455 protein-coding genes, 17 tRNA genes, 1 rRNA gene, 1 pseudogene and 1 CRISPR repeat array (2 of these 475 cut by a window edge) are annotated in these 461,373 nt (G+C 48.4%); of the genes and pseudogenes, 277 read left to right on the top strand and 197 right to left on the bottom strand.

Annotation, left to right across the window (positions count from 1 at the left end):
* On the bottom strand, window positions 1-85 hold the 5' portion of the coding sequence (locus tag Mpt1_RS05310) for a tripartite tricarboxylate transporter permease (protein ID WP_048112874.1). The gene continues 1,196 nt to the left of window position 1, outside the view; the window shows 85 of its 1,281 coding nt (coding positions 1-85); it begins with the start codon at window positions 83-85; its stop codon lies off the left edge, out of view.
* Between the two features lie 151 nt (window positions 86-236).
* Here Mpt1_RS05310 and Mpt1_RS05305 point away from each other — a divergent pair, with 151 nt between their 5' ends.
* A complete protein-coding gene (locus Mpt1_RS05305; protein ID WP_048112872.1) occupies window positions 237-1,304 on the top strand; it encodes a tyrosine--tRNA ligase in 1,068 nt (355 codons plus the stop codon).
* Here the strand turns inward: Mpt1_RS05305 and Mpt1_RS05300 are convergent.
* From Mpt1_RS05300 to Mpt1_RS05235, 14 genes are all read right to left on the bottom strand, one after another.
* Window positions 1,297-2,271, bottom strand: coding sequence for a DHH family phosphoesterase (locus tag Mpt1_RS05300; protein ID WP_238603098.1), 975 nt, complete (start codon window positions 2,269-2,271; stop codon window positions 1,297-1,299). The two genes, Mpt1_RS05305 and Mpt1_RS05300, sit on opposite strands and share 8 nt — an antisense overlap.
* Window positions 2,272-2,301: 30 nt before the next feature.
* A complete protein-coding gene (locus Mpt1_RS05295) occupies window positions 2,302-3,693 on the bottom strand; it encodes an ABC transporter permease (RefSeq protein WP_048112870.1) in 1,392 nt (463 codons plus the stop codon).
* Window positions 3,690-4,409: an ABC transporter ATP-binding protein gene (locus Mpt1_RS05290; protein ID WP_048112868.1), complete on the bottom strand. Its 720-nt coding sequence runs from the start codon at window positions 4,407-4,409 to the stop codon at window positions 3,690-3,692. Before Mpt1_RS05290 ends, Mpt1_RS05295 begins: the two co-directional genes overlap by 4 nt.
* A 109-nt stretch (window positions 4,410-4,518) precedes the next feature.
* Window positions 4,519-4,860, bottom strand: coding sequence for a prefoldin subunit beta (locus tag Mpt1_RS05285; protein ID WP_048112866.1), 342 nt, complete (start codon window positions 4,858-4,860; stop codon window positions 4,519-4,521).
* Between the two features lie 4 nt (window positions 4,861-4,864).
* Window positions 4,865-5,095, bottom strand: coding sequence for a KEOPS complex subunit Pcc1 (locus tag Mpt1_RS05280; RefSeq protein ID WP_048112864.1), 231 nt, complete (start codon window positions 5,093-5,095; stop codon window positions 4,865-4,867).
* A gap of 1 nt (window position 5,096) precedes the next feature.
* Window positions 5,097-5,228 carry a DNA-directed RNA polymerase subunit P gene (locus Mpt1_RS05275; protein ID WP_048112863.1) on the bottom strand — a complete coding sequence of 44 codons (132 nt, stop codon included), beginning with the start codon at window positions 5,226-5,228 and terminating at the stop codon, window positions 5,097-5,099.
* Window positions 5,229-5,234: 6 nt separating this feature from the next.
* Window positions 5,235-5,486: a 50S ribosomal protein L37ae gene (locus Mpt1_RS05270; RefSeq protein WP_048112861.1), complete on the bottom strand. Its 252-nt coding sequence runs from the start codon at window positions 5,484-5,486 to the stop codon at window positions 5,235-5,237.
* Window positions 5,487-5,491: 5 nt separating this feature from the next.
* Window positions 5,492-6,274, bottom strand: a complete 783-nt coding sequence (gene rrp42 / locus Mpt1_RS05265) for an exosome complex protein Rrp42 (RefSeq protein ID WP_048112859.1) — start codon at window positions 6,272-6,274, stop codon at window positions 5,492-5,494.
* Window positions 6,258-7,001: an exosome complex exonuclease Rrp41 gene (rrp41, locus tag Mpt1_RS05260; protein WP_048112857.1), complete on the bottom strand. Its 744-nt coding sequence runs from the start codon at window positions 6,999-7,001 to the stop codon at window positions 6,258-6,260. The genes rrp42 and rrp41 overlap by 17 nt, the downstream gene beginning before the upstream one ends.
* Window positions 7,001-7,711, bottom strand: coding sequence for an exosome complex RNA-binding protein Rrp4 (gene rrp4, locus Mpt1_RS05255; RefSeq protein WP_048112855.1), 711 nt, complete (start codon window positions 7,709-7,711; stop codon window positions 7,001-7,003). Before rrp4 ends, rrp41 begins: the two co-directional genes overlap by 1 nt.
* A 27-nt stretch (window positions 7,712-7,738) precedes the next feature.
* Window positions 7,739-8,431, bottom strand: a complete 693-nt coding sequence (locus Mpt1_RS05250) for a ribosome assembly factor SBDS (protein WP_048112853.1) — start codon at window positions 8,429-8,431, stop codon at window positions 7,739-7,741.
* 12 nt (window positions 8,432-8,443) lie between these two features.
* Window positions 8,444-9,154, bottom strand: coding sequence for an archaeal proteasome endopeptidase complex subunit alpha (psmA, locus tag Mpt1_RS05245; RefSeq protein ID WP_048113889.1), 711 nt, complete (start codon window positions 9,152-9,154; stop codon window positions 8,444-8,446).
* A gap of 54 nt (window positions 9,155-9,208) precedes the next feature.
* Window positions 9,209-9,526: a hypothetical protein gene (locus tag Mpt1_RS05240; protein WP_048112851.1), complete on the bottom strand. Its 318-nt coding sequence runs from the start codon at window positions 9,524-9,526 to the stop codon at window positions 9,209-9,211.
* 14 nt (window positions 9,527-9,540) lie between these two features.
* Window positions 9,541-9,915 carry a hypothetical protein gene (locus Mpt1_RS05235; protein ID WP_148305844.1) on the bottom strand — a complete coding sequence of 125 codons (375 nt, stop codon included), beginning with the start codon at window positions 9,913-9,915 and terminating at the stop codon, window positions 9,541-9,543.
* A 492-nt stretch (window positions 9,916-10,407) separates the two neighbouring features.
* Between Mpt1_RS05235 and Mpt1_RS05230 the strand changes: the two genes are divergently transcribed.
* Genes Mpt1_RS05230 through Mpt1_RS05215 form a run of 4 tightly spaced genes read left to right on the top strand, consistent with a single transcriptional unit; the run spans window position 10,408 to window position 16,593 of the window.
* Window positions 10,408-13,416, top strand: coding sequence for a CoB--CoM heterodisulfide reductase iron-sulfur subunit A family protein (locus Mpt1_RS05230; RefSeq protein ID WP_052399296.1), 3,009 nt, complete (start codon window positions 10,408-10,410; stop codon window positions 13,414-13,416).
* 5 nt (window positions 13,417-13,421) lie between these two features.
* Entirely contained in the window at window positions 13,422-13,841 is a 420-nt protein-coding gene (locus Mpt1_RS05225; protein WP_048113887.1) for a hydrogenase iron-sulfur subunit, read from the top strand.
* Window positions 13,842-15,074 carry an NADH-quinone oxidoreductase subunit B family protein gene (locus Mpt1_RS05220; protein ID WP_082007262.1) on the top strand — a complete coding sequence of 411 codons (1,233 nt, stop codon included), beginning with the start codon at window positions 13,842-13,844 and terminating at the stop codon, window positions 15,072-15,074. It begins immediately after the preceding gene.
* Between the two features lies 1 nt (window position 15,075).
* Window positions 15,076-16,593, top strand: coding sequence for a Ni/Fe hydrogenase subunit alpha (locus tag Mpt1_RS05215; protein WP_048112846.1), 1,518 nt, complete (start codon window positions 15,076-15,078; stop codon window positions 16,591-16,593).
* Window positions 16,594-16,661: 68 nt separating this feature from the next.
* Here the strand turns inward: Mpt1_RS05215 and Mpt1_RS05210 are convergent, their stop codons facing one another.
* The 4 genes from Mpt1_RS05210 to Mpt1_RS05195 all read right to left on the bottom strand — a co-directional run bounded on the left by Mpt1_RS05210 (window position 16,662) and on the right by Mpt1_RS05195 (window position 19,596).
* A complete protein-coding gene (locus tag Mpt1_RS05210) occupies window positions 16,662-17,450 on the bottom strand; it encodes a metallophosphoesterase (RefSeq protein ID WP_048112842.1) in 789 nt (262 codons plus the stop codon).
* Window position 17,451: 1 nt separating this feature from the next.
* The gene (locus Mpt1_RS05205) at window positions 17,452-18,855 is read right to left on the bottom strand and encodes a bifunctional ADP-dependent NAD(P)H-hydrate dehydratase/NAD(P)H-hydrate epimerase (protein ID WP_048112840.1); all 1,404 of its coding nucleotides are present in this window, start codon (window positions 18,853-18,855) and stop codon (window positions 17,452-17,454) included.
* Window positions 18,852-19,148, bottom strand: a complete 297-nt coding sequence (locus Mpt1_RS05200) for a signal recognition particle subunit SRP19/SEC65 family protein (protein WP_048112838.1) — start codon at window positions 19,146-19,148, stop codon at window positions 18,852-18,854. The genes Mpt1_RS05205 and Mpt1_RS05200 overlap by 4 nt, the downstream gene beginning before the upstream one ends.
* Before the next feature lie 64 nt (window positions 19,149-19,212).
* Window positions 19,213-19,596, bottom strand: coding sequence for a 30S ribosomal protein S8e (locus Mpt1_RS05195; RefSeq protein WP_048112836.1), 384 nt, complete (start codon window positions 19,594-19,596; stop codon window positions 19,213-19,215).
* Window positions 19,597-19,707: 111 nt separating this feature from the next.
* Between Mpt1_RS05195 and Mpt1_RS05190 the strand changes: the two genes are divergently transcribed.
* Window positions 19,708-20,340 (top strand): hypothetical protein, encoded by a 633-nt coding sequence (locus Mpt1_RS05190; protein WP_048112834.1) that lies wholly within the window; start codon window positions 19,708-19,710, stop codon window positions 20,338-20,340.
* Here the strand turns inward: Mpt1_RS05190 and Mpt1_RS05185 are convergent, their stop codons facing one another.
* The 3 genes from Mpt1_RS05185 to Mpt1_RS05175 all read right to left on the bottom strand — a co-directional run bounded on the left by Mpt1_RS05185 (window position 20,341) and on the right by Mpt1_RS05175 (window position 21,976).
* Entirely contained in the window at window positions 20,341-20,982 is a 642-nt protein-coding gene (locus tag Mpt1_RS05185) for a metallophosphoesterase family protein (RefSeq protein WP_048112832.1), read from the bottom strand. It abuts the gene before it with no gap.
* Window positions 20,983-21,023: 41 nt separating this feature from the next.
* Window positions 21,024-21,836: a DUF1638 domain-containing protein gene (locus Mpt1_RS05180; protein ID WP_048112831.1), complete on the bottom strand. Its 813-nt coding sequence runs from the start codon at window positions 21,834-21,836 to the stop codon at window positions 21,024-21,026.
* A gap of 56 nt (window positions 21,837-21,892) precedes the next feature.
* A tRNA-Ser gene (locus Mpt1_RS05175) sits at window positions 21,893-21,976 on the bottom strand.
* Between the two features lie 464 nt (window positions 21,977-22,440).
* On the opposite strand from Mpt1_RS05175, the gene Mpt1_RS05170 reads away from it, so the two are divergent.
* Window positions 22,441-23,910: ribosomal RNA gene (locus Mpt1_RS05170) — 16S ribosomal RNA — on the top strand.
* A 187-nt stretch (window positions 23,911-24,097) separates the two neighbouring features.
* Here Mpt1_RS05170 and Mpt1_RS05165 read toward each other — a convergent pair.
* From Mpt1_RS05165 to hcp, 4 genes are all read right to left on the bottom strand, one after another.
* Complete coding sequence (locus Mpt1_RS05165; protein ID WP_048112829.1) at window positions 24,098-25,150, bottom strand: prephenate dehydrogenase/arogenate dehydrogenase family protein; 1,053 nt, start codon at window positions 25,148-25,150, stop codon at window positions 24,098-24,100.
* A gap of 21 nt (window positions 25,151-25,171) precedes the next feature.
* Complete coding sequence (locus Mpt1_RS05160) at window positions 25,172-26,185, bottom strand: 3-dehydroquinate synthase II (RefSeq protein WP_048113883.1); 1,014 nt, start codon at window positions 26,183-26,185, stop codon at window positions 25,172-25,174.
* A gap of 5 nt (window positions 26,186-26,190) precedes the next feature.
* Entirely contained in the window at window positions 26,191-26,982 is a 792-nt protein-coding gene (locus Mpt1_RS05155) for a 2-amino-3,7-dideoxy-D-threo-hept-6-ulosonate synthase (RefSeq protein ID WP_048112827.1), read from the bottom strand.
* Between the two features lie 130 nt (window positions 26,983-27,112).
* Window positions 27,113-28,726 carry a hydroxylamine reductase gene (gene hcp / locus Mpt1_RS05150; RefSeq protein ID WP_048112825.1) on the bottom strand — a complete coding sequence of 538 codons (1,614 nt, stop codon included), beginning with the start codon at window positions 28,724-28,726 and terminating at the stop codon, window positions 27,113-27,115.
* Between the two features lie 82 nt (window positions 28,727-28,808).
* Here hcp and Mpt1_RS05145 point away from each other — a divergent pair, with 82 nt between their 5' ends.
* A complete protein-coding gene (locus Mpt1_RS05145; protein ID WP_048112824.1) occupies window positions 28,809-29,171 on the top strand; it encodes a winged helix-turn-helix transcriptional regulator in 363 nt (120 codons plus the stop codon).
* Between the two features lie 6 nt (window positions 29,172-29,177).
* On the opposite strand, the gene Mpt1_RS07305 is transcribed toward Mpt1_RS05145, so the two are convergent.
* On the bottom strand, window positions 29,178-30,920 hold the full coding sequence (locus Mpt1_RS07305; RefSeq protein ID WP_158386777.1) for an ABC transporter ATP-binding protein: 1,743 nt from the start codon (window positions 30,918-30,920) through the stop codon (window positions 29,178-29,180).
* Between the two features lie 138 nt (window positions 30,921-31,058).
* Here Mpt1_RS07305 and Mpt1_RS05135 point away from each other — a divergent pair, with 138 nt between their 5' ends.
* Window positions 31,059-31,409: a cupin domain-containing protein gene (locus tag Mpt1_RS05135; RefSeq protein ID WP_048112822.1), complete on the top strand. Its 351-nt coding sequence runs from the start codon at window positions 31,059-31,061 to the stop codon at window positions 31,407-31,409.
* A gap of 14 nt (window positions 31,410-31,423) precedes the next feature.
* Entirely contained in the window at window positions 31,424-32,791 is a 1,368-nt protein-coding gene (locus Mpt1_RS05130; RefSeq protein WP_048112820.1) for a DUF2130 domain-containing protein, read from the top strand.
* Window positions 32,792-32,797: 6 nt separating this feature from the next.
* Here Mpt1_RS05130 and Mpt1_RS05125 read toward each other — a convergent pair.
* A tRNA-Gln gene (locus tag Mpt1_RS05125) sits at window positions 32,798-32,870 on the bottom strand.
* Window positions 32,871-32,995: 125 nt separating this feature from the next.
* Between Mpt1_RS05125 and Mpt1_RS05120 the strand changes: the two genes are divergently transcribed.
* Entirely contained in the window at window positions 32,996-33,400 is a 405-nt protein-coding gene (locus Mpt1_RS05120; protein WP_158386773.1) for a pyridoxamine 5'-phosphate oxidase family protein, read from the top strand.
* 87 nt (window positions 33,401-33,487) lie between these two features.
* Here the strand turns inward: Mpt1_RS05120 and Mpt1_RS05115 are convergent, their stop codons facing one another.
* From Mpt1_RS05115 to Mpt1_RS05105, 3 genes are read right to left on the bottom strand one after another with little or no spacing between them, the layout of a single operon-like run.
* Window positions 33,488-34,717 carry a tRNA (N(6)-L-threonylcarbamoyladenosine(37)-C(2))-methylthiotransferase gene (locus Mpt1_RS05115; RefSeq protein ID WP_048112815.1) on the bottom strand — a complete coding sequence of 410 codons (1,230 nt, stop codon included), beginning with the start codon at window positions 34,715-34,717 and terminating at the stop codon, window positions 33,488-33,490.
* 12 nt (window positions 34,718-34,729) lie between these two features.
* Complete coding sequence (locus tag Mpt1_RS05110; RefSeq protein ID WP_048112813.1) at window positions 34,730-35,362, bottom strand: translation initiation factor IF-2 subunit beta; 633 nt, start codon at window positions 35,360-35,362, stop codon at window positions 34,730-34,732.
* 47 nt (window positions 35,363-35,409) lie between these two features.
* Window positions 35,410-35,985 (bottom strand): DNA-3-methyladenine glycosylase I, encoded by a 576-nt coding sequence (locus Mpt1_RS05105; protein ID WP_048113879.1) that lies wholly within the window; start codon window positions 35,983-35,985, stop codon window positions 35,410-35,412.
* 180 nt (window positions 35,986-36,165) lie between these two features.
* On the opposite strand from Mpt1_RS05105, the gene thsB reads away from it, so the two are divergent.
* The 5 genes from thsB to Mpt1_RS05080 all read left to right on the top strand — a co-directional run bounded on the left by thsB (window position 36,166) and on the right by Mpt1_RS05080 (window position 42,448).
* On the top strand, window positions 36,166-37,797 hold the full coding sequence (thsB, locus tag Mpt1_RS05100; RefSeq protein WP_048112811.1) for a thermosome subunit beta: 1,632 nt from the start codon (window positions 36,166-36,168) through the stop codon (window positions 37,795-37,797).
* A gap of 61 nt (window positions 37,798-37,858) precedes the next feature.
* The gene (locus Mpt1_RS05095; protein ID WP_048112809.1) at window positions 37,859-38,380 is read left to right on the top strand and encodes a nucleotide exchange factor GrpE; all 522 of its coding nucleotides are present in this window, start codon (window positions 37,859-37,861) and stop codon (window positions 38,378-38,380) included.
* Entirely contained in the window at window positions 38,368-40,230 is a 1,863-nt protein-coding gene (dnaK, locus tag Mpt1_RS05090; RefSeq protein WP_048112807.1) for a molecular chaperone DnaK, read from the top strand. The genes Mpt1_RS05095 and dnaK overlap by 13 nt, the downstream gene beginning before the upstream one ends.
* Window positions 40,231-40,240: 10 nt before the next feature.
* Window positions 40,241-41,401 carry a molecular chaperone DnaJ gene (dnaJ, locus tag Mpt1_RS05085; RefSeq protein WP_048112805.1) on the top strand — a complete coding sequence of 387 codons (1,161 nt, stop codon included), beginning with the start codon at window positions 40,241-40,243 and terminating at the stop codon, window positions 41,399-41,401.
* A 54-nt stretch (window positions 41,402-41,455) separates the two neighbouring features.
* The gene (locus Mpt1_RS05080; protein WP_048112803.1) at window positions 41,456-42,448 is read left to right on the top strand and encodes a TerC/Alx family metal homeostasis membrane protein; all 993 of its coding nucleotides are present in this window, start codon (window positions 41,456-41,458) and stop codon (window positions 42,446-42,448) included.
* Here Mpt1_RS05080 and Mpt1_RS07465 read toward each other — a convergent pair whose 3' ends face one another.
* From Mpt1_RS07465 to Mpt1_RS05060, 4 genes are all read right to left on the bottom strand, one after another.
* A complete protein-coding gene (locus Mpt1_RS07465) occupies window positions 42,449-43,054 on the bottom strand; it encodes a GNAT family N-acetyltransferase (protein ID WP_082007261.1) in 606 nt (201 codons plus the stop codon).
* 36 nt (window positions 43,055-43,090) lie between these two features.
* Window positions 43,091-43,176, bottom strand: a tRNA-Ser gene (locus tag Mpt1_RS05070).
* A gap of 88 nt (window positions 43,177-43,264) precedes the next feature.
* Entirely contained in the window at window positions 43,265-43,948 is a 684-nt protein-coding gene (locus Mpt1_RS05065) for a DUF6036 family nucleotidyltransferase (protein WP_048112799.1), read from the bottom strand.
* Window positions 43,938-44,810, bottom strand: coding sequence for an ArsR/SmtB family transcription factor (locus tag Mpt1_RS05060; protein ID WP_048112797.1), 873 nt, complete (start codon window positions 44,808-44,810; stop codon window positions 43,938-43,940). Before Mpt1_RS05060 ends, Mpt1_RS05065 begins: the two co-directional genes overlap by 11 nt.
* A gap of 304 nt (window positions 44,811-45,114) precedes the next feature.
* On the opposite strand from Mpt1_RS05060, the gene Mpt1_RS05055 reads away from it, so the two are divergent.
* The 12 genes from Mpt1_RS05055 to Mpt1_RS05000 all read left to right on the top strand — a co-directional run bounded on the left by Mpt1_RS05055 (window position 45,115) and on the right by Mpt1_RS05000 (window position 56,306).
* Entirely contained in the window at window positions 45,115-45,627 is a 513-nt protein-coding gene (locus tag Mpt1_RS05055) for a KilA-N domain-containing protein (protein ID WP_052399293.1), read from the top strand.
* Complete coding sequence (locus Mpt1_RS05050) at window positions 45,624-46,097, top strand: hypothetical protein (RefSeq protein WP_048112796.1); 474 nt, start codon at window positions 45,624-45,626, stop codon at window positions 46,095-46,097. Before Mpt1_RS05055 ends, Mpt1_RS05050 begins: the two co-directional genes overlap by 4 nt.
* Window positions 46,072-46,665, top strand: coding sequence for a hypothetical protein (locus Mpt1_RS05045; protein WP_048112794.1), 594 nt, complete (start codon window positions 46,072-46,074; stop codon window positions 46,663-46,665). Before Mpt1_RS05050 ends, Mpt1_RS05045 begins: the two co-directional genes overlap by 26 nt.
* 274 nt (window positions 46,666-46,939) lie before the next feature.
* Window positions 46,940-47,230 carry a hypothetical protein gene (locus tag Mpt1_RS07610; RefSeq protein WP_148305843.1) on the top strand — a complete coding sequence of 97 codons (291 nt, stop codon included), beginning with the start codon at window positions 46,940-46,942 and terminating at the stop codon, window positions 47,228-47,230.
* 44 nt (window positions 47,231-47,274) lie between these two features.
* Window positions 47,275-47,871: a hypothetical protein gene (locus Mpt1_RS05035; RefSeq protein ID WP_148305842.1), complete on the top strand. Its 597-nt coding sequence runs from the start codon at window positions 47,275-47,277 to the stop codon at window positions 47,869-47,871.
* Window positions 47,872-49,044: a hypothetical protein gene (locus Mpt1_RS05030; RefSeq protein WP_048112788.1), complete on the top strand. Its 1,173-nt coding sequence runs from the start codon at window positions 47,872-47,874 to the stop codon at window positions 49,042-49,044.
* 42 nt (window positions 49,045-49,086) lie between these two features.
* Window positions 49,087-50,412 carry a glutamate-5-semialdehyde dehydrogenase gene (locus Mpt1_RS05025; RefSeq protein WP_048112786.1) on the top strand — a complete coding sequence of 442 codons (1,326 nt, stop codon included), beginning with the start codon at window positions 49,087-49,089 and terminating at the stop codon, window positions 50,410-50,412.
* Between the two features lie 4 nt (window positions 50,413-50,416).
* On the top strand, window positions 50,417-51,535 hold the full coding sequence (proB, locus tag Mpt1_RS05020) for a glutamate 5-kinase (protein ID WP_048112784.1): 1,119 nt from the start codon (window positions 50,417-50,419) through the stop codon (window positions 51,533-51,535).
* A gap of 82 nt (window positions 51,536-51,617) precedes the next feature.
* The gene (locus Mpt1_RS05015) at window positions 51,618-53,774 is read left to right on the top strand and encodes a DEAD/DEAH box helicase family protein (protein WP_048112782.1); all 2,157 of its coding nucleotides are present in this window, start codon (window positions 51,618-51,620) and stop codon (window positions 53,772-53,774) included.
* A gap of 13 nt (window positions 53,775-53,787) precedes the next feature.
* Entirely contained in the window at window positions 53,788-53,952 is a 165-nt protein-coding gene (locus tag Mpt1_RS05010; RefSeq protein WP_158386771.1) for a hypothetical protein, read from the top strand.
* Window positions 53,939-55,897, top strand: coding sequence for an AAA family ATPase (locus tag Mpt1_RS05005; RefSeq protein ID WP_048112777.1), 1,959 nt, complete (start codon window positions 53,939-53,941; stop codon window positions 55,895-55,897). Before Mpt1_RS05010 ends, Mpt1_RS05005 begins: the two co-directional genes overlap by 14 nt.
* The gene (locus tag Mpt1_RS05000; RefSeq protein WP_048112774.1) at window positions 55,890-56,306 is read left to right on the top strand and encodes a hypothetical protein; all 417 of its coding nucleotides are present in this window, start codon (window positions 55,890-55,892) and stop codon (window positions 56,304-56,306) included. The genes Mpt1_RS05005 and Mpt1_RS05000 overlap by 8 nt, the downstream gene beginning before the upstream one ends.
* Window positions 56,307-56,343: 37 nt before the next feature.
* Here Mpt1_RS05000 and Mpt1_RS04995 read toward each other — a convergent pair whose 3' ends face one another.
* Window positions 56,344-57,204: a type II restriction endonuclease gene (locus Mpt1_RS04995; protein WP_048112772.1), complete on the bottom strand. Its 861-nt coding sequence runs from the start codon at window positions 57,202-57,204 to the stop codon at window positions 56,344-56,346.
* Window positions 57,205-57,255: 51 nt separating this feature from the next.
* On the opposite strand from Mpt1_RS04995, the gene Mpt1_RS04990 reads away from it, so the two are divergent.
* The gene (locus tag Mpt1_RS04990; RefSeq protein ID WP_148305841.1) at window positions 57,256-58,338 is read left to right on the top strand and encodes a DNA methyltransferase; all 1,083 of its coding nucleotides are present in this window, start codon (window positions 57,256-57,258) and stop codon (window positions 58,336-58,338) included.
* 9 nt (window positions 58,339-58,347) lie between these two features.
* On the opposite strand, the gene Mpt1_RS04985 is transcribed toward Mpt1_RS04990, so the two are convergent.
* The 5 genes from Mpt1_RS04985 to Mpt1_RS04965 all read right to left on the bottom strand — a co-directional run bounded on the left by Mpt1_RS04985 (window position 58,348) and on the right by Mpt1_RS04965 (window position 61,313).
* Window positions 58,348-59,271: a DNA adenine methylase gene (locus tag Mpt1_RS04985; RefSeq protein WP_048113873.1), complete on the bottom strand. Its 924-nt coding sequence runs from the start codon at window positions 59,269-59,271 to the stop codon at window positions 58,348-58,350.
* 86 nt (window positions 59,272-59,357) lie between these two features.
* Window positions 59,358-59,433, bottom strand: a tRNA-Val gene (locus tag Mpt1_RS04980).
* A gap of 63 nt (window positions 59,434-59,496) precedes the next feature.
* A complete protein-coding gene (locus tag Mpt1_RS04975; RefSeq protein ID WP_048112770.1) occupies window positions 59,497-59,880 on the bottom strand; it encodes a TIR domain-containing protein in 384 nt (127 codons plus the stop codon).
* 1 nt (window position 59,881) lies between these two features.
* On the bottom strand, window positions 59,882-60,850 hold the full coding sequence (locus Mpt1_RS04970; RefSeq protein WP_048112767.1) for a caspase family protein: 969 nt from the start codon (window positions 60,848-60,850) through the stop codon (window positions 59,882-59,884).
* A 19-nt stretch (window positions 60,851-60,869) separates the two neighbouring features.
* A complete protein-coding gene (locus Mpt1_RS04965; RefSeq protein WP_048112765.1) occupies window positions 60,870-61,313 on the bottom strand; it encodes a TIR domain-containing protein in 444 nt (147 codons plus the stop codon).
* Window positions 61,314-61,856: 543 nt separating this feature from the next.
* Here Mpt1_RS04965 and Mpt1_RS04960 point away from each other — a divergent pair.
* The 3 genes from Mpt1_RS04960 to Mpt1_RS04950 all read left to right on the top strand — a co-directional run bounded on the left by Mpt1_RS04960 (window position 61,857) and on the right by Mpt1_RS04950 (window position 64,616).
* Window positions 61,857-63,059, top strand: coding sequence for a restriction endonuclease (locus tag Mpt1_RS04960; protein ID WP_048112764.1), 1,203 nt, complete (start codon window positions 61,857-61,859; stop codon window positions 63,057-63,059).
* 316 nt (window positions 63,060-63,375) lie between these two features.
* Window positions 63,376-64,104 carry an NUDIX hydrolase gene (locus Mpt1_RS04955; protein ID WP_048112762.1) on the top strand — a complete coding sequence of 243 codons (729 nt, stop codon included), beginning with the start codon at window positions 63,376-63,378 and terminating at the stop codon, window positions 64,102-64,104.
* Window positions 64,101-64,616: a cysteine hydrolase family protein gene (locus Mpt1_RS04950; RefSeq protein ID WP_048112760.1), complete on the top strand. Its 516-nt coding sequence runs from the start codon at window positions 64,101-64,103 to the stop codon at window positions 64,614-64,616. Before Mpt1_RS04955 ends, Mpt1_RS04950 begins: the two co-directional genes overlap by 4 nt.
* Window positions 64,617-64,759: 143 nt before the next feature.
* Here the strand turns inward: Mpt1_RS04950 and Mpt1_RS04945 are convergent, their stop codons facing one another.
* Window positions 64,760-65,011, bottom strand: a complete 252-nt coding sequence (locus Mpt1_RS04945; protein ID WP_048112757.1) for a hypothetical protein — start codon at window positions 65,009-65,011, stop codon at window positions 64,760-64,762.
* A 1,277-nt stretch (window positions 65,012-66,288) separates the two neighbouring features.
* On the opposite strand from Mpt1_RS04945, the gene Mpt1_RS04940 reads away from it, so the two are divergent.
* Window positions 66,289-67,323 carry a PDDEXK nuclease domain-containing protein gene (locus Mpt1_RS04940; protein ID WP_148305873.1) on the top strand — a complete coding sequence of 345 codons (1,035 nt, stop codon included), beginning with the start codon at window positions 66,289-66,291 and terminating at the stop codon, window positions 67,321-67,323.
* Window positions 67,320-68,441, top strand: a complete 1,122-nt coding sequence (locus tag Mpt1_RS04935; protein ID WP_082007258.1) for a PDDEXK nuclease domain-containing protein — start codon at window positions 67,320-67,322, stop codon at window positions 68,439-68,441. Before Mpt1_RS04940 ends, Mpt1_RS04935 begins: the two co-directional genes overlap by 4 nt.
* Before the next feature lie 446 nt (window positions 68,442-68,887).
* On the opposite strand, the gene Mpt1_RS07605 is transcribed toward Mpt1_RS04935, so the two are convergent.
* The 5 genes from Mpt1_RS07605 to cas12a form a co-directional block, all read right to left on the bottom strand.
* Entirely contained in the window at window positions 68,888-70,159 is a 1,272-nt protein-coding gene (locus Mpt1_RS07605; protein ID WP_048112751.1) for an InlB B-repeat-containing protein, read from the bottom strand.
* A 97-nt stretch (window positions 70,160-70,256) separates the two neighbouring features.
* Window positions 70,257-73,541: direct repeats of the CRISPR family, unit length 35 nt; unit sequence ATCTACAAAGAGTAGAGATTCGAATGAGTTTTGAG.
* A gap of 133 nt (window positions 73,542-73,674) precedes the next feature.
* On the bottom strand, window positions 73,675-73,947 hold the full coding sequence (cas2, locus tag Mpt1_RS04920; RefSeq protein ID WP_048112749.1) for a CRISPR-associated endonuclease Cas2: 273 nt from the start codon (window positions 73,945-73,947) through the stop codon (window positions 73,675-73,677).
* The gene (gene cas1, locus Mpt1_RS04915) at window positions 73,944-74,915 is read right to left on the bottom strand and encodes a type V CRISPR-associated endonuclease Cas1 (protein ID WP_052399292.1); all 972 of its coding nucleotides are present in this window, start codon (window positions 74,913-74,915) and stop codon (window positions 73,944-73,946) included. Before cas1 ends, cas2 begins: the two co-directional genes overlap by 4 nt.
* The gene (cas4, locus tag Mpt1_RS04910) at window positions 74,902-75,483 is read right to left on the bottom strand and encodes a type V CRISPR-associated protein Cas4 (protein WP_082007257.1); all 582 of its coding nucleotides are present in this window, start codon (window positions 75,481-75,483) and stop codon (window positions 74,902-74,904) included. The genes cas1 and cas4 overlap by 14 nt, the downstream gene beginning before the upstream one ends.
* The gene (cas12a, locus tag Mpt1_RS04905) at window positions 75,483-79,199 is read right to left on the bottom strand and encodes a type V CRISPR-associated protein Cas12a/Cpf1 (RefSeq protein ID WP_048112740.1); all 3,717 of its coding nucleotides are present in this window, start codon (window positions 79,197-79,199) and stop codon (window positions 75,483-75,485) included. Before cas12a ends, cas4 begins: the two co-directional genes overlap by 1 nt.
* A 117-nt stretch (window positions 79,200-79,316) precedes the next feature.
* On the opposite strand from cas12a, the gene Mpt1_RS04900 reads away from it, so the two are divergent.
* Window positions 79,317-80,153, top strand: coding sequence for an HFX_2341 family transcriptional regulator domain-containing protein (locus Mpt1_RS04900; RefSeq protein WP_048112739.1), 837 nt, complete (start codon window positions 79,317-79,319; stop codon window positions 80,151-80,153).
* 187 nt (window positions 80,154-80,340) lie between these two features.
* Here Mpt1_RS04900 and Mpt1_RS04895 read toward each other — a convergent pair.
* Window positions 80,341-80,416 (bottom strand) — tRNA-Ala (locus tag Mpt1_RS04895).
* Between the two features lie 92 nt (window positions 80,417-80,508).
* A complete protein-coding gene (locus Mpt1_RS04890; protein ID WP_048112737.1) occupies window positions 80,509-80,784 on the bottom strand; it encodes a hypothetical protein in 276 nt (91 codons plus the stop codon).
* A gap of 471 nt (window positions 80,785-81,255) precedes the next feature.
* Between Mpt1_RS04890 and Mpt1_RS04880 the strand changes: the two genes are divergently transcribed.
* Entirely contained in the window at window positions 81,256-81,501 is a 246-nt protein-coding gene (locus Mpt1_RS04880) for a hypothetical protein (RefSeq protein ID WP_048112732.1), read from the top strand.
* A gap of 99 nt (window positions 81,502-81,600) precedes the next feature.
* The gene (locus Mpt1_RS07725) at window positions 81,601-81,744 is read left to right on the top strand and encodes a hypothetical protein (protein ID WP_158386769.1); all 144 of its coding nucleotides are present in this window, start codon (window positions 81,601-81,603) and stop codon (window positions 81,742-81,744) included.
* A 111-nt stretch (window positions 81,745-81,855) separates the two neighbouring features.
* Here Mpt1_RS07725 and Mpt1_RS07720 read toward each other — a convergent pair whose 3' ends face one another.
* Both Mpt1_RS07720 and Mpt1_RS04875 read right to left on the bottom strand, forming a co-directional pair.
* Entirely contained in the window at window positions 81,856-81,993 is a 138-nt protein-coding gene (locus Mpt1_RS07720) for a hypothetical protein (protein WP_158386767.1), read from the bottom strand.
* Window positions 81,990-82,238, bottom strand: coding sequence for a GNAT family N-acetyltransferase (locus Mpt1_RS04875; RefSeq protein ID WP_048112730.1), 249 nt, complete (start codon window positions 82,236-82,238; stop codon window positions 81,990-81,992). The genes Mpt1_RS07720 and Mpt1_RS04875 overlap by 4 nt, the downstream gene beginning before the upstream one ends.
* Before the next feature lie 348 nt (window positions 82,239-82,586).
* Between Mpt1_RS04875 and Mpt1_RS04870 the strand changes: the two genes are divergently transcribed.
* The 7 genes from Mpt1_RS04870 to Mpt1_RS04840 all read left to right on the top strand — a co-directional run bounded on the left by Mpt1_RS04870 (window position 82,587) and on the right by Mpt1_RS04840 (window position 89,984).
* Window positions 82,587-83,990, top strand: coding sequence for a PDDEXK nuclease domain-containing protein (locus Mpt1_RS04870; protein ID WP_082007255.1), 1,404 nt, complete (start codon window positions 82,587-82,589; stop codon window positions 83,988-83,990).
* Between the two features lie 106 nt (window positions 83,991-84,096).
* Complete coding sequence (locus Mpt1_RS04865; protein WP_048112728.1) at window positions 84,097-84,891, top strand: 2-amino-3,7-dideoxy-D-threo-hept-6-ulosonate synthase; 795 nt, start codon at window positions 84,097-84,099, stop codon at window positions 84,889-84,891.
* A 47-nt stretch (window positions 84,892-84,938) separates the two neighbouring features.
* Window positions 84,939-86,249: a shikimate dehydrogenase gene (gene aroE, locus Mpt1_RS04860; RefSeq protein WP_048112726.1), complete on the top strand. Its 1,311-nt coding sequence runs from the start codon at window positions 84,939-84,941 to the stop codon at window positions 86,247-86,249.
* Complete coding sequence (locus Mpt1_RS04855) at window positions 86,246-87,082, top strand: shikimate kinase (protein WP_048112723.1); 837 nt, start codon at window positions 86,246-86,248, stop codon at window positions 87,080-87,082. The genes aroE and Mpt1_RS04855 overlap by 4 nt, the downstream gene beginning before the upstream one ends.
* Window positions 87,079-88,338, top strand: a complete 1,260-nt coding sequence (aroA, locus tag Mpt1_RS04850; protein WP_048112721.1) for a 3-phosphoshikimate 1-carboxyvinyltransferase — start codon at window positions 87,079-87,081, stop codon at window positions 88,336-88,338. Before Mpt1_RS04855 ends, aroA begins: the two co-directional genes overlap by 4 nt.
* Window positions 88,338-89,405, top strand: coding sequence for a chorismate synthase (gene aroC / locus Mpt1_RS04845; protein ID WP_048112719.1), 1,068 nt, complete (start codon window positions 88,338-88,340; stop codon window positions 89,403-89,405). Before aroA ends, aroC begins: the two co-directional genes overlap by 1 nt.
* 69 nt (window positions 89,406-89,474) lie before the next feature.
* Window positions 89,475-89,984 (top strand): tetratricopeptide repeat protein, encoded by a 510-nt coding sequence (locus Mpt1_RS04840; protein ID WP_048112717.1) that lies wholly within the window; start codon window positions 89,475-89,477, stop codon window positions 89,982-89,984.
* 30 nt (window positions 89,985-90,014) lie between these two features.
* On the opposite strand, the gene Mpt1_RS04835 is transcribed toward Mpt1_RS04840, so the two are convergent.
* The 4 genes from Mpt1_RS04835 to rnhB form a co-directional block, all read right to left on the bottom strand.
* Window positions 90,015-90,092 (bottom strand) — tRNA-Met (locus tag Mpt1_RS04835).
* A 133-nt stretch (window positions 90,093-90,225) separates the two neighbouring features.
* On the bottom strand, window positions 90,226-91,206 hold the full coding sequence (locus Mpt1_RS04830; RefSeq protein ID WP_048112715.1) for a 3'-5' exonuclease: 981 nt from the start codon (window positions 91,204-91,206) through the stop codon (window positions 90,226-90,228).
* An 18-nt stretch (window positions 91,207-91,224) separates the two neighbouring features.
* Window positions 91,225-91,557, bottom strand: a complete 333-nt coding sequence (locus tag Mpt1_RS04825; RefSeq protein WP_048112713.1) for an SCP2 sterol-binding domain-containing protein — start codon at window positions 91,555-91,557, stop codon at window positions 91,225-91,227.
* A gap of 4 nt (window positions 91,558-91,561) precedes the next feature.
* Entirely contained in the window at window positions 91,562-92,200 is a 639-nt protein-coding gene (gene rnhB, locus Mpt1_RS04820; RefSeq protein ID WP_048112711.1) for a ribonuclease HII, read from the bottom strand.
* A gap of 92 nt (window positions 92,201-92,292) precedes the next feature.
* On the opposite strand from rnhB, the gene mptA reads away from it, so the two are divergent.
* Window positions 92,293-93,198, top strand: a complete 906-nt coding sequence (gene mptA, locus Mpt1_RS04815; RefSeq protein ID WP_048112709.1) for a GTP cyclohydrolase MptA — start codon at window positions 92,293-92,295, stop codon at window positions 93,196-93,198.
* Here mptA and Mpt1_RS04810 read toward each other — a convergent pair.
* Window positions 93,158-93,952 carry a C15orf41 family protein gene (locus Mpt1_RS04810; protein ID WP_048112707.1) on the bottom strand — a complete coding sequence of 265 codons (795 nt, stop codon included), beginning with the start codon at window positions 93,950-93,952 and terminating at the stop codon, window positions 93,158-93,160. The genes mptA and Mpt1_RS04810 overlap by 41 nt on opposite strands.
* Window positions 93,953-93,956: 4 nt before the next feature.
* Window positions 93,957-95,309, bottom strand: coding sequence for an NAD(P)/FAD-dependent oxidoreductase (locus tag Mpt1_RS04805; RefSeq protein WP_048112706.1), 1,353 nt, complete (start codon window positions 95,307-95,309; stop codon window positions 93,957-93,959).
* A 520-nt stretch (window positions 95,310-95,829) separates the two neighbouring features.
* Between Mpt1_RS04805 and Mpt1_RS04800 the strand changes: the two genes are divergently transcribed.
* The 7 genes from Mpt1_RS04800 (at window position 95,830) to Mpt1_RS04770 (ending at window position 113,519) form a co-directional block, all read left to right on the top strand.
* Window positions 95,830-104,157, top strand: coding sequence for a beta strand repeat-containing protein (locus tag Mpt1_RS04800; protein ID WP_158386765.1), 8,328 nt, complete (start codon window positions 95,830-95,832; stop codon window positions 104,155-104,157).
* Window positions 104,158-104,325: 168 nt separating this feature from the next.
* Window positions 104,326-105,330, top strand: a complete 1,005-nt coding sequence (locus Mpt1_RS04795) for an archaeosine biosynthesis radical SAM protein RaSEA (protein ID WP_048112702.1) — start codon at window positions 104,326-104,328, stop codon at window positions 105,328-105,330.
* Window positions 105,323-105,649, top strand: a complete 327-nt coding sequence (locus tag Mpt1_RS04790; RefSeq protein WP_048112699.1) for a DUF5611 family protein — start codon at window positions 105,323-105,325, stop codon at window positions 105,647-105,649. Before Mpt1_RS04795 ends, Mpt1_RS04790 begins: the two co-directional genes overlap by 8 nt.
* Window positions 105,650-105,848: 199 nt before the next feature.
* Window positions 105,849-111,545, top strand: coding sequence for a beta strand repeat-containing protein (locus tag Mpt1_RS04785; RefSeq protein WP_048112693.1), 5,697 nt, complete (start codon window positions 105,849-105,851; stop codon window positions 111,543-111,545).
* 348 nt (window positions 111,546-111,893) lie between these two features.
* Entirely contained in the window at window positions 111,894-112,805 is a 912-nt protein-coding gene (locus tag Mpt1_RS04780) for a hypothetical protein (RefSeq protein ID WP_048112691.1), read from the top strand.
* A gap of 1 nt (window position 112,806) precedes the next feature.
* Complete coding sequence (locus Mpt1_RS04775; RefSeq protein WP_048112689.1) at window positions 112,807-113,220, top strand: type II toxin-antitoxin system VapC family toxin; 414 nt, start codon at window positions 112,807-112,809, stop codon at window positions 113,218-113,220.
* A gap of 98 nt (window positions 113,221-113,318) precedes the next feature.
* The gene (locus tag Mpt1_RS04770) at window positions 113,319-113,519 is read left to right on the top strand and encodes a hypothetical protein (protein WP_048112686.1); all 201 of its coding nucleotides are present in this window, start codon (window positions 113,319-113,321) and stop codon (window positions 113,517-113,519) included.
* 340 nt (window positions 113,520-113,859) lie between these two features.
* Here the strand turns inward: Mpt1_RS04770 and Mpt1_RS04765 are convergent, their stop codons facing one another.
* Window positions 113,860-115,149 carry an ATP-binding protein gene (locus tag Mpt1_RS04765; RefSeq protein ID WP_048112684.1) on the bottom strand — a complete coding sequence of 430 codons (1,290 nt, stop codon included), beginning with the start codon at window positions 115,147-115,149 and terminating at the stop codon, window positions 113,860-113,862.
* 377 nt (window positions 115,150-115,526) lie between these two features.
* Here Mpt1_RS04765 and Mpt1_RS07715 point away from each other — a divergent pair, with 377 nt between their 5' ends.
* The 32 genes from Mpt1_RS07715 (at window position 115,527) to Mpt1_RS04610 (ending at window position 135,045) form a co-directional block, all read left to right on the top strand.
* On the top strand, window positions 115,527-115,682 hold the full coding sequence (locus tag Mpt1_RS07715) for a hypothetical protein (protein ID WP_158386763.1): 156 nt from the start codon (window positions 115,527-115,529) through the stop codon (window positions 115,680-115,682).
* A gap of 452 nt (window positions 115,683-116,134) precedes the next feature.
* The gene (locus Mpt1_RS04760) at window positions 116,135-117,463 is read left to right on the top strand and encodes an ATP-binding protein (RefSeq protein WP_048112682.1); all 1,329 of its coding nucleotides are present in this window, start codon (window positions 116,135-116,137) and stop codon (window positions 117,461-117,463) included.
* A 248-nt stretch (window positions 117,464-117,711) separates the two neighbouring features.
* Window positions 117,712-118,710, top strand: coding sequence for a 50S ribosomal protein L3 (locus Mpt1_RS04755; RefSeq protein WP_048112680.1), 999 nt, complete (start codon window positions 117,712-117,714; stop codon window positions 118,708-118,710).
* Window positions 118,711-118,712: 2 nt separating this feature from the next.
* Window positions 118,713-119,483 (top strand): 50S ribosomal protein L4, encoded by a 771-nt coding sequence (gene rpl4p, locus Mpt1_RS04750; protein WP_048112679.1) that lies wholly within the window; start codon window positions 118,713-118,715, stop codon window positions 119,481-119,483.
* Window positions 119,480-119,761, top strand: a complete 282-nt coding sequence (gene rplW, locus Mpt1_RS04745; RefSeq protein ID WP_048113865.1) for a 50S ribosomal protein L23 — start codon at window positions 119,480-119,482, stop codon at window positions 119,759-119,761. Before rpl4p ends, rplW begins: the two co-directional genes overlap by 4 nt.
* A gap of 9 nt (window positions 119,762-119,770) precedes the next feature.
* Entirely contained in the window at window positions 119,771-120,463 is a 693-nt protein-coding gene (locus tag Mpt1_RS04740) for a 50S ribosomal protein L2 (RefSeq protein WP_048112676.1), read from the top strand.
* Window positions 120,464-120,469: 6 nt separating this feature from the next.
* Window positions 120,470-120,928: a 30S ribosomal protein S19 gene (locus Mpt1_RS04735; protein WP_048112674.1), complete on the top strand. Its 459-nt coding sequence runs from the start codon at window positions 120,470-120,472 to the stop codon at window positions 120,926-120,928.
* A 10-nt stretch (window positions 120,929-120,938) separates the two neighbouring features.
* Window positions 120,939-121,394: a 50S ribosomal protein L22 gene (locus Mpt1_RS04730; RefSeq protein WP_048112672.1), complete on the top strand. Its 456-nt coding sequence runs from the start codon at window positions 120,939-120,941 to the stop codon at window positions 121,392-121,394.
* A 1-nt stretch (window position 121,395) separates the two neighbouring features.
* Window positions 121,396-122,217: a 30S ribosomal protein S3 gene (locus tag Mpt1_RS04725; protein WP_082007254.1), complete on the top strand. Its 822-nt coding sequence runs from the start codon at window positions 121,396-121,398 to the stop codon at window positions 122,215-122,217.
* Window positions 122,217-122,420 (top strand): 50S ribosomal protein L29, encoded by a 204-nt coding sequence (rpmC, locus tag Mpt1_RS04720; protein WP_048112669.1) that lies wholly within the window; start codon window positions 122,217-122,219, stop codon window positions 122,418-122,420. Before Mpt1_RS04725 ends, rpmC begins: the two co-directional genes overlap by 1 nt.
* Window positions 122,420-122,719: a stress response translation initiation inhibitor YciH gene (gene yciH / locus Mpt1_RS04715; RefSeq protein WP_048112667.1), complete on the top strand. Its 300-nt coding sequence runs from the start codon at window positions 122,420-122,422 to the stop codon at window positions 122,717-122,719. The genes rpmC and yciH overlap by 1 nt, the downstream gene beginning before the upstream one ends.
* A complete protein-coding gene (locus tag Mpt1_RS04710; RefSeq protein WP_048112665.1) occupies window positions 122,720-122,974 on the top strand; it encodes a ribonuclease P protein component 1 in 255 nt (84 codons plus the stop codon).
* 6 nt (window positions 122,975-122,980) lie between these two features.
* Window positions 122,981-123,313 (top strand): 30S ribosomal protein S17, encoded by a 333-nt coding sequence (locus Mpt1_RS04705; protein WP_048112663.1) that lies wholly within the window; start codon window positions 122,981-122,983, stop codon window positions 123,311-123,313.
* A 7-nt stretch (window positions 123,314-123,320) separates the two neighbouring features.
* Entirely contained in the window at window positions 123,321-123,719 is a 399-nt protein-coding gene (locus Mpt1_RS04700) for a 50S ribosomal protein L14 (protein WP_048112661.1), read from the top strand.
* 9 nt (window positions 123,720-123,728) lie between these two features.
* Window positions 123,729-124,103, top strand: a complete 375-nt coding sequence (rplX, locus tag Mpt1_RS04695) for a 50S ribosomal protein L24 (RefSeq protein WP_048112659.1) — start codon at window positions 123,729-123,731, stop codon at window positions 124,101-124,103.
* Window positions 124,100-124,807: a 30S ribosomal protein S4e gene (locus Mpt1_RS04690; RefSeq protein ID WP_048112657.1), complete on the top strand. Its 708-nt coding sequence runs from the start codon at window positions 124,100-124,102 to the stop codon at window positions 124,805-124,807. The genes rplX and Mpt1_RS04690 overlap by 4 nt, the downstream gene beginning before the upstream one ends.
* On the top strand, window positions 124,804-125,313 hold the full coding sequence (locus Mpt1_RS04685; protein WP_048112655.1) for a 50S ribosomal protein L5: 510 nt from the start codon (window positions 124,804-124,806) through the stop codon (window positions 125,311-125,313). The genes Mpt1_RS04690 and Mpt1_RS04685 overlap by 4 nt, the downstream gene beginning before the upstream one ends.
* The gene (locus tag Mpt1_RS04680; RefSeq protein WP_048112653.1) at window positions 125,310-125,456 is read left to right on the top strand and encodes a 30S ribosomal protein S14; all 147 of its coding nucleotides are present in this window, start codon (window positions 125,310-125,312) and stop codon (window positions 125,454-125,456) included. Before Mpt1_RS04685 ends, Mpt1_RS04680 begins: the two co-directional genes overlap by 4 nt.
* Window positions 125,457-125,465: 9 nt before the next feature.
* Window positions 125,466-125,855 carry a 30S ribosomal protein S8 gene (locus Mpt1_RS04675; RefSeq protein WP_048112651.1) on the top strand — a complete coding sequence of 130 codons (390 nt, stop codon included), beginning with the start codon at window positions 125,466-125,468 and terminating at the stop codon, window positions 125,853-125,855.
* A 9-nt stretch (window positions 125,856-125,864) separates the two neighbouring features.
* Window positions 125,865-126,416: a 50S ribosomal protein L6 gene (locus tag Mpt1_RS04670; RefSeq protein WP_048112649.1), complete on the top strand. Its 552-nt coding sequence runs from the start codon at window positions 125,865-125,867 to the stop codon at window positions 126,414-126,416.
* A complete protein-coding gene (locus Mpt1_RS07460; protein ID WP_082007253.1) occupies window positions 126,413-127,111 on the top strand; it encodes a 50S ribosomal protein L32e in 699 nt (232 codons plus the stop codon). The genes Mpt1_RS04670 and Mpt1_RS07460 overlap by 4 nt, the downstream gene beginning before the upstream one ends.
* 2 nt (window positions 127,112-127,113) lie before the next feature.
* On the top strand, window positions 127,114-127,572 hold the full coding sequence (locus tag Mpt1_RS04660; protein WP_048112647.1) for a 50S ribosomal protein L19e: 459 nt from the start codon (window positions 127,114-127,116) through the stop codon (window positions 127,570-127,572).
* Window positions 127,572-128,072: a 50S ribosomal protein L18 gene (locus tag Mpt1_RS04655; protein ID WP_048112640.1), complete on the top strand. Its 501-nt coding sequence runs from the start codon at window positions 127,572-127,574 to the stop codon at window positions 128,070-128,072. The genes Mpt1_RS04660 and Mpt1_RS04655 overlap by 1 nt, the downstream gene beginning before the upstream one ends.
* A gap of 1 nt (window position 128,073) precedes the next feature.
* Window positions 128,074-128,751: a 30S ribosomal protein S5 gene (locus Mpt1_RS04650; RefSeq protein ID WP_048112638.1), complete on the top strand. Its 678-nt coding sequence runs from the start codon at window positions 128,074-128,076 to the stop codon at window positions 128,749-128,751.
* Between the two features lie 2 nt (window positions 128,752-128,753).
* Window positions 128,754-129,218 carry a 50S ribosomal protein L30 gene (locus tag Mpt1_RS04645; protein ID WP_048112636.1) on the top strand — a complete coding sequence of 155 codons (465 nt, stop codon included), beginning with the start codon at window positions 128,754-128,756 and terminating at the stop codon, window positions 129,216-129,218.
* A gap of 9 nt (window positions 129,219-129,227) precedes the next feature.
* Entirely contained in the window at window positions 129,228-129,650 is a 423-nt protein-coding gene (locus Mpt1_RS04640) for an uL15m family ribosomal protein (RefSeq protein WP_048112634.1), read from the top strand.
* Window positions 129,651-129,671: 21 nt separating this feature from the next.
* Window positions 129,672-131,210 carry a preprotein translocase subunit SecY gene (secY, locus tag Mpt1_RS04635; protein WP_048112633.1) on the top strand — a complete coding sequence of 513 codons (1,539 nt, stop codon included), beginning with the start codon at window positions 129,672-129,674 and terminating at the stop codon, window positions 131,208-131,210.
* A gap of 3 nt (window positions 131,211-131,213) precedes the next feature.
* Window positions 131,214-132,011 (top strand): DUF106 domain-containing protein, encoded by a 798-nt coding sequence (locus tag Mpt1_RS04630; RefSeq protein WP_238603096.1) that lies wholly within the window; start codon window positions 131,214-131,216, stop codon window positions 132,009-132,011.
* Window positions 132,012-132,016: 5 nt separating this feature from the next.
* Window positions 132,017-132,553: a (d)CMP kinase gene (gene cmk, locus Mpt1_RS07785; RefSeq protein WP_048112631.1), complete on the top strand. Its 537-nt coding sequence runs from the start codon at window positions 132,017-132,019 to the stop codon at window positions 132,551-132,553.
* On the top strand, window positions 132,547-133,539 hold the full coding sequence (locus Mpt1_RS04620; RefSeq protein ID WP_048112629.1) for an RNA-guided pseudouridylation complex pseudouridine synthase subunit Cbf5: 993 nt from the start codon (window positions 132,547-132,549) through the stop codon (window positions 133,537-133,539). The genes cmk and Mpt1_RS04620 overlap by 7 nt, the downstream gene beginning before the upstream one ends.
* A gap of 52 nt (window positions 133,540-133,591) precedes the next feature.
* Window positions 133,592-133,933 carry a hypothetical protein gene (locus Mpt1_RS04615; RefSeq protein ID WP_048112627.1) on the top strand — a complete coding sequence of 114 codons (342 nt, stop codon included), beginning with the start codon at window positions 133,592-133,594 and terminating at the stop codon, window positions 133,931-133,933.
* On the top strand, window positions 133,930-135,045 hold the full coding sequence (locus tag Mpt1_RS04610; RefSeq protein ID WP_048112625.1) for a hypothetical protein: 1,116 nt from the start codon (window positions 133,930-133,932) through the stop codon (window positions 135,043-135,045). The genes Mpt1_RS04615 and Mpt1_RS04610 overlap by 4 nt, the downstream gene beginning before the upstream one ends.
* 2 nt (window positions 135,046-135,047) lie before the next feature.
* Here Mpt1_RS04610 and Mpt1_RS04605 read toward each other — a convergent pair whose 3' ends face one another.
* Window positions 135,048-135,491 (bottom strand): hypothetical protein, encoded by a 444-nt coding sequence (locus Mpt1_RS04605; RefSeq protein ID WP_048112623.1) that lies wholly within the window; start codon window positions 135,489-135,491, stop codon window positions 135,048-135,050.
* Window positions 135,492-135,689: 198 nt separating this feature from the next.
* On the opposite strand from Mpt1_RS04605, the gene Mpt1_RS04600 reads away from it, so the two are divergent.
* Window positions 135,690-136,907: a multidrug efflux MFS transporter gene (locus Mpt1_RS04600; protein WP_048113856.1), complete on the top strand. Its 1,218-nt coding sequence runs from the start codon at window positions 135,690-135,692 to the stop codon at window positions 136,905-136,907.
* Between the two features lie 220 nt (window positions 136,908-137,127).
* Here Mpt1_RS04600 and Mpt1_RS04595 read toward each other — a convergent pair whose 3' ends face one another.
* The gene (locus Mpt1_RS04595; RefSeq protein ID WP_048112621.1) at window positions 137,128-137,817 is read right to left on the bottom strand and encodes a hypothetical protein; all 690 of its coding nucleotides are present in this window, start codon (window positions 137,815-137,817) and stop codon (window positions 137,128-137,130) included.
* A 50-nt stretch (window positions 137,818-137,867) separates the two neighbouring features.
* On the opposite strand from Mpt1_RS04595, the gene Mpt1_RS07920 reads away from it, so the two are divergent.
* Window positions 137,868-138,005 carry a cysteine peptidase family C39 domain-containing protein gene (locus Mpt1_RS07920; protein WP_158386761.1) on the top strand — a complete coding sequence of 46 codons (138 nt, stop codon included), beginning with the start codon at window positions 137,868-137,870 and terminating at the stop codon, window positions 138,003-138,005.
* 72 nt (window positions 138,006-138,077) lie between these two features.
* On the opposite strand, the gene Mpt1_RS04590 is transcribed toward Mpt1_RS07920, so the two are convergent.
* Window positions 138,078-138,722: a hypothetical protein gene (locus tag Mpt1_RS04590; protein ID WP_148305840.1), complete on the bottom strand. Its 645-nt coding sequence runs from the start codon at window positions 138,720-138,722 to the stop codon at window positions 138,078-138,080.
* 383 nt (window positions 138,723-139,105) lie between these two features.
* Here Mpt1_RS04590 and Mpt1_RS04580 point away from each other — a divergent pair, with 383 nt between their 5' ends.
* The 3 genes from Mpt1_RS04580 (at window position 139,106) to pheS (ending at window position 142,228) form a co-directional block, all read left to right on the top strand.
* Window positions 139,106-139,486 carry an HlyD family efflux transporter periplasmic adaptor subunit gene (locus tag Mpt1_RS04580; protein WP_048112614.1) on the top strand — a complete coding sequence of 127 codons (381 nt, stop codon included), beginning with the start codon at window positions 139,106-139,108 and terminating at the stop codon, window positions 139,484-139,486.
* A gap of 95 nt (window positions 139,487-139,581) precedes the next feature.
* Window positions 139,582-140,703, top strand: coding sequence for a tryptophan--tRNA ligase (locus Mpt1_RS04575; protein WP_048112612.1), 1,122 nt, complete (start codon window positions 139,582-139,584; stop codon window positions 140,701-140,703).
* Between the two features lie 4 nt (window positions 140,704-140,707).
* The gene (gene pheS, locus Mpt1_RS04570) at window positions 140,708-142,228 is read left to right on the top strand and encodes a phenylalanine--tRNA ligase subunit alpha (protein ID WP_048112610.1); all 1,521 of its coding nucleotides are present in this window, start codon (window positions 140,708-140,710) and stop codon (window positions 142,226-142,228) included.
* Here pheS and Mpt1_RS04565 read toward each other — a convergent pair whose 3' ends face one another.
* On the bottom strand, window positions 142,229-143,458 hold the full coding sequence (locus tag Mpt1_RS04565; protein ID WP_148305838.1) for a CDC27 family protein: 1,230 nt from the start codon (window positions 143,456-143,458) through the stop codon (window positions 142,229-142,231).
* Window positions 143,459-143,618: 160 nt separating this feature from the next.
* On the opposite strand from Mpt1_RS04565, the gene Mpt1_RS04560 reads away from it, so the two are divergent.
* Window positions 143,619-144,467, top strand: a complete 849-nt coding sequence (locus tag Mpt1_RS04560) for a D-aminoacyl-tRNA deacylase (protein ID WP_238603095.1) — start codon at window positions 143,619-143,621, stop codon at window positions 144,465-144,467.
* On the opposite strand, the gene pyrH is transcribed toward Mpt1_RS04560, so the two are convergent.
* Window positions 144,454-145,143 carry a UMP kinase gene (pyrH, locus tag Mpt1_RS04555; RefSeq protein WP_048112607.1) on the bottom strand — a complete coding sequence of 230 codons (690 nt, stop codon included), beginning with the start codon at window positions 145,141-145,143 and terminating at the stop codon, window positions 144,454-144,456. The genes Mpt1_RS04560 and pyrH overlap by 14 nt on opposite strands.
* Window positions 145,144-145,198: 55 nt before the next feature.
* Between pyrH and prf1 the strand changes: the two genes are divergently transcribed.
* Genes prf1 through Mpt1_RS04540 form a run of 3 tightly spaced genes read left to right on the top strand, consistent with a single transcriptional unit; the run spans window position 145,199 to window position 148,646 of the window.
* Window positions 145,199-146,431, top strand: a complete 1,233-nt coding sequence (gene prf1, locus Mpt1_RS04550; protein WP_048112604.1) for a peptide chain release factor aRF-1 — start codon at window positions 145,199-145,201, stop codon at window positions 146,429-146,431.
* Between the two features lie 2 nt (window positions 146,432-146,433).
* The gene (argS, locus tag Mpt1_RS04545; RefSeq protein WP_048112602.1) at window positions 146,434-148,149 is read left to right on the top strand and encodes an arginine--tRNA ligase; all 1,716 of its coding nucleotides are present in this window, start codon (window positions 146,434-146,436) and stop codon (window positions 148,147-148,149) included.
* Window positions 148,149-148,646 carry a GNAT family N-acetyltransferase gene (locus Mpt1_RS04540; protein WP_048112600.1) on the top strand — a complete coding sequence of 166 codons (498 nt, stop codon included), beginning with the start codon at window positions 148,149-148,151 and terminating at the stop codon, window positions 148,644-148,646. The genes argS and Mpt1_RS04540 overlap by 1 nt, the downstream gene beginning before the upstream one ends.
* 49 nt (window positions 148,647-148,695) lie before the next feature.
* Here the strand turns inward: Mpt1_RS04540 and Mpt1_RS04535 are convergent, their stop codons facing one another.
* The 3 genes from Mpt1_RS04535 to Mpt1_RS04525 form a co-directional block, all read right to left on the bottom strand.
* Window positions 148,696-149,592 carry a hypothetical protein gene (locus Mpt1_RS04535; protein WP_048112598.1) on the bottom strand — a complete coding sequence of 299 codons (897 nt, stop codon included), beginning with the start codon at window positions 149,590-149,592 and terminating at the stop codon, window positions 148,696-148,698.
* A gap of 9 nt (window positions 149,593-149,601) precedes the next feature.
* Window positions 149,602-150,759, bottom strand: a complete 1,158-nt coding sequence (locus tag Mpt1_RS04530) for a formate--phosphoribosylaminoimidazolecarboxamide ligase family protein (RefSeq protein ID WP_048112596.1) — start codon at window positions 150,757-150,759, stop codon at window positions 149,602-149,604.
* A gap of 76 nt (window positions 150,760-150,835) precedes the next feature.
* Window positions 150,836-151,177 carry a DUF6951 family protein gene (locus Mpt1_RS04525; protein WP_048112594.1) on the bottom strand — a complete coding sequence of 114 codons (342 nt, stop codon included), beginning with the start codon at window positions 151,175-151,177 and terminating at the stop codon, window positions 150,836-150,838.
* Between the two features lie 105 nt (window positions 151,178-151,282).
* On the opposite strand from Mpt1_RS04525, the gene Mpt1_RS04520 reads away from it, so the two are divergent.
* From Mpt1_RS04520 to Mpt1_RS07600, 6 genes are all read left to right on the top strand, one after another.
* A complete protein-coding gene (locus tag Mpt1_RS04520) occupies window positions 151,283-151,855 on the top strand; it encodes a nitroreductase family protein (protein WP_048112592.1) in 573 nt (190 codons plus the stop codon).
* A gap of 182 nt (window positions 151,856-152,037) precedes the next feature.
* Entirely contained in the window at window positions 152,038-152,733 is a 696-nt protein-coding gene (locus Mpt1_RS04515) for a potassium channel family protein (RefSeq protein WP_052399291.1), read from the top strand.
* On the top strand, window positions 152,730-153,299 hold the full coding sequence (locus Mpt1_RS04510) for a potassium channel family protein (RefSeq protein WP_238603094.1): 570 nt from the start codon (window positions 152,730-152,732) through the stop codon (window positions 153,297-153,299). The genes Mpt1_RS04515 and Mpt1_RS04510 overlap by 4 nt, the downstream gene beginning before the upstream one ends.
* A gap of 82 nt (window positions 153,300-153,381) precedes the next feature.
* Entirely contained in the window at window positions 153,382-153,528 is a 147-nt protein-coding gene (locus Mpt1_RS07710) for a hypothetical protein (RefSeq protein ID WP_158386759.1), read from the top strand.
* Between the two features lie 11 nt (window positions 153,529-153,539).
* Entirely contained in the window at window positions 153,540-154,127 is a 588-nt protein-coding gene (locus Mpt1_RS04505) for a Panacea domain-containing protein (RefSeq protein ID WP_048112590.1), read from the top strand.
* Window positions 154,128-154,373: 246 nt separating this feature from the next.
* Window positions 154,374-154,562: a hypothetical protein gene (locus Mpt1_RS07600; protein ID WP_148305837.1), complete on the top strand. Its 189-nt coding sequence runs from the start codon at window positions 154,374-154,376 to the stop codon at window positions 154,560-154,562.
* Between the two features lie 93 nt (window positions 154,563-154,655).
* On the opposite strand, the gene Mpt1_RS04495 is transcribed toward Mpt1_RS07600, so the two are convergent.
* On the bottom strand, window positions 154,656-155,897 hold the full coding sequence (locus Mpt1_RS04495) for a magnesium transporter (RefSeq protein WP_048112571.1): 1,242 nt from the start codon (window positions 155,895-155,897) through the stop codon (window positions 154,656-154,658).
* A 304-nt stretch (window positions 155,898-156,201) separates the two neighbouring features.
* Here Mpt1_RS04495 and Mpt1_RS04490 point away from each other — a divergent pair, with 304 nt between their 5' ends.
* A complete protein-coding gene (locus Mpt1_RS04490) occupies window positions 156,202-158,898 on the top strand; it encodes a hypothetical protein (RefSeq protein ID WP_148305836.1) in 2,697 nt (898 codons plus the stop codon).
* A 125-nt stretch (window positions 158,899-159,023) separates the two neighbouring features.
* Here the strand turns inward: Mpt1_RS04490 and Mpt1_RS04485 are convergent.
* Window positions 159,024-159,099: transfer RNA gene (locus Mpt1_RS04485), tRNA-Gln, on the bottom strand.
* A gap of 48 nt (window positions 159,100-159,147) precedes the next feature.
* On the bottom strand, window positions 159,148-159,780 hold the full coding sequence (locus Mpt1_RS04480; protein WP_048112567.1) for an adenylate kinase: 633 nt from the start codon (window positions 159,778-159,780) through the stop codon (window positions 159,148-159,150).
* Window positions 159,781-159,891: 111 nt separating this feature from the next.
* On the opposite strand from Mpt1_RS04480, the gene Mpt1_RS04475 reads away from it, so the two are divergent.
* Window positions 159,892-161,325, top strand: coding sequence for an FAD-binding oxidoreductase (locus Mpt1_RS04475; protein WP_048112559.1), 1,434 nt, complete (start codon window positions 159,892-159,894; stop codon window positions 161,323-161,325).
* A 281-nt stretch (window positions 161,326-161,606) separates the two neighbouring features.
* On the opposite strand, the gene Mpt1_RS04470 is transcribed toward Mpt1_RS04475, so the two are convergent.
* Complete coding sequence (locus Mpt1_RS04470) at window positions 161,607-162,293, bottom strand: site-2 protease family protein (RefSeq protein ID WP_052399290.1); 687 nt, start codon at window positions 162,291-162,293, stop codon at window positions 161,607-161,609.
* 60 nt (window positions 162,294-162,353) lie between these two features.
* Here Mpt1_RS04470 and Mpt1_RS04465 point away from each other — a divergent pair, with 60 nt between their 5' ends.
* Entirely contained in the window at window positions 162,354-164,240 is a 1,887-nt protein-coding gene (locus tag Mpt1_RS04465; RefSeq protein ID WP_048112557.1) for a phosphoadenosine phosphosulfate reductase domain-containing protein, read from the top strand.
* On the opposite strand, the gene Mpt1_RS04460 is transcribed toward Mpt1_RS04465, so the two are convergent.
* The 10 genes from Mpt1_RS04460 to Mpt1_RS04415 form a co-directional block, all read right to left on the bottom strand.
* Window positions 164,232-165,341: an energy-coupling factor ABC transporter ATP-binding protein gene (locus Mpt1_RS04460; protein WP_148305834.1), complete on the bottom strand. Its 1,110-nt coding sequence runs from the start codon at window positions 165,339-165,341 to the stop codon at window positions 164,232-164,234. The genes Mpt1_RS04465 and Mpt1_RS04460 overlap by 9 nt on opposite strands.
* A 1-nt stretch (window position 165,342) precedes the next feature.
* On the bottom strand, window positions 165,343-167,181 hold the full coding sequence (locus Mpt1_RS07705; RefSeq protein ID WP_158386757.1) for an energy-coupling factor ABC transporter permease: 1,839 nt from the start codon (window positions 167,179-167,181) through the stop codon (window positions 165,343-165,345).
* Window positions 167,172-167,546, bottom strand: a complete 375-nt coding sequence (locus tag Mpt1_RS07300) for a Fur family transcriptional regulator (RefSeq protein ID WP_052399289.1) — start codon at window positions 167,544-167,546, stop codon at window positions 167,172-167,174. The genes Mpt1_RS07705 and Mpt1_RS07300 overlap by 10 nt, the downstream gene beginning before the upstream one ends.
* 183 nt (window positions 167,547-167,729) lie before the next feature.
* Window positions 167,730-168,353: a DUF1638 domain-containing protein gene (locus tag Mpt1_RS04445; RefSeq protein ID WP_048112552.1), complete on the bottom strand. Its 624-nt coding sequence runs from the start codon at window positions 168,351-168,353 to the stop codon at window positions 167,730-167,732.
* A gap of 106 nt (window positions 168,354-168,459) precedes the next feature.
* Complete coding sequence (locus Mpt1_RS04440; RefSeq protein WP_048113839.1) at window positions 168,460-170,466, bottom strand: hydantoinase/oxoprolinase family protein; 2,007 nt, start codon at window positions 170,464-170,466, stop codon at window positions 168,460-168,462.
* Window positions 170,467-170,471: 5 nt separating this feature from the next.
* Window positions 170,472-170,786: a hypothetical protein gene (locus Mpt1_RS04435; RefSeq protein WP_048112550.1), complete on the bottom strand. Its 315-nt coding sequence runs from the start codon at window positions 170,784-170,786 to the stop codon at window positions 170,472-170,474.
* A gap of 5 nt (window positions 170,787-170,791) precedes the next feature.
* A complete protein-coding gene (locus Mpt1_RS04430; RefSeq protein WP_048112548.1) occupies window positions 170,792-171,319 on the bottom strand; it encodes a hypothetical protein in 528 nt (175 codons plus the stop codon).
* Window positions 171,312-171,989, bottom strand: a complete 678-nt coding sequence (locus Mpt1_RS04425; protein WP_052399288.1) for a CobW family GTP-binding protein — start codon at window positions 171,987-171,989, stop codon at window positions 171,312-171,314. Before Mpt1_RS04425 ends, Mpt1_RS04430 begins: the two co-directional genes overlap by 8 nt.
* Window positions 171,990-172,057: 68 nt before the next feature.
* The gene (locus tag Mpt1_RS04420) at window positions 172,058-173,149 is read right to left on the bottom strand and encodes a uroporphyrinogen decarboxylase family protein (protein WP_082007250.1); all 1,092 of its coding nucleotides are present in this window, start codon (window positions 173,147-173,149) and stop codon (window positions 172,058-172,060) included.
* Window position 173,150: 1 nt separating this feature from the next.
* Complete coding sequence (locus tag Mpt1_RS04415) at window positions 173,151-173,789, bottom strand: cobalamin B12-binding domain-containing protein (RefSeq protein ID WP_048112546.1); 639 nt, start codon at window positions 173,787-173,789, stop codon at window positions 173,151-173,153.
* 266 nt (window positions 173,790-174,055) lie between these two features.
* On the opposite strand from Mpt1_RS04415, the gene Mpt1_RS04410 reads away from it, so the two are divergent.
* Both Mpt1_RS04410 and Mpt1_RS04405 read left to right on the top strand, forming a co-directional pair.
* The gene (locus Mpt1_RS04410; RefSeq protein ID WP_048112544.1) at window positions 174,056-174,346 is read left to right on the top strand and encodes a hypothetical protein; all 291 of its coding nucleotides are present in this window, start codon (window positions 174,056-174,058) and stop codon (window positions 174,344-174,346) included.
* A 659-nt stretch (window positions 174,347-175,005) separates the two neighbouring features.
* The gene (locus Mpt1_RS04405) at window positions 175,006-175,740 is read left to right on the top strand and encodes a hypothetical protein (RefSeq protein WP_048112542.1); all 735 of its coding nucleotides are present in this window, start codon (window positions 175,006-175,008) and stop codon (window positions 175,738-175,740) included.
* Here Mpt1_RS04405 and Mpt1_RS04400 read toward each other — a convergent pair whose 3' ends face one another.
* From Mpt1_RS04400 to Mpt1_RS04390, 3 genes are read right to left on the bottom strand one after another with little or no spacing between them, the layout of a single operon-like run.
* A complete protein-coding gene (locus Mpt1_RS04400) occupies window positions 175,741-176,169 on the bottom strand; it encodes a hypothetical protein (RefSeq protein ID WP_048112540.1) in 429 nt (142 codons plus the stop codon).
* On the bottom strand, window positions 176,166-176,639 hold the full coding sequence (locus Mpt1_RS04395; protein ID WP_048112538.1) for a pyruvoyl-dependent arginine decarboxylase: 474 nt from the start codon (window positions 176,637-176,639) through the stop codon (window positions 176,166-176,168). Before Mpt1_RS04395 ends, Mpt1_RS04400 begins: the two co-directional genes overlap by 4 nt.
* Before the next feature lie 4 nt (window positions 176,640-176,643).
* Window positions 176,644-177,378: a proteasome assembly chaperone family protein gene (locus Mpt1_RS04390; RefSeq protein WP_158386755.1), complete on the bottom strand. Its 735-nt coding sequence runs from the start codon at window positions 177,376-177,378 to the stop codon at window positions 176,644-176,646.
* A gap of 65 nt (window positions 177,379-177,443) precedes the next feature.
* On the opposite strand from Mpt1_RS04390, the gene Mpt1_RS04385 reads away from it, so the two are divergent.
* Window positions 177,444-178,718, top strand: a complete 1,275-nt coding sequence (locus tag Mpt1_RS04385; RefSeq protein WP_238603093.1) for a M16 family metallopeptidase — start codon at window positions 177,444-177,446, stop codon at window positions 178,716-178,718.
* Here the strand turns inward: Mpt1_RS04385 and Mpt1_RS04380 are convergent.
* The gene (locus Mpt1_RS04380) at window positions 178,693-179,187 is read right to left on the bottom strand and encodes a hydrogenase maturation protease (protein ID WP_048112532.1); all 495 of its coding nucleotides are present in this window, start codon (window positions 179,185-179,187) and stop codon (window positions 178,693-178,695) included. The two genes, Mpt1_RS04385 and Mpt1_RS04380, sit on opposite strands and share 26 nt — an antisense overlap.
* Before the next feature lie 622 nt (window positions 179,188-179,809).
* Window positions 179,810-180,916, bottom strand: coding sequence for an IS110 family RNA-guided transposase (locus Mpt1_RS04375; protein ID WP_082007249.1), 1,107 nt, complete (start codon window positions 180,914-180,916; stop codon window positions 179,810-179,812).
* A 315-nt stretch (window positions 180,917-181,231) separates the two neighbouring features.
* Here Mpt1_RS04375 and Mpt1_RS04370 point away from each other — a divergent pair, with 315 nt between their 5' ends.
* The 3 genes from Mpt1_RS04370 (at window position 181,232) to hdrB (ending at window position 183,476) form a co-directional block, all read left to right on the top strand.
* On the top strand, window positions 181,232-182,041 hold the full coding sequence (locus Mpt1_RS04370; protein ID WP_238603092.1) for a LysR family transcriptional regulator: 810 nt from the start codon (window positions 181,232-181,234) through the stop codon (window positions 182,039-182,041).
* A gap of 77 nt (window positions 182,042-182,118) precedes the next feature.
* Window positions 182,119-182,625, top strand: a complete 507-nt coding sequence (hdrC, locus tag Mpt1_RS04365; protein ID WP_048112528.1) for a CoB--CoM heterodisulfide reductase subunit C — start codon at window positions 182,119-182,121, stop codon at window positions 182,623-182,625.
* A gap of 5 nt (window positions 182,626-182,630) precedes the next feature.
* On the top strand, window positions 182,631-183,476 hold the full coding sequence (gene hdrB, locus Mpt1_RS04360) for a CoB--CoM heterodisulfide reductase subunit B (RefSeq protein ID WP_048112526.1): 846 nt from the start codon (window positions 182,631-182,633) through the stop codon (window positions 183,474-183,476).
* 38 nt (window positions 183,477-183,514) lie between these two features.
* Here hdrB and Mpt1_RS04355 read toward each other — a convergent pair whose 3' ends face one another.
* On the bottom strand, window positions 183,515-184,384 hold the full coding sequence (locus tag Mpt1_RS04355; RefSeq protein WP_048112524.1) for an EamA family transporter: 870 nt from the start codon (window positions 184,382-184,384) through the stop codon (window positions 183,515-183,517).
* A gap of 241 nt (window positions 184,385-184,625) precedes the next feature.
* Here Mpt1_RS04355 and Mpt1_RS04350 point away from each other — a divergent pair, with 241 nt between their 5' ends.
* Genes Mpt1_RS04350 through Mpt1_RS04325 form a run of 6 tightly spaced genes read left to right on the top strand, consistent with a single transcriptional unit; the run spans window position 184,626 to window position 191,858 of the window.
* On the top strand, window positions 184,626-186,548 hold the full coding sequence (locus tag Mpt1_RS04350) for a proton-conducting transporter transmembrane domain-containing protein (RefSeq protein WP_048112522.1): 1,923 nt from the start codon (window positions 184,626-184,628) through the stop codon (window positions 186,546-186,548).
* On the top strand, window positions 186,545-187,486 hold the full coding sequence (locus tag Mpt1_RS04345; RefSeq protein ID WP_202965135.1) for a respiratory chain complex I subunit 1 family protein: 942 nt from the start codon (window positions 186,545-186,547) through the stop codon (window positions 187,484-187,486). The genes Mpt1_RS04350 and Mpt1_RS04345 overlap by 4 nt, the downstream gene beginning before the upstream one ends.
* A 9-nt stretch (window positions 187,487-187,495) precedes the next feature.
* Window positions 187,496-188,155 carry a hydrogenase gene (locus tag Mpt1_RS04340; protein WP_148305833.1) on the top strand — a complete coding sequence of 220 codons (660 nt, stop codon included), beginning with the start codon at window positions 187,496-187,498 and terminating at the stop codon, window positions 188,153-188,155.
* Complete coding sequence (locus Mpt1_RS04335; RefSeq protein WP_048112517.1) at window positions 188,152-189,618, top strand: hydrogenase 4 subunit F; 1,467 nt, start codon at window positions 188,152-188,154, stop codon at window positions 189,616-189,618. The genes Mpt1_RS04340 and Mpt1_RS04335 overlap by 4 nt, the downstream gene beginning before the upstream one ends.
* Window positions 189,615-191,084, top strand: a complete 1,470-nt coding sequence (locus Mpt1_RS04330; RefSeq protein WP_052399286.1) for a hydrogenase large subunit — start codon at window positions 189,615-189,617, stop codon at window positions 191,082-191,084. The genes Mpt1_RS04335 and Mpt1_RS04330 overlap by 4 nt, the downstream gene beginning before the upstream one ends.
* Before the next feature lie 9 nt (window positions 191,085-191,093).
* Entirely contained in the window at window positions 191,094-191,858 is a 765-nt protein-coding gene (locus Mpt1_RS04325; protein WP_052399285.1) for an NADH-quinone oxidoreductase subunit B family protein, read from the top strand.
* Here Mpt1_RS04325 and Mpt1_RS04320 read toward each other — a convergent pair.
* Window positions 191,842-192,228, bottom strand: coding sequence for a universal stress protein (locus Mpt1_RS04320; protein ID WP_048112515.1), 387 nt, complete (start codon window positions 192,226-192,228; stop codon window positions 191,842-191,844). The two genes, Mpt1_RS04325 and Mpt1_RS04320, sit on opposite strands and share 17 nt — an antisense overlap.
* 131 nt (window positions 192,229-192,359) lie before the next feature.
* Between Mpt1_RS04320 and Mpt1_RS04315 the strand changes: the two genes are divergently transcribed.
* The 4 genes from Mpt1_RS04315 (at window position 192,360) to Mpt1_RS04300 (ending at window position 196,337) form a co-directional block, all read left to right on the top strand.
* Window positions 192,360-193,508, top strand: coding sequence for a coenzyme F420-0:L-glutamate ligase (locus Mpt1_RS04315; protein WP_048112504.1), 1,149 nt, complete (start codon window positions 192,360-192,362; stop codon window positions 193,506-193,508).
* A gap of 156 nt (window positions 193,509-193,664) precedes the next feature.
* Window positions 193,665-194,930: an ATP-binding protein gene (locus tag Mpt1_RS04310; RefSeq protein ID WP_048113823.1), complete on the top strand. Its 1,266-nt coding sequence runs from the start codon at window positions 193,665-193,667 to the stop codon at window positions 194,928-194,930.
* A 260-nt stretch (window positions 194,931-195,190) separates the two neighbouring features.
* Window positions 195,191-195,853 carry a hypothetical protein gene (locus Mpt1_RS04305; RefSeq protein WP_148305832.1) on the top strand — a complete coding sequence of 221 codons (663 nt, stop codon included), beginning with the start codon at window positions 195,191-195,193 and terminating at the stop codon, window positions 195,851-195,853.
* Between the two features lie 127 nt (window positions 195,854-195,980).
* Complete coding sequence (locus tag Mpt1_RS04300) at window positions 195,981-196,337, top strand: hypothetical protein (protein WP_048112499.1); 357 nt, start codon at window positions 195,981-195,983, stop codon at window positions 196,335-196,337.
* Window positions 196,338-196,389: 52 nt separating this feature from the next.
* Here Mpt1_RS04300 and Mpt1_RS04295 read toward each other — a convergent pair whose 3' ends face one another.
* From Mpt1_RS04295 to Mpt1_RS07700, 4 genes are all read right to left on the bottom strand, one after another.
* Entirely contained in the window at window positions 196,390-196,959 is a 570-nt protein-coding gene (locus Mpt1_RS04295; RefSeq protein ID WP_048112497.1) for a YdeI/OmpD-associated family protein, read from the bottom strand.
* Window positions 196,960-196,992: 33 nt separating this feature from the next.
* Entirely contained in the window at window positions 196,993-198,192 is a 1,200-nt protein-coding gene (locus Mpt1_RS04290) for an ATP-binding protein (RefSeq protein WP_048112495.1), read from the bottom strand.
* A 490-nt stretch (window positions 198,193-198,682) separates the two neighbouring features.
* Window positions 198,683-199,432: an HFX_2341 family transcriptional regulator domain-containing protein gene (locus tag Mpt1_RS04285; RefSeq protein WP_048112494.1), complete on the bottom strand. Its 750-nt coding sequence runs from the start codon at window positions 199,430-199,432 to the stop codon at window positions 198,683-198,685.
* A complete protein-coding gene (locus Mpt1_RS07700; RefSeq protein ID WP_158386753.1) occupies window positions 199,404-199,571 on the bottom strand; it encodes a hypothetical protein in 168 nt (55 codons plus the stop codon). The genes Mpt1_RS04285 and Mpt1_RS07700 overlap by 29 nt, the downstream gene beginning before the upstream one ends.
* Before the next feature lie 132 nt (window positions 199,572-199,703).
* Here Mpt1_RS07700 and Mpt1_RS07295 point away from each other — a divergent pair, with 132 nt between their 5' ends.
* The 9 genes from Mpt1_RS07295 (at window position 199,704) to Mpt1_RS04245 (ending at window position 206,381) form a co-directional block, all read left to right on the top strand.
* Complete coding sequence (locus Mpt1_RS07295) at window positions 199,704-201,419, top strand: tetratricopeptide repeat protein (RefSeq protein WP_158386751.1); 1,716 nt, start codon at window positions 199,704-199,706, stop codon at window positions 201,417-201,419.
* Window positions 201,420-202,508, top strand: a complete 1,089-nt coding sequence (locus Mpt1_RS04275) for a DUF932 domain-containing protein (protein WP_048112492.1) — start codon at window positions 201,420-201,422, stop codon at window positions 202,506-202,508. It begins immediately after the preceding gene.
* A gap of 49 nt (window positions 202,509-202,557) precedes the next feature.
* Window positions 202,558-202,962, top strand: coding sequence for a hypothetical protein (locus Mpt1_RS04270; protein WP_148305831.1), 405 nt, complete (start codon window positions 202,558-202,560; stop codon window positions 202,960-202,962).
* Window positions 202,959-203,552, top strand: coding sequence for a DUF7128 family protein (locus tag Mpt1_RS04265; protein WP_048112488.1), 594 nt, complete (start codon window positions 202,959-202,961; stop codon window positions 203,550-203,552). The genes Mpt1_RS04270 and Mpt1_RS04265 overlap by 4 nt, the downstream gene beginning before the upstream one ends.
* On the top strand, window positions 203,549-204,109 hold the full coding sequence (locus Mpt1_RS04260; protein WP_052399282.1) for a recombinase family protein: 561 nt from the start codon (window positions 203,549-203,551) through the stop codon (window positions 204,107-204,109). Before Mpt1_RS04265 ends, Mpt1_RS04260 begins: the two co-directional genes overlap by 4 nt.
* A 313-nt stretch (window positions 204,110-204,422) precedes the next feature.
* Window positions 204,423-204,896 carry a hypothetical protein gene (locus Mpt1_RS04255; RefSeq protein ID WP_048112486.1) on the top strand — a complete coding sequence of 158 codons (474 nt, stop codon included), beginning with the start codon at window positions 204,423-204,425 and terminating at the stop codon, window positions 204,894-204,896.
* Between the two features lie 116 nt (window positions 204,897-205,012).
* Window positions 205,013-205,225 (top strand): hypothetical protein, encoded by a 213-nt coding sequence (locus Mpt1_RS04250; RefSeq protein WP_048112484.1) that lies wholly within the window; start codon window positions 205,013-205,015, stop codon window positions 205,223-205,225.
* A 288-nt stretch (window positions 205,226-205,513) separates the two neighbouring features.
* A complete protein-coding gene (locus Mpt1_RS07595; RefSeq protein WP_148305830.1) occupies window positions 205,514-205,738 on the top strand; it encodes a hypothetical protein in 225 nt (74 codons plus the stop codon).
* Between the two features lie 28 nt (window positions 205,739-205,766).
* Window positions 205,767-206,381 (top strand): GIY-YIG nuclease family protein, encoded by a 615-nt coding sequence (locus Mpt1_RS04245; RefSeq protein WP_148305829.1) that lies wholly within the window; start codon window positions 205,767-205,769, stop codon window positions 206,379-206,381.
* 313 nt (window positions 206,382-206,694) lie between these two features.
* Here Mpt1_RS04245 and Mpt1_RS04240 read toward each other — a convergent pair whose 3' ends face one another.
* Complete coding sequence (locus tag Mpt1_RS04240) at window positions 206,695-207,600, bottom strand: IS5-like element ISMte1 family transposase (RefSeq protein ID WP_048112468.1); 906 nt, start codon at window positions 207,598-207,600, stop codon at window positions 206,695-206,697.
* Window positions 207,601-207,763: 163 nt separating this feature from the next.
* Window positions 207,764-208,216 (bottom strand): very short patch repair endonuclease, encoded by a 453-nt coding sequence (locus tag Mpt1_RS07915; RefSeq protein ID WP_394295797.1) that lies wholly within the window; start codon window positions 208,214-208,216, stop codon window positions 207,764-207,766.
* Window positions 208,217-208,303: 87 nt separating this feature from the next.
* On the opposite strand from Mpt1_RS07915, the gene Mpt1_RS04230 reads away from it, so the two are divergent.
* Genes Mpt1_RS04230 through Mpt1_RS04220 form a run of 3 tightly spaced genes read left to right on the top strand, consistent with a single transcriptional unit; the run spans window position 208,304 to window position 208,962 of the window.
* The gene (locus tag Mpt1_RS04230; RefSeq protein ID WP_082007244.1) at window positions 208,304-208,564 is read left to right on the top strand and encodes a hypothetical protein; all 261 of its coding nucleotides are present in this window, start codon (window positions 208,304-208,306) and stop codon (window positions 208,562-208,564) included.
* A 5-nt stretch (window positions 208,565-208,569) separates the two neighbouring features.
* On the top strand, window positions 208,570-208,821 hold the full coding sequence (locus tag Mpt1_RS04225) for a 50S ribosomal protein L37ae (RefSeq protein ID WP_048112480.1): 252 nt from the start codon (window positions 208,570-208,572) through the stop codon (window positions 208,819-208,821).
* A 9-nt stretch (window positions 208,822-208,830) separates the two neighbouring features.
* Entirely contained in the window at window positions 208,831-208,962 is a 132-nt protein-coding gene (locus Mpt1_RS04220) for a DNA-directed RNA polymerase subunit P (protein WP_048112478.1), read from the top strand.
* A gap of 57 nt (window positions 208,963-209,019) precedes the next feature.
* On the opposite strand, the gene Mpt1_RS04215 is transcribed toward Mpt1_RS04220, so the two are convergent.
* The 5 genes from Mpt1_RS04215 to Mpt1_RS04195 form a co-directional block, all read right to left on the bottom strand.
* Window positions 209,020-209,598 carry a hypothetical protein gene (locus Mpt1_RS04215; protein ID WP_048112476.1) on the bottom strand — a complete coding sequence of 193 codons (579 nt, stop codon included), beginning with the start codon at window positions 209,596-209,598 and terminating at the stop codon, window positions 209,020-209,022.
* Window positions 209,595-210,983 (bottom strand): hypothetical protein, encoded by a 1,389-nt coding sequence (locus tag Mpt1_RS04210; RefSeq protein WP_048112474.1) that lies wholly within the window; start codon window positions 210,981-210,983, stop codon window positions 209,595-209,597. The genes Mpt1_RS04215 and Mpt1_RS04210 overlap by 4 nt, the downstream gene beginning before the upstream one ends.
* Window positions 210,970-212,115, bottom strand: coding sequence for a DNA cytosine methyltransferase (locus tag Mpt1_RS04205; RefSeq protein ID WP_202965133.1), 1,146 nt, complete (start codon window positions 212,113-212,115; stop codon window positions 210,970-210,972). Before Mpt1_RS04205 ends, Mpt1_RS04210 begins: the two co-directional genes overlap by 14 nt.
* Before the next feature lie 399 nt (window positions 212,116-212,514).
* The gene (locus tag Mpt1_RS04200) at window positions 212,515-213,093 is read right to left on the bottom strand and encodes a hypothetical protein (RefSeq protein ID WP_048112472.1); all 579 of its coding nucleotides are present in this window, start codon (window positions 213,091-213,093) and stop codon (window positions 212,515-212,517) included.
* Window positions 213,094-213,302: 209 nt separating this feature from the next.
* Window positions 213,303-213,713: a tetratricopeptide repeat protein gene (locus Mpt1_RS04195; RefSeq protein ID WP_048112470.1), complete on the bottom strand. Its 411-nt coding sequence runs from the start codon at window positions 213,711-213,713 to the stop codon at window positions 213,303-213,305.
* A 113-nt stretch (window positions 213,714-213,826) separates the two neighbouring features.
* Between Mpt1_RS04195 and Mpt1_RS04190 the strand changes: the two genes are divergently transcribed.
* The 20 genes from Mpt1_RS04190 to Mpt1_RS04095 all read left to right on the top strand — a co-directional run bounded on the left by Mpt1_RS04190 (window position 213,827) and on the right by Mpt1_RS04095 (window position 235,587).
* Window positions 213,827-214,732, top strand: a complete 906-nt coding sequence (locus tag Mpt1_RS04190; RefSeq protein ID WP_048112468.1) for an IS5-like element ISMte1 family transposase — start codon at window positions 213,827-213,829, stop codon at window positions 214,730-214,732.
* Between the two features lie 190 nt (window positions 214,733-214,922).
* On the top strand, window positions 214,923-215,675 hold the full coding sequence (locus Mpt1_RS04185; protein WP_048112466.1) for a 30S ribosomal protein S3ae: 753 nt from the start codon (window positions 214,923-214,925) through the stop codon (window positions 215,673-215,675).
* A 64-nt stretch (window positions 215,676-215,739) separates the two neighbouring features.
* Window positions 215,740-215,844, top strand: a tRNA-Met gene (locus tag Mpt1_RS04180).
* A gap of 100 nt (window positions 215,845-215,944) precedes the next feature.
* Window positions 215,945-217,072, top strand: a complete 1,128-nt coding sequence (locus tag Mpt1_RS04175; protein WP_202965132.1) for a PDDEXK nuclease domain-containing protein — start codon at window positions 215,945-215,947, stop codon at window positions 217,070-217,072.
* An 80-nt stretch (window positions 217,073-217,152) separates the two neighbouring features.
* A complete protein-coding gene (locus Mpt1_RS04170) occupies window positions 217,153-217,800 on the top strand; it encodes an ATP-binding protein (RefSeq protein WP_048112464.1) in 648 nt (215 codons plus the stop codon).
* A 19-nt stretch (window positions 217,801-217,819) separates the two neighbouring features.
* Window positions 217,820-218,992, top strand: a complete 1,173-nt coding sequence (locus tag Mpt1_RS04165) for an ArsA family ATPase (RefSeq protein WP_048112462.1) — start codon at window positions 217,820-217,822, stop codon at window positions 218,990-218,992.
* A 227-nt stretch (window positions 218,993-219,219) separates the two neighbouring features.
* Window positions 219,220-220,302 (top strand): PDDEXK nuclease domain-containing protein, encoded by a 1,083-nt coding sequence (locus Mpt1_RS04160; protein ID WP_048112455.1) that lies wholly within the window; start codon window positions 219,220-219,222, stop codon window positions 220,300-220,302.
* Between the two features lie 70 nt (window positions 220,303-220,372).
* The gene (locus tag Mpt1_RS04155) at window positions 220,373-220,861 is read left to right on the top strand and encodes a hypothetical protein (RefSeq protein ID WP_048112453.1); all 489 of its coding nucleotides are present in this window, start codon (window positions 220,373-220,375) and stop codon (window positions 220,859-220,861) included.
* On the top strand, window positions 220,833-221,465 hold the full coding sequence (locus tag Mpt1_RS04150) for a TIGR00296 family protein (protein WP_238603091.1): 633 nt from the start codon (window positions 220,833-220,835) through the stop codon (window positions 221,463-221,465). Before Mpt1_RS04155 ends, Mpt1_RS04150 begins: the two co-directional genes overlap by 29 nt.
* Window positions 221,462-222,727 (top strand): dihydroorotase, encoded by a 1,266-nt coding sequence (locus Mpt1_RS04145; RefSeq protein ID WP_048112451.1) that lies wholly within the window; start codon window positions 221,462-221,464, stop codon window positions 222,725-222,727. Before Mpt1_RS04150 ends, Mpt1_RS04145 begins: the two co-directional genes overlap by 4 nt.
* A complete protein-coding gene (locus Mpt1_RS04140) occupies window positions 222,714-223,832 on the top strand; it encodes a YkgJ family cysteine cluster protein (protein ID WP_048112449.1) in 1,119 nt (372 codons plus the stop codon). The genes Mpt1_RS04145 and Mpt1_RS04140 overlap by 14 nt, the downstream gene beginning before the upstream one ends.
* Window positions 223,833-224,016: 184 nt before the next feature.
* Window positions 224,017-224,232: an LSM domain-containing protein gene (locus Mpt1_RS04135; RefSeq protein WP_082007242.1), complete on the top strand. Its 216-nt coding sequence runs from the start codon at window positions 224,017-224,019 to the stop codon at window positions 224,230-224,232.
* Window positions 224,233-224,245: 13 nt separating this feature from the next.
* Window positions 224,246-224,416, top strand: a complete 171-nt coding sequence (locus Mpt1_RS04130; protein WP_048112444.1) for a 50S ribosomal protein L37e — start codon at window positions 224,246-224,248, stop codon at window positions 224,414-224,416.
* A 6-nt stretch (window positions 224,417-224,422) separates the two neighbouring features.
* The gene (gene purF, locus Mpt1_RS04125) at window positions 224,423-225,832 is read left to right on the top strand and encodes an amidophosphoribosyltransferase (RefSeq protein ID WP_048112442.1); all 1,410 of its coding nucleotides are present in this window, start codon (window positions 224,423-224,425) and stop codon (window positions 225,830-225,832) included.
* A gap of 225 nt (window positions 225,833-226,057) precedes the next feature.
* A complete protein-coding gene (locus tag Mpt1_RS04120) occupies window positions 226,058-231,445 on the top strand; it encodes an InlB B-repeat-containing protein (RefSeq protein WP_148305828.1) in 5,388 nt (1,795 codons plus the stop codon).
* A gap of 116 nt (window positions 231,446-231,561) precedes the next feature.
* A tRNA-Ala gene (locus Mpt1_RS04115) sits at window positions 231,562-231,634 on the top strand.
* A gap of 149 nt (window positions 231,635-231,783) precedes the next feature.
* Window positions 231,784-232,326 (top strand): hypothetical protein, encoded by a 543-nt coding sequence (locus Mpt1_RS04110; RefSeq protein WP_148305827.1) that lies wholly within the window; start codon window positions 231,784-231,786, stop codon window positions 232,324-232,326.
* 11 nt (window positions 232,327-232,337) lie between these two features.
* Window positions 232,338-233,957 (top strand): ankyrin repeat domain-containing protein, encoded by a 1,620-nt coding sequence (locus tag Mpt1_RS04105; protein WP_048112437.1) that lies wholly within the window; start codon window positions 232,338-232,340, stop codon window positions 233,955-233,957.
* A gap of 12 nt (window positions 233,958-233,969) precedes the next feature.
* On the top strand, window positions 233,970-234,935 hold the full coding sequence (locus Mpt1_RS04100; RefSeq protein ID WP_048112430.1) for an ankyrin repeat domain-containing protein: 966 nt from the start codon (window positions 233,970-233,972) through the stop codon (window positions 234,933-234,935).
* A gap of 10 nt (window positions 234,936-234,945) precedes the next feature.
* Window positions 234,946-235,587 (top strand): suppressor of fused domain protein, encoded by a 642-nt coding sequence (locus Mpt1_RS04095; RefSeq protein WP_048112428.1) that lies wholly within the window; start codon window positions 234,946-234,948, stop codon window positions 235,585-235,587.
* A gap of 50 nt (window positions 235,588-235,637) precedes the next feature.
* Here Mpt1_RS04095 and Mpt1_RS04090 read toward each other — a convergent pair whose 3' ends face one another.
* Window positions 235,638-236,057, bottom strand: a complete 420-nt coding sequence (locus tag Mpt1_RS04090) for a hypothetical protein (RefSeq protein ID WP_048112426.1) — start codon at window positions 236,055-236,057, stop codon at window positions 235,638-235,640.
* A gap of 204 nt (window positions 236,058-236,261) precedes the next feature.
* Here Mpt1_RS04090 and Mpt1_RS04085 point away from each other — a divergent pair, with 204 nt between their 5' ends.
* From Mpt1_RS04085 to Mpt1_RS04065, 5 genes are all read left to right on the top strand, one after another.
* Window positions 236,262-237,296, top strand: a complete 1,035-nt coding sequence (locus Mpt1_RS04085) for an ATP-binding protein (protein ID WP_048112423.1) — start codon at window positions 236,262-236,264, stop codon at window positions 237,294-237,296.
* Window positions 237,278-239,146, top strand: coding sequence for an ATP-binding protein (locus Mpt1_RS04080; protein WP_048112421.1), 1,869 nt, complete (start codon window positions 237,278-237,280; stop codon window positions 239,144-239,146). The genes Mpt1_RS04085 and Mpt1_RS04080 overlap by 19 nt, the downstream gene beginning before the upstream one ends.
* Before the next feature lie 54 nt (window positions 239,147-239,200).
* Window positions 239,201-239,770: a hypothetical protein gene (locus tag Mpt1_RS04075; protein ID WP_148305826.1), complete on the top strand. Its 570-nt coding sequence runs from the start codon at window positions 239,201-239,203 to the stop codon at window positions 239,768-239,770.
* Between the two features lie 51 nt (window positions 239,771-239,821).
* Window positions 239,822-239,920 (top strand) — tRNA-Arg (locus Mpt1_RS04070).
* A 171-nt stretch (window positions 239,921-240,091) separates the two neighbouring features.
* A tRNA-Trp gene (locus tag Mpt1_RS04065) sits at window positions 240,092-240,260 on the top strand.
* Between the two features lie 332 nt (window positions 240,261-240,592).
* Here Mpt1_RS04065 and Mpt1_RS04060 read toward each other — a convergent pair.
* The 11 genes from Mpt1_RS04060 to Mpt1_RS04010 all read right to left on the bottom strand — a co-directional run bounded on the left by Mpt1_RS04060 (window position 240,593) and on the right by Mpt1_RS04010 (window position 248,958).
* Window positions 240,593-241,957: a PFL family protein gene (locus tag Mpt1_RS04060; protein ID WP_048112418.1), complete on the bottom strand. Its 1,365-nt coding sequence runs from the start codon at window positions 241,955-241,957 to the stop codon at window positions 240,593-240,595.
* A gap of 4 nt (window positions 241,958-241,961) precedes the next feature.
* Entirely contained in the window at window positions 241,962-242,234 is a 273-nt protein-coding gene (locus Mpt1_RS04055) for an ACT domain-containing protein (RefSeq protein WP_048112416.1), read from the bottom strand.
* Window positions 242,231-243,790, bottom strand: a complete 1,560-nt coding sequence (gene cimA, locus Mpt1_RS04050) for a citramalate synthase (protein ID WP_394295796.1) — start codon at window positions 243,788-243,790, stop codon at window positions 242,231-242,233. The genes Mpt1_RS04055 and cimA overlap by 4 nt, the downstream gene beginning before the upstream one ends.
* On the bottom strand, window positions 243,790-244,812 hold the full coding sequence (locus Mpt1_RS04045) for a homoserine dehydrogenase (RefSeq protein ID WP_048112412.1): 1,023 nt from the start codon (window positions 244,810-244,812) through the stop codon (window positions 243,790-243,792). The genes cimA and Mpt1_RS04045 overlap by 1 nt, the downstream gene beginning before the upstream one ends.
* A gap of 1 nt (window position 244,813) precedes the next feature.
* Window positions 244,814-245,308: a homoserine dehydrogenase gene (locus Mpt1_RS04040; RefSeq protein ID WP_048112410.1), complete on the bottom strand. Its 495-nt coding sequence runs from the start codon at window positions 245,306-245,308 to the stop codon at window positions 244,814-244,816.
* 92 nt (window positions 245,309-245,400) lie between these two features.
* Window positions 245,401-245,829, bottom strand: a complete 429-nt coding sequence (locus Mpt1_RS04035; RefSeq protein ID WP_048113811.1) for a flavodoxin domain-containing protein — start codon at window positions 245,827-245,829, stop codon at window positions 245,401-245,403.
* Window positions 245,830-246,089: 260 nt separating this feature from the next.
* On the bottom strand, window positions 246,090-246,302 hold the full coding sequence (locus Mpt1_RS04030) for a helix-turn-helix domain-containing protein (RefSeq protein ID WP_048112409.1): 213 nt from the start codon (window positions 246,300-246,302) through the stop codon (window positions 246,090-246,092).
* A 4-nt stretch (window positions 246,303-246,306) separates the two neighbouring features.
* A complete protein-coding gene (locus Mpt1_RS04025) occupies window positions 246,307-246,825 on the bottom strand; it encodes a DUF2975 domain-containing protein (protein ID WP_048112407.1) in 519 nt (172 codons plus the stop codon).
* Window positions 246,826-246,907: 82 nt separating this feature from the next.
* Complete coding sequence (locus tag Mpt1_RS04020) at window positions 246,908-247,741, bottom strand: ABC transporter permease (RefSeq protein ID WP_048112405.1); 834 nt, start codon at window positions 247,739-247,741, stop codon at window positions 246,908-246,910.
* A gap of 4 nt (window positions 247,742-247,745) precedes the next feature.
* On the bottom strand, window positions 247,746-248,684 hold the full coding sequence (locus Mpt1_RS04015) for an ABC transporter ATP-binding protein (protein ID WP_048112402.1): 939 nt from the start codon (window positions 248,682-248,684) through the stop codon (window positions 247,746-247,748).
* A 191-nt stretch (window positions 248,685-248,875) separates the two neighbouring features.
* Window positions 248,876-248,958 (bottom strand) — tRNA-Ser (locus Mpt1_RS04010).
* A 249-nt stretch (window positions 248,959-249,207) separates the two neighbouring features.
* Between Mpt1_RS04010 and Mpt1_RS07585 the strand changes: the two are divergent.
* The 6 genes and pseudogenes from Mpt1_RS07585 (at window position 249,208) to Mpt1_RS03980 (ending at window position 254,383) form a co-directional block, all read left to right on the top strand.
* A pseudogene (locus tag Mpt1_RS07585) lies at window positions 249,208-250,017 on the top strand (nucleotide-binding protein).
* Window positions 249,986-250,342: a CbiX/SirB N-terminal domain-containing protein gene (locus Mpt1_RS04000; protein ID WP_082007240.1), complete on the top strand. Its 357-nt coding sequence runs from the start codon at window positions 249,986-249,988 to the stop codon at window positions 250,340-250,342. The pseudogene Mpt1_RS07585 and the gene Mpt1_RS04000 overlap by 32 nt, the downstream one beginning before the upstream one ends.
* A gap of 21 nt (window positions 250,343-250,363) precedes the next feature.
* Entirely contained in the window at window positions 250,364-250,804 is a 441-nt protein-coding gene (cfbA, locus tag Mpt1_RS03995) for a sirohydrochlorin nickelochelatase (RefSeq protein WP_052399280.1), read from the top strand.
* Entirely contained in the window at window positions 250,801-251,994 is a 1,194-nt protein-coding gene (gene cfbE / locus Mpt1_RS03990; RefSeq protein WP_048112398.1) for a coenzyme F430 synthase, read from the top strand. Before cfbA (Mpt1_RS03995) ends, cfbE begins: the two co-directional genes overlap by 4 nt.
* Entirely contained in the window at window positions 251,991-253,064 is a 1,074-nt protein-coding gene (gene cfbD / locus Mpt1_RS03985) for a Ni-sirohydrochlorin a,c-diamide reductive cyclase catalytic subunit (RefSeq protein ID WP_048112396.1), read from the top strand. The genes cfbE and cfbD overlap by 4 nt, the downstream gene beginning before the upstream one ends.
* Window positions 253,061-254,383 (top strand): cobyrinate a,c-diamide synthase, encoded by a 1,323-nt coding sequence (locus Mpt1_RS03980; RefSeq protein WP_048112394.1) that lies wholly within the window; start codon window positions 253,061-253,063, stop codon window positions 254,381-254,383. Before cfbD ends, Mpt1_RS03980 begins: the two co-directional genes overlap by 4 nt.
* A gap of 31 nt (window positions 254,384-254,414) precedes the next feature.
* On the opposite strand, the gene Mpt1_RS03975 is transcribed toward Mpt1_RS03980, so the two are convergent.
* Window positions 254,415-255,227 carry a carbon-nitrogen hydrolase family protein gene (locus Mpt1_RS03975; protein WP_048112392.1) on the bottom strand — a complete coding sequence of 271 codons (813 nt, stop codon included), beginning with the start codon at window positions 255,225-255,227 and terminating at the stop codon, window positions 254,415-254,417.
* A 78-nt stretch (window positions 255,228-255,305) separates the two neighbouring features.
* Between Mpt1_RS03975 and Mpt1_RS03970 the strand changes: the two genes are divergently transcribed.
* From Mpt1_RS03970 to Mpt1_RS03960, 3 genes are all read left to right on the top strand, one after another.
* Window positions 255,306-256,103 (top strand): NAD+ synthase, encoded by a 798-nt coding sequence (locus tag Mpt1_RS03970; RefSeq protein WP_048112390.1) that lies wholly within the window; start codon window positions 255,306-255,308, stop codon window positions 256,101-256,103.
* 43 nt (window positions 256,104-256,146) lie between these two features.
* Window positions 256,147-256,219 (top strand) — tRNA-Glu (locus tag Mpt1_RS03965).
* 26 nt (window positions 256,220-256,245) lie between these two features.
* Entirely contained in the window at window positions 256,246-256,770 is a 525-nt protein-coding gene (locus tag Mpt1_RS03960) for an FmdE family protein (RefSeq protein WP_048112388.1), read from the top strand.
* Between the two features lies 1 nt (window position 256,771).
* On the opposite strand, the gene Mpt1_RS03955 is transcribed toward Mpt1_RS03960, so the two are convergent.
* The 3 genes from Mpt1_RS03955 to Mpt1_RS03945 are packed head-to-tail and all read right to left on the bottom strand — an operon-like array spanning window position 256,772 to window position 259,922.
* Complete coding sequence (locus Mpt1_RS03955; RefSeq protein ID WP_048112385.1) at window positions 256,772-257,587, bottom strand: ABC transporter ATP-binding protein; 816 nt, start codon at window positions 257,585-257,587, stop codon at window positions 256,772-256,774.
* Entirely contained in the window at window positions 257,584-258,675 is a 1,092-nt protein-coding gene (locus Mpt1_RS03950) for a FecCD family ABC transporter permease (RefSeq protein ID WP_238603090.1), read from the bottom strand. Before Mpt1_RS03950 ends, Mpt1_RS03955 begins: the two co-directional genes overlap by 4 nt.
* Window positions 258,676-258,698: 23 nt before the next feature.
* The gene (locus Mpt1_RS03945; RefSeq protein WP_148305823.1) at window positions 258,699-259,922 is read right to left on the bottom strand and encodes a TroA family protein; all 1,224 of its coding nucleotides are present in this window, start codon (window positions 259,920-259,922) and stop codon (window positions 258,699-258,701) included.
* Between the two features lie 189 nt (window positions 259,923-260,111).
* On the opposite strand from Mpt1_RS03945, the gene larB reads away from it, so the two are divergent.
* From larB to larE, 3 genes are read left to right on the top strand one after another with little or no spacing between them, the layout of a single operon-like run.
* A complete protein-coding gene (gene larB / locus Mpt1_RS03940; RefSeq protein WP_048113801.1) occupies window positions 260,112-260,882 on the top strand; it encodes a nickel pincer cofactor biosynthesis protein LarB in 771 nt (256 codons plus the stop codon).
* Window positions 260,882-262,096, top strand: a complete 1,215-nt coding sequence (gene larC / locus Mpt1_RS03935) for a nickel pincer cofactor biosynthesis protein LarC (protein WP_048112381.1) — start codon at window positions 260,882-260,884, stop codon at window positions 262,094-262,096. Before larB ends, larC begins: the two co-directional genes overlap by 1 nt.
* Entirely contained in the window at window positions 262,093-262,899 is an 807-nt protein-coding gene (gene larE, locus Mpt1_RS03930; protein ID WP_048112379.1) for an ATP-dependent sacrificial sulfur transferase LarE, read from the top strand. Before larC ends, larE begins: the two co-directional genes overlap by 4 nt.
* A gap of 46 nt (window positions 262,900-262,945) precedes the next feature.
* Here the strand turns inward: larE and Mpt1_RS03925 are convergent, their stop codons facing one another.
* Window positions 262,946-263,518 carry an acetate uptake transporter gene (locus tag Mpt1_RS03925; protein ID WP_048112377.1) on the bottom strand — a complete coding sequence of 191 codons (573 nt, stop codon included), beginning with the start codon at window positions 263,516-263,518 and terminating at the stop codon, window positions 262,946-262,948.
* 71 nt (window positions 263,519-263,589) lie between these two features.
* Window positions 263,590-264,369, bottom strand: coding sequence for a ZIP family metal transporter (locus tag Mpt1_RS03920; RefSeq protein WP_048112375.1), 780 nt, complete (start codon window positions 264,367-264,369; stop codon window positions 263,590-263,592).
* Window positions 264,370-264,461: 92 nt separating this feature from the next.
* Between Mpt1_RS03920 and Mpt1_RS03915 the strand changes: the two genes are divergently transcribed.
* The 3 genes from Mpt1_RS03915 (at window position 264,462) to Mpt1_RS03905 (ending at window position 267,573) form a co-directional block, all read left to right on the top strand.
* Complete coding sequence (locus Mpt1_RS03915) at window positions 264,462-264,845, top strand: CopG family ribbon-helix-helix protein (protein WP_048112373.1); 384 nt, start codon at window positions 264,462-264,464, stop codon at window positions 264,843-264,845.
* 61 nt (window positions 264,846-264,906) lie between these two features.
* Entirely contained in the window at window positions 264,907-266,235 is a 1,329-nt protein-coding gene (locus Mpt1_RS03910) for a hypothetical protein (RefSeq protein WP_148305822.1), read from the top strand.
* A 69-nt stretch (window positions 266,236-266,304) separates the two neighbouring features.
* The gene (locus Mpt1_RS03905; RefSeq protein ID WP_048112369.1) at window positions 266,305-267,573 is read left to right on the top strand and encodes a cation:proton antiporter; all 1,269 of its coding nucleotides are present in this window, start codon (window positions 266,305-266,307) and stop codon (window positions 267,571-267,573) included.
* Between the two features lie 36 nt (window positions 267,574-267,609).
* Here Mpt1_RS03905 and Mpt1_RS03900 read toward each other — a convergent pair whose 3' ends face one another.
* The gene (locus tag Mpt1_RS03900; RefSeq protein WP_048112367.1) at window positions 267,610-267,774 is read right to left on the bottom strand and encodes a preprotein translocase subunit Sec61beta; all 165 of its coding nucleotides are present in this window, start codon (window positions 267,772-267,774) and stop codon (window positions 267,610-267,612) included.
* Window positions 267,775-267,885: 111 nt separating this feature from the next.
* Here Mpt1_RS03900 and lysS point away from each other — a divergent pair, with 111 nt between their 5' ends.
* The gene (lysS, locus tag Mpt1_RS03895) at window positions 267,886-269,442 is read left to right on the top strand and encodes a lysine--tRNA ligase (RefSeq protein WP_048112365.1); all 1,557 of its coding nucleotides are present in this window, start codon (window positions 267,886-267,888) and stop codon (window positions 269,440-269,442) included.
* Window positions 269,443-269,489: 47 nt separating this feature from the next.
* Here lysS and Mpt1_RS03890 read toward each other — a convergent pair whose 3' ends face one another.
* The 3 genes from Mpt1_RS03890 to Mpt1_RS03880 form a co-directional block, all read right to left on the bottom strand.
* On the bottom strand, window positions 269,490-270,617 hold the full coding sequence (locus Mpt1_RS03890; protein WP_048112363.1) for a DNA topoisomerase IV subunit A: 1,128 nt from the start codon (window positions 270,615-270,617) through the stop codon (window positions 269,490-269,492).
* Complete coding sequence (locus Mpt1_RS03885) at window positions 270,571-272,592, bottom strand: DNA topoisomerase VI subunit B (RefSeq protein WP_048112361.1); 2,022 nt, start codon at window positions 272,590-272,592, stop codon at window positions 270,571-270,573. Before Mpt1_RS03885 ends, Mpt1_RS03890 begins: the two co-directional genes overlap by 47 nt.
* Before the next feature lie 73 nt (window positions 272,593-272,665).
* Complete coding sequence (locus tag Mpt1_RS03880; RefSeq protein WP_048112359.1) at window positions 272,666-273,874, bottom strand: zinc ribbon domain-containing protein; 1,209 nt, start codon at window positions 273,872-273,874, stop codon at window positions 272,666-272,668.
* Between the two features lie 128 nt (window positions 273,875-274,002).
* Between Mpt1_RS03880 and Mpt1_RS03875 the strand changes: the two genes are divergently transcribed.
* The 4 genes from Mpt1_RS03875 (at window position 274,003) to hisS (ending at window position 277,131) form a co-directional block, all read left to right on the top strand.
* Window positions 274,003-275,103: an OBG GTPase family GTP-binding protein gene (locus Mpt1_RS03875; protein ID WP_048112357.1), complete on the top strand. Its 1,101-nt coding sequence runs from the start codon at window positions 274,003-274,005 to the stop codon at window positions 275,101-275,103.
* A 54-nt stretch (window positions 275,104-275,157) separates the two neighbouring features.
* Window positions 275,158-275,469, top strand: a complete 312-nt coding sequence (locus Mpt1_RS03870; RefSeq protein ID WP_048112354.1) for a nucleotidyltransferase family protein — start codon at window positions 275,158-275,160, stop codon at window positions 275,467-275,469.
* The gene (locus Mpt1_RS03865) at window positions 275,459-275,809 is read left to right on the top strand and encodes a HepT-like ribonuclease domain-containing protein (protein ID WP_048112350.1); all 351 of its coding nucleotides are present in this window, start codon (window positions 275,459-275,461) and stop codon (window positions 275,807-275,809) included. The genes Mpt1_RS03870 and Mpt1_RS03865 overlap by 11 nt, the downstream gene beginning before the upstream one ends.
* A gap of 74 nt (window positions 275,810-275,883) precedes the next feature.
* A complete protein-coding gene (gene hisS, locus Mpt1_RS03860; protein ID WP_048112348.1) occupies window positions 275,884-277,131 on the top strand; it encodes a histidine--tRNA ligase in 1,248 nt (415 codons plus the stop codon).
* On the opposite strand, the gene Mpt1_RS03855 is transcribed toward hisS, so the two are convergent.
* From Mpt1_RS03855 to Mpt1_RS03830, 6 genes are all read right to left on the bottom strand, one after another.
* Entirely contained in the window at window positions 277,125-277,526 is a 402-nt protein-coding gene (locus Mpt1_RS03855; RefSeq protein WP_048112346.1) for a ribonuclease HI family protein, read from the bottom strand. The genes hisS and Mpt1_RS03855 overlap by 7 nt on opposite strands.
* Window positions 277,526-277,867 carry an aspartate 1-decarboxylase gene (gene panD / locus Mpt1_RS03850; protein ID WP_048112344.1) on the bottom strand — a complete coding sequence of 114 codons (342 nt, stop codon included), beginning with the start codon at window positions 277,865-277,867 and terminating at the stop codon, window positions 277,526-277,528. The genes Mpt1_RS03855 and panD overlap by 1 nt, the downstream gene beginning before the upstream one ends.
* A 78-nt stretch (window positions 277,868-277,945) precedes the next feature.
* Window positions 277,946-278,021 (bottom strand) — tRNA-Asp (locus Mpt1_RS03845).
* Between the two features lie 67 nt (window positions 278,022-278,088).
* Window positions 278,089-278,877: an ABC transporter ATP-binding protein gene (locus tag Mpt1_RS03840; protein ID WP_052399360.1), complete on the bottom strand. Its 789-nt coding sequence runs from the start codon at window positions 278,875-278,877 to the stop codon at window positions 278,089-278,091.
* Window positions 278,874-279,899, bottom strand: coding sequence for a FecCD family ABC transporter permease (locus Mpt1_RS03835; RefSeq protein ID WP_048112341.1), 1,026 nt, complete (start codon window positions 279,897-279,899; stop codon window positions 278,874-278,876). Before Mpt1_RS03835 ends, Mpt1_RS03840 begins: the two co-directional genes overlap by 4 nt.
* Window positions 279,900-279,962: 63 nt before the next feature.
* On the bottom strand, window positions 279,963-281,129 hold the full coding sequence (locus tag Mpt1_RS03830; protein WP_048112339.1) for a substrate-binding domain-containing protein: 1,167 nt from the start codon (window positions 281,127-281,129) through the stop codon (window positions 279,963-279,965).
* 117 nt (window positions 281,130-281,246) lie between these two features.
* On the opposite strand from Mpt1_RS03830, the gene Mpt1_RS03825 reads away from it, so the two are divergent.
* Window positions 281,247-282,104 carry a CBS pair associated ParBc domain-containing protein gene (locus Mpt1_RS03825; RefSeq protein ID WP_048112337.1) on the top strand — a complete coding sequence of 286 codons (858 nt, stop codon included), beginning with the start codon at window positions 281,247-281,249 and terminating at the stop codon, window positions 282,102-282,104.
* On the opposite strand, the gene ppsA is transcribed toward Mpt1_RS03825, so the two are convergent.
* From ppsA to Mpt1_RS03810, 3 genes are all read right to left on the bottom strand, one after another.
* The gene (ppsA, locus tag Mpt1_RS03820; protein WP_048112335.1) at window positions 282,105-284,414 is read right to left on the bottom strand and encodes a phosphoenolpyruvate synthase; all 2,310 of its coding nucleotides are present in this window, start codon (window positions 284,412-284,414) and stop codon (window positions 282,105-282,107) included.
* 168 nt (window positions 284,415-284,582) lie between these two features.
* Window positions 284,583-285,113, bottom strand: coding sequence for an IS630 family transposase (locus Mpt1_RS03815; RefSeq protein ID WP_048111305.1), 531 nt, complete (start codon window positions 285,111-285,113; stop codon window positions 284,583-284,585).
* Window positions 285,110-285,622: a helix-turn-helix domain-containing protein gene (locus Mpt1_RS03810; protein WP_048111303.1), complete on the bottom strand. Its 513-nt coding sequence runs from the start codon at window positions 285,620-285,622 to the stop codon at window positions 285,110-285,112. The genes Mpt1_RS03815 and Mpt1_RS03810 overlap by 4 nt, the downstream gene beginning before the upstream one ends.
* A 228-nt stretch (window positions 285,623-285,850) precedes the next feature.
* On the opposite strand from Mpt1_RS03810, the gene Mpt1_RS03805 reads away from it, so the two are divergent.
* From Mpt1_RS03805 to Mpt1_RS03790, 4 genes are read left to right on the top strand one after another with little or no spacing between them, the layout of a single operon-like run.
* A complete protein-coding gene (locus tag Mpt1_RS03805; RefSeq protein ID WP_238603089.1) occupies window positions 285,851-286,366 on the top strand; it encodes a 2-oxoacid:acceptor oxidoreductase family protein in 516 nt (171 codons plus the stop codon).
* A complete protein-coding gene (locus Mpt1_RS03800) occupies window positions 286,363-286,644 on the top strand; it encodes a 4Fe-4S binding protein (RefSeq protein ID WP_238603088.1) in 282 nt (93 codons plus the stop codon). The genes Mpt1_RS03805 and Mpt1_RS03800 overlap by 4 nt, the downstream gene beginning before the upstream one ends.
* Window positions 286,645-286,646: 2 nt before the next feature.
* Entirely contained in the window at window positions 286,647-287,813 is a 1,167-nt protein-coding gene (locus tag Mpt1_RS03795) for a transketolase C-terminal domain-containing protein (protein WP_048112327.1), read from the top strand.
* Complete coding sequence (locus tag Mpt1_RS03790) at window positions 287,810-288,760, top strand: thiamine pyrophosphate-dependent enzyme (RefSeq protein ID WP_048112321.1); 951 nt, start codon at window positions 287,810-287,812, stop codon at window positions 288,758-288,760. The genes Mpt1_RS03795 and Mpt1_RS03790 overlap by 4 nt, the downstream gene beginning before the upstream one ends.
* A gap of 141 nt (window positions 288,761-288,901) precedes the next feature.
* On the opposite strand, the gene Mpt1_RS03785 is transcribed toward Mpt1_RS03790, so the two are convergent.
* From Mpt1_RS03785 to pyrB, 5 genes are read right to left on the bottom strand one after another with little or no spacing between them, the layout of a single operon-like run.
* Complete coding sequence (locus tag Mpt1_RS03785; protein WP_052399279.1) at window positions 288,902-289,657, bottom strand: DUF92 domain-containing protein; 756 nt, start codon at window positions 289,655-289,657, stop codon at window positions 288,902-288,904.
* 42 nt (window positions 289,658-289,699) lie between these two features.
* Window positions 289,700-289,966: a hypothetical protein gene (locus Mpt1_RS03780; RefSeq protein ID WP_048112319.1), complete on the bottom strand. Its 267-nt coding sequence runs from the start codon at window positions 289,964-289,966 to the stop codon at window positions 289,700-289,702.
* Entirely contained in the window at window positions 289,963-290,487 is a 525-nt protein-coding gene (locus Mpt1_RS03775) for an AAA family ATPase (RefSeq protein WP_048112317.1), read from the bottom strand. Before Mpt1_RS03775 ends, Mpt1_RS03780 begins: the two co-directional genes overlap by 4 nt.
* Before the next feature lies 1 nt (window position 290,488).
* Window positions 290,489-290,959 (bottom strand): aspartate carbamoyltransferase regulatory subunit, encoded by a 471-nt coding sequence (pyrI, locus tag Mpt1_RS03770; RefSeq protein WP_048112316.1) that lies wholly within the window; start codon window positions 290,957-290,959, stop codon window positions 290,489-290,491.
* The gene (gene pyrB, locus Mpt1_RS03765) at window positions 290,952-291,887 is read right to left on the bottom strand and encodes an aspartate carbamoyltransferase (protein ID WP_048112314.1); all 936 of its coding nucleotides are present in this window, start codon (window positions 291,885-291,887) and stop codon (window positions 290,952-290,954) included. Before pyrB ends, pyrI begins: the two co-directional genes overlap by 8 nt.
* Window positions 291,888-292,045: 158 nt before the next feature.
* On the opposite strand from pyrB, the gene Mpt1_RS03760 reads away from it, so the two are divergent.
* The 3 genes from Mpt1_RS03760 to Mpt1_RS03750 all read left to right on the top strand — a co-directional run bounded on the left by Mpt1_RS03760 (window position 292,046) and on the right by Mpt1_RS03750 (window position 293,797).
* Complete coding sequence (locus Mpt1_RS03760) at window positions 292,046-292,507, top strand: PH domain-containing protein (protein ID WP_048112312.1); 462 nt, start codon at window positions 292,046-292,048, stop codon at window positions 292,505-292,507.
* A 116-nt stretch (window positions 292,508-292,623) separates the two neighbouring features.
* Complete coding sequence (locus tag Mpt1_RS03755) at window positions 292,624-293,250, top strand: PH domain-containing protein (protein WP_048112310.1); 627 nt, start codon at window positions 292,624-292,626, stop codon at window positions 293,248-293,250.
* A gap of 163 nt (window positions 293,251-293,413) precedes the next feature.
* Window positions 293,414-293,797 (top strand): PH domain-containing protein, encoded by a 384-nt coding sequence (locus tag Mpt1_RS03750; RefSeq protein WP_048112308.1) that lies wholly within the window; start codon window positions 293,414-293,416, stop codon window positions 293,795-293,797.
* A 94-nt stretch (window positions 293,798-293,891) separates the two neighbouring features.
* Here the strand turns inward: Mpt1_RS03750 and Mpt1_RS03745 are convergent, their stop codons facing one another.
* A complete protein-coding gene (locus Mpt1_RS03745) occupies window positions 293,892-295,127 on the bottom strand; it encodes an ATP-binding protein (protein WP_048112306.1) in 1,236 nt (411 codons plus the stop codon).
* Window positions 295,128-295,600: 473 nt separating this feature from the next.
* On the opposite strand from Mpt1_RS03745, the gene Mpt1_RS03740 reads away from it, so the two are divergent.
* Together Mpt1_RS03740 and Mpt1_RS03735 are read left to right on the top strand one after the other, a co-directional pair.
* Window positions 295,601-295,999 (top strand): hypothetical protein, encoded by a 399-nt coding sequence (locus Mpt1_RS03740; protein WP_158386749.1) that lies wholly within the window; start codon window positions 295,601-295,603, stop codon window positions 295,997-295,999.
* Between the two features lie 79 nt (window positions 296,000-296,078).
* Window positions 296,079-297,770 (top strand): DUF5591 domain-containing protein, encoded by a 1,692-nt coding sequence (locus Mpt1_RS03735; protein WP_048112302.1) that lies wholly within the window; start codon window positions 296,079-296,081, stop codon window positions 297,768-297,770.
* Between the two features lie 176 nt (window positions 297,771-297,946).
* Here the strand turns inward: Mpt1_RS03735 and Mpt1_RS03730 are convergent, their stop codons facing one another.
* The gene (locus Mpt1_RS03730; RefSeq protein WP_048112300.1) at window positions 297,947-298,825 is read right to left on the bottom strand and encodes a DUF368 domain-containing protein; all 879 of its coding nucleotides are present in this window, start codon (window positions 298,823-298,825) and stop codon (window positions 297,947-297,949) included.
* Between the two features lie 534 nt (window positions 298,826-299,359).
* Between Mpt1_RS03730 and Mpt1_RS03725 the strand changes: the two genes are divergently transcribed.
* On the top strand, window positions 299,360-300,232 hold the full coding sequence (locus Mpt1_RS03725; protein ID WP_048113793.1) for an SPL family radical SAM protein: 873 nt from the start codon (window positions 299,360-299,362) through the stop codon (window positions 300,230-300,232).
* Between the two features lie 7 nt (window positions 300,233-300,239).
* Here Mpt1_RS03725 and pheA read toward each other — a convergent pair whose 3' ends face one another.
* Entirely contained in the window at window positions 300,240-301,091 is an 852-nt protein-coding gene (pheA, locus tag Mpt1_RS03720; protein ID WP_048112298.1) for a prephenate dehydratase, read from the bottom strand.
* A gap of 159 nt (window positions 301,092-301,250) precedes the next feature.
* Here pheA and Mpt1_RS03715 point away from each other — a divergent pair, with 159 nt between their 5' ends.
* From Mpt1_RS03715 to Mpt1_RS03675, 8 genes are all read left to right on the top strand, one after another.
* Window positions 301,251-301,829, top strand: coding sequence for a helix-turn-helix domain-containing protein (locus Mpt1_RS03715; RefSeq protein WP_048112296.1), 579 nt, complete (start codon window positions 301,251-301,253; stop codon window positions 301,827-301,829).
* A complete protein-coding gene (locus tag Mpt1_RS03710) occupies window positions 301,826-303,487 on the top strand; it encodes an AMP-binding protein (RefSeq protein WP_048112294.1) in 1,662 nt (553 codons plus the stop codon). The genes Mpt1_RS03715 and Mpt1_RS03710 overlap by 4 nt, the downstream gene beginning before the upstream one ends.
* 419 nt (window positions 303,488-303,906) lie before the next feature.
* Entirely contained in the window at window positions 303,907-304,359 is a 453-nt protein-coding gene (locus Mpt1_RS03705) for a hypothetical protein (protein ID WP_048112292.1), read from the top strand.
* 21 nt (window positions 304,360-304,380) lie between these two features.
* A complete protein-coding gene (locus Mpt1_RS03700; protein WP_148305820.1) occupies window positions 304,381-305,154 on the top strand; it encodes a hypothetical protein in 774 nt (257 codons plus the stop codon).
* Window positions 305,155-305,177: 23 nt separating this feature from the next.
* A complete protein-coding gene (locus tag Mpt1_RS03695; RefSeq protein ID WP_048112290.1) occupies window positions 305,178-306,656 on the top strand; it encodes a class I SAM-dependent DNA methyltransferase in 1,479 nt (492 codons plus the stop codon).
* Window positions 306,649-307,749 carry a restriction endonuclease subunit S gene (locus tag Mpt1_RS07290; RefSeq protein ID WP_052399278.1) on the top strand — a complete coding sequence of 367 codons (1,101 nt, stop codon included), beginning with the start codon at window positions 306,649-306,651 and terminating at the stop codon, window positions 307,747-307,749. Before Mpt1_RS03695 ends, Mpt1_RS07290 begins: the two co-directional genes overlap by 8 nt.
* 73 nt (window positions 307,750-307,822) lie before the next feature.
* Window positions 307,823-311,134 (top strand): DEAD/DEAH box helicase family protein, encoded by a 3,312-nt coding sequence (locus Mpt1_RS03680; protein ID WP_048112289.1) that lies wholly within the window; start codon window positions 307,823-307,825, stop codon window positions 311,132-311,134.
* 185 nt (window positions 311,135-311,319) lie between these two features.
* Window positions 311,320-312,225, top strand: coding sequence for a hypothetical protein (locus Mpt1_RS03675; protein ID WP_148305819.1), 906 nt, complete (start codon window positions 311,320-311,322; stop codon window positions 312,223-312,225).
* A 321-nt stretch (window positions 312,226-312,546) separates the two neighbouring features.
* Here Mpt1_RS03675 and Mpt1_RS03670 read toward each other — a convergent pair whose 3' ends face one another.
* A complete protein-coding gene (locus Mpt1_RS03670) occupies window positions 312,547-313,056 on the bottom strand; it encodes a hypothetical protein (RefSeq protein WP_048112284.1) in 510 nt (169 codons plus the stop codon).
* Between the two features lie 570 nt (window positions 313,057-313,626).
* On the opposite strand from Mpt1_RS03670, the gene Mpt1_RS03665 reads away from it, so the two are divergent.
* Complete coding sequence (locus tag Mpt1_RS03665; protein ID WP_048112282.1) at window positions 313,627-314,811, top strand: ATP-binding protein; 1,185 nt, start codon at window positions 313,627-313,629, stop codon at window positions 314,809-314,811.
* Between the two features lie 72 nt (window positions 314,812-314,883).
* Here Mpt1_RS03665 and Mpt1_RS03660 read toward each other — a convergent pair.
* A tRNA-Gly gene (locus tag Mpt1_RS03660) sits at window positions 314,884-314,956 on the bottom strand.
* Between the two features lie 115 nt (window positions 314,957-315,071).
* Here Mpt1_RS03660 and Mpt1_RS03655 point away from each other — a divergent pair.
* A complete protein-coding gene (locus tag Mpt1_RS03655) occupies window positions 315,072-318,002 on the top strand; it encodes a tetratricopeptide repeat protein (protein ID WP_048112280.1) in 2,931 nt (976 codons plus the stop codon).
* Here the strand turns inward: Mpt1_RS03655 and truD are convergent, their stop codons facing one another.
* The 5 genes from truD to aspS form a co-directional block, all read right to left on the bottom strand.
* Entirely contained in the window at window positions 318,003-319,313 is a 1,311-nt protein-coding gene (gene truD / locus Mpt1_RS03650; RefSeq protein WP_048112278.1) for a tRNA pseudouridine(13) synthase TruD, read from the bottom strand.
* Entirely contained in the window at window positions 319,310-319,564 is a 255-nt protein-coding gene (locus Mpt1_RS03645; RefSeq protein WP_048112272.1) for an RpoL/Rpb11 RNA polymerase subunit family protein, read from the bottom strand. The genes truD and Mpt1_RS03645 overlap by 4 nt, the downstream gene beginning before the upstream one ends.
* Before the next feature lie 41 nt (window positions 319,565-319,605).
* Window positions 319,606-321,357 carry an ATP-dependent DNA ligase gene (locus tag Mpt1_RS03640; RefSeq protein WP_048112270.1) on the bottom strand — a complete coding sequence of 584 codons (1,752 nt, stop codon included), beginning with the start codon at window positions 321,355-321,357 and terminating at the stop codon, window positions 319,606-319,608.
* A gap of 25 nt (window positions 321,358-321,382) precedes the next feature.
* Window positions 321,383-322,924, bottom strand: coding sequence for a helicase-related protein (locus tag Mpt1_RS03635; protein WP_048112268.1), 1,542 nt, complete (start codon window positions 322,922-322,924; stop codon window positions 321,383-321,385).
* Between the two features lie 78 nt (window positions 322,925-323,002).
* The gene (gene aspS / locus Mpt1_RS03630; RefSeq protein ID WP_048112266.1) at window positions 323,003-324,307 is read right to left on the bottom strand and encodes an aspartate--tRNA(Asn) ligase; all 1,305 of its coding nucleotides are present in this window, start codon (window positions 324,305-324,307) and stop codon (window positions 323,003-323,005) included.
* Window positions 324,308-324,517: 210 nt separating this feature from the next.
* On the opposite strand from aspS, the gene Mpt1_RS03625 reads away from it, so the two are divergent.
* The 4 genes from Mpt1_RS03625 (at window position 324,518) to Mpt1_RS03610 (ending at window position 328,916) form a co-directional block, all read left to right on the top strand.
* Window positions 324,518-325,708, top strand: coding sequence for a fructose-1,6-bisphosphatase (locus tag Mpt1_RS03625; RefSeq protein WP_048112264.1), 1,191 nt, complete (start codon window positions 324,518-324,520; stop codon window positions 325,706-325,708).
* Between the two features lie 27 nt (window positions 325,709-325,735).
* Window positions 325,736-326,413: a triose-phosphate isomerase gene (tpiA, locus tag Mpt1_RS03620; protein ID WP_048112262.1), complete on the top strand. Its 678-nt coding sequence runs from the start codon at window positions 325,736-325,738 to the stop codon at window positions 326,411-326,413.
* A gap of 117 nt (window positions 326,414-326,530) precedes the next feature.
* Window positions 326,531-328,453 (top strand): phospholipase D-like domain-containing protein, encoded by a 1,923-nt coding sequence (locus tag Mpt1_RS03615; protein ID WP_158386746.1) that lies wholly within the window; start codon window positions 326,531-326,533, stop codon window positions 328,451-328,453.
* 16 nt (window positions 328,454-328,469) lie between these two features.
* Complete coding sequence (locus Mpt1_RS03610; RefSeq protein WP_052399277.1) at window positions 328,470-328,916, top strand: GNAT family N-acetyltransferase; 447 nt, start codon at window positions 328,470-328,472, stop codon at window positions 328,914-328,916.
* On the opposite strand, the gene Mpt1_RS03605 is transcribed toward Mpt1_RS03610, so the two are convergent.
* The 3 genes from Mpt1_RS03605 to dnaG form a co-directional block, all read right to left on the bottom strand.
* Window positions 328,911-329,240, bottom strand: coding sequence for a nucleoside triphosphate pyrophosphohydrolase (locus Mpt1_RS03605; protein WP_048112257.1), 330 nt, complete (start codon window positions 329,238-329,240; stop codon window positions 328,911-328,913). The genes Mpt1_RS03610 and Mpt1_RS03605 overlap by 6 nt on opposite strands.
* Before the next feature lie 126 nt (window positions 329,241-329,366).
* Window positions 329,367-330,887: an ATP-binding protein gene (locus Mpt1_RS03600; protein WP_048112256.1), complete on the bottom strand. Its 1,521-nt coding sequence runs from the start codon at window positions 330,885-330,887 to the stop codon at window positions 329,367-329,369.
* Between the two features lie 8 nt (window positions 330,888-330,895).
* Window positions 330,896-332,443: a DNA primase DnaG gene (dnaG, locus tag Mpt1_RS03595; RefSeq protein ID WP_048112254.1), complete on the bottom strand. Its 1,548-nt coding sequence runs from the start codon at window positions 332,441-332,443 to the stop codon at window positions 330,896-330,898.
* 720 nt (window positions 332,444-333,163) lie between these two features.
* Between dnaG and Mpt1_RS07285 the strand changes: the two genes are divergently transcribed.
* Window positions 333,164-334,597: an Ig-like domain-containing protein gene (locus Mpt1_RS07285; RefSeq protein ID WP_052399276.1), complete on the top strand. Its 1,434-nt coding sequence runs from the start codon at window positions 333,164-333,166 to the stop codon at window positions 334,595-334,597.
* Between the two features lie 110 nt (window positions 334,598-334,707).
* Here the strand turns inward: Mpt1_RS07285 and ribH are convergent, their stop codons facing one another.
* From ribH to ribB, 4 genes are read right to left on the bottom strand one after another with little or no spacing between them, the layout of a single operon-like run.
* Window positions 334,708-335,124 (bottom strand): 6,7-dimethyl-8-ribityllumazine synthase, encoded by a 417-nt coding sequence (gene ribH / locus Mpt1_RS03585; protein WP_048112252.1) that lies wholly within the window; start codon window positions 335,122-335,124, stop codon window positions 334,708-334,710.
* Window positions 335,125-335,128: 4 nt separating this feature from the next.
* Complete coding sequence (gene ribC, locus Mpt1_RS03580) at window positions 335,129-335,599, bottom strand: riboflavin synthase (protein WP_048112250.1); 471 nt, start codon at window positions 335,597-335,599, stop codon at window positions 335,129-335,131.
* The gene (locus Mpt1_RS03575; protein ID WP_048113780.1) at window positions 335,596-336,024 is read right to left on the bottom strand and encodes an adenylyltransferase/cytidyltransferase family protein; all 429 of its coding nucleotides are present in this window, start codon (window positions 336,022-336,024) and stop codon (window positions 335,596-335,598) included. Before Mpt1_RS03575 ends, ribC begins: the two co-directional genes overlap by 4 nt.
* Window positions 336,025-336,028: 4 nt before the next feature.
* Complete coding sequence (ribB, locus tag Mpt1_RS03570) at window positions 336,029-336,784, bottom strand: 3,4-dihydroxy-2-butanone-4-phosphate synthase (RefSeq protein ID WP_048112248.1); 756 nt, start codon at window positions 336,782-336,784, stop codon at window positions 336,029-336,031.
* 147 nt (window positions 336,785-336,931) lie between these two features.
* On the opposite strand from ribB, the gene Mpt1_RS03565 reads away from it, so the two are divergent.
* Window positions 336,932-340,279: a hypothetical protein gene (locus tag Mpt1_RS03565; RefSeq protein ID WP_048112231.1), complete on the top strand. Its 3,348-nt coding sequence runs from the start codon at window positions 336,932-336,934 to the stop codon at window positions 340,277-340,279.
* 158 nt (window positions 340,280-340,437) lie between these two features.
* On the top strand, window positions 340,438-341,721 hold the full coding sequence (locus tag Mpt1_RS03560) for a serine hydroxymethyltransferase (RefSeq protein ID WP_048112229.1): 1,284 nt from the start codon (window positions 340,438-340,440) through the stop codon (window positions 341,719-341,721).
* 55 nt (window positions 341,722-341,776) lie between these two features.
* On the opposite strand, the gene cobK is transcribed toward Mpt1_RS03560, so the two are convergent.
* The 3 genes from cobK to cbiD are packed head-to-tail and all read right to left on the bottom strand — an operon-like array spanning window position 341,777 to window position 346,006.
* Window positions 341,777-343,789, bottom strand: coding sequence for a precorrin-6A reductase (gene cobK, locus Mpt1_RS03555; protein WP_048112227.1), 2,013 nt, complete (start codon window positions 343,787-343,789; stop codon window positions 341,777-341,779).
* A 1-nt stretch (window position 343,790) separates the two neighbouring features.
* Window positions 343,791-344,831: a cobalt-precorrin 5A hydrolase gene (locus tag Mpt1_RS03550; protein ID WP_048112224.1), complete on the bottom strand. Its 1,041-nt coding sequence runs from the start codon at window positions 344,829-344,831 to the stop codon at window positions 343,791-343,793.
* Window positions 344,828-346,006, bottom strand: coding sequence for a cobalt-precorrin-5B (C(1))-methyltransferase CbiD (cbiD, locus tag Mpt1_RS03545; RefSeq protein ID WP_048112223.1), 1,179 nt, complete (start codon window positions 346,004-346,006; stop codon window positions 344,828-344,830). Before cbiD ends, Mpt1_RS03550 begins: the two co-directional genes overlap by 4 nt.
* 259 nt (window positions 346,007-346,265) lie before the next feature.
* On the opposite strand from cbiD, the gene cobI reads away from it, so the two are divergent.
* The 15 genes from cobI (at window position 346,266) to cfbA (Mpt1_RS03465) (ending at window position 357,735) form a co-directional block, all read left to right on the top strand.
* Entirely contained in the window at window positions 346,266-346,973 is a 708-nt protein-coding gene (cobI, locus tag Mpt1_RS03540; RefSeq protein WP_048112221.1) for a precorrin-2 C(20)-methyltransferase, read from the top strand.
* A complete protein-coding gene (gene cobM, locus Mpt1_RS03535) occupies window positions 346,970-347,734 on the top strand; it encodes a precorrin-4 C(11)-methyltransferase (protein ID WP_048112219.1) in 765 nt (254 codons plus the stop codon). The genes cobI and cobM overlap by 4 nt, the downstream gene beginning before the upstream one ends.
* On the top strand, window positions 347,731-348,465 hold the full coding sequence (gene cobJ / locus Mpt1_RS03530; RefSeq protein ID WP_048112217.1) for a precorrin-3B C(17)-methyltransferase: 735 nt from the start codon (window positions 347,731-347,733) through the stop codon (window positions 348,463-348,465). The genes cobM and cobJ overlap by 4 nt, the downstream gene beginning before the upstream one ends.
* Before the next feature lie 12 nt (window positions 348,466-348,477).
* Complete coding sequence (locus Mpt1_RS03525; protein ID WP_048112216.1) at window positions 348,478-349,101, top strand: precorrin-8X methylmutase; 624 nt, start codon at window positions 348,478-348,480, stop codon at window positions 349,099-349,101.
* Window positions 349,102-349,122: 21 nt separating this feature from the next.
* Complete coding sequence (locus tag Mpt1_RS03520; RefSeq protein WP_048112206.1) at window positions 349,123-349,980, top strand: ABC transporter ATP-binding protein; 858 nt, start codon at window positions 349,123-349,125, stop codon at window positions 349,978-349,980.
* Entirely contained in the window at window positions 349,980-350,738 is a 759-nt protein-coding gene (locus tag Mpt1_RS07445) for an ABC transporter permease (protein ID WP_082007238.1), read from the top strand. The genes Mpt1_RS03520 and Mpt1_RS07445 overlap by 1 nt, the downstream gene beginning before the upstream one ends.
* 202 nt (window positions 350,739-350,940) lie before the next feature.
* Window positions 350,941-351,555, top strand: a complete 615-nt coding sequence (locus Mpt1_RS03500) for a precorrin-2 dehydrogenase/sirohydrochlorin ferrochelatase family protein (RefSeq protein ID WP_048112193.1) — start codon at window positions 350,941-350,943, stop codon at window positions 351,553-351,555.
* On the top strand, window positions 351,552-352,790 hold the full coding sequence (gene hemA / locus Mpt1_RS03495) for a glutamyl-tRNA reductase (RefSeq protein ID WP_048112192.1): 1,239 nt from the start codon (window positions 351,552-351,554) through the stop codon (window positions 352,788-352,790). Before Mpt1_RS03500 ends, hemA begins: the two co-directional genes overlap by 4 nt.
* The gene (gene hemB, locus Mpt1_RS03490) at window positions 352,790-353,758 is read left to right on the top strand and encodes a porphobilinogen synthase (protein ID WP_048112191.1); all 969 of its coding nucleotides are present in this window, start codon (window positions 352,790-352,792) and stop codon (window positions 353,756-353,758) included. The genes hemA and hemB overlap by 1 nt, the downstream gene beginning before the upstream one ends.
* Window positions 353,755-355,005 (top strand): aspartate aminotransferase family protein, encoded by a 1,251-nt coding sequence (locus Mpt1_RS03485; RefSeq protein WP_048112189.1) that lies wholly within the window; start codon window positions 353,755-353,757, stop codon window positions 355,003-355,005. The genes hemB and Mpt1_RS03485 overlap by 4 nt, the downstream gene beginning before the upstream one ends.
* Window positions 355,002-355,598, top strand: coding sequence for a hydroxymethylbilane synthase (gene hemC / locus Mpt1_RS03480; protein ID WP_158386744.1), 597 nt, complete (start codon window positions 355,002-355,004; stop codon window positions 355,596-355,598). Before Mpt1_RS03485 ends, hemC begins: the two co-directional genes overlap by 4 nt.
* On the top strand, window positions 355,546-355,863 hold the full coding sequence (locus Mpt1_RS07280) for a hypothetical protein (protein WP_052399273.1): 318 nt from the start codon (window positions 355,546-355,548) through the stop codon (window positions 355,861-355,863). Before hemC ends, Mpt1_RS07280 begins: the two co-directional genes overlap by 53 nt.
* Window positions 355,860-356,597 carry a uroporphyrinogen-III C-methyltransferase gene (gene cobA, locus Mpt1_RS03475; RefSeq protein WP_048112187.1) on the top strand — a complete coding sequence of 246 codons (738 nt, stop codon included), beginning with the start codon at window positions 355,860-355,862 and terminating at the stop codon, window positions 356,595-356,597. Before Mpt1_RS07280 ends, cobA begins: the two co-directional genes overlap by 4 nt.
* Window positions 356,594-357,346, top strand: coding sequence for a uroporphyrinogen-III synthase (locus Mpt1_RS03470; protein ID WP_048112185.1), 753 nt, complete (start codon window positions 356,594-356,596; stop codon window positions 357,344-357,346). Before cobA ends, Mpt1_RS03470 begins: the two co-directional genes overlap by 4 nt.
* 2 nt (window positions 357,347-357,348) lie before the next feature.
* Window positions 357,349-357,735 carry a sirohydrochlorin nickelochelatase gene (gene cfbA / locus Mpt1_RS03465; RefSeq protein ID WP_052399272.1) on the top strand — a complete coding sequence of 129 codons (387 nt, stop codon included), beginning with the start codon at window positions 357,349-357,351 and terminating at the stop codon, window positions 357,733-357,735.
* Window positions 357,736-357,748: 13 nt separating this feature from the next.
* On the opposite strand, the gene Mpt1_RS03460 is transcribed toward cfbA (Mpt1_RS03465), so the two are convergent.
* Window positions 357,749-358,153, bottom strand: coding sequence for a winged helix-turn-helix transcriptional regulator (locus tag Mpt1_RS03460; RefSeq protein WP_048112184.1), 405 nt, complete (start codon window positions 358,151-358,153; stop codon window positions 357,749-357,751).
* An 83-nt stretch (window positions 358,154-358,236) separates the two neighbouring features.
* Between Mpt1_RS03460 and Mpt1_RS03455 the strand changes: the two genes are divergently transcribed.
* Window positions 358,237-358,785, top strand: a complete 549-nt coding sequence (locus Mpt1_RS03455; protein WP_052399271.1) for a flavodoxin family protein — start codon at window positions 358,237-358,239, stop codon at window positions 358,783-358,785.
* 101 nt (window positions 358,786-358,886) lie between these two features.
* Window positions 358,887-359,549 (top strand): metal-dependent transcriptional regulator, encoded by a 663-nt coding sequence (locus tag Mpt1_RS03450; RefSeq protein ID WP_048112182.1) that lies wholly within the window; start codon window positions 358,887-358,889, stop codon window positions 359,547-359,549.
* Here the strand turns inward: Mpt1_RS03450 and Mpt1_RS03445 are convergent, their stop codons facing one another.
* The gene (locus Mpt1_RS03445) at window positions 359,550-361,235 is read right to left on the bottom strand and encodes a glutamate--tRNA ligase (RefSeq protein ID WP_048112180.1); all 1,686 of its coding nucleotides are present in this window, start codon (window positions 361,233-361,235) and stop codon (window positions 359,550-359,552) included.
* A gap of 90 nt (window positions 361,236-361,325) precedes the next feature.
* Between Mpt1_RS03445 and Mpt1_RS03440 the strand changes: the two genes are divergently transcribed.
* Window positions 361,326-362,597, top strand: a complete 1,272-nt coding sequence (locus Mpt1_RS03440) for a UbiD family decarboxylase (protein ID WP_048112178.1) — start codon at window positions 361,326-361,328, stop codon at window positions 362,595-362,597.
* Here Mpt1_RS03440 and Mpt1_RS03435 read toward each other — a convergent pair whose 3' ends face one another.
* From Mpt1_RS03435 to Mpt1_RS03420, 4 genes are all read right to left on the bottom strand, one after another.
* Entirely contained in the window at window positions 362,598-363,908 is a 1,311-nt protein-coding gene (locus Mpt1_RS03435) for an adenylosuccinate synthase (protein ID WP_238603152.1), read from the bottom strand. It lies immediately after the preceding gene.
* Between the two features lie 46 nt (window positions 363,909-363,954).
* Window positions 363,955-365,067 (bottom strand): tRNA (guanine(26)-N(2))-dimethyltransferase, encoded by a 1,113-nt coding sequence (locus Mpt1_RS03430; protein WP_048112177.1) that lies wholly within the window; start codon window positions 365,065-365,067, stop codon window positions 363,955-363,957.
* Window positions 365,067-365,612: an NTPase gene (locus Mpt1_RS03425; protein ID WP_048112175.1), complete on the bottom strand. Its 546-nt coding sequence runs from the start codon at window positions 365,610-365,612 to the stop codon at window positions 365,067-365,069. The genes Mpt1_RS03430 and Mpt1_RS03425 overlap by 1 nt, the downstream gene beginning before the upstream one ends.
* Before the next feature lie 63 nt (window positions 365,613-365,675).
* Window positions 365,676-366,053: a dihydroneopterin aldolase family protein gene (locus tag Mpt1_RS03420; RefSeq protein WP_048112174.1), complete on the bottom strand. Its 378-nt coding sequence runs from the start codon at window positions 366,051-366,053 to the stop codon at window positions 365,676-365,678.
* Window positions 366,054-366,105: 52 nt separating this feature from the next.
* On the opposite strand from Mpt1_RS03420, the gene nadA reads away from it, so the two are divergent.
* The 5 genes from nadA to Mpt1_RS03395 all read left to right on the top strand — a co-directional run bounded on the left by nadA (window position 366,106) and on the right by Mpt1_RS03395 (window position 371,386).
* On the top strand, window positions 366,106-367,005 hold the full coding sequence (gene nadA / locus Mpt1_RS03415; protein ID WP_048112171.1) for a quinolinate synthase NadA: 900 nt from the start codon (window positions 366,106-366,108) through the stop codon (window positions 367,003-367,005).
* 14 nt (window positions 367,006-367,019) lie between these two features.
* Window positions 367,020-367,610 carry an MBL fold metallo-hydrolase gene (locus Mpt1_RS03410; RefSeq protein WP_048112169.1) on the top strand — a complete coding sequence of 197 codons (591 nt, stop codon included), beginning with the start codon at window positions 367,020-367,022 and terminating at the stop codon, window positions 367,608-367,610.
* Between the two features lie 140 nt (window positions 367,611-367,750).
* Window positions 367,751-368,410 carry a peroxiredoxin gene (locus Mpt1_RS03405; protein ID WP_394295793.1) on the top strand — a complete coding sequence of 220 codons (660 nt, stop codon included), beginning with the start codon at window positions 367,751-367,753 and terminating at the stop codon, window positions 368,408-368,410.
* A gap of 109 nt (window positions 368,411-368,519) precedes the next feature.
* Window positions 368,520-369,872: an NAD-binding protein gene (locus tag Mpt1_RS03400; RefSeq protein WP_048112164.1), complete on the top strand. Its 1,353-nt coding sequence runs from the start codon at window positions 368,520-368,522 to the stop codon at window positions 369,870-369,872.
* 2 nt (window positions 369,873-369,874) lie between these two features.
* The gene (locus tag Mpt1_RS03395) at window positions 369,875-371,386 is read left to right on the top strand and encodes a TrkH family potassium uptake protein (protein WP_148305818.1); all 1,512 of its coding nucleotides are present in this window, start codon (window positions 369,875-369,877) and stop codon (window positions 371,384-371,386) included.
* Here Mpt1_RS03395 and Mpt1_RS03390 read toward each other — a convergent pair whose 3' ends face one another.
* Entirely contained in the window at window positions 371,387-372,226 is an 840-nt protein-coding gene (locus Mpt1_RS03390; protein WP_048112161.1) for a tetratricopeptide repeat protein, read from the bottom strand.
* Window positions 372,227-372,319: 93 nt separating this feature from the next.
* Here Mpt1_RS03390 and Mpt1_RS03385 point away from each other — a divergent pair, with 93 nt between their 5' ends.
* Together Mpt1_RS03385 and Mpt1_RS03380 are read left to right on the top strand one after the other, a co-directional pair.
* Window positions 372,320-373,363: an AAA family ATPase gene (locus tag Mpt1_RS03385; protein WP_048112159.1), complete on the top strand. Its 1,044-nt coding sequence runs from the start codon at window positions 372,320-372,322 to the stop codon at window positions 373,361-373,363.
* Window positions 373,353-374,210, top strand: coding sequence for a DUF4435 domain-containing protein (locus Mpt1_RS03380; protein ID WP_048112157.1), 858 nt, complete (start codon window positions 373,353-373,355; stop codon window positions 374,208-374,210). The genes Mpt1_RS03385 and Mpt1_RS03380 overlap by 11 nt, the downstream gene beginning before the upstream one ends.
* Here the strand turns inward: Mpt1_RS03380 and xseB are convergent.
* Together xseB and xseA are read right to left on the bottom strand one after the other, a co-directional pair.
* Window positions 374,200-374,430, bottom strand: coding sequence for an exodeoxyribonuclease VII small subunit (xseB, locus tag Mpt1_RS03375; protein WP_048112155.1), 231 nt, complete (start codon window positions 374,428-374,430; stop codon window positions 374,200-374,202). The two genes, Mpt1_RS03380 and xseB, sit on opposite strands and share 11 nt — an antisense overlap.
* A complete protein-coding gene (xseA, locus tag Mpt1_RS03370) occupies window positions 374,427-375,689 on the bottom strand; it encodes an exodeoxyribonuclease VII large subunit (protein ID WP_048112152.1) in 1,263 nt (420 codons plus the stop codon). Before xseA ends, xseB begins: the two co-directional genes overlap by 4 nt.
* Before the next feature lie 146 nt (window positions 375,690-375,835).
* On the opposite strand from xseA, the gene Mpt1_RS03365 reads away from it, so the two are divergent.
* Window positions 375,836-377,407, top strand: a complete 1,572-nt coding sequence (locus tag Mpt1_RS03365) for a DUF4139 domain-containing protein (protein WP_048112150.1) — start codon at window positions 375,836-375,838, stop codon at window positions 377,405-377,407.
* A gap of 107 nt (window positions 377,408-377,514) precedes the next feature.
* Here the strand turns inward: Mpt1_RS03365 and Mpt1_RS03360 are convergent, their stop codons facing one another.
* Window positions 377,515-377,913: a hypothetical protein gene (locus Mpt1_RS03360; protein WP_048112148.1), complete on the bottom strand. Its 399-nt coding sequence runs from the start codon at window positions 377,911-377,913 to the stop codon at window positions 377,515-377,517.
* A 12-nt stretch (window positions 377,914-377,925) separates the two neighbouring features.
* On the bottom strand, window positions 377,926-378,147 hold the full coding sequence (locus Mpt1_RS03355) for a DUF2188 domain-containing protein (protein WP_048112146.1): 222 nt from the start codon (window positions 378,145-378,147) through the stop codon (window positions 377,926-377,928).
* Between the two features lie 86 nt (window positions 378,148-378,233).
* Here Mpt1_RS03355 and Mpt1_RS03350 point away from each other — a divergent pair, with 86 nt between their 5' ends.
* The gene (locus tag Mpt1_RS03350) at window positions 378,234-378,671 is read left to right on the top strand and encodes a PaaI family thioesterase (RefSeq protein ID WP_048112144.1); all 438 of its coding nucleotides are present in this window, start codon (window positions 378,234-378,236) and stop codon (window positions 378,669-378,671) included.
* Window positions 378,668-379,108, top strand: coding sequence for an Rcat domain-containing protein (locus Mpt1_RS03345; RefSeq protein ID WP_048112142.1), 441 nt, complete (start codon window positions 378,668-378,670; stop codon window positions 379,106-379,108). Before Mpt1_RS03350 ends, Mpt1_RS03345 begins: the two co-directional genes overlap by 4 nt.
* Here Mpt1_RS03345 and Mpt1_RS03340 read toward each other — a convergent pair.
* Complete coding sequence (locus Mpt1_RS03340) at window positions 379,105-379,662, bottom strand: 3'-5' exonuclease family protein (RefSeq protein WP_048112140.1); 558 nt, start codon at window positions 379,660-379,662, stop codon at window positions 379,105-379,107. The genes Mpt1_RS03345 and Mpt1_RS03340 overlap by 4 nt on opposite strands.
* Window positions 379,663-379,751: 89 nt before the next feature.
* Between Mpt1_RS03340 and Mpt1_RS03335 the strand changes: the two genes are divergently transcribed.
* Genes Mpt1_RS03335 through Mpt1_RS03325 form a run of 3 tightly spaced genes read left to right on the top strand, consistent with a single transcriptional unit; the run spans window position 379,752 to window position 387,901 of the window.
* Complete coding sequence (locus tag Mpt1_RS03335; protein WP_048112138.1) at window positions 379,752-382,421, top strand: PD-(D/E)XK nuclease family protein; 2,670 nt, start codon at window positions 379,752-379,754, stop codon at window positions 382,419-382,421.
* Window positions 382,414-385,317, top strand: a complete 2,904-nt coding sequence (locus tag Mpt1_RS03330) for a UvrD-helicase domain-containing protein (protein ID WP_048112136.1) — start codon at window positions 382,414-382,416, stop codon at window positions 385,315-385,317. The genes Mpt1_RS03335 and Mpt1_RS03330 overlap by 8 nt, the downstream gene beginning before the upstream one ends.
* Window position 385,318: 1 nt before the next feature.
* Window positions 385,319-387,901 (top strand): HAD-IC family P-type ATPase, encoded by a 2,583-nt coding sequence (locus Mpt1_RS03325; RefSeq protein ID WP_048112134.1) that lies wholly within the window; start codon window positions 385,319-385,321, stop codon window positions 387,899-387,901.
* Here Mpt1_RS03325 and Mpt1_RS03320 read toward each other — a convergent pair whose 3' ends face one another.
* Both Mpt1_RS03320 and Mpt1_RS03315 read right to left on the bottom strand, forming a co-directional pair.
* Window positions 387,902-388,510: a 3'-5' exonuclease gene (locus Mpt1_RS03320; RefSeq protein ID WP_238603151.1), complete on the bottom strand. Its 609-nt coding sequence runs from the start codon at window positions 388,508-388,510 to the stop codon at window positions 387,902-387,904.
* Complete coding sequence (locus Mpt1_RS03315; RefSeq protein ID WP_048112130.1) at window positions 388,507-389,061, bottom strand: hypothetical protein; 555 nt, start codon at window positions 389,059-389,061, stop codon at window positions 388,507-388,509. The genes Mpt1_RS03320 and Mpt1_RS03315 overlap by 4 nt, the downstream gene beginning before the upstream one ends.
* 351 nt (window positions 389,062-389,412) lie before the next feature.
* On the opposite strand from Mpt1_RS03315, the gene Mpt1_RS03310 reads away from it, so the two are divergent.
* Together Mpt1_RS03310 and Mpt1_RS03305 are read left to right on the top strand one after the other, a co-directional pair.
* The gene (locus tag Mpt1_RS03310) at window positions 389,413-391,863 is read left to right on the top strand and encodes a hypothetical protein (RefSeq protein ID WP_048112128.1); all 2,451 of its coding nucleotides are present in this window, start codon (window positions 389,413-389,415) and stop codon (window positions 391,861-391,863) included.
* A gap of 88 nt (window positions 391,864-391,951) precedes the next feature.
* Entirely contained in the window at window positions 391,952-392,146 is a 195-nt protein-coding gene (locus Mpt1_RS03305; RefSeq protein ID WP_238603150.1) for a MoaD/ThiS family protein, read from the top strand.
* On the opposite strand, the gene Mpt1_RS03300 is transcribed toward Mpt1_RS03305, so the two are convergent.
* A complete protein-coding gene (locus Mpt1_RS03300) occupies window positions 392,135-392,971 on the bottom strand; it encodes a cobyric acid synthase (protein WP_048112124.1) in 837 nt (278 codons plus the stop codon). The two genes, Mpt1_RS03305 and Mpt1_RS03300, sit on opposite strands and share 12 nt — an antisense overlap.
* Window positions 392,968-394,785 (bottom strand): cobyric acid synthase, encoded by a 1,818-nt coding sequence (locus Mpt1_RS03295; RefSeq protein ID WP_052399268.1) that lies wholly within the window; start codon window positions 394,783-394,785, stop codon window positions 392,968-392,970. Before Mpt1_RS03295 ends, Mpt1_RS03300 begins: the two co-directional genes overlap by 4 nt.
* A gap of 164 nt (window positions 394,786-394,949) precedes the next feature.
* Between Mpt1_RS03295 and Mpt1_RS07910 the strand changes: the two genes are divergently transcribed.
* The 3 genes from Mpt1_RS07910 to rmuC all read left to right on the top strand — a co-directional run bounded on the left by Mpt1_RS07910 (window position 394,950) and on the right by rmuC (window position 397,033).
* On the top strand, window positions 394,950-395,354 hold the full coding sequence (locus Mpt1_RS07910) for a Fic family protein (RefSeq protein WP_394295795.1): 405 nt from the start codon (window positions 394,950-394,952) through the stop codon (window positions 395,352-395,354).
* Between the two features lie 108 nt (window positions 395,355-395,462).
* On the top strand, window positions 395,463-395,642 hold the full coding sequence (locus Mpt1_RS03285; protein WP_048112120.1) for a hypothetical protein: 180 nt from the start codon (window positions 395,463-395,465) through the stop codon (window positions 395,640-395,642).
* Window positions 395,643-395,818: 176 nt separating this feature from the next.
* On the top strand, window positions 395,819-397,033 hold the full coding sequence (rmuC, locus tag Mpt1_RS03280; RefSeq protein ID WP_048112113.1) for a DNA recombination protein RmuC: 1,215 nt from the start codon (window positions 395,819-395,821) through the stop codon (window positions 397,031-397,033).
* Window positions 397,034-397,072: 39 nt separating this feature from the next.
* Here rmuC and Mpt1_RS03275 read toward each other — a convergent pair whose 3' ends face one another.
* A complete protein-coding gene (locus Mpt1_RS03275; RefSeq protein WP_082007235.1) occupies window positions 397,073-398,275 on the bottom strand; it encodes an aminotransferase class I/II-fold pyridoxal phosphate-dependent enzyme in 1,203 nt (400 codons plus the stop codon).
* A gap of 286 nt (window positions 398,276-398,561) precedes the next feature.
* Window positions 398,562-399,110 (bottom strand): hypothetical protein, encoded by a 549-nt coding sequence (locus tag Mpt1_RS03270; protein WP_148305817.1) that lies wholly within the window; start codon window positions 399,108-399,110, stop codon window positions 398,562-398,564.
* A 167-nt stretch (window positions 399,111-399,277) separates the two neighbouring features.
* Between Mpt1_RS03270 and Mpt1_RS03265 the strand changes: the two genes are divergently transcribed.
* The 3 genes from Mpt1_RS03265 to Mpt1_RS03255 all read left to right on the top strand — a co-directional run bounded on the left by Mpt1_RS03265 (window position 399,278) and on the right by Mpt1_RS03255 (window position 403,706).
* Complete coding sequence (locus Mpt1_RS03265; RefSeq protein ID WP_048112109.1) at window positions 399,278-401,215, top strand: phosphoadenosine phosphosulfate reductase domain-containing protein; 1,938 nt, start codon at window positions 399,278-399,280, stop codon at window positions 401,213-401,215.
* A 68-nt stretch (window positions 401,216-401,283) separates the two neighbouring features.
* Entirely contained in the window at window positions 401,284-402,690 is a 1,407-nt protein-coding gene (gene cysS / locus Mpt1_RS03260; RefSeq protein ID WP_048113766.1) for a cysteine--tRNA ligase, read from the top strand.
* Entirely contained in the window at window positions 402,675-403,706 is a 1,032-nt protein-coding gene (locus tag Mpt1_RS03255) for a radical SAM protein (RefSeq protein WP_048112107.1), read from the top strand. Before cysS ends, Mpt1_RS03255 begins: the two co-directional genes overlap by 16 nt.
* Here Mpt1_RS03255 and Mpt1_RS03250 read toward each other — a convergent pair.
* The 3 genes from Mpt1_RS03250 to Mpt1_RS03240 are packed head-to-tail and all read right to left on the bottom strand — an operon-like array spanning window position 403,693 to window position 406,764.
* Window positions 403,693-404,613, bottom strand: a complete 921-nt coding sequence (locus tag Mpt1_RS03250; RefSeq protein ID WP_048112105.1) for a TIGR00269 family protein — start codon at window positions 404,611-404,613, stop codon at window positions 403,693-403,695. The two genes, Mpt1_RS03255 and Mpt1_RS03250, sit on opposite strands and share 14 nt — an antisense overlap.
* A gap of 4 nt (window positions 404,614-404,617) precedes the next feature.
* Window positions 404,618-405,799: a Cdc6/Cdc18 family protein gene (locus Mpt1_RS03245; protein ID WP_048112091.1), complete on the bottom strand. Its 1,182-nt coding sequence runs from the start codon at window positions 405,797-405,799 to the stop codon at window positions 404,618-404,620.
* A gap of 2 nt (window positions 405,800-405,801) precedes the next feature.
* Window positions 405,802-406,764: a hypothetical protein gene (locus Mpt1_RS03240; RefSeq protein WP_048113764.1), complete on the bottom strand. Its 963-nt coding sequence runs from the start codon at window positions 406,762-406,764 to the stop codon at window positions 405,802-405,804.
* A 100-nt stretch (window positions 406,765-406,864) separates the two neighbouring features.
* Between Mpt1_RS03240 and Mpt1_RS03235 the strand changes: the two genes are divergently transcribed.
* Both Mpt1_RS03235 and Mpt1_RS03230 read left to right on the top strand, forming a co-directional pair.
* Window positions 406,865-407,824 (top strand): replication factor C small subunit, encoded by a 960-nt coding sequence (locus tag Mpt1_RS03235; protein ID WP_048112089.1) that lies wholly within the window; start codon window positions 406,865-406,867, stop codon window positions 407,822-407,824.
* An 11-nt stretch (window positions 407,825-407,835) separates the two neighbouring features.
* Window positions 407,836-408,552, top strand: a complete 717-nt coding sequence (locus Mpt1_RS03230; RefSeq protein WP_048112087.1) for a nitroreductase family protein — start codon at window positions 407,836-407,838, stop codon at window positions 408,550-408,552.
* 6 nt (window positions 408,553-408,558) lie between these two features.
* Here Mpt1_RS03230 and Mpt1_RS07865 read toward each other — a convergent pair whose 3' ends face one another.
* The 5 genes from Mpt1_RS07865 to Mpt1_RS03210 are packed head-to-tail and all read right to left on the bottom strand — an operon-like array spanning window position 408,559 to window position 412,680.
* Window positions 408,559-409,017: an SDR family NAD(P)-dependent oxidoreductase gene (locus Mpt1_RS07865; RefSeq protein ID WP_052399267.1), complete on the bottom strand. Its 459-nt coding sequence runs from the start codon at window positions 409,015-409,017 to the stop codon at window positions 408,559-408,561.
* Window positions 409,014-409,334, bottom strand: a complete 321-nt coding sequence (locus tag Mpt1_RS07860; RefSeq protein WP_052399266.1) for an SDR family NAD(P)-dependent oxidoreductase — start codon at window positions 409,332-409,334, stop codon at window positions 409,014-409,016. Before Mpt1_RS07860 ends, Mpt1_RS07865 begins: the two co-directional genes overlap by 4 nt.
* 32 nt (window positions 409,335-409,366) lie before the next feature.
* Complete coding sequence (locus Mpt1_RS03220; RefSeq protein WP_048112084.1) at window positions 409,367-410,095, bottom strand: SEL1-like repeat protein; 729 nt, start codon at window positions 410,093-410,095, stop codon at window positions 409,367-409,369.
* A gap of 4 nt (window positions 410,096-410,099) precedes the next feature.
* Entirely contained in the window at window positions 410,100-411,212 is a 1,113-nt protein-coding gene (locus Mpt1_RS03215; protein WP_048112083.1) for a tetratricopeptide repeat protein, read from the bottom strand.
* A gap of 1 nt (window position 411,213) precedes the next feature.
* A complete protein-coding gene (locus tag Mpt1_RS03210) occupies window positions 411,214-412,680 on the bottom strand; it encodes a tetratricopeptide repeat protein (protein ID WP_048112081.1) in 1,467 nt (488 codons plus the stop codon).
* 145 nt (window positions 412,681-412,825) lie between these two features.
* On the opposite strand from Mpt1_RS03210, the gene Mpt1_RS03205 reads away from it, so the two are divergent.
* The gene (locus tag Mpt1_RS03205; RefSeq protein WP_238603148.1) at window positions 412,826-413,515 is read left to right on the top strand and encodes a tetratricopeptide repeat protein; all 690 of its coding nucleotides are present in this window, start codon (window positions 412,826-412,828) and stop codon (window positions 413,513-413,515) included.
* On the opposite strand, the gene Mpt1_RS03200 is transcribed toward Mpt1_RS03205, so the two are convergent.
* On the bottom strand, window positions 413,499-415,175 hold the full coding sequence (locus Mpt1_RS03200; protein WP_148305870.1) for a formate--tetrahydrofolate ligase: 1,677 nt from the start codon (window positions 415,173-415,175) through the stop codon (window positions 413,499-413,501). The genes Mpt1_RS03205 and Mpt1_RS03200 overlap by 17 nt on opposite strands.
* Before the next feature lie 68 nt (window positions 415,176-415,243).
* On the opposite strand from Mpt1_RS03200, the gene Mpt1_RS03195 reads away from it, so the two are divergent.
* From Mpt1_RS03195 to Mpt1_RS03170, 6 genes are all read left to right on the top strand, one after another.
* Complete coding sequence (locus tag Mpt1_RS03195) at window positions 415,244-415,864, top strand: HAD family hydrolase (protein ID WP_048112077.1); 621 nt, start codon at window positions 415,244-415,246, stop codon at window positions 415,862-415,864.
* A 178-nt stretch (window positions 415,865-416,042) separates the two neighbouring features.
* The gene (locus Mpt1_RS03190; protein WP_048112075.1) at window positions 416,043-418,121 is read left to right on the top strand and encodes an Hsp70 family protein; all 2,079 of its coding nucleotides are present in this window, start codon (window positions 416,043-416,045) and stop codon (window positions 418,119-418,121) included.
* An 11-nt stretch (window positions 418,122-418,132) separates the two neighbouring features.
* Complete coding sequence (locus Mpt1_RS03185) at window positions 418,133-421,153, top strand: zinc ribbon domain-containing protein (protein ID WP_048112073.1); 3,021 nt, start codon at window positions 418,133-418,135, stop codon at window positions 421,151-421,153.
* A gap of 4 nt (window positions 421,154-421,157) precedes the next feature.
* On the top strand, window positions 421,158-422,426 hold the full coding sequence (locus tag Mpt1_RS03180) for a TRAFAC clade GTPase domain-containing protein (protein WP_048112071.1): 1,269 nt from the start codon (window positions 421,158-421,160) through the stop codon (window positions 422,424-422,426).
* On the top strand, window positions 422,423-423,280 hold the full coding sequence (gene grpE / locus Mpt1_RS03175; RefSeq protein ID WP_048112069.1) for a nucleotide exchange factor GrpE: 858 nt from the start codon (window positions 422,423-422,425) through the stop codon (window positions 423,278-423,280). The genes Mpt1_RS03180 and grpE overlap by 4 nt, the downstream gene beginning before the upstream one ends.
* Window positions 423,277-424,860, top strand: coding sequence for an Hsp70 family protein (locus Mpt1_RS03170; RefSeq protein WP_048112067.1), 1,584 nt, complete (start codon window positions 423,277-423,279; stop codon window positions 424,858-424,860). Before grpE ends, Mpt1_RS03170 begins: the two co-directional genes overlap by 4 nt.
* Window positions 424,861-424,929: 69 nt before the next feature.
* Here the strand turns inward: Mpt1_RS03170 and Mpt1_RS03165 are convergent, their stop codons facing one another.
* Complete coding sequence (locus Mpt1_RS03165; protein ID WP_048112065.1) at window positions 424,930-425,658, bottom strand: pseudouridine synthase; 729 nt, start codon at window positions 425,656-425,658, stop codon at window positions 424,930-424,932.
* 62 nt (window positions 425,659-425,720) lie between these two features.
* On the opposite strand from Mpt1_RS03165, the gene Mpt1_RS03160 reads away from it, so the two are divergent.
* Window positions 425,721-426,758, top strand: a complete 1,038-nt coding sequence (locus Mpt1_RS03160; RefSeq protein WP_048112063.1) for a pirin family protein — start codon at window positions 425,721-425,723, stop codon at window positions 426,756-426,758.
* A 3-nt stretch (window positions 426,759-426,761) separates the two neighbouring features.
* Here Mpt1_RS03160 and Mpt1_RS03155 read toward each other — a convergent pair whose 3' ends face one another.
* Window positions 426,762-428,126 (bottom strand): GTPase domain-containing protein, encoded by a 1,365-nt coding sequence (locus tag Mpt1_RS03155; protein WP_148305816.1) that lies wholly within the window; start codon window positions 428,124-428,126, stop codon window positions 426,762-426,764.
* Window positions 428,127-428,346: 220 nt separating this feature from the next.
* On the opposite strand from Mpt1_RS03155, the gene Mpt1_RS03150 reads away from it, so the two are divergent.
* Together Mpt1_RS03150 and Mpt1_RS07265 are read left to right on the top strand one after the other, a co-directional pair.
* Window positions 428,347-428,628, top strand: a complete 282-nt coding sequence (locus Mpt1_RS03150) for a peptidylprolyl isomerase (RefSeq protein ID WP_048112060.1) — start codon at window positions 428,347-428,349, stop codon at window positions 428,626-428,628.
* Window positions 428,629-428,644: 16 nt separating this feature from the next.
* Entirely contained in the window at window positions 428,645-429,112 is a 468-nt protein-coding gene (locus Mpt1_RS07265) for a DUF2188 domain-containing protein (protein ID WP_052399265.1), read from the top strand.
* Window positions 429,113-429,714: 602 nt separating this feature from the next.
* On the opposite strand, the gene Mpt1_RS03140 is transcribed toward Mpt1_RS07265, so the two are convergent.
* Window positions 429,715-430,413 carry an MIP/aquaporin family protein gene (locus Mpt1_RS03140; protein WP_048112058.1) on the bottom strand — a complete coding sequence of 233 codons (699 nt, stop codon included), beginning with the start codon at window positions 430,411-430,413 and terminating at the stop codon, window positions 429,715-429,717.
* A gap of 85 nt (window positions 430,414-430,498) precedes the next feature.
* Window positions 430,499-430,573, bottom strand: a tRNA-Ile gene (locus tag Mpt1_RS03135).
* Window positions 430,574-430,667: 94 nt separating this feature from the next.
* Here Mpt1_RS03135 and Mpt1_RS03130 point away from each other — a divergent pair.
* Window positions 430,668-431,138: a hypothetical protein gene (locus tag Mpt1_RS03130; protein ID WP_048112056.1), complete on the top strand. Its 471-nt coding sequence runs from the start codon at window positions 430,668-430,670 to the stop codon at window positions 431,136-431,138.
* A gap of 37 nt (window positions 431,139-431,175) precedes the next feature.
* On the top strand, window positions 431,176-431,631 hold the full coding sequence (locus tag Mpt1_RS03125) for an RNA-binding domain-containing protein (protein ID WP_048112054.1): 456 nt from the start codon (window positions 431,176-431,178) through the stop codon (window positions 431,629-431,631).
* Here Mpt1_RS03125 and Mpt1_RS03120 read toward each other — a convergent pair.
* Together Mpt1_RS03120 and Mpt1_RS03115 are read right to left on the bottom strand one after the other, a co-directional pair.
* The gene (locus Mpt1_RS03120) at window positions 431,588-432,925 is read right to left on the bottom strand and encodes a hemolysin family protein (RefSeq protein WP_202965159.1); all 1,338 of its coding nucleotides are present in this window, start codon (window positions 432,923-432,925) and stop codon (window positions 431,588-431,590) included. The genes Mpt1_RS03125 and Mpt1_RS03120 overlap by 44 nt on opposite strands.
* Before the next feature lie 106 nt (window positions 432,926-433,031).
* Complete coding sequence (locus Mpt1_RS03115) at window positions 433,032-433,616, bottom strand: hypothetical protein (RefSeq protein WP_148305815.1); 585 nt, start codon at window positions 433,614-433,616, stop codon at window positions 433,032-433,034.
* Window positions 433,617-433,854: 238 nt separating this feature from the next.
* On the opposite strand from Mpt1_RS03115, the gene Mpt1_RS03110 reads away from it, so the two are divergent.
* The gene (locus Mpt1_RS03110; protein ID WP_048112050.1) at window positions 433,855-434,079 is read left to right on the top strand and encodes a YdbC family protein; all 225 of its coding nucleotides are present in this window, start codon (window positions 433,855-433,857) and stop codon (window positions 434,077-434,079) included.
* A gap of 173 nt (window positions 434,080-434,252) precedes the next feature.
* The gene (locus Mpt1_RS03105) at window positions 434,253-434,462 is read left to right on the top strand and encodes a CxxC-x17-CxxC domain-containing protein (RefSeq protein ID WP_048113749.1); all 210 of its coding nucleotides are present in this window, start codon (window positions 434,253-434,255) and stop codon (window positions 434,460-434,462) included.
* Window positions 434,463-434,491: 29 nt separating this feature from the next.
* Here Mpt1_RS03105 and Mpt1_RS03100 read toward each other — a convergent pair whose 3' ends face one another.
* From Mpt1_RS03100 to Mpt1_RS03090, 3 genes are all read right to left on the bottom strand, one after another.
* Window positions 434,492-434,713 (bottom strand): hypothetical protein, encoded by a 222-nt coding sequence (locus Mpt1_RS03100; RefSeq protein WP_048112048.1) that lies wholly within the window; start codon window positions 434,711-434,713, stop codon window positions 434,492-434,494.
* A gap of 59 nt (window positions 434,714-434,772) precedes the next feature.
* The gene (locus Mpt1_RS03095) at window positions 434,773-435,171 is read right to left on the bottom strand and encodes a pyridoxamine 5'-phosphate oxidase family protein (RefSeq protein ID WP_158386742.1); all 399 of its coding nucleotides are present in this window, start codon (window positions 435,169-435,171) and stop codon (window positions 434,773-434,775) included.
* A 215-nt stretch (window positions 435,172-435,386) separates the two neighbouring features.
* Window positions 435,387-435,776, bottom strand: a complete 390-nt coding sequence (locus tag Mpt1_RS03090) for a PAS domain-containing protein (protein ID WP_048112045.1) — start codon at window positions 435,774-435,776, stop codon at window positions 435,387-435,389.
* Window positions 435,777-435,962: 186 nt separating this feature from the next.
* Between Mpt1_RS03090 and Mpt1_RS03085 the strand changes: the two genes are divergently transcribed.
* Window positions 435,963-436,898 carry an NAD(P)/FAD-dependent oxidoreductase gene (locus Mpt1_RS03085; protein WP_048112043.1) on the top strand — a complete coding sequence of 312 codons (936 nt, stop codon included), beginning with the start codon at window positions 435,963-435,965 and terminating at the stop codon, window positions 436,896-436,898.
* Window positions 436,899-436,984: 86 nt separating this feature from the next.
* On the opposite strand, the gene Mpt1_RS03080 is transcribed toward Mpt1_RS03085, so the two are convergent.
* Window positions 436,985-437,152, bottom strand: coding sequence for a DUF362 domain-containing protein (locus Mpt1_RS03080; protein WP_048112041.1), 168 nt, complete (start codon window positions 437,150-437,152; stop codon window positions 436,985-436,987).
* Between the two features lie 94 nt (window positions 437,153-437,246).
* On the opposite strand from Mpt1_RS03080, the gene Mpt1_RS03075 reads away from it, so the two are divergent.
* The 6 genes from Mpt1_RS03075 to Mpt1_RS03050 all read left to right on the top strand — a co-directional run bounded on the left by Mpt1_RS03075 (window position 437,247) and on the right by Mpt1_RS03050 (window position 445,412).
* The gene (locus Mpt1_RS03075) at window positions 437,247-438,284 is read left to right on the top strand and encodes an amidohydrolase family protein (RefSeq protein ID WP_052399264.1); all 1,038 of its coding nucleotides are present in this window, start codon (window positions 437,247-437,249) and stop codon (window positions 438,282-438,284) included.
* Between the two features lies 1 nt (window position 438,285).
* Window positions 438,286-438,735: a universal stress protein gene (locus Mpt1_RS03070; protein ID WP_048112039.1), complete on the top strand. Its 450-nt coding sequence runs from the start codon at window positions 438,286-438,288 to the stop codon at window positions 438,733-438,735.
* 112 nt (window positions 438,736-438,847) lie between these two features.
* Window positions 438,848-439,693: a CBS domain-containing protein gene (locus Mpt1_RS03065; protein ID WP_048112036.1), complete on the top strand. Its 846-nt coding sequence runs from the start codon at window positions 438,848-438,850 to the stop codon at window positions 439,691-439,693.
* On the top strand, window positions 439,686-441,398 hold the full coding sequence (glyS, locus tag Mpt1_RS03060; RefSeq protein ID WP_048112034.1) for a glycine--tRNA ligase: 1,713 nt from the start codon (window positions 439,686-439,688) through the stop codon (window positions 441,396-441,398). Before Mpt1_RS03065 ends, glyS begins: the two co-directional genes overlap by 8 nt.
* Window positions 441,399-441,601: 203 nt before the next feature.
* Window positions 441,602-442,735, top strand: coding sequence for a CBS domain-containing protein (locus Mpt1_RS03055; RefSeq protein WP_238603147.1), 1,134 nt, complete (start codon window positions 441,602-441,604; stop codon window positions 442,733-442,735).
* A 58-nt stretch (window positions 442,736-442,793) separates the two neighbouring features.
* Window positions 442,794-445,412, top strand: coding sequence for a valine--tRNA ligase (locus Mpt1_RS03050; protein WP_048112030.1), 2,619 nt, complete (start codon window positions 442,794-442,796; stop codon window positions 445,410-445,412).
* Window positions 445,413-445,418: 6 nt separating this feature from the next.
* Here Mpt1_RS03050 and Mpt1_RS03045 read toward each other — a convergent pair whose 3' ends face one another.
* Window positions 445,419-446,831, bottom strand: a complete 1,413-nt coding sequence (locus Mpt1_RS03045; RefSeq protein WP_082007233.1) for a DEAD/DEAH box helicase — start codon at window positions 446,829-446,831, stop codon at window positions 445,419-445,421.
* Between the two features lie 167 nt (window positions 446,832-446,998).
* Between Mpt1_RS03045 and Mpt1_RS03040 the strand changes: the two genes are divergently transcribed.
* Window positions 446,999-448,516: a DUF1846 domain-containing protein gene (locus Mpt1_RS03040; protein WP_048112028.1), complete on the top strand. Its 1,518-nt coding sequence runs from the start codon at window positions 446,999-447,001 to the stop codon at window positions 448,514-448,516.
* Window positions 448,517-448,564: 48 nt separating this feature from the next.
* Window positions 448,565-448,637, top strand: a tRNA-Gly gene (locus Mpt1_RS03035).
* Window positions 448,638-448,657: 20 nt separating this feature from the next.
* On the opposite strand, the gene Mpt1_RS03030 is transcribed toward Mpt1_RS03035, so the two are convergent.
* The 5 genes from Mpt1_RS03030 to Mpt1_RS07260 form a co-directional block, all read right to left on the bottom strand.
* Window positions 448,658-449,350, bottom strand: coding sequence for a zinc ribbon domain-containing protein (locus tag Mpt1_RS03030; protein ID WP_048112026.1), 693 nt, complete (start codon window positions 449,348-449,350; stop codon window positions 448,658-448,660).
* Window positions 449,351-449,392: 42 nt separating this feature from the next.
* On the bottom strand, window positions 449,393-450,601 hold the full coding sequence (locus tag Mpt1_RS03025) for a YcaO-related McrA-glycine thioamidation protein (RefSeq protein WP_048112024.1): 1,209 nt from the start codon (window positions 450,599-450,601) through the stop codon (window positions 449,393-449,395).
* A gap of 46 nt (window positions 450,602-450,647) precedes the next feature.
* On the bottom strand, window positions 450,648-451,196 hold the full coding sequence (locus Mpt1_RS03020) for a hypothetical protein (protein WP_048112022.1): 549 nt from the start codon (window positions 451,194-451,196) through the stop codon (window positions 450,648-450,650).
* 82 nt (window positions 451,197-451,278) lie between these two features.
* Entirely contained in the window at window positions 451,279-451,602 is a 324-nt protein-coding gene (locus Mpt1_RS03015) for a DUF6951 family protein (RefSeq protein WP_048112020.1), read from the bottom strand.
* Window positions 451,599-452,558, bottom strand: coding sequence for a DUF2111 domain-containing protein (locus tag Mpt1_RS07260; protein WP_052399262.1), 960 nt, complete (start codon window positions 452,556-452,558; stop codon window positions 451,599-451,601). Before Mpt1_RS07260 ends, Mpt1_RS03015 begins: the two co-directional genes overlap by 4 nt.
* A gap of 293 nt (window positions 452,559-452,851) precedes the next feature.
* On the opposite strand from Mpt1_RS07260, the gene atwA reads away from it, so the two are divergent.
* The 10 genes from atwA to Mpt1_RS02960 all read left to right on the top strand — a co-directional run.
* Window positions 452,852-454,435 (top strand): methyl coenzyme M reductase system, component A2, encoded by a 1,584-nt coding sequence (gene atwA, locus Mpt1_RS03005; protein WP_048112016.1) that lies wholly within the window; start codon window positions 452,852-452,854, stop codon window positions 454,433-454,435.
* Window positions 454,436-454,444: 9 nt separating this feature from the next.
* Entirely contained in the window at window positions 454,445-455,065 is a 621-nt protein-coding gene (gene mcrC, locus Mpt1_RS03000) for a methyl-coenzyme M reductase I operon protein C (protein WP_048112014.1), read from the top strand.
* A 1-nt stretch (window position 455,066) separates the two neighbouring features.
* Complete coding sequence (gene mmp3 / locus Mpt1_RS02995; protein ID WP_048112012.1) at window positions 455,067-456,581, top strand: methyl-coenzyme M reductase-associated protein Mmp3; 1,515 nt, start codon at window positions 455,067-455,069, stop codon at window positions 456,579-456,581.
* Complete coding sequence (locus Mpt1_RS02990; RefSeq protein WP_048112009.1) at window positions 456,578-457,000, top strand: methanogenesis marker protein 6; 423 nt, start codon at window positions 456,578-456,580, stop codon at window positions 456,998-457,000. The genes mmp3 and Mpt1_RS02990 overlap by 4 nt, the downstream gene beginning before the upstream one ends.
* Complete coding sequence (locus Mpt1_RS02985) at window positions 456,997-457,431, top strand: methanogenesis marker 5 protein (RefSeq protein WP_048112006.1); 435 nt, start codon at window positions 456,997-456,999, stop codon at window positions 457,429-457,431. The genes Mpt1_RS02990 and Mpt1_RS02985 overlap by 4 nt, the downstream gene beginning before the upstream one ends.
* Entirely contained in the window at window positions 457,428-458,651 is a 1,224-nt protein-coding gene (locus tag Mpt1_RS02980; protein ID WP_048112004.1) for a methanogenesis marker 15 protein, read from the top strand. The genes Mpt1_RS02985 and Mpt1_RS02980 overlap by 4 nt, the downstream gene beginning before the upstream one ends.
* Window positions 458,652-458,660: 9 nt before the next feature.
* Window positions 458,661-459,230, top strand: coding sequence for a methanogenesis marker 17 protein (locus tag Mpt1_RS02975; protein ID WP_048112001.1), 570 nt, complete (start codon window positions 458,661-458,663; stop codon window positions 459,228-459,230).
* Window positions 459,223-460,167 (top strand): methyl-coenzyme M reductase family protein, encoded by a 945-nt coding sequence (locus Mpt1_RS02970; RefSeq protein WP_048111999.1) that lies wholly within the window; start codon window positions 459,223-459,225, stop codon window positions 460,165-460,167. Before Mpt1_RS02975 ends, Mpt1_RS02970 begins: the two co-directional genes overlap by 8 nt.
* On the top strand, window positions 460,157-460,564 hold the full coding sequence (locus tag Mpt1_RS02965; protein WP_048111997.1) for a GIY-YIG nuclease family protein: 408 nt from the start codon (window positions 460,157-460,159) through the stop codon (window positions 460,562-460,564). Before Mpt1_RS02970 ends, Mpt1_RS02965 begins: the two co-directional genes overlap by 11 nt.
* 99 nt (window positions 460,565-460,663) lie before the next feature.
* Window positions 460,664-461,373, top strand: the 5' end (the start) of a protein-coding gene (locus Mpt1_RS02960; RefSeq protein WP_048111995.1) for an FAD-binding protein. 2,005 nt of this gene lie beyond the right edge of the window; the window shows 710 of its 2,715 coding nt (coding positions 1-710); the start codon lies at window positions 460,664-460,666; the stop codon falls past the right edge of the window.

The raw sequence follows: 461,373 nt of genomic DNA, 5'->3' as shown, positions 1-461,373 counted from the left end.
TCCCCGGAGTGACCCCTGTGAATGTCCCGATCAAGGAGCCGACCAAACATGCGGCTATAACTAGGATGATCAATTCGGGACCCATAAAAGCATAAAATCCGCTTTATGACTTAAACCCCCGAAGCTACAGTTATACTACGTTCCCATTTTGGAATAGGGGCGGCACGGTACTTTTTTGGGCTGGTGCCTTTATGTTACACTTTTTATATAACACCAATAATAACAGCACGATTCAAATGAACATCGAACAAAAAATGGCTCTCATTACCAGAAATGCCGAGGAGATAGTTACGGAGGAGGAGTTGAAAGAGCTTCTTCGGAAAAAGAACACTCCTAAGGCATATATCGGGTTCGAGCCGTCCGGCCTTGTTCATTTGGGATGGGCCCTAGTGACATCAAAGATAAAGGACCTGGCGGATGCGGGGTTCGAAGTGATCGTGTTCTGGGCGGATTGGCATGCGTACATCAACGATAAGATGGGCGGTGATCTCGACAACATCAAGGCATGTGCCAGATATATGGAAGATTGTTTCATTGCGCTCGGAGTTCCCAAGGACGGGGTCAAATTCGTTTACGCAAGCGAGATACTGAGCGACATCGAGTATTGGGAAAAAGTGATCAAGGTCGCAAAGGCAACATCCCTGTCAAGGGTCAAAAGGGCGATGACCATAATGGGCCGCACCGAAGATGAGGCGGAAGTGGATTTCTCCAAACTCATATATCCCATACTCCAAGCCACAGATATATTCTGTATGGACATCGACCTCGCCTATGCGGGAATGGACCAGAGAAGAGCACACATGCTCGCCAGGGATGCGGCGGACAAACTCGGTTGGAAGAAACCCGTCGCTTTGCACACGCCGCTCCTTCCGGGCCTTAAAGGAGGGAACAGGATGGACCCGGCATCGTTCAAGATGTCCAAGAGCGATCCCAGCGGCAGCATAAACATTCACGATGATGATGAGGCGATAAAGAGCAAGATGAAGAAAGCGTTCTGCCCGCCCGAAAAAGATAAGGAAGGGGAGAATCCGATACTCATGATGTGCAGGTATATCATATTCCCCCGCCTAGGTAAAATGGATATAGCCAGACCTGAAAAGTTCGGCGGAGATCTCTCATTCTCCAACTATGAGGAATTGATTGATTCTTACTTCTCGGGAGCTCTCTTCCCGCTCGATCTGAAGAACGGAGTTGCAGATTCCCTGATAAAGATCCTGGGGCCCGTAAGGGGATATTTCTCTCAACACCAAGATAATTACGTTGCAATGAGGCAGATATTCGATAATATGGCCAAGCTCAGATGATGTCCTGATCGGACTGGGCCTTCTTTATTGCTCTGAACTCGTCCATGGTCCTTTTCATGCATATGTGGAGCATCGCTTCGATGTCTCCCTCTCCTGAGATCCCGGCGGCGCCTCCGTGGCCGCCGCCGTCAGTATCCGTTTCTCCGCTTATGCCGCCCACGATATTGCCAAGATGGATCCCCCTTCTGACGATCTCCTGGGTCGCTCTGGAACTGATCCGGAATTCCTCATCTCTCTGGGAACCGACAAAAACAACATCTGCGCCCGCCGCTATGAGCGCCCTGCAGGATGAGGCCTCAAAACTGCCACCATATGAGGTGGCGACTATCATATCCCCCACACTGTCGAATTTAGCCCTTCCTACGGCTTTCATGACCGCTATCCTCTCGGACATCACCATCTGAGATCTGGTAAGGCCGAATATCTCATCAATATGTATGTCGTTCTTTTGCAACAGATCAGCAAATGCCCTCATCAACGCGGGATTGGCATGCTGGAAGTGGCCGCTGTCTGTGATCATGCCGCCGAGCAATGCCATGGCGGCATTCCTGGGTATATCGATCCCTGCGGACTCGATAATGTCCTTTACGATCTCGCAGCACGACACTCTTTTATCGTCGCAGAAGAAATGCACCCCTTCCCATTTGCCGGTCGGTTTATGATGATCTATCACAATGCTTCCTTCCGGTATCGATTCGACGGCCGGTCTCAGCTGTTCCGGCGAGGATGTATCCACGACCACGACCGTTCCGTAACTGCTGATGTCGCACTCCTCAAGCACACTGATGCCGAGTTTTTCTGCGACCAGACTTGCGACCCGGTCTACGCCCCCCGGAGCGAAGACATCTCCATTTGGGAAACAGACAGAGATCGCGAACGCAGACCCGATCGCATCCATGTCCGCATTACTGTGAACAAGGATGACTTTATTCTCTGTTCTCAACAACTCCGCTGTTTCTTTCATCATCTTCTTCACTTTTTTGCATTGATCTCTTGATCACTTCTGCTTCCTTATGTAAGCAAACCCTGACATAAGCAAGGCCCTCCTTCTTTCCAGAAGGCTCTTTCCGCTTCCCTTTCCTATCCCTGTCAGCAGGATATCGGATTTATAGATCCTCACTGTGATAAGTATCGTTACCAAAGCGAATATCAGCATATACACAATGCCTGCGAAGATAAGCGTCATATTTCCGAACATGAGGTTGTTCATTGCCATCATGGGATGGGAGAACGGTATTGCGAACATTACGCCCTTCAGGAATGTCGGAAGTGCGCTCCAGCTTGAGAACAGCGTTACGAACATCGGCACTATGGCAAGGACTGTGATAGGCATCAACATCGTCTGCGCAGCCCTGTAGTTCTTTGCGAACGCCCCCATTATCATGCACAGTCCCAGACCGCAGAATATCGCCAGGAATATCATTATGCCCATTATCGCATAGTCCTCTATTCCCATGCCGAGCCCATAATCTGACAGGTTGGCCCCGGCTATTGAGCCGGAGATGTTGCTGATGTAGACCGACATCCCGATCATGTAGATTATGCCGTAGATCAGCCCCACAATGGCGGAACCGAGCAGTTTGCTGAATACGATCGTGGTCCTGCTGACAGGTATTGTCAGAAGGGTCTCAAGGGTCTTGTTCTCCTTCTCGTTCCCCATCGAGGATATGACCATGCTTCCTATCATCATTATCACGATCATGATAATGATCGGCACCAGGGTGTTCTGGCTCTGTAACGATGAGGATATCAGTGACGGTGTCACGCCGTCGTTGTATATGGTCCCGTTGATGTTTGTGTACGGGTTGCCCGACATGACTACCGGAGTAAGTATGAATTGTGCGTCTGTGTCGTTTCCGGCCAAATTCACAGATATTTCATGGGATATGAATGTAAAGGTCGTAAGTGTTGAGATATCGCCGGTCGCAGAACTTACAAGCCCTTTGTTCTGGAACACATAGTATGTACTGATGGTTCCCGGGACGTTAGGATCCCTGGTATTTATCTTGTCCGAGAATCCCGGATCGATCCCGATCGCAGCACCTATCCCTTTGTCTATCATTTCCTGCGTTATCTGTTCTGCCGTTCCGGCATCCAGCGTTATGATGTAGTCTCCCGCATTCTTGTCATCCAAAGACAGGCCGTATGTTGTGTTGTAGAAATTGATGATCCCTTCATAGACAGTCAACGAGAAATCGGTCTCACCCGGTGTCGGGACATCATTGTTCACGAACCCGATCTTCTGTGCGCCCGTCGCATTGCTGACCTCGCCGCCCACAGCAGATCCGATCAGGACGAAAATGAGCGCAATAACAACGATCGGGATCAACGCCGCAGGCGTAAGGAGCTCCTTAAGCTCTTTCTTTGTCAGGTTAACAAGGTGGTTCATCCCTTCACCGCCTTTACGAACACTTCTTCCAAATTGGGCGCACGGTATCTCTCCTTAAGATCGGCCGGCGTTCCCGTAAGGATGAGGCGGCCGTCATCGATCATTGCGACCCGGTCGCAGAGCATGTCCACTTCGAACATATTATGTGAGGACATAAGGATGGTCACTCCTCCCTTTGCGATGTTCCTGATGACCTCTCTGATCTCGTAAGCGTTGATGACGTCCAGTCCCGATGTCACCTCATCCATTATCGCTACTCTGGGGGAAGGCATTATCGCCCTTGCGATCAGAAGTCTCCTTGCCATCCCTTTGCTGTAAGTGTCCACCTTTGAATCGATCCTGCTCCCGAGGTCGGCAAGCTCCATCCCGCGCTCGACCATCTTTTCGAAGTCATCGCCTTCAGCGAAGAATCCGGCCATGAACTTCAGATAGCCTCTCCCGGTAAGGTTCTTGTAGGCTCCAGCATCCTCCGGAAGGTAGCTGATCTCCTTTCTGACATTATCTGATTCGGTCATTACGTCATGGCCGCACACCGTGATGCTTCCTGACGTAACTCTCAGAAGTGTGGAGATCATACGGAGCGTGGTGGTCTTGCCGGAACCGTTGGGGCCGATAAGTCCGAAGACCTCTCCCTCTTCCACAGAGAAACTGATACCTTTGACGGCCTCATGTTCTCCATATGATTTTTTCACATCTTTTAGGATAAGTGATTCCATATGTATCCCTCAATTGTTTGATAATTCCTTCAACGACCTTTCTGCGGATATGATATGTCCTCGGAAGGGTTGATAAGGGGATTGTGTTCCCCGTATATTTTGAATTTGTTTATGCCTGACCCATTGCTTTGTTTATGGTCTCTTGTAGAGACTCATACTTTTCGCGGAGCGACTTCTCCTGGCGTTCGAGACCTTTGATCCTTACTTCCATGGTCTCAAGCGATTCGTCGAGGTCTGCTTTTACTTTATCTTTGTCATCAACTTTGATGAGAAGCGAGCCGGAGCTTTTGTAGACATCTCCTGTTGCTTTCGCAAGTTCTTCGGAGGTCCTCTCCATCTCCCTTTTCTGAGCTTCCATCTGTAGTTTCTGGGTCGATACCGCTTGCAGCTGCTGCTGCGTCTGCTGGAACTGAGCTATCTGGTTCTGTAGCTGTGGGCTGATGTTGTTCATCTTTTCACCTTGTTATTTTGGTTATGTCTTCGGTAATCCTTATGCATTCCAGATACGAGTTCAATGCTGCTCTCATCGCCGAAGCGTCTGAGGCGGTAAGCTCTATTATGCCTGTGCCGCCCTCGGTCCTGACCGAGGCCTTTGTGCGGGGAAGTTCCCTTCCCGCTTCCGGGCTCAGTGCGATGATGATGCTTGGCGCATCATCCGAGGTTATCCGTATCTCGGCGGCGAACATATCAGTCGGATTTCAGGACCTTCTTCACATTCGGTCTTTCCTTGAAGAAGATCTTCGATCCGCATTTCTCGCACTGGAGCCCCAGTGCGTTCACGTTCCTGATAGGCTCGTTGCATTTAGCGCATCTGTACATGTTATCTTACTGCTCCGATACCTGAGATACTTCCCTTTTTGTTTTGGGGCTGTATGCCTCGGCTGCGAATTTCGTGTCGCAGTGCCTGCATTCCCAGATCCCGGAACTTATCCTCTTTACGGACATGTGGTGGCAGACGGGGCACTCATGTTTTGCTTTCTGATGTGCTTCGATGTTCTTGACCCTGTTGCGGACAACCACACCGTATCTGGCGCCGAACTTTCCGGACGTACCTGCTTTCTTTGTTCCTTTTGCCATATGTATCACCCAATGATCTTTCTTAAGACCTTTCCCTTCTCGACGGCCCTGTCAAGACAGAGGCTGAGTTCTTTTCGTGTGATAGAACCCTTCCCTCCTTTCTGCATGGCCCTGAAGTTGCCGTCGTCGTCTGTGGTGACGGTCAGGCGGGCAGATGAGATCATCTCTTCGTCGAAATTTGGGTCAAGTATTAAATCATTTCCTATTTTGACCGAGGTGATCGATACGGGGGTGCAGGTCACGGGCAGAGGTCTGTTCTCCCCTTTACCGTACTGCTCTCCCGGAATGACCGCCGTCCTCAGTGCGCTTACAGTTGCAAGGTTAGCGGCATCGAACAGGTTCCCGTCGTAATCCAATGCGTAAATATCGACGAAGCACATCCAAACCTCTTCTCCTGCGGTTATGCAGAGGGCTTTGACATCCACCATGCCGGATTCGCGAATACCGCGGTCCACAACTCTTGCGAGTTCGATCGCATCCTCTCCTGGAGGACCGGATTCGAACATCGGGTGAGCCATAGGTATCAGCTCGGCACCCATCGTAAGGACTCCGCTGTCCGGCGTGTCCCCGAAGGGTGTTCCAGGTATGATCTTCACTCCCGCGATGACCTCTGTCTTTCCGACCTTGACCCTCGCCGAGCCGTCCGCACTCTCAATGCATCCGACAGAGATCTGAACTTCCCTTATATCGTCTACGCCTCTGCCGTCCTCTCTTTTACCTTCCTTCAGAAGGTTCATGATATGATCCCTTTTTATCTCGGAGATGATGTATTCACTCATCTTCTTCACCTCCCTTCGTCGCGGCGTATTTGGTTTTAAGCGCGGCCTTCTGTATCTCATACAGATCGTGACACGCACCGAAGGCCATGTCAAGAGCTTTGTCGAATTCTTCTCTTGTCATGTTGCCGTCCATCTGCAGAAGGACGATCTCATCTGTTGACGGAACTATCGCAAGCGGAACGTCCGCCTGTCCGTAGTTGTCCTCCTCTTTATTAAGATCCAGCAGAACATGGCCGTCCGCTTTACCGGCCGCTATGGCGGGGACAATGTCGCGCATCGGTATCCCCGCATCGGCAAGCGCTACGGATGCCGCTGTCAGTCCTGCGCATCTCGTTCCGGCGTTCGCCTGAAGGATCTCGATGTACACATCGATGGACGCACGCGGGTAAAGCTCGGTCAGGACCACTTTCTCCAAAGCCTCGGCGATTATCTTCGAGATCTCGATGGATCTTCTGTCCGGGCCCGGTCTTTTTCTGTCGCTGACGGAGAACGCCTGCATGTTGTATTTGCACTGGATGATCGCTTTGGTCGGATCCTGAAGATGCCTTGGGTGGCATTCCCTCGGTCCGTATACCGCGGCAAGCACTTTGTTCTTTCCTATCTCTAAATATGCGGAGCCGTCAGCGTTGCTGAGCACCCCCGCTTCAATGTGAACTGGCCTGTGTTCGTCGGTCTTCCTGCCGTCGATCCTCACGCCTTTCTTATTAACCAATACCATGTCAGTTTGTCCGCTCATCAATATCCCTCCCCGCTCTCATCTACCGCTTGCGGGAGTTTTTCTTTAATAAATTTTTCAACCTTTTCCGTAAGGTTGCTGCTCTGTGCCTCTCTCTCGATCATTTTTATGGCTGCGACCGCGACATCCGCATTCTCTTTGTCTCCGTCGACCCAGATCCTTCCGTTCTGTCCAACGAATATGCGGCAGTCCGTCAGGTTCTTTATCTTTTGTATCATGGAACCGCTCTTGCCGATGACCCTTGATACTTTGGAATGGGGCATCTCTACCATCTGCCCCCCCTCGATCCTCCGGAGTCCGGAGTCTTTCATGGTGACCTGTATTTTCTTGCTCTCATCCACCATGAGGACCTTCAGCATCACGACGTTCCCGACGTTAAGATATTTTGAAGTGTCTCCAAACTCTATCTTCCATGGGACCTCGCTCACATGCAGCGGCGCCGGATACGGGGCGTTTATGTCAACAAGCCAATTCGAAGGGCCTATGTCCTCGATTATTCCTATCACAGTGTCCCCTGTGGTGGGCATGTAGCGTCCCCCCAACGGGATGACGCCTATCGTATCATGGAATACGTTCTTGACGCCTAATACTCCGGCGTACACTTTGCCATTGAGCACGTATGCGTTGTTCCCGGCTCCCATGCCGCTGTCATCCAGCAGCTCTCCCGGAACCACGACCTCCCGTGTGTTTCTGGCGTTTCTTTTTTCCATTTTTATCACTTCTCTCGAATTGTATATTTAAATCGTTTTTATTGACGCTGTTCCTTTGGTCTTATGTTTCAGCTTCTCGGTCAGTTCCGGCACCATTCCCGCCGGCAGTTCCATCAATCCTATCCACGAACCGTCCGCGGTCCACTCTTCTCTTTCGATGAGCCCGTAGTGGATCATATCGTCGAAACACTTTCCGTAGTCCGGGCCGCTTAGTTTTATGGCTACCTTACTTTTCTCAAATCGTATCGGCAGTACCGGACGGAGAAGCTTCATCGCCTCTTCGATTTCTTTATCCAGAGGCCTGAACGGATCCACATGGAACTTCACTTCATCCAAAGCAAGTTCTATCCTTGTGTATGGATGAGGGAGCTTGGTCTGCGGGTTTATTGCGTTGGCCGATATGTAGGTTATCACCCGATGTCTTTTTGCCTCAAGCATTTCTTTCCGCTGTTCGGCGGTGATCTGGACCTCTCCTTTTTCGACGATCCTTTTGGCTATTTCCGATATATTCCCCGTGCCGAAGACCTCTTTTATCTTGTCCTCGGCCGGCCTCGTCCCCTTTCTGGAGTTCTTGAATACATCCTCAACGGCGAGGTATTCCGTAAGATCGATCTCTTTGCCTTGCTTAAGATGATTCATCACTGCAGGGTCGAGGAGAACCTCGAATGTCTCGCCGTGACTCTCCAGTCTTGCTACGATCGCCTCATCAAGATTGACCATGTGATCAGCTGCTCAGACCTTTCCGATGAGCTTCGTTATTTCGGAGTCGGAAAGCCTTCTGAATTTCTTTCCTTTCTCGACCACTCCGATCTCAACGGATGCAGCGGACAGAGTATCGTCGATCGCTGTGCCTAAAGCTTTCAATCCCAGCTTTGCGGCGGCCTCGAACGACATGCCGTCCTCGAATTCTCTCTCAAATATGTCCATCACGACCGGTCTTCCCGAACCGATGCATGTTGCTCTGTATGCGACAAGCGCTCCCGACGGGTCCGTCTCGAACAGGTGCATGCCGAGGTCATCGACCCCCGCGACCAACAGCGCAACACCGAACGGACGTCCTCCGCCGTACTGGGTGTAGTTCTGCTTGTAGTCGCACACGTTCTTAACGAGCATTTCCGTGGCTATGTTCTCATCGTAGTGGAGCTTGTGCCTCTGCGCATTCTTCCTGGCCTCATCAATAAGTACTCTGGCATCGGCCACGAGACCGGATGTCGCACATCCGATGTAATCGTCAATGTCATAGATCTTCTCGATCGAACCGGGTTCGACGAGCTTGCTGGACAACCTCTTGTCCACCATAAGGATGACCCCGTTCTTGAATTTCAGCCCGATAGTGGTCGTTCCTTTTTTTACAGCCTCTCGGGCATACTCCACCTGGAACAATCTTCCGTCGGGGGAGAACACTGTTATCCCCCTGTCATATGCCATTTGTCCTGGTTGCATATCTTTTTTCTCCTGTTGTTCAATGACCACAAATGCGCCGGACTATTTATTGGTTTACAGATGCGCGGGCGCGGTAGAATTTTTTTTCTCTTTTTCTTTTAGGTCGGGATATATTTCTCGGATGGTGCGGAGAGTACCGGATGTGATGAGCGATTCAGATGACGGATCGACCCGAGAGACCGCAATGATCGTCCCCTCCCGTTCGTCGGGAGAACATCGGATTATCGCCTTACCGCCAGACAGCTGGATGATGTGCGGCGGTTTATCCGGGTCGACCTGCCTCAGGCCTCTGATCAGAGCTTCTTTTCTGAGTTCGGGAGAAACGGAAAAAGCGATGTATCTCCTCCTTCCCCTTTTGGATTTCACTACCATTCTGAGCCTCACGTTTAGTGTTTTTTGTTTTTTTCTATCACACGCATGGCGGTCTCATAGACCGCACCGCAATTTTTGCATACCGGTTTGTCGCAATCGACCGTGTTGCCGCATTTGCAGACGAATGTGCCGTCTTTTATGGGAATGACGGCGTCGCAGTTGGGACACATGTTCCCTTTGATGAACCTTCCACAGATCGGGCACCTTGTTCTTTCGGGTTCTCTTATTTCCATACCCTCATATTTGGTGTTGCAGTAAGGACACGCACCCGTCGGTTTTGCGCATGCATCGTGGAACGTCTTGCCGCATTTTTTGCATATTGCTATCGGGTCATTTTCTATTGTTCCGTAGCATATCTCGCACTTCTTTTTGTCCTCTTTCTCATCCAAAATAATAGTAGGTATTTCTTTGGATTTCCCATTTTTTTTGAATTTCTTATCGGCAACCGCGCGGAAGTACTGATGTAAAACGAAAACAGCAATCAACAATATAACCAACACAATTATAATAGCCAGACTTAAAATCGTATTTCCAAAGCCCATAAAGCGGTTAATAAAATTTGCCTTCTTAATACTTCTGGTTGTAGGTCCGGACCAAGGCTGTTCAATGCATACGAATTTTATTTTCTTATGCAAATAATCTACTAATGAATGGGTTGAATTACCTTTTTAGAAAATACATGTTTGTTAATGAATATTTATTGCTGGGTCTTTTTAAAATAAGCTAAAATCATTCTTGTAACAGAGAAATATGGTTTTTTAGAAAAAGACCAGACTAATTTGAGTTCTAGTATTTTAATCATTTTGTAGTAAGGGCTTTATTAATGGAGAGATATTACCTTTTATTCCAATTATTTAATTGGTACAATCGGAGGCAAGTATTTGACGAAATCGGCATTAGTTATCGGCGGAGGCATCGCAGGTATACAGGCGTCGTTGGATCTTGCGGACAGGGACATACACGTTTATCTGGTGGAGAAACTCCCCACGATAGGCGGTAAAATGTCCCGTCTCGACAAGACATTCCCGACGAACGACTGTTCTGCATGTATCCTTTCACCAAAAATGGCAGATTGTATCGGGCATCCGAACATTGATACTCTAACCTTCCACGAAGTAATGAAAGTGGAAGGCAAAGCTGGAGACTTCAAGGTCACGCTGAAAAGCAAAGCAAGGTATGTAGATCCAGAATCTTGTACAGCTTGCGGCGACTGTTTGGCGAAGTGTCCCACGAAAGGGCTATCAGATGAGTTCGAGTTCGGTCTGACAACAAGAAGGGCGATCTACATACCACATGCACAGGCAGTGCCAAGGGTTGCAATAATCGATGCACTCAACTGTAAGATGATACAGAACGGCAAGTGCGGTGTTTGCGCAAAGGTATGTCAGAAGAAAGCAATAAACTACGAAGACAAAGACAAAGAGAAAGTGATCGAAGTAGGTTCCATCATCGCCGCACCCGGTTTCGAGGTATGGAATGCGAAGATCGGAACAGAGTATGGTTACGGAAGATTCAAGAACGTCGTCACGGCGCTTGAGTTCGAGAGAATGATGTGTGCATCCGGCCCATCGACCGGTCACATAACCACACCGTCCTCCGGAGACGAGCCGAAGAAGATCGCTTTCATCCAGTGCTGCGGCTCAAGATCCGAAAAATCAGGCTGGAAGAAATACTGTTCATCGGTGTGCTGCATGTATGCCACAAAGCAGGCAATGATCACGAAAGAGCACGCAGAAGTGGATGAGGACATATTCTTCATGGACATAAGATCCTACGGAAAAGAATTCGAAGCCTACATTGAGAGGGCACAGAATGAGTACGGGATCAACATGCACAGGTCGGCCCGCGTATCCAATGTGGAAGAGGATCCGAAGACGAAGAAACTCACGATCAACTATACCGACTCGAACGGCGACGGAGTATCCGCAGAGTACGACATCGTTGTACTCTCGATAGGACTCGTTCCGCCAGAGGGAGCAACGGAATTCTCCAAGCTGCTTGGAATCGAGCTCAATGAATACGGATTCTGTAAGACATCTGTCTTCAGGCCGCTCGAGACAACAAGGGCAGGAGTATTCGTAACGGGAGCGTTCGCTGCACCCAAGGACATTCCGACATCGGTCGCAGAGGCAAGCGGATCCGCCGCAAAAGCGGGCGCTTACATAGTAGACGCCAACTTCAAGCCCATGGCGCCGAAGACATATCCCGCAGAGAAGGACGTAGAGGGCAAAGAGCCCCGCATAGGTGTATGGGTATGCCACTGCGGCGTCAACATCGGATCTGTGGTGGATGTTCCGGCAGTTGCTGAGTACGCAAAAGGACTTCCGTATGTAGTATTCTCCGGTGAATCCAAATACGCATGCGCACAGGACTGTCTCGTAGAGATATCCAATGCTATCAAAGAGCAGGATCTGAACAGGGTCGTTGTCGCATCATGCACACCGAGGACCCACGAGCCGTTGTTCAGGGAAGCATGCAGGGACGGCGGGTTGAACAAATATCTGTTCAACATGGCCAACATCCGTGACCAGTGTTCATGGATCCACATGCACGCCCACGAGGCGGCGACAGTAAAAGCAAAAGACCTGTTGAGGATGGCCATCGCAAAGGCGGCACTCCTTGAGCCGTTGGTCGGTTCGGAGATACCCGTTACAAAGGTCGCAGCGGTCATCGGTGGCGGAATAACCGGAATGACGGCAGCCCTCGACATAGCTGCACAGGGAATACCCGTGCACATATTCGAAAAGGAGAAAGAGCTCGGCGGGTTCGCAGTGAAGAACCTCTACCACAAAGAGGATGGAAAGGATGTTGCGGAATTTGTAAGAGAGACGATCTCAAAAGTCGAAGGCAACAAGAAGATCACCGTGCACAAGGGAGCCCATGTAAAGGACATCCCCGGCTTTGTAGGAAACTTCAAGGTCGTAACGGAAAAAGAAGAGATCGCAGTAGGTGCGGTCCTCTTTGCGACGGGAGCGGCACAATACAAACCCACCGAATACAGCTACGGAAGCGACAAGAAGGTCATGACGGTACTCGATCTCGAGAAAGCTCTGGCTGGTGGCAAGTTCAGCGGAAAGAACGTGGCATTCCTGCAGTGCGTCGGTTCGAGGAACAGTACCGTGAAGTATTGTTCAAGGGTATGCTGCGCAGCATCGCTCCGCAATGCGATCCAGATAAAGATGAAGGATCCGACCGTGAACGTGTCCATTATACACAAAGATATCAGAACATACGGATTCCGCGAGGAACTCTTCAACAAGGCATCCAGCCTAGGCGTGAAGTTCCTCAGGTACTGTGTGGACAACGAGATGCCCGGCTACGACGGAAAGGTCGTGAAAGCTCACGACTCCATACTCGGGGAGGATGTTGAGATCCCGGTAGACACAGTCGTGCTCGCAGCAGGACTGACACCTCTCCGCGAGGAGAAAGAAGAGCTTGCGAAGATGGTCAAGGTCCCGATAAGCAAGGACGGATTCTTCTTCGAGGCACACCAGAAGCTGAGACCGGTAGACTTCGCAACAGAAGGGGTCTACGTAGCCGGAACAGCACACTGGCCGAAATTCCTCGACGAGTGCATAGCACAGGGATCCGGCGCGGCGGCAAGGATGCTGACCACCATATCCAAGGACAAGCTGATCTCTGAAGGCATAGTCGCGGTATCCAACCACAACCTCTGCGACGGATGCGGAGTATGCGCAGGCTGCTGCGACTACAACGCCATTACCATATGCGCAGACGAGAGCGGATCCGTTGTGAGCAACGTGAACCCCGGTCTCTGCAAGGGATGCGGATCATGCGTTGCGTCTTGCCCGGCAGGAGCAATGGAGCAGAGAGGATTCAGGAACAAGCAGATCATCGCAGAGATCGATGCGTTGTTTGAGGGAGCGTGAAGGAAATGTCAGACTTCGAACCAAAGATAGTAGTGTTCTGCTGCAACTGGTGCTCGTACGCGGGAGCGGACGGAGCAGGTGTGGCAAGACTTCAGATGCCCCCCAACTTCCGCATCATAAGGACAATGTGCTCCGCAAGGGTCGACCCCGAGTTCATACTCAGGTCGCTGGCCAAAGGAGCGGACGGAGTAGTGGTCCTGGGATGCCACCCGGCAGACTGCCACTACATCGGAGGTAACTACAGGGCAAGGAGAAGGATAGCTCTTATCAGATTGGTGATAGAGCAGTACGGATTCGATCCGAAGAGGCTGAAACTCGAGTGGGTATCTGCATCTGAAGGAGAGAAATTCCAGAACACGCTGAATGAATTCGTCAATACGATCAAACAGCTTGGACCGACACCCCTGAAACAGGAGGAAAAGTAAATGTCATTCTGGGACAAATTTAAGAAAAAGAGCAGCGAAACCGTGTCTGCGATAAAGACAGAAACAAAGAAGGTGGCCAAACCTGCCGATAAAAAGGCTGCTGCACCGGGACCGGCATGCGGACAGAAGACCGCTGAGTCGGTCGCCGCAGCGCAGCTGAAAATGGCGGACCTCGGAGAGCTTCTCCCCGGAGCGCCCCCCAACGGCAAGATCAACCTTGCAATATACTGGGCTGCCGCCTGCGGAGGATGCGATGTATCGCTTCTCGACATAAACGAGAGGATACTGACGGTCGGAGACATGGCGAACATCGTCATGTGGCCGATCGCCGCTGACGGGAAAGAGCACGACATCGCCGAAATGGAGGACGGCTCGATAACAGTCTCCATAATCAACGGTGCGGTCAGGAACTCAGAGAACGAGCACATGGTAAAGCTCCTGAGGAAGAAATCGGTCATCGTGGTCTCATACGGCGCATGCGCCTGCCACGGCGGATCCCCGGCACTTGCCAACTTGATCCCCGGCGGAAAGAATGAACTGTTGGACTACGTATATGTGAAGACGCCCACGACGGCCAACTTCCAGGCGGACTACCACAAGAAGTCGCCGGTCATACCGCAGACAAAATACAAGGCACCGGAAGGGGACCTTACTCTCCCGGTCCTGTATGACACGGTCAAGACCCTTGATCAAGTGATCGATGTGGACTACTACGTACCCGGATGCCCGCCTATGCAGGAGACGATCTCTCACATGCTGGCAGCCGTTGCCGGATTTGTGTACAAAGGAGCGGCGCTGCCTCCCAAGGGAACTATAATAGGCGTTGCGACAAAGACACTCTGTGAGCAGTGCCCGAGGAGGAAGGAGAACAGAAGGATAACAAAGATCGTGGAGCCTCACGAGATAGACGTGGACCCCGAACTGTGTCTTATGGACCAGGGTATACTCTGTCTCGGACCGGCAACGGTCGGAGGATGCAATGCGAGATGCACAAGAGTCGGACAACCGTGCCGCGGATGCTATGGCCCGACCACAGCAGTTCAGGAGCAGGGAGCCAGTGCTCTTACGGCCATCGCATCTCTGTTCCCCGTGCTGGATAACGATGCGACAATGGGCGAGGATTCGATCGTTGACATAATGTCGACCATCAAGGACCCGCTCGGTTACTTCTATGCATTCACCATGGGTAAGTCTTTGATCAAGAAAGTTGTCAAAGAAGAAGGAGGTAAGTAAAATGACAGGACCAATAATATGGGACGAAAAGAAAAAGACGACCGCTCAAAGGGTGACCGTTGACCCCATAACGCGTCTCGAAGGTCACGGAAAGATCGAGATCTTCCTTGATAAGAAAGGTAACGTCGAGAACGCATACTGGCAGATCCCCGAGGTAAGGGGCTTCGAGAGGTTCTGCGTCGGAAGGAAAGTAGTCGAGCTCAACCAGATCACCGCAAGGCTTTGCGGCGTCTGTCCCGGAGCCCACCACATGGCCTCCACAAAAGCCATCGACAACTGCTACAACACAAAACCGACGGAAGCGGCATTCCGCATAAGGGACCTCTTCTACCACGCACACTTCGTGCACAGCCACATAGCGCACTTCTACGCATTGGCCGCACCGGACTTCGTCTGCGGGCCGGGAGCACCGGCCGCAGAGAGGAACGTTCTGGGTGTAGTGGCACGCGTCGGACTGGAGCTTGGTTCCGCAGTGCTCAAAGCACGCGCACAGGCACAGAAGATCCAGGCGATAATCGGCGGAAAAGCGACCCACCCCGTAATGGGAGTTCCCGGCGGAGTGACCAAGGCAATAAGCAAAGACGAGATCAAAGAGATCCAGGGCTATGCCGACAACCTTGTCGCATTCGCAGAGACATCGTTGGGAGTGTTCAAGAGCGTTGTTCTAGACAACAAAGATTACTTGGCCATCGTGACGAACCCAGACCTGTACTACAATGAGTACTACAACATGGGTCTCGTCAACTCCAAGGACCAGCTTGAGTTCCACGACGGAAAGGTCAAAGTGACCGACCAGAAAGGCAAAGAGGTCGACAGATACGATCCGGTTGACTACCTCAACCACATCGCAGAGGGAGTCGAGCCGTGGTCGTACGAGAAGTTCCCGTACCTGAGGAAACCTGGATACAAGGGAATGACCGCCGGCCCCGACAGCGGATTCTACAGAGCGACACCGCTCTCAAGGCTTAATATATCGTCAAGCATCTCCACACCGAAAGCGAACGCCGCATTCGACGAGTTCAAGGCGATCTTCAAGAGCCTGGGCGTGACCGGACCTGTCCACTTCAACCTGGCGACCCATTGGGCAAGGATCATCGAGATGCTCTATGCCGCAGAGAAGGTCCACAAGAACGCGTACGACCCCAACATAACGGATGCGAACATAAAGCAGAAAGATGTCAAGGCGGGAGGACGCGGCGTAGGGTGCGTAGAGGCTCCGAGAGGAACCCTCACACACGACTACACCTGCGATGAGAACGGCATCGTAACGGCATGCAACCTTGTTGTAGGGACCACCAACAACAACGGTCCGATGAACGTCGATGTTGCGAAGATCGCAAAAGCGGTGATAAAGAACCACGAGGTCTCCCCCGGTCTGCTGAACATGGTCGAGATGGCATTCAGAGTATATGATCCGTGCAACTCCTGTGCGACGCACAGCCTGCCCGGCCAGATGCCCCTGAAGGCAACGATCAGGTACGCCGACGGCACCGTTGAGAATATCTCTAAGAACCTTTAAACAAACATATGAGGGGAGAAATCCCCTCTGTTTCAATATTTTTAACTTCTCTATACGAAAACAAGTGGTCAGGATAATTCTTGTTTGATCTTTCTTCCCCATTTTCGGTTGTTGGCCCCGGTGACCATAAGTCCAGAAAGCTTTCCGAGATCGACCCCGTCTAAAAGATGTACAGTGGAATTCTCAAGGTCAAGCAGTTCTCCGCCCATGATCGGGCCGAGCAACGGCTCACCGACAATGTTCACGGGGGATCCTCCAAGCATTTTGTTGAACGCCGGCACGATGATAAAATTCTTCGGAACAGTGTCGTATCTCTCCGATGGAATGTCTTTGAACATCCCCCTTACCCAGCAAGGCTCATTTACCTGTCTTCCGACACCGTCCCTGAACATGACCGCAGGATGGTCGTGAGCCATCACAAGCGTCTCTGCTGTCATTACCTCAGCAGAAGGCCAAGTGTGACCATGTACGAATCCTACACCCTCTATTTTCATTCCAGAAGCGGGTCTGATCTTTACCTGCTCCGGAAGGAATTCCTCAATGTTCGTGTCATGGTTCCCTCTTACCACGTCAACAGTATCGAAACGTTCCAGCAGTCTTTCGAAGAATGTCGGTATCTCTTTGTACTCCTGCTTCGTAGACCCAGGCACAGAATCTTTCACGTCTCCCAAGACAATCAGTCTGTTGGCCGAACTGCCTGCCGCTTCGATGATCTGGTCGAGCATGTAGTCCGTCCTTGAAGCAAGATGGAACCCCTTTGCCCGCAAGTGAGATTCTATCCCTATGTGCAGGTCGCCGATCACAAGGTATTCATCCGCTCTCAACGCAGGGATACCGTGTACCGGCTGGAGATCCATTTCATCCCCTTAGGTATGTTTTGAGCACTTTCGGTATGTTGTCGATGACATCCGTTGCTATCATTCCGTAGGACTTCTCATCAAATGCGTATTCTCCCGCTTTTCCCGAGATGAACGCACCGACCGCGGCGGCATCGAAACAATTCATGCCTTTGGACAGGAGTCCCCCGACTATTCCAGCTAAGACGTCGCCGGTGCCTGCCGTGGTCATTCCCGGACTGCCGGTCGTATTGTATCTGAGCTTTTTTCCGTCCGAGACCCAGTCGGTCCTGCCTTTGAATAAGATGACGGAGTTGGTAGCCTTTGCAAGATGTTTTGTCGGTTCGATGGCGCTGAGCGCATTCCCGCCGAGCCCCTCGAACTCTCTGCTGTGCGGCGTGAGCACCGTCTTCCCGCTGGACTTGAAATCCTTTCCGATAGCGGTGAGCCCGTCCGCATCTATTACCATTGGTAAAGTGCATTTTTTTGTGAACTGTCTCACCGTTTCGGCCGTCTCTGCTGATGTCCCAAGGCCGGGCCCGATGAGTACCGCATTATGCAGTTTTGTCAATTCCAACAGCCGATCCAAATGTTCCAGTTTCAATATGTTTCCGGAAAGCCCGCTGATCATAAGCACCGGAGAGAAAGAAGCGATCAGCGGAGTGCAGTTCTCGGGAACAGCCAGTCTCACTATATCCACACCCACTCTCATTGCGGCAAGCGCAGACATTGCAGGGGCGCCATAATACGGGCCTCCGCCGATGATCAGAAGCTTACCGTTAGATCCTTTGTGGCTGTTCTTCGAAGGTATGGGATATCTCAGCATGTCTCCAGGGCCGATGCCCTCCTGCGCTTCCATGGGGATGCCGATATCCTTTATGATTATCTCTCCGGAGTTCTCCTTTGTCATACCTTCTTTGATGTCGTGCAATGCAATCGTAATGTCCGGTCTGACGGACAACTTTGTTCCGAGACCGGACGGAACATCAACGGAAACAACGGTCCCTTTGAACTTGTTAATGATCTCTATGGCTTTGCCGGATGGCGGCTTTACTTCTCCGGAGGCTCCTGTACCCAATACGCAATCCACCAATATGTCGTGGAGGTCCGGCTCGAAATCCGAAAGATCCCTGATCTCACATGTAAGGTTTGATAGAATGGATCGGATATTATTAGATTTTATTGCTTCTCTCGGCTTCACAAGATAGACGGTCACATTCTTTTGTTCGTTCATGACATCCGCGGCGGAGATCCCGTCGCCGCCGTTGTTTCCCGCCCCGCATATGAACGCTATCCGTTTACCGGGGAATCTTGTCAATAGCACAGAGGCCACCGCCGCGCCGGCATTGGCCATCAGATGAGACACGCTGACCCCCATGGCCTCGCAATTGGCATCAATGACGGCTGAATCTAAAGCTGTGATCATTTTTTCTGGTTCTTAATAAGGATCTCTGCGATCTTCGGTAAAAGAACCGTCTTAGAGATCTTTCCCTTTTCGACTTTCACACATCCGCGCTTGGCAGCCCAGTTAGCGGGGTACGCTTTGTTCTCGAATATCTCATATTCAAGATCCATTATCAGTGCGCCCTTCGCAATGATATCGATGTCTGGGTATTGGACACAAAGTTTCTTTGGAAGCCTTCTGCCCTCGGCCCTGGTCCTGTTGATATCAAAATATTCGGGCCATATCGTGATAGCAGTGTCCGCGTCATATGCCATTATATCACATTCGTTAATGCAGAAAAGAGTTAAAGAAGTTGCTAATGAAATTTAAAGAGAGCGATCAGTTCTCAATGAGAACTGCATTAACTGCGCCGTCCTGTCCGGGCCTGGAGGTGACGATCGCCTCGCCGAGCTCGGTTGAGATCCTGGCTCCTTTGTTGAGTATGTTACGCTGAACATAGTTGGGGTCTGCAGGGTTGACCTTAACGGTGAGGATCTTTGATTTCTGGACGGTGTTGGTCTTTTTGTTGACAACGTTGGCGTACTCTGCGAGAAGGACCTCTGTTTTTGAGTTCGCTCCTCTGACGCGGTACTGTTTCAGGGATTCTTTGCCTATTTTTGTGTGCTGAGTCTCCCTGCTCATCTCGAACCTTCTCTTGCCCCTGCTGGTGACAAGTCTGCCACCGGTGGGCTTCTTTTTAGATTTTCCCTGCCAAATCGCCATGATTATCGGTCTGCCAATTACGGTAGTGTATATAAACCTTTTTTCAAAAACCCGATTAATCACATAAGCACCCCATCTATCTTTTTAAATGTAGAATCACTGAGGGACACTGTGCCGAAAAAGAGCAGAGAGCCGGCCGACATTCTGAGAAAAGTGTTGAGAGTGAGAAATCCGGATGAAGGGGGCAGACTATCCAAAATAGCGGGCAAGGCTGTTTATGTGGTGACATCTCTGGCGTTCGCGTTTATTCTGTCGATCGTGTTCCATAACGGTCTTTGGAGGTTGCACAATGCGGGATCGGATGTTTCGGGTGTTATGGAAGGTACCTTCACGATCCTGGTGTCGATCACGTTCGCTATTGTCAGCGTTTATCTTGTGGTAAATGTGCTGCACCCACATTTCAAGAAAAAACCGGTACCCAAATCACTTGAAAGCATCATTAAGGAATGCAATATTTCAGATGATATGACCAGAGAAGATCTGATATGTATCATCAAAAAAGCGGAGGAGGATGAAGAGATCAAGGCCTACATCGGCACGATCGGTGTGAAATCGGACATTGCGATAACGTTGTTGACCGCCCTTATCGCATTCTTCCTGGGGATGTACGGCTATATTGCCTCCTTCACCGTAGAACTCGATGCGGCACCGGATATTCTGGTGATATCCTTCTGTTTTATGTTTGTTGTTTTCTCCGGAGTATACATGATACTGAAGACAATGAAGATCGTCTGGGATGTTTGATCATCCGGATACTGTGAACAGCTCAGCCTTCACTGCACCGCCGTCGATCTCGACTATTGCATACATCCCGTCCTTTGCAGGCCCCGGGTTGACGAACGTTGTTCCGTTGACATACTTGGCGCCGTAGTCCTCATGGATGTGGCCGCTGAGAACCAGGATCGGCCTGAATTCATCCACTATCTTCAATATCGATCTGCTGCCGACGTTGAACCCCGCAGGTATCATGTCGTTGATCCCGTACGGGGGGGCATGCACCATGAGGATCATCCCTTCTTTTGATATGGGTTTCAATATTTTGTAGATGGAATCCTCGTCCAATTCGAACGGGGTGTTGAACGGGCTCGGATTAGAGCCTCCGAGACCCGCGATATAGAATCCGTCGATGTTCGTCGTCTTGCCGTGCATGTCGACCGTCCATCCGGAGATCGTGTCGTGTACGGAGGGCGGGTCGCAGTTGCCGGGGATCGAATAGACGTCTCTCTCGAGAGGGGCGAGGATCTTCTCGGCGACCTTCTCCGGGCCGAAGTCGGTTATATCTCCCAGAACGATGATAAAATCGACGTCTTCCTCATCTGCTATGGAATTGGCCCAATCAGTCACGGCCGTGTTGCCGTGGATATCCGAAACGACAAGGAACTTCATGTTTTGTTATAATAATATAAAGGATACATTAATGTTTCATTCTAATGCAACAGTGAACCCTTCGCATCTTTGTATATCCTTTCGGTCGGGAACAGATCGGCCGATCCCGGCGCGGCTGTGATGAATTCGAGGCCGGTGATCTCCGAGAATCGTTCACATCCTTTGTCTAACTCTTCACCCTTGATCCCGATGCCGGTATCGATCCTCACAGCTTTTGTGTAGCCGAATATCTCAAAGACCTCTTTTACGGTGTGGATGTCCATTATCTCGAAACCTTTGGTGAAGTTCAATTCCTCGGAGTATTCGCCCCAGTTCCCGGCGATCGCAGGTGTGACGAAGAACATTCCAGTATGCTTTTTGACGAAGTTGCAGTATTTGAAGTGGCCGCCTACGGCGACTCCGATACAATCATCGCATACCTCGTCATTATCATCACGGAACACAAAAACAGGTATGTCAAGGTTGTCGGAAGCCCAGTTGGATATATCCCACCCGGCGTTCCCACACATTCCATAGTAAAGGGCGATGACATCGAACTTGCTTTGGTGCTGTATAAGTTGGCCTTCTAACGTTTCGCGTAAGAATTTAGGGTCCTTGTGAAGCCCGAGTTTGTTCATGTAAACAACAATGTTGAAACCGTTTTCTCTGTTGATATTCAAAAAACCGTTGTTGAATTCCCACTCATCAACAGTGGAGAAATCAATGCCTTTGAGATGCAGTTTCTTTTTCAGAGTGTTGGATGGCGGAGTATCAACAATGTATATCTTCTTCTCGTCCTCATCACTGCTCAAAGAATATATGATCTCGTCCTCTAGAATAGGACAGCCGATTATACCCATGGTTCCGTTGAGCATTAGACAAGAAATAAAATGGTGGTTAATAAACTGTCTTTTCTTTTGTGTAATATGAGCGTGGAGGGCGAGATTCGAACTCGCGAGTCACTAGGGACAATAGCTTAGCAGGCTATCGCCTTACCAGGCTGGGCTACCTCCACATTGCAACTCATGCAAATAGGATAACGCTTTTAAATCTTTCCTAATTTTTGCCTATTGGTGCGGATAATGGCGGAAAACCGGCGAAAGAAAAAACCAGCTTCAAGCAATGTTTATATACCAGGCGTGTATGAGAGAGTCTGCGAGATTCAACCATTGCACTCGGAACATGAGTGATTTTTGACACTGAATCTTGTTGTCTGGGGAAAAGCCTTCCCCGGGTAAAAAAGCTTAAATACCCCCCTGAAGTACAGGGGATACGCGCCCCCCTCGGAGGGGGTGCAATCATGGAGAATCAAGATCTCCGCCTTAGGCGTGCTCTCTTGAATTCTGACGTTCGAAGCTACGAATGTTCCGTTAGACGGACATTCGATTGAGTGAGCCGTCCGACGGAGCAAGCGGTGAAATATGGTAAATGCCAGTTTCTTTCATCCATCCAAAGACGTGATAATGTCACAAGGATTTGACTCCGGTTGATCCTGCCGGCGGCCACCGCTATAGGAATTCGATTAAGACATGCGAGTCGAGAGTCGTTATGGACTCGGCGGACTGCTCAGTAACACGTGGATAACGTGCCCTTTGGTGGAGGATAATCTCGGGAAATTGAGAATAATACTCCATAGATCATGAGATACTGAATGACCCATGGTCCAAAGTTCCGGCGCCAAAGGATCGGTCTGCGGCCTATCAGGTAGTAGTGGGTGTAACGTACCTACTAGCCTATGACGGGTATGGGCCTTGAGAGAGGGAGCCCAGAGTTGGATTCTGAGACACGAATCCAGGCCCTACGGGGCGCAGCAGTCGCGAAAACTTCACACTGGGGGCAACCCCGATGAGGGAATTCCTAGTGCTAGCACATTAGTGTTAGCTTTTCTTCAGCATAGATAACTGGAGGAATAAGGGCTGGGTAAGACGGGTGCCAGCCGCCGCGGTAATACCTGCAGCCCAAGTGGTGGTCGATATTATTGAGTCTAAAACGTTCGTAGCCGGTTTAATAAATCCTTGGGTAAATCGGGGGGCTTAACCTTCCGAATTCCGAGGAGACTGTTAAACTTGGGACCGGGAGAGGCAAGAGGTACTTCTGGGGTAGGGGTAAAATCCTGTAATCCTAGAAGGACCACCGGTGGCGAAGGCGTCTTGCTAGAACGGATCCGACGGTGAGGGACGAAGCCCTGGGGCGCAAACGGGATTAGATACCCCGGTAGTCCAGGGTGTAAACGCTGCAGACTTGGTGTTGGAGGCCCTTCGGGGGCATTCAGTGCCGGAGAGAAGTTGTTAAGTCTGCTACTTGGGGAGTACGTCCGCAAGGATGAAACTTAAAGGAATTGGCGGGGGAGCACCGCAACGGGAGGAGCGTGCGGTTTAATTGGATTCAACACCGGAAAACTCACCAGGGGAGACTGTTACATGAAAGCCAGGCTAATGACTTTGCTAGATTTTCAGAGAGGTGGTGCATGGCCGTCGTCAGTTCGTACCGTAAGGCGTTCTCTTAAGTGAGATAACGAACGAGACCCTCACCAATAGTTGCTACTTTACCCTCCGGGGTGGAGGCACACTATTGGGACCGCTGGCGCTAAGTCAGAGGAAGGAGAGGTCAACGGTAGGTCAGTATGCCCCGAATCTCCTGGGCTACACGCGCGCTACAAAGGGCGGGACAATGGGCTCCGACACCGAAAGGTGAAGGCAATCTCGAAACCCGTCCGTAGTTCGGATTGAGGGTTGTAACTCACCCTCATGAAGCTGGATTCCGTAGTAATCGCGAATCAACAACTCGCGGTGAATATGCCCCTGCTCCTTGCACACACCGCCCGTCAAACCATCCGAGTTGGGTTTCAGTGAGGCTGCCTTTAATTGGGGTTGTCGAACTGAGATTTAGCAAGGAAGGTTAAGTCGTAACAAGGTATCTGTAGGGGAACCTGCAGATGGATCACCTCCTACGCAGGGTGGGGCTCAGCCCCACCCTCAAACACAAGCGTAAAAATATATTGCAAGGAAAGTCAGTTAAAGTGACCTTTCCGCAATTCCGAAAGGCATTCACCATACACTAAAGGTAGCTTCGAACGTCATCCGAATTTTTATTTATCATTCAAAGTAGAGCATGCTCTGCACATCAGAGAAATCCATCACTGATGATCGCTGAAGTATTCTTTTCCGCTTTCCATGATCTCAATGAATCTGTCCGGGTCTTTTGAAAGTGATGCTTTTTTCACTTCTTTGAAAGCCTTCTCAAAAACATCCCACATGTCATCGATATTATCGTTAAGGCGCTGTATCTCATGGTACAGCGGAGCGTTCTCCTCAGATACAGGGACGCTTGCGTTCAGACATCTTTTGAACGTGGTCGAAGCGATCTTATTCAACTCATCGAACGATATTCCGCTCTCCCTGAGCGTGGTGAAAAATACTATATTGGATGCGTGAGCGAAGGCCAGAACGTATGCCATCAGTTCATCATGCCTTTCGATACTGGTGAATATGAGGTTGGATCCCTCGCTGTCGAAAAGGTCTGCAACCTCCGAAACCGCTTCCTTGCACCCGCAGTCGCAAATGACAACATTACGGTCAAGCATGGTCTTGGCGGAAGGGCCGAACATATGATGGACGGAACAAACCTTTCTGTGTTTGGCCATTTCTTTTATGTCATCTGCAAAGGGGGATTTTATGGAAGATATGTCAAATATCAAAGCATCTTCTTTACAGAACGGCACCATCTTTTTCAATGTGGCACTTATTGCCGACGGGGGTACGGAGATTATCACGACATCTGAATCCTCAGCGTCCGTAGGACTCCCCGAAGAACGGCCGATGATGTTCACTTCCGCGCCCATTCTTTCAAAGTATCTTTTCATCCATTGTCCCATTCCTCCCGAGCCGCCGACGATCGAGATCTTCTTTTCACATTTTTTATTCAAAAGACCGGATTGGAGCTCCACCGAGCTGTCAATGAGCAGTTTGCATATCGCTTCCGCGACATCAGGAGGCAGCAGAGTGTTCTCAGACATCCTGCGGTATCTCTCCATTACTTTCTTCTCTACGTCAATATTCCGGAGACCGATCCCCTTCTTATTCTTCAAAAGACCGACCTCTTTCGCAATCTCATTGCGCTTGATCATCAGTCTGATAAGTTCCGAGTCTATCTTCTCTATCTCTTTCCTCAGTTGCTCCAGATCCTTCATTCACTTCACCGCTTGGTAAGATCAGTTCTCTTTGATCTTCTCCTTCACAGCCATTCCGAAGTGCCTTCCGCCCTCTATAAGGTACGCCAACACCTCATCCCCCTTCTTGAGCGCATTGACCGACACCGAACCTTTAGGCGTGACAAGTTTCACGGTCTCGGCGTTTTGGAGTATGGTGGTGTATTCCTCACCGTCATGCGTTGCCGTGACGAGAAGCATAGGCCTGAATTCGGCTTTGCATCTTCCGATCGATGCCACCTGTGTGGTCCCCCCTCTGTTCACAAGCAGGACATCGTCACCCGCACGCAACTCGGAAAGGTATTTCGTTTTGCCGTCGGGCAGCATTATGTACGCATGGACAGCACCCGCGTTCACTCTGAACGGGCGCGCGGCAACATATCCGTTCTCTTCGCTTTCTGATTGTACCAGGAAGAAACATGAGGACTGGGACCCGATGAGCATGCCCTCTCCCGGTACCATATTGGAGCAAGTGTCTATGCAGATACGGTCGCCTGTCTGTATGTTCCTCACGCTGACCACTTTGATCGGCACCAAGCTGACATCCGGCGTCCTCTTAACTCCTTTCACAATATCTTTTACCGCACTCCCCGTCTTTACATCCACTACGATGCCGTCAGTCCCTTTCTCAAGGATGTTCTGACTGAGCTCGGCATCTTCGGACGACGAGACGCAGGCCATGATCTTTGTTTTTCCGGCTGATGCGGCGATGAGGTTCTCATAAGGAATGATGGACCACTCTCCGGTCGAGACAACTAAGACCTCTTCTTTTTTACATAGTGCCAGCGCAGCTTCCTGCTCTTTCGGGGTGGTTATGCTGACCACACGGCCTTTGGCGCCGCCCGAAAGCACCCCGTCCTTGTTCACAACGAGCCTGATCTTACCGAGGGTGGAGAATTGTTCGTCGCCCGGGCGGACGATGAATGTGTCTATACCGTTCTCTAATCCCGATAACAGCAACTTCTTTCTTTTCTCGATGTCGTCCGGGGCATCGACCCTCATCCAGATCTCTTTCATTTTCATCACTTCAGCAGCTTCGCGGCCTCTTTTACATCCATTCCTTTCAGGACGATGCCTGATATCGCATCGGTCATCGCCTGAGGTCTCTTATGCTGGAATATGTTCCTTCCGATAGAAACTCCTCTGCCGCCTGCCTGCATAGAGTCGTATACCATATTAAGAATATCCATATCCGAGCTCATCTTCGGACCGCCTGCGATGAGGATCGGTGCGAGTGCGCCTTTAACGACAGTCTTGAATGAGTCTATGTCTCCCGTGTAGCTCACTTTGATAAGGTCCGCGCCCAATTCGGCACCGACTCTTGCGCAGTGCGCCACTTTTTCGGGATCGTACTGGTTCTTGATCGTGGGTCCGCGGGGGTATACCATCGCCAAAAGAGGTATTCCCCATTCTGCGCAATCTCTAGACACCTTTCCGAAATCGGTCAGCATCTGCGGTTCCGTCTCCGCACCGAGGTTCACATGGATCGACACGGCATCTGCGCCGAGTTTGATCGCTTCTTCGACAGTTGCGACCAACACCTTGCTGTCAGATGTCAATCCGAGGTTCGTCGAAGCAGAGAGGTGGAGGATCAACCCCACATCGTGTCCGGATGTCCTGTGCCCGTACGGTACGAGTCCTTTCTGCATGAGGACCGCCGTGGCACCGCCCCCGCTCACTGCATTCACAGTCGTTTTCATATCGATTATCCCGTCTATCGGTCCGATGGAAGTTCCGTGGTCCATCGGTACGATGACCGCGTTCCCCGTTTCTCTGTCCATTATTCTTTCCATTCTGATGTTCTTTCCAAACATTTTATTTCACCGTGCTACGTGTTAACACGCAACACACTATATGAACTTTACGTCAAAAATGATCATATTGTGGGAAAAAAATCAAAAAAAGAGATTTTGGAAGTGGTTTATGGAGAGTGGATCGTAAGTCTTACCCTTCGATCTTCAGTATCTTCATGTCTGCCTTTACCGTTGAGTTGGCCTTGAGACCGAACGTATCTACGAGCACCTTCAGTATGTTCGGGGAGATGAATCCCGGGAGGCTCGGTCCGAGCATAATGTCCTTGACGCCGAGGTGCAGCAGTGAAAGCAGCACGAGGCACGCTTTCTGCTCGTACCATGCGATATTGAAGGACAACGGGAGCTCGTTCACGGACAGTCCGGTGACCTCTGCGAGTTTCAGAGCGACTACCACTAACGAATAGCAGTCGTTGCACTGACCCGCGTCCAATACTCTGGGTATTCCGCCGATGTCCCCGAGCGCAAGTTTGTTGTACTTGTACTTGGCGCATCCCGCGGTGAGTATGATGGTGTCCTTGGGGAGGGCCTCTGCGAACTGGGTGTAGTATTTTCTGTCCGGGCTTCTGCCGTCGCAGCCTGCCATGACGACCAGTCTTTTCAATGCACCGGACGATATCGCCGCGAGGACTTTGTCCGCTACGCTCAGAACCGTTCCGTGTGCGAATCCGATGGGGATGGTCATGTCGTCGATGGGTTTAGGCGGCTGGCAGGTCTTTGCGAGCGCGACGATCTTCGAGAAGTCCTTTTTGCCGTTCTTCTCCGGGATGTGCTCTATGCCGGAGAATCCGGCAAGGCCTGTCGTGAACAGCCTCTTTGAATATGTGTCCGCAGGCGGGACGAGGCAGTTCGTCGTTACCAGTATAGGTCCGTTGAAGGAAGCGAATTCCTCTTTCTGTTTCTGCCAGGCGTTGCCGTAGTTCCCGACGAGGTTGTCATATTTCTTGAATTTGGGGTACGCATTCGCGGGAAGCATCTCGCCGTGTGTGTACACATCGATGCCGGTACCTTTTGTCTGCTCGAGAAGCATCTCGAGGTCTTTCAGGTCGTGGCCGGTTATGAGTATACCGGGCTTGTTGCGCACTTTGAGGCTGACATTGGTTATCTCTGGGGTTCCGTAGGTCTCGGTGTTAGCTTTGTCGAGAAGGGCCATGCATGTGACGCCGGCCTCTCCGCAACCCAGGACCAGAGGCAGAAGCTCGTCCGCCGAAAGATCCTTGGTCAGGGCGATGAGTCCCTTGACCATGAAATCCTCTACGCTCTTGTCAGTGTAGCCGAGGACCCGGGCATGGTGATAGTATGCGCCGAGTCCCTTAAGCCCGTAGAGGAGCAGCTGCTTCAGAGTGCTCAGGTCTTCGTTGGATGAAAGGGTCTCGATACCGACCGTCTTTGCCTTCTCTTTTTTCTCGACATAGTCATAGTCGGCGCAGTCGATGTCATATTTGGGGTTCTTGAAAAGTCCTCCGAGATCGTTTATTAGTTTCTTGGACTTGTCTATCATTGCAATGAAGTACTCCTCGTTGAAGTTAACGTTGGTAAGTGTTGAGAACAGGCCGTCCGCGATGTGCTCCATCTGTTTGTCGACATTCTTACCTTTATCCTTTGCCTGTTTTGTTGCGATTGCAAGACCTTTAAGAGAATAGATCAAGAGGTCCTGGAGTTCGGCGGTCTCTGCGGTCTTGCCGCAGACACCTTTCTTTATGCATCCGGTGCCCTTTATTCTTTCTTCACATTGTATGCATTTCATTTTTTCACCACACTTTATTTTTTGTAGTAACTTCATAAACAATACTAAATTATATATAAGGGATACTTTCTAAACGGAAAGCATGAACCCGGAATGTACATTGTGCAAAACTATGGACTATTTGTCAAAGAAATGGACCATAATCATACTCTTTGAGTTGTGGAAAGGTGAAGAACAAAAATGGAAACGGTTCTCCGAGATCGAGGCACTGATGGGACACATCTCGCCGAAGATATTGGCGGAGAGGCTGAAGGAACTTGAAGGCGAAGGTCTTGTAATAAACAGGGTAGATGCCTCGTCGTTCCCGGTGAAGAGCGAGTACAGGCTCACGGAGTCCGGCGAAGAGCTGGTGGAAGCTATCAGGCAGATCAAATACTGGGCGCTGAAATGGAAGGTGCATAACGACGTCTGTATGATCCAGAACTGCCGTAAATGCACGTTCTGATAACGGTCACAGATTCTGCCCCCGGGTGCCGGTATTTTGATTGAACAATTCCCGATAATACTGGCAAGTGGCAATGAGTTCGCTGTGCGTCCCGGTGGCGATTATCTCGCCTTCGTTCAATACCACCACTCTGTCGCAGCGTCTCATTATGGCCAAACGGTGTGCGATGACAAGTATGATCTTGTTTTTGCTCAACTCTATCACAAGGTCGTTGATCCTTTCCAGATTGTTCCTGTCCAAGGCGCTTGTCGCTTCATCGAACAACATGACTTTAGAATCCTTGAGCAGGACGCGCGCGATCTCCAGGCGCTGCTTCTGGCCGCCGGATATTGTTGCGCCGTTCTCTCCTATGATAGTATCGTACCCGCCCGGCATATCTGTAATTTCATCATGGATCTGCGCTTTGCGGCATGCTTCAAAGACCTCTTCTTCGGTCGCTTCAGGGGCGGCAAAGAGCAGATTATTCATTATCGTATCATTGAAGATATACGGGTCCTGAAGGACGGGGGTGATGTTCCCGCGGACATCTTCTTCTGCCAATTCTGATATATCTGTGCCGTTCAGAAGGATGTTACCGCCGGTAGGTTCGTAGAATCTGGCTAATAGGCTGAATATTGTCGATTTCCCAGAACCGCTCTTTCCCACGAACCCGATCACCTGCGGGCCGTCTATATTAAAACTGACATTCTTCAGGACAGGATCGTCCTCGTGGTAGTGGAAGCGGACGTTCCTGAACTCTATAGTTTCGATCTCTCTCGAAAGGTGCCGGTCGCCGAATTTGTCAACTTCGCCCAACGGCATTTTTATCACGTCGTTAACGCGTTTCGCTGCCAGCTCTCCGTTGGCGTATGTGTCCTTTATCATTGCCAGGTTGGAAATGAACCCATAGATGTTCCCCCTCAGGTTAAAAATGACAAGCACCATCGCCTCTTCGATCAGGCCGTGTGGCAGAAGGTAAAGACCGGCGAACAGGAATATCATAAGTTCGATCGCTCCCTTGGTACCGTCGATCAGACTCTGCATCTTCTGCTGGTACATTTCTCTGCTGTACTTAACCTCGGTGTAGTATGAACTTACCGCATCGTGTTTATCAATGGCCTTTTTCATTGCATTGAGGCCTTTGATCTCCTTCATTCCATTCAGCAGCTCGATCTCTGTCGCTTTCACCTTTTCGATAGCACGTTTGGAAATCTTCTTGTTCTCCAGCATCTTCGAGACCCTTCTGTATTCCAAATACATCAGCACTATGATGCCGCCTGTAAAAAGCAGCCCGAGGTAGATATCCACCATTGCGATGTATCCCACGAAAGAGATATTGATCGTCAGATTGATGATTACCCTCCAACCGTTCAGCGTGACTCCGCTGGCTTCCCTGCTGTCTTCGTTCAGGCGTTCAGTGAAGAACCCCGATCCCTTATCGTAAATGGATGCAAGATTCATTGACATCGCTTTTATGGCTATTTTTTTTCGTATCTCGAAGAAAATTTGGTTTGTTATTTTGAGGTAAAAGTATTGTGCGGTGCGGGCGGCAGCGATCGATATTACGACCAGTATGAAAAGAAGGGCCGCCTGTCGTATCATGTAGTTATAATCATGCTGATCCATCATCGCTGTGATCACCTGTGCCGAGGTGAACGGGATCGCCAGCAGGACTATTCCGGACAATATCGTGAAAAAGATGAAAAGCACCACCTTTAAACGGTGCTCTTTGTACAACACCCTAAGTTCTTTCAGGTTTGGGTGTTTCATCCCTTCAAATATCTGTCTCATGGAGTATGGGATAATGTCCTCCCTAGCTTATTATCTATCTCGTTTGCGCCGAGCAGGCCGCCGCTGCCCTGCGAAAGGGTATTAATCGACGGAACTGATATAATAAAAGGGAGAAAAATGAACATCGCGGAAGCGTTCGAATTAGAAAACATTGTGGAATTCACTCCACACAAAACGTTCAAAGGAGTTTATTTGAAACACTTGGTGACGGGTGAAAGAACAGAGGGCAGGATCAGCAGCCATCTTGTAAAAATAGAACCCCTCTGTGTTCTGGATACCCACACCCACCCCGAGCAGATCGAGATACATGAGGTCATACAGGGTTCGGGGGAGTGTCTCATCGCCGGAAGGAAGTTGCGGTATGTACCCGGAACCGTGACGGTCATACCACAGGGTACGCCTCATAAAGTTACGGCGGGAGAGAACGGTCTGTATCTGCTTGCGAAGTTCACACCGGCACTGCTTTAAAGAAGGGAAAAGAAATGAACGAGATAAAATGTCCGAAATGCGGGGAGGTCTTCAGGGTTGACGAATCAGGCCTGGCAGACATTGTCAAACAGGTGCGAGACAACGAATTCAAAAAAGAGCTGGCAGACCGTGAGAAGATATGGAAAACGGAAAAGGAGATGTCGATCGCTCTTGCGGTGAAAGAGAAAGAGAGCAGCCTTCAGAAAGAGATCGCAAACAAAGAAGCGCAGAACACGGAGCTGAAGGCAAAACTAGAATCGTCCGAAACGAAAGAGAGGCTGGCGGTCACCGAGGCGATGTCCAAGATGGAAAAGGACATTGCCGCGCTGAAGAGCCAGCTGAGGGAAAAGGATGCTGTGCTGGAGACAGAGCTAGCAAGAAAGCAGACAGTGATCGCCGAACTGGAAGGGAAGCTCAACCAACAGGAAACAGCTAACCAGCTTGAGATAAAGACACAGATCACCGAGATCGAGATAGAGCGCGACCGCCTCAAGACCGTTCTTCAAACAAAGGACAGTGAAAAACAGCTTGCGGAAAAAACATTGAAAGAGGATTATGAGAGGAGGCTCAGAGATAAGGACGAGATGATATCCTATTACAAAGACCTCAAGGCAAAGCAATCCACCAAGATGGTCGGCGAGTCGCTTGAACAACACTGTCAGAACGAGTTCAACAGGATGAGGGCAACTGCATTCAAGAACGCATATTTCGAAAAGGACAGCGATGTCAAGGAAGGGACCAAAGGCGATTACATATACCGTGAGAAAGATGCCAACGGGACCGAGATAATCTCCATAATGTTCGAGATGAAGAACGAGGCCGACGAGACGGCAACGAAGCACAGGAACGAGGACTTCCTTGATAAGCTGGACAAGGATAGAAGGACAAAGAAATGCGAATATGCTGTGCTCGTTTCTTTGCTTGAGATGGACAATGATTTCTATAATTCGGGGATAGCCGACGTTTCATACCGTTATGAGAAGATGTATGTGGTCCGTCCGCAGAGTTTCATCTCTATAATAACGATACTAAGAGATAATGCGCTGAAGGCCATAGGCTATAAATCAGAGCTTGCGGTGATAAAGAATCAGAACATTGACATCACCAACTTCGAGAAGGACCTGGAGGAGTTCAAAGAGAAATTCGGAAGGAACTACAGGCTCGCAAGCGAAAGGTTCAGGGATGCGATCGATGGCATAGACAAGACGATGAACCAGCTTCAAAAGACGAAGGAAGCGTTGTTAAAGTCGGAGGACAACCTGCGTCTGGCTAATGACAAAGCGGAAGATCTTACCATAAAAAAACTGACCCGCGGAAATCCGACGATGACGGCGAAGTTCGATGAAGCGAGGAAGATAAACTCAGAAAAGAAGAACGAATGAAGAAGGTAGTCCCGGGCGGATTCGAACCACCGTCACCGGCTCCAAAGGCCAGCATGATTGACCACTACACTACGGGACTATATCACTCTCTAATTTGATTCAATTATATAATCGTTCTAATAACGCAGGTTTTAGGTCGGGTCTCATGAAAGGGACGATAAGCGTATATCTCCCCTTATGAATATGTATGAACAGGTGAAAAAAATGGAGAGATTCATGGAGATACTTAATGCGAACCGCGTTATGAACCTGGCAACTTCCAGTAACGATAAACCGCGTTCGTCGATAATGGAATATGTGATGATCGGAGACAGTATGTTCTTCGGCACGGACCCTGGATCGATAAAAGGGAACAACCTTGCCAAGAATCCGAAACTGAGCCTTACAGTAGGCGGAATGCCCGCCTATCTTGCGTTGGACGGCAAGGCAACGGAAGCGGGAAAAAAGGACGCAGAAGCATATAACAAGGTCCTGCTCGAGAGACACCCCGAGTTCAAACAATTCATCGAATCGGGAATGATGAAGCTTAAGGTATTCAAAGTGGTGATCGACACAGTCTACCTTACAGAGGGACACGGACCCGCCAAAGTAATAAAGGTCGGGAAGTGAACCGGAGTAATGCGGGGGCTTTTTTTTATTTTCCGGCCGTGTTTTTCGGTTCCTTAAATATCTACGCAATTTTGCGACATAGATGCATTATGCGAGTTTTCCGATCAAATATGTGGATTCGCAACCGGTTATCTCAACGTCGATGAAAGAACCTATAGGGAGATCGGCCGGGATCGCCACAGGCCTGTAATTCTTCGTCCTGGCGATCATTGTTCCGTCCTTACCGTTCTCGGTGATGAGCACTCTCTCGACCCTTCCCACGATCTTGGAATTGTTCTCGTACTCGACCTTGTTCTTCATCTCTGTTAGTTCTGCGGACCTGTCCTTGGAGATCCTCCCGTGTACTATTTCCATCATCGCCGCTTCGGTCCCCGGCCGCGGAGAGAACCTGGTGATGTTCACTGTGTCAGCTTTCAATTTTCTGATGAGTTCCAAACTCTTTTGATGATCCTCATCCGTCTCTCCCGGGAACCCGGATATCATGTCCGTTGAGATGCTTACATCAGGGCAGACGGAACGAAGCTTATCCACTACGGAAAAGAACTCCTCCGTTGAATAAGACCTGTTCATTCTCTTCAGGATCGTGTCGCTTCCGCTTTGTACAGGTATGTGGAGGAATCTGTAGATCCGAGGATCATCCATCACTTCAAGAAGTCCGTCGGCGATCTCGATAAGACTGTTGGGATTCATCATTCCGATCCTTATCATGAAATCCCCTTTGCTCTCAAGCATTCTTCTCAGCAGAGAAGGGAGGTCTGTCCCGATATCGAACCCGTAGCAACCGGTGTCCTGCGCGGTGACAAGTATCTCTTTCACGCCGCTTCCTATGAGGGTTTTGAATCTTGTTAAAATCTCGTCTGGGTCATAGCTTGAGAGCCTTCCCCTGGCGAATTTCGTTATGCAGTATGAGCAGTCTCCGAGACACCCCTGAGCGATGGGAAGGATGTTCGAATAACCGGCAATCTCGGTGTCCGAAGTTCCGGCGCCGTATCTTTCCCGGATCTCGGATGAGAACCCCGGGTACCGGTCCGGAGGGATTATCAAAGAGCCCGGAAGCCTGATCATTATGCGGTTCGCCTGGACCTTTGCCATGCAGCCAGTGACAACGACCTCTTTCCCTGCTTTTCTTAGTTCCGACATGCGCCGGATCATTTTCTTTTCGGTCGTGTCCACGACCGTGCACGTGTTCAGTACGACAATATCGGCGGATTCCGCATCCAGGGACCTTTCATGCCCCATTTCGGTCATGATCTCTGAGAGTCTGCCCCCCTCCCCATAATTCATTGTGCAACCGTAAGATTCCACAAAGTATCTCATATCAACAGCCGATCATTTTGCAGCGGGAGTCTGTACGACAGTCCCGAAAGCGGTCTTGCCCGAGATATTTGTTATCTTGGCGTTCACAGTGTTGCCCTTGGCAGTGCCGGGCACGACAACGATATAATCCAGATGTTTCCCGACACCGTCCCCCTTCTTTCCCACATCCGAGATCAGGATCTCGATCGTATCTCCCACTCTGAGGACCTTCTGGGCGTCTGTCTTTGCAGCCTTCCTTACGTTGATGGACCTTCTGGCGCCGCAAGCCTCGCACTCAAGTATGAGTGTGCGGTCCTCTTTGACGATCTTTGTATCGGGGAGCCCGCATTCCGAGCAAATAACGTACGTCTCAGTGTATATTCCGATCTTTTCATTGATCGACGACGGAGATATCTTCGCTTTGAAAATGGCTCTGCGCCCTTCGACGTTGCCGGGAGTACCGAGATCTCTGAGCAGGAACTGCAAAAGGTGCTGCGGGTCTCTCCTCAGTTTGTCCGTTACATCAATGAAGTTCCTGAAGACGGTGATCTTTCCTTCTTGCAATATGTCCAGTTCCGGGAGTTCGAACCTCTCGTGGTTCTCTATCGTCTCGGGAAGGACCTCTTTTGCCCTATCGAGCAAGGCCATATAATCATCATCCGCCATCTGGTTTCACCTTATTTGAGCTAATCGCACCTTACTTATAAAGATTGTCAATGCGATATTGTGTGCCGGTAGCTGCACGAAACCAGGTGGTCGTTGACCATTCCGACGGATTGCATGAAAGCATATATTGTCGTGGACCCTACGAACTTAAAACCCAGCTTCTTCAGGTCCTTGCTTATGACATCGGAAAGCGCAGTGCTTGGGGGCACTTGTGTAATATGTTCCCACCTGTTGATGACGGGCGCAAAGTCCACATACTTCCATAAAAAAGAATCAAGCGAACCGTGTTCTTCGCATAACGCATGATACATTCTTGCGTTGTGAACAGCGGCGTTGATCTTTGCCCTGTTCTTGATGATCCCATCGTCTTTCATCAAAATCTCAATTTTTGCGTCATCATAGCGAGATACCAAGGAGGGATCGAAATCATCAAAAGCGGCGCATAACGTGTCCATTTTAGCCAGGATCGTCGACCAGCTCAATCCGGCCTGCATACTCTCTAACATCAGCATTTTGAACAGTTCTTTATCGTCGTGGACCGGGATACCCCATTTTGTATCGTGATATATCCGCTCAAGCGGGCTTCGGTCCGCCCAGTCGCATCTGACCGATTCGTTCGTCATGAGCTCATCCTTCACGGCTTTCAATGGGAAAGATCTACTGTTTGAAGAAATAAATTCTTTCGTAGACTGAATGGGGCGCCCAATGTGTAAATACGAGTCATATTTATATAGAAGAACAAACCATAACCCTTTTAGAAATTCCTATCTATAATGGAATAATAATTTGGAGGCTTGAAAAAAATGGGCATGGGCAATGCACCGATCCTTATCCTCAGGGAAGGGACAAAAAGAGACAAAGGCAAAGACGCACAGTACAACAACATAACAGCTGCAAAAGCTATCGCAGACGCTGTCAGGAGCAGTCTCGGTCCGAGAGGTATGGACAAGATGCTCGTAGACTCCATGGGAGATGTTGTGATCACCAACGACGGCGTGACCATCCTTAAAGAGATGGATGTGCAGCACCCCGCGGCAAAGATGCTGGTCGAGGTCGCAAAGACACAGGACGCAGAGGTAGGCGACGGGACAACGACATCCGTCATCATCACCGGAGAGCTCCTTAAGAAAGCCACGGACATGATCGATGCGAACGTACACCCCACGATCATCACGACCGGATACAGGCTCGCCAACCATAAAGCGCAGGAGGTCCTCAGGAAGATATCCACCAAGGTAACGATCAATGACGACAAACTCCTGAAACAGATCGCGGCCAACGCAATGATCAGCAAACAGGTAGGCGGATCGAAGGAATTCTTCGCAGAGATGGTCGTCGATGCTGTAAAGACGATCATCGACAAGGACGCAAAAGGCAACTACACTGCGGACCTGAAGAACATCCAGACAGTCAAAAAGGCAGGTGCGAGCATGGAAGAGACCCAGCTTGTGAAAGGCCTCATAATCGACAAAGAACCGGTCTCCCCATCGATGCCGAAAAAGGTCGAGAAGGCGAAGATCGCCGTAATCGATGCGGCATTCGAGGTCAAGAAGACCGAGATCGACGCAAAGATCCAGATAACAGATCCGTCGCAGCTCTCCGCTTTCGTTCAGGAAGAAGAGAACATGCTGAAGAAGATGGTCGCACAGGTCAAGAAAGCAGGTGCGAACGTCGTGTTCTGCCAAAAAGGAATAGACGACCTTGCCCAGCACTTCCTGGCTAAGGAGAACATCTATGCATGCAGGCGCGTCAAGAAATCCGATATGGAAAGGCTCGCCAGATCCACCGGCGCAAGCATATGCAACAAGATCATGGAACTGAGCGCAGACGACCTCGGATATGCCGATTCCGTAGAGCTCAAGGTCATTGAGACAGAAGAGATGACGTTCATCACCGGATGCAAAGAGCCGAAGACGGTCTCAGTGCTGATAAGAGGCGGGACCAACCACGTCGCGGACGAGGTCGAAAGGTCGCTCGTCGACGCATGGTCGGTCGTAAGAGTATCAATAGAGGACGGCTCGATCGTCACCGGCGGAGGATCAGCCGCAATGGAGATCGCAATGCAGCTCAGGGACTATGCCGTGTCTGTAGGCGGAAGGGAACAGATCGCCATAGAGGCATTCGCCTCGGCGATGGAGGTAATTCCCACCACGCTCGCAGAGAATGCGGGACTGGACCCGATAGACATCAACATCCAGATGAGGAAGGCGCACAAAGAAGGAAAGGTAAACGCAGGCCTCAACCCATTCACCGGAAAGATCGAGGACATGAAGAAACTCAACGTCATCGAGCCGCTCAGGATCGGTAAACAGGCGATCAACTCGGCCACCGACGCTGCGGTAATGATCCTCAGGATCGATGATGTCATCGCTTCGAAGTCCTCCGGTCAGATGGAATACGGCTCCGGCGACATGCCCAAGGGTGATGACGACTAAACCTATAAACGGGGCCTCCGGCCCCATTAATCATTATTAATAACTTAAACTGAGGCGACCCATGACTGAGAGGTCTAGATGGAAAAAGGAAGAGGATGTTGAAGGAACATCGGAGGACATGACGGACGCCATAGCCGAAGCGAACGCAAAGGCGGAGGAGTATCTGAACATGGCCGTGAGGCTTCAGGCGGACTTTGACAACTTCCGCAAAAGAACGGAAAAGGAGAACGAAGAGTACAGAAAATTTGCGACAGCGGGTATGGCAAAGAGCCTGCTTACCATACTGGACGACATGGATCGTGCGTTGGGAACAGCAGGAGAGGAATCCAAACTCGTTATCGGAATAAGAGGTATCAGGCAGAACTTAATGAAACTCCTGGAGGAGAACGGAATTGTGGAGATCCCGACCGATTGCAAATTCGACCCGAATCTCCACGAAGCGCTTTGCATAGTGGAAACGGACACCGACGGCAACATAGCAGAGGTGTTCCAGAAAGGATACATGATGAACGGAAAAATAATAAGGTGTCCGAAAGTCAAAGTTACAAAAAAGAAGGAAAGTGAAGAAACATGTCAAGAATAATAGGAATAGATCTGGGAACGAGCAATTCAGCAGCATCGGTGATGGAAGGCGGAAGGCCGACCATGATCCCGAGCGCGGAAGGCACAAGCGTAGGAGGGAAATCCTTCCCCTCATATGTAGCGTTCACAAAGGACGGTCAGCTGCTTGTAGGAGAACCGGCCAGAAGGCAGGCGGTGACGAACCCCGACGGAACGATAAAGAATGTCAAGAGGAAAATGGGGTCGAACGAGAAGGTCAAGGCCCTGGGAAAAGAGTACACTCCGCAGCAGATATCCGCATTCATACTTCAGAAGATAAAGAAAGACTCCGAGGCATATCTCGGAGAAAAGATCGACAAGGCCGTCATCACGGTGCCGGCATACTTTAACGATAATCAGAGGCAGGCGACGAAAGATGCCGGAGCGATCGCCGGGCTGGAGGTCGTCCGTATCATAAACGAACCGACAGCGGCGGCGCTGGCATACGGTTTGGATAAAAGCGGGACCGCCCAGAAGATCATGGTGTTCGATCTCGGCGGAGGAACCCTCGATGTCACGATAATGGACTTCAGCGACGGCGTCTTCGAAGTGATATCAACATCCGGGGACACACAGCTCGGAGGATCCGATATGGACGAGATCCTCACGAAATATGTGATCGGACAATTCAAAAAAGAGACGGGAATAGATCTCTCCAAGGACAACATGGCATTCTGGAGGGTAAGGGAAGCATGCGAGAAAGCGAAGATAGAGCTTTCAACCACGATGCAGACGGAGATCAATCTTCCGTTCATATCTTCGGACGCATCCGGACCGAAACACCTGATACAGACGATCAACAGATCGAAGCTGGAAGAGCTTGTCGAACCGATAGTTCAAAGATGCAAGAAATCCATCGACCAGGCCATCTCCGACTCGAAGATGCCCGCAGACTCGATAGACAAGATAATAATGGTCGGAGGCCCGACAAGGATGCCGATAGTGCAGAACTTTGTCGAGAGTATCGTCGGACCGAAGATCCAGAGGGGGATAGACCCGATGGAGTGCGTTTCGATGGGAGCGGCCGTTCAGGGCGCAGTGCTCTCCGGAGAGATCAAGGACGTGTTGCTGCTGGATGTCACTCCCCTGTCCCTGGGGATAGAGACGCTGGGCGGCATATCCACCGTACTGATAGACAGGAACACGACGATCCCGACCAAGAGGTCGCAGATATTCTCCACGGCCGCGGACAATCAGCCGCAGGTGGAGATAAACGTTGTCCAGGGAGAGAGGAAAATGGCCGCGGACAACACATCGCTGGGAAGATTCGTCCTTGAAGGGATACTCCCCGCACCGCGCGGAATGCCTCAGATCGAGGTCACGTTCGATATCGATGCTAACGGTATCATTAACGTCACCGCAAAGGACAAGGGGACCAACAAACAACAGAAGATCACCATCGCTTCAGGCAACAAGCTGTCGAAGGAAGAGATAGACAACCTTGTCAAACAGGCCGAACAATTCGCCGACGCCGACAAAAAGAAATTCGAAGTGATCGAAGCGAAGAACCAGGCCGAGTCTGCGATACACTCTGTCCGCAAATCCATGGAAGAGCTGGGCGAGAAGGTCTCTCAGGAAGAGAGAGCATCCGTCGAGGCGGCGATCAGCGACCTCGAATCTGCGATGAAAGGCAACGATGCGAAGGCCATCAGGTCCAAACTCGATGCTTTGATGAAGGCTATGGGTCCCATCAGCCAGAGGGTCTACCAAGAGGCTGCGCAGCAACAGCAGGCCAAGGGTGCGAACCCCGGTGCGGACCAGGCCGGCGGCGATGCGGACGGCGAGGAATTCGTCGACGCGGACTACAAGATCGTGGATGACGACGAAAAATAAGGTAAGCTGAATGCCGAGAGACTACTATGAGGTGCTGGGCGTCGCAAAGGACGCATCACAGGACGATATCAAGAAAGCGTACCGTACGCTTGCGAAGAAATATCATCCGGACGTGACCGATCTGACCAAGGAGGAGGCGGAGGCCAAGTTCAAGGAACTGTCGGAAGCATACGAAGTGCTCTCGGACGAAGGCAAACGCAAAACGTATGACCAATACGGACATGCGGGAGTGAACCAGCAGTTCAGTCAGGGAGGGTTCTCCTGGGAGGACTTCACCCACGCCGATGATATCAGCGATATATTCGGGGATCTCTTCGGCAGCATGTTCGGCGGGGGCTACGGAAGAAGGCAGCAATCAAGGTCCCGGAACTCCCCCAGACAGGGGGATTCCCTAAGATATGATCTGGAGGTCACACTTCAGGATGTTCTGAAAGGGAAGACCGCCGAGCTCTCCGTCCCCCATTCCATCCAATGCAGCGACTGCAGAGGGACAGGGGGCAAGGACGGTCAGATAGAGACCTGTCAGGTCTGTAAAGGCGCAGGACAGGTCCAGAAGGTGAGCAGAACGCCCTTCGGCAACATGGTCTCCGTCGGGGACTGCGGCAACTGCAACGGAAGCGGAAAGACATTCAAAGAACGCTGCCCCAAATGCAGAGGGTCCGGCAGGACGAACATAACCTCGAAAGTATCCGTGAACATCCCGAAAGGGGTGGAAGAGGATATGAGGCTCAAAGTGGCCGGTGCGGGGGATGCGGGAGCCAACGGCGGTCCTTCCGGGGATCTTTTTGTTGTGGTACACGTCAAAGGGGATAAGAACTTCGAACGGGACGGCATGAACCTTTGGACCGCGGTCACCACAACCTATCCGAAATTGGTGCTGGGCGGAGAAGAGACCGTCAAGACCATCGACGGCGAGACGATATCAGTGACCATCCCCGCGGGAACACAGGTCGGAGGCGTTCTGAGGATAGCCGGCAAAGGCCTTCCGAAACTCAATCAGAATACGAGAGGCAACATGTTCGTCAGAGTGATGATGAACGTTCCCAACAAAGTGTCAGCGTATGAAAAGGAGTTATTGACAAAACTGGACGACAACGCCGGAAAGAAGCCCCCCGGTAAGAGCAAGTCCAAACTGAGACAGAAGATCGACGAGAAACTGGACGAGCTTTAAACACAATTATAAACATCCTATCCGTTCTTTGCCTGAAGGGAAGGGCAATAAGCGATGTTCGAATGGTGGATGTGGGTAATGTTCTTTGCGATCATCGGGACGATGTTCGCCTTTGATCTCGGGCTGTTCAACAAAGGGTCCAAGCACATCACCACCAAGCGCGCATTGCAGATGACGGCGTTCTGGGTGGCCCTGGCACTTGCCTTCGGCATAATTATTTTCCTGTTGTCGGAGCCGGGACAGGGCACCGGCAATCTCACCGCATATATCACCGCATATGTGATCGAAGAGATGATGAGCATCGACAATCTGTTCGTATTCATCATAATCTTCGCATACTTCATGGTGCCGGACGAGTACCAGCACAAAGCACTCTTCTATGGGATAATAGGGGCTTTGGTGTTCAGAGGGATATTCATATTCGTAGGGACGGAGCTCATAGCCGCATTCGATTTCATCATTTACATATTCGGTGCGATATTGATCTACACCGCGATCAAGACCGTCTTCAAGAAAGAGGAGGAAGGCGGAGAGAACAAGATGGCAAAGAGGCTGAGCAGATGGTTCAAGGTCTCCCCGCATTATGACGGGGATAAGCTGTTCACAATGCATAACGGCGTGAAGCTGATGACCCCGCTGCTTCTCTGTATCATCGTGATCGAACTGACCGATATCATGTTCGCTTTCGATTCCATACCCGCGGTGTTCTCTGTGACAATAAGACTGGATATAGAGACCGCCAGGTTCATCATTTACACATCCAACATCTTCGCCGTGATGGGACTCAGGTCACTGTTCTTTGCGATAAAGGGATCCATGGAACACCTGGAGTATCTGAAGTACGGTCTGGGCGTGATCCTGGCATTCATAGGGATAAAGATGATACTGCCGGCGATCCAGCAATATCTGCTGGGCGTGCCCAAGGACGAAACGTTCCACATCGATGTCATTTACTCGCTGATCATCATACTCGCTGTGCTCGGGATCACTGTTGCTACGTCCCTCTACAAAAGGAAACAGGTCCGAAAGGAACACGGAATGGACTGATCACTTCATGTCTTTGTAGTAAAGGACGGCCGAGCATTTACACGGTCTTCCGCACACCGGACAATCATGGCCGCCCGGAGAGTCCACCATCTGGTTCCAGTAGTTCGGGACCTCGATGTGAGGGGTGAGGCCCATCCTTTCCAGAACTTTTTTGGCATTGATCGTGCCGTCCACGCTCTTCCAGGCCATGGCGCATATGATATCGACATCCCTGGATGTGAATTCCCTGAGACAGGAGCTCTCGAGCTCGGTGCCGATTCCGAGACCCTGAAGGTCCCTTCTGACAGCGACCGAATCGAAAAGACCGATCTTCTTTTTGGAAAGGAAGTGATCCTTGTCAGGCGAATCCGGAAGGTGCAGCATTCCATCCGCTTGTTCGGGACCGAATATCCGGCACATCTCAAAACCCGCTAACCGCCCTTTGTATATTGCTGCTTTACAGAAAGCGGAATCCGAGTTTATGATCCCTAAGAAATCATTTTCGGTGAGATAATCGGAACCCAGTTCTTCCCTGGAGACCTCAAGCGCATCAGGTATGTCCTCTTTGATAAGATCCCTGCTGCGTATAGAACTACGGATATCCATGTTATTTTCCATATCGAACATCGAATATTGAATCTTCTCTTTGAAATTTTTGAAAAGTGGCGCCGAGGAGGAGATTTGAACTCCCGAGGCGGAACGCCAGTGGTTTTCGAGACCACCACCTTACCGGACTAGATTACCTCGGCCCGTTTCATGCAATCAGGTTTTGATATTTAAAATATCATTCGGAACCGATTCAAGCTTATTAACAGTAATAATGGCTCAGCGGAAAGATCAATCCAGTTTTGCGTCGGGGTTTCTAGACAAAAGATCCATTTCCCATTTTTCTCTACATTCTTCAGAGAGACTGCGCATTTCATTGATAATGGGCACCTTGATATTATTCTCCTCAAGAATTTCTAGTCTTTCCGTGATCCATGTTATCCACACGTCTTTCCCCGTCCTTGATTGTTCCTGAGCTTCCCTCAGTACGATGTCCCAGTCCAACAGGTGCTCATAGGTGATGCGCATGCAATCGTCAAGGTCTCCCGGTCTATCTGTAATGCACTTGAACAGAAGGATATCTTCTTCTGAGCAAACATGTAAAAGGATGTTTCCAAACGCTCTAATTGTTGTAGCTCTTTTGATCATACCTTCGGAAAGAGAGAACTTTCTGCAGACGGTCTTACAGAAAAGATCGATCCTGAATTCATCTTTGACGAACATCTGAGATATGTTCAATCTGGAATACGAGTGGTGATCTGGCAGCTCCAATCTGAAACTCATGTTCTTTAGAGCCAGCACAATCAGATCGAACTCTCTTTCCGTGTTCACGACAAGGTCTATGTCCTTTGTTAGGTTCTTGCTTTTGTGGTACATCAGTGCCCCGCCGCCGATGAGATAGATATCTACCCTTTCGCCAATATGCTTTGATACTTCGTCGAAGAATTTGTGTATCTCTTTGAAATCACTGATCATAAAGGTCAACTCCGTACATCTTTGCGCGTTCGTTCATTTCTCCCAATGTGCCCCATTTTTCAACAGATACGCCGTTCAACACCATATGCATGTCATCGACTATCGGGTGCTTTATGTCAATCAGTTCATCTTTATGCATTGCATAGAAGATCAAAGCAAGCATTTTACTCCTCCAGTTGTTGTCTTTTTCAACAACATAAAGAGAATGGAGAAAGATATCCCTGATGTCGAGTTCGCGATCGATGCAGCAGTAGTAATTCGTTCCCGGATAGATGTTCATCCCAAAATCAGCATACCTTGAGAACGCTGTTCTTTTTTTCTTCAACTCTTTTTTGTTTGAGAACACAACAAGTTCTTTTGATGAGTAATAGATCTCGGAACCGAAAGGCACTCTCGGGTCTACGTGCTTTGTGTACTCGTCGTAAGAATGCGCAAACTCCGCAAGCTTTGGCCACATTTCTTCGTTTATTGAATACACTATATCATCTTTTTTGACCATGCCCATTCTTCTCATCAGGTCGATCTTTCTTGTGATGGTGGTCTGATGCAATCCTGTTTTGGAAGATATTTCCGAGACAGTGCACGGTTCGACGAGAGTTCTGATTATTTCCGTTCCGCTGTCGGAAAGCACTATGTACGAATCGGGAGAGTCATTCAGAATATCCAGCAGGATTGCGATGTGTGCCTTTTTTTCTATGAGAAGCGTACCAAGTCTGAGGAAGATGAACTCTTTATCAAAAAGGGACCTCACGATCTTATAGGTCTGAGGTTTGCTGATATCTAAAAATGCGGAGAGAGTCTTGACATCGTTGGAGCCGCTGTTGATCCCTCTCAGCGCAAGGAGTTCATTTTTAGAGAGCATATATGCACAAAATGATAATAATATATAAAGAATTATCTGTTTATGCATATAGAATATTTTGAGTTTAAAGATTCGTAATCAATGAGCACGACATCTCTCACGGTCGGAGAAGGCGGTGCTTTTACTGAAACCATTATTTATCATCAATGCGTATCGGCAGACAAAGGATAATTCCTTCAGCTTTCGGAGCTGAATGCCAGAGTTAGAATCCCCTCAACCGGGCCCACTCTGAGAAACACTGTCAGATCGCAGTTTGACAGTGTTTTTCGATCAGGGCCGGCGGCGAACAAATGAGGTGAGGAAAATGAGGCATTTAGCATCAATACAAAAGACATCGGAGACCAAATCGACCTCCGAAGCGGATCTTATGAACAACCGATCTAAGAAAGGCGAGTACTTATCTTTGATTGAAATAGCCAGATATAAAAATCCAACTGAACCGAAGGCTGTTGTCGAAAGTTGGATGCGGCAACAAGACACCATTGAATTTCTCGGTATGTGGGAATACCTGAATAATCCGAATTTCAAACTTGATCAGTTCGAGGAGTTCAAGAAAGAGGCGGAGGCCAATGCATTCTTGTTCTCGCCGAAAAAATGGATCGATGCTACAGGTGCGACGGGGCTTATGATCAGGGCCGGAAGGGGAGGGGGCATACATGCGCACAGCGACATCGCGCTACAGTTCGCATGCTGGATATCTGTAGAGTTCAAGATGTACATGATCAAGGAGTTTCTGCACCTGAAAGAGGATGAGCATGGAGCATCCGGATGGACGGCAAAAAGCGAGTTTGCGAATATCGGGATAGTGATGAAATGAGCGAAAAGTTCGACCCGATACTCTACACCCCCAGGTGTATCATGCATTCACGGCGCGATGGCCGTATTGACGAAACCGATCGGGATGGGTATCTGTATTCCAACGGGATCCATAAAACGAAGATCCTTCCGAAAGACCTTCCGGAGTGGTTCATTCTCAGTCGCGTGTTCGGAGAGTACGGATACGTTTCCGCAAAGGGCGTTAAACATCTCTTCTTTGAACCAAACTATCATGCAGATTGTAATTTGGATGGCGATGTGCTCTATATCTCATATTTTGATGAGATCAAACAGACAGGAGACGACGGCCGGTATCGGTTGGAAGGATACGATCTGGTCATTCGCGGGCCGCTGCTGGTTGATTTTGTTTCGGCCGCCGAAGAGTATTCCGGTTATGATATAACGAGCATCGTTAAAGAACTCAAACAGAAGGAGGAATGGTTCAATGAGCACATCCCGAAGTGGTATTGAAAGGGCGGACAAAGATGCTACCGAAGGACAGACCGGCAAAAAGAAGAGCAATAGGTTCAAAGCGAAACTCTATCTGGATAGCGAGTACATATTTACTGAAGATGACAGATATGCGCCGTCAGACCCGATGGGCCGTTTGTACTCCGAGGGAAGATATTGGACGAAGATGCGCCCCGAAGATCTGCCCGAGTGGTATGTCAAGGGACGCATATACAGAAGATACGGATCCCTTTCGGCATTGGGCGTTAAGCATCTGCTTTACGTTCCTAATTATTTCTTTGATCATCATATGTACAAATACGATTTCCTCTACGTTTCATTCAATGAAGAGATCAAACGTATCGAAAGGGAGGACGGATTTGATTATTGCGAGGGGTACGATTATCAGCTAACCGCGAGTATGATCACTGCCTTTGTGGATGCGGCTGAAAAATATTCTGGATATGACGTTACCGAGATCAGAAAGGAACTCAAACGGAAGGAGGAATGGTTCTATGAACGCAACCGCCTAAAGCGTGAAACGGCGAAGGCACAGTACAAATGCCTCGGTGAAGCAAAAGAAAAGTGAGATACCAATCATTTATGATTCATACTAATTTAATGTAAATCATAAATGATTTCATTCAAACGATGAACAGAAACAGGGAGTGAAACCGAATTGAAATACAGAATGCCGAACGATAGGCCGGAAATACAGATCCTATACAATTTTTTGAAAGCGATTATTGCTATTCTGGGTAATGCGGATTTCCAAATCGGCCAATGTGATTTATATGCGGAAGGACATATGGTAACTGCTCGTGGGGATGCATTCTTTGTGAAGAAGGGAGGAAGAAAAGAGCTTGTCGCAAATAATGAAAAAGGACGACTGTCAATTCGAGGATCGCGGTGTAAGGATTTCCGATTCGGCGTTCGTTCATATGAGAATATTCCACATAGATGCATACACACTATGTGATATGTTGTCCTCGACGATAGATTGTCCTAAAAATAAGAGAACAGGGAAGCCGTTCCGCAGAGGATCGAAAAGGGTATGTTCAAGTAGGGACAAAAAAATATACAACATAATATTGGATGAATTCAGCTTTGAAGGGGAGAGCCTTTGGAGCGTTTCACACCTGGAGCCGATATGACTGCCGTTTCAGTGAAAAAGAAAGCAGATTCTTGCGTATGTGAAATGTCGCGTAAAGACATCAAGCTACCGGATGGTTTCAGTTATTTCTATTATCAGTGCCCAAGATGCAGTAAGGTGGAGTACACGCCGCAGGAGGCACAGCGCCTGATGGATTATGCAAGGGACCATCAGTTCTTGTTCGTTTCGGACTGGATCCTCGCCTGGCTATATGTGGGTGACGGGGCGCCAGTCTCCGGAATAATAAAGCTGCAGAAACAGATCTTTGTTATCCTCTATGAATTTGCACAGGAAAATGACATTCCGTCTGAGAATCCCGGATTCAGAGCTTATAAGTTCGGTCCATACACCGAGGCGATAGACAGGAATATCGCTTCGCTTATGGACATAGGGCTTGTGGAATCAAGAGGCAGGACCAACTCGGAACAGGAAAGGTTCTTCTTGACCGAAAAGGGAAAAGCCTCGGGAAAGGAAGCCCTCGACAAGTTGACTCCGGAGCAGATGAATAAGCTAAAGCTGCTGAGAGCGGATCTTCAGCAATTCGATTCGAACGGGATAATGACCTATATCTACACTCGTTATCCAGAATTCACAGACGAATCGATCGTATTCGAGAGGACATTGCACCGCAGGAGAAAGTGAATGATCGAATCTGTCAAGGTCGGATATGTGGATTCATCGATGGCCAGTAAAGGTGCGCGCACACTGAGTGTAAAGGTGAGCAGCTCCAGATCGTTCGAGACTCCCACGCGACCTATCTCGACGACGGAATTGACGGCAAAGTCCTTTCTCGGATACAGAGGAGAGATATCATCACCCATTGCGGCACTGCCGGTGGATCTGAAGACAGGAGGAAAATATCAAAAGTTCTTGAAGAACAACGGGGTAGTGAATGACACTCGGCGTAAGCTGCAGTCAATGTCCGATTCGACTTTCATGTGCCCATCATTTCCGATATTGCAGTTGCCGGCTTTGAAACTCGATGATAAAAGACCGTTCAAGATCGCATTTGACATGCAGTGTTCGGTAGAAGACATGGATTACATAAACATCCCTCCGATCGATTCCGGTCACAGGGCATTTGAGCGGATGATAGTTGATTGGTGTCAGTCTGCGGAGGATAACTATGACAAAGGAGCCGTACCGCAGCTCAGAATGGATGAGGCCCCGGTAATTTTCTCAAAGAAACTGGATGTGTTGTGCGACCTATCGAGGTCCGGAATGATAACGATCGTGAATATGATATATGCGAATCCATACACTAACTCGTTACAGTATGCGGAGTTATGGGGACGCAGGAACGATATGTGTGCTATAGTAAATTGTTCCGAGGTGCCGGCAAAGGGAGATCATGAATATATGACCGGAGTGAATTCGGATCTGGAGGATTATCTCATACAACATGGGATGGATTCGATAACGAGGAAAAAACACTCTGTTTCGCCTAAATTTATGTATATGCGCAACATGGAGGAGCCGCCCGCCGACCTGGATGGAATAGATGAATTCGATGTTGCTGTACACCATGCTTCGATCAGAGTATCAAAAGATCTGTGGAAAGCAACGAGCCATCCGCTCATGTGCGATTGTTCGGTCTGCAGAGGAAATACGCGCGACGAGATTGTCGACAGGTTCGCCTACAAGGATGACGGTCAGATAGAGCGTTCCTGGCTTAGGTATTATTCCAATATGCACGATCACCAATCGGACCAATCGGAATTGGAGCGCATGAGGAGCTATATCAGAACCGATGAAATGTCAGAATATGAGAAACAGGTCGAAACCGACCGCAACGATCTGCTGAGAAAACTGTAATCAAATCTCTTAATATCTGAATATCATAAGGTGTTTCAGAATATGAGCAATGTCACATCGGAGATAAAGAAAGCCAAGTCCGCGGCGCTGGTACTTGCGACCCTTGACACGGAGACGAAGAACAAAGCACTCAAAGCTATGGCGGATGCTTTAGATGACAATAGGAAGAAGATCCTGGAAGCCAACGCCAAGGATGTTTCCAACGCCGAACAGATGGCAAAGAAAGGCGACCTGTCCGATTCTTTGGTGAAGAGGCTGAAGGTCAACGATGAGAAGATAACCGGGATGATCGACGGGATCAAAGATGTGATAAAGCTCGACGATCCGGTGGGAGAGACGATGTCCTCCGTTAAGTTGGACGATGACCTGATACTTTATCAGATCAAATGTCCGATAGGGATGCTGGGAGTGATATTCGAGTCGCGTCCGGACGTCGTTCCGCAGATATTGTCGCTTTGTTTGAAAAGCGGTAACGCCGTAGCGTTCAAAGGCGGTTCCGAGGCAAAGCATTCGAACAAGGTCTTATTCGATGTTCTTACGGAAGCGGCCGCTGAAGCGGCCGTTCCTAAAGAAGCATTCGTGCTGATGGAGTCCAGGGAGGACATCAGCGAGATACTCAAGATGGACGGGGACATCGATCTTTTGATACCGAGGGGGTCGTACGAGTTCGTCAAGTACATTCAGAATAACACGAAGATCCCGGTGTTAGGTCATTCGGCGGGGATATGTCACATCTACGTAGACGATGAAGCGGATGTGGATCTGGCACTTGCTGTAACGTTGGATTCGAAGATACAGTATCCCGCTGTTTGCAATGCGGTCGAGACACTGTTGGTGAATTGGGACATTGCCGAGGAATTCCTTCCGAGGATGGTCAAACTGTTCATCGAGAACGGCGTGGAAGTAAGATCGGACAAAAGAGCCAAGAGGTTGATCCCGAAAGATCCCAAGGTCATTGATGCGACGGATGAGGATTGGGACGCCGAATACAACGACCTGATAATATCGATAGCAATAGTGGAAGATATCGAGGAAGCGATCGACTTCATCAATAAGCACGGATCTCACCACACGGACGCGATCATCACCGGTAACAAAGAGAAACAGGCAGAGTTCGTAAGGTCGGTGGATTCGGCGGATGTGTTCATCAACGCATCAACAAGATTCGCGGACGGGTTCAGATACGGAAAGGGCGCAGAGGTCGGGATAAGCACCAACAAGATCCACTCGAGAGGCCCGGTGGGGATGGAGGGACTGATGATCTACAAGTATGTGCTTGTGGGGAACGGTCAGGTGGTAAAGGATTACGTCGGAAAGAACGCAAAGAAGTACATCCACAAGAAATTGGATAAGGAATTCAGTTTGTGATACTATGGGAAGAAAAGAACTCCTCGGAGATGTCGAAAGGATCGTCATTAAGGTAGGAACAACAACCATCACCAAAGGAAGTTCGACCGCTTCCAAGGATATGATGGATTCCATCGCGGAGCAGGTGAAGGCGCTCAAGGATCAAGGGAAGGAAGTTCTCATCGTTACGTCGGGAGCGATCGGGATCGGGCTCAAGGTGATGGGAGTTAAACCGAATCCGAACGACATTCCGATAAGGCAGGCCGCTTCGTCGGTGGGTCAGAGCATACTGATGCAGAAGTGGATAGAGAGTTTCCAGAAACAGGGGATAATCGTTGCTCAGATACTTCTGACGATGGATATCTATTCTGATAGAGATAGTGTTCTTAATTTGAATAATACCATTGATTCGCTTCTAAAGCATAATGTAGTTCCGATCTTCAATGAGAATGACGCTGTTTCCATCAAGGAGATAGGAGCGGTGTTCGGGGACAACGATACATTGTCCGCTGTGTTGGCGAGCAGAGTGGATGCGGACCTTCTGATAATAATGTCGGATGTGGACGGATTGTACGACAAGAACCCGAACATCCACAAGGATGCTAAGTTCATTTCCGTTGTTGAAGAGATCACGCCGGAGATCAGAGAGATGGCGGGGGACTCGGTGAGCGGGATGGGCGTCGGCGGGATGAGGACGAAGATCAGAGCGGCGGAGATATGCAAGGATGCGGGCTGCAGGATGATGATCATTCTGAGTTCGATCGACGAGGCTGTGCTGAAGTCTGTCAGGGGAGAGGATATCGGAACCATCTTTATTTCAGATACCCAGATATCGAAAAAGAGAAGGTGGCTGAAATCAGCGAGATCGCAGGGAACGATCTTTGTTGACGAAGGGGCGGAAAGGGCGATAAGAGATCACAAGTCCCTGCTGCCGGCGGGAGTAGTGGGAGTGTCGGGGCATTTCTCAAGCGGAGAGATCGTGGATATCGTTTGCGGTGATGTGATCATTGCCAAAGGGACTCCCAACTATAACTCTGATGAGGTTGAGAAGATCAAAGGGCTTCACAGTTCCAAGATACAGGAAATACTTGGGAAGAAGAAACAGAGAGATGTTGTTTTGAGTGAAAATATAGTTATACTCTAAACAAGAACGATCAGATTTGTTTCAGTCTGGATCACTATATTTTTATCAGGGTAAGAGATCTTTTTTCTGATAGGTAGAACTAATGGGGCTAAAAGAAATAGATTTTAAAGAATCCTACGATTCAAACTTTAATGATATAGTTATTGAGTTTTTTGAGCCCGCACTGAGTGCAGCTTTAGAATATGACAGGCAATCTGGGTTTTTCACTTCTTCATCTCTTTCAGCATCTGCACAGGGCATTGCTAATTTTATAGCCAATAAAGGGAAAATGAGACTGTTAACATCTCCGATCCTAAGTAAGGAAGATGCTGAAATACTCGATAAAGCAATGAATAATCCTGATGCGCTGAGCGAACAATTAGGGGTCGTGCTGGCAAAAACCCTGACTTCGAAAGAGATCGAAAACGACGGCACTCAAGCGCTGGGTTGGATGGTCGCAAATGGATTTTTGGAGATCAGAATTGTGTTGTTAGTTGACGATGAAGGGCGAGTTCGTTCATCAGTGGATAAGGAAGGTATTTTTCATAATAAATACGGAATACTGAAAGATGGAAAAAACACTGTTGCGTTTTCTGGATCAATTAATGCAACAGGGGCAGCTTTATCTGTTAATATTGAAGATTTTGATGTTTATTGTGATTGGCGAGGGGATGACAATCGTATTAAAAATCGCATAGAGCGGTTTGAGAGATATTGGAATTACGGAACCGACGTACGAAAAAAGACTGTACCTTTTCCTTTGGCATTAAAAAATCAATGGATTGAGCTCGTACCGAAAAGTGTGTTGGATCTTCATATATTTAAGAAAAAAGCAACAGGAAAAAATAGACTGAGGGATTATCAGCAAAAAGCCATCGATAGCTGGATCAAAAACAACGGAATTGGAATATTCAGCATGGCCACCGGGACGGGTAAAACTTATGCAGCAACAAACGCCGTTAAGCAAATATTAGCAAAGAACAATATTTCCAAATTTATTTTGATAGTCGCGGTGCCATTTCAACATCTGATTCCACAGTGGGATGTTACGATTAGAGATACATTTGACAGTTTCAAGGATGATTTGAATATAGTACAGGCTTTTGACAGTTCTAAAGTATGGAAACCAATCCTAAGAGAATCGGTAAATCTTCTGAAGTTTGGAGTTATTGATAATTTAATTGTGTTAACAACATATGATACGCTTGCTACCAGAGCAATTGCAGAGATGATTGGAAGCCTCAAAATAAGGAAGATAATCATAGGTGATGAGGTTCATAATGCAGGAGCTACCAAATATCGTGAAGGGTTATCAGAGGATTATAGTTATAGGCTCGGTTTAAGTGCGACACCGACTAGGTATTTTGATGATGAAGGAAGCGAGGCAATAGTTGATTATTTTGGTGGGAGTGTCTTTGACTTTTCTTTGGAGAAAGCAATCAAAACAATTAATCCAGATACTGGAAAGTCTTATCTAACGCCATATAACTACTACCCAATTTTTGTTTCATGCAACCCAGAAGAACTGGGAGAGTATGCGGAACTTACTAAAAAAATCGCAAAATATGCAGGCGCTGATCCAAAAGAAGAGATGAGTGAATCCGCAAAAAAAGCGTTGGAGCAACTGCGCATAAATAGATCCAGAATAGTAAAACGAGCTGCAGCAAAAGTGACTGCATTCGGTGAAAACCTCGAAGAATGGAATAAGAAAGGGTTCTTAAATCATTGCATAGTTTATTGTTCTGATGGAAGTGATGACGATAACATCACGTACACAGAAAGAATAATAACTATACTGAATCAAGACAATATTGTGTGCAGGCGTTTCACATCAAGTGAACAGCACGCCGAAAGAAAAGAGATTCTCAAACTATTCAGTAATGGAGATCTTAGGGCCCTTGTTGCAATAAAATGTTTAGACGAAGGAGTGGATGTTCCTTCTACGGAAAATGCAATAATTATGGCAAGCACTGGAAATCCCAGAGAATATATCCAAAGAAGAGGCCGGGTGTTGAGAAGATATTTCAATGAGAAAACAAAGTCAGAAAAAACACATGCAAACATCTTTGACTTCATCGTCATCCCCGGTGAAGAATCTGGAAAGTATCGTGATGCTGAATCTGATATTTTTAACAAAGAATTTAGAAGGTTTTGTGAATTTTCAATATATTCAATGAACCATAGTGAAAGCATGACGGCCATCAAAAAAGAAGCTGAAAAAAGAGGAATTGTATTGGGTGATTGTAATGAGTCGCGTTAAAAATTCACTGGTAATGACTGGAATAGATGGATTAGATGCAAGCAATGCTACAAAAGAGGCATTGAAAAGTATTTTCAAGGCAGAGGTCGAACTAGGAAACGGTACGGAAGTGAAAACCTTGAAGATCAATAGGTGTAAGGACACTATTAAAAAGGGGTATAAAAATGAAACTCCTTGATATTACGATAGAGAATTTCAAACAATTTGGGGGAACGACAGTAATTCCGATTTCGACCGATCCTAAGAAAAATTTCACCATGATCCAGGGAGCAAACGGTGCCGGGAAATCCAATCTCATGAGTGCGATTTTGTGGTGTATGTATGGTGACAAAGTAATCAATGTCTCAACAGGAATTCTAAACGATCATGCTGAAAAAACGCTATCCGAGGGGGAAACAATAGTTGTCAGAGTCACAACAAAGTGGGGCGAAAAAGAAGCAGAATGTAGCATTGAAAGAAAATGCGAATATGTTAAAGAAAATGGTAAGGTGTTCAGAAACGGCCCCACTGCGGGCATTGTAAACGAAATCGATGGTCAAAAGGGATGGAGAAAGGTTCCAACTCCCGAATGGTATATCGAAAAGCATCTTATTCCCGAGGAGCTTGTCGGGTTCTTTTTCTTCGATGGTGAAAAAATGGATGAATATTTCATGGACACATCGAAGGTTAAGACAAACGTTGAGAAAATTGCTCAAATTGATGTCCTCAATAGTGCAATCCAAACAATAAAGGCAACAGTAAATACGTTTTGGAAAGAATATAAGGGGTTCTCGTCACCAGAAGAAGGCGTGTTACAAGAACAAGATGAAAAGATTTCTGAAGATATGCTTAATTTCCAAAAAGAACGTGATGAACTTGTAGATAGAAATAAAAAAATCGCAAGTAGACTAGAAGAGATACGTGAAGTTCTTCTGAATAAGTCTCCCGCAATGATAAACAAGCTTGAACAAGATAGACGCCGGTTAGAGGATGAAAGAATTGGGATCGCAAGGCAAATACAAAATGTCGGTACAACAAAAAAGGAATTAATATCGTCAAGCTTGCCCGTGGTTTTTGCTGTTCATGCGTTAAGTTATTCAAAAGATTTAATTGAGGGTGAAACCGAAAAAGGAGTTTTGCCACCCAACATTAAGAATACATTCCTCGAAGAACTGCTTGAAAACGGAGTATGTATTTGTGGAAGAAGCATAGAAGAAGGCTCTGAACATAGAGTGGCTATCGAAACACTGTTAAACAAAGTGTTTCCAGACGATACGGTAAGGGATGCCGTGGATGGAAAATATGTTATTGAGGATTTGTTAAAAAGAACAAATTTTACTGCCGAGTATTCGAATTTACTCAAAAAGGAGAGACAGTTAGTTTCTGATCTGAGTAAACGAAACACTGACATTGATGCAATATCTCACACACTCCAAAAAAGCGACGTTGAAGAAGTAAGGACATTAGATGCAGAGAGGCAAAAGTTGGAATCTGAAAGAGATAAAAATAACATAAGAATAGGAACTGTCGGTAATAAATATGCAAGCTTGCACAGAGACAAAGAACAACTAAAGGCAGTGATTGCAAAATCTTCAAAGAATAGCGTTGAGCAAAAAAAGGCGCATGCAGTTTGGGAATATGCAAAAACCATTGAAACTTACATGAATGAAGTAAAGAAAAGCATCGTTGATGATGTCAGAAAGAGATTGGAGAATGAAACGCGTAGCTATTTCTTTAACATGATATGGAAAAAGGAAGCCTTCTCCAGTGTCGATATTGAAGATCTTGGAGCCCAGTATAAAATCTCCTTGAAGAATGAGTATGGGAAAGAAAGTCTTGGGCGTATTTCTGCAGGTGAAAGGCAGGTGCTGGCACTTGCGTTTACTGCCGCACTTTACCATGTAAGCGGGTATGATGTTCCAGTGATAATCGACACTCCTCTTGGTAGAATTTCTGATGTGCCGAGTGAAAACATTGCACAATCTCTGCCGCATTATTTGGAAGACACACAAGTAGTGATGCTTGTTACAGATAAGGAATATTCTCCTGCTGTCAGAAAGAAATTATTGCCGCACATCGGAAAAGAATATCTGATTAGATATGATGAGAAAACAATGTGTTCAAAGGTGGTAAATTATGAGTGAAGATGTCAGAGGAACCATAGAGAAAGAAAAAAGCCACCTTTATGATGCAATAGTAGATGACGTTAACAGTCCATTCTATAAGCATTCAAAGACGGATGTGTTTGTTGCAGCAGCTGCAATCGGTTACTATTACAAAAAGAGTGTAACATTGGCAACGCCCAAACAAGATCTGTTTGTATTAAGTACGCTCAGCAGAGATGAAAAAGGAAGACTTTGGATAATGAAAGCCATTGCACTTTCCATGGGCGGGCTAGAAGTGCTCAAAGATATGAAAGAAATAGTTAAGATCTGCGAAGGTTATGCAAACTATGGAATAGATTGGCTTTACAAATTGCACGATGATGAGGTTGATATCAGCGCAGCACTATCAGAGATAATGGGCGATATTCTGTCGGAGGCTAATCTGTAAGATTATTTTCAATAGATCCAAGGAAACAAGTCTTTGTTCACGGTTTGAACAAAGCGTTCAATACACCATTCTCCAGATCTGCAATTGAATAAATGTGTTCCATCGTCTCAAAAGTCTCCTTAAGGTTATTTCTGGCACTGTGCCAGCCACCACCATCTGTGACCCATATGAAGTTGAACCTGTCAATCTGTTTAGATTCGGCAGCCACCATTTTGTAACTGCGGGCGGTCTCATTCAATTTAGAACCTCCGCTGGCATAGAAGTTAACCTCGATACCGAACACTTCATTCCTGTGTTTCACAACAAAATCAAATTTTTTCTCTGCTTTGCTATCTGTGGAAAGCCCGGATATATTAATCCCCCATTTTTTGTTAATGGTTGAAGCAGACATCTGCACGTAATATTCACACCCAGACGCCTTCAGATATTTTTCTACCAGATTCTCCATCGCAGAGCCGCCACGGTTTTTTCTGGCGTTAGAATCTAATCCGGTTTCAACACCTGTCACATAATCATTGAGATTTGAAATTATGTGCTTGGAAATCAAATCGAACAATCCAGTTTTCTCAAGAAAAACCGAATAATCTTCCGCTGAGAGGTTTCTTTTGTTGAAATCATAAGTAATGTTTTTCGCTTGCTCATCCATTATCTCAATTTCTTTCTCTCTTACTGCAATAAGAACTGGTATTGTCTTTAATATCTCAGGATATTTTTTTGCCAATGCAATAAAATCCGCTTTTATATTTTTGGAGCCTACCAGAGAATTCATCAGATTGAGTTCTATTTTTATGGCATTAACATTTCCAATAACTTTGTTGAAATCCACATAATAGCTATAGCCATAGATGGTACGGCGGAAGTGAGAGAACCATTCATCAAAGTCTCTTTTTGAAGTCACAAGACATTATCTGACTTATACTATTTTATTAGTGAGATCTATTCTTGTTTATTGAGTAAAAAGCACGTTGGTTTAGGGATACCGGGCATTGGTCCTGTGAAGGAGAAAATGCTAAAGGAAGCAGGCTACAATACCATAGAAGATCTGAGGAATTCAGACTTTTTTGATATAATGAAGTTGCCGGGATTCGGCTACGTTACTACATGTAGTCTATACCTTTATATTTCAAAGGATATAGTATACCAGCCTATGATAGAGATACTCGATTCAAAGGCAGAAGACGTGGTGGTTGAAAACAAAAAGATCGTTCCTTGGGAAATTTACAAAAAAGGAAAAATCTCGGGGATTCAACCATCAGATTTCAAATTAGAACGAACAACAGTTTGGAGTTTCCCCGACCGCGGCGATTGGGCATCACATACGCCACAATATCGCGGTAATTGGTCTCCGCGCGTTGTGAGAAATATTATTGAACTTTATTCTAAACCAGGAGATCTTGTACTTGATCCTATGGTGGGTGGCGGAACAACGCCGGTTGAATGTATGCTCACTGGAAGAAACTCGATATCAATCGATATCAACCAAGGAGCAATTTCTATTACAAGAAACAGACTCGAACTCCCAGAATCAATGAAAAAACAAATTCCAAAAACTGTTCATAGAACATTTATCGGGGATGTTAGAAACTTGGACAAGATCGCTGACGAGTCAATAGATCTAATCGCAACTCATCCTCCTTATGCGAACATAATAAAGTATGCGCCATCAGTTGATGGGGATCTTTCTCAGATTAATGACTACGATGTATTTTTCTCAGAATTCAAAAAGGCGATCAAAGAATTCCACAGGGTCTTGAAGCCTGGGGCATACTGCTCAATATTAATGGGTGACACTCACAACAGAAGCCACTTCGTCCCGATAACAGCGAGACTTATGTTCGATTTCCTGAAAGAAGGATTTGTCCTTAAAGAGGATATAATAAAAAAAGAGTGGAATTGTGAAAGCGATAGAAACCTTGGAAAATATTCCAATTCAAGTTTCTTGCTCACAATGCATGAGCATTTGTTCGTGTTTAGGAAGTTGAACAAGGGGGAGGGTGCACTTAAAAACAGCAGCAGATCCTTTTTTGAATGATGCTTAATCTCAAACCTTGTAGTTTGTGATCAACAACTCATTTATTTTTCCTCTTTTTTCTGCGTTGGAATTAATCATTCTAGTAGCAGGAATACGTTCGATATTAAAGTCTGAATAAAGCTCATCAAAGAAACCATCATCAGAATAGTTCTTAGGATCAGAGTTGCTTACCATGACTTTAGCTCCCTTTTCTGAGAGAACCTTTGCATAATCAGCCAGCCCTTTTTGGTCATCATCGTTGAAAGAGCAGTCTGTGTATGAGGTAAAAGACGATGTTTGATTTATCGGCCTGTAAGGCGGGTCAAAATAAACGAAAGTGTGCTCATCGATGAAATCTTTGGAAAGGTCATATTCTCCGCAAACAATCTCAATATTTTTCAAACTAGAAGAAATATTTTTTAGATTGTCTTTGTCACATATTTTTGGATTTTTATAGGAACCATGAGGCACGTTAAAATCTCCTTTGCTGTTTACGCGATATAGTCCATTGAAACAAACTCTGTTTAAGAAAATAAACAGTGCTGGTAACTCTGTCTCATCTGCATTTTCATCCTTCTTTACTTCGTTATACCGTTGGCGTTTCTTGTAAAAAAATTCCTCTCTATCCGACTCTTCCATTGAAAGGTACTGTTTCTCAAGCTCGGAGAGTATCTCGATTATTTTTTCAGGATTATCTCTTATTGCTTTGTAAGTGGCAATAAGCTCTTTATTAACGTCACTGATGTAAATCTTATCCAAATCATAGCTGGTGACAATATCAAATAGTATTGCACCCCCGCCGACAAAAGGCTCGGCATACTTATTGATGTCCTTCCCGAGCTCTTTAGGGTATCTTTTTTGAATTTCGGGAAGCAGTTGGTTTTTACCACCGGCCCATTTTATAAAAGGTCGTAACACAATTTTTTTTTGTTGGCACAATCGAAGATCGCCTATGTACTGATTCTTCTCATTCTGAGTCATATCATTAACCAATGTTTTTCTTTTTCCGATCTGGATCGGACAACAGTTAAAAAACAGTATGGTGGGCCCGGCCGGATTTGAACCGGCGACCTCTTCCATGTCAAGGAAACGTCATAACCCCTAGACCACGAGCCCGTTGAACCCTTGTATTTGATTATTGTTCTTATAGGTTTCTGATACTATCGTTTAAGATGAAACTCATCTTCTGCCTGCGAATAGTGCTTTTAAATTGTCCCATGTCCAGTCATACATCTTGTCTGAATTCCTTGCGCCAACTGGTCGGACACTTTCATTTTTATGGCCCTTTAGAAGAAAGTAAGGAACGTTTTCTTCTTGGGCAATTGATATCTCTGCGGTCACACCTTTGGCTCCATTTGTGTGCTTTCCACATAGCACAACAACGACATCGCACGACTTGATTTTTTTCCGAGCATATTCTTTCCAGTTAGTGTCAATCGCCTCTTTGATGGAGACATCAACAATGCTAAAAGGGGAATCGGGGAGCTTTGCTTGCCCAACTAGTGCTTCTTTTATTTCCAAATCATGATCGTAGTCAAAACTTATGAATGCTCTCTTTGCCACGTTATATTCTCCCTATTTTGCTGAGGTAGTAATAATGCTTACCTAATGAAGTAAGTTTGCACGACTTTGAATTCATGGCCGCATAGTACATGTGTCTCTCTCCAATTGGTACAACTATGCCAACACTCTCTAGTTGTTGAAGAATTTTGAATGTTTTTACATTCTTTTCATCTGAAAAAGGCTCTAATAGCAATGGTTTAGTTGTAGGATTATTTGTGCATTCAAAAGATGGATCTAATTGTAATTCAGTGTCAGGCGAATTAAAAATCTCTGTTATTTTCATCATTGTTTCGCGAGCTATGGGGGGAGCAGTTTTTCTTATTGTGGAGAACCTTGCTACATTTGTTTTGAAAATCGGTCTTTGATCCCATGGCCCCAAACTCCTATCGATATAAGCATACAGGCCGCCTGGGGAAACATTTCCTGATAAGTCTGATGCGCCGCCCTTTAAACCTTCAACTAATAAGTTTGTGAATACTCCATGCCCGCATGACTCTATGGCACTTTCTTCTCTGTTGCAAGCAGCCATAATCGTCATTCCCTCGCGCAAAACAGTAGTATCTTCGGTAATGTCCATTGAACCCAACATACCTGAGTGACAACAATCAGCAATCACTATTCTATCCCTCGACCTCGATTTGGAAGCAAGAGTAATGATGTCTCGCATATTCACGCCCATATCATTTTCTTTATAATCGGGAGTGACAAGATACCCGCCGATTTCATCAAAGCATCCATGCCCAGAGAAGTATAGGAGAGATACATCATTGGCACCATCAAATAGGCTTTTGATGTGTTTCATCAATTCCGACTTTGATTTTACATCATTAATTAACAATACATCAAAGTTCTTTGTTCCATCATGGTTGGTCTTTAGTAGTTCAGCAACAGCAGTTGCGTCATTAATGCAACCAGATAGTGGCGAACGTGGATAGTTGTTTATGCCTATTATAAGGGCTTTTCTAAACATGTTATCACTAATTCTACACTCAGGTTCTTTTATTTTTTGATTTATCTATTTCCCTCTGAATGGTGTTACACTCCCAGTTTATTATTTTACCGTTCTTTCTGATGGTATCTGGCACCTTTACGCCCTTACTTAATTTGACACCAATGATTGGTTTGTTGAATTTTTTAGCGGTTTTTACTTCCCAATTGACACTTTTACTCTTATATGTGGTTTTTCCGATTCCAACAACAACTGCGTCTGAGTTTCGTATTCTATATTTTGCAGAATTTTTCCATCCCAATAAATAGGGGTTCTTAATCCCATAATCTATGAAGTCGAGACTTTTTGTTGTTCTCCTTTGTGATTTTAAAAATCCAACCTGTCCAGCATCGCAATTTCTGCTTGAAAAGAAGACACGCGCCCTCGAAGGATTTGGGTTAAGATGTCTTCCACACTTGTTTCTTCCTAATGTGTTTTTTCCCATACTTGTGAGAAGGTCTATCTGAATAAAAAGATTGCATAAATTGGAGGTATATGCCTAAACAATCTATCAAAAAGGGGGCTTCAAACAATAAACTCCATGAAAAAGTAATATGGGAGGGTTGCTTTTTTTATGGAATTATTTTTCTTCACGCACACCCTTGAACTTTTTTCCATCTTGTTTTACATCCATGAAACGTCCATCATTTGTATTACGTTTCACATGTTGCTCCGTTTTTGGATTGTAAGTCTGAGAGCGTTCTCGTACTGCACCATGTCTATGGCTTTCGCCAGTGTTTTTAGCCATTTTACACCCATCTAAATATTATTTTTGAAATATAAATATACATTGGCACCGATATGAGCAAAGGAAAGCACAGCAAAAAATACGAACCTCCAAGAAATCTCATCTGTTTGATATTAAGGCCTTATCTATACCGACATCCAAAAAGTAGATAAATATGAGGAGTTTATTTAATTAGTGAGACGTCTGCCCAGAATGGTTAGTCTCCTCTAAACACATTTCAATGAAATTATGGTGAACTCAATGGATGACTTGAAGAACATATACCTCTGCGACTATGATGGTGAGGGGTTTGAGAAATTATGTCAAAAACTATTGCAAGGACACTATAAAGCAGAAGTGGAAGATGTACCGCTTGTCGGCGATGGCGGAAAGGATCTGATCGTCCGTTTCTCTCCAACCGATGTGATGTACGTTGAATGCAAACATCACCACAAACCAATAGGCAGGCCCGTTGTACAAAAATTACACTCGGCAATGATGACAGATGGCGTGAAAAAGGGTCTTCTTATATGCACCGGCGGATTCAGCGATGATGCGATAAATCACATCAATGAGAATAGACTCCACATTGAAACAATGGATTTCTATGATCTGAAGTCAATTGGTTCCAAATATGGGTACAGAATCCTGCTGAATCCCACCTCGGATAACATAACGATTTGCACGCTGGCACCATATGACCCCAATGAGATTAAGAGCATTATTACATCCAATTTCATAAACGTCCGAAATTCAGGAAGGACAAAGGTCGAACCGAATCTAAAAATAATAAAAAATGATAGGGTCGTGAAATATGGCGTATTCTTACACATCTCAGCGCACGAAGATTTTAAGATGTCGAATGGCACAGTGATAAAAAGATTAGATCAAGAGTTCAACGTTCTTCTGGATAGCAACACGTTAGAGAATATACCAGAGGCATCCGGCATTACCATTAAGCTATCAGATGGAGATAAGATTGAGGGGCCTATGCCGGCTCAGCTGAATATAAAGCAGATCGAATTGGACATCAGAGAAAGGATGATTCAGAGACTCACAGAAGATGTCTCTTATTTTGGGAACAACGGCAGTCATTACACAAAGACCTGCTCACCGAAGCCGAAGAACGTGAAAGTATCCTTTGAGTATCTACTAAAATATTACGTTGCTAACATTGAGTTCGAGACCTTTGGAACGAAATCAGATGTGACATTCATAGAGAACAAAAATGATAAGTTCACCTTATTAGCAAAGAATATCAGAACAGAAGGACTTACTTATTGTGATTATTGTCAGGCTCTGGCGAGGACAACACACACATGCTCAGACTGCGGGAAGTTCATTTGCATGGATTGCACTCGTCAGTACAAGAAAGGGTTCCTTTCACCATGGAAGGATGTTTGTAAGGAATGTGAAAAAAAACATTCTGACCCAAAGATCAAACACAGGAGAGCAGAAGAATGAAGTGAGATAGATTTCTGATTACCAATAAATTAACAGAAACTAAGTGAACATAATGCTGCTCTTTTCAATAAAGGAAAATAAAAATGTCATTCCCATTTCACTTCAATGAGTGCCCTCTACCCGAAGGCCTCGACAGCGACGGTTTTGTCAACACCTGCGAGGAGATCCTCTCTCCATTCTACAGATTAAAAACAAAACACACGTCCCATTTTTCACATCTTTTCTGTAATCATACTCCGTATGACTATCATTTGACCCCAATCTTTATACATCTAATATGATATTATCATTTTATTAATAACATAAAGATGATATCATGAAACCCATATTCGGCCATGAGCACCCCTTCGTCACCACCGATGCGGTCGTTTTCACGGTCAGCACAAAGGAGCCCGGCAACTACCGTAAGCTCCCCATGACCGAACTGCGTTTATTACTCTATAAACGCAAGGAAGAACCCTTTGCAGGGAAATGGTGCCTGCCCGGAAGTTTCCTCAACATCGATGAATTACCGGAAGATAACATCAAGCTTAAACTGAGCGACAAAACGAAGGTGGCACAGTGCTATCTTGAGCAGCTTTACACCTTCTGCGATATTGGAAGGGATCCAAGTGCAAGGGTCCTCTCGATAGCATATCTCTGCCTTCTGAACGAAGAACAATCAGATAACATCAGCGGCGAGGAATGGTTCACCATCCGTCCCCAAGGATCATCCTTTGCAATCGAAAGGAACGGAACACCTCTATCAAAAGACGATCTCGGGTTCGACCACTTCACGATCATCCGCACGGCGTTGGAAAGACTGCATATGAAGATCCACTACACCGATCTCATCTTCCGCCTGATGCCAAAGGAGTTCACCCTGACGGAACTGCAGAATGTGTACGAGACCATAACTGGCAGGAAAGAGCTCGCCGCCAATTTCCGAAGGAAGATCAACGACATGGTGGAAGAGACCGATCGATATACGGCTGACAAGGGCCACCGGCCCGCAAAGATATACATCCAAAGACCAAAGGATAACAAAGGAAAGGAAGCACAATGAGAAGACTGTTGATAGTGGTCGACATGCAGAACGATTTCATCACCGGTTCGTTAGGCTCGCCGCAGGCGCAGGCGATCGTTCCCGCTGTTCAAGAGAAGATAAAAAGCTACAGAAAGGCGGGGGACAAGATAATCTTCACCCGCGACACCCACTATGCCGATTATTTGGAGACGCAGGAGGGAAGAAGGCTCCCTGTCGTTCACTGTATCGAAGGCACAGACGGCCACAGGATCGCCGACGAACTTAACACAACCGGATGTAAGATATTCGACAAGACCACCTTCGGTTCGCTGGAATTGGCGGAAGGTCTTGGCGAGTATGATGAGATCGAGCTGTGCGGACTGTGCTCTGATATATGCGTAGTATCGAACGCATTGATACTGAAGGCGAAGTTCCCGGAGACCGTCGTTACCGTGGACGCAGGCTGCTGCGCCGGCGTGACCGAGGAGAGCCACAAGGCCGCCCTTATAACAATGAAGATGTGCCAGGTAAACCTGATCGGAGAGGAATAAAGTGTTCGATATCAACGGACAAAGGATCGATGTAGGGCGCTTCCCGGACGGCACGCCAAGGCTGAACATATCTGGAATGGAGAGATATACGCAGACCCTCGCATACATCCCATGAAAACGCAAGGTCTCCGGTATCCCTGTCTTCAGAAAAAAGGCGGTGAACGTTTTGATTCGTTATCGACCTCTTTCATTTCCTTTTTGATCTTTTTGAATGTTCTCATCACCATGTCTATTTCAAAGAATTCCATCATGTCACAGATCATGTGATAAACTACCATTTCATCTGAAAGCGAAGTGCATTTGTTCTTCATTGCTTTTTCCCGGTCTTCGTACAATGCGATCACGAACTTCTCATAATCCTCTCTTTCTCCAGGGAATAAGTAGTATCTTTCCATGTTCCCTAATCGGTCTCATGATCTACTTATAAGGTAAACAATACAGTTATACTACTTTTTATGGAAACATGTGTTTCTCTCATCCCGAGGAAGAATTCGCCGCCGGATCAACCGTTGCGGATTTTGCAACGGTTCAGATCGGAAATCGAGGAACATAATGTGTAATATAGCCAATTCACGTGCGCAAATAAGAGGGTTCCATGACCGATTCCTTTTCATAGACGACAGGGTCCGGCACCGATCCTCCAAATCGTCCATCGGTGATGGACGAAATAGAAAATGTGAAGGTGAGTGATATAGGGACCACATCTCTCCACTGAGTTGCCACGGGGCAACCTGTCTTTCAATACTCTAATGGTAATATATTAAAGTTCTTTGAAAAAGGCGCACAGAAGCATTTTGGAGTAAATGATTCTGGAAAATGGACACCAACCCGAGAAAAAAATGGACGTAATGTGATAAAGACCAACCATAAAGGATTTCTTTATAGTTCGTTTTGAGGGAGAGCCAGATTAGGCAATCTCAATGAAGAAAATCGGAAATTCCGATTTTTCTACCAAGCAAAAAAATTACTATGATCTTGACATTATCATTTCTGTTGGGTACTGTGTCAATCAAAATGAGGAACTCAATTTCCCCAATTGGCAAATTGTGTTCTTAAGGACTACATCTTGAAGAGATATGCTGTCAGCGAACGTTTCGAATGCATCGAAGGTCGTGTCGCAGAGACGGAGAAGAAAACAATTTCTTCGTCAGAACTTCTCTGCCACCCGTCCAAGGAATACTAAATGAGGGGCAGATATTCTATGCTTAGGTATTTGCTTTGGGCATGATTAAGACTGAAAAGGGATTTTACGCGCATAGGCGATAATGCGTCCATATCAATTGGTCACGCAGTGCGTAGCCTTTTTCAAATGTCAAAAATATGCCGGCGTTTTGGTCAAGATATTCATGATATATCAACTCAAGCATAAGCATATAGCCAGATATAAAAAAAATCATCATCTTGTCTGTACTTTCGGGTACTTTCGGACACCCCTCCCTAAGACTTATATACCATCCTTTCCATGTAAAAATGCAGCGAGTAAACGGGTCTCTGTACCAGCTGTTTCAATGAGCCGTAAGGACATTTAGAACTCAGCCATAGGCGGGGATGCTGCGGCAAACGCAGCGATCTCCGATATGTAAGCACTTGCAAAAAAGGAGTGCGAACTATGGCAAAAATAATCAGAGATAAGGACGAGCCGCAAATAGCGGCGAACGTACCAGAAGAGATCATCGAAGAGAATCTCTTCAAAGAAGTGAGAGAAATTCTGAACAGTTCCAGAGGCAGAGCATATGCGGCTTTGAACTCTTTCATGGTCGAAGCATATTGGAAAATCGGTCGGCTCATTGTTGAAAAACAAGGCGGAGCAGAGCGTGCCGCATACGGTGACGGACTTATCAAAAGTCTGTCAAAGCAGTTAACGGCAGAATACGGGAGAGGGTTTGACGATCGCAACTTACGTTATATGCGGCAGTTCTATTCGACGTTGCCAAACTGGAACGCAGTGCGTTCCGAATTGTCGTGGACCCACTATCGGTTGATCCTTCGTGTAGAAAACCCCCGGGCCCGCAACTACTACTTAGAAGAATGCGCAAACGGCAACTGGAGCACCAGACAGCTTGAGAGACAGATCAACAGCTTCTGCTACGAACGTGTTCTGGCAAGCCGGAACAAGGAAGAGATAAGAGACGAGATAATAAAGAAGGAACCAGGGAGAACGGCAGAGGACATAATCAAAGATCCGAGTGTTCTGGAGTTCGCCGGGTTGGATCACAATTCCGGCTTTCGCGAATCGACCCTCGAAAAAGCTTTGATAACACACATGCAGAAGTTTTTGTTGGAACTCGGTAACGGCTTTACTTTTGAGGCACGCCAGAAAAGGATAAGTTTGGACGGTCGCCATTTCTACATTGACTTGGTGTTCTACAACTATCGGTTGAAGTGCTTTGTTCTTATCGATCTCAAGACGGGCGAACTAACGCACCAGGATATCGGCCAGATGCAGATGTATGTCAACTACTACACCAGAGAGCTGATGGAGGAAGGCGACAACAAGCCCATAGGGATAATATTATGTGCCAGCAAGAGCGATACGATCGTAAGGTACACCCTTCCCGAGGACAACACACAGGTTTTCGCTTCGAAGTACAAAATGTACATACCGTCCGAAGAAGAGCTTTGCATGGAGATAGAGTCGGAAAGGAGGCTTTTCGAGCGGGAGAGGTTCTTGAATGAAGAGTCCGGCGAAGGAGGTGATGAACCATGAGCGGAAGACGCTCGAAAGCTCCTCAGGAGTCCGGCACGCAGTTGCCGGACAACGCCGGTCAGCAAATAGACGAGAACGACCTTTTCGAAAACATCGCAGCAATAATCGAGCATCGGAAACGCAGAGCATATGATCATGTAAATCAAGAAGTGACAATGATGTTCTGGGAGGTCGGACAATATATCAATTCAACCATACTCGAAAACAAGCGTGCTGATTACGGTAAAAAGATTTTGACGACGCTGTCGGCAAAATTGGTAACAACCTATGGACAGAGTTTTACCGAACGCAACCTTTATAGAATGATGCTTTTTGCGGAGCGTTTTGCTAACCCAGAGATTTTGCCGGCGCTGTCGGCAAAATTGAGCTGGTCTCACTTTATAGAGTTGTTGCCGTTGAAATCAGATGAGGCGCGGCTGTATTACGCAAACGACGCCATCGCACGGAACTATGGGGTACAAGAACTCCGTCGCCAGATATCCCGCAAAGCATATGAAAGACAGGAGATAGCAAACACCGAGATATCGGAGCAATCCGTCATTCCGTTCAATGTATTCAAGGATCCGTATCTGTTGGATATTTTCGATTTGAAAGAGAATTTTCACGAAGCGGATCTCGAAAAAGCCATCCTGGCCGGGCTGGAATCATTCATACTCGAATTCGGCAACGGTTTTACTTTCGTAGAACGCCAAAAACGGATGATAATAGATGGTGAGGATATAGTTCTGGATCTGCTTTTCTTCCATCGGAAACATAAGAGGTTGGTCGCAGTCGAGGTGAAGATAGGAAGATTCAAGGCGGAATATATGGGTCAGATGCTGTTATATCTGAAATGGCTCAACCGGTATGAGCGGAAGGAAGGCGAGGAACAGCCGATAGGACTTATCCTCTGCACATCGGCGAACCGCAAAAAGGTGGAATTGCTTGAAATGGATAAAGCCGGCATCGGGGTGGCGGAATACTGGACAGACCTTCCGCCAAAGGAGGAGTTCGAGCGCAAGATAAAGGAGATAGCGGCCGAAGCAAAAGAGCGGCTCGAACGGCGTAAGGGGATGCCACGCAGTGATGTTCCCAAACAGATCGATCACTATTATGAGGCAAAGGACGATGATGAATGATCCGGATGGAAAATATCATACTCTTTGTTCCACATAGTTATTTTTACATTTCGCCCATTGGCAATGGGCGAAATATCATTTTTTAGAAAGAGTTCTAAAATCCCGTACACCGAAGCAAATCAAAAAGAAGATTGTTCGAAGAACAGAGGAGATAAATTGGAAAAAATGTCCACTCTAAACACGAATGGACATGTAAATGAACATGTAAATGAGCATGTAAATGAACATGTAATTGGAATAAGGAAGCCCCACCGCCGAGACCACACATTTGACATTGCTGGGACAAAGAAAATTACTATCAGTTATCGCAAAATTTGCGACAACTGAGCATCAATTGTAAACCCAAAAATCGGGGCACCGCCCCAATAATTGAACCGGTCACATTATAGTTTGACTATATGTGCATGGCCGATAAGTGGCCGATAAGCGGCAGGCACATCGGATGCTCAAACGGCGAAAGTCTTCACAACCACATAGCCGGTCGGGAGATACCCTACGTTAGCATCGTTGTACCAAGTAACACTCGTCTCGAACGTAGCTTCACAATAGTAATAGTTAACTCCGTCGATCGTTGTGAAGTATCCGGTCCCTCCCGGAACAGCCACTCCCGCCGCCATATGCTCACTTATGAGAACATTGTTCTGATCGTAGAATTCCACACCGTACAGCACGACATCGTACCCCATGGCTTTGATCAGCGATGCGAACAGGAACGCATGATCCTCGCAATCCCCTTTGCCCTCCCATAATGTTTCGGCAGGCAGTTTATAGTAATCGATAACACCTTTTCCGTCAATATCGTACTGGTACGGGAAACACTGCTGGACGAATTTCAGAACACAGTTCACTCTGTCGATATCATTCATCTTCGATGTGAACATCGAGAGTTCATAAGCCATCTGTTTGATCACTGGGTCATCGGATGTGACGAAGTTTCCCATCTTATCATCCGCGATCGTCCCGTCCCTAGGCAGCGGTGAGTTCAATGCGTTATTGTACCATGTTTGAGACAACTGAACATCCCACTTGATGGACCCGTTGTTTATGCTGAAGATATCGGTTATCGGCGAATACAGACTGTCCTCTCTGAATCTCCACTCGAAGTGTTTCATTATCAGATCGTCCACCACCTTCAGTGATGTGTATGTGGAAGTTTCACCGTCAGTGTATGTTATGCTCTGCGTGATCGAGAGAAGGCTCGCCGTGTCGATACTCAAAGAGAAAGAACTGTCGCCGCCACCGTCCGTGGCGGTGTTCAGTAATTCCATGCCGGTGAACTCGTCCGTCACGACCCACGACCTCTGAGAGATCTCGACGTTGCGGTAGGATGTGACGGTGACTGTCGACGGATAGTTGGCGACATCGGGCGTAGCGGTGAATGATGCGTCGTGATCGAGGGAGAACCATGCCGTCAAGGTGGTGTCGCTCTTGGGAAGGAAGACATAGGTCTTAAGAGTGGACCGCTTGGTATTCCCTTCGAACCATCCGACGAAAGTGTATCCGTTGTTGTTCGGTTCCACAGTCACCGAGAAAAGATCCCCATGTTCCACATGGCCGAACGTGGTGGAGAGGATCCCCGCATCGGGGTAGTTGATCTTAACGGTAATATCATGAGGGCCGGCGTCTCCGTAGTAGTCGGAGTGGATGTAGAGATATCCTGCTGCGCCTATTGCTACGATGATAATGAATGCGATCGCCGCTTTACGTTTGCCGCTCATGTTTTCCCATCCGATATGTTTGAGAATGAATAAGAGAAGAGGATATTAAGAGATTTGTTTTGAGTTTTTTCTCCAAATTGTGCCCTGCCACTAGTGAATCTACAAAGAGTAGAGATTCGAATGAGTTTTGAGCTTGGGCTCATCCGCGGATTGCTGCCATCTACAAAGAGTAGAGATTCGAATGAGTTTTGAGGCCAGTTGCTCGCGCGTATATATATTATCTACAAAGAGTAGAGATTCGAATGAGTTTTGAGAAGAGTTTGAGCGCGAAATGATAACTATCTACAAAGAGTAGAGATTCGAATGAGTTTTGAGCGCCGTGCCCTGTCCATCACCGAATTTATCTACAAAGAGTAGAGATTCGAATGAGTTTTGAGGCACAATCAAGCCTCGTATCCATGACATCTACAAAGAGTAGAGATTCGAATGAGTTTTGAGGACAAAGAAAGGTTATGGGCGGACTTATCTACAAAGAGTAGAGATTCGAATGAGTTTTGAGTATCTGGTTAAGATTATGGACGTGTTATCTACAAAGAGTAGAGATTCGAATGAGTTTTGAGCCCATGCATCAAGGCCGATCTGTTGTGATCTACAAAGAGTAGAGATTCGAATGAGTTTTGAGTCTGTGAGGTTCGTTAGCTGAGTGAGATCTACAAAGAGTAGAGATTCGAATGAGTTTTGAGCAGCACCGAACCACCCCCTTTTCTTACAATCTACAAAGAGTAGAGATTCGAATGAGTTTTGAGCTCCTTACACACCGGGTGTGTATCTTGATCTACAAAGAGTAGAGATTCGAATGAGTTTTGAGAGTCGATACGCACCGAGAATGGCGTCATCTACAAAGAGTAGAGATTCGAATGAGTTTTGAGACTGTCTGAGAAGGAACATTACCTGAATCTACAAAGAGTAGAGATTCGAATGAGTTTTGAGTATACTGTGATGGCCTTGGTTGCTGTTAATCTACAAAGAGTAGAGATTCGAATGAGTTTTGAGTTCCAACTTAGGCGTTCCTTCTTATTAATCTACAAAGAGTAGAGATTCGAATGAGTTTTGAGGTTAAAACTCTGTTGGTGTGTATTTATCTACAAAGAGTAGAGATTCGAATGAGTTTTGAGGTTGAATTGGGACTACTCGGCGATACTATCTACAAAGAGTAGAGATTCGAATGAGTTTTGAGCTGCGATCAGAACCAGTATCTTGAGAATCTACAAAGAGTAGAGATTCGAATGAGTTTTGAGGCCGTTACAAAAGTCCTTGACTACTTATCTACAAAGAGTAGAGATTCGAATGAGTTTTGAGCTATTTTCCGTACTTGAGGGCGCACTATCTACAAAGAGTAGAGATTCGAATGAGTTTTGAGATCCTGCGTTATCCGATACCGTATAATCTACAAAGAGTAGAGATTCGAATGAGTTTTGAGCGCGCACATTCCGCCCTGGAGCTCCGAATCTACAAAGAGTAGAGATTCGAATGAGTTTTGAGATACCCCAATCACAAGGTTCTCATACATCTACAAAGAGTAGAGATTCGAATGAGTTTTGAGGATGTGGCAGTTATTTCGTTCACAAAATCTACAAAGAGTAGAGATTCGAATGAGTTTTGAGCTTACAGCCAGTGAGATTAGTGAACGTATCTACAAAGAGTAGAGATTCGAATGAGTTTTGAGTCGATACAGGAAGCGAAGGTTATGTTAATCTACAAAGAGTAGAGATTCGAATGAGTTTTGAGGGAGGACAGGATCTTTCGTTCTCCGTTATCTACAAAGAGTAGAGATTCGAATGAGTTTTGAGATCCTCGGATGATCGAAGTTGATCTATCTACAAAGAGTAGAGATTCGAATGAGTTTTGAGCATGTTCGAGACTTCGAGTATATCTAATCTACAAAGAGTAGAGATTCGAATGAGTTTTGAGACGCATAGTATGTGCTTGACACATTACATCTACAAAGAGTAGAGATTCGAATGAGTTTTGAGTTACGTCTGGGCAAGTAGTCCATCCCTCATCTACAAAGAGTAGAGATTCGAATGAGTTTTGAGAGTTAAGCTAATAGCTTAACTGCATTATCTACAAAGAGTAGAGATTCGAATGAGTTTTGAGGTACCACGCTGTCGGGTGTGCAGTACATCTACAAAGAGTAGAGATTCGAATGAGTTTTGAGCGGAAGGTTATTATCCATAACTGTGCCATCTACAAAGAGTAGAGATTCGAATGAGTTTTGAGGGACGCGGACGCAATCAACGCCGTGTTATCTACAAAGAGTAGAGATTCGAATGAGTTTTGAGTCCAGCGGGGACGCATGGCGCATTTAATCTACAAAGAGTAGAGATTCGAATGAGTTTTGAGCTGCTCTTTCATGTTGTTTAATTTGTCATCTACAAAGAGTAGAGATTCGAATGAGTTTTGAGATATCGGACTTGTAAAACTGTGGGCATCTACAAAGAGTAGAGATTCGAATGAGTTTTGAGATCCACGGCGCAGGCGCAATCTCAGTATCTACAAAGAGTAGAGATTCGAATGAGTTTTGAGGACCTTCAGGTCGGGATTCAACTCTTATCTACAAAGAGTAGAGATTCGAATGAGTTTTGAGTCTCTCATCGCATTCAGGGTTATCAGCCATCTACAAAGAGTAGAGATTCGAATGAGTTTTGAGTCGTTGTTCATTTTATCACCTAAGACATCTACAAAGAGTAGAGATTCGAATGAGTTTTGAGCCAATAGATACAACTTTTATCAATCCATCTACAAAGAGTAGAGATTCGAATGAGTTTTGAGACGGCCGTTACTAATCAGGTTTCAGCTATCTACAAAGAGTAGAGATTCGAATGAGTTTTGAGAGTAGAGCCAGACACCCTGAGTGTACATCTACAAAGAGTAGAGATTCGAATGAGTTTTGAGCGCCTGAGTATCGGCTGGTTAGGTTTATCTACAAAGAGTAGAGATTCGAATGAGTTTTGAGTTTCAGAATTTATAGTTTCAACCTTATATCTACAAAGAGTAGAGATTCGAATGAGTTTTGAGCCTACAGGTGATAGATATTGCTAACACATCTACAAAGAGTAGAGATTCGAATGAGTTTTGAGCCATGAGTCCTGGTGCACAGGTCACATCTACAAAGAGTAGAGATTCGAATGAGTTTTGAGAGTTTTTTCTTATTATCTCTAAATTATCTACAAAGAGTAGAGATTCGAATGAGTTTTGAGAGTATCTATTATACCGCAATGATGGAATCTACAAAGAGTAGAGATTCGAATGAGTTTTGAGCTTCATAAGATCCTTTTGAACAATTTATCTACAAAGAGTAGAGATTCGAATGAGTTTTGAGGGATTACAGCCCAGGTCCTGCGCCTATCTACAAAGAGTAGAGATTCGAATGAGTTTTGAGACTCATTGTGGGTTTTTGGTCTATTCAGACCCGCTTTTTACATATATGACAACATCAAATAACAATATAACGCTTTTGATTGTACAAATTATTTGAAAACTGACGAAATGAAAAATTAAGACCGGGGTTTGCATCAGACGATTACAATGTCTGATTCCTCATGTATCGCATAACCCATCCTTATCACATCACATGTTTTTGAAAGTTTAATGATTAGTACCGAATCTGCTTCAGAAAATTTGTCCATGAAATTGTTGTTGATATCTGTGATAATATTATCGAGTATTCTTTCAGAATTGTCGATCTCATATACAGAATACTGCAGCCTGTGCCCGAATCTCTTTATGTATTTTGAGAATTTTGTGCGCAGTTTGTCATCCTGGATATCATAACTGATAAGGATCATTCTTCCTCCAAAATCTTGAAGATTGGAAAATCAGAAATTGGTTTATGTTTCATTATTGCACGATAGAAGTCTTGGAAATAAACAAAGATCTGCTCTTTTGACTCTAACAGTGGCTTCATCAAAAACCCCACATAATCCTTGTTCTTTGAAATATCTAACAAAAATCGTCCGTTTGAAACGTTAAAGTCCTCTGGTTTGCATTGCCCTAAGTTCACAGCCTTCCTAACCTGCCAATCTATAAGCGGGCGGAATGGTTCCACCATATCGCAAACAAGCGACTTTCGCATGTAGAATTCTCTATGATATACGCCTTTGTAAGTATCGAATCCGTATAGCTCCAGCATTGCATCAACGAAGTTGAAAAGGATCGTATATCCTATGTCCAAGGTGCTGTTGATAAAATCAGCCTTAATCTGTGGCCTCCTGCCTGTCCATGCCTCCATGCTGAAATTGTTCCTGAAATATATCCTTGAAGCTGATCCTTCGATGCCCATGAGTCCTCTGAAGTCGTCATCGAAGTTCCTCACGGATTCTGCATATCGCTCAAGCGACGATATGTCAGCTCTCATCCCGTTATCCTTCCATCTTTGTAATTTTAATGTATCAATCTGATTGCGGATCTTATTCTCCACGATGTGTTTCGCTATGTCGAGACCATCGTGGTCATATTGTATCTTCCTCAGAACATAATTGCCCTCGGTCTTGTGGCCGATGATGTCATAGGTACGGAATGAACCAGACATCAAAAATATTGGGAAACCGAACTTTCTTGATCTTTGGATTATACCTGACGTTATCGTCACGTCTCCCACAATGAAAAGAGCAAAGATTCGATAACATGTGGACTGAAGACGCACTTCATCCCCATTCTTTACCACAAGATTGTCATTGCTAAATGAGATTTTGTCGCCGTCTCTTGTAAAAACGAAGATCGCCTGTTTTTTCTGGAATGTGTCAACTGACATCATGTTTTACCTCCAGACTAGAACTCCCGCACATTGGTTCATATATGCAATTAGAACATTTGCAGGGATTCGTCTGGACGTAATCATCGGGATTGAAAGTGTGCATATCTAGGATCGTTTCTTCAAACTTGTGCGTCATGACTGGGTCTTCCTCCGGAACGGTGATGTCATAGCTTTTATTGTCGTCCATACTGTATACACGGATCTTTTCAATCTCGTATCCCATCTCTTTCAGGGCAAAATATTGACCATATACTTGGAATATCTGCCCATCGTACAGACGAGATATCTTTTTCTTCCGCTCTGTCAACATTTTTTTCTTTATGTCCAAGAGATCTATTTTCCCAATCAAACCATACTTTTCGCAATAGACTTCCATTCCCTGCAATACATCTTTTCTTGATGTGTACCGCCCATCCTCTATTGTTTCATGCGCATGTGTTCCGTTGATCTGACATCTTGATTGGGATATCATTCTGTCCGAGTCTCCCATTAGGTTATGGAAATAAATCGAGACTGGACAGAATAAAAAGTCGTTTATGTTCGATAGCAAAATCGCATTCTCGGTCATCAATCCCCCCTTGTCTGCATGAATTCGAACCAGTCCTTATGTTTCAGTTCTAGCTTCGCCATCTTTTCCGAGTCCGGATCGAACTTCTCCGCTATCGCACGCATCGTCAATTCGCCCCTGAGAGCAATGTTATACGCGCCGTTCGCATCCGCGTCTATCGGAAGTTCCCTTCTTTTCGGATCGGTCCTGAAGAACTCTCCCTTGCTGTTCTTTATCGGCGAGATGATATAGTCTTCTTTCCCGTCATAGACCCTCATTTGAATGGCCGCTATGAAAGAGGAATACATTGTGTAGATCAGACCGTTATTGTTGCTCCTCAGGATATCTGGCAATATGTTCTGTCCGCCGTCATATTTGATTCCTGATGAAGTGAGAGCCTCTTTGATCTCCTTCGAGGGGTCGAACAGTTCGTTGCGTTTTTTCTCTTTTATGTACCTCATCCTTTCCCCGTTCGTGTATGCGGTCCATACATTTTTGTGGTCTGTTTTTGACGTTCCGAACTTCCGATAATCGAACGCGAATGCGAATATTCCTCCGTCTTTAGCGGAATAGGAGATCGACTCGAATTTTTGCAAGAATTCTTTTCTTTCCTGTGCGTTCGTTTTACTTGAAGTATTGAAAAGATTGACAAACCCGGTCGTCGGATCTATCTTCGAAGTATAGGCTGCCGGAACATAGAAAAGAATTCCTGTCTGTTTCCCAAGTTTAGCGAAACTTTCAAGCGGATTAGTAAGCTGATATGCATTGAGGACTCCTCCCGGACTTTCATCCGGAGCATCCTTGAATACCAGATAATTCATCTTGTCAATCAGCATATTCTCGAATTTCTGATATATCTGCTTCTCAACTTTGAAACGTCCGCGTTTGAACCCATAATTGAGTTCCTCCATGACAACAATGGCATTGTATTGTATCGCCATCTTGGTAATTTCGTGGACCGCTTTTGAAAGATACCCTTCCTTGAGGTCCTTTATCTTCCCGATAGCATTCCAGCTTTGTCTGGCATCCTTCATCTCGATCTCCCTCTGATTCAGTTTCTCTCGGTAATCGAATCCATCGATGACGTTGAGGCTCTGTTGATCGATTATTTTACCTGACCTGTCAATGATAGAATAGTAAAGAAGATTCCTTTCCCCGCGATCAATCCCAATAATATGCGCTTTTTCGTCCGAGAGGAACTTTTCAATTACCATCTTATTGAGATTCTTCTTCCCGTTTGCTTTGAAATTCAATGTCAGAGGCACATGGAAGTATATTTTATCATTCAGGTATCTGCGATCCTTTGTGATGTCGTAGTGCGCTTTGAAATATCTGACCTTATCGAGGTATTCTTTTGCTTCTCCGAGATCTTTGGTACGGCCATTATGATAATCTGTTAATTTTTTGTGGATCTTGTCAGGCACAGGTGTCCTGCCGTTGTAGGTACGATTGACCAGTATCTCTCCCTCCCTGTGAACTATCTCCTTGATGTCGCTCTTGTCTCTGTAGAAAAGTTCTGCTTCACCGTTCAGTTTCACTACCACATCCTGAAGGTTCTCGGGCGAGAATGCCGCGTTCCAATAAATGGTGTGCATATCTTTTTTTCCGGTTGCCGCTTTCACAAAGTCTTTGTTGTATATCTGGAAGAGGAATAAGTCCCCCTTTTCGACATACTCATCAATCGTCTCGGCAGAAATATTCTCAAAATGCATCCGGTATCCCTGTTTTTCTACATCCAGATAGAATTCGCTGATGTCTCCATATGATTCAGTTGGAGAGAAATAGAAGTTGAACTTACTCCAGTCCTTGTGCTTCTCGATGGATTCCTTGAAGAAGTCTATCAGCTTATGACAGAAATCCAGATCGAATTTATCTCCTCTTATGTGTTTGTCCGCTTCATATCCTTCTATTATCTCCTTTGACGGCTTGTACTCTTTTTTGCCTTTCGTAGATGTGAGGAAGACTCTTGGTAAGTTCTTGTTCGGCCCTGGAATTTGTTTGTACACCATCTTCCGGTAGAATGGGCCATTTCCAGACCCTTGTTCGAATTTAATATTCTTTTTCCTTTTTGGATTTATTATTCCGAGATAATAATTACCATCGCGGAGAAAGATTAAGGAGGCGTAGTCATATACCTTGTTTTGATCCCATCCGTTTGCCAGAGTTGGATTCTTGAAGTTTAGCTTTATCTTTTTCGTGTTAAGGTTATTTTTCGTAAGATAGTTCCTAACCTTATTATACAACGGAACAATAGCAAACAGTTTGCTATGGACTTCATCGAACTCCGCATAGAATGCTCCATCAAGAGGAATGTCCTGACGCGCTTTGAATAAATTGAAAAAATGTAAAAACTGTTGCACCGAGTCCAATAAGGTTTTGATAATATGGATCGATTCTTCGTCTCCAGATATTTTTTCCGAAATGAATTTCATTTCCTTTCTTGCAGCGTCAATCTTTTCCCTGGCAGTGCGCATCTTTGAGATATATTCATTAAAAGCATCATTATTGCCGGTTCTTTTTATTGCCTCTAATACATCTGATAACGCAAACTCCTTTGAGTCGAGCCACTTGTCTACCTTCTTGCATGTTCTCTCCAAATTGATGTCGTTGATAGAGTCTGCTTTGTATTCCCTCATTAACCCCCCCAGTGTTCCCCACTCCCCGAAAATAACATTAGAAACTCTGTTTATGTCCGCTTGCCTGATATATATCCTTTCTGTATCGTATTCTGCATAAGAAGATATCAATTCTAATGCTCTGTCAAAAATATTCCCGTCCTTATCATTTTCTATTTGTGCAAAGAACCCACCAATGGATGGTAAAAGTTGAGAGTCTTCTGTAAAAACATCTGGTATATAAGAAAAGGACTCTTTTTCACTCAGAATCTGTTTGAAGAGTGGAGTCATGTGTATCCTTCCCTTGCTGCTTTTTTCACTTTGATGGGCAAGATTAAGTGCATCATTAAGCCCCATCATTTTCTCACCACTTTTGGTCACATAGCCACCTAGGGCGAGATTGTATCTCTGTATTCCTTCTTGATTCAGGACTTTGTTGAAATACTCTAAGGAAAAGACTTCATCCATCTTGATATTATGTGCAACTAAAGCAGATTCTGCCTTAATGATCCACTCTGGATATTTTTTACGAGCTTCCTGATATTTCTGAAGGTTGTCGAGGAACTTCGGGAAATTCTCATTTACAATACGGTTAGAGATAGCCGTGATCTCGTCTCCGTCAGAATACATATTTTTTCGGTTCTCATGCAACCCAATAAAATAGCCTGAGAATTTATCAAAACTTTTCAATGCGTCAATTTCCTGATGGTTTCCTTTTTTGTAAATCTCTTCCTTGAGAAGTTCAGAAAACAATTTTTTTGAAAAAAGATCTTTAAACCGATCGTCTTTTTTGAACTCAGAAACTATCTCTTGCCTCATGCGTTTCTGTTCTGACAGAAAAACTTTCTTGTCTTTTTCCTCTCTACTCTTATAGTATTTCTCTGAAATCTGTTTTAAAGAATTCCAGTCAAGAGACATATTTGTTAGATGTTCGTCTATAAACTTCTTATGATACTCGTCGATTGCTTCCTTTAAAATCTTATATTTCTCCGCTCTATCCCTGTCCTCTTCGAAAAAGTTGAATGTTTCGAGGTGTTCCATCGTTCTTCCCTGCGGCTTCAATTCGAACCTTATCGTTTTCTGTATTGGGTACAGTTTGGTAAACTCATCATAGTTGTTCATGGAAAGAGAAACTAAGTGTATATATTTATTACTTGGGGAAATACGATTTTTTCAATTATTTCAACATATGTCTGTAGTAACAGAATATTTGTATATAACTATGTCAATCCACCACACATGGTGTCGGGACGGAGAGAAAGAATAGTGATCTCGTGCGTTACATTCGAGACTGTGAAGATCACAGATCCAGTAAAATTCTACGACGCAACAAAAGTTCATCTAATACATTACATAAAGGACCCTCAAAGCGAAAACGGCAAGATATACATGGAATTCTGTGAACGCGTATGTGAACTGATATCGGAAAACGCAACAGTTCCCATTGATATAATCAGACACATGGAGAATGTTAACGACTTCACCATCATGCTGAGAACGGTGCTCAGCATCATCGAAGAAGAGAATAAGAAGGATGAACCATCGGACATTTTTGTAAACATTTCTGCGGGCACGTCAGAGTATGCGGCCGCTGCTGCGATCGCATCCATGATGATGCCGGGAACAATACCCTTCTCGGTCAGTACTGTGGAGTATAAAGTAAAAGATGTCCGCGGAACATTCTATGATCTGAATGACAAGCCTGTGGGCCTTACCGAATCCGTCCGCGACCCTAAGTGTCTTCCGAAATATTCCATGCCAATACCAGATCGTAATGTGATCCTTGGGCTCAGGGCATTGGATGAAATGAATAAGAAGAAACTCTCTACCAAAGGCCCAGAAGTAATAAGGGTTCTGAAGGACCTTGATATTTGGCGAAGAGAAGGAGGGGAGGTCGTCTTTGACAACAAAGGAAAGGTCAAGATTACAAGATCCGACTCGGTGTATTATTTCCGCGATTTTGTAGAGAAATGGATATCAAACGGATGGGTGTATAGAGACGAATTCAAGAAAAGATATTTCCTCACGGACGAGGGAAAGATTGTGTTGGATACTTTCTATTATTCACCGAAATGAATCTCTACTGTTTGTAGATCAAGCATGAAGCCGTGTGTTCAAACGCCGAAAAAGTGAATCTCTACTATTTGTAGATCAAGCAGGAGATCGCGAGTTATGATTTAATAAGAATTTCTACTGTGTGTAGATCAAGCAGGAGATCGGGGGTTGAAAAACTTTTTCTGAAAAACGCAGTGTTGTAGAATAATGGTGGACTGGGCGCGAGTCGAACGCGCGATATCTTGCTTGCAAAGCAAGCGATGTAACCACTGATCTACCAGCCCGTAAACACTTGAATGAAAAACCATTATTAAATGGTTACCACTGCCCCAGCAGATCATATATTGACTGCTGGGTAAGTGGTTTTGATAATTGTTCACTCTGTGTAGGCCCTCTGTTTACATCCGGTGAACCGAGAGTTGGGACATCCCCAGAATGTGTGATTGTCTCCAAAACGCAATTCCATCTCTATGCCGCAATCGGGGCAATTCGGTGGAAATTGATTCCGGTAGAAAGAGAATCGATTCTCTTCCAAGATGGTGTCCATTATTTCGAACATTGCCTCAATGAACATTTCCCTCTCATATTCTTCTGCGATCTTTAGTATCCTGTGATACAGCTCCGTTTCTTCTGATAATGTTCTCGTTATCATGTTCGACGGTTTTTCTTTGTTAGGATATCAATACATAGGACTACAGTTATACTACACGTAGCAATTTAGCAATAATAATCTGCAAGTTTAATAAAAACAGATGAGATATATTCTCAAAGAGATGATGCCTTTATGCGTGAGTCCGCAGATCTCGAAAACCGGGATGTGAGCCCCTGACCGATACGTTGAGAATATCTCCAAAATGGAGAATAGAACATAACGGCAATGTGATCGAGGTCAAAAACAAATTGAATTCATGCTCCTTACTTATTAACGGACAAGTGGTCGATACAATGAAAGGAATGTATGCGGTAGGCGCCACGCTTGTGGGGAAGACCCCGTCTGGAGAAACGGTGAAGGCAATTCTGAATTCAGGTGTATTGAAAATACATTGTAATATCTATGTTGACGATGTTAAGATATTCCAAAACTCATAAAAACATCTCATAAATATTTGTTAAGAAAAAAAGGATGGTAAGAATGCAGAAATGGACTGTCAATCACAATTGGGATAAAATCTCTGTCGAAAAAAGACGGAACAAATGCACACTATACATCAACGGAAAGGAGGTCGACAGCCAGGGAGGACCTCTCGGAGGCAGCCTTATTGGGAAGACGCCTTCCGGAGAGACAGTGACCGCCACCATAAATAGCGGTTTTTTTGGAAGAACCTATTGCAACATTTACATCAACGACGTGAAGATCTTCATGAACTGAATTCTTGTGATTTTCATACCCGCTAAATGAGTCGATCTCGAAGTGTATACTACACGTAGTACTCACATTATAAATGGAAAACGAAGAAATCCATTCATTATGATAAAACAAAATCTATCAGAAGAAAAAGAACTGTATGAAAAACTCTGCACGATGGCCAACGACCACAAAGCATACGCCAAAGCAATATTGACGATTGCAGAGGAGCTCAAGGAGTCAGAGGAAGAAATCGCAACTGAATAGATCTACGATTTGCTAGAGGATTACCACACGATGACATTTTTCAAGGTCATATCAAGAGTCGCAAAAGAGATAAGGGAAACAGAAGTAGGTGATTAAGAGAGGTGTGGCCTCTCACTTCTCCCTTCTCTTCTTCCTTCTATCAGACAAAGCGGAGATCACCAATGCACCCCCTATCAACACTACTACGACGACAACGTTCTCCCAGCCCGTGGCCCCGCCGAACATCACGTCGCATGAGAACAGGATCATGATAACTTCTTCGCCGCAAAACTGCACGAGGGTACGATCTTCAACCCTTTTTTATTTGCATACTTCACGGCCGCATCCAGGAGAATTTCCCCAAGCCCCTTCCCTCTGAACTCCGGTTCTACGACCGTATGTTGGATATCCAAAGACCCGCCGTATATTTCGTAGGTAAGGTATCCTCCCTTCTTCCCGTCCGCATAAAGGTCGAACCTGCCGCGTCCCTCATCGTGCTTTACCGATGTCTCCATGCTGCGGAATCGCATTATGATATATTTCTGTGTTCAAGCCGAGCCTGTTCTCTTCTCGGTAACTGCCTCCGAGAATCCATTTTTTTGAACAGATCCTGTACTTTCGGTACTTTCGGACACCTCCCCCTGGAGAGATTAAATACTATCTCCGCCGTGTATCATCAATCGGCACGGAAACAGTTCAAAAAAAACGGATCTGCGATAATCTCTTCGGAGTATTTTGATCGCGACCGGAGCTGTGGGAAGCGACACTGCCGATGAACCTGATGAGTTTCCCGGTACAGACCCCAAAACGAAGGGGTATGAGGTGTAACAATGAGTGTTAACAATATACCGGGGGCGGCGTGAATGGAAGAAAGAAAAGTACAATTGTTCGAGGGCAAGCGCATTCGTACAGTTTGGAAAGAGGATGAACAGGAGTGGTACCTTTCGGTTGTCGATGTGGTAGAAGCGTTAACGGGGACAGACGATCCCCGGCGTTATTGGAGCGATTTGAAGCGCAGACTAAAGGCCGAAGGAGGTCAACCGTACGAAAAAATCGTACAGTTGAAACTGCTTGCCGATGATGGAAAGATGCGTTTAACCGACGTCGTAGATGCTGAGCACACTCTGCTTATAATTCAACAAATACGGTCTCAAAAAACAGAGCAGTTCAAACAGTGGCTGGCACAGTTCAGTAAGCGTGATATTTCCGACAATCAGATTGTAAAAAAAGAGGCGTTCACGCATGAAAACGGAAGAAATATCAGGATCCGTCTGAATTCCGACTTTGATGAGATGATTTCCATCATAGATCGTGCAAGGGAGAACACCTTCAGAATGGTGAACCGTGAGCTCATAAATCTATACTGGAACATCGGCATGTACGTCAGCAATAAAGTCAAGAACGGAGAATGGGGAAAGTCTGTCGTAAAGGAATTTTCCGAGCATATTCAAGTCAAAAGGCCGGAGATCAAAGGCTTTTCTCCGCAGAACATTTGGCGCATGAAACAACTTTATGAGACCTACAAAGACAACGAAAAACTCTCATCACTGCTGAGAGAATTAAGCTGGACCCTTAACACGAAGATCCTCGGATGCAAGACAGATGAAGAACGCGAGTTCTATATGCAGTTGGCGATCAGCAACAATTATTCCTCCAGAGAGTTGGAACGGCAGGTCGAAAGCCACATGTTCGAACGCACTTTGATATCAGGCGAGATCAACAAACCGCTCGTCTCGAAGAATACCGGTCTGACGATCTTCCGCGACGGTTATGTTCTCGATTTTCTCGATCTTCCCGAACGCCATAGCGAGAAAGACATAAGGAAGGCGATCGTTGCGAACATGCGCGATTTCATTTTGGAGCTCGGGACGGATTTTACATTTGTCGGGGAGGAATACCGCATACGCGTTGGGAACACAGACTTCTACATCGATCTTCTGTTCTATAACCGCAGGCTCTCGTGCCTTGTCGCGGTCGAACTGAAGATCACCGACTTCAAACCCGAGCACATGGGGCAGCTCGAGTTCTATCTGGAGGCTCTCGACCGCAAGGTAAAAAAGCCCGATGAGAACCCGAGTGTCGGGCTGATAATCTGCGCGGGGAAAGACGAAGCCGTCGTTGAGTATTCATTAAGCCGCAGCATGTCCCCGGCGCTTGTCGCCGCATATCAATTATGTCTGCCGGATAAGTCTTTGCTTGAGAACAGGCTTAGGGAATTGAGGGACCTGAGGGGTCTCGAAGAACAGGACGGTGATGATATCGGCTGAGTCTAAAGGGCAGAGCTGAACACCGGTCTTCCTATGCGACAAATCTATATCTATTCCGAATCTGATGACCGACACAAAGGCCTTAACGGCCTAAAAAGGGAATAATATGTACGGAAAAAGTATCAGAATGGAGAGGATGATCGACAGGAAGACCGGGAACAGCGTAATCGTTCCGATGGATCACGGCGTGTCGATCGGACCCGTGGACGGCCTCATAGATATGAGAAAGACCGTTGATGATGTGGCTAAAGGCGGAGCGACCGCCGTTCTCATGCACAAAGGACTGATCCGCTTCAGCCACCGTACTTTCGGGAACGACATCGGCCTGATACTGCACCTTTCCGCTTCCACCGACGTCGGTGTGACATCAAGGAGCAAGATACTCGTTGCGAGCGTCGAAGAGGCGCTGAAGATCGGTGCGGACGGAGTGTCCGTTCACATAAACGTCGGTGCGGAATCCGAATCTGATATGTTGTATGATGTAGGCGTCATCTCGGAACAGTGCGCAGAATGGGGAATGCCCTTCTTTGTTATGGCATATCCCCGCGGACCGAGCATAAAGGACTCGTACGACCCCAAGATGGTGGCGCATGCGGCAAGGGTGGCGACCGAATTGGGCGCCGATATCGTGAAATGCAGCTATACCGGGGACATGAAGTCATTCGAAAAAGTAGTGGAAGGGGCTTTGGCGCCGGTTGTTATAGCAGGCGGCCCTAAGATGAATTCGGACCTCGATGTTCTGAACATGGTCTACGATTCCCTGCAGGCGGGAGGAAAAGGAGTGTCCATCGGAAGGAATGTGTTCCAGCATAAGAACGTGGAAATGATGACCCGTGCGATATCCGACATAGTCCTAAAGGGGGCTACAGTCAAAGAGGCATACAAGCTGATAAAAGGATAAATGAAGACAGTTCATTATATTGGTAGTCTATACCAACGGATGATAGCATGAAGATCTGTGCCTCCCTCAGTTCCGTCTCGGACATCGAACTTATCAAAAAAGCAGATATGGCAGAGGTAAGAATGGATCTTCTCGGTCATGTTCCCGACATCAAGGGTAAGGAACTCATCGTCACATTCAGAGGAACTCCGGATCTGACCGTTCTGCCCAAAGGGTTCAAGGGGATGATCGACGTTGGGGAATACGACGTGCCGGATGTGGATGTCGATGTGATATCGTCATTCCACGATCATGAGTCCACCCCTTCGGCTGAAAAGATAATATCCCTTCTGAAAAAGCAAAAAGGGGATGTCAAAAAAGGCGCTTTCAAGGTCAATTCGTTCACGGACCTGAAAAGTATCTACGATGCGTCAAAGCAGATAAAGGAAAGGCACGTCCTTCTCGGAATGGGAGGGCTCGGAACGGTTACCAGGATAAGACAGGACATTCTCGGCAATCTTTTCACTTTCGCATATGTCGGAGAGCCCACCGCTCCCGGACAGCTGAGCCTCGATGAGATGCACGGCCTCGGCGACGATCCTATGATAGTGGGCATATTGGGCAATCCGTTGGAGAAGAGTCTGTCTCCGAAGATGCACAATGCCGTCATGAAAAAGAAAGGCGTCAAGGGAATTTACCTGAAGTTCGAGGCCGATGACCTTAAGCACGTCAAAGATGCGGTCAGGGATTACAACATCAGAGGAATGAATGTGACGATCCCTTACAAATCGGCAATACTGGAACATCTGGATCATTATGATGAGGATGTCGGATCGATAGGTGCGGCCAACACCGTTGTGAACGAGAAAGGGGTACTGAAAGGGTACAACACCGATATGATCGGAATAGAGAAGGCCATGAAGGTCGCCGGCTTTGAACCGAAGGGGAAGAGAGCCCTCATCATGGGGTCGGGAGGCGCCGCACGCGCCTGTTCCTATACCCTGAAGAAAAGAGGGTGCGAGGTCACGATCGCAGGAAGGAACGAAGGTACTTCCCGTTCGATATGCAGGGATATAGGCTGCGAATACAAAGCGAACACCTCGGTCGCACTGATGTTGTACGATCTGATCGTCAACTGCACGCCCGTCGGAATGTACGGCGACGGCGATTATCCGGTGAACACATGTCAAATAACAAGGCATCACACGGTTTTCGATATGGTCTACGGCGTTGAGACCCCCCTGATAAAAAGGGCAAGAGTAAGGGAGGCCGTCATCGTATCGGGAGAGGATATGCTTGCGGCGCAGGGTGCGGCATCGCTTGAATTGTGGACAGGGAAAAAGAATCTGTTCAAACCAATGAGGGAGGCTCTAAGATGATAGGAAAGGGGACATCCTACGGCGCTGTCAGCGTGATCAACGCAATGCCTTGCGGAATAGGCTCAACGATCGGAATAACACTGAGAACGACCGCTGTCTTCAACCCATGCGGCCAGACAAGGGATGTCGGTATATCGAACGACCCGTCAGAGAACAAAGAGATGGCGAGGATATGCGTCGCAGAGGCATACAAGGCCATGGGAATGGAAGAACCTGAAGGCTGGCTGTTGAACATTTCCTCCGAGATACCGATATCGCGCGGATTGAAGAGCTCGAGTTCCGCCTGCAATGCGATATTATCGTCAGTTCTGCTGGCGGAAAGGTTCGATATGGAGAAGGTCGATAAGATAAGACTCGGAGTGAACTGTGCCAGGAAAGCAAAGGTCACCGTCACAGGCGCATTCGACGACGCCTGCGGGTGCGATCTCGGAGGCCTTGTGATAACGGATAACCGCAAGGACACGATACTTTTCCATGAGGATATCGGAGAATATGATGTATTGATATACTCGCCAAAAAATAAAATAAAGAAAACGGGACTTCCTCTGGAAGAACTGAGAAAATTATCTTCCAGATCTGAAAAACTGGTGGAATTGGCGAAGACTGATCCGTTCAAAGCAATGACCGAGAACGGAAGGATGATCGCCGCTGTTTCCGGAATAGACAACACGATCGCGGAGATCGCACTGGAGAACGGTGCGCTGGGGGCGGGAGTGTCGGGCTCCGGACCGGCTGTCGCCATGATCCTGGAGAAAGGAGATGCGGAGAACTTTGTGGAAAGGAGCGGCCTGATCGGACTAATCAGTTCCGGAACAAGGGGGGTGCAGGAATGATGATGTCATTCGGCAAAGCGGTACTGAAAGGAACGCTCAGTCCTCCCCCATCGAAAAGCCATACGCATAGGGCGTTCTTTCTCTCGGCAATGGCGGACGGGGAGAGCAGGATCACCAACTGTCTGATCTCCGATGATACGAAAGCGACCCTCGGGGCAGCGGAGTCCATGGGCGCCTCGGTCAGCGTGAAAGGGAAAGAAGTTATCATCTCCGGGGGAAAACTTCACGCACCGAAAAGAACGGTCGATGCGGATAATTCCGGGACCACTATACGCCTGTTCACAGGCATTGTCTCGATGTTCGACGAATGGGTGACCCTCACGGGGGACGCATCGCTCAGGAAAAGGCCTATGGGTCCTCTCCTCGACGCATTGAGCCAGATGGGTGTGGAATGCCGTTCCGACAACGGAAGACCTCCAGTGGAAATAAGGGGGGCTAACAAAGGCGGAAAAGTAACGATAAACGGAGGCATAAGTTCTCAATTCATCACGTCCCTTCTGATCACTTCCCCTATGCTTTCCCATGACACAGAGATAATAATAGAAGGCAAAATGGTGTCCGAACCATACATCGATGTTACGACTCATATCATGAGTCTCTTCGGAGTGAAAGTGGAAAGGAACAAGAACATCATGAAGGTCAAAGGCGGGACGGGCTACCGCCCCTATGACTACACTGTTCCGGCGGATTTCTCGTCTGCGGCGTTCCCGCTCGTCGCGGGAGCGTTGGGCGGTCAGGTGACAGTGAAGGGGTTATGTATGGACGATCCTCAGGGGGACAGGGTCATCATCGACATCCTGAAGAGAGTTGGCGCAGATGTTTCAGTGGGCAAGGATTCGGTGACGGTTAAGAAAAAGGAGCTCAAAGCTATCGACGTAGACATAGGCGGATGCCCCGACCTGTTCCCGATATTGGCCGTGCTTCTCAGCACTGCGTCGGGGACCAGCAGATTGTACGGTGCGCCCCAGCTCAAGTTCAAAGAGAGCGACCGCATTCAATCCACCGTGAACATGCTGAGAGCGATCGGTGCGGAGGCCGAAGGCACTGACAACGGATGCATCATCAAAGGAAAGAAAAAATTGGCAGGGGGAAGCGTTGTGACCTTAGGGGACCACCGTATCATGATGGCGGGGGCGGTAGCGTCCTTATTATGCGACGGCGCAGTGACCGTCGACAACGCGGAATGCTGTTCCGTCTCATATCCGGAATTCCCGGAGCACATGAGGTCGCTGGGAATGAAAGTCGAGGTGCCGTGATGTACAAACTCGGAGACTCGATCGTGTACACACTATATGGCGAGAGCCATGCCGAGTACATCGGAGGTTATCTGGAAGGGATCCCGAAGGGAATGAAGATCGACATCGAACAAATAAACAAGGATCTGGCACTGCGGAAACCGTCTGCCGGGATAGGCACCCCGAGGAAGGAACCGGACGAGGTCGAATTCCTGTCCGGCTTGGACAACGGAAAGGCCACCGGCGAAAAGATACACTACAGGATAAAGAACACAAACACCGACAGTTCCAAGTACGATATATTCAACAGGACGCCCCGTCCGGGGCATGCAGACCTGCCTGCGCTGATAAAGTTCCCGGGACACAAGATCAAAGGCGGGAATCAGTTCTCCGGGAGGCTCACGGTGTCGGTCGTCGTCGCAGGGAGCATTGCGAGGCAGTTCATCGCTCAATACGGGATCAACGTAGGCGCGTTCACAAGATCCATAGGGAATGTGAGGGACGAGGAAGAAAGGACATTTGAAGATACGGTCCGATCAAAAGACAATCCCACAAGAGCGGCAACAAAAGAACTCGATTCTCTAATGAACCGGGAGGTGTTGGAGGCCTCCGCGGAAGAGGACAGCGTCGGAGGTGTGGTCGAATGTATAACGACAGGCCTTCCGATCGGATTCGGCGGAACATGGTTCGGATCCCTTGACGCTGAGATCGCAAGAGCGGTGTTCGCGATCCCCGCTTGCAAGGGGGTCGAGTTCGGGAGGGGATTCGAGCTGACGAAGATGAAAGGATCCGAAAGCAACGACCCCTTTTACTATGAGAACGGAGTGAGGCTCCGCACGAACAATATGGGAGGGATACTCGGAGGAATGAGCGACGGCGCCCCGATGGTGTTCCGCGCAGCGTTCAAGCCCACCCCGTCGATAGGGAAAGAACAGGACACGATCGATCTCAAAACGAAGAGCGACGCCAAGGTCGTCGTCAAGGGAAGGCACGACCCGTGCATAGTGCCGAGAGCCGTGGTTGTCGTTGAAAGCGTCACCTGCCTTGTTATTGCGGACGAGATCAAAAAAGAGAAACTCGCAAAATAAGATGCCGTTTTCAAAAAACAGCAGATTTTAAAGGAAAGAGATTTAAAAGAGTCTATCTTTCTGCATGTCATGGCAGACGACTCGGACAAAAAGATCATGGCCGGAATGAAGGCAATGGACGAGGGAGACTTCAAAAAAGCATATTCACACTTCAAGAAACTTGCTGAGGAATACCCGAAGAACGCTGAGATATGGTATTACAAAGCGGAATGTGCGAATTACGCCTCGGGCATGTTCGGTGCCAAGGTCTCGACCGAAGAGATCATGGACGCTTACAAGAAAGCGATCGAATTGGATGGGGACAAGGTTGATTATTATCAGTCCTACGGTTCATTCTGCATCTCCGTCAACAAGTACGATGAAGCCGAGAAAGCATACAACGAGGCCGCACAGATAGACGAATCCCTGGAATCATCGCTCTATTCGGAGTTCGCCATCGAGTATTTCAACAATGTCATGGCAACCTACGGGGAGATAATGGAGGACCCGAAAGCAAGGGCGCCGTACGCAAAGAAAGCTCTCGAGTACATGCTCAAAGCGCTGGAAATAACTCCCGAAGAAGCAAAGAGCCTGCTCTGAAGGCTCGATCTTTTCCAATTTTATATAATGTGGTAGCGAGGGGTCGATTTGAACGACCGGTCTCCGGGTTATGAGCCCGACGGGATATCCTGGCTACCCCACCTCGCTGTTAAACACGATTACTGTTATTTAGTATAAAAACTTTCACTGCAGATAAAGAAGGAATGTCGGGGGTCGAAACGATGTTCGGATCAGACCTTCGGATCATGAAAAAAAGTGTTGCTGGAACATGGGAACGATATCACGATCCGGATCCGGGACGGCCCCCGTCCCTATCGTGCTTAACGGCATTCTTCCAGAGTTCTCTCATCCTTTCCATTTCCGACCGGATGTTCCCGTTGCTCATGGATCCGAGTATCTCTTTGTCGGTCATCCTGATGATCTCCTTCCCGCTCTTGGAGAACTGGACCCTTCTGTTGTCGAATATCGCTCCTATGGATACATGTATATCCGCTGAATCCATGTCCTCGGTCATCCTTCCCGAATTGAAAAGGACCCTGGTACCGATCTCGCTTACTGTGTCCAGCCGCTTTGACCACATTTCCTTTGATACGGAGACGGTCAGGCCCTCCATGCCATTTGCGAACGAACCCACAGACCTCTTTGAGAACAGCATTCTTAATTCCTCGACCCGGTCCTCGTGATCGAGCGCCGCTTCCGCATCCGCGGTACTTACCAAGGTATCATTGAACGTTTCCATCAGCATCATGAATTTTTCTTCCCCTTCGATCTCGAATATCTTTTTCGGGATATGCAGGCAGCCGACCGCATCATCGACCGCCATGTGGTTCTTGAACTCGGCGCCGCTCCATTCTTTGGTATCGGAGAGGGCAAAACGATCGTTCCCCGTATATCTCTTGAAGATCGGCTGCGTATCGAACACATTTATCTCCGGGGTCGCCAAATTGTTCTTTCTGCACTCTCTTCCCAAGAACTTCAGATCGCTTATCGCCGAATGGGCGAATATCATTTGGTCGGGACGCTCCAAGAGCTCTTTTATTTTCGGATATACTTCGATGAACTTCGGAGAATACTTGAAATCGTCCATCGTCCAGCCGAATTTCCTCTCTATGAATCTCCCGATCTTCTTCGGTTTGATCGTAATGTCTTCTTTCGAGATGATATTGAAGTTCTCGTCGGCTATCGCATAGCCGAAAGCGCATATGTCCGAAGTGTTATGGAAGGTATCCGCGCACTCGATGTCGAAAGCTAAGTATCTCATAGTGCCCCCGTTATTATTTCAGAAGAACTTCTTCAGGAACATCAGGTCCTGTATCTTCCCTTTTATGGAGATCTTCTTTGTGATGTATGCTTTCATCGGCCTCAGAGTGCCGTCTATAAGCCCCTGGAGGCTCTCCGGCGTTGTTATCATAGTGACATCCGCCTCATCAAGCATCTGCGGTTTGAAGTCGCTGATCCGAGCATTCTCCAATTTCATTGAATAGTATTCCGTTCCGAGGTCGATGTTGATCGTTTTTTTGAGAGGCCTTACCTCTTCCCTTGCCTGCTCATCCTTATCCATCCTGCTGTGGAATTTGTCAATGAGTGTCTGTATCGAAGGTTCCATGCTCATGTTCTCACCAATCGCTGATCCTCGTGTTCTTCGACAGGGTCATCAGGTTCCTCACCGGCTCCCACGAGCAGCGCGTATATGGTGGGGGACAACCGTTATCTTTTATCCATTTTTCTATGAACTCCATCGTGAAGTGGTCGCTCGGGTACCCGCTTCCGATGTTCTTCCCCAGCTCTTTTTTGATGTCGACGATCATCCGATCTCTGGTGACCTTTGCTATTATCGATGCCGCAGAAACTATCGGGAAGATATCATCGGCTTTGTGTCTGGCTATTATTTCCGGACCCTTCATCTTCCTGCCCATTTCTGTTGAAAAGCCGGCTTCGTTAGTATCCGGGCAGTCTGCGTACACCTCGGAGACAGGGAACTTTGAGCAGGCTTCGACGAACATTTCCAATTCGATATCGTTCAGCGACATCTCTTTCCGCTTTTCGTCTATTCCCGCAGCGGAAATCATGACGATGTTCACTTCGTATTTTTTCGTTATGAGTTCGAACAGATGCTCCCTTGTCTTCGGGGGCAGCTTCTTTGAATCCTTTACTCCCATCTTTACGAGTTCGTCATCCGAGTCTGAATATACCGCTCCGACCACCAACGGGCCCAGTACGGAACCCCTCCCCGCCTCGTCGACACCGCATCTCATATTATCCCGAACACATCGCAATATGATATTCGTTGCTCCTACGCATTTAGTTGTAACTCTATACTTTTTAAGTAAGAACGTTATTAAGCCCCATGGCTTTGAAATGTGATGTACAATACCGTAAGGGGGACACATGGTCCAAACTGACGAAGGTCGGGGTGACCGGCGTCAGGAAACCGGTGGCGGTGAAAAGGTACGGTGCGAACAGCGCTCTCAACGGAGCGCTGAATTGTTCCATCGATATTTTTGTGGATCTTCCCGCGGAGCAGAAAGGTTCGCACCTGTCCAGGAATGTGGAGGTGCTCAACGAGGTCGTCGAGGAGAGCCTGAAGGTCCCGGTGACAGGCCTCGAGAACATGGCCAGCGACATTTGCAAGAAGCTGCTGGCACATCACGAATATGCTAAGACGGCCCATGTGGACATCAGTGCGGAATATTTCAGAGAAAGCAGGACCCCGTTCGGAAGAGGGACGCTGGAGATATACAAACTCCTTGCGAGCGGTTCCGCCGTGAGGGGGAAAGGCATAAGGAAGACCATCGGCGTCGAGGTCATAGGCATGACGGCATGCCCCTGCGCACAGCAGACCGTGACCGAGATGATATCCTGCGGCAACGAGAACCCTGTGATGTCACATAACCAGAGGAATGTCTGCACGGCGCTGTTCACAATGAACGACGATATCGACATCGAAGCGGACGAGATAATAGATCTTGTTCAAGGCGCATTCTCGTCGCCCACATACGAGCTTTTGAAAAGAGATGATGAAGGACAAGTGGTGATCAACGCCCACAAGAACCCGAGGTTCGTGGAGGATGTGGTCAGGAATGTCCTGGAATTCGTTGTGGAGCGATTCAAAGAACTTCCGGACGACGTCCTGATAACGGTGAAAAGCGAGTCTGAGGAATCCATCCATAAACATAATGCGTTTGCCGAAAGGACGACCACGTTGGAAGAGCTCAGGGCCGAGTACAATAAAGGCACGTCTCGTCGCCGCTGAAGGGCTCAAGTTTCTTCTCAAGGACGGTTATATCCGAAACATAAACATTCGGGGGCCATTCGAGATCGTAAAGGCATCCCGTCCAATATATGACAAGGCCGGGACCGAACAGATTTGTGTACGGAATTAGCTGCTTTCTCGAATTGTATCTGAACTCTACATTGTCCCCGAAGGACGCTTTGCTTTCTATCCAGCAGATCTTCTTCCCGTCGTACACCATCGGTCTGTCCAGAAGACAGTCCGGTGTTTTCACGCCCTCTCCTCCGCGGAGGTCGCATTCTGTCTTGTAAGTTATCCCTTGGCCGTCAAGCCACTCGTGGAGAAGCCCTTCCCCCCACAGACCCCTCTCCGCATGCCTGTCGTTGGCTTCCGGAGAATAGACCAGATCGTTCTTGACAACCTCCCGGACCTCTTCGGCGGTCTGCGGGCTCTCAAGCATTTCGGGATGCTTTATGAAATCCCAGAACTGCTTCCTGTTGGCGCCGTCCTCTTGGAATATCATCATTGCGGTCAAGATGGGAGGGAACTTGTATTTGTCGGATATCTCCATCAGCGTCTTCCCTTTCTTCCATTCCCTCAGCATGTATGGGGCCTTATCTTTAATGAAATGGAATCTTTTCTTCACGTCCCTGCTTATCTTTTGAGTGTAAAGCGTCTCCAGCAGCCTTCGGTCGTAGCCTTTTTCGAGGAGTATCTCTATGTCCCCGGGTTTGTTCAGAGAATCGTAGAGCTTCTTGTACACATCATATTCCATTCTATCACTGAGCCTCGAAATTCTTACAAAGGTCCTCGACCGCCGAGACGATGACGTCCTTGACCATCGATGTGGGAGGACAATATGCGTTCTCCGAACGGATGAGGAAATCCTCTGCCGTCATCTTTGAGATTATGGCGGAAGTAAGCCAGTTGATCCTGCCCGTGGTGCCCTCTCCGGCGATTATCTGTGCTCCTATCAGCCGGTGCGTCGCCGCATCGGCGATGATCTTCACCTTCATCTTCTTCGCCCCGGGGTAATATCTGGCGCGCGTAAGGCCCTCCGCCTTTCCGTAAACGGTGGGCACTTTGTACCAGGCGGCCAACCCCGTCGACAGTCCCGTGCCTGCGATCTCGACATCCCCCATGACGCTCACCCACGGGCTTGCCACGGGCCCGTAAAGAGCCTTGCCGCCGGCGGCGTTTATGCCGGCGACCCTTCCCTGCCTGACCGCGGACGATCCGAGCTGGCTCATCGCAGGGCCCGGAACGACCGCCGATTCGCATTGTATGACGTCGCCCGCAAGATAAATGTCCTCTATAAGTTCCCCCTTTCTGTAAGGATTAAGCGAAGGCGACACGACGACCCCTCCGAGCTGCCCGATATCGAATCCCAATTGTTTGGGGATGTCGACATTCGATCTTATGCCGGTAGCGAAAATGACCAGCTCGCACGGATATACGGTATTCCCGGCGGTCACGCCGCTCACTTTCTCCGAGCCGTTGACCGATTGCACCGGCGTACTGAGCACGAACTTGATCCCTTTGCCCTCAAGGTATTCCCGCATTACATCGGCCATGTCCTTGTCCGCCATACGGGGCATTATCTGATCGAACATCTCGATGACGGTGACATCCTTCCCGAGATGCGACAGGGCCAAAGCGGTCTCCAGACCTATGACCCCCGCGCCGCATACCACGGCCTTTTTGATTTTTTTTGTGTACGATTGAATATCCTTTCCGTCCCGGATGGTCCTTACGATGAACACTCCCTTCAGGTCCGTTCCTTTTATCGGCGGTATGAAGACCTTTCCGCCGGTGGCTATGACCAAAGAATCGTATCTGTACGTTCTCCCGCCTGCGGTGACCGTTCTTGCGGAATCGTCCACGGACTCTACTTTGGTCTGGGTGAGAACATCTATTTTCTTCTTGGCCGAATAGTGATCTGGAGTATGCATCACCGCACTGTCCCAAGATACCTTTCCCTCGATCGCCCAAGGTATCACGCATGATGAGTACGCTATGTCCGTATCCTCGGTAATGACTGTTATTTTTGAATTCGGGTCGGTCCTTCTGGCGGTGGAAGCCGCGGTCATTCCGGCGCCGCCCGAACCTATGACGATTATCTCTCTACCCATCGGCCTACCTATCCATTGGATTGAGAGGTCTCTTAATAATCTTTCCTTGAGACTTAAAATGAAAAAATCGACAGGCCGTTGTCTCGGAGGAATTCGTCCTACGCATAACCTGTGTTCCGATGCAGTGCGTCTTTACACGGGTCGGAAAAGGTTGTGTAAAACGGACACTGCAACTGAATTACGGGCGGATGTCAGAGGAGATCCGAAACCATCTTTTGCGGTGAGCAATGCGGTCAGTCCCTCATATTTCTATATGTTCTATATATTATGGTGCACATGCTGGCAGCGATTGTATATTATATATGTTACTTAGTATGATATTGATACTACGAAACTTCATATATCAGTTTAGAAATGTGCATGATAGAACAAAAAGTTGCATATGGATAACTTTATGCAGGCACCATAGGGGAGGATGGTGAGGCCGATAGGGGGCCTCATCGTGTGCGTTACAAGCATCCTTTCTTCATGGGATGCACCATCTTTGTGTGCAATTTTTCATGTAATAGGGGAGAAGGAAATGAGACTTAATCTGGGAAGGAGCGGACGCGGTTCAGCTCTGGTGATTTTGGCTGCAATGCTCGTATTGTCAGGAGTGTTTGTGGCGATAACGATAGAAGATAAAGATTTGGAAGAAACGTTGGCTACGCCGCCAACGACAGACTACACGATAAACCTCAATTCAATGACCATTTCACCTGCGAATGCAAATGTGACGTTCGCAAATAATATTGTGACATTTGCCGCAGGGGCGAATGGCAGTACATATACAATCACGCAAAACCAACCTGCAACAACAGCTTTGACTAGAGATATAGTATTCCAAACGGGCGTTACTCTCAGTACTGTTGTACTTAGTAATATCAATTTAAGTCAGATCACATCCCCCTCAGTCAGAGACAGCACTATCACTTTACAGGGCACCGCCAACGTCACCCTTTTGTTGGACGGCACGAACACTGTCAAAGCGATACAGGTGTCCCCTACCGCAACAGTTACAATCGATAGTGCAGCAGGCACCGGCATGAAAAGCGGTTCGCTCATTACGTCTGCTACCTCAAACAACGCAGCTATTGGAGGCAACAGTACCGCTGCCACACTGACATATACCATTAACATAAAGGGCGGAACGATAACAGCCACAGCTTCCGGAAACAGCGCAGCCATCGGAGGCGCCGGAGGTCATGCCGGAGGTATAATCAATATTTCCGGCGGCAATGTGACCGCAACCTCTACGGGCACAGGGGCAGGTATCGGAGGCGGCGGAGGAAGTCCGGGCGCCGGAGGCGGCACGATCACGATCAATGGCAATGCCGTGGTGACAGTTAAAATGACCACTTCTAATGGCGGCGCAGCAATCGGAGGTGGAGGATCCAACGTTCTCAACAGTGCCGGAGGCCCAGCCGGTACGATCACGATCGGCGGCAATGCTGTGGTGACAGCAGACAACAGGACCTCAAAATACGGCGCAGGTATCGGAGGCGGCGGTCCAACTAATCAGACAGGCGAAAGCGGTAGCGGAGGTAGCGGCGGCACGATCAAACTCCTTGACAATGCAGTAGTAACAGCGTCTTCTCAGGGTGGGTCAGCCATTGGAGGCGGAGCCGGTGCCTCATCAAACAACGGCGCCGGCACAGCCCTTACTCTTGAACCAGGAGTGACCTTAAAGGCATGGTGTTGGGGCATATATACTACATCACCAAAAGCCATCGGTGCAACCTCTATCACGGGAGGCGGTTATTTTGTAAGTGTTTATGCTAATGATCCCAGCGGACCAGGCGGGTATCAGATCCCCCAGCTTTTTTACACTTACCCCTACTCTCTGAGGATATATTCGGACGCAGGTACCGGCGCATCGATGATGACTTTCCCCGAACTGGGAGCAAACAACAGGCCCTTTGCCTTCCAATTCCCCAATGCCACATCAAGTACGACATATACAATTTATGCAGAAGGAGTGAGAGTGGGAACTCCAATATACACAGCAAAAATAGTCAGCAGCAACAGCGCCTATAACAACAGCCCACAGATCCATACAACAAACTCAAAAACAGGATATGACACATATGCATATACAGGCGACCCCACCGGCGTACCGTTCTTACGCATCAAGTTTGTACAGGATCTCCCCATCAAACTATCATCTGTCAATGAGTTCTATTTGGACATAGACAAGATAGCCGCCTCTCCCCCCGAGTATATACAGACCGATTCCCTGCATATAATGGATACGAGTGTCGACGGAACATATATCGGAACGATCCCGCCCATTCCTGATTACGCGATCCTTGGATACAAATGGGACAGCCCTCCAACGAACGCTACGGATTATACTCCTGTCACCCCCGGTCAGCCATCCAGGACTTATTTGACCGGCGGTGTGAATGACGTAATATACTTTGTGTACAAAGTGCAACCATATGTTCCCACATATGATTACATACTTACAAGCAATAACTCTACTCCCGGTATTAGTTTATACTCCGCATATGAAAGGCTGTTGGACGGCACATGGAGAACGGTCGCACTCGATCAGACGAATGTTCAGCTCGCTGTCGAAGCCATCAAAGGCGATGCCGCAGGCCACGACTGTTCGATAACGTTCTGGGGCGACCCGGCTACGAATCCAACAGATCCCGGCACACTGGATATAGGTAGCAACGTTGCCATTACATTCGACGGCGGGGCCTCCGGCAACGATTGGGGCGAGATCACGTTGCATGGAGCAGTTACCGCCACTTCTTACCCAAGCACTGTTGAGCTGAAGAACGGCGTGACGATCAAGAACAATGCAAACATCAAGAACACCTCCGCCGCAGCCAATGCAGCCGTACAGATATCGGTGGGTTCAGGTTCCGTGAACCTTGATAACAGAGGCGGTGTGATCAACGGAGCATCAAAAGGAGTTCTAATACAGTCCGACGCAGTCGTTCATAACGGGAACGGATGGATCAACGGCAGCAATGGCCCAGGTATAGAGGTTAGCGACGGAAGCGTAATGATATACAACGAGAGCGGTGATAATACTATTTTAGGATCCTCTCCAGGCAACATCGAAGGAACATACGGTATCTATGTAGGCGGCGGCAATGGCTGCATCATAGAGAATTCGGGAGATATCAGCGGAACCATTGCAGGTGTGTCCGTTACTGGCGGTATGCCTTCAAAGATAAAGAACCTCAATGGCGGTTCTATCATTGGAAGTACCATCGGTATCAACCTGAGCTGCACAGGAGGTGCGGTGGTGGAAAACAGCGGAACCATAACAGGTCCGACAGGTATCTACAGCTCGCCTTCAACTCAGGCATTGATAACGAACAACGCAGGCGCGACGATCAACGGTACAACTAACGGAATAACAGCAGACAACACTGCGATCTGGCCGGTCACCCTTACGAACAACGGTACTGTCAACGGCAACGTTGTTCTGGGATCCGGTGTGAACACGGTCACGTTCGGAGCACCTACCAGCAAGATCGTCGGCAACTTCGATATGTCAAAATCCGCATCCGGTTCAACGCTGTATTTCAAGGGCAACCCTGACGCATCCTATGTATATTCGACGGTCACCGATATAACGACTATTCCCGCGACCACCGCGGTGTCCTTTGATGTGCCGACAGGCGTAGATACTACAAAAGTACTTGTTCTGATAGATGGAACTCCAGCCGGGCAGGTCAAGCCATATTCGGGTTTGCAATCTCCATACACGATTACTACAAGGTCGGTAACTCCAACCGTTAACGGCGACAACCAGCTAATAGCGGCCGCCGGCAACATTGTAACATTGATAATAACGGGTAACGGTTCGGTCAATGTCACAGGAACAGGCGTCAGCGGGTCGCCGTACGTTGGGCCGGGAACATATCAGATACTTGTTCCGTTCACCACCACGAGTCTGACATTCAGTGCAACCGCCGGAACTGACAATTTCGTCAGTTTCACGAAGACCCCGTCGGGAGGATCCGCCGGAACGCCTGTCAACTACAGCCCGATGACATATGATGTAGGGAATGGTGACACTATCACTGCGGCGTTTGCTAACACGCACTACGATATGACCCTGACCATCGTCGGGAACGGCAATGTCAGTGTGACGGGATTCGCGACGCCGTTCGTCGGACCGAACACGTACACCCTGGCTATACCCGTGGCCTCTGCGAACAGCATTAAGTTCACGGAATCCCACACATCGCCCAACGTCTTCGTCAGTTTCAAGAAGACACCGGCACCGGGAACGACGGACAGCTACAGCCCAGTCACATACTCGATCCTCAACGGCGACACGGTGACGGCGACGTTCGATCCGAATGCCAACACAACGATCAACATGACCCTGACCATCGTCGGGAACGGCAATGTCAGTGTGACGGGATTCGCGACGCCGTTCGTCGGACCGAACACGTACACCCTGGCTATACCCGTGGCCTCTGCGAACAGCATTAAGTTCACGGAATCCCACACATCGCCCAACGTCTTCGTCAGTTTCAAGAAGACACCGGCACCGGGAACGACGGACAGCTACAGCCCAGTCACATACTCGATCCTCAACGGCGACACGGTGACGGCGACGTTCGATCCGAATGCCAACACAACGATCAACATGACCCTGACCATCGTCGGGAACGGCAATGTCAGTGTGACGGGATTCGCGACGCCGTTCGTCGGACCGAACACGTACACCCTGGCTATACCCGTGGCAAATGCCAACGGCGTGACATTCACCGCAGTCGTAGTATCGGACGCCTTCGTCAGTTTCAAGAAGACACCGGCACCGGGAACGACGGATGCCGTCACACCGAAGATCTATGACATATCAAACGGCGACACGGTGACGGCGATGTTCAGTTCAGATGTGTATGATATAACAGTGAATATCACGGGAACCGGCAGCGTCACAGTCACCGGAACGGGATATTCTCAGACAGTCTCAACAACATCGACCATCGCGGTGCCGATCACTGCAGGATACTATCTGAAGTTCGATGCCTCGACAACCGCACCGAACGTCTTCGTCAGCTTCCAGCAGAACAGCGTCACACCGATATCATACAGCAGCCCCACATACTATACGGTGGCTCCCAATGATACGGTCTACGCGGTGTTCAACGCCGATTCCTCGGTCTATTACAACATAACAGTGGATGTCAGCGGACCCGGATCGGTAGCCGTTTCAGACGGAACAACGACGATCGCGACAGTATCGGTCACATCGACGGTGGCCATACCCGTAGCGTCGGGATACAGCCTGACCTTCAAGGCGACGGCGGTATCCCCGGCGGTGTTCGTCAGTTTCAAGCAGAACTCCGGACCCGTATCCTCTGTGAGCCCGACCACTTACACCGTGGCCAACGGCGACACGATATACGCGGTGTTCAACGCCGATTCCTCGGTCTATTACAACATGACCCTGACCATCGTCGGGAACGGCAATGTCAGTGTGACGGGATTCGCGACACCGTTCGTCGGACCGAACACGTACACCCTGGCTATACCCGTGGCAAATGCCAACGGCGTGACATTCACCGCAGTCGTAGTATCGGACGCCTTCGTCAGTTTCAAGAAGACACCGGCACCGGGAACGACGGATGCCGTCACACCGAAGATCTATGACATATCAAACGGCGACACGGTGACGGCGATGTTCAGTTCAGATGTGTATGATATAACAGTGAATATCACGGGAACCGGCAGCGTCACAGTCACCGGAACGGGATATTCTCAGACAGTCTCAACAACATCGACCATCGCGGTGCCGATCACTGCAGGATACTATCTGAAGTTCGATGCCTCGACAACCGCACCGAACGTCTTCGTCAGCTTCCAGCAGAACAGCGTCACACCGATATCATACAGCAGCCCCACATACTATACGGTGGCTCCCAATGATACGGTCTACGCGGTGTTCAACGCCGATTCCTCGGTCTATTACAACATAACAGTGGATGTCAGCGGACCCGGATCGGTAGCCGTTTCAGACGGAACAACGACGATCGCGACAGTATCGGTCACATCGACGGTGGCCATACCCGTAGCGTCGGGATACAGCCTGACCTTCAAGGCGACGGCGGTATCCCCGGCGGTGTTCGTCAGTTTCAAGCAGAACTCCGGACCCGTATCCTCTGTGAGCCCGACCACTTACACCGTGGCCAACGGCGACACGATATACGCGGTGTTCAACGCCGATTCCTCGGTCTATTACAACATAACAGTGGATGTCAGCGGACCCGGATCGGTAGCCGTTTCAGACGGAACAACGACGATCGCGACAGTATCGGTCACATCGACGGTGGCCATACCCGTAGCGTCGGGATACAGCCTGACCTTCAAGGCGACGGCGGTATCCCCGGCGGTGTTCGTCAGTTTCAAGCAGAACTCCGGACCCGTATCCTCTGTGAGCCCGACCACTTACACCGTGGCCAACGGCGACACGATATATGCGGTGTTTGGTGACGCCAACGACTATTATCTGGTCAATGTAATTTTTGATCCAACTATCTCAGATGGAACAGTAATAGTAAATGGAGATGGAACGATATACGGAACTCTCTACAATAGTGGAATAGTCAGTATCCCCAAGATGCATGCTGATGGAACAACACCAATGGCCAATATTGCTCTGACCGGAGCCGATGGAGCCACATACTCCTTCGTATGCTTCGATATCACACCTGTTGGCGGAACAGCATACGACACAAGCTATGCCAGTCCGACAATGGTAGTGGCGGACAACCTGGACGTCACTGCGACATTCATGCTCACCACAGACTTTGTGACTGAGTACAATAGAATCAACGTGGACATCCAGCCCGATGAGGCAGGGTCCGTGACGATCACCGGCGACGACGGCACAGTCTATGGAACTCTGTACCAGGACGGATACGTCAACGTGCCGATATCGGTCGTGAAGATCAGTGTCAGCGCGGCGGACGGCACCATCGGCACAGATGCGTACACCTTCGAATACTTCGAAGAGTCCGGAGCGAAGAGCTACGCCAACCCCACGGGATACACCGCGGCGGACATGACGGTCCTCGCTCAGTTCATCAAGACCACCGACTACGCGACAAAGTACCACAAGATCAACGTGGACATCCAGCCCGATGAGGCAGGGTCCGTGACGATCACCGGCGACGACGGCACAGTCTATGGAACTCTGTACCAGGACGGATACGTCAACGTGCCGATATCGGTCGTGAAGATCAGTGTCAGCGCGGCGGACGGCACCATCGGCACAGATGCGTACACCTTCGAATACTTCGAAGAGTCCGGAGCGAAGAGCTACGCCAACCCCACGGGATACACCGCGGCGGACATGACGGTCCTCGCTCAGTTCATCAAGACCACCGACTACGCGACAAAGTACAACAGGGTCAACATAACCCTTACAGGTCCGGGCGGCATAGACGACGGAAGCGGTTCAACAATGGTAACGGACAGCAACACAGACAATGTGTTCGGAATCCTCTACAAGAGCGGATATGTCAACGTGCCAAAGATAACTGCTACAGTAGACCTCACCGCTTTGGATCCGGAAGGCAACACCTTCACCATCGACACACTGACTCAGTTCGAGAAGTTCGAAGTGACGAGCGACCCTGCCTTGCCTGTAAGCTACGCTAACCCGTTCACGACACCGCTGAAGAACGATATCGATGTAACAGTGTATTTCATCGACAAGTCTGCATACGACTCTCTGTATTACAGGGTGGATGTAGGCATCGAGCCTGACAGAGCCGGAACCTTAAAGATCACCGGCGATGACGGCGTAGTGTATGGCATACTGTACAGGAACGGATATGTCAACGTGGCCCAGACGGTTACAAATGTGACACTCTTCGCGGAAGCCAAGGCCGTCGGTATGCACTTTGACAAATACTGCATAGGTGACCCATATTATACCAACACCAACCCGCTGACCATACCCATAACCGATCTGTTGGTCCAGGGTAACAGCGGTACGGTAACGGCATACTTCGCAGTAACGTCGAAGGTGTACACCATCACCGCTACCGCCGACTCAGGTTCCACCATAAACCCAAGCGGAAGGGTCACAGTTCAGGCAGGCGACAGCAAGTCGTTCACATTCAGGGCGAATGATGGCTACATAATAACTGAAGTAATCATCGATGGCGTGTACTCCCTTTCACAGGCGGAGATCGACAGCGGATCGTACACCTTCCCCAATGTGATGTCCAACCACACCATTGATGTGAAGAGCGCATTCGACACGAATACCAACGACATAACTCTGACGATCAACATCAAGGAAGGAGACGGATACGAGGAATACAGCATAAACGGCGGAAGCTTCACCAGATACACGGGCCCGGTGACCTTACATGTCGGCGACAATGTCGTGGTAAGAGCGTTCGCAGCCGACGGTTACCAATTCGCCAAGTGGGAGACTCCGAGCGTAGTGACAACATCACAGACGACCTTCAGCGACGTCAGAGCTTCCCTGAACCTCGACCTGTACTTCACGACAGGCGATACCGGTGTCATCAGCGGCAACGTTATCTCGTGGCTGATCATCGGCTTACTGATCCTCGTGATCCTGCTGGTGCTGTTCCTGCTGTGGATAAGAGCAGGTCTGTTCCTGACGGTGATGATAGGGGAAGAGTCGGTAAAGGAAGCGGCCATAACCTACGGGGTCGTCAACGATGATGGTAAGACCAAGAACGGCGTAAAGTCATCGAACTCCAGAGGAAAGCTCAGGATACCCGCGAAGAAGAACGCCACTGTCACCATCTCAATGGCTGCCAAGGACGGACACATTGCCGCCGGCCTCCCGATGATCGTAGTGATGGAGAGCAGGAGAGAGCAGAGGGAGATGACCCTAAAGTAAGGTATCCCGGGACGGCCTTCAGAACGCTTATAAACATCTTCAAAAACCACTTACTATCTTTCTTTTCTCGAAGATATAGGTGTTTTATTTTCATTCTCCCCGTGCACAGCGGCATTTTGCTGATAATGATTAATAAAGGATAACCAATCCCAGAAGCAGGCCTGCAACATGAAGGAAAAAAGATCGCCCGCCAATCTTGAGGCATCATGGAAAGAGAAAGATCTCGTTTCCGGCAAAGTATCCGATGCGATGGTAATGATAATGCGCACAAGCGGCTGCTGCTGGGCAAAGACCGGCGGATGCACAATGTGCGGATACAGGCAAGCTTCTCTCAACGTCGTGACAGAGGACGATCTCAACAAACAGATCGATGAAGCATTATTGAAATACAAAGGGGAGCCGTTCGTCAAGATATACACTTCCGGAAGCTTCCTCGATGAGAAAGAGATCCCGATCCCCATAAGGGAGAGGATATTGAAGGAGTTCTCAGGCTGCGAAAGGATACTGTTCGAGAGCCGTCCGGAGTTCGTAAAGAAGGATGTCCTGGCGACGCTGCCGAAGACCGCAACCATCGCTCTGGGTCTTGAGAGTTCAGACCCCGACATCCTCAAGATCTCGATAAACAAAGGATTCACTCCCGAGGACAGCAGAAGAGCCGGTCTGCTCATCAAAGAAGCGGGGTTGAAGGTCAGAACGTATCTCTTGCTCAAACCGCCGTTCCTGACGGAGTCCGCGGCGATAGAGGATGCCGTCCGTTCCGTAAAGTTCGCAGATGAATTCTCGGATGAGATTTCCATAAACCCGCTCAACGTTCAGCGCGGGACGTATGCGGAGAGGCTCTGGAGGGCCGGAGAGCTCAGGGCGCCGTGGATATGGTCCCTCGCAGAGGTCCTCAGGAGATCGTCCGGCAATGTCAATGCGAGGCTCATGTCGTCACCTTCGGGAGGAGGGACGTCAAGGGGGGTGCACAACTGCGGGAACTGCGACAAAGAGATGCTCGATTCGATCGAGAGATTCTCATTCTCGCAGAACATAAAGGATCTCAACACAAAATGCGCCTGCGTAAAAGATTGGCAAACGTATTTGGATTCGGAAAGGATATTAGGTACAGCGGCGGACCTGGAAAGAGGGTTCGACAACGACCTTGCGTTAGGAAGGGAAAGAGATGGTTGAGTACGACGTTAAGAAAGGCTGGCTGAAGAACATAGAAGGGGATCTCCTCGAGAAGATGATGAAGGAGATATTCGGTAATGTATCGAAGAAGGGAGGAGCACTCGTATCTTCGTACGGTGTGCTGGAGACCATTACCGTAAAGCTCGTCGGCAAGGACAAGCTTGATGTCGTCACTGCAAACAAGGACGGAGCGATGTCCGATGCCGACATACTCGACAGCAAGAGAACGCTGAACAAATTCGTCGAGAGAGCGACGGGATTCGACACCAAGGCGCGCATGAAGAGGGCTCAGGCAAAGGCCAAAGAAGGCAAACTCTGAAGCTGCCAAAGGCACGTCCATTTTTGTTCGCGTCCTTGATATGTGTTCCAGCGTGAACACGGGCACACAGCCGCCCGGATCGAATTACTTGACCGAATTAGTTTCTTTATATAATCAAGTATATAATGTACGAATTTGATATGAGTAAATATAGCGAGGGGGCAAAACATAGTGGGGAATCTTTACGATAACAAAACAGATGAAAATTTTATCTCTGACGGTTGCAGCGGCTCTTTTTGTCATCCTTCTTATTGGGATGTCGTCCGCGCAGTCACAAGGGGGGACGGGCTATACCATAGACGGAAGCCCCGGGCACACATGGACTGATTTCGGAACAACAATAACACTGAACGATGGCGATACGCTGACCATCGCGGGCGCAGCGGGGTCGCCCGCATCTGCGACAACTATACAGATCGCCGTCAACGCTAATGTTACGATCATCGGCGACGGCACAATGATCAATAATCTGTCTATCGCGGACGGTGCGGACACAGCGAACCATAACGTTAACATCAGCAATTTGAAATTCACTGCTCCAGGGACCGGTTACGCTCCGAAAAAAGGCATACTGAACCTGACAGGAAGCAACGAGATCGACAGTAGCACAGCCGGCTGCATATTCTCCAATGCGGCAGGATCTGTTGTGTCCATCACATCGTCAAGCGGCGGTACGCTGACACTGAAAAACAACACGGTCTCATACGGCGCGATAGATGGGCTTTCTCTGAATATATCTGGGAATGCGAATGTCACTGCCACAAACTCAAATGTAAACTCACTTCACAATGCCACTGCAGTCTACGTAGGCGGTTCGGCACCCACCATCAATATGGGCGCCGGGGCATCGCTGACAGCCAGCTGCCCAGACGGCAGAGGGATCTATTATAATTCGGCTGGTAATATGAATATAACCTGCAACGGAGTCATCAATCTCACGGGTAACGATATGGGATTCTATTGCTCACACGATGCGAACATTTCGGGCGGAGGGGCGTTCACCGCTACGGCACCCGGTGTCGGCATCGAAGTAGACGGTTTGCTTTCCGTGAGCGGAACGACGATCAACGCCAGCAGCAGCGGTGTCAGCCATGGTATGAGGTCGCCATCCAATACCCTCACCAACGGTGCCGTGCTTAATATTACGGCCGGCAGCGGATATCCCGCAGTCCCCAACAGCAACAGCTTCAGCATGGGAATAGGCACGACCGTCAAACTGACGAACAACTCGTTAGCGCCTGAGAACCATTCGTTCACTATGGTGACCGGAACTCCGACGGGAGCCACATGGGCGCTCACCGGCGGCGCCTTAACGGGCGGCGCACTGACGGATTCTACGTTAATTGTCGTAGTGACGACAAACACGACAGGCACGATAAAGCTGGTCCCGCCGGCGGGCTTTGATTATTCGATCAACAGCACGAACCACACCTGGGCCGACACCGCAACGATCAACCTTGCGAACAACGATGTCATGACCATCTTCTCGTCCGTAAGCCCGACGGCATCGACGGGAATCTATATCGCCGCTGATGCAAACGTTACCGTCATCGGCACACCGGGCACGACATACTCCAACTTATGGATCGGGGAAAGTTCGGCTGACACAACAACTCATACAGTGACTCTGAATAACCTGAAGATCAGTGTGACGAATACTAATGCTTATAGTCAGTGGAAAGGCAAAATCGCTCTGATCGGCGCCAATGAACTGATCGCGGTGACCGCAGGTGATTCCGGGATCTATTCGAACGGCGACCTTACGATCGACGGCGCAGGCACACTTACGGTTCAGGGCGGCGGCGCAGGCATCTTACTTCACACCGGGAACCTGACAGTCAACTCCTCGGTGACAGTCAGCTGCACCGATAACAGCGGCCCCGCTAACGGCGCCTTAACGCTGACCACAGCAGCAGCATTCAACATCACCGGGACCGGCAGCCTCACCACGCAGACCGCCGCAGTTTCGAAAGGCAGCGGTATCGTTGTTAATCCGTCCGGGGCGACCCTTACCATCTCGGGGTCGCTTATCACGAATATACAAGGCTCAAACGGCAGCAATCGCGGTTTCGGCATATATTTCTACGGCTCCGGCAACAACACGTTGATCCTTAACCTTACTAACCCGACAACGATAAAGAGCAGGGCATACAACAGCCCGGCAATTTATCTAAATGGATACGGAAACGGAAAGATCACTAACAACGGAGCGACAGTAACATTCGAGGGCTGGACCGGAGAGTCCAGCGCGCCCGGTATCAGCGTACCAGGCAATCTTACGTTTGACGGTACAGGCAACATCGTTGTGATGGGAGGACAAGGGATCTCTGTCGGAGGCAACACCGTACTCACGATCAACACCAACGTCACCTCCACTGCCACTGCCCCCAACTATTATGGCATTGACTCATCGAACAGTCCTGGCTTCACGATCACCAGCACGAACGGCAGCACGCTTACCGCCACCGGTAACGGCACAAGTTATGGGATACATCTCATTCCCAACAACATCCTCACTCTGAGCGGTAATGTGACGGTCAACGCGATCGGCGGCGCAACCGGCACCGGTCTCTATCTCAGCGGCGCCGGCACCGTCAAATTCACAGATACCAACCAGACGCTGAACGTAAAGAACAACAGCGGCGCGGCGGAAACGCACAGCTTCACCATGATCCCCGCAAGCGGTTATCAGTGGTCGCTGACGAATGCGACCGCCGTTGCTCCGGACACGTTACTGTCCAGCCCGGCGAACATCAGTGTCGCAAGCGGTGTGACAGGCACAGTTAAAATTGCGGTCGCCACCATTTTCACGGTGTCATTCGACACCGGCGGTGCAGGCACGATCTCGTCGCAGACGATCGCTTCCGGCGGCGCGGTGACGATGCCGACAAACCCCACCCTAAGCGGCAAGATATTCGGCGGATGGTACAAGGAATCGACATTCACCAACCTGTGGGACTTCTCCACGGACACAGTTACATCGAACATCACGCTTTACGCGAAGTGGTTGGACCCGGTATGCTCTATCGGTTCAACCCTGTACGCTACGCTCGACGATGCGTTGGCCGCGATAACGACCAACACTCCCACGACCATCAAGCTGCTGGCTGACATAACCAATTTCGACACAAGCATATATGACAGGAGCATCACCTTCGACCTTAACGGGAAGAATCTGGTGTTCACAGACAACTCCAGCACCGCAGCGCTCTCTCTTTACAGTACCGTCATCAAATACACGGGCACGGGATCGATCAAGGTCGTTGCCGTCAACGAAATAGGATTGTATGCGTTGAACGGCAGTTCATGCGAACTCACCGGAATAGATGCTGGTATGAATGCGGCGAGCCCGATATACTGTGACGATTCGACGATTGTAGTGAACGGCGATATAAACGCCGGCGACACCGATGCATATGTTATCTATGAGATCAACGGCTCCGACATCACCGTGAACGGCAACATAACCGCACTTGACGCGATAGATGTGGAGGACAGCACCATCGTCATCAACGGCGACATATACACAAGCACATACTGGGCGATCCAATGCTATAGCTCGACAGCCACCGTGAACGGTAACATCACAGGGGATGGGCTGAGTTCCGCTAGTGGATACACGGCGAGTGTCAGCGCGGTCTATGCCGACAACTCCGTCGTCACCGTAACGGGCGATGTAAGCATGGCAGGCGATAGCAACTTCGGCATCCATGCCGAGAACGCATCCACCGTCACTGTCACGGGTAACGTGTCCGTCACCGGCAATGTATCCGCTGCCATCGGCTCGCTAAGCATTGGCATCAATGCCGGTGGCACAGGCACCACCGTCACTGTCACGGGTAACGTATCCGCCACCGGCAATGACGGCTTAGGCCTCTATGCATACGACGGCGCGGCCGTAAACGTCACCGGCAATGTGGATTCCTACCGTGATGGAATCTATGCCGAGAACACAGGCACATCTGTAACGGTAACCGGCGACATAACCTCAAGTAACGGCAACGGTGTCTATGCAATCGACGGCCCAGCAGTAACGGTCAACGGTAACGTGAACGCCTACTCTAGTGGAATTGATGCCGAGAACACAGGCACATCCGTAACGGTAACCGGCGACATAACCTCAAGTAACGGCTACGGTGTCTATGCAAACTACGGCGCGGCCGTAACGGTCATCGGCGATCTGAACGCATATGACCAAGGGATATATGCCGTGAACACAGGCACTACCGTAACGGTCACGGGCAGCGTGACATCGACGGACGACGGCATCGATGCTCTTGACGGCGCAGCCGTAACGGTCACCGGCAACGTGGATGCAGCTGGCCATGGAATCAATGCCGGAGACGCGGGCACTACGGTCACTGTCACAGGCAGCGTGACAGCGACGTCCTACGGCATCAACGCATACGACGGCGCAGCAGTAACGGTCACTGGCGATGTGAACGCAGATTCCGCAGGGACAGAGGCCACTGGCGCAGGCACCACCGTAACGGTCACAGGCAAAATAACATCGCAGGACGAAGGGATCTACGCAGGTGATGGTGCACAGGTCACTCTGAACGGGGATTTAATGGCTTCTGCAGTGGGCATACTCGCAATGCACGCAGGCGCGAAAGTGACAGTGACCGGGAACGTTGATGTTGATTACGCTTCTAATTCATCTTGGCCGACCGGAGGCGTGTATGCGAGCGACGGAGCGGAGATACTTGTGAACGGCAACATAACCGTGAACGACACAACCGGCACATATGCGGGTATCGCAGCTTACACCGGAGGAACGGTCACCGTTAACAGCAAGCTCACCGCAAGCGGCGACTTCATCGACGTTGATGGAACGATCAAGGCGGCGACCGATAAGGAAGCGACCACCACCAAGACGGGCTACGACACGTACACCAACGGAACATCAACGGTATGGATCGCATCCGCTCCCATAGCTCCGACCATAACCGGTCCGACATCGATGACGTTGACGGCCGGATACGCCGCAACATCGACGGCACCCTACACCATAACGGGAACAGTGCCCTTGACGGTCACCAAGACCAGCGGTGACGCTAAGATAACCTGGAACGGCACCACAAAGTCGCTTGACATCGCCGCGGGACTCAATGCGGGAACATATCCTGTTGTCCTGAAGGTAAGCAACGCCTCTCCGACGACCGCAACGATAACCTTCAAGCTGACGGTCAAAGCCGGGGGCGGAGGCGGGACAGGCGGAGGAACGATCACGATATTATCCGTAACGGTGGATCCGCCGACCGCAGATGTTCAGAAGGGCGCTTCGAAACAATTCAGCGCAACCGTTTCCGGAATCGGCGGCTACCCGTCGCAGATCGTTAGATGGTCCGTATCAGGGAACAACAGCACAGAGACGACGATATCTTCTTCCGGAGTATTGAACGTGGCTGCGAATGAGACCGCAGCGACCCTGACGATAACGGCCGCGTCTGTGGATAAAAGCACAATATACGGAACAGCGACGGTTAGTGTCAAGGCAGCCTCTGGCGGCACAACCTACACTGGCCAGACGAATACGTACGACGGCAGCGGGGACAGCGCGTTCACGATAAATGCCGACAGCAGTAAGTTCCTGCGTCTGATGTACAACGGAAGCGTAGTCCCATCCGAAAAATACACAGTCGCAGGCGGCAGCGGCAGCACGGTCGTCACACTGAAGGAAAGCTACGTGAAGACCTTCGATCCCGGAACATATCACTTCACAGCGATATTCTCGGACGGAGGAACATCCGATCTTAAGCTGACGGTCAACGGTGATGAGGGCAGCCCCGGCGGAGGAAGCAACACCCTTCTCTGGGTGGCGATCATCATCGTCATCATCGTGATAATCGCGCTGATAGCGTTCCTGTTGTACCGGAGGTCTCACGCGTCGTAACCGGACGACACAAACAGATTCCCAAACCTTAACAAAGAACACCTGCCGGCATAATTGCCGGCAGGTGTCTAAACTCTATTTTTCACACTCCCGACAATTCTCAACAGCATCTGCAGCGGCCTGCCGCATCTCAGGATTCTTCCGATCGGGCTTTGCATTCCCGGATGGGACCTCGTTATCCAACATGATCATAGGCTTTGCGAACCGGTGCAAATCGGAATGGTAAAAAAGGCAGCGGGGCTGAGCGGCTCCGATTTTCTGACGATAATCAACACTGTCAAATCACCACATCAAAATTAATATAAAAGACATACATATCAAACAACAGTATCGGCAGGAGGCAGTAATGTGGCAAAGAACAGTGTAAAAAGAAACGATTATGTCGAGATAGCTTCTTATCTGTTCTTTGAGGAATACAAAAAAGAAAGGAGAGGGGAGGTTCCGGGCGTCATTTACAATAAGTTCATTACTCTGCTGAACAGAGAACTGAAGCCCGAAAAGGACATAGGCTTACCCCACTATTGGTACAGATGGGGCGACATCGTTGTCGCACATTGCGTCCCTTACACATCCTGGGAGCATGTGACTCCCAGATATACAGTTGTAAGATGGGCAGGCGACATCCCCAATTATGATCCCAATGACAAGATTGTTTCGCTCATAAGAAAAAACATCGCCGAATTCATGGTCAGACACTCCGGTTCCGAGGCTCATGAGACAGCAAAGGACGAGGTCTACGAGGGTGCCCCCTTCAAATTTCAAAACGAATACAGGAAACTGCGGGAGTCCTTAGAGTCACTGAGTAAAAGGTCGATAATGGACAATAAATGGACATACATCGACAGCCTGTTCAACAACGCAATGGATGAATTCCCAAAAAAGGAATTTAAACACATCGTTAACGAGAAAGACAAGTTCGAGGCCGTTTTCAGAATGGGATTGAAAAACAAAGCCTCCGAAGAAGATCTGTTCGATCTTGCGGAGCTTTTCTGGTTCTTCTTCTGTTATCACCTAAGGATGAACAAAAAAGGTCACGAGAATGTTCCGAAAGAGACCCTGAACATATGGGTGGAAGAGATCCCATGGGAAACGATGAAGATCGAGCACATCCTGCAGAACTATGCGTACAGGTTCTGCATCCAGATGCCCGGCGATAAAGTAATAACATTGCTGTTAGAGGATAGAAAGAAAAGAATGGACAAGATAGATGCCCTCATGCCAGTTATCTGTGAAGACCGTCCCGGCGGTATAAGGGGCTGAAATGCCCAGACCTTCAATCGTTCTTGATACATGCGCTTTACGCGATACAAAATTCACAAACTGGCTGAAAGGATATATCGGAGACATACTGATTCCTCCCACCGTTTATATGGAGATATGCCGCCAGCATAAAGAAAAAAATCACTCGATAGAGGAATTGGACGAATGGCTGAACGCATTGAGCATAAAGGTACTGCGTTTTGATAAGAACAATGCGCGTATTGCGGCCGAACTCATGGCTGAAAGAAAGGATGCACAGTGCGAAATCTGTAAGAAAATAGATTGGGTCGATACTATCGTGGCGTCATACTATAATGCCGGGGATTTTATAATAACCAATGATAAAACAGGCTTTCCCACATCCGGTGATTTCGGATGGAAGTTCCTGACAACAGACGAATTTATGAGCCGTTGAGGATGAGGGATGACGGCCATAAATCCAATAATCGTAAAAGTAGAAAGTTTTAGGAAGCCGTCACGGACAACACGGCGATAACGCTGAAGTGAAGTTACGTGAATGGTTTCGGACCCGGAACGTATCACTCCACAGCGGTGTACACTGACGGAACATCCGACCTGACGCTCACGGTCAACGATGACGCGGGCAACCCCGGCGGAGGAAGCAACACCCTTCTCTGGGTGGCGATCGTCATCGTGATAATAGTGATCATCGCGGCGATAGCGTTCCTGTTGTACAGGAGGTCTAAAGCGTAACCGGACGACACAAACAGATTCCCAAACCTTAACAAAGAACACCTGCCGGTAGTCACGCCGGCAGGTGTTCAAAACCCCAAATATTCCTTTTTTACGCAATATGAGCAAGCTTCAGGCCGTACCGCTCAGGATATCTGTATGGATTGATGTTGTGAACTCTATCGTTCAGGTTGAGAAAACTCACGCCGGAAGGGCCGTTTGAATCAGGCATGAGTGTTCATTGTCTCTATTTGGGTCTAAAAATGTGTGATAATTCCAATTATTTGGGTCGAAAAATGTGTGATAATTCCAATTATTTGGGTCGAAAAATGTGATCCGGCAATTTCAAAGTCCGAAGCGATCACGGGCGCAGACAGTCTATCGGCGCTTCAATAACTCCGTCCGGCCTTGTATGCGCCACATTCCCCGTAGCGCTCACGATCATCAGAAAAGATGGTTTTTCGGCACCGGCTTCCACCATCTTGTTCTTCATTCGGATCAGATTGGCCGCGGCTTTTTCGAATTCAAAGGTTCCGAGCTTGACCTCGACCGCTCCCCATCTGCCGTCTTCCAATTGTATGATCTCATCCACTTCGAGATCGGAGTCGTCTCTGTAATGAAAAACGCGCCCGCCGATACCTGAAGCATAGACCGACAGATCCCTGTAACAAAGAGTTTCGAACAGAGATCCCATTGTTTTTGTATCTTTTTGTAAGACGATCGGTCTTGCTCCCAGGATAGCTGCTGCCAGAGACGGATCGCAGAAATGTCTCACACCGGATGTGCGTATGCGTGTTCTTGAACGTATGTGGGGGTGCCATGCATTCTGCTCTTCAATGACGAACAATCTTTTGAGAACATCTATGTAACTTCGTACCGTACCTTCTGATATTTTTCCGCCGGCACCCTGAATGTCGGCAACAATTGTCGGGATGCTTGCCGTGGTGGCATTGTTCCGGGCCAGTGATCTGAGTATAAGTTCCATTGTTGTGGAACTCCGTTTCTTGCCGTCTACCCTGGATGTGTCCATAGAGGTCAGCGAACTGAAATAATCATAAGAGATACCAATGGCTGCCGTTTCATTGACACCTAATGCCCCCGGCCAGCCGCCTCTGCATACCAGACCGACCGCTTTCTGATAATCGAGGTTCGAATGTGCAACATTTATACGCCCATTTTCAAATACCTCAGAGAGACTTACCGAACCGTTGCTGTCCCCGGATTCGAAGAGGGACATCGTCCGCATCTGAATACTGCTGAACCTTCCGATCCCTGTGTGGAATGTCTTTTCAAGCGGAGGCGTCGTGGATCCGGTGAAAATATACATGCCCTTCTTGCTGTTGAAATCAATGTTCCTCCGCGCAATGTCCAATAATTTAGGCACATCCTGCCATTCATCCACAAGGTGAGGGTGCTCCCCCTCAAGTGCAACCTGGGGATTCAATGAAGCAAACCTGTTCACTTCTTCTTCTCCCAGGAATATAGCCGACTTTGAATGAGTGAACCCTGTCCACGATTTACCGCATGATTTTGGACCGGTTATCATCACGCCCCCCAAAGCAGAGAGCTTTTCCGATATAATAGGGTCGATTATCCTCGGACGGTAGAGGCTGCGTATCCTATCTGCCAGCATCGACTGTTCCTCATTCATGTTGTAGGATATGCAAAACAAATATTATAACGTTTGCAAATAGAATTTTGTGGGATTTACAAATAAAATAATGTAACGTTTGCAAATAGAATTTTGTATGATTTGCAATTCAAACTTCCAAAACTTATGTTAAGCTAAGTAATCGAAAAAGCAGGGATGAGTACACCCCGGCCAGACGAAGACGTACAACGGCAGCGGGGACAGTGCGTTCACGATCAACGTTGACAAAAGCAAGTTCCTGCGTCTGATGTACAACGGAAGTGAAGTCCCCGCCGGCAACTATACAGTTGCAGGCAGCAGCAGCACAGTCATCACACTGAAGGAAAGCTACGTGAACGGCTTCGCGCCCGGAACGTATCACTTCACTGCGGTGTACAGTGACGGAAACATCCGACCTGACGCTCACGGTCGAATCGAGCGACAGCGGAGTGGTCGGAGGAAGCAACGCCCTCCTCTGGGCAGCGATAATCATCGTGATAATAGTGATCATCGCGGTGATAGCGTTCCTGCTGTACAGGAGGTCCAAAGCGTAATCGGACAACACAAACAGATTCCCAAACCTTAATAAAGAACGCCTGCCGGTAGTCACGCCGGCAGGTGTTCAAAACTGTCACGCGACATTCTTTTTTTTTGCATCAAGAACGGAGGCGTGTCTATCAATCTGCTCTGTCATCGAACGAGCCCTGAAATACGCCTTTTTTCTACAAATACAGATTGATAGATTCGAGTATCGGACAGTGATGGAAACAGGTCAAAGTACACACAGTGACCTCATAGATAAATCGACCCAAAGAGGTAAAAAAAGGTTCATTCTATTTTTTCAGGATGAATCTTTTTCTGTTCCATTTCTGTCCATTTTCTTTGGTCAAAAAATGTGTTAAAACCCCATTTTTTTGGGTCAAAAAATGTGTTAAAACCCTATTTTCTTGGGTCAAAAAATGTGGTCCAGCAAAAACATATTAAAGTACCACCGCAATGACAGCTTGTGTACAGGCTTGCCTACGAAGAGTTGCTTAGTTGGAAAAACAACGAAAGCAGAAAACCGCTGATTGTAGAGGGACCTAGACAATGCGGTAAAACTTTCCTTCTTGAAGAATTCGGCAAAAAGAACTACAAAAATGTGGTCTACTTAAATTTTGAAGGGAACGATGAGTTGGTAAAGATATTTGAACCCAATCTTAACACAAGCCGAATTATAACTCAGCTAGCAATACTCTCGGAAAAAAAGATAGATCCCGGCGACACGCTGATCATTTTCGATGAGATCCAATTCTGCAGCAAGGCGCTGACCAGCCTGAAGTACTTTTGCGAAGAGGCACCTGAGTATCATGTCGCATGCGCCGGTTCATTACTGGGAGTACTGATGTCCAAACCCTATTCATTCCCCGTCGGCAAGGTTGATAGGATCACGATGGGTCCGATGAACTTCAAAGAATACCTGTTGGCAAGCGGTGAGGCCGAACTGGTAAAAGCGATCGATGAAAGGTGCCCCATGGATGAATTCCTTCATCCCTTTGCTTCCAAGTTGGAGTTCCATCTGAGAATTTATCTAACGATAGGCGGGATGCCGGCAGCGGTAAGTTCATGGACTAAAAAGAAAGACATAAACGAAGTTAACAGAATCATTGACAATATAATGGTGGATTATGAGAACGACTTTGCCAAACATGCAACGGAATCTGTGCAAAAACTCACCCTGATATGGGATTCAGTTCCCGAACAGCTGGCTAAGGAAAATAACAAATTTATGTTCGGGCATGTCAGAGGAGGAGCGAGAGCAAGGGATCTCGAAGACGCACTTGAGTGGCTGATCAACGCAGGTCTGGTTTTCAAAGTCAAGCGAGCAAACCCCTCCAGGCAGCCGCTGCAATTGTTTGCTGACAACACGAGTTTCAAGCTTTATCTGGCCGATGTGGGTATTTTGCGGAGGATGTCAGGATTGCGTTCTTTCTTTGAATTTGAGACCAATGAGGAGTTTGGGCAGTTCAAAGGAGCCATCATGGAGAATTATGTTCTGACAGAACTGATCTCAATGAACAAAGAGTCACCGTTCTATTGGAGATCAAAGGCAAACGCAGAGGTCGATTTCATCATACAGTGCGGCATGGAAGTTGTACCCATAGAAGTTAAATCAGGGCATAAAACCCTTGCTCGGAGCATGGCGGAATACATTAAAGAATTCAAACCACGCATCGCTGTGATAGCATCGCTTGAGATGAAGGATGAAGGCGTCGTTAAAAAAGTTCCTCTTTATGGGCTATGGAGGCTGCCATCAGTGATAGAAGGAGCAGAGCGAAAGCAGACAAATGAATGAAGAGGGATAAGCATTTCCTTGAGAAAAAGCCAGATTTTTCAGTAGCCTTTATATACAACTGAATTATCCCACTTTTAGATTGGACATGTGTATGTCCGACCAGACGCATCGGGCAATGCCTTGAGCAACCCACGTTCAACTCACAACAGAGTTCTCGAGACGAATATGGCGTCACGGTCGGATGTCAAGACGCGTTCGTCGGTAAAGCGCGAGGTTAGCGAAGACACCCTCGCAGGAAATGTGAATAAATGTCACAGAGAAGACGTCCAAAGAAAGGATCTAGGGCATTCGGCCCTAGGAAAAGAGCGAAGTCGCAGACACCAAGGCTGGACTCGTGGCCGGAGATCAGCGGATCGCCGAAGATACAGGGATTCGCGGGATACAAGGTCGGCATGACGCATGCGTTCGTCGTCGACAAGAGGGTCAAGAGCACAACCTCCGGAATGGAGGTCCAGGTACCGGTCACAGTAGTTGAGGTACCGCCTATGAAGATAGCGGCAGTGAGATTTTATGAAAGCAGCATCGTGGGACTCAAGACGGCGGGAGAGGTCTGGTCAAAGGAGATCGACCCCCTGCTCTCAAGGAGACTGAACGTACCCACCAACCACGACGAATCATCCTTCGGAAGATACGAGGGACTCGATATCGAAGATGTACGAGTACTCGCTTACACCCAGCCGAAGTTGGTCTCGGGAGTTCCGAAGAAGACTCCCGAGCTTATGGAGCTCAGGATCGGCGGCGGAAAGATGGACGAGAGGGTCGCTTACGCAAAGAAGATCCTGGGGAAAGAGGTGGCACTCGCGGATTTCACAAAAGAGGGTGCGCTGATCGATGTTATAGCCGTTACAAAAGGAAAAGGATTCCAGGGTGTAACGAAGAGGTGGGGTGTAAAGCTTCTTTCACACAAGAACAGCAAGCACCGCCGCGGCATCGGCAACCTCGGACCCAAGAGACCCGGCTACGTAAGAAGCACGGTCCCCGCATCGGGTCAGATGGGATACCACCAGAGGACCGAGTACAACAAGAAGATACTGAAGGTCGGACTCGACGGAAAGGAGATCACCCCGAAGGGCGGATTCGTTAACTACGGAGAGGTCAGGAACACATACGTCCTGATCAAAGGATCCGTACCCGGGCCGACAAAGAGATTGATAAGATTCAGGGATGCGGCGAGAGCACCCAAGAAGGCCGACCAAGCGGTCGCAGACGTCACATACGTTTCGACCGAGTCAAAGCAGGGGGCATAAGTATGACACAAACAAACGTTTATTCTGTAAATGGAGAAGTTTCCGGGACCGTAGAGGTACCGGCGGTATTCTCGTCCGAGTACAGGCCCGATGTTATCAAAAAGGCGATCCTGGCGGCTGCGGCGAACAAGAGGCAGCCCTACGGACCCAACGAACACGCGGGAATGAGGCACTCGACAAGCACATGGGGGAAAGGAAGAGGAGTATCCCGTGTCCAGAGGATCAAAGCCGGAAAGAGGGCCACGGAATCGCCCAACAACATATCCGGAAGGAGAGCCCACCCCCCGAGAACCGAGAGGATCTGGCACCAGAAGGTCAACGACAAAGAGCTGAAACTGGCCCGCTTCTCCGCAATAGCGGCGACCGGCTGCGCAGACTGCGTCAGGGAGCGCGGACATGAGTTCGATGATTCGATATCATTCCCGATCGTGGTCGACGACGAATTCCAGAACATTGCCTCGACATCAGAGATAAACAGCCTTTTCGACTCGATCGGGATCGGTTACGATCTAGACAGGGCAAAGGACGGCACCAAGATAAGGGCCGGCCGCGGAAAGATGAGGAACAGGAAATACAGGACCCCGGTATCTATTCTGGTAGTGGTATCAGAGGCGGGTGCGCCCGTGTTCAAGGGAGCCAAGAACCTTCCCGGAGTGGAGGTCCAGACGGTCGCATCACTGAGTGCAAGCGTGCTTGCACCCGGCGGGGACGCGGGCAGGCTCACTGTCTATACGGAATCCGCAATAGCGAAAATGGGAGAGTGGACGCTGTGAAACAGAGCGACATACTCATAAGACCGTACGTCACAGAAAAGACGCTGAACCTTCTGTCCGGAACACCGACGCAGAAATTCAACGACGGCAACAAGATAGAGTTCATAGTGCACAGGCAGGCTCGTAAAGAGGACATCAAAGCGGCATTCGAAGAGCGTTTTGAAGTAAAGGTCGAGCGCGTTTGGACCAAGATACAGAAGGACGGCAAGCATGCGATCATCAAACTCGCGGAAGGATACTCTGCGGAGGATGTTGGGATGAGGGTCGGAGTGTTCTGAGGTGATCTAATGGGAAAGAGATTAAGAGCACAGAGAAGGGGAACAGGCGGATCGCAATACCGCTCCCCGAGCCACAGACATGTGGACGATGTAAGGCTCCCGGCATTCGCAGAGGGAGCGGGCACCATTAAAGATCTGATACAGGCACCCGGGAGGACAAGCCCTCTCGCCGTCATCGACTTCAATGGGGTAACGGACTACCAGCTTGCGGTCGCAGGCACCAAAGTAGGTCAGGAAGTGTCCGTCGGCGGCAGCAAGATCGCCGCCGGGAACATAACAAGCTTGAACAACATACCGGAAGGGACCTCGATACACAACATCGAGGCGAAACCCGGTGACGGCGGCAAATTCGTCAAGACCGCAGGGTCTTCGGCGACCATCGTCAGCAGAGGGGAGAAAGTTGTCATAATGATGCCCTCGGGCGTGAACAAAGAATTCAACCCCAACTGCCGTGCGGTCGTCGGTGTAGTTGCAGGCGGCGGAAGAGGCGATAAGCCACTTGCCAAAGCAGGAAAGAACTACCTGACGCTCAGGTCAAGATCGACCGCCAACAAATGGGTCAAAGGAGTAGCGATGAACGCAGTCGACCACCCGCACGGAGGAGGAAGCCACCCCCACGTAGGAGGACCGAACTGCCAGAGGAGGACCGCGTCGCCGGGACAGAAAGCGGGTTTCATAGCTCCGAAGAAAAAGAGGAAGTGAGTCTGAATGGCAAAGAAGATTATGGGATCGGCAAAAGCTACGAGGAGGAGGTCCAGAAAGAAGGCGTCGGCGATACAGGCGAAGAGGAAGAAAGAGTTCCTCTACCGCGGTTTCACGATGGACGAGATGCTGGCAATGTCCTTCGACGAGGTGCTCGGCATCCTCCCTTCAAGGTCGAGGAGGACTTACCTCCGCGGCTTGAACTACGAACAGCAGCTGCTGTTCGACAAGCTGAAGAGTTCGGAGGAGAAGATCAGGACGCACCGCAGGGACCTGCCGATAATACCCCAATTCGTTGGGAAGAAAGTGAGCGTATACAACGGAAAGGAATTCAAAGAGTTCGAGATAAAGCCGGAAATGATCGGCCATTTCCTCGGAGAGTTCATCATGACGAGGAAGCCGCCCGTGCACTCCGGACCCGGAGTGGGTGCGACCAGATCCTCGAAGTTCATGCCGCTGAAGTGAGGTGTCAAGTATGGCTACAAACAAAGGTTACACAACGGTATCCGACCCGGACATCTCCGCGAAGGCCTTGGCAAAGGATCAGCCGATCTCGCCCAAGTTCGCTCGCGAGGTCGCAGGCATGATACGCGGAATGAAGGTCGAGAAAGCGGTCACGATGCTCGAGGAGGTCATCGAGATGGACAGAGCGGTGCCACTGAAGAGATACAAGAAACGCGTCTCCCACAAGAAAGGCATCGGCCCCGGAAGATATCCGGTAAAAGCATCGAAGGCCATCCTGGCAACGGTAAGGAGCGCAATGTCGAACGCAGAGTACAAAGGACTCGACGTTTCGAACATGGCGATCTCCACCATTTCCATAGCAAGGGGCCAGACCATACCCGGGCACATGCCCAGGGCGCAGGGAAGGGCCACTCAATGGAACCAGGAGACGGCGAACATCGAGGTAATAATAGAGGAGGTCGAGTAATATGGCGGCAGAAAGAAAATTCGTTGCCGAGAATGTACGCAGGGTTCTCCTCAAAGAGTACCTCATGAAGGAGGTCAGCCGCGCCGGATTCGGAGGGCTTGACATCCAGAGGACACCGATGGGAACACGCGTCATACTCACAACAGAGAGGCCCGGACTGGTCATCGGAAGGCGCGGTCAGACGATAAAGAACCTGACCCAGGTCATCGAAGAGAGATACGGCTTCCCGAACCCTCAGATAGAGGTTCAGGAGGTCCAGAACGCAAGCCTCAACGCACAGATAATGGCAGAGAAACTGGCCTTCTCTCTTGAGAGGGGCTGGCACTTCCGCAGAGCGGGGCACTCCACTGTCCGCAGGGTCATGGATGCGGGCGCACGCGGTTGCCATATAATAATCGCCGGGAAACTTACCGGACAAAGGAAGAGGACCGAGAAGTTCAAAGAAGGATACATCAAGTTCTGCGGCGAACCGAAAACACTCTTCATCGAGCGCGGATATGCCGTCGCTCAGCTGAAGATGGGTATCATCGGTGTGACCGTCGAGATCATGAGGCCTGACGCAAAACTTCCGGCGGACACAAACATACTGAACAAGACAGAGGCGGCGGCCAAACTGCCTGACCTGTTCGGCGGCATGGCACCCGAGCCGGTGCCCGAACCCGTCGCAGAGAGCGCACCGGAGTCTGCGGAACAGAGGCCCCAGAGGGTACTCAGAGAGCAGAAGCCCAGATCGCAGAAGCCCAGACAGAGGTCGCCCAACTCGCAGAAACCGAGAGAACAGAGGCCGCCTAAAGCGCCCAAGGCAAAGAAGGAGGGCGAGTAATGGCACTGTTAAGGACAGCTGAGATAAGGGAAATGAGTACAGAGGAACGCAACGAGAAGCTCAAAGAGCTGCGCAACGACCTCATGCACGAGAGGGGAGTATCCGCAATGGGCGGTGCACCCTCCAACCCCGGCCTTATCCGCGCGATAAGGACGAACATCGCACGTATCCTGACTATTCAGAACGAGGAGGAAAAGATCTGATGGCCGAGATATGTCAGGTATGTGGATTGCCTAAGGAGCTCTGCATGTGCGAGGAGATCGCACGTGAGCAACAGATGGTAAGGATATCCGTTGACAGCAGAAGATACGGCAAAATGGTCACGGTCATCGACGGAATAGATGAGAATGACATCAACATCGAGGATCTGGCCAAACAACTGAAGGTAAAATGCGCCGCCGGAGGAGCATACAAAGACGGACGCATCGAACTTCAGGGAGATCACAAAAAGAAAGTGAAAGCCGTGCTGGAAGAAATGGGTTTCCGCACAGAAGTGAGATAAATGAACAGGAGTGATTTCATGAGATCGGAATTCATAGGATTGGATGTGGCAGTGTTGTCGGCACCGTACTCGGGCATTTCCGGGAAAGTGGTGGACGAAACAAAGAACACATTCATCATATCGTCGTCCGGGACCGAAAGAACGGTACCGAAAGCAGGCAACGAATTCAGGTTCATCAATGAAGGCAAACACACCGACATAAAAGGTATAGAGATACAGCACCGACCAGAAGACCGAATAAAAAAGGTTAGGTGAATCAAAATGACAGCAAAAGTTAAAAACATCGGAATCGACGTGGTCCCTCCCAAAGCTGAATGCAGCGACCCGAACTGCCCATTCCACGGCAGTCTCTCGGTCAGAGGCCAGATCTTAGACGGAGTGGTTGCGACCGTCAGGATGAGCAAAACAGTCGTAGTTGAACGCAATTATTTGAGATATCAGAAAAAATACGAGAGATATGAGAAAAGATCCGCCAGGTACCACGCTCACGCATCTCCCTGCCTTGGGCTCAAGGTCGGGGACCGCGTTAGGATCATGGAGTGCCGCCCGATCTCTAAGACCGTGTCTTTCGTGGTCATAGAGAAGAAGGAGTGAATCTGAAATGAAAGGAATATCCGGAACACAGACAAGAGGACTCCTGAACGGATCGCGCCTTAACGTGATCGACAACAGCGGCGCAAAAGAGATCGAGATAATAACCGTCCCCAGATACCACGGCGTGGCCAGAAGGGTCCCCTCTGCGGCGCTGGGCGATATGGTGATAGCATCGGTCAAGAAAGGTACGCCGGCAATGAGAAAGCAGGTCGTATTCGCGGTGATAGTCAGACAGAAGCGCCCCACAAGGCGTGCGGATGGCACAATGGTGTTCTTCGAGGACAATGCGGCCGTTATCGTAACAGACACAGGCGAGACGAAAGGTACAGACATAAAAGGACCGGTTGCGAGGGAGGCCGCCGACAGGTGGCCGCGTATCGCAGCCACCGCGAACACGATAGTGTGAGGTGAAAAAATGGCAAGCAGCAAAGCAAGAGTACAGAGAAAAACACAGGCCAATGCCCCCTTGCACGTTAAGAGGAAGATGCTCTCGGCGCACCTCAGCAACGAACTCCGCTCGCAGTACGGAGTACGCACCGCGAGGGTATGCAAGGGCGACACAGTCGCCATAATACGCGGCGACGAGGATGTGCGCGGAACAGAGGCGAAGGTACTGGAAGTGTTCGTTAACACCGGCCGCGTCTCTGTCGAAGGAGTGACAATAAACCAAGCGGACGGGACAGCCATCGTGCGCCCGATACACGCATCCAACCTGATCATAACCAAACTCAACACGGAGGATCAGTGGAGGATCGACTCGCTTTCAAAAAAGAAGGAGGCTGAACAATGAGCGACCACATGAAGAGATTAGCCGCACCGGCGACATGGCCTCTTAAGAGGAAGGCGCACGTCTGGGCGACCAAACCGTCCCCCGGAGCACACTCGATCGAAAGCAGCATGCCTGCGGCGATGGTGCTCAGGGACATGATAAAAGCTTGCGACACCGGAAGGGAGGCAAAAAGGATCATCGGCAACCGCGAGATGCTCGTGGACGGCACCCCTGTAAAGAACCCGAAAGCGCCGGTAGGCGTCATGGATACAATATCCGTACCAAAGATGGACCTCAACTACCGCATGTTGCTGACCGACAAAGGAAAACTGACGTTGGTGCCGATATCCGCGGACGAGGCCACATGGAAACTCTGCAGGATCGAGAACAAGACCAAGATCAGCGGAGGAAAGATCCAGCTCAACCTCAGCGGAGGAAGGAACATAGTCCTTGACAAGAACAAGTACAAGACTGGCGACACGCTTAAGATAGATGTCGTCGACCAAAAGATACTCGGAAGTTTCCCCCTGGCGCCAGGCGCGGCGGCGCTGATCATAAACGGTGCTCTGGCTGGTAAGGTCGAGACCATCGAGAAGCGGGTGGAGGTCAAAGGATCCGCCGACGATGTCGTAAGATTCAGCAGCGGCATCGAGACTGTCAGGAAGAACGCATTCATAATCGGCTCGTCGAGGCCGGAGATAAAACTCCCGGAGGCATCCGAATGAACGCGATGAGAGATATACACATTGAAAAAGTGACGGTCAACATCGGCGTCGGAGAGGCCGGAGAGAGGCTCGCAAAGGCCCAGAAGGTCCTGGAAATGGTCACCGGCCAGAAGTCGGTACAGACGATATCCAAAGCTGTCAACAGGGATCTGGGTATACGCGTCGGAATGCCTCTCGGATGCAAGGTCACCCTCAGAGGAGATGCGGCGAATAACTTCTTGGAGAGGGCGCTGCCCATCAGAGAGAGAAAGATATACGAGTACTCCTTCGACAAAGAAGGGAACATGTCCTTCGGGATATCCGATTACACCGATTTTGAGGGGATGAAATACGACCCCGAGATAGGGATATTCGGAATGGATGTCAACGTCGTCCTGAGAAGGACAGGCAACAGGATCACCCAAAGGGCGCTTCTCAGAAGAAAGATACCCAAGCACCACCGCGTCCAGCGCGATGAGGCAATACAATACATGAAAGAGAACTATGAGATAGAGGTGGTTGAGTGAAACCAAAGAAGAAATTCGGTAGATTGGTGGGATGCACCCGCTGCGGACGCAGAAGAGGCATCATAAGAAGATACGGAATGCACCTCTGCCGCCAATGTTTCAGGGAAATGGCCCCGGAACTGGGATTCAAGAAATATTCGTGAGGTGAAAAAATGCAGAGCGATCCACTTAACGACGCGATGTGCGTCATGAAAAATGCAGCAAGCGATGGAAAGAGCGAATGCATGATCCAACCCTCCTCAAAACTCATCGGCCGCGTGCTGAAGGTTATGCAGGACCACGGATACATCAACCAATTCGAGTACATCGAGGACGGCAAGGCAGGCAAGTTCCGTGTGATGATGGAAGGAGCCATAAACAACTGCGGTGTGATAAAACCCAGGTATTCGGTCAAAGTACATGATATCGAGAGGTTCGAGGCAAGGTATCTCCCTGCCCAGGATTTCGGAGTGCTCATTCTGACGACCACGGCCGGAGTTATCACCCACGACCATGCCAAAGAGCTTGGCATAGGCGGAAAATTATTAGCGTACATATACTGAGGAATAAAGATGACAATAGCAGGGAAAATCGAAAGAACCATCGCCATCCCCGGTGGTGTGTCGATCTCTAAACAGGGAGACACCGTAAAGGTCAAAGGACCGAAGGGAGAATTGAGCAGAAACTTTGCGTACCCCCACGTTATTATTGCCATCGGAGAAGGAGAGGTCAGCGTAAGCTGCGAATATCCGAGGACAAAGGACAAAGCGATGGTGGGGACCTTCGCGGCCCACTTGAGGAACATGTTCAAAGGGGTCACGGACGGCTACACATACACGCTCAAGATAGTGTTCTCACACTTCCCGATGAAAGTGGCAGTCAAAGATAACCGCGTGGAGATAAACAACTATCTTGGAGGTCATGACCCGAGATACGCCGACATCGTAGGCGGATGCAAGGTCAAGATCAGCGGCGCAGATGTCACTGTCGAGGGAATTGATATAGAGGCTTGCGGACAGACCGCCGCGAACCTTGAGAAAGCAACATCCAGGTTAGGATTCGATAAGAGGATCTTCCAGGACGGGATATACATTACCCACAAATCGCACAAGGTGAAAGAATGAGCATAAAGACACTTAATGACCTTCCCGGATTTAAAGAAGAGAACATATCTGAACTGGAACAGATCGGAATCAGGTCCGTGTCAGAGCTCAAGGAAGCCGTTTTCGACGAGGCCGGGGCAAAAAAGATAATAAAGACCCTGTCGGGGGTCGGACCGAAAACGGTAGAGCACTGGAAAGAGTTGTTCAAGGATGAAGCGAAAGCGGAACCCAAGGCAGATGCCAAGAAGAAGGACGTCGAGATAGTCGATGAGCCGGAAGCAGAGTCGGAGGTCGTGGAGAGCGGGGCGTACGTCGTCAAGGCGAAGCCCGAGCTCAGCGACGAGACGGCCGAGGGATTGGCAAAGAGAGCGATCATATCCGGCCGCAGACCCGCTTTCAAGAGGCAGGAGTGGCACAGATACGCCATGCTCGGAGAGAAATGGAGGAAACCGAAAGGCATACACTCCAAGATGAAGAGAAGGCTCAAGAGACGCGGACCGATAGTCGACATAGGATTCAGAGGTCCGGCGTCCGTAAGGGGACTTCACCCGTCGGGCTTCGAAGAAGTGCTCGTCCACAATGTGGACAACCTTGAGGATATCGACCCGAAGGTACAGGCGGTACGCATAGGCGGCACCGTCGGAACGAAGAAGAGAATGGCCATTGAGGACCGCGCCGCCGAACTCGGAATAAGGGTCCTTAACAGGATGGTGTGAGCATGGATCTCAGGAACCAGAGGAGAATGGCCGCCGATGTCCTAAAGTGCGGTGAGAACAGGGTCTGGATGAATCCGGACAAACTCGATGAGATCGAGGACTGCATCACACGCTCGGACATACGCACAGCAGTCGATTCAGGATTGATAAAGGCGAAACCCAAACAGGGAACGTCCAGAGGAAGAATAAGGCATGCAGCCGAACAGAAGGCAAGCGGAAAGAGGAAGGGTCCGGGCAGCAGGAAAGGAACAGCAAACGCACGCGTTCCCGACAAGCGCAGGTGGATAGCCACCATAAGGCCCATCCGCGACGAGCTGAAGACCCTTAGGGCAGACGGTAAGATAACTCCGTCCATCTACAGGTTCTATTACAGAAGGGCCAAGGGAGGAGTTTACAAATCCCGCAGGAACCTTAAACAGCACATGATCTCCGCAGGCCACCTGAAAGAGGAGGAAAAGTAATGGCGACAGGACCAAGATATAAAGTTGCGTTCAGAAGGAGAAGGGAATACCGTACCGACTATTACGCCAGGAAGAGGCTCCTAAGGAGCGGAGAGTCCAGGGCAGTGGTAAGAAGGTCCAACAGGAACGTTACCGTTCAATTCGTCGATTTCGACATGGGCGGAGATATTGTCAGAGCCGCGGCAACGACCAAAGAGCTGCGCAAGATGGGATGGGAGTATTCGTGCTCCTCGATCCCCGCTGCGTACCTTGTGGGATACCTTGCGGGCAAGAGAGCGTTGAAGAACGGCATCGAGTATGCCGTTCTGGATATAGGTATGCAGAACCCGAAGCACGGCGGCGTATTGTTCGCTACGGTGAAGGGAATGACCGATGCGGGATTGGAAGTGCCTCACAGCAAGGATATCGTCCCGACAAAGGACCGCATCAATGGAAAGCACATCGACGGCGGCATAGAGGCCGCGATCAAGAGTGTCAAGAAGAAGATGGAGGCTGATTAAAATGGAATGGATCCCGAAGACAAGATTGGGACAGATGGTCCTGAACGGCGAGATCACTACCATGAGCGCCGCATTGGAATCAAGGCTGCCTCTCCGTGAGGCCGAGATAGTGGACATACTCCTGCCGGACCTGCAGGACGAGGTCATAGACCTCAACATGGTCCAGAGGATGACCGACTCCGGAAGAAGAGTGAGATTCGCGGTCACCTGCATCGTGGGGAACGGCGACGGATACATCGGCATCGGAAGGGCAAAAGGAAAAGAGGTCGGACCGTCTATCAAAAAAGCCATCGACAACGCAAAGCTCAACATCATCGAAGTGAAAAGGGGATGCGGATCATGGGAATGCGGATGCGGACAGCCGCACACGCTTCCCTTCGAGGTCATCGGACGCACAGGCTCAGTCACCGTTTACCTTAAACCCGCACCGCGCGGCATCTCGCTCGCGGTCGGAGACGTCGCAAAGAAGCTTCTGACGCTTGCCGGAGTGCAGGACGCATGGGGTTTCGCGACAGGCAACACAAAGACCAAGGTCAATTATGCGATGGCCACGTTCGAAGCCCTTAAGATGACGGCCAAGATGAGGGTCACCGAAGAACAGGCCTCAAGGCTCAAGATCGTGCCCGGACCGGTCGGGATAAGGATATCCGAGACCGATGTCGAACCCAAGGAGGAGTGAACATGGCATATGCTGTGGTGCGCGTACGCGGACAGCCCGATGTCAACAAGGACATAAAGTACACAATGGGACTCATGGGCCTTAACAGGGTCAACCACTGTGTCATAGTTCCTGAGAACCCATCCACAAAAGGGATGCTGCAGGTCGTAAAAGATTACTGCACATGGGGCGAGATCGAAGAGGAGACGCTTGTCGCAATGATAAAGACGCGCGGCAAGCTGACCGGCGACAAGGACATAACCGACGATTATCTGAAAGAGAACACATCCTTCGGAAGCGTCGAGGAACTTGCAAAGGCCATGATTGAGAACGACTATAAGATGAGGGATGTGGAGGACGCAAAACCTGTCTTCCGCCTGCACCCCCCGATAAAAGGCTACGAGGGCAACAAACGTCCATTCCGGAACGGCGGAGCGCTCGGCTACAGGGGCAAAGAGATCAACGACCTCATCAACAGGATGCTGTGAGGTGAACACATGCCAAGCAGAACAAAGAAGATGAGAGGATCAAGGACCCACGGACGTGGGAAGAAAGCCGGCCGCGGAGGAGGACTCATCGGCGGACGCGGACAGGCGGGTCTGTCTAAGACAGGCAAGATATACATGCTCAAATACGACAGAGACCACTTCGGAAGGCACGGGTTCAAAAGGCCGCAGTGCGTCGTCAAGGCCAACTGTACGATCAATGTAAGCGAGCTTGAGGAACAGATCGAGAGGTTCGTTTCCATGGGGTTTGCGGTCAAAGAGGGAGATACCTATAATATCAACCTCACAGATGCAGGTATCGACAAGTTGCTCGGGAACGGCAGCATAGCGGTCCCCGTCAAGGTGACTGTCGCACAAGTTTCGGCAAAGGCCCGCGAGAAGATCGAGGCAGCAGGCGGAAACATAGCGGAATGATAATATCGAGGAGAAATCGGGATGGAAGAAACGCCAAGCTTGTTGTATAAGGTCAAACCGATAAGCGACAGGCTCCCCTCTGTGAAGCGCCCTGAAGGCCACGTGCACTTCAGGACCAAAATGATGTGGGTCATAGTGATATTGGTCCTATACTTCGTAATGACCAATGTATTCGTATACGGACTTGATCAGACCAAATCTCTGGACCTGTTCTCACAGTACAGGACCATAATGGCCGGAGCGTCGGGAACGATCTTACAATTGGGAATAGGCCCCATAGTCACAGCCTCGATCATAATGCAGCTGTTCGTAGGAGCCAAGATAATAAAGCTCGATCTGACCAGCAATAAGGATAAAGCGTGTTATCAGTCGGTGCTGAAACTGCTTGTGATAGTAATGATCCTGGTCGAGTCGGTACCGCAGGTCTTTGGATTCCTGGTACCTTCGGCCAACTTCGAATCGTCATTCGGGCCGATGGGCGCGAAGCTGCTGATAATATTACAGCTTTGTGTAGGTTCGTATATAGTGTTCCTGTTCGACGAAGTGGTATCCAAATGGGGAATAGGCAGCGGTATATCGCTGTTCATAGCGGCGGGTGTTGCGCAATCCGTCTTCACGGGAGCTCTGAACTGGTACCCTGTGAAATCGGGTGTCGAGATGAGCATGTCGAATCTGCCCGCGGGTACCATACCGAAAGCAATATATGTGTTAATGAACACGAACTCCGCCGATATGGCGAACGGCGGCTACGAGGTGATCTTCCTGGGGGAACCCAACCCCATGATCGCGCTGGTAGGCACGGTGCTGATATTCCTGATAGTGGTATATTTAGAGTCAACCAGGATAGAACTGCCGCTGTCTCACGGTAATGTGAGAGGCGCGAGAGGCAGATATCCGATCAAACTGATGTATTCAAGCAATATCCCCGTGATATTGATGTCTGCATTACTTGCGAACGTGAGCATGGTCGCTTTGCTTTTGTACAGCAACGATTTCCTCAGCAGCATCCCCCTCTTAGGGGGTAACGGTGTGATAGGTTACTTCCCCGAAGGAAGCACCACTGCGGCCGGAGGTATAGCTTGGTATCTGTCCAATCCATCCGGTATAACGGGGTGGCTGATGCCTATATTGGATCCTGCCGGCTACGGCAACGGACACTCTGTCGTACAGAACCTCGGACACGTGGTGATCTTCGGAACTGTAATGATAATGGGTTCGATAATGTTCGCAAAGTTCTGGGTGCAGACCACGAACTTGGGACCGGATGCCGTTGCACGCCAAATACAGAAGAGCGGTATGCAGATACCCGGATTCCGCAGGGACCCGAGAGTTTTGAAGAGGGTGTTGGAAAGATACATACCGACGATCACGATACTGTCGGGAGCTCTGATAGGTGCATTGGCCGCGGGAGCGGATATGATAGGTACGACGGGTCATGCGACCGGTACCGGTCTGCTGCTTTCGGTGGGTATCCTGATACACCTCTACGAAGCGATAGGACGCGAGCAGATGATGGAGATGAACCCCATAATGAGAGGGTTCTTCGGCGGAGAGGATTAAGGAATGCCGAACCCCGGATCCCCTCAGGCGGCGAAACAAGCTCAACAGAACATGCAGAGCGCCATGGGTCCCCTGATGTCGAAAGGCATGATGATCGGCATGGCCGGCATGCTTGTGGTCATGCTCGTCTCCATGATGTGGAGGGCGCAGATCGGTCAGGCCCTGAACTTTGCGTTCGAACCCGCCTTTGGACTCAACGGTAATCACCCCGTGGTGACCCTCATCATCGCCGGACTGATCATGATAACTCTGAGTACGATCATAAGAACGTATATGACGGATTTCGTTTCACAGGCAAGGAATCAGAAGATCCAGAGCGAGTTCAACAAAGAGATGAGGCAGGCAAGGCTGGAGAACAACCTGTACAAACTGAAGAAGCTTCAGGAAGAGCAGCCGAAGATCATGGCGAAATCGATGGAGACGCAGTCTCAAATGATGAAGTTCATGCCGATAACGATGATCATCATCATGCCGATATATGCGTGGGTGGGATTCTTCCTATGCGACCCGTATTATATTCCCTCGCAATACCACGGGGATCTCGGGTGGTTCTTTAACTTTAACATGGGCGGTCTGTTCGTTACGCAGGTCGGCGATGCATTCGTTCACACGGGAACAGTGATCAACATGCCGTGGAATATCACAACGGACCTCATCGACAGGTTGTGGATCCTTCCGATGTGGATGATCATCTATACAATGCTCAGCCTGCCGATCGGACAGCTGGAGAACAGATTGGTAAGATACTTCATGCTCAAAAAGCGTTTGAAGGAACTTGATGCAATAGAGAAACAGAGCTGAATGGTATGAGGATTACCATAAGCGGCCCTCCCGGATCAGGAAAGACGACCGCTTGCAAAAAACTCTCCGAGGCGCTCGGCCTCAAGGCAGTGGTCTTCGGGGAATTCTTCCGCCAACTTGCAAAAGAAAGGGGAATGACCCTTGCGGAGTTCGGCGAACTTGCCGAGAAGGATCCATCCATCGATAGGACGATCGACGGGATGATCCTCGACATCGCAAGGGAGAACTCCGATATCATTTTAGAATCCAGATTGGCGGCGCACATGCTCACTCAGAACCACATACCCGCATTCAGAGTATACCTGGAAGCGAGTCTCATGGTCAGGATAAACAGAGTGGGGATACGGGACGGGGAGTCGTATGACGAGGTATACAGCCACACCCTCGAAAGACAATCATCCGAGGCAAAACGTTACAAGATGTACTACGATATCGATATAGAGGACATAAGCGTTTATGATCTGATAGTGAACACGGACGATCTGGATCCGGATCAGGTCGTGGAAACGATCCTCAAAGGAATAGAGGAAGGCACTTGCTGATAAAAGATGCGAACACATTGCCCGATAAATGGGGCAAAAGACCATCGGACCGCTCGGTAGGCGAATTATTGAGGGGAGGAGTGATAGCTCTGGACAAACCCGCGGGTCCGACATCGCATCAGGTAACGGCATGGGCAAGGGATGCTCTTCACGTAGAGGCGATAAGCCACGGCGGCACACTCGATCCATATGTAAGCGGCGTTCTTCCGTTGTGTCTCGGAAAAGCCGTTCGTTTGACTGATATCGTTCTTTCATCGGACAAAGAATATGTCTGCAGGATGATCCTTCATAAAGATGTCAAGAAAGAGAAGATAATCAAAGTGATGGGAAAATTCGTAGGCAAGATATACCAAATGCCTCCGGTGAGGTCCGCGGTCAAAAGGCAGCTCAGGATAAGGACGGTCAGCGAATTGGAGATATTGGAGATCGAGGGGCGCGAGGTGCTGTTCAGAGTGGCGTGCGATGCCGGAACGTATATACGCACTATTTGCACAGACGTGGGAGAAGCGCTGGGATGCGGTGCGAACATGACGGAGCTGAGACGTACCCGCTCGGGGATAATGAGGGAGGATTCCGCCGCCACGCTTCAGGATATGACCGACGCATACATATTCTGGCAGCAGATGGGCAGAGAGAAATGGCTCAGGAGCCTTTTGCTGCCGATGGAAGTGCTCGTCGAACCTCTCCCTAAGATAATCGTCAAACCGACCGCCGTCGATGCTATATGCCACGGAGCGGACCTCACGATCAAAGGTATACACATGTTGGACGAGGACATCAGAAAGAATGCCCTCGTTGCGTTGATGACGGCGAGAGGAGAACTGATCGCCATCGGAAAGATGAATATGTCCTCGGCGAAGATAATGGAATCAGACCAGGGGAAAGCCGTGGACGTAAAGAGGGTGTTCATGGAGCGCGGACATTATCCGAAGATGTGGAGATTCTCTACGGACATCGAAGAGCTTCAGGAACCGTTCGTTCAGTGACCGTCATTCCGGAATGAAAATACCTATTAACTGCCATCACATTCCATGATCGATGGCAATGTTCAAGGATGGGGAACAGGTCCTCAATATCGAAGGATTCAAGCTGGGAGAGTTCGACATCTCAGCCGAAGGGTTCTATAAAAACGTCCAATCATTTCCTTTCAAGGTCAAAAAAAGAAAAGTCATCAATATCAAGGTAGTGGCCGACGGTGTTCCTGTCGATGTGGCCGTCGCAAATGAAAAAGGCTCGTCGGTCTTCCATAAACAAGCGGTCAGGGAAGGGACCCTGGGACCGATCCCGACGGATGAGAACAAAGAGATGGGGATAGTGATCGGGATATATCCCGGAGACAGAGCGACAGTCAGCTTAGACATTCGGATGGAAAAGCCATGAACCTCCGCATCGAAAAAGGAAGGAACGGTGATTTCTGGAAGGATCAGCTTCCGGAGGGGATATCCCTGCTGAGGGTCTTTGACAAAGTGATAATAACCGCCGCATTGATCTCCTTTGCAATTTCTTTGATCTTTGTAATTTATGAGGAGAACAACAGCAGCTACCAGATGTATGAGCTGATGCCGTTCATCGCTCTTCCGTTCCTGGTATGCGGTCTTATCTTCTGTATAAAGTCTAAGTATTGGGTGCTGCTGATACTCGTCGCTGCGGCGGTCGTCCTGTGGTTCCTCGATATACCCAGAACGCTGATATTCCTGATGCTTTTCCTTGTCATCGGCGCATCCGGCGTAGTTGCGGTGGTCGATGCAATTCAGAGGGCGATATTCTACCATGTGCTCCGTACGATAGAATACGTGAACGTGAAAGACAAACTCACGTTCGGTGACAAAGCGGTCGCTTTCCTGTTCAACGTCCCGGAGGACCTGGACACAAGGAATATCACAATGGACTATGAGTTGAACAGGACAAAGATCCCTTGGAAGGAGGTCAGGAGTTCGATAACTCTGGGAATGATGGTCGGATTGTTCATCTGGATATACATATCGATGAACCCGACGTTCATGGATCTGAGCGTAGAGGCATCTGTCCCGCTACTGATGTTCACGCTGATCCTTTACATCCCGGTATTAGTGATGCCGTGGTCGATATTCAGATCGCTTAACGTAAGGATAGAGACCAATTACAGGGATTTCAAGATCTATAACGGGATACGCGCAACGCTTCAAAGGATGGCGGCACCCGTCATCGCGGCGTTGGCATTCGTGCTGGTGGCGATCAACACATCCAGTATCTGGACGGTGGGATTCTATATCCTTCTGTCTGCGGTGATGATAGTGGCGATAGTGGCAGCTGTCTCGATCCTGTATTACTGGGTATTCGAAGCGGCTACGATAAACGATATCATTTCAAAGTGGAAGATGTTCCGGCCTGTACCGGTCTTCGTCGGACTCGAGTCCGGAGAGAAGGAATTATCATGGGATGATGTGCCGGGCACTCCGAGAAGGGATAAGACGGACTTCGGGAAGCTCACGCTGCCCGCAGGCAAGCTGTGATCTCACTTGTAATGGCCTCTCGGTTCCGCGTTCGCTCTGCCTCTGCCGTCCAGAGCTCTGATGATGGGTTTGAACACTTCGACAGAGGACATTCCCGGGGTCTTGTTAAGACCTATCAGTTCCGGCTCTTTGTTGTTGTTGATGATCACCTTATACCTCTGCTCCCGGTCTGATGCGGATATGAATGGGAATTCGATGGTCTTAGCTATCTCCAAGATCACATCGGCCATAAGCTGTATGTCATCGGGGGTCAGTTCGTCCGGGACGGTGATGAAAAATGAACTCTCCTCTGTTTCGCCGTTGATAAGGAACATTATCTCGGACTGTTCCATGAACTCTTTGAATTTCTTCTCTTTGTCACCGTCACCGGCCAGCTCCATAAGCCTGTTCTTGGTGGCATAAGGTATGTCGATGTAGATCGCATCCATGCCGAGTATCTTCCACATGATGACCACATTGAACTCAAAGATTAAAGCGGTTCCGTATGCATCGGTTATTTATTTTCTCTCGATATTAGCATGCTGGCAACGCCGGCTTAGCATACTCTGCCGGCAGCACTCGACCGAGGACAGCGAAGTTTATAGATGCTCAGCACAAAAAGAAAAGAAGATGCAAGATCGGATATACCCTCTGCAAAGGGTCAGATGCCGTTATGGAAAAGGAATCTGATAGTTTGCTGGGTGGGTATGTTCGCAACCGGTATCGGGATGAGCCAGATCGCTCCGATCCTGCCGCTTTACATAACAGAGCTGGGTGTCACAGGCGACGGAATGATAAATCAGCTCTCCGGTATCGCATTCGGTGTGACCTTCGTTGTCGCGGCGATATTCTCTCCGATATGGGGGAGTGCGGCAGACAAATACGGAAGAAAGCCGATGCTTCTCCGCGCAAGTCTCGGAATGGCTGTCGTGGTGGCCCTGATGGGATTCGCGCCTAATGTGACCGTGCTGATACTCCTGAGGGTGCTTTTGGGGACCATCTCTGGGTACATCACAGCATGCAATACGCTGATCGCAACTCAGGTCGACAAAGGGAATGCGGGATTCGCCCTGGGCACGCTGGCCACCTCGAATGTGGCAGGCTCGCTGCTCGGTCCGATAATCGGCGGTTTCATCGGCGATACATTCGGGCTGCCGCCGGTGTTCTTTATCACGGGGTCGTTCATGTTCATCGCATTCCTGCTGACATTGTTCTTTGTAAAGGAGAATTTCGTTCCGCCGGAAAAGAAGAACGAAAAGATGAAGGAAGTGTGGAAGGTCATTCCCGAGAAGAGGCTTACAGCGGTATTGTGCGTGACATTCTTTGTGATAATGCTGGGACTGTACTCGATCGAGCCGATAATCACGATATATATCAAGGACATGACCGTTGATCTTACACATCTGGCACTTATATCCGGGTTGGCCTTCTCCGCTTCCGGCGTGGGGAATGTGATCTCCGCATCGTGGCTTGGAAGGATCTCCGACAGAAGAGGTGCGCACAAGGTCCTGTTGGTCTCTTTGATAACTGCCGGGCTGTTCTTCATCCCGCAGGCATTTGTTCATACGCCATGGGAATTGATGGGATGGAGATTCCTGCTTGGCATAACCTTAGGGGGGCTCACTCCCGCAGTGATAACTTTGGTCAGGAAGATCACGCCGGAGGCACATGTGGGCAGGATATTCGGATTCACTATGTCGGCGCAGTATCTGGGAATATTCGGAGGCGCGGTCTTCGGCGGACAGGTGTCAGCCGCATTCGGGATACCGACAGTGCTCCTGATCACAGGTGCATTGATGTTCATCGCCGCGGTATGGGTATATCTTTTTGTTTTCAGAAGGTTCCACAATAAAAAGGAAGGACTCATTGCGGATGCGGTCTGAGATAGATATTTTCAGAAAGATTGATAATGCCCCGACACCACTCACTTTCAGCAAGAGCCCTTTTTATTTACTTCCTGTCGGGGCCAGCAAGTATTGAAACGACCTTTGCTGTATTTGAACCTCCACAACAGTGGATTCGACGGCAAGATCTTGTCTGCGACAGTGATCGACGCTGTATTTGTGGATGTTTTTAATTTACTCATTGAGCAAGGGATATCGATTAGAGATGATATCCATATTCAAAAACATGTATCTTGAAAGCCCTCTTGATGTTTTTTAACAGTATGGTTGATAGTAATATTGACACGACCATAACTGCGACCCCAACTATCACATATGAGAATGTGTTCAAAGACGGCACTTCCGGTATGAAGCTGTCAGACATCAGGCCAGAGTTAAGTAGTGGCACCACAACCAATACCCATAATAAAACGACCAAGAATATGGTCAATATCCCCATATTCTTTGCGTCATAAGTGTATGACGCACTCATCAAAGAAAGTGTTGCGGGAATGAACGGCATAAAGGTTGCAGAGAATAGCACAAAAGCACTAACCGCATCGATACGAGGTATTGCCGATTCAGTGTCAATATAAGCAATGCTTGAAAATACTATAAAAAGCAAGACTGTGAGAACGGTTCCAATGACCAATAATTTGACTGTTGCTTTTAGCTTTAGATTTATGAACTCTTCGGACTCCGATTCCGAATATAGAAGCATTTCTTTTTCCGATATAATAGGAAAATTCATCAGGAAATGAACAAACATCATCCACGCAAACCCAATCATCGCGAAAGCGACGGTCGGTATAGCCATTGTAAATGGCGGGATTACTACAATAAAAAGGACAAGCATACCCAATGTTGCTATGTGCGCGCTCTTCATGAGTCCTATAATGCTTATCTCCATTATGCCGGATATTCACATATTGTTTTATTTCGTTTACTCTATTGTTTTGTGTGAAGTTCCCTCACATACAGCAACACGATTCTTCCGACTGCGGAGCCGCTTGCATTGCAAGCATATGCTCATTCTACGGCCGTGAGATAACAAAATCTGTTTCCAGAACTACGAATAAAAAGTCAGAAAAGGATTAGATGCGCTTGGCACGAAGTTTCGAATTGCAGGGGTCGTGAAATCATAACCTTTGAATCAGTATTCTTTTTAACTTATTCGGTCGTAACATTTCTTCTCTTTATGATCCATGTAATGCTAATTGCTAATGCAATTGCCCACAGAACAAAAATCACCAACCAAACATCCGTATTAATGTTTATTTTTAGTAATGTGGTCCCAAGAAATACTGCTATCACAATTGCAAATGGGAATAATACTGATGAAGCGTAGGCGCGAGAATATTTTTCGATTTTAACCTCATATGGGTTTCCACTGTATGGCATACCGAGGCTATTGCACGCATATTCCGTATCTATTATTGAAAGAGCGAACATACTCAATAATAGTGCAAAAAATGAGGAAAATACGGCTATTGCATTACTGTCTGAGGGAAATACTGCGAGTAAAGAGAAATTACCAATCAGCAGGACATAAGCAGTAAGAAACAGTGAACCGCTCCGATATTGGCGGAGGTAGAAGTGTCCCGCCCCGGGAACATAGACTGAATAAAATGCAGCTGTTGCTCTATTTTTGTTCAGATCGTCATTGACATTATTGGTTAAAATATATGAAGACAGCATGAAGAACAGAACAGAGGCAGAGATCAAAACATATCTGTTCCTCTCAAATATGCCAAACAGAGAGATTGAAAGGCACACAGCGATTGTTGCTATCCATACTTTTTTTGTTCTTTTCATGTTATCAAAAATAAAAAAGATGTTTATGTAATTTAAGTGAGTGGATATGTTACGATGTTCACTCCAGGACTAACTGCAACGTTGTATGTAGCCTTTGCCAATACTTTGGTGGCCGTTGTTGCCGTGGATGTCCAAAGCGTACCAACGCCACTTGCAATACCCGTTGCGACACCGACAACGGTTGTAACCGCCTGTATGGAGTTAGCAGTTTTATCTGAAATTAACCCTGCCGCATTAGCGACTGTAGCTACTACGCCCACAACTGTGCATGCTGCAGATATCGCAGCGCAAATCGGTATCCAAAAGAATCCACCTTTATATTCCATCTAGTCTTCCGACAGCTCGACATACCTTGCCGGCATTTTAATTTCATAAAGACAGGTATGACGTTGCAGGCCGGGAGTATGATCGGGAGCGTAAGCAACCCCATTGCCGATCGATATGTTGACCTGTACATAACAGCGGCGCAGAGAGCGTTGATAGACGTGGGTCAGGAGTGTAACTTCACAATTGATGGACTGGCACAGACAGAATATGGATCTATTAACGGTACGGTGGAGAGCATCTCAAGTGATGCCATCACCCAAGAGGGTGGTGCATACTTCAGGGTCAAAGTGAGTTTCGATGCCGATTATATACAGGATTCCAAGGGCGGTAAGGTAAACCTTTCCAACGGTATGACGGTCCGTGCGTGGGTAACGTATGAGAAGGTAACATACCTCAAATACTGGATGGAACAACTGGGTCTCGGCAAATACCTCTGATATACCATTATCTTATTCCCACAAGTGACCGTAAAAAGATCATCCTTCCTAAGAAAGATTAAAGATAATGCTCTACTTCCACCATACGGTCAGATATGGCAGACGATTTCAAGGTCACACCGTGGGAGGTAACCGGGGACATAGATTATGAGGTCCTTATGCAGAGGTTCGGCACCACGCCCATCGATGATGCACTGATGAAAAGGATCGCTAAATACGGTGAGATCCACCCGATGCTGAAAAGGGGGATATTCTATACCCACAGGGACTTCGGAAAGCTTCTGGACGACTATGACAAAGGGAATAAGTTCTTCTTGTACACGGGAAGGGGTCCGTCCGGGCACACCCACTTGGGACATATTATGCCGTGGATATTCAATAAATGGGTCCAAGATGTATTCGAAGCGGACATGCTGTTCCAGATGACGGACGACGAGAAGTTCCTTTTCAAAGACCTTACGTTAAAAGACACAAGGGCGCTGGCATACGAGAACGCGTTGGACTTTGTCGCACTGGGATTCGACCCGGAAAAGACAAAGATCATACTCGATACAGAGAACATAAAGGAACTGTATCCTATCGCATTGAAAGTGGCAAAAAAGGTAACGTTCTCCACCGCCAAAGCAGTGTTCGGGTTCGATAACTCCACCAACATCGGGTCGATATTCTTCACAACGATCCAGGCTGCACCGGCGTTCCTTCCCTCGGAAAGAGCAGGGAAACAGATACCCTGCCTGATACCATGCGGAATAGATCAGGACCCGCACTTCAGGGTGGCAAGGGATGCCGCTCCCGGTCTGAACTATCCTAAACCAACAATGCTTTACTGTAAGATGTTCCCCGGTCTGGGAGGCGGTGACAAGATGTCCTCTTCCGACGAGATGGCAACGATCTACACAACAGACTCCCCCAAGAACGTGAAGAAGAAGGTCGGCAGAGCATTCACCGGAGGTTGTGTTTCTGTCGAAGAGCAAAGGGTGAAAGGCGGCAACCCGGAGGTCTGCGCCGTGTTCAAGTATAATTTCTATCTCTTCGAGAAGGATGACAAGAAGGTGAACGATCTCGTCGATAAATGTAAAAAAGGCGAGATACTCTGCGGCGAATGCAAGCAGATGCTCACCGAGAAGATCAATGTGTTCTTGGAAGAGCATCAGGCTAAGAGGGAAGAGGCGAAAGAAGTGGTCGACAGCATGACGTTCGACGGATTCAAGTGGTGATATCATGGTCTCAGACATTGTCGAAGGTTTAAGTTACAATGAGACAAAATTGTTGATCGCCCTGGGCGAAATCAATGGCGCCGCCTCTCCCGCAGAATTGATAAAAATAGGAAAATTCAACCTTGAGGTCGATGTGATGGGTGCCGCGAAGCGGCTTGAATTCAAGGGACTCGTTAAAATAGAGGAAAGAACCGAAAAATATTTCGAGCTGACCGACAAAGGAATATTGGAGAGAGGGTTGCCGGAGAGGCGCGCACTATCGATAATCAATGAAAGCGGCGGAGAGATCGGAATGGGCGGTCTCGCCGACAAAATGCCGAACGGCGAAGATAAGATCGCGATCGGGTGGCTTAAGAGGAAAGGCCTCGTCAATATTTCGTACGACGGTATATTCAACATCGTTTCTCTTACGGCCAACGGGCTTACCGCCCTATTGGGGTCAAAAATGAGCGATGAGGTCCTCCTTGAGCAGATGGCATCATCACCCATAAGCGAAAAGGATGCGGACCCGAAGATCATAAAGGACCTTAAAGGAAGACAAGGCCTGATCAAAGATAAGATCGTCACACAAAGGACGATGGAGCTTACCGAGGACGGAAAAAGGGTCATTTCACAAGGACTGGTGTTGAAAGAGGAGGTCACCGATATTACGGACCGTCTCGTTCAGAGCGGGGAATGGAAGAACGTTAACTTCAGGAAGTATGATGTGGGAGCATTCGCACCCACCGTCACCCCCGCAAAGAAACACCCGCTCACGAGACTGGGCGACGAGATAAGGCAGCTGTTCGCCAGCAGAGGGTTCGTAGAGATGTCTTCCGATTATGTGCAGCCGGCATTCTGGAACCTCGACGTTCTGTTCACGCCGCAGGACCACCCCGCGAGGGATCTTCAAGATACATTCTATCTCGATATACCCGATAAAATAGATCTTGAGGATGAAGCACTTGTTCAGAAAGTGAGGGATATACATGAGAACGGCGGGGACACGGGGTCGACCGGATGGGGCGGAGAATGGAGCCGCGAAAAAGCAGAAGCGGCACTGCTCAGGACCCACAGCACGGTAAGCAGCATCAGATATGTCGCCGAGCACCCGGACGCGCCGCAGAAGGCGTTCTCGATATCCAGGATCTTCAGGAACGAATCGATAGATTCCACACATCTTCCGGAGTTCACGCAGATCGAGGGCATAGTGATCGACGAGAACGGCAACTTCGATATGCTTGTCTCGATGATAAGAGAGTTCTACGCGAACATGGGGTTCGATCAGATCAGGATAAGGCCCGCATACTTCCCGTATACCGAACCCTCCCTTGAATTGGAAGTGTTCTTCAACGGCAAATGGATGGAACTCGGCGGGGCGGGAGTTTTCAGACCGGAGGTCGTGGAACCATTCGGGGTGAAGTATCCGGTGCTTGCCTGGGGATTCGGCTTTGAGAGACTGGCTATGCTGAAATGGAACATCACGGACATACGTGATCTTTACATCTCCGATATGGACGATCTCAAAAAGAACACTGTATTCTGATCAGTAGAAGTTGACCTTCATACCTTCCTTTATGCTTCCCGCAAGGAAAGCTATCCTGTCCTGGGTCGACTCTTTCCTGGAGACCTTTTCCGCTTTGTTCAGATAACTCAGCGTTTCATCGATCCTGCCGAGGTCGTATGCGATGCCCGCCCTCAGTATCAGTATCTCGTCGATACTGCTCGCGTCTTTTTGCTCCGAAAGGGCATTGCAGGACGATGTGATGAAACTGGCCGCCTCATCGTGTTTCTTCATTTTGAACAGGCACCGCGCGGCGATCAACGCGGACTTTGCCGAGGGGTCCTTGTCGTACATGGTCTTTGCCATTTTGAATCCCTTCTCAACCTCTCCGGAAAGCATGTACACTTCGGCCATGATAAGATCCGCGTCATTGGTCTTGAAATCGGCAAGCACATCTGCGCATATCTTTGCGTCATCGGTATCTTCACAGGCCAAGGCGATCTTCGCTCTTATGTTGTAAATTTTTTCGGTGTGCTTCGGCAGAATGACAAGTTTCTTCACCGTTTCCAACAGATCCTCGTTCGGATTGAAAAGGAACTTCTCTGTTTCATTGATGAGGAACCTGCACGCCTCCGTGCTCCTTCCGGCGTTCACCAGATGATACAGTCTTTCCTGTATCTCTTCCTCTCTGTGATCCATGTACCACTCTGCCGCACGGCCGTGCCACGATCTTACATCATTGGGGTCTGCCAGCGAGATGTATTTATTGCGGACATCATCAATTATGCTGATGTTCATTTCAAGGTCGACGGGTATGACCCCAGAGGTGGTCTCCGGAACGGCATTCCTTGGGATCGGTATTCTGAAAACACATGCAACTCCGAAGCTTTCCTTATCCTTCCGGTTAAGGTTCTCCCACATTGTCCCCGGGTCGCATCTCTTCATATCCAGCAGAGCTTCGACGGCGATGCCCGATTTTTCGAACCTGTTCCGTAAAAGATCGGCCTCCCTTACGCCGTCAGGCAGAAGGTAGTAAACGATCCTCTTGTTCCCGGAGCCCTTTACTCTGCCCCGCCAATCATCGATCATTCCTATTTCTTTCAGCTTTTTGAGCTCCAGAGAGGCATGTGCGCGGGAGATCCCAAGTACTCTCGCTATGCCGTCCTGAGTAAGTTCGAACGGGATGTTGAACGTCTCGCTTGGATTCATGTGGGGGAACCTGCTGAGGTGGAGCAGTGTTCGTTCCCTTATCGTTGCGGTTTCGATGGACACGGCCACCAATATGAAGGTGGTTTATATCATGCTTGCGATTCGGTACTGTAAAAAAGGCGACAGCATATGTTCTGATCCAGTGCGGGGTTCTGCAACACACGTTGCAATAAGGCCCGATATCGGAAAACTTATCAAACATTGCCGATGATACACGTTCGAAATGACCGAGAGAATGAGGCTGCTTGTCTGTTGCGAGACCGATATACCCTCCGTTAATATGAAGAGCCAGCTGATCAGGAAGAGGGATTGGGAAGACATCGGAATGCATGGAAATGATAGTTTTCTCATCAACGGAAGAACAGTAATGATGACCACTCCGGACCTTCATATACGGCTGGAGGACCTCGATAATAGAATAGACAACGCCAACCTTACCATTGACGAGGTGGTGTTCATGTCCAGACATTCCGCAACGAGCGGAGAGGCCGCACTGACCGTACATCCGATAGGCAATTTTCACAAGAACGAATTCGGCGGGAGAGAAAAGACACTTGTCAGAGCGAATCCGGCTCTCATGACCGACGCACTCAGAAGGATCGCCGGATATAATGATCTGGAAAGCTTCAAAGTGTGTTTTGAGGTCACTCACCACGGACCCTGGTTGAAGAGGCCCACTTTTTTCATTGAAATAGGAAGTGATGGGAGGAATTGGGGGAACGAAAGAGCGGCAGATATCCTCACGGATGTTCTTCTGGATATGGAGCCTCGCGACTACTGCACAGCGGTCGGCGTGGGAGGGGGCCACTATGCTCCGAGGTTCACAGAGGTCGCTTTGGAGTACAAAATAAACTTCGGCCATATGCTTCCGAACTATCAAATAGAAGGAAGCGACGACGAGGACACAGTCAGAATGGTGAAAGATGCTTGTTCCGCATCAGATACCAAACTCGTTTACATTCACAGAAAGTCCATGAAAGGGCCCGAAGAGAGAAGGATATCAGAGCTGATAAGATCCGCGGGATTCGAGCTGATAACCTCTTCGAACCTTGAACACATCAATGGGAATTGATGTATGTTCCGTTTATCTTCTTACCAAGGATAGCGTTCCTGAGTTCGCTCAGATCTCTTCCGTCAACGATCAGGATATCTATTTTCTCTTCCTTCGCGATCTTTATACCCAGAGGATCGAATACGCTTGATTTTCCGGCACCGTGTTCTTTGTAAACAAGATCGCCGAGTTCACCTATCGTAAGTTTTGAGAACCTTTTTGCGGAAGGGACCTTTTTGGGATCGTCGGAATAAACGGCATTGACGGAAGTGGCGTTGACCACTCTTTTCGCATGCAGCTCTCTGGCGACCATGGTAGCCACCGCATCGGTCGTATGTCCCGGTTCGGTCCCCCCCATCACAACGATGTTGTCGGGAGCAGATAGTTCCGCGGCAGCCTCGGCGGTCATCGGAATGTCGATCGATGATACATCTCCGAGGGAAGTGGCCAAAAGCTGGGCGTTAAGCCTCGTTGCACCTATTCCAAGCAGATCGCATTGGCACGTAGTGCCGCCGAGCTCCCCGCAGGTCTCGGTATAATATCTGGCTATCTTCCCGCCGCCGCAGACAACGACGATCTGCATGGTCTCGGATGCCTCTTTTAACATCCTGGCAAGTTTTGCTATATATTTTGAATCGTCATTGCCGGGTATCAGGATCGACCCGCCAATGGACACAACCACTTTTTCTTTCTTCATCGCCAATACTTTTATAGGAATGCGCAATTGAGATAAATATTATTGGTGGAAAGAAATGGGCGACGCAAATGCTCTGGATAGGGCAAGATATGATTTCAAGAAGGCCATGCAGGAGATAACATCATACCGAGGTAGAGGTACGGAATTGATATCGGTCTACATCCCCAGTACAAGACTGATATCGGATGTGATGGGGTATCTCAGGGAGGAGCAGTCGCAGGCGACCAACATCAAATCGAAATCGACCATGAAGAATGTTACGAGCGCGATTGACTCCATAATGTCCAGACTCAGAACGTATAAGTCGGCGCCGCCGAACGGATTGGCGATATTCTGCGGAGAGGTCCCCCGCGCAGGTGACCAGACGAGGATGGTCCAATATACTATCGAGCCGCCCGAAGAGATAACCACCTTCGTATACAGATGTGACTCGGAGTTCTACACAGAGCCTCTGGAAGCAATGCTTCTGGACAAAAAATCATTCGGGCTCATTACGATCGACAGGAAGGAAGCGACGCTGGGACTATTATCCGGAAGTAAGATAACAGTCCTGAAGCACTTTGATTCGCTGGTTCCGAGCAAGCATCACCAGGGAGGACAATCCTCGGTCCGTTTTGAACGGCTTATAGAGATAGCCGCACACGAGTTCTACAAAAAAGTGGCAGACAGTGCGACGGATGTATTCCTGAACAGGCCGGAACTGCAGGGCATACTGGTCGGGGGCCCGGGCTCGACCAAGGATTTTTTTGTGAAGGAGGATTATCTTCACCACGAGCTCAGAAAGAAGGTTGTCAATACACTTTTCGACACGGGATACACAGACGAATCCGGATTGAAGGAGTTGGTGGAAAATGCGAAAGAGGCCCTCACAGATATTCAATTAACTATCGAAAAAGAATACATGCAGAGACTCTTCAGAGAGATAAGGAAACCGGACGGGGGACTTTCCGCATACGGCGAGGAAAGCGTAAGGACGGCTGCGGAATCGGGCGCGATCGACGTCCTGTTGCTTTCGGAAATGCTCAATAAATACAGAGTGAGGTTGGAGTGCGGTTCGGGCCACAGTTCTGTCGTCACGGTGGATAATCCGGAGGACAAGATCCTATGCCCTGAATGCAGCCAGCCCGCAAAAGTCATTGAACAGACCGATCTGATCGACAGTTTCTTTGAGATCGCCGAAGGTTACAACACAAAAGTGCAGCTGATATCGGGGGATTCCGAAGAAGGGGATATGCTGTTAAAGGCGTTCGGGGGCATCGCCGCCATTCTCAGATACAGGACGGGGTGATCATGGACAGCAGGCAGAGATTCGAGCAGGAAGTGGATTCCGCAATAAAGAATGCTCTGAAGAAGATTGGTTCATCCCAGCTGAAGATAATAAAAGAAGTCTCGGAAATGGCGGACCTGGCGGTACCTTGTTTCAGTTTTTCCAAAGAATTGAAGGCAGACCCGAAGAGCATCGCAGAGAAACTTGTTGCCCACATCAAACCTTCAGGGCTGATATCTTCGGTCAAAGCGGTAAACGGATACATCAACTTCATGATGGACGAGAATGCACTTTTCAAAGAGACGCTTGAAGGAATAATCTCAGAGGGAGAAGCATATGGTTCAATGCCGTCGAACGGCATAAAGGTGAACGTCGAGCACACATCTACGAACCCCACCGGACCGATACATGTCGGAAGAGCCAGGAATCCCATCATCGGCGATACGCTTGCCAGATCTTTGAAGAGATGCGGATATGATGTTCAGACCGAGTACTATGTCAACGATGTAGGAAAGCAGGTCGTGATCCTGTCCTGGGGGGTCAGCAATGTTCCCAAAGGGTCGGTCACCGAAGAGGAAAGAGATAAGACCGACCATAAGCTCGTTGCATATTACCGCGAAGCCAACAAGTTGATGGAAGAGAACGATGATGTGAAAGAACAGATTGCAGAGATGCTCAGAAAGTTCGAAGCAGGCGACAGCAAGATCATAAGCGGCGTCAGAAGGACAGCCGAGGCGATGCTCAACGGTCTCAAGGAGACCCTTTCCGATATAAACGTCGAAATGGACAGATACACATGGGAGTCCGATTTCATACTGGACGGTTCTGCGAAGGACGTTGTCAATAAGCTCAAGGGATCAAAATACTCCGGGCAGACGGAGGACGGTGCCTGGTACATAGACCTCAAAGACTTCGGGATACAGGGGAAGAACACAAAATTCACTTTCACAAGGTCGGACGGGACTACCCTTTACACAACACGCGATCTGGCATATCATTTGGATAAATTCAAGAGGGCCGACAAGGCGATAGACGTTCTGGGCGAGGATCAGAAGCTCGGCTCTAAGCAGCTCTGTTCCGCTTTGGAGATAATGGGCAGCAAAAAGATCCCGGAGGCGATGTTCTACTCATTCGTATCTCTCCCTGAAGGGAAGATGTCCACGAGGAAAGGGGTCGTTGTCTATCTGGACGATCTGATCGATGAGGCCGTCAGCCGCGCGATGAATGAAATAAGATCAAGACGCAGCGACCTGTCCAAAGAAGAGATGGCCGCCATAGCAAGAAAGGTCGGTATAGGAGCAATAAGATATAACATCGTCAGGGTCCATCCGGAGAAACAATTGGTCTTCAAATGGGACGAGGCGCTTAACTTCGACGGCAACAGCGGGCCGTATATCCAGTATGTTCATGCGAGAGCCTGCAGCATGCTGAAGAAGGCAGGAGAGTATGCGCACTGCACAGACCCTGCGATGTTCACCGACGAATATGAGAAAGCGCTTATCAAGGTACTATCTAAGTTCGGCAGAGTGATAAGGGAAGCGGGAGAGGAGAAGCGCGTTCATATTCTGCCGGCATACGGTCATGAGGTCGCGTCGGCGTTCAACCAGTTCTATGCGATGGTGCCGGTACTCGCTTCCGACGAGAACAGAGATCCGAGGCTTACTCTGGTCGAATGTACCAGGACCGTCCTGAGGAATGTTCTGGAGACCCTCGGTATAGATTGTCCGGAGGAGATGTAATGGAGATCCGCCAGTTAAAACTGAAAGATATAGAGAAGGTAAGAGCGCTTGAGATATCATGCATAAAAGAGTATTTTGCGGATACTATCGAGAATAAGTGGGAGGATCTCCCCAAAGAATGGAAGGACAACCTCGGTGCAAGCAGCAGGAATCATTTTGCTTCATATTTAGAGAGCGGATTAAGCTTTGTCGCCGAAGAGGACGGAGAGATATACGGCTTCATATTCGCAAAAATGCTGGAGCACATCTTTGATGTGAACAAACTTGTTTGGATCGAGAACATGGGCGTACACCCATATGTAAGAAGGAATGCGATCGGATACAAACTGTTAAGGGAAGTTCTGAAAAATGGTCGGGAGATGGGCGCCGAGGCGGCTCACAGCATGCTGCAGACGGGGAACGCCCCATCGATAATGCTTCACAAAAAGATAGGGTTCTTTATGGACAGGAGAGAGGTGGCTCTCATCGACCTTAAGGATCCGAAATTGAAACTTTGAAAAAAGTGAATATGCCGGAGCGCACATCCCCGTGCGCTCAAGGCAGTGTTTATTTCCTTCTGGAGCTCACGTACTTGAGCTTCTTCGGCTCTTCGGAAGAGGAGGACTCCTTGTTGGTTACTGCGTCCTTCTTGCTGGATTTTTCCTTCTCAAGCTCGGTGAAAGTGGTCGCTTTCTTCTCTTCCTGAGCAGGTTTTGTGCTCTCTTTGGGCTGAGTCTTCTCCTTTGGAGACTTCTTCTCTTCCGCAGCAGGCTTTGCTTTTTCTTTGGGCGTGGCCTTGGGCGGTTCTGTTGTAGAAGCTTTATCGTATCTTTTCTTTTCCGTCGCAGATGTCTTCGGAGCGCTGTCCGCTCCACCTTTTGAAGCCCTCTTCTGTTCTTCAAGTTCAGTGAATGTTGTGTCCGGTTTCTTCGCAGGCGTGTTGCGCATATGCATGAAGACGGCGATGGCTATCAAGATGGCAACCACTGCGATCGCTATGTACGTTGTCGGCTTGCTGAGAATAGATTCCTTTACAGTCACCGATACCGTAGAGATGAAGTTGGCATGGTTACCCTGACCGTCGACAGGGAATTGATTTGCAGGTTCACCGGTCACTGCCAGACTGTGTTCTCCGGCAGAGCCGATATTGAAACTGATCTGTACTTCATAGGTGCCGCCGGCAGGCACTATTACCGGTGAACTGGTCGCAAGTACGGGGCCGTCTATTGTTTTATCATGGACGGATAGCGTTATCTGTTCAGAATTGTTGAATTCGTCATTATTCTTCAATATTACGTGGAGCGTTCCGTTGCCGTTGGTGGTGAACCCCTCCCCCCATACTCTGGCCGAGTCATCGCTCATGCTCACGTATGCATTCGACTGCTCACCGATGAGAATTATACTCATCGGCGCAACTGCCAGAATGACGAAGGCAAGAGCCAATAGTGTCTTATTTTTGTTCATTTACTCACCTTATGTAATGATCTCATCAATGCGTTCCTGTTCGATCGCTCTTCTTATCTCCATGGAAAGTCTCCTTCCCGTGCTCATCTCCTTTCTCCACAGGGCGTTGCCGTAAGGATGTCCGACGGACATATGAACGTTGGTGCCTCCGCCTATGCGGGGGGCAACATCGTAAATGTAGAAGTTAAGGTCTTTGTCCACGCACGTTTGCAAACAGAATGGGCCGATAACGCCCGGATTGTAGTATTTCTTCGTCGCCGCAATGTACTTTTCAGCCATCTCGAACGCATTATCCAGCAAAGATTCTCTGAGAGTGGCCGAGTTGTGGCCGCACACTGTGTATTCCGGGATTATTCCATCGTTCTCCAGCTCTACCTGCTGTTTCCCAGGGAGCCTGCAGTACCCGTCAAGGGAAGTTTCGAACCTCCAATCCACTCCCAGGAGTTCGAGTTGTTCTCCTTTCTTCTCAAGGGGGGAACGGAAGAAATCCAGATTGAAAACGGGGCCGATGATGTACTGCTCCATTCTTGCTTCTTTGAGGAAATCCTCTTCGATAACGCCTTGTTTGATAAGTTCTGTCGATTTTTCGACGAACTGATCATAATCCTTCGCAGTGAAGAATCCTCTTTCGAGCTTCTTCACTTTATGGTGCACTTTAATTATGGTGAGGCTGTCTATGTCCTCGGGCCTATTGACCTTCTTCGGGAACGGAAGGCCCGCCTTCTCAAGTATCCAATAATAGTCTCTCTCGCCGCCACGGTCCTCGGATCTGAGGAGGTTCCTGCTTCCGACGATCGGGACCTTGAAGTCATCTTCGACCGCGTCAATGCCGCAATACGACACGAACGATCTGTTCGGTACGAAAAGCACGTTGTTCTTCATCAGAGAATTCTGAACCTTCGGAAGTACGGTGTCTTTGAACTTGTCCACAAGGACGATCTCGTCGATGACTCCCCTTTGAACATTGCCGGAAGCATCGCGCTGGGTCCTGAAATAGTTGGCGAAGGTCTTCTCCCTTCCTTTCTGGCAGACAGCAACGGTGTTGAAACCTTCGGATATCGCCCCGTCGCAGGTATCCAGTGCGGAATGCGATGCAACAACTCCTATCTTGGTTTTTTTAATGTCATATTTGTCAAGGTTTGCCAGAACCTCATCTCTGCTTATCATCGTCTGCCTCAGCCCAAATAGCCTTTGCTATAATATAATGTTTCGAAAGACAGCTGAATGTGTGCCGGCAGAGCGGTCAAACGGTGTCGAACTGGTCGAGGATGACCTCGTTCTGACGCACCCTTTTACAAAGCGACTTCGACAGCATTTCCGTTTCGATCCACGCCGCATCCAGAACGCCGCTCGGCACAAGACAAGGAAACGACAGCGAGGTACATATGTCAGGGTCAAGTATTTTGCTTCCGTGCCTGTCGGTTATGTCAGACATACCGACCTTTGTAAGGAGTTCCGCATATTCTTGAACGTGTTTGCAGTCGGATACGATCTTTACGTCAAGATCTCCGTCGTCTCTCAGGCTGACCGTGATCTTATGGGTCTTGCCGCAGGTATTCATTTTCACTATCACTGTTGAGGGCATGGTCTGTTAATCGTACTTTTTTGTATTATACGGTTGCGACCGACAGGCAGGCACTGAGGAGATGATACAAACTGTAATATAATCAAAAAGCGGGTCTTACAGGGCATGACAGATTATCCGAACGATACTATCAGATCCATAATGGAGCGCAGAAGCGTCCGAAAGTACAAACCGCGGCAGGTAACAGATAAGGAACTGAAAGTAATCATTGACTGCGGGCTTAACGCACCCAGCGCAATGAACGCGCAGGATTGGCATTTCACAGTGATACAGAATGCGGAACTGATCGACTGGATGAACACAAAGATCAAAGAGAACCTGCCAAAGGAATCTGTATCGAGATATAAGGACAGGAACGGCGGTAGGGAGGATTTCAGCATGTTCTACGACGCGCCCACCGTTGTTCTGATAAGCGGCGACGCAAAAGACATCTGGACAGAATCCAACTGCGGGTATGCCGTGCAGAATATGTGCCTTGCCGCACAATCGCTCGGCGTGTCGTCGATAATAATCGGCATGGCACGATTGATATTCACAACGTCAAAGGCAGATGAATATGCAAAAGAACTCGGAGTCCCGGACGGATACAGGCCGCTGTATGCGGTCTGTTTCGGGTACGGGGACATGAGGCCGGAGGCTCCCGCACGCATAGGGGGCAGGGTCAGCTACATCAGATGACCGGCTGCCGTAATACAGATGTCCCAAAACATGTCCGAAAGAATCCAAATCTTAAATATACGTACTGCGTATGTAAGAGTTGGATTAGTTCCAGTACAAAAAAGGTGGCCGAAATTGTCAACCGATTCAGATGACCCCGACGGTAATAGTAGACGCAATACAACGGTTTTGGAGGTGTTGTGATGCCGGACCCGGAATATACGAGCATGGAACATGTTGAGAAGACAGTTCGTGAACTTTTGACCGAAATGAAGGACACTTCAGAGGTGATAGTGGATCTGGCATACGCCGCTCTGCTGTATAACAGCGAGGATATGGCCGAGAAGGTCAATGAGCTGGAAAAAGAGATGACAAATCTGAAGTATGCTATCCGTTTCAAGGTGCTCATGGCATCAAGGAACAAGCGGGACGCACAGCAGCTGTCCGGGTTGCTCCAAGTAGCATCCGCAGCAGACATTATATCAGATGCGGCGGTGGACATAGTCAATCTCCTGAGCCTCCCGCTCGAAAGGCGTCCGTTCGTATCGGCCATGCTGTCTGAGTCGGATGAGAAGATCCGCGCCACAAAGGTCAAGCCCGAATCCTCCATGGTCGGGTACACAATAGGAAAACTCGGCGTGGAAGCATGCACCGGCTGCAGGATAATAGCAATGAAGAATCGTCAGGGCTGGACGTACGACCCCGATGACGACATCAAGATAAGAGCCGGAGATGACGTAATAATAAGAGGCAGTGATGATGGATACAAGCATCTTGTCGAGTACACAACCGGAAGCAAACCCTGGGAGTTCCCCGAAGTATCCGAGGATGAAGAAGAGACAACCCCGCAGGAAGAGGCAGCCAGCATAAACGAGCCCGAAGAGGAGGAAGAGAATTGAACAAGATCGAGGAGATGCTCCTGGAGCTTAAGGACACTTCTGAGTTCATGGTCGACCTGGCATACTCGTCACTCATCTATGACAATGAAGAGATAGCCGAGGAGGTGATCTTCCTGGCAGAGAGGATGAACAACCTTTCCCTGGAAGTGCAGGAGAAAGCCATAGAGATAGGGATGAACAAGCCGGAGGAGGTTGCCAGGATAGTGGTCATGATCAGGCTCCAGGCATCAATAATGTCCATCGCAGATGCCGCCAGATCGATAGCGGATGTTGTTCTGAGAGGATTGGGTAAACACCCGGTCATTGCAATGTCGATAAAGGAATCGGAAACGATCATCAGCCTTGCCAAGGTCACAGAGAACTCACCTCTGGACGGAAAGTCATTCGGTGAGGTCCGTCTGTGCACACACTGCGGAATGTTCGTCATTGCAATAAAAAGGGACAGAGAATACATCTTCGGACCGGGCAAGAACACAAAGATAGAGGCCGGCGACATACTGATTGCCAAGGGCCCGGAAGATGGGGTCACAGCGTTCAAATACATGGCAGAAGGCACAGACAAGTAAGTGCCAGCTAATGTCCGATCACTAGCAATACCCCTTTTTCCATTGAAGGTTAAAATATCTTCCGAACATAAGGTATCTTGGGATGAATATGCACGAGATAATAGTGTCTGAAATGCAAATGGATGTATGCGGAAAGATAGTGATAACAACGAAGTCCGCGTCGGAAGAGGGGCGCAATGTAAAAAGAGGGACGGTCCGCATCGACAGCCCGCCCTTAAATTATTATTAAGAGGATTATCGATGTTATCTTCACATAGTCTTAAATCAGATGCTTACGATGAATATTGTGATAGAGAGGGAGGTAGTAAGACGAATTCTGATTGTGGACAGAAGTTCGAACACATGCTACACTATATAATAAAAAGATGTGGCGAAAAAGAAAATGTTGGGCAGAAAGTCCTCTGCAAGCTATGTTACTTCAGTGATTTTGACCATTATGAGAGAACCTTCAAATCTATAACGGGCAAGAGCTACTGTAAGGCCCCTCATGGCCCTATACCATTCAGCTATGAAGAATCATTCGATTCGCTCGAAAAAGAAGGGATGATAACAGCTGAAAAAAAACAGTTCGATGGCTATAAACAATATCGCTATAGGTCATTAACGGATCCGGATATGAGCGATTTTCTTCCGGAAGAGATAATGTCCATAGAAAGTGCGATAGAAAGATATGGCGACATGACTGGCGGAGAAATCGAAGAGATCTCACATATGGATGTTCCATGGATGATTGCCAGAGACGGCGAACCAATAGATTATGGTGCGGCCATGTACAGAGATCCGTGCACTTCGGTTGATGCTGGACAAGATGATGAAGATGGTGAGTGAATCAAAATATACTGCACCAAAAGCTTCAAAAGAAGCCTGAAGAAGTGCCAGAAAGATCATAAATCGCTTTTTGATGATCTGGATTCGTTCAATAGGGTCATTGTTGGGTTATGCCGCGCAACAAGTAGCAGCGTGAGGATGCAGGATGTAGGCCGATCTCATGGCATCTTTTTACCCGTCTTCAAGGAACAGAGATTTGCATGCAGGTCTGCCGGTGCAAAGGGAATATACCGCATTTTATATTCAATGGATAAGGATTCTCTCCTACTAATAGAGATCTATAATAAAGGGTCTCAGGAAAACCCCGACATAGATCTGATAAAAAAGAGCATGAAAGGACTGAAAGAGTCACATGATCTTTCAGACAGCTGGGTAGAGATCAAAGGCGGTTCATGCAGAAACCTCTACATCAATGATAACCCTAATGATGAATGAAAGGTTGTAAAACGGCCTGAGAGAACAAGTTTAGGAGATGAGAGGAACCATGAGAGTGCGTCTTGTTTAATTCCCTGAGCCATTATTCTTCCGTCATAGTATTAGTAACACAATGATATTGATCAGCACAGCCGCACCGACGAGGTCCATCGTTGAGGATGTCATAGGTATGCTGTGATCATCCGGATCAAGATTGAATCTTACGGCGGTCACCGCCACATAGTATGAAAGGAAGTTCAGGATCGTTGCCGTAAGCATTCCGGAGAGCAGTATCACTCCCATCAATTTTATAAAGCTGATGTCGCCGGTGCCGCCCATGGCCATCGCAGCGATGAAAGATATCACTCCGATATATCCATACGTCACAGCTGCCAGCACGTATGTGATGAGGAAATTCTCATACGCACGTTTTCCCGGGAACCTGCTGACCTCCAGCGTACCAAGATGCAGCATGGATGACAGTCTGGAAGTAAGCATCCCCGATAGAGCATTTCCTTCATTCAGGAAGGCCGGCATCAATATCACCAGCACAGGAAGGACAAGAAGTTCCGGGGTCCTGTGCTCGATTATTATTCCCGCAGCAATGTCTAACATCAAACACATTACCAATATCGGTGCGGATTGGGAGATTATTCTCTTTGCCTCGTCCATCCTTCCGAGCACGATCTTTCTTGTAAAGATGATGACAAGGAAGACCACGGTCGCGAGTATCAGCAGAAGGGTAAGGATGTTTATTATATTCTGATCTGGACAGTGTACGACGAACCAGGCGCATATGAACAGCATAGGCATCGTGACTATGTCCCCGGCGGCCGCGATCAGCGGTGCAGTTATGTTATCTACGTCCCAATCTCTTTTGAAACCGGTCCTTGCGATCGTCAGGTTAACGCCCAGCAGGATTATTCCGGCCATGAGTCCGCCCAGCATGGAAATGAACACAAAGCTGGCAATATGGATCTCCCCGAAATTGAAAAGGACAACGATCGCCCATCCTATCAATCCCATTGCAAGGGAGATCAGGAAGCTGAGCCCAATAGAAGATTCGATGTTGGCCCTGAGTATCGACCCTTTCTTAAAGGACATCTTGAAAGTACCCATGTGCATCGATGTCCCGAGCCTTGAGCCCATAGCACCGAAGATGTTCCCCCTCATCCCGATCGCAGAGTAGACAAGGACCATCATTCCAGGGATCAGAAGTATGTACGTTTCCATCGAACCGAGAAGCATTCCGGCGAAGAGATCCGCAGTCGCAGCTATGGCGAGCGCAGTGAGCCCCATTACGAAAACGGCCCTGTTACGACCGAAGAATCCGCTTACGATTTTACTGGAACTCATATATCCATCACCTCAATTCATGTGTATCTTATCAGGGAACGTCAAGGCGGTATTTATGGAAATAGGCTTGTGTGGCTATTCGGCCCGAGGTCTACAACAGAGACATGAATTATTTGTGCTGCGAGGATGCTATGAATGTAAATTGACAAAAATTAGAGTATTATAGTTATTTATAAATATTATAAATGATACTTTAAGCAATCTAATAGAAATGATTATATCTATGAATCCTGAATAAAAACAGGGGGGCAATTATTTGTCTAATAAAAACATGAAAAAGATAAAACATTGCAATCTGTCAGTGATGGCGATACTGGTATCGGTATTGGTGATCTCTGCCGCTGCAGTGTTATTACTGCAACAAGAAAATGAAGCGAACGGAGCTACAGTAGATAGCATAATGTACATTGACACAGACGGAACTTCAGGGTACAAAAATGATGTGACCGAAGTGACTTCGGAATATCTGACCGGCGTATCTTATGAATTGGACGCCGGTTGGTATATCGCCGCTGGCCAATCTGTTTTTCAGACCATAAAGATCACCGGCGACGTCCACCTGATCCTGGATGGATCTGTGAATGTGGTAAATAACGGATTCAGCATCCAATCCGGAGCAAGACTGACATTATATGGTCAAGGGAAAACGGGGGACAGGCTGAGTTCCTCAGGAACGGCTGTCCAGCTTAAAGGCGGCAGTCTGGTGAACGCTGCAAGCATTTCATGCAACAGCAGCAACAAGACGATCATAGACGTCAAGGAAGGAGATAATAATTCCATCACCAACTACGGCACGATCAGTCCCGCCGGATCGAACAGCAAGGCCATCGCATCTGCGGTGGACCTGACAATCATCAACAACTACGTCAACGACAAACTCAGCGGCAAAATAATGTCTTCCGGTGGCACAAGTTATGCCATATATTCCACCGCAGACGTCATAATAGTCAATGAACCTAACAGTTCCATCGAAAGCTCGGGTGCTGAAACATCGGTCATCTTTGCAAACGGTATCACGCTGACCAACAGCGGCACGATCCGCGGCGTCGGCAATCTTACCGATGCCATCGATGTCAAAGCCCCTTCTACCGTCACCAACAACTCCGACGGTACGATCATCGGCTCAGGTAATACTATCCTTATGAAAGGAGGCGGACAGGTTGTCAACAGCGGTACGATCGGAGCGGCAGGCTGCGGATATGGGATATATCTCAACGGCGGGAAGATCACCAACAACTCCGACAGCATTATCCTGGGCGGAAGCAACGGCGTGACCTTTGCCGCAGACGGCGAACTTTACAACGCAGGTCATGTCGGCGGCACCGTTGCTGTCGAAGCGATCAACGCGGCGTCAATAAAACTTACAAACACAAAATATCTCTTCGGTGCGGTCACCCTCGCCGATGTTGCAAACGATGTCACCTTTGCTGCCGGCAGCGGTATATACCATTACACCGGGACCGGCAACACAGGCAACTTCACCATTGGCTCGGACCCGACGTCAAAGTTGAACTTCACGGGGAGTCCGAACGCTTTGCTGTATGTGAAGATACAGGGTAAGGCGGATATAGGGTCCGCCACCGCAACCGTTGACATTGAGGTCAGCGGGATACCGTCGACACTGCAGGTCGGCGACAAGCTCTTGCTGATAAGCGGCGGTACAGCGACAGGCAGTCCGAAGAACCCCATATTCAGCGGAGCGGGGCATGATTTTTCGGTCAGAGTTGAGAATAATAGACTGATCGCTGACTTCCAGGGCCCCACCCCATATACGTACGGGATAGTGCTGAGTGAGAACGATCACACATTCGAGGATGCAACGCAGGGTTACTCTGCGCAGACTCCGTTCTCTGTCACAGTGACGAACATCGGTACAGGTGCAACAGGTGAGCTGACGGTCACTATTTCAGGTGCGGATGCTTCTTCCTTCACTGTCTCCCCAGGTGCAATAAGCGATATTGCTGCCGGAGGGAATGCGATATTCACAATCGTACCGAACACCGGTCTCGATCCCGGGTCATATGCGGCAACGGTAACGGTCGCTCCGTCATCCGATAACTCCAACCCGGTGAACACCGAGACCGTGGAGGTCAGGTTCACGGTGGATGCCGTCCCGGGCCCGATAAGCTATTGTATCACTGCCACCTCGGACACCGGGTCTGTCATAAACCCGTCCGGAGAAGTGTCTATCCTTGAAGGAAGTGATGGAACATTCAAATTCCGCGCCTTGAAAGGATATGAGATAAAGGCTGTCATAGTGGATGGTAGATCAATTTCGAAGAGCATGATCGGTACTGGCAGCTACACCTTCGAGAATGTGGCGGAGAACCACACGATCGAGATAGTAAGTGCCAAGACCGCTCCGACTTCTAATAATGTGACCGATACGCCTGTTGATGTGAAAATAACCCTCATCGTTGACATCATGAAAGGCAAAGGACACACGGAATACAGCGTGAACGGTTCGCAGTTCGTTAAGTATGACTCCGTTGTCACACTGCAAAAGTATGATAACGTGGCTGTCAGAGCGTATGCGGCCGATGGATACCAGTTCATTGAATGGGTGTTCAACGGCATGAAATACAAAGAGGCCGCAATGACCTTTGAAAACGTGACCGTATCCATATACTCGGAGGTGTACTTCGATGAGAAAGAATCGGTCGCGGCAGGTATCGACAGCACCCAGCCGGAAGGCACTTCGTCGGCCTACATAGGAACGTTAATCCTCGCGTTCGCCGCGGGGCTCCTGATACTGTTCTTCATCTTCTGGAGAAGATACTATGAGGTGATCAAGCCAGAGGCAGCCATCGGAGCGGAGAGGGCGCATAGGAAGAGCGAGTACCGCTTCATGGTCGAAGGACACACCGGCGACATGGAATACCGCATCGGAGAGGATAAGGATGCAGAGTGGACGACAATATCTCCAAACGAGGAAGGGGAGTACATCATACCTCGGGGAAAGATCGTCGACAAGGTGTTCATAGAGTTCCGTTCCCGATGAACACAGACAGTTCCGGAGACGGAAAAAAACCACTTCTTCCAAATTAAAGGGAGCCGGTCTCCCCCCTTCAATCTTTTTTTAACAAGACCCCCAAGAGGTTCAGGAACGGCTAAGCCAGAAAAAAGTGGTAGCCTCGCGCAGATTCGAACTGCGGTCGCAGGATCCAGAGTCCCGCATGATTGACCACTACACTACGAGGCTGTTGTAGTAACCTTCCTCAATACAGATTACTTTTAATAATTTTCTGTATCAGAGGACGGCCTTCTTCACCTTTGCAAAGATCTCGTCAATGCTGCCGACACCCTCGATCGTTACAAGATTTCCTTTTTTCTCGTAATATTTGATAAGGGGCAGGGTACTCTCGCGGTACACTTTAAGCCTGTTCCTCACGGTCTCTTCCCTGTCATCGCTCCTTAATTCGAGGACGGAGCGGCATTTGTCGCAGAATCCGGCCCTCTTTGGAGGGTTGTATTCCAGGTGGTAGACAGCATTGCACTTCGGGCATGTGCGCCTCTTTGTGAGCCTGTCGATAAGCTCCTGATCGTTGACATCAAGGTTCAGCGCAAGGTCGATATGCACCTGTTCCCCCAACGCGTTCGCCTGCTCGACCGTCCTCGGGAATCCGTCGAAGATGATCCCTGTACCCTCATCAAGAGAAGTGATCTTCTCTTTCATCAGAGCAATAATAAGGTCGTTCGGCACGAGTGCTCCGCTCTTCATGTATCCGTCCGCTTTTACCCCGAGCGCCGTACCCTTTCTGACAGCTTCCCTGAGCATGTCCCCCGTGGACAACTTGACGAATCCGTATTGCTCGCAGAGTTTCTCCCCCTGAGTTCCTTTCCCCGATCCCGGCGGACCGAGGAGAACGATCTTTGTCTTCATGTATCCGACCTATCCCTTTCATATTTATAAAGACTGTTTTTAATTTTAATTATCGTTGTTGAGGTGAATACTTTATAATCAATAGAATAGATAGGGTGGGCTGGTGTTCAAATGGAGCAGAGAATTATAGACGAAATTGAGAAGGTAGTAGGCAAGGACGGATATTCCGTAAGTCCGGCTGTATTATACACCTACGGCTTCGATGCGTCGATTTTCCACAACAATCCCGATATCGTGATTCAGCCGAGGACCACTGAGCAGGTATCGGAGATAATGAAGATCGCGAACCGCGAGAAAATACCTGTTGTCCCCAGAGGGGCCGGAACAGGGCTCTGCGGATCGGCGGTGCCGATCAAGGGCGGTATAGTGCTTGCCATGCAGAGGATGAACAAGATAGTAAACATCAGTGTGGCCGATCTGTGGGTGGATGTTGAGTGCGGAATGAACTACAATGACCTCAACGACGAGCTGGATAAGTACGGGTTCGTATTCCCGTGCTCGCCGGGATCAGCCGAGGCATGTCTCATCGGAGGAATGGTCGCCAACAACGCTTCCGGAATGAAAGCCGTGAAGTACGGTGCAACAAGGGATTACGTCCTCGGCCTTACTTTTGTAAAAGCGGACGGAGAGATCGTACGCGCCGGAACAAGGACCGTGAAAGACTCATCAGGATATCAGCTGGCACGCCTAATGTGCGGTTCGGAAGGAACACTGGGTGTAATAACGGAGATAACGCTCAAACTGACCACCAAGCCGAAGAAGTCGGCATATTGCCTCTGTACATTCAACAGTATCCACGATGCAGGAAGGTGCATCGCGGCGATAATCGCAAAACCCCTCATACCTGCTTCATGCGAGCTTATGGACAGCGTAAGTATAAGAGCGGTCAACAAAGCAAGGGGCAACCCCGTACCGGACTGCGAAGCGCTGTGCATATTCGAGGCCGACGGAGAGAACGACGACATCGTCGACAGGGATATCAAACTCCTGGGCGAGATCGCCAGAGAGAACGGTGCCACATCGGTTGCCGTTTCCAAGGACAAGAAACAGATAGACGCATGGACCGACGCAAGGAAATCGATAATGACCTCCCTTGCCGCTTTGAAGCCCGGTTACTCATCCGTTTCGCTTGCAGATGACATGGGTGTACCAATATCGAAGGTACCGGATGCAGTAAAAGCGTTCCAAGAGATCGCCGACAAATATCAGATAACCATTGCCACCTACGGACATGCCGGTGATGGGAACCTGCACACGAAGATGCTTGTCGAGCCGTCGAACGCAGACGAGTGGGAGAGAGCCGTGAAGGCAACAGACGAGATATTTGACGTCTGTATCGACCTTGGCGGAACTGTCACGGGAGAGCACGGCGTGGGGATAGCAAAAGCGCCAAAGTTCGTAAGGGAAAGGGCATCCGAGCTTTCGTCGATAATCGCAATAAAGAAGGCGATGGATCCCAACAATATCCTCAACCCCGGGAAGCTGGAACAGTGGGAAGGTTCGATCCTCACCAACCTCAGGTACCCTGTTAAAGAGTATATGTAAACCTTTTTACAACCCATTTCTCTTTTATTGTTTCGCATCGGTCATCTCTTTTTGCTATAAGCAAGTGCATTCTGCCGATAGTCTGCGGTGATCAAGACCGCAAAAAAAGAGTTCCGATGCAGGCACAAAAAAGGTCAAACAGCTATTAATGAACATCCGCCAAAGGTGTTTCGGCCCAGATATTCTAAGTATCGAACATCACGAACCCGTACGGTATGTAGCCCAGGGCTCTGCAAGTTCTTATCTTGTCGGGATGTGAACTTATTTGCTTCGTTCGGGTGTCAACTCATGATGTAGATCCAAACGTACGCAACTTCCGCAATGCCAATCAACAGGGCGGCGGCGTATATGGGTTTGTTCCATGCGAGTATCTTTGACCCGTCAAACGGAAGAACCGGGATCATGTTGAACAATCCCAAGAATGCATTCAGCCAGGCGAGCATTTGGAACAAGCGATAGATTAGCAAGTTCAATGTGCCGATATAGCCTGGTACGATGAAAATAAGGACGACGATCGCGATTGCAGAGATGGTGAAGTTCACCGCCGGCCCCGCAAGGCTGATCTTTCCGTGTGTGTTCTTGTCAATGTTCCCCTTTATGTAAACCGCACCCGGGGCTGCGAACAAGAAACCGATCAATACCGCAAAGATCAGTGCCATTACCAAACCGTATGGGAATGCTCTGAATTCCGACCATGCGTTATATCTTTGGGCGACGAATTTGTGCCCGAACTCGTGAAGAAGAAAACTGAAGATCACAAGAATGAAGGACATTATCACGATCAGGATGATGTTCTTCGTCGTGTCGTAGTCAAATTTATTCCCTCTCATGATGAAAGAGAACGCTATTCCGAGCACCGCTATGGCGGCGATAATATGCAGGACCTCCGTTTTGCTGAATCTGATCTTTCCTTTTGTGGATCCATATGTCGGATTGACCTGTCTCAGACTGTCGCCGGGCATCTGCATAGAAATCGTGATTCATGTCATTGTTTATAAATGTGCATAGGATTGAGAAGCCGGAGTAAAATGGCCCGGAACATCGCACACGGCAAAGTGGAGGGAAGATGGTGTGATGGATGCGGAACGCTGATACTCGGAAAGAAATGCTCTTTCTGCGGTTCCGCGGGAAGGGGGTTCGAGACGAACAGCCCGGGAGACATCCGACCGTGTATGGGCGATAGTATCGGCGTGGTGAAAGAGCTTTTCAGAAGATCCTTCGGGACCGATGAACCATTATCCGGCAGAATGATCTTCTTCAACAAGATCCCCGGCGAGGATAGGGCCGATGAGATCATCGCTCACGGAGAGGTCATAGGGGCAGTAAGATTCGACCCCAGAGACAGTATGCTTCACTTAGAACTCAGGCAGGCCGGAGCGGACATCTTTGCTGTGCCAGCAACAAAAAATATCGTGGATATCAAAGGCTCCGGACACCTGAAAGGAAAGGTGATCGCCGGCGCAGAGGTATTAGAGGTCACAGGTGATTTCTCGGCCGGCGACCCGATCATTGTAAGGAAAGGAAAGAAGGTCGGCCCCGGGACCGCGCTTGCAGACAGCAGGGACGTAAGGTCATCAGAAAGAGCCGTTAGAGTAAAGGATCTCGATCCGACGGAATGCAGACCGATCTCACCGACATCCGGAAGGGAAGAGTTCGTCAGATCGAACAAAGAGCATCTAAAATCATTAGAGATGAATGCCGTAAGCGACATAAAGTCGTTCGTTTCTAAGAAGGATGCGCCCGTCACCGTATCCTTCTCAGGCGGAAAAGATTCTCTTGCTGCGTACGGAGTGGCTTCAAAAGCGGTAAAGGAAATCACGCTGTTATTCATCGATACAGGACTGGAGTTCCCGGAAACATCCGAGTACGTAGAAGAATTCGCCTCAGAAAACAACCTGAAACTTCTCAAAGCATCCGCAGGGAATGCTTTTTGGGAAAATGTGGATATATTCGGGCCCCCCGCAAAAGATTTCAGGTGGTGTTGTAAGGTATGTAAACTCGGCCCGATCACCGATCTGATATCAAAAGAGTTCCCGAAAGGCACGATAACAGTCGAGGGGAACCGTATGCTGGAATCGTTTGCAAGATCGGACATCGGCTTCGTTTCGAAGAACCCTTTCGTTCCTAACCAGACAAATCTCAATCCGGTCAGAGCATGGTCTGCCGCAGAGATATGGGGTTATATTTGGATGAAGGGACTACGTTACAATCCTCTTTATGACAGGGACTTCGAGAGGATCGGATGTTACCTTTGCGCATCATGTCTGGCAAGCGAGTGGAAGAACACCGAACGGCTGCATCCGGAGATGTACGGCGGATGGCAGGAATATCTTCACAAGCATGCGGATTCAAAAGGACTCCCTTCTGAATATGCAGATATCGGATTCTGGAGATGGAAAGTACTTCCACCGAAAATGATACAGATCGCAAATGAGATGAGCCTCGATCTGAGGCCGAAAAGAGAGACAGGCCCGGCAGTGAAAATGATGAAGGGAGCTTCTCCATGCACGGCAGGAGGCTTTTCAATGGAGGCTGTTATCGATGTGCCAGCAAAGAGAGATTTTTCTTTTGTCGAGGATTCTTTGAGTGTCATCGGGGAAGTGAAATATTCTCCCGAATTCGAGATAGCTCTCCTTAAGGTCAAGAGAGGCAGGTCGAAGCTATTCGGCGGCGGACAGATATCAGTTACCGCCGAAACGATGAAAGAAGCCGAGAGGCTCTTCGAACGTACAGCAAAGGCGCTTATAAGGGCGGAGATGTGCACAGAATGCGGGATATGCGCAAAAGGATGCCCGAAGAAGGCGATAACGATAAACGGCGGTTTCAGAGTGGACCAGAAGAAATGCATAAGATGCGGGAAATGCGAGAGATCCTGCATGGTAATGCATTATTACGACAAGATCCGATCAGCGTAACTCTTCTACCGGTATGGTTATGCCGTGTGCGGCGACATCCATCAGTTTACGGTCAAGGACATGGTCCAAGGGATCATCGAGATAAATCGATGCATCATTCCCTCCGAGGATGTCATCCATGCATCTCTCAATGGCATTGAACCCGAATTGTACCTCTATGCCGTTCTTTTCAACGAAAGAACGTGACGAACTCCCATATACTCCCACGCGTCCGTGCAGTTCTCCGGTATACCCAGGCCTCAAGATATAAAGTGTTCCGGGGATGATCCCGCGACGCATGTTCAGCAACACAGTCGACATTGTTCTTCCATAGATGTCGCTCCTTCCGTTCACGCTCATGAACTCGTTAAGCGCATGCACCATAGGGACTGACAGACAAGCTTTCTCGAGCACATCTTTCATTGAGAATACTTCGAAAGGCGTCCCTTGTGCCAACACCTCTCCGTCCATAACAACGATCACTAGGTTTGCCCATGAATATGCCGTCTCTATGTCATGTGTGGATATTATGACGGTGGACCCATCCATATTCACTTCGTCGGCTATCTCATAAAGACGGTATACCATCTCCGGGTCCAGTCCGGCCGTCGGCTCGTCCATTATGAGCACCTTCGGGCGCATGGCGAGCGCACTCGCAACGGCGACCCTCTTCTTCTGTCCGAAGGACAGGTGATGTATGGGCCTGTGCCGTTCGCTCTCCATGCCGACGATCTTGAGCGCATCATCCACTCTTTTGCGCACCTCTTCTATCGGGAGATCGAGGTTGAACGGACCGAAGGCCACATCGTCCTCCACGATCACGTTGAATATCTGGTCATCCGGGTTCTGTGTGACAAGCGTGACATCTTTCCTGAGTTGGATCAGTCCTTTCTTTGAGTGATCGATGACCTTTGAATTGTACTCCACCTCCCCTTCGGTCTGCCTCAGTATCCCGTTGAAATGCATGAACAATGTGCTCTTCCCGGCACCGTTCGGTCCCACAAAGGCGACCTTGCATCCGGTCGGGATCCTTACCGAGACGTTCTTCAGTGCATGTTTTCCTCCCTCGTATACAAAACTCAGGTTCTTCGTTTCGAGTATTGTCGTCATCATCGGTTCCATTTTACACAACTCCGTACTGCAGCAAAATAAAGAATATCACGGAGACAAACATCACCGATGCGCAGAACAATGTCGGCACAATATTCCTCTCCCCCTGTGAAGAAAGACTTTTGAAATCCCCCTGGTAGTTCCTGCACTGTAAAGCGACCTGCCCCCTCTCCGCCACATCGAGCGAGCGCATGAACATGCCGACCGCCAGCTTAGATGTGGTCTTCATGCTTCTTCCATAGCCGCAGTAGCCGAATTTGCATTCGGCGGCAAGGTGCATCTTCTCCGCAGATTCCATAAGAAGGAAAGTGTACCGATAGATCAGAACCATCATTTCAACGAAAACGGTCGGGAACCTCAGTTTTCTGAGGGCTTCCGCCAGACGCGGAACGGGAGTGGAGATCGCAAATGAGAACAGGAGGAACAGCGCCGCGGTCGCCCGCAGATATACCATTAATGCGAAAGAAGTGCCGGCATCGGTGAAATTGATGGTAAAGCCCAGTATGGTCACCGACATAACGCTCTCTCCCGGCATTACGACAGTGAAGACCAGGGCACCTATGACAATGAATGTCTGGGCATAGAGGAAGAGTTTGATCATCAGACTCGGAGGCCTCATCGAAGAACCGTAAAGGAGTAATGCCAATCCTATCACGCAAGCGAGCACAGGCATCCATATGCTTTTCGAAGCGATGTTCAAAACCAGCAAAGAAAAGACAAGGAGAAGTTTTGCCGCTGGAGACCAATGGAGCATCGGGCTGTTGTATGCTGCGGTGTCGAAGGTATTGAATTCGTTCCCGTGTCCTTTTCTGTGCCTCCTGCACTTTCTTTTCTTAGGCGGTTGTTTCTGCGGCTGCGTTTTCCTCAGAAGCCTGCGCATGACGTAAACGAGTATCAGAACACCGATCGCAGTTTGCAGGATGAACAGTATGCTGATCCCGAAGTCGCCGAATTGTATGAAATTCTCTGTTAATTTTTGGAAACCGGGAATAAGGTTCGTGATCGTGTTCGCACCCGCATCATCGGTGCCGCCGGTATTGCCCAAGAACATCGTAAGATATGCAAGCAGTATCACCGCCGCAGCAATTATTATGAAACCGATCATCATCAGCTTGCTTTTATCAATATTTATGCGGCTTTTTCTCTTGGCCTTAGTTACGCCGTCAAGGATGCGGCTTCTCTTTTGAACGTTGCCGTCATATCCGATACCCCTGACAAGATCGGTCCTCACGATCGCCAAATAATTGAAGAACAGCACCATCATGGCGCCTTCCGCAATTGCGATGGGTATCTGCGTCACAGTGAATATGCCGAAGAACGTGGCGTATGTGTGTACGAATGATGTGAAGCCTACATATGGTACTACAAGCGTCAGTTGCAGTGAGGTCACAGTATATGTGACGATGTTAGCAATAAATGCTACAATGAAGACGGTCACAGAGGTATTGATTTTGTATTTTTTGAGTAATTTGAAAACACCGTATGCGGCGAACGGTCCGGCGATGCCCATCGAGAACACATTTGCGCCGAGTGTGGTGAATCCCCCGTGCGCCATGAATGTTGCCTGAAAGATCAGAACAATGGTGCATATCACGGTCGTTGCTCCCGGTCCGGAAAGCAATACGGACATGCCTGTGCCGGTGGGATGCGATGATGAGCCGGTGACAGATGGGATCTTCAGTGAAGAGAGTATGACAATGAATGCCCCGGACAGAGCAAGCGATATCTTCTGCTCCGGATGCTCGTCGAAGAGTTTCTTCATCCGGTGTATGCCATATGCCAGGAACGGCAAGAACACAACGGTCCAGAACACTGCCCACGGGAGTGGTAAGAAACCCTCCATTATATGCATCGTTCACACTCCTCGCATACTCCTTCGAAGCTCATCTTCCATCTTTTGATATGTAAGCCGACCTCTTTGGAAAGGTAGTTCTGATCTGCGAGAGGTATGTCAATTCTAAGCATTTTACCGCATTTCTCACAAATGAAGAATGCATTTGAGAATGGATGCCTGGTGTAGTATTTCTCATCCTTCCAGGTGACCTCGCTTATCAGCCCCAGGCCTATAAGTTTCTTAAGGTTCCGATAAACAGTGGCTATCCCGACATTTTCCTCTTTTTGTAAAAGTTTCTTATATATCTGCTCAGCGCTGAGGAAATGTTCCGTTTCATACACGATACCGAGTGTAGAGGAAAGTTGTGGGGTCCAACGCTGCATAGAGCAGCATTGGTGTTAAACTACTTAATGATAATGATTATCAATAACAATAAGGCTCAAATATTAGTCATTTAATGAAAGAAGAACTTGGTCTTTGATATGATAAAAACGGAGGAAATAGAAAAAATACAACGCACGAGCCAATAAAAATTGATATATCTGGCACAATGGAAACTGGGGAAATTACTGCGATACGCTCTGCGCCAGTTCTTTTACTTTTTTTATTGCGTTTTCCATTGCAGTAAGATCGCACGTCCTCTCATCATGTTTCAGTCTGAGCTGGTTTGCAAAGTCCTTCGAACCTGCGATGTATTTGCCGTCTTTGTCTTCAACGCCGGTATCGATGTAGAGGCATCTTTCATAGGATTCGAACATCATATCCATGAATACCATCGGATCGACGCCTTCAAAGCTGTCGAGATGCATCTCTTTGATGATGCCGTTGATCCCTTCACGTGCCCATCCCGGAGATGAGAACCATGTGCCAGTGCATATCTTCTTTTCATTGGTGTACTCTTTCGCGCCGAGGAATACGCATATACAATCGTCACCCTCGAACATGACCAGCGGTACGTCCACCGATTCCTGGAAATTACCCAATGATTGGCAAACGGCATACCCTAAAAGGACAGCGTCCACCTTACCCTTCAATGCGTTCACTTTTTCTATCAGTTTTTCACGCATTTCGTCAGGGTATGCGTGCAACGCAAACTCAACATATTCTTTGTGAACAAAGTCCGGATCATCTTTGGTCAGGTGTTCGAATTCAGGCTCGAATATGTTGCAGGCTACAAGACCTATTCTCATTAGTACGTAAGGGGAATCTACGTACAAATACATTGTGCCAACATACAACTCTATATGTCATTCGGCAGCCTGTCGGCGGCTCATTCCAAGCCCGATATGCAACTGATCACTCTGTGATTTTGAACTGTCTCGGTTTCCCGACCGCGGTCAGCGTTATGAATGTCTCGATCAGAAGGCTGCCGTCATAACCCTTTCCGAACCCGACCTTCTTCTCGATCTTGTTCACGCGCACTTCCACATAGTCAGCACCGGCTTTCGTTGCTTTTTCTTTCACGAGTCTGCTTCCTTCTTCGATCGCCGAGACCGTTGCTACACTGAGTTTCTCAAATGTAAAGCGGCCGTAAGGCGCAAAGAGCGTACATGACGGGTCATCTAACGAGCCCTCTCCCGAAGACGGCCTAAGAAGGATCTCCATGCTCTCGATCACATTGCCGGTGACTGCGCCCACGGCGTTCCCGACCTCTGAGTGTTCGGGCAGGAGCAGTTCCGTCCCGAATTTTGATGCGACCTGCGGGAACCACGCCGCAACGGGCGCTCCTATCCCTATCAGGGGTTTGTTGAGATGTATCACGCAGCCGAAGTCGAGCCCGTCACATCTGGATATCGCTTTCCACATAAGGTGGTGCCCTACCGTGTCCACATCGAGGGTATTCGTTTCCTCAAAGAACAGTTTCCTGAGCAGCACCTCGGCCAATCTGTCGATCACTTTGACCTTTGCGAATTCTATGAATTCTTTATCGCTCATGTTCAGCTTCTGTGACTGGTGTCTTATTGCATATTCTGATGCTGCTTTTTCATATTCTACGTAAGATCCTTCCGCATGGAGAAGATCCGTCGGCGTCAGACCGATCCTTTGTACGATACCCAACTCCTCCATCTTGGAAGCGTTGAATGCAAAGGGATGAACATTCAGTTTTTGACCGGCCTCTTTAAGAGAGAACGGCTCTTTGGAAACGAGGTCAAGCAGTGCAATATCGTCTTTGTTCAGGGACACATTCTTCATTTCTTTTGATTTGATGAAGAATTCCGTATCCTGAACGATATCTCTTGCATCCATGCTCTCGGGTGAGAATCCCGATTTCCTTTCTGCGATATCCTTCAAACGCGGAAGTAACTGCGGCCACTGATTGGCTGCGATGCACAAAGGTATGACCCTAGTAGGTTCCAACAAGAATTTGTTCCCGTTGACCACTATTCTGGAATCTCCGCCTATTCCATACGTTGCTATCTCTGCGGCCATGACCCTCGTCCGGCGGTTGCCTATTACGGCACCCTCTTTTTCAAGCCTCGGGAAACCGTTCCTTAATATGCCGATATCCGTAGTGGTCCCGCCCATATCCATTACAACGGCATCATTCACTCCTGTAAGCATCTTTGCGCCGATCAGGCTCGCAGCCGGCCCGGATAATATGGTCTCGATAGGTTTCTCGACAGCCACGCTCTCGCTCATTATCGAGCCGTCGCCCTTTACGATCATCAGAGGCGCGGTGATCTTGTATTCTTTCATTACTTTTTTAACAGAATCAATAAGATCCTTTATTATCGGTATAAGGCGGGCGTTCATCACGGATGTTACCGTACGCTCGTGATATCCTAAGCTGGATGATAATTCATGGCCGCAGACCACAGGAACATCAAGGATCTCTTTTGCGATCATCTTCAGGCGGAGCTCGTGCTCGGGGTTCCTGACGCTGAGGTAACTGTTGATCGCCAACCCGTCCACGCGGCCTTTTACAGACTGCATGAATTTTACGGCGGAGTCCTCGTCCAGTTTGGTCGTCTCATTCCCACTTAGGTTATGGCCCCCCTTAATGGTGGTATGGAGGTCGACCGGTATCGACATCTCGAATTCCTCTCCGACGCATATCAGGCCAACGCGGCATCCTTTACCTTCTACGATGGAGTTCGTCGCCAATGTTGATGACAGAGATACCATCTCGACATTCTTCAAAAGCTTCTTGTCAAAGTGGACGAGCGTATTCCTTATTCCGACGGAAAGGTCCTCTCTCGTGGTAAGCGCTTTCGATTTCTCCAGGACCTTGTTCTCTACCATCTCCATAAGAACAGCGTCTGTGTATGTTCCCCCTGTATCAAATCCTAAACCTACATGCAAAAAACTCACCTGCTGGGCCTTAAACCGTTGTCCTCATTATATTTCGTCACGATCTTCGTGAGATGTTCCGCCATGACCCTCTGTTGAATATCATTTTGTATCTGTGGGGTCTCCGTAATGAAGAACTCCGTGTCGCATTTAGCGCATCTCAGCTTGGGGCAGTTCTTCCATGCTTCGGAACAACCCTGGCATGCAAAGGTGCGCGCATAGACCATCGAGAACTCGAATCCGCAGTATGGACATTTGAATTTCTTAAGGGATGCCGTGGTGTTATATGAGAATCCCTTATGTCTCATTGCCTCATAGAATCCGTTAACCATTTGTATCACTTCATGTGGTGTGCTATACTTCTTTCAGTATCATAGTGGTCGGCTGTGATCTCATACGGAATATCCCACTTGGCGAACGTACCGTCAAGCACTTCCAACACACTGTCTCTTACGCGGTCGTCCCATATGCCGTGGACGATTATGTGCAGCATGAACCGTGCATTATATATCACGTCCGCTTCCAAAGCGTCTTTGATCCTCGCCGGCTTCCTATAGTCGACGATGCTGCTCATTATGCTGCCGTCATCGTTGGAGAAGAACGATTTCACATGGCCTACCAGATCGGCTCCGTTGTCCATGCAGCTTTTCGTGACAGCGGTCATTATGTCGTCAATGAATTTCAGCACGATTTTCTTCTTTATTCCGTCAGGTGAGTGTACGTCGATATCTATGGCATATTTCCCAAGTTCGTCGACGGCCCTGTGTATCTCCAGGTGCAGGCGGTCATGTTCGCTCTCATGGTCGTCATGGTCATGATCTTCATGATCGTGGTCGTCGTGATCGTCATGGTCATCATCATGCATCCTTCCGCCCTCCGTACTGTTTTCTCAGAAGTTCCTCTTCTATCGCCTCATCGTACCGTGCCGATATGCGGTTGACGATAAGGTCGCATGCGATGTCTATGCCCCGACCTGTCTCCGACGACATATGGTAAACTTCCGCTTTCGGGTTCATCTCTTTGATCATCTTTTCAGTCTTTGCGATGTCCGCCGCCGAGGCGGAATCCACTTTATTCACGAAACACACATCAGCTTCGCGTATCTGCGTCTCGACAAGCCTTTTGACCGCTTTTACAAGAAGATCCACTCTTGTCGCATCCACGAGCGTGATCACCGGTGCATGCTCAATTATCATGTCGGCCTTCGCCTCCGAATATTCGGCGGCCCTCTTAAGGCCCCAAGGTATGGCCACTCCCGACGGCTCTACTATCACTATGTCGGGGTTGAACGAATCATGGAGGCTCGCAAGCGTCTCCGAGAACGTGCCAGCTATCTGGCAGCATATGCACCCGCCGGCTATCTCTTTTGCTTTCAATCCGTGGGCCTCTATGAATTTAGCGTCAACATTGATCTCGCCGACGTCGTTCACAACGATGGCGATCTTGTATCCTCTTTTCATCAACTCGTCAACGATCTTCATGACCGCTGTCGTTTTTCCGCTACCCAAGAATCCGGCAATTTGAGAGACCTTCATAGTATTCACTTATACGTCCTAATAAAGAAGATAATGTAAAAGGTTTGTGAAAACAGAGTGACGTGAGTTTATCCCGTCTTTCCGTATTTCTTTGTCGTGTCGACAACCGCCGCGATGTTCTCCATCTTGGTGTGTATGTCGGGCGGGACTTCGCAACCGGATGCAATACAGTATTTGGTGTCCGGCAGACCCCTCTTGCACAATGCGGTCTTGACTTCCTTGATCAGATCCTTTGTCACCTGGGTGATCTTCTCTGTGGTTCCCCTTATGAAGAGCTGAGGGTCGATGTTGCCTCCGATGATACATTTGTCAGCGAAGCCGTTCGCAATTGTCTCAGCCGCCGACGGCGATCCCGGGATGAGCGGGTAGTATGCCATCGAATAGATGGAGGTCTTGAATTTTGTGATCTGCGTTTCAAGGTGCGGAAGGTCGGCGCAGTTGTGGACGGCTACTGCCATTCCCTCTTTTACGGTGAGTTCGTTGAGTTTCAAGGCATACTTCTTGCATCCCTCGAACTCTTCGTACTCGGCGTCACCAAGGCAAGAGTAGTTGCCCCAGAGGTAGTCCCAGCAGAGTCCGACGCAGCCTGTTTTACCGAAGGCTTTGGTCATTTCCACATCGTATGCGGTCATTGTCGCCAGTGCTTTGTGGATCGCAGACGGGTTTGTGAACATATCCATGAACACCCTCTCGGCACCCGCACTCTGCGTGAGCGCCAGCAACGGTCCCTCTATGAATCCGGCCGTTATGACCTTGTCCTTCAAGGCCTGGCTGTAAAGCTTTGTTCCCTCTATGAGGACTGCAGATCTTCCTTTCTTTATGTCCGGGACCTCGAGTTTCTCGTAGTCTTCGGTGTTGTGGATTATGGTCTGGTCAACGAACGGTGTGTTCTGTTCATCCATCCTGACGTGTGCGCCCAGGTCGCCTGCCATGACCGACAGGTCCATCAGACCTATTGCAAAGTCAAAGTCGAATTTTTTCTGTCCCTCTATGAACGCCTGCGCGTACAGTTTTGGGTTGTGTGCCCACTCACGGTATGTGATGCCGCCGTTAACGAGTTTCCTGTTAACACCGCAGGCGATGGGATATGTCATGAGTCTGTCGCCCTGCTTGGTCTGGAGTGCGGCCATTACTCTTTCTATGTGGGTCATGTCTGCCATCTTACAATGCCTCCTTGAGCCAGTTTGCGCAGTCCTGTGCGTTTGCATCTCTGTGGTCCGCGCCGATCTCCTTTGCGAACGAAGGAGACGTAGGTGCGCCGCCGATGCATATCTTTACCTTTTTCCTGTAACCGCTTTCGACAAGCCCGTCGACAACTGTCTTCATTCCATCCATGGTGGGTGTCATCAGCGTGCTGAGGGCGACCGCGTCCAATTTTTCTGATTTTGTTTCTTTAATTATCTTGTCCAACGGTACATCCTTGCCCCAGTCTGTTACAACGAAGCCACCGGCGGTCAGCATGGTTTTGACGATGTTCTTTCCGATGTCGTGGACATCTCCTTCAACGACCGCCGTCGCACATTTTTTCATGTCTTTCATTGATGCTTTCGGTATGGCCGGCAGCAGGAGGTCAAGTCCGGCGTACATTGTTTTTGCGGACATCAAAACCTGCGGCAGGTATACCTGACGCGCGGCATATTTGTCGCCTATGATTGACATTCCTCTTACCAGTCCATTGTTGATGGCGTCAAGCGGATCCATCTTCGCCGCCAGAGCTTCTTTAGCTCCTTCCTCGGCAAGGTTGGGCTTTCCCGTAACGACAGCCTCACTCAGTTTATTGAGTATTTTTTCTTTTGACAAAATCTTCCTCTCCTATTCAATACCCCCGATTTGGTTGTATTGATTTCCAATAACTAATACATCATTATTTATAACTATCGTAACCTGGTTACATATACATCCAGAGTTTTGTCGAAAATCATCACTTTTTCTATATGGCAACCTATAGTTATAAATAAACAATAAAAACTCAAAACTCTATTGTCGGTTGAGTCAGTCATCGCAAGCAGGCGTCAGAGGAATAAGTTTATTAACTTAGTGACTAACAAGACTTTGGTGAGGGCACAATGGGCTTTGAAGAATACGTTGTCGATCTGAATGCAGACTGCGTCTGCGGCTGCATGAGCGGGGACAGATACCATAAGATATTCCGTTTCCCAAACAGATACGGAGCATCGGTGGTTTCCAACCCCAAGAAAAAAGGATTCTCTGAAAGCGGATATCGTGTGCTTCTGTTAAAATTCAGCAGTGATACCGAATACAAGGTCGTAACTATGCCGGTGCTCGATTCAAGTATTTTGGAATGCGATACATGGGATCAGGCTGAGGTAGCGTTGGGAAAGATCAAAGAGTTATAACGAGCTCCAACGCGGAGTCACAGCCCACAAACCCGAAAAGAAAGATGAACCGAATCCGGGCGGTTTATTCGTGTGAAGACGGTTTCACCGGAGCCGATAGCATGGAGCAACATGAAGATAAACGGGCCGTGCTTGGGGGGGGGGGACAGCAGACAGGCTCATGCCCCATCGCGAAAAGATTGATTTTAGTACACTGTTAGCCGCAGTGGCGCTAATGGCGGTTGCTCCTGCTGCTGACAGTCTTGGTCATATTGTTACCGATAATGCTCTGATACAGAAGCGGTCTCTTCCTATTGGTAACAAAGAACGATGAGGGAGTGAAGGGCGCACAGGCGACCTTCGTTGTGGTCAAGGACAACAAGTCCGAGAACGGCATTCTTTAGAAAAATTCCAAGGGCAGGCTCAGGATAAAGGCGAAGAAGGATTCCGTTGTTACGATCTCAACGGTCGCAAAGGACGGAGAGACCCCGCAGACCCCCCGCTCATTGTGACAATGGAGAACAGGAGAGAACACAGGACGATAATGTTCAGGGAACTCAAAACCTTTTTTCAAAGCCCATTTTTTCAAATTTTCACAGAATAAGGGCTTTGCCATTATAGGTTCCAGTTAAGCTTTACGTCTGACAAAGGTTAATATCCGCCCCTGTAATGTACAATTGATGGATCTCATAATGTATGCGGCGGGGATAATGGCTTTCGCCCCCACCCTGATACTCATGTATGCGGTGCTTAGGAACTATACCTATCCTAAGGTCGAGCAGCCGTTCTTCAGCGACCCGAGATTCTTCTGGCTGTTTGTTATCGGTTTGATAGCAGGTACGTTCTTGTTTGCTTTCAATGCATTTCTAACGGGTCGAACAAACATGGATCAGTTGACACAGTTGATTTACAGAATGTTGTTTGCAGTCATACAGTGTTTGGCGATGGTTGCGATAATAAATCTGAAGAGATTCCATGGGAAGTCCGATACGGTCTTCTATGGTTATGGTCTTGGTCTCGGAGTGGGTTGCACGTTAGCATTCGGCACGATTTTCATTTCAGGATCGCTGATCAGCATGGGAGAAGATGTAGGCATCCCGGAGTATGCGTGGGTTGTTCTGATAGGGTTGGCATATGTGTTGATCGTCTCTGCGATAGGGACGACTATCGGAGAAGGAATTGCCAGGAAAAGGCCGATGGAGTTCGCGATGCAGGCAATATTGATCTATGCTGTTTTCAACATTATCATATGGGCGGCGTTCTCAGCGGATATAATCGCACTGTATATCTGTCTTATTTTGGCACTCATCGTAGCTGCTGTTTATTTCTACTATATCATGCACGTGAAACTGTCCGGCGTGATAAGGGACGTCCTCAGAATGGAAGGGAACAAAAGGAAAGATGTGCCGAGATGATCATGCACGATATCTTCCGTATTTGACCTCGTGGACATAACCTCTTTCCGACATGGCCTTCAACATCTTCTCGGCGTTCTTCTCGTCTATCTTTTCAACATCAGCGATCGTAAATGTGTCGTAGATCTTGGTAAGGCCTTTGGAAAGCAGTTCCATCTTCTCTTCCAGATCTGAAGCGTGCTCATATTTGTAGATAAGCGTTGAAAGAGGGTCGTGGTCGATCTTCGACCTTTTCTTCTCCGGTACATCGAAAGGATGCATTCCCGTCAATACATCCCTGACAACATTCTGGTCCTTGTCCTCGAAGATGACGGCAAGACCCTTATGCTCCGCGGATGTGCTGCAGTAGGGGCATTTCGATGACGTTGCGGATCTGTCGATCATCCTTTGTCTCTTGCACTTGCCGCATGAGACTATGGCGTACGTCATCTGTACTCCGTGAAGACCAGTGCGGCGATGCAGCAACCGTACATACCGGCCGGTATTTTCATTTCTTCAATGGCGAAAAAGGTCTCTCCGAAGGCTGTATTCCTTATCTTTGACATTTCATTCATCTTCTTCTCAAGCTCAGATCTCAGACCCTCAGCGGGACCGTGCAGATGTCCTTCCGCCACGTATCCTCCCTTCCCGTCCTTTCTGTAGGCATAAGCGATCCCCGCGGAGATCATTTCTTCGTCGTTCCCTCTGATCTGAGATATCACACAGTGTGTGACGGCACCCATAGGCAGATCGACAGGATCGATCCTAACCGCACCGTCCGGGATCACGGAAGAGACCGCGACCAGGTTCTGTTCGCTTATCCCCGCATCCATCAGCGCACGGTCGAATGCGTTAAGGGAGGAGATATCACTGGTCGACCTTCCGGATGTGATGAAATATTTCTTCGGAACAAGCTGCATGATTTCACCCGTAAAGCTGCTGAATATCTCTTGGAGCCCTTTCGATATCGGGCCCCTGATGCAGATTGATCTTATTCTCTATCTCCTCGGCCTCTTTGTACAACGGCTCCGGATCGATCTTCAGTTCCGGGACGAGTTTGGACAGAGGCTCAAGCATCTGTGCCGCCGCCCTCGGGTCAGGCAACGCCGGGTTGGCTGGGCACATGATTACCGTAACGTCCGCCCCGGAAATGAAAGCCTCGTACAGCATAACTCCCGTCAATCCCCGGATCATCCCCTCGTCGAATCCTTTCAGTTCAAGCATGTCGATCCTTTCCCTGGAAGCGCAGACCGAACCGCAGGCGAACATCCCCGTCTCGCCGTTGAATCTGGGGATGCCTTCCAAGGCGATCACATATTTTATCCCCATCTTTTTAAACAATTCCGTTAGGGTGGCGCTCAGTTCGTAGTATTGTTCAGGTTTCATCGTGATCTCCGAGGTGATGATGATAAGATCCCCGCAGTAATCCGAAGTGCTCTCCCTTTTGCATCCGTAGACCCTTATCGGCGGGTACGGGTTCCCGTTCTGTATCAACGCATACGGGGGAAAATCCGGAGACGTTATGGCGGCTATGACCTCCATTTCCAAGGTCCTTACGATATAACCCGTCAATATGGAACCGACGAGTCCGACACCCGGGAACCCAACGATCGCGATGGGGTCTCGATACGACTGTTTGGAGTATTTTACGATCTTCATTTCCGCCATGTTCCTTCTGTATAATGATGAATGTATTAATTACTCGCATTATGTTCCCCGCAGGCATGAGCGGAGAGAACATTTCTTTTGCGAGGACCTCCGGCGGTATTCCCGTGCTTGTGGAGAAGATCCCCGGAAGCGAGAGCGCGGGATATATGGTGGGAGTGCGCACAGGTTCGAGGGACGAAAGCAAGGACGTGATGGGAATATCCCACCTGCTGGAACATGTTGTTTTCAGAGAGACCGAGAACTATACTTCATACCAGATGTCAAAGGTCATGGAAGGTGCGGGCGGCGAGATGAACGCTTTCACCGGAAGGGAGATGACCGCTTTCTTCGCCGTTACGATAAAGGAAACTAAAGACATCGCCAAAAACGCGGTCGCTGATGTCGTTGCCGCACCGCTCATCAAAGAGGACGGCACCGAGATGGAGAAGAAGATAGTCATCCAGGAGCTCAGCATGATCGAGAACGAACCCGAGATGTACATCCAGGACCTGTTCCTTTCGAACATGTGGAGGGGCCACCCCCTTTCTCAGGACGAGGGCGGAAAGATAGATATCGTAAAGGGGTTGGATCACAACGACCTCAGAAAGTATTATGAAGAGCGATACGGAGCACCGAATCTCTGTGTGTTCGCGGCAGGTGACGTAGATAAAAAGAACGTCCTCTCGTGGGCGGAGGAGAATTTCGACCCTCTCTCCGGGAAAATGAACATAAAAAGAGAGAGGCCGAGCGTTCCGAAGGCCTCATACAGTTTCACAAAGAACAAGTCCGAGCATTATCATGCCGCAATGGGATTCCCCGCTTATGATCCGGATCACCCCGACAGAGTGCCGTTGATGATACTGAGCGCGATCATCGGCTCCGGAACAAGCTCAAGGCTGTTCCAAGAGGTCAGAGAGAAGAAAGCGCTTGTTTATTCCGTTTACAACAAGGTCGAACAGCACTCCGATGCCGGTATAATGTATACCACTCTGTCATCGACCGAGGAGAACCTTATCGAGGCGATAGAGACCACCGCAAAGGTCTACGCCGATATCAGGGATAACGGGCTGGAGAAAGAGGAACTGCGCAGGACGAAGAATCTTCTCAAGGGAGCGATCGTAAGATCGATGGAATCCACGGATCGCCACCTGTACAGGCTCGGGATCGAATATCTGCTTAGCGGAAAATATCAGACCATGAGCGAACGTCTGAAGGGAATTTCCGATGTGTCAGAGGAGGATGTCATGAGGGTCGCCGGCGATGTCATAAAAGGATCGACGCTTAACGTTTCGGTATTGGGAAGGAAGAATAAGGACATCGAAAAGTTCAACGTTTCCCGGCTTGACCTCTGAACTCGGATATCAGGTGAAGGACAGCATTCTTCGCAGACCCGACAGCGGCCGCCACCTTAGGGGTCATGACCTCGCTCATGGTCTGCAGGTCCTCAACCTCTATCGCAACGAATCTGATCACTTCAGGCATGATGCTGTTGTCCATCTGCCTCCCTATCTTTAATGCGGTGGCAAGGTTCACATCGTGCCCTTGAACGTCAGTTACTGTGCAGTCGAAGCTCTCGGGCTCGAAAATAAGCACTGTGCCTGGCGAATAGTCCCCCGTCAGTATCGCATCCACGATGATCGCGAACCTGTATCCGGAGATCATGGGGAGTATCTCCAATCCGCCGACCGCTTCTTGTAAAGTGTCCACATCCGGCATCTTCAGCGATTCGATCGCTTCGGATACTTTGAGTCCGACGGCATCGTCGCTCATTATCGGACTTCCCAGCCCTATCACGATCGTTTTGTCGGCAAGCTTCCCCATGTTAATCCAGAATACTTCCTCTCTAATTATTGGTTGCTATTCAAAAGGATTGAAAATTAAACATAGCCAGCAGCAGAAACCTCAATAAGTAGTGATCGGACAAATAATGGTATTTAAATCACGCTCCGTAAGCTTTTTACTAAGCGATATGCATTAGATAATACGAAGTAACGGCTCCCAAGGGAACGGATCCCAAAGGGGCCGGGTTCGTAACGTGAACCATGCGGTCATCGACTTAACGCCAATCGATAACGATCAGCAAAGGATCGATGACGATCCATACCCGGACGCGCCGGCGTTGGTTTCGCATATGCTTCACCTCATTTAGACATAAATTGGGGCCTACACCCCCATTTATGCGATATACGTTACTACAATTAGAAAGCTATCGCTATGTCATGTTGCGAAAAGACGGATCACAAGGAGTTTTTTTCAATGCTCGGACAGGTACGGGAAGGGCATCTCATTTCCGACCATCGCTAAACGAGGCCACATCTGCTTCCGGCCGAACGGAACCCTACTGTGCAATCTCCTGCTCGTTCGATGTCCGACAGGACATGAGACCCGGTGAGCCCTGCAATCTTTCGGTTTCCGGTTCCTTTCTCCGCTTCGCATCATATGCTCAGTCCTCTTCGGCATCCTCCGTTTCTCTTGCACGCTTCAGCAGTTCGGGGTCGACTGTGTAAGGTGCGTTGTTCTTCAACACCGACCATATCACGGTCAGCAGCTTCCTCGATGCTGCGGTCAGCGCCTCGTTCTTCACTTTACCTCTCTTCACCAGTCGGCGATACATCTCTGTGACCACCGAATCCTCGACATTCTGGATATGCGAGAACGCACAGCGCTTAAGCATTACCCTTGCTACCTCGTCCCCTCTGTGGGTGGTCGGACAGTCAGGACTGTGGTCGGCCGAGTCCCTCTTTCCCGGCACAACACCGAATGACGCGGTGAATTGCGTGACCTTGCCGAATCTTCCGATGTCCACGATCAGGGACGTCAGATACGCTGCGGGCACAATCCCTACTCCGGGGATGGAAAGGATCAATTCATACATGCGGTTCCCGGAGAACATCTGGGCTATCGCCTTCTCAACGAACCTTACTCTGGATTTGGCATCCAAGGCGAACTTTATCTGCATCAGCAGATAAGGGTCCTTGTGCTCCTGCATCTCCCGAACGGCCTTGACGGACAGAATGTCATCGTATTCCTTTGACAAACTGATGCCGTGGAGAAGCAGGTGCGCTCTGATCCTCTGCCTGGCCTCTTTGAGATATATCCTTTCGTTGTACACTCCTCTGCACATCTCCCGCTTGGTCATCCATTCCGGAGAAGGGATGAAGCAAGCGGCGAACTCATTCTCGCCGTTCAGCCTTCTCCTCATATATGCCGCCAGTTCGATGGAATCATTGCGGTCTGTCTTCTTCACCGATCTCGTTATCCGGTACAGGTCCACCGCCTGAGCAACGGTCACGTTCATACCTAGGCCCTTCAGCATCCAGTATATCTCGTGAGATTTCGTCGAATTCTCTATCAGGACATGGCATTCGTGCTTCGAAAGGAACGCCGCCATCTTCTTCATTCCATCTCCGTCGGCAGGGAATTTCCAGAACTCTTTATTGAATGAATCCAGGAACTTCTCGTGCCTTTCCCGTGTTTCCCCCATGCCCGCATAAACGGCATAGGCGGAACAGAACTTTGCATGGACATCCATGCCAATCGCTGTTTTCATATTCTTTTTCTCCCGCTGACAAGAGAAAGAGCACTGTCTAAAGAAGGGGTTTTTATCCTGCCCAGCCCATATGATCCATGACCTGTGCTCTTTGTCGTTGTAAGCAAACACAGAGGCGCAGGCCACAATTTATGTCTTGGGCAGTCTCCTGCCGGAAACGGCTCCGGGGTCGCCGATTGGTTAGACGGGCGAACCCCGCTCACCTTTCCGGCAATACCCTTCACATTCCGCCTGTTTTTAAAATCCGAATACTACAGTTATATTACGTTTCCATTTTGCAAAAAAAAGAAAGTTTATCCCTGTTGCGTTCGATACGTGACCGTGGAGTTATCTGTCAGAACTGAACAAGTCATCAACGGCAAGCTGATAACGAACCGTCAGCTGGAGACCCTCGCGGCTGTTGCAAAGGCAGGGAGCAAGACGGCGGCGGCAAAGAAGCTGGGTATATCCGTTCCGGTTGTCCATAGGTACATTGCGGCGATCGAAGAAGCTGTAGGTTCTCCGATCACAATATCGACCCCGGCGGGAACGAAACTCAACGAAGAAGGCATGAGGATCCTGGAAACCTATGTTACAACGGAGCTAAGATGTTCCGACGACCATAATTTCACGGTTTGCTGCAGTCCGGTCACAGAGGATCTTATGATGTCCGTACTTTCCGCGCTTAAGATGACCGACGTGGAGTTGGTGGTATCGGACGATCTGCACAACATCAGGATGATGAGGGAGAACCTGGCGGATCTTGCGGTCATCGACGATCCGTTGTACCTTTTCGATGCCGAGGAGTTCGAAGGCACCGAGATAGGATACATGGGGATGGTTTTCGTCGACAACGGACCGTCGTTCATCAGATACCGGTACGGCGCCCAAAGGGTGGCTTTCATGTTCCTCGACACGATGGGCAGGAAATATACCATCGATTCCGAGACATTCTCCCTTCCCGAGCTGATAGGATCGAAGAAGAGCTACTTCGTCGATGAATTCCTTCTGCTAAGAAAGGGAATAAAGATGAAAAGCGCCGTAGATCCGAAGGTCTTGAAGCATGCCATCACGGCGATCTATCGCAGAGAGGACAAGACCGTGGCCAGGCTTATCAGGGCGCTAAAGGCCAGGAACATAAAATAATAATATTACCGTTTAAGGTAACATCATTTTGACGTATGTCTCCCCTTTATATATTATAATAGTCGTGTTCGTCTCAGGTGATTATTACGGAGATAAAACCAAATCCGGAGTTTGAGAAACAAGTTGCAGACAACGGAGGCGCAGACGTAAAGATGTGCTTCCAATGTGGAACCTGCACAGCAAGCTGCCCCTCGGGAAGGCGCACATCATACAGAGTAAGAAAACTCATGAGACAGACACAGCTCGGCCTCAAAGAGCAAATACTTAGCAGCGAGGAGCTTTGGGACTGCACAACATGCTACACATGCGTCGAGAGATGCCCCCGCGCCGTTCCTATAGTAGACATCATTACCGCACTCAGGAACATGGCGGTCGCAGAAAGCCATATTTATGAGAACCACAAGAAAACGGCAACAAACCTCTACAAACTAGGACACACAGTCACAGTCCAGGACAAAATAGAGAAGCTCAGGGTCGACCTTGGCCTCGCGAAGACCCCCCCGACCGTGCTCGCAAACAAGAAAGCGATGGAAGACCTCGTTAAGCTGATGAATGCGACCGGATTCAACAAGATCGTGGAGTGATCACAATGACAAAATACGCATTTTTCCTGGGTTGCATAGCGCCGCTCAGATACCCCGGACTGGAGAAGTCCACAAGAGTAGTTGCCGCAAAACTTGGCATCGAACTCGTCGAACTTGAAGACGCAAGCTGCTGCCCGGCACCGGGTGTGATAAAATCCTTCAGCAAGGACACATGGCTCGCCGCCGCCGCAAGGAACCTTGCTCTTGCCGAGAAACAGGGACTTCCGATAATTACGATCTGCAATGGTTGCTACGGATCCCTCTTTGAGGCCGCACACGAGCTCAACAACCACGCCGATGTGCGCGCAAAAGCGAACAAGTTCCTCAAAGAGATCGGAATGGAGTACAAAGGGACCACAAAGGTCTATCACATGGCCGAGGTCATGTTCAGAGAGGTTGGAATCGACAAAATAAAGGCAAAGGTAACGAAACCTCTCGACTACAAGATAGCGACATTCTACGGATGCCACTTCCTGAAACCCAGCGACATAAAGAAGATCGACGACCCAGAGAACCCCCACATGCTGGATCAGCTTGTCGAGGCGACCGGATGCGTCAGCGTTCCGAGGAAACAGAAATACCTCTGTTGCGGAGCGGGAGGAGGAGTCAGGGCCGCTTTCGGAGACGTAGCAAAAGAGTTCACCAAGACGAACCTGGAGAACATGAAAGAATCAGGCGCAAAATTCATTGTCGATGTCTGTCCGTTCTGCCACCTTCAGTTCGACTCGTCCGAGAAGGACCTCGGGTTCAACATCCCCGTCATCCACCTATCGCAGCTCTTCGGCATCGCAATGGGAATGAGCGAGAAAGAACTCGGACTCTCGGCGCACCTTGTGCCCGTAAAACTCTAAAACAATAAAGGGGCGGAAGCCCCGATCTTTATATTTTGTTATAACAGAAGTACCAGCGTACCTATTACCAGCAAGATCAGGCCTATCAAAGCAGGCCTCGACAGCCTCTCCTTAAGTATCAGGAAGGCAAAGACCACCGTTACGACAATGCTCAACTTGTCTATTGGCACAACGATGCTTGCCGGGCCGTTCTGCAATGCATTGAAAAAACACAGCCACGAAAGCCCGGTCGCCACTCCGGAAAGGATTAAGAAATTCCAATTCTTCCTCTCTATCTTCTTGATATCTCTTTGTCTCTTCTGAATAATGACGATAAGCCAGGCCATCAAAAGCACAACTATCGTTCTTATGGCGGTCCCAAGATTTGCTTCTACACCCTCGATGCCAACCTTGCCGAGTATCGATGTCAAGGCGGCAAAGAATGCCGACAGGCATGCGAATATTATCCAAGATCTCCTGTCAGCCGGAGTTTCGATGTCAGCTTTTGTTCTTTGGATCATAAGGAATGTTCCGAATATCATCAGGATCATTCCGGCGACCGTCCATAACGTGATGCCCTCTCCCAAGAAGATGAACGCAAGCACCATCGTCAGCACGGTGCTGCTCTTGTCTATCGGGGTGACCTTGTTCACCTGCCCGATCTGGATGGCTCGAAAATAACACAGCCACGACGCACCCGTTGCCAGCCCCGACAATATTAGGAAGGTCAGGGTATGTGTGCTGATATCGGAGATAGTGCTCTGAGAACCTACGGCAAAGACCACCATCCATGCGAACCCGAGGACAACGATGGTCCTTAATGCCGTAGCGAGATTGGAATCCACGCCTTTAAGGCCGATCTTTGCCAGTACTGATGTCAGACCGGCAAATAAGGCGGAAGCGAATGCAAAGATTATCCAGTATTCCATGGCTGAGTTCCTTATTATCTATTGATAAGCGGATTAAAAGGTATTTGCTATGCTCTGTGTGCAGGGCCGTTGAATCGTAATAAAATATTGAAGGTTTCTGAAGAGCAACTTCGTTGTAAAAAGGCTTTAATAAACAGTAGAGATTGTCAATTGGTAAAATTGAAAAGTACCTATAATATTGCAAATGAGGAGACCGGTTGTGTTTTCGCAGTTTATTGAGGTCTATCTGTCAATTTTATTCGTGCCTGTTTTTGCCGGACTCCTGATAGGCATTGTCCGGCATAGGATCGCAAAATACACATCGACCGCATTTTGTTTAATATCCTGCGCCGCCGGCATATCGGCATATCCGATGTTTTTGTGGTATGGAACGATAGAATACACTTTACCGATACACTCCGCATGGGGGTCATACTCTGTTCTGATAGACGGGATCACCTCGATGATGATCACCGTTTCCTCTGTTGTATTCTTCATGATCATCCTCCACATGGTCCGTTCCGGGTCTGCACCCGACAGATCGGGGTATTATGCGCTCATGTGCGCACTGTTCTTGTCCTGCGTACTTGCAATGTGTGCGAACAATGTCCTTTTGTTATTGATATCGTGGGAGATGATCACACTCACAACTTTCCTGATGGCATACAGCAAGAGAGGGGACGGAGCCAGATGGAAGTTCTTGGTCATAACGCACTTCGGCGGCCTGATGATCGTGTCGGCATTTTTGATAATGTTCACGTTCGCCGGAACAGATATTCTGTCCGATTGGAACGGTATCGGTTCAGATATGGGCGCTCTCATGTCGTGCGTTGTGGCGGCACTGTTGTTCCTGGGGTTCGGAACAAAGCTCGGATTGGTCCCATTCCACGTCTGGATGTCCGATCTTTATGCAAAAGCGCCGACATACACGTCTGCCATGCTTTCCACGGTGTCCTCCAACGTTGCTGTTCTCATATTGCTGAAAGGGATATTCAGATATCTCGGAGTGGGCGAGGACATGTATGTTCTTGCGATCCTGCTCATGGTGTTATCCTCGATGACTGCGATATGGGGGGCTTTGGAATCCCTTATCCAAACCGAACCCAAACGTATATTGGCTTACTCAAGCGTTGAGAATATGGCATTGGTGATGCTTTGTCTGTCCTTTGCGATGCTTTGCGGGACGGGAGGATCAATAGATCTCGTGACGATCGTCCTTATCGCGGGGCTGCTCCATACCATAAACCATTCGGTCTTCAAAGCCCTGGCCTTCATGACGGTCGGTACCGTAGAGGATTCCACGGGTGAGACAGCTATTGAAAAGATGGGAGGGCTGGCCAATGTTCTGCCTGTGTTCTCTTTCATTGCGCTCATTGCGGTCCTGTCAATGGCGGCCATACCTCCTTTGAACGGGTTCGCAAGCGAGTGGATGATGATACAATCGATCATGGCGGGAGAGGTCGCCGGGGTGAACGGTATAGAGCTGATACTCCCTCTCGGAGTGGCCGTCATCGGCATCAGCGGAATGATGGCGGCGGTCTCGTATGCCCGCCTTTACGGATTCATATTCTTGGGAAGGCCCAGATCGAAATCTGTCGCGAATCCCAAGAAGATAGGCAAGACGTCATTCGTCCCTATGGCCGCACTTGCCGGCCTGTGCATAGTAATGGGGATATTCGCCATCGATATCATGAAGCGTCTCGGAAATGCGGTAGGGGATCTCTTATCATCCCCCTTCTCCGAAGAATACAGCGGACCGTTGCTCGGTACTCTGAACCTGCCGGTCTTGGCCGCCATATTGGTATGCATAACAGTCGCAGTTTACCTTGTCCTGAGAATACGCAAAAAGGACGTCAGGGAAGAGGAGACCTGGGACTGCGGCACCCGGCTCGAAGAGCATATGCAGTATTCATCTGTAGGGTTCACGGGGCCGCTGGTGAAAGTGTTCCACCCGTTGTACGGGGACATCATCGATATCCAGGACGATGAGGACGAAACGAATTCGAAGAATTTCTCGATACGTTATGTGGAACCGTTCGTAACATATCTGTATGAGCCAATAGGAAGATATGCGACAAGGATCGCAAAAACTATAGGCAGAATGCAGAACGGCAACGTACAGACGTATCTCGGATACATATTGATCACTCTGGTGGTCCTCCTTCTGGTGGTGGGGCTGCTGTGATCCAGGATATCATTTTCTCGGCCCTTCAGGCAGTTATAATGATATTGATCTCGCCGCTGCTTACCGGGATAATAAGAAAGCTCAAGGCATACATGCAGCACAGGAAAGGGAACAGCGTTTTCCAGCCGTATCGCGACCTTATCAAATTGTTCAAAAAGGACGAGGTCGTCTCAAGGCATTCGACTTGGCTGTTCCGTGCGGTCCCATATGTGTGTCTAAGCAGCATGCTCTTGCTTGCGTTGATGATCCCCTTCATGTTCGTGGATACGCTGGCGCCTTACGGCGATCTCATCGCCATGGTCTACATATTCACTATGTATCGTTTCATGATGGTACTCGGCGGATTGGAGGGAGGGTCGGTATTCGGAGGGATGGGATCGAGCAGAGAGATGATGATGTCCGTCCTGATAGAACCGGCCTTATTGTTGTCGGTGATGGCATTGGCCGGTCTTACCAAAGCGGGCACGGCGATAGGCGACATACCCCCCGCCATAATCGATATGGGGATCGCAGCGCTGACCCCCACGCTGATACTTGCAACATCCTCTTTCTTCATAACGCTCATGGCGGAGAACGCCCGCATCCCATTCGATAACCCCGCAACACATCTGGAACTGACGATGGTGCATGAAGGGATGCTCTTAGAGTATTCCGGCCGCGGTCTCGGCCTCATGGAATTCTCTTCCATGCTGAGGCTCACGATATTCATGAGCATACTGGGATCGATGTTCTTTCCATGGGGAATAGCGACCGACGCCGATGTAATGTCGCTGATAATAGGGTTCGCCGCAATAATGGCCAAACTGCTGATAATCGTTGTTATTATTGCGGTCATCGAATCGTACATAGCTAAATTCAGACTGTTCCGCCTGCCTAACCTGTTGACCGCATCATTCGTATTGTCCCTTCTGGCGTTGATATCGCTGTACATTCTGTGAGGTATGAAAATGGAAACGACACTGACTCAAAACCTGATAGACATCTGCGCGGTAGGGATGCTGCTGCTTTCTTTGCTGGCAATGTCCACCACAAGGATGAATCAGCTGATGAATGCATTTGCCGCGCAATCGCTTTTCCTTGTGGCGCTGGCGGTCGTAATCGGAATAAGCACGGGCCACACGAATATCTTCATCGTCGGAGGGATAACCCTCGTCGTAAAGGTCATACTCATACCTTGGTTCCTCAAATACGCCTCGCAAAGGATAAAGTCGGGAAGAGAAGTGGATTCCTCGATAGGCATACCCACATCCCTGCTGATATCCGCATGTCTTATACTGATATCTTATTTCATTTCCGCACCCATTTCGGAACCATTCGATACGATAACCAAGAACTGTTTTGCGATATCTTTGTCAGTGATACTGATAGGATTGTTCATGATGGTGACCAGACGCAAGGCGATAACGGAAGCGATAGGCCTGCTGATGATGGAGAACGGGCTGTTCCTCGGTGCCCTATCGATCTCATACGGCATGCCGCTGCTCGTGGAGATAGGGATATTCTTCGACGTGCTCATGGTCGCGGTGATAGTGGGCATTTTCATGTTCCGCATTAGCCAGACATTCAACTCCATTGACACGGGATTCATGAGGAGGTTGAAAGATTGAGCCTGACGGTAGAGATCATTCTTGCGATCCCGGTGGCCACAGCATTGGTGTGCGCAGCGATCCCGTGGGCAAGGACAAGATCCATGGTATCCATAATCGGATCGCTGGCGTTGCTTGTTGCCTCGGTCCCGATGTGCATCGATGCGTTCACCGGCAAGACGACAGAGTACAGCATGTGGTATGTGGACGGGCTCTCTGCATTGTTCCTGATATTGATCGCATTGGTGGGCTTCATGGCATCCATCTATTCCGCCGGATACATCAAGTTGGACAAGGACGAAGGCAGGATAACATCCAAGGATGAACGAATATATTCGGTCCTTTTCCACACTTTCGTGGCGGTTATGCTGACCGTGTGTGTGGTCAGCTCGTTCGGCATTATGTGGATCGCAATAGAAGCGACCACTCTGGTCTCGGCGTTCCTTGTCGGTTTCTACAGGAAGGAATCCTCCACGGAAGCGGCATGGAAATACCTTATGATATGCTCCGTGGGCATCACTCTGGCACTAATGGGGATAATCCTCATCTACGCTTCGTCGATGGCTGTATTGGGGAATGATCCCGGCGCGCTGAACTGGCCGATCCTCTACAGCGTGGCATCGGACCTCGACCCGTCCCTGCTCAAGATAGCGTTCGTTTTTGTACTGGTCGGCTTCGGGACCAAGATGGGGCTGGTGCCGATGCACACATGGCTCCCCGATGCACACAGCCAGTCCCCGACGCCTATCAGCGCTATGCTATCTGCTGTACTGCTTAACTGTGCAATGTATACGATACTGAGGTTCCAGATGATATTGAATGTCGCGGTTCCCGGATTCTCGTCAAGCCTGATGATAGGCTTCGGTCTGATATCAATGGCGGTGGCCGCGGCGTTCATACTGATATCGAAGGACATCAAGCGTATGCTGGCTTATTCCACCATAGAGCACATGGGGATAATGATGATCGGATTCGGGATAGGCACTCCGCTGGCTGTTTTCGGAGCATTGTTCCATGTCATCGCTCATTCTTTGACAAAAACATTCGTTTTCTTTGCGGCAGGCAACGTGATACAGGGATACGGCACGTCGAATATGGCTGACATAAAAGGCCTCAGGGAAAAGATGCCGTTCACGGCCTTCATGATGACCGCAGGCACTCTTGCCATTTTGGGCGTCCCGCCATTCGCTGTGTTCATAGGAGAGATATCCATATTGGCCGGAGCGTTCAGCGACGGTATGTACATTGTGGCAGCGGTAATGGTGGTGCTGATCATAGTGGTATTCGCAGGATTCCTGAGGAACGTGCTTCCGATGCTCAGCGGCGATACGAAAAAAGAAGTAAAGGAACTGAAAGGCATTTCACGCGCACTTCCCATGGTGCTGTTGCTGCTTGCGATAATCCTTCTGGGACTATTCATGCCGGAACAAATGAGAGATGCATTGGAATCGATAGCCGATGCGGTCACGGGAGGTATATTGTGAGGATCACACGCGAGATCGAAGCGTCGATAGAGGATCTGAAAGATTATGTGAGGTTCCACACGGAGCTTGGGTTCGGCATAGCGTGCATGTATGTCAAAGAGGGTTCCGAAGAGTTCGAAAGGACGTTGGAGACGATATTGGTGTCGCAGGACGAGGTCACGAGGCTGACCTCTGTGCTGAAAGAGAACAGTTACACATCATTATCGGATGAATTCCCCGCAGCCGGAATATATGAGAGGGAGATGTTCGAGATGAGCAACGTGGTCCCGCTGGGTAATCAAGACATGCGCCCTCTGAAACTCAGGAGCATTCAGGAAGGAGCATATCCTTTGCAAAAGGGCGCGAAAGAGCCGACCGGTATACGTTCGACTCCCATCCCGCGCAATGTGATAAAGGGCGAAGGGCTATTCGAGATACCGGTAGGGCCGATACATGCAGGGGTCATAGGGCCCGGGCACTTCAGATTCAGCGTCGCAGGCGAACCGATACTGACGATGCGTACCTATCTCGGATATTCGCACAGAGGTATCGAGAAGATGCTGGAAGTGCCCGCTAACAAAGATATGACCAGACTCATAGAGAGGATATCCGGGGACAATGCGATAGCACACTCCCTGGCGTACCTGCAGGCGATGGAAGGGGATGCCGAGATACCGTTGAGGGCGAGATACATCCGCACGATCTATGCGGAGCTGGAGAGGATACACAATCTGTTCGGAGGCATCAGCGGTATAGTGTTGGATACCGCACTCTCGGTGCCCGCGGCAAAGGGGTATATGCTGAAAGAACGCATGCATCGCCTTAATGAAAGAATAACCGGACACAGGCTGCTCTGGGGGACCCTGTGTCTAGGCGGAGTATGCGTAGATATCGATGAAGAGAAGGCAAGCCTGATCGAGAAGGAACTGATGCGTATGAAACTCGATGTCGATGATTTCTTCGACATGGCCACATCATCCGCTTCGTTCATGGACCGTGCCGAAACGACAGGCGTACTGAACTCGCATGACGCCGTCGAACTGAGAGCCGTCGGGCCGATCGCAAGAGGGAGCGGGATAGAGTACGACGTCAGAAAGAGCCACCCATATGAGGTTTATGACAGGATCGGTATGAAAGTGGCCACACATACCAGAGGGGATGTGTATGCGAGATTCAGGGTCAAGACCAGCGAGATATCGGAGGCGATAAGCATAATCATGCAGTGTCTGGACAATATCGAGGACGGGCCGATCTCAAGCAAAATAAAGATCAAGGACGGATTCTCGATCGGAGCGGTGGAGTCTCCCCGCGGAGAATCGATCCACTGCGTGCATATCGTCGACGGGAAGATATGGAGATATAAGATAAAGGACGCTTCGTTCCCCAACTGGCCGGCGTTGGAGCTTGCGGTCTTAGGCAACATAGTGCCGGATTTTCCGCTGATCAACAAGAGCTTCGACCTGTCATACAGCGGAAATGACCTGTGAGGTGATGAAATGAAAAGAAGATTGTTACAAGAAGCGCTTAAAAATATCGTCACACAGAACAGGGCTCCGACGGAAAGCATCGATGTGATATTCGGCAGAGCGCAAAAGATGCCGCTTGCGGGAGTGGAATGCGATGAATGCGGGGTCTGTTCGAAGGTCTGCCCGTCGAATGCGATAGATACGAGCGGCGAATGGACAATAGATCTCGGCAAATGCCTGTTCTGTTGGGATTGTAGGAGGGCATGCACAAAGGAAGCTATATCTCCCGTCGATGCACCGGATTATGCCGTTTCGAGAGAAGGCCTGATATTCACAAAGAACACACCTCCGGTGAAGAACAAGGATACCTTAGACGCAAAGAAACTGAAGGCCGTCGGGAGGTCTGTATTTATCAGAGAAGTTGACACGGGGTCCTGCAACGGATGCGAAGTGGAGGTGAACGCTCTGTCCAATCAGTTCTATGACTCAGAAAGGTTCGGCATAAAGATCGTAGCATCGCCGAGGCACGCCGACGTGCTGCTGATAACGGGGCCGCTGACAAAGAACATGTATGATGCATTGATGAAGGCGGCGGCAGCTACGCCGGAGCCGAAAGTGATCATAGCGATGGGCACTTGCGCGATCTCAGGCGGGTTATTCTCAAAAGGAGAGGTAGTAGGCGAGGGTATCGGCGGTACGGTCGATGTTGACATGTATGTCCCCGGATGTCCACCGGCCCCGGACAGGCTCATTCGTGCGATGCTTACTGCCTTTGGTCTTACAGAACAAAAATGACAGTGCAGCGGGCGTTGCGCAGCACGTTCTCGGAGATACTTCCCAAAACCACGCGGTCAAGCACGGTCTTATCTCGGTGGCCGACAATTATGGTATCCGCTCCGATCCGTTCTGCGGCAGCGACTATCTCTGTCGCCGGATCCCCCGCTCCCGTCATGATGTGAACATCGACTCCTTTATCTAACGCACGCTGTTTTGCCGCTTCGAGGGATCCTTTAAGCTTAGGGAGCCCCGCATCTATTTCTGTGGCATTCTTCGTGGCCAGAGCCGATATTATGAAAAGGGTGCTTTTATAGGCAAGAGCGTGGTCTATAGCATAGTCTAAAACTCTTTGTTGCCTGCCGTCATATGCCAACAATGTTCTCATCATATTATAATCGGCAATTGAATTATAAAGCACATAGTCGGGCGCAGTCCCGATCGCCCGTGAAAAAGTGTGCTTCTGTGTGCATCCCACAAAGGTTTTATTACTAATCCTTACCATACAAGTAAATCTCTACCATGACAAGAAAAACCGGTACTGTCGTCACAGGAATAAGACTGCCTTTCATTTCACAGGGAGATGACCTTGTAGATCTTGTAGTGTCCAACGTTCTCGGTGTCAGCGAAATAAAAGAGAGCGACGTTGTCGCTGTCACGGAAAGCATTGTGGCGGTATCGCAGGGGAACTTTGCCCCGATCGATCAGATCGCAAAAGACATCGAATCGAAATTCGGCAAAGGCCAGCACATAGGCGTTGTATTCCCAATATTGTCAAGGAACAGGTTCTCCCAACTGCTCAGAGGGATCGCGAAGGGAGCGAAGAAGATAACCGTTCTTTTGAACTATCCTCAGGATGAGGTCGGAAATCCGATAATGGACCTGAAGAGATGGAACCCCTATTCTATCGACAGCGGTCAGTCCGAATATACCGGCAAAGAGTTCAGAAAGAGATACGGCGAGTACGTTCATGAATTCACGGGAATAGATTACATTCAGCTGTATGAGAGCATCAACGATAACATCGAGGTCATTTTGAGCAGGGATCCCGCGATGATATTGAAGCACACCGACAAGGTCGTGGTCGCCGATATACACAACAGGGAAAGGACAAAGGAATATCTGCTGAAGAGCGGCGCGAAGAAGGTCTTGACCCAGGCAGAAATTCTTAACGATCCAAGCAGTCAGCACGGTTACAACGAGAAATACGGCATCTTGGGGTCGAACATGTACGGCCACGACAGGATCAAGCTGTTCCCGAGGGATTGCGACATTTTCGTGCGCAAAGTTCAGGATGAATTCTTTAAGAGAACAAAAGTAAGGCCGCATGTCATGGTCTATGCGGACGGTGCTTTCAAAGATCCGCAGTGCGGGATATGGGAGTTGGCAGACCCTGTCGTATCTCCAGGATATACAAAAGGATTGGAAGGCTCGCCGAACGAGGTCAAGCTAAAGAACATCGTTGCGGACGAAAAAGACAAAAAAGATAAAAGGGCTGCGCTTGTGAGGGCCGAGGAGCATAAGGACAGAGGCACCATTGCTTTAGGGACCACGCCGAGGCAGTACACCGACCTGTTGGGAAGCCTGTCCGATCTGGTAAGCGGAAGCGGCGACAAAGGAACGCCGGTCATCCTGATACAGGGATACTTCGATAACCTGCTGACGGAATAAACGGCGTGCGGCACAATGTGTCTTCAAGATGCTACAAAGTCTCCAATGAAACAGCCACAAAGTCTCCAATGAAACAGCCACAAAGTCTCCAATGAAACAGCCACAAAGTCTCCATTTGGCCTATAACTTAAATACACAGTCTGCATTTTGAAAAATGTGAAACAATACATACCCAGGCTGTTGGAGGCAACCATAGAGGAAAAACTTGATGCAAAAGGATGCATTGTTATTGAAGGACCTAAATGGAGTGGCAAATCGACAACAGCAAAACGCTTCGCAAAGACAGTAGTGGAACTTCAAAAAAAGAAAGTGCTCAAAGATTACCAAATGTTCGTTGACATGGATGATGAAAACCTCTTTGCCGGTGAAAGACCCATAATGTTCGACGAATGGCAAAAGATCCCCGAACTATGGGATTATATACGGGCAGAGGTCGACGATACTGGGGCGCGCGGGCAGTTCATTCTTACGGGGTCTGCTAAGCCGATAGAAGATAAAGAACGCCACAGCGGGGTCGGCAGGATAGCAAAGATAAAAATGCGGACAATGAGTCTTTGGGAATCGCGGGATTCCACGGGCAGCGTTTCGCTTGCCGAACTTTTCGAGGGAGTAAATAAGATTAGCGGCAGGAACGAACACACTCTGAACAGGTTAGCGTTCCTGGTCTGCCGCGGCGGATGGCCCGATATAATGTATGACAAAGAAAAGGCTGCGTTGCAAGCATCCTTTGATTACTTAGATGTGTTGCTTAACGAAGATATCACGAAAGTGGACAATATTGTACGCGATCCGAAAAGAGCAAAAACGATATTGAAAGCATACGCACGCAATATATCCACTCCGGCGAGAATGACCACCATCCACGGAGATGTGGAACCGAACGATGCGGTGCTTGATCCTAAGACATTGGACTCGTATATTACGGCGTTTGAGAAACTATTCGTTATAGATGAGATCGAGGCATGGAGTCCGAGTCTGCGTTCTCGTACAGTTATCAGGACCACAAACATAAGGCAGTTAGCGGACCCATCCATCGTTACTGCGGTTCTAGAGATATCGCCGAGCGATCTCATCAGCGATATCAGGACTTTCGGACTGATCTTCGAGACGATGGCGATCAGAGACCTAAGAACATACGCGGAATGTTTGGGTGGGAAAGTATACCAATATCATGATGCGAATGGATTGGAGGCGGATGCCATAATCCATCTGAATAACGGTAAGTGGGGCGCAGCGGAAATAAAACTCGGCGGAGACGATAACATAGAAGAAGCGGCAAAGAATCTGCTCAAACTGAAAGAGAAAGTAAACACGGACAAGATGAAAGAACCAGCATTTCTGATGATCGTGACAGGGACGCAGAACGCCTACAAAAGACCAGATGGAGTGTTTGTAGTGCCGATAGGTTGTCTGAAAAATTGATTTTTTCAGATCTTAATAATGCTTATCAAAACAACCGTAACTCTGTATCACAATTCTTCAAATGGGTGGCAGAAAGTACGATAAACAATTAAGAAATATCATTGTCTGGCTATATGCGGAGGTCAAACTTCGATCTCATTTAACCAGCACCCGCACACAGCTTTATAGCTCTGATGTGATATGGAACCGAAAGGACGGACAACATCCGTGTCCGGACCGTATCAGAAAACAGAAGCGGAGCAACCATGGGAGATATTTATGTGAGGTCCTCTTGCATCGGCAGGATCGACACAGACGGCACAGTTTATGAGAAGAGAACATCATGGGACGAGAACCGCATTGGCCGGGTCGACACAGACGGCACAGTTTATGAGGGAGGATCATTATGGGACGAGAACTGCGTCGGCAGGGTCGATAATGAAGGAATTGTTTACGAGAGGGACTCGTCATGGAATGAGTTATGTGTCGGCCGTGTCTATGCGAACGGCACCGTTTACGGCGGATCCCACGGCTGCGGCCGTGCCGGCAGCGTCAGCGGCAACGAGATCTTCGCGGGCGGCGCAGCATTGCTTCTGTTGTTCCAGAAGTTCGAGGGTATGCAGTCGGGGATCATATATGAAGGGCCGTCTTTGGATCCGGTAGGCAGGGTCGATGTGGGCGGTGTCATCTACGACTGGTCCTCTCAGTGCTCGGTCGGCATGGTCAACCTGGTGGCAGGTATTGTTTACGAAGGATCTTCCGAGAATCCTATAGGCGGGGTAGACAGAGAGGGTAACATCTACAGGGGAACATCAGGGATACCGATCGGCAGAGTGGACAAAGAGGGCAACATCTACGAAGGGGTTTCCGGGATACCGATCGGCAGGGTCGGCGGCGGCAACATAGCGGCCGGCGGCGCCGCATTGCTTTTACTGTTGCGGTAGGAAATGAAAACCATACGCCAATGTGTGCGTTCAGGTCAGAATATCTGTCTCAGATTGCCGGTATTGATAGGTTCGATGCAAAGTTTATATCCGCCCAACATTGTTCAATATCGGGGTACGGAATACCATGAGGAAACTGATATTCAAAAGAAAGAAGACATTCACAGCCTCGGCAGCAAAAGTAAGAGTGTTCATCCAAGACAGCCAGGGAGAACTCGAACTCGGAGGGATCAAATGCAAAGAGATCGGTACACTGAAGAACGGCGAGACCCGGGAGTACAACATACCCAGCGAACGCGTCTATGCGTTCATAGTATTCAGCAAGTTCGACCCTGTAAAGTATCATGCATACTACGAGATCACGGCGGGCAACGAGACCGTTGAGCTGTTCACCGGCCCGACACTCAATCCGGTGAAGGGCAACCCTTTTTCTATATTCGATAAAAAGGACATGGTCGAGCTCAGCAAGGAAAAAGGATGGTAAGAAAAAAACACATCGTTGTGGGTGGCCGAAACAGATATAGTAATTTTTCGGATCAATAGTACTTGTCTATACCGCCGTAACCGATAATCATTTTACCGTCATGCGTTTTTCTAAGAAAGTTGTTCAGACGCTTTGTGAACTCGTCGGGTCTATCACGGGCGGCGTCGATAAAAGCGATCCGTATCCTTTTGTACGGATCGGAGAACTTTTGGAAGTTTGTCCACGCGGTCCCGTCCTTTTTGATGACATCGATAATATCGTCCGGGTAAACGAACTGTTCATCCAGAATATAGGATACATTATCCATGACGGCGGGGTGGATCAGTCCGTTTTCTGCAAGCCAACGGAGCCGCTCTTTGTTGGGCTGTGAGTATGTGCTCTTCGGATTACGTGGAGTGAACCTTTGTATCTTGTGTGTCTCATCAAACGACCTTACGGTGCTGTCGATCCAGCCGAAGCATAAAGCCTCCTCAACGGCGTCGTTGTATGAGATCGGTATTTCACCGGACGCCTTTAACGGGAAAACAAACCAGACCTCGGTTCTCTTGTCAAAGTTCTCCTGCAGCCACTTCCGCCATTCCGCTCTTGTTTCAAAACGATGAGGGACAATGTTGTTTTTCATGTTTCACCTTCATGCTGTAAAAAGTTGCCTTTTTCATTCCTCAAGCAGCCATCTTATGATGTTCCTGTTCTTTACTCCCGAATGATCGCCCGGCATCTCCGGATCCATGGAGATGATCATCTTCGGATAGTTATCTCTGATCTCCAGCAGCGGTCTCAGCTCGCGTTCCGCAACAACTTCGTCCGACATCGTCTTTGTTACCTGGATATACATACGTTCTCCATGCAGATCCGCTATGAAATCCACTTCGAATTCGCCGGCCTTCCCGATCATGACATCATATCCTCTGCGTACCAATTCCAAGAATACAATGTTCTCGATCATCCTCCCGGGACCGTCCTTCCTGCCGCCGATCAGGTTCCTGAACCCCGGATCCACAACATAGTACTTTCCAAGCGTCTTCAGTCTGAGTTTTCCTGTGATATCGTACCTTCTTACTCCGTAAAGCAGGAACGCACGTTCCATCATAAGCAGATAATCATCTATCGTGTGAGGATTGCTCTTCCTGCCGCTGCTGTTCAGATAATCCGAGATGCTCTTTGACGACACGGTGTTGCCCGCGTTCTCGATCAGGAATTCAGCCAGATTCTTCAGCAGAGGAACATCACGTATCTCATTCTTCTCGATGATATCGACATCCATGATGGTGCTGTATATGCCGCTGAGCACATCCTTCTGCAAAGATGGTCGATCGTGGAGCAATGAGACCAACGGAAAACCTCCGGTCTTCATGTATTCTGAAAAAGACCTATTTTCGTCCTTTGATGAAGTGAAGTCCATGTACTCTTTGAATGACAGAGGCAGCATCTTTATCTCGATGAATCGTCCGACGAGTTTTGTGCTCATATTGGGAGATAACATTACCGCGTTCGAACCCGTCACGTAGAAGTCGCCGTCGAGATCCGTGAACATACTTATCAGGGCGCTCTCCCAGTCGGTTATATTTTGAACCTCGTCCAAAAGAATATAGTTCCTGACCCCCTTCTTCATTCTCTTTTCCACAGCATCATACAGCTTCTCCCAATCGGTCACCGTGGATTTCATTTCTTTGGAGTCCATATCGATACGAACGATCCTTTCCTTTTCTATTCCCGATGAAAGGAGATAGGACTCGAAAATATCCAGCAATGTGGATTTTCCGCATCTTCTTACGCCGGAGATCACTTTGATGACCGGAGTGTCGATCGCTTCGATGAGCTTGTCAAGGTACCCGTCTCTGGCTTTGGGGGTCATGGCTATTGGTAATATGAGATGGAGAGTAGATAAAAGTTTTGGAAGTATATTTCAAAAACTTTTGAAAAATAGATTTTTTGGAAGTATATTTCAAAAACTTTTTTTCAATGAAAAACAAAAATAAAGTGGGCCATTGAACCGATAACACCAAATACTACGCAAAAATTATTTAATGTGAGCATCAAAGAAAGTCAACCGATGATGCCTCAAGAGGTTAAGAGATGACAAATACCAATGTAGCAACCCGCCAGTCCGACAAAGTGTTTACAGGCAATGTTGCTGAAGGGCCAATCCTGTCGGAAGTCGATAGGAAGAAATTGGAATTTTCTCTTGAAAAGCATAAAGATGGACTCAAACTGCTAAGTCAGTGAAACTTAGCCGTTTTTCTTATGTGTTCTTTCAACCATTCTGATGCGATTTCTAATGTACCGTATTCCGAACTAATTTTCCTCACAGCGGAGTTAAGTTCCTTGGTGCTTGCATCAATGGCTCACTTGCGGATCTTTGCATTATCCTCTGTATCTTCATCTTCCAAATAGAAGGTATCGATGATCATTTTCCCGTCGTCAGTCAGCATATATTTGTTGCTTCCTTCACGCTTATCGACCCATCCTTCCTCTACCCACTTGTCCAGGAAGTTACGTCTAAATCTCATCACATCGGCCTGATCTCTGTTCTTCTTTTTGTTATCTTCATCATCGGAAAGAAGATCCTTTTTTTTCAGTACATTGATGACCGTGTTTGCGGTGACCGGTTTATCGAAAGTACCGAATTCTCTCAGCCCTTTGACCAGACCTTTATCCGGGACAGATACCTTGAACATAGGGACCTCCCGAGGCTCCCTTGCCATTTTTGTCAGACCGACCGGTCTGCCGTTCTCATAGTACAATGCTTTGACCTGTTGTTCTCCGTAGGTAGAATATCCCCGCGGTTCAGTTCCTACGGTGAAGAGTCTGATCCCCTCGGTCTTTGAAGCCGCCATCATTGTCGCTATCGTTGCGGCCGAGATGTATTCTGCTGTTCCGGAGGATATGTTAACGTAGATCTCAGATTCTTTGTTCAGAGCTTTCTCTTCTTCTATTATGCGCAGAACGGTCATCAGCATCTTTTGAAAATCGCTGGTCCTGTAATCTGCGTGTTCAACGATCTCGACACGTTTGCCGAGCTTTTCTTTAATGGCGGAATATTCCTTTATTTGAGAGACAACTTCTTCAAAAAAATTCCTGATAGATCTTCGCATCAGGATTTTTCTTGTCTGTATAATGGATCAGATGCACCTTCGATGCTTCGTACTCGATGATAGGTCTGATGACCTTCGGAACTTCGAACACTGTGCAGGCGACCACTACTTTCTCTCTTTTTCCGGATGAACTTCCCATGTGATATGTTATGAGATAGGAGATATTTAACTGTAATAACATTTATAACAAAAATAACGTTAATAACGCTTTGTATTTGAAGTACATTCTCGACGATGTGATCTCAAGAACTTAATGAACGGAGATCCAAACATGTCGTGCAAACCTGAAAGGAAGAACGAATACACTTCGGAAGAGGTCGAGAAAGTCAAAGAGCTTGCGGAGAGCGGCGATGCGGACGCCCAGCGTGAACTCGGGTTGATGTATAGCGACGGGGTCGGTGTATCGCAGGATGATGCATTGGCATTAAAGTGGTGGAGACTGGCCGCAGATGAGGGTCATGTTGGAGGGCAGAACGGCTTAGGGTGGGCGTTCCTCAATGGAAAGGGCGTCAAGCAGGATTTTGCAACAGCCGTAAAATGGGTTAAGATGGCGGCGGAACAAGGGTTTGCAAAAGCTCAGATGAATATGGGTCTGTTGTGCATTGGAAAGGGAACATCCAATAATTTTGAGGAGGCGGAGAAATGGTTCGAGCTTGCCTCGGCTCAGGGGTATCCAGGTGCCGATAGGAAGCTCATCGAGGTTCGCAGGAGGAATGAAATGACAGAGAATAATGTGAAATTGGAAGAGTATAGAATAGACGAGTGTGCGGAATGCGGGCGTGTCAGTGGGATCACTAGCAGCAGCAGAGAGACCACATTCCCAAAAGAAGAGATCCCCTTCTGGAATCGAGATCGATACGGAAAGGACACTCTCAATGTTCTGCATAAGCTGTCTGAATGCCCCTTCTGGAATCGAGATCGATACGGAAAGGACACCCCAAATGGAGGTATTGTCAGTATAGTAAAAACTGTTAAATCTTCTTATTGTAGGCACTGCCACCCAGAAGACAAAGAAGCTGCCGAGATTCGCGAACGATCGGAAAAGAAGTGGAACGGCAAGATTTTTTCTACCGAAGACGCAAATGGGACATCTGTATATGTGAAACCGGACAAAGGATTCGCAATTTGCCTCACAGTGAGATCAGACGACGTTTCTATTTCTAATTCCACTGGAATCGGGGGGTCTTCCAAAGGCACCGAGCTGACCCAAGACGAATTCGAAGAGCAGACTGAACGTTTCAGAGAAGAATATGACAAAATTTTCAACGATCTGAAAACATCGAGTGGGAAATATGACTGGAGGTTACTGATCTGTAAAAAGGAAGGAGCGGTAAAGACCAACGTAAACAAAGGAATGCCCAAGGAGGAAGTCGAGACAAGACCTTTTCCATTGTACCATTGTGCATACTGTCACAGCTGGTATTCGACCGAAGAGAATGCAAAGAAGTGTGCATCCTCCTGCAAAGTAAAGTTAGATGCTGAATTGAAAGAAAACAAGGACATGAAAAGAAAGGCACCTCCGGAAGGTGTGATAATAGACAAGCCTTGGACATGCGCATACTGCCGCCGCCCATACAACACAGAAAGGGATGCAAGAGAATGTGCGGCAAGGTGTAAAGAAGCGCTTTCCAAGGATTGGGCCGGTAAGATACTCATGCTGGATTGGAAATCTAAATTTATGGATGAAAATGCCAAATTTAAGGACATCTGGGTCATTGCCGGTGAACAATCAAATTCGTTGCGTTTGGATGCTATGTGGATAAGACTATCTCAATACGATGTCTCAGTATACAGAAAGCGCAGTTTCGATCCATGCGGCAGCGACGGCTTCAAGGAACTGACCGAAGACGAATTTATGGAACAAATCGAACAAGTTTACGGGAAAGGCAGCGAGATGATTGATAATCTAAAGAATTCAAGGGGAGACTTTGATTGGAAAGCATTGATCGCTGAAAGAAAAGAAGAAACGAAAGAGGAGGAAAACTAAATGACAGATCTGGAACAGATATACAGACTCGCCGGAGTAAGGCCTCCGGCAAACGCATACCGGCCCCCGTCTGTGGGAAGGCTTGGTAAGATGAGGACAGCAAGCAACACATTCGTCGGCAACCTGAGGGATGTGACATTCAAGGATCCGACGCAGCTCAGGGCACAGGCCCCTGAGCATGTGAAGTGGGTCAATCCGGTGGTACCGTTCAAAACATCTTCGGGAGATCTCAACTACTCGCCTTCAGAGGACTATAGAGCAATAGTCGGAGAAAGGTCGAACAAGGTCTATTCGATCATGTCTAACAAGTATAATCCCGTTCAGCACTCGAAGATACTCGAAGCGATGGCACAGGCTTCTGAACAAACTGGAATAAACGTATTCGGTTCTGTTTCGGAAGCGGTCGGGACAATGCACGCACACGGATTCTTCATGTCCCCTGAGGTGAAGATCGAAGAATACGCTGACAGAGTGATGCGGGATGACCCCTTCATGCTTGGAGTAAGGATGTACAACAGCCACAATGGGAAGACCGGATTCGGAGCCGAGGTCTTCGGCATAAGGATGGTCTGTTTCAATTATAATGCCTTTGGGTTCAGCCTCGGGAAGATCGGGTGGAAACACAACGTGAAGAAAGACAACATCATCGATGGGTTCGGGAATGTGATGGGCAAAGCACTGGATCAGGTACCGAACCTGGCAGACCATTTGGCCAAGATGAACCTCGAAGCCATTGACATAGATGAAGCGACTGCGCTTCTTTACGGGATATCATTATCTCCGACGCAGGCGGACACAATAGTGGAGAATATTGAGGCTCTGAACCCCGATGTGAAGGACAGGAAGAAGATCAAGGTGTATGACCTTTACAATGCGACCACCGCTTACATATCACACAGACCGGGCAGCGAGAGGCTGGACAGTTCCATCGACATCTCACACAAGATAGAGAGACTGATGCATGAGAGCACGGATATTCTGTATGCCAGGGGCGTCAAGATAATAAATAAGATCGAGGAGCAGAAGAAACTCAAAGATCTCAAGGTGAATAAGAAGAACACCAAGGTCTCGATGCCGGAGGGGTGGTGACCAGTTTTTTGGTATAGCCAGATCAAAAAGGATGAGTGGAGGTTCAGACATGGTTACATTAGTTAATTATTTCGAATGCGAGAAATGCAAAGCAGTATCCTATTCGGAAGCAGATATTGCCAAGCACGAGAAAAACTGCCATAAGTGTGAACTGAAAGATTGGCAGGGCAAGATAATCAAAAGACCATCCTCGGTCGAGGTGGTCGGGGAACCGTATACAGGGAATGGCGTCGACGGATACCGTTCCATTATTGTAGAGAATAGCGATGAGAAAGTCTCGGTTTCATTTCTTGATTGGGGCGATTCTTTCGATCCGCGCTATTGCGGTTCTGGCAAGCTGGAAGAGATCTCAATTGATGAACTGAAAGTTTTCTACGAAGAAGCGAAAGTTTCCTTCGCAAACGCAATCGAACGAGTTATCACATCGCTCTCTCCCATGGAGGAAAAGCAATGACCAGAGAGATGCCGAGATACAAATGCGAACGCTGCGGGCGGATATTCAGGATAAAAAAAGAGGCCGTTGAGCATGAGAAGAAATGTCCGGAGGATAACTGCGATAACCACGCGGAAAGAAAGGGAACAATATATCTGAGGTACGGACGCGCTTATGTTGTCGCAAAAGAGTATGAAATGTTCGGCAAAGGCAAGATACATATGATCACCAAGATCGAACTGCTTCCCGGTGATGTGTGCATCAAATCCTTTAAAACGACGCCTTTGAACATCATAGAAAATCCTGAAATGTCATTCAGCGATTTCACTGGGTTTTGCGAGGAAGCGAAGTTCGATTTCAACAATACGTTAGATAAGGCACTCGAACAGGCAAAGAAATGGATCGAGAATGCATCTAGAGAAAAGAATGACCAGTCTGAAAAAGAAAAGGACAAGCCGGACTGGAGCAAGTTCGATGTGTGCAAAGAACAAGTCTGGAATGAGAATGAGCCCGACAGTCAAACGATGACATGTCCTAAATGCAAGGGGAGAAGCAGGAACTGTTCCTACTGCAAAGGTCTCGGAAAGGTAACGAAAAGAGTTGTGTTATGATAACAAGAGCGGCGCTATATGTCAGAGTCTCCGTTGAAGAAGCGGAGGAAGGGATCTCCACCGAAGCAATGATGAGAGAAATGGAGGAATACTGCTTAACCAAAGAAAACTGGGAACCGGTTCTCCGTTTTACAGACGAAGGATATTCCGGAAGGGACACCGACAGACCTGCATACAAAGCGATGATGTCCTTGATTGATGAATGGGATGTTCTCCTTGTTATGAGGATGGATCGCATTCACAGGAACTACGACAATCACAAAGAAATGATGAAGGTGCTTGAAGAAAAGGGAAAGACGTTAAAGTCATTCGAAGAGGAGTTCGACATGGAGAGTGCGGTGGGAAGGTTTGTAATGGATACGATAGCAAGGTCCGCTCAATTTGAAGCCGAGATAGAAGACGAAATTAAGACGTACATAGACCAGAACGCACTAATGGGAACGGAGGAACATAAAACGCGGATCATAAGAATTGACCTGACAAGAGATGGTGGCGGATCGTTCGTGATGGAACCAGACGAGAACGATGAATACCATAGAGTGATAGATTACCTCTGACAACAGGTCACAATAAATGTATCAGCACCATTTGAAGATAAGGACATGAATAATCGCAAGCACCGTACATTCACAGTAGAGGTGGGTGGAAGGTACGACGAATGGATTCTTGGAGATAACGAGGATGGCATGGGCAGTACAATCTCGGAGTGTGTTTGGCTTATTGGGACAGGTAAAGAGAAAGGAAAGAAACTAAAAAAGAGGCAGTAAATGAAAAAAGCAGAGCAGGAAGGACGGGACACAGTATATTCAAGGTGTCCGACGAGGTTGAATCGTTCCTGACACAGAACAGATGTATTGAAAGGTGAATTAAATGACTGTCCAATCAGATGACTACATGTACCTTGACGGTAAGAAGCACACACTGATCGATGTTGAAAAAGGTAAGCAAATAATCGATTGTGAACCATCTTTGAAACCGAAGATATGGGGATTAACTTCCGATTGCTGGCGTGGCTACACCGCAGATTATTCCGTTGTGGATGGGATCCTATTCGGAAAGCACCGGGAATACCCGGAAGAGATTGAAGAGGACGGATCGCTGAAGTCTCCCGGAATAATGATCCCGTTTACTGGCAGCTGTATCATTGCATGCGGTGGAGACTTCTGGAGTTCGGATTTCTTTGAATCATATCTTCATTTCGATGAAGCGCTTGAACTATACTTCGAACGAGGCGTACTGAAAGAAAAGTTGAGGTTGAACTCAGAGACCCCTCTTAAGTATGAATACGACAGCCGTACGTATAAGTGGCGTTACAGAGGAGACAATGATGAATATGGAGAGTGAAATGAAAAAGAGCGGGAAGAAGATGATGGAGATGAAAGTTAAGGTATGTGGTTCGCAAAGAACCATATTTATTATCAAACGTCGATTAAAAAAAATAGAAACAAGGTGAGGATAACATGGTAGACTATAGGTTTGGAAAAAAAACGGGACCGGGTTTTGAAATATGTGTATTGTTAGACGGACGATGCAGGAATGAGATATGTTTTGGGTCCGGTGATGATGCCGAGTCATATTCAAACTGCACGTTATGCAACGTCCCCATAGTATTCGCTGAAGAGGCCAGAGAATACATTAAGATGAAAAAGGAAGAGGAAAAGACAAAGTCGTGATGAGATGGCGCTTCAAAAGATCACAACCGACCCGGAAAAGTCACATGATATCGATCAAATAATCGATGAACTTTCCTGACTTGAATCTGATATGGCATTTGATGAGATCAAAGATGGATTTGGGATCAATGACGAGGAGTTGGCAGAAGTGATCTTTGGATGGGAAAAATCGTAAAAGATTAACAAAAAGAAGGAAGATGATGAAAATGTACATACTGCAATGTTACGGGTGTAACAAGATATACCAAGCGGAAAACTGGTCGAACAACTGTCCATTCTGTGGTGGCAATGGACGAGAGATTGAAAAGGCCCCATATACACTACAATGTTATGGTTGCAATAGGATTTATCCTGCGGAAAACTGGTCGAACAACTGTCCATTCTGTGGTGGCAATGGACGAGAGATTGAAAAGGCCCCATATACACTACAATGTTATGGTTGCAATAGGATTTATCCTGCGGAAAACTGGTCGAACAACTGTCCATTCTGTGGCGGTAGCGGAAGGGAAATAAACTAAATCAATTGGATTAAAGTGAGAAAATGGGCATAATCTACATTTGCGAATCGACTACGATGGATGGCACAATCTTGAAAGTAGGTACGGCTGACAATGAAAAACTCCTTGAAGAGCGTTTCAGGAAACATCGTGTTGATGGTTACAGGGGACTAATTTTTAACCCATATTTTGCGGTGAGTACGAGTAAATACGAGTCTGTTGAGGAGCTCATGAAAAAGCTTTTTTCAAAAAGTCGTATTGCTGACACGGAATTATACATCTTAGAAAAAGAACTCCTTAAGGACTTTTTCAACTTGTTTGCAGAAAAAGTAGTATATCCAAAGCAATCACAAAGTGCTAAAGAAAAAGAGGAAAAGCAGCAAATTGCGCCGAAGGTTAAACGTTCAGATTTAGGAATAAAATACGGCGACCATTTGGCATTTTCTTTAAACGAAAAACACTCAAAAAATTTCTTTGTGGAAAATATCGATGATGATGTTGTTCGGTATGAAGGCAATGATTATTCATTATCAAGGATTGCAAAAATATTTCTGAAAGAGTGTGATGGCAAAGAGCATGAATATTTAAATGGAAATGACTACTTCATATTCAATGGGGAAAAGTTATCTGACATTGCAAAAGAAAAAGGGCTAAGGTAATCTGAGTAAAAATTTGACTTTGGCACTAGCCAGATGTAGGGTACAATATCAAACCTTAACTTCGCAAATATAGAATGCATTTATTCCCAGCTTTGTTGAGTTAAGGCATGAAAGCAATTGACCAAATCACTGGTACACTAACAATTATATTGTAAAATTACAATGTCACAGCATAGCTTGCTTGGTGTTACAGTGGACTTCAAAGATATCTTGGAAAAATACCGCACTTTTTCTTATTCAGAAAGCGACAAGGGAACGAAATTCGAAGAGCTGATGGCAAGATATCTTCAGGTAACTGTGTTTCATAATTCATTCACATACCTGCCGCCTTCATCATATTAAAGCACTCGATGCTCCTGGAGATCTCCGCCACCATGTTCTCGAACGTCTTCGAAGAAACGGATTCTCCGAACATCCTCTTGAGGTCGGAGAAGACCGATTCCACTTTCCATCTCATGTTATAGCCGTACCTCTTACGCCACTCGTCCTCGCCTATTGCGTTCCTCTCCCGTACATGCGCGCTTCTCACGGTGCATCCTCTGGATGTCGTCGAAGCATTCTTCCTGATGTGGGCTATGAACTCTATCTTCCTCTCCCTCATCCCATTCCAGTTCTTCCTCGTGTCATACGCCCCGTCCGCAAGCACCTTCGCTATCCCGTGGCCTGCGGCCAAGGCCGCATCCACAAGTGCCAGCAGGTGCTTGGCATCGCTTGATCGTTCGTCCGTCGCCACGAATGCGAGGATCTCGTTCGTCTCCACATCAGAGAGAATGTGAAGTTTAAGCCATCCTTTGTGCACCTTCCACTTCTCCCTCATCCATCCTCCCCTGACGGTGACCTTTATCCCTGTACTGTCGACCGCAACGATCCTCTTGCGCGCGGTCGCCTTGATACCGGCTGCCGCTTCCAGAGAGGTACAGCGCCTCCAAAGCGTCGGATAGCTCGGCACCTCTATCCCGATCAGATCGAACACGGGCTTGAAAAGACCCTCCAGCATCCTGAAGGGGATGCCCGTGACCGTCCTGACCCTGGAAACATAAGATATCAGAGCATCCCCGTACAAACGCGGCCGTCCTCGTTTCTTTTCATTCGAACCTATCTCATCCAGATGCTTAGGGACCCATGAAAGGTCCCAAAATATCCTTCCCCGTTCGACAAGTCTTTGGTTATACTCATCCCAATGTCTATTATACTGTCTGTCCCATCCCATCTCTGCCATCGTCTGGCTCCTGCTTTCTCACAAGCACCGGACGATGGTCCTCTGAAAATTAATCACCATCGGTCAGCGGGCCAACGAATTATGAAACACAGTTTGGTGCAGGGGCCCTTACATATTAGGTGGCTGTTGCATTTAAAGTCGATACTTGACCAATATTCCCTAATTAAGACCTTTTTGCAGTGATTTTACAAATTTCATTGATGAAAAACACTAGTCGATAGCAAAAATAGAGTCGCCGTTGCTCAATGCTACATGCAATCCTTGAGACTACTTCGTCTATTTTTCCATTGATTTCGCATTCCCACACTACAAGCACCGTCCAACCCATTTTTTGAAGTTCTTTAGTATTTATAGAATCGCGTTGGGTATTTCTTTCAAATTTTTCAATCCAATAATCAGTATGTGTTTTAGGTATGGGGATATTGCAATAAGGACACCGGTGCCAGAAACATCCATTTACGAATATGGCAATTTTCATCCCAGGGTATGAAATATCTGGTTTTCCAGGCACCTTCCAGTGAACACGATACCCTGGGTAACCTGCAGATCTGAGGGCTTGGCGCAGCAATAACTCTGGCCCAGTATTAATCCCCTTATTAGATTTCATCGATTTCAAAACTGATTCGGATGTTGCCGTGGGTATGGGGCTGTTCAAATTATCCTTTATTATGAAAAGCAGAAAAGATATTTTAGTGTATTTACCATGTGCGAGAACAAGCCATTACCGGTCACATGCACACCCGTCTCCGTTACATCTGTTAAAATAGGAAATGATTTAATACTTGACCCAAATTTCGACGAAGAGATGATCTCATCTGTCCGCCTGACCGTCACCACCGACAACGATGGCAACTTCAGGGCCATGCAGAAGGGAGGAAGGGGTTCGATCACACGCAGCGAACTCAGCCTCTGTCTTGACAGGGCCGTAGAGAAAGGAAAGGCCATAAGAAAGATCATAGGGTGATACAAATGGCAAAAGGAACAAAGAAAGCAGGTACGTCCGGAAGGTTTGGTGCCAGATACGGTGTGGTTGTCCGTAACAGGGTCAAGAACATCGAAGCACATCAGAAGGCAAAACACGAGTGCCCCGTCTGCCACCACATGTCCGTGAAAAGGGTAAGTTCCGGGATATGGGAATGCAGGCACTGCGGCGTAAAGTTCGCAGCGGAGGCATACAGCCCCAAGACGAAGAAAGAACTATCCCAGGTATCGGAGCAGTAAGGGATATACATGTACAGATGCGCAAAATGCAACGAGCCTATCAGGAACGTGAACGCCCTGGGACTCCAGTGCGAGAAATGCGGGTCTAAGATCTTCTTCAAGGACAGACCGAACGTGAAGAAGGTCCTGAAATCCGACTGATATGTTCACCGCCGAGATTAGAACCCATTGACTTCAAGTTATCTTTATATAGTCAATTCACGGAAATTGCCCTATTAACATCTCGCTCAGAGCAGAAATGGACCAAACCTGACCTAGATTACTATACTCAAAATTTTTTGTCACTGTGTTCCATTGCATTAGACCCAAAAAATGCACCGCTTCTTTCCCATTTGCCTTTATTCTGATGACCTTTGAGGCATCGATTTCGGAAACTAATATATTAGATAGTCGACTGCTTGCACCAGCATCGATATTGACCAATAAACCAAACTTCGCATCTGAAACCACACAATACCCTAATAGCTGCGACCATTCTGCCAGACCTACATTTTCGCGCAATTTTACTTCTATTATTACGATCTCAAATTTTTTTCCATCGGTTACGACTCCAAAAATATCGAGGTTAAGGGGCGGGGTGTTACGACTGAATGCTTGAAGGCACGCGCATTTTTGAGGATGTTCGGAGATTAGTTCCTTTATCTTTGATGTCAGTTCTCCGCTTTTCCAGTAGAGTGAGATGTCACTTTTTTTCTTAATAAGAAAGTTACTCTTTAGTTGCGCTTCAATGAAAGCCGTTATCTCTTCATAATGCGCGACTTCGTTCTTCTTTATCATCTCAAATCTTCCTCCTTTATCGGCATTACAGAAAACTTATAGGGATTGTCCGGTGACATGAGAATAAGTTTTTTGTATACCTTAGGATTACTTGCACCAACAAGCGCCGAATATCCTCCCATGGACAATATCAGGGGCGTCAACAAATCAGGTAACATAATTTCAACAGATGCAGAGGGATTATTTGCCTGATATTCATCTAGGACATCAGGCATTTTACCAGGGCGTTTGCCACCCAATTGACCCAATTCTGCAGCAGATAGAAATGTGACGGCCTTCATTACCTGATTTATCGGATAACCTGCAACCTCATCTACTGCAAAAACTAGCTCATTTTTGTTTTTTTGATATATCTCGTTAAGTTCTGATATTCTAACAAGACGTTTGGAATAGACCCTATCGCCAAAAATTGGATTCTCCTTTATTATTTTGGATATTTCGATATTTGTTCCTTTAACCAAAACGGGAAATGGATTGATGTAATCCTCTGCATTGCTGATTAGCCCCGAGATTCGAGTGTACGGCGCATGTTCGCAACCCATTACAGCACATACATGCTTGTTATGGAGATAATGTCCATTCCTTATAGTTTCCGGCAATAGGCTGCTATTCTCATCGCAATGAACACAAGAAACTGTGGGACGATCCACTGTGCGGTATTCACAGGGCATTGCAGTATTTTCTTTTGCTTCCAAATCCATATTTTGACTCATAGAGTTGACTTTCGATGTAAAGGTGAAGGATCCGAATTTATCATACTGATCAATATACACCCGTATCTTGAACCCCTTCTTCCATTTTTTATAGAATGGGTTGCTTTTACAATGAAAATTTGGATGATTCCAGAGAATCTGATCTGGAAAGCAGTTTATACTGTGCAATAGCTTGCATAGTGAACACACAAACCCGAAACCGAACCCAGACACTTCGAACGAGACCATCTGTTTATCGTTAGTGAACCGCCTATGAGTTGAGTTTGTACTTGCGATAGTGTCTGCCAAACCTGCTATAAAGCGGCGTTTAAGATTATCATCTAATAAATCTAGAGCTATCTTGTCTATTTCGACATTTTTCCGCAGCTCCCCCTCACATTTAATGCCGTAATGCTCCAAATCGGACCTTATTTCGGTCAAGTCACCTTCACAGAGGATATTCCACTCGCCGCTCTTTTTTGTTTCATATGATACAGAAACACCGTAGACGGCTCTAAACAACGGGCTAACGTGTTTCAGAATGTCCTTTGAAATGAGACTGGCTCGCTGCGGGTCCTCCTCAAACGAACCCCATTGTCTATATGGTAATCTTATTCTAAACACATCTTCTGCGTTGCCCCATATCCCGCCACCGACTACCAGTCCTATGAGATATGCCTTATCTGTGTCCATCTGTATCCCCCACTGCGAAAACCTGCTCCATAATCGCTGTTGCAATAGTTTTTGCTAGCATCACAGGAACGGCGTTTCCAATGACCTTGTACATTGCAGTAACATCTTTCGCGCTGCCATCAAAAAACACGAAATTATCTGGGAATGTCTGAATACGCGCAACCTCTCGAATTGTATATCTTCTATTTTCAGTGGGGTGGATGATGCCACAGTTTTCTGGCTGGGCGGAGGCCGTGATAGTCCCATTTATTTCATCGCGGGAGAAACGCCTATAAAAATTTGGGGAACGGTACTTTTTCATGTCATCTCTTATTTTCTTAAACCGCGGTGCCAGGTGCTCATATGGCACATCCTTCCATGAACCGCCTTCTGGAATGTACTCAATCATCTCTGATGCTTGAGGAGAAAGGCTCCAGTGTACTTGGTTTGGGACCCCCGCGGGGATATCTAAAACATACCTCAGCGTTAGGTTACTGTTTTTATTTTGTTTATCCGGAAATGTAAATTCCTTTTTCAGATCCTTCCTAATGCCAACGAAGACAACTCTTTGTCTATTTTGAGGAACGCCGTAATCCGATGCATTGATTAACAAATGCTTGACGTTATATCCCACTCCGTTTATAGTTGATAAGTCTTCTATTATTACATCGACAAGGTTGCGACCATCGATATATTTTGTCGATAATAGTCCTTTGACATTCTCGAAAACAATTACTTTCGGCATCTTACTTTTTATTACCCGAAGACATTCCTTATATAACATCCCTCTCGAATCGTGAACGCCCTCCCTTTTTCCGGCATTTGAAAACGGCTGACATGGGAAACCGGCCGTGAGTATGTCGCCGTCCGGGATTTCGCTTTCGGGCACACTCAATATGTCCCTTTTATCTATCTCGCCAATGTTTTTCTCGTAGACTGCTTGAGCATCTGGATCAAAATCATTTGCCCATACCCTTTGGAATCCAGCCATCTCAAAGCCAAGATCGAGTCCCCCACATCCGGAAAACAAGGAAATCAGTCTCGGCCCACCTTCATTTTTCTTAACTCTCGGGGACGATTCCCCCATCGAAAAAGTATCCATTGACGCCGTCTGTTTCTCTACACTAGAATTACAGACCTCATCTGCTGGCATCAACACATCCCTCCACATATTACTATGAAGATATCTTGCCTTATAAAGTTTAGGAGGAGAGGTCACCGAAACTGGTCCATTAAAAACAACAATCATCCTATGTTATAGTGCTAACAAGAGAACAGAAAGATCGATTAGAAAAAGAGACACCCAGACATATAAACTTGCCCACATAACACAGGTATTCCTAGGGACGTTCTTGTTAGTTTATAGCAATAATTAGAAACCGAAAGTAACCAAAGGTTGTAAATCGCTATACTTCGCAACATAATCTGATTTTGAGGCCATCAACGATGTAGTCTGGATGGGCGATGATAATAACGTTTGCCATCTGATATGATTGGATTGGGGCGACCTCGCTCCTTGAGTCAAAACCTTTCCCTGACAATATTATTTTCATCATTTTTCATCACATGCAAAAGGAGATTTGTTCGTGTCCATCCGGTTCAATTCAAATTCAGTATAATCTATGAAACCGCAGTTCCTTATCTGATCCAAATGTGAATCTTTTCCGCTTTTAGCCAATTTTTCATATTTGATGTATATTCCGCCGCTTTTTACTTTATCATTTATGAATTCGATTTTTTCGTTCTTACTTTGTTCTTGCAGTTTGTCTAGCGTTGATAGAAGGATGCGTATTTTGACAACTTTTTCAAATTTGTCTACGAAAACAAACGCTACCGCAGGTATCAAACCAAATGTTTCTGCCGTTCTTCTCAGTTTATCTATGTTGTCCTGAGAAAAATTGAATCCTTTGCTTTCAGTATCAGGAATATTTCGTCCTTTTACAGAGATCGCATATCTTTTTTCGGGGTTGTTTCTCTCTGCTGCGATCAGGTCGGCGCCCACGTGGTCTATCAAAGCAACGGACATTCCCCTCTGCCCGAGCAAATACATTACCAAACCTTCGGCAAAATCGCCAAATTGTTTTGGCAGTCTTCCGTCCTCATCTTTTATTCCTTCACAAAAAATACTCATCTTGGTCCTTCCTCTTTTTTTTCTTTTTTTATCTAATCTGAAGATTACGTCTGCTAATTCCTCATCAGTGAGCCCATATCTTCTTTTTTCTCATTGAACGTCAGATCGGAACCAATCCCCATTTTTCCCTCAATTATATCATCGCAACTGCAGATTTTCTTTGTGCACAATGTTCACAAAGTGCGACATGAGCGTTCATAGCGGCCATCTTATTCGCCCCTTTTCTTCCCTTTTTCTAGGGACCTTAACCGAGATTCAGCGTCCCTGTCTCCTCCCTCTGCGGCAAGACGATACCATTTTTCCGCTTCCTTTTCATTCTTTTCAACAGACCCTCCGTACTGATAAAAATGTCCAAGCATGAATTGGGCTTTTGTTACTCCGTTTTCAGCAGACTTTTTAAGCCATTTGATTCCTTCGGCACCATCTGTCTTTAAACCTCCGGCAGATATCATTTCGATTCCTTTTTCTGTCCGTATTCCAACAGACCAATTGTAAATGTATAACAGGCCAAGTTTATACTGAGCAAAGGGATCCCCTTTCTCCGCCGATGATTTATGTAATTCGAACGATTTTGTATAGTCTTGTTCGACACCCCACGCCCATCTGTAGAATACTCCCATAATAAATTGCGCCCCGGGAAACTGTGTTTCATAATTCGTTGGCCCGCTGACCGATGGTGATTAATTTTCAGAGGACCATCGTCCGGTGCTTGTGAGAAAGCAGGAGCCAGACGATGGCAGAGATGGGATGGGACAGACAGTATAATAGACATTGGGATGAGTATAACCAAAGACTTGTCGAACGGGGAAGGATATTTTGGGACCTTTCATGGGTCCCTAAGCATCTGGATGAGATAGGTTCGAATGAAAAGAAACGAGGACGGCCGCGTTTGTACGGGGATGCTCTGATATCTTATGTTTCCAGGGTCAGGACGGTCACGGGCATCCCCTTCAGGATGCTGGAGGGTCTTTTCAAGCCCGTGTTCGATCTGATCGGGATAGAGGTGCCGAGCTATCCGACGCTTTGGAGGCGCTGTACCTCTCTGGAAGCGGCAGCCGGTATCAAGGCGACCGCGCGCAAGAGGATCGTTGCGGTCGACAGTACAGGGATAAAGGTCACCGTCAGGGGAGGATGGATGAGGGAGAAGTGGAAGGTGCACAAAGGATGGCTTAAACTTCACATTCTCTCTGATGTGGAGACGAACGAGATCCTCGCATTCGTGGCGACGGACGAACGATCAAGCGATGCCAAGCACCTGCTGGCACTTGTGGATGCGGCCTTGGCCGCAGGCCACGGGATAGCGAAGGTGCTTGCGGACGGGGCGTATGACACGAGGAAGAACTGGAATGGGATGAGGGAGAGGAAGATAGAGTTCATAGCCCACATCAGGAAGAATGCTTCGACGACATCCAGAGGATGCACCGTGAGAAGCGCGCATGTACGGGAGAGGAACGCAATAGGCGAGGACGAGTGGCGTAAGAGGTACGGCTATAACATGAGATGGAAAGTGGAATCGGTCTTCTCCGACCTCAAGAGGATGTTCGGAGAATCCGTTTCTTCGAAGACGTTCGAGAACATGGTGGCGGAGATCTCCAGGAGCATCGAGTGCTTTAATATGATGAAGGCGGCAGGTATGTGAATGAATTATGAAACACAGTTCCTGCACCAATAATCTATAAATATAAGCGGTACCAACCATTTTGTACAATAATTTCCTTATTATGATATTCAAAAACACGCTGGCTACATTGGGATTTTTCAATTATTTCTAACAAACCTATTAATACAACCAGTGAATCATCATCGTATTCGAATCATGGAGGATTCTGATGGCAGCAGCAAAAAAAGCAAAAGGAGCCGCAGGCCGTAAGGTCAAGGACAAGTGGAAGGCAAAGGAGTGGTACAACGTACATGCTCCTAAAATGTTCAATGAAATGGTAATAGGAGAGACTCCCGCGGCAGACCCCGCACTTCTTATCGGAAGGACCGCCGAGGTCACGGTCCAGGATCTCACCGGCGATTTCTCGAAGATGCACATAAAGCTGAAATTCAAGATAACAGGGACCGACGGCCACGAAGCAAAAACAACATTCATCGGCCACGATCTCACTTCCGATTACGTCCGCAGGCTCACCCGCAGGAAGAAGACCAAGACCGACCACGTCGTTGATGTCTTGACATTCGACAACTTCACATTCAGGGTCAAAACGATGAGCATCGCCGAGAGGCGCATCCAGTCCGCACAGGAACAGGGTATGAGGAACATGATCGAAGAGACCCTCATGCGCATGGGCGAAAAGATGACCCTTTCAGAGCTGGTAAAATCCATCATCTCGGGAGAGATGGGAAAGGAACTCGCCAAAGCCTGCCGCGTCGTGATCCCGATGAAGAGGATCGAGATCCGCAAATCCGAAGTGCTTAAGCAAGGTTCCGGAGAGCCGGAGTCTATAATCGAGGCGACGGCTCCCGCCAAGGCGGAAGAAGCTACCTCGGAGATATCGCTTGAAGAGCCCGCTTCCGATGAGGCCGACTCCGAAGAGTCGGACGAAGAGGAATCGGAAGAAGCTCCCGAACAGGAATAAACACAAAACCGTTCGGGGTCCTCCAAAACTTATTAAACAAAAACTCATTCCCAAACTCAATTATGCCGAGCTGGCTCAGCCTGGTGGAGCGTCGGACTCATAGGGTTCTGGTCAACAGACCTCTTCCAGGGAAATCCGAAGGTCAAGGGTTCGAACCCCTTGCTCGGCACTCCCACTCCTCTATGCCTTTATTGTAAAAATGGAAATGCAGTATAACTGTAGCTTTCCTGTTTTATAAGCAGAAACAAACTGAATGCATTTCGATGCAAATGGCTATACATTGTGTAAAGAAGAAAAAAGAAATAATGGGCAGCGAATTGGTAAAATACAACTCTTTTATCAGGGATATCAAAGATCTTGTTCTCCGTCATCAGTATGATGCGATGAAAGCAGTCAATCTTGAGCTGATGCAGCTTTATTGGGAGATCGGCAGAGAGATATATTGTCAGCAGCTTGAACACGATTGGGGAGATTCAGTGGTAGAGGTCCTGTCAAAGGAGCTTCAGAAAGAGTTTCCGGGCGTCCGCGGATTTTCAACCCGTAATCTCTGGTTAATGCGAAATTTCTTCATCGAATATTCACGGCCAGCAATTCTGCAGTCATCAACTGCAGAAATGGAAACACCAATTCTGAAACCATTCATCGCAGAAGTTAAAAAGGCAACCCTGCCACCATTTATGGCAGAAATAAGTTGGTCAAAGAACTACATAATAATGCAAAAGTGCAAAACCCCCACAGAACGAGAATTCTATACGAAAATGACGAAACATTATGGTTGGACCAACGAGGTATTGATAAATAACATAGAGAACAAAGCATTCGAGAAATATCTAACAAACCAAACCAACTTCGACGAGACCGTACCTGAAAAATACAGGTTTCAGGCAAAGCTTGCGGTCAAGGACGACTATAATTTCGATTTTATCGAAATGGGTATCGAGCACAGCGAAGCTGAACTTGAAAGGGAAGTAATCAACAACATTCAGGCATTCCTATCTGAAATGGGCGGTTATTTCAGTTTCATAGGCAGCCAACATCGTATAGATGTTGACGGTGATGACTATTACATAGATCTTCTGCTGTATCATAGGCGGCTACGCTGCCTCATTGCAATCGATCTAAAGATCGGAGAGTTCAGGCCGGAACACGCTGGCAAGATGCAGTTTTATCTTTCTGCACTCGATGAGACGATGAAACTGCCCGACGAGAACCCCTCAATCGGCGTGATAATATGCAAAAGCAAGAGCCGCACGAAGGTAGAGTACACACTGCGTTCCACCAGCAAGCCGATAGGGGTGGCGACATATTCGTACTATGATAACATGCCTGATGAAATGCGCTCTATGCTCCCATCGCCGGAAAGGATAGCGGACATTGTCCGCAATATGAATCCATAAGCGTTCAGGATGTTTGTTGATATGTGAGAACCAACTCCTCAATATAAGGTTATATTAGTCCCCAGCCGCATGTCCCCTTCATGTTAAAGGGCATTGTTATCGATGAATCCAAATGCGACGGATGCGGACTCTGCGTAGAAGCCTGCCACGAAGGGGCGCTTGCCATAGTGAACGGCAAGGCAAAGATGGTCAGGGAAGACTTCTGCGACGGCCTCGGCCACTGTCTCCCCGCATGTCCCAGAGGTGCGATATCATTCATCGAGATGTGCGGCTGCGAGACGCCGAAGATAGTGACGCCCGGTGTATCTAACCGATCAATTGTATTCGACACCGTTGCCAACAACGTCTTCGGGCCCGGCTCCGGAGAGCTCAGGCAATGGCCGGTAAAACTGAAGCTGATCTCGGCCGCATCTCCGATATTCAGAGGGGCCGACATCCTTCTCGCAGCGGACTGTTCCGCATTCGCCTACTCAAAGATACACGAGGAAATGATCAAAGGGAGGGCGGTGGCGATATGCTGTCCCAAGTTCGAGACCGGCCTCAAAGAGAAGCTCACGGAAGTGATAAAGAACAGCGATCCGAAAAGTCTGACCGTTGTAAAGATGACGGTACCCTGCTGTTCTCTCAACAAGGTCGCACACGATGCAATCGCCGATTCCGGCAAGAACATACCGCTGAAGATAATCACTCTTGACCAGAGAGGGTGTCTGGTAAGGGTCGAAGAGTGAGTACGATAAAGGAACGAACATGAGGATAATAATCTACAACGGGAAAGGCGGGGTGGGAAAGACCTCCGTCGCAGCCGCAACCGCACGCAGAAGTGCGAAAATGGGCTACCGCACAATGATCATGAGTGTGGACACCGCACACTCTTTAGGAGATTCACTTGATGTTAAACTTTCCTCGGAGATCGTCAATGTGGAGAAGAACCTCGACGCATTGGAATTGAACATAATCCATGAGATGAGGACCAAATGGTCAAGCATAAGGGATTACATCTCGGCGTTCATGCTGTCCCAGGGCGTGGAGGACATCTCCGCGGAGGAGATGGCGATACTTCCGGGAATGGAGATGGTCGCCGCTTTGTTCTACGTTCTGCAATTCAAGGACAGCGGTTCGTACGACGTAGTGATAATCGACACGGCGCCGACCGGCGAGACGCTCAGACTCTTAAGCTTCCCGGACGTATCGAACTGGTACATCGACAAGATCTTCGGGCTGCTGAAGAGGATGGTGTCCATTGCGAGAATGACCGTCGGCAGAATGATCGATATACCGCTCCCTTCGAAGGAGGTCATGGAGAGCATCGAGGACATCAAGAACAACATGGAAAGGGTAAAGGAGATACTGGAAGATCACGAGAACACGACGATAAGGCTTGTTCTGAACCCAGAGAGGATGCCGATCAATGAAACAATGCGTTCTTACACCTACCTATGCCTTTACAACAAGACCGTTGAGTGTCTGATAGTCAACAAGGTCCTGCCCGATGACGTCGACGGCAGTTTCATGAGAAAGAAGCTCGAGGAACAGGAAGGCTACATGAAGATGATACACGAGGCCTTCGAGCCTCTGAAGATAATGTACGCTTATCAACTTCGGACTGAACTCAGAGGGTCGGAGGGCCTTGATGCGATGGCCGACATGATATTCGGGGATTCGGATCCCACGGAGGTCTATGCGAGCACGAGCCCCATGCATTTCACCGCCGAAGGCGACATCGACAAACTGCATGTAATGATGCCGTTCGTCGAAAAGAAGGAGATAGAGCTGTTCAGAGGGAACAACAGCTCGATCATCATACGGGCCGGCTCCCAAAAAAGAGCGATCGCTCTCCCAATGACCCTGGTAGATGCGGAGATGCTCGGCGCAGAGTTCGACGGCGCGGAGCTTGTGGTCAAATTCAGAAGGAAAAAGTAAAAAAATACCGCTGGCTCATTGATGTTTTTGTACTTTCGGTACTTTCGGACACCCCCCTGGAGGACTTATATACTATCAGCGCCGTAAGAAAAACAACAAGTGAAACGGGTCTCCGAACCAGCCGTTACAATGCCCCGAAGGGGCGTTTAGAGAACGGTCAAGAACAGGGATGCTGCGGCGACGCGGCATCGCCATTTTTGTAAAAGCTTGCAAAAGGAGACTCAGCTATGACAAAAACAAGCAAAGAAAAAGAAAATTCGGCCGTTTCAACAAGCAACATCTTGGACGATGCAAAGCAGATAATCGAGGACTCGCGGCGTACGGCATATCGTGCCGTGAACACAGCATTGGTCCAACGGAATTGGTTATTAGGTAAGCGCATCGCCGAGGAAGAATTGCACGGCGATCGCAAGACCGATTATGGAAAGGACATAATCAACAAGCTATCTAAAGAGCTGACATACCTATACGGCAAAGGATACTCAGAGAGCAATTTGTATTACTTCACACAGTTCTATAAAATATACCCAGACATTTTCCACTCAGCGTGTGGACAATCTTTACCACTCTTGCCATGGTCCCATTATCGTACTCTGGTGCAAGTAGAAGACAAAAAGGCCAGAGATTGGTATCTGAAGGAAGCTTCAGAACAATCGTGGAGTGTCGAATCACTAAAGAGGAACATATCATCACAGTATTACTACCGGTTGCTGAGTACACAGAACCCGGCGCCAACAGATCAGGAAAATAAAGAAATAACCGAACCGTACAAAAGAGACGCGCTGGATTTCGTAAAAAATCCGGTTTTGATGGAATTCTTCGGTTCGGATCGGAACGTCAAGATCAACGAATCTCGTCTTGAGAGCCGCATCATCGGGAATATGCAGAAATTCTTGTTGGAGTTAGGAAAAGGCTACGCTTTCATCGCACGTCAGCAGCGTATTCAGACGGGAAACCAAGTATATTTCATCGATCTGGTCTTCTATAATGTATTCATGAGGTGTTATGTTCTTGTCGATCTGAAAACGTCAAAGGTCACACCTCGCGATATCGGTCAAATGGATATGTACGTGCGCTTGTACGACGAATTCAGAAAAACGAGCGAACAGAATCCGACGTTGGGAATAATAATGTGCAGCGAAACCGATTCAGACGTCGCGCACTATTCCATGCTGAACGGGAACGAACAGCTCTTCGCAACTAAATACATGACATATCTCCCTTCCGAAGAAGAACTGCGTGCGGAGATAGAGGCTCAGAAGAAGGTGTTCTTCCTTCAATTGTCAGAACCCAAGGAGGGACACGGCTGAGCAAGCAAACTGTTTAAGAGATATGACCGCCCTTCGGTATTAGAGAGAATAAAGAAAAGGAGGTATCCGCATGAGCGAGGAAGACAAAAAATACATTGACCCGGAGCTGGAAAAGTTCCTCAAAGAGAACAAAGAGATGCTGGAGAGGCTCTTCAGCGAAGAGAAGGAAATGATGGAGAAACTCTTCAAAGAGGGGAAGAGTTCCTTCAAAGAGACCTTCGACAAAGAATGTGAGAAAGCAGAGGACTTCGCCAAAGAGAAGAAGGAGAAGGCCAAAGAAAAAGCCGAACAAGTATTCAATGCATTCACCGATCCAGAGGTTCAGAAGCACTTCTTGGTCATGGGAATGGAGTTCATGATGGGAATGAATGCTCTCATCAGGGCCATGCCTTTCCCCGACTTTGTAAAGGAAGCGGCCGGCAAAGCGGAAGAGACCAGAAAGGGCGCCTCCGAAGAATTCTCCAAAGCTGAAAAAAGCAAACCGAATTCCGGCGTGGAGAAGATCCACATCAAAATGACCGCAAAGAAGGATGACACAGACAGCGAAGAAAGCGATTGAGATGGACCTCAGGGACGGCACTGACGCGGTGAGGGCGGCTAGGCTGTATGCGGAGGCCGAGACCAAGCTCTCCGGTAAGTCGAAGGATCCAGCATTCGGAGATCGGCCGCCGCCGAAATGGACCGTCGAGCCGAAAGGTGTGTTCGTTACGATATCCGAATATCCCTCGGGGGATCTCAGAGGGTGCATCGGGTATCCGGAACCCATATTCCCGCTGGGCAAAGCGTTAAGGATGTCTGCGGAGGCCGCATGCCACGATCCGAGGTTCGACGATCTGACGTATGAAGAAACGCAGAAATGCACCTTTGAAGTGACCGTCCTGTCTGTTCCTCAGAGGATCGAATACCGGTCTCCGGAAGAGCTTCTTTCAAAGATCGTCATAGGAAGAGACGGACTGATATTATCGTTCAAAGGAAGGAGGGGGCTGCTGCTCCCCCAGGTCCCCGTCGAATGGGAATGGGGCCCCGAAGAGTTCCTGGAACATCTTTCGATGAAGGCCGGTCTCCGCCCCGAGACATGGAAAGAGCCGGGAGTGACCGTAGAGTCTTTCAATGGGGAGATATTCACCGAGGCATCACCGAAAGGAGAGGTTGTGAGGAAGTGAGTTTCGATCTTGTCGTTTCCGGAAGGGCGTTCGTCAAAGGAGAGATAAAATATTCCGAGATCGGGATAACCGACGGAAAGATAGCTTCCGTGAAAAGTTCTGTCAAAGGCGGAGAGAAAAGAATAGATGTACCGGGCGGCGTTATACTCCCCGGGTTCATAGACCCACACGTTCATTTCAGGGATCCCGGGATGACCGAGAAGGAGGATTTCTCATCCGGAACGCTGTCCGCCGTGCACGGTGGGGTCACATGCGTATTGGACATGCCCAACACACTCCCTCCCGTGACCGATGTCAGCATGCTTTTGGACAAGAAGGATCACGTCAAAGGGAAAGCGTATGCCGATTACGGATTGTTCGCGGCGGTCACGCCGGGATGCAGCGCAGGCATGCTTGCCCCCTTAGTACCGGGATTCAAGCTTTTCATGGGCTCCACAACGGGAAAGATCCTTTTGAACGATGATGCCGAGATCATATCCACATTCAGGGACATAGCCCTGACCGGGAAGAGGATAAGCGTCCATGCCGAGGACGACAGGATGATCTCCAAAGAAAAAGAGAACAATTGCAGGGACCACCTAAGGAACCGCCCGGTCGAAGCCGAGATCAACGCTCTGAGAAGATTGTCAAGATTCAAAGGCATGAAGATCAACATCTGCCACAACACGAACGCAGAGAGCGTGGCGCTTGCCGGCGAACTCGGTTTCACCACCGAAGTGACCATGCACCACCTTTTCTTCGAGGCCGATAAGTTCTCGTCCTCCGAATACAAGGTGAACCCGCCGATAAGGAACTCGGCGGTCAGGGACAAATTGTACAGATCATTCATCAACGGCAAAATATCGATGTTCGGAAGCGACCACGCCCCCCACACACTTTCGGACAAATCAAAGGATTTCGATGAAGCTCCAAGCGGGATACCGGGGGTCGAGACGACGATCCCGATGGTAATGAACATGGTGAGGAACAACACGATCACACTGAAACAGGCCGTGTCGATGGGGTCGGAGACGCCCGCCGCGGCATTCGGAATGAGAAAGGGAAGGATAGAAGAAGGCTGTGATGCGGATCTTTCGGTGTTCGACACAAGAAATTTCGCAAAAATAAACGTAAGAAAGCTTCACAGCAAGGCCGGTCACTCGCCTTACGAGGGATGGGAGGCTGTTTTCCCGGATATCGTGATGGTAAGGGGAGAGGTCCAAATAGAAGGCGGGGAATTCTGCGGCGAGAAGGTCGGAAAGGATGCGTATGGCAAACACTGAGATCGATTATTCCGAAGTTAGAGGAAAGAAGGCCGAATGCCCGGACGGATGCGGATTATGCTGCCTGTGCCAACCAGAGGTCCTGGCCGAAGAGAGGCACTTCTTCGAGAAGAACCATTCCCGATCTCTGGTGAAAAGCAAAGGTCCGGAACCGTATCTGGCACTTGCGCTGAAGAAAGGAAAAGGGTCATGCGTATTCCTAAACGGCCGCAGATGTTCTGTTTACAATAACAGGCCCACTTACTGCAGGCAGTTCCCGTACCACATATACATCGGCGATAAGGTGAAGGTAGAACTCGATCTGTCGTGCAGAGGCGTTTGGACCGGGAAAGGTGCGGACGCCGAGACCGAAGCTAAAGAGATAGTTGCGAAAGCGGAAGGCAGGATAAGGAAGGCAGTCAGGGAGGCCGGAGAGATCTATCGGGAATTCTACCATTACTGCAAAGAGGCCGGGGTCATGGGGGATCCGGAAGAAATAAGGGCTTCTGTATGCAGGAATATCGACAACTTCACGGATATCACGTATTTGGGAAAGGTAATGGAGATGATCATGACGGAGCCCGTCATGACCCTGGAAGGATTGAAAGGGAGTCCTGAGGACATAGAGGAGTTGAACGAAGCGGCGGCGGAAACGGCCATGGAATCCCTGGCGACCGACGACCCCGTCAACGCCCCCGTTTATTGCGACGAGAAATGGAATTGGAACATCTTCCTTGCCGACAGCTCGTCCGGGAGGATAGATTGGATGCTGCTCGACGATGATGGGGACCTTACAAAGAAAGGCAGCGTAAAAGCGTCCGATATCAAGATAAGGCCCATTGAGCCAGACGGAAAAGAATTATTGAAGAAGTATATCTCTTTGCTCAACCAAAGGGAGAGCTTCCTCGGGAACGTGTTCAGCCTTATGGACGAGAACGACTACGAGGATGATATGGCGAATGCATATTACGGGTGTTTATGCACAACCATACTCGATCTTATGTGGAGGGCGTCAATGCTCGATCATTTCTTTGGTACGGGTATGGGCGAGAGAGGGATCATGGAAGCGATAATCTTTTTTGACATGGACCGGTTGGATGCACCAACGATAGGGGCGTTCGTCTGATCGATTCTTCAGGCAGCCTATTTCCGTTAATAACGATAATGTGCTTCTGATTTCGACGATGTCCTCATTTCATATACAGAATATATTGATGAAAACCGCGCCCTTCACACTATAAAAAGAAAAAAATAACTAAACACGATACTTTCAAATACTCTTTCTATTTATGGAGGTTCAGTGGTATAAAATGATCAAGCCATTATCTGTTCTCACACAATCGGCGAACAAGAATGTCATCGTTGAGCTGAAAGGAAAAAGGGAATACAGAGGCGTACTTGACGGATATGACCCCCACATGAACATCGTGCTGAAAAACGCAGAGGAGTTCTATAACGGAGAGTCTGTCAGGAAGATCAGTTTGGTCATTGTCCGCGGGGACAATGTGATTTACATTTCACCATAAGGAGAGAAACATCATGGGAACAGGAACAGCAGCACAGGGAAGGCACAACAAATTCAAGACCCACATACCTTGCCGCAGATGCGGAAACCGCGCTTATCACGTGAGAAAGGGAGTTTGTGCTTCATGCGGATACGGTAAGACCGCAAAAATGAGATCCTACACCTGGGCTAAATCGCACGACTAAGATACAATGACGGGCCCGAAACATAGCTGCGGAGTGGTCGGCATAGCCGCCACGTACAATGTCGTACCGGCTTTGCATAAGACCCTAATGATAATCCAACACCGCGGTCAAGAGAGTGCGGGCATAACAGTTTTCAAACACGGCGGCGATATGCAGACCGTCAAGGACAACGGACTTGTTCAGGTCGCACTCAGCAACGAGAAGATAGGCCGTATGGACGGTAACGTAGGCATCGGGCATGTAAGGTACTCGACCACCGGTTCAAAGAACGTGATCAATGCCCAGCCGCTCACCGTAACCACGAGTTTCGGTGTCGTCGCCATCGCTCACAACGGCGATATAACCAATTATAAAGAACTCAAAGAGAAATATCTGGCGACCGGGATATCTTTTCTGACCGATTCCGACAGCGAACTTGTTACGAAGATCCTAAGTAAGTACATGCTCCAAAGTAGTGATCCGATAAGGTCCATGAAGAACATGATGATGGAACTGGAAGGCGCTTATGCGCTTGCTATTATGATAAATGACAGACTTTTTGGTATCAGAGATCCATACGGACTCAGGCCTCTATGTATCGGTAAGATATGCGGAGGGCACATGGTGGTCTCGGAAAGTGCGGCAATAGATGCTATGGGTGGAACTTTCGTAAGGAATGTGGCGCCCGGCGAGATCGTCGAAGTTATGCAGGATCAATTCATTTCGCATCCCAGCATATCGAACAGGCACAGGGCCTATTGTATGTTCGAATGGGTCTACTTTGCCAGGCCCGACTCGGTGATAGATGAAAGAGAAGTTTATGATGTAAGGAAGAAGATAGGAGAGATCTTAGCGAGAGAATGCCCTGCGGATGTGGATATGATCATGCCCATACCGGATTCGGGGCGTGCGCATGCGATAGGTTTCTCGATCGCATCCGGCATACCTTATGAAGAAGGCTTCATGAAGAACCGTTTTGCCGAAAGAACGTTCATCCTTCCGGATCAAAGGGAGAGAGAGGCAGCCGTATCGATGAAAATGAATCCCATCAAGAGTACCGTGGAGGGGAAAAAGATGGTGATCGTCGATGACAGCATAGTCAGAGGCACAACTCTCAAAAAATTGATCCAGATGCTTAGGAAAGCTGGGGCAAAAGAGGTCCACGTCCGCATCGGTAGTCCCCCTGTAATTGCCCCGTGCTATTACGGCGTCGACATGAAAACAAGGGATCAGTTCGTTGCCAACGGACGCAGCACCGAGGAGGTCTGCAAGATCATCGGTGCGGACAGCTTAGGCTATATCAGCATAGAAGGCCTCATTGAGGCTATCGAGAAACCGGAAAGCGAACTCTGTCTGGCATGCGTCAACGGGAAGTATCCGACACGCATACCCGGCGAGATGCAGAGATTCCAGTCAACGTTGAACTCTGACTTTTGAAAGAAAGGACATCCAGCACTTTTTTGACATCAGTCTCAAAACATTCTCTTTTAATATATTTTTGAGAGGTATGCCTGCGAATGTAAGCAAAAATAGTTATTTAGCATAGTTTTTATAGTATTGGCTATTTCCTATCTTCAATATTATATCAGTGGGGGCCTTATTCTGTTGAGAAAGTATTCAAATAGGTTTTATAATTCAAAAAGAAAGTTGCTAAATACAGTTTTGATCATCGGACTGTTGCTGGTCATTAGCGTATCGTCGTTATTGATTCTGACAGACAGCAACGAACGCAGCCAGGCGGCTCCTTTACCACAGGATCTCAACGCCGGTTGGGTCGTAGATGGGCAGATGAAAGACGATATTGCTCTTCAAATGGACACATGGTACCTGACCGAATATGTCATGAGTTTGTCGACGACAGATATCACATACGAACTTGTTGTCACATATCCGGATTGTTATGACGTCAATGCCGGCATCTCAATGCCGCCGGCGCAGGTAGGAGCACCCGTACCCGGCACGGCCGGAGGCAAGAATACGCTCACATATACTTTCTCAACGATCAACAATGATTACATAGCGGCAGCTGTTGATATTTCTTTCAAATTGAAGAATAACATGGTCTTCAATGGGATGAGCGGAGACTACACTGCTATCACCGCCGATTTCACTGCCGAAGGTACAACAGTCTCAAAGACGATCAATGCCGAACTCACTCTTGATCAGGGCATAGGTGCAAATTTCATCAATTTGACGATGGGAGGCACGAAAAACACATTCAGATGTGATGGCGTGCAAGCGAATGTAGTTCTTGCGGTCGGTACCTCAGGCTACCCCGGCTCATTAAAGAATATAACCGTGACCGTCGACCTCAACGAAGCCCTTATCGGTGGTCAAACAATGGCGGATTTCCTCGTTTCAAAAGGTGTCAATTTGAATGATATTTTCACTGTTGCACAGGCTGACAGCCTGCCTGCCGGAATGACATTCGATTACACCGGCGGTCTGATGAAATTCACGGTCGCAGAGGCTGCGGGCAGTATTTCCCTTCCGTTCAAACTCACTGTTACGGGGAACAGCGCAATAATCCCATCAGGAACACCTCTTGTTTTCCCTCCGGGATCAATGCACATCAATGCAAGTCACAACGGTTATGGGAGTTTGCTTCCGGCCGAGGCAGGTGCCGTCATTGATAAGGACCTGTCCGCAGATGCATTGCTGACACTTACGCCGTTCGATCTGTATCTTGCACCGCGCGCACAATCGTGGAGATGGTATGCAGATGACTCAATCATCATCCGCGGAGAGGATAACCAACCGTTTGCGAGGGTCTGGCTGAAGGAGTTCGATCCATCGATAAAAGATGTTGCTATCAGGACAGATATCACGGCCACAGCATTGACTGCGCAGGTACAGGTGCAGTCATTAAACATCAATGCTTACAACCTTTGCTTTGTTCCGTACGATGACAACGGAACAACGGGTTACATACTGTATGAAGACAGCTATGGTAACACAGCACAGATCACAGTCAGCAAAACAGCAGTAACATCCTTTGTATTGCCTGTGCCTCTGAACGCAGGGGATTACTTCACCCTGACCTTCGAAAGCATGAAGACCGTTAAGATAGGCAATCCATACTATTCGGGTTCCAGCTGGGAGGGTGTCGGAGGCGGCCTTGGCTCGTCTGACAGCAACTCAGCTATCTTTGAGATGCTCGGTCGTGTGGATGCGCCGATAGGGCAGAACGGCGCAGCGGCAAAGCTGACAAGCTTCGTGTGGCTGAAAGATGGTGCAGGTATCTATGCAAAGACCCCGGGATCCGTGGGCATGTATATTAGTGGATACACCTTCAATCAACGCAACGCATATAGCATCATTATAAACGATGCATATCGTTTGAACTATGGTCTGGTCGGCGATGTCGGCACATCGCTGGACCAGAATGCCAATTTCAACGGCAATACGAAGACAGTTCAGCGCGGAGATACAATATATCTGCGCGGGAGTGCGTCCATCGGTACGACAAATTTAGACAATGCAGATATAAAGACATTCTACGATCCGGTCATCCTGTTCCGTGTCCCGTATAAGTATCTGGATCTGCCGTCCGACATTACAGCTAAGAACCCGGATGGCACGTACAAGTACGTCACCTGTGAAATGGACAATGCGGATGGGACCGGTAAAGTGCAGGTCATTCCTACTAATGTGCGTATTATCATGGACTCGAACGGCATGCCGTACAGCGCCAGTATTGATGCTTTCTATGGTAACAACTCCCCCTATTATCTCGTGGCGGTAGAGTTCAAGGGGGTTGAGCTGAATGATATTCCAGCAATGAAGAGGACGCAGGCTGTTTACGCAACTTTAATGACGACAGTATCTTCCTTTGCTCCGATAGGGACGAGCGGCAACCTTGTAAAGGTCGCATGGGCGTCAAGTGACTGGGCGCATGCCGGACAGCAAGCCAATTTCTCCGGCGAGGTCAATTGGCCCTCTTCAACAACTTCTTTGGCTCCAGTATGGAGGCCGCAGGCATGCATAAATGATAATAACTGGCACTGTGGCGGAGGTTACTTCCTTTCTAGTGGTGCTGATATAGCTTCGATCTCCCTCGTTGTCACTTCTGGAACATTTGCTGAAATGCAGGTGGGTGTGGACGTTTACAATATGCCGTACAGCACGGCGACGTTCAAAACGTACAATCCTCTTGATCCAAACAGTCAGGTGCCCGAGATCGTTGTCGGAAGGGACGGTCAATTCCTTTTCCGCATCGAAAATCAGACAGGCTCGGATATTACCGATCCGGTAGGGTACTTCATACTTCCACAAAGCGATACATGGGTCACGTATGGGCATGGCCCTGTTGTTAAGCAGGCCGGCCCCGATTTCGACGTATACTACACATTAGATGCAATAAGCACACTCGACGACACGCTTGCCGGAAAATTGAGGGTGGGTAACGACACGCTTACATGGACACTATACACTGGTGGGGACCTTCCTTCCGGTGTCACAGCGTTGAAGTTCAAAGCAGCCTTATTACCTGATGGGGAGATCTACGAATCTACCTTCGGATTCACCATACCCGGCGTAAATGGCAGCACCGTAAACTACAACGAGATGGCGAAAGGGCGCACCATATACAACCTGGGGCCGTTCACAAGCGACAACGGCCGCACCGCTGCGGTGAAGATAGTAGAATCGACCGCCCCCGAGGTGTTCCCTACACTGCCGGGAAATATGGTATTGGAATACAAGATAGACGGTTTCCCTGCGACATGGGCGTCAGGACGCGTTGTCGATGACGAGTCACCGGTCGGCATAGCAAGCATTGTCATAACATTAAATGGCAATCCTTTCGCAAGCTACATGACCGCCAACGTCACACACAATCCCCCATCACCATTCTCTTTGAATACACAGTTCCAGATAACAGCTCCAGTAACACTTGATACAAACACCAAAGGGGTGTATGTCATAACGTACACATCCACACCGGATGCCGAAGGATTTATCGGAACAGCTGTCCGCACCATAACGGTTGCCGACAGGACAGCGGCCCTTTTGGACAACATCGTGATAACGTTGCAGGTACACAAGGATATACCCACCGGCGGTTGGAATGAATACTTCAAATCGTTGATCGTGCCCGGGACATCCATCGGAAGCGGCGTGAATTTCGTCGATCCGCAAGACCCGTTTGACCAATCAAAAATAACATTCACGCCCGTCACGGCGTTGGATATCGATACGATCGGAACTTACACTTACACGATAGGCTACACCGACCCTGCGGGGAACGTCTCGCTTCCGAAAACACTCACGATAAATGTCAGCGGGTGCACTGTGACATTCAATACAATGGGCGGCTCGCCCGTCCCTCCTCAACAGATCGTTCCGGAGGGCGGAAAAGCAGTGAAGCCGGCGGACCCGACCCTTGCCGGCAGCACATTCCTGCGCTGGTATCTGTCATCCGATCCAAACACGGCATTCGACTTCAACACGCCGATAACCGCATCTATAACATTGTATGCTGCATGGGGATCGGATAACTACACATTGGTCCTTCTGACAACAGATATAGAACTTCCCGTCAATGAACCATATGCCTCGCCGGCGGCTTTAGACCACACCAAATCTAATGGGGCGGCAATATACAATCTGCTCAGTCAAGCGACCACTTGGAGACAGGGCTTCCAGGTCAGCAACGTCACGTCGGGTCTGCATCTCAGCTATGACCTGACGACGCTCAGCTTTGATACCATAACTCCCGGTTATGATCAACTGTTAGAGGTGACCGCTTCATGGAACAACGGGAATACAGAAAAAATAACACTTGGGATAAAGGTGTCCGATAAGGTCGCACCGATCATCACTATCCCGGCCGGCGTAAAGGAATACAAGGTCGGCAAGGATCAGCTTCCGGCTCAGGAAAGTGCATTTTTTGATGCAATTAAGAGCAAGGGGGTAACGATCATCGATTCATACGAGGGTGACATCTGGAGCAAAGCCGTATTCAAATACTACAATGCAGCGGATCCGTCAACCGCCCTTCCGGGCGGTTACGGTGACATCGACAGGTCACAAGGAACATATCTCCTGGTGATCGACGTCACCGATGGTTCAGGCAATGCGGCCGTTCAACAGTCGATGCGTATTGTCATCGGCGACTCGCCTGTAACGCCGCCGTCCACATCATACACCGTGAAGTATCTCCCCGGCACACACGGCACATTCAGTGCCGTAACGTACTCAGGATTGAAATTAGGCGATCCGACCCCCGCCGCACCCACTCCGACCGGAGAACCCGGCTGGAGATTCAACGGCTGGGATCCGACACCCACACCATATGTTACAGGCAATGCCACATATACTGCGCTATGGATGCAGGCGGAGGGCGGCAACATTTCATTACTGATATACGCCGAAGCGATAGATCCGGATGGCGTAAAGGTAGGAGACGGCACACTCTTTACAGTTAAGCTGTTCGATTCGAATAAAACATTGATCGGCAATTATGAGGTTCCTGCCAATGAAGACCCTGTCACCGTCAACGGACTGTCCGGCAACACGACGTACTATCTGCAGGGAAGCAACAGAGACGGATATGTTCTGTTCGAGTATGAGATCAAGGCCTCAGGCGCGACGCTGGCGGCGGGAAGTACCTCTGCTGGTGCGAATATCACCCTTAATGTGACAAGTGATACTGTGATGGAGGTGACCCTGACCTATAAGGCGAGCCCCGACACAGCGAACTTATCGGGGAACACGAACTGGCTCTGGTGGTTGTTGCTTCTTTTGCTGTTGCTTCTGCTGATATTGTTCCTGATCCTTTGGTGGATAAGATCAGGGCTGTTCGTCACTGTGACCAAAGCCGACGAGGCAGTCGAGGGCGCAGCCATAACTTACAGGGTGGATAAGGACGGAGATATCAGGAGCGGCATCAAGACCACCAACAGGAACGGCAAACGCAGGATAGCAGCCAAAAAGGATTCCGTTGTAACAATAACCATGGCGGCCAAAGACGGGAACATCGCAAAAGGCCTTCCGGCGATCGTGGTAATGGAGCACAGGAGAGAATATCTGTCTCTTATCCTGAAGTAAAAGCGGAGTTCGCGTACCGTATGAAACTTCTTAAAATCTTCATTTTTCACATATTATATGGCAATGGCCGATTAAGCCAAATATTTAATAATGGCTCTTCATTCAGAGGACATAACGGGCAGGTAGATCAGTTGGAAGATCGCTACATTGGCATTGTAGAGGTCGCGAGTTCGAATCTCGCTCTGTCCACCTTCAATTATTACTTATCTGAATTTATCAGTGAATACAAAAAGTGATTCAGCGGCATATCGAATGCTACAAATTTGAACGAACCCATAACTATCAGAAAACATCGTGTATAGTTTATATGTACTGTTGATGTTAAAGGAATGAAAGATATGAGCTTCAATTCAAACACGACTGTGACTGCTGTGGATCAGACCGCTGTTGCGGTCAAATATCTGAGACAGGGTTGGGATGCTCAGGCATTCATGATCCTGTCTGAGCCCGGATATGAAAAGAACCCTACCGCACAGTTCGCGCTCGGGATATGCCATCTCCGTGCAGGCGAATCACTTTTGGCCATCCCCCGATTCGAACAAGCATTGCAATTGCTGAAATCCGCGCCGGCCGCACCTCCAGCAACAATGAAGGGGGTACAGGAGAACAACGAGACCTATATCAGGCTTACCGTAAGGCAGATCGAAGAGAAGACCTATCTGACCCCGATGGATGCGGATTTTTGCAAGAGTTTTCCGAAAGCCGCAGAGCAGATTGCATTATTGGCTACGATATATGCACACTTGCAGAGCTCGACCAAAGAACAAGACCCTAACAAAAAGAGAGGGATCCTGGAGCAGGCGAAACGGCTTTCATCGGGGCTGACCGGCCAGGCGTTCGAGGAATACAAAAAGAAACTTGCCGAAAATAACAGTGTTTGAGTGGATGTAAAATGGATCAGCGTGAGATCAAAAGCAAGTATGAACAGAATAACCGCGATGCGGCGCTGGAATCCTATTCCAAAGCGATCGAGACATATCGCGGTCAGGAAGACAATATCAATAAACTGGCCGTCTTGGCCGCTGATTTTGCGCATCCGGAAGCGTTGCAGGTGCTGTTCAATGCGGGCGCATCTCCTTCATTTATCGGCGATTACGGTTACACATTGCTTCATCATTTGGCAATTCAGAATGAGAGCATGTACATCCAGAAGCCGGCAGGAGCAGTGGCAAAGACCACGCTGCTGCTTCTCGACAACAAGGTCAGTGCCCTGCGCAAGGATGAGAACAGAGGCATGACATGTTACCACTATGCTGCGCAGAACGGTGCGGCAGAGATGGTGGAGGCCCTTGCGGAACGCGGCACCAAGCTTAACATGACCGACAAGGACGGCAACACCGGGATACACATTGCCTGCGAATATGTCAGGCATGCGATCAAGGATGTAGAGTATAAGAAAAAGGATCTCGAATCATCCAAGAAAGAGTATGAGAAAGCAGTGAGCCGCCAGAAAGAACTCGGCAAGAACGAAGCAGAAATAGCCGAATATGTGAAGAAGTGGGTAACGAACACTCCGGAGAAGGCGCAGAAGAATTATGATGTGGCCGTACAGCACGCGGAGGATTATTTCCGTACGGTCAAGGCGTTCGTCGCCGGCGGCGTGGATAAAGACGAGAAGAACAGCTACGACAGGTCTCCGTTGGATATAGCTGTCGAATCAGATGCAAAGAAGATCGCAGCGTTCCTGTCCGGCACATTGGCCGACGGCGGTAATGCCGCAGTTGCAGCAGGCGGCATGACCCTGCATCAGGCTGCCGAGAAAGGTGATGTCGAGGCGATAAAGGCCATTGCCGGGACAGGCGTGGACATGAACGGCCTGAAGGACGAAGAGGAGCACAAACTCGGCGGACGCACGGCACTGGCGATCGCTGTAGCTCACCTCAAGGCGGATGCGGTAGATGCGTTGCTTTCCTATGGAGCGGACCCTTCGTTCAAGGACGGAAAAGGTCGTGTCGCATTACGTTTTCTATTTGAACCGGAACTGAAGACATCTCCCAATGGGAAGACGTTCGAAGAAAAGGTCATACAGAAGATCATCAGATCTATGAAAGCGGCCGGGTTCAAGATCGACCAGATCGTGGACGATGACGGCAACACTATTTTGAATACAGCCTGCAGATCCTCTCGCGGTATGGCCTATAACGGCCGCACGATTAAGGGAGAAGTGATCGATGAGGTCATGAAGAACAGCCCCAACATAAATCTCCCCAATCGATTCGGGGAGACCCCCTTGATGCATGCATGTGCCCGGGACTTTGAGATGATGGAGAATATACAGCTCATGATGCTGGAACAAGGTGCGGATGTGTCAGCCGCCGATAAGAACGGCGATACAGCGCTGCATTATGCCGCCCGCAACGACGATAAGAACGGAGCCAGAACGCTCTGCGATATGCTGCTGGAGTTCGGCGCCGATGCGAAAGCGGTCAACAACGTTAAGCAGATGGCTTTGGATATAGCAACACAAAAGAATAATGAACCGTTAGTAAAATTACTATTGAATAAAATGTAAGGAGGACTAAAAATGGATAACACATTCCTGAACGCCTGTAAGAACGGGCAAAAAGGCATTGTAGAAGCCTTTGTTAAAAAGGGAGGCATTGATTACAACAAGCGCGATCAAACAGGATCAACACCAATATTCTATGCTTCGGTCAAAGGTGCCAGAGACATCGTCAAGATACTGATCGATAACGGCGCTGACGTGTCTCTCGCCAACAACGAGAGCGCGACGCCGCTGCACGCCGTTTCCAAAAGCGGCAACAAAGAGATAATGAAAATGCTGGTGGATGCGGGAGCGGACGTCAACACCACCGATAAATACGGCAAGACGCCGCTGATATACACACTGCAGCAGGGCAGGACCGAAGCGGCGAATTATTTGATATCACTGGGTGCGGATACCACAAAGAAGGACAATGAAGGACATACCGCATTGGATTATGCGACAGCCAACGGCCTGCGCGACATAATAGCAAAGCTGAGCGGCGGAGACGGCAAGGATATCTCCGGCAACACGCCTCTGCATCAGGCCGCCCACAACGGCCAGAGCGAAGTAGTGTCGGCACTGATAAAGTCGGGAGCCGACGTCAATGCGGTCAACGACGGCGGCGAGTCACCGTTGATCATAGCTTGCATTAACGGCAATCTGCAGGTCGCACGTCTGCTTCTGAATGCGGGCGCCGACGCTAACCTCAGACTGCTTAACGGCAACTCGCCGTTACACTATGCGGCGGCCGGAGGCAACAAGTTCCTCGGTGCGGCGTTGATCGAAAAGGGCGCCGATGCGAACTTCCAGAACGAGAGCGGAGAGTCGCCGCTGATCGTCGCTGCAATGCGCGGGCAGAATGATTTCTCCGCGATGCTGATCGAGAAGGGTGCCGATGTCAACGCAACAGATAATCTGGAACACAGTGCGATGCACTATGCGGCCGAGAACGGATACACCGAGATCGTGGAGCAGCTGATCATTTCCGGCGCCCAGCACTGATGTGGTCCGCATGGCCGAAGAAACGCAGATGCCGGAGCTGTATACAGACGAAGAATTGGATGCTATCGAGGCCCATATAATATCGCAGTTCGGCGATTTTGAGCACGTGTTCCATGAGATCGTATCTCCGGATATCCATGTGGATATATGCATAATCGATCCGACCTCTGAGTTCGACCACTATACGCTTGTGACAATGGGGATGGGCGCACACCGCATGAACGTGCCGGAAGAACTCAAAGACAATAACGTAGACCGTGCTGAACTCCTCATAACGCTCCCTCCGGACTGGGAGGTACAGAACGACGATGAGAGGTGGTACTGGCCGATAAGATGTTTGAAAGCATGCGCCCGTCTGCCTGGCGAGTACGATACGTGGCTGGGGTACGGTCACACAGTATCGAATGAGGAACCGTATGCGGATAACACCGAATTATGCGGTCTGATGCTGACCTTCCCCTACTTCTTTGGCAGGGATGCGGTAATATGCAAGATGCCGGACGGAAGCGAAGTGAACTTCTACCAACTGATACCGTTGTACAAGAATGAGATGGATTTCAAGATCGAGAACGACGCGGAAACGTTGGAGGATATGTTCCCGGAGGACTTCGACACGGTGGTCGACATCAAAAGGAAAAATGTGTTAGAATGATCAATCCGGAACATTAAGAACGCAATTCCTTTGCAGGTCGCCCGCCATTATCAATTTATTATCCGGGGTTTCCATCCCATCCTTCGCATACGGCCGTTCTCATCAGGCAAAGTGTATCTGTCGCCGACCCTCTTTACCCGGAATATGCAGTTGTGCGGAGGCCCGGTCATATGATCCATCAACTGATACACATAATCCGCTCCGTTATCCGGGTCTATCTCATGATAGCAGCGCCCTATCATCTCCCAAGGCTGAGTATCATCGTCTATGACGATCATCATCGCTCCCATATCCTCATGCATCCAAAGCACCGTCCCTCTCTGTGAACTGATGTACTTGGGGCATATGCATGTCTGCCGTCCGCACAGTTCACACCATCTGATGCCTATGAACTCATAGTAGTCGGGCTCATCATCCCCATATTCGGGGATTCCCGATATCGTTCCATGATTTCGTTCCGGACCGGTCAATGTACTCGCCGAAACACTATACCTTCGGTCATTATACTTAAATAAAATCGGGGGGTGTCCGAAAGTACCCGAAACTACTCCATTAAAGCAGTGATCCACCTATGTTGTAGTGCTAACAAACTAATAGATGAATAAGGAACAAATAGTTGAGGATAAAGAGTCGGTTCAGGAGAGTTAAATAATAAATAGCCTTTTTCATAACTTATGTCGAAAGAAAAGAAATTGTTATTCCCCTTTGCCGCTATTGTCGGCCAGGAGCAGATGAAGGCCGCCCTGCTCCTGAACGTGGTGGACCCCGGAATAGGCGGGGTCCTAATCAGGGGAGAAAAAGGAACTGCGAAATCGACCACCGTAAGGTCTCTCGCCCAGGTCCTTCCGGAGGTCGAGCATGTAAAAGACTGCATATATCGCTGCGATCCGAAGTCCGGGAAGGGATTATGTCCCAATTGTGCAGAGGCAGTCGCATCCGGAAAGAAGCTGGAATCGGAAACATCCCATATGCGCGTGGTCGAGCTGCCGCTGAGTGCTACCGAGGACAGAATAGCCGGCACATTGGATATAGAGCATGTGTTGCAAACGGGTAAGAAAAAATTCGAGCCCGGCGTACTGGCACAGGCAAACGGGAATCTTCTTTACGTCGATGAAGTGAACCTTCTGGAGGACCACATGGTGGATCTTCTTCTTGACGCAGCGGCGATGGGCGTCAACTACGTAGAAAGAGAGGGGATATCCTTTGAGCATCCATCAAAATTCATTCTGGTCGGATCGATGAATCCCGAAGAGGGTGAGATAAGGCCGCAGCTTTTGGACAGATTCGGATTATGCGTGGAGATACGCGGTGAGAAGGATCTTTCCACAAGAACAGAGATCATAGGGAGGAGGTTGGCTTTCGATGCCGACCCCAAAGGGTTCACTCGGTCGTATGCGGATGAGACGAAAAAGATCAAGGACAGCATATTGAATGCCAGGAAGATCCTGGCAAACTCCAAGGCAGACAAGGAACTAATATCAATGGCCGCACGCGTCGCTCTCTTTTTTGACATGGAAGGGCACAGGGCGGACATAACAATGGTAAGGGCGGCAAAAGCGAATGCCGCCTTGAACGGAAGGGCAGAGGCAGGAAAAATGGATATAGCAACGGTTGCACCGATGGTCCTCACGCACCGCATGAAGAGGAAACCCTTCGAAGAGACCGGGTTCGATGACGGAGAACTAATAGCATGCCTCCAGGACATTTGAGGCGCAGGTTCCCATTTTCCGCAGTGAAAGGGTCCGAGGATGCGAAGAAGGCACTCGAGTGCGCCGCGGCGAACGACGATCTTATCGGCGTATTGATAAAAGGCCCGACGGGAACGGCAAAGAGCGTTCTTGTCAGGTCTTTTGCGGATGTGGTCCGGGATAAAGAGATCGTAAACGTTCCTCTGAATGTTACCGATGAACAGCTGTTCGGAGGTCTGGACATCGAAGAGGCCATAAAATTCGGGAAGACCACGGTCAAAGGAGGGATCCTGCAGAGGGCCGACGGCAATATCCTGTATCTGGACAACGTGAATCTTTTTGAATCAAGGATGCTGAGCTCCTTACTGGAATGCGTCGAATCCGGGAAAGTGATGGTTGAGAGAGAAGGCATATCCTCAGAATATGAGCTCAGAACGACCGTTCTCGCAACAATGGATCCGGCTGAACAGGCGCTGCCGGATGCCGTTGCAGACAGGTTCGACATATGCGTTCAAACGTATTCTGCCGACGAAGGGTCTGACAGAACAGACATAATACGATCTAATCTGGAATTCGATGCCGATCCCGAAGGATTCACAGGAAGATATTCAGAGGATGACGCAAAGGTACTGAAGAGGATAAAGGATGCAAAGAATATCATAAGCGGCGTGGTCCTGACAAGATCCGACCTCAGGATGATAGCCAAGATATGCATAGATCTCAACGTCAAAGGACACCGCGGCGATATAGCCATCGCAAAGGTGTCCAAAGCGTTGGCGGCCCTTGACGGACGTACCGCGGTCTCGAATGAGGACATCAGGGATGCCGCTGTTCTGTGTCTGCTTCACAGGAGAGCCGACGTCATGAAAGAAAAGGATACGACCCAGCCGGAAAAGATAGAGGCCCCGGTCGATGAGAAGGTGAAAGAGGCCGCCATGTCCCTGCCCGAAGGGGAACAGGGCAAGAACGAAGAGGATGAAGAGGAGATCGTCGAGACGGAAGAAATAGGTCAAACATCCCTTGAATTCGACGAAGTCGAGAACTTAGGAACAGTGGCCGAAATAACCGGTGCGGTCAGGGAAAGGTTCGAGGACATGGATAAGCTGGAGGCGATACGCCTCCGCAAAATAGTCGGCAAGGCCGGAAAGAGAAAGGACATAACAACAAACAAACGGGCCGGAAGATATCGCGGTTTCAGGATACCTGCCGGCAGGACCACCGACCCTGCGTTCGATGCTACCGTTCGTGCGGCGGCACCGCATCAAAGGTCTCGGGACAGCAAAGGCCTCAGTATAAGCATAGAGTCCCAGGATATAAGGGAAAAGATACGCATAAAGAGGGATTCATGCTCTTTCCTTTTCGCCGTGGACGTCAGCGGTTCCCTTGTCAAGAGCGGAATGATGCAGGACATAAAGAACGGCGTCAAGGCAATGCTGATGGACAATTACGTCAATAGAGATAAGGTAGCTCTGATGACATTCAGGACGGGAGCGGTGACGATCTCGGTCCCTTTCACCCGCTCCGTCGCCGGGATAACAGATGTCCTCGAGAACACCGAATGCGGCGACGGGACGCCGCTCGGTCCGGCGATGCTGGTGATAAAAGATTACATGCTCAACTATATCAGGAAGAACCCGGACGAGAGGTGCTATGTGATCCTGATAACGGACGGCGAGGCCACGATCCCCGTGCAGAAGGGCAGGGATGCGGACATGGAACTCAGAAAGGTGGCCGCAATGATGAATATACCCAACACGGAGTGGATGGTCGTGGACTCAAGCCTGATACCGGGAAAGGTGAACCATGCCGCCGAGCTCGCGGCGATGTTGAATGCCAGATATATAAGATTGGAAGATCTGCAATCTGCGTAATTCGACCTTCGATCCGGGGTTAGTATAATTAATGTTCAAACGATACTCTGCTTCATGGGCTTTGAGTCTGAGGTGAATTTCGTCAATACGCATATTCCCGAATTATTGCTCTTTGTGGGCGGGCTGATAGCGTTGCTGATAGTATACGCCTACCTCAAAGACGATTCATCGAAGAAGTACAAAGCGGCAATGGTGCTGGGGGTCATTTTCGGTGCGATAATGATCTTTCTGAGCATATCGTCATATGCAAATTGGGCGTTGTTCGCCTCCGCTATTATAGCGATAACCGGTTTTGCACTGGTGATCAGGCCGTTCAGGGATGTTCACTTCGCCGTGATCGGCGCATTGCTGATAATGGTGCTGGCATACATATTCTTAGGCGGATTGGCGGGGACCGCATTGGACTTCATGGCAACCGGGTGGCCGAGGATAATAGCCGCATTTGTTCTTGGTGCCATTGCGTATATGATAATGAATTTCGCAGAAGCGATCATCAAGCTTTTCGGGAAACTTTTCAACTGGTGGCCGTTCCTGTTGGTGCTTGCTTTGATATGTATTGTTGAAGCGATACTGATGTTCTCTGGGTATGGGTCGCTGTACGACTTTGTGACAGGCGGCCATTAATGCAAGAACTCATGTAAACCTTTAAATGATAGTAGTAGATGAAGGTTGGCGGGGCCCGTGGCTTAGCCAGGATATAGCGCTGGCCTTCTAAGCCAGACGCCTCGGGTTCGAAAGTTCCTGTCAAGGGGGCCGAAAGTCCCGACGGGCCCGCTAAAGATGCGTCGTTGCGGCGACAGACATCGTCAAGAGGAAATAGCATGAAGAGAAGCTCACGCGCCTGGAAAAAACGCGGTAACCAGCGTTGGAAATGGCGCAAGAAGAAAATGAGAAGAAGAAAGAGAGCAGCGAAGTTACGCAAGAAGTGATTTAACGATCAACTAAGGGAGTATAGGCTAACCTGGCAGACTGGCGGGCTCCAGTTATCGAGCGTGATTGAAAAGAGCTTGCTGACAGTTGATGAATAACTGGAGCGATGACTCATAATTTCGCGGAGGGTAGCTCCCTCCGTGGTGGAAACCCGCTGACGGGGGTTCAAATCCCTCTACTCCCACCTTGCGTAACTAGCTGATATCTTTAAACTGCGTTCTGAACGCAACTCTTCTCATTTTTTCATTTCATGTTCTTTGAAATCTTCTATATTTGTCAACTGAATACTTTTTTTGTAAAGTAAGAACATAGAATCCTAATGCTCGCTAAGCAATAATTTGATTAAAAGGTCCCATCAGCATCGGCTGCCGACGTATCAGATGTTCCATCCAAGTGAATATGAACCGGCGAGGAACAGTACGATCCCCGCAACGGCCGCCAAAGCTATGATCTGCCAAGTCTTCATTTGATCCCTTTAATCGGAACTGTATTTCCAATATAGGTAGATTGCGCTTATTAATTCTTGAAGCTGTGGATGGGGGCGGGGATCCTTCCGCCGCGGTCGATGAAATCCTTGCAGCCGTATTTGTTCACAGGCATTATCGTCGAGTTCCCCAACAGCCCGCCGAACTCTACTGTCTCTCCCGCCTTCTTTCCGATGACGGGTATGAGTCTGACCGCGGTGGTCTTCTGATTGACCATTCCTATGGCCATTTCATCAGCTATTATGCCCGAGATCGTCTCTGCGGGCGTGTCCCCTGGTATGGGGATCATATCCAATCCCACCGAGCAAACGCAGGTCATCGCTTCAAGTTTATCGATGCTCAGGGCGCCGATCTCTGCGGCATAGGCCATCGATCTGTCCTCCGACACAGGGATGAACGCGCCGCTTAATCCTCCGACATAAGATGACGCCATCACGCCGCCCTTCTTCACTTGGTCATTCAATATAGCCAGCGCAGCGGTTGTTCCGGGTGCGCCGACGTACTCGACCCCCATCTCCTGTATGATATCTGCGATACTGTCGCCGATGGCAGGTGTCGGGGCAAGGGAAAGGTCCACTATCCCGAATGGGACATTGAGGCGCCTGGAGGCCTCTTTGGCAACTAACTGTCCGACCCTTGTGACCTTGAATGCTGTTTTCTTCACCGTTTCGCAAAGGACCTCGAAATTCTGTCCTTTGACCTTTGATATGGCATTCTTCACTACGCCGGGCCCGCTGACCCCTACGTTGATCACTGTGTCTGTTTCCGTAACGCCGTGGAATGCTCCCGCCATGAACGGGTTATCGTCCGCGGGGTTGCAGAAGACCACAAGTTTGGCACATCCGATGGAGTCCCTGTCCTTGGTCGCTTCCGCAGTTTCTTTTATTACTCTGCCCATCAGCTTTACGGCATCCATGTCGATCCCGGTTTTCGTGGAAGCAAGGCTCACAGAGCTGCATATATGTTCTGTGTTGGCAAGAGCGTAAGGTATAGATTCGATCAGAAGCCGGTCCGCCGCCGACATGCCTTTCTGGACCAACGCAGAATATCCGCCGAGGAAGTTGACGCCGACGTTACAGGCGGCTCTTTCTAAGGTCTCTGCGATCTTTACAAAATCGTTGCGGGTTCTGCATGAAGACGCACCGACCAGGGAGATAGGTGTGACCGAGATCCTTTTGTTTATTATGGGGATGCCGTAATCGATACCGATCTCGTCCCCTATCTTGACAAGGTCCTTTGCTACTGCCGTTATCTTTTTGTAAATATTGTCGCAAAGGATATCCACATCGGAATCGCAGCAATCCAGCAGGCCGATCCCCATTGTTATCGTTCTGACATCCAGGTTCTCGTCACGTATCATTGTGTTCGTCTCGAACACTTCGTTGAGTTCTACCATAACCTCAGATCCTGTGCATCATATTGAAGATCTCTTCATGCTGCGCCTTGATTATACAGCCGACCTTCTTTCCCACGATATCGAGCCCGATGGCTATATCAGAGAACTGTTTGGTGCATTTTTCGACATCAACGATCATCATCATGTTGATGTAATCCTGGGCGGTGGTCTGTTTGATCTCAAGGATGTTGATATCATTATCAGCGAAATAGTTGCATACCGCAGCAATTATCCCGGTATGATCCTTCCCCACGAGCGTCACTACTACTCTGTTCATTGTGCGACTTCCTTATCTGTATTTTTATGAATTGCGTATTCGATGGAATCGATCAGAGCATATAAGCTGGCCTCGATCACGTTTTCCGATACGCCGACAGTTGTCCAGCTGTTCTTTCCGTCCGTCGATCTTATCAGAACCCTTACCGATGCCGCGGTTGCCGATTTTCCGTCAAGCACACGTACCTTGTAATCTGTCAGTCTTATGCGGTCTGTTACCGGGAACAATGAAGAAAGCGCTTTTCTGAGAGCATTATCCAATGCATTGACCGGACCGTCGCCGTTAGATGCGGTGTGTTCCTCATTTCCGTTCGAGTCCATCACCTTTACGCTTGCTTCGGAACTGACCTTGTCCCCGATGTTGTCTATGAACACTCTGAACCCGGTCACCTTGAACGGGCTTTCCAACTCCCCTTTGAACCTTCTGACCAAAAGCTCGAAGCTTGCATCGGCACCCTCGAATTGGTAACCCTGCGCTTCCAGGGCCTTGATCTGATTGACTATGGCCTGACTCTCTTCCGTTCCGATATCTATTCCGAAGTCCTTCAGTTTCTCGGAGATGCTGGCCCTTCCCGCCATATCAGATATCAGGATCCTGCGCTTGTTGCCTACGCACTCCGGTGCTATGTGCTCATATGTCCTCGGATCCCTCGCTATCGCAGAAACATGAACTCCTCCCTTATGGGCGAAGGCCTTCTCTCCGACGAACGGCATACCCGGGACCGGAGCAAGGTTGGCGGTCTCCGACACGAACGTCGATAATTCCGTAAGCTGGCCGATATCCTTTATGTTGAGCTCATATTCCAGTTTGAGTTCAAGATTGGCCATTATGGAGCAGAGATTGGCGTTGCCTGTCCTCTCTCCTATTCCGTTAATCGTGCCTTGGACCATTGTGGCGCCTCTTTCAACTGCCACAAGCGAATTTGCCACTGCGAGGTCCGAATCATTGTGGCAGTGTATCCCCACCGGGATCTCAAAAGTAAGGAGAACATCCTCTACGGCGTCTGCTATAACTTCCATCATTGTTCCGCCGTTAGTATCGCAGAGGACCAGCCACTCGGCTCCTCCGTCAACGGCGGCCTTCAAAGTGCTGAGCGCATATTCTTTGTTGTTGATGTAGCCGTCGAAGAAGTGCTCTGCATCGAACATCACTCTTTTTCCGGAGTCCTTAAGGAATCTGATGCTGTTCCTGATAAGATCGAGGTTTTGCTCGGGAAGTATGCACAGCGCACTTGTCACCTGGAAATCCCAGCTCTTGCCGAATATGCAGCACCACTCTACCGGGCATGCCGCAAGGTTCTTCAGGTTCTGGTCGTTCTTTGCGGGAGTGCCGAATTTCCCTGTGCTGCCGAACGCCGTCAGCTTAGTGTTCTTAAGCTTGATCTTGCTTGCCAGCTTGAAGAACTCATCTACTTTCGGCGCCGATCCCGGCCATCCGCCCTCGACGAAATCCACGCCGAATTCGTCCAATTTCTTTAGGACCTCCAGCGAATCTTCTGGGGAGAATGACACTCCCTCGCTCTGCGCACCGTCTCTCAGCGTGGTATCATAGATCATCACTGATTCTGACATCTTTCCCTACGCTCCTTTCTGTCATCCATTATGGAAACGAGATCGCTCAATATCGCCGACGCTGTCTCAATGCTCCCGGCACCTTTGCCGGAGATAGATACCGGCCCGGCCAGATCCGTTACGACCTGCGCGGCGTTCAACGTGCCTGTGATGCTGAGAGGATGCCCCTTTGGTACAAGGCGCGGGGCGACCTCTAATCTCTCGTCGGAGACCTCTCCGATGAGCCTGATCACCTTGTTGTTCGATGCCGCCAATGCGATAGCCTCGCTTGTTACGGAGGATATGCCTGTTATTTTCACATCTGACAATGTGACACTTTTTCTGAATATGGAATTTGCGAGTATGGCGACCTTGCATGCGCTGTCATATCCTTCGATATCATTCGTCGGATCGGCCTCCGCATAACCCATCTGCTGCGCCTCTTTCAAAGCCTGTTCGAAAGACTGCCCGTTATCCATCTTGCTGAGGATGAAGTTGCACGTTCCGTTGAATATACCGCGGATGGATGAGATCTTCTCTCCGACAAGGCACTCTCTGCACAGGTTGATTATGGGCATCGCTCCGCCCACCGACCCCTCGAAACGGAACTTGCATCCGTTCTGTTTTGCCAACGCAACGAGTTCGCAGAAGTTAAGTGCCAGCGGCCCTTTGTTGACCGTTATGACATCTTTTCCGGACTGGAGGGCATACCTTATGTTCTTCAGTCCCACTCCGCCGGTCTTTATGTCGGTGGGGGTGACCTCTACAAGCAGATCGTACTCTATAGAGTCCATTACTTTCTTTGGGTCCTGATATTTTGAAGTTCCCACTTTCCCCGTCGATCTCTTCCTCTCCAAAAGGTCTTTCGGACTTAATCCGGATGCATCGGCGGCATAAGTGGAAGAGTCCATGACCCCGACTATTTTGACCACTTTACCGTATTTCTCCTCGAGGAATCCTCTCTTGAGTATCAGGACCTCGGCGAAGCCCTGCCCGACCGTTCCGAACCCCGACATCATTATTCTCATTTCAAAGCCCCCTGATATAGACGATGTTGCTTTTCTTGCAAGCATCGGCAAAGAACGCATCGAATTTTTTGAGGTCGCCCTCGCTTATGAGCTCGGCAGTGATCATAGCGGTCCTGGTCGCAGAACTTGCATCCTTTGATGAATAGTTGACATCGACAGATTCTAACGTGATCGTTTTTGCCGCTTCGTCCAAAAGGGACTCAATGAAAGAAGCTTTGAATTTTCCCACCAGCATGTACTCCATCGTATGGGTCTTGTACACCGAACCGATCTTTGCTATCTGTACATCTTTTGATTTCCATATCGCTTTCAGCCTGTCAAGTTCCGAAGTGTCCCTGATCTCGAATGTAACGTCAATGCATATCCTCTGGTTCACTATCTGTTCACGATCGTGTACAACGCCGACGATGTTACCGTTGACCAATGAAATGGGCTCCAGAGATTCCACTAGCCGTCCCGGGAGGTCCTTCACGTAGAGTTGTGCATTAACCATCATTTCAATACCACTCTGGGTTTTTATTTACCAGTTTGACATAAACGTATACTACTATTTAACGGAAATACCGATTACCAACAGGTTTTATGGTATCAGGACAGTCCCTTTATGGTCTGAGCGAAGGCATTCACTTCATCAACAAGCATCCAGCTTTGGTCGACCGCCTTTTTAAGCACGGGTTTGCCGCCGAACCCTTTGACCACAACGGCAGCATCTCTCAGTTCTTTTGAAATGTTATTGTTGATCTCGTCCCGGTAATCCTTCACTCGTACACCGCAGATATAGAATGCCCTCCTTTTTGAAAGAAGGGTCTTGTTATTCTTCTCAAGGAAGTCTTTGAACGGTTTGTACGCCCTCCCTGCTCTGATCCCCGTGCCGACGATTATGAAATCATAGTCGTCAATATGCGGTGCACCACCCTCAAGATCAAATAGTGTACAGTCTCCGATCTTTTCCGCCAGCATCTCGGCGCATTCTTTTGCCGCACCGGTCTTTGTCGCATATGCAATCAAGGTCCTCATCCGTGTTTCTCCCCTGGTGTATGACCGTACGTCATGCACGGTCTTTAACTTTCTGAGCAAAACGTCCATTTTTCCTGCGGGCATCCGACCGCAGCCCGCATCACGGACGGTCGATAAGCGTCCCCGATCTCGAATGTAACGTCAATGCATATCCTCCGGTTCACTAACATATTATAGAAGTTATTCAAAATACTAAAAACACTCATTTTGTGGTGAAAGAATAAAAAAGTCCTGCAGTTGCCGGAGTTTGAGACAATCCGTTAATCTTTGTCCTCTACGAACTCCAATATGTCTCCGGGCTGGCATTTCAATGTGGAACATATGGCGTTCAGGGTGGAGAAACGTATCGCACTGATCTTTCCGGTCTTTATGTTGGAAAGATTGACATTGGATATCCCGACCCTCTCGGCAAGCTCATTGAGGGACATCTTCCTATCAGCCATCACTCTGTCAAGCCTGAGTATTATCGCCATGCTATCACAATGTCTCGTCCGCCTCTTTTTGAAGGTCCACTCCGTACTTGAAGACAAGATACAGGACATAGATCACCCCGGCTATGAACAGCGAAAGCGGGTTGAACCCGATCACCGAAGGGAGGTCCTGCGAGGCAAAGATCGTACCTGCCAGCACCGCCCCGATGACCGCCTGTGCGATCGTTAATTTCAATGTCAGTATGGCCAATATCTTCAGGTCCTTCACGCTTGCTTCGTTGAAAGGGGTGTTGTTCTTGCGGATATTCATGAAGAAGTGGTCGATGTAATACAGTATCACGAACATGAGGATCAGTATCACGATCACACACACGGCCAGTATTGCGACCTGGCTTCCGGATGTCAGACCGGATACATTATCCAGCACGAAATCGATGTTGACAGCGGCCACTATCGCCAATGCGATAACAACCACTATCGCGCACACAATCAGGGCCATCAATATTTTTACTACAATTCCAACGAACCAGCTGATCTTATTCAGTTTATCCAAAGTGTCGCTCATAAGACCACCCACTCTGAATCGGCAATGGCATTTCCGGGGATCGACCTTCTGCCATTAGAATGAATAAAAAGAGGAGGGAGCATCAGAACTCCCTCCTTATGAACAACAGAGCGGATAATGATGTAGTAACGGTTGCCCACACGACCATTATTGCAATGGCCAGTCCATGCGACGGGTAGAAGTATGTTATATATCCCCCGAGCGCATCCATGTAGACTGAGTTTGTTACATTTCCGTTTATGACATTCGATATATCTGCGCCGGCATATGTAATGCTGAACACCGGTTCGAAATTGAACATACTGCTCATTCCATCAATAATGTTGAATATCAGAAGCAATGCTGCAATCGTTATTATCACAGCAATGGCTCCTTTGTTGAAGAGGGAACTCATAAGCAACGCAAATCCGCCAGTACCGAGCATGAATAACAGCGCAAGTCCAAGCGACGCGAATGCGGCAGGATATACGCTTCCGGTGTTCAATAATGAAATGATCATACTCACAAAATAGTAAAGTATTATCACGCCGCCACATACTATGTAACAAGCCATCGCCTTTCCGATGAAAAGTGAGACCCTTTTCATAGGTCTGGGAAATATAAGTAGCGCCGTACGCTCTTCGAATTCTGATGACAACGTGGAAGCGCAGAACAATGACACTCCAACGATTACAAATAGGCTTATTAGTGACACATATCCGCTCATGAACTCCTGTGGGTCTTTGGAAAGTCCCCCATCGAGAGCCATTCCCAATCCTGTGATCAGAACCAACAGCAAAACCGCAATTCCTGCAAATGCATACATCTTCTTGCTTCGCAAGTGTCTCAATATCTCGTATCTTGTGACAACACAGATCTGCCTGAGGTCGTTCCTGATACCAATTTCTATTGTGTGATTCTTAATAGAACTGTCCATGATATCACCTCGACTCCTTTATCAGGTCCAGATAGATAGACTCAAGATTGTCGTTTGTTATGCTATACACATTTAGCCCCATTGCAGTGATGTCCTTGAGAAGCGATGCCTGATCGCGATCTCCGCCGTTCAGGTGTATCTCGATGTTGCCACTGTCAAGATCAACACTCTCAACATTTGTCAGTGCTCCGATGTCCTTTACGGTTTGAGATGTAACCTCGCTGTGGTTGATCACCTTGATCTTGACGACCCTGGTCCCTCCGGCATTCATTATTCTCTCGGTGGTATCATGTACAATGAGTTTGCCATGATTGATCAGCGCTACCCTGTCGCAAAGGTCGCTTACCTCATACAACATATGGGAACTCATGAAGATCGTGAGGTCATGAGTCTTGAGTGACTTCAGAACCCCGCGCACCTCGATCATCCCTCTTGGGTCAAGGCCAGAGGTCGGTTCGTCAAATATTATCACGGAGGGATCCGTAAGCAATGATTGACCGATAGCGATACGCTGTTTCATCCCCTTTGAGAATGTTCCTATGCGTTTGTCGCCCCATTCCTCCATCTTTACTTTCTCCAGAATCTCTGGGATCTTTGCGGAAAGCGACTCTTTGGTCATGCCGTTGATCTTTCCGAGATACGTCATTGTTTCAACCGGTGTCAAATAAGAATAAAACTCAGGCGTTTCCAAGACTGTGCCTACATCTGACAGCGCACCCTCTGCATTTTTTGTGACATCTATGCCGTTGATGTAAGCTTCTCCAGATGTCGCATTTGTCAGATGTGTCAATATCTTCAGGGTCGTACTTTTTCCGGCACCGTTCGGCCCGAGGAAACCGGTAAAACTATTCTTCTCAACATTTAAGGATAAATCATCTACCGCAAAGAATCCTTTATATTCTTTACGCAGACTCACTATTTCTATTGGACAGTTGCTTGTCATACTTCTGCCCCTGCGATATACGCCGCTTTATGTTTCTGTTCCATGGATATTTCTCACATCCTTGAATACAACATACGTCGAATAATATTTAATGTTAATCATTAAATTATTTATGTTAAGGATTATTAATCAAGGGGAGAATTGAGAGTGGATCGGGAGATATAAAAGCGCATTCGTCTGAAAGGAAAAGGCGCCGAGAGGGAGATTCGAACTCCCGAGGGAAGTTCCCACGAGCTTTCCAGGCTCGCGCCGTACCGGGCTAGACTATCTCGGCCTTGGCGCCTACAAACTTATTCTTGAATTAATACCTTTCTAATGTGATATTTCCCGCTGGATTGTCTGAACATCACGCGGGAAACGCAACACGTACGTATATTTCAGTGACGGCGCAGAGCTTGAGAAATGGTCGATAATTTCGTTGTCGTTGACGTCATCATGGACTTAGTTTATTTTCAACTCTGAGAGTTGGTAATATTGTTATTATAACAAATATTACTAAATATGATGTGTTATATGCAATATTATGCGTAGAATTGCGATCTACGGCAAAGGCGGAATAGGGAAATCAACGGTCGCAGCGAATGTTACCGCAGCCCTTTCAAAAAAAGGATACAAGGTCCTGCAGATCGGGTGCGATCCGAAAGCGGATTCAACAAAACTATTGCTCGGCGGGAGGCCACCGATGACCATATTGCATGCGGTAAAAAGCAATACTCCTATAGAATAGGCGATACTCAGGGGAGCGTACGGGTGTTATTGTGCCGAATGCGGGGGCCCCAGGCCCGGGTCCGGATGTGCGGGCAGAGGGATAATCGCAGCTTTCGAAGAGCTTGAAAAATGCGGCATAATAGAGCAGATCTCTCCGGATATTGTGATATATGATGTTCTTGGGGATGTCGTTTGCGGCGGTTTTGCCATGCCGATAAGGAATGGCTACGCAAGGGACGTTTTCGTTATTTCATCGGGAGAGATGATGTCTCTCTACGCAGCGAACAACATCGCAACGGCGATTTCCGATCTCAGTCACAGCGGATATGCTGCGCTGGGAGGAATAGTGCAGAATTCCAGGGGGGTGGACGATGAGGACAAGTTTGTCGAAAAGGCCGCATCCGAAATGGGGACAGAGGTAATTTAGAGGATACCTCGCGATAAGACAGTTCAGCAATGCGAAACAATAGGCAAGACCGTTGTGGAAGGTGCCCCAGGTTCAGAACTTTCCGCGATTTATTCATGTTTATCAGAAATGATCGTTGAGCGTTCGTCGGATTCCGACGGAGGAATGCGTTACGCTCGGTCAGATAATGCAACAGATCATAAAAAAACGGGTGTTTGATATGAAAAAAGGAATAATGATAATCGGCCACGGATCCAGATATAACTACAATAAATGGGTCATGGAAGAGCAGAAGAAAAGGCTTGAAGGAAAAGGATTCAGGAATGTCTACATAGGATTCAACGAGACAACATATCCGCTTGTGGAGGACGTCCTTGAGGATATGGTCAAAGATGGTATCGACCATGTCGTTGCGATCCCGTTCTTCATCGCCTGCGGACTGCATATCATGCGGGACATCCCTGAAAAACTGGGCATGCCTCACGGCGCGAACAAAGCCTCTGTAAAAAAGAAAGGCAAAAACATTTTCATAGAACTCTGGTAGCCATTTGGGAACGATCCGCTTTTGGCAACGATACTTTCCGAAAGGATAGATGAACTGACCTCAGGTAAAGGCAGCAGGATGATAATGGTTGTAGGGCACGGTTCCAGGCTGCCGTACAATAAAGAGACCGTTACTTTCCAAGCGGATCAATTGACTAAAATGGGGTATGAGAATGTGAGGTGTGCATTCAACGAATTCGATGAGCCGACAGTCGAATCCGTATTTAACGAGATGATATCGCAAGATGTGGACGAGATAATAGTGCTGCCTCTGTTCATTTCACTGGGGGCGCACCTCAAAAACGATATTCCAAAGAAGATACGTCTTGCCGACTGGATATCTGAGGACTCGCTTGTTCACGACGGCCGAAGTATAACCGTAAGGTACGCAGCGCCGATAGGCAGCGATCCAAGACTTACAGACGTGATCGCAGAGAAGATCATGGGCCGGTGGCAGGCATGAACATTCTCATTTTGGATATAGTGCACGGCGGAGAGATATTGGCTCAGGAATATTCGAAAAGAGGATGCTCCGTTGATTGTGTAGATGTCTACGGCAAAGCAAAAGAGGACATAATGTCCGACCTCAGGGAGTACGGGATATCAGTACACGATAAAATGCCGAAAGGTCATTTCGATCTCCTACTGATGCCGGTACACTGTCCTGACATGTTCCTGAATGATGTGACATATGATGAAAGAAGAACATTCCATGAAGCGGTAGGCGGATTCATCGACGGAGGATCGAGGATCGAAGTCACGGGAGTGAAAGGAAAGACAAGCTGCTGCTACCTTCTGGCACACATACTTTCGATAGACGGCAGAAGTATATTCCTCCACACTTCCAGAGGCCAAGGGGAGTGGAAAGGCGGGACACACACGATCGAGAAGAGGGTCAGCATAGCACCCACATCGCTGCTGAAGCTTCCGAAAGGTCATGATGCGGTGATAGCAGAAGTATCACTCGGAGGCAGCGGGAAGGCCGAGATGGCGATAATAACGAACCTTGCCGAAGATTATCGGATAGCAGCGAACACCAGGAAGGCCTCGGACGCCAAGGCCTCTATTTTTTCGGACGGAAAGAACATCGTCCCAAGATCTGAATCACACATATGGAGCAAATATCGGGACGGCCTGATATATTTCGGAGGCAGAGTAAGCGTCGTAAGCGGGCCGGAGATCGGTAAACCCACCAAAATAAAGGTAAACTATGATGGTGAGCATGAGCTGTTCCTGCATGGAAGTTACCTACACCTGCAGTATCTCGACACGATCGAAGCGGTGCTGGAGGCCTGCTATGAGTTGAGGGTCCCGGCTGAGCAGGCGATAAGAGGCCTGGAGACATTCAACGGTGTCCCGGGAAGAGGAGAGGTCAAGCGCACAGAGATCGGGTGGGAGATAACGGAAAGGAATCCGGGGATATCCAGGATGTCGGTCGCGAAGACCCTGGATATTTTGGGGTATATGGGACTGCTGAAAGACACAATAGTGATGTTGGAACCCATGAGCCGTAATGTCTGTGAAAAAATGGATGTGCGGGAAATAAAGGAAATGGTCGAGGATAAAGGTGCGGAGTTCTGCCTTGATGACGGCGCAGACACGCCGAAAGAAAAAAGAGTCATTCTCAGGATCATCAAAGAGGGATACCAATGAGCATACATCCGAGGCCGAATCCGATAATAGCGGCAATTTACATGCTCAGGGACATAGGTGTGGATGCAGTGGTGATACACGGGCCCGCAGGATGTGGGTTCATGGTATCGAGGATGATAGAGGATACGGGAATAAGGGTCGTGACATCCGCTATGGACGAGAACGATCTGATATTCGGGGCATCCGAAAAACTGGTGGCTGTGCTAAAAGAGGTAGAAAGAATGTTCTGCCCCAGGACCGTGGCGGTCATAGGGACATGTTCCAGTATGATCATAGGTGAGGACATGGAAACATCCATAAAGAGGTCTGGCGTAAGATACAAGACGATATTCGTCGACTGCCACGGCTGTATGGGCGACAACACCGCAGGAGCAATAAGGGCCGTCGACGCATCGGCCAAAGCCGGCATGATCTCGATTGGAGAAGCTGACCGTCAGAAGTATCTTTTATCGATGGCCACAAAGATGGAAAAGGAAAGAGGCACGGCTTCCGTTGATTACCTTCCGCCCTCTAACGGCCCGACTAAAATAGGTGTAGCAAAAAAGATCATTGATTGTCTCACAGACAACGGCAGGCTGGCAGTGGTCTCGGTGTCAAAGAAAGAGCTTGCATACAGGTTTGCGGATGTGTTCCTGGCAGTGGACGAAGCAAATAGGAAATTGGGAGGGAAGACCAGATACATAGCCAATCTGGACCCTCAAAAGGGGCTTCCGAAGATCAGAGGATACGCTTCGGACATCCTGTCCGAGCTGACCGATAAGGGAATATCAGTGGATATCGCAGGCGGGCTGGACGAATATGCCGTGATCGGAAATGTTCTTAAAGAAAAGGTCGACGGATTCCGTCCCGATCTGCTGGTCATAGCCGGAATACCTCATGCATATCCCCATCTTGAAAAAAAAGGGCAGATATTGATAACGGATCAGCCCAGACAGTTGTCCAATTATCTTTCAAAAGGATATGATGCGGTAGGAGAGATATCTTCTCATGCGATGGTCATGAACGTAAGGAACATAGTACACACCGAGACCGGGGACACCATAAGAGAGTTGCTGAAGGAGATAGCATGAAAGGAGTGGTTATCGCCGGCACGGGATCAGGTGTCGGAAAGACCTCCATCTCCACCGGGCTGATGAGTAAACTGTCCAAAAGCATGAGGGTGCAGGGTTTCAAAGTGGGTCCCGATTTTATCGACACGATGTACCACAGGTCCGCCACGGGAAGATGCTCCAGGAACTTGGATTCATTCATGATGCCGAAGGATGTTGTGAAAAAGGTCGCAGTTCATGGATCAAAGGGGGCGGACATTTCCATTGTAGAAGGGGTGCGTGGACTATATGAGGGGAGGTCGGGGAAGGATGATTCGGGGTCGACCGCAGAATTGGCAAAATTACTTGGGTTCCCGGTAGTACTTGTGGTCAATGCAAGGTCCCTCACCAGGAGCGCCGCGGCGATCGTCAAAGGCTTTATGTCGTATGATAAGGAGATAGACATAGCCGGAGTGATAATAAACAACATCTCGGGAGATCAACATGAGAATAAATTGAAGGATGCGATGGAGGAAATAGGCATAAATGTGCTGGGGATGGTCAGAAGGGATGCCGACCGTGCGATACCGGAAAGGCATCTCGGGTTGAGCAAAGACAGATCATCGGATAAAAATACTCTTGACAGCATGGAGCGCATGGTCGAAGAATTGGATCTGGATCAGCTGGTCGAGATATGTTACGGCCCGGAAACGAACGATGTTGACGATCTCTATGTGAAGAGGGACACCGGCCTTACCGCAGCGGTGCCTGTCGATGACGCTTTTTGTTTTTATTACAAAGAGAATATCGAATGTATGATGGCATCCGGCATAAAGATAAAGAATTTCAGCCCTCTTAACGGAGATATGCTCCCCGATGCGGACATATATTATCTCGGAGGAGGATATCCGGAGCTGCATCTGGAGACCTTATCTGAGAATCGGGATTTCTTTCAAGGGCTGAGAACCGCATGCGAAGATAACAAGGTAATGATCGGGGAGTGCGGGGGGATGCTCACCATGTGTTCGTCGATAGTTTCCGAAGGCATGACATACAAGGCGGCCGGTATATTCGATGCGGAAGCCGATGTCGCGGGGAAAAGACACGGTCCGTCATATGTGGTCGCAGGTTCAAATGGAAAATGCAGACTCTTCGACGGTACGATAAAAGGTCATGAATTTCATTACTCCACGGTCCGACCCGGGTCGGGGTGTGAGTTCGGGTTTGACATCTTAAGGGGCGGCGGTATAGTGGGGAACAAAGACGGGATGATATGCAGGAATTCGATAGGGACATACATGTATCAGCATGCCCTGTCGACAGACGATTGGATCGGCAGGATCACCGAAATATGTGAGTGACACAAACGGTTTGAGTATTCCTCGCCGACCCTCATGAGCCGCATTCTTTATCAAATTCAGGCGATGGATGTTCATCGGGTATCCATGCGATATCTATTCTCCTGTCATCAAGATGTCTTCTTTCCTTTCTTGCGTTCTTGACAACATCGCTATCCACATAAACACACAACACGCCCTCATCTTCTTCGAGACCGCTCAATGTGTCGCCAAGCGGACCTACAAGTCTGGACGTGCCATAGAAATTCAGATCTCCGGCGGTTCCGGTCCCGTTAACGAAGACAGTGTAAACAAGGTTCTCAAGCGAACGTGCCGGCAGGATCCTGTCCAAATATTCTTTGGAAGGTACGGCGGAAGCCGCAATACATATGTTCACATCTGCGCAGGCGAGAGCATAGTTCCTGTATACCTCGGGGAAGAAGATGTCATAGCATATCGAAAGGCCGAATATAATGTCCCCAAATGAGCAGACAACAGGTCTGTCGCCTCTGACGAATTCTTTCTCAGAATATATGCCGAAACGCGCCAAGTATAGTTTATCATATCTTGTCAACTCCTTCGGCGTTATGAAGAAGAGAGAGTTCCTTATGCCGTTGGCAGAGTATGAAGGAGCACCGACCATTATTGCGATATTCTTTTCCATACACCACAGTCTCATCTTATCTATGGCATATTGCACATCGCTCGAGAGCGGAGCGTAATCGGCACCGTATCCGGTAAGGAAAAGTTCAGGGAAAATGTACACATCCGACTTGGTCTGAGAGACCACAGCCATTATCTTATTGAGATTCGTACCCACATCGCCGACTTCCGCTTTGTATTGGCACAATGCCAGTCTTAAGCCCATGGCCCCTCATTACTGCGCCAGAACATAATACTTATGAGAAAAGAGGATTAATTAATAAACAAAAGCACATTTACTGATATGGTCGTCAAGGCTCTCCACACAATCACCGAAAAGGATGTCGACGAGATAGTCGATTTCATAAGGGGGGTCGTGAAGAGAACCGGCTGTAAAGGTATCGTTATGGGCGTCAGCGGGGGTCTGGATTCTGCGGTAACGGCGAAGCTTTGCGCAGATGCGATAGGCCCGGATAATGTTCTGGGCATATTCATGCCGTCTGTGCTCACTCCCCGAGAGGACCGTGACCACACGGAAGAAATGAGCAGATCTTGGAACATAGGATACGAAGTGGTCAATGTGCAGCCCGCGATAGAAGCATTTACGAAAACGCTCGCATCAGATGTAAGAGCGCCTTTAGAAAGGGGCAATATATCGGCAAGGTGCAGGATGATCGTCCTGTACAACAGAGCAAAGAAGCTGAACTATCTTGTTGCTGGCACATCGAACCGCAGCGAATACATGATGGGGTACTTCACAAAATTCGGCGACGGAGCATACGATATAGGTCCGATAATCGATCTGTATAAGACTCAGGTCTGGCAGGTCGCAGAGATCATCGGTGTTCCGAAAAAAGTAATAGAGAAGGTCCCGACCGCCGGCCTTTGGGAAGGACAGACCGACGAGGAAGAGATGGGAATAACATACCGCCATCTGGATATTATTCTGAACGGCATGTCATTTGGCCTTTCCGACGAGCAGATCGCAAAAGATGCGGCCATCGATATATCTAAGGTCTCGGAGATCAGATGCACAGTGTCGAAGATGGGACATAAGAGGATGCAGGCATACCGTCCAGACATCTGTTTCAACGATCCGTGACATTAGAAAGTTATATTAGCAACATCGTATTGTTGGAAAATAAGCTCCTGTAGTGTAGCGGCCAATCATGAAGCCCTCTCGAGGCTTCGACTCGGGTTCAAATCCCGGCGGGAGCACTAATCCAAATTATAAGGGTGTTATCGTGAACAATGAACTCTGGAATGAATGCGTTAGATTTCATGGACATGCCTGCCCCGGACTTGCGATGGGATACAGGGCGACAGAGTTAGGTATGGAGGCGCTGGGTATACCTATTTCAAGGGCGGCCGATGAAGAGATCGTTTGCGTCGCAGAGAACGATGCCTGCGGGCTGGACTGCGTTCAGTGCATGATATCATGCACTATAGGGAAAGCAAATCTCATACTCAGGCCGTCCGGCAAGATGGCATATTCCTTCTTTGACAGGAGAACAGGTAAAAGCGTAAGAGTGCTGTTCAAACAGAGGGATTGGTCCAAAGACAGAGAAGCGTCTGTCAGGACAATACTGACAGCTCCGGCGAACGAGATCGTTGAGTTCCGAGTCCCCAATTATGCGATACCCGAGAAAGCAAGACACTTTGACAGTATCAAATGCGATAAATGCGGCGAATATTGCAGAGAGGACAAGATCAGGCTCAGTTCCGGAAAAAAATACTGTTCCGACTGTTATCAACAATACGACAGATAAATCAGTGAATATGATCGTGTATGTCGTGAGGATGCCGATGGTCGGCCAAATGCTCATATTTTGACGATTCTCGAGGCACTACGAACGGAACTCCCTTATGATAGACGATCTCCGCATGCATCCCATACACATTCTTTATGAGATCTTCGGTGATTATCTCAACACCTCCGAAGGCAACCACTTCCCCCTCCTTCAAGAACAGGAAGCGGTCTGAGTAATGGACTGCCAGATTGATGTCGTGCATGGTCATTATCGTGCACATGCCTCTTGATCTGACAACATGCTCGACCATATGCATGGTCGTGTGTTGATTAGATATGTCCAGATTGTTGCTCGGTTCGTCAAGGATCAATATTTTCGGCTCCTGGACTATCGCTCTTGCGATCAGTGCCTTCTGGAACTCTCCTCCGCTGATGCGATCCATATATCTTAACGAAAGATGCGACATTCCCAGAGTATCGATCACAGAACTCACTTTGTCTATGTCCGACTGCGTTGCCGTCCATTCGATATGCGGTCTCCTTCCCAAAAGAACAGAGTCGAATACGCTCAGCCTCGTCACCGGAGCGCTCTGCGGAACGAAAGCGACCCTTTTTGCCAACTCTTTTCCTTTAAGATCCGAAATGCTGATATCATCGACCAGAATGCTTCCATCAGACGGTTCAAGAATGCCGCATATGCATTTCAGCAATGTTGTCTTTCCCGCACCGTTCGGCCCCAGGACCGATATTATCTGATTCTCCCCCGCGCGGAATGATACTTTATCAAGGATCTTCTTGGACCCGTATGAGAAACTTACATCCTTTACCTCGATCATCTCTTCCTGCGCCCCCTTAGAAGTATAAGAATGAATAAAGGCCCGCCGACGGCCGATGTGATTATCCCCACAGGTATCTCGGTATAGAAAGCGTAGGAACCGATGACGTATGCTATCAGCAATACTATCGACCCCACAAGCATGGATCCCAGCAACACATATCTGTTATCGTTGCCGATGACCCTTTTTACAATGTGCGGCCCTATAAGGCCGATAAACCCTATCACGCCCATGAAAGAAACAACTACGGCGGTGAGGATCGCACAAACGATAAGGCCGACATATCGGGTGTTCTTTATGTTCACGCCGAGCCCGGAAGCGACATCCTCTCCCGCCTCCATGGCGTTATAGTCCCAGCGTTTGTAAATGAAATATAAGGCGGAGATTATCAACACTGCTGCGATGATGTAGAGATTGTTCCACGTGACCTTGCTTAGGCTGCCGAACTGCCAGAAGACTATCCCGGACAGTGCGACATCGTTTGCGATGAATTGAAGGAATGCCAACCCGGCAGAGAATATCGAGCTTATCGCCAGACCGGCCAAGATTATTGTTTCCGGCGTGCATTCTGTCAATTTTACCAAAAGGATCATTATCCCGGTGGCAGCCATGGCGAATATGAACGCCAGCACGGTCACGAGGAGGGGGTTGGATATCGTCGCATAAGCCGCGGTCGTTCCTATCATCACTCCTCCCTGAAGGAATAATATGCCAAGAGAGGCACCGAATGCGGCGGCGTTGGACAGCCCCAGTGTGAACGGCGATGCCAAAGGATTCCTCAGTATGCTCTGCATAACGCTTCCCGCCACTCCCAAAGCGGATCCGGCCAATATGGCCGCAACGATCAGCCTAAGACGGAGATTCCATACGACCGAACTGTCCCATGACTTATCAGGATGGAAAATGTATTGCAATATATCCCAAAATGACAGATCTGTTGTTCCTAATTTGATCGTAAAAAGGGACAAGATGACAAGGATAACAGCCAGAATGCCGAGGAAAAGCCACTTCTTGCGCGAGTACCGAAGGTATCCCTCAGAGGTGTCCAGGGGTTCTTTTTTGATCATCTCGCGTTTTTCGATCAGCATAGTATCGTTTTCCGTATTGCCAATTATGCTGCGGCTAAGCTGTAGACGCCGTTGTTCTCGGTGATAAAGACCTCTTTGAGAAGGGGCATCTCTACACCGTTCGCAGCCGATTTCTGTTCAAAGAATGCTGTCATGTCGGCAAACACATTCTCCCCCCGATCTCCATAAAAGGTCGTGAAGACATTGTTGATCTTCTCTGTCAATTGATCCTGGGAAATGGTGCCGTACAGCAGATATGCAAGATAATATGCACTCGCAAGCGAGCTGTCGTAATTTATACTGTCCCAGATGGTCGGAACGGTTATGTACAGACGTATCCGGTCATTTGTGTTGCTGTTCGCATTCAGCTTGTACAGGTACTCTAACACAAGCTGACTGCTCTGTTCCTTGATCTTGTCCGAGGACGAGGGGTCTATCACTACTTTTTGAATGTTCATTTGAGTAAAGTTCTCTATGTTGAGCGTTACTTTCCCCCCGATGTTCTCCCCTTTGTATGCATTGTTGCCTTTTACCAGATCGAGAGGCACATATATCGGGAATGTGGTGTTCAGAGTGTTGCTGCCTTGTATCGTTACGCCGGCGACATACACGTTATCGTTGGATGTTCCGGTCAAAGATCTGAGATCGCTGATGATGGATTCGATGCCGATGATCACCTCTGCCGCTCTCTCCTCTTCTCCCAAGGCCTTTCCGAGGATGTTGAATGTGTTCTTGATATCGGCGGAAAGCCCTCCGTTCTCATCGGAGAAATTGAACGCGTCTTGTGTTTTTATGACGATCAATGCACATCTTTTTGCAAGAATATTGCAATTGTTGTTGTAATCATTCCAGACACTTTCCTGAACAACTATCAGGCTTGGGCCGAGATTCCCTATGGATTCCGCTGTGCGGGATTCAAGCGCATTATCTGCGTGATATCTTGTGAGTTCGTCAAAGGGGTAGGAATAAGAGTAAGCTCTTCCGTTCTTGCTGTCTTTGATATCTCCCTCATCGACCTCTATGACCTTTTTGCATGCGTCGAAGCAGGAAATGAATCTCAAAGGCCCGGCGCTTCCGATGGTGACAATTCCATGATCAAGCGTATCAGGCAGAGGCACGGTCCTGCCGACGGCATCGACCACTGTCTGGCCGGATGTATTGTAGAGGATGCCGTCATCATTGCTTTCATGCTCGGTCGCTATGTAAAGGCCTGCTAAAATAACAGCAACGACGATCAAGACCGCAGTAGCAATGATTTTATTATTCATCATATTGAGTAACACGAATTTTTATTTAATATTACGCACCTCTTCGGTATGACAAAGAGCCCCCTTCATTCGTTCGCTTCTCTCTCTTCATCGGCGGTATCTGGGAAAGCAATATTGAAAAAGTACCTCTACCATTGTGCTGCAGATCAAGCGAGAATAAATAACGGAAAAATAAGGGAGAAACGCAAGATGGAAAAATCAACAGAACAGGAAGATATTCTGAATTTGCTGCGTTCAGTGAAATCCGGGAAGTTAACGCCCGAACAGGTCATTGAAAAACTTCGGGCTGAGCCATTTTCAGATCTGGATTATGCAAAAGTGGATTATCACCGTTCTTTGAGGCAGGGTATGTGCGAGACCATCTACGGCAAGAACAAAACGCCGGAACAGATAGCCGGCATACTATCGGATATGCGCAAGAACGGCGCAAGGAATGTCATTGTCACAAGGATCTCTCAGACAACAGCGGATTTCATCGCAGAGCAAAATATCCCAATGGATTATCACGTCATCCCTCAGCTGGGTATTGCTTTGCCCGGTGAAAAACGTCAGCAAGTGGGGAATATCGTTATTGTAAGCGCCGGAACAAGCGATATGGCGGTGTGTGAAGAAGCGGCATTGACCGCCGAGATCCTGGGTAATAAAGTAACGCGCATATACGATGTCGGCGTGGCGGGACTTCATCGCCTCCTTGCAAGATTGGACGTCATCATCGAGGCCAGGGTCATAATAGCAGTGGCCGGCATGGAAGGAGCACTTCCCAGCGTGGTCGGGGGGATCGCAAGCTGCCCCATAATAGCAGTTCCGACCAGCGTCGGCTACGGTGCGAATTTTGAGGGATTATCGGCGTTGCTTACGATGCTGAACTCCTGTGCGGTCGGCATCTCTGTGGTGAACATTGACAACGGGTTCGGCGCCGGCGTTGTGGCCAGCCGTATCAACAGGATGAAGGGAGTATAATGAAAATACTCTACATAGAATGCAACATGGGCGCGGCGGGAGATATGTTGATGTCCGCATTGCTGGAGCTGTTGCCGGAAAAAGACGCATTCATCGACAGAATGAACAGTTTGGGATTGGAAGGCGTTCATTTGGATGTGAGGTCAGTATCCAAATGCGGGATCAACGGAACACATATTTCGGTCTTTGTCCACGGAAGGACGGAAGAGACCGATGACGGGCCGGCACACCATCATCATTCTCATACCACGATGCGTGACATCGAGGATATCTTAGTAGGTCTCCCCATATCAAAAAAGGTAAAACAACAAGCACTTGAGATATACAGCAGCATCGCGGAAGCGGAATCCAAAGTACACGGATGCCCCGTCAATAAAATACACTTCCACGAGGTCGGCAACATGGATGCCGTCGCAGATATCGTCGGTGTCTGCCTGTTAATGGAAGAACTTTCTCCGGACAGAGTGATCGTCTCATCGATAAACGTCGGAAGCGGAACCGTCCGCTGTTCTCACGGCGTAATGCCGGTACCTGCCCCGGCGACCGCTCACCTTTTGCGGAACATCCCCATATATGGAGGGAACATAAACGGAGAATTGTGCACTCCCACCGGTGCGGCTCTGCTGGCACATTTTGCAGATGAGTTCGGACCGATGCCGAAGATGACCGTTCGGAAGATCGGCTGCGGTATGGGGAAGAAGGATTTCGAAACAGCTAACTGTCTCCGCATATTCATGGGCGATGCCGGCAATTCAGAGAACGGTCCAAATGAGCGCGTTGCTGAATTATCCTGTAATATAGACGATATGACCGCCGAGGCTTTGAGTTACGCCGTTCAAAAGATCACAGAAGCAGGCGCTAAAGATGTTTTTTCTACACCCATAATGATGAAAAAAGGCCGCTTGGGAACTATGATCTCCTGCATCTGCAGTGAAGACGAAGCGGAGCATTTCGCAGCTCTTATGCTGAGGCATACGAACACATTCGGTGTCAGAAAGAGTGTTCTCGACCGTTATGTTTTGGAAAGGAATATCAAAACATACAGTACACCTCTCGGAGATGTGAGAGTTAAGACCGGCGAAGGGTACGGCGTAAAGAGGTCCAAGCTGGAATATGAGGATGTAGCATCTATTGCCGATAAGCATGGCCTGTCCATACAGGAAACGGAACGCAGGATATGGCTGCACCTGAATGATAAAAGGGATGCCGAATGACCGCCGCAGAAGAAAAGTACAGGCGCTTGAAAACTTCTCTGAAAGAGATGGGAAGTGCGGCGGTGGCGTTCTCCGGCGGTGTGGACTCCACATTTCTTCTGAAGGTCGCTCATGATGTTCTTGGGGACAATGTCATCGCCGTCACGGCGCATTCATACTCTTTCCCCAAACGTGAATCGGAGGAATGCTCCGCCTTTTGCAAAAAAGAGAACATCACGCACATAACATGCGACACCGAAGAATTGGACATAGAAGGTTTCTCTGAGAACCCGGTCAACCGATGCTACTTATGTAAAAGAGAGATCTTTACAAAGATCCTTGCCGTCGCAAAGGAATACGACACGGCTAACGTTTTGGACGGTTCCAATGCGGATGATGTCGGGGATTATCGTCCCGGCAGGCAAGCCGTTGCCGAGCTGGGTGTGAGAAGTCCGCTGTGCGATGTCGGATTGAATAAACAGGAGATCCGCGAACTGTCTAAGGGTCTCGGACTGCCTACTTGGAACAAACAGCCCTTTGCCTGCCTTTACACAAGGTTCCCATACGGCACGAAGATCGACAAACAGCGTTTGGAAATGGTGGACAGGGCGGAGCAATTTTTGATCGAAATGGGGTTCAGTCAGGTAAGGGTGCGGTATCACAGCGACCTTGCCAGGATAGAGACCGATGCAGAAGGCTTCAAATTGATGTCCGTCGAAGCGAACAGAAGAAAGATCCATGCCAAATTCAAAGATATTGGGTTCACTTATGTATCTCTGGACGTTTTGGGGTATCGTACAGGAAGCATGAATGAAAACCTCTGAGATCAGGAAAAAGTTCAAAGGGTTTTAAAAAAAGTTTGCTTTGGAATCATCCCAAAGGCAAAATCGTCTTCCCGTGCTGCTCGTTCAGAACCTCACCGAATGCCGTGTACATTGCACTTCCGCCGCAGATTATCCCTATGACACCTGCAACGTAGGCAACATCGGCGTTCTGGGTGCCGAATCTGATCGCGACTACGAAGAACAGTATGGTCAGCGTTAGGAAGACCACCTGCAGTGCGCGGGTTCCCTTCAGAGTTCCTATGAATAGGAACAGCGTAAGGACTCCCCAGATCGCAAAGAACAAGCCTAGAGAAGATGGATTCCCGGCAGTCAGCCCGGTCAGGCCTGCGGTGTTGACTCCCACGAATGTCAGCCAGAACAGACCGTATGAGGTGAATGCCACAGTTCCGAAGGTGTTACCGTTCTTGTATTCCAGTATTCCTGCTATCACTTGAGCTATTCCACCGTAGAATATTCCCATGGAGACGATCATCGAGTCCACTGAGTATAGACCAAGGTTGTGGAAAGATAGCAATACAGTTGTCATTCCGAAACCAAGCAGACCTAGGCCTGCGGGGTTGGCGATTTTTCTTATTGATGGTGATTCATTATCAGCCATAATCGGCAAAAATTTATCATAATATATAAAGCTGTACACAACCATATCCGTCAATTGTCGAACATTTTACCTCAAAGCCCCGAATTACCCATTAGAATTACGACGCACAAAATTATCAACAGACCGATCAGCATAAGCAAAAGCGAACTTATCTTGATGTCTTTTCTGTGGAATGCTTCAGGTATCATGTGCAGCATTGTTACGAACATGAACACTCCTGCCGAGAATGCAAAGGCCGGACCGGTTATGTTGCTCTCGGCACCTCCGAGCAGCAGATACGATACCAGCGCCGCAATTGGCGTGATCAGGCAGAATACCGTCATGTATGTCATGGATCTCTTTCTTCCCCCCGCAAGCAGGAAAGTGGATGAAAGTGAGAACACCTCCGCTGCCTTGTGTATGCTCAGGGCAAGCAGTATCACTACTCCGACCGACGCATCCAATGTGAATGCGGTCGCAAGAGCGAGACCGTCAAGTGCGGCATGTATCGACAGGCCGAAAAAGGCGGACAGAGATGTGACGCTGTGAGAGTGGTGATCCAAGCAGTCATCGCAGTCGCATTCCGCTTTTTTGTAGTGTTTCATCAAGAAGTCAACAGTGAACATTAAAAGGAAACCCGCAAGCGCTACGTACATCACCGTCATTATGTCGATGCCGTAAGCGTCGCTCTCTCGGACCGCTTCCGGAAATAGTATGAGGAATAGTATCCCGAGGAAGACCCCCGTACTGAATGCGATCATCAGATGCATCTGTTTGTCGGTTGCCCGGGTGGTCATCGGCAGATATGCACCGACAAATGATACAATAAGTATCACAGCCACAAAGACAAGGAACTCGACGATAGTATCCATCAATAACAAAAATAAAAGATAGTTATTAAAAGATTATGATAATGTTATTAACTTTGTATTACTAATCACCGATTTGTTAACAAGGTGAAGAGATGGTGATCGTAAGCATTTCTCTGAGCGAAGAGAGCGCAAAGGAGTTGGACGAGATCCAATCGATATTCGGTTTGAAGGGAAGAAGCGAAGCCGTGAGGAGAGCGATAAACGCCGCAAAAGCGGAAGCGCAGACGATGGAGGACATGGAGGGGACCATCGAGGGCGTATTGATAGTCGTAAAAAAAGATCACAGCGATCCTTGGATGAATATGATCCAAGCAAAACATCAAAATGAGATAAGAACGCAGCTTCACTCACACCTAAAGGATCAAAAATGTCTGGAAGTAATGGTCATCTCAAGCGAAGCTAAAAAACTGTCCTCAATGCTCAAAGAAATACATTCTATCGGGAAAGCAGACTATGTTACCTTCGTAAAGAGTTAAGGTGCAACTATAACTTTTTAATATCTATACTTCATACCCTTTCCTCGGATGGGATGGTAGCATGGGTGGTAACTCAGGCAATAATGACAGCGTAAGCTCGCAGAGGAGCTTTTTGAAGCGGATGCTTGGTCAACAAACAATCAAGCCCGCTATGCAAGCGGAAGTGAAACAAAGACACCCGGGTTTCACTGCGTCCAACGAGACGGCAGTAGCGCCCGGAAGAACGGCAAGGCCGCAGGAGACGATAAGGTCCGAAGCGGTCAAACAGCTGAATAGAGAAGGATATTATGTGTACAATACTCCTGAAAAACAGGATGTTTACATAACGATCCAGCCGGATACAGCGTTCTTTGACGATGATGAGCCTAAAATGGTCAGAATGGCCGGAGGCAGTTTCGTCAGCGGCAGCAAACGCGCGGATTCATTCACGGTACCGGTGAGGTCCGAGCCCGAACCGGAACCGATGGATTATACTCAGCCGGCAGACATCTTCAACAATGCAAAAAGAAGGCCGGTCTATGAAGAGATCGACTTCCAGATAATAATCAAGAAGAATGATTCGTTCGAAAAGGAACTGGAAGAGGCAGAGCTATACTCTCCCCTCTCTTGCAGAGAGGTTGTTGATCCGGTCCTTGAAGAGCAGGTCTTTGTGAAGAAACAGGCTGATATGGCATTTACTTCGGCAGATGCCGCGGCGCCCATAATGATGAAAGAAACGATCATCGGGTATGCGGAGCCCTCCGATTATGAAGTGGAGGACACGACCGCAGCAGAAGAAACGACAAAAACAGAAGAGAAAAAGGTGCCTATCAAAGAAGAGCCGATATATGTTGAAAAGGTTGTGATCAAAAAAGTTCACACAGCCGAGGTTCCCGCAGGATTGCATGTCGAAGGCAAGAGGCCGACAGATGTTGCAAAGATGAACGTCGGTGCGACAGAAGAGCTGTCGTCTTTCAACGGTAAATCCACAGCCGCACAGACGGCCGCAACTTCCGGGTCAAAACCTGCGGAAGCCGCACTTCCGATCGCAGAACAGATCCCTGTTGTTCATAAGACAAAAGGGGTTATCAACGTAACGGAAGCAGTGCCCTGTGCCGTTGCGGAAAAGAATTCAGAGACAGTGACAGGCCCCACGATCATTGCGATAGCCGATGAGATAGAGATGCTGAAGATAACCATCCCCGGCCTGTGCATATGCGATGAACTGATGTCCGATATGTCTGCGGATTGTATAATGGTCATCCCGGATGATGGCCTTGAGGCATATGACTGCGCCTTCAAGAGTGCACCCACTGTGACATCATCTGTCGCAGCGCAGGCAGCTTCTGGTTCGGACACATCCCTGACCAACGTAACCAAGACTACGCCATTCAAATTCAAATTCAAATAAACCCCCACCCAAACCATTTCCATGATTTTTCTATGCCAATATTATAAATGATGAACAACATCATCTCCCATGGACTTCGGCTCTATACTCATAATGTTAGTGGTGCTGATAGTCCTGGCCCGTATAGGCTCCTATGTTTTCGATCGCTTCGGCGTACCCGGGCTCATAGGCGAGATAATAGTGGGGATAATCATCGCCAACCTGATATTCGGCGAATGGTCCTTCCTCGGGATGCTGAGCGTAGAGATAGGGAACGATTCGAACCAGAATTATGAGGTCGTGAAACTCTTTGCAGAGCTTGGAGTGATATTCCTTCTGTTCTCGATAGGTCTGGAGACAAAGGTAAGGGGGTTGCTGTCTGTCGGTAAGGCCGCTACACTTGTGGCGACGATGGGTGTGATAATCCCGTTTGTGGCGGGGTTCGCATTGATACAAATATACGACGGGAACCTCACGCACGCATTGTTCCTGGGAGCGGCGCTCGTTGCGACAAGCGTCAGCGTTACCGCCCGCGTGATAAAAGATATGAATCTGGTCGATACCAAGGAAGCAAGGATAATCATCGGCGCTGCGGTGATCGATGATGTTCAGGGAATGGTGGTCCTTGCCATAGTTGTGGGAATGACCGCGACAGGCGAATCGGCAGCGTTCGATATCGCGCTTACAACCATTGAGGCGATCCTCTTTGTTCTTCTTGCGATAGCGGCCGCGCTATGGGGTGTTCCCCGGCTGTCGAAATATTTCAACGAAAGAAAGGAAAAGAGCCCTGCCGTTAAAAAAAGAAGCAGCGGTCCCGGTACGAGCATGCTCATCATCGCGATAGTGGTCTGCCTGGGCCTGTCGTGGCTTTCGGATCTGATCGGGCTCGCAGCGATAGTCGGTGCATTCTTCGGCGGCATGCTTCTGGCAGACAAAGCGGACGAGTGGAACCTTAAGGAGAAGATGGAACCGATAACAGCCCTTTTCATCTCCTTCTTCTTCCTAAATGTGGGTATGCAAGTGAACCTTGGAAGTCTGGACAACGGGCCCGTGATAATCCTGGCTGTTGTGATAATACTCCTTGCCATAGCAACAAAGTATATCGGCTGCAGCATAGGTGCAAGGGTGGGGGACAGAACCATATCCAAGGGTTCAAGGAACATTATCGGGATGGGGATGGTACCCCGCGGCGAGGTAGGGATGATCGTGGCATCGATCGGATTGGCATCCGGGGTGATGTCTTCCGAGATCTACGGTGCGGTAATAGTGATGGCGGTATCAACGACGATAATAGCCCCGCCGCTTCTGGCATGGGCGATCAGAAAAGAGTATGGGTCAACCCGGGTCGACGCATCATGATGTGCAGACGTCTAAACTGGTGAAGAAGATATGAACTTACATCGGGATGAATACCGGCAACAGCAAGATCAGAACTGTAAAAGCGATAGCGGCACCGATGACCAGTCTCGGGTTGATCTTGAGGCCTCTGTCGTCTTCCACGTCAAAGTACCTCATCAGCCCCGCTGATGATGAGAATCCGCTGTTCTTCTCTTTTGCCATAAGTAAAGGAATTAAGCATCAATATAAAAACCTACCGAGGTGACAGGCAGAAATATCCAGCAAACGACCGAAAATCTCTTTTATAGTTGTAATGTTACACGCGTGGTAAGAATGCACTGGGCAGACGTTATTGCGAAAGATGTCGCTGATACATGCGAAAAGCCGCTGATAGCGGCGGGTATCAGCCCCTCAGGCACCATACATGTTGGGAGTCTTAGGGAAGCTATTACTGCGGAGTCGATAAGGAGCGCAGTAAAGGAACTGAATGAGAATGTACGCATGATCTATCTTATTGATTCATTCGACCAGTTGAAAAAACGTTCCGACTTCCTGCCCGAATCATATGAGGAGCATGTCAACAAGCCGATATCCCAGATACCGTGCCCTTGCGGAAAACATCACAATTTCGCCCACCACTTCATACAGAACTTCCTTGATGCGGTGGAGTCCCTCGACATCGACTGCGAGGTGATATGGACGCACGAGCTTTATGAGCAGGGTAAATTCGCTCAGGCGATAGATCTATGCTTCAAAAAGAGGAAAGAAATAATCCAGATACTGCACGAGGTATCCGGGAAAGAGCAGAAAGAGGACTATGCCCCGTACAACCCCGTCTGCAAGGACTGCGGAAAATTCACCAATCCCATATTCGAGACCTATTCCTATCCGACGGTGGAGTATCAGTGCAAATGCGGATACCACGGTATCGCAGACATAACCAAAGGCGACGGAAAGCTGACGTGGAGACTGGAATGGCCCGCCAAATGGTTGATATTCGGGACATCAGCCGAACCATTTGGCAAAGACCATGCTGCCGCGGGCGGATCATATGATACCGGCGAAAGGATCGCCAGAGAGATATACGGTATCGAACCGCCGCTTCCCATACCATATGAATTCGTACAGCTCAAAGGCGTCGGCCAGATGCATAAATCGACGGGTTCGTCCGTTACTGGTCTTGATGCTATCGGCATGATGCCGCCGGAGGTTGTCAATTATCTTTTCCTGAGGATCCAGCCCAATAAATCAATCGATTACGATCCCGGTATCGGGGTCGTGGAAATGACCGATGAGTATGACAGGATGGAGAGGATATTCTTCACAGAGGGGTACAAATCAAAGGAGGTGGGAGAGAATTCCTTACGGGCATACGAGATAGCGCAGCATAACCATGTTCCGACAGAGATGCCCCTGCAGGTCCCGTACAGGCACTTGGTCAGCGTCGTGCAGATGGCAAGTACTTTTGAGGATGTATTGGCCATACTCGGCAGGACAACGGACATGTCCAAAGCAAAAGAAGAGGATATAGAAAGACTGAGGAAGCGAGTCGACTGCGTAAGGTACTGGCTAAATGGGTTCGCACCTGACGATGTGAAATTCTACGTATATCCGACGATCCCTTGCGGGACAGAAATAACAATGGGAGATAAAGTATTCTTCCAGAAGCTGGTGGAAAGGCTTAACGATGCCAACTGGGATGCGGATACGATAAGCCAGATAATAACCGAGACGGGAAAGGAGACCCCCACAGGCGTTAAAGCGGCTTTCAAAGTGATATATATGGTGTTGATCGGAAAGCCCGCAGGCCCAAGAGTAGGTCCGTTCTTGGCAAGCATGGACAAGCAGTTCGTGATAAACAGGTTCATTCAGGCAGTAAGACACACCTGAGAAAAACAGATCGGCCCCATTGGGCCGATAAAATTATTTTTTTTGATTTACAAGACTCCCATATCTGTAAGTTTCTCGGGGAGATAATTGTCCGTCACGAAGTCGAGACCGTATTTCGCCAGAGCCTGCTGCTCAGACTTCTTTTTCATCTCCAGCATGGCTTTGATCTCACTGTCCCAGAACCCGTCATTGAATCTCGGGTCGGACAGCTCGGCATTCAGGGCACCGACATCTTTGTCTGAGAGCTTGTCGGTGGGCAGATCATAATTCAGAATGTCGGATGCCGTTATCCCGATGAATTGTGCGGTCGGTGTCGCCAGATATTCTGATATGTGCGCCGTTTTGATAGCGCCGTATGCAACGGAAGCGAATATCCTGAACGACCACGGGTCGCCGTCGGTGAACACGGTCACGGGCAGGTTCCTCTCTTCATTCAGCCTCTTTATCAAACGCCTCGTGCTTCTTGCCGGCTGTCCGCTGAGGTGAACAAGTATCGCCCCATACCTTTCGGGGAAACCGTTCTCGATAAGCCTTGCGAACATACCGCCTGTTTCTATCGCCATGATGAATTTTGCATCGCTGCCGACGATCTCGAAGTTCTCTTTCTCCACATTATAGGGAACAGCGAAACCGGTCTCTGCAACATCATCGATGCAGTTGAACTTCTTCATTCCCTTCTTTGTCATCGTGCTTATGTCAAGGTTCCCATACACGTGCGCACCGCTTTCCTCGGGTCTGAGCTTGAAGTCCTCCCTCATACATCTTGAGATGATCTCCAGATCTTCGGCGAGAAGGTTGCTTTCGTCCTGGGTATTGAACTTTGCATGCTCCCATCCTTCGGATATATAGTACATTTCCCTCAATGTAGAGGATTTGTTCTCTTTAATCATCTCGTTGATGAAATCCGCTGTGTAAACAGTTCTGAGCATCATTTGTGCTCCCTGAACTGTTTTCGCCGTACGGTTGGTCCTCAGGTCACCGTATTTCCATACGTTGTGCTGAGTGTCGAATTCGATGTTCTTCTTAGACCTGAGGGGGAGCTCCATCAGCGGCACGCTGCCGGCATCTAATTGATCATAAATTTTACCCACAATGGATGTGAGGTTATTCATTGCCGTGGTCTGTCTTTCATTCGTCGCCAAGGTCTTCAGCCTCCGTTTCCTCTTCTTCGTCATCTGCAGGGATGTTCTCGTCGCTCTCGATTATCTCCAATCCTTTTATCCCCCAATCCCCGGGAAGCGCTTCGGCCCCCATCACTAATACCGGATTGATGCCCGAGATGTACACATCATCGGCATCGAAGGTATCTGCCAACTCTCCTTTCAACTCAAATGATATCGTGAGCGATGTAGAGGGCTGTATGTTTTTTACCTCCCACATGACCTTTCCGTCATCGGTCATGTTGTTGACGAAATACGGGTTAGAGAAGAGCGTCAAGTTAGCGCAGCTCTTCGGAAGATGCGTATGCAACCCGATCGTACGCTCCTGTGTTGTGTAGTTGTGGATGGTGTATGTGATAACAAAACCCTTCTGCGGATCCTTCTTTTTCTCAGCTTTGATCCATACGACGTTCATGATCTTACTGATGGTCCTGCTGAGGTCGGGCATCGGCCTGTTGAGCATTGCCGATGACTTCTTTGCTATCGCAGGAATGATCTCCTGAACGATCTGGAATTTAGCGCCGGTCTTAGTCTTCCTTTCCATTTTGTTCAAGTGGCTCTTTAGATTTCTGGCACATAGTCTCAGAGCCTGTTCTATCTCACTCTGAAGTTCGGCAAAAGAGGCTATCGCTTCCTTGCCCTCGGATGTGAACGGGACCTTTGTGGATGCAACATGGACCAATATTATAGCTGGGCCGAAAGGTATCCCCTTTCCGCCTCTCTGTTCCAATCCGTAGCGTCTCCAATCTACTTCCGAGATGGCTTTTGTTATTGCGCACGCTCCCTGCTGATACAGCAGCGGAACGCGGTTCGCGAATCTGAGTATCGTGACCTGATCATCGGACGGTATCTCGCCGCCGTACACTATCCCCGCCTCGACTATGAACGGGTTACCGTTCACAGACTTCGGGGAACGGGAAACGGGGGTCGCATAGTAATCGGGCCTCAGCCCATCCAGAACATGCATGAGCCCCTTTTTGATCAGAGTGTCTCCGATCGGTGACAGGCAATCGGTCTGAGGAGCCATTATCTTGACCTGCGTGATCGCCGAGAGTATCGCCTTACATTGATCTCTCGAAAGCGCCGAAGGTTTCATCGAAGGATCGACGCCTGCTTTTGTGAGGATCTCGTCTGCGATCCTCTCTGTTATCCTTGAGAAATCGTTCTTTAGGAATGCATTGACCGTTTTCTGCTGAGTGTTCTGAGTGTATTTCATCAGATCCCCGATCTCCATTCCTTCGGGGTGCGGTTTGATCTCCTTTGACTTCGGAGGCATCTGTTCGGTCGCCCTTTCGAATATGTACTTCTTCCCTTCGGGGTCATGGAACTCGATCTTGGTGTGGGGGTTGACGATGGCAGTGTTCCTAAGGTATTCGAAGATCGACTGCTTTCCGGTGATGTACCTCCCCTTTGTGGTGTATTCGATCTTTGTACCGTGGTCTTTCCCTTCCCAGATGAATGCAACGTCGTTCTTTACGATAGGGCGGTTGGTCTTGGTATCGATAGTGATGTCCATCTTCCAGGCCACTTCGTCCTTCCCTTCGATCTTTGACTCGACATGGGCGGGTTTTCCCGTTGAGATGTTGCCGTACATAACTGTCGCGGAGATACCGATACCCTGCTGCCCCCTCGACTGTCTGAGGGCGTGGAATCTCGAACCGTAAAGCAGACGCCCGAAAACATTGGGTATCATCTTATGGATGATCCCGGGTCCGTTATCTTCGACCGTTATCCTGTACTCCTCTTCTTCCTGAAGACGTTCCACCCGTACGTAGATATCGGGCAGGAATCCCGCTTCCTCGCAGGCGTCCAGAGAGTTATCGACCGCTTCTTTGATCCCCATCATAAGGGACTTAGATCTCGAATCGAAACCGAGGATGTGTTTGTTCTTTTCGAAGAACTCTGTTACAGAGATCTCTTGCTGTTTAGCCGCCATTTTATGGGCTTGCGTATTCCCTTCGGAATAATCTTCAATATTGTTAGAGGGCATCCAAAAGTGTATCCTCCGAATCTTATTTATTTTATTGCTTTAGATTGAAAAAGAAAATGGAAGTTTAAACAGTTTATTTCTTCTCATCAAAGGATTTGCCGCACCTCGGACAGAACCACGCTCCCGCCGGAGAGACCTCTCCGCACTCGGGGCACACAACCGGTTCTCTGCCCGATGAGCGAGAATCCTCTTGTACAGATTTGCTTTTTGATGCCGACTCTTTGTCATTGACGGGAGCCTCAGCGGTATGTTCCGCGGGTGTGATAACGACCTCATCTTCTTCATCGAATGCCGCGCCGCACTTCGGACATTGCTTTGCGTCCGCCGGGACCTCCGCACCGCATTCCGAGCACTCGAAGAAATCCTTCTTATCAGGTTTTATCTCATCGGGACGGTCGATGTACTCTCCGCACTTCCTGCATGTGACCTCTCCCGGAAGGACCAACGAACCGCACTTTTGGCATCTTCCATGGCCCCGCGGGTACAGTCTGCCGTCCTTCTCCATCTGCTCTCTGGTCTTCTCCATCCTGCCCTTCATCACATTTGAGAGGATCATGATTATGAAGAACATGATAACGATGGTTATGACGCTCATAAAGGTCCCCACCAGTGCAAGGCCCGTAATGCTGCCGTCGAACGCTCCGGTCAGGAAAGAGGAACGCGTGCGCGAATCATCGACAGGAACCGGGTTATCGCTGTCAGTCACATCTTTTACTACAAGTCCGCCGATGTGTAAAGTGCCGGAATTGAGTGGGATAAAGGTTGGCCCGCTCAGATCCAGCCTGATATCGTCCTTCGACGAACCGTTGACCGTTCCTCCCAGCACTATGCCGCTTACGGCAGCATACTGGAAGTAAACCTCTTTTGAGGTCATGTCAACCCCTTCTTTTATACTGGCGGTTATCTGTACTCCGTTATCGTAGCCGGGAATATCATAATTGAATTGGACATCGGTAAAATAGTTGTTGTCTGGTGGGTTACCTTGATTGTTCTTTACAAAATCAGGTGCAATGAGCAGCCCTCCGACGATCAGGGTAACAGCAAGGAACAATACCCCGACCAACGCCATCAGCTTGATGTGCTCTACGCCCAGCATGCGGGGCACCATGTAGAGTATGACCGCTATTATCAATGCGCCGAAACACATACACCCGTTACCGAATCCGAATAACGTCAGGACAATAGCGACCACTAAGGACCCGAAAACTCCGAGTATTTGGATCGGTGTCCATTTTCCGAACCATTTCATGTCGATGGTCTTCGCATCCGCAGTACCATTCATGGAAAGACCCCACACACTGAACCGATTAAAAACTATCGTACGTTCAGACGGATATTTTTGATTGACCGGATAAAACCTAATTATACTTGTTGACTATCACACAACTATCACACAATCAGGAGGGAACCGTGGCAACCATTGATGAGCAGATCAAAGAGTTGGAGGAACAGATATCCAACACTAAATACAATAAATCCACGGAGGCCCACATCGGAAAACTGAAGGCGAAGATAGCGCGCCTGACAGCTGAAGAAGAGAAAAGAAGATCTTCTAAGGGGCCGACAAAAGGCTTCTATGTCAAGAAAGCCGGGGATGCCACCGTCGCTCTCGTAGGATTCCCTTCGGTGGGAAAGTCCACACTCCTCAATCAGCTCACAGGGGCGAAATCAGAAGTGGGAGCATACCATTTCACAACTTTGGATATAATTCCCGGCGTTTTGGAATACAATCATGCGAAGATCCAGATCCTGGATATGCCCGGTCTGATCAAGGACGCTTCGAGAGGAAAAGGAAGGGGAAGAGAGGTCATTGCCGCGGCAAGGGCATCCGATGTGATACTCCTGGTGGTCGATGTTTTCAATCCCAAGATGGATGTTCTTCTTAAAGAACTCTATAACGCAGCCATAAGGATGAATCAATACAAACCGGATGTAGTTATCACAGGTTCGGCCCAAGGCGGTCTTTCTGTTAAACCGACGGTCAAGCTGACGAAGATCGATGTTGAAACGATCAGGGACATGGCCGCCGCATACGGCCACATCAACGCAACAATAGTAGTGAGGGAGGACATCAATGTGGAACAGATGCTGGATGTCCTCGCCGGGAACAGAGTTTACGTCAAGTGCGTGATGGCGATAAACAAGGTGGATCTGGCTAAACCCGGAGAATTGGAATATGCTCAATCATTATATCCTGAGTACAGGACCGTCGCGGTATCGGCGGTCACAGGCTTTGGAATAGAGGAGCTGAAACAAACGCTTTACGACACTATCGAGATGATACGTATTTACCTCAAACCCCAGGGGAAAGAGGCGGATATGGCGGAACCTCTAATTGTTAAGAGGGGGAACACGGTCGGGGACGTTTGCGAGGTCATACACAGGGATTTCAGGAATAATTTCAGATATGCGATGGTCTGGGGGAAGAGTGCTAAGTTCCCCGGACAGACGGTCGGAATGGATCATGTCGTAGAGGATGAGGACATCCTTACAATTATTGTGAAAAGATGAGTCGAAGAGGGGATCTTCCAAAGTTTTTAACTATCTGAGGGCAATATCATTATTATGCCGTCAGCGAAAAAAAAGATATACTCTATCGGTGAACTAAAAGAAATAGTGGCACCGGTAGCGGAGCGATACGGGGTTGCTAAAGTGTATCTTTTCGGTTCAGTCGCAAGAGGGGACTACGACGAAAACAGCGACTATGATTTCTGCATTGAACCCGGGAGAATACAAGATCTGCTGGCATTGTCCGGATTCTTTCAGGATTTACGCTACGCCGTTGGACGCGAGATCGATCTTGTTGACACAAAATCTCTAAAGCCAGACTTTCTGAACGCGGTCCTGTCAGAAGGAGTAATCGTTTATGAAGAATGATCAACTTCTTTTGAATAAAATAATAGAATGTTGCAATGATATCGAAGAATGCATTGAATTCTTTGGCAACGACGAAGCGGATTTTCTTGAAAGCAACATTTATCAAAAGAGCTGTGCCTTCAGTATCATCCAGATAGGGGAAGCAGTGAAGTCTCTATCATTTGGGGTGACAAATGATAACAGGGACATACCATGGAAAGACATTGCAGGATTCAGAGATGTTATTGTCCATAATTATGGGGCTGTAAACAAAAGATACCTTTGGAAAACGATAACGAACTTAGTTCCAGAGTTAAAAGAAACGTGTGGGCGTATTTTAGTGGATATAAGCTCTGAATGATTCTATAAAAAAATGAGAATTCCCAATCTGCGACATACAACATCCTAATATATTCTCAATCCATCGCTCACCATATGTTGCAAAGCCCCAGGGGCACAAGGGATTTCCTGCCGGATGAGATGGAAAGGAGAAGGTTCTATGAAGGTGTCCTGAGGCGGACCGCAAAGAGATTCGGATTCAGAGAGATACAGACGCCGATCTTCGAGGAAGCGGAACTGTTCATTCTTAAATCGGGGCTCAACATCCTCAACGAGCTGTACGCGTTCAAAGACAAAGGAGACAGGGATCTGGCACTCAGGCCGGAGCTGACGGCGCCCACGATGAGGTTCTTCGTGAACAGCATGAGCAACGAGCCGAAACCCATCAAGGTATTCTATTTCGGTCAATGTTTCAGATACGAAAGGCCGCAGAGCGGAAGATACAGAGAGTTCTTCCAGTTTGGCATGGAAATAATCGGCACAGCCACTCCGCAGACAGATGCGGAAGTAGTTGCCGCTGCGACCACAATGATCAAGGATCTCGGTTTGAAAGAATATAAGGCGCGCATCGGCCACATCGGCATACTGAAAAGAAAGCTCACACAGGCGGGAGTAATATCTGAGAAAATGCCGGAGATCCTGCAGAAATTGGATAAGAAGCTCTATGATGAAGCATGGCCGCTGATGGAAGCGGCAGGCGTCGCCAGAGCCGACGCGGACTCGATATTCGAACTGACAGAGACGGTCGGCGGCGTCGAAGTTCTGAGTAAAGTCCCGGGCGAGGAATCGGAATATTTGAAACAGGTCCTTTCATATCTGTCTGCGATGGGAATAGATGCTCCCGAGATAGACATGGGGGTCGTCCGCGGCCTCGATTACTATACGGGGATGGTATTCGAGGTAGAGGCCCCCGCGTTGGGCGCGGAGAAGCAGGTCTGCGGAGGCGGATCTTATACATTATCGGAGTTATTCGGAGGAGAGAAAGTATTCTCCACAGGCTTTGCGATAGGGTTCGACAGAGTACTGCTGGCACTTGAGAAAGAAGGCGCAGTATTTCAATCAAAGAAGATGGATGCTTATGTTATATCGGTGTCTGATGACATGAAGATGAAAGCGTTCGAGATCGTCGGCATGCTCAGGAAGGAAGGAATATCCGCCGACATAGATCTTGCTGACAGGAAGATGGCGAAAGCGATGAAATATGCTTCATCGATTGGTTCGAAGTTCGTCGTTATCGTAGGAAGCGAAGAAATGAAGAACAACTCCGTCACGTTGAGAGACATGTCATCAGGTGAGCAGAAGTTGGTGAAAATAAGCCGCCTTAAGGCCGAGATCGATCACTGATGGTTATCCAATTCGATATTCAGTAAAGCATCGGCCATTGGAATGAGCATTTCCGTCCGTCTGACATTCCTGAATCTTATATTGGGGATCATCGATGACAGTGCTTTAGCGTCCAGATAGAGGTTCTTTATGTTCTCCGCCTTGACCTTATACTCGCCGTTCATCTGTTTTATTACAAGCTGAGAATCCATTATGAAATCCACGTTCTCGGCCTTCAATTCGATCGCTTTGGTCAGACCTGCGATCAGTCCGCGGTACTCGGCATAGTTGTTGGTGTTTATTCCCAAATACTCCGAGCCTTTGAATATCACTTTATCGTCCTTTGTCACAACGATCGCATATGCAGAAGGCCCCGGATTACCTCTCGATCCTCCGTCGGAGAATATCTGGTACATCACAATTCCTTGACAGCTTTATTGTTGCTGTCTACAAGGACTATCTTGGCTTTGATAGGTTCCGAGGTCAGCTCATAACCCATTATGATTATCTTATCGCCTTTCTCGCAGAGTCTCGCCGCAGCGCCGTTGAGCGCAATTATGCCGCTCCCCTTCTCTCCTTTGACGACATATGTTTCAAAGCGCGCGCCGTTGTCGACATCGGCGATCATGACCCTTTCTCCGGCCCATATCCCGACCTTTTCCAAAAGAACCTCATCTACAGTAATGCTCCCTTCGTAATCGAGCCTTGTCTCGGTGACGGTCGCTCTGTGGATCTTGCTTCTGAGCACGAAACGCATGATAGCGGGGTAGTGTATATGATAAAAAGAATTTTCGGTTATGAGTTTCGTTCGTTGCGTTACAAAATTCGGAAACAATGGCGCCCTGGCCGGAATTCGAATCCGAGTCGAAGCCTCGACAGGGCTTCATGATAGGCCGCTACACTACCAGGGCAGTAAGCTCTGATAATAAGAAATAATATTTAATGGTTCTTTCAGACCCCGATAAGAAGCCAGATTCCTTATTCCCTGTATGAGCCGAAAAGACGTACGGTGGTCTTTCCGGTGCGCGGGTCCTTTTCCAACTCTGCATCGACGTTGAATACGATCCTCATATTCTCTTTAGTAAGGGTCTCTTCAGGGGTCCCCATGGCAAAGATCTTATGATCATGGATAAGCACCACGCGGTCGCAGTACCTTGTGACCATGGGAAGATCGTGCGAGACTATTACAACAGCGAGATCATTCTCTCTTGAAAGTCTCTGGATCAGGTCGAGGACCTCGAACTGCATGTTAATGTCCAAGTGCAAAGTGGGTTCATCCATGAGTATTATCTTAGGCGTCTGGGTAATTGCTCTGGCGATTATAGCACGCTGCCTTTCTCCCCCGCTGAGCGTGTTAACGTATCGGTCGGCGAACCTTGTCAGGCCGGTCTGCTCCATCGCTTTTTCTATAATAGTAAGATCATCTCGCGTTTCCCCCCTGAAGGATTCCTGGAAAGGCATCCTGCCCATTGTCACTATTTCCTTTACGGTAAAAGCGAACCTTATCTCATTCGATTGAGGGACCGCGGCGATGCTCTGCGCGATCTCTCTCTTTGAGATGCCGTCGATGTCGGTCCCTTCGATCAAGACGCAGCCGCCGTGAGGCTTCAGGTTCCTGTTAAGGTTCTTTAGAAGAGTGGTCTTTCCGCATCCGTTCGGTCCGAGTATCCCTATTATCTCTCCGCCCTTTATGCCGAGCGTTATCTGATCGAGAACTATTTTCTCATCATATTTGTATGAAAGCGATTCAATATCGAGAAGGCTCACCATCCCACCTCGCTTCTCTTTCTGGAAAGCAGATATATAAAGAACGGAGCTCCGATGAATGAGGTAATGATGCCTATGGGCATAACTCCGTAGAGCGAGGAGCCGAGATGGGCTACGTAATCGCATAATAAAATGAATGTAGCGCCCCCGAAGGCACTTAGCGGAAGGATCAGACGATTATCCGGCCCCAGGAACAATCTGAAGATATGCGGTATGACCAATCCGACAAAACCTATAGCCCCTACGAATGCCACGGCGGCAGCGACAACCAGAGAAGACACGACCAAAAGGAAGATCCGGGCCCTTCTGACATCTACTCCGAGGTCCATTGCGTGATAATCGCCGAGCATCATGGCGTTCAGGCTCTTAGACTGCGTAAGCATGACAGCTATGCCGACAGTTATTATCGGGATCGCAAATGCCATCTCTTCCCACGTGACAGTGCCGAGGTTCCCCATGGACCAGAAGACGATACTGCCCATCTGTTCGCTCGGCGCGATGTATGTTAGGAATGATACTGCGGCAGTCATCAGGGATGATATCGCGACACCGGCAAGTATCAGGGTCTCCGTCCTCACGCTGCCCCCGCTCCTTGATAACATGTATACAAGGAACATCGTTCCGAGACAGAACACGAATGCCAGCAGCGGCTGTGTTATTGCCAAAGGTATGATCGGTATCGAGAACAATATGGCGATCGCCGCACCCAATGAAGCTCCGGACGACAGACCCAGTATGTACGGTGATGCAAGAGGGTTCCTGAATACGGCCTGCATTATTCCGCCTGTTACGCCCAGGGCCGCACCCACAAAGGCACCGAAGATAACCCTCTTAGAGTTGGAATTAACGATAATGCCATCGGCCCAGGTACCTTTGCCGATAAGCACATGCCAAACATCCGAGAGTGACAAATGATCGGGTGCCCATGACAGACCCAGGAAGACAGAGAATATCAATATCAATGTAAGTGTCGCAACCGTCAAAAGCAACCTTTTCCTCTTTCTGTCCGGGTCGGGTATCATCAACTCAGCCCCGTTACAATGCGGAAAAAGGCCGATCGAACACATCCGTTGTGTTCCATCTGTTTATGGCCTCCTGAGGTAGAAATATGCAAATCCAAGAATGATAAGTCCGACCAAAAGTCCGGCTATAGCGTATAGTGCCAGATCAGAGCTGGAGGATCCGCCGACGGTGCCGGCTCTCGAAGCCTGTATGGGTATGACATACAATGTTGAGGATCCGTCGGCACTTGGCATGGCACCCTGGAATATTTCCGGGTGCAATGCGCATGCGAAGACCCACAACCCGCTTGCGGCATCTGTGTCATAGTTATTCCATTTGGAATCTACGATCACGATCGGTATGCCGGCATCGCCTCCGAGCACATCGTTTCTGAAATCGCCGACCGTGTGGCCGTCCTTTATGTATGTGTCCTGCAGGAAGATGATAGTGTTTGGATGTGACTCGACCAGTTGTACAATTGTGTTCTTGTCCCCATATGTCGTTGCGCTGTTCGGGCTGTATGCGATATTGGTGCCACCGGCCGCCTCGATCAGGGAAACGGCAATGGAGCCTGTGTTGCCGACTGAATACCCCGAGGTTTTATTATACCAGACGAACAGAGCCGGCGGTCTCTCGGATGTTCCTTTCAACCCGTTGATGACGGTGTTTTCCACCGCTTCCATATTCCCGACAAGAGAAGATGTATCTCCTTTGACGATCACGGATATGTCGCTGATGAAGTCTTTGACCTGTTCATAGCTGGTTATCGGAGAGGTCGGTACGCCGTAAACAAGCACATGGTCGAAACCGATACCGTTGAGCAGATCGCGCAACGTAAGCGCGTTCGAGTAAGTTGTCAATATTATGGTATCGCCAAGGCTCATTTTTCCCTTTCCCACCAATTGAACCAGCTGCGCCACGATGTTGTCGTTATTCGATGAGGTGTAAATGCTGCCGAGATTCAACGCGTTAAGGCCTGCCAAGCGTTCATCTTTTGTGTAATTGTATGTCGAGTATGTGTCCACAGCGATTATCTTGTCCGTCTCTCCGAGCATCGCAACGGTAAGCGTGGAGGCGTAGCCCATTGTAACAATGTGCTCCGCGGGCCTGGCATAAGTGAATGTCTTTCCGGTGCCGTCGGTGATCGTAGTAGTAGAGTCAGCGCCGTTCGAATTGTCACTGAATACGACCACCGACAATCCCGAGAACAGGATCAGGACCGAAACCAATGAGATGATCTTAACATTCATTTTATCCTCATGTTACTATTTTTGCAATTCGTGATACTTAGTAACATAAATATAATATTTAATGTTATTTAATTCTGTCAAAGGGTTTTTCATTCACCTCTAAGATAAGGTATTGATATGACGCAAAGCCCGACTGTCGCAGACTACATGATCAGAAACGTTCAAACGGTAACTCCGGACATGACCGTAACACAGGTCATGGAGAAAATAATCAATTCGAGTTTCCATGGGTTCCCCATTGCGGAGAACGGATATCTGTTGGGGTTCGTCACGGCAAAAGAGTTGCTGAGATTCGTGGACAGACCCAACTCAAAAATAAGGGAGGTCATGAAGCACGGAACGCTTTGCGTGGTCCCGTCAATGTCGATAGATGATGCGACCAGGGTACTTTTCAGATACGGTCTGAGGAACCTCCCCGTGGTCAATGAAGAAAAGAAGATCGTCGGTATTATCTCGAACATTGATATTGTAAGATCCCAAATAGAAAAATCAAGGCCCGCCAAGGTCATGTCCGTGAAGAATCTGCTCGAGCAGCAGAATGGGATAAGACTTAAGATTTCCAATCAAGAGGTTCCGATAAAAGAACTCATCCCCACTCAAAAGGAAGTGTACATGGACGAACTGATCGGACGCCAGTTCGAGATAAAGAGAGGGCTGAACGAACCCTTGGTACTGGTAAAGAGAAGGAACGGATTCCTTGTCGTGGACGGCCACCACCGGATCATGGCGGCAAAGAGGGCCGGTCTCGAGACATTCAATGCGATCGTTCTGGAGCCGAACAACCTCGATGTAAAACTGGGGTTGGAGAAGACCGCCGAGAAGTGGGGCCTCAGGACCCTTGATGATGTAAAGATAATTGAGGGCGCAAAGCACCCCTTTATGGAAATGACAACAATGCTGCTCCCTCAGGAGCAGGCGGACGGCCTCAATAAGAGACTTATCGAGGATGAAAATCATCGGGTCAAAGATCGATGATCACTTCTTGCTGTCCATTTCCCTAAGGGTTTTGAGCAATATCCTCTGCTCCGCAGATGCGATATTCCTTTTGGTCTTCACGAATGTATCAGGATTCAGGGATATCGAATCGATACCTTCTTCGACAAGGAACTCGACCAATTCCGGATATACTGAAGGTCCCTGACCGCATATCCCAACTGTCTTTCCGTTCTTGTGAGCCACTTTGATCAAGTGTGATATCGCCGCCTTCACGCCCGGGTTCCTCTCATCAAAGTAGCCCATGCGTCCGAGGATATCCGAATCACGGTCGCATCCGAGGATAAGCTGCGTAAGGTCGTTGGAACCTATCGAGAATGCGTCGCAGTACTTGCAGAACTCCTCTGCCATGAAAATGTTCACCGGGATCTCCGCCATGAAATAGAGCTTGAAGTCCGGCCCTCTCTTGAGGCCGACACTTTCCATCATACCGACTATCTCTTCGACCTCGAATATGGTCCTGACAAAAGGCAGCATGACGAAGATGTTCTTCATCCCCAACTCGTCGCGTGCCTTTTTGATCGCTCTGAGCTCGCAAATGAATGCGTCCCTGTAATTCTTAGAGATGTATCTGGAACATCCTCTCCACCCTATCATGGGGTTCTCTTCGTTGGGTTCGTAATCCGCTCCGCCCTTCATGTCGCGGTATTCGTTGGTCTTGAAGTCGGAGGTCCTGAGGATGACCGGCCTGGGATAGAAGGCCCTGGCGGTCTTTGCTATCCCGTCTGACAGTTTGTCTATCAATTGGTCCGTTCTCCCGTCATCGATGACCGCACAGGGGTGCTCTCCGATATAATTTGTGAAAAGGAACTCGCTCCTCATGAGACCCACGCCGTCGCATGGAAGTTTTGCGACCTCATCGGCCTTGGCAGGCATACTCATGTTGACCATTACCTTGGTCCCTGTGATGGGGATGAACTCTGCGGAGACAGTACCAGTTGCGTGGCTCTCCGTCTCCTGTTTCTTCTTGATCTCTCCTTTGTAGATAGTACCGGTCGTTCCGTCGACCGTTATGACATCGCCGTCCTTCAGGACATTCGTGGCGCTTCCTGTGCCCACCACGCAAGGCGTGCCCAATTCTCTCGAGATTATCGCAGCGTGGCAGGTCATACCTCCCTCATCGGTGACGATGGCGACGGACCTGCTCATTGCAGGGACCATATCCGGCATAGTCATTTTCGTTACAAGGATATCTCCGTCCTTTACAACGTCGAGACTCATTTTCTCATCATATATCTTGACCGTACCTGTTGCGAAACCCGGGCTTGCACCCAGTCCCGATAGGAGAATGCTCTCCCCAGAAACATCATCTTTCACACTGTTGCCTCCGGAATTCCCTACTGCAGTGATCGGTCTCGCCTGTACAAGGTAGACCTTCCCCCCTTCGATACACCATTCCATGTCCATCGGCCTCTGATAGTGTATCTCTACCTGGCGGCCTATCTCCGCTATTTCAAGGATGCGGCGGTCCTCTATCTTCTGTTTCTTTTCATCACTGGCCGGTACGTCCTCTTTGACATTCCCGCCGTCCGGCCCCCTTATATATCTCCATTTCTGAGTGGAGATCCTCTTTTTTGTGATGGCCATCTTCGACTTGTCCACATCATATGTGTCGGGTGTCACTTCGCCGCCCACGATGGCCTCTCCGAGGCCGTACCCAGCCTCGATGATTATGTTCTTCGCACCGCTGTGCGGATCGACCGTGAACATTATCCCCGATACTTCGGAGTTCACCATTTTTTGTACAACTACGGCCAGCTTGACCACGCTGTGAGCGAATCCCTGTTTCTCTCTGTAAGATATCGCTCTCGCCGTGAAAAGGGACGACCAGCATTTTCTGATCTTGTCAATGAGGTCGTTCTCGTCTTTGACGTTAAGGAATGTTTCCTGTTGTCCCGCGAAACTCGCATCGGGAAGATCCTCGGCGGTTGCGCTCGACCTTACGGCGACAAAACCTGTTTTTCCTTTGGGAACAACTATCCTGTAGCTTGATATGATTTCCTTTTTCAAGTCTTCAGGGATCTCGTGCGCCTCGAAGAGAGCTCTGATGCGTTTAGAAGCGTCTGCAAGGCTTTGGTCAGAACTTTTATCGATGCTTTTCAGCTCTTTTTCTATTTTTCCCATTATTTTACTTTTTTCCAAAAAGTAGTCATAGGCAACGGTCGTCAGGACGAATGCGCCCGGGACAGGAAAACCTGCCGAAGTGAGCTCCCCGAGGTTAGCTCCTTTTCCTCCTACATAGGGTATGTCATCAACGCGCAGTTCGTTAACATCTACTATCTTCTTGTCCATGGGAATTACACTCTTGGAAGAAGTTTCAGAGCAGGACTGTTGCCCTATCACCAAGCCTCGGTATGGGTTCATCATTTTAATATGTTTTTTCCAAACTACTAAAAAAAGAGTAGATTATGGACAGATACAAGCGTATTCACAATATGCAGATTATAATCACGAACCTAACTATTTAGACTCATGGTCGATTAAAAAAGTCCTCTTCCATCCTTCAGCATAGCTCATTTTCAGGGATTCTTTCATGAATGTCTCTTTAACAAACTCCACCAGATGATCTTTGCAGAGAAGGAACATACCGGAGACCCTTGCTTTGACGGTCTTCCATATGAATTCGATCGGATTGAACTGCGGAGAATACGGCGGAAGGAAAAGGAACTCGATATTGAGTTCGGCCGCATGGGATCTCACTGCCTTTGTATGATGGATCCTGCCGTTATCCAATATCATCAGCACTTTCGTGTTTCCGTTGGCTGCGCGGATCGCATCAAGAAAAGCACACATGTCAGCGCCTTTGGATGATTCCGGGAACAGCACGGAAGAATTACCGTTGATCGCATAGAACCCGAATGTGTTGGCGTTCACACGATCGGAGTTCATCTTTCGAACGGGTCTTCCCAACGACCACACTCTTGCGGTGTTTACGCTGATCCTCTGTGCGGATTCGTCTGCGAACCCCCAGGCGATATCGTTCAGGCTCACAGAGTCCAGCGCTGTTCCGAGTCTTTTTTTAAAATGCCTTCCGCATCGGCAGGGCGCCGATAATCGACATCATACGGCTTGGCATGTCTGAATCCCATGGACCTGAGCATGGAACGGATGTGTTTCGGAGTGAATTCGATACCGAAATGTTCTCTTACGAACGCCCCGGCCTCAACGGTGGTCATCATGTCCCTTGCCACCGCATCCCTGAACCTTTCTTTCTGTTCAAGGGTCATGGCGGAGGGTCTCCCGCCTCCGTAGTTAGGCATTACGGAATCAATGCCGTTCTCGTTCCAGGAACTCTGCCAATTGTATCCGGTCTGAATGGTTATGCCTTTGATCATGCACGCTTCCGGGACCGAATATCCAAGATACCTCAATCTGATGAACTCAAGTCTTTCGCCCGCTTTCTTTTGTTTCTTGCTCTCTGCCTCTATCTCTTTCAGCTTTCCTTCGATGAACTTCAGGTCGACAGGCTTCGAGATCGGTATCAGTTCAATTCCCGCCATGAAAGAGATATGAACTTAATCATTCAAATAAGTTAGGTTCGCAACTATACTTCGAAATTCGTAAAATATATGATTATTTAACACAAAAATCAGCAAAAAAATATGAATTTAGTAAAACAAAGAATGGAACATCACAATGAAAGGTTTAAATCAGATATGAGTATTCGGTACTTCAGTTGATTCAACATGGATACAGAAATATGTTGGCATGGAAGGGGGGGCCAAGGAGTGGTCACGGCGAACGAGATTCTCGCCGAGACAGCCATACACGCAGGGAAATACGTCAAAGCTTTCCCCGAATTCGGCCCCGAGAGAATGGGAGCCCCGATAAGAGCATTTGCAAGGATATCGGGAAACCCAATAAGAGTTCACACACAGGTATACGAGCCTGACATAGTGATTGTGATCGACCCGTCGCTGATCGGCAAGGTCGATGTAGGAAAAGGTCTCAAGGAAAATGGGACCATAATAGCGAATTATCGCGGTTCCTCATTCGAACTTCAGGATGCGATAGGCACGAATGCGGAATGCCATGCGGTAGATGCGACGAAGATATCGGTAGAGGAGATAGGCCGCCCGATGGTCAACACATCAATGCTCGGCGCACTTGTAAAAATAAGGCCGATAATCGAGTACAAAGAGATAGAGGACCATATGAAAGCAAAGTTCGAAGGCAAACTCAAAGAAAAAGTGATACTTCAGAACGTGGCGGCCCTCAAAAGGGCGTATGAAGAGGTGAAATGATGGTCAACTTAGCTAACTATAAAGATTTCATTGTCGGGGACCGCGTCATAGAGGCGGGGAACTCCGAGAGATTCCACACTGGCGACTGGAGAGGCCAGATCCCATATCTCGATAAGGACAAATGTATAAACTGTCTTAGTTGTTGGATATACTGCCCGGATGACAGCATCATGACGGAGAACGGCAAGATCAAGGGATTGAAGATGACGCACTGCAAGGGTTGCGGCATTTGTGCGAAGGTCTGCCCCAAAAATGCAATAACAATGAAGGGGGAGTAAACATGAAGCAGGAAGATATCGCAATAAACGGCGACTCTGCGATCGCACTCGCATGGAAACAGATAAATCCCGATGTGGTCGCGGCATACCCGATCACACCACAGACCATAATAGTGGAGAAATACTCAGAATATGTCGCCGACGGCCATGTTTCGACAGAGTTCGTCTGCGTAGAGTCTGAACACAGCGCCCTCACGCTTTGTACGACATCCTCATCCGCAGGGGCGAGGACATTCACTGCGACGGCCTCACAGGGACTCGCGTTCATGTGGGAGATGCTGCCGATAGCGGCCTCGATGAGGGTCCCATTGGTAATGGCGGTCGCCAACAGGGCGGTCAGCGGTCCGATCGACATCCACAACGACCACGGTGACGTAATGTCCGCAAGGGACTGCGGATGGATATCGTTGTTCTCCGAGAACGTTCAGGAAGCGTACGACCTGTCAATAATGGCAACGAGGATCGCCGAACACCACAGTGTTCAGCTGCCGGTGCTGGTCAATCTTGATGGATTCATACTTACTCATGCAATAGAGAGGATAACTCCCCTCGACGAGAAAGATGTCAGGAAGTTCGTCGGAGAGTTCAAGCCTCTGCACCCGCTTCTTGACGTGAAGCACCCGGTCTCCCACAACCTGATGGACGGGCCGATGTTCTACTTCCCGCACAAATATCAGATGGTCGTGGCGATGCACCATGTGCCTAAGGTGGCGCAGGACGTGTTCAACGATTTCGAGAAGATATCCGGCAGGAAGTACAAGATCGTCGAGGAATACAAGTGCGATGATGCGGAATATATCGCTATCGTCCTCGGATCCACTTTCGGGACTATGAAGGAGGCGGTCGATCAGCTGCGCAAGGAAGGAAAGAAAGTCGGAGTAGCGATGCCCCGCATGTTCAGGCCGTGGCCGATCGCAGAGCTGGCAAAGCTCATGAAAGGAAAGAAAGCGGTCATCGTTATGGACAAGCACCTGAGCATCGGATCATATGGCCCGATGTTCCCGGAGGTCGTCGCCGCAGCACTGGAGAACGAGAGCATGCCGAAGATGTACAACTACATCTATGGACTTGGCGGAGCGGACACAATGGTCTCCGATTTCATTTCAGTATTCAGGGATGTAGAGAAGGGAAAAGCAAAGAGGATCAACTACCTGGGGGTGAAAGAATGACCGCGGTGACATTACAGGAGCTCAACAAGATACCGGTCAGACTTGCAAGCGGCCACAGGCTGTGCGCAGGCTGCACCGAGTCGGTAATTGCGAAACAGATACTAATGGGTACGGAGAAGAATGTAGTAGTGTCGGCAGCCACAGGATGCCTGCAGGTGTCGACAACACTGTTCCCGTATACTTCGTGGAAAACGCCGTACATACACACAGCATTCGGCAACGCCGCAGCGACATGTGCGGGAGTGGAGACCGCTTACAAAGCCCTGAAGAGACAGGGGAAAGTAAAAGAGGATGTGAAGTTCGTGACCTTCGCAGGCGACGGCGGAACATACGACATCGGTCTGCAGGCACTTTCGGGTGCCGCGGAGAGAGGCCACAACATGCTTTACGTCTGTCTCAACAACGAGGCCTACATGAACACAGGTATCCAGAGATCGAGTGCAACCGGCATCGGGGCGTCGACCACCACGTCCTGGGCAGGCGACGTCGCGTATGGGAAGAAAGAGTTCCCCAAGGACATGACGAGGATAATGGCGGCTCACGGCATACCGTATGCCGCTCAGGCAGCACCCCACGCATGGAAGGACATGATCCAAAAAGCACAGAGAGCATTCGAGACAGAAGGCCCCACATTCATCAACGCCATAACTCCCTGTCCGAGAGGATGGAGGTTCGCAACAGAAGAATCCATATCGATATCGAGGCTTGCGGTCGAGACCTGCATCTGGCCTTTGTATGAAGTGGAGAACGGTATCAATTACAATTTGTCTCCTGAAAGCCAAAGGATCGCCGACGGTAAGGCCGAGAAGAAGCCGGTGACCGAGTGGATCAACTCTCAGGGCAGATTCAGCCACCTCAAGGGCGACAAGTGGAAGTCTGTGGTCGAGAGCATGCAGGCAGAACTGGATAAGAAGTGGGAATCACTCCTGAAACTCTGCAAACTTTAAGATAAACGAGGGGTAACACCCCTCTTTCAATTTCCTTTATTAAAAAGATCTCTTCTGCATGGCCGAGCTATGAGGGTCTTGCTATTTCTAAAGGCCGGATCGATATTGACAGAGAAGCCCGGAAGACGGATATATGCAGTTTCAGAGAAGTAAGATGATTAGGGCGCCAAGCGTTGCACAAACGAGGGCGCTGGCGCTGTTGTTGACATATTTCGATATCCTCTTCTTGTTTTCCAACGCCGCACCTAGGAAGCTGTCCAGCAGATTCCCTAAAATGCCCATTACTATTGGTATGAGAACGTAGATCAAATTGGCGCTCATGTCTTTGTTTATTATAATAATAAGCGTCCATCCGATGAGACCAGTAAATATCGCCGCGGCTGTCGAGGACACCGTTCCCAATACCGAGATGCCGCCGTTAGTTCCGCGTCTGACCCTCTCAAAGGTCGTTATCAACCATACTTTGGGGTCCCTGACCCCTATTTCGCTTGCCACGGTGTCTGCGGCGGCCACCGTGATGGTCGTTATGAAAGCTACGCTCATGGCCAGATCATACTGTTTCCCATAATATGCATGTAAAACCCCATAGAGGACTGCGAATATGATCGCAGGTATACCCACGCCAAGAACATTTTTGTATGTCCTTTCTCCATACTCGCCCTCCTGAAGCCCTTGACTTCTTTTATTGCTGAGGTCCATCTTCGTTGCGGCAAGCCCCGCCGCTGTGAATATTATCAAAAGGATCAGCCATTCTAAGGAACCGAACACACCCACAGTGTACCCTACCAGAAGCGAGGCCAACGCTCCCGAGTACGTAAGCATCCGGAGCTTGTAGGCTACTATCGACAAAGCTGCTGAAAGAATACCAGAAATTATTATCTGGGTAATCAGTTCCATATGTATGGGATGGGTATTGAGGATATAAAGGTAAGGTAAGATTCAGATCAACTTTCCAAGGATGTCCGCTGCATATTTTATGCATAATGAACGGTCCTTGAGCGGAAAGAACATTATCTTGCCCTGAGGGTATATCGTGGTCTCCATACCTTCCCAATCGAAGACTATCATCATGTCATCGGCATCTTTGATATTGCCGCCCATATCTCTCAGAACATCGGCGGCCTTTATCATGTCAAGGTCGAGGGTATCGGCCGGTATCGCCATCAGTGCTTCGCCCCCGCAGAGGCGCATGGTCGTAAATCTCATTTCAATCCCTTCAGGGTCATCTCTGAAACAGAATGAAAATCCTCAAGGCTTGAGCTGTTCACCAACATGATATCAGATAATGCCAAGACCTCTGCGAGGCCCCACGAGATCTCTCTGGAATCCCTTTGGTTGAATTCATCGATGTTCCTTGGAGCATCATCCCTTCCTCTGTTGATCAATCTCTTGTATCTTTGATCGGGAGAGGAGTATATACCGATGATAACGACGTCCCCTCCGAGTTCCCTGAACGATCTGACCTCCTCCATGCTTCTGCAGCCGTCGATAAGGAACATGTTGCCATTCATTTTTTCGATCGTACGCTTGGCCCAGATAGTGATCCCGAACTTTTCCCTTTCCGAACTGGCGAATTCCCCGATGCTCATCCCCTTGTTCGGGGATCTTGAATAAAATTCCCTGACGGCATCGCCCATGCGTGCATAATGTATACCGAGAGACCTCGCTACCGAAAGCAGTTCCTCTTTACCGGCACCGGGCATGCCTGCGATGACTATTATCTTCATTTCAAAGCAGATTGTCGGAAATGTTGGTCAGTATCCTGTCGCAGTAAACGCACCTGAGTTTCGGCGGGTTCCTCACTTCTACATGGAACTCCGGAACAACAGGTTCACCCCTGTTCGTGATGCAGTTGGGGTTACTGCATTTCGCAAGTCCGACGATGTGGTCGTCAAGATTCACTCTGAATTTCTCCGCTACATAATAGTCTCTTATGATGGATATCGTTGCGTCCGGAGCGATAAGGGCGATCTTTCCCACTTTGCTCGGATCCAATTCCCTGTCCTCGACCTTGATCACATCCTTCCATCCGGTCTTTGACGACGGAACATGCATCCCGATGCTTATCACCGAATCGATGTTGTGCTCGTTCACTCCCAATATCTTGAGGACGTTCAGCGACTGACCGTTGGCAATGTGGTCGATAACGGTGCCGTTCCTTATCGGAGGTATCTTCGTTTCTACGATCTTGTTATCCATTTATGTCACCTCCGAGTATCGCACAGAGAAGCGCCATTCTTACGGGTACGCCGTTGAATGCCTGTTCGAAATATTTCGCGTGCTGCGTGTCATCTACTTCCGGAAGGATCTCATCCAGTCTCGGCAGGGGGTGCATGACGATCATGTCGCTCTTAGCCTCGCGGAGTATGGCGTTCCCTATTCTGTATGTTCCAGCCACCTTTTGGTACTCTGCGGGATCGGGGAACCTTTCTTTCTGGATCCTCGTGACATAAAGCACGTCGGCTTGGTCAATCACATCCTCCAGAACTGCTGTCTTAACAGGTTTGCAGCCCTTTTCCACAATGTGGTTGTAGATGTCCTTGGGCATCTGCAGAGATTCGGGCGCGACCAGTGTCAGTTTCGCACCGAACATAGTGAGCGCTTCGGCGAGCGAATGGACCGTGCGGCCGTATTTCAGATCCCCGACCAACACAATATTCAGACCTTCCAACGATCCTTTCGCCGACCTCATCGTAAAAAGGTCCAGCAGGGTCTGCGTCGGGTGCGAACCTGCTCCGTCCCCGGCATTGATCACGGGGTTCTCGGAGAATTTCGCGGCAAGTCTGGCGGCCCCCTCGTGAGGGTGCCTGAGGACAATCACATCGCAGTATCCGTCCACCATTTTTATCGTGTCCGCAAGCGTTTCCCCCTTTGACATGGAGGTCATGGACATCTCGGAAACATCTATCACGGTGCATCCGAGCCTTCCGGCCGCGCTCTCGAATGATAATTTTGTTCTGGTCGAAGGTTCAAAGAACAGGTTGCCGAGAACCTTGCCGTCCAACACCTTCTTCACCTTTTCTCCCTTTGCATAGGGGATCATCTTCTCAGATTGGTCCAGCAGATAATTTATCTGCTCTTTTGTGAGGTCGCGTATGGAAACAAGGTCTTTGTCGTAGAAGTCCATGCAACCTTATCTGAAACTGACGATATAACTCTTTTTCTAACAGCGTTGGCAGGGATTGTTTTTTCGCGGCCGTCGGTATATATCTGTGCCTGATTGAAGTGTGTCTGACTGCGCACCAAGCAAATCTTATCTATTCTCGGAAGTATATCAGACAAAAGATGCCGAGCGACACAGTGTTTCGGGCGAAACTGAAACTGAGCCGGTTTGTTGTTTTCACGATGGTACGCGTGTATATCACACTCGGTGTGGCGTTTGTTGTTCTTCTGTATTTTTCCTCAGAGACAGGCGACTACTCCACCCTATTCATTATTGTGGCGTTGTTCCTGCTTGCGGCTGCATGCTTCCCGTTTTTATTTGCTGCAGTGTTCTATTTCAGAGTAAGGTACATTTTGAAACAAGACCGTCTTGTGCTGAACCTGTTACTGAAAAAACTTGAGATAAGGTATTCTGCGATCAAGCGTGTGGAGGAGACGATCGAAAAAGGCGCCTCGGGCACGATCGAGATAAGCTTCATAAACCACAGCGGCGGCGAAGATAAGGTACGTATCCGTCCGGCGGAGAAACAGGAATTTCTTTTGAAGCTGAGATCCAGAATTCCGGACAGGAGCGTGTTCAAATGATAAGAACGATGATCACCCTCCGGTGGCGGACAGCCCTCATCCTTTTGGCAGGAAACAAGATACCGAACGCAAGAGTCTAATAAATATATTTATTATATAGAAAATAATTTCCCATTGTGCGAGAAGATATTTCATTCAGGCCGAAACTTGGATATCTGGTCATAACTCTGATCGGAACGGTCTTCATCTGCGTCATGATGGTCTTTCTGATTGTGACAATGATGGACTCGAACGATATGAGTGGTGGCGAATTAAACGGGATGATATCATACATCATTATCATGTATGTGGCATGTGTGTGCATCCTCATATTCCCAGTTGTGTTGTTCTTTGTAAGGATAAGATATATTCTGAAAGAAAACGTGCTGGTTATAAGGCGGTATTTCAAGACCGTCGAGATATATTACACTTCGATCAAAAGCGTGGAAGAAGTGGTCGACCGCTCCATTTTCTTATTCAACTTCACACCCTCTGTAGCATCGTCAAAACAAGTGTGGATCACTTACACCGACATTAACGGACGAGAAGGGATGGTGAACATCAGCCCCGCCAAGAAGCAGGAGTTCCTTTCGGCGTTGAGATCAAGGATCAAAGATCCGGAAGTGTTCGCGCCCGGAGGGGAAAAGAAAGCCAGTGTGAAGTACCAAAGTTGGAAGGCTTTGTCACCGACTAAGAAATCGCTTTACATAGCCTATGTTGTGGGTTTGATCATAATTTTTGTGGTAATAAGAGTAATAAGGTGATTGCATTGATCGCCCGTTTCTGAAAACAAGCTTTCATCCCCTTTGACATCGGGCAGTATTTATCTGAGATGGTCTATTTATTTCCGTGTCCCAAAGGTCTGTTTTCAGGTCGAAGATCGGTATTTGGTACTATGCCTTATCGGCGTTTTTTATAGGGTGTGCCGTGTATCTGGTTTACGACTTCACGATCAACCAAGATTGGGTCGTTCTTTATGTGGTGCCTTTGTTATCGATCCCTTTGATATTGTTGATATTAATGTGGCACAGGCTGAAGTATATTTTCAATGAAGATGCCCTTCAGATAAAAGGTGTATGGGGGAACGATGAGATCAGATACACAGCGATCACGGCGGTAGAGGAGAGGACGCACTTTTTGGCCAAATTGACCGATTTCTACATGGGAAGAACTGTACTTTCGTTTGATCAAATGACGATAAAATACGTTGTGGGAAAAGAGATCTGTATTTCTCCATCGAGGAAGCAGGAATTCCTGCGTAAGTTAGAGTCAAAGGTTCCAGGACTGCGTGTGACCGTGAAAATGAAATAAAATACCAGCCGATATCGTCAGCAGTAAAAACCTATTTGTGCGTGGTACCCTGTCCGATAAAACACACTGCCTTGATATGCTCAATTCCGATCTGTTACGGAGTTATGCGGTAGTTTTCCATTTCTATGAATTCCATGAGCCCACAGATCACTATGCCCTTTGATGTGACTCCTCGGAATGCGCCCGGATCCTTTAGCACAACGAATTTAGGATAATTGTCTCTGATCGACTCCAAGCTTCCCAACTCTCTCCTCACGGTTTCGTCGGAACCGAACATTGTGCACGCCTGCACATAAATGCGCTCATCTCCTTTCTCCGCTACGATATCCACTTCTCTTTCGTCTGAACGCCCCGCATTTACATTATATCCTCTTCCAAGGAGCTCAGTGAATATGATGTTCTCTATGTGCCCCGATATATCCTCCGGGCGATACCCGATAAGAGCGTGCTTTATGGCAAGGTCGGTTAGATAATACTTATAAGAGGATCTTAAGATCGCCCTGCCTCTAATGTCCATTGTCTCCGCCTTGATGATCAGGTTCGCAGCTTCGAGGTACTCGAGGTAATCATAAACCGTTTCTTTAGAAACAGGTGCCCCGGAGGATGCCAGGGTGTTGTATATGTTAATCGCCGAAACATAACTGCCCACCGTTGATGCCACGGTCTTCAATACCTTTTTGACAAAATCCACATTACGCACACTGTATCTTATCGCGATGTCGTTATTGATCGAAGAATCTACAAGGGTCCTGACGGTCTTTATGGCAGAATCTTCGTCCTGGTCAAAACGCCAAATAATGGGGAATCCCCCCACTCTGATAAATCTTTCAAGCAGCTTATCTCGATCGCTCTCTCCTTTGTATCGTTTGTTGAATTCCACACACTCCGAGAAAGAAAGCGGCAGCATATGGACGGTGTCGTATCTCCCTCCGAGGTACGTAGAATATTCCGATGAAAGGAGATTGGAGTTAGAACCGGTCAGGTAGATATCGCACGACTCTTTTGCGATGAGGTCTCTGATCGCAAGCTCCCATTGCGTAATATCTTGCACTTCATTCACGATCAATATGTTTTCTTTCTTTTTATCTAGTTTGGACTCAACGTATTCTAGCATTTTTTTCCAGTTTTTAAGTTCATCGTTCTGGGCAAATTCCATGTTGATCATAATCACGTTGTAGTTTTCAGGGATCGTTTCGATAAATGTGTCCAGCAGAGAGGATTTTCCACATCTCCTTATGCCCGTTATCACTTTGGCATTGCCGTTCCCTTTGAATGGTGTCAGAGCATCCAGATACCTTTTTCGGCTTACCAATTTTTTTTCTGCAGGCATGATAGAGCATCATTATTTGATTATTTAATGATGTCTATAATTCTGTTATAGAAGGAATTAGTGGCTGAAATGTCCATGTAATTCCGTTATGGAAGGAATTAGTAGCCTAAATGTGCCTGTAATTCCGTTATGGAAGGAATAGTTTCGAAAGAAAAAACAAAAGGGAATATTAATTAATTCAAGATGTTTCGCGGAAGTATGCTTGGCGTCAACGGAAAATCCCAAAAAGAAGGGGTTTGGTCAGGTTCCGAAACCTTTTTTATGGCTTACTGTGATACAAAAAAGTGCGAGAAGATATCATATTCTGGCCAAAGCGAAGTACTCAGACCTTTATGCTGATGGTTCTTTCAGTGTTCATTTTTATTGTTATTCTCGCCTCAAATATCGATTTGTTGCTATTCATTATTTATGCAGTGTGCATATGTGCGATATTGCTTCCATTCATGTTATTTTTTATCAGGAAAAAATACACAATGAAAGAAAATGTGCTTGTGGTTGGACGATACTTAAAAAATCTTAATATCGATTACTCGTCAATAAAAGGTGTCGATGAAATATTTGATTCATCGGTCGGTGTTCTTAATTACAGTCCGTTCGTGTCGAAAACAAAACAAGTCTGGATTACATTCGCGGATGTCGAAGGAAAAGTTGAAAGTGTTTGCATAACTCCCATAAAAAAGGACGAGTTCATATCTCAATTGAAAACCAGACTTCCCAGATCAAATGTTTGCATAGCTGGTGAAATGGAATCAAACCCAAATTATCAAGCTTTCAAGACCGAATCGAAAAAATTCAAGTATTATTTCATTGTTTTTGTTGTTGTTCTGGCGGTCATACTTTTTATTGTCAGGGTCCTACTAAGGCTAAAGTGAAGATTACCGATCAGTTCAAAAACCTGCATAGTAAACACAGGATGGGAATGTTAATTAATCCAGGATGTTTCGCGGAAGTATGCTTAGCGTCATAGGGAGGTCTCAAAGAGGAAGGACATGCGAGTATTCCAGAGGAGAACTTTCCATAAAGACGCCGTTCATCGTAAGCAGCTCAGATGAAACAGATGTCCGAATCTCGACATTGCCCGAAGGCAGGGTGTTCCACCTATTCGGTTCGGAGATCCCCATCGATCAAAAACTTCTTACTTCGGCATCTTCAAGGATGGACACAGCCCCTTTCTGCAAGGACGGCGTATGCGTTATCAGGCTTCCGTTTAACAATGAACACGATGTACCAGACGATTCCGATGTTGTTGTGATTCCAAATGCATTCGAGCTCAGAAACGATCCGAGGAAACTCATCGACTCTGTTATCAAGATAAGAGAAAAGATAGGATATAACAGACTCCTTTGTATGTTCGGCATAGCAGAACCTTCCACAATAGCGTTGCTGACGTACATGGGAGTGGATGTGTTCAACGATTCCTTTGCAAAGGTCGCCGGCTCAAAAAAAATCCGTTTGATCCCGGAAGGGGAAGTATGCGCAAACAAGGATGTCTCTGAGGAGAACATCGCAGATCTGAAGAAAGAATGCGATGTGATCAAAGTATTCACAGAAGCGGGAAGGCTGAGGGAATTGGTCGATCAAAGGTCAGCATCATCCCCTTTGTCCGTCGCAACACTCAGGATATTCGACGATGTCGGTTACAGGTACCAGGAAGAGTGCTGTTCAACGGTCGGAACAAGGTTCGCCTGCAACACCACACAGGCGCTAAGGAGACCGGACCTGAAGATATATCGTGAAAAGATATCCGAAAGATACAAGAAGCCGGAACACAAGCGCATATTGCTCCTGCTACCGTGCTCAGCGAAGAAGCCGTATCACATATCAAAATCACACAAAGCGTTCGCATCGGCGATACACACCGCACAGCATGACACGCTGGTACATGAGGTGATAGTGACATCTCCGCTTGGGATAGTCCCGAGAGAATTGGATTTCGTCTACCCTGCGAACTCTTACGACATACCTGTTACCGGAGAGTGGAAATGTCAGGAGAAAGAGATGATAAGGTCCATGGTAGCGGATATCATATCACAGGGCTATGACAAGATCGTTTCTCATCTCGGCGAGACCACCGAACTGATCAGAGGGTTGGCGGATATGGAGGAAACGGTCGTCGGAGACCCCACCACCCCCGCATCGCTGAAGAATCTGGATGATGCTCTGAGAAAGGCGGCAAAAGGCATGGAGCCCGTTGGATATCTTGTTGAACGGAACGAGGCAGTTAGGTCGATACTTAATTTCCAGTTCGGACAGGATGTTGCAGACGCACTCATGAGCGGCGGAAGCTATGCGATCGGTAAGTTCCCCTATTGGAAGATACTCAGAGATGTTCCAAGCAGCAAAGAGAAGATCCAGCTCGGGATGTTCACGGCCGAAAGGGGCATGCTCTCATTGACCATCGAGGGTGCCGAGATCGTCGCCGAGATAGGGAAGAACATCGTGGAGATGACCGACTTTGAGATGAAAGGCAACCTTTTTGCGATCGGAGTTGTGAAGGCCGATCCGAACATGAGGATAGGCGACGAAGCCGTCATCATGCTCAACGGCGAGGTCGTTGCGGTAGGCGTGGCATTGATGTCGGGAAGAGAGATGACCGAACTCAAAAGAGGCATCGCGGTCAAGGTCAGACACAAGAAAAAATGACCGGTTTGTACTTTCGGTACTTTCGGGTACTTTCGGGGACCTCCCCCTGGGAACTTTATATACCCTGCAGTCAATGATGATATTGAAGACCGAAGTGCATCCCCAAGAAGTACAAGGGCTTCACAGGAAACGGGGAAATATCCCATTCCATCCCCCCGTTATCCTTTTTTTCTTTTTCACCTAACGGCATTCTCTTCATAGGTCTTGCCGCTCACTTTGGAGAGCCACAAGCTTACAATAATTCCTATGATGAATGTCACAACCCCGATGGCAAGATTCATCATCCCGTTGTCGGAGCCGTTGTATGACTCATATGTCTCCCACAACACAATGAAGATCGAACCTATGGCAAAACCGAATATCATCATGTATGCGGGCTTCCTGTATTTGTTCAGTAAATAGTGGACGACCTTCGCAAAACCGATGAGACCGACGATCACACCGATCACAAGAGGCAAAAGGAAAACGAGTTCATGATGTTTGATCACCTCTAACGGAAGGACCAGCAGACCGAATGCTAAAAGCAGGGTGGAACCGCTTATCCCCGGGGCGATGTGCGAAACTGCATAGATTATGCCTATGATGACCATAAGCAATATCCACTGGAGGCTGTGCGTGGCCTGATCGTACTCCACGGATCCGACATTGATGCGCAGCAAGAGCAGGAGGACCATCAACACCACTCCGACGACCAATGCGGCATAGTCTTTACTTGACGATCTGACCTCCGGCAGGGTGAACTTCCACAGCTGCGGAAGCTGGCCTAAGATCATTCCGAAGAACAGCATCATCGCCGGTATCATGTATTTGTCCAGAACATCTGTCAGGACATAGGAAATTATGACCACGCCGACAACAACGCCGAGACCTAACGTCAAAAGGAACCAGAAATCCTCCACGATCTTGTGCCTGAGATGTGCGAGGTCCTCTACCAGACGTTCGTAGACTCCCAGCGTAACGGCGATGATAACGCCGCTTATCCCGGGTATGGCTGAAATGATCCCCAGCAAAACTCCGATGAAAAATCTTTTTACCGTTACCAGCGGGGAATCCATGACTCGGGATGGACAAGGGTATATTAATCACTAAGGGGACGGATCACTTCGCTCAGCGGGTTTTCACCAGGCGCATATGCGCCCGTACGAAAAAAACCATAGCATAGGTTTTTGTTGCTGTGAAATCTTGTCAATAGCGGTGATATGGCTAACGACTCCTCATAAGAGGGGCCGGATATATGAGATGGGATCACACCCGCTTCTGCTTTACGGTGGTTCGAGAATAATCTCGAACACCAAGGGACCGAAGCATATCCTTACCCGGATACACCAGGCTTCGTTAGCGATATTATCACCTACCAACCCCGATGGTCCGGGTGTTCCACGCCTTAGAGAGCCGGCACTTCCGGCTCCCTATCCACTGGCACTTTTCGTGATGTGTTTCAGATAAAATAGCCAGCAGTAGAAATACCCCATTTGGTAGTGATCGGACGAATCCAGATATTTAAGTACAGCGCACGTACATCCGTTACAAATCACCGAACGCAATAAGGATGGACCACATTCATTAACTGCAAAGAAGGGCCGATGGAAATGCATTACGCCGACTATAAGACCATACTGTCCCCCAACAATGGGATGAATATCTACCGGGGCTGCACCCACGGCTGCATCTATTGCGACAGCCGCAGCAAGTGCTACAGGATGGAACATGATTTTGAGGATATAGAAGTAAAACGTAATGCGCCGCAGATCCTGGAAGATCAGCTAAAAAGGAAAAGAAGCAAATGTATGGTCGGTACGGGAGCAATGTGCGATCCCTACATACCGTTAGAAGAGGAACTGCAGATGACAGGACAGTGCCTCTCCGTCATCGAAAGGAACGGGTTCGGGGTCTCCATCATAACGAAGTCATCACGCGTTTTAAGGGATCTGGATCTCTTGAAAGCGATCAACAAAAAGGCCAGATGTGTGATACAGGTCACTTTGACAACGTACGACGAGGAGCTTTGTAAAAAGATAGAACCGAACGTATCCACAACATATGAGAGGTTCAGGGTACTGATGAGAATGAAAGAGGAGGGGATACCGACGGTCGTCTGGCTCTGTCCGATCCTGCCATTCATAAACGACACGGAAGAGAACCTTAGAGGATTGCTCGACTACTGCATCGAGGCGGATGTCAAAGGAATATTGTGCTTTGGATTCGGCGTGACTCTGAGGGAGGGGGATAGAGAATACTTTTACCAAAATCTCGACAAGCTCTTTCCCGGCATGAAGGAGAGATACATCGATACATACGGAGAGTCATACTCGTGCAACAGCCCCGACAACCCTAGGCTGATGAGCATTTTCACAAAGGTCTGCAAAGAACATAATATCCTTTACAAAACAGACGATGTTTTCGGATATCTTAAGCAATTCGAACCTAAAAGTAAACAATCATCACTGTTCGATCAGTTCTGACGAATATTCAGAGGTTATTGATCATCTGATAAGAACCGAGATTTTTGAAAAAACTGGTCTTCCGCTTTACCATCGTAAGCGCATCTGCCACGTCCGAAGCGTCATCATACCCGGAAAGCTCGATGAAGAACACATATTCTCCGCGTCTGTTCTTCGTAGGACGGGACATGATCTTCGTCATGTTGAGGTCCCATATGGCAAATATGTCGAGTATCTTGTAAAGCTCGCCCGGTTTGTCCTCCGTCGAGAACACGATGAGGGTGCTGCACCCGACCTTCGGCATCGATGTGTCTTTTTTTGTCAAAAGGATGAATTGAGTGGTGTTGCTCTTGTTCTCTTGGATCCCCTCGTGAATTATTTTGAGATCGTAGAGCTCGGCTGAACTTTTTGGGCCTATTGCCGCGATCGTTTCTTTATTCTTGGAGGTGTAGTTAGCCGCGATCTTCGCGGCCTCCGAGGTCGAACCGGTAGCTTCGATCACAGCATCAGGATAATGCTTGTTGATGAATTTTCTTGATTGTGCCAGTGCCTGCGGATGTGAAATGATCTTTGTTATCTTACAATCGGTATTGTTCTTCCCCACCATCAGATTCTGGGTGATCGGGAGGTCCAACTGTTTTTCAATGAAAAGGTCGGAATCGAAGATCAAAGTGTCCACGGTGGTGTTGACCGCCCCTTCTATGGAGTTCTCTACGGGGACAACGCCGTAAAGTGCGCTTCCGGTCTCGACCGCATGGAAGACATCTTCGATGGAGGCGAGGGGGGAAAGCGAAAGACCCTTCTTATCCAGCGACCCAATGAAACTTTTCGCCGCCTGTTCTGTGAATGTTCCTTCCGGTCCGAGGTAGGCCACTTTCATCGTTTCACTCCATTTATCGATCCGTACTGAATTATCGGATCGAATGTGTATCTACCCAATGTTATTTTAATTATCTACAGAAGACCTTCAAAAAACAGCCGTGTCCGAGGAGGCATCGGACCCCCTTCCTTTTTTTATTGATATTGCATACTCAGCGACATGGACCCGAAAATCGCAGCGATAGCCGAAAGGATACGCTCGCTCAGAGAGATTGAGAGATATTCTCAGGAAGAAATGGCGGCCGCCGCAGGAATATCTGTAGCCGAATATATCGAGACGGAATCCGGAAAAAAGGATTTCTCATTCACTTTCCTTCATAAATGCGCAGAGAAACTCGGCGTGGAGATGGCGGAACTCCTGACAGGGGAGACCCCGAAGCTCAAAGGGTACACAGTTGTCCGCAAAGGTGACGGACTTCCGATAGAAAGGCGCGAGGGCTTCAAGTATAACCTTTTGGCCCCGAACTTCAGGCACAAGTTCTTTGAACCGTTCCTGGTTTTCGCTCCGTTCGACAAGGATTCCCAGAACAGGCCGGTGCCTCTGTCGATGCACGACGGTCAGGAATTCGATTATGTTTTAGAAGGGAGTATGAAATTCTGCTACGAGAAGCACACAGAGGTGCTGGGGCCCGGAGACGCCGTCTTTTACGATTCCGGGAAGGGGCACGGGATGATCGCGGTCAGTAAAGAAGGGTGCCGGTTCATCGCCATGATAATAAAGGAGATCGGACACCCATGAGGAACATAAACCTACGCTACGTCGACGAAGAATACGACCAGAACGGCATACTGTCGAAGATGCGCATTCATTATCCTGACAATTTCAACTTCGGTTATGATATCGTCGATGACATCGGGAAGAACGACCCAAACAGACGGGCGCTTGTCTGGTGCAGCGAGAAGGGCGAGGGCAGGACTTTCACGTTCGGAGATATGATGCGGTATTCGAACAAGACCGCCAATTATCTCATCTCTCTGGGTATAAAGAAGGGGGACCCGGTCATCGTTGCTCTGAAGGAAGACTACCAATACTGGTTCGTCACAGTCGCGTTGCATAAGATCGGGGCGGTGATGATCCCTGTGACCTCCATGCTCACGCAGCACGATGCCGAGTACCGCGCCAAGCTTTCTTCCGCTGTGGCTGTGATATGCACATCATACGGAAAGGTCACCGATGCCTTTGAGGGTATAGAAAAGAAATGTCCGGATGTCAGGGTCAAGGCCATGGCAGGCGGCAAGAGGCAAGGGTGGCTGGACCTGGATGCGGGGGTCGAATCGTCATCGGATAAGCTTAAACGCATCCCTACGAAGGCCACCGACCATCTCCTGATATACTTTTCATCAGGAACAACGGGGTATCCGAAGATGGTCCTGCACGACCATACGTATCCGCTGGGACACATAATGACCGCGAAACATTGGCATAACGTCATTCCAGACGGCGTGCATTATACCATCGCCGAGACGGGATGGGTCAAGGCATCATGGGGGAAGATATATGGTCAGTGGATAATGGAAGCCGCCGCGTTCGCATACGATTATCCGAAATTCATTGCTTCCGATATGCTTTCGAAGATATCCGAATTCGGCATCACCAGCCTTTGCTGTCCGCCGACCATGTACAGATTCTTTATTCAGGAGGGTCTTGAGAAATATGATCTGTCGGCGATAAAACACGCTTCGACGGCCGGAGAGGCTTTGAATCCGGATCTGATCGAGAATTGGTATAAGGCTACCGGAGTGATGATAGCGGAAGGCTTCGGACAGACGGAGGCCACACTTGTCGTGTGCAACACGACCAAGATGACGCCCCGCCCCGGTTCAATGGGCAAACCATCGCCGCTGTATGATGTCGATCTTTTAGATCCGGAGGGAAAGTCATGCGCTCCCGGCGAGACCGGAGAGATCGCCGTTCGCGTGGGTGTTCCCGGAATCTATCTGGGATATTATCGTGATGAGAAAAAAACGAATGCCACCATCTACAATGGGTACCATCACACGGGGGACCTCGCCTGGAAGGATGAGGACGGGCACTATTGGTACGTCGGAAGGAACGACGACATAATCAAATCCTCGGGATACCGCATAGGGCCGTTCGAGATCGAGTCTGTGATAGTTCTACACCCGGCGGTCAAAGAATGCGCCGTTACCGGAGTACCGGACGAGATACGGGGGCAGCTTGTCAAGGCCACCATAGTCCTTAAGGACGGATATGCGAAATCAGATGCTCTTGTTAAAGAGATACAGGACTTCGTCAAGAAGGAGACTGCGCCGTACAAATACCCCAGAGCGGTAGAGTTCGTTGACGAACTTCCGAAAACGATCAGCGGGAAGATCAAACGTGCGGAGATCAGAAAGTGGTCGGCCGAGCGTCAATCGGAACCAAGTAAGGAGTAACTGCGGTTCAGTGAAACAGAGTCGGCAGTGAGTGTAACCGTAGGGATACTCGATCCGTGGTGCCTAAATGGCGGTCAAATGGCATCACTAAACCCTATTGTTACAAATAGAAATGATCGTGAGTGCAACCGCCGGGTTTCACATCCCCCTTAGCCAGCATATCTAAGTAATGGGTCAATTCTGCGCTTTTCACGATAGTTCGAAATCAACTGGTTTCACCCCGGTCTTTTGAGCGTTTCAGTGACCTTGTTTAGAGGAAATTCTGACCCTTCGACCGGCATGTAAACTCTGGTAGTTGAGGCAAAAACTGAGAAATCGTCCTTAGAAACTTCTTAATAAACATCTAAAGGAGCTAGAGAAATATGGCAACAAATGTAGAAACATACATGGGGATGAAGATATGAACACACTTTGGACAGATGAACATCGGCGACAATGACGAGGAACAGAAGACCTCAAGCATGTCCTTCTCCGAGAGCAACTTGTACGTTGGTCCGAAGATGTACTCTCACTTCAATCAGGAAACAGTGGCAGGAGATTTCTTCATTAATTCGGAAGGCAAAGAAGAAACTGAAGAATTCTCGGAGGAAGAAATGCCGGAAACATTGAGAGATGTATTCGGTGATGTATTGATCTCAATGATGGGGATAATGTTACAGAACGCTGCACAGTGTAATCCTGAGAAATGTGAGAAAGACTGTGACACCTGCGAAATTAGGCCTGTTCCAAAAATAATCTGCATAGGGGACAAGGTGATCAGAACAAACGGGAGGACAAATGTTCTCCCACTAATACCAATAATGCAGAAAAAGAGGGTCGCCGATAAAGATCAACAAACGTATCAAAGAAACGCACGATACAACAAATTTTAAACAGAAACTATGATGCTTAATATGAACTGGAGAAGAAAATTTATGGCAGCGAATACGACGATTAAAGAGAAAGTCCAAATAATTGCACTTGAAATTTTAGCTGAACATCAAGAGGGCGTAAGATATTCAGAGCTGCGTAGAGAAATTTTAGAAAAAGACAGCTCGCTGAGTCAAAACACAGTAGGACACTTAATACGAAAATTGCCCGACGACTTACCCGATGAAGTCTATAAACCCGACCGAGGATTGTTCCGCCTAACAAAATTCAAAGAAGACACAGATGGTCAAGAAACTCAGCAAGGAATAAAAAACACTATTAAAAAAATAGACGAAGAATCATTCTACAAACCCTTTGCAGAGTATCTCACAGAAGATCTCGAAGAATGTACGAAAGCCATTCCTCTGGGGGGAAATATCTTTCAGGATAAATGGGGAACGCCCGATGTTATCGGAGTACGGAAATCCAGGGAAAGTGCCGTCATCAAATTCCCAACGGAGATAGTGGTTGCAGAAATAAAAACAGACTCCAATGGACTTATCACGGCGTTCGGGCAAGCCTGTGCATACAGTATCTTTTCCCACAAAGCATATATTGTTGTACCAAACGACTCGCGAGAAGAAGACGTCTCAAGGCTAGACACACTATGTATGCACTTTGGTTTAGGGTTAATCCTTTTTAACTGTCATTCTCCAGAAGATCCAGATTTTCAAATAAGAGTAAGGGCGATAAAGCACGATCCAGATATGTTCTGGGTTAATAAAAATTTAAAAATAATTGAAGATAAACTGTTCTGAATGTAACTAATGGGGAAAAAGAGATGATTACAGGTGAGCTAAAAAATAAAGTGGATAAACTTTGGGAGATGTTCTGGACAGGCGGATTAACAAACCCGCTTGATGTCATTGAGCAGATAACATATCTGATGTTTATTCACGATTTAGACAAGATGGATAACGATAGAAAAAAGGATAGTAGGATGCTTGATTTGCAATATGAAAGTATTTTCGCTCAGAAAAATCATCTTAAATGGTCATCTTTGCGAGACAAATCCGCAGAAGAAATGTACCAAATAGTAATCGGAGAAGTTTTCCCATTCATAAAGATACTACACATGGATGGGGAAAGCACGTATTCAAAATATATGGGCGATGCTATTTTTAAAATCCCCACACCCCAGCTGTTGGAGAAGATTGTAACAGCGCTAGATGAGGTTTATTGTTTAATTGAAAGGCAACCCGATAATAAAGACATACGGGGCGATGTGTATGAATATATGCTATCTAAACTTACAACAGCAGGTACAAATGGGCAGTTTAGGACTCCGCGCCACATCATTCGTATGATGGTGGAGTTACTCGATTTGCGTCCAGGCGATTTAATTTGTGATCCGGCATGTGGTACGAGCGGGTTTTTGGTTGCTTCTGGTGAGTACCTCAAAGAGAAGTATTTAGAAGAGATATTTTACGATGAAAAAATAATGAAACACTATAATAATGTCATGTTTACAGGCTATGATATGGATCGAACAATGCTTCGTATCGGATCCATGAATATGATGACCCATGGCATTCAGAATCCGCGCATTGTGTACAAAGATAGCCTTTCCGATCAGAATGAAGATAATAGTGTCTACACGAAGATACTCACAAATCCTCCATTCAAGGGGAGTTTGGATAATGATATCGTCTCGCCCACACTGACAAAGATTGTCAAGACAAAAAAGACTGAGTTGCTTTTTTTGGCTTTATTCGTTCGTATGTTGAAAAATGGCGGTCGCTGCGCCTCAATTGTCCCAAGTGGCGTATCGAGTAACAGCAATGACAAAGCTTACTTAAACATACGTAAAGAAATCGTTGAGAATCATCGGCTAGAAGCCATAATTTCTATGCCTGCTGGTGTTTTCAAACCGTATGCAGGCGTTTCTACAGCAATAATAATCTTTACTAAAACGGGCGCAGGAGGCACCGACAAAGTATGGTTTTATGATATGCAATCAGATGGATATAGTCTAGATGACAAACGCACACCTTTGGAAAAAAGTGACATAGCAGACATAACATTACGGTTCAAAAATCTCGCTGAGGAAAATAGTCGCGAGCGCACGGAACAGAGCTTTTTGGTACCAAAGGCTGAAATCGTTGAGAAAAAATATAGTCTATCTTTCAGCCATTATAAACAAAGCGTCTATGTAGAAAAAAACTATCCCCATCCACGCGTAATAATATCTGAGATAAAAGAAATAGAAAATGAACTGATCAATGGGCTACTGGAACTGGAGAAGCGCATAGATGGATAAACTTAAAGACAACATACTGGCACTCGAATCAGGTAGTCGTGAAAAAGGCGGTGCGGTAGACAGTGGCATCCCAAGTATAGGCGGCGAACATCTTAACAGTAATGGAGGATTCATATTATCTCCAGAAAAATTGAAGTTCGTTTCCGAAGAGCATTATAAAAATATGAAAAAAGGCAGAATAAGGCCCAACGATATACTTATAGTAAAAGATGGAGCGACGACAGGAAAGGTTAGTTTTGTAGATTCAAGCTTTCCGTTCTCAGAAGCTGCAATAAATGAACATATTTTCTTAATTCGCACAAAACCTCAACTGCTTCCTAAATATCTGTTCTATTTCTTTTTTTCAGATAGAGGGCAGAGGCAAATAATGAAAGATTATAGGGGAGCAACAATAGGAGGAATTTCCAGAGGATTTATCAATATGGATATTTCCCTGCCATCTTTGTCTGATCAAGAAAAAATTATCGATGTACTAGACTACACTAGCATGCTTATTGAAAAACGTAGAGTGCAGATTGAGAAACTAGAGCTGCTCGTCAAATCGCAATTTATCGAGATGTTCGGTGACCCGGTGACGAATGGTAAAGGATGGCCAACAAAGCCAATAAAAGGCTTTGCGATGGTTAGAATCGGGCCGTTTGGAAGTCTGCTTCATGCAGAGGATTATGTCGAAAATGGTATTCCATTGGTGAATCCTTCACATATAATCGATGGCGAAATAGTGCCAGACATGAAGCTAACATTACCCCTCGAAAAATATGACTCCTTATCAGCTTACGCTATGCAAATTGGCGATGTTGTTCTCGGACGCAGGGGTGAGATCGGTAGATGTGCAGTTGTTGATAATGGCAAGTATTTATGCGGTACAGGCAGTATGTTCATCAGAATTGAACACGATTATCTATCGGTAATGCTCCAACATTTAATATCATCAGAAGCAATGCGGCAAGTTTTGGAAAATAAAGCTGTTGGTACGACAATGATGAACTTGAACGCTGGAACGATTGCAAATTTAGACGTTTTCATGCCCCCGCTTGATCTCCAATACCGCTTCGCAGACTTTGTCAAACAAGTCGATAAATCAAAATTTTGAATGTAAGCCGTGTATTGAATGGAGAAATACTTTAACGAAGAGATGTAATACACAATGAGGCGGACGAACAATCGTGACTAATTTCGATTTTCTTGCAAAGGATTCACAATTTATTTCATTTGCAGATTCGGCTATGCAGGCTGAGAAAGCATTAGCCATAAGTCCTGCGCACTGCGCTGCATCATGCCGCAAAGCATTGGAAGATGCGCTTAAATGGATGTATAGTGCTGATAAGTCCCTTCCTGAGCCTTACAGCGATCATTTAACCGCTCTGATTGGAAATGAGTGCTTCCGAGAAATTCTGCCCAAAGAGTTGTTCTCGAAAATTGACTATATTCGAAAGCTTGGTGACATTGCGATTCATGGATCAAAGAGCATAACTATAGATAAAGCAATATTGTCGTTAGAGGGTTTGCACAGTTTCCTGAATTTCATATGTTTCTGCTATGGCATAGATTGTAAAGGAACGGATTTTGATAGGTCTCAATTGACTAGTGAAAATAAAAATGACTCAACAATGTCGATACAATCACTTGTCGATTCTTCTATTGACTTTAAAGCGTTGCTTGAAGAAAACAGGAACAAACGCGAAAGGTTTTCGGATAAACGAATCAGCCGACTTAAAAATGGATATGAGGTAAAACCCTCAGAGTACTCTGAGGATCAAACACGTGAAGTATATATTGACACAATGTTAAACGATGCAGGGTGGCAAGGTTGGTCTGTAGGGTACCCAATTGATGAGATGCCAAACAAGTCTGGATGCGGTTTTGCAGATTATGTGTTGTTTGGCGATGATGGGTCGCCTCTTGCAGTAATCGAGGCCAAACGCACAAGCAGAGACGTCGCAATCGGTCGTCAACAGGCAGTATTATATGCCAATTTTCTTGAGAAGAAATTCGGGCGCCGCCCAATGATTTTTTTAACAAATGGTTATGAAACACGTTTCTGGGATGATAGACATTATCCAGAACGACCAGTATCGGGGATTTTTTCCAAGCGGGATCTTCTGAAAGAATTTAACAAAATGGAGAATCGAAAACCACTAAGAGACATAAAAATCAATGATGAAATTACTAACAGATACTATCAAAAAGAAGCAATTCTCTCGGTATGTGAGGCTCTCAATCGCAATCGCCGTAAAGCGTTACTTGTAATGGCAACCGGGAGCGGTAAAACGCGTACTATCATTTCTCTGGTAGATGTACTAATTCGCAATGGCTGGATAAAGAATGTATTGTTCCTGGCCGATCGATCAGCTCTTGTAATACAGGCATTCAAAGCATTCAACGACCACGCTCCGAATCTTTCCCTGTGTAACTTAACGAAAAATAAAGAAGGAGCTTCCAATCGCGTAATACTCTCCACTTATCAAACGATGATAAATTGCATTGACAACACTTATGATGAGAAAGGAAATCGCCTATACACGCCGGGGCACTTCGATCTAATTATTGTGGATGAAGCACACAGAAGCATTTATAGAAGGTATAAAGACATCTTCACCTATTTCGATGCGTTACTTGTTGGAATGACCGCCACACCGAAAGACGATATCGACAAGAACACTTATGAGATATTCGATCTTGAGATTGGCGTTCCAACATATGGTTACGAGTTGTCACAAGCAGTAAAGGACAGAAAGTTAGTAGATTATTTGTCCATTGAAACAGAACTAAAACTACTGAAAACCGGCATTGTTTATGATGATCTGCCAGATGATGAAAAAGAAGAATATGAGGAAACTTTTTCTGATGAGGATGGTAATATGCCGGAGTTAATTAACTCTGAGGAATTAAATGTAAAACTTTTCAACTACGATACGATCAAACAAGTACTTCACTATTTGATGGATAAGGGACAACGCGTGGACTATGGTACAAAAATTGGTAAGACTATAATTTTTGCTAAGAACCACAATCATGCAGAAGAGATTGTTGAAGTGTGGGGCAAAGAATTTCCAGAACTTCCACAACATTATTGTCGTGTTATTGATAATCAAGTTAACTATGTGGAGAAGCTCATCGAAGATTTTTCCGACTCGAAAAAATACCCTCAGATTGCTGTATCGGTTGATATGCTCGATACAGGCATAGATATACCAGAGATTCTCAATTTAGTTTTCTTCAAAAAAGTGTTCAGTCGCGCAAAATTCTGGCAGATGATAGGTCGAGGAACAAGGCTTTGTCCGGAGCTGATTGATGGTCAGGACAAGGACTGTTTTTATATTTTTGATTTCTGCGAGAATTTTGCATTTTTCAGGACAGATGCAAGAGGCAGAGAAGTGGGAACAACAGCCACATTACAAGAGAAGTTATTCAACACCAAAGTTGAAATTATATATCGTTTACAAGACCTTGTTTTCCAAACAGACGAACTCAAGAATTATCGTAATGAACTAGTAGCGAGCTTATTATCACAAATTGACTCACTGAATCGAGATAGTTTTGCTGTTAAGCTTCATTGGAGCGTTATTGATAGATATCAGGACAACTGTGATTTCGATATTCTAACATATGGGGATACATTGGAAATAGCAGAGCACATCGCACCACTAATTCCTCCAAGTAATGAGGACGTTTCCGCACAACGGTTTGACATGTTGCTGTATCAAATAGAGCACGCAATAATTGCAGGAAGGTCAGGTCAGAGAGCAAAGAATGATCTATACAAAAAAACACTTGAATTATCACATTACGCTACTGTGCCAGATATTATTGCTCAAAGAGAAATAATTGAGCAAATATTACACAATGATTATCTCGAAAGAGCGGGGATAACCGATTATGAAGAAATAAGGCTCAAGCTTCGAGACCTTATCAAATACATACCGGATAGAGAGCGTGTTCGATATGACACGAACTTTACTGATGATATAATGTCTGAGACTTGGAATGCGTCGGAGCTAGATAGTGAGGATCTTGCCAATTATAAGAAAAAGATTGAGCATTATATCAAACAGCATCAGGACATACCTGTCATCAAGAAACTCAAGGACAATATGCCTTTGACTTCAGCTGATATGGAGGCACTAGAAGGCATTCTCTGGAAAAACCTTGGAACTAAAGAACAATACGAAACACAGTATGGCATGCCACTTGGGGAGTTAGTCCGTTCAATTGTTGGGCTAAGCCTTCAAGCAGCGAACGAAGCGTTTTCAAAATTTCTAAATGATGTTAATTTGAACGAACGTCAAAGACATTTTGTAAAGCAGATAATAAACTACATCTGTAAAAACGGTATGATGAAAGATAATTCTGTATTGACGAGGAGTCCCTTTACAGATATGGGTAGAGTAAGTGAGATTTTCACAATGGATTCTTTAGTCTTAAAAGAAATACGGGCAACGATCGAAGAGATCAATAGGAATGCAGTTTTGGCATGATTAGTTGCAAATCTTTTTTGCTCTTGCAAACGAGATTGGAGCAGATTGAAATGTTATTTCTGCATTCATGTATTTTGGATGAATAATCGAACATTTTGGAACAAAAGTTCGTTCATTTTTTAAACTATGACCTCTTGAAGGTTAATTAACCATAATTATTAAACGTCTAAGGACATTATTCATTCATGGTACGCGATTCAAATAATATGTTGGATCCAAGGAAAGAAAAGGAACGCTTCGAGGTTGCAGCGTTATTTGATATTTGCAGTCTCGATTCCACATATCCCCTAGATTTTATCAAGCATGAACGCCCAGACTGGGTAAATGGAAGAATTGGATTAGAGATCACAAAAGCAATGCCATCTGATAGTTTTCAATTCTATAACATCGACTTGTATAAAATGACTTTAAAAGAAATTGCAGAGTTGTCCTTTGAATATGAAGGCTATATCACACTAAGATATGTTGGTGGTGAATATGATGGTAAATTATTCCATTATTACGTACAAAACAGGTCTATAGTTACACTTCGAGAAACCGGCCCCGTAACAATTCAATATGATTGGTTGTCAAATGAAGGAAAGAATGCAATTAATACTTCAATCCCAGTTGGCACAAAAAGTGGCAGGGACAGAGGGTGCGACAATCCTTTCAAAGCTTTCAATGACGCTTACATACAATTTCATGAAAAATTAGAAAAGCTTAATGAACTCCCATATACGACTCGTTCAGAGAATCATTTATGTCTATTTTCTGGACGATACACGGTCTTGCGTGAAAAAAATATTTATGCCCTCATGGAAAACTTCAACAGAGATCAGGCACAAAGAGAAAAAAGATTTGATGTTGTATTTCTTCGTGTGGCAAATTATCTTCTAAAATATGACTTAAACAATAAAATTGTGTGCTATTTTGAAGAATATTCTGGGTTTGATTGGTTCTCTTTTAAGGAAAAAATATGCAATGGTCAAACGGGGAGTAAAAACTTTAGGGAGATCGTTGGAGTTGTACCAGATCGATGTTGTGAGAAGGGCATTATTGGGAAGGATGACCCCATTCCTCCAGATTTGAAATTTTTATTTCAAAAATAATGAAATATGCAGCGTTGGACTTACATCATTAATGGTTAGCAGAATGGGGGTTTTTCCTGAATCTATTGTGTAGAAAGCACGATGTGTGCGTTCCGAAAGAGAATGGTTCAAAAATGAAGATTCGCCAGGGCTCTATGTTTCTCTGTTTCTTTCCAAAAGTTGAATCCAGGCCAACTATGTAATGCCCTATTCCTTCTTCGAGCAAAGCAACAGTTTCTAAAAATAATTCATTACTAATTTTTGACCAGTATTCACGCAGGGCGAGGTTCTCTTTTTCTGTCAACCTGACTTTGACAGTAGCTCCGCTGCCTGAGCTGATGTTTATTTGAGTATTGCCAAGATCCTCTTATCCGCTTCCATAAGGTCCTCATCATCTTCGTCTATGTGTCCGGCCATTTTACGTTCCATTGTAGCCCGGCTATTCGAATACGGTTCCCCATTTATTGAAGAAATATAGAAAGTAGTTTCCGGGCGGGTTATGTTTATCAGGTTATTAAATTCCTTTACGAAATCATCAAGCTGAAATATTATTCCGTCCGAAGAGAAAAAGTCAATATCGCAACCATTCTTTGTTCTTGTGATCTCAATTGGACAATCGTGCTTGACCCATGCTTTAAAAGTATCGCTGTTCTTCCCAACCAGATCCATAAACGGAACATCGGGGGCATATTCCTTTTTGAACACGATGTTTAACCTTTCTCTTTTAAAGAGGATTTTCTTCACCGAATCATCAACCCATTCCAATTTGAAGCGGTCCGGTCGTTGCGGCCTTACGTCCTGCACAACATCATCTGCACAAGTGAGCTTCATCAGAACCTTATCATGGTTCATATGGAAATTGAAAGAAACTATGAGTTATTTATCAATTTTGTTTATTGAGCCCCCCATTCAACATCGTGAATTTGGGATCAATTAGAATATCATTTATTGCAATATATGACATACAGAACATGACGGAATGAAGAGGGTCCATCTGTTCAACTATGAAAAAAACAAAAGGAGGTTGAAGAGAAGTGAGTTCAACCGCCGTGATTCGAACCCCAGTTGACAATTTTTGAAGAGAGACCTTGCTCCGTGACTTAGTCTGTACACATTATTCCTATGGAAAATGTGTGAAAACTGTCATTTATTCCTATGGAAAATGTGGGCCAGCAAAAAAACAGCATACACGGAGCAGAGCATGAGAGCGCAGCCGCAGGGATTCGAACCCGTTCTTGATCGGTATCTATCCATTTGCGCAACATAGGCCCGTTCAGATCCGCCGAAAGAAAAGGCATCTGCTCAGGATGAGGTGCGTGAAAGCTCACATTTAACTTTTATAAAGATTTATAAGGTATTATCTGATTACATCTTATAACATCAAATAATATCATATAAATCGATATAAACGGAGATAAGCATATGCTCAGGAAAGACAATCCGTATTCGCCCGGTGCCGGCAGAAAGCCCGTGGCCTTGGTTGGCCGTGATGTTCAGATCGAAACATGGCAGGCCGAACTCGAACGCATAGAAAAAGGACTCGATTCCAGACCTCTTGTTCTTTACGGACTCAGAGGTATAGGAAAAACGGTCTTGTTGGGGAAACTACACGAATCGGCTATAGAAAAAGGATGGCTTTCCATCAGGATCGAAGCGAATTTAACGAAAAGCCTGCGTGAGCTTGTCAGTTCCGAACTTGAAGAAAGACTCACGGAAATAATCTCGCCAAGTCCCGGGAAGAAATTGCTGAAGGCCCTGAAGACCGTCACGTCCTTCCGCGCAGGTATAGGGCTGCCCGGATTGTTCTCCTTCGGAATAGATCTCAGCGGAGTACAGGGATCTGCGGCGGACACAGGAAATACGACAGGAGATATACAGAGACTGTTCAAGGATCTGTCCGACGCATGTGCCGAGAAAAATACGGGGGTGTCTCTTTTGATAGATGAGGCGCAGGATCTGTCGGAAAGCGATCTGGCGGCAGTCAGCGAGTTGGCGCATCGCGCCTCTCAGGACGGGTGGTGCTTTGTCTTGAGTCTTGCCGGATTACCCACTCTTCCGGGGCTTCTTTCAAAAGCAAAGAGTTATTCCGAAAGACTCTATAATTTTCATCGATTGGAACCTCTTTCCGAATCAGACGCATATCTCGCTCTGACGGAACCCGCAAAACAGAACGGGGTCGAATGGCAGAAGAAGGCCGCAATGAGAGTGATCGAATTATCTGTAGGCTATCCATACTTCCTTCAAGAATACGGGTCTGAATGCTGGCTTGCGGCAGAAAGATCGCCGATAGATCGCGGAGCGGTCGAAAAAGCAGAACCTCTCGTGCGTGAGCACCTCGATGCCGGATTCTTTGTCGCAAGATGGGATCGAACAACAAATGCACAGAAAGAGTATCTTTGGGCGATGGCATCAGCCGGCACCAAGGAGATATCAACAAAACAAATATCGGAATCATTACAGATGCCCACTACCGCACTGAGCAGCAGACGTTCGGAATTAATAAAGAAGGGTCTGATCTATGCACCGAAGCAGGGGACTGTCGCATTCACTGTCCCATTGATGGACGATTTCATCAAAAGACAGACCGAATGGGGAAACGATCAGTGATCGAAAGGCGATATACGGAGGGTTGAACACGCAGGTCGCACATGTCCGAGCATCTTGCTATGAGAGCATGAGTGCAACCGCCGGGATTCGAACCCGGGTGACAAGCTTGGAAGGCTTGAATCCTAACCAACTAGATTACAGTTGCAGTGAAGTTCCCCTATTTTGTAATTGATATATAACAGTAATGCTGGTGTAAGAAAAAAATAGGTTTTTTCGGCAGAAAGAATCACATTTATCTATTCTGGCGGGGATACTGGTACATGGTGCACGAGCCTGTCTTCAGGGATGGATCCGAAGTCGATCTGTGGAGGAAGCTCACTTCCGGAAAAGACATTGCATCAAGAAAAAGCGATCATTATGTTCAGTTGGCAGGCGTCGTCACAAAACGAGAGGGGCCGACAAGCTCTGCGATATTATCTCTCCTTATAAGAAAGCTGCATGAGACACAAAGCAGCAACCTGGATGCGCTCATCTCGCAACTGGTATCAAAAAGCAGACCCAACGACAGCGTCCCCGCACTGACGGCGGCGCTGATCTATGCCGATCTCGGAAGGCCGGATAAATCCGAGGAGATGATAGGTCTTGTAAAACACGCTCAGAACACACCGATGCTCAGCTGTGTAAGAGCGAGGATCGCAATGGATGCCGGTGACACCGCCAAGGCAAGGAAAGAATTGATAGCGGCAAGATGCAGCGACCCCACATATCCGATGTTCTATGACCTCATCCAAAGGATAGAACCTGCGGAAGGATGGATGTACAGACAGAACATCGAATTGTTGGTCAGGGGAGGCAAGCAGATCCCGTTCGGAGATAACACGGGAAGCAGCCCGGTGCAGAAACTTTACGAGATATACAAAGAGTGGTACACCGGGAACAGGGACGGTGCGACAAAGGCCATGATAGACTCCGAAGAATATTCGAAAAAGAATTCGGAGTATGTCCTGGCTTCGGCAAGGATGTCAATGGACGAAGGAGACTGGCATTCCGCACAGATGATGTACTCTTCTCTTTTGGAGAAGAGTTCAAACTGCGTATACATAATCTGTGAAACAGCAAATGCATTCTATTTTGGGGAGAACTACGAGAAGGCATTGTCGCTTTACAGAGATGCGGACGCTCTCGATCCCGCTTCTCCCGCTGTTATGAGGGGGCTTATCCAAACATATTCCGCAATGGACAGGAGAACAGAGGCCTCGCAATTTGTGAAAGAGTACCTGGACAGCGAGAGCGCAGATCGGGAGGCACACATCTTCGGGGCGAGGATGATGCTGTCAAATGCTTTCTATGCAGATGCCGGAGCGATCGCAGATGACATAATGACATCTTACCCCGACGATCCGGATGCACTTATAATAAAATCGGAATCTCAGTTCCAGACGGGGAATTTCAACTCCGCACTCAAAACCATTTCTTACGGGGTCGACAGGAACCCCGAAAATGCCGATATGAGGGTCCAAAAGGCAAAGATACTGCTGAAAACAGGTAAATCCGATAAGGCAGTTGCCGAGCTGGAGAGAGCAGGATCGATCGATCCCGGAAACAAGGAGGTCATCCTTCTGATGAACGACATCTCCCGCTCGGGCAAACGCAGCGAGGACGCGGCAAAACCCGGCCGCAGGATCTTTAAGACAGGTCCCGGCGGCGCCGAGACAAAGAACACGACCTCAAAAGCCGATATCGCTTCGGACCGCAAAGTGACGTATGCCGAATACATGGATATCCTGGCGACCGATAAAAGGGTAGAGAATTTCATCAACATCCTTTTCTCGTTGATGAACGAAAGCAGATACGCCGAGGTCGTGCAGATGTTCGGCGATAAGCAGAGGGATTACGGAAATTATCCCCTGGTCAGACGGCTGAAAGGGAACGCCGAATATGCGACGGGCAATTATAGATCGGCATCCGCTTCGTTCGCATCCGCTTTGGATGTGGATCCGAAGGATCCGGTCATCTGGCACTCTAAAGGGATGGCCGACGAGGCCATGGGCGACCTCAAGAATTCCGAGGAGGCGTACAACAGAGCGATACTCCTGAATATGAACGAACCCGAATACTGGATATCGCGTTCCTCGGTACTTGAAAAGAAGAACGATCTTTCCGGTGCCGTCGACGCACTGAACAGGGTCATCGAGCTTAGACCCGCCGACATATATGCGCTTGTGAAAAAGGGAATGATATTCGCGGAGATGGGAAGATACGAGGAAGCTATGTACTTCATGAACATGGCGGCCATCACCGAACCCGATAACATCGATGTGTTCAGGATCCAATGCGACATCGCAACGGCATTCAACGATTTTGACAAAGCGGAAGAGGCTGCGATGAGGATGACCGAACTGGACCCGAATAATGATGAGGGCATCATCGCGGCCGCAAGGATACTCATCGCTCGCGGAAAAGGCGACGAAGCCGTCAAAATGATCGACGCCGCACTTCAAAGGGATCAAAACTCGATCCCCATTCTGATAGCGAAAAAAGAACATCTTATTTCAACGGGCGACAACAAAGCGGTCATCGCAGTATGCAAACGTATCCTTTCGATACAGCCCGACAATTCTATCGTAAAGAAAGATCTTGCCGCAGCATATGCCGAGGCAGGCGATCTGAATGCGGCTAACAGACTTTATTCCGAGATAGAAGTGCCCAAAGACACGGTTGTGCAATCCAAACCCCCTGTTCAAAATGTACAGAAACAAAAAGTTCAGGAAATTATAAAAAGACAGGCGGAAAGAGTTCTCAGGCGCGCGTACATTACTAAACTCCCCCTGAGCGATCCTGATCTGATCTCTCCGCTGGGTCTTGACGATGATACTGCCTATGCAGTGTTGGGGTACCTGTCCGATATGTCGGAATATGGGAGTATAACTCCCGGTACGCCCGAGTTCGAAAGGATGGAAAAGTTATCTTTTAACGCAATAACGAAAGGTAATTGCGCCGGGCTGGAAGAAGACCCGATCATATCCATACCATGCGCATTCGTTGCGGGAGGTGCGAGGGATGCTGACGAAGCAAAACTGTTAGTCGCATACATTTACAAAGTGTTGACATCAAAGAAATCAACGGAAATGTTATCCGCAGAAATGAAAAAGCTAGCGGAATCCACTCCCAAGGGAACAAAGATAGAGGAAATAATGCAGAAGCAAAAGATCGGGATCTATCAGGCGAAGATGATCAAAGGCAAGATCTGATCAATATTTTTCCATTTCGGATTTCATGAACTCTCTCATTAGGCAGGTGGCATAGTTCCCCTTCGGGAGGGAGAAATTCATTTCGTATCCCTCGTCCAAGATCCTGTGGGACAGGTCGGAAACGGGACACAGGACCTCTCTGCGGCTTCCCTTTGAGCTGCAGTGACTAAGGCCCGGCACAATGAAATCCTTTGCAGATATTCTTTCCGCTTTTATTATGGAATTCTCGATATCGCCCATCTCTCCGTCGGAGATGACGCTGTCTGAACCGTAAAGGGAAATGGTAACGAATGCTCTTTTTGACCTTATCTGTCTGGACACGAGATCTATGTTGCTTGACGTCGTCACAATGGGATTCTCGTGCTGCGGTATCCTGTTCGCATCCAATGGTATGATGACGTCCCCCAATATCGGTGAGTCGAGAGGGATGCCCCTTCTCATGCGTTCGCTCAGCATTTTATTGAAAAGATATGACTGATAAGCGTGAACGAACATCATCTGCAAGTTCCTGGGAAGCATTTCGATGGCTCCTTTCCAGTCGCCGGGGGAAGAGATAATGTGTTCCACCAATATCTTCTCGAAAGATAGGGAATCGGGCATTTCTTTCACGGCTTCAGACCAGTTGTCATCCTCCGCCAGCATTTTTCTCACATTTGCGGAGTCTTCGCTCTCGAACATCGCGGGATCGGAGACATAGCATCTGACCGCACCTTCCAGGTCCCCCCTGATGATGTATTCTCCCACTTTATGTGTGATCGGTCTTACCACTCCGAACCTTTGTACTCCGAAGTAATTCGGGAATCCCCCGACCTTTTTTATCGCTGAGGAAACAGACTCTATCGTCTCCGGGATGTCATCCTTCTGCATGTTGCACTCTCTCACCCTGATGCTGAAAATATTCCCCTTAAGGTCGCCGATCTGTATCCCCCTCCTCGCTGTGTACAGATTCCTGATCTCGACATCTTTGAGTTCGATCCGGTTCATAAGATCGGCAGGGCATTCGAAGGACATCAGCTGCGTTGTGACGGCCCTTTTATCCTTTGTGCCCGCAAACCCCACTCTTTCACGGGAAATACCTAAATTCTTGGACAGCAGCCTTACAAGACGGTTTGTCTCCCAATTCCTTGTGGTCACTTCGGCGATAACGAATCTGCCGTTCTGAACAACTTCCGGTTTATCGAATATCTCTGATACGATAAAATCTTCAGGTTCTTTTTTCAGACGTCCGCCGGTACCATCGGCGCCGCTGAGATAGAACGACATGCCTACATCCGCTTCTGCGGTGCGGCATTCCTTGTATCCCAAGCTCATTGCTTTACCGTTGAGAAGTAGGCCGACACGTTCTTGGATGCTTTTTTGATCGCATCTTCGGGTTTTCCTTTGTGGACCTCTACATAAAGCATGGCGTCGGTCAATTCCGGATGCTCGTTGATGTATCTTACGATTGCAACATTCTTGTCATCGTTCAGGGTCTTCATAAGGGGTTCGAGCACGGTCGGGTCATATCCTTTGAATCCGAGGGTTATCGATTTGCCGGTTTTTTCGACGGTATAGGCATCCATGCGCTATGATTAGAGTGCAAATAATAAAGCTTTCGTAAAGATCATGCTTTGTTCTGAGCCTGCATCTCGAACATGCTGATTATCTCGTTTACGGTAGTGCACTCTTCAGGCCCTTTGTCTTCCCTTACGCGTCCGGTAAAACGAGGGAATCTCAGACCAAGACCCGCATTGTCCTTCATGATACTTTTTGCTGCCGTGTGTATCGGGCTCAAACTGATCTCCGCAGCCACCACTTCCAATATGACCGTGGGGAGGAACCACACATCGGGTATCATTTCGGCATCGACCGTACTCGGGTGAGTTTCGCTGAGGTACTCGTCAAGCATATCCGGCATACCCGCAAGGAATGCATCATCAAAACCGGTCCCGAGTTTGCAGACGGTGCAGTATTTTCCGGATTCATCGTCAAATGCCGCCATCAACAGAGCACCGTATTTGCCGGCTCTTTTCCCTCTTCCGTGGAATGCTCCCACCACAACGAGATCGAACGAATCTGTGAGTGCCTCTTCGTAATCCTTCTTGTATTTTATCCAAAGGAAACCTCTCGAACCGGCCCTGTAAACAGACTCCTGGGACAATGACTTTGCCATTATCCCCTCGCACTTCTTTCCCAGCGCACGGTTGAAGAAATCCTCGCCCTCTTCCGGGCTGTTCACCACTTCCATTGTGGTCAGTTGTATCATGTCGGAAAGGCCGAATGTTTCGTTCAATTTCGATCTTCTCTCACCGAGAGGCCGGAGGGTCATATCCTCATCGTCAACAGACAGAATATCGAACATGAATATCTTCACCGGGTAATCCTCAACAGCCTGATCCATTCCGTGCTTCTTTCTGCGGTGCGTAACATTCTGGAAGGGAAGCATGTTCCCGTCTTTGTCTATCGCAACGCATTCTCCCTCGATGATCGCTCTTTCCGCTCTGCATTGTTTTCTGAGCTCCGCCGCGATATCGGGGAAGTTCGAGGTCATATCCTCTAAACGTCTGGAATATAACTTCACGGAATCCCTATCTATATGCGCCTGCACCCTTATCCCATCATATTTGAACTCCATTGCGCACCTTCCGCCCATGCGGTCCATGATGAGAGAGATGGAAGGCAGACGTTCGGCCAGCATGACCTTTATCGGATTGCCGACCGTGACCTTCATTTTTTTGACGGCCTCAACGCCGCCTATAGCCAGCGTCTCTGCCACAAAGCCCAGGTCGCATGTGATGTTGAATCCCCTCTCTATATCCGGTCGGTCCTCTTTTGTACCGAAAGCCTCAGCCAAGGCATCAAGTATGGTCATCGACCCGGCACCTATCCTCATCCTTCCGGTGACGATGCGGCACAGATACCTTGCTTCGACGGGATTGGAATCCATCAGAAGGTTAGACAACAACTTCATTTTCTTATCTTGAGAATCTCTTCCTTCTGCGCTTTCGATCATAGTGAGGTTCTTGAGAACTTTTTCAAGGGTAAGAGGCTCGGAGAACAGCGATGCTTGTTTTCTGTTCTTCATCAGGGTCTCTGCGATCTTCCCGGGGTCCCCCTCCTTCTTCCAGAGTTCATCCATCTTACTTTCGGAAACGCCGGCCGTGAATGATATCGCCCGCAGAACAAGCTTATCCGCCATCCCCAATTCCGCGTTATAGAAATCAGGGTGGAGTCTTCCCTGTGAAAGATAAACTATCTTCCTTAACGAACCGGGGTCAAGTCCTTTGAAGAAATCCGAGAAGATGGACGTCATCTCGAGGCGGCTGCTCGTCCCCTCTAATCTGTCGAACACATCTGCGATATCGGAATACAGCATATGCCCACCTATATCTTAGGCCTATTTAGAAATCTCCCAGTTTCCACTGCCCTTCTTTTCTTAAATAGGAGAGTTCTTTGTTCAGTTTATCCAGTCTTGAACGCATTTGGTCCTCTTTTTTCTTACTTGAATTCTCAAAGACCTCATCCATGGTGCCTTTGGCTATAAGGACGAACACCTCTCCGTCGTTCTTCCTTCCGGTGCGTCCGCGTCTCTGTATCGTTCTTATTTCCGAAGGTACGGGCTCATAGAATATCACCGCATTCGTGCTGGCAACATCCAGTCCCTCCTCTCCCACCGAAGTGGCGACGATAACATTCTTCGCGCCGGTCCTGAATTCATCTAATATCCCGATCTGCTCTTTCTGCCGCAGACCTCCGTTGGACTGGCCGATGAGTTTGCCTACCTTTGCTACCTCTATGCCTGAGAGTTTCTCGATCAGAACATCGCAGGTATCGCGGTATTGCGTGAAGACCATTACCTTTGATGAGGTATCGGAATTCAGGATCTGGCTCACAAGGCTCATCAATTTTGAGACCTTGGGATGTTCGATCTTGCTCTCTGACGCCATGTTCCAGACCTCAAGATATTCCTTTCTCGCAACGAGTTCTTTGCCGCCCTTGTTCCCCTTCGGCGCAAGGGCATCCTCGTTCAGTTTGGCCATATAGAGGCGGAGAGGACTCATCCCCTGGGTCTCCGCAAGCTCTATGGCATGCAGTATCTTCATGCAGATCGACTGTACGGTAAGTCCGCGGTAGAGCGTAATGGAACGTTCCCCCCTCCTCAATCTTTTTTGGACGCTTTCCCCGATCATGAGCATATGGGTCCTCGAAGGAGGCCAGTTCTCTTTTACCAGTCTTAGGTCCTTCAGTTCTTTGAAATAATAGTCAAGAAGGGCTTTCCAAACATCGATAATGTCCAGAAGTTCTTTCGGCAGGTTCACTTCTATCTTTTTGACATACGTGTCGTGTATGTAAGGCGCGACATCCGGGTCTTCTTCGGTCCTGATCTCTATACGCACGAACCTGAGGTTCCTGCAGACCTCTTCCACTTTTTTTATGTCGCTTCCGGGAGATGCCGTGAGGCCCATGGATATGCTCTTCTCGGTGCAGTGTGCCGCAACTGTGACGTATGCGTAGTTCCCTGTGCCTCTGTGAGCTTCGTCGTAGATCACCAGACCGAAATCATCCATGTCGTACATCCCATTCTCCAGATCGTTGGCGATGCATTGCGGGGTCGAGACGATAAGTTCGTTGCTCTCAACGATCTTCTGTCTCGTTTCCGCTTTCATAAGGCCGTTCATTATTCCTATCTTCGTGTCTACAAGAAGTTCCGAGAAAACAGAGGTGTGCTGGTCGACCAACGGTTTCGTAGGGGCCATCAAAAGGACCTTTTTACTCTCGCTCAGGACAACCGCCGTTGTGTAAAGGGCTATTATCGTCTTTCCGAGACCGGTAGGCAATACGACCAGAGTGTCCGTATTTAGACAATCCTTTGCCAGGGTCATCTGGTACTTTCTTTCTTCCACTTTATCGGGAACGATCTTCGGATGTGAGATATAGCCCATGCTGAACCTTATCTATGGTGATAGAATAAAAAGTTGTTTGGGGGGTGGCCGAAAGTACCCGAAAGTACGAAAATGAGTTTACGGGGTAAGTCTGCTGATGTCTCTGGGGAACAAGATAGCTTCCCTGACGTTCGGAAGGTCCAAGATCTTCGTTACCAAACGGTCGACTCCGATGCCCCATCCGCCGTGCGGCGGCATACCGTACTTGAAAGCATCGAGATAGGACCCGAAGTCTTCCGGTCTCAGGCCCTTCTTCTCCATCCTTCTGACGAGTTCCGGGTATCTGTGCTCTCTTTGTCCTCCGGAAGATATCTCTTGACCTTTGTAATCGAGATCGAATGAGAAAGATAATGCGGTCCCGTCCTTTTCCATTATGTAGAATGGCTTCGCTTCCTCGGGATATTCGATGATGAAGTAAAGTTCGTTGCCTTTCTCGGCCATTATGTCGCCGATTATCTTCTCTCCCTCGGTCCCAAGATCGTCGCCGTCCTTAAGGGGAAGGCCGTGCTCAATGACCATCTTCAGGCATTCTGTATAGGTGAGGAGGGGATACGGTCTTTTCGGAACATCTATCTCTTTTCCCAGTATGTCCAAATACTTCTTACCTCTGATCTTCAGATTGACGAGGACATGGTCGACGATCTTCTCTATCATCGCCATTATGTCCTCTTCGCGGTCGATCCAGGCCATCTCCCCATCGAACGACAGGAACTCTGTCACGTGGCGGTTCGTGTTCGAATGTTCAGCTCTGAATGCGGGGCCCAATTCGAAGACCCTGTCAAGGCCGGTGGACATCAGCATTTGTTTGTATAATTGGGGGCTCTGTGCCAGATACGCAGGTTTTCCGAAATAGTCAACGCTGAACAATGTCGCTCCGCCCTCCGCTCCTGAAGCCCCTATTTTCGGGGTGTTGATGTTCACGAATCCGTTCTCTCTCATCGCTTCCGAGATGAGCTCGATCACCAACGATCGGATCTCGAAGACAGCTCTTATCTCAGGTTTCCTGAGGTCCATGAACCTGTTGTTGAGGCGGGTATCCATTTCTACGTTGACCTTATCGATAACTCCCATCGGAAGCGGAACGCCTGCCTCGCTGTAAAGTATGAACGATGAGGGTATGAGCTCAACGCCTATAGTGGTCTGATTGCTCTCTTTCACCTCTCCGGTAACTGCGATCACAGATTCCCTGGGTAATCTGGTCAGTGAATTGAAAAGTTCAGGTTCGATCTTCTTCTTGGGCATAGTTATCTGAAGGGTGCCGTGACGGTCCCTCAACGTGATAAAAGATATGCCGCCAAGGTTCCTGGTATCCTGGACCCATCCTTTCACGGTCACGATCCCGTCTTCTTTGCTGATATTCCCGGAGTCTCTGATAGAGGTCATTTGAAACATGCCTGATTAGACCTGCATATAATAAATAACTTTATGTACGGCATCGCAGCCCCCGCTTCGAATCGGCGTTGTTAATCTATAGAAAGGCGTCCTTATCGACATGCCTCAGAGACAGGCGTTTATGTCGGCCTTTCTTATTAGATAAACATTATTATAAATGGCAATCTTTACACTCTATAAGAGAAGAGATATGGTGAAGCCATGGTTAAAGAGAAAGTCACAGTGTCAGTCATAAAAGCGGATGTTGGATCGGTCGTCGGACATTCGAGGCCGCATCCCTCTATGATGCAGGCTGCAAAGAAAATTCTTACTGAAAAACAGAAACAAGGTGTCCTTGAAGATTTCTATGTAACACGGGTCGGAGATGATATCAATCTCTTCATGACCCACTATAAAGGCGAGAACAACAAAGAGATACACGGTGCGGCATGGGATTGTTTCCAGGAAGCAACGAAGATCGCCAAATCCATGAAACTCTACGCCGCAGGCCAAGACATACTGACTGACGCATTCTCGGGAAATGTAAAGGGTGCGGGCCCCGGGTCCGCAGAGATGACATTCGAAGAGAGGGGCTCAGAACCTATGCTTTTCTTCATGGCAGACAAAACAGAACCGTCCGCATATTCTCCGATACTGTCCAGGATCTATCTGGATCCCTTCACGACCACAGGATTGGTCGTAGACGCAAGAGCGAAGAAAGGATTCGACGTTGAGATACATGATGTTCTGGATCACAAAAAGGTCGTGATGTCATCACCGGAAGAGACGCTTAATATACTCGCTCTTCTCGGGGACACCTCAAGATATGCGATAAAGAGGGTCTCTTCAAGGGCCGGCATCGGCCCCGCATGTGTCGTCTCAACGGACAAACTCAACATGACCGCAGGGAAATACGTCGGGAAGGACGACCCGGTCTGCATCTGCAGGAGCCAAAGCGGTCTTCCCTCCGTCGGAGAGTATACTCAGCCGTTCCTCATGACGTCCTGGATCGCCGGCGGATGGATGAGAGGCTCCCACTACGGAACATTCTACCCATGCTCTCCGGAGGATTCCGATCCGACATACTTCGACGGACCTCCGAGAATATGCTGTCTCGGATTTCAGCTCAACAACGGCAAACTCCAGGGACTCGAGCCTCTCAACACAAAGGGAGGGGACCACATACCGGTCGACTTCTTCGGGAACCCGACATTCGACTCCGCACGTGCGAATGCTATCAAAACAAGCAAATTCCTCAGGACACAGGGTCCGTTCACACCTTCGATACTGCCCGCGGAAGAAATGGAATACACGTCCAGGCCGGAAGTTATCAAAGAGCTTAAGTCAAGGTTCGAGAGCGTCGACGAGAAGCCCGTGAAGTCCGTCACAAAGAAAAAGAAAGATGTCGAATGAAAAAAGAGAAGAGGTTTGATAAACTTGATGAAAAGGATATCCAAACCGGCCATCGTGGTGAACTTTAAGGCATATGGGGAGGTCGAGAAAGAGGGCGCAATGGAGCTCGCAAGGGCGTGCGAATCTGTTTCTGAAGAGACCGGGATCGCGATATCTATCTGTCCTCCAACGGTCGATCTCAGCTACATAGCCAGAACAGTCTCGATACCGGTACTGTCACAGAATGTCGATCCCCGCGCACCAGGCTCTGCTACAGGGTGGATCACGCCCTCCATGGTAAAGGGCTGCGGCGCCGTAGGCACATTGATAAACCATTCGGAACACAAGGTGGCAAAGAATCAGATCGGCGAGTGTGTCGAGCTTTCGAAAGGCGTCAAACTGGTCACCATAGTGTGTGCGGATAATGTTCAGGCGGCAACACAGGTCGCGGAGTTCAGACCCGACTTCGTTGCGGTCGAACCTCCGGAGCTTATCGGAGGGAATATTTCCGTTACATCAGCCAACCCGAGAATAATCGAGGAGACCGTCGATGCCGTGAAAGGGGTGAACGGTTCGATAGCGGTACTCTGCGGTGCGGGCATCAAGACAGGCGAAGATGTTCTGAAAGCGATCGAGCTCGGAACATCCGGCGTGCTTCTCGCTTCGGGAGTGGTCAAAGCAAAAGATCCGAGGGTCGCTCTGATGGATCTTGTGAAACATCTCTGAAATGGGAACGTAGTATAACTGTACGGTCCCCCTTCTTTATATTCTCTGTCCGTAGGACGGGTCATGCGAAGAACATCAATCGTGATTTTTCTATCCCTGATCATCATATTTCCTGTGATGGCGTCCGGGGATTCTTCGTCCGAAACGGCGGAGAAGGTGCTGCTGTATGAGATCAATCCCTTTGGTAACTATGAAGGATTATCGTTATTCAATTACGGCGATGGGGATGTGGATCTGAAAGGGTGGTCGATATCGGACGGAGAAGGTACGCTCACTTTCATAAGCGGGATCAAGATAGCATCCGGCGCAAGGCTGACACTCGTAAAGGCCGTCGGCGCAGACGATTGGTTCTCAGGAAGAGGCAACACAACAACGTTCGGCGATGAACGGATCCAAAAGAAAGGCAGTTTCATACTTGCGAATACGGGAGACGACATATCGCTGTATCGTAACGGTATCCTTCGGGATGCGGTCTGCTACGGCGAGAAGCATATGGAAATAGGTTGGTCGGGGGATCCGGTCCCTCTTCCTACAAATAAATATGTACTCAGAATAGGCTCGAACGATACTGATACAGCAGCAGACTGGATATACACAAAACCGGGTCTGACGAATCATTCCTTCGACCCGGAGCTGTACTTTGATTCTGTTGTTTCTCCGTTCAGTTTCCCCGAATCTCAGGGCACTCCGATTTTCAAAGAGATCGAGAATGCCGATCGAGAGATACTTATAGCAAACTACCTGTTGACAAACGTAAATCTGGTCGCGTTGCTTTGCGGGTTGTCGGCGAAAGGAGTGAAGGTCCGCATCCTCCTGGACGGTGCGCCGCTCGGAAACGACATCAGCACAGAGCTCACACTGATGAGATCGTTGGTCGACGCCGGGGCCGAGGTGTATCTGATCGACGACCCCGTCGCCGGGAACTATGAACGCTATGCCTATTTTCATAATAAGTATGCTGTCATCGACGGAAAGAAAGTGATCGTGACATCAGAGAACTGGACGGCCGGGAACCTTAGCGAGAACTGTTCGAACCGCGGATGGGGGGCCGCAATCGAAAGCGGCGAGCTTTCAGAGTATATGAGGGATGTGTTCTTCAGCGACATGAATCTCGAATTTGGGGACGTCCGTCCGCTTTTGCAATGCTACCCGGGTCTCAAACCCTATGCCGGTACGTTGACATACAGTGCACCGGAGCAATGCGAGATAATGAGATATGAGGCAAAGGTCATGCCGATAATCTCCCCCGATTACTCTCTGACGGCAATGAGATATTTCATTGAGAATGCAGGATCGAGAGTTTACTCAGAGCAGATGGACCTCGGAAGCTCTTTCTGCACGATAGATGACCGATCGCCGGTCGGATGGTTGTCAGCCGCCGCGGAAAGAGGGGTCGATGCAAGGTTCATTCTCGATGCATCCGCCAAAAGCAGGGATGAAATCATAAATATGATAAATAGCACGACAGGAACCAAAGCGATATCTATAGCCGGCAAAGAGGAGTTCTCACTGATCCATAACAAAGGGGTGATAATCGACGACAAAGTGTGGGTAGGTTCAGTGAACTGGACGGAAAGCTCGTTCCAGAATAACAGGGAGTTCGCGGTCGTTATCGATTCCCCCGAAGTGACCGATTTCTTTGCAGGATTGTTCATAGACGATTGGGGGGTTAACGAGCACACTGTCGCCGAAATAGGTCTGGAGATCACAATTGATACGTTTGAGATCGATGGGGATCGGATATATGTCTTTACGGTCTCGGGCCCTGAGGATTCCGCTTACACTTGGGATGTACTCGGGGACGGCACACTGAGGACCTCACCAATCAATAAGATAGTCTGCAAAGGCCTTCACGAAGGTGTTCACACGGTCAGAGTGTCAATGGACGGAACAGGTTACACTGCCGTCTGTGATTATGCGGTAGAGCCCATCGCGATGCCGTCTTCCGAGAACAAAGTCAACTGGATACCGGTAGCGGCGGGAGTTGCCGCCATTGCCGGTGTCGGGGCGGTGATCAGGAGGAGGAATAATAATCCATGAAAGACAATACGCCGCTGTGTTGATAAGACAGATGCAGGTCTCGGACATTGAAGGGGCGTACGAGATACTATGCTCTTCACTTGACGAGATATTTGTCAAAGAAGTGTTCTTTCTCTTCATCACCGGGTGGCCGTCAGGACAGCTGGTCGCTGTGAACGAATTCGGAGACATTGCGGGGTTCCTGTCAGGGGCAAGGCTCACAACAGACAAATCGACCATATCGCTTTTTGCCGTCGATCCGAGATATAGGAAGAAAGGCGTCGGAAGAAGACTGATGGAGGAGTTCAGGATCCGCAGCATGATGGACGGCAGACACAACATACAGTTGGAATTAAGGGATTCGAACAAGATCGCAGCCGAATTCTATAAGAAAATGGGATTTGTTCCCATTGAGTACTTGGAAAATTTTTACAACGACGGCGGGAACGCCGTCAGGATGATATGCAGTGTTTACAGATCATGACCTCTTCATATCGTCGATGGATTCCAGGAACAATCTGGATCTGAATCCGCCGCGTTCTACGGCCTTCTCATCCTTAAGGTATTCCAGTTCTCTGAATCCGCCGCCGAGTATCTCGGCTATCGAGCATATCACCTGCAGAATGTCGGCCAGCTCGTCAAGGTCCCCTGATTCCTGATATTCTGCCACTTCTTCGAGCAATTTTTCATTAAGCGCTTCAAGGAACTCATCATCATCAAGTATCCTGAAATTCGGCATCTCTCCGTTCTCCATAATGAAGCTTGGTATTTTGTCCCTGACAAGCTTGTTCACGGTTCTTGTAGCCATGCCCTTGTATCGATTGAAGGGTTTGAAAAATCTTTGTATCCTATCTGCCGAATGAGCATGTATTCACCCATGCACGTTGCGTTGAGAACAGACTATGAAAAAGAGGACGATCGATATGACCGGTGATCAGTTGAACATCTGGTCGTCGAGATGTTCGTTCTCGAAGTAGTACTGTGACTTTTCTTTTTGCGCACCGGAAACGTCCTTCGAAACACCCTTCATGTATGAGCCGTATCTCTCTTTGATCTGATCCTCAACGGGTCTGGACCTCTTTCTGGCCTCTCTGATCATGTTTGCGGTTATCAGCGGTGCGTTCTCCATAACAGCGATATCTCCTGCCGCTCTGATCAAGCCTCCGAGTTCCCTCAGCCGTAATGTGAGCGCGTTGGGCTGGTTGTCGGATTTGGCACGGTGTCTGCCTTCTGCGATGATGGCCTCCACCGCTTCGATGGTGGCATGAGGGATGTGTCCGTCCATGAGAACCTCTTGAGCGACGAATTGTGCATATTTGGCGCGGTTGCGCGGGTTGTCGGGCATTGCGGTGTCGACCAGTATCTCATATCCTCCGCCGATTATCCTGGACCTCAATGGTGAGAGTATGTTCTCCAGGTCCTGAATGTTGCATGCGGCGACAAGAATGAAATCGCACGGGACATCTTCCACCTTGACGCTTGCGCCTGCTGATTGAGGGTTATGTCCTACGATGGGGAATTTCTTCTCCTGCATTGCCGTCAGGATGTATCTCTGCAGATTACCGAGATGTGAGATCTCATCAATAAAAAGGATCCCCTCGTGAGCTTCGTGAATGGATCCCGCGGTCACCCTTTCATAAGCCGGGCTGCCGAGTTTCTCATGGCCTCCGTACGGATCATGTCTGACGTCCCCGAGAAGTTCGGTCTCGGATGCGCCGGTCGCAAGTACAAAGGGATTCCTGTTAAGCTTCACCAGAACCTTCTGGTTGGATTTCTTGTTAAGCTGGTTCCTCTTTTCGAGGGCTTTGCTGTCCAGCTGCCTTATGCGGTCCCCCGCACGCTCGAAGATGATCATCTCCTCGGTCCCGTCCGGAAGAGTTCTTGTGGTGTGTACGCGCTCCCTTCCGGTGGTGACGCCCTGAGGCATCGCCGCCTCAAGCATTCCGCTCAGCAGATCGCCGAACGGGTTGGAGTTGGGACCGGTATCCATCTTGCTCTTGCTGCAGAAAGGACACGTGGTGTCGGCGGGAAGGGAATATTTCCCGCAGTTCTTGCACAGATATCCCAATCTTTCTGCGATGTTCCTCTGAACATCCTCCGGTCTCAGAAGCTTACCGACGGATTCCGCTCTTATGCTGTCCTCGTCGTTCACCTGGCTTTCGTCAAGCACCTCTAAAAAAGGTCTTTCAGGATTCTCAGGATTCTTGACGATCCTGATCTCCTCTTTTGGTTTGGGAAGGTTCATGGAAAGGGCGCGGGCGATCATGGACTTTCCGGTACCGGGAGGACCCACCAGAAGAAGATGTCTGCGTTGGATCGCAGCGATCTTCGCAAGGTGTATCGCCTCTTCCTGACCGAGGACGCGGTCAAGGGGGTCGGAGGGGATGATAATATCTCCCGTGCTTTCGACCCCTTTGATCTCTTCCCATGAATCAGCCGCTTTTTTGCCCTTCATGTGTCACCTTAATACAGGTCTTCTTTGGTAAAGATTGCGACGTCGGCAGGCATCTTGGTGATGTTGCCTTTGCGTGTTCCCACGATCGTCCTTATTCCTTTTTCGATCGAAACATCCAGAATCCTCTGTGATATCACTCCGTCGAAGACAATGGAGGAGATGCTCTCCACACCGTCCTTGAGAGAGTTGACGAGATTCTTCACAGCGATCTCCTTGATCACTGAGTTGTCCTCGGAGAGCAGTTTGGCGTTGTGGGTCGAGGACATATCCAGGAGCATATCTCTGAAGGCCTCCTGCTCGGGAGATAGGGTCTTGGTGTTCCTGTCCTTCTTTCCGCGGAGGCTTCTTCCCGCAGCCTGTTTTTTATTATCGTCGTCGTTGGATCTGGGCGCACGTCCTTTTCTGGGTCTTTCCTCCTTCGGTTCGTCGCTTTCCACATCGGCTTCTTCGGAAGGCTCTTCCTTCGCAGGCTCTTCCGTCTTCTTCCTGAACTTCTCAACGTTGTTGGAATTGAATCTGTCGCGTCCCTGACCTTTCTTAGAGTCGTCGTCATGGCGGTCGTGGCCGCGTCCCTTTCTGGACTCCTGTTCGTCCTGTTCGCGCTCGCGCCTCAGGCCTTTTTCGTTGCGGTCTCTCTTGTTGTTGCGGTCGTCGCGCGGTTCACGCGCCTCGCGGACCTTCGATCTTTCTTCGTCGTTAGAGGAGAGTTCCTTCTCTTCGGTGACGAGCCCGTTCATCTCCATGTACTGGTCGCCGGGGACCTTGTTGCGCAGGCACTTAACCAACTGTTTGGATGACAGTTCTTCGACCTCGTGTGCACGCGGCGCACGGGCTACGAAGTCTATCTCGGAGGTCTGGAAAAGCTCTCTGAGGATCAATTCTCCGCCTCTGTCGCCGTCGACGAATGCGGTGGTGACCTTCTCACGGGAGAGATCCCTGACCGTCTGCGGGATGTTCGTTCCCTCAACGGCGATGGCGTTCTTTATTCCCGCTTTCAGAAGGTTAAGGACATCGGATCTGCCCTCGACTATTATTAATGATTCGGAATCCTTTATTCCCGGGCCCGCCGGGCATTTATCCTTGCCGTATGTTGTGATCTCCTCGACCTGTATGCTCTGCCTTATGCTTAACGTAAGGTCTGCGGACGATCCCTTCGATTGAGAGATCATATCGTTGAGCAGCTCTTTCGCACGCTCGACCACTTTCTCTCTCTTTATCACGCGGACATCCTCTATACCGAGGACCCTGATGTTCGCTTTGCAGGGACCGACCCTGTCAATCGTTTCAAGAGAAGATGCTATCAGGACAGTCTCGACCTGGTCGAGACTGGATGAGACGTAGACAATTCCCTCGGACTTTCCGCCTTTGGAAACGACCTCCACCTCGATCCTTCCTATCCTTCCCGTCTTCTGGAGATCCCTGAGATCGAGATCTTCTCCCAAAAGTCCTTCTGTCTGTCCGAAGATGGCGCCGACGACGTCGGGTTTTTCGACGATGCCGTCTGCTGTGATCTTCGCTTTTATCATATATTTCGTTGCGTTCGGATCAATGTTCATTTGTTAAGCCCCCTTTATTCTTTTTTTGGCTTTATGAGAAAAACTATTGCCTGCTCTGCTGTTTGTTCAGCTCTGTCCGCACTGCGCGGAGGAGCTTCTTTTTCCCACCCTATTACTTTTGTCTTTTTACGGCCGGAGTTTACTCAACGGCACCTTTTTTGACCTATCGTCCTCGGACGATGTTTATTGTGATAGTGATTCAGTGAACAGGGAATCAGTGTTTCCCTTGAAAGACTGTATTTACTATATAGTATTTAAAAGGGATAGTGTAACGTCGGTTTTTTGGACGCGTGTGTCAGACCTTCAGAACAGATCCGAACGCACAACCCACAGATCATTCGTCCGACATCTTGTTCTCTTTCTTTTTCATTGCGTTGATTTGTTCATGCCCTATCTCAGTAATGCCGGTCCCCGGTGTCGGCCGATCCACGGGCATTGTTCCCCTCATCTGCTCGATGGCATTCCTGACGATCTTCCCCGTCTCGAAACGTACATCATTGATATTCTCTCTGTCCTTATATTATCGCTGCGGATCCTTTCTTCAGCTTGAGTTATTCGGAACAGATTGGCTATAAGTTCGCTTCCGTTCATGAAATCAAGGATGCGTTCGTTCTGTTTGACCCCTTCCTTTTGTGGATCGCTTCCACAATGAGCCTATAGGTTTGGGAATGAAACATAAAGGGCGGCGGCTATAGTTATTACGTTCCCATTTTCAAAAGTGTGAGATCAAAGGGATTCTGGTTCTGTAGTGATACAATCAAATACTCTGAGCGGAATGTCATCGCCGACGGTTCCGATGGCTATTGGAAGTACTATTCGAAAGCGGTGTACCGAAACTGCAGCGGCGGCCGTAAGAGGGGGGCTGAAATGAAACATAAATTGTTGGTCGCGTTCGCAATATTGGGCATATTTGCTCTTTTGTCAGTCTTAGCAGCATCTGTTGTGTCTGCCGACGACAGCGACTTCACTTCCTTAGAGGCTTCTTACGACGGAACGTACGTGAACGTCACCGGAAATGTACCGAACAAATATCAGGTATCGGTGGACGTCTGCAACAAGAACGGAATGACTCTTGCTTCCGGCGTTGTGATATATGATGAATCGACCGGTGATTTTACTTCAAGGATCAAAGTACCCCTTGCCGAGAACACGGGATATCAAGTTCAGGTAACTGCCTCAGATCTCGGGAAAAAGACCGTCTCAGCCACCGCATATTTTGATGTGGTAAATGTGATCGAGGTCCACGAAGTAGATCTGGACTGGTTCTCTATGGATATCAGGTTCAACGAAACGGGGAAGCTTACCGCAAAGATCATCCCCTCCAATGCCACCGATCTGGAGGTAGTTTGGTCATCGTCCGACCCAAGCATCGCGACGGTCGATCAGAACGGAGTCGTCACAGGAAAGTCACCCGGAACGGCAATAATAACCGTCGCCGCAGCGAAAGGCGCCAAGATATCAACATGTACGATCAATGTAACAGGCGGACCCGCCTCAACAAAGGTCAAAGGCATATATCTGAGCAATACTTCTTTGACATTGTCTGCAGGCAGCAACAACACAACTCTGGTCGCGGCGATCTCGCCGTCAGATGCGACAAATAAGGTTGTAACATGGCGTATATCCGACGAGTCCGTTGCGACCATCAGCAGCAACGGTTTGATCAAGGCAATAAAGGCTGGAACAGTATTGGTCTCGGCAATGACCAACGACGGCGGCTACACAGCAATTTGTACTTTAACTGTCAAGGCATCGGCAGACCCCGGTCTGTACAATGTCGGCTTGCCTGCTGGTCCCGGATTTGCGATATCGCCGACGGAAGGATCCGTGTTTTTAGTGCAAAGCGGAGGATCGTTCTCGTTCAAACTGGCCCTCAATAAAGATTACAATAAATCATCCCCAGTCGTGAAAGTGAACGGAGCTACGCTGAACCCGATAGATGGAGTGTACAGTATCTCGAACATAACAGAGAACAAAAACATCTCCGTCGAGGGCGTTTATTCGGATTCGATGCTCAATGATAACGCATCGGGATCCGGATCAAGCAACGGCGTATTGAAAATAGCGCTGATCGCAGTGGCCTTAGTGATTGCGATCGTGGTCATACTCGAACTTGTGTATTATTATGTCATAAAGGGAAAAAAGAAGAAGTAACTTTCACTCCGTGAGAGCCCCCGAGCCCCATTCTCTAATGTGCGGCCATAGGGTAGAATATACTCCATGTGCTCCGACATGTCGGCGACCCCCATCCCGGCATAGCGGCATCAAACTTTTTCAAGTCTTTTCAGCATCTTCACTGCCGCGTCGACAACATCTCTTCCTTTCTCGATGCGGTCCATCGCCTGCAGCTGCGTCATATCCGGCCCTGTGATGCCGAATGCGACCGGTTTGTCGTATTTCAGCTGAAGGTCCGCTACAAGCCTTGATGCCTGCGCGATCACGACCTCGTCGTGCTTTGTCTCACCTTTAATGACCGCCCCCAGAGTGATCACGGCATCCACGTCGGTCCTCTCAAGCAGTGCTTTCACCGCAAGCGGTATCTCGTACACGCCCGGGACCATTATCGTCTTGCTTATTTCCACTCCGAGGAACTCTGCCTCTGCCTTTGCTCTCTCTATCATCATAGACGTGACATCGAAGTTGAACTCCGCCGCCACCATTCCTATCTTATATGCTTTCATATTCTCACCTCGATCTTATCGGACCCGCATCCGCAAATCCCTGCCTTTGACCTGTGCCGGCGTTGCGCCTGAGCTTCTCGGGCCTGAACAGCAGGTCATAAACGTTAATCGCATGCTCCCTCGTCCTGCTGTCGGACAGGAAAGCTAATTCTTTATCGTCCTTTGCTTCGTCCATATGGACGAACACTTCGATGATGTGCTTGTTGGTCATCAGCTGCGCCCTTATCAGCCCCGTTGATGCCTCATGTGCGCACATTTTGTCCTTTTCCATCGGCCCCGGCATACCGAGCGCCAGAACAATGTCGCATTTTCTTTCTTCGATGAGGATCTTGCATGCGACAGGAAGGTCCTTCACTCCGGGAACGGTATATCTCTCTATCCTGAATCCCGTCCCGGTCCTCTCAAGCTCGTTGATCGCAGCAGAAGCCATGTCGAATCTGGCGAAGGTGGTGTCGGCGATGCCGATGATCTTCATTTCTCACCCTCCAGTTTTCTGATCTTAGCGACTATCTTTCTTGTTGCGGTAAGGTCTTCTGCATATTCTGTCGCTCTCATGACTTTGATGTGTCCCAGACCATGCTCTTCGAGCTTCTTTTTTAATTCTCGTTCGGTGAACGCCTGATCGAAACCGAGCACGATCATGTCGGGGGATATCTCCCGTACAACGTTGAAAATATCCCCTTCTTTACCGAGTATAGCTTCATCGACCGGTTTCAGAGAATCGACAATGGCGACCCTCATCTTCTCCGGTGTAATAGGTTCGTGTTTGTTCTTTCGGACCGTGGCATCGCATGCGACCACCACGATCAACTCGTCGCCAAGTGCTTTTGCCTGCTGAAGATACGAGATATGGCCCGTGTGAAGTATATCGAACACACCCGAAGCCATGACCCTGACCATGATATCACACATCCATTCCTGTTCTGTTAATAAAATATTCCCAGGCATCGATCACCTGTTGGCCGGTAACAAAACTAAGGTCATTCTTTTTTGCATAATCGATGACCCACTCTTTCGGTCTGGATGAACCGTTGTCGCCCATGATCTCGCATATAGTCGCCGACGGCTTGACGCCCGCCATGTACATCAGCGCAGTGCACAATTCGGTGTGCCCGTGTCTTGTTTTCAGTAATTTGGAGGTGGTGTTCAGAAGATGTACGTGGCCCGGCGCTCTGAAATGCTCTCCCAGGTCCCTAATCCTGTCTTCAGCCGGAGCATCCTTGAATATCGTGTTAACATATTCCTTTATCGTCAGGGCGCGGTCGTTGTCTGTTATCCCGGTATACGTTCTCCTGTGATTGATGGTGATCCCGAATGAGGATTTCGTGTGATCGTAAGGTATGTCGTTTGGTGCCATGAGGCCGAGAAGAGGATATTCATTCCTGTTGTTCCAGAACACGTCAGACAAGAACGGAAGACCCAATTCTTTTGCGGTCTTGCTCGGGGTCGTTGTGCATATCAGCCCGCCTGCGTCCGTCCTCATCTTTCTCAGAACGGCCGGGGTAACGAATTCCGATGCTATGGTCATATCGGTCTCCCGCTCCCGCTCGTCGAAATCGTAAACGAGCACGATCTTCCCCGCTCTGATATCCCTGAGCGCCGCATCTATGTCGTTTACTTTAGAATATTGATTCATGGTGTGAGTGTGGAATGCGGTCATACTACTAAAGAATTTGTAAAAGATTGATTGTGTTGTAGGTCTCCCGACCGCTTTGTTTTTTAAACGAATCCAAAAAGAAAAATGTCATTCAAAAGTTTAATAATCTAAACATACATATCCCCCCCTATATCCTGGGGGGAGGTTTATATGATGAATATTTATCATAAAGTGAGCGTAGTAGCATGCATTGCAGCGTTACTGTTCATAACTTCATTTGCGGTCATCACGTCTGATGATTCGCAAGGAGCGACCGTATCTGTGAATGACCAAACAAGTCTCCTTAACGCTGTCAATAGCGCCCAAAACGGCGACACGATACTTGTCACACAAGACATAGTTTTGAATGAGTTGATCTATGTAGCAGATAAACACATAACGATCGAGGGGGCGGCGGGAAGCAACATAACGATCTCAAGAGCTTCAGTATTCGCTCAGCATTTTGACAGGAGAGGTTGGTACAACCCCGCGATGATCGAAGTGGCTGCAAGTCCAAGCGATACTTCAAAGACGTCATCTTTGACCCTTTTGAATATAACATTGGACGATCGCAATGCTCCGGGCGGCCCATATGCATTCCAGTATCCATGGGATTCGAATAATGATCCATCCGTAGATACAACAAAATATGTTTATGATGCGGTGATGGCCGCATATTCGGACAGAGCGACGATAACGCTCGGAGAAGGGGCGAAAATCATCAATATCGGCGGAGCATCCGCAATAAGGGTGGACGGCGGAATCCTGAACTTAGAAGAAGGAAGCTATGTCCAAGGCACAAACGGTTCATCAGGGTCCCTATTCGGAACACTCTGGTTCCAGGGCGGTGCGACATTAAACTTTGATACAACGATAGACGGCAGCACACTTGCATCCCCATACAATGTGTTCGACGCAAAGTACATCTATTCTGATATGAGCGGAGGAACGTATAACTTCACGGGAAAGATAATCAACTGCACATTCAAACAGCCGTTATTCTATAATGTTATCGGAAGCAATTACGCTCTTAATTTTTCTTCAACAGGCGAGTTCAGCGGGAACACGGTTTCAGCTGGCGTGAACTACATCATATCTCAGAGCGGTCAGGATAATACAATAAATTTCTTCGGGAAAATAAGCGGCAACACAGGCGGTTCGTCGATATTCCTTTTCAGCGGCAGTACGCGCGGAACACTATTGATCAATGGAGAGATATCGAACAACGTGGTTTCAGGCCAGACTATATGCTTCGCTCAAGGACTGGACTGCATCGCGACCATTGGTAAAGATGGCAAGATCTCAGGCAATAAGGTGAATATAGGCGCTATATACCTGAACTATGCCACTAATATCAAATTCAACATCTACGGCGAGATAAGCAACAATATATCGCTGAGCAACAACGCCGGTGCGCTGTATGCAATCTACAACAATCCCCGGATATTCATATATGACGGTGCAAGGATAATAGGGAACACCGCCTATGGAGCAGGGGGTGCTATATACCTTAATTACACAGCCACATTAACAATGTATGGCGGGGAGATATCCGGTAATATCGCGCAATGTAAAGATATGGCCGACGCCGGTCTGGCAGGCGGAGGCGGCGTATGTGTTGCCCGCAGTGCGACCTTCATAATGAACGGCGGCACCATAAGCGGGAACTATGCGGGGATTGCAGGGTATCCCGGCATAGGCGGAGGCGTGTTCGTCTCGGGTAAGACCACAAGCGTGACAACCGGAGGAAGGTTCATAATGAACGGCGGCACGGTCAGCGGTAACTTTGCCACCAGTGTGACCGATGGGGCAGATATCGCCATTGGAGGCTCAAATAACAATATATCGCCGTCAATTGATAAAGGACAGTTCATACAGATCGGGAAGGATGCAGTGATTGGGACCAACCCCATCGGTGTTTCGAAATATGATGGGACGTATGTTGGGCCTGCGGTATTCCTAACGGACAGGAGCGGCGCCGTTCGTATCGGGGCGCTGTTAGACACTGTTAAACTCAATATAGCGAACAAAGCAACTGTCATGCCGGAGTATTCGGGATACAGTCTGCAGAACAGCAGCGTGTGGTATTCAGTGGACGGGACGACCGGTACGTCCAGTTTTACTATCACATATCCTGCCAAGATCGGCGGCGCTGCCTATGACCATAATGACTATAATTGGTTGGCAGTGATACAGCCAATGGGCGCAAATGCAACCGATCCAGGTACTAACACGGTATTTTTGGTGCCGACAAGGGCAGATAATGGTCTGATAATAACAATACCCCTTATCGCGACATCGAGCGGAGGCGTCCCGATAGAAGGATACAACGTTGTCATACTGGCAGAGCTCAAGGACAAACCTCTGAAACTTGATGTAAAGAGTTCCGGAAGCGGAGACTTCTATATTCCGGATGGTTTGGGGGGTTCCTTATATAGTATTATCCTGAACCCGCCTCTATTGGGTAATCCGCAATTCGTAGACAATTTTGTCATATCGCCGGCACCCGGATGGGAGATCAAATCCGTGATTCTCACGGCAGGCGATGGCACTGTGTTCGACAAGACGGCCGATGCTCTAAGCGGAAACCTCAAAGTATCTTACAATGAACTTGCAACAGGAGCGAACACCATCACGGCGGTGTTCACCATAATACCCACACCGCCGGAACCGAAGCAGTACACCATCACCGCGACCGCCGACTCCGGTTCCACAATAACTCCGAGCGGAAAGGTAACGGTGCAGCAGGGCGGCAGCCAGACATTCGCCTTCAAGGCGAAGGAAGGTTACAAGATAACCGAAGTGCTGATAGATGGTCTGTATCCATTAACACAAACCGAGATCGACAGCGGATCGTACACCTTCCCCAACGTGATGTCCAACCACACTATCGCAGTGAAGAGCATCACAGCAGGCCCGGGAGGCAACGAGATCACTCTGACGATCGATATCGTTAAGGGAGACGGATACGCAGAATACAACATAAATGGCGGAGGCTTCAACAGATACACAGAACCGGTGACCTTACAGGTAGGCGACGACCTTGTGGTAAGGGCGTTCGCCGCAGACGGCTATAAGTTTGCCAAATGGGAGACACCGAATGTTGAGACAAGCTCCGTGCTTACCTTCAACGACCTCGGAAGCTCCCTGCACCTGAAGCTGTACTTTTCGACCGCCGGTGAGAGCAGTGCCGTCGGTGATAACAGTATCTTCTTATGGATATTGTTCATAATCGTACTTCTCATCCTGATCATCTTACTGCTGTGGCTGATATTGTTCTACAGAAGGCGCTATGATGTCATCTGGGACAGTTCCTCAGGCATAGAAGGCAATGATAAGGTACGCAGGAAATCCGAGTACAGGTTCAAGGCGGTAGGATATTCCGGAAAGATGGCCTATCGCATAGGGGAAGACGACGATGCTACCTGGAAGACCGTTCTTCCGAATGTTAACGGGGAATATGTCATACCCAAAGGAGAGATAACCGACAATGTGTTCTTGGAAAAACGCCAGTTATAAACTTCCTTAAAATTTATTCAGAGGAGGCCCGCCCTCCTCCGATCATATTCAAATTCGGTTAGGCCGATGTATTTTTCCTCCCATCGTCAAAAAGGCTGTTAACATTAAAAAGAAGGCAATCTTTTTTACACAAATAGCATTCAAGGTGACAGATTACTATGATGACAGACGACGGCCGATTTATCAGGCAGAAAGTAATGGAACACAACAAGTGGTTCGAAGAATGCATTCCCATGATCGCTTCCGAGAATCTGATGAGCCCGCTTGCGAAAGAAATCCTCATCTCAGATTTTGCTGACAGATATGCAGAAGGCCTCCCCGGAAAGAGATACTACCAGGGGAACATTTACGTTGACCAGGTAGAACTGAAAGCGATGGAGTTAGCAAAGAAATTGTTCGAAGCGGAATTCTCCGACGTCAGGCCGGTCTCCGGAACGGTCGCTAACATGGCCGTTCTTTTTGCCTTTGCAAACCCCGGCGACACAATAACAACATGCGCTCTCGCACAAGGTGCACACATATCCACTTGTGAGTTCGGTGCGTTCGGTCAGAGGGGGATACGCTCTGTGAACTACCCCTTCAACGTCGAGGACATGAACATAGATGTGGACGGTGCGATAAAAGTACTGAAGAAAGAAAAACCCAAGATCGCTCAATTCGGTCTTTCTGTTTTCCTTTTCCCTCCTCCGATAAAGGAGCTCATGGATACTTTCAACGAAATAGACTGTCTTGTATGGGAGGACTGTGCGCACGTTCTCGGCCTTATCGCGGGAGGGAAGTTCCACAAACCGTTCGAAGACGGCGTGAACATCGTTTCATCATCGACCCATAAGACCTTCCCCGGCCCCAACCACGGAATGATCCTTGGCGCCAACCTGACCGAAGAAGAGGAGAAGAAGATCCAGAAAGCGGTGTTCCCCGGAGTAACATCAAGCCACCACCTTCATGCAATGGCGGCATTGGCGATGACGCTTGCGGAGATGCAGGTATTCGCAAAGGACTACGCCGCGCAGACCTGCAAGAACGCAAGAGCGTTGGGTGAAGCGCTTTATGCCGAGGGTATCCCGGTGCTCTGCCCCGACCTCGGGTTCACGAGGTCTCACGCAATTGCGTTGGACGTGTCAAAATTCGGCGGCGGAAAGGACTGCGCCCAGCTTCTCGAGGATGCGAACATAATCTGCAACAAGAACATGCTTCCCAGCGATACCAGCTCTGTAAAGCCTTCAGGCTTAAGGTTCGGCGCACAGGAGCTTACCAGAGTAGGCATGAAAGAAAGCGAGATGAAAGAAGTCGCCAAACTCGTTGCGCGGGTGGTCAAGAAGAAAGAGGACCCGAAGAAAGTGAAAGAGGATGTGAAGGCTCTCAAGAAGAACTTTACCAAGATAAAGTACTGTTTCAACGAAGGAGAGCCGGCATACAAGTATCATAAACTTGTACCTTGAACAAACAATCAAATGGCACGAAAGTGCCATTTAATTATTTTTTGATGCTAATCGATCAGCCGGAACAATCTTTGTCCGCATTTCCGACGCAGACGCCGATGTAGATAGGATTCTGTGCGTTCATGAGGTGATACCTGCCGGCCTTTTTGGATCTGGCGATATTGACTGAAATGATATCGCCCTCTTTCACATCCAACTCGGCAAAACACTTTATCATCTCGGATACGGTCTCCAACGTAATTGCGTTGATGACGAATCTCACCATTGGGTTCTTTCTCAGACAGACCTCCATTATCTCTTTGAGGTTTCCGGAGGATCCTCCGATAAAAACGTGAGTGGGCGCCGGAAGGTCATTAAGAACATCGGGCGCAAGGCCTCTTACAACCTCAAGGTTTGGAACCATGAACTTCTTTTTGTTCTGTTCGATAAGGGCTGCGGCGTCTTCCTCTTTCTCTATCGCAAACACCTTTCCGTTCGGTATAGTCAGCGCAGATTCTACTGCCACAGACCCGGTCCCGGCACCGACATCGTACAGCACCGATCCACTCTCTAGTTTGAGCTTGACGATCGACAAAGACCTGACCTCCTCCTTGGTCATCGGTGCATCACCTCTTATAAAAAGATCATCATGTATCCCGATCGGGTTCCTGCCGTCGGCGTCCGGATTCTCGATCATTGCGATGCAAAGCGTTCCGAATGTCATTTCCAGGAGTTCAGACGGTTTCCCCATCGTTATCTTCTCATTTTCCTGACCCAGATCCTGCCCTACTTTAACTTCGACGCCGTCAAGCCCGTATTCGACAAGGTCTTTGCACATTGCTCTAACGCCTTTGTCCCCGTCAAGAAGAGATATCACCTTTTTGTGCCTGCGAACGGCACCGACTATGTTCGATTCCTTTCCGTGCGAGCTCATAAGGTATGCATCATCCCAGGATGAGCCGATACGTGAGCACAAATAGGAAACAGAAGAGACGCCGCATTTGACATCCAGTTCAAATACGGAAGTATCGATCTTCTCGATTATCTTCTTCGCTGCGCTTTGGAACCCGACATCACCGGAGACCAGCACGGCGATCCTTTCATACTCGGGGTGTTCGTTTATGTACGTGATCGTCTGCTCCGCCCTGTACTCAATAAATGAGTCCTGTCCGGTAGACACGGATCTGATCATCCTATCTGCTCCGATAAGAAGGTCGGCCTCATCGATAGCTCTTCTGGCACCTATCGTTAGCGTGTCCTCGTTCCCCATGCCTATTCCTATCACAGATACTCTGCGTTCAGATTGCGGCTCTTTCCGGATAGAGCGGATAGCGAACTTTTTGTTCAGCATCTTGATGACCTCATCGAACGAATAGCCATCATCTTCCTCCGGCCTTGCGACCAAGACTATCTTTGTTCCCGCACGGCGGGCAGCTCTGATCTTATCTTCAAATCCTCCAGGTTCCCCAGAGTCCTTTGTTACAATGTATTTTGCATCGACCTGTTTCAGAAGGCCGTAGTTCAGTTCTTCACAGAACGGCCCCTGCATACAGAACAGGTTCCTCCCTTGGAACCCCAATCTTGCACACGATTCCGAGGCATTTGGCATTGAGAGGACCCTCGCGAACACCCTATTCTGATAATCTTCGATCGAAGTGTATTTCTCGAGCTCTTTGCTCCCCGTCGTAACGAGGATGTTCCCCTCGGTGTTTTTCAGAAGATCGACTGCCGATGCGACGTCTGGCACTATGGTGATGTCATCATATTCGCGGCTCTTGGATCTTATCAGGCGGATATATTCTGAGCCTGTTTCTTCGCAGGCTTCTTTTATCTTTCCAGTGATGACGGTGGCATAGGGATGGGTAGCGTCGATCACGCATGAGCAGCCCTCTTTCATGATGCGCCTCATGCCTTCTCCGCCAAGCCTTTCCGACGAGACCTTAACATGGTCGCTTTCTTTAATGAACTGTCTCCCGAACTCTGTTGCCACGCATGCTAACACATCTATGCCCGCATTATCTAGATATTGTGCGATCCTTCTTCCTTCGGTTGTACCCGCGAACAATATGACTCTCTCTTTGTTCCGCAATTTACCACCTCATCAGATCCAAGCACACGGGCTCCCGTATGACTGCAAGCGTAACTCCGTCTTTGGAGGTCTTTTTTACTACCATTGCTCCGTTCTTCGATGCCGCATATGCAGCTCTTTCGCAGACGTTGTCCACGCCCGTGACGGTCTTCACCCTTTCTGATGCCGTGAATCCTATGTCAGGAAGCGACCCGAGCTCGTCCGATGAAAAGAACAGAGACTCCGCTTTTATCTTATCGGTGAACTCTTTCAGTCCCGGCTCATCATTTTTCAGGTCGATGCTTGCTACCGCTCTTACACTTTTGATCGAGATATTCTCTTTTTTCAGTGTCTCATCAACGAGAACCTCTATCCTGTCCGCCGGAACACCTCTCCTGCATCCTATGCCGAGAACATGGCATCTCGGGGTCAGTTTCAAAGTTCTTTTGAATGGCCCCTTCGATGCACAATATGAAATGAATATCCCCGTGTCTTCGTTCCCGTTGAGATCAAGTTCCGGCGGCACACCGTTCAAAATGGGAACATCGGAAACCAGCCCCACTTTTTTATCATCAACGATCTGTGACGATATGTCTTTTGCCGCGGACATACTTCCGATATGCAAATTGTTCTTTACCGCAAACGAATCGACCGAAAATCTTCCGTGGATATCCGTTGCGGTAGTTATTATGGGGACCGCACCTATTCCTTCGGAGATCTTCTCGGCAAGGTCGTTCGCTCCGCCGATGTGCCCGGAGAGCAGAGGTATCACAAACTTTCCCATCTCATCCACAGATATCACGGCCGGATCCGAAGTTTTGCTTTTCAGGAACGGGGCTATGTATCTGACCGCTATCGCCGTCGCACCGATGAATATTATCGCATCGGACACTTTAAACGATTCTTCCGTCCAGGCCGTCGCAGGGCCATCCACCTTGATCGTTCCTTCGGCATCCGATGAGGTTTTAGAATAAATTTCGCAGTCATGGCCGTCCAGTGTTTCACATATTTTCTGTGCTAGAACACAGCCTCTTCTGGAAAAAGCGATCATTCTTATTTTCATTTGTGTGCATGCTCCCTTATCTTTTGCAGGAGTTCTTCTGCCCCATGCGTCTCCCCCAGCTTTCCGTACTTAGAAGAGAATACCACGCATTCTATCTGCATTCCGTCTCTGGCTCTGTGGTTCAGATGAAAATCTATTTTTTTCATTATCTCTCTCATAGTATTTTCCACGACGCCCGCGTCGTTCAGTATGTCCAAAGCATCATCGGTCGACACGCACGACATTATTTTCGCAGCGGTCTTTGCGTCTGCCCCGGCCAACAGAGAGTTTGCAGATAATATTTCCATTCTGCAATCTGCCCATCGTGAGTGAGTGTTCATTATTCCCCCCGCAAGTTTGACCATCTTGCCCAAGTTCCCGATGAGAAGTAATCCCTTGAAGCCGAGGGCCGAAGCGTGATCTATGGTCTCGCCGATGAAATTGCTGCATTTGACCGCCCGATCTCCGTCTTCACTTTCGGTCTCTTCGTAAAAATGTTTGCCGTAGTTGCCAGGAACTACCAGAACATTCTCGTCCCCGTTGGCTTTTTTGATGTTCAGCTCGACCTTAATTGTATCCACCAGCGCCGTTTCGCTCATAGGCTCCACTATCCCGGTGGTGCCGAGTATGGATATGCCGTCGATGATGCCAAGCCGGGGGTTGAACGTCTTCTTTGATGCGGTGAATCCTTCGGGAACGGTGATCAATGCGGTCAATCCGCCTTTGTGGTTGAGACTCTCGCAGACGTCCTCCAGGGCCTCTTTGATCATGCTTCTGGGAACAGAGTTTATCGCAGCGTTCCCCACCGGCTGATCAAGCCCCTTTCTTGTTACTCTTCCGACACCTTCCCCGCCGTCTATCACGATCTCTCCGTCATTTCTTTTCGAGACCGTTGAGTATATTAGTATGCCGTGAGTGGCGTCGACATCATCACCCCCGTCCTTCCTGACAGCACACGCCACGCGATCGCCAAAAGAATGGACGTGTTCGATCTCAAGGGAGAGACATGTCCCTGCGGGCGTGACTATTTCAACAAAATCTTCTTTTTCTCCGCCTAACAGTATTATAGCGGCCATCTTAGAGGCTGCGGCGGCACACGAACCGGTGGTATAGCCGCATCTCAATTTTTTTTTATTGACGACCACGTACACGTCGTTGTTCTTTTTACCCTTCTCCGCTAACGAGATCGCAGGCATATGCACTCACTGAATTCTTGATGTTGGATGTATGTGCCAACTTATAATACTTGGTAATTTTTTTGTTTTCGGAAGGAGAGATATGAACAACTACAGTAGAAAAACGGCATTATTTTTGCCGATGTAATGTTTATTGTTGTGATCAGGGCGTTTTCATCCTCTTTGTAGATGTATATTCCACCATAAAAATGGTCATATTGAATTGGATGTATATGCCAAGTTATAATACTTGAAAGGATATCCATGGCTTGGAAATAGCATGGCAGGCAAACTCTATGGCGTAAGCGTCGGACCGGGAGATCCCGAACTGATCACGATAAAGGCAAAAAGGTGCATTGAGTCGTCAGATGTTATCGCATACCCCGTACGGGAACGCGGAGAGGAGAGCACCGCGCTGAACATTGTCAAAGGAGCGATAGACCTTTCCGGAAAGCGCATTGAAGGCATACTTTTCGAAATGAGTCCAGACCCCTCCGTCAGAGAGAGCAACTACAAGGAAGCGGTAAAGAAGGTCGCCTCTTTGCTCGATGAGGGAGATGTTTCCATGATCAACCTGGGGGATGCTACCGTGTTCAGCACGTATATGCATGTCAGCATGGACATATCCGAAATGGGGTATGAGACGGAGACCATACCCGGAGTGACCTCATTCTGCACCGGTGCGGCGGAAGCGAACATCCCGCTTGTCATCGATAACGAAGGACTGGCGATCGTACCGATGGCCAAAGGGGGCGACAAGGTGTTCAAAGCACTGAGGGATTTTGACAACATCGTTGTGATGAAGGCATTCAATTCAATGAGGACGCTGGCTTCAATGATGAACGAACTCGGAATACCCCACGAGAATGCCGTCGTGGTCAGCAATGTCAGCATGAAAGATCAATACATAGGGAAGTTCGACCCGGAGAGAAAGTACGGTTACTTCACTACAGTGATAATAAAGAAGAATGGGGGAACAGTAAGATGATGTATTTCATTGGCGCCGGTCCCGGCGACCCGGAATTGATAACTGTCAAGGGAAGAAGATTGATAAACGAAGCGGACGTGATAATATTTGCGGGATCGCTCGTTAATCCGGATGTTCTGAGCGGTTCGAAACCTTCCGCCGTCATCCATGACAGCGCATACATGAATTTGGACGAGGTCATTGATGTGATCAAAGAATCCACAGACAAAGGCCTCAGGGTAGTGCGGGTCCATACAGGGGACCCTGCGATATATGGGGCTATCAGGGAACAGATGGACAGGCTCGATAAGCTTGGGATCGAGTATGAGGTCGTTCCCGGAGTGAGCTCTTTCCTTGCTACCGCAGCCGTTCTCAAGAAGGAATATACTTTGCCGGATGTAAGCCAAACGATCATCCTCACGAGAATGGAGGGGCGTACGCCGGTGCCTCCGAAAGAGAAACTGATAGAGCTTGCGAGGCACAACTCCACAATGATAATCTTCCTCAGCATCGGATTCATCGAGGAGCTTTGCTCAACGCTTATCGAGGGAGGTTATGACCCGAATACACCTGCCGCGGTCGTATACAAAGCAACGTGGCCGGACCAAAAGATCGTCATCGGGGACCTTACAGACCTTGCGCAGAAGGTAAAAGACGCAAAGATCGAGAAGACCGCACTCACGGTAGTGGGTGGATTCCTCGGCGACGAGTACAGTTTGTCCAAACTATATGACAAATATTTCACTACCGGATACAGAAAAGGGGCTGTGAAAGAAGAATGAAAGGAAAACTCACCGTTGTAGGATTCGGTCCAGGAAGCAAAGAGGATATGACGTTCAGGGCGGCAAGCGCCATTGAGGAAGCGGATATAGTGACCGGCTACACTACATACATCGACATCCTGAAAGAATTCTTTCCCGGCAAGATCTACAAAAGCACCGGCATGATGAAAGAGGTCGAGAGATGCAGGATGGCAGTAGAAGATGCCATGTCCGGGAAGAACGTCGCAATGGTAAGCAGCGGCGACTCCGGGATATACGGGATGGCGGGGATCGTATACCAGATCGCAGACGAGATGGGCGCTGAAATAGATATAGAAACAGTTCCCGGAATAACCGCCGCCTCATCTGCGGCATCTTTGTTAGGGGCCCCGCTGATGCACGATCTGGCACTTATAAGCCTCTCCGACCTGATGACGCCTTTTGATCTCATCATGAAGAGAGTGGACTGCGCGGGGATAGGGGACATGGTTATCGCATTTTACAATCCAAAGAGCAAGAGCAGAACCGACTATCTGGAACATGCAGTGAGCGTCCTGCTTAAGTACCGTTCCGGAGATACTCCCGTGGGCATCGTAAGGAATATAGGCAGAAAGGATCAAAAGATAACGATCACGACCATGAGCAGGATAGATTATGCTCAGGTGGACATGTTCTGTACGGTCGTAATAGGCAACAGCCAGACATATGTTTCGGATGGCAGGATGATCACCCCGAGAGGATATAAGATATAAGGAGTTGAGAAAATGGTCTATGAGATAATGAAACCGGAAGAAATAGAGAAAAGAAGTATGGAAATAATAACTTCCGAGCTTAACGGAAGGACATGGCCGGAACCAAAGTTCTCTATTGTAAAAAGGTGTATCCACACTTCGGCGGATTTCGATTATGCTGACAATCTTGTTTTCTCAGACGGTGCAGAGAAGATAGGAGTATCGGTCATCAGGAAAGGGGCAACGATAGTCACCGACACGAAGATGGCCTCAGCCGGCATCAATAAGGCCAAGGTCGAAAGCTACGGCGGCTCTGTAAAGTGTTTCATCAGTGATGAGGATGTTATCGCTGAAGCTAAATCAAGGAACTGCACGAGAGCGACAGTATCAATGGAAAAGGCGGCGAACATCAAAGGCCCGCTGGTGATCGCATGCGGCAATGCCCCCACAGCTCTGATAGCTTTGTATGATCTGATAAAGGCCGGGAAAATAAGGCCGGACCTGATCATAGGTGTACCTGTCGGCTTTGTGAACGTCGTGGAATCGAAAGAGATGATAATGGAACTCGATATCCCGTACATTGTCGCAAAAGGAAGGAAGGGCGGCAGCAACATCGCCGCCACTATATGCAATGCAATGATATACTACAAAGACTGAATACACTAAGGCAGGTGTTTTGTGGACATAATAGTTGTCAAAGGGCTCGTAAAAAAATATGGGGACGAGACAGCGGTGGATGGTCTGGATCTTACAGTGGCCGAAGGTGAGATCTTCGGGTTCCTCGGACCGAACGGCGCCGGAAAGACAACAACAGTGAGGATGATCTCGACGCTTACCAGTTTTTCCGAGGGCGAGATATCCGTCGGAGGATACGATGTGCTGAAAAATCCAAAGGAAGCGAAGAAGCTGATGGGGGTAATTCAGCAGCATATCAGCTTAGACAAAGATCTGACGATCAGAGAGAACATGATGCACCATGCGATGCTTCAAAAGATACCTCCAAAGGAAAGGAAGACAAAAATAGAGACGCTGGCAAAACATGTCGGTCTTGAAGAATACATGGAGCGTACAGTGGATTCTCTGTCCGGGGGATGGAAGAAAAGGGCCGCAATCGTATGTTCGCTGATACACGAACCGAAAGTGCTTTTCATGGATGAACCCACAGCCGGGCTGGATATTCAGGCCAGAAGACTTCTTTGGGACCTGATCAGGCAACTGAATGACAACGGCACAACAATATTCCTTACTTCTCATTACATAGAAGAGATCGAGGTATTGTGTGATACGGTAGGGATAATAGATAAGGGTAAACTGATAGCATACGGTGCACCCTCAGATCTCTGCAACAGAATAGGATCCACCGCCGTGGAGTACTATGGTCAGGATCACAAGACCCACTATCGGTATTTTCGATCCAGGAACGAAGCCAATGATTTTGTTTCCACCCTCGGAGACAGAAATACCGTGCTGATAAGGAACACCAGCCTGGAGGACTGTTTCGTGGAACTCACAGGTAAGAAAGTGGGTGAGGACTGATGTTAGGGTTCTTGAAAGAGATCTACTACGTTATGTGGGGGGACCTGAGATTCATGAGGCACAATCTACTGAACATCTCTGTCTCGACAATAATGAGTCCTTTGCTGTATCTTTTGGCATTCGGCTTCGGACTCGGGATGGTGAAGAACATCGATGTCGACGGCATCCCGTACATTGCGTTCATCATACCGGGTATCGCGGCGCTGTCTTCATTATCTGCATCATTCTCCGCTGTTTCCACAAGACTTAACGTCCAGCGCTTATACTATCGTTCTTTGGATGAGACCTTGATGTGTCCGGTGAGCATACCCGCCGTAGTGCTGGGGAAGTCTATGCACGGAGTGATCAGAGGGTTGATCAGCAGCGGCATAATATTTGCGATAGGGATCGCATTGTCCCCGGAACATCTGCATTTCACTCCTCTTTTTGCAATTTCCATCCTTCTGTCATGTTTTACCTTTGCATTCTTGGGTGTTACCGCAGCCTTTTTGGCGAACACGCATCAGGCAATAGCATTGTTCAGCAATCTGGTGATCCTCCCGATGACCTTCCTTTGCGGCACCTTCTTTGCGGTCGACGGACTTCCGTCAGTGTTCAAGGCTGTACTGTATGCGCTGCCTCTTACGCATTCAAGCGTTACTGCAAGAGCATCATCCTTAGGTTGGGATTTTCCCTGGATGTCTCTCTTTGTGTTGTTATGCTTCTGCGTAGCTTTCTTCTCTATCAATGTGTATCTGATAAAGATAAAGAAAGTTTGAAGAAAGTGCAATTCGGAACACATCCGAACCATTGACTCCCTTCAAAGACTTAAAAGAAGAAAGTTAATAAGTATCAGTATATTGGAGTATACATCCAATATAAATATAAAGAATGCTTTTCATAGTTGGATAATACATCCAAGTGACATTAAATGATAAATGAAAAGGAAAAGATCGCATTCTGCCTGGAGGCGCAGGTGTAATGATCCCTCTGTTGGTATCCCCAGATGGCCTCAGGGTGCTTGTTGTAGGCGGAGGGCCGGTAGCCCTTCGGAAGTGCATGCATTTTGAAGGCGCAGATATAACCGTGATAGCGGAAAAGACCATGGAGGGGATAGCGGACGTTGCCAAAAATGTAATAAAAAAGAGGGTGACCGTACTCGAAATATGTGAAATGATGAGTGATTTCGATATCACGGTCATGGCCACAGACAACGAAACAATGAATTCTGAGATAAGAGATCACGCTTTGAGCCAAGGCCTCTACATCAATTCCGCCCACGGCGGAGGCAACATACTGATACCGTCAGTTCTGGACAGAGGGAGATATTTGGTCACAGTTTCAACGAACGGAAAGCTTCCGGCATTCCCTCCTTTCGTTGTAGAAGAGCTTGAGACCTTTCTGGACGGGAGATTTGACGCAATGTATGACATTTTATTTGAAGCAAGGATCATGTGCGCCGGTAAAGGAACACAGAAGAAACGTTCCGAATTCCTGAAAAGAGTGGCCCACGATCCTGAAGTGAGGAGATATGCCGCAGACGGGGACGTATTATCCGCAACGGACAGGGTCAAAGAGCTGGGGGTGCCGAAGTGATAATAAGTCTCCACGTAACCCATTCATGCGCAGGCGTCGAAGCCATGAGCAACATCGCTCAGGTGATGGAATCCAACATCCCTAAGTATCTTGTGAGCACGACCAGAGAGAATGAATACGTTATGCTGAAAACGTGCAACCGTTTTGAGATATATGTCGGGACGGACAATGTTGAAACGGTGAGGAAAGAGTTAGAATCATTTGTACAGAACACGGTCCCCCGTTCGAAAGAACAGAACATACCGTTCATTCTTCAGGGAAAAGAATCCATAAGACACCTTTTCAGAGTATCATGCGGCCTTGATTCTCTCATTGTTGGCGAGGACCAGATACAGGGGCAGGTCAGAGATGCATATGTGAGGGCAAAGGTGGAAGGGCACGTTTCCAAATACCTATCAAAGCTTTTCGACAGGGCTCTTGCGTTAGGTAAGAGAGTAAGGGCAAAGACACGCATAAGCGACTGTTCGTTATCTGTCGGGTCCGCAGCGGTGGAATTGGCAGAGAAGAGAGTAGGCGGATTGAAAGACAAGACCATCACTATAATAGGCGCGGGAAGCGTTGCTACAACGATAGCAAAGGCCCTTATGGATAAGGGCACAAGTGCCATATTCCTGTCAAGCCGCACATTCAACAGAGCATCGGAGCTTGCGATCATGACCGGAGGCACGGCCTTCAGCTTGGATTATCTCCCATCGGCTATCGCCGACAGCGATGTGATGTTCGTTGCCACCAAGGCGCCGCACCCACTGATCTTTCCCGAGACGATAAGATCGGCGGGGAACCGCAGAAGACCACTTTTGATCGTGGATGTTTCTGTACCAAAGAACGTAGACAGCAGCGTTGGAGAGATCCCCGGGATATCATTGGAATCAATGGACGGACTCCAGGGAGTGGCCGCAGAGAACATGATGAAAAGGATGTCCGAGATCACGGAGGCCGAACGTATCGTCAGCGAGGAGATCGCCAAGATGGACGTTGACCACCTGACGGAAAAGGCAGACAATATCATCGGAGAGATAAGCAGGAAAGCGGCGGCCATAAGAGAAGAAGAATTATTGAGGGCAAAGAAAAGGGCTGTAACCGCTGATATAGACGAAGTGTTTGAGGACATGTCGAGGGCGATAGTGTCAAAGTTACTTTTTGACGCATATGAGCAGCTCAGGAACTCTTCGGTCAACGGAGAGTACGATATCATCGATGCGGCAAAATATCTTTTCGGACTGGAGGTGAAATAATGTTCCCAACTGACAGGATGAGGCGCAGACGCTCGAATGAAATGATAAGGAACATGCTCACCGAGACAAGGCTGCATCCGAACGACCTTATGCTCCCGTTGTTCTTCGATGAGTCTTTGGACTCCATCAAATATACTGATTCAATGCCAGGTGTTCCGACATACCCTCTGAGCAAAGCTGCAGAGGTGTCAGAAAGGCTGTACTCTGCGGGGATCAATGCGGTCATGCTCTTCGGAATACCCAGACGTAAGGATGCGGAGGGATCCGGTGCATTCGCGAAGAACGGTGTGGTGCAAAGCGCAATAAGGAAGATCGAATCTACCTCAGACCTGCTCGTGGCAGCCGACCTCTGTATGTGTGAATATACCGACCACGGGCACTGCGGGATAGTGTGTGAACACGGCGTCGACAATGATCTCACATTGATCAAATACAGAAAGATCGCAGAATCTCTCGCAGACGCAGGTGCGCACATGATCGCTCCCAGCGGAATGATGGACGGTCAGATAATGAATATACGAGAGGCGCTGGACGATTCCGGGCACAAAGAGGTCCCGATCATGGCGTACAGCGCAAAATTCTGCAGCGGGTTCTACGGTCCTTTCCGAGATATAGCTCACTCCGCGCCCTCAGCTTACGGAAGAGAGACCTATCAGATGAACCCGGCAAACGGAAGAGAAGCGATGACCGAGATGCGCAGAGATATCGAAGAGGGAGCGGACATAATAATGGTAAAGCCGGCAATGCCATATCTCGATGTGATAAAGCAGGCAAAGAATGAACTTTGTATTCCGATCGCGGCGTATCAGGTCTCGGGCGAGTATGCCATGATCAAGGCAGCGGCCGCAAACGGTTGGCTGGATGAGCGCAGGACAATGATGGAATCACTGATATCCATAAAAAGGGCCGGTGCGGATATTTTGATAACTTATTTCGCCGAAGAGGTTCTGAAGGAGCTGAAGAAATGAACAGGGGAACATCGTTCCGCTATCATCAGGAGATGCGGGATCTGACCCCCGGTGGCGTATCGAGTCCCGTCAGAGCGTTCGAACCCAGCCCCGTATATATGGCAAGCGGGAAGGGATGCAGTGTGACCGATGTTGACGGGAACGAGTATGTGGACCTGTGCATGGCATACGGCCCACTGATACTGGGACATTCCCATCCGGCGGTCGTGTCGGCTGTTGAAAAACAGACTGAAAGGGGGACGGTGTTCGGTACGCCTTCGCCTCAGGAAAGGGAACTGATAAAAGAGATCTCAAAAAGAATGCCGTGTGCCGAAATGGTCCGTCTGGTGAACTCCGGAACAGAGGCAACGATGCATTCCATACGCCTGGCCAGAGGTTACACCGGTAAACGTGGCATAGTAAAGATGAACGGAGGGTTCCACGGCTCGCATGATGCCGTCCTCTCCGACAATACGCAGCGGTCGCTGAAGAACGGGATACTTTCGGAGACGGCATCCTGTACCTATGTTGTCGAGTACAACTCAGAGGAACAGATGGAATCCATGCTTGAGAAAAACGACGACATTGCCGCGGTCATAATGGAGCCGGTACTTGGGAATGTAGGAATAGTGCCACCAAAGAAAGATTATCTGCAGAAAATAAGGAAGATCACCAAGAAAAACGGAGTTCTCCTGATCTTTGACGAGGTGATCACAGGATTCAGACTTTCTGCAGGCGGGGCGCAGGAACTGTACAATGTCATCCCTGACCTATGCACAATGGGAAAGATAATGGGAGGGGGACTTCCCGCAGGAGCTTTGGCAGGACGAAAAGAAATAATGCAGAACCTTTCTCCGGCGGGAACTGTGTACCAGGCAGGCACGTTCTCGGGGAACCCGCTGACAGCCGTGGCCGGAACGGCTACGCTGAAAGAGATGACACGTGAACGGTACGCCGCATTGAACAAGATGGGTTCTGAGCTCGCATCATCTTTATCCGACTCGATAGAGGATAACAATATCCCGGCGACGATCAACTCTGTCGGATCGATGTTCCAGATATTTTTCGGAGTGGATTCTGTTCGCAATGCGGCAGACGCATTGAAGTGCGACAGGAAAACGTTTTTCGGGCTTTTCAAACTCATGTTGGACGCAGGAGTATATCTGCCGCCGTCGGCACTCGAAGTAAGCTTCCTCTCGACCGAACATGGGCCTGCATTGAAAAAGATCGCCGAAGAATTCGATAAGAACATGAGGTGCATCTTTTGATAATAGGAACAAGGGACAGCAGACTGGCACTTGCTCAGACCGACATTTTTATGGAGCTGATGGCCGCCGTTTCGGATGAGAAGATGGAAGTGAAGGCTGTCAAAACATCCGGCGATATAGACCAAACGACCGAACTGAAAGATATGGGAGGGTACGGAGCATTTGTGAGGGAACTGGATAACGCCCTTCTAGCAGGAGATATTGACGTTTCGGTAAATTCAATGAAGGATATGCCGGTGTTCAGAGGAACCGAGATAATAATAGGTGCCGTACTTCCGAGGGCTCCCGTTGAGGATGTCATCCTGCCGATGCGCATTGAAGACCTCCCTTACGGAGCGGTCGTAGGGTCATCTTCCGTAAGGAGGAATTTCATCCTGAAAAGCGTCCGCCCCGACCTTGAAGTGGTGGGGTTGAGGGGAAATATCGATACGAGACTGAGAAAACTCGATTCCGGAAAATACGATGCGATAATATTGGCAAAGGCCGGACTTGAGCGTCTCGGTATAAGAAGAGAGATGCACACCCTCGAACTGGACGATTTTGTGCCTGCCCGGGCAGGGCGCGATCGCGATCGCCTGCAGATCGTCCGATGAGAAAATCGTAGAGACCCTCGGCAAGATCGATGACAAGGACGCAAGGACGGAGACGGAAGCAGAGAGGAAGATCATGAGGATCATGGGCGGTATATGTTCGTCACCGATCGGAATAAACGCAAAAAAACAGGAAGACGGATTGAGAATAAGGGCGACGTTCTTTGATGGGGAAACAATAAGGAAGTATGACTCCGTGTTATCGGCTAAATATAAATTGTCCGAACTTGAGCACATCGCAGCAATATTGAAGGGGGCGGTTCAATGAAAGGAAAAGTATATCTTGTAGGGGCCGGACCCGGAGGCATAGGTCTGATCACGGTCAGGGGACTGGAACTGCTGAGATCAGCAAAAACGGTCGTGCACGATGCGCTCATAGACCCAGATATCTTAAAGGAGTGTAAGGGTGCCGAGCTGATCGACGCTGGCAAACGCGGCGGAAACCATAAGATGACCCAGGAAGAGATCAATGAGACATTGGTCAGACTTGCGAGCGAAGGAAAGGACGTGGTCCGTTTGAAAGGAGGGGATCCGTTCCTTTTCGGAAGAGGGGCCGAGGAGGTCGCCGAGCTTAGGAAGGCCGGGATCGAAGTGCACGTTGTTCCGGGTGTGTCATCGTCGATATCCGTGCCGGAACTTGCCGGGATACCGCTCACGCACAGAGACAACGCCTCCTATGTGACTATCGCCACAGGCCACGAAAGGGCCGACCGCTCTGAGGATAAGGTCGACTGGAGAAAACTTGCAAAAACGGACGGGACCATTGTTATTTTGATGGGAATGAGCAACGCAGAGCGCATCTCATTTGAGTTGATGGAAGGAGGGATGAAAAGAGATACACCTGCGGCAGCCGTTGTGAATGAGCGCGGTCGTTACAGGACGGAGGTATCCACGCTGTCCGAGCTGGCTTCGATGATAAAAATAAAGGAGATGAAGGCCCCGGGGATAATCCTCATCGGAGATGTGGTGACACAGCGGAGCGTTCTGGGGGACCTGTATTGACAGTAATTGCCTTTACGAGACCCGAAAGAAGACTTAAAGAATCGATAAAGGCAGCAGAGGCCGCGGGATTCACCGTGATGGCCGCTCCATCTCTGGAGATAATCCCATGCAGTATCCAAGATATGGAGCAGTTGTTCCGTACAATAAGCGAGAACGACGTTGTGGTGTTCACATCCCCCACATCCGCAGAGGAGTGCGGAAGATCACCCATTTTCAAAGATTCGATGAGAGATGCACACATACTTTCCATCGGGCCGGGGACGGCGAAAGCTCTGGAGCGTCTCGGAGTGGCCACGGACACAATGCCTTCAGAATATAGTTCCGAAGGCATAGTGGAGCATCTGCACGGCTCTGTGAAGGGAAAGAAGATAATACTTATAAGGTCGGACCATGGCTCACGCGTCCTGGACGAAGGCCTCAGGGCCATGGGCGCAGAGGTCGTGGATTTCATCGCATACAGTCTGAAGCCTGTCGACCCGAAGCATCTGAATAAGATATTAGATGCGGGAAGGCTTGGCAAGGTAGATGTGTTCGCATTCACAAGCCCGCTCTCTGCAAGTTCTTTTGTCGAGGCGGCGGAGAAAAGAGGGATAGATGCCAAAGATATGTTCAAAAGATCAAAGGTCGCCGCCATAGGAAAACCAACAACTGATATGCTGGCATCACTCGGGATATGGGCAGATATAGTTCCGGTCAAGGCGACGTTCGAGGAAATGATCGCCGCAATAAAGAAGATGACGGAGATGTAAGAATGAAAGAAGGAATAATCATAATCGGACACGGCTCGAAATTGAACTTCAACAAAGAGATAATGGAACTTCATGCTAAACGCATGAGGGAGAAAGGATTCAAGAACGTCTACATCGGATTCAATGAGATATCGCTACCGTCGATCGAGGAGACGTTGGAGAGAATGGCTGCGGACGGAGTGGATACGATAACCGCTTTGCCGCTTTTCATAGCATCAGGCATACACCTTACAAAAGATATACCCGAAAAGATAGGGGTGCCCGAGAATGGCACACGCGGCTCCGTAAAGATAAACGGCAGGATGATGAAAGTGAAGTACGCCACTCCGATCGGAGATGACCCGAAGATCACAGAGATACTGATAGAAAAGGTCAACAGTATGAAATGAGCCATCGATCCTATTAAGCATCTGCTGAGCGAAACGGACTCTGGTCTTCTTTGTGGGGTAGGATAATGCTGTCATCAAGTTTAACGTTGTATCTGAGAACGTTGTTCACTCCCCATTCGGCGAGGATCTTCAATGCCGGGATCAGTGTCAATCCTTTTTCGGAAATTGAATATTCTACACCCACAGGTATCTCTGATTTGACGGCCCTGATTATAAGCCCATCTTTCTCCATCTCTCTCAGCTGTTTTGTGAGTATTCTCGGTGAAACGACCTCAAGCTCTTTCATCAGCTGGTTGAAACGTAAGGTGCCCTTCACACAAAGTTTGCAGAGTATCGCAGCTTTCCATTTTCCCTCTATGACAGCCATCGCCGCATCCAAGGCGCAATCCATCCTTGGCGCATTAGATTTGTTCCCCATGACAATAACTATACAATTTTGATATTTATTATTAACTAACAATAATTATATACTTTAACTATCATTTTGATAGTGGCGATATTATGTCAATAGTAGCTATAGTAGCCAGTCCTAGAAAAGGCAATTCGAATGCGATAGTGGGGGCAATGACCGATGCAGCAAAAAAGAACGGAAAGGATGTTAAAATTTACTATCTTAACAAACTTTCCAATGCGAAAGGCTGCCAAGCTTGCATGGGCTGCAAGAAGAGCGTCGGCTGTGTGGTGAAAGATGACCATGCCGAGATCCTGAATGAGATGAGGAAAGCTGAAGGAGTGATCCTTTCAACCCCGGACTACTTCGGAGAGGCCTGTGGACAGTTCAGACTCTTCCAGGATAGATTCTACAGCTTCCTAGGAGCCGGAATGGCATCAAATATAGATCCAGGGAAGAAACTCGCCGTTGTGGTCAGCTGCGGAGGCGGCGTCGACGGTGCAAAAGCGTTGGCTGATAAGTTGGAGAAGAGTATGGTTAACTACTTCAAGTTCGTGTCAGTCGGCAAGATGGTATTCACAGGCGGCAACGCCCCGGACGAGGCATCGAAGAACAAAGCCATCCTCGACGAGGCTGCCGCAATCGGCAAGAAACTCTGATCAAGACTGCCCCGCATTGCGGCGGGGCAGCCAAACCTTTTGAATATGATCTAAAAGCGATATTCCTAACTTTTATCTACCTTCCAGAAGATATTGAACTGATGACCACCCAGAATCGTGAGGATTATCTCATCAACATACTCAGGCTGACAGAGGGCGAGAATGCCACAAGAACCACCGAATTGGCGTCATATATGAATATCGCACCCGCCAGTGTTACAGAGATGCTTAAGATCCTTTCGAGCGAAGGGCTTGTTGAATATGAGAAATACCACGGTGTGAAACTGACCGAAGAGGGTCTTGATTATGCAAGGGTCATTCGGAAGAAGCATCATGTGTTAGAGAACTTCTTGATAAATTTCCTGAATGTGGATAAAACAACGGCACATAATGAGGCATGTAGGCTGGAGCATGCATTATCCGAGGAATCGGCCATCAAGATGTGCCAGATGCTGGGAATACAGGTCGACAGCGATTGTCAGAGCTGTTCCACACCATGCAATGCCGTGTTATCGGAAGGGATCCGCATAACAGCGTCTCTGTCGGATCTGAATCCCGGAGAACACGGGGTGATATCCCACCTTAAGAACAATGATTCGAAGGTAATCAAGAAGCTGATGATGATGGGATTCATACCCGGGCGCAAGCTCACAATGGATCCGGACCCGTACAGCAACAACGTCACCATTGTCGATCTTGGGGAGTCCGTGGTAGCTCTGCCGGCAGATCTGGCATCGTCTGTTTTTATCGACACAAGCGAATGATCAGCGGTGTGTGAATATCGCTCTTATTCCATTGTCTTTCTTAGCCTCGATCCTGACGAAGCCCACACGCTCGAACTGGACCGTATCTTTGCTCTCCTTCAGGATCGCATCTTCGGCCATCCCATGTATAATGCTTCCGTCAGGCATGTACAATTCTGTTTTGATCCCGTTCTTCCCCACCCACTGAACAGCCTTGGCACCCTTCTTTAACAAAGACAGGTCATTGCCTGCGAATTTTGCCGGTGTGCCGTACTCAAGATTGCAGAGGTCTTTCAGTCTTATGAGTTTGTGCTCTGCAAAAACCTTCGAATCCTCGGACGAGATCGACACGGTCTTTTTCCCGCTAAGGCGGTAATTCCTGCTACCTCTCTCCGGGTGATCGGGATGGAGCGGTGCATGACCGTCAATTGTTTCAACGCCTTCGATGTTGTATTTTACCGGGTCGGCTACGAAGAAATACCTGTTTGAAATATCATCGATGATGTCGCGGTTCATTCCGTAAAGGTTGTCCCAAGAAAATTGAATGTCGACTGATTTTATTCCGCTCTCGACCCAATATCTCCTGACCGCTTCCGGCCTGATCCCTCTTCTTTCGATGGCTCTTACAGTTCCAGTTCTGACATCATCCCATCCGCTGTACTCTCCCGAGCGGATGCTTTCTTTGATCAACGATGTCTTCAGAACAGCGTCCGGTATGTTCACCAAACCATAATGGTAGTACTCAGGTTTTTTCCAGCCGAAGTAATTGAAGATGTATTCCTGTCTGAGAGTGTTGTTCAGGTGGTCCTTTCCGCGTATGACGTGGGTAACACCGAGAAGATGATCGTCTATCGCAACAGACAGATTCATCATCGGGTATGCACGGTATCTGTCCCCCGTTTTCGGATGAGGATGGTCTACTACCCTCAACGCAACGAAATCCCTGATGGCTGGGTTGGGATGATCAAGCTCCGTTTTCACAACGGCAACGGCATCTCCTTCGCCGTATTCTCCGTTAAGCAGTTTATCATATCTTTCCAGTTGAACATTTATGGGGAGGCTGCGGCATGGGCACTCCTTCTCATCCTCTTTCATCTCCCTCCAATCGTCGCCCTTACAGGTGCAGACGTATGCGTGTCCTTTATCGATCAGTTCTCTTGTGATCTCGTAATAGATCTCGAACCTGTCTGATTGAGTGATGCTTTCGTGTATCTTTACCCCCAGCCAGTCGAGATCCTCCGAGATCATTCTGTATGCGTCAGGGTCTATTTTCTCCGGGTTGGTGTCCTCATACCTTATAATCAGTTTACCGTTGTATCTTTTTACATATTCGTCGTTGAGTATTGAAACCCGTGTGTGTCCGATATGCAGTGGTCCGGAAGGACCCGGGGCGATCCTCATCACTACCTTTCCGTCAACGGCGTTCCTGAGCTCGGGAAGAAGGTATATTCTTTCTTTCTTTTCTTTGACCATCAGCGAAGGATCGATATCCGAAAGCATTTTTGTCTGTTCCTCCAAAGACATCTTGTTCACATCTGCAGTTATGGATTCGATCAAAGGAGTAAGCTCTCCGGCCTTGCTCCTGAGCTCCGGGTTTTCGCTCAGCACCTTTCCTACGACAGCTTTGGAATTGGCGGTGCCTTTGAAGAATACTGCGTTCTGCAGTGCATATTTCCGGATCAGTGCCTCGGTGCGGTCGTCAGACATAAGTGCTGATTCTACTTCGAATATTTATGATGTTCATTTGTGTTTCCGCTTCGGGCTAATAATATAAGGGTGAATCGCTTACGGTAAAATATGCCTATAAGGGACTTTCTGAGAGAAAACGTCTGTTCCGTGAAAGAGAAAGTGGACCAAGATTCAAGCAAGATCACCGAAATGCTGATAGAAGATCAGGAAAGGACCGTATTGTTCGAGAACGTCAACGGAAAAAAAGCCGCAGGCAACGTGTTCTCGACGAGGAAGAAGGTCGCAGCGGCGATGAACATCCGGCCCGACAGTATTGTCGAACACATATTGTCGGCACTCGAATCCCCATGTGATGTAAAAGAAGTGAAGAACCCGGAATTCAAACAAAATTCGCTGAAAGTGGATCTGATGTCCCTTCCGATCCCGAAATATTACCCTGAGGACGGAGGCCGTTACATTTCGTCTGGCGTGATAGTTGCGGAATACAAAGGAAAGAAGAATGTCTCCTTCCACAGGATGATGATAATGGACAAAGACCGCATCGCGGTGAGGCTGGTCCCGAGACACCTCTTCACATTATACAATGAAGCAAAAAAGGACGGCAAAGAGCTCAATATCTCGATATGTGTGGGTCTTCAGGCAGAGGTCCTTCTCGCCGCTGCCGTTTCAACAGACTTCGGATCCGATGAACTGATGATAGCTTCGGCGATGATGAAAAAAGGCCACGGCAAGCCCTTAGAGGTGGGAAAGTGTGACAACGGACTGTTAGTTCCGTCGAGCAGCGATTATGTGTTCGAAGGGAAGATAACGTTCGAAACGACAAAGGAAGGCCCGTTTGTGGACATCACCGGCACATATGATATTGTAAGAGATCAGCCGGTCATCAAAATAGAAAAGATGTGGTCATGCAAAGACCCGATATTCCACCTGCTGCTTCCGGGAGGGAACGATCATTTCTTGTTCATGGGGCTCCCGAGGGAGCCGGTCATCCTCAAGACCGTAAGGCAGGCAGTACCCAGGGTAAAGAACGTCCGTCTGACCGAAGGAGGGTGCTGCTGGCTCAATGGGGTCGTATCCATCGCGAAGAACAAGGAAGGCGACGGCGTTAATGCGATATTGGCAGCCTTTTCCGGCCACACCTCGATGAAACAGGTCATCGTTGTCGACGATGACATCGATATATTCAACGACAGGGAAGTGGAGTGGGCGATGGCCACCAGAATGCAGGGCGACCGGATAATCAAGATACCCGGCGCTGCCGGTTCGTCGTTGGATCCAAGCTGCGATACCACAACATGGAAGGTCGGATATGATGCAACGATCCCGTTGAACAGAGACAGAAAGCTCTATGAAAAAGCAAAGGTCGCCGTTCGTAAATGATCAGGCCCACCAATCTTTTTTCCTGTCTATCGTCTCTTTTCTATCCGGACCCACGCTGATGATGTCGGCAGGGAGCTTTGTTTCCTTCTCAATGAATTGGATGTATGCTCTCATCTCTTTCGGAAGGCTGTCATATCCTCCTTTAACTACGGATTCCGTGTCGTTCCAGCTCTTCCAACCCTTCATTACTTTGTATACCGGGACCGCCCTTTCCTGCTTTGTTATCGAAGCCGGGAAGTACTTTGTCTCTTTGCCGTCTATTTTGTATGCTACGCATACCGGGAGTTTGGCATAGTCATTGAGAACATCCAATTTCGTTATGGCCCAAGAACTAAATCCGCATAATCTGGATGCGTGCTCCGCAACGACCAGGTCCAGCCATCCGCATCTCCTTCCTCTGCCGGTGGTCACTCCGAACTCCCCGCCTTTCTTCTGCAGTTCCTCAGCTTCCTTCCCTTTGAGTTCAGTTGCGAACGGACCCTCGCCTACACGTGTGGTGTAGGCTTTCAGACAGCCTACCACTTTATCGATACGATTGGGCGCCACTCCCGCACCGGTGCATATTCCTCCGGCGCAGGTCGATGAAGAAGTAACATAGGGGTAAGTGCCGTGATCGATATCCAGCATCGCCCCCTGCGCCCCCTCGAAAAGGACCTTCTTCCCTTCGTCCAAAGATTCGTTGATAAGGACCGATGTATCGCAGATGTACATGCTCACTTTCTCGCTCCAACCCTTCAGTTTGTTGTACAGCATATCGGTGTCGCAATTGCATGGTTCTGCATCAAGCATATTAAGGAGGTCTTTTTTATATGGCAAAAAGAAATCGGCTTTATCTCTCAGAGTCTTGTCTTCCAAAAGGTCTCCGACGCGTATGCCTAGTCTTGCAACCTTGTCCTGATATGCCGGTCCGATGCCTTTTTTTGTTGTTCCCACGACCTTGTTGCCGCGGTACTTCTCTTCTGCTCCATCTAATTTCTTGTGAAGCGGGATGATCAAATGAGCCCTGTCGGAGATCCTCAATCCTTCAAGGGACCCTCCCGCCTTCGAGACCTGCTCCATCTCCTCCAGAAGTTCGTCCATGTTGACGACGGTGCCGTTGCCTATCACGGCAAGCTTTCCTTTTCTTACAACGCCGGAAGGGAGGCCGTGAAGCTTGAATACGGTATCTCCGACTTTTATGGTATGTCCCGCATTGTTGCCGCCTTGGAAACGTACGATAAGGTCTGCTGTTTTATCAAGATAATCTGTTATTTTTCCCTTCCCTTCATCGCCCCACTGTGCTCCAATGATCGCAAGACTCGGCAAAATCACACCAGGTCTCTTCAGTCATTTTAGTGCTATAAATGTTGTTATACATTCATTGCCTGATACTGTCCGGGCTGTTTTCTTTGTAAATTGAGATCACGTCTTTAGGGACCAGCTCTGTCTTGAATGAGGTGGGGCTCATATGTGTCGGGGTCGTTCTTCCACTTTCATTCAAAGCATCGATCAGAGCTTCTATCTTCGGCGGGGATAATTTTGTGAACGACGACAGCTCGCTTATGTCATACAAAAAGACCTGTTCGTCAAGCTCGTTCCTCCAAAGGTCAAGCATCTTTATACAGCGTTTCTCTTTTTCCGCTCCTTCGGTGTTCATTCTTGCGAGAAGCGCTTTATCGTGAAGCAGACCGATCCAAAATGGACCCTTATCAAATGTCGCATCCGGATGTTTGGAGACCGATCTCCCAAGCGTGTTCGGATCGTAGTGGAGATAGCCGATCTGATCTAACGACCGATCGGTCGGGGCGGCACCCTCCTCGACCTGAACATAGACCCTGAAATAATGGTCGGCATAGAATGAGAGTAAAGGCTTCATTCCTCTGTCGAATTTTGCCAGTTCTTTGGCGATGTTGCACATTAGAATGCGTAACCCGCTCTCATGGCACATATATCCCCTTATTGGTTCGGATTGGTATCTTCTTCTGCATTTCCCTACCTGTGCGCCTGCGAGTGGTGCCGTGTCGGTTGCTGTTATCGCGAGTATTCCTTTTTTTCTGCACCCTCTTATCGCAGATTGTATGAAGGGGGTCGGAGACCCGAAGGGATCGATGTCCACGTAATCAAATGATGATTCGGCGAAAAGAATGTGGAGGTCTTTATTTGACGGGACACAGTTGGAAAGGCCGTTCAGCGAGATGTTATGCTCGATGTAAGGTATCGCTTTTGGGTCGATGTCATTGGCTGTTACTGATGTGCCGGCAACCTCGTTTGCGATCCTCACTGCACGAGCTCCTGTTGCACTCATAGCATCAACGACACTTATCTGCCCTTTATCCAAAGCTCTCAGGAACATTATCGAAATGTCCCTTCCGAATGCCATCTGTTCATTGAAGAACACGCTGGCGGTCCTGGTTCCGGGACCGTGAAGAGAGTGCGATTCGGGGACAAGAAGTTTTGTTCTTCCTTCAGTGATCTCAATACCCGAGGGCATCAGACGTTTTCACCGTTCATCAGACGCAGGATCTTGTATGGGAGGATATTGCGGTTCGTGGGAGTGACTTCCAGCACCCTCACGTCATCCCTTCTCCTTATGTCCTGCAAAAGCGGATTTCTTGATTTTTTATGCAAGGTCAGTATCATGGGCTTGTTCACATCAAGTGCTTCTTTCACCGCATCGATGAATGCCTGGCTCTCAACCTCTACCTTTCCCACTTCATCGATAACTATAATGTCGCACTTCTCGCATGCTACTTTTATTGCTGAGATCCCGACCTCTTCGAATTTTGTGAGATCCACTCCGATCCTGCCGATCATTATTTTGCTTTCGATCTCCACACTGGCGAACACCTTGGACTCGCCTGTAAGAATATTCCTAACGGAGAACCCCGTTCTTCGTTTCCCGTCAGTAAGTGGTTCGTCGATCATCCCACCGATAACTAAATCGTCGTCTTTGAGCATTTCAATTACTCTCAAAAGAGCATACGTCTTCCCGGAACCCGGAAGACCCGTGATACCGATTTTTATATCGCTAATCAACTTTCCACCTCCTGCAAGAAAGACTGTATGGTATAGGCCATATATATAATGGAGGAGACAGATTTATTCGACATCAGAAATATACATGAGCGGATAATTCAGCTTAGGGTCATATCTCATCTCGGCTTTTACACGTACATTATCAATTTTTATAACCAAAACGACATCCAGCATTTCCCCGGTCAGCGAACGATAGGAGTACTCATCTTTTTTAGGGCCGAAAATGCTTCTGTCTATCCTTACTTTCACGCTTTCCACGTAGGGCTGTACAAGTACGCCCCTTTCGATAGCATCTTCCAGCGACTCAATGCTGTCCTCATTAAGCGGCATACCTACGAACTGATGGTATATAGTGCCCATTTTGATGCCGGCCTCGAACAATGCTCGTTCTTTTGTGGAGCATTTGAATTTCTCCGCCGCAAGCTCCTCCCTGCTCTTCATCGGCAAGTGTAGTGCGCACATGATTTAAAGGATGTTCTGTTTACCCCTGCATATGGTTTCAGTTGCAGAGAGGATACAGCGGTTGAAAAAGGAGAAGAACGCTGTGATCCTGGCTCATAATTACACTTTACCGGAGGTACAGGACCTGGCTGATTATGTCGGAGATTCCCTCGGACTATCAATGGAAGCCTCGAAGACCGATGCAGACATAATCGTCTTTTGCGGGGTCTCATTCATGGGGGAGACGGCAAAGATACTCAGCCCGAACAAGACGGTGCTTTTACCGGAGCCGGATGCGCACTGTGCGATGGCCGCTATGTGTACCGGAGATCAGCTCAGAGATTTCAAAGAATGTAACCCCGGGTTTTTGATAATAGGGTACGTGAACAGCTCTGCGGAAGCAAAGAAAGAGATGGATATATGCTGCACATCATCCAATGCGGTGAAAATAGTGGAGTCCGTCAAATGGAACGACATACTCTTCGTACCCGACAAGAACCTCGGAGCCTATGCTTCATCGGTCACCGGGGTCAACATAAGACTATGGGATGGTTTCTGTCCCATCCACCAGGGGATAACCGTTTCGCAGGTCAACAGCCTTAAGAAAAAACACCCACGCGCATTGATCCTGGCTCATCCGGAATGCAGGGCGGAGGTGCTCGAACTCGCGGATCACGTGGGCTCAACAGAGGCGATACTGAAAATGTCCAAGACCCTAAATGAAAAGGAATTCATAATTCTGACGGAGGTGGGGATGAAGTACAGATTGGAGAAAGAGAACCCCGGAAAAATGTTCTTTTTCCCAGAAAGTGCAGTGTGCACAACGATGAAGATGCCCTCACCGGAATCGATACTCCGCGCACTTGAGCACGGTACAGGAGAGGTAATACTCAGCAGAGATATCTTGGAAAAAGCAAGGAACCCTGTACAAAAAATGATCGACATCAAATGAGAATGAGGTGAAAAATGACAAAGTTACTTTATCAGGGGCATGGGAGCTACAGACTGACAGCGAATGACGGACGCGTCGTGTACTTCGATCCATATGCCGGCGAGGGGTACGACGCCCCTGCCGATCTGATACTGGTAACCCATGATCACCCGGACCACAATCAGATACAGTTATGTGCGAAGAAGTCAAGCTGCAGAATAATAACCAATGTTGAGGCGCTTGAAGGAAAAAAACATAACAGTTTTGATTTGGGCGGGATAACCATTGCGTCTGTGGAAGCGAAGAATCTGCTGCACAGCCCAAAGAAATGTGTCGGTTACATTGTCGGGATCGACGGGATCAAGATATATGGTTCCGGCGATACCTCGAAAACAAAACAGATGGGAACATTCGCCGCATTGAAGCTTGACTATGCGATACTCTGCGGCGACGGTAAATTCAACATGGGACTGAAAGAGGCTGCGGAATGCGCCGAATTGATCGGTGCGAAGCATAACATTATCGTCCATGTAAAACCCGGTGAACTGTTCGACCATGAAAAGGCAGAGAGATGGGAAGCGCCGAACAAACTGATAGTCGAACCGGGGCAAGAGATAGTTCTGTAAAAACGGACAGAATGACATCAAAAAAGTCTCCCCCCCTAAATACTGATTATTTGTTAAATTCGGTAGGTATTTATCTTTGCAATAATCTAAATGAATTCAAATAAGGAGGTTTTTAAAAAATGTGCGATAATGGAACAAAAATGCAAATGCCCCTGATAGGGGACAAATGCCCAGAGTTTGAAGCTATGACCACCCAGGGGAACATCAAATTCCCTCAGGATTTCACAAGCAAAGGCAAATGGATCATCCTCTTCTCCCATCCGGCGGACTTCACCCCCGTCTGTACGACAGAGTTCATGACCTTCGCCCACAGATCCAAGGAGCTGTCAGACATAAACGTCCAGCTCGTTGGGCTATCGGTGGACTCGATATCCGCCCACATTGCGTGGCTGAGAAGGATCAAAGAGCTCACGTGGAAGGACATGAAGAATGTCGACGTTCAGTTCCCTCTGATCGAAGACATATCAATGAGTGTTGCGAACAAATTCGGCATGATCATGCCCGGACAGTCGAACACGCAGGCCGTAAGGGCAGTATTCATAATAGATCCGAACGGAATAATCAGATTGATCATCTATTATCCGCTCAGCACGGGAAGGAACTTCGACGAGATAAAGAGAGCAGTTATGGCACTCCAGAAAGCGGATAAGGACAAGTGCGCCACACCAATGGACTGGAAGCCCGGTCAGGACACCATCATACCGCCGCCAAAGACGATGAGTTTGGCGAAAGAGAGGATGCAGCTTTCCGGGAAACAGTACTGTCTCGACTGGTTCCTGTGCTTCAACAAAGAATCTTAAACAAACATGCCGCGAAAGCGGCCCCCAATTTATTTTATTTAAGAAAACGTCGTTTTTGAACGTTACAAATATAACCTCTCAGAGATGTAGGGGCAAATAAGGCATTGCTATGAAGGTAGTGATAGTCGGAGCAGGCAACGTAGGTTTCACCTCTGCAAAGGCGCTTTCCAAGTCGCATGATGTTCTGATAGTTGAGAAGGACGCCACAATGGCGGAGAATGCAAAAGCGTTGCTGAACGCATCGGTGCTGCATGAGGACGGCAGCAATCCGAGAGTGATAGAGGCTGCTATCAAAAGGATCGATGCGGATACAATAATATCTGCGATACCAGACGACGCCCACAATATTTTCATATGCTTGATGGCAAAACGCGTAAAACCAACCATCCAGACGGTCGCTTGCCTGAGGGATCCGGACTTTACCGTAAAAACATCCAAAGAAGGGCTGGAAGGAATAGACATTCTGATCTCGCCCGAACTCATCACGTCCGAAAAAATAGAAAAGCTCGCTGTTCTGGAGAATGCGATTACCTATGACCGCCTTCCCGGAATGAACATAGATCTCGCGACATTCAGGATAGGAGAAGGACACAAACTTGTAGGAAAGGTGGTTCTCGACATTGATAAACCGGCTGACTGCAACATCATCGCTGTCAACCGCGAAGGGAATGTGATATTGAACAATGAGACGACGGAGATACATGTCGGGGACAGAATAAGAGTGATAGGTTCTCCCGAATCCATCACTTTATTCAACAAATTGGTCGGGGTCGAGAGAGAGGCAAAGGAGTTCGTGATCCTCGGCGCAAGCATAGTGGGAATGGAGACGGCGAAAAGGCTCGCACAGAGCAACAAGAAAAGGCTGGTAAAGTTAATTGAGAACAATGAGGGCCGCAGCAGGTTCGCCGCGAGAGAACTGGATGGCGTCACTGTTGTATGTGGGGACTTCATCGATGTCGCAGTGCTGAAATCGGAAGATGTTCAAAGGGCGGACGTGATAATCGCCGCATCGCAAGTGGATGAACGTAACCTGCTTGCTTGTATCGCAGGCCTAAGATTCGGAACGAAGAAGATAATTTCAAAATATTCTAACGAGGAATACGAAAAGATATTCAGATACACCGGGATAGAATCGATCATAGGGTACCACCGCATTATCTATAACGAGATAACGAAGAACCTGATCTTCGACGACAACGCAATATTGGCGACCGAAGGTAACAGAGAGTTCTTCTTCAGTGTTGTTGTGGGCTCGAGATCGCCGCTGCTCGACAACCGTCTGGGTGACATCAATCTACCGGATGGGGTCAAAATAGCGGCCGTCAAAAGAGGAAACAGGACCATCTATCCCCGCATGGACACAAAGTTTGTGGAAAATGACAGAGTGCTCGTATTTACTCATATGGCCAACCCGGTCAAGCTTAACAGAATGTTCGGGAGCAGCAAGCCGTTGGAGCTGTGATCATGTTCCATACGCTGAAACTCCGCATTAAGAATATTGCTATATGGGAAAGCAGCACCGTCAAGGTGCTGGGATTGGTGGAGCTGATGCTGGGTATGGCATTGCTGATGCCTGCGGTCATTGCTTTTATGTATGATGAGGACCCGATGGTCTTCATTGTGCCCGCGCCCATCCTTTTGATATTGGGCGCGTTCCAGTATCTTTTTTTCAAACGCGGACAAACTCTGAGGCCGGCAAGCGGTCTGATGATGATATTCCTTGTTTGGTGGATAGCATTCTTTGTCAGTGCGGTCCCGCTCTATCTGTACGGCATGAGCTTTGTGGATTCCCTGTTCCAGGGGATCAGCGGATTCACTGCCACAGGCGCATCCATAATGAATGGGATATCTTCGCACAGCCTGGTCTTCTGGGTGGCATTCACGCAATGGGCCGGCGGTCTGGCTATCATCGTACTTTTCCTGTATTTGATCCCGATGATGGGATTGGGAGGTAAAGCCTTCTTAAATAATGAACTTGCAGGCTCAGAGTCGTACAATTTCTCGATGAAGATAAGCGGAGCGGTCAGCAATTTCGTTGCGATATATGTTCTTCTTTCTGCAGTAGAGGCTATTTTGCTTGTTATCAGCGGGGTCAGTGTTTTCGAATCGGTGACGACGATGTTCTCGACCATATCAACCGGAGGATTCATGGCAAACGGAAGCATGGCAGATTATTCTTTTGTCGTACAATTTATCGTTCTCGCTTTCATGTTCTTGGGAGGTACGAACTTCTATCTGCACTACCGTGCGATATACAAAAGGGAACTGTCCGCATACAGGACCAGTCAGGAGTTCATATGGACGGTCATCAGTGTCATAGCTTCAACTGTGATAATTATGGCAATTATTTTCGCTATCGGCAACGGGCAGATATCAGACATCGGCGGCACATTCTGGGATACTCTTTTCACAGTGGTGTCCTTCGGAACAACAACAGGGTACGCAGTTGTGGATCAACCGTTCTGGCCTATTGCCACCTATGTTGTATTTTGGTTGGTCATGCTGGCCGGTTTCATGTCCGGGTCCACATCGGGAGGGATCAAGATCTATAGGTTCCTGATCATCAAATCTTACATCACGAACGGTGTCTACAAAATGTTCCACCCCCTTGCGGTCAAAGACGTGAAGATGGACAACCAGTCCGTGAACAACGATGCGGTCGTATCGGCGGTGTTGGTTATCTCTATGTTCATAGGCACAGTCGTTGTTTCGTTGCTCATTACTATCATATTGGAACCGAGCCTGAGCATCTCGGAGTCTACGGGCTTGGCGGTAGCGGCTATAAGCAACTCAGGTGTGAATATGGGCACAGCCACATTTATGGAACTCAAAGATGCGACAAAGATATTCATGGCATTTATGATGTGGGTGGGACGTTTGGAGGTCATTATCGCACTATTGCTATTCACCAAGACGTTCTGGTCAGATCTAGCAATGGACATAAAGGGGAATAGGGCAAAAAGAGGGAAGGCCTGATCAATCGGCGTTTCTGCAGGCGTCCAATATCCTTACCACTGCCGGGTCGCCCGGTCTTTTCTCGTTGATGGCGCCGGCAACGATCTTTGCTTCTTGTAATTTTTTTTTCTCGACGAGGCAATATGCCAGTATCTCCATCGCCATTGTGTTCTCAGGATCCGCCTTGATCGCTTTCGATGCATACGCGCCGGCACTTTTTGATTTCCCCTCGATCCACAGGAAGTATGACGCCAAGGCATCTGCATCCGATGAGCTCTTATTCTTTTTTAGGTTGTCCTTTACGAACTTACCCGCTTCCTTCGACATACCTGCGGATATCATAGCCGAGCAGTAGCATTTCTGCACGTTCAGGTCATCAGGCGCTTCGGCGAGAAGTTCTTTTGCCAGTTTCACCGCGCGGTTGTGATCGCCGCTTGCGGAAACAGAATCTATCATCATCGCAGTGTCATCGATCGTAGGGGTTGACAGTTTCCCATATGATGCGGTGCACTCAGAATATTTTCCAAGATCAAAGGACACAAGCATAATCTCTCTGAACATATCATCGCCTCCGAGGACATCAGCAAGCAGCTTTTCTGCCTCAGCCGGGTAACCAATACCACGCAGGCCTTTGGAAACCTCAAGCCTGTTCTCGTCCTTTATATTGCCGACGATGCCGTCAACGATCTTTTTTGCACCTTTCTCATCCCCAATGACCTTCAAAAGCGATGCACAGGTCAACAACGTGAACGGGTCATCAGAGAAATTATTGGCCATTTCCCGGATCTGTATCGATGCCAGGTCAGTTTTGCCGGCCCGTATGCTGGATTGTATTTCTTTCAGAACTTTCTCTTTCTCCATTTATTTGTATATCTCCTTGATAATGATAAAGATTGAGTCTGAAATGCCTGATTGATGGATTCAAATATTATCATGAAGATATAGTATGGTCAGATGATGCTCAAAGGATTCTCCATATACGGCCTGTTCGGCGAATATAGCTACGAGATTGATCTCAGCGACAGCAACATAACGTTCATCCATTCGCTCAACGGATATGGAAAATCCACAATAATGAAACTTATCAATGATATCCTGAAAGGGAACATTGATGAGGTGGGGAACGTCAACTTTGAGAGAATGGATCTGAGGTTCGACAACGGCACCGCCCTCATAGTTGAGAATGACGGAGAACAACCGCTCTTACAAATGCAGAAGAACGAGCTGGAAGAGGAAATTCAGCCGGAAGATCTGAAGAGCATACTGGATGTGCTCTATATTTCGCCGGACAGATCGATCATCATGGGGTGCGGAGAGCTCAGGCCAGCATTAAACATATACATGGAAAGCTTGATGGAAAAGCTCAGAGACGCGAAAGAAGACAACAAGCTCGCAAGCGTCCCGAAAAAGGGCAGGAAAGAATATAACGACGCTGAGCTGGAATTCTGGAGCAAGGACCTCAAGGCAAAGCTGGACTTCATGAAGCGTGCAGGGATGGAACCGGATATGCCATCCGGGCGCAGATTCCCACCCACAAGGTTCGAGATAATGAAGCACAGGCAGGACTACGAGGATCTGGCATTCTCTGTGGAAGAATATATCAACAAATATTACGAACTTGCCGAGTCAGCGATTGTTTATGTAGATATTGTGAACGATCTTCTGGTAAGGAAAAACATCTACTTCAATGAAGGAAGCATCCTGAGCGTCAGAATGGACAACGGCGCTGCGTTGCCGATAGATAAGCTGTCTTCGGGGGAGAAGCAGATCCTGATAATGTTCTATCTGTTCCTTTTCGTTGCAAAGCACAAGTCCCTGGTGATAATCGACGAACCTGAGATATCCCTCCACGTGGCATGGCAGCAGAGCCTCGGAAAGACATTCTCCGATATAGCCAAACTGCGCGGGTTGCATGTGATCGTCGCAACCCACTCACCTCAGGTGATACATGACAAATGGGATTTGTCTGTTGAGCTGAGGATTGAAAATGATAAATGATCTTACTTCATTCGATATAGCTAACACCGTCTCAATGCTGAGATCGTCACACAAGGGGCCGATCGTAGTCGTGGAAGGTGTGACCGACTCCCGTTTGTTCGGTAAATTCATTGACAGGGACGATGTGAAGATCATCATCGCCCACTCCAAAGATAATGTCAGGAGATCCGTTGCCGAGGTATGGGGTAAAAGGAATGATAAAAAAGTGATCGGGATTGTGGATGCAGATATCGACAGGCTTTTGGGTATGACTGTCAACCCGCCGATCTTCTTTTCCGACAAAAGGGATCTGGAAGCCATGATGATGAGCTCCGGCGCCCTTGACGATCTGCTGGCAGAGTATTCCGAACCGGAGCAAATAGAAAAGTTCGAAGAGAAGTACGGATCGATAAGAGAGGTCATTGCGAGATCATCGTATCCGATCGGACTGTTGATGTTCATCTCAATGACGGAGGGGATCGGATTATATTTTAAGGATATGGACTACTCTTATTTCATAAACAAAAAGACGCTGGCTATAGACATAATGAAGATGATCAATTCGGTTTTTGCACAGTCCGTAAACAAAAGCATTGGGAAAAAGGATCTTGCCGATAAGATATTCGAGAGGGAAGAGTTGCTTGACGATCCATGGATAGCGGTCAGGGGGCACGATGCAGTGGCCATACTGACCATAGGATTACAGAACGCATTCGGTTCATATAATTGCCTGGGTATAAAGGATGGTCAGGTGAGCGGCGCACTGCGGCTGGCGTTCGGGCTGGATTACTTCGAGGATACGGATCTTTACAAAGACACGGTCAAATGGTCTGCGAGGAACGGTTTTGTTCTGTGGATCAATCAATGATCAGATCTTCTTTTTTAATTCCTTCAGATGTCTCGATCATCTTCCGGACCCTTCTGTCGCACTCGTCAAGTATCTTTCTGCAGTGATCTCTCAGAGCGATCGCCCTCTCATAGATCTCCAGTGCCCTATCGAGCTCCAGATTTCCCATCTCCAATTCATTCACGAGCTGCTCTAGCGTCCTCAGACTTTCTTCGAATGTCATTTCATCTGCTTCCATCATCTCATCTCCACTTTCTTGACCTTTGCCTCTGCCTTTCCGTCTTTCAGTATTATGTTGATTTCCTTCCCGATATGAACCTGCCTTGAAGAAGTAAGGGCTGTACCGTCATAATCGGTGACCAACGCGTATCCTCTGTCCAGTACTTTCATCGGGTTTATGCTTTCGAGCCTTTCGGAGTACCTCTGAAGATCCTTATTGCTGTTCTCAAGCATCCTTTGGATCCTGGTATCCATTTTTGAATCGGCCTTTATGAACCTTCTCCGAGAGGTCTCAGCTTTTCCGATAAGCGCCGAGTTCATCCTCGAATACAATTCGTCGAGTCTCATCGAATGCATCGATACCTTTTGTTCAGCGCGTTTAGGATCAAGCTTAGAATCCAATATCCTGAACCGATAATGCATCCGATCCAATACTCTCAAGAGTGATTTATTCAGTCTGATCATGTCGGTATCCAGATGTTTGTTAACCTCTTTGCGGTCTCTTAACGCAAGCTCTGCGGCACCAGTCGGCGTAGGAGCTCTGACATCAGCGACAAAGTCGGCTATGGTGAAGTCTGTTTCATGCCCTACGGCGGATATGATCGGGGCCTCCGAAGATGCTATAGCTCTTGCGACGACCTCTTCATTGAACGCCCATAAGTCTTCAATGGACCCCCCGCCCCTTCCCACAATGATAATGTCCACGCCTTCTTTGTTAAGAGACTCGATCCCTTTGACAATGGATTCGGCGGCACCCTTACCCTGCACCTGTGCAGGGTATAGGAGGATATCGGCAGGGAAGAGCCGGCCGGAGGTTGTGATAATATCATGTATTACGGCTCCGGTGGGAGATGTCACAACACCTATCACCTTGGGATAAAGCGGCAGCTTCCTTTTTCTTGAACTGTCGAACAGACCCTCTGCTTCGAGCTTCTTTTTCAGTGCCTCATACGCAAGGTACAGATCGCCCACGCCTGACCTCTGCATGGTCTCCACAATGAATTGGTACGACCCCCTCTCAACGTAAAGATCGACCCTTCCGAAAGCAGAGACCTTCATGTTATCCTGAGGTTCGAAATCTATCCTTCCGCGCGACGGTTTGAACATGACGCCGCGGATCTCGCTGCCGCTGTCCTTGAGCGTGAAGTAATAATGTCCGGAAGGATATTTTTTTAAATTAGATATCTCCCCCATGACCCAGATGTCCTTAACAGCAGGAGACTCGGACAGTATGGATCTGACCCTCGTATTCAATTGAGTTACAGTTATCGTCTCCGCCATGAAATCCCGATGTATCTAAGGTTTAATCTATTTACTGTTGCACGTCAGGCTCCGTTCGGGACAGACGAAATACACAGTGAGTTGGTTGCGGTGAAACTTATTTTAATTTATAACATTATAATACTCTAATAAAGAGGGATGAGTTAATGAATAACGCTAAACAAACACCAACTTCAATCGAGAGCCGCATCACCGACGTGACTGTCTACCTCTCCGGAGCTCAGATAACCCGGAAATGCGCCGTGCCTGCGGCGCAAGGGGCGCAGAAATATGTCTTTAAAAAGCTCCCCGGGCGATTGCAGCCGGAAAGCATTCAGGTCTCTGCAGGAGAAGGCATAGTCATTCATTCTGTGGAGCATGCTGTCAACTATCTTCAAACAGCGGATTATTCCGGCAAGATCACACAGCTTCAAAAGAAGCTCGATGTTCTGACCAACGATCGCCAAAATGAATGGAACAAGATAGAACTGGGGCAGTTAGAAGAGAACATGTTCGCAGAGAACAGAAAACTTGCCGGAACAGAATCGGGGCTGAAAGCAGACGAGCTCAAGGCCGCCATTTTATTCTACAATGAAAGAATGGCCGCCGTTCGGGAAAGTCGCATGGCCTGCAACCTAAGAATAAAAGAGCTGAATGAAGAGATAAACTCGATACAGGCTCAGCTTGGCAGATATACCGGCACACGTTCGGAACCGGTGAGCGAGATCACCGTTACCCTTGCCGCAGATGGGAACTCTGCCGGGAAAGAACTGACACTGTCATATTTCATCTTTGACGCAAGCTGGGCACCGTCCTACGACATCCGTGCGAAAGATACGAACAGCAATATTGCCCTGCACTATAAGGCCAAGGTGTCCCAACATTCCGGTGAGAACTGGGAAGAGGTCAAGATGACCCTTTCCACTGGCAACCCCCGTGCGGGCGGCGTCTGCCCGCAGCTGAACCCGTGGTACATTGACTTCTACAGGGAGGTACAGCACAGCCAATTCCAAGCGTTCAATGCGGCACCGGCTATGAAAATGAAAAGCGAGCACAGCCTCAATCCGTTAGAAGATATCCAGATCCAAGTGAGCGAAGAGTACAAACCGTCTGTGACCGTGACCGAATCGGTGACAAGCGTGGAATACAACATCACCGCCCCATATACCGTCGCCAGCGGCGACGGCGGGCAGGATGTGGAGATAACCGTACATTCCCTGCCCGCAAAGTACCGCTATTACAGCATCCGAAAGCTGGAGCGCGAAGTATTCCTGCTGGCGGCTGTCAGCGGATGGGAGCAATTGAATCTCATCGCAGGGGAAGCGTCCATCTTCTTTGAGAACAGGTATGTCGGTAAAGCATACATCGACCCGCGCCGTGCCGATGAAAATATAGACCTGTCGCTGGGTGTGGATAAATCTGTTATCGTAACGCGCATTCGCGGCAAGGATTTCACAGCAAAAACCCTCACAGGTGGTAACGTAAAGCAGACCCGCCAGTGGGAGCTTACCGCCCGCAACCTGAAGGCCGTTCCGATCGAGATAGAAATGTTGGACCAGGTCCCTGTTTCGGTGAACAAACAGATCACGGTCGACATAACGGAGGTCTCGGGTGCCGATCTGGACAAGGACACAGGCACACTGACGTGGAAATTCACGCTGAAGCCCTCCGAGTCCAAGTCAGCCTCTGTGAAGTACGTTGTGACCAGCCCGAAGAACACTACGGTTCTTTTGGAGTAAGAAGGCATAAGGATATAGCCGCTGCAGTCGCGCAACCCTGCCGTTCAGGACAAAAATAAAACATCGGGGGGTGAACCCCCCGATAAACGGTTTTCGACTCTTACTTCTTACTTCCCTTTCTTTTTGTCACGCAGGAAGGATATGCCGCCGAGGATACAGACGATTATCACCGGCAATATCCATCCGGTGTAGAAGGCCGGGTTCACAAAGTAGCCGAGCAGTATGTATGCTATTATCAATCCGGCTATTCCGATGACCCCATACTTCCTGAGGATCGCTCCGCCGCCCAAGAGCAGCATGAATATTATCAATATGACGAACATTATGATAGCGACGATCACTCCGGACGACAGTCCCTGAAACGTCGTGTTATCGATCACATTTTCAACGATCGGCTGTATGATCAAGCCCAATACTACCGGCACTATAATGACCAGTATTATTGTCATAACTATCCCACCCAGCAGCGACGAGCCTACGCTCTTTTTTTCTTTTTTCTCTGCCATTATTATTCCTCGTTATTTTCTTTTTAACAAACCTTTGTTCTTTTCATACGGAATGTACTTAGAACCCTGATTCCAGGCGATCTCCTTTGCAACCCTTATAGCATCCTCTTCCGTTTTGGTCCTTACGGTCGCTTTGGAATTACCTTCGCCTTTTACCTGCCATCCGCCGTCCGGATGGGGCAGAACATACTGATCCTTGCCCTTCTTTTCGGCGGATCCAAGTTTTGATGCCATATTCATGAATTGCAGTTGCATATTTATTAAGATGCGGTCGTAATTCTTGTGTTTTAGTTAAATATGACCCATAATATACACGATATATGGACATGGAGACCCTGCGCAGGCTGGTGGATCCGGAACTGTACGAACATCTGGATAACCTTCTTGAGATGTGCAATACACCCTATGCGGTGGAGAATGGCATAGAGCTTGTCAGTGCGAACAAAGAATCTGTGTGGATGAAGAAGACGGTCACCCCTCAGGATCTGAACAGCAACGGCGTCGTACACGGCGCGACAATATTCGGTCTTATGGACCAAACGTTCGCCGTAATATGCAACATGGATGTCCGCACGGTCGGTCTTTCATGCAATATCATATACCACCGCCCGTGCTTCGGAAGCGTCATTGAAGCCGAAGCAAAGATCATCAATAGATCCAGATCGTTGATGACCGTCGATGTGTACCTTTGGTCTGAGGGCAAACTCATCTCTACGGCTGCCTGTATCGGTTTCATCACCGAGAGGCCTAAGAGATGAGCACGAACAAATGCCCCCACTGCGGAGAATATATTCAAAAGAACAGTCTGACGTGCCAGAAGTGTTTCAAAGAGATACCGCGCGATCAGCCGTTGAGCCCGGAATATGTTATCAAAGAGGATAAGAAAGAGAAATCCGGAAAACCTCCTACAGTCGCAGTGCTGCTTGCCGTGATACCTCCATTCTTCGGCCTCCTCGGTCTCGGTATGATATATCTGGACCATAGGGACAAGAACGGATACTGGATATTGGCCATAGGGCTGGCGTTGTTCCTGCCGTTCTTGGCATTGTTATATATAATGAGCAGCTCGGGCTTCCTGTCCGCCGTTCTGTTGTTCATTGTGCTCGTGATAATATTCCTTCTCTATGCCTCGGCGGCAGCGGCAGCATTCATCGAGACCGTGTTCGGTTCGGTCTTCAGGATACTCAAATTTTAATATTTGCCTTTGCCCCTCATATGTATCATGAGCTCTGATGTCATTTGTGCCAGATGTATCGCTCTTCTCCCTGTTCCGATGCAAGCGGGGTCGTTCCTCAAGAGCCTTCTGTAAGCTTTTCTTATTGTGATGGGCTCGTCCGAAGGGAACCTGCATTTGAGGCTGATCGGCATCTTCGCCGAGACCGACGGCATGATCGAGGTACGGTGCGTGAGGCCCCAGTTGCCGTATGTCATGTATCTACCGAACTCATGCTTGCCGTCGTATGCGGCAACATTGTTCCCTTCGATCATCTGCGATACTTCTCCCGTCACTTTCTTCTCCGGGTCTCCGGCGTAGAGATCTTCGGCATATATCTTCCCCACCGCAGCAAGATAATCGAGCTTCTTCTTTCCCAGCTGTTTCGGATCATAAGATATGATGTTGTGGTAGACCGTCTGATATGTACCGCTCTTAAGATCCACTTTGCAGATGGCTATGTCCGCTATCTCATCGTAAGGATAGCCGTCAGGGCCGGTCGGGAGCGCCTGTATTACGAATATATCGTCTGCCACGGCATCTGTTATGTGGACGGTATAATTGTACTTTCGCCGCTTTCGATCCCCTATCTTAAGTATAAATATTCTTATGGCGTGTTCGGAACATGCGCCGCGCAAAGAGCATCGATGAGCTTTACGAAGAGGTCAAAGGGTTTGATGTGGTCCTGACCAACGACGCCGCTCTCGCGACAGCGCTTAATGCGAAGATAGACACTCCGAGGATAGGAGGATTCGCTTATACTCCGAGACATGTTGCGGATAATGAGGCCGTTCCTTTCTATGGAACGGGTGCTCTTAGCGACCTGCAGATAATCACCGAGATCGCTAACGAAACCGGATTCAGTCTCAAATACATACACAGCGAACTTGAGAACATAAGGAACATAAGGAAATACAAAAAAGAAGTAAAAAAATATCTTTACACGAAGTCATCAAGAGAGGTCTACGATTCCTTTCTGGGACTGCAGACAGTAGAGAAGATGATGGACTCATACATCCCGGAGAAAGGCAGGTTCTTCGAAGGGAAGAAAGTGGCCGTCATCGGCCTGGATTTTTTTGATGATCTCGATAAGCACTTCATTCCTCAGGATCATATCGAGATAGGGATATTCACTGACGGAAACTATGAGATCGACATCATTTATGAAGTGGGGAACGACAGGCAGCTTGCCGAGAACGCCGTCGATCTGATAACAAAGGAAACGGCGAACGATACCGCGATCGTTATGGATACATCCGGGCCGATCGCAGATGCGGTAAGGGCGGCCCTGTACAGAAAAGACATACCGTTCAAGAACACAATGTCGGTGAAAGACCTTTCTCAGGTCAGAGATTACATTCAATTCCTAACGGTTTCGCTGTCGTATGAGACACTGAGAGTGAGGCATGTAAGGGAGCTGTTCTCGGGCTACAAAGGATTTTTCAATCAGAGAGAGGACGAATATCTTCTTTACAAAATGGAACCCTTGTTGGAAGGGAGGCAGAAAGAGCTCACACTCATTGCAAAGAATATCAGAGAAATGACATTCCAAGAGGTCTGCGAAAAAGTGGTCGGAAGCGTCCACCGCCCCCAGATAACTATGCTTCTCGATGATATGAGGATGAAAGATGTAAAGATAACATCCAGGCTGGTGAACGAGCTGACCTATGCGGTCAACAACATAGATGATCTGCGCCATAACGAAGAGATCCCGGATAAAGAAAAGAAGGGCGTTCTGCTCGCAGACTGTTTGAAATCAATGTATGTGGACAGGCCGTTCGTAATATATCTCGGACTGGGGCCGGAGTGGTCACATGTGTCGGTGGGGAAGGAATATGTCGACAAGGAGGCAGAGGCAGAGGTCAACATGTACAGATTCTCTGTGCTTCTGCAGCAGGGCGTTTCGAGAGTGTATGCGGTCAATTCAATGAGGAACGGCAAAGAATCGACCCCCTGTCCGGTGTTCGAGCAGATAAAAGAATATGATAAAGTTCCCGGGGAAGTCCCCGCTGTCGTATCAACATTCGATGAAGTGTCGAAAAAGGTCGTTAAAGGACAGTGGACGTCGCCTACGGCAGATGAACCGGTCTCAAGGGGAGAGGAGATCGTCGATGCGGCCGAGTCGAAAGAATGGAAGTTCTCCAAAACCACATATAACAATTATTTCGCCTGTCCCCGCGCATACATGTACGTGTCATTCATACACATGCCCGACTCCGAGCAAACTATGTTAGGGAACATCATTCACCAATTCGCCGAGTTCTATCTCTGTTATCCCGAATTGGTAGAGGGAAAGATCTACGACTTTACGGAAATGGTACGCGAGAAGTACTCGGGGCTGTCGAGCCAGCAGATGCAGGACATCGACTGGAGCAAGATCAGGATATGTATGACCAACATCATGCGTTTCGTAGATTCTCTAAAGATCGAGAGTGTCCCTCTCGACATGGACAATTCAAAAAGAAAATACAAGAATATGTTCATGGAAATGAACAAATGCGAAAAATACAGCAGCATGACCGAGACGGCATTTGCGTCTTCCGTACATCCTCTGTCAGGCAACTTCGATCTGGTGACTGGAAGCAGGATCGTAGATTATAAGACCGGGAAGGCAAGCAGACCCGCCGATGTGATGAAGCATATGAACACATCAAAGAGACAGGATTTCTTTGAATTCCAGCCGCTGATATACCTCTCGCTTCTGAGGGAGAATGCTCCGCCGCCGTACAGGTTCAGTTTAGTTTATGTCGCAGCGAACGACGTAAGATCCGTCACCGATGATGATTTCACAATCTATGAGAACATCTGCGACGTCCACCTTCTGAAAGAGGATATGCGGGAGTTCCTTTCCGATCCGAATTCGGACGCAAAGGATGATTTCGGGAAATCATACGCAAAGGTCAGGGAAGGGTGGACCGCATTCGTCAACAAAGCGTTCGAGTCGGGAGAGGATAATTGTAAAGAGTGGAAGGACAACGAGCTTCTGATATCATCGCTGCTGAACACATTGGGAATGAATGACACAGCGACCAACAGGAAGAACATATCCGCTGCGTTGAAGAAACTTTCCGACATAATATCGGAAGGCATGTTGTCCAGCGAGAATAAGGTCATTGTCCCGTCGGACACCCTTGAAAATTTCCTTTTGCGCATAGATGAGGACCACAGCCGCGCGTCGGTCCTGAAGTATACGGATTTCCCTGCGGAACCGAGGCGGAATTGCAATAAGTGCGACTTTTTCAAAGCCTGCACCAGAGATAAAACCGAGATCGATGCGGGTGAGAAAGATGAGTGAACTCAACCCCTCGCAGAAAGCTATCGCCGAGGCATTGGACGGCATGATCGTGGTTGACGCCGGGCCGGGGACAGGCAAGACACATACGATAGTTGACAGATTCATGAATATTCTCAGAAAAGAGAACATAGGCACAAAAGACGTCCTCCTTCTGACCTTCACAAGGAACGCCGCAAGCGAGATGGAAGAACGAGTGAGGGGCAGGATGGCCGCCACGGAGTTATCGGGGTCATCAAAGTTCATACAAACGAGCACTTTCGATTCCTTCTGTTATTCCGTGGTAATGGAGTCTCCGGAGACCGTGAGCAGGTTCTTCAGAATGGATGAAATCCTCACAAGGAAGGCGTCGCTCGTCGAGAACAACACACTGAACATTGAGTATTTCACGGACTTCTTCGACAGGTTCATGATCTCCCGCCCTAATGAATACGGAACGCAAGGGGTCATAGCATCTCAGAATGTCCCCGATCTTTACGGAATAATCAACGAACTTATGTCGAGAGGCATACTTCCTCTGAGGAAGGGGTGGTTCGGGGGCGACGACGGGAAAAAACTGTCCGGTCATCCCGATGAGATATATGCATCGCTTTCGGCTTTGAACAGAGAAACAAATTCAAACGGGAGTTACAAGCTGTCAAAGTTCCTCCGCGAAAAAATGGCTGACGACCGGGCGTTCTTCGATAAATACGGTGTTTCGGAGAAGGAACCGCTCCCGGATGAAATGATCAAGGAGGCCGCCGAAGAGAACAGGGCCGATATCCTGGCACTTATCCACGACATCTACTACGAATACATCAGAGCATGTATAGACGACGACAGATTGACATACGGTCTTGTGGCATCTTTCGCTTTTATCGTCCTTTACAGCGACAAGGGAGTAAGGGAAAGGATGTCCGTGAGGTATCTGATGATAGATGAGTTCCAGGATACCAACGAGAACCAGCTGATGATCGCATTGATGTTGCTCAAGGAACCGAACCTCTGCGTAGTGGGAGATTGGAAACAGGGAATATACGGGTTCAGGCATGTTTCTATCGACAATATCCTGTATTTCGAGGACAGAGTGGCCGCATTGAGGAGGATACTGAATGATGATACCGTAAGGGTCCCGTTCATGATGCCGGAAGTGAGAAAACTATCTCTCAATGAGAATTACAGGAGCTCGCAGTCAATAGTCGACGCAGCTTACGACTCCTTATATATTCCCGCAAAGAAAGACGAGTTCATCGACACCGATAAACTGAACAATGATATAACTAGGATCGCCGCAAAAAGGGACGACATCGGCAATGATACGAAGATAGAATTCGTTTCGACAAAGGCCAGAGAAGACGAGGCCGCCGAGGTCGTAAGGACGATCGCGGGTTATGTAAGCGGTGATTATAAGATACATGAGAAAATAAACGGGAAAAGCGTCGAGAGGAGACCAGATTTCGGCGATATTGCGGTATTGTGCAGGAAGACCGATCTGTGCCGCACCATAAGCGAGGCAGCGACCGCATCCGGGATACCGGCATTTCTCCAGGGCGACGTTGAAGTGATGTGCACGAGAGAGGGGAAACTTGCACTTGCCTGGTTGAAATACATAAACAACTGGAGGGACGAATGGGGAATAGGTCCGATCATGGCGGATGCCGGTTATTCTCTGGAAGATATCCTGAAGATGAGAGAGGATCCTCCGCAGGAATTCTCAAAAATGAGAGATACGCTTTTAAGGAAAAAGAGACGCATCACCGACCTGATATCATCGATATTCGCATTCTACGGCCTGAACAATGACATAACCCAAACAATAATCTCGGTGGTCTCGTCATCCCACAGGGAATCGCTTCTGACGATCTCCGATGTCATAAGCATGATCGAAAAGGACATAGACGATCATACAGAGTATCCGGTCGACGGTATGCTGGACCGCAAAGCTGTAACGATCCAGACCATGCACAAATCCAAGGGGCTGGAATACCCGATAGTGATAATCGCCGGCGTGGATCAAAGCGTTATGCCCGGGAGGCCGCGCGATATGTCCGTTTATTCATTCGATGAAAAAACAGGAATAAGGTGCAAGAAAGATGTTTCCTCTTTCGGGAACGATTATTCGAAGATAACGAACTCATGGAGGACGCTTCTGGCAAAGCACACGCTGACCGCAGATTACAGCGAAGAAAGAAGGCTGATGTTCGTCGCGGTCTCCAGAGCCAAACAGTATCTTACTGTCATATCCGGACCGAAGCCGTCACCCTTCTTTGAACATCTTTCTAAAGGACGGGTAAGGGAATGCGGTTCAGGAGACATCACAAAGATGGATCTCAGGGTCGAGTCCGAGCTGATACAGGCCCCGGCGGTCGGGGATCTTGTTCAGAGAAGGATCAATATCGGAGTGCATGACATAATGCGTTTCGGAGGCACGATGCATCCTGATAACGACGTGGACGAAGTATCTGGAAAAGGCAGGGAATATGGAACAAAGATACACGATCTGGCACATGCGATGGCAACACGCCATGATGTGAACGATGACCATACGGAGATACCTGTGATAAAAGAGATCATCGCCTCTGCCGAGGCAGCGGGTATGATATTCCCAGAAGTGGAATGTTCACTCCCGGTCAACGAATTCAACGTTACTCTGAAAGGTGTGATAGACCTTCTTGTCCTGAAGCCCGATGCGATAGAGATACATGATTACAAGACCGACGAGGATCGATCGAACGAGGGAGAATACAAGATACAGCTGAGCGTATATGCTTATGCGGCATCCGAATATTATGGCAAACCCGCAAAATGTATTATCGATTATGTTTCCAAGAAAAGGACAGTCGAATTCGATCCTCTACCCAAGGAAATGATCATTGATAGAGTCAAAGAGTATATTGCCCTATTGCGCGTACAGGATTGATATGGAACTGCGGGGACTCACTGATGAAGAGGTCAAAGAGAGGATATCCCAAGGAAAGGTCAATAAATTCGAATCGCAGGTGAGCAGAAGCTATCTGGACATCTTGGCGAAGAACATACTCACGCTTTTCAACCTGATATTGTTCATTCTCGGCGCAGCTCTTCTTTATTTCAACGAACCGATCAGCGCCATATCCGCAGTAGGTGTCATTCTACTCAACATTTTGATTGCTACAGTACAGGAAATGAGGGCAAAAAGAAGGCTGGACAAAATAGCTTTGCTCCTGAGACCCACCGTGCATGTTCTCAGAAACGGTGAGGAGATACAGATCGATCCGTCCAAGATAGTGATGGATGACATAATCCCTCTGTCATCGGGGGATCAGGCACTTGTCGACGGCGAAGTATTATACTCGGCATCGCTGGAGATGGACGAATCGTTGTTGACCGGGGAATCCAATTCTATAAGGAAGCGCGACGGAGACGAGATACATTCTGGCGCGTTCTGTATAACCGGAAGCGGTCACTATAAAGTAACGGCTCTGGGAGAGGACACCTTTGCATCAAAGATGCTGGAAAGCGCCAAGAAGTACAAAAAAAAGAAAACTCCTTTGCAGAGAGAAACAACGACCATCACGAACATACTGATGATCACCGCATTGGTTTTTGTGCTAATCATCGCGGTACGAAACACCATTGTTGCTGACGGACCTAAACTCATGGCAATGAAGGCGGTTGTTGCCCTCGACATTGTTCCGATCGCATTATTCCTTCTGATAACTATAACATACATGATCGCCGCCGTGAGGATGGCCAACAGCGGCGTGCTGCTGCAGAACTCGAACTCCGTTGAGTCGATGAGCCACGTAGACACAGTTTGTATGGACAAGACGGGGACGATAACCACAAATAATCTTGTTTACGAAGGAATGGAAGCCTTCATAGATGAAAATGAAGCTGAGAATATAATCCGGGTCTTCGCATCCTCTACGGGAAGCAAGAATCGCACGGTGAAGGCGTTGGAGAAAGAGTTCGGGCCGAAGGAATCCACCCTTATGGAAGAGGTCCCGTTCTCTTCAGATAGGAAATACAGTGCCGTAAGAGTATCATCGGAAGGAACAGCACAGACGATATTCATGGGGGCGTGGCCGTCGCTTAAGGGACATGTGAAGGGTGCCGACATTTCGGATAAGGTTTCGGAGATATCCAGAAAAGGATTGAGGACAGTGGTCATTTGCAGCGGCCCCGATATGCAATTATTTGACGGAGAAGAACCGATTATACCCGAACTCAAGCTTGTAGCATTGATCGCAATAAGGGATGAAGTAAGGCATGACTGCAGAAAGATCATAGATGAATTCCAGACGAACGGCATGGAACTCAAAGTTATATCCGGCGATGACCCGGAGACGATCAACGCACTGTTCTCTCTAGCGGAGATACCCGGAGAGAGGAACATCATTTCAGGCAATGAATTGGATTCTCTCTCCGAAGACGATATCGATGATGTTGTTGTAAGAACAAATATCTTCGGTAGGATGAAACCCGAGCAGAAAGAGATGGTCATTAACTCGCTAAAGAAGAACGGACGCTATGTTGCGATGGTCGGGGACGGGGTAAATGATGTCAGAGCGATCAAATCAGCTAATGTAGGCGTTGCATTGCAAAGCGGCAGCGGCGCAGCGAGAGGGGTCGCAGACATGGTCCTGGTGGACGACAGATTCTCTGCACTTCCGAAAGCAATTACCGAGGGAAAAAGGACGGTCACCGGAATGAGGGATATCCTTCGTCTGTATCTCACAAGGAACTTCGTGCTTGCAATTGTGATCGGGGTTTTCATGCTTGTAATAGGGAAGATCTCCATGCTGCCCGTACAGAATACGTTGTATGCGCTTGCATCCGTTTCTTTCGCCGCATTCCTGATGGCCATATGGGCGAAGCCGTCGAGCAACAAAGCTATGATATTGCCGGGGGTGCTGAGATTCTCGATACCGATGGCGGTGATAATCGCTGTGTTTGGGTTCATTGTGTATTTCGTTTTCTCACATTTCACAGATAACGGCACATTCGATCTCGGAAAGAGCTTCTACGAAGGGATCTATAACAGTTACGGAAGTTCCCCGATGTGGAACAGTTTTGACGATCCCTATCTGGGACGCACTTTTTTGGATCACATGATGATAACTTACGGCTCAAGCCCGGAAACATTTACTGAGGTGACAGCAAGGAATGCAATGCTTACTTTCCTTATTCTTTCGGGAATAGCTCAACTGTTCCTGATTTACCCCTTATTTAAGTTCTATTCCATCAACGGAGAGGTCTCCAGAGATCTCAAACCATCGATACTGGCACTGCTGCTTTTTGCCCTCGTTGCATTGGTGTATAACATACCGCAGGTCGCAGTAGGATTAGTATCGCTCGTTGTGTTCCCGCCGGAGTATTTCTTGTTGATCTTCGGGTTCGTTGTGTTATGGTTCTTCGTTGCGGTTTTCTTGTTGAAGAGCAGGCTGATGAACAGAATAGCAGATGCAGCCGAGACCGGATTCGAAAAGACTGTCGATCGGGAGCAAGAAAGAGAAGAATGATCAGGGACGATAGTTCCCGGACTTGTACATCTCTATCATAATATATGATGCCATTTTGGCATCCGACATAGCACGGTGGCATTGTTTGTCGCCTACACCGGCGGGGTCGCCGCTTGCAATCGTTCTGTAAGCGTAGTCAAGCTTAGGGAACCTGTAGCTCACTCCGTAGAACTCGCTGGGGAGTTTACAGACATCCGTGGCAGCTTTCATTATGTCCGTGCAGACGTTGAATATCCCCCTCAGACACCACGGCTCTCTGAAAAGGAAACTATCCATGTCGAAGGGTACGTTGTATGAAGTAACAGTCTTTCCTCTGAGCAGATCGATAACATCCTTTTTCACATTGGAGAAGGGTCTTGCTGCCGCAACAGCATCCAAGGTCAGATCTGTATTTTCGAAGATCCAGGCCTTTGTTCTGTGGTCTCCCCAATCTGTAATGTCATAACCCACAACTGAGGAATATACGTCTTTAACAAGACCTTTTTCGAGATCGACCGAGCAAATACCTATATCCACGACAAGGTCTCTAGGTCCGCCGCCAAGGCCTGTTGTCTCGGTATCAATTACGTAGATCTCATCAGCAGCCTTGAAGTAATCCTCAATATTCACGATGCCACCCTTGATCTTGCTGAGGATCGATCCAATATCCTCATGACCGTTGCCATGATGACAAGCATTATCACTCCGGCGATAACGGACACAAACATAATTGCGACCGTTATTGTGTTGTCTGCTTCGATAACAATGAGGTCCTCACCGGGGGTTTCTGACTGATTGTGTTCTTTCAGCGGGAGCGGCAGTGCAAAGCTAACCTCCACATTCTCTGTGACGTTGTAGAAAACAAATCGATATGAGCCGTCCTTCTGGAGAGTGGGCGGATCGCTCAGAGGTCGTCCTGATGTTGTGCGGTCCGGTTCGCCGTATTGATCGAGGATATACAGCATCATCCCGGCTTTTCCAAGGTCATACTTGTCTGAAAAAGCTAATATTTCCAGAGTACCTCCTTTCTGTATCGTTTTTGGTATCGTGGCATCTATGTCGTTGGTCGGGTCGTATTGGATCACTACGGTCCCGTCCGAAGCAAATGAAGGCGGTGCAAAAAACAGAACGACCATTGAGATCGCCGTTATCATGAACACTGCTGCCTTAAGCTTCTTCATGCGTTCGCTGATAGTCTCAAGATATAAAGAACCGATTGTAGTGGATCCCCAGGCGAATAATTTTGATTTATGGTTCGTTCATTTTGGTGGGCAATACAACTACATATTTTTTTCAGACCATATTTTAAATACCGTTTTTACATACTTCGCTATACATTCATTGTGGGGAAAGGGGGCTGTAATCAGGTTTCATGGGCTCCATGAAAGGTCCAGGCACCGATCTATCTGCATGAAATGGAAAAATATACCATTGGTGGTAGAAAAATGCAAAAGAAAATCATCCTCAAAGGATCAAAAATCATTTAGACAGCATTATTTATTGCCGCAGTATCAGTTCTTGTTGCAGGGGTCGTGTCATTAGCGCCCGCTGACGATGCAGATACGCAGAGCGGCGTGCCATACATAGACGAGAACGGAACAACTCAATTCAAAGATAATGTGACAATAGTGGATCATCTTTCCCAGATAACACTGGATTCGGGATGGTATCTTTTCACCGGGACACTCATCCCTGATATACAATACGCTGTCCCCATCACAATAAATGGTGATGTGCACATCATCCTTGCCGATTATTGTGTGACGATATTAGGCGGTCCGATCGATGTGACCGCGCCTAACAGTCTGACAATATATGCTCAATCGACCGATATTGAAAGGATCGGCAGCCTGACGGTTTACAGCCGTCTATACAACGCTTGCATAGGCAGTTTGAGCATATGCGGCGACATAACCATCAACGGCGGATACATCACGACAGCCAATGCCCATATGAATGCAGGCATAGGTTCGGGGTCGGGCTATTCCGGCGGATCTGTTACCATAAACGGCGGCATTGTGTATGCAAGAGGCGGAGCGTACGGTGCAGGCATCGGGGGCGGTGCAGGCACTTATCTTGACCGCATTACTATAAACGGCGGCACTGTGACGGCGATAGGCGGTTCCGGGAACAGCGGGGCTGCAGGCATCGGGGGCGGCTACGGGGTTCAAGAGAGCGGCGGCACGATCACGATCACCGGCGGCACGATCAAAGCGTTTGGCGGAAGCAGCAGCGCGGGGATCGGCAGCGCAGGTAATCAATCCTTCTGCGGCACGATCACAATATCCGGCGGCGACGTAGAGGCGACTGGCGGACATTATGGCAATAGTTCCGGCGCAGGCATCGGTGGTGGCAGCTGCATATACAATTGGCTGTCCGTTGTCTACGGCGGAGACAGCGGCGACATCCTGATCTACGGTGAAAATACCAAGGTGACCGCAAAAAGCGGAGATGGTATATCTCCGGACATAGGAGCGGGTACAGATGGTCTCGGCCACTACGGCCAGACCGATAACATTCTTGTGATGTTGTCCGAGGGCAATCTGCTCGGAACAGCAGGCAAAATAGGAAATACGGTAAAGTTCACAGCGAACCCCGCATCAGCAAATGCGGTGGAGGCAGAACTCCCGGCACCATTCAATATGACGATCGATCTTCTGACAGGTCTAGGGACAGGAGCAGAAGCAAAGATGATGTCTGCATTCACAACCACGGGAAGCGCAGACGATTTCGTCTTCGGACTCAACGGCTATGACAACAGCCCGATCGTGAAGACGGGCGGAGAGCTTATGACAAGCGGCGCATCGGTCGACTTCATGAGACCCCATTACACAGTAACCATAACGATCGTCGGCAGCGGTTCAGTGGAAGTAAGCGACGGAACGGGATCATACGGCACACTCAGCTCAAGCGGAGAGGTCTACGTACCGACAAACGTGGCTGATGTTGTCCTGACCGCAGCTCCGTCAGTCAGAGGCACTGTAGAGTGGAGCGGAGAAGCGTTCGGAACAAATCTTCAATATAATCTGATCATGGGCTCCGACAGGTCTGTAACAGCTATTTTCGGTCCCGCCGCACAGGCAGACCTCAACATCACCGCAACATCAGACTCTGGTTCCGTCATATCCCCCAGAGGGGCTGTCGCTGTTCAGGCGGGAACAGACAAGACATTCGACTTCTATGCAAAGAGCGGATATGTGATAACTTCAGTCAAGATCGACGGTGTTCCCCTATTCAACGGGAAGGTCAGCAGCGGGCAGTACACATTCTTCGGTGTTCTTGCGGATCATTCGATATCTGTCACCAGCGTTGCGGAAAAAGTCGCTCCCCCGGGTACTCTTGGCGTACCAGATGTCCCCGGAAAGTCAGAATACATCATCACCGCAACTTCAGATAAAGGAGCGACAATATCGCCAAACGGAACCTTTAATGTTCTCGGAGGAACGGATATGACGTTCAGATTCACTGCGGGAGCGGGGAATGTTATCACATCTGTGTTGATAGATGGGGACCAGCTCTTTAATGGGAATGTCAACAGCGGGCAGTACACCTTCTATAATGTGCAGTCCGACCATATTATAACCATTGCGAGTGCGGTAGCAACACGGTCGGATTCAAGCGATGTCGATTCAGGCGGAACGAGCGGTATCGGGTTATTGGCGATAGGACTTTTGATACTGCTGATCATTGCAGCTTTGCTTGCACTTTTCCTGCTTAGGATCAGATCAGGTCTCTTTATCAGTGTGGCGAATAACGGCGAGGTAATCTCAGGAGTGGGTGTGACATACAGCGTAGAGAAGGGCGGAAAGATCCGCGGCGGTACGGTCTATACGAACTCTAAAGGCAAGTGCAGAGTAAGGGCAAAGAGAGACTCCGTAGTGACAATAACCGCGGCCGTGAAGGATGGCAGGACAGTGTCGGGCCTTCCGATCGTCGTGGCGATGGAGAACAGGAAAGAGTACTTGGAACTCTCGCTTATGTAAGACAGAGTTGCTTTTCTCGGAAACATGAAACTTCTTCACTCTTTTCTTTTTCAAAAAATCAAAATAAAAGCTGTACATCTGTTATAATGTGGCAGCAAAAATAACGGTCCTAAACAAAGAGTACGGCGTAGATCCCGGAACAACCATCTGCGACGCGGTACGTTCAATCGGCTTTATTCCGGACGCGTTCGTCTTTATGATGAACGGGAGACCTGTCCCGATGGATACTCAGATCGCAGACGGGGACGTGATCAAAGCGGTCAAGGTCGCATCAGGCGGATGAGATATCATCTATCTTCTTCAGATCGAGCCCGTATTCCTCGGATGTCTCTAACAAACTGTCTGCGTTGGCAATGAAAGCATCCACAAGGTTAGGGCCCTCAAGCCTCCCTCCGCTATTCGAAAGGGAGTCTTCCTCCGGGAATTTAAGGTCCACATAAGGAATGGTTCCTATGAATTCCATTCCTGTCAGTTCTTTTATTTTTTGAATGGCGCTATCAAGTATCGTCGGATCCCCCCTGAACCTGTTGATGATGAATCCCTTCAGCAAGGGACGGACATCCTCGGGCATAAGCAGCCAGGTCCCGTACAAAGCGGCGAACACGCCGCCCCTTTCGATATCTCCTATCAAGATGGCCGGTATGTTGCGCTCTCTCATCATTCCGATGTTGGCGATATCTCTCTCCATAAGGTTCAATTCGGCCGGCGATCCGGAGCCTTCGCAGACGACAGCGTCGTATTTTTCAGACAGTCTGTCAAAGGCTTCGCAGGCACTCTTCATCACCGCTTTCCTATCCATCGGTTCTTTGTCAGAGATGCTGCCTTGAATTCTGCCGTTCACGACCAGCTGCATTATCCCGTTCCCGCATGGTTTCAGCAGCACCGGGTTCATTTCGCTTGTTGGCTCTATTCCAGACACCCATGCCTGGAAAGCCTGCCCGGTACCTATCTCATTCCCATTTTTAGTGACGAATGAGTTCAAAGCAAGGTTGGAGGCCTTGAACGGTGCGACGCTGATGCCTTCTCTTTTCAGATATCTGCAGTATAATGCGGTGACAGTTGTTTTCCCGGCACCGGAAGAAGTACCCAGGAAGATCACTTTCTTCATTGTTCCTCCCCCAGTATTTCCATTAGTTTTCCCATATCGAGGTTCCTCTCGAAAACATTTGCCAATTTCTCTAAGTTCTCTTCTATCAGGTCGTCATAGTCTTTCGGTTCCGTTCTTGAGAGTATCTCTTTTCCTCCCTTCACGAACGAAAGGAAGAATCTTCTGAACGCCGGCTTTTCTAAAATTCCGTGAAGATATGTTCCGAACAACATCTCTTTCTCTCTGAACGAACCTTCAAGCTCTTCTCCGGATATGCGCTCCATCCTGAACAGCGGCTCTTCATGCGTTTCGCTGATCCCCATATGTATCTCGAAGCCTGTGATCGGTTCCCCAGTTCGGATGAGAACCCCCTCGTCAAGGATCGTCACCTTTTTGTATTCATTCCATCTGGCTATATTGTTGAAGAGACCCAACCCCTTTGTCGTTCCCGCCGGTCTGTCTTCGATACCATTAGGATCTTCCAGCGATCTGCTCATCATCTGGTATCCTCCGCATATTCCGAGTATCGGAACCTTTCCCTTAAGTTTGACGATCGCTTTGTCGAGACCTTTTTCTTTCATCCATTTCAGGTCGTTGATCGTGTTCTTTGTCCCGGGTATGATTATAGCATCCGTGCCTTCCAGATCTTCGGGGTCGGTCACGAATGTGACCATTGTATCCTCTACATAAAGAGGATCAAGATCTGTGAAGTTCGATATTCTGGGGAGCTTGATGACAGCTATCTTCATCTTCCCCGTGCCTCTGCTCTTTACACCCCTGAACGCTTCGGAGTCCTCGTGAGGGAGCTCCAGTTCCGCATGCGGAATAAGACCTATGACCGGGATGCCTATGATCCTCTCTAATTCCCTTGCCCCGGATTCCATTTTCGAGATGTCCCCGCGGATGTTGTTGAGTATTATCCCTTTGATCCTCTTCCTGTCTTCTTCGGGGAGAAGTTCCACAGTGCCGACTGCATATGCAAAGGAGCCTCCCCACTCAACGTTCACAACGAGTATGCATGGAGCGTCGGCGATTCTTGCGGCGCCCATGTTCGCGATATCTCTGTTGTAGATGTTGATCTCAGCCGGAGAGCCGGCACCTTCCATTACAACAAAGTCATAATGTTTCTTCAGGAAACCAATGTTCCTTTTTACGATCTCAACGCCGGGGCCGGGTACGAACTTCTCGTAGTAATCTGTGACGTTATAGTCGCCGTAGGGCTCACCTTCAACGATAACCTGGGACATCATGTCGCCTTTCGGTTTCATGAGTATGGGGTTCATATGTGCATCGGGATTCTTTAGGCCCGCGGCCTCGCTCTGCAAGGTCTGGATCATTGCGATTTCATGTCCTTTCCTAGTTACCTTGGAGTTCAAACTCATATTTTGGGATTTGAAAGGAGTTACGATGTACCCTTTTCTGTGGAGGATCCTGCAGACGGCTGCGACAGTGATCGATTTCCCCGCATCCGATGTTGCGCCGAGGAACATGATCGATCTTCCTTCTTTGTAGAATCTTGCTTTAGCGGCAGGGAATATGTCCTTGATCCTCGGATCCTTTGGATCGGTAATGCCCATTCTTTTTATTTCTGACATAACGAACTTCGCCACCGCGGGACGATGTATGAACAGACACGGGGAGCAGTCCCAAATTTCGGAACCTCTCTTGGAAATTATATTCTGGCCGAGGTCCGCATCGCGGCAGGGATAGAATGGGCAGAAGCAGAACGTGCAGTCCTGGCCGGTGAAATGGCAGGGATGGTATGGACAAAGCTCGTTCGAGCCTATCCACCCGCAGTCGATCTCTTCTTTCACTTTTTTTGTTATGTTGTCCATCTTATCCTTCGGACAAGAATACGGATATTCAGATAATAACTTTGCATCAGATATTGCGGTTCATGAGGTCGTTGGTATATTTCAGGTGCAAAGTGTGATGATGGGTGCGGGAATGATCAAAGAAAAAATTGTCAGAATTTTTCGTAAAGGCAATTTAAAGAAAGATTACTTTCTTAAAAATATCACTAATAAAAAAATTTACAAAAAATTTACATGATTTTACGTTATTTGATGAAGCAAGAAATGCAGACGATTCTGCCCCATTCATAGAATTCACTCTGTCTGCGCTTCTCGATATTGTAAAAATACAGGAAAAGCACAGAGATGAGCACAGAGATGAGTCCGTTTCGGGAGAAACGCTATCTGTTCTGAAAGCTCTCGAAGAAAAAAGCCCGTCACGTAATGAGATCTTCTCAGAGATCGGTCTAAAGAACGACTTCAGGGCGTTCAAGCGCAACATCGAGCCCCTTACAATCAAAGGATACATTGAAATGACAGTCCCAGACAAACCGAGCAGCAAACTGCAAAAATACGTGCTGACAAAGAAAGGCAGAGAATTGTGCAAATAATTTTCGATTCAGAATCTTATGATCTGTGTGGCTCTTAAATACAAGAAGATACTGTGCATGGCTTGCATTTGATCAATGAAATCATGGACACAATAGGAGTGTTAAAAAATGGCGTACAAAGTAGAAACAAAGTATGACGATGGATACGAGAGCAAGAAAGAATTCGAGAACCTCTCGGAGGCAAAGGCCTACTTCCAGAACGTGGATGAGAGAGACATCGAGGTAAGCACACTTTCCGATGAGAACGGAGAGGTCATCGCAAAGAAAGAAGGTAAGAAGAGGAAGTAAGAAAGAATAAGCATCTGCCCACATAGCCGGACGTATGGGGCGAATTTAAAAACCAGTCGTTGATCATTTGCGCTCACATACAATTTCTAACAAATTTTTCGTACTTTCGGTACTTTCGGACACCCCCCGATTTTCTTTATAAACTAAAGGACCCCTCTCCAAAGATAGGGAAAAATATGGATGCATCGATCGTTGTGATATTGGCTTTGCTGTGTGTATTGGTAGTTGTCAACATCTTCATCAGCGTTAGAAAAAGGAACGAGACCAACATATCGCCGAGGCTTGAGAACAGGCTTGCTTCAATGGAATCATCTTTTGAGAAATTCGATCCTATGATACGCAGCGAATTCGTTCGTAACAGAGAAGAGAACAACAGGGCCGCACGCGAGAACAGAGAGGAACAGAGCATACAACAGGAGAAGATGCGCCAGGCGATCGACCTTCAGCTCAAAGAGATCCGCGCAGAGAATGAAAAGAAGCTTGAAGAGATGAGGAAGACCGTAGACGAGAATCTGAAAGAGACTGTTGAAAAAAGGTTCAACGAGTCTTTCAAACTCATCAGCGAAAGGCTTGAGCAGGTGCATAAAGGCCTCGGGGAGATGAAGCAGCTTGCTTCAGGCGTAGATGATCTTAGGAAGGTACTCATCAATGTCAAGACCAAAGGCAATCTGGGTGAGATACAATTAGGCTCCATTCTTGAGCAAATAATGTCATTCAATCAATTCGAAGCACAAAAGGCGGTCAAAGAAGGGAGTCAGGAGCGCGTCGACTATGTGATAAAACTGCCTGACAAGAACAGTTCCGACAGGACATTGCTGCTTCCGATCGATTCCAAGTTCCCGACGGAGGACTACCAAAGGCTGCTTGATGCCATTGAGGCCCGCATACCGGATAATGAAATGAGGTCTGTGTCGAACAGCTTTGAGGCATCGGTCAAAAAATGCGCCAAGGACATCCACGATAAATACATCAACCCGCCCGTGACGACCGACTTTGCGATAATGTTCGTCCCGACAGAAGGTCTCTATGCCGAGATAGTACGCAGGACAGAGTTGTTCGAAACACTCCAGAGGTCGTTCAAGGTAACAGTGGTGGGACCCACGAACCTTGCTGCGTTCCTTTCGAGTCTGCAGATGGGATTCAGGACGCTTGCGATAGAACGCCGTTCCAACGAGGTCTGGGAGATATTGGGTGTGGTGAAGACCGAGTTCAGGAAGTTCGGGGACGTTGTCGATAACATAAAAAAGAAGATCGATTCAGCTGCGAAAGAGATCGATTCCGTCGGCACCCGTACAAGAGCGATAGAACGCAGCCTGAAGTCTGTCTCAGAAACACAGAGTGAGAAACAGCCGTTGATCACCGGTTATATCTCTGATGACCCAGCCGATTAAAACACATGTGCCTGCGGAGTTCCGCAGGCACTTTAAAGTTTATCTGCTGTGCCTTATCATGAACTTCTCGAGCTTGTCGTACGCCTCTTCGATGATGTTCATCGGCGGTAACAGAATAGTTCTGAAATGACCTCCTCCGAACTCACTGTCGAAGCCTGAGCCGTGAACAAAGACCACTCCCTCTTCGTTGATCAGGTCGATCACAAAATCCTTATCGGTCTTCCAGTCGTAAAGCTCGACCTTCGGGAACATGTAGAAAGCACCCTTTGCTTTATTGGTGGTGATCCCCGGGATCTCGTTCAATCTTTTGTATGAGTAATCCCCTCTTTCTTTCAGTCTTTTGTTCATGTCCACTATGTAATCCTGAGGACCTTGCAGGGATACCCTCGCAGCCTCCTGGCAGGGGACGTTGGGACAGATCCTTGTGCGGAGCTGTTTCATCATTCCCTCGCGGATATCATCCATGAAATCGTCTTCATACATGAAGTAACAGTAACCTTCCCTCCAGCCGGGCATCAGATTCACTTTCGAGAATCCGTTGAATATCACCCTCGGAACGTCCGACGGAAGCTGAGACGCCGAGAAGTATTTTCCCTCGAACATCAGTTTGTCGTAAATCTCATCGGAGATCAGCGGTATCCCGTATTCAGCTGCGATGTCCCCCATCTCTCTGATGGTCTTTTCACTGTAAACGGCCGAAGTAGGGTTGTTCGGGTTGATGACAACGATCGCTCTGGTCTTATTTGTGATCCTTTTGCGGACCATATCGACGTCCAATCTCCAATCCTCTTCTTCGATCTGTCTGTACGGTACGACCTTGCCGCCGTAGAAGCGGATATACTGGGCGTAAGAGGGATATCCCGGACCCGGAAGGAGAACCTCATCCCCCGGTTCGAGAAGCGTCGCCATAAGGACGTTGATCCCCTCGCTGACCCCGCTTGTGATGTACACTCGGTCAGCATCTATTCTCGCACCGTGTTTCTCGTATTCTCGGTCGACTATCGCTTTTCTGAGAGACATCTCTCCCTGTGAGTCGCCGTATCCGTTATCGATGCAGTCCACAGCGCGCCTGAGCGTTGATTTGAAGTATTCCGGTGTCTCGAAGTCCCATTTGTTCGGGTCTCCGATGTTGAAGTTGTAAAGCTTCATACCCCTCTTTGCAGCTGCTGCGGCTGGAACTGTTACCTCGCGTATCGCGTAGTCCATGCTCATTGCCCTGCTTGAAGCTTTCATCTTCTGCATTTTTGATTCACCAGGCTCGAAAAGTTGGTTTAGTTATTTAAACAGTATTGTGAGACAGTTGTAAATATGAAAAATCGAAGTTGGCGACGCATATGGTGTTTGAAATCCCACGTGCACCGTAAGTGTTTTGGTGAAATTCAACGCTTACCGTTGATGGGTCTATCCTGGATCCAGCGACCGTTCTCATCCATTGGCGGTAATATGACCTTTTGGGTTTTCATATTTTTTTGCTCCCCACTTTGAAGACCTTCTGTGGAGGGCCTTTCTCTTCTTTTAAATATGTTCCTTATGCCCATTCTATCACCATGCCAATTACTGCGAACGCTGTTCCTGTCACCAATGACAACACAAGATATGTTATTCTCCTTTTAAGGATATAGTTATTGTCAGACATAGATTCGTACGACCTGACTGCCCCCTCAAAGAGTAAGGAGTAGAATCTAACAAAATCCCTTTTGTTAAAGACCTCAATTATTTCGTATAAATCAAAACCGGTGTGGAGACTCCAACTTTTCCACTCCCAGATGGTTGCTATGCCGATAAGGCAACATGTAAAAAGCGCAATAACGGATGCAATACCAGGAACGCTGCTGTGGCTTAGATGTACCATCTGTATGGTTTCCATAAGCAGAACAGACGCAAATGCCAAAATGATACCTATTGATTGCACCATTGTATTCTGTCTATCAGAAACCAACTCTAACTGCCTGTCGAAATCTTCTTTCAGCGTTTGGACTGCATTTGCAGTAGTTGCATCAAAACTATTGCTATGCATGTTATTTCTCCATCTATTCTGATTACTTCTTGTATCGTCAAATGATTTTATGGGAACCAAAGAGTCCAAAGGAACATCCGGATCCGAATTATTTTTTCTTCCATGAATGATGTTTCAGTCTGCCTGTTGATATAAAATAAAGCTATTACATGTAGCCTACATTTCCATTTTAATTATAACACGGTCACACCGTTTGATTTTTATCTCTGCCCGATATAGCTGACGGCATGGGCGCAATGATACTGGGTAAGAATCATCTCAGGTGGTGTTATTCATGCAACCTTCCGATAATGGAGAGCAAACTCTGCCCGGTATGCGGTGCCGAAACAAAAGAGATCGAATTGACCCCGCCCGCCGATGCGCGCCCCGCGTTCGATCACGACATCAGTTTAGTGAGAGGACTTGTCGATGATGATTTCGGGGAGGGTGCGGGAAAGGCGCTGCTCCCCGACGGCCATATTGTGCTGATGAGCAAGGCGCCATCCGTAGACAGGATGGACGAGGTCGTTGTCGACGGCGCGATAGTCGGAGCGATCAGATACGACATCGGCAACGGATGGAAGTTCATCGCCAGGATGCAGGGTGCGTTGCGGATAGGAAAGAAATTGTCCAAGGGATATGTCGTGTGCGATGCCGGTGCTGTCAAATTCATCAAAGAAAGCAAGAACCTGATGGCACCCGGAGTGAATGACGCACACCCCGATGTAAAGATCGGTGATGAGGTCATCATCGTAGATCCGGACATGAACGTTGTTGCGACCGGAAACGCCAAGATGTCTGCGGAAGAGATGAAGAACAGCGATAAAGGCGTAGCCGTCAAGACAAGATGGTACAAAACGGAAGAGTTCACAGATTTGCAGATTGAACACACTTGGGACGATGTAGTTGCGGCTAATCAGAGCATAATCGACAAGAGAGTTAACGAAGCGGTCGGCTTCATGAAGAACACGATCGAGAGGAACGATCTCCCCGCGGCAGTTTCTTTTTCTGGGGGAAAGGACAGTCTCGCATGTTTGCTGCTGGCACTTGATGCCGGATTGGATATTCCGATCCTTTTCATCGACACCGGATTGGAGCTGTCCGAGACGGTCCAGCACGTTCACGATGTCGTGAAGAGGCACGGTCTGACTCTGATCGAAGAGAAGGCACCGACCGATGCATTCTTCGGGAATGTTCGTTTCTTCGGGCCGCCGGCAAAGGATTTCAGATGGTGCTGTAAGACCAATAAACTCGGACCGACTGTTGCGGCGATAAACAAGAACTTCCCCGACGGCGTTTTATCTTTTATCGGACAGCGTAAATACGAGTCCGAAGCAAGAAGCGAAAAACCAAGGGTCTGGAGGAACCCATGGACCCCGGGACAATTGGGTGCATCACCGATACAGAATTGGTGTGCGATGCATGTCTGGCTATACATCTTTTCAAAGAAAGAACCATTCAATGTTTGGTACACACGAGGATTGGACAGGATCGGTTGTTTCCTTTGCCCCGCATCGGACCTTTCGGAGTTAGAGATAATATCCAAGGACAGCGATAGGTCCCCTCAGTGGAATAAGTTCCTCAGCGAGTACATCGAGGCGAACGGACTCCCTGTGGAATGGAAAGATTTCGGTCTTTGGAGGTGGAAGAATGCACCCCCGTCAATACGCGAAGAGGTAAAGAAAGTGACAGGAAAAGACGTTCCGGAATTTACAAAGAGGAAAGCCGTATCAGACAAGGGTCCAATCGCAATGAAGGTCCAGGAAGGGTATTCTCCGTGTGTGATCGGATACAGCATAGAGGCTGCGCTTTCAAGACCCATAGATCTCAAGAAACTGAAGCCGTTCACGCATGCGATCGGTTGGTCGGTGGAACTGGATGAGGAGAACGACATCCTCTCCGCAGACTACGTGACATTCTACGGTGCGGGATCCATCATCTGCAAGGCCAACGTGGAAAAGGATGCAAGGATCAGGATCGACGAGGCATTCCAACTGGTTGTACGTTCAGAACAATGCATCGGATGCGGCCTCTGTGTCGCAAGATGCACCCCGAAAGCGCTGTATATGAAGGACGGAAAGGTGGAGATACACGAGGACGAGTGCATATTCTGTAAGGATTGCTTCGGTCCGTGTCCGGCCGTCAAATTCGGTGCCGACGCCGCAGATGCGGTCGATCTTATATGAATCGGTTCCCGAACTCAAAGATATCATCGGAAAACAATAAATGTTCCCTGGAAGTATGCTGTGATAAGATGTCCCTAATAATTTACAACAACCTCACCAAAAAGAAAGAGGAATTCATACCTATCGAAGAAGGGAAGGTCAAGCTGTACGTGTGCGGAGTAACAGTGTACGATGACATACACATGGGCCACGCCAGAAGCATGATCGTCTTCGACACTTTGGTCAGGTATCTGAGATTCATCGGCTACGATGTCACCCATGTCACCAACTTCACAGATGTCGACGACAAGATAATCAACAAGGCCAACAAAGAAGGGACGGACCCGTTGGAACTTTCTGCGAGGTATATCGAAAGATACTTCGAAGATGCGGACAGCCTCGGAATAAAAAGAGCGGACATATACCCGAAAGCAAGCGAGAGCATGGCTCCGATAATAGAGATGATAGAAGAGATCATTGCGAACGGCTTTGCATATCCGACACCGGACGGCAGCGTATATTTTGAGGTCAGGAAGGTCAAGGAGTACGGAAAGCTTTCAAAACAGAAGCTCGACAGCATGGAATCATCGGGGAGAGTGGTCCTCGACGAGCAGAAGAAGGACCCGATGGATTTCGCCGTGTGGAAAGGCGCAAAATCCGGAGAATGCTCATGGGACTCGCCTTGGGGGAAAGGAAGGCCAGGCTGGCACATTGAGTGCTCGGCGATGATCAAACAGTATCTCGGAGACAAAATAGATATCCACGGCGGCGGAAGCGACCTGATATTCCCGCACCACGAGAATGAGATACTTCAGACTGAAGCGGTAACGCACGACATGCTCGCAAATTATTGGATGCACAACGGCATGCTTCAGGTAAAGGATGAGAAGATGTCTAAGTCACTGAACAACTTCTTCAGAGTACGGGATGTCAGCAAAAAGTTCGATTCCAATACAATAAGATTCTATTTCCTTAATACTCATTACAGCAGCCCCCTTGCATATGGGGAAGATATGCTTACAGAAGCTCAGTCCGCACTCAAAAGGCTGAAGAACAACTATGCCGAGCTGCTTGACTACTCAAAGAAAGGCCCCGGAGCGGACGATGACAGCTGCGACATACTCGAAAGCGCAAGGTATCGTTTCATGGATGCCATGAACGATGACATAAACACAAGCATTGCCATAGAGGTAATGTTCGAACTCGCACGCTCGACGAACAAGATGATGGCCGACAAGTCCCTTTCAAAGAGGACCGCCGCAAAGATAATAAAAATGATAGATGAGTTCAACACCATACTCGGAATACTGCCGGAAGATGATGACATGAAGGATGACGGAACAGCCGACGCGGCCATGGGCGTCTTGATCGAACTCCGCAAAGAGCTCAGAGCAAGGAAACAGTACGATCTTGCAGATATGATAAGGAACAAATTAGCTGAAGCGGGGATCGTTCTGGAGGACTCTGCGGACGGTATGAAATGGAAGAAGATGTGAACGTAAGGAAAAAAGCCGAACTCATCCTGGGAGGAGGGGTCAGGCTGCCCGAGGGGTTTGTTTTTCCGTTCAGGGTGTCAAGGTCTACCGCAGGACCGGGAGCCGGTTCATCATCGGCGGTTTTCTCTTTTTACGGACACAGAGTGAAAAAGAGCATTTCATATGACTCGGGGGAATTTGTTCTTATCGAGAATGACGGCATACTCTCAATGACCAGAGGCGGCGAGCCGTTCCTTGATGAAGTGAGGATCGAACCTGTTGTGTACCATTCCCCCGAACAGGCGTTCTTCAATATTGACCAAAGGTGCATGTACCACTGTGCTTTCTGCGTTTCACCTTTGTTAGGTAAGGAATTGAACAAAAGACTTACAGACAACGATATCGTAAGAATGACGAAAGAAGCCATTGGAAAACAGAAGGTTGTGTCAGTTTCACTTACAAGCGGCGTCGCGGACAGTGTGGATAAGACAGTGGATAGGTTTGTGTCGTGTGTATCAAAGCTCAGAAAAGAGTTCCCGGAACTGCCTATCGGTGTCGAACCCTATGTTTCAAAAAAAGAACACGTGAGGGCACTGAAGGAAGCGGGGGCGACCGAGATCAAACTGAATATACAGTCCCCGAACAGAAAGATATTCGAAAAAGCATGTCCCGATCTGGATTATGACCGTATCATTGAGCTGCTTCTGTATTCTGTTAATGTTTTCGGCCCGGGCATGGTAACATCGAATATGATATTCGGGATGGGGGAGACCGATGAAGAGATAGAAGATATGTTCGAGTTCTTCTGTTCAAGAGGGATAATACCGACGGTGCGCTCGATCCATATCAATTCAACGAACAGCTCCGCGTTGAGATCGACGATCGGGGAACAACCTGCAGTCGATGCAGAAAGGATAATGCGATTAGCCAGGATGCAGAAGAGGAAGCTTGCTGAATACGGTCTGGACACTAGAAACTGTCACACCATGTGCATAGAGTGCGGCTGCTGCGACATAGTGCCGTTCAGAGATATCTGATCCTTTTACCGAGCACGGACTGGAACTCGCACGCTTTACACTTTTCACCGAGAGTGGGCTCGCCGCAGGAGCATGCATGTAACCCGGAGGGCGGAAAATGTTCTGTCAGCATAGGTTTCAAAGTATCGTATGAAGAAAGGATGCTGAATTTCGAACCCGGAGATCTGTCCTCAAGTTGATCCACAACGTCCCTGTATTGATTCCTCAACGCGTCCATGTAATATGGACACTCTCCGTCCCAGAAAGGTATCCCGGAGACAATCGCATACAGAAGGGATTCTTTCTCAGGTATCATCCTCAGGGGGAGGAACCTCGGTATCAATCCGGGCTGCACTTTTGTATGCGGTCCGAGTCTGGCCAAACGTTCAACATCTCCCCTTACGATGTTCATCATTACCGACTGCGCCATATCATCAAGGTTATGTCCCGTGGCAAGGTACTTGGCGCCGACCTTTCTGGCCTGGTCGTTCATCAGCTTTCTTCTGAAGACACCGCAATATGTGCAGGGGCTGCTATCTCCGGTGACCCCGGCGATCATATCCATGCTCATTTCCATCTCGGAGAAGGCTCTTATATAGGAGGTGATGCCGCGTTCCCTGCAGAAATCTTTGACGATATCGATGCTAGGCGGTCTGTATCCAGCGATGCCCTCGTCGATGGTTATCGCACAAAGAGAAATGTCCCTTCTTTCTCCGAAGACCATGTCGAGGATATGGAGCGTCACCATGCTGTCCTTTCCTCCGGACACTGCGACGGCGATCGTGTCTCCCGAGTTCACATCGATCTGTTTGCGGATTTCTTTCTTCACCCGTTTTTCTACGTAGGACGTAAAATGTTCGCCGCATAGGTGGGACCCGTTATATCTTATCAAAGTTACTGCCTCGTGTGAACAAAGATCGCATTTCATTCTATCAGAACTCAACAAAATCATCTGAAACCGGTGTTTCAAGGAGATATTCTAATTTCTTTGCAAGTTCTTTCGGCGGGATGTCCGGAAGGGAAATATATGTGGTCCTGCCCCCGTCCGGTTCGCTTCTTACCATTGTTTCCAGAAGATTCATCTTTTCCATATCCTGGACATATGTCCAGAATTGGGTATGCTTTCTTGCAGGATGCCCGTATTCCTCGCATACGACCTCGTATGTTTTTTCCACCTTTGTTATGCTGACATACGGCTCTCCCTTTATTGCCCTCGCTATAGCCAGCAGTGCGATCTTCCTTTTAGTGTCCAGATTTGCGAGTTTGTTCTCAGACACATTAGAGTAGATCATCGCATTCGCAGATCTTACATCATCCGCCATTAACTTGCCGCCAGACCTTTCTTCGGCGATGTTCGCAGCCTTCTCCAACATCTCTATCACAAGGCGGGCGTCACCAAACCCCTTTCCGATATCCGCCAAAAGGTCTGCGACATCTATACTCATCGCGTTAGGAACAAGAGCCTCTTCTGCTCTCAAGATAACTATATCCTTCAGCTCGTTCTTTGTGTATTTGTCGAATTTGATGGCGTTAGCCCGCTTGAAACTGGAAAGAGAGGCGGTGTCCAGCATCTCGACGACAGCCTCCTGTGAGATCAATATCAGAGACACCGAGGAGTTGCGCAGTTCGTCGGTGAATCTTGTCAGCTGGTACATAAGGTCCTTTGTGCCGTTCTTAAGGAGCACGTCCACCTCATCCAGCACGATAACGTACGGTCTGCTTCCCTCATCCATATGTCTCTTCAAAGATCTGAGCATCTCTTCGACGGAGAACCCGCGGTCCGGGAATCCGGAGTCAAAATATCTTAAAAGGTGTATCAACACTCCGTGCTCGGTGTTCCTGATCCTGCAGTTGATGAATATGAGGCCGACCTGTTTATTTTTACCGGCGCAATATTTCAGCACATCTTCACAGAACCTTTTCGCAGTTGCGGTTTTGCCGGTCCCTACGCCTCCGTGCAGGAAGGCAGAACAAGACAGATTATCCGTTATCATTGGTTTGAAAAGCGTTTCGAGACGGCGCATCTGCTCTTCCCTGTGAACCAATTTCTCGGGGACATATTCGAAGGACAGTTTCTTGGCGTCCCTTATTACGGCAGACGATCTGTCGAACATCGTTAATTCCTGCTGAACCTCATGAATCCGCCGCAGCCGATGACTTCGATGCCTTTCTTCTCCCAGACATCGCATATTCTGTTTATTCCCAGTGAGTCGGAAGCCATGTGGCCCGAGATGATCATGTTGATGTTCTGTTTCTTTGCCTCTTCCAGATGATTCTCCGGGAAGTGCATCCCCACAACAGTACCGACCCCGGCCTGAGCGAGTTTTTCATACATCTCCTTCGGGCCGGATGTTCCGCCCGTCATTTTCGCTATTACCTTTCCGCAGCGGCTCTTTTTGTTTCCGACCATTATCTTCGGCGGGTCGTTGTATTTCGAAGCCAGTTTGAACTCGGGTTCGGTCATAAGAAGGTCGATAATATCCTCCAGATATTTCGGTTCGGCCTTCTCTATGAGATCTTCAAGGTAAAGCTGCACCATGTTGTCTGCGGGAGAATGGATATTGAACATCAGTATGTCCAAAAGCCTGGCGGCATCCACGGGCTGGTTGTAGTTTGAGCCCATGACATTCCTCGAGACCTCGTCCATCCTCGTTTTTATCAACCCTTCGGTAATATTGATCGGTATCCCGACATCGTGGAACATATCCGTCTGCATCCACATTACTTCCGGGAAAGGGGTCCTAGACATGCCCGTTGGATGATGTGCGACCACGGCCGATATCTTCTGACCCTTCTCTTTCAGACGGTCGGCAAGCATGATCTCTCCGGTACCGATGTCAATGCCCCAGATGAATCTCTCCGCTTCCGTTTCTTTTGCCAATTCTTCGCCCCAGGAGAGCCTGGAGTCGGAATATGGGTTCCAGAGTTTCTCTTTGTCAAAATATTCTTTTTTGTTCTTGGGAAGCTTGTCATACTCTTCTTTGGCATTCTTCAAGACAATATTGACCTCTTCTTTCGGTCTCGGGTCGTTCTTGATCCCTGTCTCTATCGCCAGTTTATAGGCATCGTAGACTTTCATATGATGTTCGAAATGACCGAGCTCATAATTAATCTTGTTATCGGCAATCATTTTTCAGAAAACTTTTATCATACACATATGCCATGGAGAGCCGTTAGCCATGAACGAGATTTGGACCGAGAGATACAGGCCGAAGGACCTTGACGAAGTAGTTGGTCAAAAACATATCACCGAGAGGCTCAAAGCTTACGTCTCGTCAGGCAATATGCCCCACCTTATGTTCGCCGGCCCGGCAGGCACCGGGAAGACAACATGCGCCATCGCATTGGCAAGAGGGTTATTCGGTGACGAATGGAAAGGGAATTTCGTCGAATTGAATGCCTCGGACGAAAGGGGGATAGATGTTGTAAGGGGAAAGATCAAAGAGGTCGCCAGGACCGCACCTCTCGGAAAAGCTGAATTCAAGATAATATTCCTCGACGAGGCAGATAATCTGACATCGGACGCACAAGCGGCCCTCAGAAGGACGATGGAGAAGTTCTCAAAAGTGTGCAGGTTCGTTTTCTCATGCAACTATTCGTCTAAGATCATCGACCCCATCCAATCAAGATGTGCGGTGTTCAGGTTCAGTCCTCTTCAAAAAGAGGACATCGAGAATTATCTAAAGAAGATAGTCGAAAAAGAGAAAGTGAAGATAGACAGTGATGCTTTAGAGGGACTGGTCCACGTTGCAAGAGGAGATATGAGGCGTGCGGTGAACTCGCTTCAGGTCGCAGCCTCTTTAGGAAAGCAGATCACAATGGATGTTATCTATCAGACAACGGGAATGGCAAAGCCCGAAGAAATAAAGAAAATGATGGAGACGGCATTAGCGGGGAATTTCATCGGTGCCAGAGATATGCTTGATAACATCATGATATCGTACGGCCTTTCCGGACAGGACGTTATCAAGCAGATACACACATCATTCTATGACCTCAGCATAACCGATTCCGAGAAGGTCAGGCTGATCGACAAGACCGGAGAGATCGAGTTCAGGATCGTAGAGGGAAGCAACGAGAGGATACAGCTCGAAGCCTTGCTGGCATACCTGGTGATGATGGGCGGAAATAAGAGATAAAGAGGGGAACAATGTACGACAAAGACCTTTACGATGCGATATGGAGGCGGACATCTGTAAGAAAGTACCTTGACAAGAGGATAGAAGAGAAAAAGATCGAACTCCTTGAGAAATCGATCTCCGAACTTAACGAGATCTCCGGGCTTACAATGGAGTTCGTAGAGAATTTTGACTCCTTCAAATCCATCCTTACAATAAACTTCAAGAATGTCCGATCTGCAATAGTGGTCAAAGGAAAGACCAATGATCCGGATCTGAAAGAGAAGTGCGGATATTACGGGGAGAGAGTAGTGCTCGAGGCAACTTATCACGGACTGGGCACATGCTGGGTGGCCGGCTTCAATAAAAGGAGCAAATCCCTGGATACAAAGGACGACGAGACTGTTGTATGCGTTATTTCCATCGGATACGGTGAAGAAGGCATGGGCATTTCGACAAAGGTCCCGAACGCTCCGCACCGCAAAACAAAAAGCATATCCGAATTCCTCGGCGGGAACAAGGAGGTACCGGAATGGATAGAGTCGGCAATGAAGGCAGTCCAGTTCGCACCGACCGCAATGAACAGTCAAAAGGCCAGATTCAGTTATTCTGACGGAAAACTCTCCGTTCATATACCGGAGGGGAATCTGACAATGATCGACCTTGGTATAACCAAACTTCACTTCGAATTGGCGGCAGGCGGTAAGTTCTCAATGGGCACACCGGCCGAATTCAAGAAAAGCCAGTGAGACCGGTCATTTTTTCGAGAAGATCCTCATTGTATATCCGTCAACGAAGGATGCGGGAAGGATCCTCGATGAGAATGCCAAGAGTTTATTGTACAGCCCCGGAGTGTGTTTTATTCTACCCTTCATCATACTTTCATACCCCGCATCCGCAACCATTTCGGCACTCATGACATGTTTGCTGAAAGCCTGAGTCCCCACCAGGCCGGATCTCTTTGCGAAGTTTGTTTCCGTCGCTCCGGGGCAAAGGACTGTCACACTGACGCCGGTACCTTTCAGTTCGGTCCTTATCGCTCTTGAAAAGAAAAGGACGTATGCTTTCGATGCCGAATATACGGCGTTCAAGGCACACGGAGCATATGCCACCATCGATCCCAAGAACAATATCCTGCCGCTCTTCCTCTCTACCATTCCAGGAAGGATCAATTTGGTGAATTCTGTGATAAAGACGACGTTCAGCTGTATCATTTCTTTTCTTTTTCGATATCTGTGTCAACAAACCTTCCGGACACGTCGAATCCGGCATTGTTGACTAGATAGTCGACGCTGACATTCAATTCGCACAGTCTTTGAAAGACGGTCTGCGCCGAACCCGCCTGCCCAAGATCTTGTTGGATGGACCACACCTTGATCCCATATTTTTGTTGAAGGTCTTCCTGTTGTTTCATCAGCTTCTCTTTGTTTCTGGATATCAGTATGATGTCTGTTTTTTCCTTTGCGAATCTCTCGCATAAAGCATATCCGATGCCGCTTGTTGTTCCAGTTATGGCCGCCACTTTATTCATAAAAACACTTCGTTACTCTCGAGACCAATATGTCAGGGCGACGTATCCCCGATAATGTTTTTTGCTTCTTCATTACCTCTTGCGGCAGCTTTCCTGAACCACTTCATGGCGTTGCTGCTGCTCTTTACCATCCCCTCCCCGCTCAGCGACATCTTTCCAAGTTGCAGCATCGCTTCGGGGTTTCCGTCATCTGCCGCTTTTATCAACAGCTTTGCCGCTTTGTCTGGGTCCTTTTTCAATCCTCTACCTTCGAATATCATCATTCCGAGCCTGAACATAGCTTTTTGGTGCCCGTGTTCAACACATTTGGAATAGATCTTAATAGCTTCCGTCTCGTCCGACGGTATGCCTCTGCCTTCCTCTTTCATAACGCCTATTCTGTAGTACGCGGCCATGCTGCCGTTCTCAGCAGCCTTCGTATACCATTTCAGGGCCTCGTTCCAATCCTGCTCGGTACCGAGACCCTCCGAATACATGTGGGCGAGGTTGAATTGAGCTCTGGTATACTCCTGTTCTGCCGACTTCTTGTACAGCCCGAACGCCTTCTCGACATCCTGGTTCGCACCGTATCCGTGGGTGAGCATATAACCCATGTTGCATTGTCCTTCCGGATCGCCCTGCCTAGCAGACAACCGGAACCACATGAACGCTTTGTCGAGATCCTTCTGCACGCCGTTGCCATCAAAATAAATGTAACCCAGTGCATTCTGCGCATGAGGATCGCCTCCCGAAGCGGCATCCATCACTTCTTTGAATCCCATGCGCTCACCTCATGACCGCTACCGAGTTTCTGACATGTATCTCGGGATTGTCCATATAGAGGCTGAGCCGGTAATAGGCTGCCAAGTATCCGTTGGCTGCCGCCTTTGTATAATATTTTATGGCTTCTTCTTTGTCCTTCTTGACGCCTCTCCCTTCTTCATATAACATGCCGAGCATGAATTGCGCGTCTTCAGAATCCACTAATGATGCTTTTGTCAACAACGCGATGGCTGTATTATCATTCCTTTTCACGTGTATTCCCGTATGGTACAGCATTGCTAATGTGAACAGCGCATCCGGATTTCCGAGGTCTGCCGCCATTCTGTAGAAGGAAAACGCTTTCTCATCGTCACCCTCTTCAAAGAATCTGTCTGCGGTGACGAGTGCCTGTTCTCTGACAAGCTTTTCTTTTTCAACGCCTGTGTTCATAATTCTTGCTTCTCTTTCCTCAAGAGAGTCGCGTGCACCGCCGTCAAGGGCCGAAAGCACGGCACGCCAGCATAAGATGCATTTCTCGTGCCCCATATCGGCCCCCATCTTATACCATCTGCCCGCTTCGTAGGGATCTGTCTTGATATTCAGCAGACCGTATTCGAAATTCCTGCCGATCCAATAGAACAGCTCACCGTTCCCCCGGAGACCGATCTTTGTATACCATTCTTCACGTTTGGATAGGTCACGGTCAACGCCGATTCCGTTCCCATACATGTAACCCAATATGAATTGTCCCATCAGATTGTCTTGACGCGCTGCGGAATTGATCCATTGGAATGCGCGTTCCTCATTTATTTCCACATGGTCGCCGATAAGATGGGCGATACCCAGTTCGACCTTTGCTTCCGGAACCCCCGATTCCGCCGCCGCTTTCAGATACTTAATGAATTTTTCATTATCTCTCTCGGCTATCGTTCCGTCTCTGAATATTTTCGCTAACTCCCATTTTGCCCGTGAGCATCCGGAATTGGATGATTTTATGTACCATTTGACAGCAAGGTCCGAATCGGGGTCGATGTTCTTCCCATGGTGGTACATATAGGCCAGACCAAGCCTTGCATACGGGTCTCCCCTTTCAGCATCCTGAAATATGGTCAGGTCATTCGTGTTCCTTCCGGGCATATCAATGCATCCTCTCAGTTTTTATTTTTTCAAGGAGTTTTTTCGCATCCGGATCTCCTTGTTTTGCCGCCATCGAAAGATATTTTTTCGCACGCGGTATGTTTCTCTTTACGATCTTGCCTTCCATATAGATCTTTCCGAGGTAAAATTGTCCTTCGAAGTATCCGTAATCTGCGGATTCGTTCAAAAGCCTCATGCCCTCGTCAATATCCTGTTCCACACCTCTGCCGTTGATCGTAAGCATTCCGAGGAATGCTTTTGCGCCCGGGTGTCCTTGTTCAGCAGCCTGCCCCAACCACAGTGCGGCATCCTTCTCGCTTTTTTCCACTCCCCTCCCTTCATAGTAGAAACAGCCGAGGCTGTATTGAGAGTTGACCTCCCCCATCTCCGCAGCCTCGGTGAAGTATTTGACGGCCATTTTATCGTCTTTATTGTAGTAATCTCCGTTCCCATACATAACGGCAAGAGCGTATTGTGCGTAACCGTTGCATGATGCGGCCGCCTTCTCAAACCATTCGGCGGCGATCGCAGGGTCCCTCTTCAGGACATCTCCCTCGAATCTCATGTTCGCATAATCTACCATCGCCTGTTGGAATCCGGACCTGCAAGAGGCTTCCAGTAGACTCACGGCCTTTTCTTCATTCCGTTTCACACCGTTGCCGTAGGCATACATCATTCCCAGCTGATATTGTGCCTCACCGTGTCCCTGTGCAGAGGCTTTTTCAAGATAGTGAACGGTCTTTGCGGGGTCGAATTGTCTTGTTTTTTGGACAGAGTGAATGGCAGCGAGAGAATATTGGGCATCTGCGCTGCCGGCTTCCGCGGCGAGCTGATACCATATAAGCGCCTGCTTGATATCTGGTTCGGTAAAGCAAAGCCCCGTCTCGTACATTTCCCCCATGTGGTACATAGCATCGGCACTGCCGTTCTCAGCCGCTTTTTTCAGCCAGAACACAGCTTTATCTTTGTCTTTGCTGACGCCCTTCCCCATCAGATACATGAATCCTACTGTGTTCTGTGCGAATACATCATCCTCTTCTGCGCAGATAGTGTACCATTTTATCGCAACGCGGTGGTTCTTCTTCGCGGGGGGTCTTCCTTCGGTGTAGATATCGAACAGCTCCCTGCATGCATCTGTGTTCCTCTGTTCACCCCTTAATTTAAGTGAAATGAGTTTGTCGAGTTCAGCGGCGTTGACGTTTTTATCGATCTCGTCCTTCAGTATGATCGCATCCTCATTTCCGGACGCCGCAGAAAGGACCAGCAGGTCCGTTGCCGTTACGTTATCCTTCAGAACAGATGTCCCCGTCAATAAGAAAAGGGAAAAAAGGTATTGAGCTGCGCCGTTGCCTTCGGAGGACAACCTCTCAAGCATTTCAGCTGCTTTATTCAGATCGTATCTCGACGATGCGCAGTCCATGTGCGAACGTGCTTCTGAAAAACTGCCGTCATACCTTTCCGAGGGCATGATTACTCCATATGTCGAATGTATTTATCATTTTAGTGACCATTTCCAGAATGAAATCATTCTAAAATCATGCCCCTTCTCAAATATTTTCTCTATAATGTAATAGAGACATAAAAGTTATAATTACCTTCCATTATTGCTGTCCATGCATGAGGATTCCGGCATTCCGTTTGAAAGTCAGATGGAACCGTTGGAATGGGCCAAATTTATAATAAGGACCAGGTCTGAAAAGAACTACGCAAGTGCGTTCTCAATACTCTCAGCACAAGCCAACAAAGGATCGGTCGATGCGGAATTCTATCTCGGCCTGATATATTCGAGAGGCCAGGGGGTCAAAAAGGATCTTTCTGCGGCCAAACATTGGTTCGAGCTCGCATCAAAAGACGGCAATCTTGGCGCCATGTACTTCTTAGGAAAAATGTACAGCAAGGGATACGGGGTCGAGAAGAACATCAAAAAAGCCATTGAGCTTCTGAATACGCCGGCAACTATGGGCGACCCGCGCGCTCAATATGAACTGGGATTGATATACTTCGACGGCGGCGGCACAGAGAAAGATCTTCACGCCGCGGTCAGATGGTTCACATCTGCGTCTGAATCGGGACACTCGGAAGCACAGTTCGTGCTCGGACAGCTGTATAAAACAGGATACGGCGTTGAAAAGAATATCGATAAAGCCCTGAACTGGCTCACTTCCGCGGCAATGAACAGACACAGGGGCGCTCAGATCCTTTTAGGTAACATGTATGAAATGGGGGACGGTGTTCCCGTAGATAAGGATGAAGCGGAACGTTGGTATGCTATGGAAGATGCCGAAGTTATTTCAGCCCTCTGACCTTTCCGTCCTCGGTAAGATCCATCTTCATGGCGGCAGGGGTCTTCGACAGTCCCGGCATGAGTGTCATTGTACCGCAGATCGGAACGACGAACCCGGCTCCCGCCGACAAAGCCACTTCTCTCACATTGAGCTTCCAGCCTTTCGGTGCACCTTTAAGTTCAGCTACATCAGAAAGGGAGTATTGTGTCTTTGCAACACAAATTGGGAGTTTTCCATACCCTTTCTCCTCAAGGGTCTTAAGTGTACTCTCTGCCGCAACAGAAAATATCACTCCGTCCGCTCCGTATATCTTCTCCGCGATCGCCTCGATCTTATCCTTGAGCGGAACATCATCTGCGTACAGCATTTTGAATTTCGGTTTGACCTTTCCGATAACTTCCACAACTTTTCTGGCCAGTTCTTCCGCTCCTTTTCCGCCTTCCATGAAGGCATCGGATTGTACGCATTCCGCACCCAGATCCTTGCAGTGATCGCGCAGTATCTGCATATGCTCCGGATCGTCGAATGAGAAGTGGTTGATCGAAACGACCACAGGCACACCGTAGCTCTTGAGATTCTTGATGTGTTTGTCAAGGTTCGACAGGCCTCTTACCAGCGTCTCCTTTGTCAGGGTCTCGGGTTCTTCGAGCTTTCCTCCTCCGTGTGTCATCAGTGCCTTGATGGAAGCAACGATGACCACGCAATCGGGTGCTATCCCCGCCTGCCTGCAAACAATGTCCAGGAACTTCTCTCCTCCGAGGTCGGCGGCGAATCCCGCCTCCGTGACAGCATAGTCGCCGAGCTTCATTGCGTATTTGGTTGCGATCACACTGTTGTTACCATGCGCTATGTTCGCGAAGGGGAATCCGTGAATGAACACCGGTTGTCCTTCCAGCGTTTGGACGAGGTTGGGTTTGAGTGCGTCTTTGAGCAATATCATCATCGCACCGACGCATCCAAGGTCTTTGACGGTCACCATCTCGTTCTTGTATGTGTAAGCAACGACCATCTTCTCTAATCTCTCTCTGAGGTCGCTGTAACTGGTAGCAAGAGCAAGAATGGCAGATATCTCCGAGGCGGAAGTGATAAGGAATCCGCTCTCATGCATAACACCTCCGGAGGACCTGCTCCCCCCGAGGCCTACAATGATCTGTCTGAGCTCGCGGCAGTTCATGTCCATCGTTTTTTTCAGAACTATCCTCGACGGATCGATCATCAGAGGATTGTCTCTTACGAGATTGTTCTCCAGGATTGCTGACAGCAGATTGTGGGCAGATGAGACCGCATGTATGTCACCGGTGAAATGAAGGTCGATATCCCACATAGGATAGACCTGAGAGTAACCTCCCCCCGTCGCTCCCCCTTTAACACCGAACGTAGGGCCCATGGATGGTTCCCTGAGCGCGCCTACGACCTTTTTCCCTATATGGCTGAGACCTTGTATCAGGCCGATGGTCGTGACGGTCTTTCCTTCTCCTGCCGGAGTAGGGGTCACCGCTGTTACGACGATAAGTTTTCCGTTCTTGTTCTTATCGAACCTTGAGAGAACATCAAGCGGAATCTTTGCTATATACTTCCCATATTGTTCGATGTCCTCAGAGCTGAGACCTATAGATCTTGCGATTTCAATGATATTTTTTGCGTTGGCCGCTTCCGCAATCTGGATGTCATCCATCAATTGACTCACTGAGCACTGATTGCCTTATAATAAATAAATATGACACATATTATTGTGTATTGTTTGAAATGAAAGGATACGATTTCTACATATTCGACATGGACAACACGATAGTCGATTCCAGGAAAGGATACGAGGAAGCCTTCAAGGCAGGGTTCAAAGAGTTCGATATCCCTTATGAGCCTGCACTGTATAACGAATATGTCCGTTCTCCTTTAGAATACATCTTCTCAAGATATTATCCGAATTCACCGTGTAAATACAGAGATTTTGTATCAATTGTTTTGACTACCTATGAGAGGTCATACTTGAACGAAGTGAGATTGTTCCCCGATGCGGAAAGATGTTTGAACCGCCTCTCGAACGAGGGGAAGATAATGGGTGTTGTTTCAAACTCGTACACATCGCAGATAAGGGAGATCCTCTCAAGGCTTGGTGTATTGGAGCGGTTCTCATCTTTGGTCGGGTATGAAAGAGTGGCACTGCCGAAACCGGATCCGGAGCCGGTTTTGTTGTGTATGTCGGAGATGGGAGCCGGATCGGACAGATCCGTTATGATAGGTGACAGCGTCAATGATATTGCGGCCGGCAGGAGTGCAGGCCTTTTCACGGTTTTGATAAACAGAAACTGTGAGGATATGTCTTGTGACGAATGCGACCTTTTTGTCAGCAGTTTAGATGAGGTCTGAACATCTGGCATATGAGGATAGCACGTCTGGCATCGGTCGGAACGAACGACTACGAATTTCGTAATCTCAAAACCGAAATTTAAAAAATTAATCTGTCGGCTTAATTCTGATTTCGATTTTCGTAGCGCCATGGGAAATATATTTTATACGCGTGTGCGCTACCTCCGTATGATGGGATATGAAAGTCGGTATAGACCTGGGAACAACGTACTCTACAGTTGCAAGATATGACAAGAAAACATCTCGGCCCGAAGTGATCAACAACCAATTCGAAAAGGAGTTGACCCCCTCAGTAATTTGTTTCTTGGATAACGGAGAGATTTTGATCGGAGAAGATGCAAAAGACATGCAGGCTGGAGGCGCAGGCACAATTGCGGCGTCTTTCAAACGCGGCATGGGCGACAACAGTTTTACTGTTGAAGCAAATGGTAAGGTGTATACCGCAGAGGATCTTTCTGCGATGCTTCTCAAAAAGCTGATAACTGACGCGGAAGCGAAAGTAAAGGAGAAGATCGATTCTGTCGTAATCACCGTCCCGGCGTACTTCAACGACTTCCAGAGGACAGCGACCATTCGTGCAGGAGAAGCGTGCGGCGTTAAGGTGATGAAGATCATAAACGAACCCACATCCGCCGCCATATCCTATGGGTACACCAGAGAGTCCAACAAGACCGTGCTCGTGTACGATCTGGGCGGCGGGACGTTCGATGTGACGCTTGTAAAGATAAACAAAGGCAACATACAGGTCATAGGGACGGACGGCAACCACCTTCTCGGAGGAAAGGACTGGGATGCGACGATCGTTAAGTTCGCATGCGAACAGTTCCTTGAAGAGTTCGGCGTGGATCCGAGAGACGATGAGTCAGCAAAGAATGAGCTCATCGTTGCCTCGGAGAATTACAAAAAAGTTCTTACCAAATCAGACAGCGTAGCGATCCAGATAAAATATGAAGGCTATTCCGGGAAGTATGTATTGAGGAGAGAGCAATTCGATATGAGGACCCAGTTCCTCCTCAATGCGACTAACGATGTATGCATGAAATTGTTCAATGATCTGGGAAAATCCTGGAAAGATGTGGACGAGATCTTGCTTGTCGGAGGATCCACAAGGATGCCTCAGGTACCTAAATTCTTAGAAATGGTCTCAGGCAGACCTGTGATCGATCATGCCGACACCGACCTGGCCGTCGCAAAAGGCGCGGCAATTACAGCTGAGCTGTATTGCGGCACGCATACGGGGGTAAGAGAGGTTCAGATAGCAGATGTTACTGCCCACAGCCTCGGTGCTTTGGCTGAAAGTCCCGGAGGGGACAGATACATCAACGAGATAATGATCAAAAGGAACTCCAAAGTTCCGTCATCGGTCAAGAAGCCATTCAAGATAAGCCCCGGTAATCCGACAGATGTGATAGAGGTCTATACACTTCAGGGGGAGAGCAAGATCCCGCTGGACTGCTATGTTCTCGCAAAAGTCGTTATCACGGGATTCTACAACGACGGGAACGGCGCTTTGATAGATATCGAATATACCTACGACGAGAATGGTGTGGTAAAAGTGTCCGCTTATCAGGACGGAGAGCGTCTGGAGGTCGTTTCCGAGCCGGTTCCCGAGGATATATCGTGGATGGGCGGATCTCCGAGCGCCAACACTACCGGCGGCCCAGTAATGAAGAATGTGGTACTGTGCATCGATCTTTCAAGAAGTATGAGGAATTCCCTCGAAGAGGTAAAGAACCACATCCGTGACTTCGTTATCGCGGCAGCGGACGAGAACACAAAGATAGGTCTAATCGGTTTCGGCGACAAGGTCGGTATCATGAGAGACATGACCGGTGACACAAATACAATCATCACTGCTCTCGACAGCCTTAAGGTCAACGTGTATGGAAGAGGGACGGACGCAAGCCCGATGGGTACTGCGATGTCAATGATGGCCAACCGTCCCGGAGGCAAGATGATAGTCATTCTTACCGACGGCATATGGGGAAAGAGGGACTTTGCGGTAAGCGAAGCACTTTCCTGCAGGAATGCTAACGTGGCAGTTGTTGGTTTAGGAATTGGCGAGGCGGACATAAGCTTCCTGAAGCAGATATCTACGGTCGAAGAAGGCGCCATGTTCACCACGCTTGACCGTTTGGGCGAATCGTTCAGTAAGATAGCCAGAGCACTTAACTCAGGTTCAATGGGGATGCGTGAGAGCTCGGGTGAAAGCATGGGAAGGCTTGGTAGTGCAGAAGTCAAGGGAAGGCTCCGCTGAGGATGTGACCGATGGCCGAGGACAGAGAGAATTACTGTCGCCTGATAGGTCTGAATCCTCTCAAAGAGAGTACGTACACCTACGACGCGATAGAGAAGAAGATCGCCGCCAAAGAGGGCAAGTGGAAAAAAGAGAGTAAAGATAAACAGAACGATCTTGACCGCAGGTTCCTGATCGGCACATGGTTGGACATGGTGCCCGATATGTATCGCGTCATGAAGGATCCTGTCCTGAGGTCCAAAGAGTTTGAAGCGGGAAAGAAGATACTCAAAGCCAAGGCAACAAGGCTGAACAGGGATTCTATAATACTCCATGACGGAAACCGCATGCTTTTACCGGGCACCGCAGAGAACTTTATAAAAAAGCTCCAGTGGGACGGTGTAAGCAAGGACGACATGATCAATCTGGCAGGCATCAAGAACATCTCGGCAAAACCTGTGGTCAGCGACAAAGTGATATCTGCCTTCAAAGCGCTTCAGGATGTTCAATCTTTTACTCCGATGGACGTCCTCAATGACCTTATCGGGAACCAAGATCTCGAGATAAATATCAGCCCGCTTGACGAAGGCAGTTCTTTAACTCAGATAAGGGCATCCTTCGAAGCATGTGAAAAGAGAGTGGGCACCGTAAGACAAGAAGTGCTCCCCAATCAAGATTCGTACATCCAGACGTTAAGGTCGCTCAAACTCCTTCTCAGTTCCGATCATGAGCTTTCTAATCTTGTGAAATACGGTAAATGCATGAGAGTACTCGGCCCTGCAAAGCAGATGATGGACGAGGATTACGGCCAACCCTTCACAAGAGAATACATAGACGATATGATCAACAAGTTTGTCCGCAACACCAACATCGACCCGCAAATGGCGGTTGCCATATTGGAAGATTACTGCGTGAAGAAGAAATATCTCGCGAACTTCTCATCCAAAGAAAGCAAACTCACCACGTGCGTATACTGCGATGCTCTTGTCGAGACAGGCGATAATATAATGTGCTGCTCGGTCTGCGGAGCGAGCATAAAGACCAAGTGCCCCCAGTGCGGGACCGTGCAGACATCGGGGAACAAAGCATGCATAAAATGCGGATTTGATTTCCAGGATGGGTTCAATAAAGCGAAGGACCTCGAGAAGAAGTTCAGGATAGCAATGTCGTATGGGATGGTGGATGAGGCTGCTGACTGCATAGCGAAGATAGAGCGCATATACTCCACATATCCGGCAATACCCGGGATGAAGAATGATCTTAAGCCCCTTTCAGCAAAGTATGCGGAACTGATCAACTCTATCGACCTTCTTTACAAGCAAAGGAAGTTCTATGCACTCAGGAGCACAATAGACGATTCAAAACTGGATTTCACAAAGATATTGAACAACCCGGACATCGAAAGGAAGTACGATGAGGCGGTACAGAAGATAACCGAAGCGGACGGCATTTGCGGACGTGCGGCAGCATCGAAGGACCACAGCAACATCATGATGATGTATGTGACGGCGGTAGAGATATGCCCGGACCATCCTGTCGCCAAAGCAAAAATGAAGGAGCATCCTCCTGAATCGCCGGCAGATGCGACAGTTCAGGTGAGAGAAGGGAAAGCGCTGATAAAATTCGCGGTTCCCGAGGAAAGAACGGGCATGACCTTCTGCATATTCAGAGGAAAAGACTCCCTTCCGGTGGTCACAGATGATACTGTCCCGTTGACAGAGATACCCGGAAGCGTTTTCCTGGACAAGACCATGGACCCCGGCGTTGACGTTTATTATTCAATTTATTCGAAAAGGTGGGGGATACTTTCCAGAGAAGCAGCGTCATGCGGTCCTATAATGGTATTTAAAGAGGTCGAAAATGTAAGTATTGAACCCATCGAGGGCGGACTCCGACTGATCTATGAGAAACCAAAAGGCAGCTCGAAAGTGCGTGTATGGAGAAAAGAGGGCACATCTGCGGCCGGTGCGGGAGAGGAAGTAGAGATCATGCACGATGGCGGCAATGTAATCGATGATTATGGGTTGAAAGGAGGAGTGAAATACCACTATCTTTTCGTTGCCGAATACAAAAATAAAGGGCGCATCGAGAGATCGATGGGAAATGCTTTCTCATTCACAACCACAAAACTTCCGGAGCCAGTAAGGGACATGGAGATCAGATGGAACAAAGCTGACGGTTCATTCACGGCAAAATGGAAAGGAAAAGAGAAAGTGGTGCTCTATTCTTCCCCTAAAAAGGTCAACATGTTCGGAAGGACCGTCAGGGTCGATGACCTCAATGCATGGATGAAAGAGATACAACCTCTGGAGTCATACGAGAACGGAATGAGGTTCCTCCTGCCTGACGGCGCTGTGCAGTACATTTATCCGATGATACCGGCCGGAAAGGTGGCTGTCAGAGGAAAAGACATCATGGTTGCCAATCTGAAACCCTTCAGAGATGTTCTGAAGACCATGAGTGGAAACGACTGCGACATCACAATGACCTGGCCCAACGGTGCGGAAATGGCAGTGTTCGTGATAAAGGACTCATCCGTAGCGACCGGACCGGACGACATGGATGCAGAAAGGATAACGATCACCCGTGAAGGATACAACAAAGACAAGATGGTCAGGATACCCATGGGCAACTCTAAAAAAAGGGTCGTCACGATATATGCCATGTACGATGTTTCGGGAGAGAAGATGCCGTCCCGCGGTATGACGCTGGATATTTATTCCGGCGCCTCCAGCAAGGTCCGGTACTCCATGGCGGTCGAAGGAGAGTCGAATATGGGGACGAAGATCGCGCTCAGCATAACTGTTGAACATGGTGCAAAGGAACTCCCCCCCATAACGGCAGTGGCAGTCAAAGAAGGGATACCGCTTAAGATCAACGACGGAGAATCGATATGGTCCTCCATCAAGCCGATTCCACTCACATCTGGGAAGGCGGTCGTGACGTTCATTGTGAAAGACAAAGTAGACATCAACAAAACGAGGCTTTTCTTCCCCAAGGAAGAGGACTATAACGGGTTCAAATTCATACACCCGCTTAACAAGGAGAGATGAGAACATGGCAAAGAAACAGGAAATAGAAACACACCCCCACTCATCAAAATACACATGCCCTTTCTGCTTTGCCTCGGTAGATCTGAAAGACATACATTATCAGTGCACGAACCCGGCATGCACTAAGATGTTCCTGAGGGAACTTGATGAAAAGACCGCACGTAAGTACAGATCCAAAAATATAGACGAGGAGATAGACCCGGAGAACTCGATCTTCCTCGGGAAAGATCCGGCCGGCCTGTCGCCCGTGACAACGAAGTACCACATCATAAGGAATGCGTCGGGGATATGCGATATTTGTAAAAAACCGGTCTATAAAAGACTATGTCCGGGTTGCCACAACCCTATTCCGCAGGGAGCGGAGGAAGAAGGGAGTACCGTATTCGTAGTGTTGGGGCCGAAAGGTGTAGGAAAAAGCCATTACATCGCAGTGCTGATAAATCAACTGAGGAACTCATTCTCTCCGGAGTTCGGAGCCACAATGAGTCCCGCCACCGACCGTACTACTCTGAAGTACAGAGACATGTATTACAAGAGACTGTTCGAAGAAGGAAGGAAACTTTCGCCGACTCTCTCTTTCGAACAAAGCAGAGAATCAAGGGAGCCGATGATATATTATCTCAGGTTCCTGGGCGGGGATTCTCCCCGTGTGTATACACTGGCGTTCTTCGACACTGCCGGGGAGGATATGGACTCCACGAACAAGATGATGAGTCTGAACCTAAATTCATTCATATCAAGGGCATCAGGCATCGTGTTCCTTGTCGATCCGCTCCAGATACCTTACATCAACAACAGGATACGCATGGACAACAAGCCCCCCGTCGGAGCAAACGTTGCCAACATGCTTTCCGATATCACAAACATAATAAGAACGAACAATTCCATGAGAATGAAAGAACAGATACAGATACCGCTGGCGGTTGTTCTCACAAAGGCCGATGTTCTCATGAAAGCCCCCGAGAATGATGAAGAGAGCAGCATACTGTTCGGCCCCAACTCATCACTGAACATTGAGAGAGAGAAAGGAAAGTTCGATAGGACCAATTTTGAACAGATAAGTGCCGAGATCGAGGAATATATGCGCAGAGCAGTGTCAAAGGGTTTTATACAGACCGTCAAGGAGTTCAAGGAACACTCGTATTTTGCGGTATCGGCACTCGGCAGCAACCCTACGGGAAATGTTCTGACCAGAGGAATATCCCCAATGCGCGTCGAAGACCCATTCATATGGCTTCTGAACTGTGAGAGTCTGGAGGAGAAGAAAAGATGACCGAGAAGAAGATATCCAACAAGACCGCCAAATTAAAGAACTTCCTAGTCACAGGTTCCGTTGACACAAAAGGCGATGAACGTGAGCTTGGCGAGGGAGAAAAGCCTCAGAAAGAAGCGTACATTGCTGAAGGACCGCAGGAAGCCGAGTTATTTTTCGAAAAAGAGACAATTGTCATCGAAGATGTGACCGAGGAACCGTTACAAGAGGAGCCTCCCGCGTCTGTGATCCCCCCGGCATGCGTTCCGCAGCCGGAGGCGCAGCCTCCCGCCGCAGAAGCCGGCACCGCAGCTGAACAATCCAATGCCGGTGTGATACAAAGACCCGAACCGTCAAACTATGATAGGATCTGCGAGCTGGAAAAAAAGATCGAGAATCTGACATCTGAGTTGGGAAAATACACAACAACAAAAGATCAACTGAAGGAATACTCTGCGGTCGTGAGCAGAAGGGACACCGAACTTGCCAACAGAAAGTTCATAGGCATGCTCGAGCAGCTGTCTGCAATGAGAGAGGATTTCTTCAAACTTTGCGCGGGAATTAACACTAAGCTGGACAGTTTCTCAGCAAAGGATGTGCTGAGTTCGTTCGAAGCGTACGGTGTTGATATGGAGAATATCCTGATAGACTGCGGCGTGCAGATCGGGCCCAGCAAGTTCGATAAACTGAACACAATGAACCAAAGAATCGTCGATGTCATACCCACCGGCGATGAAGTAATGAACGGTATGATAGCAAAGAGGGTGTCGGACGGGTACGTGTACCAAGGACGCGTTCTCTTGAAAGAGAAAGTAGTGATCTACAGATATTCTGGAAATGGAAATGGAAAAGCAGAAGGAGATGAGGAAAAATGAGCAATGAATATGTGATCGGAATCGACCTCGGTACGACTTACTCGTGCCTTGCGTACATAAACGAAGACGGAGACCCGGTAGTTGAGAAAAATTTTGAGCAGGAGGACACAACGCCCTCGGTCATACTTTTCAATGAGAACGGAGAGATAATAGTCGGTTCGCCCGCAAAAGACATGGCGATAATGTATCCATTGGAAAGGGTCGTTACAGCCATAAAGAGACAGATAGGCACCGACTATGAAGTGGACATCGACGGGGACAAGTATACTCCCGTTACATTATCCGCAGCGATACTCAGGAAAATGATCAACGATTTCAATGACAACCACGGCGTTGAAGTAAAGAGAGCGGTGATCACCTGTCCCGCATACTTTGGGCAGAATGAAAGGGATGCAACAAAAACCGCAGGAAAGGTCGCCGGCCTCGAGGAAGTGACCATAATCAACGAGCCTACCGCAGCAGCGATCGCATTCGGATTCGGCGCAGGCGGAGGGGAGAAGAAAAGGGTCATGATCTATGACCTGGGTGGCGGAACGTTCGATGTTACCATTCTGGATATAAACGGCAATGCATTCACTGCGGTTGCCACCGACGGAGAAAGACTCCTCGGAGGAAAGGACTGGGATCAGGTACTGATTAAGCTGATCAAACAGAAGGTATGTGAGGAGAACGGCATCGACGGAAGCGAGCTCGAGGATGACGACGACGTGAAACAGGCACTGATACTAGATTCGGAGACGATCAAGAAGAGGTTATCATCCGCAGAGTCCACGAAGGGAACGCTCACGGTCGGAGGAAAGAAAGCTGTCTATACAATTACGAGAGCGGAATTCGAGGCTGCCACCGCACCTCTTATGCAGACCACAATTGAAATAATAGGCAGGGTCCTTGCGGCAAAGAACTTTACAATGAAAGACATCGACGACCTCATCCTGGTAGGAGGTTCCTCAAGGATGCCTCAGGTAAAGAACGGCATCTCTAAAAAATATCCGGAGGCAAATGTCAGGGTGTTCGATCCGGACCAATCGATAGCAAAAGGCGCGGCGATATTCTCGAAGTCCCACAACTGGGTAGGCGCGGACGAGGTGGCGGCAGCAGTTGCTGCAGGAAAGACGATCGTTCCCAAAGAGGGAGAGATCACCGTCCATAACGTTCTGAGTAAATCATTCGGTATCAAGGCGCAGTACGATGACGGAAAAGAGATGATATCCAACATTATCTTCAGGAACAAGGTCCTTCCCATCGTACAGACCAAGACATACTACCCCATCGAAGACGGGCAGACCTCCATCAAGGTGGAGATATTCGAGAACTCGGCATCAGACAACGACGAGGGAAAGAGGATCGAGCTCATAGATGGATACAGCGTCGGAGAATTCGAGATGGATCTTCCAGTAGGTGTCAACAGAAGCACCCCGATCACGGTAAAATTCGTCGCAACGGATGAAGGTATACTGGTTGCGCATGTGGATTGTATGTCCCAGCACGCTGAGTATCAATTACAGAACAAACTCCAGATGTCCGACTCCGAGATCAAAGATTCTCAGGGACTTATGGAGAAGGTCACAACAGGGAACTGAACAAACCGGGGGCATCGCCCCTTTTTTTCAAACCTATTCAAACCCTTTCATTTTTGTGAAAATAAAGTTTTACTTCAGGCCTAATTGTCTGTACAGCTCTTCTCTTTCTTTTTTCGAAATATCTCTGTAGCGCCCTTCCTTAAGGTCGCCCAAAGTGATGTTGACAACCCTCATCCGTTTCAGATTCTTTACTTCATAACCCAGCTGTTCGCACATCCTTCTTATCTGCCTGTTTAATCCCTGTTTCAGTATTATTCTGAACTCTCTGGGACCTTCGGACTCGACAAAGCATTTCTTTGTCACCTTACCGTCATCCAGCAGCACTCCGTTTGACATCTTTTGGATGAACTCCGCAGTCAGGTTCTTGTTGACCTTCACCAGATATTCTTTCTCGTGCTCGTTCTTCGAACGCATTATTCGGTTCGCAAGGTCGCCGTTGTTCGTCATAAGGAGGAGCCCTTCGGAATCTTTGTCCAGCCTTCCGATGGAGAATATCCTTTTCGGATAGCCGAGGTAGTCAATGACATTGTTCTCATCATTCCTGTCGGAAGTCGAGGTCACGCCCATAGGTTTGTAGAATGCGAGGATTATGTCCTCCAATACCCTCTTTACTTCTTTGCCGTCGACACATACTTTGTCGTCATCGAATACTTTATCGCCGAGGACCGCCGTCCTTCCGTTGATAGTTACTCTCCCATCTTCGATGATCTTATCGGATCCCCTTCTTGATGCGGTACCCGCTTCGCTGAGGAACTTGTTGATCCGTATCCCTTCCGTTCCATCCTCGTCTCCGGCCATATCAGACGGTAATGGGGCTGGTATTTTTAACCTATTGTTCATTCGGTATTCGGGGGAACGTTGTGTTCGGAAAAAAGAGAACGGGATCGGTCATAAAGACACAGCATCTCAAATTACATTGGGATACAGAGGACCCATTCGTCTTTGTTTCACATCACGAAGATGATTATCCGAAAGGGAATGCTCAGCAGGCACCGCCGCTGAGTGAGATCGGAGGAAGGAATCTCGGAAGGGACTACAAGAAGATCTACGGTTTCCGAATGTACAACGGCAAAGTGGTGCCCGGATTCCCGATGCATGCGCATTGGGGATACGAGACCGTGACTATTCCCGAATTGGGGTTCATCGATCATTTTGATTCATTAGGTAACGAGGGAAGATTTGGTTTCGGAGACATCCAATGGGTCTCTGCGGGGAGCATGTACCTGCACGATGAGATGTATCCTCTTGCTTATGACGATCGCAGGAATCCAAATAATATTACTCAAATTATGATAAACCTGCCATTGAAGGATAAAGGCTCGGAACCTGAGGTCAGGACGCTTTGGTCCGAGAACATCCCGATCGTAAATGGAAAAGACGGGTCTGGTAAAGAATATTCTGTCAAGATAATTGCCGGGAGCTTTGAAGGAAAACATGCTCTCCCGCCGAACAGCATATCCTGGGCAGCGGACAGGAAGAACAACGTCAGGATATTGCTTATAAAGATGTCTCCCGGGTCAAGTATGACACTTCCTGCTGTCTCTCCGACGATAAACAGGAATCTTTACTTCACAGAGGGAAGTACCGTTAAGTTCGACGGTGAGGAATTAAAAGTTTCACAGAGGTTCAAACTCAAGGGTGAGGAGGATATTACCTTTACGAACGGGGACTCCGACGGGATATATTGGCTTCTTGAAGGAGAACCGATCGGCGAGAAGATGTCATCTTTCGGGCCCGTCATTCTGGATAATGACAAGAGCGTAAGGGACGCTATGAACTATATAAGAAAAAACGAGTTTGAAATGTGGCCTTGGGATCTGATAGACAAATTCCATCCCAAAGGAACGGAAAGATTCATCAGGTTCTCCGACGGAAGAGAGGAGAGACCCCCCCTATGAAATTCATTTTAATTTATTCTTCAGATCCTCGTCATTCTCTGAAAGTATCCACAGGAACGGCTCCATCGCATTGTTATCGTTTCCCAAAGAGGCAACCTTGAAATATTTCACATTCGCAAATGCGGATTGAGCGATATCGACGACCATCCCGTGGCTGTACTTGTTGAGGAATGCTGCGGGGGTAGCCTCGGCATCCACTGCCGCTTTGATCTTTGTTTCATCCATCCTCGTCAGCACGATTGCAAAAGGAACAGACGATTTGACGGCAGGGCCATACCCATTGATCTCGGTATACATGTGGTAAAACGACTCCAAGGCCGCAAGGGGGGTATTCTTAGAACCTTTTGTCGGCGACTGAGAGTGGTGAAGCGCCATTACCTCAAGCGGATCTATTGCGAATATGATCCCGTCGTTGTATCTGTAGTATTCCTCGAAAAGGTTCTTTTCGTTGTCCGGCTGGAATTCTATCCCCGAAATGTCATTTATTACGATCTGCTTTTCCGGGAGGTCTCTGGATCTGAGGAAGAAATATTGGGAGTCAAGTTCCCCCGTCTTTGTCGGCATGATGTTGGTTTTTTTGCGCTGTGCGTTGACAGAAACGCCGTCAGTGATAACATCGGTAACAATACCCCTGTCCTTGGCCAGAGCTGAAATGGATTCAACCGCCGATACCATCATGGTGGTCTTTCCAGAACCGACAGAGCCCACCATTGATATTACGATGGGTTTTGCTTCATGTGTAATTATGCCTCCCCCGCAGTGAGGACACACCATCTGCAGCTTTGCCCTTATTCCATCCTTGTTTGTGCTGGGTATAATGTGGCCGTTGTTGCACGCATGGGTCTTGATCCCATGTTCGTTCGGCACCGGGTATGAAAGGACAAGGCCGCACTTACATTTGACATTCGGCCGATCGAAGTTCCTCTTACACTTCGGACATATGGCGTATTGGGTGTCCTTTTCATATTGTTCACGGTCCTTCTTCGCAGCCATCTTTATGCCTGCGGTCATAGCAACCCATACGATCGCAAAAAGGACTATCAATATCACATCTGCTATCACCGCGAAGGGAAACATGAAAGGTATGAGTATTATCGGAATGATCACAGGCACTTTCTTCATTTGCCAGAACCATGTAAGCGAGTTCCATGGCATCATCAGACACCATAGGAATGCTTTCGGCCTGTGTGTGAAAAGATATTCCTGAGGATCATCTTCTCCGCCTTTAAGATCCCAAGTCGGTTTTGATGCAAAACCCACTATTACGAACACGAGTCCGAGAACCAACAATGCGGTAGCGGTAAGGCTGTCGTTTTCGACCCCGATGAGTGTCCAAAGCGGATCCAATAATCCTATGAGCGGATCCATTGCGAACGAAAAAATCGAAATCGAAAATATCTTAACACCTACATCCAACACTCTAGTGAAAATGAATGAGATGATAACGTAAAACAAGGCAATCCCTATTAGGGTTCCCATCAATGCCCGATTTGTATTGTTCATTACTGCCGTATTAGACTTAGGAAATAAATCATTTTCTGATATCCCAGACAAACAACATATAAACCATTGACGCACTACCATATTTATGGTAAAGCAGGTCAGTGCGGCACATATCCTTGTAAAGACAGAGAAAGAAGCCAAAGATCTTAAAGAAGAGATACTGAAAGGAAAGAGTTTTGCAGATGTGGCTAAGAAATCTTCCACCTGCCCGTCCGCGAAGAAGGGCGGGGATCTGGGATGGTTCGGCAGAGGGCAGATGGTCAAGCCCTTCGAAGAAGCGGCGTTCAATGCAAAAAAAGGCGATCTGGTCGGCCCGGTAAAAACAGAGTTCGGGTGGCATTTGATACAGATCAAAGATCAAAAATAAACCGGGGGAAGAATAAATGAGTTTTTTTGACAGATTCAAAACGAAAGAAGAGAAACCTAAAAAAAAGGATGAGCCCAAGAAGGATGTAAAGGTTGAGAAGAAGGAAAAAGAGGCTGCTTGGGCAGCATCTAAAGAAAAACCAATAGAGAAAGCTGAAGATAAACCTGTTGAAGAAAGCAAACCTGCTGAGAAAACTGAGAAACCAGCCGACGAACCCAAAAAGAAATCCGTTAGAAAACCAAAGGAAGAATCAAAAGTGGCAGAAAAGAAGAAGACAGAAACAAAGAAATCGGACACAAAGACTTGGCACATAACGAAAAGAACAGATGGGATGTGGCAGGTAAAAGCACAGGGCAATGAGAGGGCCACGAAGCTCTTTAAGACAAAGGCTGAAGCTGAAGAATATGTAAAAATACTCGTGGCCAATAACGAAGGATCCAAGGTCATAAAACATAAAAAGACCGGAGAATTCCAGAAAAAATAATGTGGGATCATTCCAACATATTAACTCCCATTTCCCAGATATTGGAAATTGGGGTTGTTTGAAAATACACATTTTGTCTGCCAGCAGTCAAAATATCTGTTTTTATTTTTGTAAAATGAGAAAGATTGATATTCATATAAGTTATTACAGTTATTGAAGGGGTGATAATGATGGCAGCAGCACCTAAGAAGGATGACAAAAAGAAGGCACCAGCACCGAAGAAGAAATAAGACCATCATAAGTCAATTATTCTAAACCTCTTGATTCTTTCCACCTTTTTCCAAAAACAAAGACGAGGTATATGTTGTACGTCCGGGTAATGTTATATGCAGACAAAACGCAGGATCGTATACAAGAATAAAGATTGATATTCATATATGACGTTACGGCTTTTGAAGAGGTGATAATGTGGCAGCAGCACCTAAAAAAGATGACAAAAAGAAATGTGGAACGAAAGCACCCGCACCGAAGAAGAAATAAGACCATCGTCTTTTTTTTTGAAACTTCTTTTTTTCTTTCCCGCAGTTTCAGCTCATTAGTTCTCACAAAAAGAATGAACCATCGGAACGGCACAGCCGTCCGATAGTGGAAAAGAAGTTTCGTTAATTGCCTGTTGTCCGCTCTACGGGGTAGAGCCAGCTGAATAGTCCGGCTGCGATCAAAGCACCGATTATTGCTGCTATAATGTAATATACAGCCGTTAGTGGTGCGATCCCATCCTGCGACTGCGCGAACATTCTGGCAATGTCCACTGCAGGGTTAGCGTAGAATGTGCTGGCGGTGACCATAATAAGACCACCGACCGTGGCCGCTACGGCCAGCGAGGTCTTCTTCGACCCGCTTCTGATGCATCCGAACACTACTGCTACAAGCAGGAATGTACACAGGATCTCCGAAACTACAAGGTAGCTGCTTCCGAGAGCATTATCGCTTACCTGTAGTACTGTGTCGACACCGCTGCCTATGAAAGAGATGTTGAGGAGAAGTACCCCTACAAAACCTCCGAGGATCTGGGCGATCACGTAAAATGCACCCGTCGATATCTTTGTTTCCCTCGTTGCAACCATCGCAAGGGTCACTGCCGGGTTGAAGTGACCGCCTGAGATCTTCCCAAGAGCCTCAAGCATCGCAAACAACACAAGGAAACCCGCTATACCCTGAACAAGGGCATTGAATATTGTACCCTCGACTTCAAATTTCAAATTCACAAGCATTACTGAGCCGATCACCGCTATGATCAGGCCCATGGTCCCGAGGAACTCGGCAACCATTTTTCTAGGAAGGTCATTTTCGCATCCCATGATTCAGAATAATGATTCTTCTATTTAATTTTAATAATGCCATCCAATTAAACACTCAAAAAATAGCTTACCCAGCCGGGAATAGTGGGCCCGATGCGATTTGAACGCATGACCTCCCGGTTATCAGCCGGGCGCTCCAGCCGATCTAAGCTACGGGCCCTCAAATCACTCGAATAAGGCCATACAATATAAACCTTGCCAATGAGTTTTTTAACTGGGTTTGTTGATAAAGTATCAGTGCATACGGAGGTAATATGACCAAGACATTCGAAGAAGTACAGGATCTGATCCCAAAGAAAGAATTCTTCATTTTGACGGCCGTACTGATCTCGACAAGTATTTTCATATTTATATGCACGTTCGTTGAGTCTCTGAACATGCCTGTATGGGCGTTTCCCATAACGACTGTGACATTCGCAGCGATCATCATCTTCTGCTTTTTTGTAAAGCTAAAGATATCGATCGAGGGCGAAGTGATCAGCATAATGTTCATCAAATCTTATGCGATCAAATTCGAGGAGATCATCGACTACAAAGTGGGTGATCTGAATATAATGCGCAATTACAGCGGATGGGGCATAAAGAAAGTCACCTTCAGGAACCTTGTGTGTTTCGGATATGATAGCGGAATCTCTCTTAAGCTGACGGGAAGGAAGGTAATGACGATATCCCTATCAAATCCCGAACAGTTCGCTTCTCTGCTGCCTGTGCCTCAGCAGAGTTGATTGTAAGTATTATTAAGCGAGATAACATCGGTTGTTCATGCAGGGTACGTTCCATTGGCTCAGGGTAAACATTTTCTGTTATGCCACTGAGAACGAGGAACTTATCCATGAGAAGACGGCAGAGCTGCTTGGCACCGACGAGTTCGAATGCGATGTCGCCGACAGCGAACACGGCAACAAGATAATCATTCTAAGCGCAGAGCTTTCCAAACAGAGGGATATCGTACCGATATTCACAAGGCTCGGGAAGGATGTTATCGACGAGCTCAGAGAGCGTCTTGATGAAAAGATAGATGAAGACTGTGTCCTATTCATGAGGCTGGATAAACAGGAACTTGTGCAGGGAAGATACGTGATCGCCAGCCATGGGGATGTGTTGTCGATAGCAGGCAAGATAGTGTCCCACCCTGCGAGGAAAGAGATAGCAAAAACAAAAATGACCGAATTCCTCAATTCTCTGGTAATTCCTGACACGTGGTGCCATCTTCCTTAATGGTGCATATCCTAACTTCCTTTATGCGGCGGCTTTTCATTGATCTGACGACTATTCTGCAGTTCTCAAGTTCTATCTTATCGCCCCTCTTAGGCACACCATTAATGTTTTGGTGCACAAAGGCATTTATGGATTGGCCTTTCAGGTCGCCCGCGTCGAATTCTATTCCTAACCTGTTCATTATCTCAGATATGTTGGCCTCACCCGGAACCGTATAACTCCCATCTTTCTCTTTATGAATGGGATATACGGCCTCATCGCCTTCGTCCCAAATATCTCCGACAAGTTCCTCGAGGATGTCCTCCATCGTAACAAGGCCGAGAGTTCTTCCGAAGTTGTCCAAAACGATCGCCATATGTATGTGCGTTTTCTGGAGATCACTGAGCAACGCAGCTATACTGGTGCTCTCGGGAACGAATTTTACAGGCATGATTATATCATTCAAGGTGAACGGCTCGCCGCTGACATATCTGGAGAAGAAATCCTTTGTATGGATAGCGCCTATGATGCGGTCGACAGACTTATCGAATACGGGTATTCTGGAGTATTCCGACTCCAGGAACAGTTCTTTGACCTCCTCTATATCAGCTTTGAGATTGACAGCTGTGATGTTCGATCTGGGAGTGTACATCTCCGACACCTTGATGTCATCGAACTGCATCGCAGATTTGATCAATTCTCCCTCACTTCTTTCCAATGCGCCCTCTTCCGTCACTTCATCGATCATGACGTGGAGTTCGTCTTCTGTAAAGGATGGGATGTCTTCGGAATCGTTCTTTGCGTTCTTCGAAAGGAAGTTCGTGAGTTTTATGAAGACCCAAGTTATAGGCAGGACGATCGTCATCACCGTGTACAATGATCCCGCAAGCCGCAGGGAATAGCGTTCTGCATTCCTCTTCGCCAACGTTTTTGGGATCACTTCCGCGAATGTCAATATTATCATCGCTGTCACAATGGTTGCGACGACCACACCCATCGCCGCACCGAAAAGTTCGGAGAACAGCATCGTTCCCAGCGAAGATATGGCTATGTTCACAACAGTGTTGCCGACGAGTGCGGTCGTCAGGAGCCTGTCGTAGTCCTCGTATATCTTGAGGGCCTTGTCGGCGTTCTTACGGCCCTCGTAGACGAGGTTCTTGACCCTAATGGCGTTCATGCCTGTATAGGCTGTCTCCGAACATGCGAAATAAGCGGAGACCCCGACTAGAACCACCATCAATATTGATATGAGTATCAGGAACAACGGATCCATCATTACACCGTTCAGGCCGAAATGAATTTTTCTTTTATTCAAGTGGCCTTGTTAAACATTCTATTCAAAACAAGAATATAAATGTTTATGAAGCAAAGAAAGTTAAAAAATGAAATTGTTTTTAAAAAGTTTGAGCTAATCGTGTTGTTCAAAGCATTGCTTTCTTGACATCCGGTGAGAAACACAGGACAAGTGCCATCAGGAATGCGATGAACATACAGATGCCAACGATGAGTAACCCTAATGCGCCGTCTGCGTTAAGGTCAAGGCTCAGTAGTGCAAGAAGCTCCATTATTGCCAATACAATGAATGCAATAATCAATATGATCCACAGGATCTTACTGAGGACATTCTTGTTCTTTCCTGCGATCTTGTTTCCGACCCACAGAATGAGACATCCTATTATCAGTTGGATTATGAATGCAACAAGCGTACCGCTTATTGTGAAGTCTTCCGGACCGACAATTACTCCGATCAAGTCCAGTATCGCTTTCACAATTATGATCAGACCGAACACCCTTACGAATATCCTAAGTGCCGCAGATCCGTCGCTTGCTTTGCGGATATTGATTCCGCACCAAAGCAGACCTATTCCTACTACCAGTGCTCCGATTGCCTTTAGGACCTGGGGGAGAAGATTATCGAGACCATTGATCTCCATGACAGCTGTTATGGCTGCCACGATTCCTCCTATCAGGCTTATTATACCCGCGATTATTATCACGAGTCCCATAGTTTTTGTGTTGCCAAAGAATGACATAAATTGTGTGAGTGAATTTCAGGTATTTATATTATATTGATAAAAGTTCAATTTTTTGACTGCTGGGTCTTTTGTTTGAACGATAAAGTATGATCCCCTTCTCTTTATTTGGTTAATTTTTCTACTTTTTTTGTCTCTATATTTTTCTTTTCTTTATTCCTATCTCATTATATACTATAAGAGCGTAATGTTTTTTTAAAGAGTGAGCCCCATGCCGGTAGAGTTCAAATATGAGATTGTAGAGAAGATAGCGGTCCTCTCGGAATCGTCCAAAGGCTGGACGAAAGAACTGAATCTGATCAGTTGGAACGACAGGGATCCGAAGTATGATATCAGAGAATGGTCCCCCGACGGAGAGAAGATGGGGAAAGGAATAACCCTCTCCGATGAAGAAGTAGCGATATTAAAAAGCGCCCTGAAAGACAGAGATATCTGAAGTTTTTTGCCCAAACCTTTTAAAAATAAATATTACAGACTCTGGTTTTATAGTAACGTATATAAACTAAATGATATGTTCAGCAGATAGGCATTCAAATATTGCGCCCGGTCCATCGTTGAAGAGGTAAAGGTAGAGTATTGGGAAGACCTAATAAAAAAAGAGGAATGAAAATGGCCTACGGAAACAGTGGCGGCGGATACAGGGGCGGCGGAGACCGCAGGGATCAGCCCAAGGAATATTTCAAAACAAAATGCTCGGATTGCAGCGCCGAGTGCGAAGTACCGTTCAAACCCACACAGGGAAGACCGGTCTACTGCAGGGATTGCTTCAAGAAACACCAGCCGGAAGGCGGAAGAAGCAACGACAGAAGGAGATTCTAAATCTCTTTCTTAACCCAAACTTTTTACTTTCATTTAGTTCTTTTGCGCTTATCCAGCAGCTCTTTCATTTCTATTCTGTAAAATATGCCGGATATCGAAGAGGTTATCACGACTATCGCCGCACCCAGGATCATCAGCAGGACGCCTGCCATCTGGCCGACCTTGAAGTAGGCAGCAAAACCGATCACGGCGACGATCACGCCTATCGCCATCATAATCTTGTTGTTTCTTCTCTGTTTTTCAAGGGCCAACGGATCACCTGCTTCAGAATTTATAAGAAAGGTATTGGAAAGGGGTTTGGTGACGTATCTTAGGCTATCTTTGTTCCCGCTTTCGGGGACGCACCCTGCTCGAAGACAGCGTCGACTTTGAAGACCCAAACAGCTGCCGCTTTGAGTTTCATTGCCGCGAGCTCTTTGTTCATAGCATCAAGCTCCGGGCCGCTGTCAAGGCGAGCCTTTGCTGTGCAATCGATATTATATGCATCCTTTCCGGCTGAGATCAGGAATGCTGCTTTGGCGTTCTCTTTAAGATTCTTTGCCGACGTTTTCATCAGGATCTCCCCGACCACCATTGTGTCCGCCGCCGGAGAAACTATGCTGCCGGCAACGATCGCATGCGGTTTGGCGTCTTTAGATGCTGTAACGAGGACCTTGGTTGTTCCTTTGGCTTTGAGTACTTCAAGTACATTGCTTGGAATGTTTGCCACTTTTTCCACCTGCAGAGAAATCCGATTACAGGTATATTTTATGAACGGTCCTTTAACAACGGATGTGTCGGGAACTTCATTCTTCTTTAGGTCTCTTGACCTTGTTTGTGATCAGTAAGGTGGCCGCGAAGCATATCACAACTATCATGCTGAGATAGAATTCCGGCATTGTAGCTATTTCGATTATCACAAGCCAGAGTATCGTATATTGCTATTTATTCGTTTTTGTTGATTGGGCGAATGTGTTGAACGACCACTTTCAGCTTTCCGTCCTTGTAGTATGGAACAGGTTCGCATATGAACTCGCCCGTCTTATTCGTGCACTTGAATTTACATCCGCAGCGATGAGGGCCTCCCAGAGTATGGTTGGCTACACAGTTGTCGCAGCAGCAGGTCGCTCCGAAAAGCTTATAGCATTTCATTCCCACGACATTTTCGATATCAACACAGAGGCCGCGCTGGGCGGCGCGGTTCATCCATATTATTGCCCTGTCCCGATCGTTGATGATTATCATGTCATCTACTTTGTCCAATATCAAATTCAGAAGACTTTCTGCGGAAATTTCATTGACGCCCATGATGGGATGCACATTGCGGTACAGCATAATAAATCATTTGTGCAAATTCAAAAATATATGCGGTCTGATTCAGCGGACGTTGCATTCTTCGTAACATTTTTACGAATTCAGTACTAAAAAACTTAAAAAATGAAGCGTTGTTAAAGAAAAACAATCAGTAAGCAATATTTTGACAGAACACTATTTTATACAGATAATCGATACGACCCTGAAATGAGCTACGATCTAATCATTATCGGCGCCGGCCCCGGTGGATTGACCGCAGGAATCTACGCCCGGTCGAAGATGATGGACACCCTGATAATCGAGGCTGGACGCGTCGGCGGCCAGCTTACAAGTCTGTACCCGGAGAAAGGGATAAGGAATTATCCCGGATTCGAGACGGTTCAGGCTAGGAAATTATCTGACAGATTGTATGCTCAGACCGAATCCCTCGGTTGCGACATACGCGAGATGGAAAAGGTCAAAGAGATAAACAATGGCGAAAAGGAGCTGGTCTTAGTAACGACCAAGAATACCTATCACACAAAGTCGGTCATCATCGCAATAGGCATGGGAAGCTTCCATCCGAAAAAGATGGGCTGCAAGGGCGAGGCGGAACTAACAGGCAAGGGCGTATCTTACGTCTTGCCCGTAAAGGAAGAGCTCGTCGGAAAGAAGGTCGTATTGTTCGGCGGCGGCAACAGCGCAATAGAGATGGCGCTGATCGCAGATTCCGTGACAGATACTGCGATAGTACACAGAAGGGCCGAGTTCAGAGCCGACGAATCGAACGTTTATGATTTGAACCACAGCAACATAAAGACCATAATGAACACAAATGTTGTGTCATTCAACGGCACAGATGAGCTGGAGAGCATAACTCTGGATCAGGCAGGGAAGGTCTTTGATATTCCTGCCGACCTTGCCGTCATCAACATCGGGATAGATTCCGACCTAACGGATCTTAAGAATTGGGGGATAGACCTTACTTCTGAAGGATTGGTCAAGGTAACATTTGATATGCTTACCAACCGCCACGGGATATTCGCCTGCGGGGACGTAGTTGATTATCCCGGAAAGTACAAACAGATAATTACTGCCTGCGGAGAAGCTGCCACCGCAGTGATCAGCGCATACAAATTTGTGAAGAAGCCGTACTGGGCTTAAATGATGACTTTTTTTAAAAACCGGGAGGGAAGTTGTTTGTATCAGCGGACAGGCCGCTGATTTCAGTTTTCGGACCTCCGAGGAGATCATTCTGTTATTGCGCCCGGAGGACACTCGTCGACGCATGCACCGCAGTCGACACATTTGCTTGCATCGATAACAGCTATATCATCAATTGTTATTGCATCCTGGGGGCAAACATCTGCGCATGATCCGCACGCTACACATTCTGCTGCATTTACTTTTGGTGGCATGTTTAACACCTGCGGTCGAAGAATCCATGTTAGTATTTTAACGTTTCCAACACAAGCTGGAGTCAATTTATATTAGCGAATCTATACTTCTGGCATGGATGTATTGGGCAGCTCTGTTCTCACAGAAGACGGCATTATCGACGGATACGTCTGCATAGAGGAAGGGGTCGTGGCTTCCATCGAGGAAGGAGTCCCCCCTCAAAGACCGGTCGCAGCCGGCCTGGTGGTGCCTCCGCTTGTTAATGCACATACACATTGTGCGGACGCCGGTCTGAAGATACCGCAGGGACTGACGATAGAAGAGCTGGTCACCCCCCCGAACGGTCTTAAGCATATGTACCTGAGGGCCCTTGGGGAGAATGACCTCATTAAGAACATGACAGGCTATGCGGAAACATCCCGCAGCAATGGGATAGGAACTTTCATTGATTTCAGAGAAGGCGGCGAAAAAGGATGCATAGCCTTGAGAAAGGCCTGCCCGGAAGCGGTAATACTGGGAAGGCCGCTGAGCAAGGAATATGACCAAAAGGAAGTATCCCGTATCCTGAAGGTCGCAGACGGAATAGGCCTATCAAGCATCTCCGATGTGGATCACGCATATATCGAGAAGGTTGCCGACCAGACAAGAGAACAAAGGAAGATATTCTCGATACACGCCAGCGAAAGGGTGAGGGAGGACATCGACTTCATCCTCTCCCTGGATCCCGCGTTCGTTGTGCATATGGTGGAGGCGACCGACTCAGACCTCCTGAAATGCGCCGAGGCGGAGGTCCCGATAGTGGTTTGCGTCAGATCCAATCGGTATTTTAAAAAGACTCCCCCGCTTAAAAGGATGTCTGAATGTGGCGTCGATATCGCAATGGGCACCGATAACGCCATGCTTTGCAGCCCGGACATGCGGGCCGAGGCAAATGCATTCAAGGAGGTCCTTCTTTCTCAGGGGGGTTCGGCAGAGGATATTTTGAGCCAAATGATAACGAACGGAAGAAAGATATTATATCCGAATAATAAAATCCACGTATCCGCTGGAATGACGGCAGAACTGACTGTGTTCCCCCTCGCCGGACCCCACGACGGGATCCTCTCGAGCAGAGATCCGGTGTTCAGGTATAAACCAAAAAAGAGGAGATGAAATGAACTTCAAAAAGATACTTTTACCCACGGACGGTAGCGAATTCACGAAATATGCAGTGGAGAAAGCAATAGAGCTGGCGGCTTTGACAGGGGGAAGGATCACGGCATTGTATGTTCTTGACAGATCTGTTTACACAAGTTCGCCGATGGACACCGCGCTGGTCAATATTTACGAGACGCTTGAGAAAGAAGGCAGGTACGCAACCGGCTACGTTAAAGAAAAAGCCGATGCGGCAGGTGTAGAGATAGAGGAAAAATTGATCGAGGGGATACCGCCGAAGGTGATCCTTCAGGAAGCCGAGAGCGGGGGATACGACCTGATAGTCATGGGCACTCTCGGAAGGACAGGAATATCTAAACTCCTAATGGGAAGTGTTGCGGAGAAGATAATCCAAAACGCAAAATGTCCTGTGATGGTGGCCAAAGCGCACGTCGATGTAAGCGAATAATCCGTGCCACATCAATTACACTTAATTACCTAAAGACGAATAACCCGCCAGAATCATCATACGGAAAGTTTTGGCTTTTCTCTTTGGTGAGATCTTTAGAGGTCGATTCAGGATGAAAACAGTGGCGGACATAATGATCGCGGCACCAATAGTGGTCGAGGTACCGGGAAGTCGCAGCGATGCGATAAACATGATGGTCAGGAACAAGCTGACCGGACTCCCAGTGGTGCGCGCATCAGATGGCAAACTTATGGGTATCGTTTCCAGAAGGGATATTTTCAGGAAATTCGATGAAGATCAGTTATCTCTGATAATGAAGAAGGACTGCATCACGATAACTCCGAACGAAAGCATCGTCGAAGCGGCAAGGATATTCGCCCAAAAAAGAATACACAGACTCCCCGTCATCGAGGACGGAAAGCTTGTAGGGATCGTTACGCCGACAGATCTTTTAATAGAGATCGGCGAGATGAGGACCTCCATGACCGCAGAAGATGCGATCAGAACGAAATGTGTGACCGCATACGAGGGCGAACCTCTCGCATATACTGTGGTGGCAATGAGGATAAGCGATGTTTCCGCCGTCCCTGTCCTGGATATAAAGGGAAAACTTGTCGGGATACTGACGGACCGTGACCTCTTCAGCGACCAGACCGCAGACGCTGAGGCTATGGCGCGCTTGGGAGTAAAAGACACAGAACTCGCAGGCTATAGGAATGTCCTGCCGCTGTTCTATGCAATGATCGACAAACAGATCCCCAACGAGACCACTGTAAGCCACTACATGGTCAAATCTCCGAAGGCCGTCTTTAAGAAGACCCCACTGAATGACGTTGCCCGAATAATGACGGAAAACGACTTCGGACAGCTCCCCGTCTATGGGACCAAGGATGAGCTGATCGGAATGATCTACGATGTCGATGTTCTATGCGCACTAACAGGTAATATCAATGAATAACGAGGTCAACAGCAACGAGTTACTGTCCCTCTGCAAGCGCAGAGGGTTCATCTGGCCGTCCTTTGAGATATACGGCGGTGTGGCAGGCATGTTCGACTACGGGCCGCTCGGTTCCAATATGAGGAACAACATCGTCGAAGTGTGGAGAGACATATACAGAGGAAGAGAGGGGTTCATCGAGATCGATTCCGAAACGGTCAACCCCAGAGAGGTGTTCAAGGCATCCGGACACGTCGATGAATTCTCCGATCTGATCACATACTGTACAAAATGCCAGTCGGCTTTCAGGGCAGACCACCTTGTAAAAGAATTCTTTGACAATCCCGATGTATTGTCACCAAAGGAGCTTGACGATGCCTTTGTGAAACATGACATCAAATGTCTTGAGTGTAAAGGAAAGCTCGGACCGGTGGAAGAATTCAATCTCATGTTCAAGACGACCATAGGCCCCGGTTCATCAAGGGTCGGATATCTCAGGCCCGAGACCGCCCAGGGCATATTCGTCAATTATCTCAACTTATACAGATACAACAGGGAGAAGCTCCCGCTAGGGGTCATACAGACCGGAAGAGGCTATAGGAACGAGATCGCACCCAGGCAGGGAATGATAAGGATGAGGGAGTTCAACATGATGGAGGTCGAACTCTTCGTCGATCCTACAGACAAAGGATGGAGCAGATTCCCCGAAATAGAGAATGACATGATCACGCTGGTCCCCAACACAGGCACAGAGACCGTGACCATGACGGTCGGAGAAGCAGTCGAAAAAGGAATAATCGCCAATAAGGTTCTGGCTTATTTCGTTTATACGACGCAGCAGTTCCTGATCAGGCTCGGAATAGATGCGAAGAGGCTGAGATTCAGACAGCACCTTAAAAACGAGATGGCCCACTATGCGGCAGACTGCTGGGACGCGGAAGTTCTCCTCTCGTTCGGATGGATAGAGATAACAGGCATAGCGGACAGAGGCTGCTGGGACCTTTCCAGGCACGCTGAGTTCTCCGGTACGGAACTCACTCATTTCAAAAAGTTCGATGAACCGAAGGAAATGGAGGTCGTCAGGGTCAAAGCAAAGCACAAGGCCCTCGGCCCAAGATTCAAGGACAAGGCAAAGGCCATCGCGGAAATGATGGAATCAAAAGGCCCGTCCGATATAAAGGGAGGAAAGCTCACTCTCAGGGTCGGCGGCGAGGACATAATACTCGGTGACGAGTTCTTCGAGGTTGTAAAGGTGACCGAGAAGGTGTCGGGAGAAAGGGTCGTACCTCATGTGATCGAACCGTCCCACGGGCTGGACAGGATATTCTACTCTGTGCTCGAGCACTCATATGCGTATGATAAGAAAGAGGATTACACCGTCCTCAGGCTCGCACCTGAAGTGGCCCCGATAAAGGTCGGCGTATTTCCGCTCATGGAAAAGGACGGATTGGACGATCTTGCGAAGCAGATATACGAAAAGATCCACTCGCCAACCATGGAAGCATACTATGACGGTTCCGGGACCATAGGAAAAAGATATGCGAGAATGGATGAGGTCGGTACGCCGTGGTGCATCACCGTCGATTATGAGGCTCTGAGCGGCCCTTCAAAAGGCACCGTTACGATAAGGGACAGGGACACGACGGAGCAGAAGAGGATACCTGTAAGATCTGTGCCCAACACCCTAAAAGCCTTGCTTTCAGGTAAATCCTTCAAAGATATCTGAAGCAATCTCTATTTAATACCTCGCCGGTTCGGCATAAAAAAGCCGTTTCGGCAGGATCGACCCCTCATTAATTCGAAGTAGTTTTGATGCGTCCAGAGAATTTGCCAGTATCCTACCAATCTTTATATCCACAAAGAGGCGATATGTAAATCGGTGAGACCATAGGTGTCGAAGACCTGGAAGATCAGAAAAAGTTGTCTATTTTGAGATCACAATTAAGCGGAATAACCGTCAAAGAGATAATGACGTCAGAATTCCCGACGATAGGCCCTGAGGGGAGGGCCGCAGAAGCTCTTTCCAAAATGAAGGAATCCGGCTTCCAGGAGATCCCCGTAGTCGAGAACGGTAACTATCTGGGGATGGCGAGTTACGGTTCAATACTGAGGAAAGGCAGTGTCACACCCGATACAAAAGTAAAGAATTTTATCAGGAACCTCCCGACCCTCTCTATGGACACGGAGATAACTAAGATAGCAGAACACATAATCGCCAACAACTGCAGACAGTTAGCCGTGATCAACGGCAAGAAGATAATTGGCGTAGTTTCGAGGAGCAGCCTTACAAAAGTGGCTGCGGGAATGAAAATATTGAAAGACATCAAGGTCTGGGAGATCATGACCACGCCCGTCGAATCGGTAAGAGAGGACGGAATGCTGGACGATGCGCTGGAGATAATGAGGAAACTGGATATCATGACGGTGCCCGTGGTCGACAGCAACATTATGCCCATAGGGATAGTCGGAATGAAAGAGATCATCGATAACCACTGGAAGACCGAAACAAAGAGTTTCGGCGACTTCAAGAAGAGTTCCAAGGCTCAGATAACCATTGAGAGCATCTATCACGGAGCAGTAAAAACGATCGAATGGGATGCGACCATCGGTCACGCCGCATCGCTTATGGAAGAGAACCGTTTCTCAACGCTGCCGGTGGTGGACGGCAAGGAACTTGTCGGAATACTCACAGAATTCGATATCGTCGAATTGATATCTGCAAGCAGGGAGAGAGAAGCCCTCTTCGTGCAGATAAGCGGGTTGGACGACGAGGATAAATTCTACACCGACGCCATGTACGCCGACATCGAGGCCGAGATGACCAAGATATCCAAGATATACAGGCCTCAGTCTCTGACGATATTCGTTGCGAAGTACCACGATGCCGGGAACAAGAACAAATACAGTCTGTCGGGAAGGCTCTTCATACATGGGACGGTCATCGACCTCAAAGAAGTGGGCTGGGATCTGGTAAAAGTGAACAGCGACCTTATGAAAAAGATGGGTCAGCAGGTCACTGCGATGAAGGATTCCAATGTCTCCTTCCGTAAAAGAAAGAAATGACCACGAAAAGATCCTAAACTTCTTTCATAACCTTTTTTTATCTTATCCCAATAACAGTATGTTCAAAATGTCACAGTACGATTCAATCTCAGTCGAGAGACGCTGGCAGAAGATGTGGAAAGACGAAGAGATCTATCACTTCGATCCGGAATCAGAAAAGCCTGCGTACAGCATCGACAATCCTCCCAGGTACACATCCGGCTCCCTCCATCTGGGTCATGCCACCGGATACTCGCTTATCGATTTCGCGGCGAGATACAAAAGGATGAGAGGCTACAACGTCTTTTTCCCGTTGTGTTTCGACGTTAACGGCACTCCTATCGAAGTAAAGGTGGAGAAGAAACACAACATCACGAAGCTCGATCTTCCAAGAGAGGAGTACAGAAAACTCTGCAGCGAGTATGCAAACGGGTTCGTAGACGAGATGACGCATCACTTTGAGATACTCGGGGAAAGTATGGATCCGAGCATCTACTATCAGACGGATGCCCCATATTACAGAAGGATCACTCAGATATCGTTCGTTGAATTATTCAACAAAGGCATGGTCTACAAAGCCGCATTCCCTATCAACTGGTGCCCAAGATGTATGACCGCTCTCGCCGACGCAGAAGTGGATCATAAGGACAACGTCACGAAATTGAATTTCATCAAGTTCGGTATCGCAGGAAAAAGCGGTCATGTGATGATCGCAACCACCAGGCCTGAGTTGATATGCACCTGCAAGGTCGTAGCCGTCCATCCGGATGATAAAGAGAAGCAGCACCTTATCGGAAAAGAGCTTGTTACCCCGATTTATGGGCGTAAAGTGAAGGTCATAGCAGATCCGAAGGTCGATCCGGAGTTCGGAACCGGGAATGTAATGATATGCACCATCGGCGACAAGGACGATCTGGAATGGGTGATGAAGTACCACCTGGAGATGGAGAAAGGTATCGACGAGGCCGGTAAGATGACCGAACTTGCCGGAAAATACGTCGGAATGCCGGTGAAGGAGGCGAGGGCGGCCATCATCGCCGATCTCAAAGCATCCGGGATATTGGTCGAACAGAAGGATTCGCCCCAGCAGGTCTCGGTCTGCTGGAGATGCAGCACGCCTGTCGAGTTCCTTCAGGTTCCTCAGTGGTTCCTGAAAACGCTTGAACTTAAAGAACAGGTGCTCAAGAGGGCCGATGAGATAAAGTGGTATCCCGAATTCATGAAAATAAGGCTTCAGGATTGGGTCAATTCTCTGGAATGGGACTGGGTCTTAAGCAGACAGCGTATCTTTGCAACACCGGTCCCCGTATGGGAATGCGAAGAATGCGGAGAGGCCGTTTGTGCGACAGAGGAGCAGTGTTATGTCGATCCGACAACGGATGCCCCGCCAGTTGAGAAGTGTCCGAAATGTAAAGGAAAACTCATCGGCTGCACCGATGTCTTCGATACATGGATGGACTCGTCCGGCTCATCGCTTTACAACACGTTCTGGAAGAGAGACGACGAACTCCATAAGAAGTTCTTCCCCATGAGCATGAGGCCGCAATCCCACGATATCATAAGGACCTGGGCATTCTATTCCATCCTCAGAGCGGAGCAGCTTGAACAATCCATCCCATGGGAGGATATCATGATACACGGATTCATCATGGCCCCGGACGGGACGCCGATGCACTCCTCGGTCGGAAATGTGATCAATCCCATCCCCATCTTAGAGAACCACGGGGCCGATGCGCTGAGGTATTTCGCCGCATCGTGTTCCCTCGGCACGGACCATGCATTCAGAGAGGCCGACGTCACAAGAGGGAAGAAGCTTGCCAACAAGATATTCAACATCGGTCAGTTCGTCGGAAGGTTCTTCGACAGCAAACCTTCTAAGACGGGAGTGTTCAGAGAATCAGATAAATGGATAATAAGCCGTTACTCCGAGACACGGGAAGCGGTGACGGAATATCTCGACCAGTATCAATTCGATAAGGCGTTGAAAGAAGTGGAGTCATTCATCTGGCATGAGTTCGCCGACAATTACATAGAAATGGCAAAGATGAGGAAAGACCCCGCAGTTAAGTACACTCTCTATAATGTTTTCCTGAGAAGCATAAAGATGCTGGCACCGTTCATGCCTCATGTTACTGAGGACGTCTATCAGGAGCATTTTGCCAAATACGAAAAGTCCAAGAGCATACACATAATGGATTGGCCGTCATCGATCTTCGTTGATGAGGAAGCGATCGGGATCGGCAGGGCGATCACAGAGATCACATCTGCGATAAGGGCCTGGAAATCGGAAAAGAAGATGCCCTTGAATGCGGAACTGTCCAAGGTCGAGATAATCGGAGAGGATGTGCTTGTGCTTGAAAAAGCATCTCAGGATATCACCGAGACATCGAAGATCAAAGACCTGATATTCCTGAAGAAGGCTGAACTGAAGGAGGAGATCGTTGCGATCAAACCCGTTCATGCAAAGCTCGGTCCGGCATTCAAGGCACAGGCAAAAGGAATAGTTGCGGCCCTTTCCGCATTGTCTCCCAAGGACGCCGTCAACTCGATCACACCGGCAGGATTAAAGATCACCGTCGACGGAGAAAAGATGACGCTGGCACAAGAGTTCTGGGAAGCTGAAAAAAGATTGACGCTCGACGGCAAAACAGTCGAGACGATCCAGCTCGGAAACACCCTGATCGTGTTGGAGATCTGACCGAGGTCAGTTCTGCACCACTTTCACGGTAACTCTCTTATTTTTGAATTTCACCTTGGGTAGATCCATTGTCATCCTGTTCCCGAAGTCTTTGTGTACTTCGACAACCGATGATTCTGGTCCGAGTTCGATCTTTCCTATTGCGAAATCTCTGATCTTAGCTGCTCTGATCAAATGCTCTGCGAGACTTACCTTTCCGAGACCGTCATTCTTCCCAAGATTGATCTCGAACTTCACCATACCGTAAACATCAGAGAGCTGATCATAGTCGACCACTCTTCTTATGGTGTCTTTTGTTCCTTCCTCACCCTCCGGAACATCTCTTTTCTCGATCTTCATTTCTGTCCTGAGCTCGAATTCTCTGATAAGGTATTCCTCTTCAGTAGTAACGAAAGAGATGGCAACTCCCTCCTTGCCTGCCCTTCCGGTACGTCCAATTCTGTGGATGTATGTCTCGATGTCCTCAGGCATGTCGTAGTTGATAACGTAAGAGATATCATCTATATCCAGGCCTCTCGCGGCAACGTCCGTTGCTATGAGTATCTCTATCTTATCCTCTTTGAAATCGCTGAGCACCCTTTCTCTTTTCGACTGAGGCATATCTCCATGGATGGCCTTGACCTTATAACGGAAGCTTGTGAGCCTTTCGTCGAGTATATCGACCATTTTCTTTGTTTGGCAGAATATTATCGCTTTGGGTTTATCGATATCGAGTATCCTTGTCAGTGCCCAGGATTTGTTCCTTCTCCCCACCGGTATGTAATATTGTTTTGTTAGATCCAGAACGACCTCGTCCTGAGAGACGCTGATCTCTTTCGGTTTGATCATATAGTCGCCGGCCAGACGTTTCACGTCCTCGGACATCGTTGCTGAGAAAAGCAGCGTCTGTCTGTTCCTCGGCATCGCTTTGAGAATATCTTCAATATCCTCGATGAATCCCATGTCCAACATCCTGTCCGCTTCATCCAGGACCATGATCTCGATCTTGCTGAGATTGAGGATGCCTCTGTTGATCATATCCTTCACCCTTCCGGGGGTCCCGGCGATGATATCCGCACCTTTTTCCAACTGCTTCATTTGCCCCTCGATGCTGGCTCCGCCGTATATCGGGACGCTTTTATGTCCGGTGTATTTTGCGATATCCGTCAGCTGATCGGACACCTGGTTGGCAAGCTCCCTTGTAGGCACAAGGATTATCGATGTGGGAAGTCTCTGTTTCGGCTCCGTCCTTTGAAGGATTATTGTTCCGAACGCACCGGTCTTTCCTGTTCCGGTCTGGGCCTGCCCGAACATATCAGTCCCCTTCAAACCCAACGGGATCGATGCTTTTTGTATGGGGGTGGGTTCTTCCCAACCGATGTCATCCATGGCTTTTGCAATATCTTCTGAAATACCTAGGTCTGTGAAATTTGAGATCATTTATACATCACTGATCTGAATCCAAACAGCCTGCGACTATAACGCAGACATCTCTGTTTCGTTGTTGTTAATTCTCCATAATAATAAATACTTACCTAAGTAGAAAGCGATCGAAAAAGCGGGATAACCTTATTTAGAAGCGAAAGCTATCTCCTTTTCACGTTAATATGAGAATGGGGTTTGACAACGAGAAGTACATCAGGATACAGTCTGAAAATATAAGAAAAAGGATCGACAAGTTCGGTGGCAAGCTGTATCTCGAATTCGGTGGCAAGCTCTTTGACGACTTCCATGCTTCTCGGGTGCTTCCGGGGTTCAGCCCCGACAGCAAAATAAAGATGCTCATGGAACTGAAGGACAGCCTTGAAGCGATCGTCGTCGTCAATGCCGGCGACATTGCGAAGAACAAGATGAGGGGAGATAACGGAATAACATATGACATGGAAGCTCTCAGATTGGTCGATTCGTTCAGGGAAAGAGGGATCCTCGCCGACAGCATCGTGCTTACTCAGTATGTTTCACAGCCTGCGGTGGTCGTATTCGAGAAACGTCTGAAAGCATTGAACATCAAGGTATACAGGCACAACTCTATCGAAGGCTATCCTCTTGATGTCGAGAAGATCGTCAGCGAAAAAGGCTTTGGGAAGAACGATTACATAAGGACAAGCAGGCCGCTGGTCGTTGTTACCGCACCGGGACCCGGCAGCGGCAAGATGGCCACATGCCTTTCACAGCTATATCATGAGAACAAAAAAGGAGTTTCTGCCGGATATGCCAAGTTCGAGACATTCCCCATTTGGAACTTACCCCTCAAACACCCTATTAACGTTGCATACGAAGCGGCGACGATAGATATTGTGGATGTGAACATGATCGACCCCTATCACTTGGAAGTGTATTCCAAACAAGCGGTCAATTACAACAGGGACATCGAGATATTCCCCGTCCTGAATTCAATTTTGAAAAGCATATCCGGCGAATCTCCCTATAAGTCGCCGACGGACATGGGCGTGAACATGGCCGGGTTCTGCATCACAGACGAAGAAGTGGTCTCCGCAGCGTCGAGGCTTGAAGTGATAAGACGCTATTACGATCTGCTGAAAGACAGGAAACAGGGCATGGCATCAGACGAGATGGTGGCCAGAATGGAATTGTTGATGAAGAACGCATCGATCGGTTCAGGTGAAAGGAAGGTAATCGGCGTTGTAATGAAAAGAGCGGAGACCCTCAATAAAGATCCCTCGGTTCTCGAGGCCACAGCCGTATCCGGAGTGGAGTTGGAGGACGGGACGATACTGACCGGCAGGACGTCGATGCTGCTTGGCGCCAGCTCCGCGATGATACTCAACGCTTTGAAGACCATGGCGGGCATGGATGACAGCGTCCTGCTGATATCGCCGACAGTACTGGAGCCTATCCAGGCACTGAAAACGGAGAATCTTGGGTTTAAGAATACAAAACTCCACGTGGACGAGATGTTGATCGCACTTTCGATATCTGCGCTTACCGATACCAGAGCGAAGGTCGCACTCGAACAACTTCCCAAGCTGAGGGGATGCGAGATGCATTCTTCTGTGATACTCTCGTCCGTGGAAGAATCCACCCTGAAAAGATTAGGGCTCAATATTACCTGCGAACCGGTCTATCAGAACAATGCTCTGTTCCAAGGTCAGCGCAAGATATGAAAAAAGATGATAACATTTATATGTAAAAAATATCTTGCCAGAGACACTGCGACCGTAGTGTAGTTGGTTATCACTTGACCTTGCCAAGGTTAGAACTCGGGTTCGAATCCCGGCAGTCGCACTCATACTTTCTCAAAAGTCTCAACTTATCTGAACTATTTTTGGCTCGATATAGACCATTATCATGCCGGAAGTAGACGTTTTTATCACGAATTCATGATCTTTGGAGGCGATGAAGGACATATTATCTCCCTTCGTCAAACCCTTTTTCATTATGAACTGGGCTGTGATATCATGCGTGCCTGAGTTCACTCCGAAGATCGTGCTTTTGCCCCTTTCAAGCGGGAACGAGTCCTTCCCGTCGATCACTACGAGTGTTTTTACGGTAAGGGTGGTCCTTTTTGAAATTTCATATTTGACCGTCAGGTCGAATTCTCCCCAGCACTTTGATATGTCCTCCTTGGAGAACACGCCGTAGTCCCTCTTCCCGCCGCTTTCCGCTTTCTCAATTATGCTTTCAGATGTACCGTCCCTGCGGTGCAGAAGGGCCTGCATATACCAAGCGTCCTTGCAGTCGGGGTCCAGCTTCAGTATGTTATTCACCAGTCCGTCCGCGGTATCCCAATCATGATCTGTCAGGGATCCTTTTGCTTTTTTCAGATAGTAAGCCATTTTTGAATCATGATCGGTCGGTACCTGTTCAATTGCGGGGTGCTCATTTGCGATCTTATTGCCGCAGTGTACACAGAATCCCGAGTTCATTTTTTCTTCGAACTGGACCGTACCGCCGCAGTTCGGACACCTAATCGCGACCAGAGCCATCGGTTTGACCATATGCACTCATACATTATAATTTCTGCATAAACACAAAAGCGGTCATTCATTCCACATACCGTTGAGTCTGGCGCCTTCTCTCTCCGGATCCATAGTGGATACCTCCAGACCTGGCACTGTCATCCTCACGACAGGTATTCCCGTTTCGGGCCGTGTAAGGTCGGAAACGATCACCATGTCGAAACCTGTCTGCACAAGCCTGTCAAGAACGACCTCGATGTCATCCAGAACATATGGGGTGGAAAGATCAATCATATCTTTCAGATGAACTTTCTCGTTCAGATCTCTATACCAAAGAGAGTTGACGGATTTTATTTTATCATATCCCATGTCGTTCGCTATCTTCAACAGGCGTGCGTTCCCCTTGACGCCGTGTTTGTGTGTGGTCCTGCTCTGTGCGACCTCTGTGATGGCGCGTATGCATGCGATCTCCGGGTTAAGATGCGTCCCCACTCCGATAGTAAGGAGTTCCGGGTCCTTTGAAACCGTATCGTCCGCAGCGGCACCTATTGTCGGAATACCGATATCGTGCGTCAGGTCCTTGAGGTGTATCTTGACCCCTTTATCCTCCATCTTTCTCAACAGCTTTCCCGGGACGGAATCCTCCTCCACAACAACATCTGCGAACGCCCTGCCGCGTCCTTCCGCCATGGACCAAGCATCCCTTTCGATCAACTCGAACAGTGCATGAAGGATAGCTTCTTCCACGGTGTTCCCGGAAGCGATACCGTTCGTATGATATCTGAATAAGGGGAGATCGCTGTCTGGGAAATAAGGATGGAAGACCGCACAGGCCGGGATCCATATCTGGGCGCCTCTGAGCAGCTCATATCCCAATACCCAAGCGATCTCCGCCGTATCATAAACGCCGAGGGTCCTGAGAGGAAGTATAAGGTCCTTTGGATCCACTGTCATGCCGACGTTCATCGCCTGCTGCAAAGTGCCGTACACGACCTCGTCCGTATCGCGCCGTTCCGCACTGTATCTTTCGATCGCTTCCATCGCAGCCGATGCTTTCGCCTGCTCCGGTGTAGCGCCCTTTCCGTTATAGTTCTTGACAGCCCCCTTTGAAGCGCCGGGGCGGTCCACAGCGAAAACCGGTATGCCTATGTTGTCTAACGGAGTGATGTCCAAAGGGTCGCATATCCCGATCCGCGGGAGTATGGGAAGGACCCTTTCCAACGTCTTCTCTGGAGGCACCACTCTTATTCCCGCACCGGGCGAATATTTCGGACATCTGTTAAGTATCATGGGTGTGTCTGGATGTATTCAATATGATATATTTTAATTTCGAATATCACAGGTCGTTGAATCCCACAAGCACGCTCGCAAGCTTGGGGTCGTCTTTAAGGTCGTAATATTTTCTCATAATGAGGTCGCACGTCGGTGCGGGGCTGCAAGAAACAACACCGCTGCATCCATTGCTCTCGTTGAGCTCCGGGAATGATACCGGCGGCATGATGAATCTCTCTCCTCCTTTGCCTTTCACATTTGGGAACAGGACAAAAGCATCCGAAAGCCAGACCACATCCTCTCTGTTAAGGTACTCCTTTGCGGTGAACGGAAAAACTTCGAGCCCCATTATCTCTCCCGTGTTGGCAACCAGGATGACGGTGGGTTCCGGCGGAGGTCTGAAACGCGGATCCTTGATGATCGCGATCACATGATCCTTTTCGAGGGCATCGTTGAACCCCTGATTGAGGACGGCAATGTCGCCCATGGCCTTTACCTTACCCTCTTCAGCTCTCATCTGGTCGAGGACCGTCTTGTCAAGATAGAATGCGTTCACAACACCTTTCATACCTTTTATTATCTCCAGAGGTTTGCTGGGGGACTTTTTGCTCATGAATGTAAAATGGAAGGATGATTATAAACAGTTAACTGTAGAAAAAGGTGTCAGGAGCATTTCAGCTCCTATGACTGTATTTTTATTCGACCTTGATCACAACATCCCTTTTGAGCCCGAGGTCTCCCGCGACCTCTACAGCTTTGATCATTCCGCATGGGACGGGGCAAGCTGCGTGCGGCAAGGCCTCGCTGGCCATTTTATAGACCTCGGTCTGGTTCATCGCCGCTTCCACCTCAGTATACGGACAGATGGGCTGCAAGGACCAGGACATCTTGAGAACATGGGGGCAGTCACTTTCTATCACCAGATCGATCATGCCTGTGTCGGGGTTCGCTTTCGCTACTACGACAGTCTTCATTTTGCATACGCCAGCATCTACGGTTACTTTACATTCATTGCTCATTCATCATCACTCTTTAGTCTGATCAAATTGTTTACACCGGCCATACTTCTGATATCGACAACGCCGATGGCGGCAATGACCTTGTTGTCAAGCTCTATGGGTGTTACGATAACTCTTATTCCTTTGTACGGCCCCGACATTGCAGTCTTCCGTACTGTCGTACCTGCATTAATTACTTCTTCAAGTACGGCGCCTGTGTAAGCATTGTCTATGACCTTGCCTTCTTCTATCCTTATTCCGAGATTATCCCTGCTCTTCGCACACACCGGCAGACCTCCGACGAGATCATGTATCGCAAAGGCAAGCGAAAGCAATTCGCTCCCGGTACTCCTATATGTGAGCAAATCGTCAAGTTCGCGTCTTATTCTTAACCCGCCCATAGTCTCAAGGGCGGCGGTGACCGCACCTAATTCCGCACGGTCGTCATCGGATGCCGTACCGATGATGACAGCATCTCCGTCCATAATATCCAGATGGTCTCTGAGTCTGTTCTCTATTTTTTGGTCGACAGGATAGTATGAACCCGGGAAGATCAACATATTGTTGGAGCAGATCAGCGTGGTAGCGCCCATCGCCCCGTTCTTTATTGCGACATCTCTCTCTTCACATCCGAATTTGATATTCCCCGCCATCCCCGGGACTCTCACGGCACAGTCGCATTTGCCGATGGTCAGTTCCGGAATGCGGACGGCATGCAGGTCCATCTTTACGGTCTTCCAGATGTCCAAGCCTGCTTTTGTCAAGATGACGCCGTTCTTGTTGATAGCAACGACGCCGTCATCCTGGAGCATGTTCAGGATCGTCCTCGTGCTTCCTTCCCCTATCTTCAGATGCGCAGCCAAACTCTTCCTGCCCAGAGGACTGTATTTGGCAATACAATAGAGTGTCTTCCAAACGTGATAGTCTCCGAACTTCGGTACCGGCCCGCCAAGATGGGAGGTTTTTCGGTATGCCATGTGGATATATAGGGCATCCAATCTAAAAAAGGTAACGCAACACAGAAGAGCATTTTTCATCGGAGATCCGTCCGCCGTCGCTTATAATAACACTCGATCTCGTAACACACAGCCGTCATCCGCGGCACAATTTTTCATCTGATTTTTGAAGGCATAGTTTCCGGATCCATGCATCGGGATCAGCGGTGTTAAGGGCCAATTTTGTTCAAAGTCTCCGAAAAGCCATCAATATTCGGGTATGCGATATTTTGTTTGTTCCTATATTTTATATCTGTTGGATACTTTGCATACTCATGGACGAGCCGGTCGATCTTCTGACCATAGAGAATGTGACCAAATCTTTTAACGGAAGAGTGGTCCTGAAAAATGTTAGTGCAAAGATTTCAACAGGAAAAACATTGGGATTGATCGGTAAGAGTGCTGCCGGGAAGAGTGTTCTTATCCATATGATAAGAGGCAGTGAGGGCTACGGCCCGGACTCCGGTCGTTTGATCTACCATGTGAACCGCTGTCCCAAATGCGGCAATATGGATCTCCCGTTTCCGGGCGTCAAATGCTCAAAATGCGGTGCTGAATCAAAAAAAGAGGATATTGACTACTGGGGCCTGAAAGAGTACGACCCCGTAAGGCAAGAGCTGAAGGGACGGATCGCAATAATGATACAGAGGACATTCGCACTTTTCGGAGACAAATCCGTCATTGAGAATATCCTAGAGGTCCTCGACCCGAACGATCCAAAACGCGTCGATAAAGCCGTCAGCGTTCTGGAGTTTGTTAATATGACACACCGTGCAACACACATCGCAAGGGATCTGTCCGGAGGGGAAAAGCAGCGGGTCGTGATGGCGAGACAGCTTGCAAAAGAGCCGCTGTTCTTCCTTGCGGACGAGCCTACGGGAACGTTGGACCCGCACACATCCGCACTCATTCACAAAAGACTTGTCGAGTATGTGAGAGAGCACAAGATCTGCATGATCCTTGCCTCACACTGGCCTGAGGCCGTGGAGGAGATGTCCGACTATGCGGTATGGCTGGACGCAGGCAATGTTGTTATGGAGGGCGACCCCAAAGAGGTAACAGAAAAATTCATGGCAGACTACCACTTCGAGAAAGAGGCGGGCAAGGAGGCCGGAAAGCCGCTGATAATGCTCGAAGATGCGAGAAAACATTATTTCTCCGTTTCAAGGGGAGTGGTGAAGGCAGTCGACGGCGTGACACTTGAAATAAAAGAAAGAGAGGTCTTTGCCATGGTGGGGCTGTCCGGCGCAGGAAAGACGACAACATCCAGGATGATAGCGGGAATGACGCCGGTCACATCAGGCAAAGTGATGATAAGGATCGGCGAGGATTGGGTGAACATGTCTGAGGAGGGGTTCTCCGGCAAAGGGAGGGCGACCCCGTATATCGGATTCCTTCACCAAGAGTATTCGCTGTATCCTTTCGACACAGTTCTTCAGAACCTCTCCACATCGATAGGGATGAAGATGCCCGCCGAACTTGCAAAAATGAAAGCCATACAGGTACTCCTCAGCGTAGGATTCCCGAAGAACGACATAGAGAAGACGCTCTATTCATATCCCGATTCTCTGAGTGTGGGAGAATGTCAGAGGATCGCTTTCGCACAGGTGCTTATCAAAGAACCGAAGATAATAATCCTCGACGAACCCACCGGAACAATGGATCCTATAACTAAGGTGATAATAGCAAAATCCGTCCTCAAAGCAAGGGACGACCTCGACGAAACATTCATTGTTGTAAGCCATGATATGGACTTCATCCTTAACTGCTGCGACCGCGCGGCATTCATGGCAAACGGTAAGGTATTGGATGTCGGGACGCCGGAAAAGATAATTTCTGAATTCAATAAGTTGGAGTGAGGCCGTGCGATGAAAAAGCAGATCGGCAGACACCTGAGCTTTGTGGAATGCAGAGAATCAATGGGAATGGGAGTGGGCGGAGGGCTCGCCGCGAGAGCAACAATATCAGAGAGCGGTATGGACGTCATAGTCATCGCAATGGGCCCGGGAAGAAGACATATAACGAAACCGGTCTGCGAGATAACATATGCTTTGAGAGAAGAAGGGATCGATACCAGCGTGCTTGTTGTGAACGCCGGGTCAGGGGTGCCTTCAGACGCGCCGGACATGACCACATCCACATATTTCGGGCTGGATCCGATAGAGGTCGAAAGGATACAGCAGTACAAGGTCGCCATAATCCACCTCGGGAACGTCAGGCAGCATATAATCTACAAAGCCAGACTCATATTGAGAAATGTTGACATTCCAGCAATAGTGGTAGCTCAGGCACCGGTGGATTTTGAGGACTTTGCGGCGATCGGCGTTAAGACCGTGAGAGTAATGCCGGCCGACGAGGACATCAACACACGCGGCGAGATAAAAGAGATCATCACCGGAGTGATAAGAGGAGTTACCGCACCGCAGGATAAACTGGATGAGATAGTTTCGAAGGTGCAGCAGGTCCTGCCGCCGCGCGGAGGCGACTGAGATGAGGATCACCGTCAACGGAAAAGAGAAAGAGGTTGCAAAAGGCGCAACCCTGAAGGAAGCTGTAAAAGGCGAGATATATGAGCCGGGGTCGCTGATTTCAATCCATCTTTCAACCGAGAAGCTTATCGGGGAAACGAACGAATTCGAACTTGTCACTTCTAACGGTACGATGGTGCTGCGGCTTGAGGATTCCGACGGCGCAAAGCTGTTCAGATCGATAACAGAGTCGGTAAAAGGCTCTACGGCCAGATGGCTGACGAAGGAGATAATAGCATTCGGATCGTTCAAGACGGACATCCCCATCGACAGGGAAAACAGGCACTACAGCAAATATGACTGTTTCTTCACACTGGGCGGTTTCGATAACCACTCCACATATATCATGATAGCAAAGAAAGAGCACACCAGATCATACGGTGCGAGCATCGGGAAAATAGGAAGGATAACTCTCGGAAGGCACATCTTGGATCTCTCAGCCGAAGGTGACAAACTTCTCGATGTCAGGCCCGTTGTCTCAGAATCCAGTAATAAAACGATCATCGTGACCAAGGATCTCGGATACAAGCTGGATGAAGGATATTCCATCGATACGAACATGTTTATAAGATTGGACGAGAGGTCACCTGCGGCAGCCGAACAGATATTGATATCGGGAGCAAAAGGCCATTTGAGTATAACCGAGTCCATGGGCACAGCCGTTGGCTGCAGCGAGGAACTCGATGTGGAAATGCCAGTCGAGTACAGCCAGACAAGAGATGCCGGAAGCGTCGCCGTCAGGAACACCGGGTTAGGTGCAGGTCGCATCCTTATATACAAAGAAAGAAGGCAGACCAGTCCTGCACACAACAGCGCGGGAACGGTGGAAAGAGGATTCGGCATAGTATCACAAGCGAAAAAAGGCGAGAAGATAACCCTTGTGACCGAACCGGCAAGGATAATGTCAGTCGGAATGACCCAATCAGACGGGGAGAAATTCCTATCAAAACTCGGATTGAAGCAGAAAAGGGTCGGCGACGTGGCAGACGAAGCGATAATAGTCGAACAATCACCGGAAATGACGCTGAAGGCTATCGCCAGCAACGAAATAGAAACGCTGGGCGTTCCGAATGGGAAGGTCTTTAAGATACAGCTTGACGGAACGAATGCGGCGGATGTACACTACTTCAAAAAGATGACCGGCCTGAGCCACAAACCGATAGGTTCGTTGAAAACACAGTTCGCATTCCCCGGCATGCCGATGATAACATTCTACGGGGATGAGGACAGATCGAAGAACCTGTATCCCCAAGAGAAGCCGTTCAAGACGTGCAAAAAAGGCGATATCGGCATAACAAACCAATCCAGACCGCACCACGGTCTTATCGGTATAAGGCTTGAGGACAGCAAACAATACGGTCCCACCGGAGAAGAGCCGTATGGGACGAACATTATCGGTAAGTTCATCGACGACCTAAAGAGGCTCGGCGATGTAGAAGAAGAACAAACGATTTATATTACAGAGGAGAGAAAATGAGCGAGGAAAGAGAGACCAGGCTATTCATGATATCTCCTGATTCCATGATCACACCCGATCAGCTGGTCAGGGAGGTGCATGCGATGGGGAAAGGAGTGACCGCTAAGGAAACGTGCTACGGGTCCGTGGTAGAAGGGCCGAGGAAAAATGTCCGCGAGGTCCTTGCCGAGATAAGAGAGAAACACCCCTTTGACATTTATTCAAAAACAAGGGCGTATCCCGCAGGGGATATGAGAAGGTGCCGTGCACATCACGGCACCAGACCCGGATTCGCTCAGCTGGAAGCTGAATGGGAAGGACTGTATCTGGTCAAACACGGCCTTCTCGCATGCGAGAGAGGGGAGAAATTCGATATCCCCAAAAAAAAGGAAAAACTCCCTGTTGAAAAATTCAAAAAGATATGTGAGGCAAACCGATGAAAGTATTCATAAGTCCGCCGAACAGCCTGATCCTGTTCGACCTCGTAGAGAGATTCGGTCATGAACCGCTGGGTGTGATGATGCCACTCCAAGAAAGAATAGACAAAGCCGAGATCGATATGCCTCCAATGAATGTTACGTTGGATGATGTGGTCACAGGTCTGAAGTATGCAGGTGTCGAGGTCCCTTCCGGGATAAGGGGGAGACTGGCACTGTGGGGGCCGCTCATAGAGCAGGCCGACGCGGCGATAATAATGTTGGATCCGCCCTTCAATTTCGGATGTGTCGGATGCGAGCGCTCGAATGAGATGGTAAGACATCTGATCCATAGGCGCAAGATCCCGGCGATAGAAGTAACATATCCCGCTGATGAAAAGGAAGCGGTCGCCACGATAGGTCAGATAAAACGATTCCTGGAGGGAAAGAAATGACGATAAAGATCGCGCAATTATCATGCGGTGCGGAATACAGCAGTGTTCAGTCCGAGATCGAACAGGCGGCGCAATCCGTCGGCGGAAAGATGGTCTATCCGGATGTATCCTATGCCGATGTGAAAACAGCAGTGGAAAGATTCGGATTCAATCCAAAGTCCCCCCAGCTGAAGCTCATGATCGCAAGGGCCGTGCAGCTCGCAGATGAGAAATATGATGCCGATGCGGTCTTCATTTCAACATGCTTCAGGTGTGCCGAGGCAGCGCTCGTAAGGAATGAGCTGAGAAGGTTCATACAGGAGAACACCAGGCTGCCTGTGGTCACATACTCTTTTACGGAGAGACTCAAGGCCGCGCAACTGCTCACAAGGATGGAGGCATTGGTCACCATCGTTTCCAGAAAAGAACTTCTGGCAAGGGCGAGGCAGACCGGTCTCACTGCGGGTATAGACTCGGGATCAAGTACGACGAAAGCGGTCATCATGCAGGATAATAAGATCATCGGCAAGGACTGGACATCGTCCGGCGATGTGGTGCAGTCCGCCACACAGGTGCTCGAAAATGCAATGAAAGAGGCCGGCATCAAGCTGAAACAGATCGAGGCAATGGGGGTCACAGGATACGGAAGGTTCACGTTGGGTAAGCATTTCAATGCGAAACTTATACAGGAGGAGCTAACCGTCAACTCCAAAGGAGCGGTATGGCTGGCGGACAGGCAGAAAGGAGAGGCGACCATACTTGACATAGGAGGAATGGACAACAAGGCCATAACCGTCAGGGACGGGATACCGGATAACTTTACCATGGGAGGCATCTGCGCAGGTGCATCCGGACGTTTCCTGGAAATGACCTCAAGCAGGCTGAAGGTCAAGATAGAGGATCTTGGAAAAATGGCAGAGAAAGGAGACTGGCGCAAAGCAAAGATGAATTCATATTGTTCCGTCTTTGGGATACAGGGGCTTGTCACTATGCTCGGAGAAGGAAAGCGGTTCGAGGATGTTGCGGCCGCTGCGTGCCATTCAGTAGCCGAGCAGGTTTACGAGCAGCAGCTGCAGGAGATCGATATACGCCACCCCGTTATACAGGTGGGCGGAACGTCGCTCAATACCGGACTGGTGAAAGCAGTGAGCGAGGTCGTAGGTGAACAAACGATCGTGCCGCCGAATTCACAATACATAGGTGCCGTGGGCGGCGCTCTCCTGAGTTCCGGATTCCTCTGAGGTGTGCGAATGAACATCGAGATAATCAGTGAGGAAGTGTTCGGGAACGATTCATACAGGACCCTTTTTGAAGATATAATGTCAGATGTCGGAAAGGCATTCCATGTTCAGAAGGCGCTGCTGATTTTGCAGCCAAGCATACCATTTTTCATATTCTCGATAAGACTCAAGACCGAGCCCGCAAACAAGACCATCTCGGATGTTGCGAACATAAGGGCAGAAGGAGACAGCATATTCATCACCATAACAGATGAAAGATATGCACCGGATATTGAACGGGAACTCTGGGCAAAATATGGGAAAGAGAACGTCGACCAACAGACCAGGTTCGACATATTCGTGAAGAATGCATCTGCAAACGAGATTGAGGACATAATAATAGCATCAGGCGAAGGATATCTCAAAGAGATGATAGGGGCCGTTTGGAGGACCATGCCAGAGGGCATCAAGGTCCGCCATACATACATTGATGGAACGGTCATAACGGTGGTGGCGACCGAAGAGATATTCACCCGGGAGATGCTGGCAGACGGTCTCGAGTATCACAAGAAAATGATGGAGGCGGGCGAAGATGTTTGAGGTCTTGATGTTCGACGGAGGCATCTACAGATCCGATGAGCTGTTAGAACTGATCGAGGATGTGGGAGGCGTGGTCATCCAGAAAACGAGAAGCTCTCAGCTTCTGAACCTTACAATGTCCATCCCCGAAGAGGACAAGGCCGCCATTGCGGAATTGTGCAAAGAGATAGGGGGGGAAATAAAGACCGTACCTCTTGCGGGCACGGAAATAGCCGTTGTCGGGCCGACGCTCGGACGCCATCACATGCCGCATCCGATCTGCGACATAGCCGAGAATCTCAGGAGGATGGGTGCGATAACGGTCGTAATGGGATTGGCGAGAGGGCGCGGAAAGCTGACATCCCAGATAAACCTCGAAGAGAAACTGATCATCGATGAGTACGATGCGGCGATATTCTCTCTCGGGAATTTCAAGACCTGCATCGAAGCGAAAACCGATCTGTTCAGCGATATCAGGGTACCGGTCGTTCTGGTGTGCGGACCGAAGCCGGAGGGCATTGACGACAAGTGCAGCGCGATCGTCTACGGCGTCGGAAGAAAAGTATCGAGAATGAGGACCGCTCCGGAAAGGGATAAACTCGATGATATAACTGATAGGGTGGCCAAGATCCTGGAAGAAAAAAAGAGGTTCTTGGACGAGGACCCGCTGTTCATACACCCGGCCGAGGTAAAGAAGCTTCTCGAGGAATACGAACCCGTGGATATGTGTCTCAGGCCGGCGCCGGTGGTCCTCCACCTGGACGGTCTCAGGGTCAAGATCGGTTATGAGGAACACCACAGGAACATCGAGGACATGGAGATATACGGCCGCAAAGTAGGCGAGATATGCAAAGTGACGCCTTCGAAGATCAATGACAGCAGCATAATAATCAAGGTCAAAACGAGATCCGAGGTCAGGCAGGAAGATCTCAAAAAAGCAGGCGCAAATGGTCCGTAAAGGAACATACATCCTGATATTCGATCTGCCTGAAATAAGGATAGAGGTGGGCGCTCTGGGTCTTATAGAACTGAGTGAAGGCTCATATTGTTACGTCGGCAGCGCGATGAACGGTCTAGACCAAAGGCTGGAGAGACACATGTCAAAAAAGAAGAAGGTCCGCTGGCACATTGACTATCTTTCAACAGTATGCAGTTGTATGGAGGCGTACGTGGTAAATGATAAAAGTATCCCCGAATGCGGGTTGTGCGCGGTCGTGCAGAAAAACGGCGGAAAAGGAATAGCCAGGGGGTTCGGCTGTTCCGACTGCAAATGTCAGACCCATCTCTTCGGATTGACCGGAGAGGCGAAGAGAAAACTCACTTCAGACCCGTGTTTCACCCTTTACATGCGATAAACCGCCAGCATCTATCGCGGTCGCCTGCACAATCATTATAATATATCAGACGCTACCCTTTTTTATTAGTAATCGCGCTTTTAGGCACGGAGGCAAGTCATGAATTCAGCGAAAGGGAACAAGTCAGAAGCGATCGCAAATGTTATCGATGCAATCGGTGCGGCGATCGGAGTGGAGAAAGTCGATGTCTGCGAAAAATGCGACTGCGCAGAGGCATGTGTCGCACCGAGCAGCACGGAAGATGTTTCCAAGATTGTCGCAATAGCAAGGAAAAACAACGTTAAGGTTGTTTCAAGCAACAACCCATCCTGGGCCATAGACGGAACGAAATGCGGCAATTCAGTAGTATTCGTTGACCTGTCCAATATCAACAGCATAATCAAGATAGACCCGGTCTCATTGACTGTAAGGGTGGGGGCCGGATGTAAGTTCGAGACCCTCGCCGGAGCATGTTCCGAAGCGGGGTTCACATTGGGATCATATCCCTTTGACTGGTCCTCTACAGTGGGAGCATGGGCTGTCACCAACGGGATTGGATACGGGGTGTACAAATACGGTAACTCCAGGGACAACGTCGTCAACATTAAGGCTGTGACGGAGAACGCGGCGACAATAGAAACAGCGTACGACAACATCGGATACTACATGTCGGGATACAATCTGACACAAATGTTCGCCGCCTCCGAGGGAACGCTCGGCATTGTCACAGAGGTAACTCTGAAGCTGGTTCCGAAAGGCGTGAACAGGCGTTTCTCTTTCAAGTTCGAATCACCGGAAAAGATGCAGGAAGCGATCAAGAAGATTGTTCA

The organism is Candidatus Methanoplasma termitum (assembly GCF_000800805.1).
In the GTDB taxonomy this organism is placed as follows: Archaea; Thermoplasmatota; Thermoplasmata; order Methanomassiliicoccales; family Methanomethylophilaceae; genus Methanoplasma; species Methanoplasma termitum.
Note: the sequence above shows the minus strand (reverse complement) of the source record. Positions and strands in the feature narration are given on the sequence as shown.

Coding starts and splice junctions, on each gene's coding strand:
- Mpt1_RS03080 (WP_048112041.1), bottom strand. CDS start 437,152: ATGCCACCAAAAGTAAATGCAGCAGAATGTGTAGCGTGCGGATCATGC.
- Mpt1_RS05270 (WP_048112861.1), bottom strand. CDS start 5,486: ATGGCAAAAGGAACAAAGAAAGCAGGTACGTCCGGAAAGTTCGGCGCC.
- Mpt1_RS03645 (WP_048112272.1), bottom strand. CDS start 319,564: ATGGATGCCTATACCGTCGAAAAAACCGGCAAATCGATAACCCTCGGA.
- Mpt1_RS04950 (WP_048112760.1), top strand. CDS start 64,101: ATGAGAAGACTGTTGATAGTGGTCGACATGCAGAACGATTTCATCACC.
- Mpt1_RS04800 (WP_158386765.1), top strand. CDS start 95,830: ATGAGACTTAATCTGGGAAGGAGCGGACGCGGTTCAGCTCTGGTGATT.
- Mpt1_RS05010 (WP_158386771.1), top strand. CDS start 53,788: ATGACTGGAATAGATGGATTAGATGCAAGCAATGCTACAAAAGAGGCA.
- Mpt1_RS03740 (WP_158386749.1), top strand. CDS start 295,601: ATGAAAGAAAATGTGCTTGTGGTTGGACGATACTTAAAAAATCTTAAT.
- Mpt1_RS03725 (WP_048113793.1), top strand. CDS start 299,360: ATGCATTACGCCGACTATAAGACCATACTGTCCCCCAACAATGGGATG.
- Mpt1_RS04155 (WP_048112453.1), top strand. CDS start 220,373: ATGAGCGAGGAAGACAAAAAATACATTGACCCGGAGCTGGAAAAGTTC.
- Mpt1_RS03955 (WP_048112385.1), bottom strand. CDS start 257,587: ATGATCGAGGTAAAGGATGTAAGTTTCTCATACGGGTCCAAGAAGATC.
- Mpt1_RS03830 (WP_048112339.1), bottom strand. CDS start 281,129: ATGAATGTTAAGATCATCTCATTGGTTTCGGTCCTGATCCTGTTCTCG.
- Mpt1_RS03835 (WP_048112341.1), bottom strand. CDS start 279,899: ATGATACCCGACCCGGACAGAAAGAGGAAAAGGTTGCTTTTGACGGTT.
- Mpt1_RS05120 (WP_158386773.1), top strand. CDS start 32,996: ATGGAGAGATTCATGGAGATACTTAATGCGAACCGCGTTATGAACCTG.
- Mpt1_RS04380 (WP_048112532.1), bottom strand. CDS start 179,187: ATGGGGAAGCTTGCCGACAAAACGATCGTGATAGGGCTGGGAAGTCCG.
- aroE (WP_048112726.1), top strand. CDS start 84,939: ATGAAGATCTGTGCCTCCCTCAGTTCCGTCTCGGACATCGAACTTATC.
- Mpt1_RS03165 (WP_048112065.1), bottom strand. CDS start 425,658: ATGGCCGGAGACGAGGATGGAACGGAAGGGATACGGATCAACAAGTTC.
- Mpt1_RS07605 (WP_048112751.1), bottom strand. CDS start 70,159: ATGAGCGGCAAACGTAAAGCGGCGATCGCATTCATTATCATCGTAGCA.
- Mpt1_RS03640 (WP_048112270.1), bottom strand. CDS start 321,357: ATGCTGTATTCCGATATCGCAGATGTGTTCGACAGATTAGAGGGGACG.
- hcp (WP_048112825.1), bottom strand. CDS start 28,726: ATGAAATGCATACAATGTGAAGAAAGAATAAAGGGCACCGGATGCATA.
- hemB (WP_048112191.1), top strand. CDS start 352,790: ATGTTCCCAACTGACAGGATGAGGCGCAGACGCTCGAATGAAATGATA.
- Mpt1_RS03015 (WP_048112020.1), bottom strand. CDS start 451,602: ATGAGCAATGAATGTAAAGTAACCGTAGATGCTGGCGTATGCAAAATG.
- Mpt1_RS04210 (WP_048112474.1), bottom strand. CDS start 210,983: ATGGACACAGATAAGGCATATCTCATAGGACTGGTAGTCGGTGGCGGG.
- aroA (WP_048112721.1), top strand. CDS start 87,079: ATGATGATGTCATTCGGCAAAGCGGTACTGAAAGGAACGCTCAGTCCT.
- Mpt1_RS04315 (WP_048112504.1), top strand. CDS start 192,360: ATGACAAGAAAAACCGGTACTGTCGTCACAGGAATAAGACTGCCTTTC.
- pheA (WP_048112298.1), bottom strand. CDS start 301,091: ATGAAAGTGGCCTACCTCGGACCGGAAGGAACATTCACAGAACAGGCG.
- psmA (WP_048113889.1), bottom strand. CDS start 9,154: ATGCAACCAGGACAAATGGCATATGACAGGGGGATAACAGTGTTCTCC.
- Mpt1_RS03635 (WP_048112268.1), bottom strand. CDS start 322,924: ATGGGCTATATCTCACATCCGAAGATCGTTCCCGATAAAGTGGAAGAA.
- Mpt1_RS07445 (WP_082007238.1), top strand. CDS start 349,980: ATGTTAGGGTTCTTGAAAGAGATCTACTACGTTATGTGGGGGGACCTG.
- Mpt1_RS04600 (WP_048113856.1), top strand. CDS start 135,690: ATGCCGTTATGGAAAAGGAATCTGATAGTTTGCTGGGTGGGTATGTTC.
- Mpt1_RS04655 (WP_048112640.1), top strand. CDS start 127,572: ATGGCGACAGGACCAAGATATAAAGTTGCGTTCAGAAGGAGAAGGGAA.
- Mpt1_RS03950 (WP_238603090.1), bottom strand. CDS start 258,675: ATGCTGATCGAAAAACGCGAGATGATCAAAAAAGAACCCCTGGACACC.
- Mpt1_RS03300 (WP_048112124.1), bottom strand. CDS start 392,971: ATGAAGAAAGTGATCTTCCTGGGTACTTCTTCCGGTGCCGGGAAAACA.
- Mpt1_RS03330 (WP_048112136.1), top strand. CDS start 382,414: ATGAGTGAACTCAACCCCTCGCAGAAAGCTATCGCCGAGGCATTGGAC.
- Mpt1_RS04890 (WP_048112737.1), bottom strand. CDS start 80,784: ATGATAACGAGAACATTATCAGAAGAAACGGAGCTGTATCACAGGATA.
- Mpt1_RS03045 (WP_082007233.1), bottom strand. CDS start 446,831: ATGATCTCAAATTTCACAGACCTAGGTATTTCAGAAGATATTGCAAAA.
- Mpt1_RS03325 (WP_048112134.1), top strand. CDS start 385,319: ATGGAACTGCGGGGACTCACTGATGAAGAGGTCAAAGAGAGGATATCC.
- Mpt1_RS03070 (WP_048112039.1), top strand. CDS start 438,286: ATGAACTTCAAAAAGATACTTTTACCCACGGACGGTAGCGAATTCACG.
- Mpt1_RS07465 (WP_082007261.1), bottom strand. CDS start 43,054: ATGTTCGATATGGAAAATAACATGGATATCCGTAGTTCTATACGCAGC.
- Mpt1_RS04690 (WP_048112657.1), top strand. CDS start 124,100: ATGAGCGACCACATGAAGAGATTAGCCGCACCGGCGACATGGCCTCTT.
- Mpt1_RS04460 (WP_148305834.1), bottom strand. CDS start 165,341: ATGGAACCGATGATGACGACAATACTCGAAACGAAGAACCTGAGTTTT.
- Mpt1_RS04560 (WP_238603095.1), top strand. CDS start 143,619: ATGACCGAGAGAATGAGGCTGCTTGTCTGTTGCGAGACCGATATACCC.
- Mpt1_RS04205 (WP_202965133.1), bottom strand. CDS start 212,115: ATGCCAGCAGATGAGGTCTGTAATTCTAGTGTAGAGAAACAGACGGCG.
- Mpt1_RS05300 (WP_238603098.1), bottom strand. CDS start 2,271: ATGATGAAAGAAACAGCGGAGTTGTTGAGAACAGAGAATAAAGTCATC.
- Mpt1_RS05050 (WP_048112796.1), top strand. CDS start 45,624: ATGAGCGAAAAGTTCGACCCGATACTCTACACCCCCAGGTGTATCATG.
- Mpt1_RS04430 (WP_048112548.1), bottom strand. CDS start 171,319: ATGCATGATGATGACCATGACGATCACGACGACCACGATCATGAAGAT.
- Mpt1_RS03390 (WP_048112161.1), bottom strand. CDS start 372,226: ATGGAGAAAGAGAAAGTTCTGAAAGAAATACAATCCAGCATACGGGCC.
- Mpt1_RS04250 (WP_048112484.1), top strand. CDS start 205,013: ATGGTAGACTATAGGTTTGGAAAAAAAACGGGACCGGGTTTTGAAATA.
- Mpt1_RS04825 (WP_048112713.1), bottom strand. CDS start 91,557: ATGAGCATGGAACCTTCGATACAGACACTCATTGACAAATTCCACAGC.
- Mpt1_RS04295 (WP_048112497.1), bottom strand. CDS start 196,959: ATGAAAAACAACATTGTCCCTCATCGTTTTGAAACAAGAGCGGAATGG.
- Mpt1_RS04700 (WP_048112661.1), top strand. CDS start 123,321: ATGAAAGGAATATCCGGAACACAGACAAGAGGACTCCTGAACGGATCG.
- Mpt1_RS03085 (WP_048112043.1), top strand. CDS start 435,963: ATGAGCTACGATCTAATCATTATCGGCGCCGGCCCCGGTGGATTGACC.
- Mpt1_RS04265 (WP_048112488.1), top strand. CDS start 202,959: ATGACCAGAGAGATGCCGAGATACAAATGCGAACGCTGCGGGCGGATA.
- pyrB (WP_048112314.1), bottom strand. CDS start 291,887: ATGGACTTCTACGACAAAGACCTTGTTTCCATACGCGACCTCACAAAA.
- Mpt1_RS03125 (WP_048112054.1), top strand. CDS start 431,176: ATGCAGGGTACGTTCCATTGGCTCAGGGTAAACATTTTCTGTTATGCC.
- Mpt1_RS04355 (WP_048112524.1), bottom strand. CDS start 184,384: ATGGAATACTGGATAATCTTTGCATTCGCTTCCGCCTTATTTGCCGGT.
- Mpt1_RS04060 (WP_048112418.1), bottom strand. CDS start 241,957: ATGGTAGAACTCAACGAAGTGTTCGAGACGAACACAATGATACGTGAC.
- ppsA (WP_048112335.1), bottom strand. CDS start 284,414: ATGGACAAGAAGATAGTAGATGTTAACGAACTGCGCGTTGATGACATA.
- Mpt1_RS05305 (WP_048112872.1), top strand. CDS start 237: ATGAACATCGAACAAAAAATGGCTCTCATTACCAGAAATGCCGAGGAG.
- Mpt1_RS02965 (WP_048111997.1), top strand. CDS start 460,157: ATGGTCCGTAAAGGAACATACATCCTGATATTCGATCTGCCTGAAATA.
- Mpt1_RS03865 (WP_048112350.1), top strand. CDS start 275,459: ATGAAGAATGATCAACTTCTTTTGAATAAAATAATAGAATGTTGCAAT.
- nadA (WP_048112171.1), top strand. CDS start 366,106: ATGGTTTCAGTTGCAGAGAGGATACAGCGGTTGAAAAAGGAGAAGAAC.
- Mpt1_RS03140 (WP_048112058.1), bottom strand. CDS start 430,413: ATGGGATGCGAAAATGACCTTCCTAGAAAAATGGTTGCCGAGTTCCTC.
- Mpt1_RS05045 (WP_048112794.1), top strand. CDS start 46,072: ATGAGCACATCCCGAAGTGGTATTGAAAGGGCGGACAAAGATGCTACC.
- Mpt1_RS03365 (WP_048112150.1), top strand. CDS start 375,836: ATGAATAACGCTAAACAAACACCAACTTCAATCGAGAGCCGCATCACC.
- Mpt1_RS03255 (WP_048112107.1), top strand. CDS start 402,675: ATGGAAGAAGATGTGAACGTAAGGAAAAAAGCCGAACTCATCCTGGGA.
- rrp41 (WP_048112857.1), bottom strand. CDS start 7,001: ATGAGCGGACAAACTGACATGGTATTGGTTAATAAGAAAGGCGTGAGG.
- Mpt1_RS05210 (WP_048112842.1), bottom strand. CDS start 17,450: ATGGATCTCCAGCCGGTACACGGTATCCCTGCGTTGAGAGCGGATGAA.
- Mpt1_RS03195 (WP_048112077.1), top strand. CDS start 415,244: ATGAAAGGATACGATTTCTACATATTCGACATGGACAACACGATAGTC.
- Mpt1_RS03295 (WP_052399268.1), bottom strand. CDS start 394,785: ATGGACAACATAACAAAAAAAGTGAAAGAAGAGATCGACTGCGGGTGG.
- Mpt1_RS05030 (WP_048112788.1), top strand. CDS start 47,872: ATGATCGAATCTGTCAAGGTCGGATATGTGGATTCATCGATGGCCAGT.
- proB (WP_048112784.1), top strand. CDS start 50,417: ATGGGAAGAAAAGAACTCCTCGGAGATGTCGAAAGGATCGTCATTAAG.
- Mpt1_RS03440 (WP_048112178.1), top strand. CDS start 361,326: ATGCCTATAAGGGACTTTCTGAGAGAAAACGTCTGTTCCGTGAAAGAG.
- Mpt1_RS04015 (WP_048112402.1), bottom strand. CDS start 248,684: ATGACAAGCAACTGTCCAATAGAAATAGTGAGTCTGCGTAAAGAATAT.
- lysS (WP_048112365.1), top strand. CDS start 267,886: ATGCACTGGGCAGACGTTATTGCGAAAGATGTCGCTGATACATGCGAA.
- secY (WP_048112633.1), top strand. CDS start 129,672: ATGGAAGAAACGCCAAGCTTGTTGTATAAGGTCAAACCGATAAGCGAC.
- rpl4p (WP_048112679.1), top strand. CDS start 118,713: ATGACACAAACAAACGTTTATTCTGTAAATGGAGAAGTTTCCGGGACC.
- Mpt1_RS03285 (WP_048112120.1), top strand. CDS start 395,463: ATGGCGTACAAAGTAGAAACAAAGTATGACGATGGATACGAGAGCAAG.
- Mpt1_RS05225 (WP_048113887.1), top strand. CDS start 13,422: ATGTCAGACTTCGAACCAAAGATAGTAGTGTTCTGCTGCAACTGGTGC.
- thsB (WP_048112811.1), top strand. CDS start 36,166: ATGGGCATGGGCAATGCACCGATCCTTATCCTCAGGGAAGGGACAAAA.
- Mpt1_RS04040 (WP_048112410.1), bottom strand. CDS start 245,308: ATGATGGTTAATGCACAACTCTACGTGAAGGACCTCCCGGGACGGCTA.
- Mpt1_RS04790 (WP_048112699.1), top strand. CDS start 105,323: ATGGTTGAGTACGACGTTAAGAAAGGCTGGCTGAAGAACATAGAAGGG.
- Mpt1_RS04075 (WP_148305826.1), top strand. CDS start 239,201: ATGGGCTTTGAGTCTGAGGTGAATTTCGTCAATACGCATATTCCCGAA.
- Mpt1_RS04160 (WP_048112455.1), top strand. CDS start 219,220: ATGACAAAAACAAGCAAAGAAAAAGAAAATTCGGCCGTTTCAACAAGC.
- Mpt1_RS04735 (WP_048112674.1), top strand. CDS start 120,470: ATGGCAAAGAAGATTATGGGATCGGCAAAAGCTACGAGGAGGAGGTCC.
- Mpt1_RS07290 (WP_052399278.1), top strand. CDS start 306,649: ATGGATAAACTTAAAGACAACATACTGGCACTCGAATCAGGTAGTCGT.
- Mpt1_RS05115 (WP_048112815.1), bottom strand. CDS start 34,717: ATGAGATACTTTGTGGAATCTTACGGTTGCACAATGAATTATGGGGAG.
- Mpt1_RS03265 (WP_048112109.1), top strand. CDS start 399,278: ATGGGCGCAATGATACTGGGTAAGAATCATCTCAGGTGGTGTTATTCA.
- Mpt1_RS03315 (WP_048112130.1), bottom strand. CDS start 389,061: ATGAAGAAGCTTAAGGCAGCAGTGTTCATGATAACGGCGATCTCAATG.
- Mpt1_RS04645 (WP_048112636.1), top strand. CDS start 128,754: ATGGCATATGCTGTGGTGCGCGTACGCGGACAGCCCGATGTCAACAAG.
- Mpt1_RS03335 (WP_048112138.1), top strand. CDS start 379,752: ATGCGCCGCGCAAAGAGCATCGATGAGCTTTACGAAGAGGTCAAAGGG.
- Mpt1_RS04025 (WP_048112407.1), bottom strand. CDS start 246,825: ATGAGCGACACTTTGGATAAACTGAATAAGATCAGCTGGTTCGTTGGA.
- Mpt1_RS03205 (WP_238603148.1), top strand. CDS start 412,826: ATGCATGAGGATTCCGGCATTCCGTTTGAAAGTCAGATGGAACCGTTG.
- Mpt1_RS04775 (WP_048112689.1), top strand. CDS start 112,807: ATGCCCAGACCTTCAATCGTTCTTGATACATGCGCTTTACGCGATACA.
- Mpt1_RS03350 (WP_048112144.1), top strand. CDS start 378,234: ATGGACATGGAGACCCTGCGCAGGCTGGTGGATCCGGAACTGTACGAA.
- Mpt1_RS04520 (WP_048112592.1), top strand. CDS start 151,283: ATGACAGATTATCCGAACGATACTATCAGATCCATAATGGAGCGCAGA.
- Mpt1_RS03050 (WP_048112030.1), top strand. CDS start 442,794: ATGTTCAAAATGTCACAGTACGATTCAATCTCAGTCGAGAGACGCTGG.
- Mpt1_RS03760 (WP_048112312.1), top strand. CDS start 292,046: ATGCCGAGCGACACAGTGTTTCGGGCGAAACTGAAACTGAGCCGGTTT.
- Mpt1_RS03345 (WP_048112142.1), top strand. CDS start 378,668: ATGAGCACGAACAAATGCCCCCACTGCGGAGAATATATTCAAAAGAAC.
- Mpt1_RS07860 (WP_052399266.1), bottom strand. CDS start 409,334: ATGAATAAAGTGGCGGCCATAACTGGAACAACAAGCGGCATCGGATAT.
- Mpt1_RS03775 (WP_048112317.1), bottom strand. CDS start 290,487: ATGAAGATAATAGTCATCGCAGGCATGCCCGGTGCCGGTAAAGAGGAA.
- Mpt1_RS04030 (WP_048112409.1), bottom strand. CDS start 246,302: ATGGCGATAATACTCAGGCTTGACAGAGTGATGGCTGATAGGAAGATG.
- larB (WP_048113801.1), top strand. CDS start 260,112: ATGGAAAAATCAACAGAACAGGAAGATATTCTGAATTTGCTGCGTTCA.
- cfbA (WP_052399272.1), top strand. CDS start 357,349: ATGAAAGAAGGAATAATCATAATCGGACACGGCTCGAAATTGAACTTC.
- Mpt1_RS05180 (WP_048112831.1), bottom strand. CDS start 21,836: ATGCTCAACGGAACCATGGGTATAATCGGCTGTCCTATTCTAGAGGAC.
- Mpt1_RS07305 (WP_158386777.1), bottom strand. CDS start 30,920: ATGAAACACCCAAACCTGAAAGAACTTAGGGTGTTGTACAAAGAGCAC.
- Mpt1_RS03855 (WP_048112346.1), bottom strand. CDS start 277,526: ATGTACCAGATATTCTCCGACGGAGGATCGAGAGGTAATCCGGGGCCT.
- Mpt1_RS03460 (WP_048112184.1), bottom strand. CDS start 358,153: ATGGGGAACAAATCTAATGCGCCAAGGATGGATTGCGCCTTGGATGCG.
- Mpt1_RS04325 (WP_052399285.1), top strand. CDS start 191,094: ATGAAAAGAAGATTGTTACAAGAAGCGCTTAAAAATATCGTCACACAG.
- Mpt1_RS05095 (WP_048112809.1), top strand. CDS start 37,859: ATGACTGAGAGGTCTAGATGGAAAAAGGAAGAGGATGTTGAAGGAACA.
- Mpt1_RS05155 (WP_048112827.1), bottom strand. CDS start 26,982: ATGTTTGGAAAGAACATCAGAATGGAAAGAATAATGGACAGAGAAACG.
- Mpt1_RS07260 (WP_052399262.1), bottom strand. CDS start 452,558: ATGGCATACCGAAAAACCTCCCATCTTGGCGGGCCGGTACCGAAGTTC.
- aroC (WP_048112719.1), top strand. CDS start 88,338: ATGTACAAACTCGGAGACTCGATCGTGTACACACTATATGGCGAGAGC.
- Mpt1_RS04105 (WP_048112437.1), top strand. CDS start 232,338: ATGGATCAGCGTGAGATCAAAAGCAAGTATGAACAGAATAACCGCGAT.
- Mpt1_RS03115 (WP_148305815.1), bottom strand. CDS start 433,616: ATGGGACTCGTGATAATAATCGCGGGTATAATAAGCCTGATAGGAGGA.
- Mpt1_RS04630 (WP_238603096.1), top strand. CDS start 131,214: ATGCCGAACCCCGGATCCCCTCAGGCGGCGAAACAAGCTCAACAGAAC.
- Mpt1_RS03215 (WP_048112083.1), bottom strand. CDS start 411,212: ATGCCCGGAAGGAACACGAATGACCTGACCATATTTCAGGATGCTGAA.
- Mpt1_RS04190 (WP_048112468.1), top strand. CDS start 213,827: ATGGCAGAGATGGGATGGGACAGACAGTATAATAGACATTGGGATGAG.
- Mpt1_RS04875 (WP_048112730.1), bottom strand. CDS start 82,238: ATGGAGACATCGGTAAAGCACGATGAGGGACGCGGCAGGTTCGACCTT.
- Mpt1_RS03945 (WP_148305823.1), bottom strand. CDS start 259,922: ATGAATAATAAAATCATTGCTACTGCGGTCTTGATCGTCGTTGCTGTT.
- Mpt1_RS04590 (WP_148305840.1), bottom strand. CDS start 138,722: ATGAAAAGAACAAAAAAAGTATGGATAGCAACAATCGCTGTGTGCCTT.
- Mpt1_RS04240 (WP_048112468.1), bottom strand. CDS start 207,600: ATGGCAGAGATGGGATGGGACAGACAGTATAATAGACATTGGGATGAG.
- cas4 (WP_082007257.1), bottom strand. CDS start 75,483: ATGACCGAGAATGCGATTTTGCTATCGAACATAAACGACTTTTTATTC.
- cas1 (WP_052399292.1), bottom strand. CDS start 74,915: ATGATGTCAGTTGACACATTCCAGAAAAAACAGGCGATCTTCGTTTTT.
- Mpt1_RS05065 (WP_048112799.1), bottom strand. CDS start 43,948: ATGATCAGTGATTTCAAAGAGATACACAAATTCTTCGACGAAGTATCA.
- Mpt1_RS04840 (WP_048112717.1), top strand. CDS start 89,475: ATGGCAGACGACTCGGACAAAAAGATCATGGCCGGAATGAAGGCAATG.
- Mpt1_RS05005 (WP_048112777.1), top strand. CDS start 53,939: ATGAAACTCCTTGATATTACGATAGAGAATTTCAAACAATTTGGGGGA.
- Mpt1_RS03245 (WP_048112091.1), bottom strand. CDS start 405,799: ATGTTCGACAGATCGTCTGCCGTAATAAGGGACGCCAAGAAACTGTCC.
- Mpt1_RS04970 (WP_048112767.1), bottom strand. CDS start 60,850: ATGTTTAGAAAAGCCCTTATAATAGGCATAAACAACTATCCACGTTCG.
- cobI (WP_048112221.1), top strand. CDS start 346,266: ATGGCAGGCAAACTCTATGGCGTAAGCGTCGGACCGGGAGATCCCGAA.
- Mpt1_RS05295 (WP_048112870.1), bottom strand. CDS start 3,693: ATGAACCACCTTGTTAACCTGACAAAGAAAGAGCTTAAGGAGCTCCTT.
- Mpt1_RS04730 (WP_048112672.1), top strand. CDS start 120,939: ATGGCTACAAACAAAGGTTACACAACGGTATCCGACCCGGACATCTCC.
- cfbE (WP_048112398.1), top strand. CDS start 250,801: ATGAACATTCTCATTTTGGATATAGTGCACGGCGGAGAGATATTGGCT.
- dnaK (WP_048112807.1), top strand. CDS start 38,368: ATGTCAAGAATAATAGGAATAGATCTGGGAACGAGCAATTCAGCAGCA.
- Mpt1_RS02980 (WP_048112004.1), top strand. CDS start 457,428: ATGACGATAAAGATCGCGCAATTATCATGCGGTGCGGAATACAGCAGT.
- Mpt1_RS05280 (WP_048112864.1), bottom strand. CDS start 5,095: ATGTTCGCCGCCGAGATACGGATAACCTCGGATGATGCGCCAAGCATC.
- Mpt1_RS04045 (WP_048112412.1), bottom strand. CDS start 244,812: ATGAGAATAATGATGTCGGGGTTCGGAACGGTCGGGCAGGGCTTCGCC.
- Mpt1_RS04650 (WP_048112638.1), top strand. CDS start 128,074: ATGGAATGGATCCCGAAGACAAGATTGGGACAGATGGTCCTGAACGGC.
- Mpt1_RS03825 (WP_048112337.1), top strand. CDS start 281,247: ATGACGCAAAGCCCGACTGTCGCAGACTACATGATCAGAAACGTTCAA.
- Mpt1_RS03210 (WP_048112081.1), bottom strand. CDS start 412,680: ATGCCCTCGGAAAGGTATGACGGCAGTTTTTCAGAAGCACGTTCGCAC.
- Mpt1_RS03360 (WP_048112148.1), bottom strand. CDS start 377,913: ATGGCAGAGAAAAAAGAAAAAAAGAGCGTAGGCTCGTCGCTGCTGGGT.
- Mpt1_RS07720 (WP_158386767.1), bottom strand. CDS start 81,993: ATGATCCTGTTCTCATGCGACGTGATGTTCGGCGGGGCCACGGGCTGG.
- Mpt1_RS03450 (WP_048112182.1), top strand. CDS start 358,887: ATGACCACCCAGAATCGTGAGGATTATCTCATCAACATACTCAGGCTG.
- Mpt1_RS03915 (WP_048112373.1), top strand. CDS start 264,462: ATGGTGATCGTAAGCATTTCTCTGAGCGAAGAGAGCGCAAAGGAGTTG.
- Mpt1_RS04000 (WP_082007240.1), top strand. CDS start 249,986: ATGCAACAGATCATAAAAAAACGGGTGTTTGATATGAAAAAAGGAATA.
- Mpt1_RS05060 (WP_048112797.1), bottom strand. CDS start 44,810: ATGCTCTCTAAAAATGAACTCCTTGCGCTGAGAGGGATCAACAGCGGC.
- Mpt1_RS03455 (WP_052399271.1), top strand. CDS start 358,237: ATGTCAATAGTAGCTATAGTAGCCAGTCCTAGAAAAGGCAATTCGAAT.
- Mpt1_RS05215 (WP_048112846.1), top strand. CDS start 15,076: ATGACAGGACCAATAATATGGGACGAAAAGAAAAAGACGACCGCTCAA.
- Mpt1_RS03405 (WP_394295793.1), top strand. CDS start 367,751: ATGCAAATGCCCCTGATAGGGGACAAATGCCCAGAGTTTGAAGCTATG.
- Mpt1_RS03905 (WP_048112369.1), top strand. CDS start 266,305: ATGGACTTCGGCTCTATACTCATAATGTTAGTGGTGCTGATAGTCCTG.
- Mpt1_RS05055 (WP_052399293.1), top strand. CDS start 45,115: ATGAGGCATTTAGCATCAATACAAAAGACATCGGAGACCAAATCGACC.
- Mpt1_RS05105 (WP_048113879.1), bottom strand. CDS start 35,985: ATGACGAACGAATCGGTCAGATGCGACTGGGCGGACCGAAGCCCGCTT.
- Mpt1_RS03785 (WP_052399279.1), bottom strand. CDS start 289,657: ATGGAACTGATTACCCAGATAATAATTTCTGGTATTCTTTCAGCAGCT.
- Mpt1_RS04405 (WP_048112542.1), top strand. CDS start 175,006: ATGGATCTCATAATGTATGCGGCGGGGATAATGGCTTTCGCCCCCACC.
- mmp3 (WP_048112012.1), top strand. CDS start 455,067: ATGAGGATCACCGTCAACGGAAAAGAGAAAGAGGTTGCAAAAGGCGCA.
- Mpt1_RS04675 (WP_048112651.1), top strand. CDS start 125,466: ATGCAGAGCGATCCACTTAACGACGCGATGTGCGTCATGAAAAATGCA.
- cimA (WP_394295796.1), bottom strand. CDS start 243,790: ATGATCTATGATACCACGCTGAGAGACGGTGCGCAGAGCGAGGGAGTG.
- Mpt1_RS03420 (WP_048112174.1), bottom strand. CDS start 366,053: ATGAAGAGCAGGGAGGAGCTTGCGGCGGAGAAATTCAAATGCTCCACA.
- Mpt1_RS03710 (WP_048112294.1), top strand. CDS start 301,826: ATGAGGAACATAAACCTACGCTACGTCGACGAAGAATACGACCAGAAC.
- Mpt1_RS04385 (WP_238603093.1), top strand. CDS start 177,444: ATGAGCGGAGAGAACATTTCTTTTGCGAGGACCTCCGGCGGTATTCCC.
- Mpt1_RS03190 (WP_048112075.1), top strand. CDS start 416,043: ATGAAAGTCGGTATAGACCTGGGAACAACGTACTCTACAGTTGCAAGA.
- Mpt1_RS03385 (WP_048112159.1), top strand. CDS start 372,320: ATGATGCTCAAAGGATTCTCCATATACGGCCTGTTCGGCGAATATAGC.
- Mpt1_RS05240 (WP_048112851.1), bottom strand. CDS start 9,526: ATGGTAGTGAAATCCAAAAGGGGAAGGAGGAGATACATCGCTTTTTCC.
- Mpt1_RS04480 (WP_048112567.1), bottom strand. CDS start 159,780: ATGAAGACAAAGATCGTTCTCCTCGGTCCGCCGGGATCGGGGAAAGGA.
- Mpt1_RS04245 (WP_148305829.1), top strand. CDS start 205,767: ATGGGCATAATCTACATTTGCGAATCGACTACGATGGATGGCACAATC.
- Mpt1_RS04725 (WP_082007254.1), top strand. CDS start 121,396: ATGGCGGCAGAAAGAAAATTCGTTGCCGAGAATGTACGCAGGGTTCTC.
- Mpt1_RS03485 (WP_048112189.1), top strand. CDS start 353,755: ATGAACAGGGGAACATCGTTCCGCTATCATCAGGAGATGCGGGATCTG.
- cmk (WP_048112631.1), top strand. CDS start 132,017: ATGAGGATTACCATAAGCGGCCCTCCCGGATCAGGAAAGACGACCGCT.
- Mpt1_RS03880 (WP_048112359.1), bottom strand. CDS start 273,874: ATGAATGGTACTGCGGATGCGAAGACCATCGACATGAAATGGTTCGGA.
- truD (WP_048112278.1), bottom strand. CDS start 319,313: ATGAGCTTGGGATACAAGGAATGCCGCACCGCAGAAGCGGATGTAGGC.
- Mpt1_RS04755 (WP_048112680.1), top strand. CDS start 117,712: ATGTCACAGAGAAGACGTCCAAAGAAAGGATCTAGGGCATTCGGCCCT.
- Mpt1_RS04595 (WP_048112621.1), bottom strand. CDS start 137,817: ATGGAGATAAGCATTATAGGACTCATGAAGAGCGCGCACATAGCAACA.
- Mpt1_RS04435 (WP_048112550.1), bottom strand. CDS start 170,786: ATGGTTAACGGATTCTATGAGGCAATGAGACATAAGGGATTCTCATAT.
- cas12a (WP_048112740.1), bottom strand. CDS start 79,199: ATGAACAACTATGATGAGTTTACCAAACTGTACCCAATACAGAAAACG.
- Mpt1_RS04095 (WP_048112428.1), top strand. CDS start 234,946: ATGGCCGAAGAAACGCAGATGCCGGAGCTGTATACAGACGAAGAATTG.
- cas2 (WP_048112749.1), bottom strand. CDS start 73,947: ATGATCCTTATCAGTTATGATATCCAGGATGACAAACTGCGCACAAAA.
- Mpt1_RS03550 (WP_048112224.1), bottom strand. CDS start 344,831: ATGAAAATAAGAATGATCGCTTTTTCCAGAAGAGGCTGTGTTCTAGCA.
- Mpt1_RS04140 (WP_048112449.1), top strand. CDS start 222,714: ATGGCAAACACTGAGATCGATTATTCCGAAGTTAGAGGAAAGAAGGCC.
- rpmC (WP_048112669.1), top strand. CDS start 122,217: ATGGCACTGTTAAGGACAGCTGAGATAAGGGAAATGAGTACAGAGGAA.
- Mpt1_RS03745 (WP_048112306.1), bottom strand. CDS start 295,127: ATGCCTGCAGAAAAAAAATTGGTAAGCCGAAAAAGGTATCTGGATGCT.
- dnaG (WP_048112254.1), bottom strand. CDS start 332,443: ATGAACATTGATCCGAACGCAACGAAATATATGATAAAAGCGAAGATC.
- Mpt1_RS05130 (WP_048112820.1), top strand. CDS start 31,424: ATGAACGAGATAAAATGTCCGAAATGCGGGGAGGTCTTCAGGGTTGAC.
- Mpt1_RS03155 (WP_148305816.1), bottom strand. CDS start 428,126: ATGGATCCGCTCATAGGATTATTGGATCCGCTTTGGACACTCATCGGG.
- Mpt1_RS04420 (WP_082007250.1), bottom strand. CDS start 173,149: ATGGCAGACATGACCCACATAGAAAGAGTAATGGCCGCACTCCAGACC.
- Mpt1_RS07700 (WP_158386753.1), bottom strand. CDS start 199,571: ATGGGAAGTTCATCCGGAAAAAGAGAGAAAGTAGTGGTCGCCTGCACA.
- Mpt1_RS05250 (WP_048112853.1), bottom strand. CDS start 8,431: ATGGTCAATCTTGATGAGGCGATCGTAGCAAGACTGGAGAGTCACGGC.
- Mpt1_RS04615 (WP_048112627.1), top strand. CDS start 133,592: ATGGCAATGTTCAAGGATGGGGAACAGGTCCTCAATATCGAAGGATTC.
- Mpt1_RS03065 (WP_048112036.1), top strand. CDS start 438,848: ATGAAAACAGTGGCGGACATAATGATCGCGGCACCAATAGTGGTCGAG.
- Mpt1_RS03105 (WP_048113749.1), top strand. CDS start 434,253: ATGGCCTACGGAAACAGTGGCGGCGGATACAGGGGCGGCGGAGACCGC.
- Mpt1_RS03430 (WP_048112177.1), bottom strand. CDS start 365,067: ATGCCCTCGGGTATTGAGATCACTGAAGGAAGAACAAAACTTCTTGTC.
- Mpt1_RS07295 (WP_158386751.1), top strand. CDS start 199,704: ATGTCGTGCAAACCTGAAAGGAAGAACGAATACACTTCGGAAGAGGTC.
- Mpt1_RS02990 (WP_048112009.1), top strand. CDS start 456,578: ATGAGCGAGGAAAGAGAGACCAGGCTATTCATGATATCTCCTGATTCC.
- Mpt1_RS03220 (WP_048112084.1), bottom strand. CDS start 410,095: ATGGGATTCAAAGAAGTGATGGATGCCGCTTCGGGAGGCGATCCTCAT.
- Mpt1_RS03395 (WP_148305818.1), top strand. CDS start 369,875: ATGTTCCATACGCTGAAACTCCGCATTAAGAATATTGCTATATGGGAA.
- Mpt1_RS05185 (WP_048112832.1), bottom strand. CDS start 20,982: ATGAAGTTCCTTGTCGTTTCGGATATCCACGGCAACACGGCCGTGACT.
- Mpt1_RS05025 (WP_048112786.1), top strand. CDS start 49,087: ATGAGCAATGTCACATCGGAGATAAAGAAAGCCAAGTCCGCGGCGCTG.
- Mpt1_RS03020 (WP_048112022.1), bottom strand. CDS start 451,196: ATGAGCAAAAAGTCCCCCAGCAAACCTCTGGAGATAATAAAAGGTATG.
- Mpt1_RS04055 (WP_048112416.1), bottom strand. CDS start 242,234: ATGAACAGAGTAGTAGTGACGCTCGTGGGGAAGGATCATACCGGGATA.
- Mpt1_RS04805 (WP_048112706.1), bottom strand. CDS start 95,309: ATGGGTAGAGAGATAATCGTCATAGGTTCGGGCGGCGCCGGAATGACC.
- Mpt1_RS03110 (WP_048112050.1), top strand. CDS start 433,855: ATGCCGGTAGAGTTCAAATATGAGATTGTAGAGAAGATAGCGGTCCTC.
- Mpt1_RS03795 (WP_048112327.1), top strand. CDS start 286,647: ATGAAGCAGGAAGATATCGCAATAAACGGCGACTCTGCGATCGCACTC.
- Mpt1_RS03560 (WP_048112229.1), top strand. CDS start 340,438: ATGATGACAGACGACGGCCGATTTATCAGGCAGAAAGTAATGGAACAC.
- Mpt1_RS02985 (WP_048112006.1), top strand. CDS start 456,997: ATGAAAGTATTCATAAGTCCGCCGAACAGCCTGATCCTGTTCGACCTC.
- Mpt1_RS04100 (WP_048112430.1), top strand. CDS start 233,970: ATGGATAACACATTCCTGAACGCCTGTAAGAACGGGCAAAAAGGCATT.
- Mpt1_RS03500 (WP_048112193.1), top strand. CDS start 350,941: ATGATCCCTCTGTTGGTATCCCCAGATGGCCTCAGGGTGCTTGTTGTA.
- tpiA (WP_048112262.1), top strand. CDS start 325,736: ATGAAAAGGATATCCAAACCGGCCATCGTGGTGAACTTTAAGGCATAT.
- Mpt1_RS03980 (WP_048112394.1), top strand. CDS start 253,061: ATGAAAGGAGTGGTTATCGCCGGCACGGGATCAGGTGTCGGAAAGACC.
- Mpt1_RS03410 (WP_048112169.1), top strand. CDS start 367,020: ATGACAAAGTTACTTTATCAGGGGCATGGGAGCTACAGACTGACAGCG.
- Mpt1_RS05195 (WP_048112836.1), bottom strand. CDS start 19,596: ATGGCGATTTGGCAGGGAAAATCTAAAAAGAAGCCCACCGGTGGCAGA.
- Mpt1_RS05000 (WP_048112774.1), top strand. CDS start 55,890: ATGAGTGAAGATGTCAGAGGAACCATAGAGAAAGAAAAAAGCCACCTT.
- Mpt1_RS03130 (WP_048112056.1), top strand. CDS start 430,668: ATGACCAAGACATTCGAAGAAGTACAGGATCTGATCCCAAAGAAAGAA.
- Mpt1_RS03400 (WP_048112164.1), top strand. CDS start 368,520: ATGAAGGTAGTGATAGTCGGAGCAGGCAACGTAGGTTTCACCTCTGCA.
- Mpt1_RS03445 (WP_048112180.1), bottom strand. CDS start 361,235: ATGTCTGACGACCGCACCGAGGCACTGATCCGGAAATATGCACTGCAG.
- Mpt1_RS03715 (WP_048112296.1), top strand. CDS start 301,251: ATGGACCCGAAAATCGCAGCGATAGCCGAAAGGATACGCTCGCTCAGA.
- Mpt1_RS04575 (WP_048112612.1), top strand. CDS start 139,582: ATGGCAGACGATTTCAAGGTCACACCGTGGGAGGTAACCGGGGACATA.
- Mpt1_RS04535 (WP_048112598.1), bottom strand. CDS start 149,592: ATGAACAAAAATAAGACACTATTGGCTCTTGCCTTCGTCATTCTGGCA.
- Mpt1_RS04215 (WP_048112476.1), bottom strand. CDS start 209,598: ATGATAAAGAAGAACGAAGTCGCGCATTATGAAGAGATAACGGCTTTC.
- Mpt1_RS07865 (WP_052399267.1), bottom strand. CDS start 409,017: ATGATACAGCTGAACGTCGTCTTTATCACAGAATTCACCAAATTGATC.
- ribH (WP_048112252.1), bottom strand. CDS start 335,124: ATGAAAGCATATAAGATAGGAATGGTGGCGGCGGAGTTCAACTTCGAT.
- xseB (WP_048112155.1), bottom strand. CDS start 374,430: ATGATGGAAGCAGATGAAATGACATTCGAAGAAAGTCTGAGGACGCTA.
- Mpt1_RS04290 (WP_048112495.1), bottom strand. CDS start 198,192: ATGACCCCCAAAGCCAGAGACGGGTACCTTGACAAGCTCATCGAAGCG.
- Mpt1_RS03600 (WP_048112256.1), bottom strand. CDS start 330,887: ATGAAGGGCAAAAAAGCGGCTGATTCATGGGAAGAGATCAAAGGGGTC.
- Mpt1_RS03870 (WP_048112354.1), top strand. CDS start 275,158: ATGCCGTCAGCGAAAAAAAAGATATACTCTATCGGTGAACTAAAAGAA.
- Mpt1_RS07460 (WP_082007253.1), top strand. CDS start 126,413: ATGAGCATAAAGACACTTAATGACCTTCCCGGATTTAAAGAAGAGAAC.
- Mpt1_RS04475 (WP_048112559.1), top strand. CDS start 159,892: ATGGAGCAGAGAATTATAGACGAAATTGAGAAGGTAGTAGGCAAGGAC.
- Mpt1_RS07710 (WP_158386759.1), top strand. CDS start 153,382: ATGAATATGCACGAGATAATAGTGTCTGAAATGCAAATGGATGTATGC.
- Mpt1_RS04900 (WP_048112739.1), top strand. CDS start 79,317: ATGGTGTCGGGACGGAGAGAAAGAATAGTGATCTCGTGCGTTACATTC.
- Mpt1_RS04395 (WP_048112538.1), bottom strand. CDS start 176,639: ATGCAGCTTGTTCCGAAGAAATATTTCATCACATCCGGAAGGTCGACC.
- prf1 (WP_048112604.1), top strand. CDS start 145,199: ATGGGCGACGCAAATGCTCTGGATAGGGCAAGATATGATTTCAAGAAG.
- Mpt1_RS03380 (WP_048112157.1), top strand. CDS start 373,353: ATGATAAATGATCTTACTTCATTCGATATAGCTAACACCGTCTCAATG.
- pyrH (WP_048112607.1), bottom strand. CDS start 145,143: ATGAAGAAAGAAAAAGTGGTTGTGTCCATTGGCGGGTCGATCCTGATA.
- Mpt1_RS04685 (WP_048112655.1), top strand. CDS start 124,804: ATGAACGCGATGAGAGATATACACATTGAAAAAGTGACGGTCAACATC.
- Mpt1_RS04660 (WP_048112647.1), top strand. CDS start 127,114: ATGGATCTCAGGAACCAGAGGAGAATGGCCGCCGATGTCCTAAAGTGC.
- cobM (WP_048112219.1), top strand. CDS start 346,970: ATGATGTATTTCATTGGCGCCGGTCCCGGCGACCCGGAATTGATAACT.
- hisS (WP_048112348.1), top strand. CDS start 275,884: ATGTTGCAAAGCCCCAGGGGCACAAGGGATTTCCTGCCGGATGAGATG.
- Mpt1_RS04740 (WP_048112676.1), top strand. CDS start 119,771: ATGGGAAAGAGATTAAGAGCACAGAGAAGGGGAACAGGCGGATCGCAA.
- Mpt1_RS03180 (WP_048112071.1), top strand. CDS start 421,158: ATGGCAAAGAAACAGGAAATAGAAACACACCCCCACTCATCAAAATAC.
- Mpt1_RS03250 (WP_048112105.1), bottom strand. CDS start 404,613: ATGAAATGCGATCTTTGTTCACACGAGGCAGTAACTTTGATAAGATAT.
- Mpt1_RS03735 (WP_048112302.1), top strand. CDS start 296,079: ATGCTTAGCGTCATAGGGAGGTCTCAAAGAGGAAGGACATGCGAGTAT.
- Mpt1_RS03040 (WP_048112028.1), top strand. CDS start 446,999: ATGAGAATGGGGTTTGACAACGAGAAGTACATCAGGATACAGTCTGAA.
- Mpt1_RS03670 (WP_048112284.1), bottom strand. CDS start 313,056: ATGAACCATGATAAGGTTCTGATGAAGCTCACTTGTGCAGATGATGTT.
- Mpt1_RS04640 (WP_048112634.1), top strand. CDS start 129,228: ATGCCAAGCAGAACAAAGAAGATGAGAGGATCAAGGACCCACGGACGT.
- rplX (WP_048112659.1), top strand. CDS start 123,729: ATGGCAAGCAGCAAAGCAAGAGTACAGAGAAAAACACAGGCCAATGCC.
- Mpt1_RS05290 (WP_048112868.1), bottom strand. CDS start 4,409: ATGGAATCACTTATCCTAAAAGATGTGAAAAAATCATATGGAGAACAT.
- Mpt1_RS04880 (WP_048112732.1), top strand. CDS start 81,256: ATGGTAAGAATGCAGAAATGGACTGTCAATCACAATTGGGATAAAATC.
- Mpt1_RS04260 (WP_052399282.1), top strand. CDS start 203,549: ATGATAACAAGAGCGGCGCTATATGTCAGAGTCTCCGTTGAAGAAGCG.
- Mpt1_RS03230 (WP_048112087.1), top strand. CDS start 407,836: ATGTACGACAAAGACCTTTACGATGCGATATGGAGGCGGACATCTGTA.
- Mpt1_RS04810 (WP_048112707.1), bottom strand. CDS start 93,952: ATGGAATATGATGTGTACAAGAAGCTCTACGATTCTCTGAACAAACCC.
- Mpt1_RS05080 (WP_048112803.1), top strand. CDS start 41,456: ATGTTCGAATGGTGGATGTGGGTAATGTTCTTTGCGATCATCGGGACG.
- Mpt1_RS04300 (WP_048112499.1), top strand. CDS start 195,981: ATGAGGAAACTGATATTCAAAAGAAAGAAGACATTCACAGCCTCGGCA.
- cfbD (WP_048112396.1), top strand. CDS start 251,991: ATGAGCATACATCCGAGGCCGAATCCGATAATAGCGGCAATTTACATG.
- Mpt1_RS04200 (WP_048112472.1), bottom strand. CDS start 213,093: ATGAGTATTTTTTGTGAAGGAATAAAAGATGAGGACGGAAGACTGCCA.
- Mpt1_RS03780 (WP_048112319.1), bottom strand. CDS start 289,966: ATGAGATTTACGACCATGCGCCTCTGCGGGGGCGAAGCACTGATGGCG.
- Mpt1_RS03920 (WP_048112375.1), bottom strand. CDS start 264,369: ATGGATACTATCGTCGAGTTCCTTGTCTTTGTGGCTGTGATACTTATT.
- Mpt1_RS03655 (WP_048112280.1), top strand. CDS start 315,072: ATGGTGCACGAGCCTGTCTTCAGGGATGGATCCGAAGTCGATCTGTGG.
- rrp4 (WP_048112855.1), bottom strand. CDS start 7,711: ATGGAAAAAAGAAACGCCAGAAACACACGGGAGGTCGTGGTTCCGGGA.
- Mpt1_RS04400 (WP_048112540.1), bottom strand. CDS start 176,169: ATGACGTACGCCATAGTCTCATGCGGCAAGTGCAAGAGACAAAGGATG.
- Mpt1_RS04795 (WP_048112702.1), top strand. CDS start 104,326: ATGAAGGAAAAAAGATCGCCCGCCAATCTTGAGGCATCATGGAAAGAG.
- Mpt1_RS04865 (WP_048112728.1), top strand. CDS start 84,097: ATGTACGGAAAAAGTATCAGAATGGAGAGGATGATCGACAGGAAGACC.
- Mpt1_RS03800 (WP_238603088.1), top strand. CDS start 286,363: ATGATGGTCAACTTAGCTAACTATAAAGATTTCATTGTCGGGGACCGC.
- Mpt1_RS04490 (WP_148305836.1), top strand. CDS start 156,202: ATGGCGATACTGGTATCGGTATTGGTGATCTCTGCCGCTGCAGTGTTA.
- panD (WP_048112344.1), bottom strand. CDS start 277,867: ATGCGTTTCGTGCTCAGAAGCAAGATCCACAGAGCGACCGTCACCGAG.
- Mpt1_RS03090 (WP_048112045.1), bottom strand. CDS start 435,776: ATGCTGTACCGCAATGTGCATCCCATCATGGGCGTCAATGAAATTTCC.
- Mpt1_RS04340 (WP_148305833.1), top strand. CDS start 187,496: ATGGAAACGACACTGACTCAAAACCTGATAGACATCTGCGCGGTAGGG.
- Mpt1_RS05275 (WP_048112863.1), bottom strand. CDS start 5,228: ATGTACAGATGCGCTAAATGCAACGAGCCTATCAGGAACGTGAACGCA.
- Mpt1_RS03605 (WP_048112257.1), bottom strand. CDS start 329,240: ATGGCTACAAGAACCGTGAACAAGCTTGTCAGGGACAAAATACCAAGC.
- Mpt1_RS04170 (WP_048112464.1), top strand. CDS start 217,153: ATGTTAAAGGGCATTGTTATCGATGAATCCAAATGCGACGGATGCGGA.
- Mpt1_RS03170 (WP_048112067.1), top strand. CDS start 423,277: ATGAGCAATGAATATGTGATCGGAATCGACCTCGGTACGACTTACTCG.
- Mpt1_RS04270 (WP_148305831.1), top strand. CDS start 202,558: ATGGTTACATTAGTTAATTATTTCGAATGCGAGAAATGCAAAGCAGTA.
- Mpt1_RS04085 (WP_048112423.1), top strand. CDS start 236,262: ATGTCGAAAGAAAAGAAATTGTTATTCCCCTTTGCCGCTATTGTCGGC.
- Mpt1_RS03525 (WP_048112216.1), top strand. CDS start 348,478: ATGGTCTATGAGATAATGAAACCGGAAGAAATAGAGAAAAGAAGTATG.
- Mpt1_RS04710 (WP_048112665.1), top strand. CDS start 122,720: ATGAACAGGAGTGATTTCATGAGATCGGAATTCATAGGATTGGATGTG.
- Mpt1_RS05135 (WP_048112822.1), top strand. CDS start 31,059: ATGAACATCGCGGAAGCGTTCGAATTAGAAAACATTGTGGAATTCACT.
- mptA (WP_048112709.1), top strand. CDS start 92,293: ATGGCTTTGAAATGTGATGTACAATACCGTAAGGGGGACACATGGTCC.
- Mpt1_RS05160 (WP_048113883.1), bottom strand. CDS start 26,185: ATGAAAGAGATCTGGATGAGGGTCGATGCCCCGGACGACATCGAGAAA.
- Mpt1_RS04410 (WP_048112544.1), top strand. CDS start 174,056: ATGGGCTTTGAAGAATACGTTGTCGATCTGAATGCAGACTGCGTCTGC.
- Mpt1_RS07595 (WP_148305830.1), top strand. CDS start 205,514: ATGGACGAGAGATTGAAAAGGCCCCATATACACTACAATGTTATGGTT.
- mcrC (WP_048112014.1), top strand. CDS start 454,445: ATGAAAAAGCAGATCGGCAGACACCTGAGCTTTGTGGAATGCAGAGAA.
- Mpt1_RS04255 (WP_048112486.1), top strand. CDS start 204,423: ATGACTGTCCAATCAGATGACTACATGTACCTTGACGGTAAGAAGCAC.
- atwA (WP_048112016.1), top strand. CDS start 452,852: ATGGACGAGCCGGTCGATCTTCTGACCATAGAGAATGTGACCAAATCT.
- dnaJ (WP_048112805.1), top strand. CDS start 40,241: ATGCCGAGAGACTACTATGAGGTGCTGGGCGTCGCAAAGGACGCATCA.
- cobJ (WP_048112217.1), top strand. CDS start 347,731: ATGAAAGGAAAACTCACCGTTGTAGGATTCGGTCCAGGAAGCAAAGAG.
- Mpt1_RS04540 (WP_048112600.1), top strand. CDS start 148,149: ATGGAGATCCGCCAGTTAAAACTGAAAGATATAGAGAAGGTAAGAGCG.
- Mpt1_RS04175 (WP_202965132.1), top strand. CDS start 215,945: ATGGCTATACATTGTGTAAAGAAGAAAAAAGAAATAATGGGCAGCGAA.
- cbiD (WP_048112223.1), bottom strand. CDS start 346,006: ATGCCTGCGATCTCGTTAGCGGAGAAGGGTAAAAAGAACAACGACGTG.
- Mpt1_RS04515 (WP_052399291.1), top strand. CDS start 152,038: ATGCCGGACCCGGAATATACGAGCATGGAACATGTTGAGAAGACAGTT.
- pyrI (WP_048112316.1), bottom strand. CDS start 290,959: ATGGATAACAAGATCGTAGAAACGAAGATACCTCCGATAAGGAACGGC.
- Mpt1_RS04275 (WP_048112492.1), top strand. CDS start 201,420: ATGACAGATCTGGAACAGATATACAGACTCGCCGGAGTAAGGCCTCCG.
- Mpt1_RS04110 (WP_148305827.1), top strand. CDS start 231,784: ATGAGCTTCAATTCAAACACGACTGTGACTGCTGTGGATCAGACCGCT.
- purF (WP_048112442.1), top strand. CDS start 224,423: ATGACGGGCCCGAAACATAGCTGCGGAGTGGTCGGCATAGCCGCCACG.
- Mpt1_RS07265 (WP_052399265.1), top strand. CDS start 428,645: ATGAGTTTTTTTGACAGATTCAAAACGAAAGAAGAGAAACCTAAAAAA.
- Mpt1_RS04580 (WP_048112614.1), top strand. CDS start 139,106: ATGACGTTGCAGGCCGGGAGTATGATCGGGAGCGTAAGCAACCCCATT.
- Mpt1_RS03565 (WP_048112231.1), top strand. CDS start 336,932: ATGATGAATATTTATCATAAAGTGAGCGTAGTAGCATGCATTGCAGCG.
- Mpt1_RS07600 (WP_148305837.1), top strand. CDS start 154,374: ATGGATAAGGATTCTCTCCTACTAATAGAGATCTATAATAAAGGGTCT.
- Mpt1_RS03025 (WP_048112024.1), bottom strand. CDS start 450,601: ATGATACTTAACAGATGTCCGAAATATTCGCCCGGTGCGGGAATAAGA.
- Mpt1_RS05015 (WP_048112782.1), top strand. CDS start 51,618: ATGGGGCTAAAAGAAATAGATTTTAAAGAATCCTACGATTCAAACTTT.
- Mpt1_RS03275 (WP_082007235.1), bottom strand. CDS start 398,275: ATGCAGAAGATGAAAGCTTCAAGCAGGGCAATGAGCATGGACTACGCG.
- larE (WP_048112379.1), top strand. CDS start 262,093: ATGACCGCCGCAGAAGAAAAGTACAGGCGCTTGAAAACTTCTCTGAAA.
- pheS (WP_048112610.1), top strand. CDS start 140,708: ATGGTCTCAGACATTGTCGAAGGTTTAAGTTACAATGAGACAAAATTG.
- Mpt1_RS03615 (WP_158386746.1), top strand. CDS start 326,531: ATGGCGTCCGGGGATTCTTCGTCCGAAACGGCGGAGAAGGTGCTGCTG.
- Mpt1_RS02970 (WP_048111999.1), top strand. CDS start 459,223: ATGTTTGAGGTCTTGATGTTCGACGGAGGCATCTACAGATCCGATGAG.
- Mpt1_RS04035 (WP_048113811.1), bottom strand. CDS start 245,829: ATGAGGACCTTGATTGCATATGCGACAAAGACCGGTGCGGCAAAAGAA.
- ribB (WP_048112248.1), bottom strand. CDS start 336,784: ATGACCGCATTCCACACTCACACCATGAATCAATATTCTAAAGTAAAC.
- Mpt1_RS04785 (WP_048112693.1), top strand. CDS start 105,849: ATGAAAATTTTATCTCTGACGGTTGCAGCGGCTCTTTTTGTCATCCTT.
- Mpt1_RS04195 (WP_048112470.1), bottom strand. CDS start 213,713: ATGGGAGTATTCTACAGATGGGCGTGGGGTGTCGAACAAGACTATACA.
- Mpt1_RS03695 (WP_048112290.1), top strand. CDS start 305,178: ATGATTACAGGTGAGCTAAAAAATAAAGTGGATAAACTTTGGGAGATG.
- Mpt1_RS03910 (WP_148305822.1), top strand. CDS start 264,907: ATGGGTGGTAACTCAGGCAATAATGACAGCGTAAGCTCGCAGAGGAGC.
- Mpt1_RS04425 (WP_052399288.1), bottom strand. CDS start 171,989: ATGAAGGTCTCTCAAATTGCCGGATTCTTGGGTAGCGGAAAAACGACA.
- Mpt1_RS03705 (WP_048112292.1), top strand. CDS start 303,907: ATGAACATCGGCGACAATGACGAGGAACAGAAGACCTCAAGCATGTCC.
- Mpt1_RS03810 (WP_048111303.1), bottom strand. CDS start 285,622: ATGGCGGGAATTGAACTGATACCGATCTCGAAGCCTGTCGACCTGAAG.
- Mpt1_RS04020 (WP_048112405.1), bottom strand. CDS start 247,741: ATGGACAGTTCTATTAAGAATCACACAATAGAAATTGGTATCAGGAAC.
- Mpt1_RS04965 (WP_048112765.1), bottom strand. CDS start 61,313: ATGGGAAAAAACACATTAGGAAGAAACAAGTGTGGAAGACATCTTAAC.
- Mpt1_RS04945 (WP_048112757.1), bottom strand. CDS start 65,011: ATGGAAAGATACTACTTATTCCCTGGAGAAAGAGAGGATTATGAGAAG.
- Mpt1_RS04670 (WP_048112649.1), top strand. CDS start 125,865: ATGACAATAGCAGGGAAAATCGAAAGAACCATCGCCATCCCCGGTGGT.
- Mpt1_RS04445 (WP_048112552.1), bottom strand. CDS start 168,353: ATGAGAATAGGTCTTGTAGCCTGCAACATATTCGAGCCTGAATTCGAA.
- Mpt1_RS04220 (WP_048112478.1), top strand. CDS start 208,831: ATGTACAGATGCGCAAAATGCAACGAGCCTATCAGGAACGTGAACGCC.
- Mpt1_RS04165 (WP_048112462.1), top strand. CDS start 217,820: ATGAGGATAATAATCTACAACGGGAAAGGCGGGGTGGGAAAGACCTCC.
- rmuC (WP_048112113.1), top strand. CDS start 395,819: ATGGATGCATCGATCGTTGTGATATTGGCTTTGCTGTGTGTATTGGTA.
- ribC (WP_048112250.1), bottom strand. CDS start 335,599: ATGAAGATCATCGGCATCGCCGACACCACCTTCGCCAGATTCGACATG.
- glyS (WP_048112034.1), top strand. CDS start 439,686: ATGAATAACGAGGTCAACAGCAACGAGTTACTGTCCCTCTGCAAGCGC.
- Mpt1_RS04525 (WP_048112594.1), bottom strand. CDS start 151,177: ATGCCCTCAACAGTGATAGTGAAAATGAATACCTGCGGCAAGACCCAT.
- Mpt1_RS03885 (WP_048112361.1), bottom strand. CDS start 272,592: ATGCCCTCTAACAATATTGAAGATTATTCCGAAGGGAATACGCAAGCC.
- Mpt1_RS05285 (WP_048112866.1), bottom strand. CDS start 4,860: ATGAACAACATCAGCCCACAGCTACAGAACCAGATAGCTCAGTTCCAG.
- Mpt1_RS03075 (WP_052399264.1), top strand. CDS start 437,247: ATGGATGTATTGGGCAGCTCTGTTCTCACAGAAGACGGCATTATCGAC.
- Mpt1_RS05165 (WP_048112829.1), bottom strand. CDS start 25,150: ATGAAGGATCTGGAGCAACTGAGGAAAGAGATAGAGAAGATAGACTCG.
- Mpt1_RS04855 (WP_048112723.1), top strand. CDS start 86,246: ATGATAGGAAAGGGGACATCCTACGGCGCTGTCAGCGTGATCAACGCA.
- xseA (WP_048112152.1), bottom strand. CDS start 375,689: ATGGCGGAGACGATAACTGTAACTCAATTGAATACGAGGGTCAGATCC.
- Mpt1_RS03185 (WP_048112073.1), top strand. CDS start 418,133: ATGGCCGAGGACAGAGAGAATTACTGTCGCCTGATAGGTCTGAATCCT.
- Mpt1_RS03790 (WP_048112321.1), top strand. CDS start 287,810: ATGACCGCGGTGACATTACAGGAGCTCAACAAGATACCGGTCAGACTT.
- Mpt1_RS04185 (WP_048112466.1), top strand. CDS start 214,923: ATGGCAGCAGCAAAAAAAGCAAAAGGAGCCGCAGGCCGTAAGGTCAAG.
- Mpt1_RS04230 (WP_082007244.1), top strand. CDS start 208,304: ATGTGCGAGAACAAGCCATTACCGGTCACATGCACACCCGTCTCCGTT.
- Mpt1_RS04375 (WP_082007249.1), bottom strand. CDS start 180,916: ATGAAAACAGCGATTGGCATGGATGTCCATGCAAAGTTCTGTTCCGCC.
- Mpt1_RS03700 (WP_148305820.1), top strand. CDS start 304,381: ATGAACTGGAGAAGAAAATTTATGGCAGCGAATACGACGATTAAAGAG.
- Mpt1_RS04225 (WP_048112480.1), top strand. CDS start 208,570: ATGGCAAAAGGAACAAAGAAAGCAGGTACGTCCGGAAGGTTTGGTGCC.
- Mpt1_RS04530 (WP_048112596.1), bottom strand. CDS start 150,759: ATGATAAGCAGAGATGAGGTTCTGGCAAACCTTGACAAATATGACATT.
- Mpt1_RS04150 (WP_238603091.1), top strand. CDS start 220,833: ATGACACAGACAGCGAAGAAAGCGATTGAGATGGACCTCAGGGACGGC.
- Mpt1_RS03900 (WP_048112367.1), bottom strand. CDS start 267,774: ATGGCAAAAGAGAAGAACAGCGGATTCTCATCATCAGCGGGGCTGATG.
- Mpt1_RS04870 (WP_082007255.1), top strand. CDS start 82,587: ATGGAAGAAAGAAAAGTACAATTGTTCGAGGGCAAGCGCATTCGTACA.
- Mpt1_RS03150 (WP_048112060.1), top strand. CDS start 428,347: ATGGTAAAGCAGGTCAGTGCGGCACATATCCTTGTAAAGACAGAGAAA.
- Mpt1_RS03625 (WP_048112264.1), top strand. CDS start 324,518: ATGGTTAAAGAGAAAGTCACAGTGTCAGTCATAAAAGCGGATGTTGGA.
- Mpt1_RS03675 (WP_148305819.1), top strand. CDS start 311,320: ATGGTACGCGATTCAAATAATATGTTGGATCCAAGGAAAGAAAAGGAA.
- Mpt1_RS03890 (WP_048112363.1), bottom strand. CDS start 270,617: ATGACGAAGAAGAGGAAACGGAGGCTGAAGACCTTGGCGACGAATGAA.
- Mpt1_RS05220 (WP_082007262.1), top strand. CDS start 13,842: ATGTCATTCTGGGACAAATTTAAGAAAAAGAGCAGCGAAACCGTGTCT.
- Mpt1_RS02975 (WP_048112001.1), top strand. CDS start 458,661: ATGAACATCGAGATAATCAGTGAGGAAGTGTTCGGGAACGATTCATAC.
- Mpt1_RS07725 (WP_158386769.1), top strand. CDS start 81,601: ATGATAAAACAAAATCTATCAGAAGAAAAAGAACTGTATGAAAAACTC.
- Mpt1_RS05110 (WP_048112813.1), bottom strand. CDS start 35,362: ATGGCGGATGATGATTATATGGCCTTGCTCGATAGGGCAAAAGAGGTC.
- grpE (WP_048112069.1), top strand. CDS start 422,423: ATGACCGAGAAGAAGATATCCAACAAGACCGCCAAATTAAAGAACTTC.
- Mpt1_RS04505 (WP_048112590.1), top strand. CDS start 153,540: ATGTTATCTTCACATAGTCTTAAATCAGATGCTTACGATGAATATTGT.
- Mpt1_RS03975 (WP_048112392.1), bottom strand. CDS start 255,227: ATGGGCTTAAGACTGGCATTGTGCCAATACAAAGCGGAAGTCGGCGAT.
- Mpt1_RS04465 (WP_048112557.1), top strand. CDS start 162,354: ATGGCCCGGAACATCGCACACGGCAAAGTGGAGGGAAGATGGTGTGAT.
- Mpt1_RS04705 (WP_048112663.1), top strand. CDS start 122,981: ATGACAGCAAAAGTTAAAAACATCGGAATCGACGTGGTCCCTCCCAAA.
- Mpt1_RS03665 (WP_048112282.1), top strand. CDS start 313,627: ATGCTCAGGAAAGACAATCCGTATTCGCCCGGTGCCGGCAGAAAGCCC.
- larC (WP_048112381.1), top strand. CDS start 260,882: ATGAAAATACTCTACATAGAATGCAACATGGGCGCGGCGGGAGATATG.
- aspS (WP_048112266.1), bottom strand. CDS start 324,307: ATGACCTCTATCAGAGACTCCGGGAATATCAGCAAAGAAGACGGGATC.
- Mpt1_RS05205 (WP_048112840.1), bottom strand. CDS start 18,855: ATGATCACAGCTTTAGATTCAGCCGTCATTGATGCCAATTGCGAGGCC.
- cobA (WP_048112187.1), top strand. CDS start 355,860: ATGAAAGGAAAAGTATATCTTGTAGGGGCCGGACCCGGAGGCATAGGT.
- hdrB (WP_048112526.1), top strand. CDS start 182,631: ATGACAAAATACGCATTTTTCCTGGGTTGCATAGCGCCGCTCAGATAC.
- Mpt1_RS04610 (WP_048112625.1), top strand. CDS start 133,930: ATGAACCTCCGCATCGAAAAAGGAAGGAACGGTGATTTCTGGAAGGAT.
- Mpt1_RS07705 (WP_158386757.1), bottom strand. CDS start 167,181: ATGCATATAATGGAGGGTTTCTTACCACTCCCGTGGGCAGTGTTCTGG.
- Mpt1_RS04470 (WP_052399290.1), bottom strand. CDS start 162,293: ATGCAGATGCCCGGCGACAGTCTGAGACAGGTCAATCCGACATATGGA.
- Mpt1_RS03575 (WP_048113780.1), bottom strand. CDS start 336,024: ATGGTCAGGGTCATGGCTTCGGGTGTGTTCGATATACTTCACACGGGC.
- Mpt1_RS04285 (WP_048112494.1), bottom strand. CDS start 199,432: ATGCGAAGATCTATCAGGAATTTTTTTGAAGAAGTTGTCTCTCAAATA.
- Mpt1_RS04080 (WP_048112421.1), top strand. CDS start 237,278: ATGCCTCCAGGACATTTGAGGCGCAGGTTCCCATTTTCCGCAGTGAAA.
- Mpt1_RS04390 (WP_158386755.1), bottom strand. CDS start 177,378: ATGAAGATCGTAAAATACTCCAAACAGTCGTATCGAGACCCCATCGCG.
- Mpt1_RS04960 (WP_048112764.1), top strand. CDS start 61,857: ATGGATGACTTGAAGAACATATACCTCTGCGACTATGATGGTGAGGGG.
- Mpt1_RS03235 (WP_048112089.1), top strand. CDS start 406,865: ATGAACGAGATTTGGACCGAGAGATACAGGCCGAAGGACCTTGACGAA.
- Mpt1_RS04135 (WP_082007242.1), top strand. CDS start 224,017: ATGATCAAGCCATTATCTGTTCTCACACAATCGGCGAACAAGAATGTC.
- Mpt1_RS04830 (WP_048112715.1), bottom strand. CDS start 91,206: ATGAGATACTTAGCTTTCGACATCGAGTGCGCGGATACCTTCCATAAC.
- yciH (WP_048112667.1), top strand. CDS start 122,420: ATGGCCGAGATATGTCAGGTATGTGGATTGCCTAAGGAGCTCTGCATG.
- Mpt1_RS05200 (WP_048112838.1), bottom strand. CDS start 19,148: ATGGCATATGACGCGGACACTGCTATCACGATATGGCCCGAATATTTT.
- Mpt1_RS05035 (WP_148305842.1), top strand. CDS start 47,275: ATGTCGCGTAAAGACATCAAGCTACCGGATGGTTTCAGTTATTTCTAT.
- argS (WP_048112602.1), top strand. CDS start 146,434: ATGGACAGCAGGCAGAGATTCGAGCAGGAAGTGGATTCCGCAATAAAG.
- Mpt1_RS04495 (WP_048112571.1), bottom strand. CDS start 155,897: ATGAGTTCCAGTAAAATCGTAAGCGGATTCTTCGGTCGTAACAGGGCC.
- Mpt1_RS03970 (WP_048112390.1), top strand. CDS start 255,306: ATGGTCGTCAAGGCTCTCCACACAATCACCGAAAAGGATGTCGACGAG.
- Mpt1_RS03355 (WP_048112146.1), bottom strand. CDS start 378,147: ATGGCATCAAAACTTGGATCCGCCGAAAAGAAGGGCAAGGATCAGTAT.
- Mpt1_RS04605 (WP_048112623.1), bottom strand. CDS start 135,491: ATGTGGAAGATACTCGGCATGGATGCGATCTACATCGACATACCTTAT.
- Mpt1_RS04320 (WP_048112515.1), bottom strand. CDS start 192,228: ATGATGAGAACATTGTTGGCATATGACGGCAGGCAACAAAGAGTTTTA.
- Mpt1_RS07300 (WP_052399289.1), bottom strand. CDS start 167,546: ATGCAGCGTTGGACCCCACAACTTTCCTCTACACTCGGTATCGTGTAT.
- Mpt1_RS04765 (WP_048112684.1), bottom strand. CDS start 115,149: ATGAATGAGGAACAGTCGATGCTGGCAGATAGGATACGCAGCCTCTAC.
- cysS (WP_048113766.1), top strand. CDS start 401,284: ATGTCCCTAATAATTTACAACAACCTCACCAAAAAGAAAGAGGAATTC.
- Mpt1_RS03240 (WP_048113764.1), bottom strand. CDS start 406,764: ATGAAAGTCTACGATGCCTATAAACTGGCGATAGAGACAGGGATCAAG.
- Mpt1_RS04955 (WP_048112762.1), top strand. CDS start 63,376: ATGAAACCCATATTCGGCCATGAGCACCCCTTCGTCACCACCGATGCG.
- rnhB (WP_048112711.1), bottom strand. CDS start 92,200: ATGAGATGCGGTGTCGACGAGGCGGGGAGGGGTTCCGTACTGGGCCCG.
- Mpt1_RS03730 (WP_048112300.1), bottom strand. CDS start 298,825: ATGGATTCCCCGCTGGTAACGGTAAAAAGATTTTTCATCGGAGTTTTG.
- Mpt1_RS03030 (WP_048112026.1), bottom strand. CDS start 449,350: ATGGTCAAACCGATGGCTCTGGTCGCGATTAGGTGTCCGAACTGCGGC.
- Mpt1_RS05145 (WP_048112824.1), top strand. CDS start 28,809: ATGAACCCGGAATGTACATTGTGCAAAACTATGGACTATTTGTCAAAG.
- Mpt1_RS03925 (WP_048112377.1), bottom strand. CDS start 263,518: ATGGCTGATAATGAATCACCATCAATAAGAAAAATCGCCAACCCCGCA.
- Mpt1_RS04130 (WP_048112444.1), top strand. CDS start 224,246: ATGGGAACAGGAACAGCAGCACAGGGAAGGCACAACAAATTCAAGACC.
- Mpt1_RS04935 (WP_082007258.1), top strand. CDS start 67,320: ATGAGCGGAAGACGCTCGAAAGCTCCTCAGGAGTCCGGCACGCAGTTG.